Source organism: Mycobacterium sp. SMC-14 (genome assembly GCF_046250075.1).
Classification (GTDB): Bacteria; Actinomycetota; Actinomycetes; order Mycobacteriales; family Mycobacteriaceae; genus Mycobacterium.
In genome coordinates this window covers 567242-1022723 of the sequence record NZ_CP176429.1, presented here as the reverse complement: position 1 = coordinate 1022723, position 455482 = coordinate 567242, and the positions used below count along the sequence as shown (strand labels likewise).

436 protein-coding genes, 10 tRNA genes, 6 pseudogenes and 3 riboswitches (2 of these 455 cut by a window edge) are annotated in these 455482 nt (G+C 67.5%); of the genes and pseudogenes, 197 read left to right on the top strand and 255 right to left on the bottom strand.

Features of this window, described 5'->3' with window-relative positions:
• The 8 genes in view from ACKY0W_RS04905 to ACKY0W_RS04870 are tightly spaced (at most 58 nt apart) and all read left to right on the top strand, a layout consistent with a single transcriptional unit that may run on beyond the window.
• A protein-coding gene (locus ACKY0W_RS04905) for an acyl-CoA dehydrogenase family protein (RefSeq protein ID WP_409436630.1) crosses the window boundary here: on the top strand, positions 1-52 show its end. Its footprint begins 1097 nt before the window's first position; only the last 52 of its 1149 coding nucleotides appear in the window; its start codon lies beyond the left edge, outside the window; the stop codon is at positions 50-52.
• A gap of 58 nt (positions 53-110) precedes the next feature.
• Complete coding sequence (locus ACKY0W_RS04900; protein WP_409436629.1) at positions 111-1706, top strand: acyl-CoA carboxylase subunit beta; 1596 nt, start codon at positions 111-113, stop codon at positions 1704-1706.
• 40 nt (positions 1707-1746) lie between these two features.
• A complete protein-coding gene (locus ACKY0W_RS04895) occupies positions 1747-3735 on the top strand; it encodes an acetyl/propionyl/methylcrotonyl-CoA carboxylase subunit alpha (protein ID WP_409436628.1) in 1989 nt (662 codons plus the stop codon).
• Positions 3732-4910: an acyl-CoA dehydrogenase family protein gene (locus ACKY0W_RS04890; RefSeq protein ID WP_406756047.1), complete on the top strand. Its 1179-nt coding sequence runs from the start codon at positions 3732-3734 to the stop codon at positions 4908-4910. Before ACKY0W_RS04895 ends, ACKY0W_RS04890 begins: the two co-directional genes overlap by 4 nt.
• A gap of 10 nt (positions 4911-4920) precedes the next feature.
• On the top strand, positions 4921-5700 hold the full coding sequence (locus ACKY0W_RS04885) for an enoyl-CoA hydratase family protein (RefSeq protein WP_409436627.1): 780 nt from the start codon (positions 4921-4923) through the stop codon (positions 5698-5700).
• Positions 5701-5756: 56 nt separating this feature from the next.
• Positions 5757-6359 (top strand): DUF1707 domain-containing protein, encoded by a 603-nt coding sequence (locus ACKY0W_RS04880; protein WP_406756049.1) that lies wholly within the window; start codon positions 5757-5759, stop codon positions 6357-6359.
• A gap of 55 nt (positions 6360-6414) precedes the next feature.
• Complete coding sequence (locus ACKY0W_RS04875; RefSeq protein WP_409436626.1) at positions 6415-7875, top strand: biotin carboxylase; 1461 nt, start codon at positions 6415-6417, stop codon at positions 7873-7875.
• Complete coding sequence (locus ACKY0W_RS04870; RefSeq protein WP_409436625.1) at positions 7872-9059, top strand: serine hydrolase domain-containing protein; 1188 nt, start codon at positions 7872-7874, stop codon at positions 9057-9059. Before ACKY0W_RS04875 ends, ACKY0W_RS04870 begins: the two co-directional genes overlap by 4 nt.
• A 61-nt stretch (positions 9060-9120) precedes the next feature.
• Here ACKY0W_RS04870 and ACKY0W_RS04865 read toward each other — a convergent pair whose 3' ends face one another.
• Entirely contained in the window at positions 9121-9756 is a 636-nt protein-coding gene (locus ACKY0W_RS04865) for a TetR/AcrR family transcriptional regulator (RefSeq protein WP_409436624.1), read from the bottom strand.
• A 68-nt stretch (positions 9757-9824) separates the two neighbouring features.
• On the opposite strand from ACKY0W_RS04865, the gene ACKY0W_RS04860 reads away from it, so the two are divergent.
• Complete coding sequence (locus tag ACKY0W_RS04860) at positions 9825-10739, top strand: oxygenase MpaB family protein (RefSeq protein ID WP_409436623.1); 915 nt, start codon at positions 9825-9827, stop codon at positions 10737-10739.
• Positions 10740-10750: 11 nt separating this feature from the next.
• On the opposite strand, the gene ACKY0W_RS04855 is transcribed toward ACKY0W_RS04860, so the two are convergent.
• Positions 10751-11107, bottom strand: coding sequence for a hypothetical protein (locus tag ACKY0W_RS04855; RefSeq protein ID WP_409436622.1), 357 nt, complete (start codon positions 11105-11107; stop codon positions 10751-10753).
• A 178-nt stretch (positions 11108-11285) separates the two neighbouring features.
• Between ACKY0W_RS04855 and ACKY0W_RS04850 the strand changes: the two genes are divergently transcribed.
• From ACKY0W_RS04850 to ACKY0W_RS04830, 5 genes are all read left to right on the top strand, one after another.
• Positions 11286-11597, top strand: a complete 312-nt coding sequence (locus tag ACKY0W_RS04850; RefSeq protein ID WP_409436621.1) for a DUF2563 family protein — start codon at positions 11286-11288, stop codon at positions 11595-11597.
• Positions 11594-12994, top strand: a complete 1401-nt coding sequence (locus ACKY0W_RS04845; protein ID WP_409436620.1) for a hypothetical protein — start codon at positions 11594-11596, stop codon at positions 12992-12994. The genes ACKY0W_RS04850 and ACKY0W_RS04845 overlap by 4 nt, the downstream gene beginning before the upstream one ends.
• A 151-nt stretch (positions 12995-13145) precedes the next feature.
• Positions 13146-13316 carry a hypothetical protein gene (locus ACKY0W_RS04840; RefSeq protein WP_192830995.1) on the top strand — a complete coding sequence of 57 codons (171 nt, stop codon included), beginning with the start codon at positions 13146-13148 and terminating at the stop codon, positions 13314-13316.
• 19 nt (positions 13317-13335) lie between these two features.
• The gene (locus ACKY0W_RS04835) at positions 13336-13842 is read left to right on the top strand and encodes an LpqN/LpqT family lipoprotein (protein ID WP_409436619.1); all 507 of its coding nucleotides are present in this window, start codon (positions 13336-13338) and stop codon (positions 13840-13842) included.
• Positions 13843-13863: 21 nt separating this feature from the next.
• Complete coding sequence (locus ACKY0W_RS04830) at positions 13864-14481, top strand: class I SAM-dependent methyltransferase (protein ID WP_409436618.1); 618 nt, start codon at positions 13864-13866, stop codon at positions 14479-14481.
• Here the strand turns inward: ACKY0W_RS04830 and mnhG are convergent.
• The 8 genes from mnhG to ACKY0W_RS04790 form a co-directional block, all read right to left on the bottom strand.
• Positions 14466-14813 (bottom strand): monovalent cation/H(+) antiporter subunit G, encoded by a 348-nt coding sequence (gene mnhG, locus ACKY0W_RS04825; RefSeq protein ID WP_406756059.1) that lies wholly within the window; start codon positions 14811-14813, stop codon positions 14466-14468. The two genes, ACKY0W_RS04830 and mnhG, sit on opposite strands and share 16 nt — an antisense overlap.
• The gene (locus tag ACKY0W_RS04820) at positions 14810-15091 is read right to left on the bottom strand and encodes a monovalent cation/H+ antiporter complex subunit F (protein ID WP_406756060.1); all 282 of its coding nucleotides are present in this window, start codon (positions 15089-15091) and stop codon (positions 14810-14812) included. The genes mnhG and ACKY0W_RS04820 overlap by 4 nt, the downstream gene beginning before the upstream one ends.
• The gene (locus ACKY0W_RS04815) at positions 15088-15615 is read right to left on the bottom strand and encodes a Na+/H+ antiporter subunit E (protein ID WP_406781132.1); all 528 of its coding nucleotides are present in this window, start codon (positions 15613-15615) and stop codon (positions 15088-15090) included. Before ACKY0W_RS04815 ends, ACKY0W_RS04820 begins: the two co-directional genes overlap by 4 nt.
• Positions 15612-17210: a Na+/H+ antiporter subunit D gene (locus tag ACKY0W_RS04810; protein WP_409436617.1), complete on the bottom strand. Its 1599-nt coding sequence runs from the start codon at positions 17208-17210 to the stop codon at positions 15612-15614. Before ACKY0W_RS04810 ends, ACKY0W_RS04815 begins: the two co-directional genes overlap by 4 nt.
• A complete protein-coding gene (locus tag ACKY0W_RS04805) occupies positions 17207-17656 on the bottom strand; it encodes a Na(+)/H(+) antiporter subunit C (protein WP_406756063.1) in 450 nt (149 codons plus the stop codon). Before ACKY0W_RS04805 ends, ACKY0W_RS04810 begins: the two co-directional genes overlap by 4 nt.
• Complete coding sequence (locus tag ACKY0W_RS04800; protein ID WP_409436616.1) at positions 17653-20550, bottom strand: Na+/H+ antiporter subunit A; 2898 nt, start codon at positions 20548-20550, stop codon at positions 17653-17655. The genes ACKY0W_RS04805 and ACKY0W_RS04800 overlap by 4 nt, the downstream gene beginning before the upstream one ends.
• 263 nt (positions 20551-20813) lie before the next feature.
• Positions 20814-21470, bottom strand: coding sequence for a response regulator transcription factor (locus tag ACKY0W_RS04795; protein WP_024443568.1), 657 nt, complete (start codon positions 21468-21470; stop codon positions 20814-20816).
• Positions 21470-22486 carry a histidine kinase gene (locus ACKY0W_RS04790; RefSeq protein ID WP_409436615.1) on the bottom strand — a complete coding sequence of 339 codons (1017 nt, stop codon included), beginning with the start codon at positions 22484-22486 and terminating at the stop codon, positions 21470-21472. Before ACKY0W_RS04790 ends, ACKY0W_RS04795 begins: the two co-directional genes overlap by 1 nt.
• A gap of 357 nt (positions 22487-22843) precedes the next feature.
• Here ACKY0W_RS04790 and ACKY0W_RS04785 point away from each other — a divergent pair, with 357 nt between their 5' ends.
• Complete coding sequence (locus tag ACKY0W_RS04785; RefSeq protein ID WP_409436614.1) at positions 22844-24205, top strand: PPE family protein, SVP subgroup; 1362 nt, start codon at positions 22844-22846, stop codon at positions 24203-24205.
• Positions 24206-24224: 19 nt separating this feature from the next.
• Here ACKY0W_RS04785 and ACKY0W_RS04780 read toward each other — a convergent pair whose 3' ends face one another.
• Positions 24225-26213, bottom strand: a complete 1989-nt coding sequence (locus tag ACKY0W_RS04780) for a vWA domain-containing protein (RefSeq protein ID WP_409436613.1) — start codon at positions 26211-26213, stop codon at positions 24225-24227.
• On the bottom strand, positions 26206-27603 hold the full coding sequence (locus ACKY0W_RS04775; RefSeq protein WP_409436612.1) for a sigma 54-interacting transcriptional regulator: 1398 nt from the start codon (positions 27601-27603) through the stop codon (positions 26206-26208). The genes ACKY0W_RS04780 and ACKY0W_RS04775 overlap by 8 nt, the downstream gene beginning before the upstream one ends.
• Positions 27604-27686: 83 nt before the next feature.
• Here ACKY0W_RS04775 and ACKY0W_RS04770 point away from each other — a divergent pair, with 83 nt between their 5' ends.
• Positions 27687-28712: an alpha/beta hydrolase gene (locus tag ACKY0W_RS04770; RefSeq protein WP_409436611.1), complete on the top strand. Its 1026-nt coding sequence runs from the start codon at positions 27687-27689 to the stop codon at positions 28710-28712.
• Here the strand turns inward: ACKY0W_RS04770 and ACKY0W_RS04765 are convergent.
• Positions 28709-29296, bottom strand: a complete 588-nt coding sequence (locus ACKY0W_RS04765; RefSeq protein ID WP_406756070.1) for a TetR/AcrR family transcriptional regulator — start codon at positions 29294-29296, stop codon at positions 28709-28711. The genes ACKY0W_RS04770 and ACKY0W_RS04765 overlap by 4 nt on opposite strands.
• Before the next feature lie 3 nt (positions 29297-29299).
• Entirely contained in the window at positions 29300-31102 is a 1803-nt protein-coding gene (locus ACKY0W_RS04760; RefSeq protein ID WP_409437652.1) for an N-acyl-D-amino-acid deacylase family protein, read from the bottom strand.
• Positions 31103-31229: 127 nt separating this feature from the next.
• Between ACKY0W_RS04760 and ACKY0W_RS04755 the strand changes: the two genes are divergently transcribed.
• The gene (locus tag ACKY0W_RS04755) at positions 31230-32606 is read left to right on the top strand and encodes an HNH endonuclease signature motif containing protein (protein ID WP_409436610.1); all 1377 of its coding nucleotides are present in this window, start codon (positions 31230-31232) and stop codon (positions 32604-32606) included.
• 1 nt (position 32607) lies between these two features.
• Here ACKY0W_RS04755 and purH read toward each other — a convergent pair whose 3' ends face one another.
• From purH to ACKY0W_RS04730, 5 genes are all read right to left on the bottom strand, one after another.
• Positions 32608-34185: a bifunctional phosphoribosylaminoimidazolecarboxamide formyltransferase/IMP cyclohydrolase gene (gene purH / locus ACKY0W_RS04750; protein ID WP_409436609.1), complete on the bottom strand. Its 1578-nt coding sequence runs from the start codon at positions 34183-34185 to the stop codon at positions 32608-32610.
• The gene (gene purN / locus ACKY0W_RS04745; protein ID WP_409437651.1) at positions 34182-34769 is read right to left on the bottom strand and encodes a phosphoribosylglycinamide formyltransferase; all 588 of its coding nucleotides are present in this window, start codon (positions 34767-34769) and stop codon (positions 34182-34184) included. Before purN ends, purH begins: the two co-directional genes overlap by 4 nt.
• Before the next feature lie 106 nt (positions 34770-34875).
• Positions 34876-35355, bottom strand: a complete 480-nt coding sequence (locus ACKY0W_RS04740) for a hypothetical protein (protein WP_409436608.1) — start codon at positions 35353-35355, stop codon at positions 34876-34878.
• Between the two features lie 84 nt (positions 35356-35439).
• Positions 35440-36900 carry a DUF6350 family protein gene (locus ACKY0W_RS04735; RefSeq protein ID WP_409437650.1) on the bottom strand — a complete coding sequence of 487 codons (1461 nt, stop codon included), beginning with the start codon at positions 36898-36900 and terminating at the stop codon, positions 35440-35442.
• Positions 36901-36945: 45 nt separating this feature from the next.
• Positions 36946-37839 (bottom strand): DUF5336 domain-containing protein, encoded by an 894-nt coding sequence (locus tag ACKY0W_RS04730; RefSeq protein ID WP_409436607.1) that lies wholly within the window; start codon positions 37837-37839, stop codon positions 36946-36948.
• A 154-nt stretch (positions 37840-37993) separates the two neighbouring features.
• Here ACKY0W_RS04730 and ACKY0W_RS04725 point away from each other — a divergent pair, with 154 nt between their 5' ends.
• Positions 37994-38842: an LLM class F420-dependent oxidoreductase gene (locus tag ACKY0W_RS04725; protein ID WP_409436606.1), complete on the top strand. Its 849-nt coding sequence runs from the start codon at positions 37994-37996 to the stop codon at positions 38840-38842.
• 95 nt (positions 38843-38937) lie between these two features.
• Here the strand turns inward: ACKY0W_RS04725 and ACKY0W_RS04720 are convergent, their stop codons facing one another.
• From ACKY0W_RS04720 to sucC, 3 genes are all read right to left on the bottom strand, one after another.
• Complete coding sequence (locus ACKY0W_RS04720) at positions 38938-40470, bottom strand: acetyl-CoA acetyltransferase (protein WP_409436605.1); 1533 nt, start codon at positions 40468-40470, stop codon at positions 38938-38940.
• Between the two features lie 90 nt (positions 40471-40560).
• Positions 40561-41463 (bottom strand): succinate--CoA ligase subunit alpha, encoded by a 903-nt coding sequence (gene sucD, locus ACKY0W_RS04715; RefSeq protein WP_409436604.1) that lies wholly within the window; start codon positions 41461-41463, stop codon positions 40561-40563.
• A gap of 3 nt (positions 41464-41466) precedes the next feature.
• The gene (gene sucC / locus ACKY0W_RS04710; RefSeq protein ID WP_406756077.1) at positions 41467-42642 is read right to left on the bottom strand and encodes an ADP-forming succinate--CoA ligase subunit beta; all 1176 of its coding nucleotides are present in this window, start codon (positions 42640-42642) and stop codon (positions 41467-41469) included.
• Positions 42643-42912: 270 nt separating this feature from the next.
• Between sucC and ACKY0W_RS04705 the strand changes: the two genes are divergently transcribed.
• Together ACKY0W_RS04705 and ACKY0W_RS04700 are read left to right on the top strand one after the other, a co-directional pair.
• Entirely contained in the window at positions 42913-43932 is a 1020-nt protein-coding gene (locus ACKY0W_RS04705) for a M23 family metallopeptidase (protein WP_409436603.1), read from the top strand.
• A gap of 9 nt (positions 43933-43941) precedes the next feature.
• Positions 43942-44484 carry a hypothetical protein gene (locus ACKY0W_RS04700; protein WP_409436602.1) on the top strand — a complete coding sequence of 181 codons (543 nt, stop codon included), beginning with the start codon at positions 43942-43944 and terminating at the stop codon, positions 44482-44484.
• Between the two features lie 68 nt (positions 44485-44552).
• Here ACKY0W_RS04700 and pcrA read toward each other — a convergent pair whose 3' ends face one another.
• Positions 44553-46931, bottom strand: coding sequence for a DNA helicase PcrA (pcrA, locus tag ACKY0W_RS04695; RefSeq protein ID WP_409436601.1), 2379 nt, complete (start codon positions 46929-46931; stop codon positions 44553-44555).
• Positions 46932-47177: 246 nt separating this feature from the next.
• Here pcrA and ACKY0W_RS04690 point away from each other — a divergent pair, with 246 nt between their 5' ends.
• Together ACKY0W_RS04690 and pgi are read left to right on the top strand one after the other, a co-directional pair.
• Positions 47178-47441: a chorismate mutase gene (locus ACKY0W_RS04690; protein ID WP_406756081.1), complete on the top strand. Its 264-nt coding sequence runs from the start codon at positions 47178-47180 to the stop codon at positions 47439-47441.
• Positions 47442-47647: 206 nt separating this feature from the next.
• Positions 47648-49315, top strand: a complete 1668-nt coding sequence (pgi, locus tag ACKY0W_RS04685; RefSeq protein WP_409436600.1) for a glucose-6-phosphate isomerase — start codon at positions 47648-47650, stop codon at positions 49313-49315.
• Positions 49316-49336: 21 nt separating this feature from the next.
• On the opposite strand, the gene ACKY0W_RS04680 is transcribed toward pgi, so the two are convergent.
• The gene (locus ACKY0W_RS04680; protein ID WP_409437649.1) at positions 49337-49945 is read right to left on the bottom strand and encodes a TetR/AcrR family transcriptional regulator; all 609 of its coding nucleotides are present in this window, start codon (positions 49943-49945) and stop codon (positions 49337-49339) included.
• 169 nt (positions 49946-50114) lie between these two features.
• On the opposite strand from ACKY0W_RS04680, the gene ACKY0W_RS04675 reads away from it, so the two are divergent.
• The 5 genes from ACKY0W_RS04675 to cysW all read left to right on the top strand — a co-directional run bounded on the left by ACKY0W_RS04675 (position 50115) and on the right by cysW (position 55935).
• Positions 50115-50561, top strand: a complete 447-nt coding sequence (locus tag ACKY0W_RS04675) for an MmpS family transport accessory protein (protein ID WP_409436599.1) — start codon at positions 50115-50117, stop codon at positions 50559-50561.
• Positions 50558-53434, top strand: coding sequence for an RND family transporter (locus ACKY0W_RS04670; protein ID WP_409436598.1), 2877 nt, complete (start codon positions 50558-50560; stop codon positions 53432-53434). Before ACKY0W_RS04675 ends, ACKY0W_RS04670 begins: the two co-directional genes overlap by 4 nt.
• Complete coding sequence (locus tag ACKY0W_RS04665; RefSeq protein ID WP_409436597.1) at positions 53431-53877, top strand: DUF5078 domain-containing protein; 447 nt, start codon at positions 53431-53433, stop codon at positions 53875-53877. Before ACKY0W_RS04670 ends, ACKY0W_RS04665 begins: the two co-directional genes overlap by 4 nt.
• Positions 53878-54223: 346 nt before the next feature.
• On the top strand, positions 54224-55108 hold the full coding sequence (cysT, locus tag ACKY0W_RS04660) for a sulfate ABC transporter permease subunit CysT (protein ID WP_409436596.1): 885 nt from the start codon (positions 54224-54226) through the stop codon (positions 55106-55108).
• A complete protein-coding gene (gene cysW, locus ACKY0W_RS04655; RefSeq protein WP_409436595.1) occupies positions 55105-55935 on the top strand; it encodes a sulfate ABC transporter permease subunit CysW in 831 nt (276 codons plus the stop codon). The genes cysT and cysW overlap by 4 nt, the downstream gene beginning before the upstream one ends.
• A gap of 16 nt (positions 55936-55951) precedes the next feature.
• On the opposite strand, the gene ACKY0W_RS04650 is transcribed toward cysW, so the two are convergent.
• The 6 genes and pseudogenes from ACKY0W_RS04650 to ACKY0W_RS04625 form a co-directional block, all read right to left on the bottom strand.
• Entirely contained in the window at positions 55952-56701 is a 750-nt protein-coding gene (locus ACKY0W_RS04650; RefSeq protein ID WP_409436594.1) for an SDR family oxidoreductase, read from the bottom strand.
• 57 nt (positions 56702-56758) lie between these two features.
• Positions 56759-57217, bottom strand: a complete 459-nt coding sequence (locus ACKY0W_RS04645) for a zinc finger domain-containing protein (protein ID WP_409437648.1) — start codon at positions 57215-57217, stop codon at positions 56759-56761.
• A gap of 162 nt (positions 57218-57379) precedes the next feature.
• A pseudogene (locus tag ACKY0W_RS04640) lies at positions 57380-57622 on the bottom strand (DNA-formamidopyrimidine glycosylase family protein); the annotation flags it as partial.
• Positions 57623-57639: 17 nt separating this feature from the next.
• Positions 57640-58032 carry a phage holin family protein gene (locus tag ACKY0W_RS04635; protein WP_409436593.1) on the bottom strand — a complete coding sequence of 131 codons (393 nt, stop codon included), beginning with the start codon at positions 58030-58032 and terminating at the stop codon, positions 57640-57642.
• 72 nt (positions 58033-58104) lie between these two features.
• Complete coding sequence (locus ACKY0W_RS04630; RefSeq protein ID WP_409436592.1) at positions 58105-58395, bottom strand: hypothetical protein; 291 nt, start codon at positions 58393-58395, stop codon at positions 58105-58107.
• Between the two features lie 35 nt (positions 58396-58430).
• The gene (locus ACKY0W_RS04625; RefSeq protein WP_409436591.1) at positions 58431-61199 is read right to left on the bottom strand and encodes a helix-turn-helix transcriptional regulator; all 2769 of its coding nucleotides are present in this window, start codon (positions 61197-61199) and stop codon (positions 58431-58433) included.
• Positions 61200-61408: 209 nt separating this feature from the next.
• On the opposite strand from ACKY0W_RS04625, the gene ACKY0W_RS04620 reads away from it, so the two are divergent.
• The 6 genes from ACKY0W_RS04620 to ACKY0W_RS04595 all read left to right on the top strand — a co-directional run bounded on the left by ACKY0W_RS04620 (position 61409) and on the right by ACKY0W_RS04595 (position 68888).
• Complete coding sequence (locus tag ACKY0W_RS04620; protein WP_409436590.1) at positions 61409-62311, top strand: AurF N-oxygenase family protein; 903 nt, start codon at positions 61409-61411, stop codon at positions 62309-62311.
• Positions 62308-63033: a DUF4873 domain-containing protein gene (locus ACKY0W_RS04615; protein WP_409436589.1), complete on the top strand. Its 726-nt coding sequence runs from the start codon at positions 62308-62310 to the stop codon at positions 63031-63033. The genes ACKY0W_RS04620 and ACKY0W_RS04615 overlap by 4 nt, the downstream gene beginning before the upstream one ends.
• 82 nt (positions 63034-63115) lie before the next feature.
• Complete coding sequence (locus ACKY0W_RS04610; RefSeq protein WP_406756096.1) at positions 63116-63988, top strand: TIGR03619 family F420-dependent LLM class oxidoreductase; 873 nt, start codon at positions 63116-63118, stop codon at positions 63986-63988.
• Between the two features lie 166 nt (positions 63989-64154).
• On the top strand, positions 64155-64301 hold the full coding sequence (locus ACKY0W_RS04605) for a hypothetical protein (RefSeq protein WP_409436588.1): 147 nt from the start codon (positions 64155-64157) through the stop codon (positions 64299-64301).
• A 229-nt stretch (positions 64302-64530) separates the two neighbouring features.
• Positions 64531-66642, top strand: a complete 2112-nt coding sequence (locus tag ACKY0W_RS04600) for a cellulase family glycosylhydrolase (protein ID WP_409436587.1) — start codon at positions 64531-64533, stop codon at positions 66640-66642.
• Between the two features lie 137 nt (positions 66643-66779).
• Positions 66780-68888, top strand: coding sequence for a cellulase family glycosylhydrolase (locus ACKY0W_RS04595; RefSeq protein ID WP_409436586.1), 2109 nt, complete (start codon positions 66780-66782; stop codon positions 68886-68888).
• 8 nt (positions 68889-68896) lie between these two features.
• On the opposite strand, the pseudogene ACKY0W_RS04590 reads toward ACKY0W_RS04595, so the two are convergent.
• Positions 68897-69844 (bottom strand): annotated as a pseudogene (locus tag ACKY0W_RS04590) (fumarylacetoacetate hydrolase family protein); the annotation flags it as partial.
• 3 nt (positions 69845-69847) lie between these two features.
• On the bottom strand, positions 69848-72130 hold the full coding sequence (locus tag ACKY0W_RS04585) for an ATP-dependent DNA ligase (RefSeq protein WP_409436585.1): 2283 nt from the start codon (positions 72128-72130) through the stop codon (positions 69848-69850).
• A gap of 62 nt (positions 72131-72192) precedes the next feature.
• On the opposite strand from ACKY0W_RS04585, the gene ACKY0W_RS04580 reads away from it, so the two are divergent.
• Positions 72193-73056: a Ku protein gene (locus ACKY0W_RS04580; RefSeq protein WP_409436584.1), complete on the top strand. Its 864-nt coding sequence runs from the start codon at positions 72193-72195 to the stop codon at positions 73054-73056.
• A 5-nt stretch (positions 73057-73061) separates the two neighbouring features.
• Here the strand turns inward: ACKY0W_RS04580 and ACKY0W_RS04575 are convergent, their stop codons facing one another.
• From ACKY0W_RS04575 to ACKY0W_RS04560, 4 genes are all read right to left on the bottom strand, one after another.
• The gene (locus ACKY0W_RS04575; protein ID WP_409436583.1) at positions 73062-75878 is read right to left on the bottom strand and encodes an RND family transporter; all 2817 of its coding nucleotides are present in this window, start codon (positions 75876-75878) and stop codon (positions 73062-73064) included.
• Entirely contained in the window at positions 75875-76321 is a 447-nt protein-coding gene (locus ACKY0W_RS04570) for an MmpS family transport accessory protein (RefSeq protein WP_409436582.1), read from the bottom strand. Before ACKY0W_RS04570 ends, ACKY0W_RS04575 begins: the two co-directional genes overlap by 4 nt.
• A gap of 105 nt (positions 76322-76426) precedes the next feature.
• Positions 76427-77032: a TetR/AcrR family transcriptional regulator gene (locus tag ACKY0W_RS04565; RefSeq protein ID WP_409436581.1), complete on the bottom strand. Its 606-nt coding sequence runs from the start codon at positions 77030-77032 to the stop codon at positions 76427-76429.
• Positions 77033-77055: 23 nt separating this feature from the next.
• On the bottom strand, positions 77056-78534 hold the full coding sequence (locus ACKY0W_RS04560; RefSeq protein WP_409436580.1) for a DUF222 domain-containing protein: 1479 nt from the start codon (positions 78532-78534) through the stop codon (positions 77056-77058).
• A gap of 122 nt (positions 78535-78656) precedes the next feature.
• On the opposite strand from ACKY0W_RS04560, the gene ACKY0W_RS04555 reads away from it, so the two are divergent.
• From ACKY0W_RS04555 to ACKY0W_RS04535, 5 genes are all read left to right on the top strand, one after another.
• Positions 78657-79448, top strand: coding sequence for an SDR family oxidoreductase (locus ACKY0W_RS04555; protein ID WP_409436579.1), 792 nt, complete (start codon positions 78657-78659; stop codon positions 79446-79448).
• Between the two features lie 14 nt (positions 79449-79462).
• Complete coding sequence (locus ACKY0W_RS04550; RefSeq protein WP_409436578.1) at positions 79463-80539, top strand: diacylglycerol kinase; 1077 nt, start codon at positions 79463-79465, stop codon at positions 80537-80539.
• A 72-nt stretch (positions 80540-80611) separates the two neighbouring features.
• Positions 80612-81850, top strand: a complete 1239-nt coding sequence (locus tag ACKY0W_RS04545; protein WP_409436577.1) for an Nramp family divalent metal transporter — start codon at positions 80612-80614, stop codon at positions 81848-81850.
• 158 nt (positions 81851-82008) lie between these two features.
• Complete coding sequence (locus ACKY0W_RS04540) at positions 82009-83349, top strand: PPE family protein (protein ID WP_409437647.1); 1341 nt, start codon at positions 82009-82011, stop codon at positions 83347-83349.
• A gap of 70 nt (positions 83350-83419) precedes the next feature.
• Entirely contained in the window at positions 83420-84349 is a 930-nt protein-coding gene (locus ACKY0W_RS04535; RefSeq protein ID WP_409436576.1) for a class I SAM-dependent methyltransferase, read from the top strand.
• Here the strand turns inward: ACKY0W_RS04535 and ACKY0W_RS04530 are convergent.
• From ACKY0W_RS04530 to ACKY0W_RS04520, 3 genes are all read right to left on the bottom strand, one after another.
• Entirely contained in the window at positions 84346-85263 is a 918-nt protein-coding gene (locus ACKY0W_RS04530) for an acyl-ACP desaturase (protein WP_409436575.1), read from the bottom strand. The two genes, ACKY0W_RS04535 and ACKY0W_RS04530, sit on opposite strands and share 4 nt — an antisense overlap.
• Before the next feature lie 204 nt (positions 85264-85467).
• Positions 85468-85896 (bottom strand): SRPBCC family protein, encoded by a 429-nt coding sequence (locus ACKY0W_RS04525; protein WP_409436574.1) that lies wholly within the window; start codon positions 85894-85896, stop codon positions 85468-85470.
• Positions 85897-85923: 27 nt separating this feature from the next.
• On the bottom strand, positions 85924-86763 hold the full coding sequence (locus ACKY0W_RS04520) for an SDR family oxidoreductase (RefSeq protein ID WP_409436573.1): 840 nt from the start codon (positions 86761-86763) through the stop codon (positions 85924-85926).
• 60 nt (positions 86764-86823) lie between these two features.
• Between ACKY0W_RS04520 and ACKY0W_RS04515 the strand changes: the two genes are divergently transcribed.
• Both ACKY0W_RS04515 and ACKY0W_RS04510 read left to right on the top strand, forming a co-directional pair.
• Positions 86824-87564, top strand: coding sequence for an SDR family NAD(P)-dependent oxidoreductase (locus ACKY0W_RS04515; RefSeq protein ID WP_409436572.1), 741 nt, complete (start codon positions 86824-86826; stop codon positions 87562-87564).
• Between the two features lie 60 nt (positions 87565-87624).
• Positions 87625-88146 carry a pyridoxamine 5'-phosphate oxidase family protein gene (locus ACKY0W_RS04510; RefSeq protein ID WP_409436571.1) on the top strand — a complete coding sequence of 174 codons (522 nt, stop codon included), beginning with the start codon at positions 87625-87627 and terminating at the stop codon, positions 88144-88146.
• Positions 88147-88162: 16 nt separating this feature from the next.
• Here the strand turns inward: ACKY0W_RS04510 and ACKY0W_RS04505 are convergent, their stop codons facing one another.
• Positions 88163-89374 (bottom strand): acyl-CoA dehydrogenase family protein, encoded by a 1212-nt coding sequence (locus tag ACKY0W_RS04505; RefSeq protein ID WP_409436570.1) that lies wholly within the window; start codon positions 89372-89374, stop codon positions 88163-88165.
• Between the two features lie 135 nt (positions 89375-89509).
• On the opposite strand from ACKY0W_RS04505, the gene ACKY0W_RS04500 reads away from it, so the two are divergent.
• The 3 genes from ACKY0W_RS04500 (at position 89510) to ACKY0W_RS04490 (ending at position 92396) form a co-directional block, all read left to right on the top strand.
• Positions 89510-90076 carry a histidine phosphatase family protein gene (locus tag ACKY0W_RS04500; RefSeq protein ID WP_409436569.1) on the top strand — a complete coding sequence of 189 codons (567 nt, stop codon included), beginning with the start codon at positions 89510-89512 and terminating at the stop codon, positions 90074-90076.
• A gap of 45 nt (positions 90077-90121) precedes the next feature.
• Positions 90122-90183: riboswitch (Fluoride riboswitch) on the top strand.
• Between the two features lie 26 nt (positions 90184-90209).
• Entirely contained in the window at positions 90210-91280 is a 1071-nt protein-coding gene (locus ACKY0W_RS04495) for a PPE family protein (RefSeq protein WP_409436568.1), read from the top strand.
• A 42-nt stretch (positions 91281-91322) separates the two neighbouring features.
• Positions 91323-92396, top strand: a complete 1074-nt coding sequence (locus tag ACKY0W_RS04490) for a PPE family protein (RefSeq protein WP_409436567.1) — start codon at positions 91323-91325, stop codon at positions 92394-92396.
• Between the two features lie 6 nt (positions 92397-92402).
• Here the strand turns inward: ACKY0W_RS04490 and crcB (ACKY0W_RS04485) are convergent, their stop codons facing one another.
• The 7 genes from crcB (ACKY0W_RS04485) to ACKY0W_RS04455 form a co-directional block, all read right to left on the bottom strand.
• Positions 92403-92771 carry a fluoride efflux transporter CrcB gene (gene crcB / locus ACKY0W_RS04485; protein WP_409436566.1) on the bottom strand — a complete coding sequence of 123 codons (369 nt, stop codon included), beginning with the start codon at positions 92769-92771 and terminating at the stop codon, positions 92403-92405.
• A complete protein-coding gene (locus ACKY0W_RS04480; protein ID WP_409436565.1) occupies positions 92768-93118 on the bottom strand; it encodes a DUF190 domain-containing protein in 351 nt (116 codons plus the stop codon). Before ACKY0W_RS04480 ends, crcB (ACKY0W_RS04485) begins: the two co-directional genes overlap by 4 nt.
• The gene (gene crcB / locus ACKY0W_RS04475; RefSeq protein WP_409436564.1) at positions 93115-93564 is read right to left on the bottom strand and encodes a fluoride efflux transporter CrcB; all 450 of its coding nucleotides are present in this window, start codon (positions 93562-93564) and stop codon (positions 93115-93117) included. The genes ACKY0W_RS04480 and crcB (ACKY0W_RS04475) overlap by 4 nt, the downstream gene beginning before the upstream one ends.
• A gap of 24 nt (positions 93565-93588) precedes the next feature.
• Positions 93589-95370, bottom strand: coding sequence for a molybdopterin-dependent oxidoreductase (locus tag ACKY0W_RS04470; protein WP_409436563.1), 1782 nt, complete (start codon positions 95368-95370; stop codon positions 93589-93591).
• Positions 95371-95397: 27 nt separating this feature from the next.
• Positions 95398-95459: riboswitch (Fluoride riboswitch) on the bottom strand.
• 40 nt (positions 95460-95499) lie between these two features.
• Positions 95500-95901 (bottom strand): nuclear transport factor 2 family protein, encoded by a 402-nt coding sequence (locus tag ACKY0W_RS04465; protein ID WP_409436562.1) that lies wholly within the window; start codon positions 95899-95901, stop codon positions 95500-95502.
• 73 nt (positions 95902-95974) lie between these two features.
• Positions 95975-96325 carry a glyoxalase gene (locus ACKY0W_RS04460; protein ID WP_409436561.1) on the bottom strand — a complete coding sequence of 117 codons (351 nt, stop codon included), beginning with the start codon at positions 96323-96325 and terminating at the stop codon, positions 95975-95977.
• A gap of 79 nt (positions 96326-96404) precedes the next feature.
• Positions 96405-96947, bottom strand: coding sequence for a DUF5994 family protein (locus tag ACKY0W_RS04455; protein WP_409436560.1), 543 nt, complete (start codon positions 96945-96947; stop codon positions 96405-96407).
• Positions 96948-97274: 327 nt separating this feature from the next.
• On the opposite strand from ACKY0W_RS04455, the gene ACKY0W_RS04450 reads away from it, so the two are divergent.
• The 4 genes from ACKY0W_RS04450 (at position 97275) to ACKY0W_RS04435 (ending at position 100394) form a co-directional block, all read left to right on the top strand.
• On the top strand, positions 97275-97454 hold the full coding sequence (locus tag ACKY0W_RS04450) for a DUF6131 family protein (RefSeq protein ID WP_409436559.1): 180 nt from the start codon (positions 97275-97277) through the stop codon (positions 97452-97454).
• A 73-nt stretch (positions 97455-97527) separates the two neighbouring features.
• Positions 97528-98862 (top strand): fatty acid desaturase family protein, encoded by a 1335-nt coding sequence (locus ACKY0W_RS04445; protein ID WP_409436558.1) that lies wholly within the window; start codon positions 97528-97530, stop codon positions 98860-98862.
• Positions 98859-99653: a GAF and ANTAR domain-containing protein gene (locus ACKY0W_RS04440; RefSeq protein ID WP_409436557.1), complete on the top strand. Its 795-nt coding sequence runs from the start codon at positions 98859-98861 to the stop codon at positions 99651-99653. Before ACKY0W_RS04445 ends, ACKY0W_RS04440 begins: the two co-directional genes overlap by 4 nt.
• 147 nt (positions 99654-99800) lie before the next feature.
• Positions 99801-100394: a hypothetical protein gene (locus ACKY0W_RS04435; protein WP_409436556.1), complete on the top strand. Its 594-nt coding sequence runs from the start codon at positions 99801-99803 to the stop codon at positions 100392-100394.
• Positions 100395-100409: 15 nt separating this feature from the next.
• Here ACKY0W_RS04435 and ACKY0W_RS04430 read toward each other — a convergent pair whose 3' ends face one another.
• Positions 100410-104762: an HAD-IC family P-type ATPase gene (locus ACKY0W_RS04430; RefSeq protein WP_409436555.1), complete on the bottom strand. Its 4353-nt coding sequence runs from the start codon at positions 104760-104762 to the stop codon at positions 100410-100412.
• A 157-nt stretch (positions 104763-104919) separates the two neighbouring features.
• Here ACKY0W_RS04430 and ACKY0W_RS04425 point away from each other — a divergent pair, with 157 nt between their 5' ends.
• Together ACKY0W_RS04425 and ACKY0W_RS04420 are read left to right on the top strand one after the other, a co-directional pair.
• On the top strand, positions 104920-105306 hold the full coding sequence (locus tag ACKY0W_RS04425) for an ArsR/SmtB family transcription factor (RefSeq protein WP_409436554.1): 387 nt from the start codon (positions 104920-104922) through the stop codon (positions 105304-105306).
• Positions 105307-105373: 67 nt separating this feature from the next.
• A complete protein-coding gene (locus tag ACKY0W_RS04420) occupies positions 105374-107701 on the top strand; it encodes an arylsulfatase (RefSeq protein ID WP_409436553.1) in 2328 nt (775 codons plus the stop codon).
• Between the two features lie 221 nt (positions 107702-107922).
• Here the strand turns inward: ACKY0W_RS04420 and ACKY0W_RS04415 are convergent, their stop codons facing one another.
• Positions 107923-108486, bottom strand: a complete 564-nt coding sequence (locus ACKY0W_RS04415; RefSeq protein ID WP_409436552.1) for a TetR/AcrR family transcriptional regulator — start codon at positions 108484-108486, stop codon at positions 107923-107925.
• Positions 108487-108622: 136 nt separating this feature from the next.
• Here ACKY0W_RS04415 and ACKY0W_RS04410 point away from each other — a divergent pair, with 136 nt between their 5' ends.
• From ACKY0W_RS04410 to ACKY0W_RS04400, 3 genes and pseudogenes are all read left to right on the top strand, one after another.
• Positions 108623-109075 carry a nitroreductase family deazaflavin-dependent oxidoreductase gene (locus tag ACKY0W_RS04410; RefSeq protein ID WP_409436551.1) on the top strand — a complete coding sequence of 151 codons (453 nt, stop codon included), beginning with the start codon at positions 108623-108625 and terminating at the stop codon, positions 109073-109075.
• A gap of 1 nt (position 109076) precedes the next feature.
• Positions 109077-109484, top strand: coding sequence for an MmpS family transport accessory protein (locus ACKY0W_RS04405; RefSeq protein WP_409436550.1), 408 nt, complete (start codon positions 109077-109079; stop codon positions 109482-109484).
• A pseudogene (locus tag ACKY0W_RS04400) lies at positions 109463-112305 on the top strand (RND family transporter). Before ACKY0W_RS04405 ends, ACKY0W_RS04400 begins: the two are co-directional and overlap by 22 nt.
• Before the next feature lie 15 nt (positions 112306-112320).
• Here the strand turns inward: ACKY0W_RS04400 and rpsR are convergent.
• The 4 genes from rpsR to rpmB are packed head-to-tail and all read right to left on the bottom strand — an operon-like array spanning position 112321 to position 113297.
• Complete coding sequence (gene rpsR, locus ACKY0W_RS04395; RefSeq protein ID WP_409436549.1) at positions 112321-112587, bottom strand: 30S ribosomal protein S18; 267 nt, start codon at positions 112585-112587, stop codon at positions 112321-112323.
• A complete protein-coding gene (rpsN, locus tag ACKY0W_RS04390) occupies positions 112588-112893 on the bottom strand; it encodes a 30S ribosomal protein S14 (RefSeq protein WP_409436548.1) in 306 nt (101 codons plus the stop codon).
• Positions 112894-112896: 3 nt separating this feature from the next.
• Positions 112897-113061 (bottom strand): 50S ribosomal protein L33, encoded by a 165-nt coding sequence (gene rpmG / locus ACKY0W_RS04385; RefSeq protein WP_024441797.1) that lies wholly within the window; start codon positions 113059-113061, stop codon positions 112897-112899.
• Complete coding sequence (gene rpmB, locus ACKY0W_RS04380) at positions 113061-113297, bottom strand: 50S ribosomal protein L28 (protein WP_046285807.1); 237 nt, start codon at positions 113295-113297, stop codon at positions 113061-113063. The genes rpmG (ACKY0W_RS04385) and rpmB overlap by 1 nt, the downstream gene beginning before the upstream one ends.
• Positions 113298-113401: 104 nt before the next feature.
• On the opposite strand from rpmB, the gene mrf reads away from it, so the two are divergent.
• Positions 113402-114592, top strand: a complete 1191-nt coding sequence (mrf, locus tag ACKY0W_RS04375; protein WP_409436547.1) for a ribosome hibernation factor-recruiting GTPase MRF — start codon at positions 113402-113404, stop codon at positions 114590-114592.
• Positions 114589-114849, top strand: a complete 261-nt coding sequence (locus tag ACKY0W_RS04370) for a type B 50S ribosomal protein L31 (RefSeq protein WP_409436546.1) — start codon at positions 114589-114591, stop codon at positions 114847-114849. Before mrf ends, ACKY0W_RS04370 begins: the two co-directional genes overlap by 4 nt.
• Before the next feature lie 12 nt (positions 114850-114861).
• Here ACKY0W_RS04370 and ACKY0W_RS04365 read toward each other — a convergent pair whose 3' ends face one another.
• The 4 genes from ACKY0W_RS04365 to ACKY0W_RS04350 form a co-directional block, all read right to left on the bottom strand.
• Entirely contained in the window at positions 114862-116178 is a 1317-nt protein-coding gene (locus ACKY0W_RS04365) for a flavin monoamine oxidase family protein (protein ID WP_409436545.1), read from the bottom strand.
• A gap of 66 nt (positions 116179-116244) precedes the next feature.
• Complete coding sequence (locus tag ACKY0W_RS04360; protein WP_409436544.1) at positions 116245-116874, bottom strand: TetR/AcrR family transcriptional regulator; 630 nt, start codon at positions 116872-116874, stop codon at positions 116245-116247.
• A gap of 28 nt (positions 116875-116902) precedes the next feature.
• Complete coding sequence (locus ACKY0W_RS04355) at positions 116903-117289, bottom strand: DoxX-like family protein (RefSeq protein WP_409436543.1); 387 nt, start codon at positions 117287-117289, stop codon at positions 116903-116905.
• A 32-nt stretch (positions 117290-117321) separates the two neighbouring features.
• Entirely contained in the window at positions 117322-118533 is a 1212-nt protein-coding gene (locus tag ACKY0W_RS04350; protein ID WP_409436542.1) for a TetR/AcrR family transcriptional regulator, read from the bottom strand.
• A gap of 117 nt (positions 118534-118650) precedes the next feature.
• Here ACKY0W_RS04350 and ACKY0W_RS04345 point away from each other — a divergent pair, with 117 nt between their 5' ends.
• The 3 genes from ACKY0W_RS04345 to ACKY0W_RS04335 are packed head-to-tail and all read left to right on the top strand — an operon-like array spanning position 118651 to position 122366.
• The gene (locus tag ACKY0W_RS04345; protein ID WP_409436541.1) at positions 118651-119433 is read left to right on the top strand and encodes an enoyl-CoA hydratase; all 783 of its coding nucleotides are present in this window, start codon (positions 118651-118653) and stop codon (positions 119431-119433) included.
• Positions 119430-120959 (top strand): fatty-acid--CoA ligase FadD5, encoded by a 1530-nt coding sequence (gene fadD5 / locus ACKY0W_RS04340; RefSeq protein WP_409436540.1) that lies wholly within the window; start codon positions 119430-119432, stop codon positions 120957-120959. The genes ACKY0W_RS04345 and fadD5 overlap by 4 nt, the downstream gene beginning before the upstream one ends.
• 39 nt (positions 120960-120998) lie before the next feature.
• Complete coding sequence (locus tag ACKY0W_RS04335) at positions 120999-122366, top strand: TIGR01777 family oxidoreductase (protein WP_409436539.1); 1368 nt, start codon at positions 120999-121001, stop codon at positions 122364-122366.
• On the opposite strand, the gene ACKY0W_RS04330 is transcribed toward ACKY0W_RS04335, so the two are convergent.
• From ACKY0W_RS04330 to ACKY0W_RS04305, 6 genes are read right to left on the bottom strand one after another with little or no spacing between them, the layout of a single operon-like run.
• Entirely contained in the window at positions 122356-123702 is a 1347-nt protein-coding gene (locus tag ACKY0W_RS04330) for a cryptochrome/photolyase family protein (RefSeq protein ID WP_409436538.1), read from the bottom strand. The two genes, ACKY0W_RS04335 and ACKY0W_RS04330, sit on opposite strands and share 11 nt — an antisense overlap.
• Positions 123703-123720: 18 nt before the next feature.
• A complete protein-coding gene (locus ACKY0W_RS04325; protein WP_409436537.1) occupies positions 123721-125397 on the bottom strand; it encodes a GMC oxidoreductase in 1677 nt (558 codons plus the stop codon).
• Positions 125394-125855, bottom strand: a complete 462-nt coding sequence (locus ACKY0W_RS04320) for a hypothetical protein (RefSeq protein ID WP_409436536.1) — start codon at positions 125853-125855, stop codon at positions 125394-125396. The genes ACKY0W_RS04325 and ACKY0W_RS04320 overlap by 4 nt, the downstream gene beginning before the upstream one ends.
• A 9-nt stretch (positions 125856-125864) precedes the next feature.
• A complete protein-coding gene (locus tag ACKY0W_RS04315) occupies positions 125865-126617 on the bottom strand; it encodes an SDR family oxidoreductase (protein ID WP_409436535.1) in 753 nt (250 codons plus the stop codon).
• 27 nt (positions 126618-126644) lie between these two features.
• On the bottom strand, positions 126645-127691 hold the full coding sequence (locus ACKY0W_RS04310) for a zinc-binding alcohol dehydrogenase family protein (RefSeq protein WP_409436534.1): 1047 nt from the start codon (positions 127689-127691) through the stop codon (positions 126645-126647).
• Between the two features lie 55 nt (positions 127692-127746).
• On the bottom strand, positions 127747-128616 hold the full coding sequence (locus tag ACKY0W_RS04305; protein ID WP_409436533.1) for an alpha/beta fold hydrolase: 870 nt from the start codon (positions 128614-128616) through the stop codon (positions 127747-127749).
• 80 nt (positions 128617-128696) lie between these two features.
• Here ACKY0W_RS04305 and ACKY0W_RS04300 point away from each other — a divergent pair, with 80 nt between their 5' ends.
• Complete coding sequence (locus tag ACKY0W_RS04300) at positions 128697-129221, top strand: CGNR zinc finger domain-containing protein (protein ID WP_409436532.1); 525 nt, start codon at positions 128697-128699, stop codon at positions 129219-129221.
• Between the two features lie 100 nt (positions 129222-129321).
• A tRNA-Arg gene (locus ACKY0W_RS04295) sits at positions 129322-129397 on the top strand.
• Positions 129398-129502: 105 nt separating this feature from the next.
• Here the strand turns inward: ACKY0W_RS04295 and ACKY0W_RS04290 are convergent.
• Together ACKY0W_RS04290 and ACKY0W_RS04285 are read right to left on the bottom strand one after the other, a co-directional pair.
• Positions 129503-131302: an alkaline phosphatase family protein gene (locus ACKY0W_RS04290; RefSeq protein ID WP_409436531.1), complete on the bottom strand. Its 1800-nt coding sequence runs from the start codon at positions 131300-131302 to the stop codon at positions 129503-129505.
• Between the two features lie 161 nt (positions 131303-131463).
• Entirely contained in the window at positions 131464-133455 is a 1992-nt protein-coding gene (locus ACKY0W_RS04285; RefSeq protein ID WP_409436530.1) for a hypothetical protein, read from the bottom strand.
• 314 nt (positions 133456-133769) lie between these two features.
• Between ACKY0W_RS04285 and ACKY0W_RS04280 the strand changes: the two genes are divergently transcribed.
• The 3 genes from ACKY0W_RS04280 to ACKY0W_RS04270 all read left to right on the top strand — a co-directional run bounded on the left by ACKY0W_RS04280 (position 133770) and on the right by ACKY0W_RS04270 (position 136772).
• Positions 133770-134804, top strand: a complete 1035-nt coding sequence (locus ACKY0W_RS04280) for a DUF1214 domain-containing protein (RefSeq protein ID WP_409437646.1) — start codon at positions 133770-133772, stop codon at positions 134802-134804.
• Positions 134805-134875: 71 nt separating this feature from the next.
• Positions 134876-135943 (top strand): poly-gamma-glutamate hydrolase family protein, encoded by a 1068-nt coding sequence (locus ACKY0W_RS04275; protein ID WP_409436529.1) that lies wholly within the window; start codon positions 134876-134878, stop codon positions 135941-135943.
• A gap of 10 nt (positions 135944-135953) precedes the next feature.
• Positions 135954-136772, top strand: a complete 819-nt coding sequence (locus tag ACKY0W_RS04270) for an LLM class F420-dependent oxidoreductase (RefSeq protein WP_409436528.1) — start codon at positions 135954-135956, stop codon at positions 136770-136772.
• Here the strand turns inward: ACKY0W_RS04270 and ACKY0W_RS04265 are convergent.
• From ACKY0W_RS04265 to ACKY0W_RS04235, 7 genes are all read right to left on the bottom strand, one after another.
• Complete coding sequence (locus ACKY0W_RS04265) at positions 136753-137169, bottom strand: hypothetical protein (RefSeq protein ID WP_406756157.1); 417 nt, start codon at positions 137167-137169, stop codon at positions 136753-136755. The genes ACKY0W_RS04270 and ACKY0W_RS04265 overlap by 20 nt on opposite strands.
• Before the next feature lie 9 nt (positions 137170-137178).
• On the bottom strand, positions 137179-138765 hold the full coding sequence (locus ACKY0W_RS04260; RefSeq protein ID WP_409436527.1) for an ABC-F family ATP-binding cassette domain-containing protein: 1587 nt from the start codon (positions 138763-138765) through the stop codon (positions 137179-137181).
• Positions 138766-138938: 173 nt separating this feature from the next.
• Positions 138939-139376 carry an SRPBCC family protein gene (locus ACKY0W_RS04255; RefSeq protein WP_406756159.1) on the bottom strand — a complete coding sequence of 146 codons (438 nt, stop codon included), beginning with the start codon at positions 139374-139376 and terminating at the stop codon, positions 138939-138941.
• Positions 139377-139402: 26 nt separating this feature from the next.
• A complete protein-coding gene (locus tag ACKY0W_RS04250) occupies positions 139403-141817 on the bottom strand; it encodes a cation-translocating P-type ATPase (protein WP_409436526.1) in 2415 nt (804 codons plus the stop codon).
• Positions 141814-143385: a serine hydrolase gene (locus ACKY0W_RS04245; protein ID WP_409436525.1), complete on the bottom strand. Its 1572-nt coding sequence runs from the start codon at positions 143383-143385 to the stop codon at positions 141814-141816. Before ACKY0W_RS04245 ends, ACKY0W_RS04250 begins: the two co-directional genes overlap by 4 nt.
• Before the next feature lie 4 nt (positions 143386-143389).
• A complete protein-coding gene (locus tag ACKY0W_RS04240) occupies positions 143390-144502 on the bottom strand; it encodes an MBL fold metallo-hydrolase (protein ID WP_409436524.1) in 1113 nt (370 codons plus the stop codon).
• Between the two features lie 53 nt (positions 144503-144555).
• Positions 144556-145287, bottom strand: a complete 732-nt coding sequence (locus ACKY0W_RS04235) for an enoyl-CoA hydratase (protein ID WP_409436523.1) — start codon at positions 145285-145287, stop codon at positions 144556-144558.
• A 27-nt stretch (positions 145288-145314) separates the two neighbouring features.
• Between ACKY0W_RS04235 and ACKY0W_RS04230 the strand changes: the two genes are divergently transcribed.
• Positions 145315-146793 (top strand): carboxyl transferase domain-containing protein, encoded by a 1479-nt coding sequence (locus ACKY0W_RS04230; RefSeq protein ID WP_409436522.1) that lies wholly within the window; start codon positions 145315-145317, stop codon positions 146791-146793.
• A gap of 12 nt (positions 146794-146805) precedes the next feature.
• On the opposite strand, the gene ACKY0W_RS04225 is transcribed toward ACKY0W_RS04230, so the two are convergent.
• The 3 genes from ACKY0W_RS04225 to ACKY0W_RS04215 all read right to left on the bottom strand — a co-directional run bounded on the left by ACKY0W_RS04225 (position 146806) and on the right by ACKY0W_RS04215 (position 151338).
• Positions 146806-147660 carry an EamA family transporter gene (locus tag ACKY0W_RS04225; RefSeq protein WP_409436521.1) on the bottom strand — a complete coding sequence of 285 codons (855 nt, stop codon included), beginning with the start codon at positions 147658-147660 and terminating at the stop codon, positions 146806-146808.
• Positions 147661-147850: 190 nt separating this feature from the next.
• Positions 147851-149638 (bottom strand): ABC transporter ATP-binding protein, encoded by a 1788-nt coding sequence (locus ACKY0W_RS04220; protein ID WP_409436520.1) that lies wholly within the window; start codon positions 149636-149638, stop codon positions 147851-147853.
• A complete protein-coding gene (locus ACKY0W_RS04215) occupies positions 149635-151338 on the bottom strand; it encodes an ABC transporter ATP-binding protein (RefSeq protein ID WP_409437645.1) in 1704 nt (567 codons plus the stop codon). Before ACKY0W_RS04215 ends, ACKY0W_RS04220 begins: the two co-directional genes overlap by 4 nt.
• A 146-nt stretch (positions 151339-151484) precedes the next feature.
• On the opposite strand from ACKY0W_RS04215, the gene ACKY0W_RS04210 reads away from it, so the two are divergent.
• Together ACKY0W_RS04210 and ACKY0W_RS04205 are read left to right on the top strand one after the other, a co-directional pair.
• Complete coding sequence (locus ACKY0W_RS04210; protein WP_109413587.1) at positions 151485-152186, top strand: response regulator transcription factor; 702 nt, start codon at positions 151485-151487, stop codon at positions 152184-152186.
• Between the two features lie 16 nt (positions 152187-152202).
• The gene (locus tag ACKY0W_RS04205; RefSeq protein WP_409437644.1) at positions 152203-153537 is read left to right on the top strand and encodes an ATP-binding protein; all 1335 of its coding nucleotides are present in this window, start codon (positions 152203-152205) and stop codon (positions 153535-153537) included.
• 19 nt (positions 153538-153556) lie between these two features.
• On the opposite strand, the gene ACKY0W_RS04200 is transcribed toward ACKY0W_RS04205, so the two are convergent.
• From ACKY0W_RS04200 to pdxH, 8 genes are all read right to left on the bottom strand, one after another.
• A complete protein-coding gene (locus ACKY0W_RS04200) occupies positions 153557-154282 on the bottom strand; it encodes a hypothetical protein (RefSeq protein ID WP_409436519.1) in 726 nt (241 codons plus the stop codon).
• Positions 154282-154434, bottom strand: a complete 153-nt coding sequence (locus ACKY0W_RS04195) for a hypothetical protein (RefSeq protein WP_409436518.1) — start codon at positions 154432-154434, stop codon at positions 154282-154284. The genes ACKY0W_RS04200 and ACKY0W_RS04195 overlap by 1 nt, the downstream gene beginning before the upstream one ends.
• Before the next feature lie 12 nt (positions 154435-154446).
• Positions 154447-155532: an OmpA family protein gene (locus ACKY0W_RS04190; RefSeq protein ID WP_409436517.1), complete on the bottom strand. Its 1086-nt coding sequence runs from the start codon at positions 155530-155532 to the stop codon at positions 154447-154449.
• A gap of 80 nt (positions 155533-155612) precedes the next feature.
• Positions 155613-156119: a hypothetical protein gene (locus ACKY0W_RS04185; protein WP_409436516.1), complete on the bottom strand. Its 507-nt coding sequence runs from the start codon at positions 156117-156119 to the stop codon at positions 155613-155615.
• Positions 156120-156488, bottom strand: a complete 369-nt coding sequence (locus ACKY0W_RS04180; protein WP_067967344.1) for an FKBP-type peptidyl-prolyl cis-trans isomerase — start codon at positions 156486-156488, stop codon at positions 156120-156122. It abuts the gene before it with no gap.
• A gap of 5 nt (positions 156489-156493) precedes the next feature.
• Positions 156494-157792: a citrate synthase gene (locus tag ACKY0W_RS04175; protein ID WP_409428422.1), complete on the bottom strand. Its 1299-nt coding sequence runs from the start codon at positions 157790-157792 to the stop codon at positions 156494-156496.
• A 99-nt stretch (positions 157793-157891) separates the two neighbouring features.
• Positions 157892-159184 carry an MFS transporter gene (locus ACKY0W_RS04170; RefSeq protein WP_409436515.1) on the bottom strand — a complete coding sequence of 431 codons (1293 nt, stop codon included), beginning with the start codon at positions 159182-159184 and terminating at the stop codon, positions 157892-157894.
• Between the two features lie 16 nt (positions 159185-159200).
• Complete coding sequence (pdxH, locus tag ACKY0W_RS04165; protein ID WP_409436514.1) at positions 159201-159860, bottom strand: pyridoxamine 5'-phosphate oxidase; 660 nt, start codon at positions 159858-159860, stop codon at positions 159201-159203.
• 85 nt (positions 159861-159945) lie between these two features.
• On the opposite strand from pdxH, the gene ACKY0W_RS04160 reads away from it, so the two are divergent.
• A complete protein-coding gene (locus ACKY0W_RS04160; RefSeq protein ID WP_409436513.1) occupies positions 159946-161061 on the top strand; it encodes a citrate synthase 2 in 1116 nt (371 codons plus the stop codon).
• Between the two features lie 99 nt (positions 161062-161160).
• Here ACKY0W_RS04160 and ACKY0W_RS04155 read toward each other — a convergent pair whose 3' ends face one another.
• On the bottom strand, positions 161161-162852 hold the full coding sequence (locus tag ACKY0W_RS04155; RefSeq protein WP_409436512.1) for an FAD-dependent oxidoreductase: 1692 nt from the start codon (positions 162850-162852) through the stop codon (positions 161161-161163).
• Positions 162853-162867: 15 nt separating this feature from the next.
• Positions 162868-163908, bottom strand: a complete 1041-nt coding sequence (locus tag ACKY0W_RS04150) for a diiron oxygenase (RefSeq protein WP_406756176.1) — start codon at positions 163906-163908, stop codon at positions 162868-162870.
• 186 nt (positions 163909-164094) lie between these two features.
• On the opposite strand from ACKY0W_RS04150, the gene serC reads away from it, so the two are divergent.
• Together serC and sepH are read left to right on the top strand one after the other, a co-directional pair.
• Complete coding sequence (gene serC, locus ACKY0W_RS04145) at positions 164095-165213, top strand: phosphoserine transaminase (protein ID WP_409436511.1); 1119 nt, start codon at positions 164095-164097, stop codon at positions 165211-165213.
• A 274-nt stretch (positions 165214-165487) separates the two neighbouring features.
• On the top strand, positions 165488-166264 hold the full coding sequence (sepH, locus tag ACKY0W_RS04140) for a septation protein SepH (RefSeq protein ID WP_409436510.1): 777 nt from the start codon (positions 165488-165490) through the stop codon (positions 166262-166264).
• Here the strand turns inward: sepH and ACKY0W_RS04135 are convergent.
• Complete coding sequence (locus ACKY0W_RS04135; RefSeq protein ID WP_046283597.1) at positions 166255-166530, bottom strand: DUF2537 domain-containing protein; 276 nt, start codon at positions 166528-166530, stop codon at positions 166255-166257. The genes sepH and ACKY0W_RS04135 overlap by 10 nt on opposite strands.
• On the bottom strand, positions 166527-167360 hold the full coding sequence (locus tag ACKY0W_RS04130; RefSeq protein WP_409436509.1) for a TrmH family RNA methyltransferase: 834 nt from the start codon (positions 167358-167360) through the stop codon (positions 166527-166529). The genes ACKY0W_RS04135 and ACKY0W_RS04130 overlap by 4 nt, the downstream gene beginning before the upstream one ends.
• Before the next feature lie 39 nt (positions 167361-167399).
• Between ACKY0W_RS04130 and ACKY0W_RS04125 the strand changes: the two genes are divergently transcribed.
• Genes ACKY0W_RS04125 through ACKY0W_RS04115 form a run of 3 tightly spaced genes read left to right on the top strand, consistent with a single transcriptional unit; the run spans position 167400 to position 168781 of the window.
• Positions 167400-167657, top strand: coding sequence for a DUF2530 domain-containing protein (locus ACKY0W_RS04125; RefSeq protein WP_409436508.1), 258 nt, complete (start codon positions 167400-167402; stop codon positions 167655-167657).
• A 32-nt stretch (positions 167658-167689) separates the two neighbouring features.
• The gene (locus ACKY0W_RS04120) at positions 167690-168148 is read left to right on the top strand and encodes an SRPBCC family protein (protein ID WP_409436507.1); all 459 of its coding nucleotides are present in this window, start codon (positions 167690-167692) and stop codon (positions 168146-168148) included.
• 57 nt (positions 168149-168205) lie between these two features.
• Positions 168206-168781, top strand: a complete 576-nt coding sequence (locus ACKY0W_RS04115; protein ID WP_409436506.1) for a hypothetical protein — start codon at positions 168206-168208, stop codon at positions 168779-168781.
• On the opposite strand, the gene ACKY0W_RS04110 is transcribed toward ACKY0W_RS04115, so the two are convergent.
• Complete coding sequence (locus ACKY0W_RS04110) at positions 168778-169797, bottom strand: DUF3027 domain-containing protein (RefSeq protein ID WP_409436505.1); 1020 nt, start codon at positions 169795-169797, stop codon at positions 168778-168780. The two genes, ACKY0W_RS04115 and ACKY0W_RS04110, sit on opposite strands and share 4 nt — an antisense overlap.
• A gap of 227 nt (positions 169798-170024) precedes the next feature.
• On the opposite strand from ACKY0W_RS04110, the gene ACKY0W_RS04105 reads away from it, so the two are divergent.
• Together ACKY0W_RS04105 and ACKY0W_RS04100 are read left to right on the top strand one after the other, a co-directional pair.
• Complete coding sequence (locus tag ACKY0W_RS04105; protein WP_409437643.1) at positions 170025-171611, top strand: MFS transporter; 1587 nt, start codon at positions 170025-170027, stop codon at positions 171609-171611.
• Between the two features lie 7 nt (positions 171612-171618).
• Complete coding sequence (locus tag ACKY0W_RS04100) at positions 171619-172128, top strand: DUF2771 domain-containing protein (protein WP_409436504.1); 510 nt, start codon at positions 171619-171621, stop codon at positions 172126-172128.
• A 3-nt stretch (positions 172129-172131) separates the two neighbouring features.
• On the opposite strand, the gene ACKY0W_RS04095 is transcribed toward ACKY0W_RS04100, so the two are convergent.
• The 5 genes from ACKY0W_RS04095 to ACKY0W_RS04075 form a co-directional block, all read right to left on the bottom strand.
• Positions 172132-173133 carry a glutathione S-transferase family protein gene (locus ACKY0W_RS04095; protein ID WP_409436503.1) on the bottom strand — a complete coding sequence of 334 codons (1002 nt, stop codon included), beginning with the start codon at positions 173131-173133 and terminating at the stop codon, positions 172132-172134.
• A 51-nt stretch (positions 173134-173184) separates the two neighbouring features.
• Positions 173185-175107, bottom strand: a complete 1923-nt coding sequence (locus ACKY0W_RS04090) for an acyl-CoA dehydrogenase family protein (RefSeq protein ID WP_409436502.1) — start codon at positions 175105-175107, stop codon at positions 173185-173187.
• Between the two features lie 109 nt (positions 175108-175216).
• Positions 175217-175867 (bottom strand): sterol desaturase family protein, encoded by a 651-nt coding sequence (locus ACKY0W_RS04085; protein WP_409436501.1) that lies wholly within the window; start codon positions 175865-175867, stop codon positions 175217-175219.
• Positions 175864-176586 carry a FadR/GntR family transcriptional regulator gene (locus ACKY0W_RS04080; protein WP_409436500.1) on the bottom strand — a complete coding sequence of 241 codons (723 nt, stop codon included), beginning with the start codon at positions 176584-176586 and terminating at the stop codon, positions 175864-175866. The genes ACKY0W_RS04085 and ACKY0W_RS04080 overlap by 4 nt, the downstream gene beginning before the upstream one ends.
• Before the next feature lie 140 nt (positions 176587-176726).
• On the bottom strand, positions 176727-177140 hold the full coding sequence (locus ACKY0W_RS04075; protein WP_406756189.1) for a cold-shock protein: 414 nt from the start codon (positions 177138-177140) through the stop codon (positions 176727-176729).
• A 339-nt stretch (positions 177141-177479) separates the two neighbouring features.
• Between ACKY0W_RS04075 and moaA the strand changes: the two genes are divergently transcribed.
• From moaA to ACKY0W_RS04060, 3 genes are all read left to right on the top strand, one after another.
• Positions 177480-178493 carry a GTP 3',8-cyclase MoaA gene (gene moaA, locus ACKY0W_RS04070; RefSeq protein WP_409437642.1) on the top strand — a complete coding sequence of 338 codons (1014 nt, stop codon included), beginning with the start codon at positions 177480-177482 and terminating at the stop codon, positions 178491-178493.
• Between the two features lie 3 nt (positions 178494-178496).
• Positions 178497-178778 (top strand): MoaD/ThiS family protein, encoded by a 282-nt coding sequence (locus ACKY0W_RS04065; RefSeq protein ID WP_409436499.1) that lies wholly within the window; start codon positions 178497-178499, stop codon positions 178776-178778.
• A 303-nt stretch (positions 178779-179081) separates the two neighbouring features.
• Positions 179082-179258: riboswitch (cyclic di-AMP (ydaO/yuaA leader) on the top strand.
• A 9-nt stretch (positions 179259-179267) separates the two neighbouring features.
• Positions 179268-180218: a transglycosylase family protein gene (locus tag ACKY0W_RS04060; RefSeq protein ID WP_409436498.1), complete on the top strand. Its 951-nt coding sequence runs from the start codon at positions 179268-179270 to the stop codon at positions 180216-180218.
• Positions 180219-180288: 70 nt separating this feature from the next.
• Here ACKY0W_RS04060 and ACKY0W_RS04055 read toward each other — a convergent pair whose 3' ends face one another.
• The 4 genes from ACKY0W_RS04055 to ACKY0W_RS04040 are packed head-to-tail and all read right to left on the bottom strand — an operon-like array spanning position 180289 to position 181871.
• Positions 180289-180726 carry a molybdenum cofactor biosynthesis protein MoaE gene (locus tag ACKY0W_RS04055; RefSeq protein WP_409436497.1) on the bottom strand — a complete coding sequence of 146 codons (438 nt, stop codon included), beginning with the start codon at positions 180724-180726 and terminating at the stop codon, positions 180289-180291.
• Positions 180723-181202, bottom strand: a complete 480-nt coding sequence (locus tag ACKY0W_RS04050) for a molybdenum cofactor biosynthesis protein B (protein WP_409436496.1) — start codon at positions 181200-181202, stop codon at positions 180723-180725. The genes ACKY0W_RS04055 and ACKY0W_RS04050 overlap by 4 nt, the downstream gene beginning before the upstream one ends.
• Positions 181199-181672 carry a cyclic pyranopterin monophosphate synthase MoaC gene (gene moaC / locus ACKY0W_RS04045; protein WP_409436495.1) on the bottom strand — a complete coding sequence of 158 codons (474 nt, stop codon included), beginning with the start codon at positions 181670-181672 and terminating at the stop codon, positions 181199-181201. Before moaC ends, ACKY0W_RS04050 begins: the two co-directional genes overlap by 4 nt.
• Before the next feature lie 10 nt (positions 181673-181682).
• On the bottom strand, positions 181683-181871 hold the full coding sequence (locus ACKY0W_RS04040) for a hypothetical protein (RefSeq protein WP_046282658.1): 189 nt from the start codon (positions 181869-181871) through the stop codon (positions 181683-181685).
• 62 nt (positions 181872-181933) lie between these two features.
• Here ACKY0W_RS04040 and ACKY0W_RS04035 point away from each other — a divergent pair, with 62 nt between their 5' ends.
• The 3 genes from ACKY0W_RS04035 (at position 181934) to ACKY0W_RS04025 (ending at position 186447) form a co-directional block, all read left to right on the top strand.
• Positions 181934-184246 carry a helicase-associated domain-containing protein gene (locus ACKY0W_RS04035; protein ID WP_409436494.1) on the top strand — a complete coding sequence of 771 codons (2313 nt, stop codon included), beginning with the start codon at positions 181934-181936 and terminating at the stop codon, positions 184244-184246.
• Between the two features lie 84 nt (positions 184247-184330).
• Positions 184331-185986 carry a DNA repair helicase XPB gene (locus ACKY0W_RS04030; RefSeq protein WP_409436493.1) on the top strand — a complete coding sequence of 552 codons (1656 nt, stop codon included), beginning with the start codon at positions 184331-184333 and terminating at the stop codon, positions 185984-185986.
• A 35-nt stretch (positions 185987-186021) separates the two neighbouring features.
• Positions 186022-186447, top strand: a complete 426-nt coding sequence (locus ACKY0W_RS04025) for a pyridoxamine 5'-phosphate oxidase family protein (RefSeq protein ID WP_409436492.1) — start codon at positions 186022-186024, stop codon at positions 186445-186447.
• Positions 186448-186462: 15 nt separating this feature from the next.
• Here the strand turns inward: ACKY0W_RS04025 and ACKY0W_RS04020 are convergent, their stop codons facing one another.
• The 3 genes from ACKY0W_RS04020 to ACKY0W_RS04010 are packed head-to-tail and all read right to left on the bottom strand — an operon-like array spanning position 186463 to position 190119.
• Positions 186463-186747, bottom strand: a complete 285-nt coding sequence (locus ACKY0W_RS04020) for a hypothetical protein (RefSeq protein ID WP_052741087.1) — start codon at positions 186745-186747, stop codon at positions 186463-186465.
• Between the two features lie 12 nt (positions 186748-186759).
• Positions 186760-188892: a 3-hydroxyacyl-CoA dehydrogenase NAD-binding domain-containing protein gene (locus tag ACKY0W_RS04015; RefSeq protein WP_409436491.1), complete on the bottom strand. Its 2133-nt coding sequence runs from the start codon at positions 188890-188892 to the stop codon at positions 186760-186762.
• Positions 188893-188907: 15 nt separating this feature from the next.
• Complete coding sequence (locus tag ACKY0W_RS04010) at positions 188908-190119, bottom strand: acetyl-CoA C-acetyltransferase (protein WP_409436490.1); 1212 nt, start codon at positions 190117-190119, stop codon at positions 188908-188910.
• Between the two features lie 236 nt (positions 190120-190355).
• On the opposite strand from ACKY0W_RS04010, the gene ACKY0W_RS04005 reads away from it, so the two are divergent.
• Positions 190356-191546, top strand: coding sequence for a pyridoxal phosphate-dependent aminotransferase (locus ACKY0W_RS04005; protein WP_409437641.1), 1191 nt, complete (start codon positions 190356-190358; stop codon positions 191544-191546).
• Here ACKY0W_RS04005 and ACKY0W_RS04000 read toward each other — a convergent pair.
• Together ACKY0W_RS04000 and ACKY0W_RS03995 are read right to left on the bottom strand one after the other, a co-directional pair.
• The gene (locus ACKY0W_RS04000) at positions 191533-191985 is read right to left on the bottom strand and encodes an SRPBCC family protein (RefSeq protein WP_409436489.1); all 453 of its coding nucleotides are present in this window, start codon (positions 191983-191985) and stop codon (positions 191533-191535) included. The genes ACKY0W_RS04005 and ACKY0W_RS04000 overlap by 14 nt on opposite strands.
• Before the next feature lie 57 nt (positions 191986-192042).
• A complete protein-coding gene (locus tag ACKY0W_RS03995) occupies positions 192043-192486 on the bottom strand; it encodes an SRPBCC family protein (protein WP_409436488.1) in 444 nt (147 codons plus the stop codon).
• A gap of 94 nt (positions 192487-192580) precedes the next feature.
• Here ACKY0W_RS03995 and ACKY0W_RS03990 point away from each other — a divergent pair, with 94 nt between their 5' ends.
• Positions 192581-192913 carry a DUF732 domain-containing protein gene (locus ACKY0W_RS03990; protein WP_409436487.1) on the top strand — a complete coding sequence of 111 codons (333 nt, stop codon included), beginning with the start codon at positions 192581-192583 and terminating at the stop codon, positions 192911-192913.
• A gap of 3 nt (positions 192914-192916) precedes the next feature.
• Here the strand turns inward: ACKY0W_RS03990 and ACKY0W_RS03985 are convergent, their stop codons facing one another.
• On the bottom strand, positions 192917-193723 hold the full coding sequence (locus ACKY0W_RS03985) for a hypothetical protein (protein ID WP_409436486.1): 807 nt from the start codon (positions 193721-193723) through the stop codon (positions 192917-192919).
• 315 nt (positions 193724-194038) lie between these two features.
• Between ACKY0W_RS03985 and ACKY0W_RS03980 the strand changes: the two genes are divergently transcribed.
• A complete protein-coding gene (locus tag ACKY0W_RS03980) occupies positions 194039-194476 on the top strand; it encodes a DUF5994 family protein (RefSeq protein ID WP_409436485.1) in 438 nt (145 codons plus the stop codon).
• A gap of 141 nt (positions 194477-194617) precedes the next feature.
• Positions 194618-195130 (top strand): cupin domain-containing protein, encoded by a 513-nt coding sequence (locus tag ACKY0W_RS03975; protein WP_409436484.1) that lies wholly within the window; start codon positions 194618-194620, stop codon positions 195128-195130.
• Between the two features lie 45 nt (positions 195131-195175).
• Here the strand turns inward: ACKY0W_RS03975 and ACKY0W_RS03970 are convergent.
• The 4 genes from ACKY0W_RS03970 to ACKY0W_RS03955 all read right to left on the bottom strand — a co-directional run bounded on the left by ACKY0W_RS03970 (position 195176) and on the right by ACKY0W_RS03955 (position 198377).
• Positions 195176-195240: transfer RNA gene (locus ACKY0W_RS03970), tRNA-Phe, on the bottom strand.
• Positions 195241-195385: 145 nt separating this feature from the next.
• Complete coding sequence (locus ACKY0W_RS03965; protein ID WP_409436483.1) at positions 195386-195910, bottom strand: hypothetical protein; 525 nt, start codon at positions 195908-195910, stop codon at positions 195386-195388.
• A 53-nt stretch (positions 195911-195963) separates the two neighbouring features.
• Entirely contained in the window at positions 195964-196461 is a 498-nt protein-coding gene (locus ACKY0W_RS03960) for a hypothetical protein (protein WP_409436482.1), read from the bottom strand.
• An 89-nt stretch (positions 196462-196550) separates the two neighbouring features.
• On the bottom strand, positions 196551-198377 hold the full coding sequence (locus ACKY0W_RS03955; protein ID WP_409436481.1) for a hypothetical protein: 1827 nt from the start codon (positions 198375-198377) through the stop codon (positions 196551-196553).
• A gap of 631 nt (positions 198378-199008) precedes the next feature.
• Between ACKY0W_RS03955 and ACKY0W_RS03950 the strand changes: the two genes are divergently transcribed.
• Entirely contained in the window at positions 199009-200463 is a 1455-nt protein-coding gene (locus tag ACKY0W_RS03950) for a hypothetical protein (RefSeq protein WP_409436480.1), read from the top strand.
• 10 nt (positions 200464-200473) lie between these two features.
• Here ACKY0W_RS03950 and ACKY0W_RS03945 read toward each other — a convergent pair whose 3' ends face one another.
• Both ACKY0W_RS03945 and ACKY0W_RS03940 read right to left on the bottom strand, forming a co-directional pair.
• On the bottom strand, positions 200474-200779 hold the full coding sequence (locus ACKY0W_RS03945; protein ID WP_409436479.1) for a hypothetical protein: 306 nt from the start codon (positions 200777-200779) through the stop codon (positions 200474-200476).
• A complete protein-coding gene (locus tag ACKY0W_RS03940) occupies positions 200776-201063 on the bottom strand; it encodes a hypothetical protein (protein WP_409436478.1) in 288 nt (95 codons plus the stop codon). The genes ACKY0W_RS03945 and ACKY0W_RS03940 overlap by 4 nt, the downstream gene beginning before the upstream one ends.
• 766 nt (positions 201064-201829) lie before the next feature.
• Here ACKY0W_RS03940 and ACKY0W_RS03935 point away from each other — a divergent pair.
• From ACKY0W_RS03935 to ACKY0W_RS03925, 3 genes and pseudogenes are all read left to right on the top strand, one after another.
• Positions 201830-202549 carry an adenylate/guanylate cyclase domain-containing protein gene (locus tag ACKY0W_RS03935; RefSeq protein ID WP_409436477.1) on the top strand — a complete coding sequence of 240 codons (720 nt, stop codon included), beginning with the start codon at positions 201830-201832 and terminating at the stop codon, positions 202547-202549.
• Entirely contained in the window at positions 202546-203058 is a 513-nt protein-coding gene (locus ACKY0W_RS03930; RefSeq protein WP_409436476.1) for a Pycsar system effector family protein, read from the top strand. Before ACKY0W_RS03935 ends, ACKY0W_RS03930 begins: the two co-directional genes overlap by 4 nt.
• Positions 203059-203657: 599 nt before the next feature.
• A pseudogene (locus ACKY0W_RS03925) lies at positions 203658-203843 on the top strand (site-specific integrase); the annotation flags it as partial.
• A gap of 38 nt (positions 203844-203881) precedes the next feature.
• Here the strand turns inward: ACKY0W_RS03925 and ACKY0W_RS03920 are convergent.
• The 3 genes from ACKY0W_RS03920 to ACKY0W_RS03910 form a co-directional block, all read right to left on the bottom strand.
• A tRNA-Phe gene (locus tag ACKY0W_RS03920) sits at positions 203882-203958 on the bottom strand.
• Positions 203959-203990: 32 nt separating this feature from the next.
• Positions 203991-204064: transfer RNA gene (locus ACKY0W_RS03915), tRNA-Asp, on the bottom strand.
• A 43-nt stretch (positions 204065-204107) separates the two neighbouring features.
• Positions 204108-204180: transfer RNA gene (locus ACKY0W_RS03910), tRNA-Glu, on the bottom strand.
• Between the two features lie 134 nt (positions 204181-204314).
• Between ACKY0W_RS03910 and ACKY0W_RS03905 the strand changes: the two genes are divergently transcribed.
• A tRNA-Lys gene (locus ACKY0W_RS03905) sits at positions 204315-204390 on the top strand.
• Between the two features lie 49 nt (positions 204391-204439).
• Here the strand turns inward: ACKY0W_RS03905 and ACKY0W_RS03900 are convergent.
• Genes ACKY0W_RS03900 through ACKY0W_RS03885 form a run of 4 tightly spaced genes read right to left on the bottom strand, consistent with a single transcriptional unit; the run spans position 204440 to position 208815 of the window.
• On the bottom strand, positions 204440-205354 hold the full coding sequence (locus ACKY0W_RS03900; RefSeq protein ID WP_409436475.1) for a class I SAM-dependent methyltransferase: 915 nt from the start codon (positions 205352-205354) through the stop codon (positions 204440-204442).
• Between the two features lie 40 nt (positions 205355-205394).
• A complete protein-coding gene (locus ACKY0W_RS03895; RefSeq protein ID WP_409436474.1) occupies positions 205395-206726 on the bottom strand; it encodes an amidohydrolase family protein in 1332 nt (443 codons plus the stop codon).
• Positions 206720-207877 carry a CoA transferase gene (locus tag ACKY0W_RS03890; protein ID WP_409436473.1) on the bottom strand — a complete coding sequence of 386 codons (1158 nt, stop codon included), beginning with the start codon at positions 207875-207877 and terminating at the stop codon, positions 206720-206722. The genes ACKY0W_RS03895 and ACKY0W_RS03890 overlap by 7 nt, the downstream gene beginning before the upstream one ends.
• Positions 207874-208815 carry an enoyl-CoA hydratase/isomerase family protein gene (locus ACKY0W_RS03885; protein WP_409436472.1) on the bottom strand — a complete coding sequence of 314 codons (942 nt, stop codon included), beginning with the start codon at positions 208813-208815 and terminating at the stop codon, positions 207874-207876. Before ACKY0W_RS03885 ends, ACKY0W_RS03890 begins: the two co-directional genes overlap by 4 nt.
• Positions 208816-208919: 104 nt before the next feature.
• Here ACKY0W_RS03885 and ACKY0W_RS03880 point away from each other — a divergent pair, with 104 nt between their 5' ends.
• Positions 208920-210431 carry a class I adenylate-forming enzyme family protein gene (locus ACKY0W_RS03880; RefSeq protein WP_409436471.1) on the top strand — a complete coding sequence of 504 codons (1512 nt, stop codon included), beginning with the start codon at positions 208920-208922 and terminating at the stop codon, positions 210429-210431.
• Positions 210428-210730 (top strand): hypothetical protein, encoded by a 303-nt coding sequence (locus tag ACKY0W_RS03875; protein ID WP_409436470.1) that lies wholly within the window; start codon positions 210428-210430, stop codon positions 210728-210730. The genes ACKY0W_RS03880 and ACKY0W_RS03875 overlap by 4 nt, the downstream gene beginning before the upstream one ends.
• A 4-nt stretch (positions 210731-210734) precedes the next feature.
• On the opposite strand, the gene ACKY0W_RS03870 is transcribed toward ACKY0W_RS03875, so the two are convergent.
• The 16 genes from ACKY0W_RS03870 to ACKY0W_RS03795 all read right to left on the bottom strand — a co-directional run bounded on the left by ACKY0W_RS03870 (position 210735) and on the right by ACKY0W_RS03795 (position 227042).
• The gene (locus ACKY0W_RS03870; protein ID WP_409437640.1) at positions 210735-211391 is read right to left on the bottom strand and encodes a fatty-acid--CoA ligase; all 657 of its coding nucleotides are present in this window, start codon (positions 211389-211391) and stop codon (positions 210735-210737) included.
• A 28-nt stretch (positions 211392-211419) separates the two neighbouring features.
• Entirely contained in the window at positions 211420-211935 is a 516-nt protein-coding gene (locus tag ACKY0W_RS03865) for a hypothetical protein (protein WP_409437639.1), read from the bottom strand.
• 20 nt (positions 211936-211955) lie between these two features.
• On the bottom strand, positions 211956-212570 hold the full coding sequence (locus tag ACKY0W_RS03860) for a TetR/AcrR family transcriptional regulator (protein ID WP_406781213.1): 615 nt from the start codon (positions 212568-212570) through the stop codon (positions 211956-211958).
• Between the two features lie 183 nt (positions 212571-212753).
• A complete protein-coding gene (locus ACKY0W_RS03855; RefSeq protein ID WP_409436469.1) occupies positions 212754-213902 on the bottom strand; it encodes an acyl-CoA dehydrogenase family protein in 1149 nt (382 codons plus the stop codon).
• Positions 213903-213912: 10 nt separating this feature from the next.
• Positions 213913-215058, bottom strand: coding sequence for a thiolase family protein (locus ACKY0W_RS03850; protein ID WP_409436468.1), 1146 nt, complete (start codon positions 215056-215058; stop codon positions 213913-213915).
• A 4-nt stretch (positions 215059-215062) separates the two neighbouring features.
• Complete coding sequence (locus ACKY0W_RS03845; protein WP_409436467.1) at positions 215063-215869, bottom strand: enoyl-CoA hydratase/isomerase family protein; 807 nt, start codon at positions 215867-215869, stop codon at positions 215063-215065.
• On the bottom strand, positions 215869-217092 hold the full coding sequence (locus ACKY0W_RS03840; protein WP_409436466.1) for a CaiB/BaiF CoA transferase family protein: 1224 nt from the start codon (positions 217090-217092) through the stop codon (positions 215869-215871). Before ACKY0W_RS03840 ends, ACKY0W_RS03845 begins: the two co-directional genes overlap by 1 nt.
• Positions 217092-217850, bottom strand: a complete 759-nt coding sequence (locus tag ACKY0W_RS03835; RefSeq protein WP_409436465.1) for an SDR family NAD(P)-dependent oxidoreductase — start codon at positions 217848-217850, stop codon at positions 217092-217094. Before ACKY0W_RS03835 ends, ACKY0W_RS03840 begins: the two co-directional genes overlap by 1 nt.
• Positions 217850-219028 carry an acyl-CoA dehydrogenase family protein gene (locus ACKY0W_RS03830; protein WP_409436464.1) on the bottom strand — a complete coding sequence of 393 codons (1179 nt, stop codon included), beginning with the start codon at positions 219026-219028 and terminating at the stop codon, positions 217850-217852. Before ACKY0W_RS03830 ends, ACKY0W_RS03835 begins: the two co-directional genes overlap by 1 nt.
• Before the next feature lie 62 nt (positions 219029-219090).
• Complete coding sequence (locus ACKY0W_RS03825) at positions 219091-220797, bottom strand: thiamine pyrophosphate-binding protein (RefSeq protein WP_409436463.1); 1707 nt, start codon at positions 220795-220797, stop codon at positions 219091-219093.
• Between the two features lie 25 nt (positions 220798-220822).
• On the bottom strand, positions 220823-221833 hold the full coding sequence (locus tag ACKY0W_RS03820) for an acyl-CoA dehydrogenase family protein (RefSeq protein WP_409436462.1): 1011 nt from the start codon (positions 221831-221833) through the stop codon (positions 220823-220825).
• Positions 221830-223002: an acyl-CoA dehydrogenase family protein gene (locus ACKY0W_RS03815; protein WP_409436461.1), complete on the bottom strand. Its 1173-nt coding sequence runs from the start codon at positions 223000-223002 to the stop codon at positions 221830-221832. The genes ACKY0W_RS03820 and ACKY0W_RS03815 overlap by 4 nt, the downstream gene beginning before the upstream one ends.
• The gene (locus ACKY0W_RS03810) at positions 222999-223781 is read right to left on the bottom strand and encodes an enoyl-CoA hydratase/isomerase family protein (protein WP_409436460.1); all 783 of its coding nucleotides are present in this window, start codon (positions 223779-223781) and stop codon (positions 222999-223001) included. The genes ACKY0W_RS03815 and ACKY0W_RS03810 overlap by 4 nt, the downstream gene beginning before the upstream one ends.
• Positions 223778-224695, bottom strand: a complete 918-nt coding sequence (locus tag ACKY0W_RS03805) for an acyl-CoA dehydrogenase family protein (protein ID WP_409436459.1) — start codon at positions 224693-224695, stop codon at positions 223778-223780. Before ACKY0W_RS03805 ends, ACKY0W_RS03810 begins: the two co-directional genes overlap by 4 nt.
• Entirely contained in the window at positions 224692-225861 is a 1170-nt protein-coding gene (locus ACKY0W_RS03800; protein ID WP_409436458.1) for an acyl-CoA dehydrogenase family protein, read from the bottom strand. Before ACKY0W_RS03800 ends, ACKY0W_RS03805 begins: the two co-directional genes overlap by 4 nt.
• Positions 225858-227042, bottom strand: coding sequence for a CaiB/BaiF CoA transferase family protein (locus ACKY0W_RS03795; RefSeq protein WP_409437638.1), 1185 nt, complete (start codon positions 227040-227042; stop codon positions 225858-225860). The genes ACKY0W_RS03800 and ACKY0W_RS03795 overlap by 4 nt, the downstream gene beginning before the upstream one ends.
• A 137-nt stretch (positions 227043-227179) precedes the next feature.
• On the opposite strand from ACKY0W_RS03795, the gene ACKY0W_RS03790 reads away from it, so the two are divergent.
• The 5 genes from ACKY0W_RS03790 to ACKY0W_RS03770 are packed head-to-tail and all read left to right on the top strand — an operon-like array spanning position 227180 to position 233323.
• On the top strand, positions 227180-228787 hold the full coding sequence (locus ACKY0W_RS03790; RefSeq protein WP_409436457.1) for an SMP-30/gluconolactonase/LRE family protein: 1608 nt from the start codon (positions 227180-227182) through the stop codon (positions 228785-228787).
• The gene (locus ACKY0W_RS03785) at positions 228784-229521 is read left to right on the top strand and encodes a GntR family transcriptional regulator (RefSeq protein ID WP_409436456.1); all 738 of its coding nucleotides are present in this window, start codon (positions 228784-228786) and stop codon (positions 229519-229521) included. Before ACKY0W_RS03790 ends, ACKY0W_RS03785 begins: the two co-directional genes overlap by 4 nt.
• Positions 229518-231059, top strand: coding sequence for an AMP-binding protein (locus ACKY0W_RS03780; RefSeq protein ID WP_409436455.1), 1542 nt, complete (start codon positions 229518-229520; stop codon positions 231057-231059). The genes ACKY0W_RS03785 and ACKY0W_RS03780 overlap by 4 nt, the downstream gene beginning before the upstream one ends.
• A 3-nt stretch (positions 231060-231062) precedes the next feature.
• Positions 231063-231848: an SDR family NAD(P)-dependent oxidoreductase gene (locus ACKY0W_RS03775; RefSeq protein ID WP_409436454.1), complete on the top strand. Its 786-nt coding sequence runs from the start codon at positions 231063-231065 to the stop codon at positions 231846-231848.
• Entirely contained in the window at positions 231845-233323 is a 1479-nt protein-coding gene (locus ACKY0W_RS03770) for an AMP-binding protein (RefSeq protein WP_409436453.1), read from the top strand. The genes ACKY0W_RS03775 and ACKY0W_RS03770 overlap by 4 nt, the downstream gene beginning before the upstream one ends.
• A 48-nt stretch (positions 233324-233371) precedes the next feature.
• On the opposite strand, the gene ACKY0W_RS03765 is transcribed toward ACKY0W_RS03770, so the two are convergent.
• Positions 233372-234154: an enoyl-CoA hydratase gene (locus tag ACKY0W_RS03765; RefSeq protein WP_409436452.1), complete on the bottom strand. Its 783-nt coding sequence runs from the start codon at positions 234152-234154 to the stop codon at positions 233372-233374.
• A 171-nt stretch (positions 234155-234325) separates the two neighbouring features.
• Here ACKY0W_RS03765 and ACKY0W_RS03760 point away from each other — a divergent pair, with 171 nt between their 5' ends.
• The 3 genes from ACKY0W_RS03760 (at position 234326) to ACKY0W_RS03750 (ending at position 236764) form a co-directional block, all read left to right on the top strand.
• Complete coding sequence (locus ACKY0W_RS03760; RefSeq protein ID WP_409436451.1) at positions 234326-234976, top strand: TetR/AcrR family transcriptional regulator; 651 nt, start codon at positions 234326-234328, stop codon at positions 234974-234976.
• A gap of 203 nt (positions 234977-235179) precedes the next feature.
• Positions 235180-235596 (top strand): Zn-ribbon domain-containing OB-fold protein, encoded by a 417-nt coding sequence (locus ACKY0W_RS03755; RefSeq protein WP_406756251.1) that lies wholly within the window; start codon positions 235180-235182, stop codon positions 235594-235596.
• A gap of 13 nt (positions 235597-235609) precedes the next feature.
• Entirely contained in the window at positions 235610-236764 is a 1155-nt protein-coding gene (locus tag ACKY0W_RS03750) for a thiolase family protein (protein ID WP_409436450.1), read from the top strand.
• A 9-nt stretch (positions 236765-236773) separates the two neighbouring features.
• Here ACKY0W_RS03750 and ACKY0W_RS03745 read toward each other — a convergent pair whose 3' ends face one another.
• From ACKY0W_RS03745 to ACKY0W_RS03710, 8 genes are all read right to left on the bottom strand, one after another.
• Entirely contained in the window at positions 236774-237799 is a 1026-nt protein-coding gene (locus ACKY0W_RS03745; RefSeq protein ID WP_409436449.1) for a CaiB/BaiF CoA transferase family protein, read from the bottom strand.
• Positions 237800-238753, bottom strand: coding sequence for an LLM class F420-dependent oxidoreductase (locus ACKY0W_RS03740; RefSeq protein ID WP_409436448.1), 954 nt, complete (start codon positions 238751-238753; stop codon positions 237800-237802). It lies immediately after the preceding gene.
• Between the two features lie 2 nt (positions 238754-238755).
• Complete coding sequence (locus tag ACKY0W_RS03735) at positions 238756-239187, bottom strand: cobalamin B12-binding domain-containing protein (RefSeq protein ID WP_409436447.1); 432 nt, start codon at positions 239185-239187, stop codon at positions 238756-238758.
• Positions 239187-240764 carry a methylmalonyl-CoA mutase family protein gene (locus ACKY0W_RS03730; protein WP_409436446.1) on the bottom strand — a complete coding sequence of 526 codons (1578 nt, stop codon included), beginning with the start codon at positions 240762-240764 and terminating at the stop codon, positions 239187-239189. The genes ACKY0W_RS03735 and ACKY0W_RS03730 overlap by 1 nt, the downstream gene beginning before the upstream one ends.
• Before the next feature lie 70 nt (positions 240765-240834).
• Positions 240835-241620: an ABC transporter permease gene (locus tag ACKY0W_RS03725; RefSeq protein ID WP_174549759.1), complete on the bottom strand. Its 786-nt coding sequence runs from the start codon at positions 241618-241620 to the stop codon at positions 240835-240837.
• 72 nt (positions 241621-241692) lie between these two features.
• Entirely contained in the window at positions 241693-242493 is an 801-nt protein-coding gene (locus ACKY0W_RS03720) for an MlaE family ABC transporter permease (RefSeq protein WP_409437637.1), read from the bottom strand.
• A gap of 128 nt (positions 242494-242621) precedes the next feature.
• Entirely contained in the window at positions 242622-243446 is an 825-nt protein-coding gene (locus ACKY0W_RS03715) for an enoyl-CoA hydratase/isomerase family protein (protein ID WP_409436445.1), read from the bottom strand.
• A 40-nt stretch (positions 243447-243486) separates the two neighbouring features.
• Complete coding sequence (locus tag ACKY0W_RS03710; RefSeq protein ID WP_409436444.1) at positions 243487-244575, bottom strand: phosphotransferase family protein; 1089 nt, start codon at positions 244573-244575, stop codon at positions 243487-243489.
• A 120-nt stretch (positions 244576-244695) separates the two neighbouring features.
• Here ACKY0W_RS03710 and ACKY0W_RS03705 point away from each other — a divergent pair, with 120 nt between their 5' ends.
• Both ACKY0W_RS03705 and ACKY0W_RS03700 read left to right on the top strand, forming a co-directional pair.
• Complete coding sequence (locus ACKY0W_RS03705; RefSeq protein ID WP_409436443.1) at positions 244696-246192, top strand: acyl-CoA carboxylase subunit beta; 1497 nt, start codon at positions 244696-244698, stop codon at positions 246190-246192.
• The gene (locus tag ACKY0W_RS03700) at positions 246192-246638 is read left to right on the top strand and encodes a lipocalin-like domain-containing protein (protein ID WP_409436442.1); all 447 of its coding nucleotides are present in this window, start codon (positions 246192-246194) and stop codon (positions 246636-246638) included. The genes ACKY0W_RS03705 and ACKY0W_RS03700 overlap by 1 nt, the downstream gene beginning before the upstream one ends.
• Here the strand turns inward: ACKY0W_RS03700 and ACKY0W_RS03695 are convergent.
• The 6 genes from ACKY0W_RS03695 to ACKY0W_RS03670 all read right to left on the bottom strand — a co-directional run bounded on the left by ACKY0W_RS03695 (position 246625) and on the right by ACKY0W_RS03670 (position 252701).
• Positions 246625-247593 carry an NADPH:quinone oxidoreductase family protein gene (locus ACKY0W_RS03695; RefSeq protein ID WP_409436441.1) on the bottom strand — a complete coding sequence of 323 codons (969 nt, stop codon included), beginning with the start codon at positions 247591-247593 and terminating at the stop codon, positions 246625-246627. The two genes, ACKY0W_RS03700 and ACKY0W_RS03695, sit on opposite strands and share 14 nt — an antisense overlap.
• Positions 247593-248204, bottom strand: coding sequence for a TetR/AcrR family transcriptional regulator (locus ACKY0W_RS03690; RefSeq protein WP_409436440.1), 612 nt, complete (start codon positions 248202-248204; stop codon positions 247593-247595). Before ACKY0W_RS03690 ends, ACKY0W_RS03695 begins: the two co-directional genes overlap by 1 nt.
• Entirely contained in the window at positions 248201-249499 is a 1299-nt protein-coding gene (locus tag ACKY0W_RS03685; RefSeq protein ID WP_409436439.1) for an acyl-CoA dehydrogenase family protein, read from the bottom strand. The genes ACKY0W_RS03690 and ACKY0W_RS03685 overlap by 4 nt, the downstream gene beginning before the upstream one ends.
• A 22-nt stretch (positions 249500-249521) precedes the next feature.
• A complete protein-coding gene (locus tag ACKY0W_RS03680; protein ID WP_409436438.1) occupies positions 249522-250283 on the bottom strand; it encodes an SDR family NAD(P)-dependent oxidoreductase in 762 nt (253 codons plus the stop codon).
• Position 250284: 1 nt separating this feature from the next.
• Complete coding sequence (locus ACKY0W_RS03675; RefSeq protein WP_409436437.1) at positions 250285-251331, bottom strand: phosphotransferase family protein; 1047 nt, start codon at positions 251329-251331, stop codon at positions 250285-250287.
• 182 nt (positions 251332-251513) lie between these two features.
• The gene (locus ACKY0W_RS03670; RefSeq protein WP_409436436.1) at positions 251514-252701 is read right to left on the bottom strand and encodes an NAD(P)/FAD-dependent oxidoreductase; all 1188 of its coding nucleotides are present in this window, start codon (positions 252699-252701) and stop codon (positions 251514-251516) included.
• 170 nt (positions 252702-252871) lie between these two features.
• Here ACKY0W_RS03670 and ACKY0W_RS03665 point away from each other — a divergent pair, with 170 nt between their 5' ends.
• A complete protein-coding gene (locus tag ACKY0W_RS03665) occupies positions 252872-253678 on the top strand; it encodes a class I SAM-dependent methyltransferase (RefSeq protein ID WP_409436435.1) in 807 nt (268 codons plus the stop codon).
• A gap of 3 nt (positions 253679-253681) precedes the next feature.
• Here ACKY0W_RS03665 and ACKY0W_RS03660 read toward each other — a convergent pair whose 3' ends face one another.
• The 7 genes from ACKY0W_RS03660 to ACKY0W_RS03630 form a co-directional block, all read right to left on the bottom strand.
• On the bottom strand, positions 253682-254512 hold the full coding sequence (locus ACKY0W_RS03660) for a mycofactocin-coupled SDR family oxidoreductase (RefSeq protein ID WP_406756268.1): 831 nt from the start codon (positions 254510-254512) through the stop codon (positions 253682-253684).
• 47 nt (positions 254513-254559) lie between these two features.
• Positions 254560-255372: an SHOCT domain-containing protein gene (locus tag ACKY0W_RS03655; protein ID WP_409437636.1), complete on the bottom strand. Its 813-nt coding sequence runs from the start codon at positions 255370-255372 to the stop codon at positions 254560-254562.
• Positions 255373-255468: 96 nt separating this feature from the next.
• A complete protein-coding gene (gene tuf, locus ACKY0W_RS03650) occupies positions 255469-256659 on the bottom strand; it encodes an elongation factor Tu (RefSeq protein WP_308485647.1) in 1191 nt (396 codons plus the stop codon).
• A 91-nt stretch (positions 256660-256750) separates the two neighbouring features.
• Positions 256751-258853, bottom strand: coding sequence for an elongation factor G (gene fusA, locus ACKY0W_RS03645; protein ID WP_406756269.1), 2103 nt, complete (start codon positions 258851-258853; stop codon positions 256751-256753).
• A 74-nt stretch (positions 258854-258927) separates the two neighbouring features.
• Complete coding sequence (gene rpsG, locus ACKY0W_RS03640) at positions 258928-259398, bottom strand: 30S ribosomal protein S7 (protein ID WP_024441009.1); 471 nt, start codon at positions 259396-259398, stop codon at positions 258928-258930.
• A complete protein-coding gene (gene rpsL, locus ACKY0W_RS03635; protein WP_007767794.1) occupies positions 259398-259772 on the bottom strand; it encodes a 30S ribosomal protein S12 in 375 nt (124 codons plus the stop codon). The genes rpsG and rpsL overlap by 1 nt, the downstream gene beginning before the upstream one ends.
• Positions 259773-260036: 264 nt before the next feature.
• Positions 260037-260666 (bottom strand): TetR/AcrR family transcriptional regulator, encoded by a 630-nt coding sequence (locus ACKY0W_RS03630; protein WP_409436434.1) that lies wholly within the window; start codon positions 260664-260666, stop codon positions 260037-260039.
• 137 nt (positions 260667-260803) lie between these two features.
• On the opposite strand from ACKY0W_RS03630, the gene ACKY0W_RS03625 reads away from it, so the two are divergent.
• The gene (locus ACKY0W_RS03625) at positions 260804-261169 is read left to right on the top strand and encodes a DUF3060 domain-containing protein (protein ID WP_406756271.1); all 366 of its coding nucleotides are present in this window, start codon (positions 260804-260806) and stop codon (positions 261167-261169) included.
• The gene (locus tag ACKY0W_RS03620) at positions 261166-261576 is read left to right on the top strand and encodes a DUF3060 domain-containing protein (RefSeq protein ID WP_409436433.1); all 411 of its coding nucleotides are present in this window, start codon (positions 261166-261168) and stop codon (positions 261574-261576) included. Before ACKY0W_RS03625 ends, ACKY0W_RS03620 begins: the two co-directional genes overlap by 4 nt.
• 69 nt (positions 261577-261645) lie before the next feature.
• Here the strand turns inward: ACKY0W_RS03620 and ACKY0W_RS03615 are convergent, their stop codons facing one another.
• From ACKY0W_RS03615 to ACKY0W_RS03570, 10 genes are all read right to left on the bottom strand, one after another.
• On the bottom strand, positions 261646-262407 hold the full coding sequence (locus ACKY0W_RS03615) for a crotonase/enoyl-CoA hydratase family protein (protein WP_409436432.1): 762 nt from the start codon (positions 262405-262407) through the stop codon (positions 261646-261648).
• The gene (locus ACKY0W_RS03610; protein WP_409437635.1) at positions 262404-263117 is read right to left on the bottom strand and encodes a PaaX family transcriptional regulator C-terminal domain-containing protein; all 714 of its coding nucleotides are present in this window, start codon (positions 263115-263117) and stop codon (positions 262404-262406) included. The genes ACKY0W_RS03615 and ACKY0W_RS03610 overlap by 4 nt, the downstream gene beginning before the upstream one ends.
• A 29-nt stretch (positions 263118-263146) precedes the next feature.
• Positions 263147-264082: a crotonase/enoyl-CoA hydratase family protein gene (locus tag ACKY0W_RS03605; RefSeq protein WP_409436431.1), complete on the bottom strand. Its 936-nt coding sequence runs from the start codon at positions 264080-264082 to the stop codon at positions 263147-263149.
• Positions 264083-264096: 14 nt separating this feature from the next.
• Complete coding sequence (locus ACKY0W_RS03600) at positions 264097-265737, bottom strand: acyl-CoA dehydrogenase family protein (protein ID WP_409436430.1); 1641 nt, start codon at positions 265735-265737, stop codon at positions 264097-264099.
• 323 nt (positions 265738-266060) lie between these two features.
• Complete coding sequence (locus ACKY0W_RS03595; RefSeq protein ID WP_409436429.1) at positions 266061-266819, bottom strand: deoxyribonuclease IV; 759 nt, start codon at positions 266817-266819, stop codon at positions 266061-266063.
• A gap of 29 nt (positions 266820-266848) precedes the next feature.
• Positions 266849-268330: a glutamate--cysteine ligase gene (locus ACKY0W_RS03590; protein WP_409436428.1), complete on the bottom strand. Its 1482-nt coding sequence runs from the start codon at positions 268328-268330 to the stop codon at positions 266849-266851.
• Between the two features lie 164 nt (positions 268331-268494).
• Positions 268495-272445 (bottom strand): DNA-directed RNA polymerase subunit beta', encoded by a 3951-nt coding sequence (locus ACKY0W_RS03585; RefSeq protein WP_409436427.1) that lies wholly within the window; start codon positions 272443-272445, stop codon positions 268495-268497.
• Between the two features lie 38 nt (positions 272446-272483).
• Positions 272484-276008 (bottom strand): DNA-directed RNA polymerase subunit beta, encoded by a 3525-nt coding sequence (locus ACKY0W_RS03580; RefSeq protein ID WP_409436426.1) that lies wholly within the window; start codon positions 276006-276008, stop codon positions 272484-272486.
• A gap of 385 nt (positions 276009-276393) precedes the next feature.
• On the bottom strand, positions 276394-277446 hold the full coding sequence (locus tag ACKY0W_RS03575) for an ABC transporter ATP-binding protein (RefSeq protein ID WP_406756281.1): 1053 nt from the start codon (positions 277444-277446) through the stop codon (positions 276394-276396).
• Positions 277447-277541: 95 nt separating this feature from the next.
• On the bottom strand, positions 277542-279071 hold the full coding sequence (locus ACKY0W_RS03570; protein WP_409436425.1) for a carotenoid oxygenase family protein: 1530 nt from the start codon (positions 279069-279071) through the stop codon (positions 277542-277544).
• A 68-nt stretch (positions 279072-279139) separates the two neighbouring features.
• Here ACKY0W_RS03570 and ACKY0W_RS03565 point away from each other — a divergent pair, with 68 nt between their 5' ends.
• The gene (locus tag ACKY0W_RS03565) at positions 279140-279850 is read left to right on the top strand and encodes a TetR/AcrR family transcriptional regulator (RefSeq protein ID WP_409436424.1); all 711 of its coding nucleotides are present in this window, start codon (positions 279140-279142) and stop codon (positions 279848-279850) included.
• Between the two features lie 51 nt (positions 279851-279901).
• Here the strand turns inward: ACKY0W_RS03565 and rplL are convergent, their stop codons facing one another.
• From rplL to ACKY0W_RS03550, 3 genes are all read right to left on the bottom strand, one after another.
• The gene (gene rplL / locus ACKY0W_RS03560; RefSeq protein ID WP_308485633.1) at positions 279902-280288 is read right to left on the bottom strand and encodes a 50S ribosomal protein L7/L12; all 387 of its coding nucleotides are present in this window, start codon (positions 280286-280288) and stop codon (positions 279902-279904) included.
• A gap of 54 nt (positions 280289-280342) precedes the next feature.
• The gene (rplJ, locus tag ACKY0W_RS03555; protein ID WP_406781242.1) at positions 280343-280969 is read right to left on the bottom strand and encodes a 50S ribosomal protein L10; all 627 of its coding nucleotides are present in this window, start codon (positions 280967-280969) and stop codon (positions 280343-280345) included.
• Between the two features lie 260 nt (positions 280970-281229).
• Complete coding sequence (locus ACKY0W_RS03550; protein ID WP_409436423.1) at positions 281230-281670, bottom strand: anthrone oxygenase family protein; 441 nt, start codon at positions 281668-281670, stop codon at positions 281230-281232.
• 71 nt (positions 281671-281741) lie between these two features.
• On the opposite strand from ACKY0W_RS03550, the gene ACKY0W_RS03545 reads away from it, so the two are divergent.
• The 3 genes from ACKY0W_RS03545 to ACKY0W_RS03535 are packed head-to-tail and all read left to right on the top strand — an operon-like array spanning position 281742 to position 283693.
• Positions 281742-282065 (top strand): winged helix-turn-helix transcriptional regulator, encoded by a 324-nt coding sequence (locus ACKY0W_RS03545; protein WP_409436422.1) that lies wholly within the window; start codon positions 281742-281744, stop codon positions 282063-282065.
• A 45-nt stretch (positions 282066-282110) separates the two neighbouring features.
• Positions 282111-283199: a dihydrodipicolinate reductase gene (locus tag ACKY0W_RS03540; RefSeq protein ID WP_409436421.1), complete on the top strand. Its 1089-nt coding sequence runs from the start codon at positions 282111-282113 to the stop codon at positions 283197-283199.
• Positions 283196-283693: a carboxymuconolactone decarboxylase family protein gene (locus ACKY0W_RS03535; RefSeq protein ID WP_409436420.1), complete on the top strand. Its 498-nt coding sequence runs from the start codon at positions 283196-283198 to the stop codon at positions 283691-283693. Before ACKY0W_RS03540 ends, ACKY0W_RS03535 begins: the two co-directional genes overlap by 4 nt.
• Positions 283694-283699: 6 nt before the next feature.
• Here the strand turns inward: ACKY0W_RS03535 and ACKY0W_RS03530 are convergent, their stop codons facing one another.
• From ACKY0W_RS03530 to ACKY0W_RS03520, 3 genes are read right to left on the bottom strand one after another with little or no spacing between them, the layout of a single operon-like run.
• Complete coding sequence (locus ACKY0W_RS03530) at positions 283700-284614, bottom strand: ROK family protein (RefSeq protein WP_409436419.1); 915 nt, start codon at positions 284612-284614, stop codon at positions 283700-283702.
• Positions 284614-288777, bottom strand: a complete 4164-nt coding sequence (locus ACKY0W_RS03525) for an NEW3 domain-containing protein (RefSeq protein WP_409436418.1) — start codon at positions 288775-288777, stop codon at positions 284614-284616. Before ACKY0W_RS03525 ends, ACKY0W_RS03530 begins: the two co-directional genes overlap by 1 nt.
• Positions 288778-288786: 9 nt before the next feature.
• A complete protein-coding gene (locus ACKY0W_RS03520) occupies positions 288787-289746 on the bottom strand; it encodes a helix-turn-helix transcriptional regulator (protein WP_409436417.1) in 960 nt (319 codons plus the stop codon).
• 62 nt (positions 289747-289808) lie between these two features.
• Here ACKY0W_RS03520 and ACKY0W_RS03515 point away from each other — a divergent pair, with 62 nt between their 5' ends.
• The 6 genes from ACKY0W_RS03515 to ACKY0W_RS03490 all read left to right on the top strand — a co-directional run bounded on the left by ACKY0W_RS03515 (position 289809) and on the right by ACKY0W_RS03490 (position 295287).
• The gene (locus ACKY0W_RS03515) at positions 289809-290333 is read left to right on the top strand and encodes a DinB family protein (RefSeq protein ID WP_409436416.1); all 525 of its coding nucleotides are present in this window, start codon (positions 289809-289811) and stop codon (positions 290331-290333) included.
• Positions 290334-290336: 3 nt separating this feature from the next.
• On the top strand, positions 290337-290939 hold the full coding sequence (locus ACKY0W_RS03510; RefSeq protein WP_409436415.1) for a DinB family protein: 603 nt from the start codon (positions 290337-290339) through the stop codon (positions 290937-290939).
• 50 nt (positions 290940-290989) lie between these two features.
• A complete protein-coding gene (locus tag ACKY0W_RS03505; RefSeq protein WP_409436414.1) occupies positions 290990-292348 on the top strand; it encodes an ABC1 kinase family protein in 1359 nt (452 codons plus the stop codon).
• Between the two features lie 5 nt (positions 292349-292353).
• Complete coding sequence (locus tag ACKY0W_RS03500) at positions 292354-293259, top strand: alpha/beta fold hydrolase (protein WP_409437634.1); 906 nt, start codon at positions 292354-292356, stop codon at positions 293257-293259.
• 117 nt (positions 293260-293376) lie between these two features.
• Positions 293377-294240, top strand: a complete 864-nt coding sequence (locus tag ACKY0W_RS03495; RefSeq protein WP_409436413.1) for a cyclopropane mycolic acid synthase family methyltransferase — start codon at positions 293377-293379, stop codon at positions 294238-294240.
• Positions 294241-294396: 156 nt separating this feature from the next.
• Positions 294397-295287, top strand: a complete 891-nt coding sequence (locus ACKY0W_RS03490) for a cyclopropane mycolic acid synthase family methyltransferase (protein ID WP_409436412.1) — start codon at positions 294397-294399, stop codon at positions 295285-295287.
• Between the two features lie 64 nt (positions 295288-295351).
• On the opposite strand, the gene rplA is transcribed toward ACKY0W_RS03490, so the two are convergent.
• The 11 genes from rplA to ACKY0W_RS03435 all read right to left on the bottom strand — a co-directional run bounded on the left by rplA (position 295352) and on the right by ACKY0W_RS03435 (position 299989).
• Positions 295352-296059 carry a 50S ribosomal protein L1 gene (gene rplA, locus ACKY0W_RS03485; protein WP_409436411.1) on the bottom strand — a complete coding sequence of 236 codons (708 nt, stop codon included), beginning with the start codon at positions 296057-296059 and terminating at the stop codon, positions 295352-295354.
• Positions 296060-296132: 73 nt separating this feature from the next.
• Positions 296133-296561: a 50S ribosomal protein L11 gene (gene rplK / locus ACKY0W_RS03480; protein WP_406756298.1), complete on the bottom strand. Its 429-nt coding sequence runs from the start codon at positions 296559-296561 to the stop codon at positions 296133-296135.
• 25 nt (positions 296562-296586) lie between these two features.
• Positions 296587-297405, bottom strand: a complete 819-nt coding sequence (gene nusG, locus ACKY0W_RS03475) for a transcription termination/antitermination protein NusG (RefSeq protein ID WP_409436410.1) — start codon at positions 297403-297405, stop codon at positions 296587-296589.
• A 23-nt stretch (positions 297406-297428) separates the two neighbouring features.
• Entirely contained in the window at positions 297429-297872 is a 444-nt protein-coding gene (gene secE / locus ACKY0W_RS03470; RefSeq protein WP_406756300.1) for a preprotein translocase subunit SecE, read from the bottom strand.
• Between the two features lie 77 nt (positions 297873-297949).
• Positions 297950-298022, bottom strand: a tRNA-Trp gene (locus ACKY0W_RS03465).
• Positions 298023-298181: 159 nt separating this feature from the next.
• Positions 298182-298682, bottom strand: a complete 501-nt coding sequence (hadC, locus tag ACKY0W_RS03460; RefSeq protein ID WP_409436409.1) for a (3R)-hydroxyacyl-ACP dehydratase subunit HadC — start codon at positions 298680-298682, stop codon at positions 298182-298184.
• 12 nt (positions 298683-298694) lie between these two features.
• The gene (hadB, locus tag ACKY0W_RS03455) at positions 298695-299123 is read right to left on the bottom strand and encodes a (3R)-hydroxyacyl-ACP dehydratase subunit HadB (protein ID WP_409436408.1); all 429 of its coding nucleotides are present in this window, start codon (positions 299121-299123) and stop codon (positions 298695-298697) included.
• Complete coding sequence (gene hadA, locus ACKY0W_RS03450; RefSeq protein ID WP_409436407.1) at positions 299110-299586, bottom strand: (3R)-hydroxyacyl-ACP dehydratase subunit HadA; 477 nt, start codon at positions 299584-299586, stop codon at positions 299110-299112. Before hadA ends, hadB begins: the two co-directional genes overlap by 14 nt.
• A 12-nt stretch (positions 299587-299598) precedes the next feature.
• A complete protein-coding gene (rpmG, locus tag ACKY0W_RS03445; RefSeq protein ID WP_024440978.1) occupies positions 299599-299766 on the bottom strand; it encodes a 50S ribosomal protein L33 in 168 nt (55 codons plus the stop codon).
• Positions 299767-299803: 37 nt separating this feature from the next.
• Positions 299804-299877, bottom strand: a tRNA-Met gene (locus tag ACKY0W_RS03440).
• A 39-nt stretch (positions 299878-299916) separates the two neighbouring features.
• A tRNA-Thr gene (locus tag ACKY0W_RS03435) sits at positions 299917-299989 on the bottom strand.
• Positions 299990-300175: 186 nt separating this feature from the next.
• Between ACKY0W_RS03435 and ACKY0W_RS03430 the strand changes: the two genes are divergently transcribed.
• Together ACKY0W_RS03430 and ACKY0W_RS03425 are read left to right on the top strand one after the other, a co-directional pair.
• Positions 300176-300892: an MBL fold metallo-hydrolase gene (locus ACKY0W_RS03430; protein WP_409436406.1), complete on the top strand. Its 717-nt coding sequence runs from the start codon at positions 300176-300178 to the stop codon at positions 300890-300892.
• An 11-nt stretch (positions 300893-300903) separates the two neighbouring features.
• Complete coding sequence (locus tag ACKY0W_RS03425; RefSeq protein ID WP_406756305.1) at positions 300904-301737, top strand: hypothetical protein; 834 nt, start codon at positions 300904-300906, stop codon at positions 301735-301737.
• Between the two features lie 44 nt (positions 301738-301781).
• Here the strand turns inward: ACKY0W_RS03425 and ACKY0W_RS03420 are convergent, their stop codons facing one another.
• From ACKY0W_RS03420 to ACKY0W_RS03410, 3 genes are read right to left on the bottom strand one after another with little or no spacing between them, the layout of a single operon-like run.
• On the bottom strand, positions 301782-302828 hold the full coding sequence (locus tag ACKY0W_RS03420; RefSeq protein ID WP_409436405.1) for a patatin-like phospholipase family protein: 1047 nt from the start codon (positions 302826-302828) through the stop codon (positions 301782-301784).
• A gap of 10 nt (positions 302829-302838) precedes the next feature.
• Positions 302839-303300 (bottom strand): cyanase, encoded by a 462-nt coding sequence (cynS, locus tag ACKY0W_RS03415; RefSeq protein WP_409437633.1) that lies wholly within the window; start codon positions 303298-303300, stop codon positions 302839-302841.
• A gap of 11 nt (positions 303301-303311) precedes the next feature.
• On the bottom strand, positions 303312-303749 hold the full coding sequence (locus ACKY0W_RS03410; protein WP_409436404.1) for an SRPBCC family protein: 438 nt from the start codon (positions 303747-303749) through the stop codon (positions 303312-303314).
• Between the two features lie 44 nt (positions 303750-303793).
• Between ACKY0W_RS03410 and ACKY0W_RS03405 the strand changes: the two genes are divergently transcribed.
• From ACKY0W_RS03405 to ACKY0W_RS03390, 4 genes are read left to right on the top strand one after another with little or no spacing between them, the layout of a single operon-like run.
• Positions 303794-304306 carry a redoxin domain-containing protein gene (locus ACKY0W_RS03405; protein ID WP_409436403.1) on the top strand — a complete coding sequence of 171 codons (513 nt, stop codon included), beginning with the start codon at positions 303794-303796 and terminating at the stop codon, positions 304304-304306.
• Positions 304303-305163: a cytochrome c biogenesis CcdA family protein gene (locus ACKY0W_RS03400; protein WP_409436402.1), complete on the top strand. Its 861-nt coding sequence runs from the start codon at positions 304303-304305 to the stop codon at positions 305161-305163. Before ACKY0W_RS03405 ends, ACKY0W_RS03400 begins: the two co-directional genes overlap by 4 nt.
• A gap of 48 nt (positions 305164-305211) precedes the next feature.
• Complete coding sequence (locus ACKY0W_RS03395; RefSeq protein ID WP_409436401.1) at positions 305212-305727, top strand: hypothetical protein; 516 nt, start codon at positions 305212-305214, stop codon at positions 305725-305727.
• On the top strand, positions 305720-306337 hold the full coding sequence (locus tag ACKY0W_RS03390; protein ID WP_409436400.1) for an RES family NAD+ phosphorylase: 618 nt from the start codon (positions 305720-305722) through the stop codon (positions 306335-306337). Before ACKY0W_RS03395 ends, ACKY0W_RS03390 begins: the two co-directional genes overlap by 8 nt.
• 254 nt (positions 306338-306591) lie before the next feature.
• Here ACKY0W_RS03390 and ACKY0W_RS03385 read toward each other — a convergent pair whose 3' ends face one another.
• From ACKY0W_RS03385 to ACKY0W_RS03365, 5 genes are read right to left on the bottom strand one after another with little or no spacing between them, the layout of a single operon-like run.
• Positions 306592-307350, bottom strand: a complete 759-nt coding sequence (locus tag ACKY0W_RS03385; protein ID WP_409436399.1) for a class I SAM-dependent methyltransferase — start codon at positions 307348-307350, stop codon at positions 306592-306594.
• Positions 307343-308467 carry a 6-phosphofructokinase gene (locus tag ACKY0W_RS03380; RefSeq protein ID WP_409436398.1) on the bottom strand — a complete coding sequence of 375 codons (1125 nt, stop codon included), beginning with the start codon at positions 308465-308467 and terminating at the stop codon, positions 307343-307345. Before ACKY0W_RS03380 ends, ACKY0W_RS03385 begins: the two co-directional genes overlap by 8 nt.
• Positions 308464-309630 carry a zinc-binding dehydrogenase gene (locus ACKY0W_RS03375; RefSeq protein WP_409436397.1) on the bottom strand — a complete coding sequence of 389 codons (1167 nt, stop codon included), beginning with the start codon at positions 309628-309630 and terminating at the stop codon, positions 308464-308466. The genes ACKY0W_RS03380 and ACKY0W_RS03375 overlap by 4 nt, the downstream gene beginning before the upstream one ends.
• 37 nt (positions 309631-309667) lie before the next feature.
• Positions 309668-310495, bottom strand: coding sequence for a cytochrome c biogenesis CcdA family protein (locus ACKY0W_RS03370; protein WP_409436396.1), 828 nt, complete (start codon positions 310493-310495; stop codon positions 309668-309670).
• Positions 310496-310981 (bottom strand): protein disulfide oxidoreductase, encoded by a 486-nt coding sequence (locus ACKY0W_RS03365; RefSeq protein ID WP_409436395.1) that lies wholly within the window; start codon positions 310979-310981, stop codon positions 310496-310498.
• A gap of 71 nt (positions 310982-311052) precedes the next feature.
• Between ACKY0W_RS03365 and recC the strand changes: the two genes are divergently transcribed.
• The 8 genes from recC (at position 311053) to ACKY0W_RS03325 (ending at position 324534) form a co-directional block, all read left to right on the top strand.
• Positions 311053-314352: an exodeoxyribonuclease V subunit gamma gene (recC, locus tag ACKY0W_RS03360; RefSeq protein ID WP_409436394.1), complete on the top strand. Its 3300-nt coding sequence runs from the start codon at positions 311053-311055 to the stop codon at positions 314350-314352.
• The gene (gene recB, locus ACKY0W_RS03355; protein WP_409436393.1) at positions 314352-317636 is read left to right on the top strand and encodes an exodeoxyribonuclease V subunit beta; all 3285 of its coding nucleotides are present in this window, start codon (positions 314352-314354) and stop codon (positions 317634-317636) included. Before recC ends, recB begins: the two co-directional genes overlap by 1 nt.
• Positions 317633-319372 (top strand): exodeoxyribonuclease V subunit alpha, encoded by a 1740-nt coding sequence (gene recD / locus ACKY0W_RS03350; RefSeq protein WP_409436392.1) that lies wholly within the window; start codon positions 317633-317635, stop codon positions 319370-319372. The genes recB and recD overlap by 4 nt, the downstream gene beginning before the upstream one ends.
• A gap of 50 nt (positions 319373-319422) precedes the next feature.
• Entirely contained in the window at positions 319423-319731 is a 309-nt protein-coding gene (locus ACKY0W_RS03345) for a hypothetical protein (RefSeq protein WP_409436391.1), read from the top strand.
• A gap of 112 nt (positions 319732-319843) precedes the next feature.
• Complete coding sequence (locus tag ACKY0W_RS03340) at positions 319844-320725, top strand: NYN domain-containing protein (RefSeq protein WP_409437632.1); 882 nt, start codon at positions 319844-319846, stop codon at positions 320723-320725.
• A gap of 136 nt (positions 320726-320861) precedes the next feature.
• Positions 320862-322040, top strand: coding sequence for a glycosyltransferase (locus ACKY0W_RS03335; protein ID WP_409436390.1), 1179 nt, complete (start codon positions 320862-320864; stop codon positions 322038-322040).
• On the top strand, positions 322037-323059 hold the full coding sequence (locus tag ACKY0W_RS03330) for a glycosyltransferase (protein WP_409436389.1): 1023 nt from the start codon (positions 322037-322039) through the stop codon (positions 323057-323059). Before ACKY0W_RS03335 ends, ACKY0W_RS03330 begins: the two co-directional genes overlap by 4 nt.
• Complete coding sequence (locus ACKY0W_RS03325; RefSeq protein WP_409436388.1) at positions 323056-324534, top strand: glycoside hydrolase family 130 protein; 1479 nt, start codon at positions 323056-323058, stop codon at positions 324532-324534. Before ACKY0W_RS03330 ends, ACKY0W_RS03325 begins: the two co-directional genes overlap by 4 nt.
• A 21-nt stretch (positions 324535-324555) precedes the next feature.
• Here ACKY0W_RS03325 and ACKY0W_RS03320 read toward each other — a convergent pair whose 3' ends face one another.
• From ACKY0W_RS03320 to ACKY0W_RS03305, 4 genes are read right to left on the bottom strand one after another with little or no spacing between them, the layout of a single operon-like run.
• The gene (locus ACKY0W_RS03320; protein WP_409436387.1) at positions 324556-326148 is read right to left on the bottom strand and encodes a peptide chain release factor 3; all 1593 of its coding nucleotides are present in this window, start codon (positions 326146-326148) and stop codon (positions 324556-324558) included.
• A 37-nt stretch (positions 326149-326185) separates the two neighbouring features.
• Positions 326186-326803 carry a TetR/AcrR family transcriptional regulator gene (locus ACKY0W_RS03315; protein ID WP_409436386.1) on the bottom strand — a complete coding sequence of 206 codons (618 nt, stop codon included), beginning with the start codon at positions 326801-326803 and terminating at the stop codon, positions 326186-326188.
• Positions 326804-326813: 10 nt separating this feature from the next.
• Positions 326814-329687, bottom strand: a complete 2874-nt coding sequence (locus ACKY0W_RS03310) for an RND family transporter (protein WP_409436385.1) — start codon at positions 329685-329687, stop codon at positions 326814-326816.
• The gene (locus ACKY0W_RS03305; protein ID WP_406756327.1) at positions 329684-330115 is read right to left on the bottom strand and encodes an MmpS family transport accessory protein; all 432 of its coding nucleotides are present in this window, start codon (positions 330113-330115) and stop codon (positions 329684-329686) included. Before ACKY0W_RS03305 ends, ACKY0W_RS03310 begins: the two co-directional genes overlap by 4 nt.
• A 235-nt stretch (positions 330116-330350) precedes the next feature.
• Here ACKY0W_RS03305 and ACKY0W_RS03300 point away from each other — a divergent pair, with 235 nt between their 5' ends.
• On the top strand, positions 330351-331769 hold the full coding sequence (locus ACKY0W_RS03300; protein ID WP_409436384.1) for an SDR family NAD(P)-dependent oxidoreductase: 1419 nt from the start codon (positions 330351-330353) through the stop codon (positions 331767-331769).
• A 6-nt stretch (positions 331770-331775) separates the two neighbouring features.
• On the opposite strand, the gene ACKY0W_RS03295 is transcribed toward ACKY0W_RS03300, so the two are convergent.
• From ACKY0W_RS03295 to ACKY0W_RS03285, 3 genes are all read right to left on the bottom strand, one after another.
• Positions 331776-332612 carry an SDR family NAD(P)-dependent oxidoreductase gene (locus ACKY0W_RS03295; RefSeq protein ID WP_409436383.1) on the bottom strand — a complete coding sequence of 279 codons (837 nt, stop codon included), beginning with the start codon at positions 332610-332612 and terminating at the stop codon, positions 331776-331778.
• 1 nt (position 332613) lies between these two features.
• On the bottom strand, positions 332614-333090 hold the full coding sequence (locus ACKY0W_RS03290) for a nuclear transport factor 2 family protein (RefSeq protein ID WP_409436382.1): 477 nt from the start codon (positions 333088-333090) through the stop codon (positions 332614-332616).
• A gap of 113 nt (positions 333091-333203) precedes the next feature.
• Positions 333204-333338, bottom strand: coding sequence for a hypothetical protein (locus ACKY0W_RS03285; RefSeq protein ID WP_268811455.1), 135 nt, complete (start codon positions 333336-333338; stop codon positions 333204-333206).
• Between the two features lie 339 nt (positions 333339-333677).
• On the opposite strand from ACKY0W_RS03285, the gene ACKY0W_RS03280 reads away from it, so the two are divergent.
• Positions 333678-334088, top strand: a complete 411-nt coding sequence (locus tag ACKY0W_RS03280; RefSeq protein ID WP_409436381.1) for a hypothetical protein — start codon at positions 333678-333680, stop codon at positions 334086-334088.
• A gap of 139 nt (positions 334089-334227) precedes the next feature.
• Here the strand turns inward: ACKY0W_RS03280 and ACKY0W_RS03275 are convergent, their stop codons facing one another.
• Together ACKY0W_RS03275 and ACKY0W_RS03270 are read right to left on the bottom strand one after the other, a co-directional pair.
• Positions 334228-335892: an ABC-F family ATP-binding cassette domain-containing protein gene (locus ACKY0W_RS03275; protein ID WP_409436380.1), complete on the bottom strand. Its 1665-nt coding sequence runs from the start codon at positions 335890-335892 to the stop codon at positions 334228-334230.
• Between the two features lie 376 nt (positions 335893-336268).
• The gene (locus ACKY0W_RS03270; RefSeq protein ID WP_409436379.1) at positions 336269-336433 is read right to left on the bottom strand and encodes a hypothetical protein; all 165 of its coding nucleotides are present in this window, start codon (positions 336431-336433) and stop codon (positions 336269-336271) included.
• Positions 336434-337215: 782 nt separating this feature from the next.
• On the opposite strand from ACKY0W_RS03270, the gene ACKY0W_RS03265 reads away from it, so the two are divergent.
• From ACKY0W_RS03265 to ACKY0W_RS03225, 9 genes are all read left to right on the top strand, one after another.
• Complete coding sequence (locus ACKY0W_RS03265) at positions 337216-337980, top strand: S1 family peptidase (protein WP_409436378.1); 765 nt, start codon at positions 337216-337218, stop codon at positions 337978-337980.
• Between the two features lie 176 nt (positions 337981-338156).
• Positions 338157-338429, top strand: coding sequence for a sigma factor-like helix-turn-helix DNA-binding protein (locus ACKY0W_RS03260; RefSeq protein ID WP_409436377.1), 273 nt, complete (start codon positions 338157-338159; stop codon positions 338427-338429).
• Positions 338426-340045 carry a carotenoid oxygenase family protein gene (locus ACKY0W_RS03255; protein WP_409436376.1) on the top strand — a complete coding sequence of 540 codons (1620 nt, stop codon included), beginning with the start codon at positions 338426-338428 and terminating at the stop codon, positions 340043-340045. The genes ACKY0W_RS03260 and ACKY0W_RS03255 overlap by 4 nt, the downstream gene beginning before the upstream one ends.
• 103 nt (positions 340046-340148) lie before the next feature.
• Positions 340149-340640, top strand: a complete 492-nt coding sequence (locus ACKY0W_RS03250; protein ID WP_046283350.1) for a sigma-70 family RNA polymerase sigma factor — start codon at positions 340149-340151, stop codon at positions 340638-340640.
• A complete protein-coding gene (locus ACKY0W_RS03245; protein WP_409436375.1) occupies positions 340637-341356 on the top strand; it encodes an anti-sigma factor family protein in 720 nt (239 codons plus the stop codon). The genes ACKY0W_RS03250 and ACKY0W_RS03245 overlap by 4 nt, the downstream gene beginning before the upstream one ends.
• Positions 341357-341440: 84 nt before the next feature.
• The gene (locus ACKY0W_RS03240; RefSeq protein ID WP_409436374.1) at positions 341441-343192 is read left to right on the top strand and encodes a thiamine pyrophosphate-binding protein; all 1752 of its coding nucleotides are present in this window, start codon (positions 341441-341443) and stop codon (positions 343190-343192) included.
• Entirely contained in the window at positions 343170-343835 is a 666-nt protein-coding gene (locus ACKY0W_RS03235) for an SRPBCC family protein (protein WP_409436373.1), read from the top strand. Before ACKY0W_RS03240 ends, ACKY0W_RS03235 begins: the two co-directional genes overlap by 23 nt.
• A gap of 7 nt (positions 343836-343842) precedes the next feature.
• Positions 343843-344865: a 3-oxoacyl-ACP synthase III family protein gene (locus tag ACKY0W_RS03230; protein ID WP_409436372.1), complete on the top strand. Its 1023-nt coding sequence runs from the start codon at positions 343843-343845 to the stop codon at positions 344863-344865.
• Positions 344862-345896 carry an aminotransferase class I/II-fold pyridoxal phosphate-dependent enzyme gene (locus ACKY0W_RS03225; protein WP_409436371.1) on the top strand — a complete coding sequence of 345 codons (1035 nt, stop codon included), beginning with the start codon at positions 344862-344864 and terminating at the stop codon, positions 345894-345896. Before ACKY0W_RS03230 ends, ACKY0W_RS03225 begins: the two co-directional genes overlap by 4 nt.
• A 4-nt stretch (positions 345897-345900) precedes the next feature.
• On the opposite strand, the gene ACKY0W_RS03220 is transcribed toward ACKY0W_RS03225, so the two are convergent.
• From ACKY0W_RS03220 to ACKY0W_RS03210, 3 genes are read right to left on the bottom strand one after another with little or no spacing between them, the layout of a single operon-like run.
• Positions 345901-346917 (bottom strand): NAD(P)/FAD-dependent oxidoreductase, encoded by a 1017-nt coding sequence (locus ACKY0W_RS03220; RefSeq protein WP_409436370.1) that lies wholly within the window; start codon positions 346915-346917, stop codon positions 345901-345903.
• Entirely contained in the window at positions 346914-347414 is a 501-nt protein-coding gene (locus ACKY0W_RS03215; protein ID WP_409436369.1) for an isoprenylcysteine carboxyl methyltransferase family protein, read from the bottom strand. Before ACKY0W_RS03215 ends, ACKY0W_RS03220 begins: the two co-directional genes overlap by 4 nt.
• Positions 347415-347416: 2 nt before the next feature.
• Positions 347417-348457 carry a type III polyketide synthase gene (locus tag ACKY0W_RS03210; protein ID WP_409436368.1) on the bottom strand — a complete coding sequence of 347 codons (1041 nt, stop codon included), beginning with the start codon at positions 348455-348457 and terminating at the stop codon, positions 347417-347419.
• Positions 348458-348601: 144 nt separating this feature from the next.
• Between ACKY0W_RS03210 and ACKY0W_RS03205 the strand changes: the two genes are divergently transcribed.
• On the top strand, positions 348602-350935 hold the full coding sequence (locus ACKY0W_RS03205; RefSeq protein ID WP_409436367.1) for an MMPL family transporter: 2334 nt from the start codon (positions 348602-348604) through the stop codon (positions 350933-350935).
• A gap of 17 nt (positions 350936-350952) precedes the next feature.
• Here the strand turns inward: ACKY0W_RS03205 and ACKY0W_RS03200 are convergent, their stop codons facing one another.
• Entirely contained in the window at positions 350953-352380 is a 1428-nt protein-coding gene (locus ACKY0W_RS03200) for a protein adenylyltransferase SelO (RefSeq protein ID WP_409436366.1), read from the bottom strand.
• 34 nt (positions 352381-352414) lie between these two features.
• Between ACKY0W_RS03200 and ACKY0W_RS03195 the strand changes: the two genes are divergently transcribed.
• A complete protein-coding gene (locus tag ACKY0W_RS03195; RefSeq protein WP_409436365.1) occupies positions 352415-353200 on the top strand; it encodes a hypothetical protein in 786 nt (261 codons plus the stop codon).
• An 85-nt stretch (positions 353201-353285) separates the two neighbouring features.
• Positions 353286-353753 (top strand): hypothetical protein, encoded by a 468-nt coding sequence (locus tag ACKY0W_RS03190; RefSeq protein WP_409436364.1) that lies wholly within the window; start codon positions 353286-353288, stop codon positions 353751-353753.
• A gap of 10 nt (positions 353754-353763) precedes the next feature.
• On the opposite strand, the gene ACKY0W_RS03185 is transcribed toward ACKY0W_RS03190, so the two are convergent.
• The 3 genes from ACKY0W_RS03185 to ACKY0W_RS03175 all read right to left on the bottom strand — a co-directional run bounded on the left by ACKY0W_RS03185 (position 353764) and on the right by ACKY0W_RS03175 (position 356637).
• Positions 353764-354171, bottom strand: a complete 408-nt coding sequence (locus ACKY0W_RS03185; protein ID WP_409436363.1) for a hypothetical protein — start codon at positions 354169-354171, stop codon at positions 353764-353766.
• 5 nt (positions 354172-354176) lie between these two features.
• Positions 354177-354959 carry an enoyl-CoA hydratase/isomerase family protein gene (locus ACKY0W_RS03180; RefSeq protein WP_409436362.1) on the bottom strand — a complete coding sequence of 261 codons (783 nt, stop codon included), beginning with the start codon at positions 354957-354959 and terminating at the stop codon, positions 354177-354179.
• A gap of 109 nt (positions 354960-355068) precedes the next feature.
• Positions 355069-356637, bottom strand: coding sequence for an acyl-CoA carboxylase subunit beta (locus tag ACKY0W_RS03175; RefSeq protein ID WP_409436361.1), 1569 nt, complete (start codon positions 356635-356637; stop codon positions 355069-355071).
• A gap of 222 nt (positions 356638-356859) precedes the next feature.
• Here ACKY0W_RS03175 and ACKY0W_RS03170 point away from each other — a divergent pair, with 222 nt between their 5' ends.
• The 8 genes from ACKY0W_RS03170 (at position 356860) to ACKY0W_RS03135 (ending at position 365358) form a co-directional block, all read left to right on the top strand.
• Entirely contained in the window at positions 356860-357705 is an 846-nt protein-coding gene (locus ACKY0W_RS03170; RefSeq protein ID WP_409436360.1) for a class I SAM-dependent methyltransferase, read from the top strand.
• Between the two features lie 60 nt (positions 357706-357765).
• On the top strand, positions 357766-358545 hold the full coding sequence (locus ACKY0W_RS03165; RefSeq protein ID WP_409437631.1) for an acyl-CoA thioesterase: 780 nt from the start codon (positions 357766-357768) through the stop codon (positions 358543-358545).
• Positions 358546-358606: 61 nt separating this feature from the next.
• The gene (locus ACKY0W_RS03160; protein WP_409436359.1) at positions 358607-359836 is read left to right on the top strand and encodes a DUF4226 domain-containing protein; all 1230 of its coding nucleotides are present in this window, start codon (positions 358607-358609) and stop codon (positions 359834-359836) included.
• A 20-nt stretch (positions 359837-359856) separates the two neighbouring features.
• Positions 359857-360165 (top strand): hypothetical protein, encoded by a 309-nt coding sequence (locus tag ACKY0W_RS03155; RefSeq protein WP_409436358.1) that lies wholly within the window; start codon positions 359857-359859, stop codon positions 360163-360165.
• A 12-nt stretch (positions 360166-360177) separates the two neighbouring features.
• Positions 360178-360525 carry a hypothetical protein gene (locus ACKY0W_RS03150; protein WP_409436357.1) on the top strand — a complete coding sequence of 116 codons (348 nt, stop codon included), beginning with the start codon at positions 360178-360180 and terminating at the stop codon, positions 360523-360525.
• A gap of 60 nt (positions 360526-360585) precedes the next feature.
• Entirely contained in the window at positions 360586-361461 is an 876-nt protein-coding gene (locus ACKY0W_RS03145; RefSeq protein WP_409436356.1) for an oxidoreductase, read from the top strand.
• A 359-nt stretch (positions 361462-361820) separates the two neighbouring features.
• Complete coding sequence (locus ACKY0W_RS03140) at positions 361821-364187, top strand: lysylphosphatidylglycerol synthase domain-containing protein (protein ID WP_409436355.1); 2367 nt, start codon at positions 361821-361823, stop codon at positions 364185-364187.
• Positions 364188-364191: 4 nt separating this feature from the next.
• Complete coding sequence (locus ACKY0W_RS03135; protein WP_409436354.1) at positions 364192-365358, top strand: FAD-binding domain; 1167 nt, start codon at positions 364192-364194, stop codon at positions 365356-365358.
• A 2-nt stretch (positions 365359-365360) separates the two neighbouring features.
• On the opposite strand, the gene ACKY0W_RS03130 is transcribed toward ACKY0W_RS03135, so the two are convergent.
• From ACKY0W_RS03130 to ACKY0W_RS03110, 5 genes are all read right to left on the bottom strand, one after another.
• Complete coding sequence (locus tag ACKY0W_RS03130; RefSeq protein WP_409436353.1) at positions 365361-366440, bottom strand: galactokinase; 1080 nt, start codon at positions 366438-366440, stop codon at positions 365361-365363.
• Entirely contained in the window at positions 366437-367528 is a 1092-nt protein-coding gene (galT, locus tag ACKY0W_RS03125; RefSeq protein WP_409436352.1) for a galactose-1-phosphate uridylyltransferase, read from the bottom strand. Before galT ends, ACKY0W_RS03130 begins: the two co-directional genes overlap by 4 nt.
• Positions 367525-368001, bottom strand: coding sequence for a DUF309 domain-containing protein (locus tag ACKY0W_RS03120; RefSeq protein ID WP_406756360.1), 477 nt, complete (start codon positions 367999-368001; stop codon positions 367525-367527). Before ACKY0W_RS03120 ends, galT begins: the two co-directional genes overlap by 4 nt.
• Positions 368002-368022: 21 nt before the next feature.
• The gene (locus ACKY0W_RS03115; protein WP_409436351.1) at positions 368023-368808 is read right to left on the bottom strand and encodes a methyltransferase domain-containing protein; all 786 of its coding nucleotides are present in this window, start codon (positions 368806-368808) and stop codon (positions 368023-368025) included.
• Positions 368809-368896: 88 nt separating this feature from the next.
• Complete coding sequence (locus tag ACKY0W_RS03110) at positions 368897-370495, bottom strand: amidohydrolase (RefSeq protein WP_409436350.1); 1599 nt, start codon at positions 370493-370495, stop codon at positions 368897-368899.
• A 74-nt stretch (positions 370496-370569) separates the two neighbouring features.
• Here ACKY0W_RS03110 and ACKY0W_RS03105 point away from each other — a divergent pair, with 74 nt between their 5' ends.
• Together ACKY0W_RS03105 and ACKY0W_RS03100 are read left to right on the top strand one after the other, a co-directional pair.
• On the top strand, positions 370570-371001 hold the full coding sequence (locus tag ACKY0W_RS03105) for a pyridoxamine 5'-phosphate oxidase family protein (RefSeq protein WP_409436349.1): 432 nt from the start codon (positions 370570-370572) through the stop codon (positions 370999-371001).
• A gap of 40 nt (positions 371002-371041) precedes the next feature.
• The gene (locus tag ACKY0W_RS03100; protein WP_409436348.1) at positions 371042-372037 is read left to right on the top strand and encodes an isopenicillin N synthase family dioxygenase; all 996 of its coding nucleotides are present in this window, start codon (positions 371042-371044) and stop codon (positions 372035-372037) included.
• 74 nt (positions 372038-372111) lie between these two features.
• Here the strand turns inward: ACKY0W_RS03100 and ACKY0W_RS03095 are convergent.
• A tRNA-Tyr gene (locus tag ACKY0W_RS03095) sits at positions 372112-372194 on the bottom strand.
• 79 nt (positions 372195-372273) lie between these two features.
• Here ACKY0W_RS03095 and ACKY0W_RS03090 point away from each other — a divergent pair.
• Positions 372274-372765: a YajQ family cyclic di-GMP-binding protein gene (locus ACKY0W_RS03090; RefSeq protein ID WP_406756364.1), complete on the top strand. Its 492-nt coding sequence runs from the start codon at positions 372274-372276 to the stop codon at positions 372763-372765.
• Positions 372766-372811: 46 nt separating this feature from the next.
• Entirely contained in the window at positions 372812-374287 is a 1476-nt protein-coding gene (locus ACKY0W_RS03085; protein ID WP_409436347.1) for a flavin-containing monooxygenase, read from the top strand.
• A 1-nt stretch (position 374288) separates the two neighbouring features.
• Here the strand turns inward: ACKY0W_RS03085 and ACKY0W_RS03080 are convergent, their stop codons facing one another.
• Complete coding sequence (locus tag ACKY0W_RS03080; protein ID WP_409436346.1) at positions 374289-374894, bottom strand: TetR/AcrR family transcriptional regulator; 606 nt, start codon at positions 374892-374894, stop codon at positions 374289-374291.
• A gap of 25 nt (positions 374895-374919) precedes the next feature.
• Here ACKY0W_RS03080 and ACKY0W_RS03075 point away from each other — a divergent pair, with 25 nt between their 5' ends.
• The 3 genes from ACKY0W_RS03075 (at position 374920) to ACKY0W_RS03065 (ending at position 378433) form a co-directional block, all read left to right on the top strand.
• Positions 374920-375684 carry an SDR family NAD(P)-dependent oxidoreductase gene (locus ACKY0W_RS03075; RefSeq protein WP_409436345.1) on the top strand — a complete coding sequence of 255 codons (765 nt, stop codon included), beginning with the start codon at positions 374920-374922 and terminating at the stop codon, positions 375682-375684.
• Positions 375685-375740: 56 nt separating this feature from the next.
• Complete coding sequence (locus tag ACKY0W_RS03070; RefSeq protein ID WP_409436344.1) at positions 375741-376766, top strand: NAD(P)H-dependent glycerol-3-phosphate dehydrogenase; 1026 nt, start codon at positions 375741-375743, stop codon at positions 376764-376766.
• Positions 376767-376906: 140 nt separating this feature from the next.
• Positions 376907-378433, top strand: coding sequence for a SulP family inorganic anion transporter (locus tag ACKY0W_RS03065; RefSeq protein ID WP_409436343.1), 1527 nt, complete (start codon positions 376907-376909; stop codon positions 378431-378433).
• A 31-nt stretch (positions 378434-378464) separates the two neighbouring features.
• On the opposite strand, the pseudogene ACKY0W_RS03060 reads toward ACKY0W_RS03065, so the two are convergent.
• The 3 genes and pseudogenes from ACKY0W_RS03060 to grcC1 all read right to left on the bottom strand — a co-directional run.
• Positions 378465-378578, bottom strand: a pseudogene (locus tag ACKY0W_RS03060) (toxin-antitoxin system HicB family antitoxin); the annotation flags it as partial.
• Positions 378579-378590: 12 nt separating this feature from the next.
• Positions 378591-379439 carry a zinc metalloprotease HtpX gene (htpX, locus tag ACKY0W_RS03055; RefSeq protein ID WP_046283250.1) on the bottom strand — a complete coding sequence of 283 codons (849 nt, stop codon included), beginning with the start codon at positions 379437-379439 and terminating at the stop codon, positions 378591-378593.
• A gap of 73 nt (positions 379440-379512) precedes the next feature.
• Positions 379513-380529: a nonaprenyl/(2E,6E)-farnesyl/geranylgeranyl diphosphat synthase gene (gene grcC1 / locus ACKY0W_RS03050; RefSeq protein ID WP_406756371.1), complete on the bottom strand. Its 1017-nt coding sequence runs from the start codon at positions 380527-380529 to the stop codon at positions 379513-379515.
• Between the two features lie 42 nt (positions 380530-380571).
• On the opposite strand from grcC1, the gene menJ reads away from it, so the two are divergent.
• From menJ to ACKY0W_RS03035, 3 genes are all read left to right on the top strand, one after another.
• The gene (menJ, locus tag ACKY0W_RS03045) at positions 380572-381795 is read left to right on the top strand and encodes a menaquinone reductase (RefSeq protein WP_409437630.1); all 1224 of its coding nucleotides are present in this window, start codon (positions 380572-380574) and stop codon (positions 381793-381795) included.
• Positions 381796-381888: 93 nt separating this feature from the next.
• Entirely contained in the window at positions 381889-382563 is a 675-nt protein-coding gene (locus ACKY0W_RS03040) for a class I SAM-dependent methyltransferase (RefSeq protein ID WP_409436342.1), read from the top strand.
• 14 nt (positions 382564-382577) lie between these two features.
• Entirely contained in the window at positions 382578-383021 is a 444-nt protein-coding gene (locus tag ACKY0W_RS03035) for a nitroreductase family deazaflavin-dependent oxidoreductase (RefSeq protein WP_409436341.1), read from the top strand.
• Between the two features lie 24 nt (positions 383022-383045).
• Here the strand turns inward: ACKY0W_RS03035 and ACKY0W_RS03030 are convergent, their stop codons facing one another.
• Positions 383046-383735: a demethylmenaquinone methyltransferase gene (locus ACKY0W_RS03030; protein WP_409436340.1), complete on the bottom strand. Its 690-nt coding sequence runs from the start codon at positions 383733-383735 to the stop codon at positions 383046-383048.
• 37 nt (positions 383736-383772) lie between these two features.
• Here ACKY0W_RS03030 and ACKY0W_RS03025 point away from each other — a divergent pair, with 37 nt between their 5' ends.
• Positions 383773-384474 (top strand): DsbA family protein, encoded by a 702-nt coding sequence (locus tag ACKY0W_RS03025; RefSeq protein WP_409436339.1) that lies wholly within the window; start codon positions 383773-383775, stop codon positions 384472-384474.
• A 10-nt stretch (positions 384475-384484) separates the two neighbouring features.
• Here the strand turns inward: ACKY0W_RS03025 and ACKY0W_RS03020 are convergent, their stop codons facing one another.
• From ACKY0W_RS03020 to ACKY0W_RS03010, 3 genes are read right to left on the bottom strand one after another with little or no spacing between them, the layout of a single operon-like run.
• Complete coding sequence (locus tag ACKY0W_RS03020; RefSeq protein WP_409437629.1) at positions 384485-385009, bottom strand: DUF3592 domain-containing protein; 525 nt, start codon at positions 385007-385009, stop codon at positions 384485-384487.
• Positions 385010-385011: 2 nt separating this feature from the next.
• Complete coding sequence (gene menD / locus ACKY0W_RS03015; protein ID WP_409436338.1) at positions 385012-386667, bottom strand: 2-succinyl-5-enolpyruvyl-6-hydroxy-3-cyclohexene-1-carboxylic-acid synthase; 1656 nt, start codon at positions 386665-386667, stop codon at positions 385012-385014.
• Positions 386668-386677: 10 nt separating this feature from the next.
• Entirely contained in the window at positions 386678-387508 is an 831-nt protein-coding gene (locus ACKY0W_RS03010; RefSeq protein ID WP_409436337.1) for an alpha/beta fold hydrolase, read from the bottom strand.
• 71 nt (positions 387509-387579) lie between these two features.
• Here ACKY0W_RS03010 and ACKY0W_RS03005 point away from each other — a divergent pair, with 71 nt between their 5' ends.
• Positions 387580-388269 carry a sensor domain-containing protein gene (locus ACKY0W_RS03005; protein WP_409436336.1) on the top strand — a complete coding sequence of 230 codons (690 nt, stop codon included), beginning with the start codon at positions 387580-387582 and terminating at the stop codon, positions 388267-388269.
• A gap of 4 nt (positions 388270-388273) precedes the next feature.
• Here the strand turns inward: ACKY0W_RS03005 and ACKY0W_RS03000 are convergent, their stop codons facing one another.
• Complete coding sequence (locus ACKY0W_RS03000; RefSeq protein WP_409436335.1) at positions 388274-389227, bottom strand: o-succinylbenzoate synthase; 954 nt, start codon at positions 389225-389227, stop codon at positions 388274-388276.
• A gap of 63 nt (positions 389228-389290) precedes the next feature.
• On the opposite strand from ACKY0W_RS03000, the gene ACKY0W_RS02995 reads away from it, so the two are divergent.
• The 4 genes from ACKY0W_RS02995 (at position 389291) to ACKY0W_RS02980 (ending at position 391924) form a co-directional block, all read left to right on the top strand.
• Complete coding sequence (locus ACKY0W_RS02995) at positions 389291-389584, top strand: hypothetical protein (RefSeq protein ID WP_409436334.1); 294 nt, start codon at positions 389291-389293, stop codon at positions 389582-389584.
• Positions 389585-390853, top strand: coding sequence for a hypothetical protein (locus tag ACKY0W_RS02990; RefSeq protein WP_409436333.1), 1269 nt, complete (start codon positions 389585-389587; stop codon positions 390851-390853).
• A 4-nt stretch (positions 390854-390857) separates the two neighbouring features.
• The gene (locus tag ACKY0W_RS02985; protein ID WP_409436332.1) at positions 390858-391277 is read left to right on the top strand and encodes a hypothetical protein; all 420 of its coding nucleotides are present in this window, start codon (positions 390858-390860) and stop codon (positions 391275-391277) included.
• Between the two features lie 239 nt (positions 391278-391516).
• The gene (locus ACKY0W_RS02980) at positions 391517-391924 is read left to right on the top strand and encodes a hypothetical protein (protein ID WP_409436331.1); all 408 of its coding nucleotides are present in this window, start codon (positions 391517-391519) and stop codon (positions 391922-391924) included.
• Between the two features lie 48 nt (positions 391925-391972).
• Here the strand turns inward: ACKY0W_RS02980 and ACKY0W_RS02975 are convergent.
• The 4 genes and pseudogenes from ACKY0W_RS02975 to ACKY0W_RS02960 form a co-directional block, all read right to left on the bottom strand.
• A pseudogene (locus tag ACKY0W_RS02975) lies at positions 391973-392309 on the bottom strand (hypothetical protein).
• 91 nt (positions 392310-392400) lie between these two features.
• A complete protein-coding gene (locus ACKY0W_RS02970; protein WP_409436330.1) occupies positions 392401-392790 on the bottom strand; it encodes a hypothetical protein in 390 nt (129 codons plus the stop codon).
• 6 nt (positions 392791-392796) lie between these two features.
• Entirely contained in the window at positions 392797-393648 is an 852-nt protein-coding gene (locus ACKY0W_RS02965; protein WP_409436329.1) for an amidohydrolase family protein, read from the bottom strand.
• A gap of 23 nt (positions 393649-393671) precedes the next feature.
• The gene (locus tag ACKY0W_RS02960; RefSeq protein WP_409436328.1) at positions 393672-394220 is read right to left on the bottom strand and encodes a TetR/AcrR family transcriptional regulator; all 549 of its coding nucleotides are present in this window, start codon (positions 394218-394220) and stop codon (positions 393672-393674) included.
• A gap of 80 nt (positions 394221-394300) precedes the next feature.
• Between ACKY0W_RS02960 and ACKY0W_RS02955 the strand changes: the two genes are divergently transcribed.
• The 12 genes from ACKY0W_RS02955 (at position 394301) to ACKY0W_RS02900 (ending at position 403566) form a co-directional block, all read left to right on the top strand.
• Entirely contained in the window at positions 394301-395248 is a 948-nt protein-coding gene (locus ACKY0W_RS02955) for an aldo/keto reductase (RefSeq protein WP_409436327.1), read from the top strand.
• A gap of 27 nt (positions 395249-395275) precedes the next feature.
• A complete protein-coding gene (locus tag ACKY0W_RS02950; RefSeq protein ID WP_409436326.1) occupies positions 395276-396178 on the top strand; it encodes a 1,4-dihydroxy-2-naphthoyl-CoA synthase in 903 nt (300 codons plus the stop codon).
• Positions 396179-396284: 106 nt separating this feature from the next.
• Positions 396285-397169 carry an SDR family oxidoreductase gene (locus ACKY0W_RS02945; protein ID WP_409436325.1) on the top strand — a complete coding sequence of 295 codons (885 nt, stop codon included), beginning with the start codon at positions 396285-396287 and terminating at the stop codon, positions 397167-397169.
• The gene (locus ACKY0W_RS02940) at positions 397169-397573 is read left to right on the top strand and encodes a VOC family protein (protein WP_409436324.1); all 405 of its coding nucleotides are present in this window, start codon (positions 397169-397171) and stop codon (positions 397571-397573) included. Before ACKY0W_RS02945 ends, ACKY0W_RS02940 begins: the two co-directional genes overlap by 1 nt.
• Positions 397574-397686: 113 nt before the next feature.
• Positions 397687-398964: an inorganic phosphate transporter gene (locus tag ACKY0W_RS02935; protein WP_409436323.1), complete on the top strand. Its 1278-nt coding sequence runs from the start codon at positions 397687-397689 to the stop codon at positions 398962-398964.
• The gene (locus ACKY0W_RS02930) at positions 398961-399266 is read left to right on the top strand and encodes a hypothetical protein (protein ID WP_409436322.1); all 306 of its coding nucleotides are present in this window, start codon (positions 398961-398963) and stop codon (positions 399264-399266) included. The genes ACKY0W_RS02935 and ACKY0W_RS02930 overlap by 4 nt, the downstream gene beginning before the upstream one ends.
• Positions 399267-399309: 43 nt before the next feature.
• Positions 399310-400515 (top strand): anion permease, encoded by a 1206-nt coding sequence (locus ACKY0W_RS02925; protein ID WP_406781297.1) that lies wholly within the window; start codon positions 399310-399312, stop codon positions 400513-400515.
• Positions 400516-400520: 5 nt separating this feature from the next.
• The gene (locus tag ACKY0W_RS02920) at positions 400521-400811 is read left to right on the top strand and encodes a hypothetical protein (RefSeq protein WP_409437628.1); all 291 of its coding nucleotides are present in this window, start codon (positions 400521-400523) and stop codon (positions 400809-400811) included.
• 58 nt (positions 400812-400869) lie between these two features.
• Complete coding sequence (locus ACKY0W_RS02915; RefSeq protein ID WP_409436321.1) at positions 400870-401187, top strand: DUF3349 domain-containing protein; 318 nt, start codon at positions 400870-400872, stop codon at positions 401185-401187.
• A gap of 50 nt (positions 401188-401237) precedes the next feature.
• Positions 401238-402344 carry an o-succinylbenzoate--CoA ligase gene (gene menE, locus ACKY0W_RS02910; RefSeq protein WP_409437627.1) on the top strand — a complete coding sequence of 369 codons (1107 nt, stop codon included), beginning with the start codon at positions 401238-401240 and terminating at the stop codon, positions 402342-402344.
• A gap of 79 nt (positions 402345-402423) precedes the next feature.
• Entirely contained in the window at positions 402424-402855 is a 432-nt protein-coding gene (locus ACKY0W_RS02905) for a hypothetical protein (protein WP_409436320.1), read from the top strand.
• A gap of 12 nt (positions 402856-402867) precedes the next feature.
• Positions 402868-403566, top strand: coding sequence for a TetR/AcrR family transcriptional regulator (locus ACKY0W_RS02900; RefSeq protein ID WP_409436319.1), 699 nt, complete (start codon positions 402868-402870; stop codon positions 403564-403566).
• Between the two features lie 19 nt (positions 403567-403585).
• Here ACKY0W_RS02900 and ACKY0W_RS02895 read toward each other — a convergent pair whose 3' ends face one another.
• On the bottom strand, positions 403586-405538 hold the full coding sequence (locus ACKY0W_RS02895) for a hypothetical protein (RefSeq protein ID WP_409436318.1): 1953 nt from the start codon (positions 405536-405538) through the stop codon (positions 403586-403588).
• A gap of 117 nt (positions 405539-405655) precedes the next feature.
• On the opposite strand from ACKY0W_RS02895, the gene ACKY0W_RS02890 reads away from it, so the two are divergent.
• On the top strand, positions 405656-407119 hold the full coding sequence (locus tag ACKY0W_RS02890; protein WP_409436317.1) for a hypothetical protein: 1464 nt from the start codon (positions 405656-405658) through the stop codon (positions 407117-407119).
• 59 nt (positions 407120-407178) lie between these two features.
• The gene (locus tag ACKY0W_RS02885) at positions 407179-407913 is read left to right on the top strand and encodes a cutinase family protein (protein WP_409436316.1); all 735 of its coding nucleotides are present in this window, start codon (positions 407179-407181) and stop codon (positions 407911-407913) included.
• A gap of 15 nt (positions 407914-407928) precedes the next feature.
• Here the strand turns inward: ACKY0W_RS02885 and ACKY0W_RS02880 are convergent, their stop codons facing one another.
• The gene (locus tag ACKY0W_RS02880) at positions 407929-408723 is read right to left on the bottom strand and encodes an S-methyl-5'-thioadenosine phosphorylase (protein ID WP_409436315.1); all 795 of its coding nucleotides are present in this window, start codon (positions 408721-408723) and stop codon (positions 407929-407931) included.
• 14 nt (positions 408724-408737) lie between these two features.
• On the opposite strand from ACKY0W_RS02880, the gene ACKY0W_RS02875 reads away from it, so the two are divergent.
• Complete coding sequence (locus ACKY0W_RS02875) at positions 408738-409607, top strand: 1,4-dihydroxy-2-naphthoate polyprenyltransferase (RefSeq protein ID WP_409436314.1); 870 nt, start codon at positions 408738-408740, stop codon at positions 409605-409607.
• A 63-nt stretch (positions 409608-409670) separates the two neighbouring features.
• Here the strand turns inward: ACKY0W_RS02875 and ACKY0W_RS02870 are convergent, their stop codons facing one another.
• Positions 409671-409973: a DUF4229 domain-containing protein gene (locus ACKY0W_RS02870; protein ID WP_406756401.1), complete on the bottom strand. Its 303-nt coding sequence runs from the start codon at positions 409971-409973 to the stop codon at positions 409671-409673.
• A gap of 70 nt (positions 409974-410043) precedes the next feature.
• Here ACKY0W_RS02870 and ACKY0W_RS02865 point away from each other — a divergent pair, with 70 nt between their 5' ends.
• Positions 410044-410193, top strand: a complete 150-nt coding sequence (locus tag ACKY0W_RS02865; protein WP_406756402.1) for a hypothetical protein — start codon at positions 410044-410046, stop codon at positions 410191-410193.
• 18 nt (positions 410194-410211) lie between these two features.
• Here the strand turns inward: ACKY0W_RS02865 and ACKY0W_RS02860 are convergent, their stop codons facing one another.
• The 7 genes from ACKY0W_RS02860 to hemL all read right to left on the bottom strand — a co-directional run bounded on the left by ACKY0W_RS02860 (position 410212) and on the right by hemL (position 417585).
• Positions 410212-411549 (bottom strand): MinD/ParA family protein, encoded by a 1338-nt coding sequence (locus ACKY0W_RS02860; protein WP_409437626.1) that lies wholly within the window; start codon positions 411547-411549, stop codon positions 410212-410214.
• An 85-nt stretch (positions 411550-411634) separates the two neighbouring features.
• On the bottom strand, positions 411635-412612 hold the full coding sequence (gene ccsB, locus ACKY0W_RS02855) for a c-type cytochrome biogenesis protein CcsB (protein ID WP_409436313.1): 978 nt from the start codon (positions 412610-412612) through the stop codon (positions 411635-411637).
• Entirely contained in the window at positions 412613-414172 is a 1560-nt protein-coding gene (locus ACKY0W_RS02850; protein ID WP_409437625.1) for a cytochrome c biogenesis protein ResB, read from the bottom strand. It abuts the gene before it with no gap.
• Between the two features lie 116 nt (positions 414173-414288).
• Positions 414289-415068 carry a cytochrome c biogenesis CcdA family protein gene (locus ACKY0W_RS02845; RefSeq protein ID WP_409436312.1) on the bottom strand — a complete coding sequence of 260 codons (780 nt, stop codon included), beginning with the start codon at positions 415066-415068 and terminating at the stop codon, positions 414289-414291.
• Entirely contained in the window at positions 415065-415655 is a 591-nt protein-coding gene (locus ACKY0W_RS02840; protein WP_406756406.1) for a TlpA disulfide reductase family protein, read from the bottom strand. Before ACKY0W_RS02840 ends, ACKY0W_RS02845 begins: the two co-directional genes overlap by 4 nt.
• A gap of 2 nt (positions 415656-415657) precedes the next feature.
• Complete coding sequence (locus tag ACKY0W_RS02835; protein WP_409436311.1) at positions 415658-416266, bottom strand: histidine phosphatase family protein; 609 nt, start codon at positions 416264-416266, stop codon at positions 415658-415660.
• Positions 416266-417585, bottom strand: a complete 1320-nt coding sequence (gene hemL / locus ACKY0W_RS02830) for a glutamate-1-semialdehyde 2,1-aminomutase (protein ID WP_409436310.1) — start codon at positions 417583-417585, stop codon at positions 416266-416268. The genes ACKY0W_RS02835 and hemL overlap by 1 nt, the downstream gene beginning before the upstream one ends.
• A gap of 92 nt (positions 417586-417677) precedes the next feature.
• Here hemL and ACKY0W_RS02825 point away from each other — a divergent pair, with 92 nt between their 5' ends.
• The 4 genes from ACKY0W_RS02825 to ACKY0W_RS02810 all read left to right on the top strand — a co-directional run bounded on the left by ACKY0W_RS02825 (position 417678) and on the right by ACKY0W_RS02810 (position 421234).
• Positions 417678-418061 carry a nitroreductase family deazaflavin-dependent oxidoreductase gene (locus ACKY0W_RS02825; RefSeq protein ID WP_067967512.1) on the top strand — a complete coding sequence of 128 codons (384 nt, stop codon included), beginning with the start codon at positions 417678-417680 and terminating at the stop codon, positions 418059-418061.
• 3 nt (positions 418062-418064) lie between these two features.
• A complete protein-coding gene (locus ACKY0W_RS02820; protein WP_409436309.1) occupies positions 418065-418445 on the top strand; it encodes a nitroreductase family deazaflavin-dependent oxidoreductase in 381 nt (126 codons plus the stop codon).
• A 5-nt stretch (positions 418446-418450) separates the two neighbouring features.
• The gene (locus ACKY0W_RS02815) at positions 418451-419653 is read left to right on the top strand and encodes a JmjC domain-containing protein (RefSeq protein WP_409436308.1); all 1203 of its coding nucleotides are present in this window, start codon (positions 418451-418453) and stop codon (positions 419651-419653) included.
• Between the two features lie 132 nt (positions 419654-419785).
• Complete coding sequence (locus ACKY0W_RS02810; protein ID WP_409436307.1) at positions 419786-421234, top strand: PPE family protein; 1449 nt, start codon at positions 419786-419788, stop codon at positions 421232-421234.
• A 29-nt stretch (positions 421235-421263) separates the two neighbouring features.
• On the opposite strand, the gene ACKY0W_RS02805 is transcribed toward ACKY0W_RS02810, so the two are convergent.
• Positions 421264-422832, bottom strand: coding sequence for a PGRS repeat-containing protein (locus tag ACKY0W_RS02805; RefSeq protein ID WP_409436306.1), 1569 nt, complete (start codon positions 422830-422832; stop codon positions 421264-421266).
• Between the two features lie 119 nt (positions 422833-422951).
• Positions 422952-424325 carry a PPE family protein, SVP subgroup gene (locus ACKY0W_RS02800; RefSeq protein WP_409436305.1) on the bottom strand — a complete coding sequence of 458 codons (1374 nt, stop codon included), beginning with the start codon at positions 424323-424325 and terminating at the stop codon, positions 422952-422954.
• A gap of 169 nt (positions 424326-424494) precedes the next feature.
• Between ACKY0W_RS02800 and ACKY0W_RS02795 the strand changes: the two genes are divergently transcribed.
• From ACKY0W_RS02795 to ACKY0W_RS02785, 3 genes are read left to right on the top strand one after another with little or no spacing between them, the layout of a single operon-like run.
• A complete protein-coding gene (locus tag ACKY0W_RS02795) occupies positions 424495-425538 on the top strand; it encodes an ABC transporter permease (RefSeq protein ID WP_409437624.1) in 1044 nt (347 codons plus the stop codon).
• Between the two features lie 3 nt (positions 425539-425541).
• On the top strand, positions 425542-426531 hold the full coding sequence (locus tag ACKY0W_RS02790) for an ATP-binding cassette domain-containing protein (RefSeq protein WP_409436304.1): 990 nt from the start codon (positions 425542-425544) through the stop codon (positions 426529-426531).
• 45 nt (positions 426532-426576) lie between these two features.
• A complete protein-coding gene (locus tag ACKY0W_RS02785; protein ID WP_409436303.1) occupies positions 426577-427410 on the top strand; it encodes an alpha/beta hydrolase in 834 nt (277 codons plus the stop codon).
• A gap of 31 nt (positions 427411-427441) precedes the next feature.
• Here ACKY0W_RS02785 and ACKY0W_RS02780 read toward each other — a convergent pair whose 3' ends face one another.
• The 4 genes from ACKY0W_RS02780 to ACKY0W_RS02765 are packed head-to-tail and all read right to left on the bottom strand — an operon-like array spanning position 427442 to position 430766.
• A complete protein-coding gene (locus tag ACKY0W_RS02780) occupies positions 427442-427786 on the bottom strand; it encodes a hypothetical protein (RefSeq protein WP_409436302.1) in 345 nt (114 codons plus the stop codon).
• A 32-nt stretch (positions 427787-427818) separates the two neighbouring features.
• Positions 427819-429912 carry a heavy metal translocating P-type ATPase gene (locus ACKY0W_RS02775; RefSeq protein WP_409437623.1) on the bottom strand — a complete coding sequence of 698 codons (2094 nt, stop codon included), beginning with the start codon at positions 429910-429912 and terminating at the stop codon, positions 427819-427821.
• 57 nt (positions 429913-429969) lie between these two features.
• Positions 429970-430230, bottom strand: a complete 261-nt coding sequence (locus ACKY0W_RS02770; protein ID WP_409436301.1) for a hypothetical protein — start codon at positions 430228-430230, stop codon at positions 429970-429972.
• On the bottom strand, positions 430227-430766 hold the full coding sequence (locus ACKY0W_RS02765) for a hypothetical protein (RefSeq protein WP_409436300.1): 540 nt from the start codon (positions 430764-430766) through the stop codon (positions 430227-430229). Before ACKY0W_RS02765 ends, ACKY0W_RS02770 begins: the two co-directional genes overlap by 4 nt.
• Positions 430767-430920: 154 nt before the next feature.
• Here ACKY0W_RS02765 and ACKY0W_RS02760 point away from each other — a divergent pair, with 154 nt between their 5' ends.
• The 4 genes from ACKY0W_RS02760 (at position 430921) to ACKY0W_RS02745 (ending at position 438874) form a co-directional block, all read left to right on the top strand.
• Positions 430921-433101 (top strand): cellulase family glycosylhydrolase, encoded by a 2181-nt coding sequence (locus ACKY0W_RS02760; protein WP_409436299.1) that lies wholly within the window; start codon positions 430921-430923, stop codon positions 433099-433101.
• Between the two features lie 24 nt (positions 433102-433125).
• A complete protein-coding gene (locus ACKY0W_RS02755) occupies positions 433126-434070 on the top strand; it encodes a LysR family transcriptional regulator (RefSeq protein WP_409436298.1) in 945 nt (314 codons plus the stop codon).
• 145 nt (positions 434071-434215) lie between these two features.
• Positions 434216-436492: a cellulase family glycosylhydrolase gene (locus ACKY0W_RS02750; protein WP_409436297.1), complete on the top strand. Its 2277-nt coding sequence runs from the start codon at positions 434216-434218 to the stop codon at positions 436490-436492.
• A 15-nt stretch (positions 436493-436507) separates the two neighbouring features.
• Positions 436508-438874 carry a cellulase family glycosylhydrolase gene (locus ACKY0W_RS02745; RefSeq protein WP_409436296.1) on the top strand — a complete coding sequence of 789 codons (2367 nt, stop codon included), beginning with the start codon at positions 436508-436510 and terminating at the stop codon, positions 438872-438874.
• A 5-nt stretch (positions 438875-438879) separates the two neighbouring features.
• On the opposite strand, the gene ACKY0W_RS02740 is transcribed toward ACKY0W_RS02745, so the two are convergent.
• The 6 genes from ACKY0W_RS02740 to ACKY0W_RS02715 all read right to left on the bottom strand — a co-directional run bounded on the left by ACKY0W_RS02740 (position 438880) and on the right by ACKY0W_RS02715 (position 444905).
• Entirely contained in the window at positions 438880-439320 is a 441-nt protein-coding gene (locus ACKY0W_RS02740) for a hypothetical protein (protein WP_409436295.1), read from the bottom strand.
• On the bottom strand, positions 439317-440288 hold the full coding sequence (gene hemB, locus ACKY0W_RS02735; RefSeq protein WP_409436294.1) for a porphobilinogen synthase: 972 nt from the start codon (positions 440286-440288) through the stop codon (positions 439317-439319). Before hemB ends, ACKY0W_RS02740 begins: the two co-directional genes overlap by 4 nt.
• A gap of 73 nt (positions 440289-440361) precedes the next feature.
• Entirely contained in the window at positions 440362-442089 is a 1728-nt protein-coding gene (locus ACKY0W_RS02730; protein WP_409436293.1) for a uroporphyrinogen-III synthase, read from the bottom strand.
• Positions 442090-442122: 33 nt separating this feature from the next.
• A complete protein-coding gene (gene hemC, locus ACKY0W_RS02725) occupies positions 442123-443058 on the bottom strand; it encodes a hydroxymethylbilane synthase (protein WP_406756425.1) in 936 nt (311 codons plus the stop codon).
• Between the two features lie 5 nt (positions 443059-443063).
• On the bottom strand, positions 443064-444455 hold the full coding sequence (locus tag ACKY0W_RS02720) for a glutamyl-tRNA reductase (protein ID WP_409436292.1): 1392 nt from the start codon (positions 444453-444455) through the stop codon (positions 443064-443066).
• Positions 444456-444644: 189 nt separating this feature from the next.
• On the bottom strand, positions 444645-444905 hold the full coding sequence (locus tag ACKY0W_RS02715) for a glutaredoxin family protein (protein ID WP_409436291.1): 261 nt from the start codon (positions 444903-444905) through the stop codon (positions 444645-444647).
• Positions 444906-445049: 144 nt separating this feature from the next.
• Between ACKY0W_RS02715 and ACKY0W_RS02710 the strand changes: the two genes are divergently transcribed.
• Genes ACKY0W_RS02710 through ACKY0W_RS02700 form a run of 3 tightly spaced genes read left to right on the top strand, consistent with a single transcriptional unit; the run spans position 445050 to position 447039 of the window.
• Positions 445050-445505, top strand: coding sequence for a nuclear transport factor 2 family protein (locus tag ACKY0W_RS02710; protein ID WP_409436290.1), 456 nt, complete (start codon positions 445050-445052; stop codon positions 445503-445505).
• Between the two features lie 56 nt (positions 445506-445561).
• The gene (locus ACKY0W_RS02705) at positions 445562-446452 is read left to right on the top strand and encodes an HAD family hydrolase (protein WP_409436289.1); all 891 of its coding nucleotides are present in this window, start codon (positions 445562-445564) and stop codon (positions 446450-446452) included.
• Between the two features lie 59 nt (positions 446453-446511).
• The gene (locus ACKY0W_RS02700; protein WP_409436288.1) at positions 446512-447039 is read left to right on the top strand and encodes a MaoC family dehydratase N-terminal domain-containing protein; all 528 of its coding nucleotides are present in this window, start codon (positions 446512-446514) and stop codon (positions 447037-447039) included.
• A gap of 88 nt (positions 447040-447127) precedes the next feature.
• On the opposite strand, the gene ACKY0W_RS02695 is transcribed toward ACKY0W_RS02700, so the two are convergent.
• From ACKY0W_RS02695 to ACKY0W_RS02655, 9 genes are all read right to left on the bottom strand, one after another.
• Positions 447128-448156, bottom strand: a complete 1029-nt coding sequence (locus ACKY0W_RS02695; protein WP_409436287.1) for a lysophospholipid acyltransferase family protein — start codon at positions 448154-448156, stop codon at positions 447128-447130.
• Positions 448157-448160: 4 nt separating this feature from the next.
• Entirely contained in the window at positions 448161-449276 is a 1116-nt protein-coding gene (locus ACKY0W_RS02690; protein WP_406756432.1) for an SDR family oxidoreductase, read from the bottom strand.
• A gap of 137 nt (positions 449277-449413) precedes the next feature.
• On the bottom strand, positions 449414-449515 hold the full coding sequence (locus ACKY0W_RS02685) for a 30S ribosomal protein bS22 (protein WP_003402602.1): 102 nt from the start codon (positions 449513-449515) through the stop codon (positions 449414-449416).
• 196 nt (positions 449516-449711) lie between these two features.
• Positions 449712-449921, bottom strand: a complete 210-nt coding sequence (locus ACKY0W_RS02680) for a helix-turn-helix domain-containing protein (protein WP_024442553.1) — start codon at positions 449919-449921, stop codon at positions 449712-449714.
• Positions 449922-450060: 139 nt separating this feature from the next.
• Positions 450061-450921 (bottom strand): pyrroline-5-carboxylate reductase, encoded by an 861-nt coding sequence (gene proC / locus ACKY0W_RS02675; protein WP_409436286.1) that lies wholly within the window; start codon positions 450919-450921, stop codon positions 450061-450063.
• Positions 450922-451147: 226 nt separating this feature from the next.
• On the bottom strand, positions 451148-451993 hold the full coding sequence (locus tag ACKY0W_RS02670; protein ID WP_409436285.1) for a thioesterase family protein: 846 nt from the start codon (positions 451991-451993) through the stop codon (positions 451148-451150).
• A gap of 42 nt (positions 451994-452035) precedes the next feature.
• Complete coding sequence (locus tag ACKY0W_RS02665; RefSeq protein ID WP_406756435.1) at positions 452036-452878, bottom strand: sugar phosphate isomerase/epimerase family protein; 843 nt, start codon at positions 452876-452878, stop codon at positions 452036-452038.
• Between the two features lie 17 nt (positions 452879-452895).
• On the bottom strand, positions 452896-453909 hold the full coding sequence (locus tag ACKY0W_RS02660; protein ID WP_409436284.1) for a hypothetical protein: 1014 nt from the start codon (positions 453907-453909) through the stop codon (positions 452896-452898).
• Positions 453906-454901, bottom strand: coding sequence for a hypothetical protein (locus ACKY0W_RS02655; RefSeq protein ID WP_406756437.1), 996 nt, complete (start codon positions 454899-454901; stop codon positions 453906-453908). The genes ACKY0W_RS02660 and ACKY0W_RS02655 overlap by 4 nt, the downstream gene beginning before the upstream one ends.
• A 71-nt stretch (positions 454902-454972) precedes the next feature.
• Between ACKY0W_RS02655 and ACKY0W_RS02650 the strand changes: the two genes are divergently transcribed.
• Positions 454973-455482, top strand: partial view of a hypothetical protein gene (locus ACKY0W_RS02650; RefSeq protein ID WP_409436283.1) — the 5' portion only. 285 nt of this gene lie beyond the right edge of the window; the window shows 510 of its 795 coding nt (coding positions 1-510); its start codon is at positions 454973-454975; its stop codon lies beyond the right edge, outside the window.

Below are 455482 nucleotides of genomic sequence, written 5' to 3'. Positions count from 1 at the left end.
CACCGAGATCCTGACCTCACTGGCCGCCAAGACCCTGGGATACCAATCATGATTACTCCCCCTCCTCCGCATCGCTCCGCAGGCTCCGCTCTGAATCGTCGGGGGTGGCTATGACCACCCTCAAGTCCACCCTGGACCCCAACTCCCCCGCCTACACCGAGGCGGCGGAGGCGCTGAACGACAAACTCGCCGAGATCGACGCCGAGCACGCCAAAGCACTCGCCGGCGGCGGACCCAAGTACGTCGAGCGCCACCATTCCCGCGGCAAGCTCACCGCCCGGGAACGCATCGAGGCGCTGATCGACCCCGACTCACCGTTCCTGGAGCTGTGCCCCTTGGCTGCCTGGGGCAGCGCCTTCCAGGTCGGGGCCAGCCTGGTCACCGGGATCGGCGCGGTCGAGGGCGTGGAGTGCATGATCGTCGCCAACGACCCGACGGTGAAGGGCGGCACGTCCAACCCGTGGACGCTGCGCAAGATCCTGCGGGCCAACAAGATCGCCCTGGAGAACCGGCTTCCGGTGATCTCCCTGGTGGAATCGGGCGGAGCGGACCTGCCCACCCAGAAGGAAGTCTTCATTCCGGGCGGCCAAATGTTCCGCGATCTGACTCGGTTGTCGGCCGCCGGCATCCCGACCATCGCGCTGGTTTTCGGCAACTCCACCGCAGGCGGGGCCTATGTGCCGGGCATGTCCGATCACGTGGTGATGATCAAGGAACGTTCCAAGGTTTTCCTGGCCGGGCCACCGCTGGTGAAGATGGCCACCGGCGAGGAGTCCGACGACGAGTCGCTCGGCGGCGCCGAGATGCACTCGCGCACTTCGGGGTTGGGCGATTACCTCGCCAACGACGAGCTTGACGCGGTGCGGATCGGTCGACGGATCGTGGCCCGGCTGAACTGGGTCAAGCAGGGCCCGAAGCCCAAGGCGGTGACCGAGCCGCTGTTCGACTCCGACGAGCTGATCGGCATCGTGCCCGCGGACCTGCGCGTCCCGTTCGACCCGCGAGAGGTGATCGCCCGGATCGTCGACGGCTCCGACTTCGATGAGTTCAAGCCGCTCTACGGGTCATCCTTGGTGACGGGTTGGGCACGGCTACACGGATATCCGATCGGCATCCTGGCCAATGCGCGGGGCGTGCTGTTCAGCGAGGAATCCCAGAAAGCCACCCAGTTCATCCAGTTGGCCAACCGCTCCAACACCCCACTGTTGTTCCTGCACAACACCACCGGCTACATGGTGGGCAAGGACTACGAAGAGGGCGGGATGATCAAGCACGGCTCGATGATGATCAACGCCGTGTCCAATTCGACGGTGCCGCACATCTCGCTGCTGCTCGGCGCCTCCTACGGTGCCGGGCACTATGGCATGTGTGGGCGGGCCTATGACCCCCGCTTTCTGTTCGCCTGGCCGTCCGCCAAATCCTCGGTGATGGGCGGAGCGCAGCTGGCCGGCGTGCTGTCGATCGTGAACCGGGCGGCCACCGAGGCCCGCGGGCAGCAGGTCGACGAGGCGGCCGATGCCGCCATGCGCGCCATGGTCGAAGGGCAGATCGAAGCGGAGTCGCTGCCGCTCGTCCTGTCGGGGATGCTCTACGACGACGGGGTGATCGACCCCCGCGATACCCGCACCGTATTGGGAATGTGTTTGTCCGCCATTGCCAGTGGCCCGATCGAGGGGACGTCGAACTTCGGCGTCTTCCGGATGTGAGCGCGATGAGCGCTTGCGCGAAGAGCAGAAGGCAGAGTCAATGATCAGCACTGTTCTAGTGGCCAATCGCGGCGAGATCGCCCGACGGGTCTTCGCCACCTGTCGTCGATTGGGCCTGGGCACGGTCGCGGTATACACCGACCCCGATGCGGGAATGCCGCACGTCGCCGAAGCCGACGCGAAGGTGCGCCTGCCGGAGACCACCAGCTACCTGTCCGCCGAGGCGATCATCGCCGCGGCTCGCGCCGCCGGCGCCGACACCATCCATCCCGGCTACGGATTCCTTTCCGAGAACGCCGACTTCGCCGCTGCCGTGCAGGACGCCGGTCTGACCTGGATCGGACCGCCGGTGGCGGCGGTGACCTCGATGGGCTCCAAGATCGAGTCGAAGAAGATGATGGCCGCCGCGGGCGTACCGGTTCTCGAGGAACTCGACCCGGAAACCGTCACCGCCGATCAACTGCCGGTGCTGGTGAAGGCCTCTGCGGGCGGCGGCGGCCGGGGTATGCGAGTGGTCACTGAATTGTCCGCTCTGGCAGGCGAAGTGGAAGCCGCCCAGCGCGAGGCCGCTTCGGCGTTCGGCGACCCGACGGTGTTCTGCGAGCGCTATCTGCCGACCGGGCATCACATCGAGGTGCAGGTGATGGCCGATCAGCATGGCACCGTGTGGGCGGTCGGTGAGCGGGAATGCTCGATTCAGCGCCGCCACCAGAAGGTCATCGAAGAGGCGCCATCGCCGTTGGTGGAACGCACCCCGGGGATGCGCGCCAAGCTGTTCGAGGCCGCCCGGCTGGCGGCCAGCGCAATCGGTTACACCGGCGCGGGCACCGTGGAGTTCCTGGCCGACTCCCGCGGCGAGTTCTACTTCCTGGAGATGAACACCCGACTGCAGGTCGAGCATCCGGTCACCGAGGAGACCACCGGCGTCGACCTGGTCGAACTGCAGATCGCGGTGGCCGACGGAACCCGGCTCGATGCCGAGCCGCCGGTCGCCCAAGGGCATTCGATCGAGGTGCGCCTCTACGCCGAAGACCCGGCCCACGGCTGGCAGCCGCAGGCCGGACCGGTGTACGCCCTTGAGATCCCGGGCGTGGCGACGCAGTTCGAGACGCTGTCCCGGCGCACCGGTGTCCGGCTGGATTCCGGCATCGTCGGCGGGTCGACGGTGTCCATCCACTACGACCCGATGCTGGCCAAGGTGATCAGCTACGCACCGACCCGCCGGCAGGCGGCCACGGTGCTCGCCGGCGCGCTGGCGCGAACCCGGCTGCACGGCCTGCGCACCAACCGTGACCTGCTGGTCAACGTGCTGCGCCACCCGGCCTTCCTGGACGGTGCGACCGACACCGCGTTCTTCGACACCCACGGTCTGGCCGAACTGTCGGCGCCGCTGGCCGACGCCGCAACAGTGCAGGCCAGTGCGATCGCGGCCGCCCTGGCCGACGCCGCGCACAATCGGGCCACCGCGCAGGCGTTCGGATCCATTCCGGGCGGTTGGCGCAACCTGGCTTCGGGTTTCCAGTCCAAGGCCTATCTCGACGACGCAGGTACCGAGCATCGGATCGAATACCGTTTCACCCGAACGGGATTGATTGTCAACGGCGCCGAGGTCACCCTGATTTCGTCGACTCCGGATGAAGTGGTGCTGGCCGACCCGGCCGGCGTCGCCCGCACGTTCACCGTCGCCCGGTACGGCTCGGATGTCTACGTCGACTCGCCCGGCGGCGGTATCCACCTGGTGGCGTTGCCCCGATTCGGAGATCCGGAGTCGGCTGTCGCGCAGGGATCGCTGCTGGCGCCCATGCCCGGCAACGTGATCCGGCTGGGCGCTGCCGTCGGTGACCAGGTGAGCGCCGGCCAGCCACTGATCTGGCTGGAAGCCATGAAGATGGAACACACCATCAGCGCGCCGTCCGACGGCGTGCTCACTCAACTCGACGTCAAGCCGGGCGACCAGGTAGAGGTCGGCGCCGTGCTGGCCCGTGTCGAACAATCCGAGACAACGCAAGCAGAAGGAGATCCACTGTGACCGATTCCAAGAGCGACACCAGCTTCATCGAAAGCGACGAACGGCGCGCACTGCGCGAGTCGGTCGCAGCGATGGCCCGCAACTATGGCCAGGACTACTACCTGGAGAAGGCCCGCGCCGGCGAGCACACCGACGAATTGTGGAACGAGGCAGGCAAACTCGGCTTCATCGGTGTCAACCTGCCGGAGGAGTACGGCGGCGGCGGCGCCGGCATGTACGAGCTGTCGCTGGTCATGGAGGAGATGTCGGCGAACGGCTGCGCTCTGCTGATGATGGTCGTCTCACCGGCCATCAACGGCACCATCATCTCCAAGTTCGGCACCGACGAGCAGAAGAAGCGGTGGATCCCCGGTATCGCCGACGGCTCGCTGACCATGGCGTTCGCCATCACCGAGCCCGACGCCGGATCGAACTCGCACAAGATCACCACCACCGCGCGCCGCGACGGCTCCGACTGGATCCTCAAGGGCCAGAAGACCTTCATCTCCGGCGTCGACCAGGCGCAGGCCGTGCTGGTGGTCGGCCGCAGCGAGGACGCCAAGACCGGCAACCTGCGGCCCGCCCTGTTCGTGGTGCCCACCGACACCCCCGGTTTGAGCTGGACGCCGATCGAGATGGAGCTGGTCAGCCCCGAGCGCCAGTTCCAGGTGTTCCTCGACGACGTTCGGCTGCCGGCCGACGCGCTGGTGGGCTCCGAGGACGCCGCCATCGCGCAGCTGTTCGCGGGCCTGAACCCCGAGCGCATCATGGGCGCGGCCAGCGCGGTCGGCATGGGCCGCTTCGCGATCGGCAAGGCCGTCGACTACGTCACCACCCGCCAGGTGTGGAAGACCCCGATCGGCGCGCACCAGGGCCTGTCGCATCCGCTGGCGGCGAACCACATCGAGATCCAGCTGGCCAAGCTCATGATGCAGAAGGCGGCGACGCTCTATGACGCCGGCGACGACTTCGGTGCTGCCGAGGCGGCCAACATGGCCAAGTACGCCGCCGGCGAGGCGTCGACGCGGGCGGTCGACCAGGCGGTGCAGTCACTCGGCGGCAACGGCCTGACCAAGGAGTACGGCATCGCCGCGGCGGTCACCTCGTCCCGGCTGGCGCGGATCGCACCGGTGAGCCGGGAGATGATCCTCAACTTCGTCGCGCAGACCTCGCTGGGCCTGCCTCGAAGCTACTGAGGTCGTACTGATGGACACGCTGGTCTCCTACACCGGTCCGGAAGACACCGGCGACGGTTCGGCCCGGCTGACCCTGGACTCACCGCACAACCGCAACGCGCTGTCGTCGAAGCTGGTCGCTCAGCTGCACGCCGGGCTGCGCGACGCGGCGGCCGACCCGAACGTGCGGGTGGTGGTGCTCGGGCACACCGGCGGCACGTTCTGTGCCGGCGCGGATCTGAGTGAAGCCTCCGGCGGTGACCCCGGCGAATTGGCCGCGGACCGGGCCCGCGAAATGGCGGCCCTGCTGCGCGCGATCGTCGAGTCACCGCGGCCGGTGATCGCGGCGGTCAACGGCCACGTGCGGGCCGGCGGCATGGGGCTGGTCGGCGCCTGCGACCTCGCGGTCGCCGGGCCGGCCAGCACCTTCGCCCTGACCGAGGCCCGCATCGGGGTGGCTCCGTCGATCATCTCGCTGACGTTGCTGCCCAAGCTGTCGCCGAGGTCCGCGGCCCGCTACTACCTGACCGGCGAGAAGTTCGGCGCAGCCGAAGCCGCGGCGATCGGGCTGATCACCCTGGCAGCCGAGGACGTCGGTGCGGCGGTTGCGGACCTGGTTGCCAATCTGCGGCTCGGGTCCCCGCAGGGGCTGGCGGCCTCCAAGGCCCTGACCACCGCGGCGGTGCTGGCCGGGTTCGATCGGGACGCCGAGCCGCTCAGCGTGGCGTCGGCGCGGATGTTCGTCTCCGACGAGGCCCGGGAAGGGATGCTGGCCTTCCTGCAGAAACGTCCCCCGAGCTGGGCAGAGTAACTACTTTGGGTAACCCCGCTTGCGGCAAACGCGGTTAGTCGTAGGCTACGTATCCGATGAGGAACTCAACCCGGCGTAGTCACGACGACAGCAACGCCACCACGTCGCGCGCCGCTGACACCGACCGGATCCAGTTGGCGCAGGTGCTCGGCGACGCCGTCGCGCAGGGCCAACTGCCGATGAGCGAGTACGAAGCCCGGCTCGCCAAGGCCTACGCGGCACAGACCTACGACGAGCTCGACGGTCTGCGCGCCGACCTGCCGGGCTCCTCGGTGTGCCCGCACCGCGGAGGTGACTGCAAACCCGCGCCCTCCACGTTGCTGCTGGCCATCATGAGTTCCTTCGAGCGACGCGGCCGGTGGAACGTGCCCAAGCGGCTGACCACATTCTCCCTGTGGGGCGGCGGCGTCATCGATCTGCGCTACGCCGACTTCACCTCACCGGACGTGGAGATCAACGCCTACTCCATCATGGGCGGGCAGACCATCCTGCTGCCGCCCGAGGTCAACGTCGACATCCACGGTTACGGCGTGATGGGCGGCTTCGACCAGCGTGTCGAGGGCACCGGCACCCCCGGTGCACCGACCGTCAAGGTGCGCGGTTTCTCACTGTGGGGCGGCGTCGGCATCCGGCGCAAGAGCCGCAAACATCGCAGCTGACAGCCCTGCACGTCGGCCTCGACAGGTTCGCTAGCGCAGGCGCACACTTTTGGGCATGGAAGCGCCCCGCCGCTGTCTGAACGGCATCTCCGACGTGCGCGCGTTCTTCCACACCAACACCACGCCGCTGTACTTCATCTCACCGACCCCGTTCAACCTGTTGGGCATCGACCGCTGGGTTCGAAACTTCTTCTACCTGACCTACTTCGACTCCTTCGAAGGCACCCATTCGCGGGTGTTCGTGCCGCGGCGGCGCGACCGCATCGACTTCGACTCCATGGGAGACGTGTGCAACCACCTCTTGTCCGATCCCGAGACACTTGAGTTCATCGCGGGCCGGGGCCCCGGTGGCAAAGCCTGCTTCGTGATGATGGAAGAGGAAACGCAGACGCTCGCGCGGCAGGCCGGTCTGGAAGTCATGCACCCCTCGGTGGCGGTGCGCAATCGCCTGGGCTCCAAGACCGTCATGACGCGCCTGGCCGACGCGGCGGGCGTGCCGAGTGTGCCGCACGTGATGGGTCGAGCCGGCTCCTACGAAGAACTGCTGACGCTCGCGCGGGATACCGGATTGGGAGATGACCTCGTCATCTCCATCCCTTACGGCAACGCGGGTAGCGGGACGTTCTTTGTGCGCGGTCAGGCCGACTGGGACCAGCACGCCGGTGCGCTGACCGCGGAGCAGGAATGCAAAGTCATGAAGCGGATCCGCAATGTCGAGGTGTGCATCGAAGGTGCGGTGACTCGCCACGGAACCGTGATCGGCCCCGCGATGACCAGTCTGGTCGGTTACTCGGAGCTGACCCCCAATCCGGGCGCCTGGTGCGGCAACGACATCTGGCGCGAAGTGCTCCCGCCGGACCAGACGCACGCCGCCCGAGAAATGGTGCGAAAGCTGGGCGACATCCTGAGCCGGGAGGGCTACCGCGGCTATTTCGAAGTGGACCTGCTGCACGACCTGGACTCCGACGAGCTCTATCTCGGCGAGGTCAACCCGCGACTGTCCGGCGCCAGCCCGATGACGAACCTGACCACCGAGGCTTATGCAGACATGCCGCTGTTCCTCTTCCATCTGCTCGAGTACATGGACGTGGAGTATGCGCTCGACATCGACGAGATCAACGCGCGCTGGGAGCGTGGCTATGGCGAGGACGAGGTCTGGGGCCAGGTGATCATCAACGAGACCTCGCCGGATGTCGAGCTCTTCACCGCGACGCCGCGCACCGGGGTGTGGCGCATCGACGACGACGGTCGGGTGTCCTTTGCGCGGTCCGCCAACGACTGGGCCACCTTGCTCGACGGGTCCGAAGCGTTCTACATGCGCGTCGCGGCGCCCGGCGACTTGCGTTCCGAAGGCGCCCAACTCGGCGTACTCGTCACCCGCGGACACCTGCAGACCACCGATTATCGACTAACCGAACGCTGCCAGCGCTGGGTCAAAGGCATGAGAGCGAAATTCGTCTCAACACCACTGACCCCGGCCACACCGATCGTCTCCCGGCTCGTCGCGCGAGCGTGAGCGACGCCGCGCCCGGTCGCCGCCCGGCCGGGATCTCCCTGGACAACTGGCTGTCCGAGCCCTATTCGCGGTGGTCGTTTCAGCACGTCGAAGACTTCGTGCCGACCGCGGTGATTGCGCGCGGAACCGGCCCCGCCGCGGCGTTGCCCGCGTCCCGCGCTGAGCTGGCCACGATCCCGGTGACCGCCTCCGACGGAGCCCCGACCACTGTCAGCGCGATCATGGCCGTCACCGCGACCGACGGGTGGGCGGTCGCGCACCGCGGCACGCTGGTGGCCGAGGAGTACGTCGGCGCTCTGGAAGCACACACCCGGCACTTGCTGTTCTCGGTGAGCAAGTCGATGGTGGCCGCCGTGGTCGGCGCGCTGCACGGGTCTGGGGCCATCGCGCTCGACGCCCCGGTCACCACATACGTGCCCGCCTTGGCGGACTGCGGCTACGCCGGCGCAACGGTGCGCCACCTGCTGGACATGAGGTCGGGTATCGCCTTCTCGGACAACTACCTGCACCCGACCGCGGAGATACACGCCCTCGACGAGGCAGTCGGGTGGGCGCCCAGGGGCAGCGAGGACGGTCCGGCCACGCTGCGCGACTTCCTGCTGACGTTGCGGCAGAAGTCGGCACACGGCGGCCCGTTCGAATACCGATCGTGCGAAACCGATGTACTGGGCTGGATCTGCGAGGTCGCCGGCGGTCAGCGGATGCCCGAGCTGATGTCGGAACTGCTGTGGCGCCGCATCGGCGCCCAATCTGACGCCACCATAGGCGTGGACCCGGTCGGCACTGGATTTTTCGACGGGGGCATCAGCGCCAGCCTCACCGACCTGATCCGGTTCGGATCACTGTTCTTACGCGACGGCGTCTCGTTGACCGGCCGGCAGGTGGTCCCGCCGGCGTGGATCGCCGACACGCTCGACGGCGGTCCCGATTCGCGTGAGGCGTTCGCCGCCAGCACCGACGAAACCGGCATGCCCGGCGGGATGTACCGCAATCAGGTGTGGTTCCCGTACCCAGGCAGCAATGTGGTGCTGTGCCAAGGCATGTGCGGTCAGATGGTCTACGTCGACCGCGCCGCGGAGGTGGTCGCCGCCAAGGTGTCCACCCAGTCCTACGCGGCGGACTCGCGGATGTTGTCGGACACCCTGCGTGCCTTCGACGCGATCACACAGAGCCTCGCGGGGTGAGGCGGCCTAGCGGTGGTCGCAAGCGCGGCGAAGCCGGGCGCAGCGGGCCATCGCCATCGACCTAGCCGCGGAACAGCGCCGGGTCGTCGAGTTGGCCCAGCAGCGCGGTCAACTGGTCCACCAACTGGTCCGGCGCCAGGTGTACGTCACCAGCCAGCCAGGCGCTGATGGTCTGGGCCACCCCGCCGACCACGAAATGCGCGACCGCCTTGATCCGGTCGTTGCCCGGCACCCGCAAGACGTTCTGCATGTGGCGGCCGGACAGCATCGCGAACAGCGCACTGGATTCGGCACGCTTGCGTACCAGCAGCGCGTTGGTCAGCTGGGTGCTGAAGAGCATCCGGCCGACCCGGAGGTCCCCGGCGATGGCCGACACCAGGTGGGCCATGCCTGCTCGGGTCTGCTCGGCAGAGGGCACCGCGGCAACGGCGGCTTGGGTGCTGGCCGCCAGGTCGGCGACCACCCGGTCGAACACCGCGGCCACGAACTCGTCTTTGTCGGCGAAGCTCTCGTAGAAATACCGCGACGCCACGCCGGCCCGGTGGCAGATCCCTCGCACCGTCAGCTCGATCAAATCGCGGGCACCCAGCACGTCGAGCCCGGCCGCCAACAGGCGTTCCCGGCGCTCAGCCAGCCGGTCGGCTGCTTGCACACCCCGGTAAGGACGCTCGGGCACGGCGGAGACCACGTTCACCATCTTGACACCGGGCCCACGGCTGGGCAATATCGGGAAACCGACGTTCTCACAATCAGCGAGGTGCAGACATGACCATCAGCGAGCCCGTTCCCCTGGTGGAGCGTTCGGTGAACGACTCGCTCAGCGCGCACCCCGCACCGCGCAGGCGTTCCTGGCTGCCGCAGGTCACCTGCGACGACAACATGATGATGGGCGTCGCCTTGTTGGCCGGACCAGCCAACGTGATCATGCAACTGGCGCGGCCCGGGGTGGGCTACGGCGTGATGGAGAGCAAGGTCGAAAGCGGCCGGGTTGACCGGCATCCGATCAAACGGGCTCGTACCACGTTCACCTACCTGGTGGTCTCCACCCAGGGCAGCGACGAGCAGAAGGCCGCGTTCCGCGAGGCGGTCAACAGTGCCCACCGTCAGGTTCGTTCCACGGCCGACAGCCCGGTGAAGTACAACGCATTCGACCGTGACCTGCAGCTCTGGGTGGGCGCCTGCCTGTACAAGGGCAACGTCGACATCCACCGCATCTTCCTCGGTGAGATGGACGACGAGCACGCCGACCGGCATTACCACAATGAGGGCAAGGCGATGGCCACCATGCTGCAGGTGCCCGAGGACATGTGGCCGGCCGATCGGGCCGCATTCGACCGGTACTGGCAGGACCAGCTGGACAAGGTCCACATCGATGACGCCGTCCGCGAATACCTGGAGCCGATCGCGGCGAGCCGGCTGCGGGGCCTGACCCTGCCCGGCCCGCTGCAGCGGACCAACGAGCGGATCGCGACGCTGATCACCACCGGCTTCCTTCCGCAGCGCTTCCGCGACGAGATGCAGCTGCCCTGGGGGCCAGACAAGCAACGTCGGTTCGACCGGCTGATGGGCGTGCTCCGCGCAGTCAACAACGTGCTGCCGCAGTTCCTGCGCGGCTTCCCGTTCAACTTGATCCTGTGGGACCTCGACCGTCGTATCCGCACGGGTCGCCCGCTGGTGTGACCCGGCCGCCTTCAGGCGTTCTTGGTCAACACCCACCAGATGGTGGCTGACGAGCCGGCCAGCTTCCCGGCCAGGGTCTTCTGATCGAAGGAATGGGTCAATTTCCCATCGTTGACGGTCCATACCCATCTGTTGCCCTCGAGGTGAGCATCCTTGTTCCAGCCGATGGCGGTGTCGCGAACGTTGAGACAGCCCGTGCCGCACGGCGCCAAGAACCACGGGTAGGCCGATCCGGCGCGGACGATTCCGGCGCCATCGGTGATGGTCATGGTGTAGGCACCCGACAGCGGTCCCGGCCCGCTCGGGCTGATCACCTCGACTGCGGCGCCGACCAGGGCCGCAGCAACGACAAGACTTCTCGGGCCCACGGCGGGCGCTCCTTTCCCTCCCGGCCTTCCGCTCTGGGCCGAATCTAGGATTCGCCGACCCGGTGACGAAACAGGGTTTTCCCTTGCGTCTGCGCCCAATCTGCCGCGGGTGAATTGACGGTTGCGCGCGCGTCGGTAGGCTTTGACCTCGACACAAGCGGACGGAAGGTGACCGGCGATGCACGTCAACCCCCATGTGTTGCGCACCGGAGCAAACGTGTCCGACGACGCCGGCGGGCACGCCAATGACGGTGCTCAGCGCCTCGACGTGGCCGGCGTGACGTCCAAGATGTTCGGCGACTTCGACGACGCAGACGGTTTTCACGCCGCGCTGGGCAGCGCCAAGGACAGTCATCGCGACGCCCTGCAGGGCCACCACCAGAACCTCACCGGCATCGCCGAGAACGTGCGCACGGCGGCCGCGGGCTTCACCCAGATGGACGACCACAACGCCAAACTGTTGCGAGACGTCGCCGGCCCCCAGCAGTGAGTCGTCCCACCCTGCAGCACCTGCACGTCGACGATCTCGTCGCGCAGGCCGGCGGTGATCCGTGGGCGATCGATGACAGTCTGCAGGCCGGCAGCCCCACCCAGATCAACTTCCTGGCCCAGGCGTTCCACTCCGCCGCCGGCTCGGCCACCGCCGCCGAAGAGTCCTTCCGGACCGCACAAGAGCACTTCACGCAGTTCAACCGTGAAAACGGCGAGCAACCCATCAACAACGGCGCCGAAGTCCAGCGCGTCAAAGACAGCCTGCACGCCACCAACGAACAGCTCGGTCAGATCGCCGCCGACCTGGAGACCATCGCTGCCGCCCTGGCTCAGGCCCGCGGAACCTCGCGGGGCAACATCAAGTCACTCAATGAGAACCTGGGGACCGCCGACTATCTGATCGGGCACTACCTCGACCTGGAGAGCCAGGGCCTGGATCGCGACGCCGACATCGAGGAGGTTCGTCGGGCCGCCAAGGCCGACACCGAGACGGCCCTGCACAACGAGACGTTTATCCGCAACGACTACTCCAAGACACTGAAGCAGGCCCTGACCAACCTGCGGGTCAAGGACGGCTACGACCCAGACGTCGTGGTACGCAAGTTCGACGCCGAGGGCGAGCCTGCAGCCGGCAACGGCACTCCGGGGGCCGCCAGCCCCACCAACGGCACACCCAACGGCGGCGCCGGGCAGACACCGCCGGCAGGCGGTACCCCGACGGGAGCCGATGGCGGCGCCGGTGGCACTGGCGGCGCCAACGGCCAAGCTCCCGGAACGCCGGACGGCAAGGCCGGCGACGGCGGCGCCGGGGCCACCCCGCCGTGGGTGCCACCGGGCACGCCCGTGATGGTCCCCGGGTCACTACCGCCGCCCACCCCACCCACCCAGATCAACGGCAAATGGGGCAACGTCGGCGACGGCCTCGCCGCGGCCGGTGAACGAGCGAACGTACCCGCCAATCCAGCGAAGTTGCCGGGGTTCGTTCCGGGCGGCTCCCCCAGTCCCGCTATTCCCGGCGGCGTCCCGATGGGTACTGCGTTGGAGACCGTCGAGAGGTTCGGCAAACGTCTGGGTTTGGCCGGAAACGTCGTCACCGGCGTGAATGGGATCGTGGAGGGCTTCAACGATGTGAGCAACGGTGCCGCCGTGAGCACCACTCTGGTCGATGTCGGTGCCAAAACCGCGGGTGATATCGGCGGTGGCTTGGTCGGCGCCACCACTGGGGCCGAAGCGGGGGCCTGGATCGGGACCATGATCGCCCCGGGGGCCGGAACCGTCATCGGCGCCGGCGTCGGAGCGGTGGTCGGCGGCGTGATCGGCAGCGACATCGGAAAGAAGATGGGCGAAGAGATTGCGGATGTGTCCCACAGTGTTTGGCGGAGCCTCTTCGGCTGAGCTGGCCCATAGGTAAGGGAGATCGATCACCATCAGTAACGCAGAGCGCATCATCTTTGCCGCCGGGGCGGTGATGTTTCTTGTCGCAGTCCCCGTGGACCCCCGTAAGGACGCGAAGTCGAAGTGGCTGTTTTGGCTCATCGGCCCTCTGGTGTGTACAACGTTATTCGCTGTCGCGCTCTACAGCGCCGTGAAGAACCCCGAGACGTCAGACCTGATCAGCGCGGCCATCGGAGCAGCGTTCTTCTCCTACCTCGGCTTCGGCGCCGCCTATGTCCGCAAACGCTGGCCGATCGGGCGATGGCCTGGTTCTCGTTCTTGACGCACCGAAAGGACTTGACGTGGAACCCGAAAGTCAGCCAGCCAGCGAGGGACCCATCCAGCTGGATCCCCGCACGCCCGACGAACCGACGATCACCCTCCCCCAGCCGCCGGGTTGGGGGTTCATGCCGGGCAAAGACGAGACGTCGATCCGCGGCATTCTGTTCAACCAGGAGCTGCGGCGGCACGGCTTCACGCCCAACGCGGTGGTGACGTGCGAAGAGCTCACCGGCCAGGTGGGACTCCCATCGCAGGCCCTGGCCAAGGAGCGCGCCGCGGTCATCGACCTCGTCGGTGACCTCGACACCGACATCGCCGGAACGGTGTCGGGCTTTCCCAGCAGAACGATCACCTACAACCTGCAGGGCCGCCCCGCGACCGGCCTGATCGTCGCAGTACAGAACACCAAAGCCAGGATCTGGGCGATCACCGTCACCCTGCAGACCACCGACGCCGACAACCCCCACTACATCGCCGCCAAACAGGCACTACTGGATTCGGTGGAAGTCCGCCTGCCCACCCCGTGAGGACCCTGCGACAATGCATCCATGGTCGAGCAGAGCCTCTGGATGCAGAAAGTCGCCGCCGATCCCGGGCATTCGCAGTGGTATATCGAACGCTTCCGCGAGATGGCCCGCGCCGGTAGGGATCTGGCCGGCGAAGCACGCTTCATCGACGCGATGGCATCACGGGGCGCCCGCATCCTCGACGCCGGGTGCGGCCCCGGCAGGGTCGCGGGTGTCCTGGCCACGTGCGGTCACGACGTGGTCGGTGTCGACGTCGACCCGGCGCTCATCGAGGCCGCCGAGCAGGACTATCCCGGACCGCGCTATCTGGTGGGCGACCTCGCCGAGCTCGACCTGCCCGCCCGCGGCATCTCCGAACCGTTCGACCTGATCGTGTCGGCGGGCAACGTCATGGCATTCGTGGCGCCGAGCACGCGCGCGGAGATCCTGCGCCGGTTGCGCGCTCACTGCGCCGACGACGGCCGGACCGTGATCGGCTTCGGTGCCGACCGGGACTACGACTTCGATCAGTTCCTGCGTGATGCGTCAGCCGCCGGTTTTGCGACCGATCTCTTGCTGGCCACCTGGGACCTGCGGCCCTTCACCGCGGACTCCGATTTCCTGGTCGCGGTGCTGCGGCCCGATCACAGCGGCAGCTGATCCTCCTCGGTCAGCTCGCCGAGCTGGTCAACGGTCAGCACCTCGGTCATGTCCTGCTCCTGATAGGCCAGCCGACCCACCCGGTGCGCGACCACCGGCGCGGTGATCAGGGTGAACAGGATGCTCACGGTCACCATTCCCGCGTCGTGGCTGCCGCGTAGCCGGATCAACGCACCGAACAGCACCAGCAACAGGCCCAACACCTGCGGTTTGGTGGCCGAGTGCATCCGGGCCAAGGTATCGGGGAACCGCACCACGCCTATCGCCGCGGTCAGCGCCAGCACCGACCCGGCGAGCACCAGCACGCCGGCGAACACGTCGAGCAGGATCACGGCTGCCTCCCCAGATCAGGTGCGTCGTCGGGCACCCGGAAACGCGCCACACTCACCGAGCCGATGAAGCCGACCAACGCCAGTGCCGCGAGGCTGTAGGTCACGGTGGTGTCCCGGCTGACCGCGGCCCAGATACCGATACCGCACATGGTCATCGCGGCCAGCGTGTCCAGTGCCACCAGCCGGTCCAACGTGCTGGGTCCGGCCAGCAGCCGATACATGGTGATGACCGCGGCGATGCCCAGTAGCACGCCCGCAGTCGCCCAGATCACGTTCATGCGCTTGCTCCCGCCGGCAGCCATTCGTCGTCACGCTCGAAGGCGGCGATCAACAGTCGCTCCACCTGCGCGACTTGCTGAAAGAAACGTTCGACCGCCGGCGCAGACCCGACATCGATCACATGGCAATACAGGATGCGGCGCACCTGATCGATCTCGAGCACCATCGATCCGGGAATCAAAGTGGTGATGTTGGCGGCAAGCACCAAAACCAGGTCGGACTTGATGGTCAGCGGCACCCGTAGCACCCCGGTGCGCGGCGGCGGCCCGGGCCGGATCGCCAGCCACATCAACTGAATGCTGGACTCCATCAGGTACCAGGTGAACAGTCCCAGCAGCTTCATCAGCGGCACCAGATGCACCCGGCCCTGCACCGGCACGGGCGGCATTGGCAGCAAGACCAGGATCACGATCGCGACCACGATCCCGGTGGCGATGTTGGGGATCGTGAAGCGGCCCCACAACAGCACCCACACGGTTGCCAGCGCGGTCACCGCGAAGATGCGCAGCGCGAGGGCCCTCATGGTGTACCCACCGACAACACGGTCGAGATGTATTCGCCCCGGTCGAGAACCTCAGCTGCGGCCCGCTGGGTGTAGGCGAAGATCGGGCCGGCCAGCACGCTCAGCGACAGGCCCAGTCCGATGAGCGCGAGTGTCGGAACCACCATCCACGTCGGCATCTTTCCGACGTCATCGCGGTCGTCGTAGGCAATGTCACCGACGTCGTCGAGCAGCACCGGCGGAGCGGCGAGCACCAGCTCCCCCTCGGGGGCATCCACGCGGCGGCGCCAAAACGCCATGGTCCACACCCGCGCCAGCACGTACAACGTCAGCAGACTGGTCACGACCGCGCCGCCCACCAGGCACCAGGCCAGCACCGACCCGTCACCCACGCCGGCCTGCAGCACGGCGGTCTTACCGATGAAGCCGGAAAAGGGCGGAATACCACCGAGATTGAATGCCGGCACCAGGAAAACGAAGGCCAACAACGGGTTGGCGATCAGACCACCCAGCCGCTGCAGCGACGAGGCGCCGCCCTGGCGTTCGATCAGTCCCGCCGCCAAGAACAGCGTGGTCATCACGATGATGTGGTGCATCACGTAGAAGATGGCGCCGGCCATGCCCTGCTGGCTCGACAACGCGACCCCGAACATCATGAAGCCGATATGGCTGACCAGCGTGAACGACAACACCCGCTTGATGTCGCTCTGCGCGATCGCACCGAAGATTCCGATCAGCATGGTCAACAGCGCCGCGACCAGCAGCACCGAGTCCAGTCCGCCGTCGGGGAACAGCAGTGAGTGCGCCCGGATGATCGCGTACACACCGACTTTGGTCAGAATCCCGGCGAACACCGCGGTGATCGGGGCGGGCGCGGTGGGATAGGCGTCGGGCAGCCACGCCGACAGCGGGAACACCGCGGCCTTGATGCCGAATGCCACCAGCAACACCGCGAACACCGCACTTCGGATGCCGTCGGGCAGGGCGCCGGTCCGCGTCGCCAGCTCGGCGAGGTTCAGCGTGCCGGTGGACGCGTAGACCAGGGCGATGCCGAACAGGAAGATCAACGACGAGGCCATCGAGACCATCACGTAGCCGATTCCGGCGCGGATGCGTTCGGCACTGGCGCCGATGGTCAGCAAGACGAAGCTGGCCGACAGCAGCATCTCGAACCCGACGAACAGGTTGAACAGGTCGCCCGCCAGAAACGCCAGGGAGACGCCGGTGGCCAGAGTCAGGTAGGTGGGCAGGAAGATCGACACCGGCTGGCGGTCGTCGCCGTCGCGCACCCCCTGCCCGATGGCGTAGACCATGACCGCCAGCAGCACGACCGCCGACACCACCAGCATCAGCGCCGACAAGCGATCGACGACCAGGCTGATGCCCAGCGGCCCCAACCCCTGCTCGGTGGGCCCCCAACCTCCGACATGCAGCACCAGCGTGCCGTTGCGGTCGGTCAGGTACAGCAGCACCGCGCTGACCGCGGCCACCGCGCACAGCACTCCGATGGTGATCGGCCGCTGCAGCCGGGGACGACGGCCGACGATCAGCGTGACCGCGGCGCCCAGCGTGGGCAACAACACCGGCAGCGGCATCAAGACGGCGGCAAGACTCACCGTGACACCTCGCTTTCGGGAACGGCGTCGAGATCACCGGCCGCCACCGGCACGCCCTGTTCCTGTTCTGCGGCGATGACCTCTTCGTCGGACAGCTGCGAGACGCGGGTCGCTTCCTGGTCGTCGCCGATGTCATCGGTGGTCGTCAGGTTGTAGGAGCGGTAGGTCAGGGCAAGCACGAAGGCGCCCACGCCCATGGTGATGACGATGGAGGTCAGCACCATGGCCTGAGCCAGCGGGTCGGCGTCGGTTTCCTTGCCGGAGCTGGCCCAAAGGATCGGCGGATTCCCATCAGGTCCGCCGACATCGATGATCAGCAGATTGATGGCATTGCCAATCATCATCAGGCCCAACAACATTCGGGTCAGGCTGCGCTCCAGCAACATGTAGACCCCGCACGAGCTGAGCCCGGCGGCCATCAGCAACGGAACCAGATGGGCGGTCATGACACTCCTGCCATCGGTCGGGCAGCGGACTGCGATTCAAGCTCCTGGTCCAATCGCACCCCCAGGCTGCGCAGCACATCAAGCACCATGCCGACCACCACCAGGTACACGCCCAGATCGAAGAACAACGACGTCACCACGTCGACGTGCCCCACCACCGGAAGCGTGAAGCTCAGCACCGCCGAGGACAGCACCGGCGCCCCCAGGAACAACGACCCCAGCGCGGTCCCGCCCACCAGGGCCAGCCCGACGCCCAGGATCTTGCTGGAGTCCAGGGGCAGCGTCTCGCCAAGCTCGTATCGTCCGCCGGCCAGATAACGCAACGCCAGCCCGAGCCCGGCGGCCAGGCCGCCGGCGAAGCCGCCGCCCGGATAGTTGTGCCCGGCGAACAGGAAGTAGATCGAGACCACCATGATCAGCGGGAAGATGATCCGGGTCGCGACCTCCAGCACCAGCGACCGCTCATTGGGATCGTGGTAAGCGCTGCCCCGCAGCCAAGTGGTGGACCCGATCGCCGGGCTGTAGGGGGTGGCGATGCCCCGGTTCTTGCGCGCGGCGCCGGCGTCGGCGATCCGTGGGGCCCGGCCGAACCGGCGGTTGCGGAACACCATCGAGGCCACCCCGGTCGCGGCGACCAGCAGCACCGAGATCTCGCCGAGGGTGTCCCAGGCCCGGATATCGACCAGCAGCACGTTGACGGTGTTGGCGCCGTGGCCGCGGACATAGGCCGCCTCGGGCAACGCCTCGGCCACGCCGTCACGGGCGCGGGCCGCCATCGCGAACGCCGCCAGCACCGCGACGCTGATACCCACTCCTGCGGCCAGCACTATGCGCGGCAGCCTGTTCAGCGCCATGGTGGGTCGCTCGGCCTCCGCCGGCAAGGTGCGCAACACCAGCACGAAGATCACCAGGGTCACGGTCTCGACCAGCAGCTGGGTCAGCGCCAAATCGGGCGCGCCGTGGAAGGCGAATGCCGCCGCGCACCCGTAACCGGTCACCCCGACCATCAACACCGCGGACAGCCGGTTACGAGCCATCGTCGCGCCGATCCCGCCGGCGACCACCAGCACCGCGACCGTCAACTGCAGCGGCGTATCCCACAGGTGCAGCTCGACGTGGTTGCGCGCACCCAACGCCAGCGCCGTCAGCGGGAGCACCACCAGCGTCGCGAAGATCATCCCCTGGTTGAGCGGCAGGGAGCCGCGCTGAGTGACGCCGGTCAGCCGGACCGCTGCCACATCGAGCAGCCGAAGTACTTCGTCATAGATGCGGTCGGCCTTGCCCATCGGCAGCCGGCGCAGCCGGGACAGGCCCAGCGGGCCGCGGGCGGCGAACACACTGGCGCCGACCACCAAGACCAGCGCCGACAGCAACACCGGCAGACCCACGCCGTGCCACAGCGCCAGGTGATAGCCGGTTCCGCCGGGCATGGTGTCGGCGTAGCTGCGCAACACGGTGTCGAGGGTGAGCGCACACAACCCCAAGGCCAGGCTGGCGGCGGCCAGCACGGCTGGAGGTGCCAGGAAGGACACTTCCGGTCGGTGCAGCCCGGCCACCTGAGCACTCGGCGCGACCCGGCCCTTGCTGGAGAAGCCGCCCCACACGAACCGCACGCTGTAGATCACGGTGAACATCGAGGCGAGCACCCCGGCGGCCAGCACGTACGGACCGGCAGAACCCAGGACCGGGGACTGTGCCTCGGTCCCGAAGATGGTCTCCTTGGCGATGAAGCCCACGAACGGCGGCACCCCGGCCATGCTGGCGGCCGCTGCGGCGGCGACCACGAACAGCCCCGGGGCACGGCGTCCCAATCCGGCCAGTTCGCGCAGATCGCGGGTGCCGGTGGCATGGTCGATGATCCCCACCACCATGAACAGCGTGGCCTTGGCCGCCGCGTGCGCGCACATGGCAGTCAATCCGGCCAGCATGAGATCACCGGTGCCGGCTCCGACCAACACGATCATCAGACCCAGCTGGCTGACGGTGCTGTAGGCCAGCAGCAGCTTGAGGTCGTACTCGCGCACGGCCCGCCATCCCGCCAACAGTGCGGTGGCCAGTCCGAGAATCATCAGCGTCGGCCGCCACCCGGGCGAATCGGCGAACCCGGGCGCCAGCCTCGCCACCAGGTAGATCCCGGCCTTGACCATCGCCGCGGCATGCAGGTAGGCGCTGACCGGTGTCGGTGCCGCCATGGCGCCGGGCAGCCAGAAGTGCAGTGGCACGATCGCCGACTTGCTGAGCGCACCGACCAGGATCAGCAGCACCCCGACAGTGACGACGGTCCCCGACGGCGGATGCGCCACCAGCTCCGAGAGCAGGTAGGTCCCGGCGGCGTTGCCCACCATGATGATGCCGACCAGCATCGCCAGCCCGCCGGCGGTGGTCACCAGCAATGCCTGGGTGGCGGCCCGCCGATTGATGGCGCGTTCGGCGTAGTGGCCGATCAGCAGGAACGACAACACCGTCGTCATTTCCCAGAACACGTAGAGCACCAACGCGTTGTCGGCGACCATCAGCCCGAACATCGCTCCGGCGAAACCGACCATCTTGGCGGCGAAGCTGGGCAGCCGCGGATCAATTTCGGTCTGCGACCCGACCGGGCGGAAGTATGCGGCGCAGTAGAACAGGACCAGGGCGCCGATCCCCAGCGCCAGCACGCACATGATCGCGCTCAGCGAATCGAACCGCAACGCGATGTCCATCGACAGTCCAGGCACCCAGGGCACCGTGACGCGGTGGTCGTCGGCCGGACCGGCCGGCCAGTTCGCCACCACCCAACCCAGCGATACCAGCGGGATCAATCCCAGCGGATAGAACGCCGCCCTGCCCCACCTGCGCACCAACGCCGGTGCAGCAGCTGTGCCAACAACATGGGCAAGCAGTATCGCCAGCATCACGCTCCACGGGCCGTTTCGTTTAAGTCGATGCGTTCAGTCGTGGCTAATCGTGAGGAGACCGCGGACGCGCCCAGAGCACGTCCGCACCCATCTCCCACCACCACTAAAACCAGTCTGTGTGGTGCAGCGGCCGCGCGCCATGGAATACAACCCCCATTCGGCGGGGGGTTAAACACCCATTACGGCCGGGGGCGGCGTCCCGCTGCTACGGCTCGGGCGGCGTCCCGCTGCGCCCGGCTCCGCCGCGCTTGCGAACGCCGCTACGGCTCGATCAGCCCGGTCCTGATCGCGTACCGGGTGAGTGCCAGGCGGTCACGCAGGCCCAATTTCTGCAGGGTGTTGGTCCGGTGCCGGTCCACTGTCTTGGCGCTGATGCCGAGCGTCTTGGCGATCTCCCGGGCCGAGAAGCCCTCGGCGATCAACTTGAGGACTTCCTCTTCACGCGGCGTGAGGATGGTTTCCGGCAACGTATTGCCGTGCCGCGCCCGATGCAGGTAGTCCCGAATCAGCGCGGTCACCGCCCCGGCGTAGAGAAACGGCTCACCGCGAATCGTCGCCCGGCAGGCCTCGAGCAGGTCGCGGTCGGCCACCGACTTCAAGACGTAGCCCGACGCGCCGGCCTTGAGGGCTTCGAAGAAATACTGCTCGTTGTCGTGCATCGACAGCATCAGCACCCGCACGTGGGGATGGTTGCGGTTGATCTCGCGGGCGGCCTGCAATCCCGTCATCCGTGGCATCGCGATGTCCAGAATAGCCAGGTCGACGGGGGTTTCCTGCAACACTGCGAGCGCCTCGGCCCCATCGGCGGCCTCGGCGACGACGGACAGGTCGGGTTCGGCGTCCAGGATCATCCGCAGCCCACTGCGCATCAGGGCGTGATCGTCGGCCAGCAGGATGCGTGCCGGCTGGGTCGGCATCATGACCGTCCCACCCCCGGCCGGGCCGGCACCACCAGCCGGATTTCGGTACCTTGGTCGGCCGACGAGGTGATGGTCAGGGTGCCGTGCACCAGCAGTGCGCGCTCGCGCATTCCGGTGATGCCCGCACCTTCTGCGCTCATCCCGCCCGTGCCGTCATCGGAAATCCGCAGGGTCAGCTCCCCCGCTGCATCGACGTGCAAATCCAGCCACACTTTCTGCGCACCGGAGTGCCGGGCGATATTGGTCAAGCTCTCCTGCACGATGCGGTAGCACACCAACTCCACGTTGGGATTCAACCGTTCCGCTTGCGGGCCAATGTCTTTGACGACGTCAATACCGCTCGCCTGGGTGAACTGGTTGCACAGCGCCTGCAGTGCACTCTGTAGGCCGAGGTCTTCCAAGGCATCCGGGCGCAGCCGTCGCGCAATGTCGCGCACTTCGTCGAGACTGGCCCGCACGATCTCCTGCGCGTCCGCGAGGTCACCGCGTATTCCGTCCGGCGCGGCGTCGACAGCTCGTTTGAGGGTGAGCAGGGCAACGGTGAGGGTCTGGCCGATCTCATCGTGCAGCTCCCGGGCGATCCGCTGCCGCTCGTTCTCCTGCGCGGCCAGCACCAAAGCACTCGAGGAGGCTCGTTCGGTTTCCAGCCGGTCCAGCATGGCGTTGAACGACGCCATGAGATGGTGCAGATCACTGTCGCCGGTATCGTCCACCCGGTCGGTGTGCCGGAGCAGATCCACCCGCCGCATGGACGCGGCGAGGCGGTCCAGCGGGGCCAGGCTTGACCGCAACAGCAGGGCGTTGGCCCCCACCACGACTGCCAGCCCGATGACCAGCACCGGGATCTCGGTCAATCTGACTGGCCCCGAAACGGTGGCAGGTGACATGGCCAGCACCAGGGTGCCGAAGGTGAAGACCAAACCGTTGATCAGGACGACACGCCGAATAAACCCCCGCGCGGGCGCGCTCGCCCGCCGCCGAAATCGGTCGACGAGCCCAGTCCAACGGCTCATACCACCACCCTGGTCTGCGCGACACACAATGTCCATACGGGTCACCGCAGCGCGCGATTGGGTGTCAAACACCATGGCGAGTCACCGGTTCGGGCTCGGAGAATGGTGGTACGCCCAGCGCATCGTCGGCCTTGACGCCATGGTCGAGGTGTTTGCCGCCCCGGAGTGTCGAGCCCCCTGTGGAGCGCCGGGCGAGTTAGATCGACGGATCACACCACCACCGACCCGTGACCGGAGGGATGCAACTGCAATGGACCGCTGTTCCCGAGCGCGGCGTCCCGTCCCCCGCAAGCGGGAGGTACCCCCAGCGCCCGGTTCCGCCGCGCTGGCGAACGTCGCCGCGGGCGTGCACGGGCAATGAATTTCGCGGCGTTGCCGCCGGAAGTCAACTCCGGCCTCATGTACCTCGGCGTCGGCTCGGGGCCGATGCTCGCCGCTGCGACTGCCTGGAGCGGATTGGCGGCTGAACTGCATACGGCGGCAGCAGGTTACGAGTCCGTGGTTGCCGAATTGACCAGCGGGGCATGGTCGGGCCCCTCGTCGGCGGCGATGACGGCCGCGGCCACCCCGTTCGTGGCGTGGTTGAACACCACCGCCGGACAGGCGGAACAGACTGCCCTACAAGCCAAAGCGGCGGTGGCCGCCTACGAGGCCGCGTTCGCCCTGACGGTTCCTCCGTCGATCATCGCGGCTAACCGCGCTCAGTTGCTGACGTTGCTGGCCACCAATCTGCTGGGCCAGAATGCCGCGGCGATCGCGGCCACCGAAGCCCAGTACGGCGAAATGTGGGCGCAGGACGCCACCGCGATGTACAGCTACTCGGCGCTGTCGACGACCGCCAGGGAGCTTGAGCCGTTCGCGCCGCCGCCGCAGACCAGTAACCCCGCGGGACCAGTCAGCCAGACCGGCGCTCAGGGCAATCCCGCCGCCAACCTCGCGCAGACGGTGTCGTCACGATTGGCCTCCACACTGGCCGGGCCCGGCTCGGCGGAGGCCACGCCGGGGTTGCCCGGCATGGCGTTGCCGACCGACATCCCTTCTGGATTCTTCGACTGGATGGGCGTCATCGCCGACGAGACCGCCCTTGGGATCGCCCTGCCGATGTCGATCCTCGGTGTCTTCCTGGCGGGCGCGGCAATGCATTTCGCGGAGCAGGACTCCCAAGAGATCTTCGACACCCAGGACATCCTGCGTGGCGGCCAGCGCAGCATCTTGGAGGCGTTGGGCCAGTTGGGTGGAGTCGCGGAACTGCCGAGCACGGATGCGCTGCGCATCCCGCACGTCCCGGTGGTGGCGTCCAGGGGCGAGGGGTTCCCGCTCGGGGCGCTCTCGACGCCCATCAGTTGGGCCGAGCTGGCCCCCGAGATCCGCCATGCCAGTTTCTCGACGCCGCTGGGCGCTGCCCCCACGTCGCCGGCTGGGCTGGGAACGGCATTCGGCCAGATGGCCCTGGCCGGTATGGGCGGCAGTGCGTTGGCCGGCGCCATGAACCAGCGCCGCTCGGATTCCGGGAAGGCGACGGCGGCCGCCGCGTCCACAGGGGCCGGCAAGCCGTCCTCGGATTCGGCAGAGCAGACAGCGGTGGCGGCGGCGCATTCTCCGCTGACCTCGGTGGCCGAGCTGGCGGCCGGGATCCGCGAACTCGGCGAACTGCACGACGCCGGCTATCTGACCGGCGAGGAGTTCGCCGCCCAAAAGCGCCGGCTACTGTCCCGGTGACCGCTCGGCCGAGCACTGTCTAGCGGCGCCGCGACCTCAGGTAGTCGCCGACCACCGCCGCGCCCAGGCCGTCGAGTTCGGGCACTACCACCCGGCCCTGGACCCGCCGTGCCACCTGGTCGATGAAGCGGGCCAGCCCGGGATCATCGCCGAGCCGGAAGATCGTCACCTGGGCACCGAGCCGGGCGACGTCGTCGAAGCCCCTGACGGTGTGGGCGATGGTCCGCGGGTGGGGCGGGTAATCGAAGAACACCGAGGGGCCCGTCGTACCGCGGCCGTCATAGTCCTCCAAGTGTGCCGTCGGCTCTCCGTCGGTGACCACCAGCACCACCGGCTGGGCGTTGGGGTGGCGACGCAGGTGCCGACCGGCCAGCGCCAGCGCATGGTGCAGATTGGTGCCCTGCTCGTAGACGCCTTCCAAGCCGGTCAGCTCAGCGGCGGTCACCGTGCGCGCGTAGCGGCCGAACGCGATGATCTGCAACGCATCTGAACGGAACCGAGTGCTGATCAGGTGGTTCAACGCCAGCGCGGTGCGCTTCATCGGCAGCCAGCGGTTGTCCATCACCATCGAGAAGGACGTGTCCACCAGCAGCGCAACAGCAGACTGGGTGCGGGTCTCGGTCTCGGAGACCTCGACGTCGTCGACGCTGATCGACAGCCGACTACGAGTGGCGGCCGTGCCCGGTTCGGCTACTTGGCGCAGCACACTGTTGGTCAGGGTCCGGGTGACGTTCCACGGCTCGGTGTCGCCGAACTGCCAGGGCCGGGTCGCCCCGGTGAGCTCGCCGGCCGCCCCGGCCCGCCGGTGGTCGCGTTCGCCGCGGCGCCCCGAAAGTTGCCGCGCCACATCGCGTAGCGCGGTCTCGCCGAGCCTGCGCATCGCCTTCGGCGACAGCCGCCACTGCCCGTCGGAGCTGCGGTCCAGGAACCCTTGGTTGAGCAACGCACGTTCCAGCTCGGCCAGGGTGCGCGCGTCCACGGCAGCCTGGTCGCCGAGTTGGCGGGCCAGTGCGTCAAGGTCGACGTCATCCATGCTCGCGCCCGGATACGCCTGCGACAGCTGCTCGGCCAGCTGCTCGAGCTCGGCGATATCGGCCAGGGCCTGGGCGCCCTCCCCCATGCCGAGCGGGTTGTTGCCGGAGAACTCCGACGAGCCGGTCCAGTCCTCTCCCGGCCGCGCCGCCTGCAGATGAGCATCGAGTCGCCCCAGCGCCTGCTGCAAGGCCGGGGAGCCGAACGCCTGCTCGGCCAACGCATCCAGCTCGGCACGCTGCTCGGCGCTCAGGCTGTTGCGGAAGCGCTGCGCTGCGGCCGCCCGCTGGGCCAGCGAATCCAGCAACTCCTCGACATTGCGCGGGTTCTCCGGGAAGAACTCGCCGTGCTTGTCCATGAACTGCTGAAAGTCTTGCTGAGTATCTTCGCCGCGAGAGTGCTTGTCCAACAGGTCGTTGAGGTCGTCGAGCATGTCGCTGACCCGTTGCCGGTCGGCGTCGGTGGCGCCTTCCAGTGCCTGCTTCATGCCGGAGAAACGCTGGTCGAGCATCTCGCGGCCAAGCAGGTCTTTGATCTTCTCGTAGGATTCGCGGGCCTCGCTGCTGCGCCAGTCGTAGTCGGCCAGCTCCTGCACCGCTTTGGCCGGCGACGGCGACAGCCCCTCGATCTGCATCTCGGCGAAGCGCGCGTCGTCGTCGAGCGCGCGGGCCAGTTCTTTGCGTTCGGCGAGCACCGCTTCGTCAAGCAGCTTCTTGACCTCGGCCAGGGTTCCGTCCAAGTTGTTGCGGCGCAACAATTCCCGACGACGCCGTTGCGCCTCGGCGGCCAGCTGGTCGGCTCCGGTCAGGTTCTTGGTGCCGCGGCGCAGCAGCTCTTGCAGCGCCCGCCGTGGCGAGGTCCCCTCCATGACGTCGCGCCCGATCTCCTCCAGCGCCTCGGCCAGGTCGACCGGCGGCGCCAACGGATCCGGCCCACCGGAGTAGGCCGAATACCGGGAGGCGTGGCTTCTAGCCATAGACGGTTTCGCCCTCGTCGGAGGTCTTGTCGATGCGCTTGGCCAAATACAATGCTTCCAAGGCCAACTCGAGCGCCGCGGCGCGTTCGCCGTCGGATTCCGCACCCAGGCGCTGCGCGACGGCATCGATCACCGGCAGGTCCGGCAACGCCGCCAGCACCGCCTTGGCTGAGATCCGCTCCCCCGTAGTCACCGTCGCGTTCTCGACCGCCGCCACCAGCGGGCCCACGTCGATCCCGCCCAAGGCCCGCGATGCGGTATCGGCGGTGGCTCGGCGCAGCAGGTGCTCCAGCACTGCCTGCTCGCGGCCCTCCTCCCCGGATTCGAATTCCAGTTTGCCGCGCAACACGTCGACGATCGTGCTCAAGTCCACCACTCGCGCCACCGGATCGGTTTCGCCCAGCAGCGCGCCGCGGTGCCGCGCCGAGGCCGCGACGGTCTCCGCGGCGGCGATCGCGAAGCGCGCCGAGACGCCGGAGCGCTGATCCACCGAGCGAGACTCACGCAGGTAGCGGGCGAATCGGGCCAGTACCGCCAGCAGGTAGTCGGGCACCTGCGCGCTCAGATGCGCCTCTTGGGCGATCACGCCGACCTCGGCGTCGAGTTCCAGCGGGTAGTGGGTGCGGATCTCGGCGCCGAAGCGGTCCTTCAGCGGGGTGATGATGCGGCCGCGGTTGGTGTAGTCCTCCGGGTTGGCGCTGGCGACCACCAGCACATCCAGCGGCAGCCGCAGCGTGTAGCCGCGCACCTGGATGTCGCGCTCCTCCATCACGTTGAGCATCGCCACCTGGATGCGCTCGGCGAGGTCGGGCAGTTCGTTGACGGCGACCACGCCGCGGTGCGCCCGCGGGATCAGTCCGTAGGCGATGGTCTCGGGGTCACCCAGGCTGCGCCCCTCGGCCACCTTGATCGGGTCGATGTCGCCGACCAGGTCGGCGACGCTGGTGTCGGGGGTGGCCAGTTTCTCGGTGTAGCGCTCGCTGCGGTGCCGCCACGCCACCGGCAGGTCGTCACCGAGCTCGGCGGCCCGGCGAATCGACTCCGGCGTGATCGGCGAATACGGGTGCTCGCCGAGTTCGGCGCCGGCGATCACCGGGGTCCACTCGTCGAGCAGCCCGGTCAGCGCCCGCAACAGCCGCGTCTTGCCCTGGCCCCGCTCGCCGAGCAGCACCATGTCGTGACCGGCGATCAGCGCCCGCTCCAGTTGCGGCAGCACGGTGTCGTCAAACCCGAAGATGCCGGGCCAGATGGCTGCGGCGTCGTCACCGTCACCGAGCCGGGCCAACAGGTTCTCGGCGATCTCCTGCTTGACCCCCCTTTCGCGATGGCCGGCGGCACGCAGCTCACCGAGAGTTTTGGGCAGATCGTGCGGGGCATTCGGCGCGGTCACCACTCCACGCTACGACGGGCGCGAAAGTCCGTCACGATGTCCTGCGTTTATCCGGACACCCAATACCCGATACCCTGGGTACCGTGAACTTTCCGGAATGGCGTGAACGACCGGCTCAGACCTACTTCGGTCCGGCCTCCTGGCAGGCCCGACTGCTGGCCGCGGCCGCAGCCATCTTTCTGCGCACTTCGATCGCAGTGCTGACGTTGGTCGGCATGGTCGTCAACCGGTTCTGGCCGGCAGGCTTGCAGCGCGCCCGCCTCGATCTCATCGACCAGCCGATGCGCTACATCCGGGCACTGCCGGGCACCGAGGTGACACCGGAGCGGTTGACCGACTGCCCGGCGGAGTGGGTGGTGGCACCGGAGGCTCGCGACTCGAACCGGGTGATCGTCTATTTCCACGGTTCGGCGCTGGTGACGCTGGGCCTCAATTCGCACCGCCGTTTCGCCAGCAAGCTCTCCGCGGTCACCGGCGCGAAGGTGTTCAACGTCGGCTACCGCTTGGCGCCGCTGGCCGGCATCGACGAGGCTGTCGCCGACGGCCTGTGCGCCTACCGCCGCGTGCTGGACGCCGGTTTCACCGCGGATCGCATTGTGGTGGCCGGAGATTCAGCTGGCGGGCTGATGGCGGTGAACACCGCCCTGGCCGCCCGCGATGCCGGGCTGCCGGCGCCCGCAGCTCAGGTCTTGATGTCACCGCTGACGTCGTCGGACATGGAGATCAAACGAGAGGCCGCACGCACCCACCGCGACCCGTTCTTCCCGTTCATGGCGTTCATGTTCATCTACCGGGTGTTCGCCACCGTGAACGGCACCCGTGAGCTGCCGGTGATGCCACCAGAGGCGGAGCTGCGCGGGCTGGGACCGTTCCTGCTGCAGGTCGGCAACGACGAGATGCTGCGCAACGACACCTTCGTGCTGGCCGACAAGCTGACCGCCGCCGGCGTACCGAACTGGGTTCAGGTCTGGGACCGTGCGTTGCACATGTTCCAGCTCACCTTCGACTTCAACCCCGACGCTCGGCGGGCAGTCGCCGAGATCGCCGACTTCGTGGACTACGCGGTGGCCGACGCTGCGCCCAGCGCCGAGTCGACTCTCGGCGCCTAGGCCTGCCCCTGCAATAGGGCCAGCAGCAGCGGAATGCGGTTGGCCTCGATCTCGGGTTGCGGCAGCACCGCGCGCACGATTGCCGCACCATCGAAGGTGTTGGTAAGCAACGCAACCAGATTCGGGAAGAGCTCCGGCGGAAATGCGTCCGCGGTGGGAATCGCCCGGGCGGCGTCGCAGATCTTGTCGCTGTAGTCGGCCAGCACGTCCTGCAAGACGGTGCGCAGTTTGTCGTCGGTGCGCGCGGCGATCAGCAGCTCGTAGACCACCGCATTGGTGGCGTTGGCGGTCAAGTCACGCAGTACCGTCAACACCGCCTCCAGCGCCGGCACGTCCGCCGGGATCTGAGCGACCTGTTTCCCAAACAGCTCCAGCTGACGTCGCAGCACCTCCTGCGCGGTAGCCGCCATGAAGTCGCCCATGGTGCCGAAGTGGCGGAACAACGCCCCATCGGATACCCCGGCGCGCGCGGCGATCACCTTGGCCGACGCCCGGGCGTAGCCGATCTCGGAGATGGTGGCGATGCTGGCGTCGAGCAATCCAGCGACGGTTGTCTCGCGGCGCTCCTGCTGAGTTCTGGCCATGCGCTAGACCGATTGCAGCTCACGGGATCCGGCGCGCAGGAAACGGCCGGACTTCACCGTCGCTCCGTAGCCGTCGCAGAACTGCCCGTTGCGGAACACCACGGTGCCACCCACGCCGGTCACGACCACCGCATCGTCGTTGCGGTTGACCATCCGGCTCAGGTCGCCGTAGAACGGCACCTTCTCCTCGTGGTAGCCGTCGACGGCGTCGGTCAGACCGGCCGGGTCGATCACCACGAAATCCGCGCGGTCGCCCTTACGCAGTGTGCCGGCGTCGAACCCGAACCAGTCGGCGACCTCGGAAGTCAGCCGGTACACCGCCCGCTGGACGCTCATGAACGGCCGCCCGGCCGCCTCGGCGTCGCGAACGCGCTTGAGCAGGCGCAGCGAGAAGTTGTAGAAAGCCATGTTGCGCAGGTGCGCTCCGGCGTCGGAGAACCCCATGTGGATCACCGGCTCGTTGGCCAACTTGTCCAGCTGCTTGGGCCGGTGGTTGGCGACGATCGTGGTCCAGCGGACGTTGCGTTCACCGTTGTCCACCAACACATCGAGGAACGCATCCAACGGGTGCAGCCCGCGTTCCTCGGCGATCTGCCCGAAGCTCTTGCCGACCAGGCCGACATCCGGGCATTCGACGATCACCGCGTCATGGAAGTCGCGGTGCCACAACGACGGACCCAGCTTCTTGCGGTCGAATGCCTTGCGGAACTTGCGGCGGTATTCGGTGTCGGCCAGCAGCGCGTTGCGCTCCAACTGGTCGCGCAGGTGCAGCGCGGCGGTTCCCGCACCGAATTCCTCGAACACCGGCAGATCGATTCCGTCGGAATACAACTCGAACGGCACCGGCAGGTGCTGGAACCGCACGCTGGACCCGAGCACGGCGTTGAGCAGCCGGGCACCGGGACCGAAGACCCGCACTGCGCCCGGTGCCGACTTGGCGTCCGCGGAGACCAGCAGGCTCATCCGGACCCCGCGTCGCCGGCCGAACATGCCGCTGCTGGTCAGGAAGAAGTTCAACGCCGTCAACGGGTTTCGGACGTCTGGCGCGCTCTGCAGCATCCGGCCGCGTTTGCGCAGCACCTTGATCAACCGCCGGCGCTCCCGCCAGGTGGCGAACGTCGACGGCAGCGCCCTGGACCGGAACCGGTCGCCGTCGAGCTTGTCGATGGGGGCGTCCATCCCGGACATACCCAACAGTCCGGCTTCAAGGCCCTGATCGAGCAGCGTGGCCATCTTCTCCAGCTCGGCATCGGTCGGGACGACGCCGTCGGTGGTGGCGCGGTCCAAGCCGAGCACCGCGGTCCGCAGATCCGAGTGGCCGAGCATCGAGCTGATGTTGGGTCCGAGCGGCAACTCCTCGAGGGCGCGCACGTACTCGGCGGGCGTGGACCAGGTCTTCTTGGACTGCAGCGCGTCCAGCACGAATTTGCGCGGGACCGCCTCGACCCGGCTGAACAGGTCGGCGGCGTCCTCGGACTCGGCGTACACCGTCGACAACGAGCAGTTGCCCAGCAGCACCGTGGTGACGCCGTGGCGCACCGATTCCCGCAGGCCCGGATCCAGCAGCACCTCGGCGTCGTAGTGGGTGTGCACGTCGATGAAGCCCGGGACCACCCACTTGCCGGCCGCGTCGATCACCTCCGGGCAGCCGGACTCATCCAGCTCCCCAGCGACGATGTCGGCGACGACACCGTCGCGAATGCCCAGGGTGCGGACCTGCGGGGCGTTGCCCAGGCCGTCGAACCACAGTCCGTTGCGGATGATCAGGTCATAGGCCACTACGTCTCCCAACTTCGAGGTTGAAATAGATAGTGAGCGCTGACAATCTTTCTGTCAAGGGGTCGATCCAGGGCAGTTATCCCCAGTCGGGGCTTGATCCACAGATTCGCGTTCTGTCTGCGCCAATCCCGGACGGGCGCCATAGTATTAGCACATGCGTTCGAGTAGTCGGGAAGCGGTCGTCGAGGTGTTCGACGCGCTGGCTGCCGACCTGGACCGGGCGCTGGACCTGGACTTCGACGCACTGACGCCGCGGGAATGCCTGGCACTGCTTCAGCGCTGCGAACGGCTGCGGCGGCGCCTTCCCGCAGCAGAGCATCCGCTGGTCAACCGGCTCGCCGACACCGACCCCGCCGAGTTGGGCGGCAAGCCCCGCTGGGTGCTGGCCGACGAACTCCACATCACCCGTGGGGAGGCCGGGCGGCGTCTGGCGGAGGCCGCCGAGCTGGGACCGCGCCGGTCCATGACCGGTGAAACCCTGGAACCGGTATTACCGAGCGCGGCCACCGCCCAACGTGCGGGAAAGATCGGCGCCCCCCACATCGCGGTGATCCGCTCCTTCTTCACCTACCTACCCGCGCAGGTCGACGCGGGGACCTTGACCCAGGCCGAACAGCACCTCACCGCATTGGGTACGGACTGTCGCCCCGACGAACTCGCCAAACTTGCCCAACGGCTGGCCGATCACCTGCATCCCGACGGTAACTACACCGAAGACGATCGCGCCAAAAGACGCGGCCTGACACTCGGCCCCCAAGACCGCAACGGCATGACCCTGATCAAGGGCTACCTCGATCCGCAAGCACGCGCCACCCTCGATGCCGTACTCGCGCGATGGGCCGGCCCCGGCATGTGCAACCCCAACGATGCGACTCCGTGCACCGCCGGCACCCCCTCGCAAGCCGCCATCGAAGCCGACACCCGCAGTGCGCCGCAACGCAACCATGACGCCCTCACCGCCCTGGGCCGCGCCCTGCTGGCCTCCGGGGACCTCGGTCAGCACAACGGCTTACCGGCCACCATCATCGTCTCGGCCACCCTGGCCGACCTGGAAGCCGGCACCGGCAAAGCCCACACCGGCGGCGGCACCTGGCTACCGATGCGCGACGTGATCGCCATGGCCAGCCACGCGCATCACTACTTGCGGATCTACGACGGCGCCAAAGAACTCGCCCTATTCCACACCAAACGCCTGGCCAACCCCGCCCAACGCATCGTGCTGTACGCCAAAGAACGCGGCTGTTCCCACCCGGGCTGCCCCATATCGGGCTACCACTGCGAAGTCCATCACGACCACGATTACGCCAAAACCAGGCGCACCGACATCACTGACCTGACCCTGCGCTGCGGCCCCCACCACCAACTCATCACCTCAGGCGGTTGGAAAACCCGCAAGCGCCACGACGGGACCACCCAGACTCTGCCCCCACCCCACCTCGACAGAGGTCAACCCCGCACCAACCACTACCATCACCCCGAAAAACTGCTGGGCGACAACGGTTCCGGTGCTGACGAAGACGACGGGCCTTAGCTCAGTGCGCGAAGTGCCGAGCCCCCGTCAGGTACAGCGTGATCCCGGCCTCGGCCGCCGCCGCAGTCACCTCGTCGTCGCGCACCGAGCCGCCCGGGTGCACGATCGCCTTCACCCCGGCGGCGGTCAGCGTCTGCAGTCCATCGGGGAACGGGAAGAACGCATCCGAGGCGGCCACCGCGCCGGCAACCCGCTCGCCACCGCGCTCCACCGCCAGCCGGGCCGCGTCGACCCGGTTGACCTGGCCCATGCCCACGCCGATGGTGGCACCGTCGGCGGCGACCACGATCGCGTTGGATTTGACCGCGCGGCAGGCCCGCCACGCGAAGACCAGGTCGGCCAGCGTGGCCGCATCGGCAGGTGACCCGGTGGCCAGTGTCCAGTTCGCCGGGTTGTCGCCGGCAGCGTCGAGGCCGTCGCGGCTCTGCATCAACAGCCCACCGCTGATCTGGCGCCATTCGGTGCCGCCGCGCAGCGGCTCAGAGGCCAGCAGCACCCGGATGTTCTTCTTGCGCGACAAGATCTCGACGGCACCGGCCTGGTAGGCCGGTGCAACGATCACCTCGGTGAAGATGGTGCTGACGTACTCCGCCATCTCCACGCTGACCTCGGTGTTGGCCGCGATGACACCGCCGAACGCGCTCAACGGGTCACACTCGTGGGCCTTGCGGTGGGCATCGGCCACCGACGTCGCCGAGACTGCGATGCCGCACGGGTTGGCGTGCTTGATGATGGCCACGCACGTCTCTTCGTGATCGAACGCGGCGCGCCACGCGGCATCAGCATCGGTGAAGTTGTTGTAGGACATCTCTTTTCCGTGCAGCTGCTCGGCCTGAGCCAAGCCCGGCCACGCGCCGGCGTCACAGTAGAGAGCGGCTTGCTGGTGCGGGTTCTCGCCGTAGCGCAGCTGCGCAGCCCGACGATAGGTGCGCCCGTACCACTCCGGCAGCGCCTGGCGCGGCTCTCCGGCCTGTTCGAAGGGTGCCAGCGTCGTCGACATCCAACTGGCGACCGCGACGTCGTACTCGGCGGTGTGCCGAAATGCCAGTGACGCCAAACGCTTCCGCTCTTCGAGGGTGAAGCCGCCGGCGTTGACCGCAGCCAGCACACCCTCGTAGCCGAGCGGATCGACCACTACCGCGACGCTGGGGTGGTTCTTGGCCGCCGCCCGGATCATCGAGGGCCCGCCGATGTCGATCTGCTCGACGCACTCGTCCTCGCCGGCGCCGGAATCCACGGTCTCGCTGAACGGGTACAGGTTGACCACCACCAGCTCGAACGCTGCGATCTCCAGCTCGTCGAGCGCCGCGGCATGCTCGGGCTTGCGCAGGTCGGCCAGCAACCCGGCGTGCACTCGGGGGTGCAAAGTCTTGACTCGGCCGTCGAGCACCTCCGGGAAGCCGGTCACCTGCTCCACCGGCGTCACCGGAATGCCCTTGGCCGCTATCGACTTGGCGGTGGATCCGGTGGAGACGATATCCACGCCGGCGGCGTGCAGGCCGGCGGCCAGGTCGACCAGTCCAGTCTTGTCGTAGACACTGATCAACGCCCGACGAATCGGTCGCTTGCCGTCGGTCATCCTAGGGTTGCCTTTCGTCCGTTCCAGGTCACGCCGCCGGTCGCCAATGCGGCCAGTACGTCAACCAGGAGCTTGCGCTCCACTTTCTTGATGCGTTCATGCAAAGAGTCTTCGTCGTCGCCGTCGAGCACCGCGACCGGTTCTTGGGCCAGCACCGGGCCGGTGTCGGTGCCGGCGTCCACCAGGTGCACGGTGCAGCCGGTGACCTTAACCCCGTAGGCCAACGCCTCGGGCACCGCGTGCGCTCCCGGGAAGGCAGGCAGCAGTGCCGGGTGGGTGTTGACGGTGCGCCCCAGAAACCGGGACAGGAAGTGCGAGCCCAGGATTTTCATGAAGCCCGCCGAGACCACCAGATCCGGGCTGTGGGCCGCGGTGGCCTCGGTCAGCGCAAGATCCCATGCCGCCCGGTTCGGATAGTCACCCATCCGGACGGTGAACACCGGCAACCCCGCCGCCGCGGCGATCTCCACCGCCCGGCAGTCGCGGTCGGTGCCGACGGCAACCACCCGCGCGGGGTAGTCCTCTACCGCCGCGGCCAGCAGCGACTCGAGTAGCGAACCGGTGCCTGAAGCCAGCACCACCATTCGGGCGGGGACGCTGGGAGCCACATGGATCGGTTGCACGGTGACTGAGCCTAACGCGGTGATGATTGCGAACGTAGCGAAGGTAGGCGCCGCAAGAGCCCGCGGTTCAGGCGGAGTGCGGCGCTCGATCCCGGGCGACCCGAAGTGCGGCCGCTACGCCATCCGTCCAGATCTCGACCATGTCCCAGGTGACCTCGGGGTGACCGATCGGCTGGGTCATCTTGCCGAGCTTGCTGACCCGCCCGTAGGCCAGGTCCTGAAAGTCGGGGTCGTCCAATTCGGGGAACTCCTCGTATTCACTGCAGAACCCCGCGCCCGCCAACTGGTCATAGAGGGCCTCCGCCAGATCATCGGTCAGTCCGATCCTGCGCGACTGCGGCGACGGCTCGATCATCTGCATCCCGGCCTCGACGCCGTCCACCCAGATCAGGACCACGACGTCGAGCACCCGCTCATGGCCCGGCGGCAGGATCAGCCCGGTCAGCAGTTCGGCCCGGGCGCCGGCCAGCATGTGCAGATTCCGCCGCCTCGGCACGCCAGCGGGGACGTTCTTGCCGGCGGGCTCGGTACTCACGACGTCGGTCATGTCGTCCCCTTGGAGTTCGGACGGGTCGGCACTCCCCATCCGATCAGCCAACGGCGACATATATAAGGGACCGAAGTCCTCGATTTAGCGGTCGTATCCGTCGTCGTCGGTGAACATCAGGTCTTCGGGGTCTTCCAGCGGGCCCGGCGGCTGCGTCGGCGCGTGCGACCGGAACGTTCGCGGCGGCTCGGGCTCCGGCGTCCAATTCAACTCGCCGTCGTCGGTGACCTCGTCGGGTTGGAAACCCGGTTCGAAGTCCGCGTCGAACAGCTCGTCAGGTTCGAAGGGTTCTCCGGCTGAGGCGAGGTCCTCGGGATCGACGTCGGCGATCGGCGTCGGGCTCGGTTCGGAGACCTGTTCGGGCTCCGCGGGCCGCTCCGGGGCGGGCGGCAGCACCCGCTGTGTGCCGGGCACCGCATCAGCCCGGACCCCACCGATCATCACCACCGTCAGCGCTCCGATCGCGGCGAACCAGCCGAACACCGCGGGACCGAACGTCAGTTGATCCACCCCGACGTCACCGAAGTTGCCCAGCCGTCCCCCACCGGCCAACCCCAGGACGGCCATCGACACCGCCGCGATCAAGGCCGCTACGGCGACCTTGGCCAGCGCCGGAAGCAGCGGCAGCGGCCGGCGGGCGCACTGCTGCCCCACGGCCACTCCCGAAGCCGCCCCGATGATCAGTAGCGCCACCCACGCAGGACCCAACGGCGGGGCGGGTGCCGCGGCCAGGATCGGCAGCGCAGGGATATCGCCGCCGAGCACGGTGAACGCGCTGAACAGCGCGGGGCCGATGTGTGCGCTCGAGCCGACCGCCATCGCCGTCGCACCGACCAGAACGTTGGGCACATACAGCAGCGCCAGCAGGGTCAGGCTGAGCTGGCCGAACAGTGAATCGGTGATCGCGTAGAGCTCGTGCATGGTTCCCCAGTGCCAGACCAGGGACAGCACCGTCACCGCGCCGGCCAGGCCGAACAGTGCCAGCATGCCGGTGATCGCGGCTCGGACCGAGTCCACCAGCCAGTCCGGCAGCCGGGTCTCGGCGAGCGCCCGCCGGCCCACCCGCGTGCCCACTCCCAGTGCCGCTCCGATCGCGTGGACAAAAAACACGTGCGCGAAGGCGCTCAGGGCATGCGGCGTCTGCAGTTCGGTGATGACCGAGGCCGCGTCGTGGATGACCGCCAGGGAGACCGCGGCGATCAGCAGTGGGCCGCCCACCGCGGAAGCCACGATCCAGCGGATGACGAACCATGAGGCCCCACGGGCGGTGGCCTGCGCGGTGGTTCGTGCCGTTCCGGCCACCATCAACAGCACCGGCAACAGCGGCAGTGCACCCAGGTCGCGGCCGCCGATCGAGACCGGCACCTGGTGCACGGCCAGCCACATGCTGGCGATGGCACCGGAAGCCCCGGTCATGTCGCTGTTGGCGATCAGCAACTGCAGCAGCGTTACCGCTGCGATAACCGTCAACGCCACGACGGACGGCCCGAAGGCGACCCGTAGCAGGTCGCGGGTCGGGTTCGAGCCTGGTTTGCCGCCGGTCACCGATGTCACGCTGCGAGCACGTTCAACTCGGCGCGCGGGCGCGGGTTAGGGCTGCGCCGGCCCCGACGAGGCCGAGCCGCCCTGCGACTGCTGGCCACCCGTCGAGCTCTGATCCGAACCGGCTGCACTGTGGCCACCGGTCGACGCACTCCCCGAACCACCGGACGACGGCGGGTTGTAGGAGGGGAATCCGGTCGGCGGGGTCGGCGGCCCCTGCGGTGCCGCCTGCTGCGCGCCGGAGTTGAAGGCGCCCGACGAAGGGGAGCCTGGTGCCTGCTGCGCGCCGAAGCCGCCACTGGCAGGCCCGGACGGGTAGCTGCCATACGACGACGGGTAGCCAGGCTGCTGCGGAGCCTGCTGGCCCTGGTGGCCATAACCCTGCTGGCCAGGCTGACCGTAGTAGTTACCGCCCGGCGGCAGCCCGTACTGGGCGTAGGGGTCGTACTTGGGACGCGGCGCCGGCGCGGTCACCACGCCGGCCTCCAGCAGCAGCGATCCGACCGCGGCGGCGGCCTGCAGGACGCTGAAGGTCAGGATCAGCCACAGCCCCCAACCGATGGTGTAGCTGCCGCTGGCATCGGCGACGGTCGAAATAGCCAGCAGCGCGCCCAGTGCCGAGACCACGGCGACCACGGCCGTGTAGCTCTTCGCCTTGGGCAGCAGGGCCGCGCCGGCCAGCAGTGCTGCCAGCACCGCCAGCGGAACGGTGTGGCCGGCGTCGCTGAGGATCAGCGGGTAGTCGACGTCGGTGATCGTCACGATCGGCCCGAAGTTCGCCAGGTAGACACCCAGCCCCAACGCAACCACCGCGATCCGGAGGTACTGCGGCAATTTGCTCTCGACTTCGCCGCCTGATTTCGCGAACGACGGGGTGGATGGCCCATATGAGCCTGGTGGTTGAGAAGGCTGGAAGCCGGGGTTCCCGGGCGAGTAGGTCATGACCTCTCCTGTGCTTGTGGCAGGGCGCTTGTGGGCGGTGCGGCGCGCTTCGACCATCCACGCTAGCGCACTTGCGGGCCGAGTCGGTGGGTCAACACTGCGCGACAAGGACCCCCCCGTTGCCCGCCGAATAGGAACACGTTCTAATCGGGATATGGATTACGGGCTCGTGCTATTCACCAGTGACCGTGGAATCAACCCGGCAGCGGCCGCAAAACTCGCCGATGATCACGGCTTCACCACCTTCTATGTACCGGAGCACACACACATTCCGGTCAAGCGGCAGGCCGCTCACCCGACCACCGGGGACGAGTCGCTGCCCGATGACCGTTATATGCGCACCCTGGACCCGTGGGTCAGCCTGGGAGCTGCGTGCGCGGTGACTTCGCGAGTGCGACTGTCGACCGCGGTGGCGCTGCCGGTCGAGCACGATCCGATCACGCTGGCGAAATCGATCGCCACGCTGGATCACCTGTCCGGCGGCCGGGTGAGCCTGGGTGTCGGATTCGGTTGGAACACCGACGAACTGGCCGACCACGGCGTCCCCGCCGGCCGGCGGCGCACCATGCTTCGGGAGTACCTGGAGGCCATGCGGGCACTGTGGACCCAGGAGGAAGCGTCCTTCGAGGGCGAGTTCGTGAACTTCGGCCCGAGCTGGGCTTGGCCCAAGCCGGTGCAGTCGCACGTTCCGGTGCTGGTCGGTGCGGCCGGGACCGAGAAGAACTTCAAGTGGATCGCCCGCAGCGCCGACGGCTGGATCACCACGCCGCGTGACTTCGACATCGACGCGCCGGTCAAGCTGCTGCAGGACACCTGGGCGGCCGCCGGCCGCGACGGCGCACCGCAGATCGTGGCACTGGACTTCAAGCCCGTTCCCGAGAAGCTGGCGCACTGGGCCGAGATCGGCGTCACCGAGACACTGTTCGGGTTGCCGGACAAGTCCGAGTCCGAGGTGGCGGCGTACGTGGAGCGCCTAGCCGCCAAGCTGGGACTGTCCACCTAAGGGCCCACTCCCCTTTGCCTCGAGCGTGCAGAAACGCCCACACCCACCTGGGCTTTTAGGGGACCGTTGTGCACGCTCGCGCCAAGGGGGGTGGCTCAGCGCGGGGAGCAGCGGTTGCCGTAGTCGAACGCGTGCACCGTCACCGGAGTGCCCAGCGGGTCGCCGTCGGACAGCAGGGCCACCAGATCCTCGTCTTCGGTGGTCGCCAGGAACCGGGTGCCGTCGGCGTCGAGTCGACCGATGATGATCCCGGTCCGGGTCTCCCAGTCATAACGAACGCTGTAGGTCTCGATGGTGGCCGGGCCCTGGGCGCTCTCGGTGACTGGCACGGCGGCTGCGGTATCGGCCTGCGCCTGTAATTCGGCGCTGCGATCCGGCGTCCACGGCACCGCGGTGGTCGAGTACACCCCGACCGCGTACTTGCTCATCATGCCGCCGTTGGCCCCGACGAACGTGAATTGTCCTGGGACACTTCGCGCCGAGGCGACGGCTTCGGCGATCGCGTGCATCGAGTAGTTGTTGCCGGCGCCGCCGAAGAAGGGCAGCCCGCCGGTCAGGGTCAGGCCGCGCGGGTCGTCGGCAGACAGACCGAAGGCGTCGCAGATGGCGAACACCGGGACCGGAAAGCAGCTGTAGAGGTCCATGGCCGCGATGTCGTCGAAGGCGATCCCGGCCATGTCGAGCGCGTCGGTGGTAGCCGTAATAGCGGCCGGATAGGCACTGAGGTCGGGCCGTTCCAGCAGGCGCTGGGCGCGCTGGTCGGCGTGACCGTGCAGGTACACCCAGCGGTCTTCGGGCACGCCCAGGCGGCGTGCGGCCTCGACCGACATCACCAGCACCGCGGCGCCCTGGTTGACCTGATCGCGCGCCACCAGCAGTCGCGGGTAGGGGTCGCAGATCATTCGGTTGCCGGTGCTGATCGTGGCCAGCTCATCGACCGACCGTTCCACCGGCGAGGCCGAGAACGGGTTCTTGGCGGCGATCTTGGTCATCGGTGCGAACAGCTCCGCCATGGCCTGCAGGTAGTCGGCGGTGCCCATGCCCAGCCGGGCACGCCGGGCGTTCTCCAGCAGGCCGTACTGCACCGGCGCACCGGTCAGCCCGTGGATGACGGTGTAGCGCTCGACGAAGTCCTCCAGACCGAAGCCGCGGTCTTCGAGCTGCCCGTCGATGGTCTCGGTGAAGTCCGGCTTGTTGTCGGCCTTGGCGAAGTGGCGCAGCGTCGAGGTCGCGTCGGACCCGCACAGCAGCACCACATCGGCGGTGCCGGCCACGATCTCGCCGGCGAACTCGGTGAGCAGCTTCTGCGGCCCCTGACCGCCCACCTTGTCCAGCACCGCGCGAGCCGGCTCCGCGCCGAGCAGGCGCGCAACCGATCGCGGGAAGTTATTGGACTTGCCCAGCGGTGCTGGGGCTTTGGGAATCGAAATCTCGAACTGGCGGGTGGCCACCACCGCGTCGATGGCCGACGCGACCTGCTCCGAGCTCGCCCCGCAGTCGGCCAACGCCGCCTGTGCGGCCGCTGCGGCCAGCTCCACCGGTGACATCGCGCGGTAGTCGGCGTCGTCGATGCGCTCGGCGGCCTGCCCGACGCCGACGATGACGGGAGTGCGGGGATCGATGCTCATGGATTCACCTCACCACAAATGCCGAACGTGCCGTTTCGTACGACGCGCTGGTGGCGGCGTACGAAACGGCACGATCGGTGCTGCTGTTTTTTACAGGCTCTCGAGGATCTGTCGGGCCAGGGCCGCGGTGGCCGACGGGGTCTTGCCCACCTTCACACCGGCGGCCTCCAGGGCCTCCTGCTTGGCGGCCGCGGTGCCCGACGAGCCGGACACGATGGCGCCGGCGTGGCCCATGGTCTTGCCCTCCGGCGCGGTGAACCCGGCCACGTAGCCGACGACGGGCTTGGTGACGTTGGCCTTGATGTAGGCCGCGGCCCGCTCCTCGGCGTCGCCGCCGATCTCGCCGATCATCACGATGACCTTGGTGTTCGGGTCCTTCTCGAACGCCTCGATGGCGTCGATGTGGGTGGTACCGATCACCGGGTCGCCGCCGATGCCGATGGCGGTGGAGAAACCGAAGTCCCGCAGCTCGTACATCATCTGGTAGGTCAGCGTGCCGGACTTCGACACCAGACCGATGGGGCCGGTGCCCGAGATGTTGGCCGGGGTGATGCCGACCAGGCACTCACCCGGGGTGATGATGCCGGGACAGTTCGGCCCGATGATCCGGGTCTTCTCACCCTTGTCCACGTTGTAGGCCCACGCATAGGCGCTGTCCTGCACGGGGATGCCCTCGGTGATGACCACCAGCAGCGGAATCTCGGCGTCGATGGCCTCGATCATCGCGTCCTTGGAGAAGGCCGGCGGCACGAAGGCGATCGACACGTCAGCGCCGGTCTCCTTCATGGCCTCGGCGACACTGCCGAACACCGGCAGCTCGACGTCGTTACCGTCCTTGTCCTTGTGCGCAACCGTGGTGCCGGCCTTACGGGCGTTGACGCCACCGACGATCTGGGTGCCGGCGGCAAGCATCCGCGCGGTGTGCTTGGTCGCCTCGGCACCGGTGATGCCCTGGACGATGACCTTGCTGTCCTTGTTGACGAAGATCGACATGACTTAAGCGTCCTTTCCGGCGTTCGCCAGCTCGGCGGCCTTGTCGGCGGCCTCGTCCATGGTGGCGACGACGGTCACCAGCGGGTGGTTGGCCTCGGCCAGGATCGCCCGACCCTCCTCGACGTTGTTGCCGTCCAGGCGCACCACCAGCGGCTTGGTCGCGGCGTCACCGAGGATCCCCAGCGCCGACACGATGCCGTTGGCCACCGCGTCGCAGGCGGTGATCCCGCCGAACACGTTGACGAACACGCTCTTGACCTGCTTGTCACCCAGGATGACGTCCAGGCCGGCGGCCATCACCTCGGCGGAGGCGCCGCCCCCGATGTCGAGGAAGTTGGCCGGCTTCACGCCGCCGTGCTTCTCACCGGCGTAGGCGGTGACGTCCAGGGTGGACATGACCAGGCCGGCGCCGTTGCCGATGATGCCGACCTCGCCGTCCAGCTTGACGTAGTTCAGGTCGTGCTCTTTGGCCTTGATCTCCAGCGGGTCGGTGGCGTCCAGGTCCGCGAACTCGGCGTGACCGGGCTGCCGGAACTCGGCATTGCCGTCCAGGGTGACCTTGCCGTCCAGCGCCAGGATCTGGTCGTCGGGGGTGCGAACCAGCGGGTTGACCTCAACCAGGGTGGCGTCTTCGGCGACGAAGACCTCCCACAGCTTCTGGATGGTCACCGCGGCGGCGTCGAGCACCTCGGCGGGCAGGTGGCCCTGCTCGGCGATCGAGCGGGCGAACGCCAGGTCGACACCCTTGACCGCGTCGACGGGCACCTTGGCCAGGCGCTCCGGCTTGGTGGCGGCGACCTCTTCGATCTCCATGCCGCCCTCGACCGAGCACATGGCCAGGTAGGTGCGGTTGGAGCGGTCGAGCAGGAAGGAGATGTAGTACTCCTCGGCGATGTCGCTCGCCTCGGCTACCAGCAGCTTCTTGACAACGTGGCCCTTGATGTCCAGACCGAGGATGTTCTGCGCGTGGGTGAACGCGTCGTCCGGGGTGGCGGCGTACTTCACGCCACCGGCCTTGCCACGGCCGCCGACCTTGACCTGCGCCTTCACCATGACCGGCCGGCCGATCTCGGTGGCGATGGCCTTGGCGTCCTCAGCCGAGGTGGTTACCCGGCCGGGGGTGGTGGGCACGTTGTGCTTGGCGAACAGCTCCTTCGCCTGATACTCGAAAAGATCCATGGGCTCACTGTCTTATTGCGGGTCGCCGGCAAGCCGGCGCTGTCGGATTGTGAGAGATTTAGCTCCCGAGGCACTGTATCGAGAGTGCGGCGGGGTTCCCTCCTCGCGTACCACTGCTGTGGCACATCTCACCGCCAGAAAAACGTGATTCGTTTCACATTAACGACTGGATTCGGCCGATAGCTTGCCAGGCCCCAGCGGGAGTGGTTACCGTCACCAGGTCCAGGTCTTTATAACGTTCTGATCACGACCAGAGGAACTTCCAGACTGATGCAGCACGGTGCACCGATGCGTCCGGTTTCCGGCGGGGCTCTCCCTCGACGTCGAAACGGCGCCACGGCAGCCGCGATTCGGCCTTCGGCACCCAGCCCCTCCGAGGTCACCGACATCATTCCGTTCAACGAGTTCGGCTGGCCCGAGGACGCCTTCAGCGAAGACACGTTCGACGAGGCCTCCGATGTGTTGCTGGCCCCCGAGCTCGATGACATGACCGACACCGACAACATGCCGGTGCTGCAGCTGGCGTTCCCCCGCGGTGGTTACTCGGAGCGCCACTACCGCCGGCACGAGGTGGCCCAGCCGCCCGCGCGCGGCGGCAAACACCGCAACCAGCCCGCCAGTGCCGTCAAGAGCCGGGTGATGATCGCCGCGATGGCCGCCGGCGCAGCCGCTGCTGCCGCACACGCCGCCACTCACCCGTCGGGCGACACCGTCGCCCGCCCCGCCGTGCTGGCGGCCAGCAAGACGACGCTGAACGACGGCACCACCACCACTTCCAGCCACGGCCTGCAGATGATCACGGTCAAAGCCGCGGCCAACGTCGTCGTGCACAACGAGGAGCTGGCCAAGGGCGTGGCGTACGCGCAGGAGCGCGCCGAGCGTGAAGCCCGCTTGCAACGCCCGCTGTTCGTCGCCCCCACCCAGGGCGCGTTTACGTCGAACTTCGGCTACCGCTGGGGTGTGCTGCACGCCGGCATCGACATCGCCAACGCCATCGGCACCCCGATCCTGGCGGCCTCCGACGGCGTGGTGATCGAGTCGGGCCCCAGCGCCGGTTACGGCATGCTGGTCAAGCTGCGCCACTCCGATGGCACCGTGACCCTCTACGGCCACATCAACCGGTCGCTGGTCAGTGTCGGCGAGCGGGTCATGGCGGGCGACCAGATCGCCGAGATGGGCAATCGCGGCTACTCGACCGGCCCGCACCTGCACTTCGAGGTGCTGCAGAACGGCACCAACCGGATCGACCCGGCTTCCTGGCTCGCCAAGCGCGGCATCAACTTCGCCTAATCTGGAATGGTGAGCGACCGCCACCACCCACCTACCGGCGCAAACCCTTCCGGCCAGAGCCCGGCGAGTTCCTCCAGCCGCATCATCCGACGGGCACCCACCGGCGCCATCCCGATCGTCCCCTCCTCGTCGCGGATACCGCCACCCTTCCAGCCCAGCCCGGCGTCGCTGCCGGCGCGATTCCCGTCATCCGGTGTCGCGATCGGCGCCTGTGTGCTCGCTCTGGTGGGCTGCTGGGCCACCTCGGTGGTCTCCACCGACCTGATCGCCAGCTGGTGGCACACCGACCGGCTGTTCTGCGTCGCGGTCGCCTTCTTGAGTCTGGTGTTCGCCGGGACGACGGTGTCCGGGGTGATCATGCTGCTGCTGCGGCGCTCGGTCGGCCGCTACCTGATCGCGGTGGGAGCGGTGGTCGCCCTGCTGACATTCGGCAGCCTGTTCCTGGCCGGAGCCCGGGTGCCGGGGATCGTGCACGTCATCCCGTTCATCGAGATCGCCACCGTCGCGGCGGCACTGCACCCGGCCACCAGGCGCTGGCTGTTCGGCAGTTAGTGAGCCTCGACGGAGGAGAGGCGAAGCTGGACTGCCGATTCAAGCCCGGCGGCTAGTGGAACCAGCGGTCAGAGCTTGGTCACCGGCGCGTGGTTGTGCATCAGCTTGACCCGCCCGGAGCTGCCGAAGTCGATCAGCGACATCGCCGACTCCCCCACCCCGGACACTTCCTCCACCCGGCCCAGCCCGTACTTGTCGTGCGTGACTCGATCCCCGGCCGCCAGCACCAGCAGGGGCCGGTTGGCCGATCGGCTCGGTGCCGGCCGCGGAGTTCCGAACCGGCCGGCGCCACTGACCGGAGCGCTCGGTGAGGCGGTGACGTCGGTACGCCGCCAGTCGATGAGCTCCTGCGGGATCTCCCGAAGGAATCGCGATTCCGGATTCAACATGGGCTGACCCCACGACGAACGCACCTTGGCCCGGCTCAGATACAGCCGTTGGCGCGCCCGGGTCAGGCCGACGTAGGCCAGCCGGCGTTCCTCGGACAGTTCGCGGGCATCCCCCAGCGAGCGCATGTGCGGGAACATGCCGTCTTCCCAGCCGACGACGAACACCACCGGGAACTCCAGGCCTTTGGCGGTATGCAACGTCATCAGGGTGACCATGCCGGACCCGTGCTCGGGGATCTCGTCGGTGTCGGCGATCAGCGAGACCCGCTCCAAAAACGCCGCCAGCACTCCGACGTCGGGCACATCCTCCTCCTCCAGGGTGCCGTCCTGGTCGGCGAGCGCGTTGGCTCGGTCAATGCTGAATTCGTGTGCGACGCTGACGAGTTCGTTGATGTTGTCCAGGCGGGCCAAATCCTGCGGATCGGTCGAGGCCTCCAGTTCGGTGCGGTAGCCGGTGCGGTCCAGCACCAGCTCCACCAGAGAGCCGAGGTCGTCATCACAGGTGTTCAGGTGCGCCCGCAACTCCTCGAGCATCGCCACGAAGGCGGCGATCGCGTTCTGCGAACGGCTGTTGAGCATCGGTACGCCACCCTCGGCGGCGGCGGCCAGCGCGCCGGCAAACCCGGTGCCGGTGTTCTCCGCGTGCACCGAGACGCACGCCTCGGCACGATCGCCGATACCGCGGCGTGGGGTGTTGAGGATGCGCCGCAGGCTCACCGCATCGCCGGGATTGTCCAGCACTCGCAGGTAAGCGATGATGTCGCGGATCTCTTTGCGCTCGTAGAAGCGCACGCCGCCAACGACTTTGTACGGGATGCCGCTGCGGATGAAGACCTCTTCCAGCGACCGCGACGCATTGTTGGTGCGGTAGAACACCGCGATGTCGCTGTAGTTGACCGCGCCCGCATCGGTCAGGGCATCGATCTCCTGCGCGACGAACCGCGCCTCGTCGTGTTCGTTGTCGGCGACGTAGCCGACGATCAGCTCGCCGTCGCCGGCGTCAGTCCACAGCCGCTTCTCCCGGCGCCCGGAGTTGTAGGCGATCACCGCGTTGGCTGCCGAGAGGATGTTCTGCGTGGAGCGGTAGTTCTGTTCCAGCAGGATGGTGGTCGCGTCGGGGTAGTCGCGTTCGAAATCCTCGATGTTGCGGATGGTGGCGCCGCGGAAGGCGTAGATCGACTGATCGGCATCACCGACCACACACAGCTCCGCGGGTGGCAGGTCCGCATCGTCGTGCCCACCCGCGCGGTGTCCATGCGGCGGTCCCAGCTTCACCTCTCCTCCGTCGGGCCTCGCTGAACCGCCCGAGTGCCCCGCCAGCTCGCGCACCAGCATGTACTGGGCATGGTTGGTGTCCTGATACTCGTCGACCAGGATGTGCCGGAATCGGCGCCGATAGTGCTGGGCGATCTCCGGGAACGCCTGCAGGATCGCGACCGTCTCGCCGATCAGGTCGTCGAAGTCCAGCGCGTTGGCCGACCGCAGCCGGCGCTGATACTCGGTGTAGACCGCGGCCACCACCCGGCTCAGGTCATCGGAGCTCTCGGTGAGGTCGGCCAGCGCCCGGTCCGGGTCGATCAGTTCGTTCTTCAGGTTGGAGATCGCATTGGCCAACAGCCGCGGCGAGTGCCGCTTGACGTCCAGGCCCATGTCTCGGCCGATCATCAGCAGCAGGCGGCGCGAATCGTCGGCGTCATAGATCGAGAAATTCGAGTTCAGACCGGGGACCACCGAGGCCTGGTTACGCAGGATCCGCACGCAGGTGGAGTGAAACGTCGACACCCACATCACCCGGGCCCGGGGACCGACCAGGCTCGACACCCGCTCACGCATCTCGGCGGCGGCCTTGTTGGTGAAGGTGATCGCCAGGATCTGGCCCACCCCTACCTCGCGGGCGGCCAGCAGATAGGCGATGCGTCGGGTGAGCACCGCGGTCTTGCCCGAGCCGGCGCCGGCCACGATCAGCAGCGGGGAGCCCTCGTGCAGTACGGCCCGGCGCTGCTGGGGATTGAGCCCGTCGAGGAGGTGATCGGTCTGCGGAGTCGCGTGCACTGTCATATCGCAACCCAACGTACCGCCGCCCGACGACACTCTTTGCGCTGGCACGGCCCTTAGTGGCAGACTCGTTTCGTGCTCGACATGCAGCGTCGATTTTTCTACGGGTACCGGTCAGCGGTGCCCGTGGTTTAGCTGCAACGCCAAGCCCCGCGGTCCGCTTCGCCGACCCGGGGCTCGTCTGTTGTGTGAGGCCGGATCGCCGATGGGACCAGAAACCACCAACAGCGAGAACCTGGAGTTTTGATCATGTCTGCCCAACCCCAACAGCTGCCCGACATTGACGACCTGCGCCACGAGATCGACCGGCTCGATGCCGAGATCCTGGCCGCGGTGAAGCGCCGCACCGAGATCTCGCAGGAAATCGGCAAGGCCCGGATGGCGTCCGGCGGCACCCGCCTGGTGCACAGCCGCGAGATGAAGGTGCTCGAGCGCTACAGCGAACTCGGCCAGGACGGCAAGGACCTGGCGATGCTGTTGCTGCGGCTCGGCCGCGGCCGGCTCGGCCACTAGGGCGCCGCGCCCGCAGTTGCCGCTGGCCCGATGGCGACGACCCGCTGCGCCCGGCTCCGCCGCGCTGGCGATCGCCGCTGGCCCGATGGCGACGACCCGCTGCGCCCGGCTCCGCCGCGCTGGCGATCGCCGCTGGCCTGATGGCCGACCCGCGGTAACGTCCGGCGCTGCACCGACGACGGCGACCCGCCGCTAATGTCGGGGGTATGAGCTCCGTTCCCCAGATCCCGGACATCTCAACCACCCCGGCCTGGAACGCGTTGCGCAAGCATCACGAGCAGATCGGCGACACCCACCTACGCGAGTTCTTCGCCGACGATCCCGAACGCGGCACCCGGTTCACCGCCACCGTCGGTGACCTCTACATCGACTACAGCAAGCACCGCATCACCTCCGAGACCGTGCGTCTGCTGGTCGATCTGGCCCAGACGGCCGGCCTTGAGGACCGGCGCGACGCGATGTTCGCCGGGGTGCACATCAACACCTCCGAGGATCGGGCGGTGCTGCACACCGCTTTGCGGCTGCCGCGCAACGCCGACCTGCACGTCGACGGCCAGGATGTGGTCGCCGACGTGCACACGGTGCTCGACGCGATGGGCGATTTCACCGACCGATTGCGCAGCGGCGAATGGACCGGCGCCACCGGGAAACGCATCGAGACCGTGGTCAACATCGGTATCGGCGGCTCGGACCTTGGCCCGGTGATGGTGGACCGGGCGTTGCGTCACTACGCCGACGCCGGTATCTCGGCACGTTTCGTCTCCAACGTCGACCCGGCCGACCTGATCGCCAAACTGGCCGGCTTGGATCCGGCCAGCACGCTTTTCGTCGTCGCCTCCAAGACGTTCTCAACCCTGGAGACGCTGACCAACGCCACCGCGGCCCGCCGCTGGCTCACCGAGGCGCTGGGCGACGCGGCGGTGTCCAAGCACTTCGTGGCGGTCTCCACCAATGCTGCGTTGGTCGAGGAGTTCGGCATCGACACCGCGAACATGTTCGGATTCTGGGACTGGGTCGGCGGGCGGTACTCGGTGGATTCGGCCATCGGGCTGTCGGTGATGGCCGTCATCGGCCGGGAGCGCTTCGCGGAATTCTTGTCCGGCTTCCACATCGTCGACGAGCACTTCCGCACCGCGCCTTTGGAATCCAATGCGCCGGCGCTACTGGGCCTGATCGGGCTGTGGTACTCCGACTTCTTCGGCGCCCAATCCCGCGCGGTGCTGCCCTACTCCAACGATCTGGACCGCTTCGCCGCCTATCTGCAGCAGCTCACCATGGAGTCCAACGGCAAGTCGACCCGCGCCGACGGCACGCCGGTCAGCACCGACACCGGTGAAATCTATTGGGGCGAACCGGGAACCAACGGCCAGCACGCGTTCTACCAACTGCTGCACCAGGGCACCCGGCTGATACCGGCCGACTTCATCGGCTTCGCCCAACCCGTCGACGACCTGGCCACCGCGGACGGTACCGGCAGCATGCACGACCTGTTGATGAGCAACTTCTTCGCCCAGACCCAGGTGCTGGCGTTCGGCAAGAGCGCCGAGGAGATCGCCGCCGAGGGCACCCCCGCAGATGTCGTGCCGCACAAGGTGATGCCCGGCAACCGCCCGACGACCTCGATTCTGGCGACCCAGCTCACCCCGTCGGTGCTGGGACAGCTGATCGCGCTCTACGAGCATCAGGTGTTCACCGAGGGTGTGGTGTGGGGCATCGACTCCTTCGACCAGTGGGGCGTGGAGCTGGGCAAGACGCAGGCCAAGGCACTGCTGCCGGTGCTCACCGACGATGCCGCCCCGCCGCGCCAGACCGACAGTTCCACCGACGCGCTGGTGCGCCGCTACCGAGCGGAACGCGGCCGGGCTTCGTCGTAATTTGCGACTGCCCGGCGGTGGCTAAGTCGGCCGGTGCCCCGAACCCTTGGCCCGCAGGCTGGGCAGCAGCACGTCGTCGACCACGACACGGACCGTTTCCTGAGTCGGTGGCCGATCGGAAACCAGTGCCCGGAACACCAGGTAGCCCGGGAGCAGATCGTAGATCTCCTGATTGATCACCGAGGCCTCGATCTCACCACGTGCGACGGCATCGGCCAGCACGGAGTCGATAACAACATTGCGATGCTGGATGAACTTCTGCTGCATCACCTCTTGCAACGCGGGGCTGTGCGACATCTCGTTCAGCACTGCGCGCATGGTGCGCATGTGTTCCAGCGCCCGCCCACAGGTCCAGCGGCCGATCTCCAGCAGGTCACCACGCAGTGAGCCGGTATTGGGAGCGGCGGCCGACGCGCGAGTGCCTTCGATGAACGCCGCGAGCACCAGGTCGGCCTTCGTGGGCCAACGCCGATACATCGTGGCTTTACTGGCCTTGGCCCTGGTAGCCACCGCCTCGACGGTGAGGCGGTCGTATCCATGCTCTTGCAACAGCTCCAGCGTGATCGCCAGCAGCTCGGCCTCCCGCGCACTCCACGGGCACCCCGTGTCGTCGCCACGATCCTTGGAAATCGTCGTCTCCTTCCACCCGCACCGCGGTCGTTCCGCAAGAGCAGCGTTTTGCGCAGATGTCAAGCAGGTTGCGATACATCGGCACGGTACCGTACCGTTTCATCCTACGTGACAATCTCACCGCATCGCATGCGGTGAGATCGTCAGCGCGGCGTCGAAAGGCTTTGTTTTGACCAAGTTTTCGGTAACCAAGTTGGTCCGCCGGCACTGGGTGGCGATCGTGGCGATCGTGGTGGTCGCTCTGGTCGGGTTCAGCGTTGACCGACTGCGCGGCATCTTCGGCTCGAACAACGAGGTGTCGAGGCCCGGCTCAGAGGCTTTGGAGAACACCGGCTACAACCCCAAACAGGTGTTGTTCGAGGTGTTCGGTTCGCCCGGATCCGTGGCCACCATCAACTATCTGGACATCAACGCCCAGCCTCAGCGCGTCGAGAACGTCCCGCTGCCGTGGTCGCAGGCGCTGACCACCGACGACCCGACGATGTACGCCGACCTTCGCGCCCAGGGCGACGGCAACACCATCGGCTGCCGAATCACCGTCAACGGCATCGTCACGGATGAAAGGTCTACGAACCACGTGAACGGATACATCGCGTGCCTGGACAAGACCGCATGAGTGGCCAGCACGCCGACACCGCCCCTGAAGCCCACGAGGGCTCCCTGCCGGCGCGGCTCATCCGGAGGCTGTCCTTACCGATCCTGTTGATCTGGATCGCCATCGCTGCCGTTTCGAACACCATCGCACCCCAACTCGAGGTTGTCGGCTGGGAACGCTCAGTCGGGCAGAACGCGCCCGACGCACCGGGCATTCTCGCGATGCGACACATCGGGCAGGTCTTCGACGAATTCGATTCCGACAGTGCGGCCATGATCGTTCTCGAAGGCGATCAGCCCCTGGGGCCCGAGGCACACGAGTACCACGACGGCCTGGTGAAGAAGCTGCGGGCCGACACCGAGCACGTCGAGCACGTCCAGGACTTCTGGGGTGACCCGCTGACCGCCGGTGGCTCACAGAGCAAGGACGGCAAAGCGGCCCTTACCCAGATCTACCTCCGCGGCAACCAGGGCGAGGCGATGTCGAACGAGTCCGTCGACGCCGTCCGCAAGATCGTCGCGGCCGCGCCACCCCCACCCGGCGTCAAGGCCTACGTCACCGGCGCGTCGCCGCTGGTGACCGACAACTTCGAGGTCGGCAGCGCCGGCACCAACGAGGTCACCGCGGTTACCTTCCTGGTCATCGGCCTCATGCTGCTGTTCGTCTACCGCTCAGTGCTGACCATGGCGATCGTCTTGCTGACGGTCGCCGTCGAGCTCGCGGCGGCCCGCGGCGTGGTCGCGGTCCTCGCCCACGCCGGCGTCATCGGCCTGTCCACCTACGCGACGAATCTCTTGACGCTCTTGGCTATTGCGGCCGGCACCGACTACGCGATCTTCGTCGTCGGCCGCTACCAAGAGGCGCGCGGCAAGGGGATGGACCGGATCGCGGCCTACCACGACATGTGGCGCGGCACCGTCCACGTCATGGTCGGATCGGGGTTGACCATCGCCGGCGCGGTCGCCTGCATGGGATTCACCCGGCTCCCCTACTTCCAGACCCTCGGGATACCGGCTGCCATCGGTGTTGTGGTGACCTTGGCGGCCGCCCTGACGCTGGGGCCCGCCGTGTTGTTGATGGCCACCCGGTTCGGGCTGATGGAACCCAAGGTCGCTCAACGGACGCGGGGCTGGCGCAAGATCGGCACCGCCATCGTGCGCTGGCCCGGACCGATCCTGGTGGTCACCGGTGCGACCGCGCTCATCGGCGTGCTCGCATTGCCCGGCTACCAGACCAGCTACGACAACCGCCCCTACATCCCCGACAGCGCGCCCGGCGTCGTCGGGATGGAAGCCGCCGAACGCCACTTCACCGAAGCGCGGATCAATCCCGAATTGGTGATGATCGAAACCGATCACGACATGCGCAACCCGGCAGACATGCTGATTCTCGAACGTGCGGCCAAAGCAATACTCCACACGCCGGGAATCGCCCTGGTGCAGTCCATCACGCGACCGCTCGGAACGCCGATCACGCACAGCTCCATTCCATTCCAGATCAGCGCGTCGAGTGCGAGCCAGATCATGAACCTCGACTACCAGAAAGACCGGGCCAACGATCTGCTGAAGCAGGCCGGCGAGATCGACAACACGATCGAGGTACTCAAGCAACAGCTCGCCCTGCAGCAGCAGAGCGCTGCGGTCACCCACGAACAGACCGAGGCGTTTCACGACACTGTCACGACGATGAACGCGCTGCGGGACAAGCTCGCCGATTTCGATGACCAGTTCCGCCCGCTGCGCAACTACTTCTACTGGGAGCCGCACTGCTTCGACATTCCGATGTGTTGGGCGCTGCGGTCGGTGTTCGACTCGCTGGACGGGATCTCGGAGCTGTCCGAGAAGTTCGGCTCCATCACCGCCAGCCTCGACAACCTCGACGCCCTGCAACCACAGCTGGTGGCCCTGTTGCCGCCACAGATCGCGATTCAGGAGCGCAACCGCGACCTGACGCTGTCGAATTTTGCGACCACCGGGGGCATCAACACCCAGAGCGAAGAAGCCCTGAACAACGCCACCGCGATGGGCAAGGCGTTCGACGATGCCAAGAACGATGACACGTTCTATCTGCCGCCGGAGGCCTTCGACAACGCCGACTTCAAGCGCGGCCTCAAGCTGTTCTTGTCGCCCGATGGCAAGGCGGCCCGGATGATCGTGACCCATCAGGGCAATCCGGCCAATCCCGAGGCGATTCCGCACATCAACGCCATCAAAGAGGCGGTGTTCGATGCCCTCAAGGCGACACCGATGTCGGACGCCAAGATCTATGTCGCGGGTATCGGCTCCACCAACAAGGACATCCAAGAGGGGATGAAGTACGACCTGCTGATCTCGGCGTTGGCCGCGGTCGCTCTCATTCTGCTGATCATGGTGATTGTGACGCGCAGCCTCGTCGCCGCCTTCGTCATCGTCGGCACCGTCGTCCTCTCGCTGGGGGCATCGGTGGGTTTGTCAGTCCTGGTGTGGCAGTACATCTTCGGGATTCACCTGTTCTGGGTCGTCGTTCCGCTGGCCATCATCCTGCTGCTGGCGGTGGGAGCGGACTACAACCTGTTGTTGGTGTCCAGATTCAAGGAGGAGATGGACGCGGGCCTCAACACCGCCATCATCCGGTCGATGGGTGGCACGGGTTCGGTCGTCACCGCCGCCGGTCTGGTGTTCTCGGCGACCATGGCGGCCTTCATCTTCAGCCCCCTGGTGATCCTCGGGCAGATCGGTACAACCATTGGTCTGGGCCTGTTGTTCGACACCTTGATCGTGCGGTCGTTCATGACGCCGTCGATCGCGGCGTTGCTGGGCAAGTGGTTCTGGTGGCCGCAGCTGGTGCGACAGCGTCCGGTTCCCGCGAAGTGGCCCGATCCCGTCCAGCGGCGGCCCGAGGAGGTCCCCGCGTGAAGTATGCAGTCCACCTCGGCATCGCCACGGCAGCCCTGATCGGCGCCGTGGCCACCGCCGGTGTCGTCGCCGCTGACGCCACCGACGACTACCCGATCCCCAGCCGGATCCTGCGTACCCCCTGTTCGGCCGAACAGATCATGGCCGCAGCCCGCGACGTCGCGCCGGTCTACTACGAGCGCTACATGATCGACTACAACAACAAACCCGCCGCCGACCGGCAAGGCGCCCAAGACCGCATCCACTGGTTCTTCGCCATGGACTACGCCGGCCGCCGCCAGTATTCCGAAGACACCGCCACCAACGCCTTTTTCGAAACCATGTCGTGGCGCTGGCCCAACTGGGCCAAGCTGTTCTTCAACAACAAGGGCGTGGCCGCCCACACCACCGACATCTGCATGAACTACCCGGCAGCCGACATGTCGGTCTGGGACTGGAAGTAGCCACAGCCTTCGGCATTTCCCTCATGCTGAGTTTTTGCCGGCGGCCATCGATGTCGGCCCTGCTGAAGTGCGACACATGGTATTTCAGCCGGGCAACCTATCGCGGCACGACAAAGATTTCGACGTCCAGGTTTCCTTAAGCTACGCGCCATGCAGATGCCATCCCGTGCTGGGCGGAGCGCCGCACCGGCGTTCGGCCGCCACCGCGGTGTCCTCGCGTGCTATCTGCACTGTTGTCGCTGACTCTCCCGCCACTTGCTAATTCTCGGTAGTCACTTTCGGTGACCGGTGCCGAACATCTCGGGCATTGGAAGGCCAGCATGCATTCTTCTTTCGGGTCCACCCGATGACTGTCACGACTCCACTCGAGCCGGCTGCACGCGTCCAAACCCACTCGGAGGGGGCCGACGCCCCGGCGGCCCTTCACGGCGCTGCGGGCCGGTCTGTCGTCACGCCGCTTCGCATCGGCGTGACCACGCTGTGGCTGTCGGTGATCGTGCTGCTGCCGCTGGTGGCCATCGCCTGGCAAGCCGGCGGTAGGGGCTGGAACGGCTTCCGGCTGGCCGTCACCTCGCACGCGGCACTCGAATCGTTCCGCGTGACGCTGACGATCTCGGTCCTGGTCACCGTCCTCGACGTGGTGTTCGGTCTGGCGACCGCGTGGGTGTTGGTGCGCGACGACTTCGTCGGAAAAGGAGTGATCGATGCGCTGATCGATCTGCCGTTCGCGCTGCCGACCATCGTCACCAGCTTGGTGATGCTCGCCCTCTACGGCAACGCCAGTCCGATCGGCATTCACCTGCAACACACTCCGCCCGGGGTGGCTATGGCACTGGCCTTCGTCACGTTGCCGCTGGTGGTCCGTGCCGTCCAGCCGGTGCTGATGGAGATCGACCGCGATGTCGAGGAGGCGGCCGCGGCCCTCGGCGCGACGCGCCTGGTCACCTTCAAGACGGTCGTGCTGCCGTCGTTGCAGCCCGCGTTGTTGACCGGTGCCGGACTTGCGTTTTCGCGGTGTGTCGCCGAATTCGGCTCGGTCGTGACGATCGGTGGCGCCGTGCCGGGCAAGACCGAGGTGTCGTCGCAGTGGATCCGTTCGCTGATCGAGAACGACGACCACACCAGCGCGGCGGCGATTTCGATCGTGTTGTTGGCGATCTCGTTCGCGGTGTTGATGCTCCTTCGGACCGTGGGTGGGCGTGCGGCCAAGCGCGAGGAGGAGGCCGAATGACGGCGCGGCTGGAGAAGCGGCACCTCCTGCGCTTCACCGTCTTGACCTATATCGGCGTCATGTTGATCGCTCCGGTGTCGGTGATTCTGTACCGGACGTTTGAGCCCGGGTTGGGCCAGTTCTGGGCCTGGATCAGCACCCCGGCGGCAATCTCGGCGCTGAAGCTGTCGCTGCTCCTGGTGATCATCGTGGTGCCGCTGAACGCATTGTTCGGCGTTTCGACATCGATCCTGCTGGTGCGCAACAAATTCCGGGGCCGATCAATACTTCAGGCGATCCTGGACCTGCCTTTTGCGGTCTCGCCCATCATCGTCGGGGTCGCCCTGATCGCACTGTGGGGGTCATCGGGCGCGCTGGGCTTCGTCGAGAACAACCTGGGATTCAAGATCATCTTCGGGTTGCCCGGGATGGTGCTGGCCAGCATCTTCGTCACCCTGCCGTTTGTGGTGCGCGAGGTCCAGCCGGTGCTCGTGGAGATCGGAATCGAACAGGAGCAGGCCGCCGCCACACTGGGTTCCAATGCGTGGCAGACACTTTGGCGGGTCACGCTGCCGTCGATCCGCTGGGGACTGACCTACGGCGTGGTATTGACCACGGCGCGCACACTCGGCGAGTTCGGCGCGGTCATCATGGTGTCCTCGAACCTGCCGGGACACTCCCAGACCCTCACGCTGTTGGTCAACGATCGCTACCATCGCGGAGCCGAATACGGCGCCTACGCCGTGTCCACGCTGCTGATGGGCGTGGCCGTTGCGTTCTTGATCGCCAAGGCGACCCTGCTGATCTACCGCAGGCGGGCCAAAGCCCTGGACTGGATGACCCGCTGACCCGAGCAGGGACCGATCAGGCGAAGCGTTTGGTGTACCGCGGAGGCATGCGGCGCAGCAGCCATACCAGGGGGGCCCACGGCCAGGACGGGACCACGGCCCGGCCGGTTTCGCGTTCGATGGCCCGCACCATGGCCTTGACTCCGGATGCGTTGTCCACCATCAACAGGGTGGACGCCGACTTGGCGGTCATCTCCGATTCGATGTAGCCCGGTTCCAGCACCGTGACCTTGATTGGGCCGCGCGAGTACTCCGCACGCAGCGACTCGCCCAGCGATGACACCCCGGCCTTGCTGGCGGCGTACGCCGCCTTGACGCCCGGAACACCCTTGTTGCCCAATACCGATGAGATCAGTACCAGGTGGCCGCTGCCGACCGCCTTGAATATCTCCAGCGCGGTCTCGATCTGCACCAGCGCAGCGACCAAGTTCGTTTCCACGGTTGCCTTGTTGGCCCACAGCTTGCCGGATCCGAGCGGGGCGCCCTTGCCGATGCCGGCATTGACGATGACCCGGTCGATTCCACCCAACTCGGCGGCGAAGTGGTTGAACACCTTGGGTATTTCGTCGTGGTCATTTACATCGAGCGCAGCCACCGCTACATTGATTTTTGGAAACTTGTCTGTCAGTTCGGCTTTCAGTTCATCAAGTCGGTCCGTCCGGCGGGCGCACAGGGCCAGATCACGTCCCTGCGCAGCGAAAACGCGGGCCATGCCGGCACCCAGTCCTGAACTGGCCCCGGTGATGAGGATTCTCTGACGGGTCACCAGGGCAGCTTAACGGCGGTCGCCGACTGTCGAAGTCACGTCGAAGAATTAGAAGAATTACTTGAGCAGTCGTGACATCCGACGGTCGGCGAGCACCTTGCCGCCGGTCTGGCAGGTCGCGCAGTACTGAAATGACTTATCGGCGAAAGATATTTCCCGGACCGTGTCGGCGCAGACCGGGCAGGGCAGCCCGGTTCGGGCGTGTACCCGCAGACCGGAACGCTTCTCCCCTTTCAAGGTGGCGGCCTGTTGGCCGACCGAGCGGGTCACGGCATCGGTCAGCACGGTGTGCATGGCCTGGTGCAGTGCGGTCAGCTGAGCCGCCGACAATTTGCCGGCGGTGGCGAACGGCGACAGTCGCGCGGTGTGCAGAATCTCGTCGCTGTAGGCGTTGCCGATCCCGGCGATCACCTTCTGATCGGTCAGGACCGTCTTGATGCGACCCGTATTGCCCGCCAACAATCGGGCGAGTTCGTCGACATCGGTTGCGAGCGCATCGGGACCCAGCGTGGCGATGCCCGGAACCTTCGCCGGGTCGTCGACCAACCAGACCGCCAGCCGCTTCTGGGTGCCTGCTTCGGTCAGATCGAAGCCCGGGGCCTGCCCCGGAACACCCAGGTGCACCCGCAGCGCGATCGGTCCCTTGCCCGGCCGCAGCGGTGCGGCCGCCAGCTGATCCGACCAGCGCAGCCAGCCCGCCCTGGACAGGTGCGCGATCAAGAACAGCTCACCGGCCTGCAACCCCAGATACTTGCCCCAGCGGTGCGCGCCGGTCACCTGCCCGCCATGCAACGCCGTCGGCGGCGGGTCGAAGGTCTTGAGCACAGACAGCGCCGCCACGTCGATCCGGCCGATGGTGCAACCGACTGCGTGCCGACGCAGATGGTCGGCGAGTGCTTCGACCTCGGGCAGCTCCGGCATACCCCGAGTCTGCCCCGCTACCTGGCGATGCGTCCGGCGACGAGCGACAACACCCAGCCCACCAGCGACAAGACGATCGCGGCCCAGATCGCGTCCCACCAGAAGTCGGCGATGTAGAGGCCCCAGTGCTTGGCGGTCTTGTCGGTGATCCACGCGGTGATCCACAGCATCAGTGCGTTGACCACGATGTGGAACAGGCCCAGGGTGACGATGTACAGCGGTATCGACAGCAGCTGCACCACCGGTTTGATGAAGGCATTCACCAGCCCGAAGATCAAAGCGATGACGAAGATGATGCCGACCCGTTGCAGCGTGGTGTCACCGCCGACGATCTCGACCCCCGGAACGATCTGAGTCACGATCCACAAGGCGAGCCCGGTCAGCCCGGCGCGGAGCAGGAAGGGTCCCATGGGCAGATCTTGCCACGGCGCAAACGCGGAAACCTGACTTTGTCGATTGCGCAGCCGAAGAGCCACGAACAGCTAGAGCCAGCTCCCGGCATCGCCGACCCGGGCCTGCACCCCAGCAGTGATCCGGTCGACCCGCCATCCGGCTTGGCTGCAAGCCGTCACAACCGTGTCAGAAGAGTCGGCAGCGACCACCCCGAACAAGGTCTCGTCGCGCGGCGAGGTCAAGGCAACCACCAGCCTCCCGCGCACGGCAGCCGCGGCGGACGCCAGCCGGTCGATCACAGCGTCGACGGTTGATTCGGCCAGGTCGGGTTGGTACCACTCCACCAAGAAGCACTGACGCGCCGATCCGTTGTCGCCCATCTGCCCGACGCTAACCAAACCCGTGCCGTAGCGAATCAGGGTTTTCCCTGGACCTCTCCGGGATTGAGCGCCGCAAACAGCCCGGCGCGCGAGCGGATACCCAACTTGCGATACACGGTGCTCAGCGTCATCTCCACGGTCTTTTCGGCGATGAACAGCTCCGCGGCTATCTGCTTGTTCGACAACCCCGCCGCCGCATATTCGGCAACCCGCCGTTCGGCCGCGGTAAGTCCCGTACCGGGGACTGCCGCAGTCATCCGGTCCAGCTCGGCACGAGCACGTCGGGCCCACAATGGCGCCCCCAGCCTCTCGAAGGCGGCCAGCGCCGTACTCAAGCTGGTCTGGGCGGCCTGTTTACGCCGGCGACGACGCTGAACCTGGCCCAGCAGCAACTGGGTGCGCGCCGTCTCGAAGGGCATCGACAAGCGCCCATGGTGCACTAAGGCCTCCAGGGCAGCGCGCTCGGCAGCGTCGAGTTCACCCCGGGCGGCCAGCCAGTGGCTGCGCCCGCGAGCACCCACCGCCAGCATCCACGGCCGATCAAGCCGCGCGCCATTGGTCTCCAGCGCAACGATCAGCGGTTCGGCTTCGTCGAGGCGCCCCAAGGCCGTCAGCGCCTCCACCGCATCGGGCAGGTAAGCGCCCACAACGATTTCGCAGTCGTGGTCGGGATCGAACGACGCCAACGACGACGCGAGTACCGCCAGCGCTGCCCCATAGTTCCCCAGCGACACTTCGAGGAAGCCCAGGGTGGCTGTTGCCGCTTGCCTGTGCATGACGTCGCCGCTGACACGAGACGTGTCGATCACCGCGCCCGCGTCTGAGCGGGCCAGTTCGACGGATCCGGTGTAGGCGGCTACCGCAGCGCGGCGAGCCCACGCGCACACCAACACCATTTCGGCGCCCATCTGCTCGGCGCGTTGTACCGCTTCCTCGGCGATGGCCCCGGCTTCCTCGTAATGCCCCAGCCAGAGTTCGACCATCGTGGCGTAGTCGGCCATCCAGAGGATGTCGGTCTCGGTCCCACCTTCAACCAACCGCTGCCGGATGACACGAATCTGGCTGGAAGCTTCCTCCTGTCCCCCGGTCCAGGAACAGATCACGGGCGCGACGGTGCTGGCGCGGTAAGTCGCGGCCGGACCGCCGGCCGGGTCCTCCAGATCCAGCGCCAGCTGCAAGGCGGATGGATCAAGGCCAAGCCCATGCCAAAAGCGGACCACGGCCTGAATCGTCAACGCCTGGCTGCGTAATCCGGGGACACCCAGCTGATCGGCCTGCGCCACGGCGACGCCCGCGAGGTGAACCGACTCCTCACCGTGCCCGATCACCCTTGCGAGCGGCACCAGCAACAGCCGGGCCTGAAGCTGCAGTGCCGGATTGTCGGCGGACTGGTCGATGGCCTGCGCGAGCAGCTCGGCCGCGGCCACCAAACTCCCGCCGTAGCCGGTGACTGCGGCGAGAGCGATCATCGCCATGCACCGCAACCCGCGCGACGATGACGACCCGTTCAAGATCGATTGCAGATGAGCACGCGTTGGCGCAATAGCTCCGGAGCGAAAGTGCTGTTCGGCAGCGCCCATCCGTCGCTGCGGGGTATCACCGCCCAGGTTGATGGCGAGTTCGATCAACTCCGCCGCTACCGCTGGGGCTCCGCGCCCCCGGGTAACCGTGGCGGCCTCATCGAGCGCTTGCAACACCTCCGGGTCAGCGCTGGTGGCCGCCAACGCAAGATGACGCGCGGTCAGCTCGGCCTCTTCGACAGTCTCGGCAAGGCGACGGTGCATCGCCCGGCGCGCCGACGGTCCGGCCGCGCTGTAGACACCGGTGGCGAACAGCGGATGGCGAAACCGGATCCGGCTGCCGTCGAGCGCGACCACCCCGGCGGCCTGCTCGGATTCCACCAGCTCGACAACGCGATCGGGGCTGAGGTCGACCGCACGACTCACTCGCTCCACGGTCGGCGAAGCGGCACAGGCGGCGGCCAACAACACCGAGCCGACCTCCGTGTCGGGTTGCCCGATGTGGTCGCGCACCAGCGCCGCCAAACTGTCGGGAAGGCCGACGGCGGCCCGGTCTGGGTCCTCGGCGATGAACCGCGCAAGTTCGAGAGCGAAAAACGGGTTGCCGCCCGAGGTTTCATGGATCCGAGTGATCGAAGGACGGGGCAACGTGTACCCCAGTCGAGTGGAAATCAGAGCATGCACGCCGCCCAGGGTCAGCGGCGTGATCCGCAGACGAGCCAGTGCGCCGGGCCGCGCCGGATTCAGCCAGCTCATGTCGACAGCGCCCCGGGCTCCCGTCCGGACGGTGATCAGCAGACCGACTCGGCCGTTGAGCCGGCGTTCCGCAAACCCGATCACCATCTGGCTTGACGCATCCAGCCACTGAGCGTCATCGACACAAAGCAGTACCGGCGCGACGGAACTCACGCTGCGAATCACCGCCAAGAACGAGGCGGCAACCATCCGCTCGTCACCGGCAGGGCCGTCGGCCCCGCCCTGCCGAACGCGATCGAGGGCCGCGCGCTGCACCTCGGGCAATTCGGCAAGTACGGCGGCGTCGATGTCGGCAAGCAAGTCGGCCACCGCCGCGTAGGCATACCGCACCTCGGTCGGGGCACCTGACGCCGAGAGCACCCGGTACCCCCGTGCGGTCGCGGCCTCGGCCGCCTCCCACAACAGCGTGGATTTACCGATGCCGGGTTCGCCTTCGAGCACCAGCGTCGCGGGTTCGCCAAGGGCGGTGTCGAGGAAAGCGCACACCGCTGACGTCTCTGCCTTTCGGTCCGCCAGGCCCGGTCGCATGGCCACAATTGTGGCAGTCAAGGCCCTACCCGGGAGTGATTGCGAGATGCCGATCCCGACGCCACTGACGACGCTTCAACCGGAATAGCGCCAGGCCAGGCATGTGATGGGCATCACACATGAAACCGTAGGTATCCGGTACCGTCGGTATTGACATGCCTTGTTGCGGCTCCTAGTTTTTACACGTCCGAGCGAGAAGGGATTCCGTCATGACCACTGCGGTGCGGCCGAGCGAACCGACCCGGGAGGAATTTGCCGAGCGTCTGCTGAAGGGCTCGGTGAAGAAGTCCTATGCACCGGTCGTCGACATCGACTGGAACGCCCCGCTGGAGGACGACAAGTTCTTCCTGCCGCCGCGGATGTGCACCCTCTACGGGACCGGCCTGTGGGAAGCCATGACCCGCGAGCAGCAGATCGAGATGTCGCGCCAGGAGCTGGTCAACGTCCTGTCGGCGGGCATCTGGTTCGAGAACATCCTCAACCAGGCGCTGCTGCGCGACATGATGCACAAGAACCCCACCGCGCGCACCACTCACTACTCGCTGACCGAACTGGGCGACGAGACCCGCCACATGCTGATGTTCGGCAAGACCATCGATCGGATCGGCGGAGTGCCGGTGCGCCCGCGGCTGCACCAGCGCATCGTTATCAACGCGCTTCCCTTCCTGTTCCGCGGCAGCATCTTGTGGGGAGCGGCGCTGGTCGGCGAGGAGATCTTCGACGCGCTGCAGCGCCAGATCCTCGACGATCCGGACCTGCAACCGATCGTGCGACGTGTGATGCGCATCCATGTCACCGAAGAAGCCCGCCACATCCAGTACGCCCGCGACGGTCTGCGACGCAGCGTGCCGGCGATGCCCCGTTACCGCCGGGTTCTGCTGGCCAACCTGCAGGGTGTCGGCGGACCGTTCTACCGCCACCTGTTCACCCTGCCGGTCATCTACAGCCGGGTCGGGCTCGACGGCCGCGAAGCTCGCCGGGTGGCGCGAGCCAACCCGCACTTCCATGCCGCTTCCCGCTCGTCGTTCGCGCCGCTGGCCGCGTTCTTCACCGAAGTCGGACTGATGGGTGGGCTGGCCCGACGGATGTGGCGGCGGGCCGGATTCCTGTGAGCCGCAACGGCGTCCTCGACGTGGTGGTGCTGGGCGACCCGGCGCACCTGCACGGGTTGATCGATGTCGCCCGCGCCGTCGATGCGACGAACGTGTCCACCCGATTCGACAGCGGCAACGACACCTGGACGGTGACCAGTGCCGACGGCGAGGCGCTTGTCGCCCGCGTATTGATCGGCACCGCCGCCTCAACCGACGACGTGGTCGCCAGGCATGGCGTCCCCAACCGATTCCAGATTCCCGGCCCGCACACCCGCAGGCAGGCCCGGTATGTGGCTCGGCTCGTCGATGCCCTACGGCGCAGCGGAGCCAGCCGGATCGAGTCCCGTTCGCCGCGGCTGCGGGTGCACCCGCTGTTGCCCACTCGAGGCATTTCGCGGTTCTACCTCACCGGCTGCGGAGGCGTGGACTTAGAAAACGCCGAAACCTATGACGGGCCGGCGGTTCTCACCCACAACGGCGAGGAGTACCCGACGCGAGTGCGCCTGACCGGACACTTCGATCCGATCGACGGCCAATACCATTGGCAGGGAATGCTTTTCAACGAATTGCCGGGCGCGAGTGTCACCGGTTCGAAGGTCAACATCCGGATTGGCGAGCACACCGCGCAAGGGCGCGTCGCGGAGCGGACGCCGTGGGGCACGCTGACCGTGATCGGCGCCGCCGGATATCCACCGTTCCCCCTGGAAAACGTCGAGATCGCGATGCCGCCGCGCATCTGATCCCAGTCCCCCGCTCAGGTCGGGCCGGGCGAGTCTGCTATGCAGAGAAGTGCGCCACACCACCCGAGACCGAGGAGACGACGTGCGGTTCACCTACGCCGAAGCGATGACCGACCCGAGCTACTACATTCCGCTCGCCAAGGCCGCCGAGGCCGCCGGGTACCACAGCATGACGATCCCCGACAGCATCGCCTACCCGTTCGAATCGGACTCGAAATACCCCTACACCCCCGACGGCAACCGGGAATTCCTCGACGGCAAGGCCTTCATCGAGACCTTCGTCTTGATCGCCGCGCTGGGCGCGGTCACCAGCACGCTGCGATTCACCCCGTTCGTCGTCAAACTGCCGATCCGCCCGCCGGCCTTGGTCGCCAAGCAGGCCGGCTCGCTGGCCGCGATGATCAACAACCGGCTGGGCCTGGGCGTGGGCACCAGCCCGTGGCCGGAGGACTACGAATTGATGGGGGTGCCGTTCGCCCGGCGCGGCAAGCGGATGGATGAGTGCATCGAGATCATCCAGGGGCTCACCACCGGCGACTACTTCGAATTCCACGGCGAGTTCTACGACATCCCCAAAACGAAGATGGCCCCGGCTCCGTCGCAGCCGATCCCGATCCTGATCGGCGGCCACGCCGAAGCCGCGCTGCGCCGAGCGGCCCGGCACGACGGCTGGATGCACGGCGGGGGCGACCCGGCCGAGCTGGACGGGCTGATCACCCGGCTGAAACAACTCCGCGAGGAGGAGGGCCGCGCCGACGATCCCTTCGAAATCCACGTGATCTCGGTTGACGGCTTCACCCTCGACGGCATCAAACGACTCGAGGACAAGGGCGTCACCGACGTCATCGTCGGCTTCCGGGTGCCTTACATCGTCGGATCCGACACCGAGCCGTTGGACACCAAGATCCGCAACCTGGAGCGGTTCGCCGAGCACGTGATCGCCAAGGCGGGGTGACGCCTGTCACGTCTTCGCCCGCACGTGTGCACGCTCACCGTTTTGCCCGGCTGAATCGGGATACATTTCGCCGCCGCCGGCGTTGATCGATACGTGCACTGACCGCCCACCCACAGCGGTCGGGTACTGCAGTTCTCGTTGCGTGACCTGCAGGGGGTATTCACACATGAAGACACAAAAGTATCTACCGGTCGAGCTGCGAGTCGGCCACGGCGATCACCAGCGGGTTATCCGCCTGCTTCGCGCCGCGGCGTCGGAGGCCGGGCAGAGCGACGCTCGGCGTCAGTGGATTCGCGCCGCGACCCAGTGCTGATCGGGCCTACGAAATAATTGTCGTAGCGAACTATCGCGCGATTTCACCTTTGACCGCGTTGCAGCGCGCCCACCAGCTATAACCGCTAGTCCCGCAGCGATGCGGGCGTGTCAGCCGGGCACCGAATCGCACGCCTTTTCCGCTGCACCCTTGCGCGTTGTTAAGTAACTCATTTAGCTTCTCAGACAGGCCTCAGAAATAGGCGCGTCCATGAGAAGGGTTTGTCGAGATGTCTCGTCACCGCAGCAAGGTTGTGGGCAGCAAGGTTGTCGGTATCGCCGCGTTCTTGGCGATCGCCCCGATCGCCCCGACCGCTCAGGCTGATTTCGACGACATGATGGACGTGCTGGTCACCCCGTTCGTCACCACCGATGGCGCGCTCGACGGTGACGCCCTGTTCGACGCGACCGCGTGGGACACCTTCTTGTCCTCCGCACACTGGGACGCCGCCTTCACCGCGCTGGCCGAGCCCAGCCCCGCTCTGGCCTTCGACCTCTACACCGGCCTACACGACATCGCCGAGAAGTGGATCGACAGCGACCTGGGCATCCAAGTCAACGGCGCCATCAACACCCTGTTCGGCTCGACGGTCATCGGCAACGGCGCCGACGGCACCGAAGCCAACCCCGACGGCGGCAACGGCGGCTGGCTCTTCGGTGACGGCGGCGCCGGCTGGAACAGCACCACCGACGGCGTCGCCGGCGGCCACGGCGGCTCGGCCGTCGGGCTCTTCGGCAACGGCGGCGCCGGCGGCGAAGGCGGCGCCGGGGCCGCAGGCGGCGACGGCGGCACCGGCGGCTGGCTGTGGGGCAACGGCGGGCACGGCGGCGACGCCGGCGACGGCGCCACCTCAGCTGGGCTGCCCGCACTGGGCGGCGTCGGCGGCGTGGCCGGCCTGCTCTATGGCACCCACGGCGACGTCGGCCACTACGGTGCACTGCCGGGCGGGATCACCGGAACGGTCGCCCCGCCGGTGGAGGTGTCCAACGGCTGGCTCACCAACAGCGACGGCCAGGTCGTCATGTGGCACGGGCTGAACCAGGTCTACAAGATCGCCCCCTACGAACCGTCCGCCGGCGGGTTCAGTGACGACGATGCTGCCTTCCTAGCCGCCAACGGCTTCAACGCGGTACGCCTGGGCGTGATCTGGGCCGGGGTGGAACCGCAGCCTGGAGTCATTGACTACGGCTACCTCGCGTCGCTCCAACAGACCGTCCAGATGCTGGCCAACCACAACATCGTCGCCATCCTCGACATGCACCAAGACCTCTACAGCGGCAGCCTGGGTGGCGACGGTGCGCCCGACTGGGCCGTCCTCACCGGCGGGTTGCCCAACGTCGAGGCAGGGTTCCCGGGCAGCTACTTCGTCAGCCCGGCGCAGAACTACGCCTGGGATGCGTTCTGGGCCAACGACAAAGCACCCGACGAGATCGGGCTGCAGAACCACTACGCACTGATGTGGCAGGCAGTCGCCAACTACTTCAAGGGCAACGAGAACGTCGCCGGCTACGAGATCATGAACGAGCCCTGGGCAGGCACCCAGACGCTGGGCAGCCTGTTGGGCAACCCCTACTTCGACTCCCAGCAGCTGACCCCGTTCTACAACCAGATCACCGAAGCCATCCGCTCAGTCGACCCGAACAAGACCGTGTTCTTCGGTCCCACCACTCTCGAAGCCAGCCTGCCTGTGCCAAACCACCTGGGCACGGTCGACGACGACAACACCGTCTTCTCGTTCCACCACTACTGCATGGTGAATGCGTTGTTCCCGACCCTGAGCTTCGGCTGCGACTGGAACGCCGACGTCTCGTTCGGATTCGCGATGGACTACGCGCAGGAGCACAACATTCCGGCGTTGCTCAGCGAGTTCGGCGCCACCAACAACATCCCGGCGATCAACGCCGGAATGAACGCCGCCAATCAGCATCTGATCGGTTGGACCGAATGGGCCTACACCGGCGGCGACATCACCAGTACCTCACCGAACGATCAGGCTCTGGTCTACGACCTGACCAAGCCGCCGGACGGCGACAACGTCAACTGGGACAAACTCGACGCCCTGTCCCAGCCCTACCCGCAGGTGATCTCGGGCATTCCGACCTCGTGGTCGTTCTCGGGCGGAGTCTTCTCCTTCAGCTACTCCACCGACCAGGCCGACGGCTCCGGAGCCTTCGCAGCCGGATCGCAGACCACTATCTCCGTTCCGACCAGCCAATACCCCGACGGCTACACCGTCAACGTGACCGGCGGGCACGTCACCTCCGGGCCCAACGCGTCGCAGCTGATCATCACCTCGGACTCCGGCGCCTCCACGATCAAGGTGACGGTGACCGCGGCGTAACAGCGGATCACTTCGGGTTGGGTCGACAGCCGGTGCCCACGCGCTCCCTGCCGGAACCTTGCGCAGGGTAAGTAACTCGTTTACCTTCTCAGACACACTTAAGAAACCGAGCAGGTCCATGAGAAGGGTTTGTCGAGATGTCTCGTCACCGCAGCAAGGTTGTGGGCAGCAAGGTTGTCGGTATCGCCGCGTTCTTGGCGATCGCCCCCCTGACCCCGCCGGCCCACGCCGACCTCGACGACATGATGGACGTGCTGGTCACCCCGTTCGTCACCGCCGAAGGCGCCCTTGACGGTGACGCCCTGTTCGACACCACCGCCTGGGACACCTTCTTGTCCGCCGAGCATTGGGACGCCGCCTTTGCCGCGCTGGCCGAGCCCAGCCCCGCTCTGGCCTTCGACCTCTACACCGGCCTGCACGACATCGCCGAGAAGTGGATCGACAGCGACCTGGGCATCCAAGTCAACGGCGCCATCAACACCCTGTTCGGCTCGACGGTCATCGGCAACGGCGCCGACGGCACCGAAGCCAACCCCGACGGCGGCAACGGCGGCTGGCTCTTCGGTGACGGCGGCGCCGGCTGGAACAGCACCACCGACGGCGTCGCCGGCGGCCACGGCGGCTCGGCGGTCGGGCTCTTCGGCAACGGCGGCGCCGGCGGCGAAGGCGGCGCCGGGGCCGCAGGCGGCGACGGCGGTGCCGCCGCCTGGCTGTTCGGCAACGGCGGGCACGGCGGCGACGCCGGCGACGGCGCCACCTCAGCTGGGCTGCCCGCACTGGGCGGCGTCGGCGGCGTGGCCGGCCTGATCTCCGGAACTCACGGCGACGTCGGCCACTACGGCACCCTGCCCGGCGGCATCACCGGAACCATCGCCCCTGTGGTGGAGGCGTCCAACGGCTGGCTCACCAACGCCGACGGCCAGGTCGTCATCTGGCACGGCCTCAACCAGGTCTACAAGGTCGCCCCGTATGCGCCCTCTGGCGACGGGTTCAGCGACGACGATGCCGCATTCCTGGCCGCCAACGGCTTCAATTCGGTACGCCTGGGCATCATCTGGGCCGGGGTGGAGCCCCAACCCGGTGTCATCGACTACGACTACCTGGCGTCGGTCAAGGAAACCGTGGACATGCTGGCGCGACACAACATCGTGGCGGTTCTCGACATGCATCAGGACCTCTACAACGAGGAGTTCGGCGGCGAGGGCGCTCCGGACTGGGCCACCTTCAACGGCGGGCTACCTCACATCGGCTTGGGTTTCCCGTTCACCTACCCCGTGAGCCCGGCGCAGAACCACGCCTGGGATACGTTCTGGGCCAACACGAAAGCCTCCGATGGGATCGGGCTGCAGAACCACTACGCGTTGTCGTGGCAGGCCGTCGCGAACTACTTCAAGGGCGATCCCAACGTCGCCGGCTACGACATCATGAACGAGCCGTGGGCCGGCACGCACTGGCTGGGCAGCATCTTGGGCAACTCGTACTTCGAAGCCCAGCAACTGACCCCGTTCTACAACCAGATCGACGCGGCCATCCGATCCGTCGACCCGAACAAGACCGTGTTCTTCGAACCGCCCGCCCTCTTCGGCAGCCTGCCGGTGCCGACGAATTTGGGCACGGTGGACGACCCGAACTCGGCCTTCTCGTTCCACCACTACTGCCTCACGGCTTCACTGTTCCCCGGGACCAGCTTCGGTTGCGACTGGAACGCCGACGTCGTCCTCGACTACGCGATGGACTACACCCAGGCCCACAACATCCCGGGTTGGTTCAGCGAATTCGGCGCTACCAACAACATTGGAGCCATCGAAGCGAGCCTGCAGGCCACCAACCGGGCGCTGTTCGGTTGGGCCGAATGGGCCTACTCCGGCAAGGACATCACCAGCATCTCACCGGAGGACCAGGCGCTGGTGTACGACCCCAGCAAGCCACCGGTCGGAGACAACGTCAACTGGGACAAACTCGACACGTTGGCCCAGCCCTACCCGCAGGTGATCTCAGGCATCCCGACCTCGTGGTCGTTCTCGGGCGGAGTCTTCTCCTTCAGCTACTCCACCGACCAGGCCGACGGATCCGGCACCTTCGGCGCCGGCTCCCAGACCACCATTTCCGTTCCGACCAGCCAATACCCCAACGGCTACACCGTCGACGTGACCGGCGGACACGTCACCTCCGGTCCCAACGCGTCGCAGCTGATCATCACCTCAGACGGCGCCTCGGCCATCAAGGTGACCGTCACGGCGGCCTAGGCACCCTAGGGTCGCGGGCGCTCGGGCAGCGGTATCGGCGGTGCGCTCGCGCGCACCGTCTGGCGAACCTCGCCGAGGCCCTGCACCTGCAGGGTCACCACGTCACCGTCGCTCAGCCAGCCCGGAAATGGTTGCGGCAGGGCAGGATCGAGGTGTTCGAGCAGAGTGCAGGTCGGGACGGTGCCGGACCCGAAGACGTCACCCGGCTCCAGCGGCACCCCGCGCGATGCATAGCTGATGATCTCGCCGAAGCTCCAGTCCATGGCCTCGGTCGACCCGAGCCCCACGATCACGTCGTTGACGATCGCGGTGACGTGCAGGCTGAGTTTGTCGTTGCGGCGGTAGGGCTCCAGCTCGTCGGGGGTGACAAGGTAGGGCCCCAGCGTGACCCCACTGTCCTTGCCCTTGGCCTGCCCGATCGCCAGCACCCCCTCCTGGGCCTGTAGATCCCGTGCCGACCAGTCGTTGAAAATGGTGTAGCCGATGATCGCCTGCTCGGCTTGCTCCACCGACAGGTTCGCGCCGGCCGTGCCGATGATCGCGGCAACCTCCAGCTCGAAGTCCTGGCAGACACTGCCGGGCGCCATGGGCGCATCGTCGTAGGGACCCAAAACCGTTGCTGGGCAGGCAAAATAGAACGCAGGTATTCGATACCAGGAGTCGTCGAGCTCGCGGCTGCGTCCGGTCGCAGCCAGGCAGTTGCGCATGTGGTCCAAAAAGCACAGGCTGTCGCGGATCGACGGTGGACGCGGGATCGGCGCCATCAGCGCCACCTGGTCGGCCCGCACTGTCGCTGACGGGGCGTTCAGCGCCCGTTCTCCGGCGTCGCGCAGTCCGTCGGGGCCGAGCCGGATCAACTCCAGCAGCGTCACACCGGGCGGCAGCGCATGGATCACGTCCCCGTCCAGCACACCCGTGCGCTCACCGTCTTCGCTTCGATAGGTCACCCATCGCACCGGTCAATCCTCACCCACCACATCGGCGGGAGTCTTATCGGGCCGCAGTCCACGCCAGCTGGGCTGACGCAGTCGGCCATCGGTCGTCCGTTCGCTGAAGCGCACCTCCCCCACCACGGTCGGCTCCACGAATGTGACGCCCTTGGCGTCCGCCGTGGGAAGCGGTGCCCCGAAAGGTGATCCACCGGCGCGCAGCGGCACCAACATCTTCTTCAGGGCGGCCAGCTGACGTTCGGTGAATCCGGTACCGACCCGGCCGACGAAACGCAGGCCGTCACCGTCGGGAATGCCCATCAGCAGCGACCCGATCCCCCCGCCGCGAGCCCCTTCCCCGGCCCGCCAGCCCCCTATCACCACCTCCTGGGTCCGCCAGTACTTCTCCTTGACCCACGCCGTCGAACGACGCCCCGCCTGATAGGGCGAATCCCACTTCTTGGCGACCACCCCTTCCCAGCCCAGCCGGCGGGACTGGTCGAGCGCCTTCGCGCCGTCGGGCGTCAAGAGGTCTTTGACCACCAGATCGGTTCCGCGCGCAAGGGTTTCCAGGAGACGGCGCCGATCCCGATAGGCCACCCGCAGTAGCGGGCGCCCGTCGAGGAAGAGCAAGTCGAAAGCCCAGAACTGTAGGCGGGCCGCACGGGCGCTGTTCTGCATCTCGGCGAAGCTGGGGACACCGTGGTCGTCGAGCGCGACGAGTTCACCATCGAGCACCACGTGGTGCTCGGCCAGGTCGGCGGCTGGAAACGGCAGCTGCGGGTATTCGCCGGTGACGTCGCGTCCGCTGCGGGCACGCAATCGGACCCGGCCATGGTCGGCATCCACCAACAGTCGGTACCCGTCCCATTTGCCTTCGAAAGCCCACTGGCCGCCGTCCAGACGCGTCACCGAGCCGTGGGTGGCCAGCATCGGCGCCAGCTCGCTGAACGTGAATGCCTGCTGGTCTTTCATCCGGTGCGCCAGCCACTGATCACCGCCGGTACGGATCAGTGCGTATCGCCCGGAGATCCGGCCGCCGGCCAGTACTACGATCACCTCCCCTTTTTCGGGCGTGTCCTCGAACTTCTCGGTCACGTAGGTACCCGAATCCCAGATATGCACCGTGCCGGCGCCGTACTCGCCCTTGGGGATGGTGCCCTCGAAGCGGCCGTACTCCAGCGGATGGTCCTCGGTGCGCACCGCGAGATGGTTGACCGACGTCGTGTCCGGCAGGTTCTTGGGCACCGCCCAGCTCACCAACACCCCATCGCGCTCCAGCCGGAAGTCGTAATGCAGCCTGCGGGCGTGGTGCTCATGGATGACAAAACTGTTGCCCTCCCCCGGCGCCGGTGCCGCGGCCGGGACGGGTTCGGGAGTCCGGCCCGCATCACGCTTGGACCGGTACACCGACAGTCGATCCTGCCCGGTCAGGGGGCGATCCAGGCCGGCCAACAGATCACCGTCGCGGCCGACGCGGTCCAGCACCTCGTCAAAGCGCAGCTGACACAGGTCCGGGTCGTCCAGCTCGGCCCAGGTGCGTGGGGCGGCGACCGTCGGATGGTCACGGCCGCGCAGCGAGTACGGCGCAATGGTGGTCTTGGCCGCATTGTTCTGACTCCAGTCGAGAAAAACCTTGCCGGCCCGCAGCTTCTTGGCCATGGTCGCGGTCACCAGCTCGGGCATCGCGCTTTCGAGTTGTTGCGCAACGCGTTTGGCCACCGTGGCGGCACCGGTGCTGCTCACCGGACGCTCGAGGGCGGCGTACAGGTGCAAGCCCTTGCTGCCGCTGGTGACCGGGAAGGTGTCCAGGCCGAGCTCGGTCATCAGGTCGCGGATCGCGCGCGCCACCTCGGCGAGCTGGCTCATCGTTACGCCCTCGCCGGGGTCGAGGTCGAATACCAGTCGCGTCGCCAGTCCTGGCTTGAGCACCTTCCCGCCGTGGGACCACTGCGCCTCGAAACGCCACTGTGGAACGTGAACTTCCAGTGCAGCCTGCTGGGCGATCCAGGCCAGGCCGTCGAGATCCTCGATGATCGGATAAGTGGTGATGCCGGAGCGATGCTGAATTTCGGCGCGGGCCAACCAGCCCGGCGCCGAGGCGGCGAGCTGCTTTTCGAAGAACGATCCCTGATCGACACCGTTGGGCCAGCGTTTGCGCGTCACGGGCCGCCCCGCGATGTGCGGCAGCATCACTTCGGCGATCCGGGTGTAGTAGCCGTAGACCTCGGCCTTGGTGGTACCCGTGGCGGGGTAAAGCACCTTCTCGGCGTTGGTCAGCTTGACCCGGGTCTGGACGGACTCAGCGGCCATCTCACCAACCTACGTCGCGCCAAAGCAGGTTATCGGCACTCTCGCGTGGGCATACTGGCCTCATGCGTTCCATCTGGAAGGGTTCGATCGCATTCGGTCTGGTCAACGTGCCGGTGAAGGTCTACAGCGCCACCGAGGACCACGACATCAAGTTCCGTCAGGTGCACGCCAAGGATCACGGGCGGATCCGCTACCGGCGGGTGTGCGAGGAATGCGGCGAAGTCGTCGACTACGGCGACATCGCGCGTGCCTATGAATCCGATGACGGCCGGATGGTGGTGATCACCGACGACGACATCGCGAACCTTCCCGAGGAGCGCGACCACGAGATCGCGGTGCTCGAGTTCGTCCCCGCCGGCGACCTGGACCCGATGCTCTACGACCGCTCATACTTCTTGGAGCCGGCCACAAAGTCGATCAAATCCTATGTGCTGCTGGCCAAGACACTCGCCGAGACCGATCGGGTGGCGATAGTTCATTTCACGCTGCGCAACAAGACCCGGCTGGCGGCGCTGCGAGTCAAGGATTTCTCCAAGCGCGACGTGATGATGGTGCACACCCTGCTCTGGCCGGACGAGATCCGCGACCCGGACTTCCCCGCTCTGGACACCAAGGTGGAGATCAAACCGGCCGAGCTGAAGATGGCCGGGCAGGTGGTCGAGTCGATGGCCGACGATTTCGACCCGGACCGGTACCACGACACCTATCAGGAGCAGTTGCAGGAGTTGATCGCGGCCAAACTCGAAGGCGACGAGGCGTTCACCCCCGAAGAGCGCCCGGCTGAACTGGATGCGACCGAGGATGTTTCCGACCTGCTGGCCAAACTGGAGGCCAGCGTGAAGAAGCGAGCGTCGGCCGAGAAGACGCCGGCCAAGAAGGCTCCCGCGAAAAAGGCTCCGGCGAAAAGAGCTCCGGCAAAGAAGTAGTGCGCTTAGGTGCCTGCGGTCACCGCGGGCCGCTGACGCACCCGTTGCGGCCACCAGAACCAGCGTCCGAGCAGCGCCGCGATGGACGGCGTCATGAACGATCGCACGATCAACGTGTCGAACAGCAGGCCGAGCGCGATCGTGGTGCCGATCTGGCCGAGGATCCGCAGGTCGCTGAAGATGAACGAGGCCATGGTCGCGGAAAACACCAGCCCGGCGGCGGTCACGACCGAACCCGTGCCGCCCATGGCCCGGATGATCCCGGTGTTTATGCCGGCGCCGATCTCCTCGGAGAACCGCGAGATCAACAGCAGGTTGTAGTCCGAGCCCACCGCCAGCAACAGAATGACGGCCAGGGCCAACACGATCCAGTACAGGTGGATGCCGAACAGGTACTGCCACACCAGCACCGACAGTCCGAACGAGGCACCCAGCGAAAGCGCCACGGTGCCCACGATGACGATCGCGGCGACCAGGCTGCGGGTGATGATCATCATGATCAGCAGAATCAGGCTCAGTGCGGCGATTCCGGCGATCAGCAGGTCGTAGCGGGCTGCGTCGGCGATGTCCTTGTAGGTCGAGGCGGTGCCGGCGAGGTAGATGTGGGAGCCCTGCAGCGGGGTTCCTTTGACCGCTTCTTTGGCGGCATTGCGAATCGAGTCGATGTGCGCGATGCCCTCGGGGGTCGCCGGATCGCCCTCGTGGGTGATGATCATCTGCGCCGCTTTGCCGTCCGGCGACAGGAACAACTTCATCCCGCGTTTGAACTCGGCGTTGTCGAACGCTTCCGGCGGCAGGTAGAAAGAGTCGTCGTTCTTGGCTTCGTCGAAGGCCTGGCCCATGGCGGCCGGATTGTCGTTGGCGGCGGCGGACTGGTCGCTGATCCCCGAGTTGGTGGCGTAGTTGTTCAGCGCCAGGTCGCGGTTGACTCGCTGACTTTCGATCTGGGATGGAATCAGCTCCACCAACTGCGGTTGCAGGGCGTCCAACTTGTCCAAGGTGGTGGTGAGCTGTCCGAGTTTCTCGCTGAGCTTGTCGATGCCGTCCTGCAGGTCGAACACGTTGCGCAGCGCCGCACACACCGGGATGTCGTAGCAGTGCGGTTCCCAGTAGAAGTAACTGCGGATCGGCCGGAAAAAGTCGTCGAAGTTCGCGATCTGGTCACGCAGATCGTTGGTGAGGTCGACGGTGTCGTGAAAGCTCTGGGTCTCGGAGTGGGTGGCATCGGCGAGCTGCTGCTGCAGCACATATTGCTGTTCCAGCGTGTGAATCGACTTCTCGGCTTCGGCCGCCTGCTTGAGCAGATCGGCCGCCCGATCCATCTGGTACTTGAGATTCTGGGTCTGGGCGACACTTCCCTGTCCGACCGAAAACGGTATCGACGTGTGCTTCAGCGGCGTACCCAACGGACGTGTCATCGACTGCACCTTGGCGATACCCGGCGTGTGGAACACGGCCTTGGCGACGCGTTCCAAGACCAAGAAGGATGCCGGGTTACGCAGGTCGTGGTCGGCTTCGATCATCAGCAGCTCGGGGTTCAGCCGAGCTTGCGAGAAATGGCGTTCGGCCGCCGCGTAACCGATGTTGGCCGGCGCACGATCCGGCATGTAGATACGAGCGTCATAGCTGGTCTTGTAGCCCGGCAAGGCAAGCAGCCCGATCAAGGCCACACCGCACGCCACCACCAGGATCGGCCCGGGCCACCGGACTATGGCAGCACCGATCCGGCGCCAGCCGCGGGTCCGCATCGCCCGGGTGGGCTCGAAGAATCCGAACCGACTGCCCAGCGTGAGCACCGCCGACGTGAGGGTCAGCGCGGCGATCAGCGCGACGAAAATGCCGATGGCGGCGGGCAGCCCCAGGGTGTGGAAGTAGGGCAGCCGGGTGAAGGTCAGGCAGTACACGGCACCGGAAATGGTCAGGCCCGAGCCGATCACGACGTGGGCGGTGCCGCGGTACATGGTGTAGAACGCCGTCTCGCGATCTTCACCGGCCGCGCGCGCCTCCTGGTAGCGGCTGATGATGAAGATCGCGTAGTCGGTTCCCGCGGCGATCGCCAGCAATGTCAGCAGATTCGTTGAGTACGTTGATAATCCGATGATCTCGCGGTAGCCGAGGAACGCGACGAATCCACGCGCGGCAGCCATCTCGATGGCCACGGTGAGCAGCGCGAGCACAGTGGTGCCGACCGAGCGGTAGACCGCGAACAGCATGAGCGCGATCACCAGGAAGGTGATCGCGGTGACCTTGTTGGTGCCCTCGCTACCGACCGAGAACTGGTCGGCGACCAGCGGGGCCGCGCCCGTGATGTAGGCGTGTACGCCGGGCGGCGCCGGCGTCTGCTCGACGATCTCGCGGACGGCGGCCACCGACTCATTAGCCAACGTCTCGCCCTGACTTCCGGCTAGAAACACCTGCGCCAGTGCCGCTTTCCCGTCGTTACTCTGCGAACCGGCGGCAGTCAGCGGATCGCCCCAGAAGTCCTGGATGTGCTGGACGTGGCGGGTGTCGTCCGCAAGCTTGGCGACCAGGGTGTCGTAGAACCGGTGGGCGTCGGCACCCAGCGGCTCCTCGCCTTCGATGACGATCATCGCCGCGCTGTCGGTGTCGTACTGCTGGAACACTTTTCCGATGCGCTTCGCCGCCTGATACGACGGCGCGTCGTGCGAGCTCATCCCCACGTTGTGGGCTTCGGCCACGACCTCCAGTTGCGGCACCAGGCTGTTCGTCACGGCGGCCAGCGCCACCCAGAACAGCACGATCGGCAGCGCCAGGCGGCGGATGGTGCGTGGCCAGAACGGCGGCCGGCCGGACTCGCTCATCCGGACTTGTCCAAGCAGTAGATGTAGGCGCTCACGGCGTTCGCGGTCCTCTCGTCCTTGAGCTCGCCGTCGATCACGATGCGACAGCCCAGCGTGTCGCCGTTGCCCTGTGCCCGCAGATCCGCGATGACGGCCGGCTCGGTCGTCGTCGCCTGATATCTCCAGGGCAACGGGGCATCGATGACCTGCACAGGAGCGGCATTGACATCGAGATAGTTGATGGTGGCCACCGCCCCCGGTGCGCCGAAGACCTCGTAGACGACGTCCTTGGGGTTGAACGGGACGATGTCCTCGGCGGCATCACTACTGGTCGATGTGGTGTCACCCGAGCCGAAGATGCCGTGCAGTCGATACACGCAGAACGCCGCGACGGCGACTACCGCGACCGCCACCAGAACCATCCACCCGCGCCGGACCAGTGGGAAAAGCGACGGTCTCTTCACCGGAAGCCTCCCGGTATCGGTGGGCTGCTCGAATGAAAGTTAGCGTACGGTACCGAACCGTACGGTTCAATAGTGCGCGGCACGCCGGTGCCGCGCGAGGCGAAGTCAGTCGGCGCGGCGGGTGAGGCCCGGCAAGACCACCTGATCGACGAGGTTGGCCACGGTGTGCGCCGTGGGCATCCGACCCGAGACCAGGGACCGGAAGATCAGATATCCCGGCAACACGTCCCACAGGTCGTCGTCGATGGCGTCGGCGTCTATCTCCCCGCGGTCGACGGCTTGCCCCAGAATGTGCAGGACCAGCGCCTTGCGCTGATCGACGAAGTTGCTCTGCATCACCTCGTTCAGCGCCGGGTTCCGCGACACTTCCACCAGGACCGCACGCAGCGTGCCGGCATGCTGCGCCACCTGTTCGCAGACCAACTCACCCAGCCGCAGCAGATCGCCGCGCAGCGTGCCGGTGTCGGGCGAGACCGCGACCTGGCGGATGCCCTCGGTGAACGCGGCCAACACCAACTCGGCCTTCGACGGCCAACGCCGGTACACGGTGGCCTTGCTCGCCCGCGCGGCAGCCGCGACAGCATCAACCGTCAGCCGGTCGTAGCCGTTCTCCTGCAGCAGCGCCAGGGTGACGTCCAACAGCTCGACCTCGCGCGGCGACCAGGTCGGTGCGCCGGAAAGGTCGAGGTTCGAGGTCACGGCATCAACCATAGAATGCCGCCGACCAGACCTCGCTAAAACGGGGGTGGGTCGTTGGCGGCGGCGATTCGTCTGGCGTGTTCGGCGGCGGCGGCTTCGATCGCCGCGGCGGCGATGCGTTCCTGATTGTGGCTGCGTTCCAGCCAGATCCGGTAGGCCCGATCCTGAGCCCGGGTACGCCGGCGGGTGGGCATCATCACTCCGCGACTACCGGTCGGTGACCACTCGGGCAGATCCAGCTCGCCGGTGGGGTTGGCCAACTGCGGGAAGTATAGGGCACCACCGGGTTTGGTGACATAGGTGTGCCCGGTGGGCGCGGTCCAGATCACCGTGCCATCGGGTTCTTGGCGGTCCCGCCACCCATTGGGACCGACCCAGAAAGTCTTCAAAAGATGGTGAAGCCGGCACAGCAATTTCAGATTGCTCGGATGCGTAGGCCCGAGCGGCCATGGCACGGTGTGGTCGATGTCGGCGACCTCGGCGGGTCGACCGCATCCGGGAAACCGACACGTGAGATCACGGCAGCGGATGAAGTCCGCCAGGGCCGCCGACGGCCGATATCCTGGTTCCGGCGCTGCATCCCGCGGATGACGGACCGTCCGCAGCTTCGCCGATTTTGCGATCGTGCGCACTGCGTCGGCCTGCAGGCCACCGAACCCGGGAACGAATCCCGGTTTGTCCGAATGGCCGTCGAGCGTGGCCTGCTCGGCCATCACATGGATCATCACCGCACCCACCGAGGCATCGCCAGTGACTGCCGGGCAATCGGGTGAACCGCATTCGCACGCCATGATGGCCGCGCCCGCCGTCAGTGCCGACAGGGCGTCGGCGCGCCGCTGCTGCTTAGTGCGCGGATCGGCCGGGCACACCGTGCCGGCCAACTCATCGAGCCGGTGGTCGAAAGCCAACGCATCGACGGTGCGCACCTCGCCGAAGATCTCCGCCAGCCCCGAATGCTGCGGAGTCACCCGAATGTGACGAGATTGATCCAGGGTGCGGGCTTCGCGCACTGCGGCCGGTTCCACCACCTGCACCCAGTAGTCGACCGCTTCGACGATCCGGTTCCTCGACCATTTGCCCCACCGGGGCGCATTACGCTGCAGCCACCGGTCCATCCGCGGGATCGCATCCGGATCGATCATCAACTCGGTGCGATGCACCACCGCGGCCACCACCTGGTAATCGACCACACCCGCCGCAAACAACGCCTCCAGCTTCGGCAACCGCTCAGCCAAGGCCAAACCCAGCCGCAACTGCCCCGCCGCCCGCCCCCGACTGATGCCTTGAGCAGCCGCGATCTCCGCGGCCACCGCCTCCCAGCCATCGATCGCCCAGATCTCCCGAGCGGCTGCCTGCTGCTCGGCCAATCTGCGGTGATACAACTCAGCCGCGGCGGCGAATACCCGCGCCAGAAAAGCCGCCTGCAGACGCGCGGCCCCCTGCATCGCGTCGACCAGGCCCGCGTCGTCACGCGCGCGGATGCCCTCCAGCGACGGAAGGGCTATATCGAACATACATTCGATTGTACGTGAATCCACCGACGATCGCAGCGCCCTCGAGGCAGGCCCACTGCCCTGTTAGAACGTGTTTCAAAAAAGGGGTTCAGCTCACGATCGATCCTTGTTAGCGTGACGCCGTGATACTCGACAAATTCCGAATCGATAATCAAACAGCTGTAGTTACCGGCGCTGGCCGGGGCTTAGGCGCCGCCATCGCCGTCGCGTTCGCCGAGGCCGGCGCGGACGTGGTGATCGCATCGCGTACCCAATCCGAACTAGAGGCCGTCGCGCAGCAGGTCCGCGCGACGGGTCGTCGTGCCCACATCGTCGTCGCCGATCTCGCCCATCCCGAGGAGACCGCAAAGCTGGCCGCCGAAGCTGTCGAAGCGTTCGGCAGGCTCGACATCGTCGTCAACAACGTCGGTGGAACAATGCCCAACACACTGTTGACCACGTCGACCAAGGACCTCAAAGACGCCTTCACGTTCAACGTTGCGACGGCGCACGCGCTGACCATCGCGGCCGTGCCGCTGATGCTGGAGCACTCCGGCGGCGGGTCGTTCATCAACATCACCTCCACCATGGGGCGGGTGCCCGGGCGAGGTTTCGCCGCCTACGGCACGGCCAAGGCCGCGCTGGCTCACTACACCCGGCTGGCCGCGCTGGATCTGTGCCCCAAGATCCGCGTCAACGGCATTGCCCCGGGATCGATCATGACCTCGGCGCTGAACGTGGTGGCAGCCAACGAGGAACTGCGTACCCCGATGGAGAAGGCCACGCCGCTGCGCCGACTCGGGGACCCCGAGGAGATCGCGGCCGCCGCCCTGTATCTGGCTTCGCCGGCCGGCGCCTACCTGACCGGAAAGGTGCTCGAAGTCGACGGCGGCATCACCTTCCCGAACCTTGACCTGCCCGTCCCGGACCTGTGAGGAACTGCTGACTTATGACTATTCGTGTGGCTCAGATCGGCACCGGCAACGTCGGTGTCCACGCGCTGAAAGCGCTGATCACCAACCCCAAGTTCGAACTGACCGGGGTGTGGGTGTCCTCGGACGCCAAGGCCGGTAAGGACGCCGCGGAACTGGCCGGTGTGGACACGACGACCGGCGTGACCGCGACGACCGACCTGCAGCAGGTGCTCGACACCAAGCCCGACTGCGTGGTCTACACCGCGCTGGCCGACAACCGGCTGGTCGAGGCGCTGGAGGACTTCAAGCGCATCCTGAACGCCGGCATCAACGTGGTCGGCAGCAGCGCGGTGTTCCTGCAATACCCGTGGGACGTGATCCCCGCAGAGATGCTGACCCCCATCGAGGACGCCGCCAAGGCCGGCAATTCGAGCTTGTTCATCAACGGCATCGACCCGGGCTTCGCCAACGACCTGCTGCCCCTGGCGCTGGCCGGCACCTGCCAGAGCATCCAGCAGATCCGCTGCATGGAGATCGTCGACTACGCCACCTACGACAGCGCAGCCGTCATGTTCGACGTGATGGGCTTCGGACAGTCGATGGACGAGACCCCGATGCTGCTGCAGCCCGGTGTGCTCAGCCTGGCGTGGGGATCGGTGGTGCGCCAGCTCGCAGCCGGCCTGGGCCTGGAACTCGACTCGGTCGAGCAGTCCCACATCCGGGTGCCCGCGCCGGAGGACTTCTCGATTTCCTCGGGCGACATCGCGAAAGGCACCGCCGCGGCGTTGCGGTTCGAGGTACGCGGGATGGTTGACGGCAAGGCCGCCGTGGTCCTCGAGCACGTCACCCGGCTGCGCGAAGACCTGTGCCCGGACTGGCCGCAGCCGGCTCAAGAAGGCGGCTCGTACCGCGTCGAGGTGACCGGGGAGCCGTCGTACGCGCTGGACCTGTGCCTGTCCAGCCCCAATGGCGACCACAACCACGCCGGCCTGGTGGCCACCGCGATGCGGGTCGTCAACGCGATTCCCGTGGTGGTTGCGGCCGAGCCGGGCATCCGCACCACGCTGGACCTGCCGCTGGTCACCGGCCGCGGCCTCTATAACGCAGACTGACCACAGCGCCGCCTGGACCGCGGACCGTCGGCGAGATTCCGGCTACCCTGACTTTCCTGTTCGTTAATCCGGATGGAAAGGGTGTCGGTGGCCTCAGACACCGCGGTTCGACTGAAGCCGGGCTGGGCATTGCTCGGCCCGGCTTTCGTCGCTGCGATCGCCTACGTTGACCCGGGCAACGTTGCCGCCAACGTCAGCGCGGGAGCGAAATTCGGCTTCCTGCTGGTGTGGGTCATTGTCGCGGCCAACATCATGGCCGCACTGGTGCAGTACCTGTCCGCCAAGCTCGGCTTGGTGACCGGACGCTCGTTGCCGGAGGTGATCGGCGCCCACAGCCGAAAGCCGGTCCGGATCGCCTATTGGCTCCAAGCCGAATTGGTAGCCATGGCAACAGATCTCGCCGAAGTGGTGGGCGGTGCGATCGCGTTGAACCTGATCTTCGGATTACCCCTGGTGCTTGGCGGCCTCATCACCGGGGTGGTGTCGATGGCGCTGCTGGCGGTCGGTGACCGACGCGGGCCGCGGGTCTTCGAGCAGGTGACCAGCGGGCTGCTGATCATCATCGCCATCGGATTCCTGGCCAGCCTGGTGGTCGCCCCACCGGCGCCCGCCGATGTCGCGGCGGGCCTGCTGCCCCGCTTCGACGGCACCGAGAGCGTGCTGCTGGCCACCGCTATCCTCGGCGCGACGGTGATGCCGCACGCGGTGTACCTGCATTCAGGTCTGGCACGCGATCGGCACGGCCAGCCCGACCCCGGACCGGCGCGACGACGGCTGCTGCGGGCGACTCGCTGGGACGTAGGCCTGGCGATGCTGGTGGCCGGAACGCTGAACCTGGCCATGTTGGTGGTGGCCGCCAACAACCTGCGCGGCATGGACGACGCCGGTTCCATCGAGGGTGCACATGCCGCGGTCGGCAACACCCTGGGGCCGACAGTCGCACTGTTCTTCGCGATCGGACTGCTGGCCTCGGGATTGGCGTCGACCTCGGTGGGCGCCTATGCCGGCGCGATGATCATGCAGGGCCTGTTGCGGGTGTCGGTTCCGCTGCTCTGGCGCCGGTTGATCACGCTGGGCCCGGCGCTGGCGATCCTGGCCCTGGGAATCGAGCCCACTCGGGCACTGGTGATCTCGCAGGTGGTGTTGTCCTTCGGCATCCCGTTCGCGCTGGTACCGCTGATCCGGGTGACCGGCGACCGGGCGTTGATGGGCGCCGACGCCAACCGGCGACTGACGTCGGCCCTCGGTTGGGCTGTCACCGTGGTGATCGGGACGCTCAATGTGGCACTGATCTATCTGACCGTGCACTAGGCGACGGCTCCACCTTTCCTGCCGAGCGTTCTTGCGACGTTAACTCCTGCGCCTTTCCTACTTTCCGCCCTCGTCGACAGCCGCTCCTAGCGTGACTATTGCGCGTTCGTCGTCGAAGTAGTTCGTCGTCGAAGGAGTTGATGGGCTAATTGCATCCGATTGCGCCGACGTGGCTGGCTTCGCCGCCCGAGGTCCATTCCGCATTGCTGAGCAGTGGACCGGGCCCGGGGGCGCTGATCGCCGCCGCGTCAGCGTGGTCATCCTTGAGCTCCGAATATGCCTCGGCAGCGGCGGATTTGAACACCACCTTGGGCACCGTTCAGGCCGGAATCTGGATGGGACCAAGCGCAGAACGCTATATGCTTGCCCACCAACCGTATTCGGCGTGGCTCATGCAAGCCAGCACCGACAGTGCACGCGCCGCCGCCCAACACGAGATCGCCGCGGCGGCCTACGCCAGCGCATTGGCCAGCATGCCGACCATGGCCGAGCTGGCGGCCAATCACGCCACGCACGCGATCCTGGTGGCGACGAACTTCTTCGGCATCAACACCATCCCGATCGCCCTCACCGAAGCCGACTACATTCGGATGTGGATCCAGGCCGCCGTCACAATGGCCACGTATCAAACGATTTCGGACACGGCCTTGGCCACCGTGCCCCGCACACCGTCGCCGCCGCCGATCCTGGCGTTCGAGAGCGACGGCGGCGACGATGACGGCGGCGTCGGCGGCAGCCCGGCCGACGCCCTTGCGGCCCTGTACGAAACCCTGGCGATCTTCCTCGAGATCGCCGACATCCTGGACGGCCCGATCATCGCGATCATCGTGGAGATCGTGAATCGCATCATCGAGGCCATCAACGCCGCAGCCGCCCAAGTCGCGAGCGTGCCGCCCGTGGCGCCGGTGATCGCGGCCGTGGCGGAACCCGTCACCGTGGTCGCGGCGAGGGTGCCGGCGGTGCTCATAGCGCCACCCCCCGATGACGTGCCGGGGGCAGGATTCGCCCCTGGCTCCCCGACTCCCGCCACCTCGGTCACTGCCACCACCCCGACGCCCGCCACCCCCGCCCTCATCCCGACAGCCGTAGCCATCGCGCCGGCGGTCCACGCGCCGGCACGGGCCGGCAACGGCCCCGACAAAGGGTTCGGCCCCACGCTCAACGACCGGGAAGCGGCCCCCGCCGCGGCCACCCGGACCCGGAAGGCCGCCTCGAGCCCGGCGCGTCGCCGGCGTCGCACCGCAGCCAAGGAGCCCGGCGCCACCATGGCCATGGACTCCGGCCCGCTCGTACCCGATGCACCAACGCCCCCACCGTCGACGACGGCGTCCGCCCGTAACGCGGGCGCCTTGGGCCTGGCCGGAACCCACTCGCGAGGCAGCGGGGAACACGCAACCGGCTTGGCGGCGTTGGACGAGGACGCCTTCGGCAGCGGCCCGACGGTGCCGATGCTGCCCACCACCTGGACCCCGGAGCCGGAACCACCGTCCGGTGCGTAACGTTTGTTAAATGAACTAATTAATTGCTAGACTAAGCAAATCGCCCTGTTCATCCATCAAGGAGCGCTCAATGGCACGCACCGACAACGACACCTGGGACCTGGCCACCAGCGTGGGAGCCACCGCGACAATGGTCGCCGCCGCCCGGGCGATCGCCACCAAGGCCGACAATCCCCTGATCGACGACCGCTTCGCCGAGCCACTGGTCCGGGCGGTCGGGGTCGACTTCTTGACCAAATGGGCCGCCGGGGACCTGGCGGGCACCGATCTCGACGACCACGAGTCCGGCTGGAAGCTCGGGCAGATGCCCGACGCGATGGCCGCCCGCACCCGCTTTTTCGACGCATTCTTCGCCGACGCCACCCAGGCCGGGATTCGCCAGGTGGTGATCCTCGCATCGGGTCTGGATGCACGCGCCTACCGACTGACGTGGCCCCACGGGGTGACGATCTTCGAGATCGACCAACCCGCGGTGCTGGCATTCAAGACCGCAACGCTGGCCGACTTGGGCGCCAAGCCCACCGCCGCTCGCCGCGGCGTCGCCGTCGATCTGCGCGATGACTGGCCGGCCGCGTTGATCGAGGCGGGGTTCAACCGCACCCAGGCCACCGCATGGATCGCGGAGGGACTGCTCGGCTATCTCCCACCCGAAGCACAGGACCGGCTGCTGGACAACATCACCGCACTGAGTGCCGACGGCAGCCGACTGGCCACCGAGGCCATTCCGAACATCTCGGCGGCCCAGCACGAGCAGGCCAAGGAAATGATGCGCAGCGCCACCGAGAAATGGCGGGCGCACGGCTTCGACCTGGAGTTCTCCGAGCTCGGATACGAGGGTGAGCGCAACGACGTCGCCGACTACCTCAGCCCCTTGGACTGGACCTCGACGGGCCAAACCATGACCGAGCTGCTGACGCAGTACGGACGTCCGACACCCGCACGGGGCGCCGACTCGGTGTCGATGGCCGACACGACCTACTACACCTCGATCAAGGGCTAGGCGGAGACGGTCTCGCGCGCCTTGGCCTTCTCTTCGTAGTAGGTGGCCCGCTCGTCGACCATCTTCATGAAGCCGATGACCTGTTCGCGGGCCTCCTCGCCCACAGCACCGAAGTCGTTGCGCTCGTGGATCTTCCAGAAGCGCAGCACCGGCTGGACGACATCATCGTGGTGGATGCGCAGGTCGTAGATGCCGGCCTTGGCGATCATGATCGCGTTCTCCTGGAAACCGGGCATATGCATCCCGGGCATCGAGAAGCCGAGCACCTCGTCGCGGATGGCGCACATGGCCTCGTCCGGGGCGATGTCCAGCGCCGCCTGCATCAGGTTGCGGTAGAACACCATGTGCAGGTTCTCGTCGAGTGCGACGCGAGCCAGCAACTGGTCGGCGATGGGGCATCCGGAGGCCTTGCCGGTGTTGCGGTGCGACACCCGGGTGGCGAGCTCCTGGAACGACACATACGCCAGTACCCGCAGCGCCGACTTGCCGCCGGCGTCATAGCCGGCGACGGTGTGCTGCATCCGCAGGTTCTCGAGGTTCACCGGGTCGATGCCGCGGGTGACGATGAGGTAGTCGCGCAGCGCGATGCTGTGCCGGCCCTCCTCGGCGGTCCACTGGCCCACCCAGGTGCCCCAGGCGCCGTCGCGGCTGAAGGTGGTGGCGATCTCGCGGTGGTAGGACGGCAAGTTGTCCTCGGTCAACAGGTTCACCAGCAATGCAGCCTTGGCGACCGGGTCCAGCGGCGAGTCTTCGGGGACCCAGTCCTCGCCTCCGAGGAACGCGAAGTCGCGCCCCTTGCTCCATGGCACGTAGTCGTGCGGCAGCCACGGCTTGGCGGCCTTGAGATGCCGATTGAGGTTCTGCTCGACAATCGGCTCGAGTTCATGAAGCAACGCCGTCTGGACATTCACCATCGTTTTTAGTCCCCTCCTGATCGACAGGTGGGCTGTCGCTTGGCCCCCCAGCCAACCTACGGTCCCGTAGGTTTGGTCCACGGTAAGCAGCCACGCCGACCCGTGTCAACCGTTAACTTAGCTGCCTCGGTGCGCTCCGTGCTGAAAACCCGCTTTCCCACCAGCCGCAGCAGCCGCCGATCCCGGCTGAATGGCGGCGACCCGCTAGGGCGCCTCTCGGCCTTCCGACTGCCGCTTGAGCCCGTCAGCCTCCATATCGACGTAGCGACGAATCCGACCGCCGGCGAGCAGGCCGGCCAGCCAGGCCATCGGACCGGTCAGCGTAAAGGTCAGCACGGCCCGCACCCCCGACCCGGTCGGCGATAACTCGTGGAAGCCGGTGAAGCGGATGCCCGCCGTCGACGACGTCCAGGTGAAGGATCGCTCGTCGACCAGTTCGGTGACGGTCCACACCATCGGGCGACCAGCAGGCTGCCGGACACGGGCGGTACTGCCGACTCGCAGCGGACCCGAGTCGAGGCGGGTGATCTCACGCATCGACGCAGTCCAGTTCGGCCAATGCTCGACATCGGTCAGGACGGCCCAGACGTCGCTGGGACGGGCCGCGATGGGATCAGTGCGGGTGTAGCGCATCGACGCCCCCTTCCCCTCAACGGCACGCTACCCAAGTTCGGCGGCCACCCGGGCGCGTTCACGCATCGAGGCGACCACTCCCCCGTCGGCGAGGATGTCGGCGCCGGTGAGGTAGCGGCACTTGTCGCCGGCGCAGAAGGCGAACAGCTCGGCCATCTCCTCGGCCGTACCCCACCGCGGGATCAGCGCGTCGGGCATCATCAGGCCCACCCCGGCCTTCTCTTCGCGCCGGCCCATCTCGGTATCGATGTTGCCCGGCGACACCGAGACAATGCGCAGCCCGCGACCGCCGAAGCGCTCGGCCTGCGAGGCGCAGTACCACTTCACGAAGGCCTTGCTGACCGTGTACGAGAAACCCGAGCGCACCTGCTCGGGTGCGTTGTTGCAGTACGCCGTCATCGCGGCCACGAAGGCGTCGCCGTCGCTGTACGCCAGCGGGAACTGCTTGGTGGGGTAAGCCTTGTCGGGCAGCAGCTGCGCGGCCATCGAGGCAACGTTGACGATCACCGCGCCGTCGGGCGCGACGTCGTGGAACACCTCGTTGACGACGAGGGTGCCGAACGCGTTGATCCGCATGACGAACTCGGCGTCGCCCATGCTCGGGCTGACCCCGGCGGTGTGGATCACCGACGCCAGCGGTCCCAGGCCCGATGCGATGTCGAACAGCCGCATGACCGCGTCACGATCGGTGACATCGCAGTTGACGGCGGTCGCGGCGATACCGAGTTCGGTGAGCGCGACCTGCGCCGAGTCGAGCCGCTCCTGCCGGACATCGCACAGCACCACCGTGTGATCTCGACCGAGGATCTTGGCCGTCGCCAGACCCATGCCGCCCGCGCCTCCGGTGATCACTGATACTGAAGCCATAACTGGACGGTAGACGGCTGCGCATCAGTGCCGGTCGACTGGGTGATGCGGAGAGTCGAAATGACCGATCTGTCAGGCAAAGTGGCGCTGGTAACCGGTGCGTCGTCCGGCCTGGGCGCGGCGACTGCCCAACTGTTCGCCGCCCGCGGTGCGACGGTGTTCGGGCTGGCGCGCGACGCCGAGCGGCTGGCCACGGTGTTCGCCGACGTTCCCGGCGGGCACTACGCCCCCACCGACATCAGCACCGCGACAGCCTGCGCAGCGGCGGTCGAGCAATGCGTCGCCCAGTTCGGCCGACTCGATGTTCTGGTCAACGTCGCCGGCGCCCACCAGATGCGCCACACGCAGGCCGTCACCGACGACGAGTGGGCCCATGATCTGGCGGTCAACCTCAACGGGCCGTTCTTCCTGTGCCGGGCGGCGCTGCCGCACCTGCTGGAGACCGCCGGCAATATCGTCAACGTCGCCTCGATCGCCGGGGTGGAAGGACAGGCGTACTCGGCGGGCTACTGCGCAGCCAAGCACGGGCTCGTCGGGCTCACCCGGGCATTGGCCGTGGAGTTCACCGCGGAGAAGCTGCGCGTCAACGCGATCTGCCCGGGCGGGATGCTGACCCCGCAGGTGACCAACTTCCAGCTTCCCGAGGGCGCCGACGTCAACCTGATCATGCGGGTGGCCTCGCCACGCGGGATGAGCGCCCCGAGTGACGTCGCCGAGGTGATCGCCTTTTTGGCCAGCGATGCCGCGGCCGCGGTGCACGGCGCGGTCTACATGACCGACAACGGGAAAACGGCCGGCTAGGGCGCACTGCGCCCGCAGCTGTGGCGCCCGCTGTCGGACGTCAGAGCTAGCGTGCGGGCCATGGAACCTAAACCGGGCCCTACCGCGACACGTCCAGTCCTGCCCGAGGGTTACGGACTGCCGAGTTCGACGGAGGGCTTGTTGAGCTGGGCAGAAGTCGAACAACACTTGACCACGGCACAGCACTATTGGCTGAGCACGGTGCGCCCGGACGGAACCCCGCATTCGGTGCCGCGTTGGGGCGTGTGGCTCGACGGCCTGTTCTACTACGACGGCGCACCGACCACCCGCCACGCACGCAACCTCCAAGGCAATCCGGCCTGCACGCTGACGCTGGAAAGCGGCACGCAGGTGGTGATCGTCGAGGGCGTCTCGGAAGCAACCTCGGCGGACCCCGGCCATCTCGGCGCCCGGTTGGCGAGCGCGTTTGAGAAATACCACCCGCAGTACGCTCCCGGCCCCGATGCGTGGTCGGGGCAGGACGGCGGCGGGCTGCGCATGATCATCCCGCGGCGGGCACTGGCCTGGTTCGCGTTCCCCACCGACTGCACCCGGTTTGCCTTCTCCCGTCACGCGCCCTGACGTGGGAGTCCGGCCATCAGCGTAGCGGCAGGCCGGTCAGCGCTCGTGCGATCACCAACCGCTGGATCTCGCTAGTGCCCTCAAAGATCGTGAAGATCTTGGCGTCGCGGTGCATCCGTTCGACCGGGTAGTCGCGGGTGTAGCCGTTGCCGCCGAGGATCTGGATCGCTTCGTCGGTGACGTAGACGGCGGTCTCACTGGCGAACAGCTTGGCCATCGAACCCTCGGCATTGTCGAAGGCCTTGTTGTTGCGCCCCATCCACCCGGCCCGCCACACCATCAGCCGGGCCGCGTCGATGCGACTCTTCATGTCCGCCAGCTTGAACGCCACCGCCTGGAACTCGCCGATCTTGCGCCCGAACTGCTCACGCTGGCAGGCGTATTCGAGGGCGTACTCGTATGCGGCGCGGGCCACACCGACCGCCATCGCGCCGACGGTCGGTCGGGTCCGTTCGAAGGTCTTCATCGCCGCCTGCCCCCCGGCCGACGCACCGGACTTGACCCGAGCGACGCGCTCCTCGAACTTCTCCCGGCCACCGAGAATCATGTCCTCGGGCAGGCGAACGTTGTCGAGCACGATCTCGGCGGTGTGCGAGGCCCGGATGCCGTGCTTCTTGAACTTCTGCCCCTGCGCCAGGCCCGGAGTTCCGGGCGGGATGACGAAGCTGGTCTGTCCGCGCGAGCCGAGTTCGGGATAGACCGAGGCAACCACGATGTGCACGTTGGCGATGCCACCGTTGGTGGCCCAGGTCTTGGTGCCGTTGAGCACCCATTCCCGGGTCGCTTCGTCGAAACGGGCACGGGTCCGGATCGCACCGACGTCGGAACCGGCGTCGGGTTCCGAGGAGCAGAACGCCGCGAGCTTGGGGTCATCAGCGGTGCCGAACATCTGGGGCAGCCACTGACCCAGCTGTTCGGGAGTTCCGTTGCCCGCCAGGGCTGCGGCGGCAAGTCCGGTTCCCAGAATCGACAGGGCGATGCCGGCGTCGCCCCAGAACAATTCCTCGAAGACCGTCAGCATGCCGATACCGCTCGGTTCGGCAGCCTGGGTGGCGAACAGCTCCGGTGAGTACAGGCCGATCTTGGCCGCCTCCTGGATTACCGGCCACGGCGTCTCTTCCCGCTCATCCCACTCGGCGGCGGCCGGGCGGACAACCTCGGCGGCGAACTGGTGGACCCAGTCCCGCACCTCGATCACGTCATCACTGAGCTCTACCGAGAACGACATTGCTTCTCCTGGAAAGGTCTGAGCGAGCGCCATGGACACGGCCTGATCGATTGTGACACCTGGACTTGTTCTCGGCCGCGGCCGCCACCGATGATGTCTGCAGAACCGACGAACGACGAGAGCGCGGAGGCCGCCATGCCGAAGGCGACACGGGTGTACCTGGCGCGACACGGCCGCACTGCCCTCAACGCCGACGGACGGCTCCGCGGGCTGGCCGACCCGCCGCTGGACCAGGTCGGCTTGGCCGAGGTGTCCCGACTGGCGGCCGAACTCGCCACACGTCATCCCACGTTGGTGATCTCAAGCCCCTTGCAGCGCGCGGTGGCGACCGCGCAGGCGATCGCCACGGCCTCAGGCATCGAGGCGCAGGTCGACAACCGACGCAACGACCGCGACTATGGACCGCAGACCGGGCGGCCGCGCACCGACGTGGAAACCGAGTACGGAAGCGTCGATTCAGCACCGGGCGTGGAGCCGGTCGAAGCGCTGGCCGAGCGTGCGCGGCGGGCATTTTTCGAGTTGGTGGCCGAGCTCGGACCGGGCCCACTGGTCATGGTCTCCCATGATGCGTTCAACCAGGCGCTGCTCAGCCAGCTCGACCCGTCCCTCGAGTCGATCAGCCAGGACACCGCATGTTGGAACCAGTTGAGCCTGGTCGACGGGAGCTGGCGCGTGGATGCCTGCAACCGCACCGCGGTCTGACGACCCGGCGAATCACCGTCGTTCCGACGACGCTGTCGGTGTAGCATTCCGATAGGCGATGAAGCTCGCCTTAACCGCCAGATCCGGCTAATAGCTTCTACCCCGATTGACTCGTGGTAGAAGGCGGTGCCGGATGAGCTACGGCGACACTCCTTCTGCCACGATCGGACTGGCTTTCGGCGCACTTCCCCCGGAAGTCAATTCCGGGCGAATGTATCTCGGTCCCGGCTCCGTCCCGCTGACAACCGCGGCAGCGTCTTGGGATGCGCTTTCCGCTGAATTATCCGCTGCGGCAATCGGATACATATCGGTCATCGCTGAGCTGACCGGAACAGCCTGGCAGGGACCGACGTCGCTCGCCATGGCGGCGGCGGTGACACCGTTCGCGTCCTGGCTGAACGAGACGGCCAGCAGCGCAAGCGTGGTCGCCGACCAAGCCAGCGCAGCCGCCGCCGCCTACGAGCTGGCCTTCTCGATGACGGTTCCGCCAACGGTGATCGCCGCTAACCGCAGCCTGTTACTGGCGCTGGTCGCCACCAACTTCTTCGGACAGAACACCGCGGCGATCGCCGCCACCGAAATGCATTACGCGCAGATGTGGCTCCAGGACGCCACCGCGATGTACGTCTATGCCGAATCCTCGGCGCTCGCCTCGGCGTTGCCCTCGTTCCGCGATCCCCCACGCACGACCAACCCGGCCGCGTCAGCCGCCCAGCAACTGCAGACAACGTTGTCATCACCGCTGGCTCAAATCATCGAACACATCCCGAATGTGACCAACGTGGTCCTGGCCCCGGCCAGTGCCGCCACCTCCGAGCACGGGATCTCTGTGGTCAACATGCGACTCGCGGCCCAGGAAACCGCCCAACCCCGATCACCGCTTCCGTGGAGCCCCCGCCTGGCACTGATCAGCTCATCGGGTGGCTGCTCGCCACCACCGGTCTCCGCCGCCTGGGGCAGAGCCGGGCCGGTCGGCAAGCTTTCCGCGCCGCCGTCCTGGTTCACCGCGGCGCCCGAGCTACGACCGGCCGCATTAGCGCCGACGGCGGCGACTGTCGTGGCACCCCAGGCCGTATCGGCCGAATCCGTCGGCTACGGCAGCGTCCTCAGCCAGTCGCTACTGGGAACGCTCTCCCGGAACGGCCCCCAGCACGCACGCACGGAAAGCAAGCCGATCATCGTGCGCTCTCCGGCCGCCGGTTAGCACCTGCCCACCCGGAACCGATCAGGAAAGGATTCTCACGCCATGGACTTCGATATGGACTTCGGCGCGCTGCCACCAGAGATCAACTCGGCACGAATGTACGCCGGACCGGGCAGCGGTCCGCTGCTGGCGGCGGCCACCGCCTGGGCACAACTCGCCCAGGAGTTGAACAGCTCGGCTGCGTCCTACCGGTCGGTGGTCGCTGGGCTGGCTACCGACGGCTGGCGGGGCCCGTCGTCGGCGACGATGACGGGCGCCGCGAGCCGGTACGTGGACTGGCTGCATACGACGGCCGGGCAGGCTGAACAAACCTCCGTGCAGATCAAGGCCGCCGCCGCGGCCTACCAGACGGCCTGGACGGGCACGGTCTCACCGCCACTGATCGCCGCCAACCGGCTGCGCCTGACGGAGCTGATCGCCACCAACTTCTTCGGGCAGAACAGCCCGGCAATCGCCGCCACCGAAACGGACTACGAGCGGATGTGGGCCCAGGATGCCGTTGCGATGCACGGTTACGCCGCGTCAGCATCGAACGCCTCTAGCCTGACGCCTTTCACCGCGCCACCCATCGTCACGACACCCGCATCGGCTGCCGCCGCTCAGCCGGCGCAAGCAGTGGACCCATCCACGCTGCTCTCGATTGCGCTGGATGTCCCGTCGCTTGCCAGCGCGGCCGCCTCGACGACGAGTTCGACGTTCTCCGGCGCCGCCATCCAGACCACCAACCACGCGCTGGCAGTCAACGCGATGCGCGACGAGCAGCAAGGTATCGGGCCGTTCATAGCGGGCGCGGAACGCGCGCTGACGACCTCCGGGACGCTAGCCTCCACCACTCCGATGGTCTCAGCACTGACCGGCCGGTGCAGCTTGGTCGGCAAGCTGTCGGTGCCGCAGGGCTGGGCGGTCATGGAGGACTCGTTGGCCGCGGCATCCCCCGCCCTGGGTGGCCTCACGAGCACCGGCGGCCCGATAGGCGCGCCGACGATGTCGTCGGCCCTGCCGCCGGGCGTGTTCGGCGAGGCCATGCTGGGCACCCTGGCAGGGCGCGGCGCCAACAACGCCGCGGCGAAATTACGGCGGCCCAGCGTCATACCCCGATCATCCGCCGCCGGCTAAGGCCGATCAGCCCCACATAGCCTGCGCCGCAACGCTACCGACGTAATAGGCGCCAAGGCCGCAGCTCAACGTGAGCACCAGGTTAGCCAGCGCGTACAGCCGCGCACCGACGCCGGCCAGCTGCAGGGTCTCGTAGGAAAAAGTGGAGTAGGTGGTCAGCGCGCCGCACAGACCGGTGCCGACCAATAGGTGCAGCCGTTGGTCGCCGGCGCTCGCGGCGCCCATGAGCACACCCAGGGCCAGGCTGCCCAGCACGTTGGCGGTGAACGTGCCCCACGGGAATGTGGTGTCGTGGCGGGCCTGCACGAAGCGATCTGTCAGGTAGCGCAGCGGCGCCCCCACCGCGGCGCCGGCGATGACCAACAGCCAGGTCACTGGCCGGCGGGACTTCGCCCGATGTGGCGGATGACCTCGACTTCATCCAGCTGGATCAGGCCCTCGGTGACCAACTCGTCCAGCTCCGGCAGGAAGGCACGGACCCGCTCGGGGGCGTCGACGATGACGACCGAGACCGGCAGGTCCTCCGACATCGACAGCAGCCGGGTGGTGTGGATGGCCGAGGACGCTCCGTAACCCTCGATGCCGCGGAACACCGACGCGCCGGCTAGGCCGGCTCGCCGTGCCCGGTGCACGATCTCGCTGTACACCGGCTTGTGATGCCAGGTGTCGCTCTCTCCGAGAATTACCGTCAGGCGCAACGCGCGTCCGGTGAGCTCGCTCATGCTGTCCTCCTGATGATCAGACGGCGGGTGAGGCTGGCAGCGGTCCACGTCGCGATCAACACTGCCACCGGGGTGGTGAGTAAGTAGAACAAGGCCGAGATCGGCTGTCCGGCGGCGACCAGGGTGTCGACGTCGCCGGCGAACGTGGAAAACGTGGTGTAGCCGCCGAGCACGCCGGTGCCCAGCAGCGGACGCAGCAGTCGGTGTCCGACCCACATTTCGGTGATCGCCACCATCAGCACCCCCATCAGCGCACACCCACTCACGTTGGTAACCAATGTGGCCCAAGGGAATCCACCGACCGGGGTGGGCAAGGCCAACGCGACGGCATAGCGCGCGCAGGCGCCGATGGCTCCGCCGACAGCGACCGCCGCGACCACCGGCGCCTGTTCACGCACCGGCAAGAACCGCCAGCGCCGGGCAAATAGACCAGGACCGGTGGTCATATCGGATCCGCGTATCGGCATCGCTCAGATGGGCATTCGGTAGCCGTAATATTCGTGGTCCTCGTTGTAGCCGCCCATCCCGAGGCCGCGGTGGCGGAAGTCGTCGATGAACTCGATTGCCTCGATCCATTTCACCATCTTGAAGCCGAGCTCGTGCTCGTTACGGAGCCGCAGCGGTGCGCCGTGCGCTTCGGTGAGCGGCGCGTCGTTCATCTCGTAGGCCAGCAGCGTCGTCGGTTCGCTCATATGGGCGATCTTGTGGCAGTCGTAGTACCGGCCCTCGTCTGATGAGCCGGACCCCTCAGCGAAGGAGTAGAACGCCACCCAGCGCGCCGACGGTCGTGGCCGTACCAGCTCGACAATGTCCGACATCCGTACCCCGGCCCACTTGGCGACCCCGGTCCAGCCCTGGATGCAGTGGTGGCCGCTGATCTGTTCGTGTTTGGGCAGCGCCAACAGCTGCGCGTAGGTCAAGGTGACGGGGTTGTCCACCAGCCCCTCGATCCGCAGCACGTAGTCGGCCCAGCCGCCCTTCTGCAGCGCGTGGTAGCGCTCCGAGGTGGGCAGTGTTCCGTTGGGCCACAGGTACGGCGAGATATCCTTCTCGGCGTAGGTGACGTCCGGATGCGGGCGTTCCAGCAGATCTTTGAGCCATCCGAGCGTCGCGCTGCCGACGTTGCGGACCACAGCGGGGTAACGCAGCGTCAGCGGTGAGGCCACCAGCCACAGCACCCCGATGACGCCCATGACGACCAGATAAACGACCACCGGCCAATAGGATTGGGTGTTCGTTCCCAGCACGATGTGGTTGAGGTTGTCCGCCAGTCCGGTAGTGAACACCATCAGGGTGTGTATGGCGATGAAGAACACCATCCACAGCAGCACCGCGAAGTGAACGGTCCGGGCGACCTGTTGGTTGAGCGGTCCCCGGTCGAGGCCGAAATGCGCTGCAATCGCATGCGACTGCAGTAGTCCCGTGGCAAAGGCCAGTGGGGCGGCGATGAATACGGTGGAGAAATAGGCGATCACCTGCAGCGCGTTGTAGCTGGTGAATCCCTCATTGGCCGGAAAGTTCAGGGACGCATACTGAATCAGTGTCGAGGCCGCATTAGGCAGCACATCCCATGATTGCGGAACGATCCGGCGCCATTCACCACTGGTGAACAGCAGCACATAGAACACCGCGCCATTGAGCAGCCACAGCAGGTCGAATGAGAAGTGCCACCAGCGCGCCAGGCCCACGGTGTGGCGCAGGCCGGGAATGCCCAGCCACTTCGGCAATGCCACCGAGTCGTCCTTGGCGGTCCACATATGCGCGGCGTCGGCTTCGTCCATCCGATCTTTCGGCACCGCTCCGCGCATCCGCAGCCATGCGGTCCCCGGCCGACAGCCCTGGTTGAGATACAGCCGCGGGTGATCGGCCAGGATTTGCAGCCCCGCCCGCATCAGAAACATCATGAAGACGATGTTGAACAGGTGCTGCCAGCGCAGCCAGGCCGGAAAGCCGGTGCCGATCACCGGTGTCACCCGCGTCGACGTCCCCGGGTAGGCGGCGATGAAGTCCTGCATCCAGCCGTATTGCCGCAGCTGCTGAGCCAGCGCGATTCCGACGACCACCCCCGCGACCCCGAGCGGAATCAGCCATAGCGACGACACCCAACGCTTGCCGAAGCGCAGGGCCGGCACCTGTGCCATCTCCTGAGGGATACCGCCGGCCCAGTGTCCGATCTGCACCCGGCGATCCAGCGCCCCGACGCGGGGACTCTGATCAAGCAGAGATGCCAAATCTTTTGTAGGTGAAGCCATTTCAACGCCTCCCACCCATACTTGAGTCAGGTGGTAGAAGCTATCAGCCGTGGCGGCGGTTTATGGCGAGCCTCATCGCCGCCTTCAACTATAACCGCAGGGTGAGCGGTGTGCAGCCGTGCTTGCCGGCTACCCGGAGCCGTGCGCGGCGGCCTCCCGGGTGATCTGCTCGAACTGCTGCGCCATCGCCTCGGCCAGTGCGGTGGCCGCCGACAGCGGCCGGACCATCACGACGAAGTCGTCGATCTTGCCGTCGTCGTCGAAATGCAGGAAGTCGCATCCAGTCAGCCGTTTGCCGTCGACGGACGCTTCGAAGATCAGGGCGTGGTCGCGCCCGCCAGGGTCACCGATCTCCCGCACGTAGTGGAAATCCTCAAAGACGCGCATCACCGCGCGCAGGATCGCCGCGGTGACCGGCTTGCCCGGGTAGGGCTTGAACGCCACCGGGCTGGTGAACACGACATCGTCGGACAGCAGCTCCTCGATGGCCGCAGCATCGCGGGCCTCCACAGCTTGCCGAAAAGGGTGCACAGGAACACCTCCACTGGTCAACGCGTTGCAATGCCCTACGGTAGACGCGCCGCGGCGAGTCCACCGAGACCTATCACCGGAATCGTCGGTCGATGACTTCACGTGGAAGCTGCTGTGGGGTCGGGTAGGTGACCAGTACCCGGATGCCATCCGGATCGGCGCCATCGACGAAACTGATCTCACCCAAGGTGTTGGAGTACGCGCTCGGATCGTGGACGCGCATACGTTGTTCAATCTGCTGCAGCTCCTCTTCGCTGCCGACAGACCACATGATCTGCTCGACACCGACGCCGGTGATACCACCTGCCCTGGACGCCTCATTCGTGCGCAAGTAGATCTCGAAGCCGTCCGGCGTCAAGAGAAGTGCCGCATCCTTGTCGCAAATGGCTACTTCGCACTGGAATACATGACAGTAGAACTTCACGGAGTGATCCAGATGCGACACTCGCATCAAGCACGATGCAACCCTGGCCGTACTCATCCGCCTCCTCTTCGCTATCGGGTCAGCCTGCTGTAACCGGCAGGGATGCCATAGATCCCCCATCTGATTCCCAGCTATCAAGAGCAGCAGCCGCCATGTTGCGTCGGTCCCGGCTACGCGAACTGACCGTCAGCAGATCGCTCACTGTCACTGCGTTTTTCGGCCGTGCCGCAGTCATCATGGTGGTGTGCGCATCGCTAGGTTCGGCGCGCGCGGGAACCACCACCAAGGTAAGACGGTCACCGTCGAGCCCGAGAAGTTCAACCGTGTCGATCGGCTGAAGCCGGTACCCATCCAGCCGTACCGACCGCCCGTCACTGACGAGTTTACGCGGCGCGCCCACCCATTCGTTCAGGTTGTACAGAACCCGGCTTATGCGACCCAACCGAACGGAGAGCACCGCCAGCAGGTCAGGTAACTCCACCACGAGGTCATCGGAGTGAGGCCACCATGCCCCATCGACGTATCCGCTCGGCGAAGCTTTGCGCTTCAACCGCAACCGCGGCGTCCGCAGTGGAGACGTGGAGTTGTCGGGGCTTTTGCGTGTTGTCTTCTGTCGCGTCATGGCGACGCTCCCATCTGAGCCCTAGCGGCCAGAATTTCCGGCGATGACAGGACTTGAAAACACCACGTGTACGAAGTACCGCCGCTGCCAGCAACCCTACGCCGATTCGGTCCGAGCGCCGGAGCGCACAGGATCAGCGGCCGGCCGCCCGCGAAAGAGGGTAGTGTTATTGGTGCTGAGTCCTTCAGCCGGTGCGGAAGCGAGTTCGGCTGTACGCCGCCGATTTCGATGAATTTTTATTCGAGCCGCACATTTCGATATCTATCCGACGATGTCATCGAACAAGCGTGGAATCCACACCCGCTACCCAGAAACCCGGTAAACACCATGATTGCTCTCGGAGTAGTCCTCATCGTCCTCGGGCTCCTCTTGCCCGCTCTGGTCCCTACCTTCGCCTATGCCCATCTCTGCTTGGTCATCGGCGTCATCCTTCTCGTCGTCGGGCTGCTCTTGGCCCTGATGGGACGGATGGGACACGCAGTCGGCGGGCGCAGCCACTACTACTAGACCGCCAAATGCATCCAGGTGTATTCAGCGACTGCCCGCTCGCCCGGCCGAAGGCTGACGAAAGGGGAAACCGGTGGCTATTACTGATATTTCGGTCTTCGCTCACCTGACTGACGCCGATATCGACTCTTTGGCCGTAGATCTGGACGCAATCCGGCTGGACATCGAGGATTCCCTTGGCGAGCGCGATGCGCACTACATCCGCCGTACTATCGCCGCCCAACGTGCCCTGGAAGTAGCGGGCCGGCTCCTGCTGACCGTTGGTTCGAAACGCCCGGCCTGGTGGGCGGGAACGCTGACTGTCGCGCTGGCCAAGATCATCGAGAATATGGAGATCGGCCACAACGTCATGCATGGCCAGTGGAACTGGATGAACGACCCCGAGATCCACTCCTCGACGTGGGAGTGGGACATGGCCGGGGTCTCGAAGCATTGGCAATTCACCCACAACCTTCGCCACCACAAGTACACGAACATCGTCGGCATGGACGACGACGTCGGCTACAGCACTCTGCGGGTCACTCGGGACCAGCCCTGGCATCCGATCAACATCGGCAACCTGGTGTTCAACATCGTTCTTGCGATCGGTTTCGAGTGGGGAATCGGCTTGCAGCCCATCGAATTCGGCGACATCGCCAAGGGCGGTTCGGACCGCGGAACCGCCCTCAGAAAGGCACGCGAGTTTGCGACCAAGGCCGGCAGGCAGGTGCTCAAAGACTACGTAGTGTTCCCCGCACTCACCTCCCTGTCACGGGCAGCCACCTTCAGAGCGACGCTGAAGGCCAACCTGCTGGCTAACGCGATCCGCAACGTCTGGGCGAACGCGGTGATCTTCTGCGGGCATTTCCCTGATGGCGCCGAGAAATTCAGCAAGACCGACATGATCGGCGAATCCCCGGGGCACTGGTATCTGCGCCAGATGCTGGGCAGCGCCAACTTCGATGCCGGGCCGACAATGCGGTTCATGAGCGGCAACTTGTGCCATCAGATCGAGCATCACCTCTACCCCGACCTGCCGAGCAACCGGTTGCACGAGATCTCGGTGCGGGTGCGTCAGATCTGCGACACATACGACCTGCCCTACACCACCGGTTCGTTCCTGACGCAGTACGGCAAGACTTGGCGCACCATCGCCAAGCTGTCGCTGCCGGATCGCTACCTGCGCGAGACCGCTGACGATGCCCCGGAGACTCGCAGCGAACGAATGTTCGCCGTACTTGCGACTGACGTCGTCGGCACCGACCCGGCGAACGGGCGCCGCCGCGGGCTCAAGACAGCGATCGCGGCGGTACGCCGTCGGCGTCGCGCCCACGGGATCAGTCCCGGAACACGTGGATTACGCCGATCCGCCGCCCTAGAATGTCGGCATGAGCTTGCCGCAATCAAGCAGCTGACGGCGCCGTCGTGACCGATGTTTCCGAGCCCGGCAACCGGACGGTACCCGCTACCGAACGCCCCGACGAGGACACCGACGACCTGCGGTCTGGTCTGGCCGATCTGGCCGGCCTGGTTGCGGACTCACTCGGACTTGAGGAACTCCTGGCCCGGGTGGCGACTTTCGCAGTACAGGCCATTCCTGCCGCAGACGGCGCGGGATTGACGTTGCTGCGTAGTGACCGCCCGGACAACCGGGTCGAGGTTCTGGCCGCCAGTGCCCCTTTCGTCCAGCAGATCGACGAGATCCAATACGTCGAAGTCAACGAGGGGCCCTGCATCACCGCGGCGCTGGAACGGCGCACCGTGCGGTCCGGGTCATTGGGCGGCGACAAGCTCTGGCCGCGCTTCGGACCGCGGGTGGGACGTCTCGGCGTACACAGCGTGTTGTCGCTACCGCTGCTGCTGCCCGGGCAGGTGGTAGGTGCCATCAACGTCTACGCACACCGCAAGGATGCCTTCACCGAACGCGCCGCCGAACTCGGGGAACTGTTCGCGGTTCCCGCCGCCGTAGCGGTCCACAACGCGCACGTGCTCACCCATGCCCGGGCGTTGACCGCGCAGTTGCAGACAGCACTGTCCAGCCGACCGGTCATCGACCAGGCCATCGGTATCCTGCGAGCCCGTTCCGGAGGGACCGCAGAAGAGGCGTTCGACCGGCTGCGCCGGATCAGCCAGACCGAGAACATCAAACTGGCAGTGGTTGCACGAAGCATCGTCGATGAGGCGGTTCGCCGCGCTCGTGCTCGCCACACCGGGCCTTGATGCGCGAGTAGCGTTGGGTAGAGCGGCACTGATAGACCCGGATCCCTGATCCGCGGTCGGATGTTGCGCCCGCGGAGCCGCGACCTGCGGCACTCGGCTTGGATCCAAGGATCGGCGTTCGGGGCGTCACTGGGGAGCACTACCCTTTTGGACATCACCGCGGCGCTGGCTGCCGATCTCGCTGCCCTGACCGAAATCCTCGACGACCCTGACCTCGACCTCACCGACACCCTGCGGCAGTTGGCGAACAACGCCAGACTCGCGGTGGGGTCCTATCTGGGACTCACGATGCTGGTCACCGTCTTGGGCCGTCAATCCCGCTTCACCGTGCTCGAGGAAGGCACCGAGCTTGGCGACATCGTCGCCTCGCTGTGCCTGCCGATGCCTCCAGACGGGTCCGACGACAGCGCCGCGCGGCACGCAGTCCTGATTCTCTACGCCGGCCACCCCGGCGCCTTCGTCGACCTGGCCGCCGACCTCGCTTGGCTGACCGGCCGCGCGCTGGCCGAGTTCGTACTCGATCAGCACCGCACCCCACCCCTAGCCGGGGCGACACCCGGGGGGCTCGCAGCGACCTCGCTGATCGATCAGGCGATCGGGGTGTTGATCGCCCGCGGCTATACCCCCGAATATGCCCACCTCGAGCTCGATGCCCGGGCCCAGCGGCTCGGCGTGAGCCGCAGCGGCAGCGCGAACGACCTTCTCAGCGAATTGAATCGACCGGTCTCCGAAGACGATTGACGCCCATCGGGGCATTCAGGCCGTCGAAGAGTTCTCCAGCTGTGCCGGGTGATGGTTGAAGCCTGTGCGGGCTAGCGTTCGGCGCGGCCGGCCGTCGGGGGCCCCGCCCATCGCTTTCACCGTGGCCAGCGGCCCGGACGCGGTGTCGGCGCCGGCCTCCGATGACTCGCGCCGCCCGGCCGGCAGCACGTGCGGCGCCGCGGCGATCGCCAGAACCGCGGCGCCGGTGGCGCCCAGGGCCTGCGACCAGCCCAGCGGTCCCACCGGGACGCAACCCAGCAGCTGACTGATTCCGGGCAGGCTGATCATCGCCGCGAACGCCGCGAACGAACCGGCGGCGGTGAGCAACACCAACGGCGCGTGGGAGTCGACCAGGGTCTGGGCCAGCTCGGTGGTGACCAGCGTGATCAACGCGACGGTGGCGGCGCGCTGGCGGGCGCCCGGTACAACAGAAAGGCGGGCCATCCCCCACGCGGCGCTGGCCGCGGCCCCGGTGATCGCCCCGCGGACCGCGACGGCGCGCATCAGGCTGCGTTCGTCGATGCCCTGCACCACCCGATGCGAGGAGCCGGCGGGGGTGCTCACCGCGACCGCGGTGGCCGGCAGCGCGTCGGTCAGCATGTTCATCAGCAGCAGCTGGCGGTTGTTCAGCGGCGAGGTCCCGGACAGCGCGGTGCCGATGACGCCGAAGATCACCTCGCCGACGTTGCCGCCGAGCAGACCGGTCACCGCCAGCTGCACGCCGCGCCACAGTCGCTGGCCCTCGTCGATGGCATCGGTCAGGGCGCCGATGCGCCCGTCGGTCAACACGATGTCGGCGGTGAGGTGCGCCGAATCGCTGCCGCGCGCGACCACACCCAGACCCACGCTGGCGGCCCGGATCGCCGCCGCGTCGTTGGCGCCGTCTCCGACCATGGCGCACACCCGTCCGCTGCGTTCGAGGGTCTGCACGACCTGCACCTTGTTCTCGGGGGACATCCGGGCGAAGATCACCCGCTCTCCCACCGCTTGTTCCTGATCCTTGCGCGACAGCGCGTTCCACTGGGCCCCGGTGATGACTTGCTCGGCGGTGACCGGCACCCCCAGCTCCGCGGCGATCGCCGTGGCGGTGACGGGGTGATCACCGGTGATCAGCCGGATCCCGACGCCGCGCTCCGCCAGGTCGGCGAGCAGCTGTGGTGCTTCGGCACGCGGAGTGTCGGAGATACCGAGATACCCGGTGAGGGTCAGCCCGTCCTGGCACAACCCGGCGAGGGTGTCCGGGTCGTCGGCGAGGGCCTTCACCTGAGCGGCAGTGAGCCGACGTTGCGCCACCGCGATCACTCGCAGCCCACCGGCCGCCAGTTCAGCGACCGGCGCGTCGCTGTCCGGGCCGAGGCCGGTGCAGGCGGCCAGCACGACTTCCGGAGCCCCCTTGATCATCAGGTCCCTGTCCAACACCGATGCCGAGAACGCCCGGCCGGAGCGGAACGGCAGGTGCGCGTCCGGGGTGGTCCACAGCGGTGCCCCGCCATCGGATATTCCGGCGGCCGCCTCGGTGACGGCCTGGTCGGTGGCATGCGCGTGGGGGTCGCCCTCGGGGGCCGGCGCGGCGTTGGCCGCGCACCGCAGCACGTCGTCGTGCGCGTGGCCGGAGACCGGGTACACCCGGGTGACCCGCAGCCGGTTCTCGCTCAGCGTTCCGGTCTTGTCGAAGCAGACCACCTCGACTCGGCCCAGGGCCTCCACCGAGCGGGGAATACGCACCAGCGCACCGGAATCGGTCAGGCGTTGAGCCGAGGCATGTTGGGCCAGGGTCGCCATCAGCGGCATGCCCTCGGGCACCGCGGCGACCGCGACCGCGATCGCGTTGCCCAGGGCCAGGCGCAGCCCACCGCCGCGCAGCATCCCCAGCAGACCCACCATCAGGCCGCCGCCGGCGCTGGCCGGGAAGGCACGGCTCATCAGCTGACTGAGCTGGTGCTGCAGGCCGACCACCGGCAGATCCCCGGCGGCCAGTTCGGCGGCACGACGGGCCTGAGTGTCGGCGCCGACGGCGGTGACCACGGCCCGTGCCGTGCCGGCGACAACCGTCGTGCCGGCGTAGAGCATGCAGCGCCGTTCGGCGAGTTCGGCACCCGGCGTCGATGCGGTCTGCTTGTCCACCGACAGTGATTCACCGGTGAGCGAGGATTCGTCGACTTCGAGGTCGGTGGCCTCGATCAGCCGCGCGTCGGCGGGCACCACCTCGTTACTGCGGACCTCGATCACAGTGCCGGGGATCAGGCGGTCCGCGACGATCTCGGCATAGCGGTCGGTGCCCGGCTCGACGGTGCGTGCCGGCGGAGTCTGTTGGGCCAGCAGCCGGTTCAGCCGGTTCTCGGCCTGCAGCTGCTGGGCTGCCGCGAGCATGCAGTTGCCGATCAGCACCGTGCTGACCATCAAGGCATCCACCGGCGACCCCAGCATGGCGGTGGCCACAGAGCTGAGCGCCAGCACCGGCATCAGCGGATCGGACAGTTCGGCGCGCACCGCCTTAATGAACTGCCACGCCATGTGCGGCGGCGCGGCGTCGAGTTCGGCGGCGGCGCAGGCGGCGTCGGGAACCGGCAGGATCGCGCGGACCTCCTCGAGCGACATCGCATGCCACTCGTAAGCCGGTGCGGGTCGCGGCGCCGGCGTCCGAGCCACCTGGCGAGCCAGCAGATATCCGGAGAGCAGTCCGGAGGCCGCCCCGGCGGTGACCGGCCCGGGGCCGCGCCCACCCGTGACACCAGGAACCATCAGCAGTGCACCGATGGTCGAGGCGCCGGTGGACAGGGAGATGCCGCGCTGGGCGGCCGCGCGCGCCGCCGGTATGGCATGCAGCACCCGCCAGGCACCGGCCAGATCGGCCAGCAGCAGATCCGCTTCCCACGGCGGCGCCGTCTCCGCGTCGTCGGGCAGGATCCCCAGGCCCACGTCGGCGCTGGCGAGTGCCTGCGCGCCGGTCGACGTCAGCACCGCAACGGTGCGGCCGTCTTGCTGCCGTGCCGTCAACGCGGCGGCCAATGCGTCGTCGAGTTGTTCGTCGTCGGCGGCGATCTCGACCGGCGCCAGTTCGTCGAACGCGGGACGCAGTTCCCCCAGGGCCTCGACGTCGAGGGTGACCAGTTCCGCCCCGGACGCCCGCGCCTCGGCCAGCAGCGCCGCGGCCAGTGGGTGGCGTGCATTCGCGGTGCAGAGCAACCGCGGATCGATGAGAACGGCGTCGACACGATCGAGTCGGCGCACACCCTCCGGGCGCAACGGCAGCGCCGAGTGCTGCTCGACCAACGACCGGCTCAGGGTGGCCGCGAAGGATTCCGTCGTAGTGCGCATGGCTTTCGGGCCGGCGACCACGGCCGCGGTGGCGGCGGTGGTGACATTGCGGGTCAGCACTCCCACCAGGCCGGCCCCGAACAGCTGGACGTAGCCCGCCCGCCTGCCGTGCCGGTCGATCGCCCCCTCCGGCAGGGGCACCGGCCGCGACGACACGTGTACCTGCGCCTGGTCGGCGTGCCGGGCCAGGTGCGGCTCGTGGCGGATCCAGGCCTGCGCCGCGGCCGCAGATTCGGCGGCCTTGACGCCTTGCAACGCCAAGTCCACTGCCAGCGTGGCCGGCGACAAGGTGGCGATGCGAGCTCCGGTGGAGATCAGCGACAGCACTGTGTCCGCCGGACCCCGGCCGATTCGCTCGGCCAGTTGCTGGCGCAGCCACGGCTGGTAGTTCGCCAGCGCCGCGACGGCGTCGACGGTGATCGGCGCCTGCGGCAGCCGCAGCGCGCGCCCGGCGACCGCGATGGCCAGCCCGGCGGCGTTGACGCCGACCATCACACCCCGGGCCATCAGCAACAACCCGTCGCCGGGCAAGACGGTGGCCGGTGCTGCGCCGCTCGGAGCTGGCGTGCCCTCGGCGCGGCGGTAGCCGCGTTCGACCCCGGCGATCAGGCGGCACAGGTCATTCAGTGATACCTGCTCGTCGTCGACGGCGAGCTCCACCACGACCCGCGACAACGGGCGGTTCAGCCGCGCCGACACCACACCGGGCTCGGCGACGAGCGCGTCGAGCACCCGCTGCCCGAGGTCGGCGGATTCGCTCAAGCCACGGACCTCGATCCAGGCGCGGTTCTCCCCGCGCCAGCACCTGCGCGTCAGCGTCGCCGTGGTGGATTCGCCGGACAGCACCCGCGTGGCTTCACGAATCGGTAGCGCGGCGACCTGCAGTCCGGCCGAGGTAATGGCCCCCACCGCCTCGGTGGTGGCCGATGCACTGCGAGCGGCCGCGCCGACGACGGCTGAGGCCGCACGGATTCCCAGGGTGGCCGGGCGCAGCAGCAACGATGTCGGAATCAATTCGGCAGCAACCAATCCTGTGGTCTGACAGCGGGCTTGGGTTGCACCCGCCGGGCGGCCAACACGCCGCGTGAACTGCCCAATTCTGGCGATACTTTGGCGATTGCGCAACTATATGAATGTGTCGTTCGGCGAATCCCGTCATGGGAGTTGAGACAAAATGAATGCCGCCATGGCTAAAGATGAAGAACGGCTGCCCGAAGAAATCAGTTCAGGCAACCGGCCCGATGAACCCACCCAACCCCAACTGGCCTCCGCCGCGAGCACGTTCGCGCTGCTCAGCAGTCCGGCGCGCCTGCACGTGATGTGGCTGGCCGCCCAGGATGCCTACGACGTGACAACCCTGGCGCGGCGAGCGGGCGTCAATGTCGCCACCATGAGCCAGCACTTGACCAAGCTGCGACTGGCCGGGCTGATCAATGCCCGCCGTGACGGGCGCCACCACATCTACACCGTCGATGACCCGCACATCTTGACGCTGCTCCAGCAGATCTTCGCCCACATCGCCCCGGACGGCAGCCTGGCGCCCGACCCGCCACAAGGCGGCTCGAGTAGCTGAACGGCCGGCGGCATACGACGATGTGTCCGACGCAGCAGACGATGCACCCGAGGTAAGGAGACCGGCGTTGGGCGATCAGATAGTGGCTCCGGTGTTGCCCAACGGCGCGGTGCTGCCGTTCCCGCCGGTCGGGTCCGGCAGTGTCGCGGGCCGGACCCTGCAGGAATCGACCTACAGTCCGCGGCCGGTCCCCCGGCGACTGCACGACGATGCACCCAATGTCGTCATCGTCCTCATCGACGACGCCGGCCCCGGCCTACCGTCGACGTTCGGCGGCGAGGTGACCACCGCGACCCTCGACCGGATCTGCGGGCAAGGCGTGTCCTACAACCGGTTTCACACCACAGCCATGTGCTCACCCACTCGGGCGTCGTTGCTCACCGGCCGCAATCACCACGAGATCGGCAACGGACAGATCGCCGAGTTGGCCAATGACTGGGACGGCTACGCCGGCAAGATTCCGTCATCGAGCGCCACGGCAGCCGAGGTGCTCAAGCAGTACGGTTACGCCACGTCGGCGTTCGGGAAGTGGCACAACACCCCCGCAGAGCAGACCACCGCCGCCGGACCGTTCGAAAACTGGCCCACCGGTCTGGGTTTCGAATACTTCTACGGATTCTTGGCCGGCGAAGCATCCCAGTACGAGCCCAACCTGGTGCGCAACACCACCGTGGTGGCCCCGCCGAGGACACCCGAAGAGGGCTATCACCTGTCCGAGGACCTGGCCGACGACGCCATCTCCTGGCTACGGCGGCACAAGGCCTTCAACGCCGACAAGCCGTTCTTCATGTATTGGGCCAGCGGCTGCCTGCACGGCCCGCACCACATCATGAAGGAATGGGCCGACAAGTACGCCGGTAAGTTCGACGACGGCTGGGACGCCTATCGCCAGCGGGTGTTCGAACGGGCCAAGACCAAAGGGTGGATTCCCCAGGACTGTTCGCTCACCGAACGCGACGAGACCCTGACCGCCTGGGACGACATCCCCGAGGACGAGAAGCCGTTCCAACGCCGACTGATGGAGGTTGCCGCCGGTTACGCCGAGCACGTCGACGTCCAGGTCGGCCGGATCGCCGACGAGCTGGAAACCCTCGGCTACGCCGACAACACGCTGTTCTTCTACATCTGGGGCGACAACGGCTCCTCCGGCGAGGGCCAGAACGGCACCATCTCGGAACTGTTGGCCCAGAACGGGATCCCCACCACCGTGCGTCAGCACATCGATGCCCTCGACGCACTCGGCGGCCTGGACGTGTTGGGATCTCCCCTGGTCGATAACCAGTACCACGCGGGGTGGGCCTGGGCCGGATCCACCCCGTACAAGGGCATGAAACTGCTGGCGTCGCACCTGGGCGGCACCCGCAACCCGATGGTGGTGCGCTGGCCGGCCAAGATCGCCGCGGACCCGGCGCCGCGGGACGTTTTCCTGCACTGCAACGACGTGGTACCGACCATCTACGAAGTCGTCGGGATCGAGGCACCCCAGACGGTGCACGGACAACCACAGCTGCCGTTGGCCGGGGCCAGCTTCGCGCGCACGCTGGCCGACCGGAATGCCCCCGGCGGCAAGAAGACCCAGTACTTCGAGATCATGGGCAGTCGCGCGATCTACCACGACGGATGGATGGCATCGGCCCGCGGTCTCCGGCTGCCGTGGGTGCCCGGCCAGCCGCCCGGGATCGCCACCTGGACCCCCGACGCCGACGTGTGGGAGCTCTACAACCTCGACGAGGACTGGACACAGGCCCGCGATCTGGCCGCACAGCTGCCCGACAAACTCGCCCAGCTGCGCGAGGTGTTCATGGTCGAGGCGGCCCGCAATGCCGTTCTGCCCATCGGCGGTGGCCTGTGGGTGCCCGTCTATCACCCCGAGCTGCGCATCGCCCCGCCCTACACCGAGTGGGACTTCACCGGCGATACCGTGCGGATGCCCGAATTCTGCGCGCCCGCGCTTGGCAACAAGAACAACGTGGTCACCATCGATGCCGACGTCCCGGCCGACGCGAACGGAGTGTTGTATGCCCTCGGGGCCGGCGCCGGCGGCCTGACGTGCTACTTCGACGACGGTCATCTCTGCTACGAGTACAACCTGTTCATCTTGTCGCGCAGCAAGATTCGTTCAGCGACTAAGGTGCCACCCGGACGCGCCACCATCACCGTGACCACGCAGTATGCGGAGCCGCGCCCGGCCGGACCGCTCGACATCACCGTGGACGTCAACGGCGACATCGTTGCCGAGGGCCAGGTGCCCGTCAGCGCACCGTTGTTGTTCACCGCCAACGACTGCCTCGACATCGGCACCTGCCTGGGCTCGCCGGTATCCCTGGACTACCGGGAGCGCGCACCGTTTCCGTTCGAGGGCCACATTCACCGGGTTCGCGTCGCCTACACCTGAGCCCGCTGTCCACACCGGTGACCGCGGTCACAGACCAAAGTCCCGAGATGACGTGATCGGCAACACTTTTCCGTTTTCTACAACAGGCGGCTGTATAACGTCTCGATCCATGAAAGATCCAATGCTTGCTCTTCCGGTGCTCGCCGGAATCCTCGGACTGCTCGTCTTCGGATTCCTGGCCCTGGAGGTCGTGTTCCACATCGGCTGAGGGCCACCGACCGCTAGGGCCGGGTGTGCTGCGCGACAAGCTCCTTGAGCAGCTGCCCGGTCCGCAGCAACGGCGCCGCCGATTTGGCGGCCAGCGACATGATCACCGCACCTTCAACCGCAGCGATGGTGGTGGTGGCCAGCTGCTGCGCGGTCGCGGGCGCGACATCGGCCTCTTCCAGCCGATCGGCCAGTAGGCGCTCCCAGTCGGCGAACACCGCGCCGGCGACATCGGCCGCATCGGGCGCTTCGGAGCGTCCCAACGCTGCGGCCACAATAGGACAGCCCGCACGAAACTCGCTGCCGATCAAGGCTTCCTTCCACACCGCAATGAACGCCTCGACGGCCGTCACCGCATCCGCCTCGACCAGCAACCGCCGGATCATGTCAGAGGTAGTCCGACCAGCGGTTCTGGCCGCATTGGCGACAAGTTCGGCTTTGCCACCGGGAAAATTGAGATATACCGAGCGTCGCGCGATCCCGCTATGCGCCAGCAGTTCGGAAATCCCGGTACCTGCAACACCTTTGCGCTGCAGTAGCGCGATTGCACTGTTGATGAGCCGGTCACGCGCCGCCATCACCATCACCTTTCCCGACTCCGACTGTTTGCGGTATACCGATCAGTCTACTAGCCTCGCAGCACACGAGTAGACCAATTGGTATACCGCGGTCGCCGAGCTGGTTCATCGGCGCAGGGGGGATGGGGAGTCAGCCATGACACGAAGCGCCGAGCAAGCCCTACGCAAGTTCCGCGCCGAACGACGAGTGGGGCGCTACATCGCCAACCCCCTGGTATCGGCACTGGCCCGCGTGGGCATCAGCACCACCCTGGCCACCGAACTACAGACCATCGGCCGCAAGACAGGAAAGACACGGCACGTTCCGGTCGCCGCCTGCTTCGACGACAGTGGCGCCTGGGTGATCTCCCAGCACGGGTCACGCTCGGGGTGGGGAGCCAACATCACCGCCAATCCACAAGTCCGCATACGCCAGGGCAAGCAATGGCGCAGCGGACTCGCACGGTTCCAACCCGACGACGACGTGACGACCCGCGCACGCACCTTCGCGTCCCGCCCCGCCTTCGCAGGCCTAGCGGTGGCCACGTTTCGCGCGCTGGCGAGCACGCCGGTCTCCGTGCGCATCACCTTCACCGACGGTGCCGTGTGAGATGCGCTCCGCCTGGGTGTATCTGGTCGTGGCAGCAACGCTAGGCGCCACTGGGATGTTCATCGCCCATCTGAGGCTCAGCGACATCCCCGACCCAGCGGTCGGCCACTCGCCGCGCCCTCCGGCGGTCGGACGACTCAACGAGAAGGTCGTCGAATACCGCGTGGACGGTCCGGCAGGCACCCCGGTATTCGCGTCCTATCTCGACGTCGACGGCTCGGTGCGCCAGGTATCGGCGACCCTGCCCTGGCAGACCACCCTGCGCACCCAGCGCATCACCGTGCCCACCGGGGTGATGGCGCAATCCGAGAACGAACCGTTGTCCTGTCGCGTCGTCATCGACGGGCAGGTACGCGATGAGCAATCGTCCATGTCGTCGGCGGTGGCATGCAAGGAGCCTGTCGCATGAGGGCGCCGGACCGCCGGCCCCTGATCGCCCGGCTGCTCTATCGGTTCGCAGTGCCCATCATCGTGCTGTGGGTGGGCGCCGCCGGCGCGCTCAATCTCGCCGTCCCGCAATTAGAAACGGTCATCACCGAGCACGCGAAATCGTTTCTGCCCGACGACGCCGCCTCGGTGCAGGCCATCGTGAAGCTGGGCGAGCACTTCGGTGGCGCCGGCACCAACAACTTCGTCTACCTACTGCTCGAAGGCGACGAACCCCTTGGCCCCGATGCCCACCGCTACTACTCGACCTTGCTGGATCGGATCACCGCCGACACCGCGCACGTCAACTCGGCAATGGACCTCTGGTCCGATCCCCAGTTCGCCTCGGCGAACGAGAGCGCCGACGGCCATGCCGCCTACGTCTTGCTCAATCTGAGCGGCAACATGGGCACCGCGCTGGCGATGTCCTCAACCCAGGCCGTTCGCGACATCATCGCCACCACCGCGCCCCCTCCGGGGATCACCGCACACTTGACCGGGCCCTCAGCGGTCGTCAACGACGAACTGGTCTCGATCAACGACTCGACCTGCTGCTGCTGATCGCCTGCGGCGCGCTCGTCGGCGCGATTCTGTTCTGGGTCTACCGCTCACCGATCACGGTGGCGATGCCGATGCTGGTCGCCGGAGCCGGACTCGGCGTCGGCCGGCCGGTGGTCGCGCTGCTGGGCAGCCACCACGTCATCGGTGTCTCCATCTTCGCCTCAGCACTGATGGCAGTCATGGTCCTGGGAGCCGGAATCGACTACGGCATCTTTCTCTTGGGTCGCTACCAAGAGGCACGCCGGGCCGGGGCCGACCCGACCTCCGCGTACTACGCGGCGCTACGCGGTGTGCAACACATCATCATCGCCTCGGGCCTGACCATCGCCGGGGCAACAGCATGCATGACATTCACCCGACTGGCGATCTTCAGCACCTCCGGGTTGCCGTGCACCATCGCGGTCGTCATCACCCTCGCCGCGGCGCTGACGCTGGGGCCGGCCATCCTCGCGCTCGGCAGCCGGTTGGGGTTCTTCGAGCCGCACAAAGGCCGCGATCGAAAGTCGCTGCGTCGCTGGCGGCGGATCGCCACCTACGTGGTGCGCTGGCCAGGCCCGGTCCTGGTGGGCTCGCTGGCGGTGCTGAGCCTGGCCCTGCTGGTGCTGCCGACGTTTCATCCCAGCTACAACGAACGCATCGCCCAGCCCGGCAACTCACCGGCCAACCTGGGCATCGCCGCGGCCGACCGCCACCTTCCGCCCAACATCATGTCTCCCAGCGTCTTCCTGGTCGAAGCCGATCACGACATGCGCAATCCGTCGGACATGATCGCCCTGGCCAAGCTGGCCAACGCGGTGCTGGCGATTCCCGGAATCTCCAACGTTCAAGGCATCACCCGCCCGCTGGGCGCGCCGTTGCAGCAGGGCACGCTGACCTCCCAGGCCGGCTACCTCGGTCAACGACTGACGCAGATGACCGATGTGCTCAGCCAACGCGCTGACGACCTGCTGATCCTCAACGGCGAGGTGGGACGACTCCAACTCACCATCGCCGGGATTGAGCAGGCCCTGCACAGCGGGCGCGCCGGCAGCGATGAGATCAACGGCAGCACAACCGAACTCCAGGCCGCCCTGAGCGGCGTCGTGACGAAGATGGATTCGCTGCGCGACGCCACCGCGCCCGCCCGCATGTTCATCGATTCCATCCCCAACTGCCGGGACAACGAACCGTGCCGGGCGGCACTCACCAGCTTCTCTCTCTTCGAAGACCTTCATCGTTTCGACGGACTGGTGGACCGACTGGCCGGCGGAACCCACTCCGTCGCCCGCACCCTGCCCGAGCTGTCCGCACAGCTCGACAGCCTGAAAGGCTTCGCAGCCCAGGTCAATGCCGCGACCGAACCGGTGCGCGCCACCCTGCAGACATTGGTTCCCCAGATCGCCGAAATCACCACGTTCACCGAGGAACTCAGCCAGAGCTTTTCCGGAGGCGACCCCAACGGTTCGTTCTTCCTGCCCAGTCAGGCCTTCGACAATCCGCTGTTCAAGAATGCGATGCCCTACTTCTTCTCCCCCGACGGCATGATGACTCGCATGGTCGTCACCCCCGAGATGGAGGGGTTCAGCCGCGAAGCGATGGATGTCAGCGCCAACGTCATCCCGACCGCACTGCAAGCGATCAAAGGCACATCGCTGGCCGGCAGCACGGTAAGCCTCGGTGGCCCCGGCGGCACCCTGCTCAATATCGAGGCCTTCGCGCGGGAAGACTTCATCACCAGTGCGGTAGCCGCGTTCGCGTTCGTGTTCTGCGTGATCCTGATCCTGCTCCGCAGTCTGGTCGCCGCGATCGCGGTGATCGGAACGGTAGCCCTGTCCTATCTGGCGGCGCTGGGTTTGACCGCGTTCGTCTGGCAGGACCTCATCGGCAACCCGCTGCACTGGTCGGTGGCCCCGGTCTCCTTCGTGTTTCTGGTCGCGGTGGGCGCCGACTACAACATGCTGCTGGTCGCCCGGTTCAAAGAGGAGATCAGGGCCGGCATCAAGACCGGCATCATCCGCGCCATGGTCAACACCGGCGGGGTGGTCACCACCGCCGGGTTGGTGTTCGGGTTCACCATGTTCGCCATGCTGGCCGGCTATGCGCACAACATCGCCCAGACCGGCACTGCTGTCGGCCTGGGGCTGTTGCTGGACACGCTGCTCATCAGGTCCCTGGTCATCCCGGCCGTCGCGACCCTGGCCGGTCGCTGGTTCTGGTGGCCGATCGTGGTCCACGACCGACCCACCAAACAGCTGCCGGCGTGATCCGGCCCAGCGTCCTTAGCCCTCGACCGTGGGCCCCGGATACGGCAGCAACGCCATTTCCCGGGCGTTCTTGATGGCGCTGGCGACCTGGCGTTGTTGACGAACGGTGAGGCCGGTGACGGCACGTGAGCGGATCTTGCCGCGCGGAGAGAGGAAGATGCGCAGCGTGGCGGTGTCTTTGTAGTCGACGGCCATCAGGCCCAGTTTGGCGAGCAGGTTCGGCTTGGCCGATCTGGGCGCGCTCCGTGAAAGACGCCGCGAATCTTTGGGTTTGATCGCCATCTACCAGCTCGCTTTCCGGACGCCAGGCAGGTGGCCCTCGTGCGCGAGCTTGCGCACGCGCACGCGCGAGAGTCCGAACTTGCGCAGGTAGCCGCGGGGGCGCCCGTCGGCGCTGTCTCGGTTGCGCAGCCGGACCGGGCTGGCATCGCGCGGGTGGCGCGCCAGCGCGCGCTGGGCGGCCAGTCGCTGCTGCGGGCTGCTCGACGTCGAACGAATGATCTCCTTGAGCTCAGCGCGCCGCTCGGCGTAGCGGGCCACCAGCACTCGGCGCTGCTCGTTCTTCACGATCTTGGATTTCTTGGCCATGGCTCAGCGCTCCTCCCGAAAGTCGACATGGCGACGGACCACGGGGTCGTACTTGCGCAGCACCAGGCGGTCGGGGTCGTTGCGCCGGTTCTTGCGGGTGACGTAGGTGTAGCCGGTGCCCGCGGTGGAGCGCAGTTTGACGATGGGACGAATGTCGGTGCGCGCCATCAGATCCGCTGCCCTTCGCGCCGCAACCGGGCCACCACGGCCTCGATGCCGTCCCGGTCGATGACCTTGATGCCCTTCGCGCTGACCCGTAGCCGGATCCGGCGGTCTTGCGAGGGCAGGTAGTAGGTCCTGACCTGGATGTTCGGCGACCAGCGACGACGGGTGCGGCGATGCGAGTGCGACACCGCATTCCCGAATCCGGGCACCCGGCCGGTGACTTGGCAGCGTGCAGACAACGGAGCTCTCCTTCAACCCTTATTGACAATGATTGTCGACAAGCGACGCGCTGGAGGCTACCGTAGGGACGGTCTTAATGACAATGATTTTCAATAGGAGGATGATGCGGACTCCGGTGATCCTGGTGGCCGGGCAGTACGGCACCGACGCAGCGACCAAAGCCTTGCAGGCCAAGGCGGGCACGGTGACCGTCGCCTACGGCCTGGACGGTCACGTGGTGGTGCGGGAAACCACCAGCACGACAGCGGTTGCCACGACGTTGGCCCTGGAGCTGGCGCACGGCTGCGTGTCCTGCACCCTGCGCAACGACCTACTGGTCCTGTTGCGCCGACTGCACCGGCGGGCCGGCGTTGAACGCATCGTCGTTCAGCTGCCCAATTGGTTGGAGCCGCAGCCCATCTGCTGGGCGATCCGCAACGTGCGGGTCCGCGTGGGACCGGGATACATCGACGGACCGGCCGGCCGCGATGTGGCGGTCGCCGCGGTCGTCACCTGTCTCGATGCCACCGCGTGGCTGCCGCAAGCGCTCGGCGACGACGAACTCGACGACGGCCGTACCATCGCGCAGGTGGTGGTCGGCCAGGCTGAGTCCGCCGATGCCCTGGTGGTTTACGCCCCGGACCCGACGGCTCTGGCGATACTGCGCCGGTTGGCTCCGCTGGCGCGCATCACCGCCGGAACCGATCGCCTTGAACAGGCGCTGACCCATCTCGATGACGGCGCGCGCCGCGGTCGCGGCGATGATCCACACGCCCCGCTGCTGGCCGGTCAACCGCCGCTACGGGCCGAGGGCCCGGTTGAGCTGATCGAATTCCACGCCCGCCGACCGTTTCATCCGCAACGCCTGCACGCGGCCCTTGATGCCCTACTCGACGGAGTGATCCGGGCTCGCGGGCGGCTGTGGTTGGCCAACCGGAGCGAGCGAGCGATCTGGCTGGAGTCGGCGGGTGGCGGGTTGCACACCTGCGCGGTGGGCAAGTGGCTGGCCGCGATGACGGCCGAGGAGGCCGCCCGCGTCTCCCCGGAGCGCCACGCGTTCGCGGATCTGATCTGGGACCACCGTTACGGCGATCGGCACACCTCGCTGGTGGTTCTGGTCTGTGGCGCCCGACCCGAGCAGATCCGCGAGGCCCTGTCGGGCGCACTGCTCACCGACGATGAGTTACGCAGCCCGAACCAGTGGGCCGGCTACCCCGACCCGTTCGGCGATCACCACCAGGAACCGTGCGACGAAACCCCCACGGCCACTGCAGATATTTCCCTGTACCGCACTCAAGACGGAGACCAGCGATGAAACCCGGCATCCACCCCGACTACCGCCCCGTCGTCTTCCAGGACGCCACCACCGGCCAGGCGTTCCTGACCCGCTCCACCGTGACCAGCGACCGCACCATCGAGTGGCCCACCCCGGTTGGCCCTCGCAGCTATCCGCTGGTGATCGTGGAGATCAGCGCGGCGTCGCATCCGTTTTGGACTGGCAACAGCCGGATCGTCGATTCCGCCGGGCAGGTCGAGAAATTCCGTCGCCGCTACGGACAACGCCAGATCTGATCTCGCAGAGCGTTACAGGGAATCCGACAACGCCTCGATCACCTCACGCGCCACCCGGGTTCCCGATTCGATGGCACCCTCGAGGTAACCGGCGTGGTCGCGTGCCGTCTCGGTACCCGCCCAGTGAATGTCGCCGGTCGGAGTGCACTCGATAGGCGGGATACCGTCGGTGGTCCCGGGCAGGGCCAGTGCGATGTAGCCGCCACCGACGTATTCGTCTCGGTGCCAGGACTTTTCGTGCCAGCTTTCCGGTTCCAGAACGTCGGGTCCGAGGTAGCGGGCCAGTGCACCGAGCACCGCGTTGCGCCGCTCGACGGCATCGAGGCGGTCGAGCTCGCGCGCCTCCGGTCCCCCGACGAGCACGCACAGGTGGCCGGGACCGCCCGGCGCGCCGGTGTCGAACACCGCCCGCCCGGGTTTATCCAGGACCAGGAACTCGCCGCCGGCGCGGTCTCTCCAGAACGGGCTCGGATAGACCGCCACGCCCTTGTACACCGAACCCATATAGGTATCGGACGCCAATGCGGCACGGTCGGGCGGGAGCGGCGGGTCGTAGGTGATTCGTCCGGTGAGCGGCGGCGGAACCGTCACAATGACTTTCGCGGCACGGATGTCACCCGCGGTCGTTCCGACGGTGACGCCATCACCGCTGTGCACGAGCGAGGTGACCCGGCGCCCCGGGAGCACCCGCGAACCGAGTTCGACGGCAAGGCCATCGATCAGCGAGCCGATCCCTTCGACGACCAGGGACTCCTGAGCCCCCCGGGCCGTCGCCAACATGGTTCGCAGCCCGCCCTGCTGGCGGATGCTCTGCGCCATCGCGTGAATGGAGCAGCGATCAAGGTCAGCGGTCCACGAGATGTACGCCAGCACTTCGAGCAGCCGCCGAGCGCGCCCCGGCACTCGACGCAGCCAAGCCTGCACCGTCGTGGCATTCCATCGTTGCGTCGTGGCGATACGGGACCAGACCTCGACGCCGACCAGAACCAGAAGGGTCACCAACATCGACGGCCCAGCGGCGCGTAGCCGGCGCTCCCCGTCGACCACGATGGGCAACGGCCGAGTGTGCATCGCAAACTCCGTGGCGCCCAATTCGGAAGCCAGCGCCTTGATTCGGTGGTGATCGTGGCCGATCCACTGACCGCCGAGGTCCACTCGCGACCCCAACGAACTCGTCTCGGTCATGGCCCGCCCGCCGAGCCGGTCCGCGGCCTCGAGAACGAGCACGTCGACGCCGGCCCGATGCAGATCGCGGGCAGCCGTCAATCCGGACATCCCCGCACCCACTATGGCCACCGTGGTGGCCACCGCCGCGTCGTCCGACTTCACGCCTCACAATTTAAGTCGGACAACCGACCGAGTCAAGGATTCGTACCGGTCGCCGCACGTCAGGAATCAGCCGGAGTGGCGCGGGCGGTCACCGATGGGCTGCGGGTCGGCGAATCGCACAACCATGTCGACGGCGCGGTCGAGGTCGCGCCGTGCCCGCTCGGAGTCCGGACTCGTCACGTACTGCACGATCAAGCCGTCCACCAGGGCGAGCGCGAGCCGCCCGAGGCTGTCGAAATCGACGGCGCAGCGCTCCCCCGCCGCCTGCGCGGCCTGGGCGCAGAACTGGGTGACGAGCGCGGTGTAGCGCTCATATTGCAGCTGGGCCAGACCACCCGAGCCTTCGCTGCGCACCGAGTACATGGCCAGCTCGTATTGCATGATCTGCAGGCCGGTGTCGCTTTCCACCAACGTGCTCCAGAAGTTCGTCACACCCTGCCGAAGCGCATGGGCCACTCCCCGGTCGAGCTGCAGATCGGCGCGCACCGCGTGCACAACGTCGTCCATGACCGCGGCGATCACCGCGCGCAGCAGCAGGTCCTTGGACGGAAACACATAGTGCAACGTGCCCAACGGAATCCCGGCTTCAGCGGCAACCCCGCGCAATGTCGTGCCCGCCACGCCGACGTCACGCAGTACCCGCATCGCGGCCGCGACGATCTGTCCCTCGCGCTCGGACGCCTTGACGTAGGCCATCTAGGCCACCACATTCATCAAGCCACCACTAACCGGCGCGCCACACCCGCAACGCCGCGACGATCATCGGAAGCTGCAACGGCAGGCGCGCGATCGCCCCCGCCCTCAGCCAGGGTTTGGCCCAAAGCAACCGTACCGAGTGGATATTCGCCGGGTACACCGCCACGAACAGAGCGGCCGCGGCCAGCCCGGCCCTGCGGCGGGTGCGCGGCGACAACAGCAGGGCACCGATGATCAGCTCGGCGACTCCCGACAGATAGGTGTACGTGCGGGCGCTGCCCGGCAACTCCGGCGGGACGATCGCGTCGAACGGTTGCGGGACGACGAAATGTCCTGCCCCGGCGCCCAGCAGCAGCCCGGCGAGCCCTCGCGCGGCGGTGACGGCATTGCGCTGTCCTGTCGGTGCGGCAGTCATCGCTCGATCGTAGCCAGCGTGGCGGTCTGCAGTCACCGGCCGCCGGTGCCGAAAAGTACGGCCGCCATCAAGGCATGGATCCGGGACCGCTGTTCGTCTCGATCATCAAAGTTAACCAGGCGTCCTATATCGACGACGAGAGCAAGCGCCGCGTGGACACGGAACACCGCTTCGGTGTCGCCCGCGCCGACCTGGCTCACCAGGTGAGCCCATTCGTCGACGTTCTGCCGCTGCAGACCGCGCAGTTCAACGCGGTCGGGTTCGGGCAGGTTGGCGAACTCGGCGAAATAGATGTTGATCAGCTCGGGCGCGGCGAACGCCAGCGCGGTATAGCGCTCGGCGATGCGCAGGGCCGCCTGCCGCGCACTGGTCGACTCGGCCAGGGAGTCGGTGATGGCCATCAGCACTCGGGCGCTGGCCCGATGGAAGGCGACGGCCAGCAAGGCCGCCTTGCTCGGGTAGTAGCGATAGGCGCTGGAGCCGTTCAGTCCGGCCGCGGTGCCGATCTCCTCGATGCTGACTTCGTAGAAGCCGCGCTGGCCGAACATGCGGATCGCCTCGGCGAGCAGCCGTTCACGCTTGGATGTGCTGGGCAGCCCCCGCTCCGGCCGTCGGGGCGCGGGACCCGACGGCGCCGGGGGCAGCTCGACGGTGAGCACCGACCAGCACAGCTCCGCCAGCAGCTCCGCAAGTGCGGCGACCGGCAGTCGGGTTCGGTGCGCGGAGATGCTGCCGATCACGCTCAGGGCGGCGGCGGCCAGGATCGCGGTGTCGGCCTGGGGAAGTTCTGGGCGCAGCGCCGCCAATGGTTCGGCGATCGCGGCGTTGAGCGCGTCATAACCGGCCCGGATGTCCTTGCGATCCGGCAACTGCAGGTAGCGCCGTTCCCACCGGTAGAACGCGCCCTCACGTCGCGTCCCGATCGTGGTCTCGATCAGCGCGGCGGTGATCGCGCGCAACCGCTCCGGCGCCGGCCGGCTCGGATCGTCGGCGGATCGCGCGGCGGTCACCAGCACCCCCGCCGTGTACTGGGCGGTCGCGACCAGCAGCGCGTACTTGTTGGCGAAGTGCCGATACAGCGCAGGTCCGGAGATACCGACCTCGGCGGCGATCTCGTCGACCCCGACCGCGTGGTAGCCGCGTTCACTGAAGGCACGGGCCGCGGCGCGCACGATCTGTGCCTTGCGGTCCTTGGGGCGGCGCTGCACCGCAGTGACCGATCCCGCAGCCATGGACGCGGCCATTTTCACCCCCGTGTTGACTGTTGGACCCGACGCCCATACGTTAACCACAATTTACGTTTTCATCCACGGAGGAAGTGACGTGCTGCAATCCCGGTTCATCGAAGGGCGGGTCTGACCGTGTCCGAGAACGCCAGCTCCGCCAAACTCACCGCGACCCGCGACGGCCGGGTATTGCGGGTGACGATTACCAACCCCGCCCGGCTCAACGCGATCGACTACGCCACCATGGCTGGCCTCGGTGACGTCATCGCCGGCGCGGCCGACGACCCCGGTGTGCGGGCCATCGTGATCACCGGCGAAGGCAAGGCGTTCTGCACCGGTGCCGACCTGTCGGCCACGGCCGGCGGCGTGAGCCCCGAGGAGGTGATGGACTGCGCCTCGCGGCTGGTCAACTCGGTCGCGCAGACCCCGGTGCCGGTGATCGCGCGTATCAACGGTCCGGCCGCCGGCGTCGGCGTAGGTCTTGCGCTGGCCGCGGATCTGATCTACGCCGCCGAGAGCGCCTACTTCCTGCTCTCGTTCACCAACATCGGCCTGATGCCCGACGGCGGCACCACCGCCCTGGTCGCGGCGGCAGCCGGACGGGCCGTGGCCAACGAGATGGCCCTGCTCGGGGAGCGCCTGTCGGCGACGGCCGCCCGCCATGCCGGGCTGATCAACGCGGTGCTCGGCGAGGCGGAGTTGGACGCCCGGGTGAATGAGGCCGCCGAGAAGCTGGCCCACGGACCGCGTCGCGCCATCGAATTGACCAAGCGTGCGCTCAACGCCACCAACCTCGCAGCGCTCGACGCCGCGCTGGCCCGCGAGAAGGCCGGTCAGGTGGAGTTGCTGGGCTCCCCCGACTTCTTCGAAGGCGCCGCCGCGATGCTGCAGAAGCGCAAGGCGGTGTTCGGCGAATGATCGCTCAGCCGCTGCGGTCTCGCCGCAACCACTGGATGAATCAGGTGGCGACCCACGCCGAAATGCGTCCCGACTCCGTTGCCTTCCGCTGCCGCGGCAACGACACCACCTGGCAACAACTGCACGATCGCTCGCAACGCCTGGCCGGGGCATTGTTCCGGCGCGGCATCTCCTTCGGCGATCGCGTGCTGATCGTGATGCTCAACCACACCGAATACATCGAGGCAACCTTGGCGATCAACGCCCTGGGTGCCATCGCGGTACCGGTTAACTTCCGCCTCACCGACCCCGAGATCAGCTACATCGTCACCGACAGCGGAGCCAAGGGCGTCATCACCGATCAACTGCTGGCGCCGTTGATGGAGGCCGTCCGCAAGAACACCCCGGGACTTGATGTGGCCGTGGTGCTCGGCGATGACTACGAATCGCTGATCGCCGAGCCGGGCGACCCGCACCCCGGCACGGACGTCCCAGAAGACACCCCGGCACTGATCATGTACACCTCGGGAACCACCGGAAGTCCCAAGGGCGCCATCCTGTCGCACTCGAACCTGCTGGCCCAGTCGCTGACCTGCATCCAGGCGCTGCAGATCAGCCCGGACAGCGTGTACTTCTGCGCCGCGCCGATGTTCCACATCGCGGGCCTGGGCAGCATCGCGCCCAACCTGATGCTCGGCACCAAGACGGTGATCCACCCGCTCGGCGCGTTCAACGCCACCGACACCCTGGACGCCTGGGAGCGCGAGCGCGCCACATCGGTGTTCCTGGTTCCGGCGCAGTGGCAGGTCATCTGCGCGGATCCGACTGTGCGGCAACGGGACCTGGCGCTCGAGGTGATCAGCTGGGGAGCGGCGCCGGCGTCGGACACGGTGCTGCGGGCCATGGCGGAGACCTTCCCGGACGCGCTCAACGTCGCGGTGTTCGGACAGACCGAGATGTCACCGGTCACCTGCGTGCTCCAGGGCAAGGACGCGATCCGCAAACTCGGGTCGGTGGGCAAGGTGATCCCGACTATCTCGGCACGGGTCGTCGACGAGAACATGAACGACGTGGCGCCCGGTGAGATCGGCGAGATCGTCTACCGCGGGCCCACCATGATGCAGGGCTACTGGAACAAGCCCGAGGCGACCGCCGAAGCGTTCGCCGGCGACTGGTTCCACTCCGGGGATCTGGTCCGCGTCGACGACGAGGGCTTCGTCTACGTCGTCGACCGCAAGAAGGACATGATCATCTCCGGCGGCGAGAACATCTACTGCGCCGAGGTGGAGAACGTACTGTTCGAGCACCCACTGATTCAGGAGGCCGCCGTGATCGGGCGTGCCCACGACAAGTGGGGCGAAGTCCCCGTGGCCATCGTTGCCGTGGTCGACGGCGAAGCACCGATGACGCTGGAGGACCTCGAGCCCTTCCTCAACGACCGCCTGGCCCGCTACAAGCACCCGAAGGAACTGGTGCTGATCGACGCATTGCCCCGCAATGCCAGCGGCAAGGTGGTCAAACCGCAGCTGCGCAAGCGGTACGGCTAGCAGCGGCGGCGGACCGCTCGATCCGGGTAGCGTCGTGACATGAGCCTGGTCTACTCCAGCGAGCTCGAGGCACCGCGTGACGAGGTCTTCTCCTGGCACGCCAGGCCGGGGGCCTTCACCCGGCTGAGCCCGCCGTGGCAGGCGATGCGCTTGCGACGCGAAGCCGACTCGCTGCGCGACGGCATCGCCGAGCTCGCCCTTCCGGGTGGGCTGCGCTGGGTGGCCGAACACCAGGCGAGCGGCTATGACCCGCCCCGGCAATTCGCCGACGAACTCGGCAGCGGCGGCCTGGCGTCACTGCCGGCGAGGTGGGTGATGAAGTGGCGACACATCCACGAGTTCGACGATCTCGGCGACGGCCGGACGCTGATGACCGACCGGGTCGACACCCCGGTTCCCGGGGCGCTGCTGCGGCCGATGTTCGTCTATCGGCATCGCCAGCTCGCCGATGACCTCGCGGCGCACCAGCGCGCCAAAGCCCATGGCCTACAGCCTCTTACGGTGGCAGTCAGCGGCGCATCCGGGCTGGTGGGTTCGGCGCTGACGGCATTCTTGAGCACCGGCGGTCATCGGGTGATCCGGCTGGTGCGGCACACCGCCGGCAGCCCCGACGAGCGGCAGTGGAATCCCGACGACCCAGATCGCGATCTGCTGGCCGGCATCGATGCGGTGATTCATCTGGCCGGTGCGTCGATCGCGGGACGCTTCACCGCGCAGCATCGCCGGGTGATCCGCGACAGCAGAATCGGTCCGACGCACAGACTCGCCGAGCTGGTTGCCGACACGGCCAGCGGGCCGAACGCCCTGATCTGCGCTTCGGCGGTCGGCTATTACGGCTATGACCGCGGCGACGATGTCCTCACCGAGGACAGCCAACGCGGGGACGGCTATCTGGCCGACGTCGTCGCCGACTGGGAGGACGCGCTGGCGCCGGCGGAGCAGTCCGGGACCCGCGTCGTGCGCGTTCGCACCGGCATTGTGCAGTCGCCGCGCGGCGGCACGCTGCGGCTGATGCGGCCGCTGTTCGCCGCGGGCCTGGGCGGCCGGTTGGGCAGCGGTCGACAATGGCTGCCCTGGATCGGGATCGACGACTTGATCGACATCTATCACCGAGCCCTGTGGGACACCGGACTTTCCGGACCGGTGAACGCCGTCGCTCCGCATCCGGTACGAAACAGCGACTACACCAAGACACTGGGACGCGTGCTGCGCCGGCCCACGATTCTTCCCGTCCCGGGCCTGGGGCCACGCCTGCTGCTCGGGGCCCAAGGCGCACGTGAGCTGGCCTGCGCGAGCCAGCGAGTGCTGCCGGCGCGCCTGAGCGAGGCCGAACACCCGTTCCGCGCCCCCGAACTCGAACCGCTGCTGCGGCATCTGTTGGGGCGTGCGGGCGGCGCTACGTACTGATCTGCTGATACCGCCGAAGCGCCTCGGCCCGCTCGTGACGATGGTCGACGATCGGCTCCGGGTAACCCGGCGGGTGCCCGCACCGCACCAGGTGGGCATCGGTGACATCGGCCAACTCGGAAACCCAGCGACGTATGTAGAACCCGTCGGGATCGAACTTTCGGCCCTGCAGCGTCGGGTTGAACACCCGGAAGTACGGCGACGCATCGGTACCGGTCCCCGCGCACCATTGCCAGCCATGCTGATTGTTGGCCAGATCGCCGTCGACCAATTGATCCAGAAACCAGCGGGCACCCCACTGCCAGGGCAGGTGCAGGTCCTTGACCAGGAACGAGGCCACGATCATTCGCACTCGGTTGTGCATGAATCCGGTGGCGAGCAGTTCACGCATGCCCGCGTCGACAAGGGGAAAGCCGGTGGTCCCGGCCTTCCAGCGCTCGAAGCGCCGTTGTGCCTCGGCGTCGGTATCAGTCTGGATCGCGTCGAACTCGGTGTTCCAGTTCTCCCAGGCACTGCGTGGCCAGTGGTGCAGTACCGCGGCGTAGAAGTCCCGGAAGGCCAACTGTCGCAGGTACGCTGCGGGGCCTGGGCGGTGCGGGTCGAGGTCGGCGGCCATGGTGCGCGGGTGGATGTTGCCGAACTTCAGGTAGGCCGACATCCGACTAGCCCCGTCACGGCCGAGCAGGTCGCGGTCTTGGTCGTAGCGGTCTAACCCGCTGGCCACAAACGCTTTCCAATGCTCACGCGCGGCGGCTTCCCCGGCCGGGATATCGGCCTGCCCGCCGAAGTCGGGGATTTCCACCGGTTGCGCACCCTTGCCGGACAGCTCCGTGGGATCGATCCAGTGCGCCGATTCGGAGCGTGACAGCGCCGGACGGCGCCAGCCATGCTCGCGCCACCGCCGATAGAACGGCGTGAAGACCCGATACGGGGTGCCGTCGTCTTTCACGACCCGGCCCGGCGAGATCAGGTAGGGCGATCCGGTAGCCACCAAAGGGATCTCGCCGAGTGCGGCTTGGACCTGCTGGTCACGACGGCGCCCGAACGGTGCGAAATCCTCCGAGACGTGCACGGCCGTCGCCGAGATCTCGGCGGCGAGCTGTGGGATCCTCTGTTGCGGGAGCCCGCGGGTGATCAGCAGCCGGCCGCCGAGGTCATCACGCAGCTGGCGCAGACTTGCCCCGAGGAACTGCAGTCGGCGTTGCCCCGATGAGGCCTCCAGCCGTGGGTCCAGCACGAAACAACACAGCACCTCGGGGTCGTCGGCGACCGCGGCCGCCAGGGCCGGCAGATCACCTACCCGCAGGTCGCGGCGATACCACTGCAGGACCGGCATTAGGCGAGGCCTGAGCCCTCAGGCCGGCGACAGCGGCAACCGCAGCGCGCCGGGGGAACCGTCGGGCACGGTCGGGTGGTGCGGCGCGATCGGCGCGATGCGCCGATACGGCTGCCCCAGCGGCGGACGGGAATCGAGCTCACCGTTGTTGGGCCACAACGCCATCGCCCGTTCGGCCTGCGCGGTGATGGTGAACGACGGGTTGACACCCAGGTTGGCGGTGATCGCCGAACCGTCGACCACGTGGACGCCGGGATGCCCGTAGGCGCGCTGATAGGGGTCGATGACCCCGGTTTCCGCGGATTCACCGATCGGGCAGCCGCCGATGAAGTGCGCCGTCAACGGGATGTTGAGTGCGTCCAGGTAGGTGCCGCCGGCCATCCCGCCGACCTTGTCCGCCATTCGGCGCGCCACGTCGTGGGCGGTCGGGATCCAGTCCGGATTAGGCTCGCCCACACCCTGTTTCGCCGTCATGCGAGTGCCGAACAGGCCTCGCTTGCGGTAGGTGGTCAGCGAGTTGTCCAGGGACTGCATCACCAGCACGATGATCGAGTGCGAGGACGCGTTGCGGGGGAACATGCTGTGCAGCATCATCGCCGGGTGGCGTGCGATGGTCAGCATCAGCCGGGCGAAGCGCCACGGCCCGCCGTCGATCAGATGGGTGCCCATCATCGACAACAGGTTGGATCCCTTGCCGTAACGGCACACCTCGACATGGGTGTTGGCCTCCGGGTGGATCGACGAAGTGATCGCCACTCCTTGGGCGAAGTCGTCACGATCGGGCGCGAACACCACCGGCACCTCTTCGGAATTGGTGCGGGTCAGCTCACCCAGGCGCGGCGAGAGATGCGGCAGTGATCCGGTGTCGCGCAGCTGGTGCAGCAACCGCTGGGTGCCCAGCGAGGCCGCGGCGAACACCACCTGGCCCGCGGTGAAGTCCCGCTTGCGCTTGCGCACCCACCGGCCGGTGCGCACGGTGCTGACCACATAGCCGTCGCCGTCGGGCCGCACATCGGTGACCATCGTCATCGGATGGATCTGAGCGCCGGCGTGCTCGGCCAGATACAGGTAATTGGTCTCGGTGGTGTTCTTCGCGTTGTGCGGGCAACCGGTGAAACACTGCGCGCAGCCGATGCAGCCGGCGCGGTCGGGGCCTGCCCCGCCGAAGAACGGATCGGCGACGGTCTTGCCTGGCTCGTCACCGAAGAAGACTCCGACGTTGGTCGGGTGGTAGGTGTCCTCGACCCCCAGATCGCGGGCCACCGCCAGCAACACCTCATCTGCTGGAGTGGTGTGCGGGGTGGGCGTCACCCCCAGCATCCGGCGGGCCTGTTCGTAATACGGCGCCAGCTCGGACTTCCAGTCGGTGATGTGCGCCCACTGCGGGTCGCTGTAAAACCGTTCCAACGGCTCGTAGAGCGTGTTGCCGTAGATCAACGACCCGCCACCGACGCCAACGGCGCTGGCGATGAACGTCTTACCCAACACGGTCAGCCGTTGCGGGCCGAAGCAGCCGAGTTTCGGTGCCCACATTGCCTTGCGAACGTGCCAGTTGTTGGGCGGGAAATCGGTGGGGGTCCAGCGCCGGCCCATGTCCAACACGCCGACGCGATAACCCTTCTCGGTCAGGCGCAGCGCCGCCACGCTGCCGCCGAATCCCGATCCGATCACCACCACGTCGTAGTCGTAGGTCACGTGTGGTCCTCGGTGGCGCGGCTGCGTGTGGGGATGAGCAGGGTCAGCGACAACACCAGCAGCAGGCTGAGGCTGACGACGTTCAGCACCGCATCACGCGGGCCGTACATGTGCAGCATGCCGACGTGGTAAATCAGGTGCAGCACATTGAAGACCGACCAGCTGACCCCCGTGATCACGACGACGGGCCGGTTGCGCAGGTAGTACAGCGCCAGGGCGCTGAGCACCGCGAGCCCGGAGAACAAGGAGCCGACGTCTTTCACGAAATGCTCGTTGTACGGGCCGAGCACCGGCAACCAGTGCATGCCCATGCCGGGGAATGTGCTGTACCAGTTCAGCGGAGCGAAGTATGCCCACACTCCGAGGGTGACGCCGGCGATCGTCAACAAGATGAGGCATACGCGATGCACGTTGGGGTTCATGCTCGGTTGACGACGCAGCGGGCGCGTTTGTGACATCCGGTTTCCTTACCTGTTGTCCGGTGTGAGCGCGGCCAGCCACTCGGCATAGGTTTGGTGGCCGCGGGGCCCGGGCTGGGTCGGCAGCAGCGCGCCGTTTGCCATGCCCTTCCCAGCCGCACCGGGAATCCGCAGTCCGATGACCGGCCGGCGCTGCCCACGCCGCCGGATCAGTTGCCGAACCATGTCGACGACCGATTCCACGCGGGGGCCTGCTAGTTCGGGTGCCATCTGCTGGGGTTCGCCGGTGACCAGGCCGCACAGGTGAGCGGCGACTTCGGTGACCGCGATCGGTTGCGACTGCATTTTCGGTACCAGGGCGATCGGCCCGGGCACCTGCGCAAGGACTTGGTCGGCGAATTCGTGAAACTGGGCGGCCCGCAGAATCGTCCACGGGACGGCGCCGGCCTTCACCACTTCCTCTTGCCGCAGCTTGCCTTGGTAGTAGCCGCTGGTTGCTCGGTCAATGCCGATGATCGACAGCGTGACGTGGTGGCGAACTCCGTTGCGCTGCGCGGCGGCCAGCAGATTGGTGGTGGCTGCGCCGAAGGAGGCCTGTGCCTTCTTTGCGTTCATGGTCGCGAAGTCGGAGACGTCGATGACGGCCTCGACGCCGTCGAGCGCGGCATCGATGCCGGTGTTCTGGATCAGGTCCACCCCGTGGGCGCGGGCCAGGATCACTGGGTGGTGGCCCTGGCTGTGGAGATGCTCGACCACTTTGCGTCCGGTCTTGCCGGTACCGCCGGCAACCGCGATCTTCATGGGTGCATCCTTCTACGTGCCTGGATGTCAGTCGACCAATACCACCATTTTGCCTCCGGCCTCCCCGGATTCCATGACGCGATGCGCTTCGCGGATCTGGTCGAAGGAGAAGACATGGGACGGTGCGGCTTGCAGGCGTCCGTCGCGCACTTTGTCGGCGATGTCCTGCAGCGGGACATCCGCTAGCGCGAACCCGGGAGTGCCGAACACGAAGCTGCCGAAGAAGCTGAGGTTGACACCGCTGGGCATCTGCAACAGCGGGTTGAAATCGACGATCGGATCCAGTCCGCCGAGCCAGCCCGCCAAGCACGCCGTACCGCCCCGGCGCAGGATGGTCAGGGAGTCGAGGATCGTGCTGTTGCCCACCAGGTCGAGAACGGCGTCGACGTGCTTGGCCTCGGCGAGGTGCGCACTCAGATCGGGAATCTCCAGTTCGGCACGTTCGACGCCGAGCGAGGTCAGCAAGCCGAACCGTTCCCGGTTGCGGGTGGTGGCGATCACCCGCGCACCGGCCTCCACGGCCAGCTTCACGGCCGCCTGCCCGAAAGACGATGTCGCCCCGCGGATCACGATGGTCTGCCCGGCGGTCAGGTCGAGGTTGCGAAACAGACAGGTCCATGCGGTGGCGTAGGTTTCCGGCAGCGCGGCCAGCTGATCCCACGGCAGATCCGTCTCGATCAGCGCGACGTTCTCGGCCCGCACCCGGGTGAATTGGGCGTAGCTGCCGTTGATGGTGCGGCCGAGCCCGCCCATCAGCGCAGCGACTTTGGCTCCGACCGGGAATTCTCCGCCCGGGCAGGCATCGACAATGCCGACACATTCGATACCACTGACTTCGGCGGCCTCGGCCCACTCGCCCCGACGCATGTGCATTTCGGCGTGATTGATGCCGAATCCCTTGACCCTGATCACGACCTCGCCGGGCTTCGGCAGCGGCTTGGGGAGGTCGGTGTAGGTCAACGCGTCCAGGCCGCCGAATCCGTCGAGAATGATCGCCCGCATGGTCGGGCCGCCTGGCACTTCGCGCACCACTGCGGGCGAGGTCGGGACAGCCGGCGTCTGCGTTGCGTCCATTGGTGTCATCTCCTGGTGAATATTGTTGGTGTATTGGATTTTTCGAGGACAGCTGTCACTGTCCGGTGCGGCGCAGGAAGTTTTTGATCAGTTCGGCGACTTCGTCGGCGGCGGTCTCCAGCAAGAAGTGACCGCCATCGAGCAGATGGATTTCGGCATTGTGCGCGTCCCGGTCGAACGCCCGGGCGCCCGCCGGCCCAAAGATCGGGTCCCCTTGTCCCCAAACGGCCAGCACCGGAACTCCGCTGGTGCGCAGGTACTCGTGAAGAGCGGGGTACATCGGCGAATTGGTGGCGTAGTCCCGGAACAACTTGAACTGAATCTCGTCATTGCCCGGGCGACCCAGCAGCGCCGCGTCCAGGGTCCAGGTATCCGGGCTGACCAGCGACTCGTCCGGCGCACCGGTCAGGTACTGCCATTTGATCGACTCGACATCCAGCGCCGTGCGGATGGCCGCCTCCGTCGCCGCCGTCTGCTCACCTTGGTAGTCCCAGACGGTTTTCCAGAAGGTCTCGACGAAGCCCTCGTCGTAGCCGTTGCCGCTCTGCGTGATGATCGCGCTGATGGATTCGGGTCGGTCCAGTGCCAGCCGCCACCCGATCGGCGCCCCGTAATCCTGGACATAGATCGCGTAACGCTGGAGCCCGAGGTGATCCAACAGCCCCCGGGTGAGCTCCGTCAGATTGTCGAAGGTGTAGTCGAACTCGGTCACCAGCGGCATATCGGAGTACCCGAAGCCCAGGTGGTCGGGGGCGATCACGTGATAGTCGTCCGCCAGGCGGGTGATGAGATCCCGGAACATGTACGAGCTCGTCGGAAAGCCGTGCAGCAGCACGATCGCGGGCGCGCCGGCGCTTCCCGCCTCGCGGTAGAACAAGCGCCGCCCGGCGATGGTGGCGTACTGGTGTCTGACAGAAGGAACCATAGCTAACCCCTTAACTAGTTTTTGATAGTTAGGAGTCAAGCACTCGTGGTGTAACCTGTCAATAGCATTTTGGAGGTTATATGGAAATTGTTGCAACGGGGCCCGCCGACGAGGCCCTGCTGCTGGACCTGCTCAACACCACCCCGGTCATGGATGGCGTGCCACACGATGAGCTCGAAGATCCGGCCGCGGCACGGGCCTGGCTGTCTGCGCACGGCCTCGACCCCGCATATGAGCAGCTGCAGGAGTTGGTCGACGCGCGGACCGCATTGCAGTCGGTGGTGCGCGGCGAACTGGCCCCGCAGGCGTTGCAGCCTTTCCTCGAGGGCGTTGAACTATCCCCCGTCATGTCTGACGACGGCATCTCCTGGACGTTGTCTACGCGCGATTCCTCCCGCGGCGCCGCGCAGGCGATACTCGCGTGGGACGCACTACGCATCTCCAGCCCCGGACGGCTGCGCCCCTGCGCCAATTCCGACTGCCAGCTGTTCCTGATCGATCGCAGCAAACCCAACACCGCCCGGTGGTGCTCGATGGCCATCTGCGGCAACCGCATGAAAGCGCGCCGGCATTACCAGCGAAGCAAGACCACGACCGGCGAGTGACCTCCGGAGGAAAGTCGCGAGCCCAATACCTATAACGCGGACTCGCCGACTACGATGAGCTGTCCCTATGGGTTCCCGTACCTACATAGCCAGGTCCCGCGCCCCCGTAGCTCAGGGGATAGAGCACGGCTCTCCTAAAGCCGGTGTCGCAGGTTCGAATCCTGCCGGGGGCACCAAGTGTGTGTATGACTTCGGGTGAGGCTTGACAGCGGCTTCGGTTGATCCTTGACACTCCCTAGATGAGGGAGTTGAGCGTGGTCATAAGTGCCGGCGCGCGACCGCTACTTCCAGAAGGCGTTCATGGGCTGGGCGTACATGTCGTTGTCAGTGAGCGGGGCCAGAGTTCCTGGCGAGGCGCGCAAGGCATCTTCAATAGTGGCCATCAGGCTGTACTCGTTGTAGTAGTCGTCCGTGGTGAAGTTGCCGGACTGCATACCGCTGGCCACCGCGCCCGCGCTCGGAATGACGATCATCGGAACGTGATTGCCTTCGTTGCCGAAGCCCAGGGACAAATTGTTGTTGTCCTCGTCGGTGGTGATGATGATGACGTCCCGCTCGTTCGGATCGGTCCAGGTATTCGAGTTCTCAACGGTGGAGACCTCTTGCTGGACGTACTGATCGCCGGCCGCGACGTTGTACTGATGGTCCGTCAACTGGGTGGCGATGAACTGGAGAATGCCACTGAGACTGTCGACCGGTCCTTCCATGTTGTTGTCCTCGTTGGCGGCGATCCAGGTGAATCCCGGGAAGGTGCTCGGGTCGGCGAGGTTGGTGGCCAACTGGGTCAGCGGCAGCAGGTGCTCCTGCAGGTAGTCGGGGGTGTTGCCGTAGACGTAACTGAATTGGGTAAAGGGCAGTTCGTCGGCGGAGTAGTCGCCCGATGACACGATGGCGCCCGCGGACGGCATGCTCTGCGCGTAGCCGGCCCAGGTGATGCCCGCCTGATCCATTTCCTGCATGAGGCTCGGGGCGTTGATGGAGTTCGGGGCAGAGTTGTAGTCGATGCCGAAGTCCGAGCCGCCCAGGATCCGGAAGTAGTTCGGGTCGCTGGGGTGGCTGAGCGCGTAATAGTTGTCCGCATAGCCGTAGGTGTTGATCAGGCTGTTGAGGTAGGGCGCGTTCGGGCTGCCGACGATGTCGTCGGTGCCCTTGTTCTCCATGTAGATCACGAACACGTGGTCCAGTTGGCCGACGTCGGACGTCGGCGTGGACAGCGCCGCCGGGACGAGGTTGGGATCGCCGACGGTGAACGACTCGTTGTCGGCGTAGGCGCCGTTGTAGTCACCGAGGTACTGGTTTTCGTCGGTGAAGGTCGTCGTCACCTTCGCCGAAACAGCGCCGTCGGGGACCGTCCCGGTGATCTCGCGTTCCTCAAACCCGGTGAAACCCCAGCGATCCCACACCGTGACGGGATTGAGCGAGCCGGTGCCCACCACGTTCCCGTTGGCATCGAGGAAGCTGACCTGTACGGAGGCATAGGACGGGTTCCACGTTTGGCCACCGAGATCCGCACTGAGCGCGTACGGCGTTCCGGCCGCGCCGATGACGTCGACGGTTTGACTGATGGTGGACGTGCCCACCGGTCCGCCGCCGGCGAAATTGTCGCCGCCGCCCGGCGGCGCGTCCTGCGGAAAGCCGAACAACCCCGACACCGTCGGCAACGGAAACGACAGCGGGGACGGATACCCGACGGGGGTGCCGTAGCCGATCACGGTCGGGGTGCCGGTCTCGGTCCAGCCCGGTATGGTCACCCCGCTGTAGCCCGACCCGGAGGGATCGGCTGTTTCGAAGCCGGGGTTGACCAGCAAGTTCTGGCTCATGAGCTGCGTGTCGGCGCTCAGTGTGGCAAGCGGATCGAGGCTGCCCAGCCAGCCGACGAGCTCGGTGTCCAGCTGCGGACCCAACACGGCACTGACCGAGTCCTGTTCCAAGAAACCGGTGATCGAATTGAGGACCTGGTCGATGATGACGTCGAACTCGTCGGCATGGGCTTCGGGGGTGGACGCCAGCCCCAGTCCCACTGCCACAAAGGCGCCGACCGTGCCCGTCATCCCCATCGCACGCCGACGGTGGCGTGCCATCCCCTTGCGGGCAGTTGCGTCTTGCACCCTGAGACGTCGACGAGTCATGGCCTAACCCTCCGCAGGCATAGGCAATAAAGTGGCTTAAGTTTCCAAGCGGCGAAGCCGGCGAGTGGCCGAAAAGACTCGATACACAGCACTCTGACAGCGCTGCTACACGATCAGCCCCCGAACAAGTCGTTCAGGTCGAAGCTCGGCGTATTGGCGATCAGGTCGGACATGTTCGCCCACTGCTGGGCCGCCTGGGCACTCAGTTCGGTCGGCCAGTCGTTGTTGCCGCTCAAGATCGCCGTCGCGAAGTCGTCGCGGGCGTTGAGCAGCCCGGCCAGGATGCTGGTGTTCGGGTTGAACAGCGCGTCGTTGATGGCCGGGATCAGCATCTGCGGCATCAACACCGACATCGCGGTCTGGGCCAGCGCCAGCGTGATCGGCATGGTGATGTCGTTGCTCAGCACCGGCAAGGCGTTCCACACCGAGGTCAGGCTTTCCATCGGGTGGTCCAAGACGCTGCGCAGGACGGCATCCCAGTCCGGGCTCAGCGCGTCGGTGAATCGCAGCTCGATCGGGGTGAAGGGCTGACTGCCGAACACCGACTCGAAGTTATCCCTGCCCATCAGGGCCGACAGCGCGTTGAGCTCCAGATGCTGCAGCACCCAGGCCGGTTGGGCGTGGATCCGCGACATATCCAGGCCGTAGCCGTAGGAGAACACCCGCCGGGCCATGTCGGCGGCGAACTCCTCAGGGCTGACGGTGGGGGTGTCGCTGGGCAGGTACTGGGCGATGTCGTCAATCGACACCACCTGAGCGGTCACCCCCTGACCGATCGCGGCGTCGCGGTCGTCGACGTTCTCGAAGCGCGCGAAGATCTCACCTCGCGTCAGACCGCCGGTGTCGAGCCAGTTGGCCACGCCCGGATTCGTCGCGCTGACAACGTAATAGGTGTAGCCGTCGTCGGCGTAGTAGGTCTGGGTGTGGTTGAGGGTGGTCTGGGCCATGACGTAGGGCAGCGCGCCACCGTAGACGTTCATCAACTCGATGCCGCTGTAGGCAGCGTCGATGGTCGGCACCTTCAGGATCAGTGCCTCACCGGGATCCAGGTCGAAATTGCCGCCGGTGACGACCGCGGACTCCAGACCGACGCCATAGCTGGTCTCCGGCGCCAACGTCATCATGGTGTTGGCGGGCACCTCCATGCCCACCGATGCCCCGCCTTCGATGCTGCGCTGATTGAACGGGACGACGATCTGGGCGAAGGCACCGAACAGCATGTTCAACACGTCATCGACGGAGCCGATGCTGCCCGGCCCGGATGGCGCGTCGGTTCCGCCGTCTTCGGTGGGGAAGAATCCGCCGGCCGGGATGGAGAAGAACGGCGGGCAGTCGGAGACGCACTGCAGGCTGATGCTGCCGGGACCCTTGGCCCAGTCGCCCAGCATGTCCCGGATCAGCAGGGACGCGGCGCCGCCGACGGTGGCCTCGGTGGAGTCCAGGAAGTTGACCGCGCCCGGCGGCGCTTCCGGTCCGATGTAGATGGTGAAGTTGCCGTTGGCGTCGACCACCAGGCCGTGGTTGAGTTCCAGGTCCTCGATGGTGTGGGCGGTCGCGCCGGTGACGGCCATGGTGCTGATCGACATGTGCTCGGTTCCCCCACCGAGGTTTCCGGTAAGCACGTAGGTCGCACCGGGAGCCAGCCCGGCCGTGACGTGGTAGTAGATGTCGGGGGTGAAGTAGTCGAAATACTGGCGCGAGTCGGCGACATTGCCGGCGACCACTTCGGGCGACTGGAAGAACACCCCATTGAACAGCTCGGTCACCCGCGACAATCCGGTGGTGATCAGTTGGTAATTGGTGTTCTGCAACATCCTCATCAGCGTGTCCGCGTCGCCCGGCGAGGCATAGGGCAGTGACAGGTCGTAGGCCTGCGCCTGCTTCATGGCGTCAAGCAGGGCATCGAGGGCCTGCTGATACCCCGCGGTCAACGTCACCGCGGGCGCGACGCTGCCGGCGGTGGCCATCGGGCTGCCCATCACCATCGACAGCGCGCCGCCGACCGCCACTGCGGCGGTCCCGAGTCGTCGTCCGTGGGCCGAAGAGAGCAGCCGGGACGCAACCCTCGAAGGGCGTTGCGCTTCGATGTTGCCCGTCGTGTCCACGGCCACTATTCCCCCGTCTCGTTAATCATTTTCTCTTTTTACTCACGGCTGATTTTTATTGGGACCATACGTCTGCATCGCATGACGTGCAATAGTCGTCGCGCAGATTGAGACGGCCGTGTCGCGAAACCCGTTGCCGACATCAACGGGCGTCGACCGGTAGGTTGCGCTGCATGTCCATGCGATGGCTTTCTGCGTTCGGCGCGGTGACGACGGCCCTAATCCTGAGCGGATGCGGGCTGACGGTGACCAAGACCGGCACCGACCCGGTGGCGAACCTGGCCCCGCGCAGCACCCCCAACGGCATGGTGTTGGTGTCGCCGGACAACTTCGTGCGGGCCGTCACGGACCAGGAATTCACCAATATCGTCAACGAGAACGGCTTCGGCCGGTTCTTTCACATGCGCGAAGTCACCCCGGTCGACCGGCAGCTGGTGGTGCGCTCCAACCGGGACACCTTGTATTCGGCAGCGGTGTTCGACCTGCAGGCCGGTCCGGTGACGCTGACCCTGCCCGATCCCGGCCAGCGCTACATGTCGGCGCAGGTGATCAACCAGGACGAATACGTCACCGACATGTTCTACGGCGGCGGCGAGCACGCCCTCGATCAGCAGCATGTCGGGACCCGCTATGTGGCCGTCGCGGTACGCATCCTGGCCGACCCCAACGATTCCGCCGACCTGGCCACGGCACACCGCCTGCAGGACGCGATCACGGCGCAACAAGACGACACCGGCAGCTTCGATGTGCCCCGATGGGATCCGGTCAGCCAGAAGAAGGTCAACGACGCGTTGTTGGAGCTGGCCCAGACCATCCCCGACACTCGGGGCATGTTCGGCACCGAGGCCGACACGGACCCGGTGCGGCATTTGATCGGAGCCGCTGCGGCGTGGGGCGGAAACTCCGAAAAGGAGGCGCTGTACCTCAATGTCACCCCGGCCCGCAACGACGGAAACACGGTGTACCGCCTGACCGTCAAAGACGTTCCGGTGAAGGCCTTCTGGTCGGTCACGGTCTACAACAAGAACGGTTACTTCACCGAGAACCCGCAGCAGGCGTACTCGGTCAACGACATCACCGCAGACAAAGCCGGGGACGGATCGGTGACCGTGCAGTTCGGGGGTTGTTCGGACGACAACACTGTCAATTGCCTGCCCACCACACCGGGATGGAACTACATGGTCCGGCTCTACCAGCCGGACAAGGAGATCCTGTCGGGCAAGTGGGTCTTCCCGACGGCGCAACCGGAAGACTCGGCGAGCAGCGAGACCCGCTCTCCCGCGCCGCCGCCCCCACCCTCGCCGGCACCCACCCCGACCCCGACGCCCCCACCGCGCCCGGGGCGCTGATCGCACCGCGGATCGTCACCGCGGTGGTTAGTCTGCTGAATATGGTGTCGATCTGGCTGGCGCTGGGCTGAGTGCCGGCGACGCGGCATGCCTACTTCGCGTACGGGTCCAACCTGTGCGCACAGCAGATGGCACGCCGCTGCCCCGATGCGGTGGATCCTCGCCCAGCGACGCTGACCGACCACGATTGGCTGATCAATCAGCGCGGGGTGGCGACCGTCGAGCCGTTTCCCGGATCACGTGTGCACGGCGTGCTGTGGTGGGTGTCCGACGACGACCTGGCCGCGTTGGACAGCGCCGAAGGTGTCCCGCTGCGCTACCACCGAGACCAACTGACGGTGCACACCGTCGACGGACCGTCGGTGGCGTGGGTGTACATCGACCACCGGGTGCAGCCCGGGGCGCCGCGGCCCGGCTATCTGGAACGCATCATCGGCGCGGCCATGCAGCACAAACTGCCATCGCACTGGATTGAGTTCCTGCGCCGCTGGGATCCTTCCCACTGGCCGCTGCAACAGCGGGCGAGCAGTCAGGAACCGCAATCGCTTTCGGAGCTGTTGGCGGACCCCGACGTGGTCGAGCAGAGCCGGTTGCGGTCGCGGTTCGGCTTCCTGGCCATTCACGGCGGCGGTCTGGAGCAGGTGACCGACGTGATCGCCGAACGCGCCGCTCAAGCCTCCGGCGCATCGGTGTATGTGGTGCGCCATCCCGACGGCTATCCGCACCATCTGCCGTCGACGCGGTATCGCGCCGAGGAGTCCGCGCGGCTGGCCGAATTCCTTGACCACGTCCACGTCGTGGTGTCGCTGCACGGCTACGGCCGGCTCGGACGCAGCACGCAGTTGCTGGCGGGCGGCGGCAACCGCAGTCTGGCCGCGCACGTCGCCCGATGCCTCGACCTGCCCGGCTATCAGGTGATCACCGATCTCGACGCGATGCCGGCGAAGCTACGCGGCCTGCACCCCGCGAACCCGGTCAATCAGGTACGCGGCGGCGGAACTCAGCTGGAACTCTCACCGCGGGTGCGTGGGATCAGCCCGCGCAGTCAGCCGCCGGGAGCCGACGGGCTGTCGCCGGCCACCGCGGCACTGGTGCGCGGACTGACGATCGCGGCCACAACGTGGCGGTTGGACACTTAGGAGGTAGTTGGTGGACAAGCAGTTTCGCTTCGGCGTGGGCCTGAACCCGATCAGGTCTGCGACCGCACTGGCCGAGACCGCCCGGCGGCTCGAGGGTTTCGGCTTCGATGTGCTGCACGTGCCCGACCATCTCGGCGCCCCGGCCCCCTTCCCGGTCCTGGTCGCCGCCGCCGCGGCCACCTCGACGATCCGGGTGGGCACCTACGTGCTCAACGCCTGCTTCTACAAGCCGGCACTGCTGGCCCGCGACATCGCCGACACCGACGTGCTGTCCGGCGGACGACTGGAAGTGGGCCTGGGTGCGGGCTATGTCCGCGCGGAGTTCGAGGCCGCCGAGCTGCCGTTTCCGAGCGCCGGCCGCCGCATCGACTACCTCGAGCACGTGACCAAATACGTGGCGACGCACCAGCCGCGGGTGCCCATCCTGATCGCCGGCAGTGGCGACCGGCTGCTCACGGCGGCAGCTCGCCACGCCGACATCATCGGATTGACCGGGGCACGGGTGGCCGGTGCCGACGATCCCCTGGCCGAGCGGATCGACTTCGTCCGGGCGGCCGCCGGCAACCGATTCAACGCCCTCGAACTGAACCTGGCCATCACGGCGGTGCCGACCGACGGCTCCGGGATGCCCAATCTGTCACTGACCCGCCGATTCGCGCCGACACTCTCGGACGAGGAACTGCTGGCCTCACCCGCCGTGCTGTCCGGATCGGCCAGCGACATGGCCGACACCCTGCGCGAACGCCGCCGTCGCTACGGGGTCAGCTACTTCACCGTCCAGCAGGACCACGCCGAAGCCTTCGCCGAGGTCATCGCCGCATTGCGGTGACCAACGCCCACACCGAACAGCCCAGCGCCCCCGCCACCGCCACGGCGCCGATGTAGAGCCCATATCCGGCGGCGATCGGCGCAGCGACGTTCAGCCGGTAGTACCAGAAACCCAGTGCAGCGATGAGCACAGAGTCCAGCACTGCGACAGCCGCGGCCAGCCGGGTGAAGAGTTCCCGGGCCACCATCGCGCCGGCCACCAGCAGCACGGCGGCCAACAACACGATCAGCTGGCCGACACCGAAGCGAGGCGGCAGCGCGATGGCACCGGCACTGCCGCCGATCGCACTGGCATGCCCGCCGCCGTTGGCCGATGTGGTCAGCCACGGCAGCCATGCACTGCCCGACAGAAGGGCCGCGCACAGCGCAATCAGCCAACCGGGACGCCAGCGAGTCATGTTGTGACACTAGCTCGCATCGACCAGCTCGCCGCTGCGCGGCATCGTCAACGTTCGCTTCAGGCCCAGCCGCGCCAGGAATTCCTCATCGTGACTCACCACGATGAAGGCTCCCCGATAGCCTTCCAGCGCGTCGACGAGCTGACCGACGCTGGCCAGATCGAGATTGTTGGTCGGTTCGTCGAGCAGCAACAGCTGCGGTGGCGGGTCGGCGAGCAGTAGTTGGGCCAGCGCGACGCGGAATCGCTCACCGCCGGACAGGGTGCCGACCGGTCGCGCCACACAATCGGCGGTCAGCAGGAACCGGGCCAGTTGGGCCCGCACCGCCTGCGGCTGTCGGCCCGAGACCGCCGACACCGCGTCGAACGCGGACACTGCGTCGTTCAGATGGTCCAGGCGTTGTGGGAGGTAGCCGACCCGGTCGGTCAGCAGTCGCCCGGCGTCGCCCGCCAGCAGTGCTTCCAGCAACGATGTCTTGCCCACCCCGTTCGGGCCGTCCAGGGCGATGCGTTCTGGCCCCTGCACGACGATCGGTCCGTCGACGCCCGGCAACTCGGCCAGCCGGCGGCTGTTGGGCACTTGGGGGTCGGGCAGATCGACGCGAATGTGTTCCTCGCGCCGTACCCGGGTGGACGCGGCGTCCCAATCGGCTTGGGCGTCCCGGACCCGCCCGTCGAGGTGCCCGCGCAACTTACCGGCCGAGACCTGGGCGTTGGCGGCGTTCTGGTTCATCACGATCTTCGCGGCGCGCTTGTTCTGGTGGGCGACCTGGGCCGCCCGGTTGCGTCGCGCCAGTTTGGTCTCGGCTTCCACGCGTTGACGCTTCTGGACCTTGACCACCTGCTCTGCGGTGCGGGCCGCCGTCCGGGCGGCGGCCTGCTCGTCCTCCAGGTGGGCCCGCCAGGCGCTGTAGGGGCCGCCGAACGTGGTGAGTCGCCCGTCGTAAAGCTCGGCGGTGCAGTCCATCTGCTCCAGCAGCGCGGTGTCATGGCTGGCCACGATGAGCGCGCCCGGCCACACCTCGACCAGCCGCGCCAGCCCGGTCCGCGCGGTACGGTCCAGGTTGTTGGTCGGCTCATCGAGCAGGGTGATCGGGGCGGCCGCCAGCCGGAGCCCGGTCAACGCCACCAGCATGACCTCCCCGCCGGACAGTTCGGCGACCCGGCGATCGAGGTCGTTCGCCGAGAATCCGATGTCGCGCAGCGCCGCATCGGCGCGGGATTCGATGTCCCACTCGTCACCGACCACCTCGAAATGGGCCTCCGCGGCATCACCGCCTTCGATCGCCCGCAGTGCGGCGACGCGATCGGCGACACCGAGCAGCTCGGCGATCGAAGCGTCGGCGTCCAGGGTGAGCAGCTGTGGCAGATAGGCCACCCGCCCGGCCGTCGTGATGTGCCCGCTGGTCGCCCGGAGTTCCCCGGCGATCAGCCGAAGCAGCGTGGACTTTCCGGCGCCGTTGGCGCCCACCAGGCCGGTACGGCCGACGCCGAACGAGCCGGTGATGCCGGCCAGCGCGGTACTGCCGTCGGGCCAGGTGAAGCCGACATCGGTCAGGGTGACGACAGCATGGGAATCAGAAAAAGGTAGGGACATGTGGTCTCCGGGAAGGTCAGCGGGAGCGCTGACAACCGGGACCGGACTACGGCGACTCGGCGGTGATCAGCGCGCGGACAGCGGCGTGAGACCGACGATGCCTGTCATTCCATGACCTCCTGTGAAACCTACGGCCGCCACCCTAGCTGCGGGATGGCTGGGCGTGCAACCGATTAACCCGGCGCGAAAACCGTGACGAATTTGCGCAGCGACTCGTTGATGTCGCTTTTGAGTGCCGCGGCCACCAGCATGCCGATCGGGCCGAACAACGCCGGACCGCCCAGGTGCACGTCGAAACTGACCTTGGAGCCATCACCTTCGGGGGCGACCTTGGCGAGCAGCTTGATCTTGACCCCACCCTTACCGTCGCCGTTGAGCGTCATTCCGGTGGGCGGCTTGTAGTTCACGATCGTCCATCTGACCTTGTTGAGCATGCCCTTGACCTCGACGATCGAGTCCAGCTGCGTGCCCTTGTCGAGGGTCTCGGGCAGCACACTGCGCCACACCCGGTGAATGGTCAGCCACTCTTTGTAGCGGGAAAGATCCGAGGCGTGCGCCCAGGCCTCTTCGGGAGGCAGCGGGACGTCGATGGATCCGGAGAGCTTGGCCATGTCGTGCTATCCCCTTGTGTCACGGTTTATCGCTGGGTCATTGTGGTCGTTGCCGACTCCCGCCACAACTTCGGCTTCTCACCGAGCATGCCGCCCCGTGCCCACCACATCGCCTCGATGGCGGCCGCGCCGAGCGCGCCGATACCGAGCGCCAGCAGCGTCAGTGCCACGTTGGAGGGGTCCAGCAGGAACTTCTCCCGGGTCAGCGGCATCGCGAAGATCGCCACATAGGCCAACCCGCAGCTGATCACCAACAGCAGCCGCCACCATTGATAGGGGCGCGCCACCACCGCCAGCACCCAGCCCGCCGTGGTCAGCAAGGTGATCAATGCGCTGGTGGAGGCCTGGATCTGCTGGACCGGCGTGGCTTCGCTGCCGCGGTAGGCCACCAGGTAGGACGCGAATGTGGCGATGCCCACCACCACGCCGGCCGGCAGCGCCCCGCTCATCACGCGCCGGACGAATCCGGGGTGCGCCCGCTCGTTGTTCGGTGCGAGCGACAGGATGAAGGCCGGGATACCGATGGTGAACCACGCGGCGACCGTGACGTGGATCGGCTGGAACGGATACAGCAGCGGTTTGGTGCCGAACAGCGCCGATGCCAGTCCGACCAGCCCTACCAGCAGCGCGAGCAGCACCGAATACACCGTTTTGGTCAAGAACAGGTTCGCCACCCGCTCGATGTTGCCGATCACCCGGCGGCCCTCGCCCACCACGTAGGGCAGGGTGGCGAACTTGTTGTCCAGCAACACGATCTGCGCCACCGAGCGCGCCGCCGAACTCCCGGCTCCCATCGCGACACCGATGTCGGCGTCTTTGAGTGCCAACACATCGTTGACGCCGTCGCCGGTCATAGCCACGGTGTGGTCGTGCGCCTGCAGGGCGTGCACCATGGCCCGCTTCTGATCGGGGCGCACCCGGCCGAACACGGTGTGTTCCTCCAGCGCTCCGGCCAGTTCGTCCGGTTCAGCCGGCAGCTTGCGGGCATCCATCGCGTCCCCGGGCAACCCCAACTCCGCGGCCACCGCGCCCACCGAGACAGCGTTGTCGCCGGATATGACCTTCACCGACACTTCCTGCGCGGCAAAATAATCCAGGGTCTCGCGGGCGTCGGGGCGCAGTTTCTGCTCGAGCACCACCAGCGCCGCCGGAGTCACCTGCCCCGGGGCGTCGGGATGGTCCACGGGCTGGTCGCAGACACCCAGCAGCAGCACCCGCAGACCGCGCGCCCCGATCTGTTCGGCCTGCTCGGCGGCCTCCGACGACGGGTCGAGCAGCACGTCGGGAGCCCCGATCACCCAGTTGCCGTGCCGCCCGTATGAAACGCCGCTCCATTTCGTCGCCGACTTGAACGGAGCGCACGCGCTCGACGTCCAGCCCGGCGCTGCCGGGAAGGCCTCGGCAATGGCCTGGATGCTGGCGTTGGGGCGGGCATCGTCGGCGGCCAGCGCGGCCAGCGCCTGGTGCACCGGAAGGCCTTGCCCGCCATCGAGTTCGGCGACCTCCGAGACCCGCATCCCGTTCTCGGTGAGGGTACCGGTCTTGTCGGCGCAGACCACGTCGACGCGGGCCAGGCCTTCGATCGCGGGCAGTTCCTGCACCAGGCACTGCCGTTGGCCCAGCCGCACGACACCGACCGCGAACGCCAGCGACGTCATCAGCACCAGGCCCTCGGGAACCATCGGCACCAGGGCGCCCACCGTCGCCAGCACCGATGCGCGCCAGCCCACGTCGGTGGTGAACATCTGCGTGTAGATGATCAGCAGCCCGGCCGGAATCAACAGGTAGGTGATGAATTTCAGGATCTGGTTGATACCGGTGCGCAGTTCGGATTTCACCAGCGTGAATTTGCTGGCCTCCTCGGCCAGCTTGGCGGCGTACGCCTCACGGCCAACCCGGCTGGCGCGGTAGGCACCGCTGCCGGAGATCACGAAGCTGCCCGACATCACCTGGTCGCCGAGGTCCTTGCCGATCGGGTCCGCTTCACCGGTGAGCAGGGATTCGTCGATCTCCAGGTCGGCTGACTCCACGACCTCGCCGTCGACGACGATCTGGTCACCAGGGCCCAGCTCGATGACGTCGTCGAGCACCACCTCGCCCGGCGGGAGCTGCTTTGTACCGGACTGCCTGCGCACCAACGGTTTCGCTTGGCCGACGATGGCCAGCTTGTCCAGCGTCTGTTTGGCCCGGATCTCCTGCACCATGCCGATGACGCTGTTGAAGACGATGAGTAGCCCGAACAGCCCGTTGATCAGGGATCCGGTGGTGAGCACGATGGCCAACAGCACACCCAGGATCGCGTTGATTCGGGTGAAGACATTGGCCCGGACGATCTCGGGGACGCTGCGCGCGGCCCGGGCGGGGATGTCGTTGGTCTGGCCCTGCGTGACCCGCTGGGCGACTTGCGCGTCAGTGAGTCCTGGGGTTCGCGCTGTCGTCACCGGGTGAACCTTCCCAGCTTGTCGTGATCGAAGTACTCCAGCTCCACCGCGTCCTTGCTGAACTTTGCGGTGGATATCGTTCCGTCCGGAGCATTCTCGCCCTGCAGGGCGAAGGTGAAGGTGTCACCGTCGTAGTGGCTCAACCGGAATCGTTGATGCTGCGGCCCGAGCGTCACATCGAGCGCACCGTGGTCCTCGGTGACGGTGGCTGGGCCCCAGTAGGGGTTGGCGTACTCCCCGATGTAGTCCGGCAGCGGCCGCGCCGGACCCGGATGGGCCGGCGGCCCCGCGCCCACCAGCGTGCCTTCCGGTTCTGACATCGGCGCCAGTGCCTGCCGGTACAGCGTCGGCCAGTTCTCGCGGATCTCGCCGTACTGGACCAAGTCCAGGAATTGGGCGATCAAGGTCTCCGGGACGCCGATCGGTGTGGCGTTGGTCAGCACGACGATTCCCACGTCATGGGACGGCAGCGCCGAAAACGCGGTCGCGGCACCCAGCAGGAAGGCACCCGAGTGGCCGTATTGGGTGCGCCCCGATGAGGTGATCGACACGTTGAAGCCCTCGCCGTAGAACCCTGGCCGGGCGGTGCCGACCCCGGCGGGGGCGCTGATCACCTGTGGGGTGATCGCGGGCAACAACGCTTCGGGCGCGATGATCTGGGTGCCGTCATGACTGCCGTTGGCCAGCACCATGGCCAGCCAGCGCGCCATGTCGTTCGCCGAGGAACTGACTCCGCCGGCCGGCGACTGGGCGTCCGGATTGCGTTGGTATCGCGGCTGATAACTGTCACCGACCTTGACGTGGGTGAGCGCGCGATTGGGTCGCGCGAGGAAGTCTGCGTGGCGGGAGCTGGTCGACGCCATCCCCAACGGTCGGTACAGCACGTCGGCCGACAACTGCTCCCACGGCACGCCCGCCGCGCCGGCGACCGCCTCTGCGGCGGCGGTCAGCCCGAAGTTGGTGTAGTCATAGTTGTCGCGGAACGGAGCCAGCGGTAGGTATTTGAGCCGTTGCAGCACTTCCCGGCGGTCATAGCCGAGGTCTTCGAGCCGATCTCCGGCGTGATCGGGCAACCCGGACCGATGCGCATACAGGTCAGCGATGGTGAGGTGGTCGGTCACGTAGGGGTCCGACAGCGCGAACCAGGGCAGCTGCGTCACCACCGGGGTGTCCCAGGCGATGGCCCCCGCACTGACCTGTTGCGCCACCACGGTGGCGCCGACCGATTTGGACACCGAAGCCAGCTGGAACACCGTGTCGGCGTTCACCGCATTGTCCGGTCCAGCACCGTTGCGGGTGTCTCGTACACCAAAGCCTTTGGCGTATAGGGACTTCCCGCCATGGACGACCGCGACGGCCAGCCCGGGTATTCCGGTGCCGTCCATCAGTTCCCGCGCCAGGCCGTCGAGTTTGGCCACCGCGGCGTCGACGCGGCCCGCGGGGATGTCCACTCCCGACACCTCGTTGGGCGGGGTCTCGTGTTGCGCGGTCGGGGTCGCCGCCGGAGTGCACGCGCCTAAAGCAACGGCCAGCACAGTGGCCCCGGCCGTAGCCGCCCACCTGGTCATGGCGCTACAGCCTCCACCACGCTCTGGGCGCGGCGGCGCCGGGCTGCACCCGGCCACCGGGTTTGGGCACCGCCGTCGATACCCCTGCGGCGTCAGCGGCGGCCAGCAACCGTTCCACCGGCTCGGCCCATCGGTGCGGCGCCAACCGGAACGTGCCCCAGTGAATCGGCACCAGCAGACCCGACGCCGAAGCATTCAGGTCGAGATGCGCCTGGACCGCCTCCTCCGGGTTCATGTGGACGTCGGGCCAGGCGGTGTTGTAGGCCCCGATCGGCAACAGCGTCGCGTCGAACGGGCCATGCTCGGCGCCGATCGCAGCGAAGCTGCCGGTATATCCGCTGTCGCCGCCGAAGTAGACCCGGTGGGTGGGACCGGCGATCACCCACGACGCCCACAGCGTCTGGTTGCGGGTCAGGAATCGTCCGGAGAAATGCCGCGCCGGGGTGCAGGTCAGGGTGAGATCGCCCAGCGTGGTGTGCTCGTCCCAGTCGAGTTCGATCACCCGTTCCGCGGGGACACCCCACGCGCGTAGGTGCGCCCCGACACCCAGCGGGACCACGAACGGTGCCCACTGGCTGCGGGCGAGCGCGGTGACGGTGTCGATGTCGAGGTGGTCGTAGTGGTCGTGGCTGACGACGATCGCGTCGACCGCGGGCAGCGCCCCGAGCCCCACCGGCGGGGGATGCAGCCGCCGCGGCCCGACCGCATCCGACGGCGAGCAGCGTTCGCTCCAGACCGGGTCGGTCAGGACGCGGTAGCCGTCGATCTCAACGAGTGCCGTCGCGTGTCCCAGCCAGGTGATCGCCAGCGGCTCGACGTCGACGCTGAAGCCGGGCACCTCCAGCGGGATCGGCGCCGAGGGCCGTCGCCCGATGCGGTCGGCGAACAGCTCGCGCACCATCAGCCGCTGTTGTTCACGGTCCATGTTGACCATGGCGGCGCGTTCGATGTTGTGGAAGATCCCGTCGCGGTAGTTCCTCGACCGGGTCGCCACCGCATCGATCGCGCTGGGCGCCGCACCCAACGCGGCGGGGGTGCCGCGCAGCGCACGAAGCGTCCAGCCGCCGGCGGCCAGCGACGCCGTGGTTCCCGCCAGTCGAAGTGCCCCGCGCAGCATGACGATGAGTCTATGGTGGCGAACCGCGGGCTCCGCCATTTCGATGGCGCCGGTCAGGCGCCCTGGAACTTGGGCGGGCGCTTCTGGACGCGCGCCACCTGGGCCTCGATGACGTCTTGGGAACCCCAGGCCTTGTCGAACAGCTCCTTGTGCGCCGGCTGCTGCTCCTCGTAGGCACCGTCGTCGTTGAGCACCCGCTTGGCGTGCTGCAGCGCGAGGGGCGCCAGCCCGGCGATCTCGCGCGCCCAGGCCTGCGCGTCGGCAACGGTGCCGATTCGGTTGGCCATCCCGGTCAGCAGTGCCTCGTCGGACGGCAGCTTCTCCGCGGTCAGCATCATGGCCCGGGCCCGCCCGTAGCCGACCAGTGAGGTCAGCCGCCGGATGCTCCAGTTGTCCAGCGCAAGGCCGTACTTGGCGACCGGGAACTGGAAGAACGCCTCGGGCGCCACCACCCGCAGATCACAGACCATCGCCAATTGCAGGCCGGCGCCGATAGCGGCCCCGTTGATGGCGCCGATCACCGGCACCGGGACGTCGGCGATGCTCTGGTGCAGGGCGACCAGCTTGTCGGGGTAGTCGGCGGCGAACGCGTCGCCGGACAGATCCGCGCCGGCGCAGAACACCGTGCCCTGCCCGGTCAGCACGATCGCCCGGACGTCGTGGGTGGCGGCGTCCAAAACCGCCTCCCGCAACTCGGTGACGAGCTGGGAGTTCAAGGCGTTGCGACGCTCGGGGCGCTGCAACTCGATAGTCGTGACGGCTTCATCGCGGGTAACACCGATCATGACGAACCAGCCTATTAGCCTCGAGCTGTGAGCCGGACCGGGGCCGACGAAGTGCGCGACGCGGTGCTGGATGGCGGCTCGTTCCTCAGTTGGGACGCCGAGCCGCTGGCCGTGCCTACCAGTGACACATATGCCGCCGAGCTGGCTGCGGCCCGGGCTGCCAGCGGCCGCGACGAGGCGGTGCTGACCGGCGAGGGCCGGATCAACGGCCGCAGGGTGGCGGTGATCGCCAGCGACTTCGACTTCTTGGCCGGCTCCATCGGAGTGGCGGCGGCCGAGCGGATCACCGCCGCCGTCCAGCGCGCCACCGCCGAGCGACTGCCGCTGCTGGCCTCGCCGAGCTCGGGCGGCACCCGAATGCAGGAGGGCACCGTCGCGTTCCTGCAGATGGTGAAGATCGCCGCCGCGGTCGAGCTGCACAAACGCGCTCACCTGCCCTACCTGGTCTACCTGCGTCATCCCACCACCGGCGGCGTGTTCGCCTCCTGGGGTTCACTGGGGCACGTCACGCTGGCCGAGCCGGGAGCCCTGGTCGGCTTTCTGGGGCCGCGGGTCTACGAACAGCTCTACGGTGCCCCGTTCCCGCCGGGCGTCCAGACCGCCGAGAACCTGCAGGCCTACGGCGTGATCGACGGCGTCATCCCGCTGAAGTGGCTGCGGCGCATCTGCTCGCGGGCACTCAAGGTGATGCTCGACGATCCGGGTCCGGCTCCTGCGCGGCCGGCCGCTGAGCCGATCCCCGACATTCCGGCGTGGGACTCGGTGTGTGCGTCTCGGCGTCCGGAGCGGCCGGGCGTCGGTTTTCTGCTGCGGCACGGCGCCACCGAGCGGGTCTTCCTGTCCGGCACCGGCAGCAGCGAACGCGGTGCCACGATCCTGCTGGCGTTGGCGCGCTTCGGCGGCCAACCCGCGGTGGTGTTGGGGCAGCTGCGCGGCGCGGATCGACTGACCGACCCGGTTGCGCTGCGCGACGCCCGCCGCGGCATGGCGCTGGCCGCCGGGCTGCGGCTGCCCCTGGTGCTGGCTATCGACACCCCAGGCCCCGCGCTGTCGGTGGAGGCCGAGCAAGGTGGCCTGGCGGCCCAGATCGCGGCATGCCTGGCCGAGCTGGTCACGCTCGAGGTTCCGACGGTGTCGGTGCTGCTGGGTCAGGGCAGTGGCGGCCCGGCACTGGCGATGGTGCCGGCGGATCGGGTACTGGCGGCGTTGCACGGCTGGCTGGCGCCGTTGCCGCCGGAGGGGGCCAGTGCCATCGTGTTCCGCGACACCGAGCACGCCCCGGAACTCTCGGCCGCGCAGGGCATCCGTTCAGCGGATCTGCGGGCCCACGGGATCGTGGATGTGATCGTGCCCGAGCACCCGGACGCCGCCGCGGAGCCGATCGACTTCGCCAAGCGAATGTCGCGGGCCATCGCGGTCGAGCTGCACGCGCTGGGCAAGGTGCCCGCCGAGCAGCGAATGGCGGCCCGGTTGGAGCGCTACCGCCGGATCGGGCTGCCCGGCTGACCGGCTGAGTTGTTACCCGGTGATCATCGCCACCGCGACTCCCGCCAGCACCATCCCCACCACCTGGCGGAGGCGTACCCGCTCCCCCAGCAGCACGACCGCCAAGATCACCGTGGCGGCCGGGTACAGGGAAATCAGCACGCTGGCCAGCGAAAGCAACGCAAGCTTCAACGCGAAGAGCATGGTGACGTTGGCGGCGGTGTCGAGCAATGCGATCACAAACGCCAGCCGCAGCGGTATGCCTGTCGGCACCTTCAGATTGCGACTGGCCGCCGCGACGGCGATCACCAAGATGGTGGCCGCGCCACGCGCGAACAGCAGGGGCCACAGGCCGGAATCCGACGGAGTGCGGTCCAGGAAGACGAAGTTCAACCCCAGGGCCACCCCCGAGGCGACCGTCAACCAGAGCACACGGTGGCTGAGCCCCGGCCGATGAACGCCGTCGTCGCCGGCGTGCCAGCTGATCAACACCACCGCGCTCAGTGCCAACGCGATACCGGCGCTGGCGAGCATGCCGGGGCGCTCCCCCAGGATCCGCCCGACGCACACCGGCACGCCGGCATCCACCACCGCGGCCAGTGGCGATACCACCGAGATCGGGCCCGCGGCCATGGCGGCGTAGAACCACCAGATGCCCAGGGCCTGGCTGAGTCCGCCGAGCATGCCCAAGACGATCGTGCTGGTCGTGATGTGCCCGCCGCCGATCATGGCGAGCGCTCCGAGCATCACCATGGAGACCGGCGTGGACACCAAAACCACGCGAAGCGCGGCGACCCGCCGCGACGCGACTCCCCCGACGAAGTCACTGATTCCGAAACTGGTGGCCGACGCTAACGCCAATCCCTGCGCGGTCGGTGAACCGATCACGCAGCTGCCTTGGCAGCTTCGGCGGCCTTAACGTTCGATGTGACGATCACGGCGGAAAGCCTAAGTGGGCAATTAGCTTGGAAAGTCCTGCGTTTGCGGGATCTTTGCGCCCAACGGCCCGATGTTCGCAGGTCGGTGCATTTAAATTCACTTGGATTTAACCCGCCTCGAGGCGCTCGCCGACCGCCGTTCAGGCCAACGAGCGCAGCCACGCGTCATGCAGGGCGGCGTAGTGCCCCTCGGCGCGGATCAACTCGGCCGGCGGGCCGTCCTCGACGATTCGCCCGCCCTCGATCACCAAAACCCGGTCGGCGATCTCCACCGTGGAGAGCCGGTGGGCGATCACCAGCGCGGTCCGCTGGGCCAACACGCTGCGCAGCGCCTGCTGCACCATCCGCTCGCCGGGGATGTCCAGCGACGACGTCGCCTCGTCGAGGATCAGCACCGCCGGGTCGGCGAGGAAGGCGCGCGCGAACGCGACCAGCTGACGCTGACCCGCCGAGAGCCGCCCGCCCCGCTTGGCGAGATCGGTGTCGTAGCCCTCCGGCAATGCGGTGATGAACGCATCGGCGCCCACGTTCGTCGCCGCGGCGGCCACCTCGGCGTCGGTCGCACCGGGACGGCCGAAGCGGATGTTGTCGGCGACCGTCCCGGTGAACAGGAAATTTTCCTGGGTGACCATCACCACGTGGCGGCGCAGCACAGCCTGCGTGAACGCCCGCAGGTCGACACCGTCCAGTGTCACCGCTCCCGACACCGGGTCGTAGAACCGGGCAATCAGTTTGGCGATGGTGGACTTACCGGCGCCGGTGCTGCCGACCAGCGCCACGGTCTGGCCGGCCGGGATGTTCAGCGACAACCCGTCCAGCACCGACTGACCGCCCCGGTAGCCGAACTGCACGTCGCGCAGGGCGATCTCACCGCGCACCTCATCGCGTTCATGCGGAACGTCCGCGGACTGCGGGCCGGGCGGGTCGGCCGGGTCTTTGATGGCGGGCGTTTCGGCCAGCACCCCGGCCAGCTTCTCCAGTGCCGAGGTCGCCGAGGAGAAGGTGTTGAGGAACTCGGAGATGCCCTGCATGGGTTCAAAGAACATCCGCAGATACAGCAGGAAAGCGGTGAAGGTTCCGATCGTCATGTGCCCGTGCAACACTCGCCAGCCCCCGTAGAGCAGGACCACCCCGGTGGTGAGGTTGCCGACCAGCTTGACCCCGGGTGCGAAGACCGCGACCAGTCGGAAAGCCTTCTCGTTCACGGCACGGTAGCCGTCGGCGACGCTCGCGAAGATCTGCTGGTTGCGGGCCTCACGGCGATAGGCCTGCACCGCCTTGATCCCGGTCATGGTCTCGACGAACTGCACAATCACCCGCGCGGCGTGCTCGCGGACCGCGGCGTAGTTCTTCGAAGATTCGGCCCTGAACCATCGGAGCAACGCCACCAGCACCGGAAAGGCGATCAAGCACATCAGGCCCAGCCGCCAGTCCAGCACGATGAGCAGCACGGCTGTCCCCGCCATCGTCAGTGCGGCGCCGACCAGGCCATCGAATCCGGTGAGCAACATCTCCTGGATCGCGTCGACGTCGTTGGTCAACCTGCTGACCACTCGGCCCGAGGTGTAGCGCTCGTGGAATCCGACATCCAGGCGCTGAAACTGTCGGAACACCCGCCTTCGTAGCTCCAGCAGCATCCGCTGCCCGATCTTGCCCGAGCTCTGCAGGAACAGCATCCGGCTGACGGCCTGCGTGAACACCACCGCCGCGAGCGCGACCACGATCACGCTCAGTTGCCGGATCGAGCCGTCCGCGGCGATCGGCGGGATGCCCCGGTCGATCCCCCGCTGCGCAAGCATCGGAACCGCAAGCCGGGCAGCGTTTTCCACCACGATGGCCACGACCATCAGCAGCACCGCACATCGGTACGGGCGCAACAGCGACCACAGCAGGGCCCGCGCCGCGGCCCGGCCCGGCTCGGCCGTCACCGCCGCGCCCAGTCGACGAGGTGTTCGGCGCCGTCGTCGAGCTCGTCGTCCGCCGCCAGCAGGTAGCGGTACCGCGGCACCGCGGCCAGCAGCTCGGCGTGCGTACCGACCGCCGTGATGGTGCCGTCCTCGACCAGCGCCACCCGGTCGGCCAGCGCCACGGTGGATGCCCGGTTGGCCACCACCAGCGCGGTGATCGGCTGCGGCCCCGTGCGCAGTACCTGGCGCAGCGCGTCAGTCACGGCGGCCTCGGTGTGCACATCCAACGCAGACAGCGTGTCGTCGAGCACCAAGATCGTCGGCGCCGCCACCAGGGCTCGGGCCAGCGACAGCCGTTGGCGCTGTCCACCCGACAAACTCATCCCCTGCTCACCGATCCGGGTGTCCAGCCCGGACGGGAGCTCGTAGACGAAATCCGCCGAAGCCACATCCAGGGCGCGGGCCAGTTCCCCGTCGCTCGCGTCGGGGCGGCCCAGCCGCAGGTTCTCGGCCACCGACATCGAGAACAGGGTCGGATCGTCGAAGGCCGTCACCACCGCCGAGCGCAGCGCCGTCAACGTCAGCGTCCGGATGTCGCGCCCGCCGATGAGGATCCGTCCCTCACGTGCGTCGTAGAGCCGGGACAACAGCATCGCCAGCACCGACTTGCCGGAGCCGGTGGCGCCCACCAGGGCGACCGTCTCGCCGGCCTCGACAGTGAGATTGACCCCGCGCAACACCCACGGCCCGGCATCGTCGAAACGGAATCCGACATCGCACAACTCCAGCCGGCCCACCGGTGGCACCGGGTCGTCACCGTCGGTGATCTCGATGGGCGCATCGAAGATCTCGGTGATCCGGTCGGCGGCCGTCATCGCCTCCTGGGTGGCCGACAGCAGGAAGCCCAACGACGACAACGGCCAGATCAGCGAGAGCATCAGCGTGACGAACGCGACCAGGGTGCCCATCGTGACCAGGTGGTTCCCGGCGGCGTACGCGCCGACGGCGAGCACCCCGATCAGCGTGAAGTTGGGGATCACCTCCAGCAGGGTCCAGAACTTCGACGACACCACCACCTTGCCAATGCCGAGGTCGCGCAGCTTTGCGGCTTGGGCGTCGAAGCGCGCGAACACGTAGTCCTCGCGTCCGAACGCCTTGATGGTGCGCAAACCCAGCGCGGACTCCTCGACGAGGGTGGCGACCTGGCCGGCCTGGTCCTGCGCTTGGCGCGTCAGCCGGGTGTACTGGCGCCGGAAGTGCTGCACCGCCAGCATCACCGGTACCAGCGACGCGCACACCACCACGCCAAGCGGCCAGTAGAGCACCAACAGAATCGTCGTGACCGCGACGATCTGCACCGTGTTGAGCACCAGGAACACCACCACGAACGACAGGAAGCGCCGCACTGCGGACAGGTCGTTCATGATCCGTGACAGCAGCTGGCCGGACTGCCAGCGGCCGTGAAAGGTCATCGGCAGGATCTGCAGCCGCGCGTAGAGGTCCTTGCGGATGTCGGCTTCCACACCCATGGTGGTGGGCGCGACCAGCCAGCGCCGCACGAACAACAGCAGCGCCTCGGTGACTCCGAGCGCGGTGGCCGCCGTACCCAGCACCCACAAGCCGGGCTGGTCGTGGTGCAGCACCGGTCCGTCGATGACGGCCCTGGTCACGAGCGGGATCACCACGGTGGCCACCAGGCTGAGCACGGCCACCGTCACCATGGTGATCCACCGGGCCCGGTAAGGGCGCAGGTAGGGCAACAGGCTGCGCAGCGCGGACGCCGGTTTCACGCAGTCGACCCTAGATTGATCGGTGCAACCCGCGGCGCATCCCGCGCTTGATTGCCATGTTCAGGCAAAATGGCGCCATGGACAACGCAGCTGCCTCGCCCCGAGTCTTGGTCGTCGATGACGACTCCGACGTGCTCGCCTCGCTGGAACGCGGACTGCGCCTGTCCGGCTTCGAGGTGGCGACGGCGGCCGACGGCGCCGAAGCATTGCGCAGCGCCAAGGAAGCCCGTCCCGACGCCATCGTGCTCGACATCAACATGCCGGTACTCGACGGCGTGAGTGTGGTGACGGCATTGCGGGCAATGGGTGACGACGTGCCGGTCTGTGTGTTGTCCGCGCGCAGCTCGGTCGACGACCGGGTCGCCGGGCTGGAAGCCGGCGCCGACGACTACCTGGTCAAGCCGTTCGTGCTTGCCGAGCTGGTGGCACGGGTTCGGGCGATGCTGCGGCGACGCGGGTCGGCGGCCAGCTCCTCCTCGGAGACCATCACGGTGGGCCCGTTGGAGGTCGACATCCCCGGCCGCCGCGCGCGGGTCAAGGGCGTCGACGTGGACTTGACCAAGCGGGAGTTCGACCTGTTGGCCGTACTGGCCGAGCACAAGACCGCGGTGTTGTCGCGCGCCCAGCTCCTCGAGCTGGTCTGGGGTTACGACTTCGCCGCCGACACCAACGTCGTCGACGTGTTCATCGGCTATCTGCGGCGCAAGCTCGAGGCCGGCGGCGCTCCACGGCTGCTCCACACCGTGCGCGGAGTCGGCTTCGTCCTGCGAACGCAGTGAGGCAGGCGTGAATGTCATGAAGCTGCTGCGGCGCATCTTCGCCCGGACACCGTCGCTGCGGACCCGGGTGATGCTGGCGACGGCGGTCGGCACCGCGATCGTGACCGTCATCATCGGCGCCATCGTGTGGGTCGGTATCACCAACGACCGCAAGTATTGGCTGGACCGACGGCTCGACGAGGCGGCCGGTCTGACCGTCCCGCTGATCGGCCTGGGTGAACTGCCCCGGTCGGCCGGCCCCACCGACGCGGTGATCACACTGCGGCGCGTCAACCAAGTGACGTCGAACTCCTCGGTGGTGCTGCCGGAGCTTGAGCCGGGTTACGCCGACACCGAGATCAACGGCGTGCTCTACCGGGTGCGTACCGTCGACATCCCCGGGCCGGGGCCGCGCTCGCTGGCCGTCGGCGCCACCTACGACGCCACCCTCGCCGACACCAACAACCTGCACCGCCGGGTGATCCTGCTCTGTACCGCCGCGATCGGGGCGGCCGCGCTGCTGGGCTGGCTGCTGACGGCATTCGCGGTGCGGCCCCTGCGACGGCTGGCGGAGCAGGCGCGATCGATCGACGCCGGTGACGAACGGCCGGAGATCGAGGTCCGCGGCGCCACGGAGGCCGTAGAGATCGCGGAGGCGATGCGCGGCATGCTGCAACGGATCTGGAAAGAGCGCGACCGCACCCAAGAGGCACTCGCCTCCGCGCGGGACTTCGCCGCGGTCTCCTCGCATGAGCTGCGCACTCCGCTCACCGCGATGCGCACCAACCTCGAAGTGCTGACCACCCTGGACCTGCCCGATGACCAGCGTAAGGAGGTGCTGCACGACGTCGTGCGGACCCAGACGCGGATCGAGGCGACGCTGTCGGCCCTGGAGCGGCTGGCGCAGGGCGAGCTGTCCACCTCCGACGATCACGTGCCGGTCGACATCACCGATCTGCTCGACCGGGCGGCCCACGACGCGATGCGAGTCTTCCCCGATCTGAACGTCTCGCTGGTGCCGTCGCCGACCTGCATCATCGTCGGGCTGCCGGCCGGACTGCGGCTGGCCGTGGACAACGCGATCGCCAACGCGGTCAAGCACGGTGGCGCGACCCAGGTGCAGTTGTCGGCGGTCACCTCCCGCGAAGGCGTGGAGATCGCCATCGACGACAACGGCGGCGGGCTTCCCGAGGAAGAGCGCCGCATCGTTTTCGAGCGGTTCTCCCGCGGGTCGACCGCGTCCCATTCGGGGTCCGGCCTCGGGCTGGCGCTGGTGGCTCAGCAAGCCGAACTGCACGGCGGCACGGCGACTTTGGAAGACAGTCCGCTGGGCGGAGTACGTCTGCTGCTGCAGTTACCGCCACCGCACTGAGTGCATTACGCCCGGGGCGTCACTTCTTTTTCTTCTTGTCCTTGCGCCAGCTGTCCCAACGCTCGAAGCCGGCTGCCGCGGCCGTCTGTTCGTCTTTGAACCACACCTCGGCGATCGTCGCGTCGTAGGCCGGGCTCGCCGGAGCGTGGTAGAGCATCGAGTCCTCGTTGCCCTTGACCGTCCAGCCCGCCGGGCCGCTGCCACCCGGGCCGGCCTTGGTCGATCCCGGACCGTACGGGCCGGGCGGCACCTCCTCGACGTCGGCGACCAGCTTGGCAGTACCGCTGAGGCCGCGCGCGGCCTTGCCCTTGTCCCAGCGGGTGAATCCGGCCGCGGCGGCGGCACTCTCCTCGGCGAACCACACCTCGGCGATCGTCTGGTCATACCAGGGGCTGTCCGTGGTGTGGTAGAGCATCGAGTCCTCGTTGCCCTTGATCGTCCAGCCGGTCGGGCCGACGCCGCCGGCACCCGCGCGTGCCGAGCCCACGCCGTAGGGCGCTCCACCGAGCGCCATCGTGGTGGTCTCGGCCTCCGAGGGGAGTGTGCCGCCGGAGAGCTTGGCCGTCGACCCCGGACCGGTGCTCGCACCGGCAGTCGGGATGGGGGTGGTGGGTGCGCTCGCCGCGGCACCGAGTGTCGCCGCGACGGGCACCTCGCGTTTGACCCGCCGGACGGTGAAGGCGAACGTGAGCGCAAGACCCAACAGGAATGACAGTCCCATCAACCAGCAGTTGACCCCGTGCATCAGTGGGCTCCTATCTCACGCGAGCCGGGAAGCGCCGCAATGGCATCTTCGGCGCTGGTGCGGCGGATCGAGACGATGGTGAGCAACCAGGCGACCGCCGAGCCCACCGCGAACGCCAGCAGGTACCACAGCCAGTGAATGACGAAATCCATTGCGAATGCTCCTTAGCTCACGGTGATCGCGACGCGCCGGTTTTGGGCTCGACCGTCCGGTGTCGCGTTGCTGGCAACCGGGTCGGCCGACCCGAACCCCTTGGACGTGACGCTGTTGGCAGGGACGCCCTGGGTCACCAGGAAATCGGCGACCGACTTGGCGCGAGCGGTGCTCAGCGGCACATTGATGCCGTCGTTGCCGGTGTTGTCGGTGTAGCCGTTGACCGCGACGCGGGCGTTGTGGCAGCCCTTCACCTTCTCCGCCACCCGGCTCAGTTGTTCCTTCGTGCCCGCCGACAGGGTGTAGCCATTGGTGACGAACCTGACCGGTGTGCTCATCAACGCGGTGATGTCGGCCTGCAGATTGCCGCAGTCACCGGCAGGGCCCGGGGCCGGCGTCTGAGCCGGGGCACTGCCCGACGGAGCCGGGGCCGGGGCGGGTGTCGGACTCGGCGTTGGCATCGGCGTCCCGGTCGCACTCGGAGCCGCCTGGGTCTGCCCCGTCGAGACCCGAATGTCGTTGAACAACTTGAGGTTCGGCCAAGCAGCTTTCGCCGCCGCCTCGACGGCGGACTTGACCGCATCGGACGCCGCGGTTCCGATCAGCGTGACGGTGTCGTCGACGATCTTGAATTTGAAGTCCGGCATGGACACCGCGGCCTTGAACACCGCACCCAGGCTGGACAGGTCGGGTGCGGTGACGCCGGCCTTGATGTTGAGGTTGTCGACCAGCTGCACACCGCTGCCGAACACCCCCTTGAGCATGTCGAGCAGTCCGGTTCGCGTGGCGATGTCAGGCAGATCTCCGTTGAGGGTGATCACGTTGCCGTTGCGCAGAATCGCCAGCGGAGCAAAGGACCATCCCGGCAGGCTCGCACTCGGTACCGACAGCGACAGCGACGGCGCGGCGACGTCCGGACCATTGATGTTCGGCCCGTTGACGTCGAGTTTGGAACGGTCGGTAATTCCGTAGCCGATCAGCGCCAGTAGTAACGGAATGGCCGCCAGGGCTAGGAGCCAACCGAAGCCGGGAGGCCGGCGGTAAAACCGCGAGACCTTTCGCCAGCCAGTCACAGTCGGGTTGTCTGAGCCTGGCATGGATCCTCCTAGAAGACCGAAAACACCCGCGAGTCCAAGACACCGCGAGTGTAGGAGTTCCGCTTTGTTAATGGAGGCAATTAGTCGTTTTTGGTGGACTTTCCCCCGTCTGGAGAGCTGGTCACCAGCTCGTTGACGAAGTGGGCCCGCGGCCAGGCGTCTTCGGCCGCAGCCCGCACCGCAGCCGCCTCGTCCGCCTTCGCCGTGGTCCCGCCCAGCGTCACGGTGTCGCCGTTGATCTCCAAGGTGAAGTCGTCGATGCCCGCGGCCGCCTCGAACACCGGGGCCGCATCGGAGAAGTCCACCGCCGCCGCTCCGGGGGCCACCCCGAGCCGATCGACCACGGTCACCTCGTCGCTCGAGGTGACCACCGCATCCAACAGCTCTCGTTTGGCCGCGGGATCGGCCACGTCACCGGCCAGCGTGAACTCAGCGCCGCGACGGACCACCGACAGCGGCGCCGGCGCTACCGGCCCAGCGGCGGGCTCCGGTGCGGCGACCGGTTGGTGGGGGCGTTCGAGTAAGCCATAACCGATCGCAGCGAGCAGCACCGTTGCCAGCGCCGCCCCGATCAGCCGGGCACGCACTCAGCGGGTGCCGAGCAGATCGATCACGAAGACCAGGGTTTTGCCGGCCAGCGGGTGACCGGTACCGGCGGGACCATAGGCCAGCTCCGGCGGGATCACCAGCTGACGCCGGCCGCCGACCTGCATGCCCGGGATGCCGTCCTGCCAACCGGCAATGAGCCCGTCCAGCGGAAACTCCAGCGATTCGCCGCGGTTCCACGAACTGTCGAACTCCGCGCCGCTGTCGTAGTCGACGCCCAGGTAGTGCACGTTGACGACGCCACCGGGCACGGCCGCAGGGCCTTCCCCGACGACGATGTCTTCGATGACCAGCTCGGCGGGTGCCGGGCCGGTCGGAACGGTGATCTGAGGCTTGGCCGGATTGGTCATGGTGGTTACCGTCCTCCGATGCCGACGTAGTCACGCTCGGTGTAGCCGGTGTAGATCTGACGCGGCCGGCCGATCTTGCTGTCACCCTCGTCGTGCATCTCGCGCCAGTGCGCGATCCAGCCGGGCAGCCGGCCCAGCGCGAACAGCACCGTGAACATCTGGGCCGGGAAGCCGATCGCCCGGTAGATCAGGCCGGTGTAGAAGTCGACGTTCGGGTACAGCTTGCGCTCGACGAAGTAGTCGTCGGTCAGCGCGGCCTCTTCGAGGTCCTTGGCGATGTTGAGCAGCTCGTCGTCACCGCCGAGCTTGCCGAGGATCTTGTCGGCCTGCTCCTTGACGATGCGCGCCCGCGGGTCGTAGTTCTTGTAGACCCGGTGACCGAAGCCCATCAGCTTGACGCCGTCTTCGCGGTTCTTGACCTTGCGCACGAAGTCGGTGACGTTGCCGTTCTGCTGGTCGCGGATCTGCTCCAGCATCTCCAGCACCGCCTGGTTGGCGCCGCCGTGCAGCGGGCCCCACAGCGCGTTGATGCCACCGGAGATCGAGGTGAACAGGTTGGCCCGCGAGGAGCCCACCAGCCGCACCGTCGAGGTCGAGCAGTTCTGCTCGTGGTCGGCGTGCAGGATGAACAACATGTCCAGGGCGCGGACCACCTCGGGGTCGGCCTCATAGGGCTCGGCCGGCAGGCCGAAGGTCATCCGCAGGAAGTTCTCCACCAGGCTCAGCGAGTTGTCCGGGTACAGGAACGGCTGGCCGGCCGACTTCTTGTAGGCGTAGGCGGCGATGGTGGGCAGCTTGCCCAGCAGCCGGATGGTCGACAGCTCCACCTGGTCGTTGTCCGACGGGTCCAGCGAATCTTGGTAGTAGGCACTCAACGCGTTCACCACGCTGGAGAGCACCGGCATCGGGTGGGCGTTGCGGGGGAAGCCGTCGAAGAACCGCTTCAGGTCCTCGTGCAGCATGGTGTGCCGCTGGATCCGGCCGGTGAATGCGGCCAACTGGTCGGACGTCGGCAGCTCGCCGTAGATCAGCAGATAGCTGACCTCGATGAAGGTCGACTTCTCGGCCAGCTGCTCGATCGGGTAGCCGCGGTAGCGCAGGATCCCGGCGTCGCCGTCGATGTAGGTGATGGCGCTCTTGACCGGCGAGGTGTTGGCGTAGCCGTTGTCGAAGGTCGTGTATCCGGTCTTGGCGAGCAGCGAACCGATGGCGAGAGCGTCGGACCCCTCGGTCGCCTTGACGATCGGCAGTTCTAGCTCGCCGCCCGGATACCGGAGAGTGGCGGTTTCGTCGGTTGCGGCCACAAGGAACCCCTTTGCGCTATTCGGCTAACCAGATTGGGCGTGTATAGGAAAAGGTAGTCGGTTCCGGGCCGGCGCGCCCGCCCGGGGCCGGGGTATCTCCTAACGGCGCTGCGGTGGGGACTCTCGGCGTACATCACCGGGCCGGCGATAACGCAGGAATGCGGGCGCTGCCAGGGCGGCAAGAACCACGCCCACCACCACCAGGGCACCGCCGCCGGCGGACGCCGCGGCCGTCCCCACCACCGCGCCGGCGGCACCATGCACGGCGTCGGCGAGCCGGGGTCCGCCGGCGACGATCACGGTGAACACCCCCTGCAACCGGCCGCGGATCTCGTCGGAGGCGGCCTGCTGCAGCATGGTCGACCGGAATGCGGCCGAGACCATGTCCGCGGCACCGCCGACCGCCAGGAACACCAGCGCCACCCACAGCGCCCGACCGGCGTGCCCTCCGCCGTGGCCGACCGCGACTCCGAAGCCGATCATCGCCCCGCCCCAGACCACGATCGCGGCGACCACGGCCACGCCCTGACGGGTGATCCGCGGCAGCCACCCCGAGAACACTCCGCCCAGCACCGCGCCGGCCGACATCGCCGCGGCCAGCAGCGCCATGGTGGTGCCGCCCTCGACCGGCCCGCCGAAGTCCGCGCTGGCGATCTGCGGGAACAGCGCCCTGGGCATCCCGAGGATCATGGCGATCAGGTCCACAACGAACGACATCAGCACCACGGTGTTGCCGGCCAGGTAGCGGAACCCGTCCAGCACGGCCCCGATCCCGAAGCTGGACGGGCCGGCCGATTCAGCCGGCGACATCGGAGCCAGCCGGAACGTCGCCCAGATCGGGAAGATGCACGTCGCGGCGTCGATCAAGTAGAGGGTGGACAGGTCCAGCCAGCCGAGCAGCAGCCCAGCCAGCAGGGGGCCGACGATCGCCCCGAACTGCATGACGGTCATGTTCAGTGAGTTGGCGGCTGGCAGATCGCTGCCGGCCACCAGCCGCGGAATCGCCGCGGATCGGGTCGGGGCATTGACCGCATAGAACCCCTGCTGCACCCCCAGCAGTACGAGCACCACCCATACGTTCTCGAGCCCGGCCGCGGCCTGGATCCACAACAGCAGCGAGGCCACCGCCAGCCCGCAGGAGGCGATGATCAGTAGCTTGCGGCGGTCCATGGCGTCGGCCCAGGCACCGCCGAGCAGACCGAAGACGACCAGCGGCACCAGTGCGAACAGACCCGACAGCCCGACGTAGGCCGAGCTTCGGGTCAGCGCATAGATCTGCACCGGGACCGCGAAGATGGTCAGGTTCGCCCCGATGACGGTCGGGATCCCGGCCACCCACAACCGTCGGAAGTCGGGGCTGCGCAGTGGGGTGGTGTCGGCGAAGATCCTCACCGCAGCGGTACCGGACTCACGGCTGGAGCCGCTCCACCCGCCCGCCGGTCACCCGAATCCGGTTGTGCAACCGACCTTCCCGGCCCTGCCAGAACTCCACCACCTCCGGTGCGATCCGGTAGCCACGCCAGTTCGGCGGCGCGGGGATCGACTCGGCGCCGGAGAATTGGGTCGTCACCGCGTCCAACTGCGCCAGCAGTGCGGTCCGCGACGCGATCGGCTGCGACTGCTGAGATGCGCAGAAACCCAACTGGGACGCCCGTGGTCGGTGCGCCCAGTACTGCGCGCTGACCGACTCGTCGAGCTGAGTGACCGGTCCGCGAACGTGGACTTGGCGGCCCAACTGATACCAGGGAAACGTCACCGACGCATACGGTGTCGAGGCCAGCTCAGCAGCCTTGGCCGAGTCGGAGTCGGTGAAGAAGGTCACACCGCATGGGTCGAGGTTCTTGCACAGCACCGAGCGGCTGACCGGACGGCCGGCTTCGACCGTCGCCAACACCATGGCGTTGGGTTCGGCGATCCCTGCGCGCTCAGCATCGCCGATCCAGTTGCGCAGCAAAACCTCCCAGCCCTCCTCGAGCCAGTCCGCGTCGAGGTCGCCGCTGTTGTCCTTCTCCTGGTATTCCACTCGCATCGCCGCCAGGTGCTCGTTGTCGGGGCCGGTCCTGTGCACCGCCCAACGCTACGCCCCGCCGCAGACCAGCCGTCGTTACCGGCCGGTAGCAACGGCCGGGCACCGGGGTGGAAGAATCCACGGTATGACTGCTGCGGTCCCGGAGAACTTTGTCGCCGGCTTGGAAGGCACGGTGGCCTTCACTACTGAAATCGCCGAACCGGACAAGGACGGCGGCGCGCTGCGCTACCGCGGCGTCGACATCGAGGACCTGGCCGGCAAGGTCGGCTTCGGCGACGTGTGGGCCCTGCTGGTCGACGGCGACTTCAACCGCCCGCTGGCGCCCGCCGAACCGCTGGAGCTGCCGATACGCACCGGCGATGTGCGGGTCGACGCCCAGGCCGGGGTGGCGATGCTGGCCCCGCAGTGGGGCTTTGAACCGTTGTTGGACACCGACGACGCCACCGCCCGTGACCAGCTGGCCCGCGCGTCGGTGATGGTGCTGTCCTACGTCGCGCAGTCGGCTCGCGGCCAGGAGCCCGCGGTGTCGCAGCAGACCATCGACGGATGCGCCACCATCACCGAGCGGTTCATGACCCGCTGGCGTGGGGAGCCCGACCCGCGCCACACCGAGGCGATCGACGCCTACTGGGTATCGGCGGCCGAGCACGGCATGAACGCCTCGACCTTCACCGCCCGGGTGATCGCCTCCACCGGCGCCGACGTCGGTGCGGCGCTGTCCGGCGCGATCGGCGCGATGAGCGGCCCGCTGCACGGTGGTGCCCCCGCCCGGGTGATCCCGATGATCGCCGAGGCGGAACGCACCGGTGACGCCCGCGCGGTGGTCAAGGGCATCCTGGACCGGCGCGAGAAGCTGATGGGCTTCGGACACCGGGTGTACCGCGCCGAAGACCCGCGCGCCCGCGTGTTGCGAGCCACCGCCAAGCGACTGTCGGCCCCGCGTTTCGAGGTGGCCGCGGCACTGGAGCAGGCGGCGCTGGCCGAGCTTCGGGAGCGTCGCCCCGACCGGGCCATCGAGACCAACGTGGAGTTCTGGGCGGCGGTGATCCTGGACTTCGCCGAGGTACCCCCGGCGATGATGCCGGCGATGTTCACCTGTGGCCGCACCGCCGGCTGGTGCGCCCACATCATGGAGCAGAAGCGGCTGGGCAAGCTGGTGCGCCCGTCGGCGATCTATGTCGGACCGGGGCCGCGCAGCGCGGAAACCGTTGCGGGCTGGGACCGGATCGCCACGGCCTGACCCCCCCGCTGTCCCTGCGCCGAACGTGTAACCAGGACGGGACTCTGCGCGATTCTTCGCGCTGAGTACACGCTCGGCGGTGTCCGAGGGTTAGATGGTTCAGCTCCGCCGCAGCGCGCCGAGCAGGTTCTGCAGTAGCGGCATATCCGAGTGGTCCTTGACCTCGTCGAGCATGTCCGGAACCCGGGTGAACTTCACTCGCGGCCGGTCTTGTGCTCGGCCACGGGCGATCTCGGCTTTGTCGATGGCCTTCCAGCCGGCGGCGTCGATGACGTCGGGCTGGTGGGCATGGACCATCCGGGCGACCGCACGCGGTCCGGCGATCGGCTCAGTCAGCAGGTCTGCGTTGTAGTCGGCGGCCAGCGTCTGAATCGTCTTGAGCGAGTCGGACTTGTTGGAGCCGATGAAACCGTTGGTACCGCGCTTGATCCAGCCCGACACATACGCTCCCGGAACGCGCTCGCCGGTCGCCGGGTCGATCACGCGGCCGCCCTCGTTCGGGACGACGCCGGCAGCGTCGTCGAACGGCAGGTCGGCGATGGGCGTTCCGTGGTAACCGATCGACGACAGCACCAGTCCGGCGTCGATGCGGCGCACCTGATCGGTCCCGGTGACAGTGAACTCCACTGCGCCGCACCGGCCCTCACCGAGGACTCGGGCCGGGGTCAACTCGTAGGCGAATCGGATCCGGGGCCGGGTGATCGGCGCCGAGGCATCGCCAAGCTTGGTCAGTATCTCCAGCTTCTGCCGGGTCAAGGTGTCCGCGACGGTGGCCAGGTCATCGCGCACCCGAGCATGATCCTCGGCGTCGAGTACCACCTCGGCGGTCTGCGTCAGCCCCACCAGTTCGGGCAGCGTGAACGCGGACGAAATCGGACCGCGCCGGGCGACGACCACCACTTCGGAAACCGCCGAGTCACGCAGCGCGGTCAGCGCATAGTCGGCGATGTCCGTGCGGGCCAGCCGGTCCGGGTCGGCAGTGAGAACGCGCGCCACATCCAGGGCGACGTTGCCGTTGCCCACGATCACCACCCGCTCGTGACTGAGATCGACTGGCAAGTCGGCGAACTCGGGATGCCCGTTGTACCAGCCGACGATCTCGGTCGCCGTGCCCGTCCCGGGCAGACCCATGCCTTCGATCTCAAGCCGCCGGTCGTGCATCGCACCCGAGGCGTAGAGCACGGCGTGGTGGTGCTTCAGCAGGTCGGCGTGGGTCAGGTGTTTGCCCACCTCCACGTTGAGGAAGAACTGGAAACCACGGCGCCCGGAGATCTCGTCGAAAAGCCGGGTAGCCAATCTGGTGCGCTGGTGATCCGGGGCGACGCCGGCCCGCACCAACCCATAAGGGGTGGGCAGTTTCTCGAACATATTCACCAGCACGCCCTGCTGGGTCAGTAGTTCATCGGCCGCATACATGGCCGCGGGACCGGAGCCGACGATGGCCACGGTCAGCGGGTACTTGCCTCGCTGATGTAGCTCGGCGGCCGGCAGGATGGGAGCCAGCTTGGAGGTCGGCGGCAGCTTCACCCCTTCGGGGCGTTCCGGGTAGAACGACCTGTTGATCTCCACGAACGGCAACTGTTCGGTCATCACCTTGGTGTGCGGGACGATCGCGTCGACCGGGCAGGCCCGCACGCAGGCCCCGCAGTCCACACACGCATCGGGATCGATGTAGAGCATCTCCGACGTGGCGAAACCGGGCTCGTCCGGCGTGGGGTGAATGCAGTTCACCGGGCAGGCGAACACACACGACGCGTCGTTACAACACGCCTGGGTAATTACGTGCGGCATGACCTGAGGGCGGCGCTATGCGACCGAAGCGGCAACGGGCGTGAGGTGCGCACGCTGCGGCTGGCTGCGGAACCGGGACGGCGCGCCGTGGATCCGGCAGATCCGCCAGACCAACTTGGCAACCGGGTTCATCAAACCGGTGTCGTGGCAGAGCATCCGGACGTCGCCGAACATGTCCTGCAACATCTGCCGGGCTTCCGCCGACCGGAAGAAGATGTCCTTGCGGACCTCGCGCGGAATGTCGAACTCGGTCCAGAACGCCTTGGGCGGCACAACGATCGCCGAGCACAGGATCCGCATCACGATCGGAACGTACAGCGACAGCCAGAACCGCTTGCGACGCGGTAGGTGCGGAATGCGCTTGTGCAGGTACTCGTGTGCGAACGAGATATGCCGCGCCTCCTCGGCCACGTGAATGGCCATCACCCGCTCCATGATCGGGTGCAGCGTCTTGCCCTCACGCAGGATCGCCTTCTGAATGTGGTCGATGGGCTCCTCGCCGGCGAGAATGCCGAACCAGAACGGGATCGGCAGCGGTCCGGCGACCAGCGGGATGAACGGCTGCACCCACTTGAGCAACCGCGGCATACCGGGCACGTCGGCGCCGATGTGGTTCACCATCTCCTGGAACATCATGGTGTGGTTGCACTCTTCGACCGCCTCGTGCAGGCAGTAGCGGTACTCGGGTGAACCGTTGGGCACCCAGAACGCGTACTCCATCAGGCCGCGGATCAAGATGGACTCGAAGTGCAGTCCGACCTTGGCGACGTTGGCCTGGCGCCACATGCCGATCTTGATCTGAACGTCTTGCGGCTGGGCCTGGTACCACCAGTGCCGACCGATTGGGTCGGTGCCCGGCAGGATCCAGCGCGGGTCGTTCTCGGTGACCTTGAACTCGGGGGTGTCCCAGTCGATGTCGGTGTACGGATTGAAGTTCCGGCGCACCGATCCTTCCGACAAGGTGTTGAGAATCTCGACGTAGTTCGCGTCGTCGGTCACTTCCATGTTGGCTCGCCACCGGCGCACGATTCGGGTTCGAGCGGCTTTCTGAGCCATCGGAGACACCTCCACCAGTCGTTTACATTTACTAGGCTTATGTACAACGGTACCGCAGGTACCGGGTACCCGTCCAGACCTTGGATCAACACTGTGGGCGTGACAGGTGTCGAGTAACTCGAGTGATCCACATCACAATAAACCTGCCCTGCGGACGCCCGCCGACCGCTGTCTACGCTAGAGGCCATGGCTGAGCAGCTGACGATCCCGGACACCATCAAGCCCGCCGACGGACGGTTCGGCTGCGGGCCTTCGAAGGTCCGCCCTGAGCAGTTGAACGCGCTGGTCACCACGGCGGCGCCACTGTTCGGCACCTCCCACCGTCAGGCGCCGGTCAAGGACTTGGTGGGCCGCGTCCGCTCCGGACTGCGCGAACTGTTCTCGGTGCCCGACGGCTACGAGGTGGTCCTGGGCAACGGCGGGTCCACGGCCTTCTGGGACGCCGCGGCGTTCGGACTGGTCGACAAGCGATCCCTGCACCTGACCTACGGCGAGTTCAGCGCAAAGTTCGCCTCGGCGGTGGCCAAGAACCCCTTCGTCGGCGACCCGATCGTCATCAAGGCCGACGCCGGCAGCGCCCCCGAGCCGCAGTCCGACCCGTCGGTCGACCTGATCGCCTGGGCACACAATGAGACCTCGACGGGCGTGGCGGTGCCGGTGCGTCGGCCCAGCGGTTCCGGGGACGCCCTGGTCGTGATCGACGCGACCTCGGGTGCCGGCGGCCTGCCGGTCGACATCACCGAGGTCGACGCCTACTACTTCGCGCCACAGAAGAACTTCGCCTCCGACGGCGGACTGTGGCTGTCCATCATGAGCCCCGCCGCGCTGGCCCGCATCGAGGCCATCGCCGCGTCCGGCCGGTGGGTGCCGGAGTTCCTGTCCCTGCCGATCGCGGTGGACAACAGCACCAAGAACCAGACCTACAACACCCCGGCGATCGCCACCCTGGTGCTGCTGGCCGAGCAGCTGGACTGGATGCTGGGCAACGGCGGGCTGGACTGGGCGGTCAAGCGCACCGCGGACTCCTCGCAGCGGCTGTACTCGTGGGCCGAGGAGCGGCCGTTCACCACGCCGTTCGTCGCCGACCCGGCGCTGCGGTCGCAGGTGGTGGGCACCATCGACTTCGTCGACGAGGTGGACGCGGCGGCGGTGGCCAAGGTGCTTCGGGCCAACGGCATCGTCGACACCGAGCCCTACCGCAAGTTGGGCCGCAACCAGCTGCGGGTCGCGATGTTCCCGGCCGTGGAGCCCGACGACGTGAGCGCCCTGACCCAGTGCGTGGACTGGGTGGTCGAGCGCCTCTGAGCCCAGCGGGACCGCCGCGGCGGTCCCAGCTTCACCGCTCCTCCGTCGAGCCTCGCTGAACCGCCGGGTCCATGCGGCGGTCCCAGCTTCACCTCTCCTTCGTCGAGCCTCGCTGAACCGCCGGGCTCATGCGGCGGTCCCAGCTTCACCTCTCCTTCGTCGAGCCTCGCTGAACCGCCGTAATCGGATCGTTATAACGCCCGCGTGTCACGACGGGCGGGGCCGTTCACTGGACTAGAGTCCGCACGTAACCGGGCGTTCGCAAGGAGAAGTCATGCGGGAACTGAGGGCCATCGGCCTCGACGTCGACGGCAAACACATCATCTGCGAAAGCGCCGGCGACGGCGAAGACCACACCGAGATGTTCCGGGTGCGTATCGACGACCGGCTGCGCGGTGCGGTCCGCGGCGAGGGCCACCGTGTAGGCCAGAACCCGGCCGATTCGGGCAGCAGCATGCTCCGCCCCAAGGACATCCAGGCGCGGATCCGCGCCGGGGCATCGGTCGAACAGGTGGCCGCCGCCGCTGGTGTGGACGTCGCCCGGGTGGAGCGCTTCGCCCACCCGGTGCTGCTGGAGCGGTCCCGGGCCGCGGAACTCGCGACCGCCGCCCACCCGGTGCTGTCCGACGGCCCGGCCGTACCGACCCTGCTGGAGGTCGTCACCTCCGCGCTGGTGTCGCGCGGCTTGAGCTCCGACAGCAGCAGCTGGGACGCATGGCGCAACGACGACGGACGATGGACGGTGCAGCTGGCCTGGAAGGCCGGACGTTCGGACAACGTCGCCCACTTCTGGTTCACTCCGGGCGCGCACGGCGGGACGGTGACCGCTGTCGACGACGCGGCCATGGAGTTGATCGACCCCGGCTTCGGCCGTCCGCTGCGGCCGGTTGCCGCGGTGGCCGAGTTGGACTTCGAGGCTCCGTCCGCCCCCGCAGTCATGGAAGAGGAGCCGGTGCAGCAGCGCCCGGGGACCCGCGCCCGCCGCAGCAAGCCGGAAGTCCCTGGGTGGGAAGACGTCCTGCTCGGGGTGCGCTCGACCGGTCAGCGCTGAGCAGCCAGCGCCAACAGCACCAACCACGCGCCCGCCACGCCGATTCCGGCGCCCAATGCCAACCATCGCAGCACCGGGGTGCGTCGCCAGCCCCACACCGTGGGCGCCAGCCCGCCCACCGCAATCAGATTGAGCGCCACCGCCAGTGCCGGGTGGACGCGCAGCAGCCCCAGGCTCAACACCGTGATCGCGGTCCCGGTCACCGCCGCGACGAACCCCGCCACAGTCAAACCCGTCCCCCACGGCGTACTGGGGGTGGACGTCATTCCGGCAGCCTAATGCGCTCGTAGAACGCCAGTGCGGCTGCGGTAGCGACGTTGAGCGAGTCGGTTCCCCGCGACATCGGAATGCGGACTCGCATGTCGCTGGCGCGCATCGCCCGCTCCGACAGGCCCGGCCCCTCCGCACCGACAAGCACCGCCACCGGCTCGTCGCGCACCTTCGCCATCGCACTCGACAACAGCTCGGACCGCGGATCCGGTGTCATCGCCAGCAGCCGGAAACCCTGCCCGCGCAGCATCTCTAGATCCCCGGGCCAGTCCTCCGAGCGGGCGAACGGCACCAGCAGGGCGTGCCCCATCGAGACGCGCACCGAGCGCCGGTAGAGCGGGTCGGCGCAGCCACTGCCGAAGACCACCGCGTCCACGCCCAGACCGGCACCGTTGCGAAAGATCGAACCCAGGTTCTCGTGGTCGTTGACACCCTCGAGCACCGCGATCGTCCGGGCCCCGGCGACCAGGTCTGCCACCGACGGCTCCGGCACTCGCGACGCCGCGGCCAGCACACCCCGGTTGAGGTGAAAGCCCACCGCTTCGGCCATCACCTCGGCGGACACCCGGTAGTACGGGACGTCCGGGGCGCCGGGTGCGGTCAGGTCGGGCGTCAACTCGGCCAGGCGCCGATCGGTGCCCAGCAGCGCCCGCGGGGTGAACCGCGATGCCAGCATCCGCTGCACCACCAACACCCCTTCGGCGATCACCAGCCCCTTGCCGGTGGGCAGGTCCGGGCGACGGTCGATGCTGTTCAGATCGCGGAAATCATCCAGCCGGGAATCGCGGGGGTCATCGATATCGACAACATCGACGATCCTGGCCACTGCGGGGACTTTACCGGCGAGGCGCTAACGTCAACGGCGATGACCCCTCAGCCCTCCCCCGAGCCGCCACCGTTGCCGACCGCCCTGCTGCGGATCTGGCCGGTGATCGGCGCCGGCGTCACGGGTTTCTGCTGCGCGACCATCGCCGCGTTCACGGTGCCCGCACTGGAAGGATGGCGGCCGGTGAGCGTGGCGGGGCTCGGCGTCGGGATGGTGGGCACCACAATCTTTCTGGTGCAACGCGGGGCGGCGCGACGCGGCGCGCGCGGTGCCCAAACCGGGCTGGAACACGAATAGTGTTACGAACCGACGATTCGAGGAGGAATGCCATGGCAGCCCCGCTGTTGACGGCACAGGTCGACATCCATGCACCGGTGGCCAAGGTCTGGGCACTGATCTCCGACTTCCGGCGGATGCCCGAGTGGAGCCCGCAGTGCCGGTGGATGAAGCCGCTCGGTGCGGTGGGCCCGGGGACCCGCACGATCAACTTCAACCGGCGCGGCTGGATGTACTGGCCCACCAGCTCCGTCATCACCGAGTACATCCCGGAGCGCAAGCTGGCCTTCCGCGTCACCGAGAACCACAGTGTGTGGACCTATGAACTCGAGCCGACCGCCACCGGTACGCGGGTGGTCGAAAGTCGGCACGTCGAAAACGGCAACACCACCAAAGTCTCGGCGTTTTTGGTGGGCAAGTTCATGGGCGGCACGCCCACCTTCGAACGCGAGCTGGTCGAGGGTATGAACGCATCGCTGAGCAAGATCAAGGCCGCCGCAGAGAACGCCTGACGCCTCTGTGGCGGCGGAGTAACGTCCCCTGAAGTGGGGAGACACTGGGAGGAATCCATGGAAACCGTGAAATCCGCAGTGCGACTGCCGAGTATCGCCGTGGCAGCGACCGCGCTGGTGGCCGCCGGCCTGACCCCGGTGGTCGCGTCACCCGAAATCAGCACCCGCGCCGCGGCCGCGGTGTCGGCCGAGGTGACGCTGGCCGCCAACGCGGTCGTCGACAGCTTCGACACCCTCGCCGGGCTCGCGCCTTTCGACATGTCCAGCATTGCCGACGAGCTCAACGTCCCGGGCACAGTCGACCTGTCCGACGTCCTGCCCGGCGCGGCCGACGCGTTGGACGTTCCCGGCGCCGCCGACGCGTTTGACATCGTCGGCCTGTTCAACGCGGAAGTGGCTGCCGCCGTAGGACTGTTCAACCGGTTCATCAGCCTGCCGTTCACGTTGTTCAACGACTTCGAGAACTTGTTCACCAGCCTGATCAACCTCGACTTCGGGATGGCCTTCAGTCAGGCAGCCACCATCCCGCTGGACATCGTCAACTACGTGGTCGGCCTACCAGGCGCGGTGGTCAACACCGCTTTCAACATGCTCTTTGTGCTCCCGGGCGAGTACCTGTTCAACTTCGGTTAGGGCGTCTCCGGCTCGCCCGGCTCCCCGGATTCCCCTGGGACGTCGGCGATGTCGGCGGATGCGTCGGCGACCGTCTCAGCAGCGTCAGCCTCGGCGTCGGTTCCGGCTTCGGCCGGTTCCGGCGCCGCTGCTGTCTCGGCGAGCGCTTCGACGGGAGCTTCGATCGATTCGTCCGCCGGCTCGATGGTTTCGGTCACTTCGTCAGCCGCGTCAGCCACCTCGCTCACCTCGGTAACCGGTTCGGCTGCGGGAACCGGCGCGACGTCGACGATCTCCAGCACGCCGTCGTCGTAGGGCTCGTACGCCGGGGATCCGGCGCCTGCGGGCGCCGGAGTGTCGCTGTGCGCGCCGCAGCCGTACCGGTTCTCAACCACGTGTCCGTCGGCGGACATCTCGTTACCGCAGACGCCGAACACCGTGCCCAGCTCACCGGCGAGTGGCAGGTAGAAGCCGCAGTCGCGGCAGACCCGCTTGGTGGACCGCGCCATCGCCGAATCCGGACCGTGCTCGCCGTCGTGCCAGCGCTGCGCCGCATCGGCGCGGCCCACCGGGCTCATCAGCCAGCGTCGGCCCAGGCCGATCTCGCCGGCCACCTCGTCGAGCTGCGGGTCGCCGCTCGAGGTGTAACCGGGCACCAGTCGCGGATCGTCGGCGGGCGGCGCCAGCAGGTCCCCCGGACCCAGGTCGCCGGGCCGCACTCGCTGGTCCCACGGCACCCATTCCGGAGCCAGCAGGGCCGTGGGGCCGGGCACCAGCACGACCTCGCTGACCGTGGGCTCCGTGGCGCCCGGGATGGCCGCGACGACGACGGCCCACTGCCAGCCCTGATAACCGGGCAGCACCGCACCGAACCGGTGGGTGGCGGCGGTCGGGTCCTCATAGTCGACCCCCAGGTGCTCGCCGACGGTGTCGGCGCCGCTGAACTCGGCGACGGCCGAGCGAGCCTGCTCGACGGCCGCGGCCAGCACCGTGGGTACGGCGATGATCGCAGTGGCTGATTCTGCGCTGGGTCGCATCACGCGGGTCCCTTCCGTTCAATGACGCCCCTCATACTGCCGCAGCGTGGCTCCATCAGCCACATGCAGGCACGACCACGGCCTGCGCGATCGCGCGGCGGACATAGGGAAGAATCGCGGATGTGTCTGCACGGCGTCGTGATCCCTCCGAACCGGGCCGGCGCCGCCGTCCGCCCCCGGCCCCCGGCCGCGGTGCGCGCAACGGCTCGGCCGGCCAGCACCCCGGCATGGCCAACTACCCCAGCAACAACACCGGTGACCAGCGACAGCGCAAGCCCATGCCCAGCTCCAACCGGTACCTGCCACCGCTGCGCGAACACACCGACACGCCTCGCCGTCCCGAGCCCTCGAGCGGTTCGGGTGCCGGCGACCGCGTCACGGTAACCCGAGCCGCCGCCGCCCGAAGCCGCGAAATGGGCTCGCGGATGTATGGGCTGGTGCAACGGGCCGCTACCGCCGACGGCGCCGACAAATCCGGACTGACCGCACTGACCTGGCCGGTGGTGGCGAACTTCGCGGTGGACGCGGCGATGGCCGTCGCGTTGGCCAACACCTTGTTCTTCGCGGCGGCCGCCGGGGAGAGCAAGGGCCGCGTGGCGCTGTACCTGCTGGTGACAATCGCGCCGTTCGCGGTGGTCGCGCCGCTGATCGGTCCCGCCCTGGACCGCGTCCAGCACGGCCGACGCGCAGCGTTGGCCATGTCGTTCGCGCTGCGTACCGCCTTGGCCCTGGTGCTGATCGCCAACTACGACGGTGTCGCGGGCACCTTCGGCTCCTGGGTGCTCTACCCGTGCGCGTTGGCGATGATGGCGCTGTCGAAATCGTTCACGGTGTTGCGCAGCGCGGTGACGCCCCGCGTCATGCCGCCGTCGATCGATCTGGTTCGGGTCAATTCCCGGCTGACGATGTTCGGCCTGCTCGGCGGAACGATCGTGGGCGGCGGCGTCGCCGCAGCCGCTGAGTACACCTTCACCCGGCTGTTGCAGCTGCCGGGCGCCTTGTTGGTGCTCGTGGCGGCCTCGGTGGCCGGGGCGGTCCTGTCGATGCGGATCCCGCGATGGGTGGAAGTGACCACCGGCGAGATCCCGACCACCTTGAGCTACCGCTTCGACGAACGGCCCCGAAGCTGGCCCGAACAGGTCCGGCGGGCCGGCGGGGCGTTGAGCCAACCGCTGCGGCAACCGCTGGGCCGCAACATCATCGCCGCACTCTGGGGCAATTGCACCATCAAGGCCATGGTCGGGTTCTTGTTCTTGTACCCGGCGTTCGTGGCCAAACAGCACGACGCCGGCGGGTGGGTGCAGCTCGGCATTCTCGGGTTGATCGGAGCTGCCGCTGGCGCGGGCAACTTCGCGGGGAACTTCACCAGCGCCCGACTGCAACTGGGCCGCCCCGCGGTGCTGGTGGTGCGCTGCACGATGGCTGTGACCGCTGTCGCGCTGGCGGCAGCGGTGGCCGGCACCCTGGTGATGGCGGCGGTCGCCGCGCTGGTGACCTCGGGAGCCAGTGCGATCTCGAAAGCGTCGCTGGACGCCGCACTGCAAGACGACCTGCCCGAAGAGTCGCGGGCATCGGCGTTCGGCCGCACCGAATCCACCCTGCAGCTGGCCTGGGTGTTGGGTGGCGCGCTGGGGGTGCTGGTATACACCGACCTGTGGGTGGGCTTCACCGCGATCACCGCTCTGCTGATCCCGGGTCTGGCCCAGACCATCCTGTCGTTCCACGGCGACTCGTTGATTCCCGGCCTGGGGGGCAACCGGCCGGTGCTGATCGAGCAGGACGGTGCCCGCCTCGATCCGGCAAGACAGGGGTGATGTACAGGTGAAACGCTCGACGGCCGTGCTGGTGGCGGTGCTGACGGTGGTGACCGCGGCGCTCGCCGGATTCGGCACCTGGTGGTTCACCCGGGCCGAAGAGCCGCTGCCGCCGCAGATCAGCGTGTACTCCAGCGGGCACCTCACCCGCACCGGGCCGTACCTGTACTGCAACGTGCTCAATCTCGATGAGTGCCTGCTGACCGAATCGCGAGGCACGTTGACGGTCGACTCACGTCATCCCGTGCAGCTGTCGGTGGACGAAAGCATCGGGCGAGCGCCGTGGCAACTACTGCGGCTTTACGACGACCCGGCCGACTCCACCGGCAGGGTGTACCCGCCGGGCAGCACCCTGGCCGTCACCGTCCCCACCGTGGATGCGCAGCGCGGTCCGCTGCGCGGGTTGGTGGTGCAGCTGCTCACCCTGGTCGTCGATTCCAGCACCGGCGAGCAGTTCGCGGTACCGCACGCCGAGTGGGCGGTGGGTATGCGCTGGAATCGTCACGCGCTGGGTTGACGGCTAGGCACCGTGGCCGGCCGGCACCCGCTCGCCGGCCGGAACCGGGCCCGGCGGAGTTCCGTCACCGAACGGCCTGCCGCCCAGCGCTTCACGTCCATGCGGGAGGAGCCAATTCGCCAGGTCCGGCCCGTCGGGAACGATCCGCGACGGATTGATATCGGCGTGCACGATGTAGTAGTGCTGCTTGATCTGGACGAAGTCGGTGGTGTCGCCGAAGCCGGGCGTCTGGAACAGATCTCGGGCGTAGGCCCACAGCACCGGCATCTCGGACAGCTTCTGCCGGTTGCATTTGAAATGTCCGTGATAGACCGGGTCGAAGCGGGCCAGCGTGGTGAACAGTCGGACGTCGGCCTCGGTGATGGTGTCCCCCACCAGGTATCGCTGATCGGCAAGACGCTCGCTGACCCAATCCAGCGCGATGAAGAGCCGGTCATAGGCGGCGTCGTAGGCCTCCTGGGTGCCGGCGAAGCCGCACCGGTAGACCCCGTTGTTGATCTCGGTGTAGATCCGCCGGGCCACCTCGTCGATCTCGTCGCGCAGCGGTTCGGGATACAGCTGCGGAGCCCCGTCGCGATGGTAGGCCGTCCACTCGGTGGAGAAGTCCAGAGTCATCTGGGCGAAGTCGTTGGTCACCACCGCACCGGTGGGCACGTCGACCATCGCCGGAACGGTGATGCCCTTGGGATAGTCCGGTATGCGCTTGAAGTAGGCGTCCTGCAGCCGTGGAATCTGCAGCACCGGGTCGACGCCGCCGGGGTCCAGGTCGAAGGTCCAGCTGCGCTGATCGTGGGTGGGGCCGCAAAACCCTATGGAGATAACCTTTTCCAGCCCGAGTAGCCGCCGCACGATGATGGTGCGATTGGCCCACGGGCAGGCCCGTGCGACGACCAGCCGGTAGCGGCCCGGTTCGACCGGATACCCATCACGGCCATCGGCGGTGATCCGAGTGGAGATGTAGTTGGTGTCGCGCTTGAAGTCGCCGCCGGCGAGGTAGCTGGCCATGACTACCAGAGTGCCACGACTGGAGCACCGCAGATGGTCCGAAGTGCCCGGCTAACCGAACCGGCGCGCCACGTTCGACTCGGTGGAGGCTCCCGGTTCCCAGTGTGCGATCCACGGCCCGGTGCCCTCGGACGGATCGAGGATGCCGTCCTCTAGCCAGATGTAGCGGTCCTCCAGCACCGCGTGGGCCAACCGGGTGTCGGCGCGGTCGGTGTTGGTCCACAACGCGGCGAACAACGCCTCGACCCGCAGCCGGGACTGCTCGCAGAACGCGTCGGCCAGCTGATAGGCCTGCTGCCCTTCGGCCCGGTCGGCCACCCGCTGCGATTCAGCGCGCACGCACACCGCGGCCATCGCGAACAGCTCCGCCCCGATGTCGACGACGCGCCCCAGAAATCCCTGCCTTTTCTCCAGGCCGGCCTGCCACCGGGCCATGCCGTAGAAAGTGTTGCGTGCCAGCTTGCGTGAGTGGCGTTCGACGAAACGCAGGTGCGTCGCCAACCTGCCGAACTCGCGGTACGCCATGGGACGTTGCCCTTCCCCGAAGAGCAACTGCGGCAACCATTTTGCGTAGAAGCCGCTGGCCGCGGCGGCGGATTTGGCCTTCTGCCCCAACCTGGCCTTGGGGTTGGCGAGATCGCCTGCGGCGCTCAGATGGGTATCGACGGCCTCACGCGCGATCAGCAGGCGCATGATCTCGCTGGAGCCCTCGAAGATCCGGTTGATCCGCAGATCCCGAACCTGCTGCTCCACCGGTACCGCCCGTTCGCCGCGCGCGGCAAGTGACGGGGCGGTCTCATAGCCGCGACCGCCACGAATCTGCAACAACTCATCGGCGATGACACACGCCATCTCGCTGGACCACAACTTGGCCAGCGCCGCTTCGATCCGGATGTCGTTGCGGCCCTCGTCGGCCATCTGGCCGGACAGCTCCAGTACCGCTTCCAGCGCGTAACTGGTGGCGGCGATGAACGCGATCTTCGTGGCGACGGCTTCGTGCTCGCCGACCGGCCTGCCCCACTGGACCCGCTCCCGGGACCACTGCCGAGCGATCTTCAGTGACCATTTCGCCGATCCGGTCGCCATCGCCGGAATGGCCAAGCGACCGGCGTTCAGGGTGGTCAGCGCGATCCGCAGGCCGTCGCCCTCGCGTCCCACCAGGTTCTCGGCGGGCACTCGAACCTTGTGCAGCCGGGTCACGCCGTTTTCGATACCGCGCAGCCCCATGAACGTGTTTCGGCGTTCGACGGTGATCCCGGGTGAATCGGCTTCCACGACGAAGGCACTGATGCCTCCGCGGTGGCCGTCGCCCTTGGGCACGCCCGCCATCACCACCAGCAGTTCAGCCACCACACCGTTGGTGGTCCACAGTTTCACCCCGTCCAGCTCGTAGGCCTTCCCATCCTCGATCGGTCGTGCCGTGGAGGCCAGTCGCGCCGGATCGGAGCCCACGTCCGGCTCGGTCAGCAGGAATGCCGAGATCGCGCCGGCCGCGCAACGTGGCAGGAACATCTGCTTCTGCTGGTCGGTGCCCGCCAGCTTGAGTGGTTCGGGCACCCCGATCGACTGATGGGCGCTCAACAGCGCCCCGAGGCTGGGATGCACGCTCGACACCAGCATCAGGGCCCGGTTATAGGCGACCTGCGACATGCCCAGGCCGCCATACTCGACGGGGATCTTCAGCCCGAAACAGCCGAGCCCGGCCAGTCCCTTGACGTATTCGTCGGGGATCTGTGCGTCACGCTCGATGACCGCGCCGTCGACGGTGTCGAGAAACTCCCGCAGCCTGCCCAGAAAGTCCTCGGTGCGCGCTGCGTCGTCATCGGCCGGCCGCGGAAAAGGATGGACGAGCGGCAGGGGAAACCGCCCGAGGAACAGTCCCTTGGCGAAAGAAGGTTTGTCCCAGCCGCTCTCGCGAGACTCCTCGGCAACGGCTCGTGCCTGTTCCTCGCTGACCTGCACCTGCTGCGTCATCGGACACCTCCTGAACCAGCCACCGCCGGAGAACCGCTGCCTCCGGAGGATTAACCAGTTGGTGTCAAACCAAACGCCGTCGTGCCGCCGCGACCCCGGGCACGACGATTCAGCCGGTCACCGTAGGCGCGTGCAGGTTTCGCACGGTCGGCGACGATTCCACCGTGCGCGGATCCGGGTAGGTGCCCAGCAGGCGATCGGCGGTGCCGGAGCTGGTCACGGTGAACCAATAGTTCTCGTTCTTGAAATGGTGATACCGGTGGTTGCGCCACACCGCACAGTAGATCGCATGGCGGGGCTTGTAGTCCGTGTGGACGAGGTAGTGAATCCATTCGTAGAAGACCAGGAACGTCGCGATGGTGAGCACGAACGTGAGCCCTTTTCCGGTGTCCCCGAAGGCGAGCAACACCAAGGGCGTTAGGGCGATGATCACAATCAGGCTGGGCCACGGAATGAAGATCAGCGGGATGTCGCGCGGGTCGCGGTGATGCAGACGGTGGTCACGGGCCAGGCGCGAGTCGATCGTGATGCCCACCACGGTGCGCGGGCGCCAATGCAGGATTCCGGTATGGATCAGCCACTCGCCCAACGGCGAAAAAGCAAGGAGCGCAACGGCAATGATCGCGTCACCGATCGACCAGCCGCCCACAGCCAGGCGCGCCGCCCACAGTGCGACCGCCCACGTGAGGAGCATCCAGGGGCTGGGGTGCCGAATGAATTCGGCGAAGGCCTCCCGCAGGGTCTGCTGTTTCCGCGTCATTGCGGGCCCTCCAACTGGCTGGCGAGCTCGGCGAAGGCGGCGCTGCCGAGGTCAAGTAGCTCCGCCGCGGCCAGACGGGCGCCACCTCCATCACCGGCGGCGATGGCTTCGGCGAGCGATCGGTAGTGCTCGATATCGTTGACCTCGGCAGCCATCACGTTGACGAGCGCGTCGAGGACGGGCACGTATGCCTGATTGAGAGTGTTGAACAACAGCCGAAAAGCGATGGACTCGGCGCTGTCCACGATGAGTTCCCAAAACCCAAGGGCACGCCACATGCGTTGCACGGGTTCCGATTCGGCTTCCAATTCGTCCACCACGGTGCGCAGCCGGGCGCGGGCGTCGTCGTTGGCGCGGGCAGCTGCCAGCGCGGCCACCTGCGGACCGATGATGGCGCGGGCCTCGATCACGCTGGCCAAGGTGGCGCGGTCGACGTCGCCGCCGTGCACCAGTAGCAGCGGCAACACGTCGAAACCGGCTTCGGCACGGAAATCGCGAACCACCGTGGACCCACCCTGGCGGACCTGGATGAGGCGCGCTCGGTCCAGGCGGCCCAGCGCCTCCCGGACAGCGGCGCGCGATACCCCGAGCGCCTCGGACAGGGTCCGCTCGCTCGGCAGGGTGTCCCCGGGCGTCCGGTCACCGGAGAGCACCTGGCCGGCGAGCTGGGCGAAGATCTCGTCGGGTATCGACTGACGATTGATCGGCTGCAGGGTCATGGCCGAACCCTAGCACGAAAAATGGCCGGAGGTCTGGTGGTCAGACCAGTTGCCTGGGCGGCGCTGCGCCGCTGCTGCCTTTTCAGTAGTCAGTCAACGACGATCGCCACCCGCAGTGGGATCGCCAGCACCGGCTGGTTTCAGGCGTCCAATTCGCGGGCCACGGCCTTGACCACCTCGGAGATCTGCCGAGCGGTCTTGCGGTCCGGGTATTTGCCCTTGCGCAGCTCCGGCTGCACAGTGCCTTCCAGCAGGGTGATCATGTCCTCGACCATGCCGTGCAGCTCATCGGGGGTGTGCCGGTGCTCGACAGCCGGCGCCGCCTCACGGCGGGTCCGCGACAGGCTCGGCGGCGGGTCGATCAACTTCACCGTCAGCGCCTGCGGCCCGCGACGTCCGGCGGCGACGCCGAACTCGACCCGCTGGCCCGCCTTGAGACCCTCCACACCGTCCGGCAGGGCCGAGGCGCGGACGTAGACGTCCTCACCTTCTTCCTGGGACAGGAAGCCGAAGCCCTTCGCGGCGTCGTACCACTTCACCTTGCCGGTCGGCACTGGTCTCACCTGCTTGTCTTGCTTGATCACGTACTCGGGGACATAAAGGAAGCGTCCCGCCTGCGCAGGACGCGTCAGCAGCCGATCTTACTAGGACACAGACCCGCAAAACACCCAGGTTTCCTCGGTAGGCTGGCGAAGCCGCTGGAGGAGACAAGGACCGGACACCGAAGTCGCACGGTCGCTCCCCGGCCGACCGAATCGGATACAGATATGACGTTGAGGCAACCGGGTCCGCGCACCCCGGCACCACACACGGATGCTGCCGACGCGGACCACCAAGAGGCGGCCCGGAAGGCCGCCTTCCACGAAGCCGTGGAGCGTGCCGTCGCCACGCAGATGCCGACCACCGGTCCGTTGGTGGACACCTTCGGCCGGGTACACACCGATCTGCGGATCTCCCTGACCGACCGCTGCAACCTGCGCTGTACCTACTGCATGCCGGCCGAGGGGCTGGACTGGATTCCCAGCCAGCACCTGCTGAGCGACGACGAGCTGATTCGGCTGATGCGGATCGGTGTCACCCGACTGGGCATCGCCGACATCCGGTTCACCGGCGGTGAGCCGCTGCTGGCCCGCCACCTCGAAGGGGTGGTGGCCGGCGCCGCGGCACTGCGCCCGCGGCCCGAAATCGCCTTGACCACCAACGGCCTGGGACTGGCACGCCGGGCGGGCGCCCTGGTGGCGGCCGGGCTGGACCGCATCAACGTGTCACTGGACACCGTCGACCGCGCTCATTTCGCCGAGATCACTCGCCGAGACCGACTGCCCGACGTACTCGCCGGCCTCGACGCGGCCGCCCAGGCCGGGATGCGGCCGATCAAGGTCAACGCCGTGCTCGATCCCAAGATCACCGGCGACGACATCATCAGCCTGCTGCGCTTCTGCCTACTCCACGGCTATCACCTGCGGGTGATCGAAATGATGCCGCTGGATGCCGACCACAACTGGAACCGCGACGCCGGGCTCAGCGTCGAGCAACTGCTGGAGACGGTGCAGGCCCAATTCACCCTGCGGCCCGATCCGAAGCCGCGCGGCTCCGCGCCGGCCGAGCTCTGGCTCGTCGACGAGGGCCCGCAGACCCCGGCAGGCACGTTCGGGATCATCGCGTCGGTGTCACGGCCGTTCTGCGGAGACTGCGACCGGACTCGACTCACCGCCGACGGCCAGATTCGCAACTGCCTGTTCTCCATCGAGGAGTACGACCTGCGCGCCCTACTGCGAGACGGTTCCGATGACGACGCCATCGAGCAGGCGTGGCGGGCCGCGATGTGGACCAAGAAGGCCGGCCATGGCATCAACGATCCGGATTTCATCCAGCCGGACCGCCCGATGAGCGCGATCGGCGGCTGATCCATGACCCATCAGACCGACGTCACCGATACCGGCGTCGCGGTGACGGTCCGCTACTTCGCTGCGGCGCGGGCCGCGGCCGGGACCGAATCAGAGACCGTCAGCGTGCCCCTCGGAGGCGGCGTGGCCGTCTTGGCGCAGACCCTCGCCGCCCGCAATGAGCGGCTGGCGGCGGTGCTGAACCGGTGCTCCTACTTGCGCGACGGGGTCGCGGTGCGCGACCAGGAGGCGGCTTTGCGGCCCGGTGAAACGGTCGACGTACTGCCTCCGTTCGCCGGCGGTTAGCGAGTCTCGACGAAGGAGAGACGAAGCTGGACCGCCGAATCAAACCCGGCGGTTAGCATGATCTACGTCACATAACGAATTGATCACGGACCGACAACAGCTTGATTTAGTGTGCTCTGACCTGCGCAAACACTGGCGGTTCCTGGTGGTTTGAGAAGAACCAGCGATGAAAACACCCGGGAGCGTCAAGGGTGACTCGGCGGGTAAGACCGGTTACGGTACATCTCCGGGTGTATCGAAAAATTTTCCGTTCGATCCACCTTTCCTCACCCGTAGCGCCGAGCTCCATCCAACGGGAGAGGAAAACCACAAATACCTGATGGATGGAGGCGGGGGACCCACCGGGTCCGCCGAGAGCGGCCCTGAGGCCCTAACCGGCCTCTCGGGGTGAAGCCGACGACGCACCGCGTGCATCAAGGCCGGGCAGTCCCCCCTGTCCGAACCCGACGCTGACCTCGCAGGCGTAGACAGAGAGGAATTCACCACCGTATGAGTGGACGGCATCGCAAGCCCACCCAATCGAACGTCAACATCGCCAAGATCGCTTTCACCGGAGCTGTGATCGGTGGCGGCAGCCTGGCCCTCGCCGGGACCGCAGCCGCGGCTACCGATGACGAATGGGACCACGTAGCCCGGTGCGAATCCGGCAACAACTGGGGCATCAACACCGGTAACGGCTACCAGGGCGGGCTGCAGTTCTCGCCGAGCACCTGGAGCTCACACGGTGGCAGCAAGTACGCCCCGTCGGCTCACCTGGCCAGCCGCGAGCAGCAGATCGCGATCGCCGAGCACGTGCTGGCAACGCAAGGCCGTGGCGCCTGGCCGGTCTGCGGTCGCGGACTGTCCGGCGCATCGCAGCGCGAGGTTCCGGCAGCGCCGCCGGCCGACGCCCCGATCGACAACCCGGATGTCAACGGCGAGGCCGTAGCCCTGGACAACCCGATGGCTCCCCCGCCCGCTCCCGAGCCCGCACCGTGGTGGGCTCCCCCGGCCCCCGAGGCGCCGGCTCCCGCAGAGGGCGCCGCACCGGTGGCTCCCGCAGGCTGGATGCCGCCGGCTCCCGAGGCTCCCGCTCCGGAGGCCCCGGCCCCCGAGGCCCCGGCCCCGATCGCCGAGGACCTGCCGCCGGCTCCCGAGGCTCCCGCTCCGGAAGCCCCGGCCCCCGAGGCTCCGGCACCCGAGGCCCCGGCCCCGATCGCCGAGGATGTCCCGCCGCCGGCCCCCGAGGCTCCCGCGCCTTGGTGGAACCCGGAGGCTCCGGCACCCGAAGCCCCGGCCCCCGGCGACGAGGTAGCTCCGGCTCCCGGTCCGGACGGCAACCGGCAGGAAGCGGTCTCGGTCGGCTTCCACCAGCAGCTGTGGCAGGCCGTTCGGTCGGAGAACATCAGCGGCAACGACGCGCTGGACGCGTTCGCGCAGCAGCCCAGCCGGGTTATGTAACGCACCTGGAAAAACCACGAAAAAACGGGGGCCGGATTACCGGCCCCCGTTTTTTGTGTCCTCCCGACCATCAGGCCGAGCCGACCCACTCCTCGGTGTCGTCGGCGAAGAACTGATGCTTCCACACCGGCAGCCGCGCCTTGATGGTGTCGACAAGCAGCGCGCAGGCCGCGAAGGCCTCCCGGCGGTGATCGGCCGCCACGGCAGCCACCAGAGCGGCGTCACCGATGTGCAGCACACCGATTCGGTGGCTGGCCGCCAACGCGCGGACCCCGACCGCCTGCTCGGCAACCTCGGCCAGCACTTCGGCCATCACCTGCTGCGCCGTCGGGTGTGCGGAGTACTCCAGTCGGGTGACCTGTTGGCCGTGGTCGTGATCGCGGATCATGCCGACGAAGCCGACGATTGCTCCGGCGGCGCGATGGCCCACCAGCTCCTCGTGTTCGGACAGCACGATGGGCTGCTCGGTGATGGCGGCCCGCAGGACCTTCGGGCCGGTGGCCGTCACCGGTGGTCTCCGCCGGCGAGCTGGTCCAGGGCGTGATCCAGGACGTCGGCAAGCACGCCCAGCCCGTCGCGCACCCCACCGGACGACCCGGGCAGGTTGACGATCAGACTGCGACCGGCCACGCCGCACACGCCGCGAGACAGTACCGAGGTCGGCACCTTCGGCAGCCCGGACCGGCGGATGGCATCGGCCAAGCCGGGGATCTGGTAGTCGAGCACCGTGAGGGTCTGTGCCGGGGTGTCGTCGGTCGGCGAGATCCCGGTGCCGCCGGAGGTGATGATCAGCGCGGGCCGAGCGGCCACCGCGGCTCGCAGCGCGGCACCGACGGGCTCGCCGTCCGAAACGACCTCCGGCTGCACCGGGGCGAAGCCGCGCTGCGCCAGCCACTCGGCGATGATCGGCCCGGTACGGTCGGTGTACTCACCGGCCGAGGCTCGGGTGGAAGCGATGATGATGCGGGCGATCCGGGCACTCATGAGCGCTCCCAGGCGCCGGTACGGCCACCGTCCTTGCTCAGCACCCGAATGTCGTCGATGACCGCGGCCCGGTCGACCGCCTTGATCATGTCGTAGAGAGTCAGTGCCGCCACGCTGACCGCGGTCAGTGCTTCCATCTCGACCCCGGTGCGGTCAGTGGTGCGTACCGAGGCGGTGATGTCGATCTGGGATTCGCCGATGGTGAAGTCCACGTCGACTCCGGTCAGGGCCAGTTGGTGGCAGAGCGGGACCAGATCGCTGGTGCGTTTGGCGGCCATGATGCCGGCCACCCGTGCGGTCGCCAACGCGTCACCCTTGGGCAGTCCGCCGGCCGAGATCAGCTGGACCACGTCGGCGGTGGTGCGCAGCACGCCGCCGGCGACCGCAACACGCTTGGTGGTCGCCTTGGCGCTGACGTCGACCATATGGGCCGCACCCCGATCGTCGAGATGTGAGAGCGGCCCGGTCATGGCGTCACCGCTACCGGTTGACGACGGTGACCGGATGCAGGTAGGGCAGCTCGTCGGACGGCAGCGGGAACACGAGGTCCCCGAACGGCGACAGTGCGCCGGTCCGATCGGTGCGCAGCTCGCTGACAGCGGGTTCGCCGTCGGTCTTCGGCCAACCGTTGTCGACGTACCGGTTCTTGTTGTCCTGGTTTCCAGCCACGGCACCATTCTGACAGGTCGCGATCGACGACGTTCACCGGTTGGGCCTTACGCTGGTCGTCGATGACCGAACGCGCCCGGGGTGTCCCACTGGGGTCGTGGCTGGCCGACCTGCCCGACGAGGATCTGATCCGGCTCCTGAAGCTACGGCCCGACCTCGCCCAACCACCGCCGGGCAGCATCGCCGCGCTGGCGGCGCGGGCCCAGGCCCGTCAGTCGGTTCGGGCTGCCACCGACGAGCTGGATTTTCTGCGGCTCGCTGTCCTGGATGCGCTGCTGGAATTGCATGCCGACGCCACCGGCGTGCCGGTCGCCGATCTGCTGGCCCTGCTCGGCGAGCGCGCCCCCGCCGACGCGGTGACCGAGGCGCTGACCGACCTGATCGAGCGGGCGTTGTGTTGGGGTTCGACAGAACCGGACGGCGTGTTGCGCATCGCCGCCGAGGCAGGCGCCGGCCTGCCGTGGCATCCGGGCCAGGTGACCCGCGAGGATCCGGCACACGGCGAGGCCGACATCGCCGCGCTTCGCGAAGCCATCGCCGATCTGGCAGCGCCGCAGCATGACCTGCTGGACAAACTGCTGACCGGTTCCCCGATCGGGCGCACCCGCGACGCCGCGCCCGACGCGCCCCCGGAGCGTCCGGTGCCCCAGCTGCTGGCGGCGGGACTGCTGCGCCGCGTCGACGACGAGACGGTGATCCTGCCGCGGCTCGTCGGGCAGCTGCTGCGGGGCGAACAGCCGGGCCCGATCGCGTTGCACGAGCCCGACCCGGTGGTGTCGCAGACCACCGCGGCCGATGTCGACGCGGCGGCGGCCGGCGCGGTGATCGACGTGTTGCGCGAACTCGACGTGATCCTGGCCAGTCTGGGCGAAACGCCGGTGCCGGAGCTGCGCAGCGGCGGGCTGGGCGTACGCGAGGTCAAGCGACTGGCCAAGGCCACCGGTGTCGACGAGATCCGGCTGGGCCTGCTGCTTGAGGTCGCCGCGACCGCCCGGCTGATCGCGGCCGATTTTCCCGACCCGGCGAGCGTCGATCAACGGGACTGGCCCGACGCCGACGGCCCCTATTGGGCGCCGACGGTGCTCGCCGACCGGTTCGCCGAGCAGTCCACCGCGGAGCGCTGGCATCTGCTGGCTGCCACCTGGCTGGATCTGGCGGCCCGGCCGGGTCTGATCGGCAGCCGCGGCGCCGACGGCAAACCCCGCGCGGCCCTGTCCACCCCGCTGTTCTCCACCGCCGCCCCGATGGATCGCCGGCTGCTGCTGGGCATGCTCGCCGAGCTGCCCGCGGGCGCTGGGGTCGACGCCGTGACCGCATCGCAGGCGCTCATCTGGCGCCGGCCGCGCTGGGCCAACCGGTTACAGCCCGGCCCGGTGGGCGAACTGCTCGACGAGGCGCACACCCTGGGTGTCCTGGGCCGCGGCGCGCTCAGTACCCCGGGACGGGTCCTGTTGGCCGACACCGACGCCGCCGACGGAGCCGCCGCGGTGGCCGCGATGGCCAAGGCGTTGCCCGAGCCGATCGACCACTTCCTGGTACAGGCCGATCTGACCGTGGTGGTGCCGGGACCACTGAAGCGTGACCTCGCCGAGGAGCTGGCCGTCGTCGCCACCGTGGAATCGGCCGGCGCGGCGATGGTCTACCGGGTCTCCGAACAGACCATCCGGTCCGCTCTGGACGTGGGCCGTACCGGTGCGGGGCTGCGGGCATTCTTCGAGAAGCACTCCAAGACCCCGGTGCCGCAAGGGCTGAGCTACCTGATCGACGACGTCGCGCGCCGGCACGGCCAGCTGCGGATCGGCTTGGCGGCCTCCTTCGTGCGGTGCGAGGATCCCGCGCTGCTGGCCCAGGCCGTCGCCGTTCCGGCCGCCGAGGCACTGTGCCTGAGGCTGCTGGCCCCGACGGTGGCGGTGGCGCAGGCTCCGCTCGCCGACGTGCTGGCGGCGCTGCGCAACGCCGGTTTCGCCCCGGCCGCCGAGGATGCCTCTGGAACGATCGTCGACATCCGGCCGCGCGGGATGCGGGTGCACACCCCGGCGGAGCGTCGCGGGCACCGGCCACACCCCGGTCCTGGTGATGACAGCCTGACCGCGCTGGTCCGGGTGCTGCGCACCGTGACGTCGGCGCCGTTCGACAACATCCGGCTGGACCCGGTGACCGCGATGATCATGCTCAAGCGCGCGGCGCTGGAGCGGGCCACGGTGCTGATCGGCTACGTCGACGCCGCCGGCGTGGCCACCCAGCGCGAGGTGGCCCCCACCCAGGTCCTGGGCGGCCGGCTGATGGCATTCGATTCGACCTCGGGGCAGATGAAGGATTTCGCGATTCACCGCATCACGTCGGTCTCGTCGGCCCCCGACGACGCAGCGCACTAGCGACGCATGTCGGGGCGGTCCGGATAATGGGCCCATGCGCGCTGCCGACGATGCAGAGCGCCAGCGATGAGGAGGAGCGGCGCCATGAGCGGAGTCGACGGGCCGTTGATCGTCCAATCCGACAAAACCGTGCTGCTCGAGGTCGACCACGAACAGGCCGGTTCGGCGCGCGCCGCCATCGCGCCGTTCGCCGAGCTCGAGCGCGCCCCGGAGCACATCCACACCTACCGCATCACCCCGCTGGCGTTGTGGAACGCCCGCGCCGCCGGCCATGACGCCGAGCAGGTGGTCGATGCCTTGGTCAGCCATTCCCGGTACGCGGTGCCGCAGCCGCTGCTGGTCGACATCGTCGACACCATGGCGCGCTACGGGCGTCTGCAGCTGGTGAAGAGCCCGGTGCACGGCCTGACCCTGGTGAGCCTGGATCGCGCGGTGCTCGAGGAGGTGCTGCGCAACAAGAAGATCGCGCCGATGCTCGGTGCCCGCCTCGATGACGACACCGTCGTGGTGCATCCCAGTGAGCGCGGCCGGGTCAAGCAGATGCTGCTCAAGATCGGCTGGCCGGCAGAGGATCTGGCGGGTTACGTCGACGGCGAGGCCCATCCGATCGACCTGGCCCAGGACGGCTGGCAGCTGCGCGACTATCAGGAGATGGCCGCCGACTCGTTCTGGTCGGGTGGTTCGGGGGTGGTGGTGCTGCCCTGCGGTGCCGGCAAGACACTGGTCGGAGCCGCGGCGATGGCCAAGGCGAAGGCCACCACGCTGATCCTGGTCACCAACACCGTCGCGGGCCGGCAGTGGAAGCGCGAACTGGTGGCGCGCACGTCGCTGACCGAAGAGGAGATCGGCGAGTACTCCGGTGAGCGCAAGGAGATCCGGCCGGTCACCATCGCCACCTACCAGGTGATCACCCGGCGCACCAAGGGCGAGTATCGGCACCTGGAGTTGTTCGACAGCCGCGACTGGGGGCTGATCATCTACGACGAGGTGCACCTGCTGCCCGCGCCGGTGTTCCGGATGACCGCCGATCTGCAGTCCCGCCGCCGCCTGGGCCTGACCGCGACGCTGATCCGCGAGGACGGCCGCGAAGGCGACGTGTTCTCGCTGATCGGGCCCAAGCGTTACGACGCACCGTGGAAGGACATCGAGGCGCAGGGCTGGATCGCCCCGGCCGAGTGCATCGAGGTGCGGGTCACCATGACCGAGAGCGAGCGGATGACCTACGCGGTCGCCGAGCCCGAGGAGCGCTACAAGTTGTGCTCGACGGTGCACTCCAAGATCGCGGTGGTGCGCTCGATCCTCAAGCAGCATCCCGGCGAACAGACCCTGGTGATCGGTGCCTATCTCGACCAACTGGAGGAACTGGGCGAGCAGTTGGACGCCCCGGTGATCCAGGGCTCGACACGTACCGCCGAGCGCGAGAAGCTGTTCGACGCCTTCCGCCGCGGCGAGATCTCCACCCTGGTGGTGTCCAAAGTCGCCAACTTCTCCATCGACCTGCCGGAAGCGTCGGTGGCCGTGCAGGTCTCGGGCACCTTCGGGTCACGGCAGGAGGAGGCCCAGCGGCTGGGCCGGCTGCTGCGCCCCAAGGCCGACGGCGGCGGCGCGGTGTTCTACTCGGTGGTCGCTCGCGACAGCCTGGACGCCGAGTACGCCGCGCACCGGCAGCGGTTCCTGGCCGAGCAGGGGTACGGCTACATCATCCGCGACGCCGACGACCTGCTCGGTCCGGCAATCTGAGGCAGCCCTCCCCGATCGCGGCTAGCCTCGAAAACATGGCGCTGTCCAAGGACGAACGCGAACAGTTTCTCGCCGAGCCGCACATCGCGGCACTCTCGGTGGACGCCGGCGCCGGCCGTGGTCCGCTCACGGTGCCGATCTGGTACCAGTACGCACCCGGCGGCGAGCCCTGGGTGTTGACCGGGGCCGGGTCGCGCAAAGCCAAGCTCATCGAGGCAGCCGGCAGCTTCTCGCTGATGGTGGAGCGCACCGAGCCGACGCTGCGCTACGTCGCTGTCGACGGCACCGTCAGCCGTATCGAGCCCGGCACCGACGACCTCCACGCCGAGCTGGCCCACCGCTATCTGCCGCCCGATCGGGCCGAGAAGTTCCTCGAGTACGCGTTGGCCCAACTGGGCGAGCAGGTGGTCATCTATCTGCGTCCCCAGCACTGGATTTCAGCAGACCTGGGGGCCATCTAAGCCCCGGCGTTCGGCTCAGCGCACGCAGACGTCGGCCGGCAGCAGCAGCATCACCGGCCACAGCGCCACCGAGGTCACCGTCGCCACTTCGTAGACGCTGGACGGTGGTATGCCGTACTGCCGCTCGGCCTGCGCTTGGAGCCGTTCGACGCCGTCGGGGTGCAGAAACAGCCACACCACGCCGGCGATCACATAGACCAGGCCGAGCCACAGCGCCGCCTCGATCAGCGCCCCGACGCTCACCTGGCGGTCCAAGAAACGCAGAATCCCCCGAAACCGCGGGGTTTCGGGGGATTCCACGTTGTCACCTGATTACAGCAGCGATGCCGGCGGGTTGAACCGGTCGCCGTAGGTGGCGGCCAGTTCCTTCGCCCGGGCCACGAACGCGGCCTTGCCGCCGGGGTAGCCGGTGATGAACTGCGCGGTGCCACCGGTCCAAGCCGGGAACCCGATGCCCATGATCGCGCCGATGTTGGCGTCGGCGGTCGAGGTCAGCACGCCCTCGTCGAAGCACTTCTGGGTTTCCAGTACCTCGGCGAAGAGCATCCGGTCGATCATGTCCTGCAGCGGCGGGGTGGAGCTGCCCGAATTGAACGTCTCCCGCAGGCCCGACCACAGACCGGTGCGCTTGCCGTCGACGTACTCGTAGAAGCCGGCACCCTTCAGACGCGACGGACGACCGATCTCGATCATCTTGTCGACGACCTCTTCATTCCGCTGCTTGGCCAGCGTGCCACCGGCCGCCTCGACACCCTCGCGGGTGGCCGTGGCGATCTTCTGCATCAGCTCCAGGTTGAGCTCGTCGCAGAGCTGCAGCGGAGCTGCCGGGTAGCCGGCCTGCAGACCGGCCTGCTCGATGCTGGCCGGCTCCACGCCCTCACCGAGCATCATCAGCGCCTCGTTCACGAAGGTGCCGATCACGCGCGAGGTGTAGAAGCCGCGGCTGTCGTTGACCACGATCGGGGTCTTCTTGATCGCCAGCACGTAGTCGAACACCCGGGCCAGCGCCTCGTCGGAGGTCTTCTCACCCTTGATGATCTCCACCAGCGGCATCTTGTCGACCGGCGAGAAGAAGTGGATCCCGATGAAGTCCTCCTGGCGCTTCACGCCGGTCGCCAGACCGGTGATCGGCAGCGTGGAGGTGTTCGATCCCAGCAGCGCGTTGGGCTCGACGATGTCCTCGATCTCCTGGAAGACCTTGTGCTTGAGGTCCTGACTCTCGAACACGGCCTCGATCACGAAGTCGACGCCGGCCAGGTCCTGCGGGTCGGCGGTCGGGGTGATCTTGTCCAGCAGAGCCTGCGACTTCTCAGCGGTGGTGCGACCCCGCTCGAGCGCCTTGGCTTCCAGCTTCTCCGAGTAGCCCTTGCCGCGCTGGGCCGCCTCGAGGGAGACGTCCTTGAGCACCACGTCGTAGCCCGCCTTGGCCGACACGTAGGCGATGCCGGCGCCCATCATCCCGGCACCGAGCACACCGATCTTGCGGATCGGCGTCTGCGCGATGCCCTCGGGCCGGCTGCCGCCGCCGTTGATGTGCTGCAGGTCGAAGAAGAACGCCTGGATCATGTTCTTCGCGACGTTGCCGGTGACCAGCGAGATGAAGTAGCGGGTCTCGATGCGGCTGGCGGTGTCGAAGTCCACCTGCGCGCCCTCGATCGCGGCCGCCAGGATGGCGCGCGGCGCGGGCATGTTGGCCCCCTTGACCTGCTTGCGCAGCAGGGCCGGGAACGACGGCAGGATGGCCGCCAGGGCCGGGGTGGCCGGGGTGCCGCCGGGCATCTTGTAGCCCTTGGCATCCCACGGCCGCACACCGGCGTCGGGGTTGGCCTTGATCCACGCCTTGGCGGCGGGCACCAGTTCCTCGACGGTGGGCAGCACCTCGTCGACCAGGCCGATCTCCTTGGCCTTGGCCGGCTTGAAGCGGGTGCCCTGCGCCAGCACGTTCATGAAAGCGTTCTGGATGCCCAGCATCCGCACGGTGCGGGCGACGCCGCCGCCGCCGGGCAGCAGGCCCAGGGTGACCTCGGGCAGGCCGAGCTGGCTGCCCTTGGCGTCGGCCGCGATCCGGTGGTGACACGCCAGCGCGATCTCCAGGCCACCGCCGAGGGCGGCGCCGTTGATGGCGGCCACGACCGGCTTGCCCAGGGTCTCCAGGGCGCGCAGGTCGGCCTTGATGCCTTCGCACTGGTCGAAGACGGCCTGGGCGTCGGCCGGGCCGACGTGGATCATCGCCTTGAGGTCACCGCCGGCGAAGAAGGTCTTCTTCGCGCTGGTGACGACCACACCGGTGACCGAATCCTTCTCGGCGATCAGGCGCTGTACCGCGTTGTGCATGGACTCGCGGTAGTGGTCGTTCATGACGTTGGCCGACCCGGTCGGGTCGTCCAGGGTCAGCGTGACGATGCCGTCGGCATCCTTGTCCCACTTGATGGTGTTCTCTGCCATTTTTTACAAGCCCTCTCAGACGCGCTCGATGATGGTGGCCACGCCCATGCCGCCGCCGATGCACAGCGTGATCAGGGCACGCTTGGCACCGCGACGCTCAAGCTCGTCGACCATGGTTCCGGTGATCATGGCGCCGGTGGCGCCCAGCGGGTGACCCATCGCGATGGCGCCACCGTTGACGTTGAGCTTCTCGTTGGGGATGCCAAGGTCCTTCTGGAACTTCAGCACCACCGAGGCGAACGCCTCGTTGAGCTCGAACAGGTCGATGTCATCGACGGTCAGGCCGGCCCGGTCGAGTGCCTTGACGGTGGCCGGGGTGGGGCCGGTGAGCATGATGGTCGCGTCGGCGCCGGTGGTGGCGGTGGCCACGACCCGGGCCCGCGGGGTCAGACCCTGCGACGCGCCCGCCTTCTCGCTGCCGATCAGCAGCAGCGCGGCACCGTCGACGATGCCGGAGCTGTTACCGCCGGTGTGGACGTGGTTGATGCCCTCGACCCAGTGGTACTTCTGCAGCGCCACGTCGTCGAAGCCGCCCATCGCACCGATACCGTCGAACGCGGTGCGCAGCTTGCCCAGGCCCTCGAGGGTGGTCTCGGGACGCATGTGCTCGTCGTGGTCCAGGATCAGCAGACCGTTCTGGTCGCGCACCGGGATGACGGACTTGGAGAAGTAGCCGCCCGACCAGGCCGCGGCCGCACGCTGCTGGCTCTGCAGCGCGTAGTTGTCCACGTCCTCGCGGGAGAAGCCCTCGATGGTGGCGATCAGGTCGGCACCGATGCCCTGCGGGGCGATGTAGTTGTCGTAGGTGAAGGGCACGTCGGAGAACATCGCGCCGCCGTCGGAGCCCATCGGGATCCGGCTCATCGACTCCACGCCGCCGGCCAGCACCAAGTCGTCCCAACCGGAGCGCACCTTCTGGGCGGCGGTGTTGACGGCCTCGAGACCGGAGGCGCAGAACCGGTTGAGCTGCACGCCGCCGACGGTGTCGGGCAGACCCGCGGCCAGCACTGCGGTGCGGGCGATGTCGCCGCCCTGGTCACCCACGGGCGAGACGCAGCCCAGGATCACGTCGCTGATCAGGCTCTCGTCCAGGTCGGGGTGGCGGGTGCGCAGTTCCTCGATGAGGCCGACAACCAGGCTGAGCGGCTTGACCTCGTTCAGCGCGCCGCCGCGCTGCTTGCCGCGCGGGGTGCGAATGGCCTCGTAGATGAAGGCTTCTTCGGACATGGGCGATTCCTCTTCAGTATTTGGTATTCGATGCGGATCGACTGCGTCTTGGTCGGAGCGTAGTCCCCGAATTCCCACCCTAACAGGGTGGCCTATCAACCGGATGGTTGGTCCGTCTGGGCCCGCTCCCCCGCCGAGCGTGAAGTTGGCTTCACGCCGGCGGGTTGAACGTGAAGCCAGCTTCACGCTCGACCCTGCGACGACGCCCTTTAGGCTCGGATCCCATGACGGCGCGGATGGTCTCACGGCTGGAGCCCTATGCCACCACGATCTTCGCCGAGATGTCGGCGCTGGCCGCACGGATCGGCGCGGTCAACCTCGGTCAGGGCTTCCCCGACGAGGACGGACCGCCGGCCATGCTCGAGGCCGCCCGGGCCGCGATCACCGACGGCGTCAACCAATACCCGCCCGGCCCCGGCATCCCCGCCCTGCGCGAAGCCATCGCCGGGCAGCGCGCGCGCAAGTACGGGATCGACTACGACCCCGACACCGAAATCCTGGTGACGGTCGGGGCTACCGAGGCCATCGCCGCCGCGGTGCTCGGTCTGGTGGAGCCGGGTTCGGACGTGGTGCTGCTTGAGCCGTTCTACGACTCCTACTCCCCGGTGGTCGCCATGGCCGGGGCGCGACGAGTCAGCGTGTCCCTGGTTCCCGACGGGCGCGGGTTCGCCTTGGACGCCGACGCGTTGCGGCGGGCCGTCACCCCGGCAACCCGGGCGCTGATCGTCAACTCACCGCATAACCCGACCGGCATGGTGTTCACCGAGTCCGAGTTGGCCGAGATCGCCCGGATCGCGGTGGAGGCCGATCTGTTGGTGATCTCCGACGAGGTCTACGAGCACCTGGTCTTCGCCGGACGGACCCACCGCCCGCTGGCCGCCTTCGAGGGGATGGCGGAGCGCACCATCACCATCTCCAGCGCGGCGAAGATGTTCAACTGCACCGGCTGGAAGATCGGGTGGGCGTGCGGACCGGCGGAGCTGCTGGCCGGCGTGCGGGCCGCCAAGCAGTACCTGAGTTACGTCGGCGGGGCGCCGTTTCAGCCGGCGGTGGCGCTGGCGCTGAACACCGAGGACGCCTGGGTGGCGGCACTGTGCGCGACCATGCAGGCGCGCCGCGACCGGTTGACCGAGGGCCTGCGGGGCATCGGATTCGAGGTGCACGACAGTTTCGGCACCTATTTCCTGTGCGCCGATCCGCGCCCGCTGGGCTACGACGACAGCACGGCGTTCTGCGCCGAGCTGCCCCACCGGGCCGGGGTGGCCGCTATCCCGCTGTCGGCGTTCTGCGTGCCCGGTTCGGAAGCGACCGCTCCCGATGTCTGGAATCACTTGGTGCGGTTCACCTTCGTCAAGCGTGAGGACACCATCGACGAGGCGATCCGGCGATTGGAGACGCTGCGCGACGGGCCCGCTACGACTCGGTAGTGGCGTCGTCGCCCATGATCTGCTGACGCAGCCGTTCGGTGGCGATGCTCAGCACCAGCTTGCTGGCGCGGCGGACGATGAACTCCGGAATGGGCCCGGACGGTTCGACGGTGATGTCGAAGCGCACCCGAGTGCTGTCGGGACCTTCGCGAGTCAGGGTGTATTCGACGTGCTGGGCGCGCTGCTGGGCCGTCGCCTTGGCGTCCCAGACCATCCAGTCCGGACCCCAGTGGTATTCCAGGATCTCCTTGTCCACCAAGCCCAGGATCTTGATGGTGGCCAGCACGTGATGCGGACGGCCATCCTCGTACTTGTCGAGGACTTCGATCCGCTTGTGCACCGGCGACCACGACGCCAACTCGGACACATCAGCGAGCGCGTCGAGGATTTTCTCCGGCGGCGCGTCAATCACAATTTCCCGCGATGCTCGAACAGCCACTAGATCGAGCCTAACGCCGAGTCCTCCCGGCGGCAGGATTTCATCGCAGGGGAAAAGTCAGCGGCTCTTCTTGAGCTTGAGCACCTGGTCGCGCAGGCCGTCCGTGGCGGTCTTCATGCCGCCCTTGAGGGTGCTCTTGAGCAGGAACCCCGGGATCGGGATCGACGGGTCGACGTTCATGTCGAACCGCACCTTGGTCTTTTCACCCTGCGGGGTCAACGTGTACTTGGCGTCCTGCGCCTTGAGCTGACCGGCCGACACCAGGGTCCAGCCGACGCTGTCGTCGGTCCAGCTGTATTCGACGACCTGCTCATCGGTGAGGCCCGCAGCCTTGATCTTCATCCGCACCCGGCGTGGCCGGCCGTCGTCGTACGTGTCGAGCACCTCAGCACTCTGGTACTGCGGCGACCAGGACGGAACAGACTCGACGTCGGCGAGGACGTCGAAGATCTCCTCCGCGCTCGCTTCGATAACCACTTCGCGGGAATCCTTGACTGCCATGGCAGGCACCCTAACCAGGCGGGCGGTGATGCGGGGGGATTTGGGCCCACCGAGAGTCGCCCCCTCGCCGGGTGGCGGTGGCACCATGGAGGTCATGCAGTTGACCGTCCGGATTGCCGCACCCCTGCTGGCCGCCGCGGCACTGACCGCCGCGCCGGCCGCCCACGCCGATGACGCGAGCTACCTGGCCCGGGTCAACGCCGCCCCGGTGGCGATCCCGGTCGCCGACCAGGTCAAGGTGACCTCGGGGCACTACGTCTGCGCCGAGTTGCGAATGTATGGCCACACCGGGACTTACCGCTCCGGCATCTCACCGGGTGACCTGGTGCGCCAGTTGACCAACACCTTCTATTACAGCCCCGAGGCCGCCGACGTCCAGATTCAGGCGGCGCAGGCCGAGATCTGCCCGGAGACGTTGCGGCCCTGAGGCTTAGCCGAGGCCGAACCCGGCGCCCGGGCCCCCCTTGGCGTTGAGGTCATCGAGGATCGCCTTGAACATCACGATCCCCGGCCCCGACTGGTCCAGCGGCGCGGTCGGGAAGCTTCCATCGCGGACCATGCCGACGAGCAGGTTGTCGATGGTGATCGGGGCCCCGTCATCACCGGGCTTCCACCACTCTTCACCGGCGGTGTCCACCCCGGCAGGCCCCAGGTCGTAGCAATTGAGGCCGGTGCCCCGGCCGAGTTTGCAGGCCTGCTTGGGAGCGGCGGGTTCCGACGCGACGGGCTCTTGGGGGGCGGGCTCTTGGGCGGCCGGCTCTGCGGCGGGGGGTTCGGGGGCGGCGGGCTCTTGGGCGGCCGGCTCTGCGGCGGGGGGTTCCGGGGCGACGGGTTCCGGGGCGGGAGGCGTCGGCTCTTTCGGGCCCAGGCCGAAGATCCCAAAGCCTTCGTAGTCGCCGATCGGTTTGACCTTGACCGGGTCGAACTCGATCACCGCGTAACCCAGTCCCTGGTCGGCGGCCACCACCGTGCCCACGCCGCCGTGATCTTCGGCGCCCTCGACGACAACGGACGATCCCGGCCCACCGCAGTTCGCGGCGGTGAAACCGATCAGCCGGCCGCTGCTGTCGTGACCCATCGCGGTCAGCGTGCACAGCGTGTCGTCGTGGAGCACGATCGCGGCACCGCCACCGAGCTGGATCTTGTCACTGGCCGCGGCGGCGGACGGCAGACCTGCGGAGGCGATCACGGCGGCGATGACGATCGCTGGCGCTCGTCGAATCGAGGCGGGGTGCACAGCGGCTCAGTCTAGGGGGCGGGCTTGATCGGCAACCGTCATTCCAGCCCGCGCACCGGGCTTCACCTGAACTGTCCCGCAAACCATGCCGGCAGCGTACGGTCGAACGTGAGCCGCTTCATTGTCAGCGGTGGTCCACCCAGACTCGCCCCGGGCGGTCCCCACGGGCAATTGTGATTCCGCCGCCTACCTGCAACCCCGCGGGCCCGACGAACCCAACCCTGACGGAACCGCCCGTGGATTGTGAGATCTAGTGCGACACTTAGATATACCCAGCTCCATGGCTATCGGGAGACCCCAAAGGCTGGTGGAGCAATGATTTACCCGCTCGGAGGCGCGCGCCATGCCCGCCCTATCCGGGTCACGGTGGCTCGTAAACTCGGCCGCGAGATAGATGGTGCTTGGTGGCCGCACGCGGACCGCATCACCAACGAATTGCCAAGCCTGATGGCCATCCTGACTCCCCTGCTCGGAGACATCACCACCATCAACGTCAACTGGTCCGCACTCCAACGTCCACCCGACCTGAACTGGCCGGGGTGGGAAGGCAAACGCCAGCACGTCATGACTGTCAGCGGCACGCAGGCGTGCGTCAATCTGCTGGTCATCTCCTACGCGACCCACAGCGCGCTCGCCTTAATGGTGATGCGCTGTGCCGCAGGCCTACCGATAGCTGCTGCGGACCGCGACAAGCCTGCATGCTTGACGGCGGGATCAGTCTTGCGGCACGCCAGACAACAACTCTCCGCCTGAGACGACTGACCAAACGGAGATCGAAGGCCGGTTGCCTGCCGATGCCCCACGCGCCAATCCGTCGGGAACTGGTGGCGGGAATTTGGCGGCGGGTTGGCAGGTTGCTGAAATGGTCTGTCCGCCAATCGGAAGGTTCTTGTTGTGGCCCTTGAGCAGTTCATTCCCGGCGTGGTTCCGATGGTCCGGGCCGACGAACGCGAAGTACTGCGCACGGCGTCGGGCGCCTCCACTGGATTGGTCGTGGACTCCGATGCGACCGGTGGCGCGGCGAGTGTCCTGGACATCTCCCTGGCCATGGGCGCGGACGGTGCTGCCCCGCACTTTCACACGCGCTCTTCTGAACTGTTCTTCGTCGTATCGGGTCAGATCGAATTCCTTGCCGGCGATCACGTGGAGACGTTGAAGGCCGGCGACACCGCCGTGGTCCCACCACTGATGCATCACGCGTTCGCCGCCAGCCCGGGCAGCGAGGCGCACCTCTACACAGTGCTCACGCCAGGGGTGCAACGCTTCGGCTACTTCCGACTGTTGGACGACATCTTCAACGGCAGAGTCGACCGCTCCAAGCTGGAGGGGGCGCAGGCCGACTACGACAACTGGTTCGTTGACAGTCCCGTATGGGGTGAGGCGCGCGGCCTGACGACGCGCGGTTAGCCCCAGACAGCAAAAGAACCACCTGATGCCAGGTGGTTCTCACTGTGGCCAGGGCCGGGATCGAACCGGCGACCTTCCGCTTTTCAGGCGGGTGGAACGACCACTGACCTGCAGTTTATCTACTTCTATGCGTCGCATACGGCGCACTGAGCACGTCGGGCGCAGGCCACTCGTCCGACGACCGGACACAAACCGGACATGGGGGACTTGCCGAATTCCGCCGCATTTCTGTCGCCGTGCGAACAGGTCAGGAGTCTATCCGCGAGCCCACTCAGGAAAGATGAATTCGTCGCTAGTCGTCAGCCGCACTTCATCGCCTTTTTGCACGTTCATGTCAAAGTCATTCAACGTGTCCTTGCGCTCGACTTTGAATGTTTCTACGCGGTCAGGAACAGCGGGAAGGTCTTGGGAAAGCATGGCCGTGAAGCTGGCCTGGCTACGCAGATAATCCATCGGGCTCTGCCCCTCGATGGCGGCGCGACCCCGAATCACCAGAAACGTTCGGCCAACTGACAGATGGTCACCCTCGACTCGAACCACCTTGACAACGGTCTTCGCCGCTTCCATTGTGCCCAGCAGTTCACCGTCATCGTCGCGAACCTCGACACCACCCCGCTTCAGGACAGCGAACCGCATTCCGACTTTCACGCCATCGGCCTTACCAACGTTCATCACGAACTCGCGATCGTTGACGAACGCCACCACCTTGCCGCGAATCATGTTTCGTTCGTCGCTGAGAGCATCAAGCTCGTCGGCCGCGTTGTCATCGTCGGTAGTCATCACTTCCAGCCTTCCTCCACATTTGGCGCGCTACTCGATCCACTGCCGCGCGCCTAACCCTCGGCCGCACGAAGAGCAGCCGCGTGGCGCTCGGCAGCTTTGCGTTCGTCGTCACTAAGCAAATCCGTCAAATGCTCATTGAAAGCCATCCAATCGAAAACAGCGCCGGCGACGTCCTCACCGATTCCGCCGAGTTGCGCACTCACCGTCCCCATGTGGTCGCGCCGTTCCGTCGGTGTGTGGGAGCCCTCGAAACTCTCCTGTGCCGCGGCTTCGACTTTCCGAACCCTGATCGCCAGCGCGATCAACCTTTGCGCCGACCGTTTCGCGTGCGTCGGATCTGCCTTGCCTTGGCGCGAAAACATTGTGGCGGCCATGATCTGAGCAAACGCCGCGGCTACGGCGATCAGCAATTGATTCTCCGGGATGACATTGACAGCGACGATCGTCAATGTCATCCCAGCAGCGGCGGACAAGTACCCGAAGATCTGCCGCAAAGTGAGGTAGTGAAACCAGTCAGCAGTCTCGCCAACGAACCGAGGTCTCCGCACGCCAGCAGTGTAGGCGCGCAACGCGTCAGAATCGCGTCGCCCTCGCGAGGGATTTGTCTTGACCCTGCGATGGCAACACGAGAATGCGCTCAACCCGCCTGTGTTCCGTTGCTTGTTTCCGCGGAGGTCTCGTCCGCTGCGTCGGCGCTGAGGCTCTTCCCGAGAAGCAAACGCTGCCAGTCGAAGTCCGAGTCGTGGTCACCAGACAACAATCGCTCCTCCCACGCCATTAAGTCCGCATTGCCGGGAAACTCTTCGACCGCGTTGGCAGCAAAGACGACCGCCTCATCGTGACGACCGGCAACTTCCAGCTCATTCGCGGCTTCAAGCTGGATGAGTGCGTCGATTTTCGCCGGAAGCGGCGACTCCTTACCCTTGCACCTCGCGGCGTAACGGCTCGACGCCATTGCGGCCCAATCGTCGGCGGTCCAAGCCGGTAGTGTTCGATTGGAGAGGACCACGACGGTGAAGGCGACCGGTGTCGGCAGGTCAAGACAGGATGCGTAGTGCTCGATGAACTCTGCGGCGCTGGTGCGACGATCTTCCGGGCGAAGCCACTCGTGCCAGAGCACGTGGATGGCGACCATCGTGGTCTTCGACTCTCCATCAGGTAGCTCTGGCACCAGTTGCTCGATCTTCTCAATGACTCCGGTCAGGTTGAAGCCATCCTTATTGTCGCCAGAAAGCCACGAAATCAGGGCATCGGCGACACCGCTGAACCATCGCGGCGCGTTCTTGACATCGAACCCGTCCGACTGCCCGATCCAGTACTGGGGAGCAAGTTGCATCTGGACCTGACCAGGTAGCGCGCCTCGATAGTCCCACGGTTCGGGCTGGGTCTTGGGGGCATCGACAACGAAACCGCGTACCACGTGTCGGGTCAGCCTCCACAGACCGGCCAGCGTGAGAATGCGTGTGAAGTTCGCTTCGAACGTCGTCTCAGCGCCGTCGGTGAAAACCCATGCCTCGGCCCCTAGGTCTTGGAGGACGTGGCTTCGTCGGGAGCGAATATCATAGGCAATTACCAACATTCGTTCGAGTTCGGCCGCGCGGGGCGGGCGCACGGTTGTGACTGCCTCTTCGCGGTAGTACGCGGGAGTTACACGCGCGAGTGTGGAATCGACGAAGCGGCGCTTGAGGCCGGCCCTGTCTGCTTTCAAAATCGCATTTCTCACCCTCTGGACGACGTCATCGTCCACGTCCCTGAGTGCAGCGTCGATGATCTTGCGCTTGGCTGGGTCGTAGCGATCCCATGTCGTCGATGAAGTGAGGCTGTCTTCGCCAAGTGATTCGAGTGCGGCGACGATGTCAGTGTAGGCACCGGTCGGGTCGTCAATGGCCGTTCGGGTCGCATCGACCGTGTTGCGGATAACTCGCATGACGCGGGCGAAGTCCTCCCGGTGCAGCGCCAGCAGATCGGTCATGAACGCGCTCAAAGCATCCCACTCCGGCTTCTGAATGACCTGTGCGGGCTCAAACAGTCGAGGAAACAGGCTCGCCGCGGCGTGACGGCGACTGGGGCGACCTTCGGCGGGGATAAGTCGACGCACCTGGTCGTGATTGCGGCTGAAAGTGCGATTGAGTACGAATGTCGTCACGTATGCGATGTCGTCAATCAGTTCATCGCCACCTGTCGCGACGAGGAACTCGTCGGTGCCATCCCATCTCTGCGCTTCCAGTCGGTCCATCGCTTCGACCATCACCGTTGACACGTCGACTGGCTGTGTCGACCCGGTTATGGTGCCGACAGGCAGGTCGATGGACGTTGGGTCGAGAAGCCACACGTTGGTGTAGACGGCGCGACGATGGAGACGTTCGTTTATTTCAACGCCGGAGCGGAAGAACCGCCCAGCGGAGATCTGCAGCATCAGCTGGCCGCGAAGTTCCAGCGGCGTCTTGGCTTTTTTCTTGACCATGTCAGTACCCGCGAGTCTCACCAGGCTGGTTCGGTTCGACGAGTCGCGGCGCAACGCATCGTGAAATCAAAGACAGTGATACCGCGGCATCTCCGTCGATGAGATCGGAGCGCGCACCGGGCGGCACGGACAAACCTATGAGTTTGAGTCGCTCGACGGACGTATCGTCGCGGATGCCATCGACTCGTGGCTCTCCGAAGTGCATGCCACATTCTCGCAGCGGCACGGTCATTCGTCATGAACCGAGACGGACGCCTGAACAGCGGCCTCCAGGTATGTGAGACAAGTCCGCAAGACGTTCGGACTGCGACGCTGCGCCGGTAGCCATTCCGGACGTCGGTTCGCCACCGACGAAATCTTGGATGCCCTCCATTGGAGACTGGTCCAGAAGCCATACCCGCGAATGGCGAACAATTGCGCAGCCGACAAACTGGAGGACATGACGGACGGTGCATACCCTCTACCGACGCCCGCCACGATACGTCAGTTGTACGGGTCTGCGTTTCGTTGCGCACACCCAGAGTGCAGCCGGCCGCTGTACAAGCTCTCGGACGATACGGGCGACCGGTTGCTGAACAGTCGAGTGGCCCACATTCATGCACGGCGGAAGAGAGGGCCACGGTGGCTCGATATGCCCGCCGAGGAGAACCGAGCCTTCGGCAATCTAGTTCTGCTGTGCATTGAGCACTCCTACGAGGTCGACGAGGCCCCGGATCTATTCCCAGCTGACATGCTTCGCGAGTGGAAGGCAGCGCAGATCGCGGAGTACGACCGTCTTCAACGTAGCTGGCCCATCAATGACGATGAGGCGACTGAAGTCCTCGTCGCGTCCGAGTCGTTCGATGCCCTTCACGCACCATCAACAGTCGAGTTGGTTCGGCGGGTGGAGGCGCTTCGGCTCACCGCCGAGCGGACTCGCGGCGCCCCTCGATCTTGGTCTCGCAGATGGCAACAGCTCAACGAGCGGACAAACAGGTCCTTCACTGCGTGGGACGACGACGGCAACCTTCTGTCTATCCAACCCTCGGAGATGGAGGTTCGCCCGATCCGAGAAGGTATTCAGTCCGCTCTGGCCGCAGCACTCGATGAAGTGGACCCGGCGGCGGAAGCGGCTCGGATCGAACTCGCAGCAGTCCGCGCGACACGAACGCAGGTAGCGCCCTGGTGCGACGCCCTGGACCGTGCGATCACCCACGCGATCGACACAGCTTCGACCTGGACAGGGGGCCCCGACCCTGGAGCGGACACCGCATTCGACACCGCATTGGCTGATCTCCAGCGATCCGTCACCGACCTGGTTCGTGCATCGCGTGGCGAGCAGGTGGACATGCCGGAGCCTCCGCAAGTCGTCAGTGAGCACAAGGACGTGGACCCACTCGCGGAACACCGGAATCTACTCGATGAAGCCCGGCCTTTTTCTCGAGTCGATCATCGTCCGTACGACCCTGAGCTTCGCGAGCGTGTCGCTGAGGCAACCCGCCAAGCGGCAACGATCCCGCCGACCCTGCGCTTTCTCACGATCAGTCTGGACACCACGGCCCGCCTTGCTATTGCCGTCGGAGGCAACGCGAGCGAGGGCGAGCAGCTCGAACTAGTCGAGCTCGACCGGGGACGGCTTCCAATCTGCGCCGCGGTCGCGCTACTCCAAGTCGCCTCTCGTCGTGGCGACGGGCAGACAGCTCCAGCCGCTGCCGCACGTGAGCAGCTGTGTAGCTTGTGGTCGGAAACAGACTGGGCGAGCGCGACTTCTTGGGTCGGAAACGACGTATACGGCCGGTCGATGATGCAGACCTTCGCCCATGTGACCTCGGATGAGGAGGTGCGTGATCGCTTGGCCCAGGTTCTAGAGGCGGAACCCGAGTTGCTGGGGACTCTTGTCGTCTCCTGCGCAAGCTGGGTAGAAGAGTTCGACTTTCGAACGTCGAACCTCGTCCGCGAATATGGTGAGCTTCCTGCGTGGCTACCCATCGAGGCCATTAAGGCGCTGGCAACAGACCTGCTTGCCGACGACCACGGCCTCGATGACAGGGGGATCTTGGAGGCGCTTCTGAAACGCGGGCTGGAGAAGCTAGATCGCCAACCGTAAGCCCCCGCTGCTAGGGGTGAGGTCCAATCGTGGTGATGGTCAGCGTGTCAGCGCCAGGTCCGTAGACCCACCAAATGCGCCAGGCAGAGGGCGTGTGGTTCTCCACGTAGGACTCCCACACGTCCTCACCGTTGGGACCAGTCAGGGAGTGGTACTTGTGCGACTCAAGGCCAGGATGCGACGGACCGACGTCCCGCAGCAGCCGTAGGGCCTTCTTGACCTTTTTCGTCTTCACGTCACGCGGGCGAGTGACAAGATCGTCCATGATGGCTTGGGCTTCGTCGGTGTAGAACAACGTGAACGGTGGCGCGCTCATTCGTCGGTGTCGTCGCCGTCCAGGTAATCGTCACGCTGAGATGCCCTGCCGGCCGCGGCATCAGCCAGCCCGCGCAGGAGGGAGTTTCGGACGGGCTCGTTCTCCCACACCAGCAACTCGCGCTGCGGAATGGAGGCCATCGGCGTCAACAGCAACTCGCCAGACGCACGGCGCGAAACAAGGAAGCGGTCATTGCGGTGCACGCCGATTCGCCCGAACGCGATACGCGCACGATCATCTGCTGTGACCTCAGTCACAGGCTCGAATACGGGGTCAACTGTCATGGCCGCTCCCTCTCCACCAGGACTTCCGTAAGACAGGACATGCCTAGTATGCGTCTAATCCGGAAAATGGGCAATGCGACGGAATGGGTAATACCCACTCCTTCGGGTGCTCATTCTTCGAGACCACTCCCCCTGGACGTGGTGACCCGAACCTTCGCCAGGACTCCCCGCCCACCTGTCACCCGCGATCCGCATTGCCCCCGAGAACAGGCCCCTCAATTCCCCCGCACCATCAAGCCGACGCCAAGCACGACACCCACCGGCCAGGAAGTGACCCACCTGGCGCAACCCCGCCTGAACGGCCAGTCGGAACACGGCCGGAGCCGCGGAGCGGTGTAGGTCGTGTTTCGGCTGGGACCAACAAACTTGCCACATCTGCCAAAGCGCCCTGCGAGACCGACCGCGCCATCCGGGAAGCTCATCATGAACGGACCCACAGCCGGGCCGAGTGAACAGATCTATCTGCGCCGAAAGTGCCAGGGAACACGGAGCTCCAGAGGGTGACAGGACCCCCATTTCTGGCCCTGGCGCCCCACGGCCGGATCGGCGATTCTCAGCGCACAGCGTTGCCTGCGAAGGCCCTGACTTGCAGCGCTTGTTCACACTCGATCGATTGGCTAAGAACCCTTGTCGCTTCCTCGGCGTGTCTTCGGTTTTTTAGACGAGGGAGCGTCAAAATCGCCATCACCCCGGCGACCGATTGACCGGGCCTGCTACCAGAGTGGGTGCCGTTAGTTTGGGTTTCAAATCCGACTGCGAGTCAGCTGTGCGCGCCATCGTGCAGGCGCCATTCAACACACGGTGGGGGCGCGATGTTCCTACCACCGAGTCAATCGTCCAGAAGGACGGCGCCGTCTATCTGACCGCGGCCTATCTCTACGCCGACATGGCCGACTCGACCGGAATGGCAGAGAAGTTCTCCAATGAGGACGCGGCGAAGATCATCCGCGCGTACCTCCATGCCGTCTCGCGAGTACTTCGTGACCGAGGTGGCGAGATCCGCAGTTTCGATGGCGACCGGGTGATGGCGATCTTCATCGGAGACGACGCTGCAAACAATGCCGTCGACGCTGCACTTCGGGTGACATGGGTGGTCGATACGGTGGTTCACGACGAGCTGCTCACCTACAACAAGTCATACCGTGACGAATGGGTCGACAGCGATTGGCGGGTCAGACATCGCACCGGAATCGACCTCGGCACAGCGTTCATCGTCCGAGCTGGCGTCAGGGGTCACAACGACTTGGTCTCCATAGGATCCCCACCGAATGTTGCCGCCAAGCTGAGCGATTACAAGGGCAGCGGGCGCACCATCATCACCAACTATGTCTGGGACAAACTCTCCTACGACAACTGCTTTTCGAAGGACTCATCGTCAACCAGCGATGAAGTCAAGAGCATGTGGACTTCCCCCAAGATGATCGACATCGGTGGCGGGAGATGGGAATCTATTCGAACTTCGACCTGGAGGAGGTCATACGCGTGAGCGACGATCCAGTCGATAACGCGTGGAAGATTCACGCGGCGCTCGTTGATTGGACCGGAAAGGTCGATACCAAGGCGTCTTTCGCGCTCTCCATCGAGGCCGCTCTACTCGCCGGAATCGTGACTCTCTCAGGATCCGACCGAGTTTTCGATAACCTGGACGGTTGGTTCCCCATGACACTCTATGTTGGCGGGACCGTGGTTTTAGTCGCCAGTGTCTTGTGTGCCGTCTGGGTCGTCAGGCCACGCCTTCGTGCCCCCAACCTCGAGGCTGAGGCAGCAAGTTCTTACATCTATTTCGGCCATCTGCGTCTACTCGACGACGACGCTGTTCTGAATCACCTCAACCACACGCCAATTGCCCCGGTGCTCGCACGACAACTTGTCCAGATGGGCAAGATCGCCTGGAATAAGCACGTCTTCGTGCAATGGTCAATGACACTGGCCGTGATCGGGGTCATCCTGCTCGGTTTGTGCGCTGGCGCTGCTAGTACGAGCCCGTGCCCGTAACGCCGGCGGCGTCGGCAGGGGATCCTCAGCGGCGCCGTCACGTGGCCCAAGCGCAGTCAGAACTCCCAAAAGTGTCCGCGAGACAGCCGAGTCACGGACTGGTCGACCAGCCGATGCCGAGGCTGCGGTTCCTCAGCCCAAGAGGGTCACCTCGGCGGCGAAACTGATGGAAATGTTTGGAATCTCGGTCGGAGCACGGTGATCCGGAGGAACCGGACTGAGGCGGTGACGCGGCGCTGTGAACGGACCCCGGCAATCACTTGGTGGGATCACGCAATCAAAGTGTCGTGCCGGTGCCAGTTCCACCCCATCCCATTCCGAATCATCTCCTCCGAGGCATGTCGACCCCATTGCCGGACGCAGCATCGCCATCCCGGTTCGCTCCAGCCGGTCCAGGGCTTGCTTGGGCACGTCGTCACACAGCTGGACGGCCGCCACATGGCTCCATGACGGGCCTTCGATGGGTTGGCCAGGTGCTGACGCAACCGGTCCTGCAGCGTCTGGGTCGTCTGCCCGACGTACTGGACGACTCCGTGGCGCCGTCACCGCACCCAATCGAACAACGAGGCTGCGCTCTGCTCCAATATGGCGGCGACATACGCACTGGCGCTGATCTCCGCTCCGTACAGAAGACCATGGACCACTCGACACCGACGGTCACTGCGAACTTCTACAGCGGCCTCTATGCCGACGAGCTGGGCTAGGTGGCAACCAACCTCGATCAGCTACACGCAACCGAGATTCACACACCGAAGACCGGACAAGAACCGGACAAAGAAAACTGACAACCGAGTGCAAGACCCGTGTCGATGCAGGTAAAGAATGGTGGCCAGGGCCGGGATCGAACCGGCGACCTTCCGCTTTTCAGGCGGACGCTCGTACCAACTGAGCTACCTGGCCGGAAGGCACCAGGTGCCTCGCCGTAATAAAAGCGACCCTGACGGGACTTGAACCCGCGACCTCCGCCGTGACAGGGCGGCGCGCTAACCAACTGCGCCACAGGGCCTTGCTTGTACTGCTTCACTCCCGGCGTTTCCGCCGCTTGCGAGTACCCCCAACGGGATTCGAACCCGTGCTACCGCCGTGAAAGGGCGGCGTCCTAGGCCACTAGACGATGGGGGCCAGAACCGAATCTCTCCGAGGCACTCACAACGTTTCACGTTGGGAGCTTGGCTAGCTTAGGGCACAGTGGCCCGAATCCTCAAACCGGTCCCGAGCGGAGCACGATCGGGCGGGCAGTATTCTGTTCCAGCACGGCCCCTATAGCTCAGTTGGTAGAGCTACGGACTTTTAATCCGCAGGTCGCAGGTTCGAGCCCTGCTGGGGGCACCACACCACCGTCCACCCGCCACATCGGCGGACCCGCCCGCTGTGATCCGTTTCATACCGCGGGACCAGGCAGAACGGCGCTCAAGTAGGTCATGTCGTCGAACGCGACCGCCAGTTCGTCATCCCCGTACTCCAGGCCGCACTCGTCGTAGAGCTCGCGGACCTGGCGGCCCGTCACCGTCCAGCCGGCACCGGTCAGGTACTCGATGATGTGATTGCGTTCGCCGTGGTAGATCAGGTCGCCGATCTCCACTTCGAACCCGAGCGCCGACATCTTCTCCCGGTGTTCGCGCCATGCCGGGCTGGCGAACACCGAGGTGTCACTGATGAACTCGCAGGCCACCCGGCTGCCCGGTGCGCTCAGCGACTTGATGGTGTCGAACAGGGCGTCCTGGGCGTCCGGCTGCAGGTAGATCAGCAAGCCCTCGGCGCTCCACACGGTGGGCGCCTGCGGGTCGAATCCGGCGGCCTTCAGGGCCCTCGGCCAGTCGTCACGCAGGTCGATGGCCACGGTGCGGCGCTCAGCGGTCGGCTCGGCGCCCAGGTCGCGCAGCGTGGTGGTCTTGAACTCGATCACCTCCGGCAGGTCGACCTCGTAGACCACGGTGCCCGCCGGCCAGTCCAGTCGGTAGGCGCGCGAATCCAGTCCAGAAGCGAGGATCACCGCCTGGCGGATGCCGCTGCGCGTCGCCAACAGGAAGTGCTCGTCGAAGAATCGGGTCCGCACGCCCATGCCGTGGCCCATCCGGATCGGGTCGAACTCGCCGCCCTCGACGACCGGGATGTCGCCGTCGACCATCCGGGTGAAGAAGTCGATGCCGACCGCCCGCACCAGCGGTGCCGCCCACGGGTCGTTGATCAGTTTGTCCGGTCCCGAGGTGGCCAGGGCGCGCTGCGCCGCCACCATGGTCGCGGTCGCCCCCACACTGGTGGCCAAGTCCCAGCTGTCGCTATCCGTGCGCGTCATCGATGCCTCTCCGAGAAATTCTGCAAACTATCTAGCCAGGCTACCGACCACCGTGGACCACCGCACCGGCGACGACCGTCACCGCCACCAGCCCGGCGTCGAGGGCCACCGGATCACCGGCCAGCAGGCACACGTCACCGGGATCGCCGACGGCGATTCGGCGCGGTGTCGCGGGCCGATCGGCCCGGCCGGTGAACCCCTGCAGCGCAGCACGGGGCGAGATCCGCTCCCCCGGCCCCAGCACCGCGCCGCTGGGCGTCGTCCGGTGCACCGCAGCACGCATGGCCGCCCAGGGGTCGCCGTCTCCGAAGGGCGTGTCGGTGGACAGTGCCACCGGAATTGCGTTGCGCTGCAAGGAGGAAACCCGCCACAGTTCGTGGTGACGCGCGGGTTCGATGGTGGCAAGGTAGTCGTCGCCGCGTTCGGCGACGAAGTTCGGCTGGGTGACGACGACGATCCCCAGTGCGGCGAGATCGGCCAGCCGGTCGTCGGGTACGACCGCGGCGTGTTCGATGCGGTCGTCGGGGTGCGGCCCGGTGGCCTGCCATGCGGCGATCGCGACGGTGAGCTGGGCGTCGGTGACGCAGTGCAGTGCCACACCGTGGCCGCGGGCGTGGTTGTCGGACAACGCTTTTATCAGCGCATCCAGATCGAGGCGGTCGTCGTCGAGGATGATTTTGGTCGGGCCGAGCGTGATACCGGGCACGGCACTGGCCCCGGCGGGCGCCAGACAGTGCAGCCGCTGCAGGAGCTGGCCGGCATTGTGGGCGGCGGCGAACACGGCGATGTCGGCGTCGCCATGACCCGGGGTGGCGTCGGTGATTCCGGTGACGCCGCGGGCTGCCAGCTGCCGGCTCAGCCGGGCCAGCGAGGGTTCGCGGTGCGGGAGCCGGGGCGCGGGATCGCCGTGGGCGCGCAGCAGGCGCCCGTCGGGGTGCTCGGCCATCCCGGTGCAGGCCAGACCGGCGGAGTTGAGCACCCACAGTGCGCCGCTGCGGTGCGCCACCCGCACCGGCAGCTGCGGTGAGAACCGATCCAGCAGTGCGGCGTTGAGCTCTCCGGCAACCGATTCGTGGTAGCCGTAGCCACGCACCCAACCGTCAGCATCGGGGGCGGCGGCCCGCAGTGCGGCGGCCAGTTCGTCGAGGGTGCGCACCTGCGGCGGGCCCAGGCATACCGAATCCAGCGCCGCGGCGGCCGATCGCAGGTGCACGTGATGGTCGTGCAGCCCGGGAATCACGGTGGCGCCGCACCCGTCGAGGACGTCTTCGCCGCGGCGCGCGGTCAATGCCGGTGCGATTTCCTCGATGGTGTCGCCTAGGCGGACATCGACCCGTGCGCCGTCCAGGAGCACCGCGCGCTGGATCAGCACCGCGCCGCCACCAGGTCGTTGATTCGGGCGTTGTCGGCCCCCAGCGCCGGACCGGCGCCCTCAATACGAGGAGGTGGCGGCGCCAGCACCGGTACCTCGCCGGCGGGGACACACTCCGGTAGTGCGGCATAGCCGGCTGCGACGGCGGCCAGCGCCAGCGTGATCACCTCCCCGCCGCCGCGGGCCAACGAATCGGAAACCGCCGCAGCGGCTTCGATGCCGGTCAACGGGTCGGCGATGGCGTCGGCGCAGAACACCGGGCCATCGCCCACCAGGCCGCCGGCGACCGCGGCGTCGTCGCCGAACCCGGCGTAGCCGCTGTCGGCACCGTGCGCGGTGATCTGCAGCCATACCCGCCCGGGCCGGCCGGCCACGTCGAGCGGGCCCAGGCCACGGCGGGCCAGTGCGGCCGGACGCGAGCCCTCCAACACCACATCGGCGGCCGCCAACAGCTGGGCGAGGACCGTGGCATCACGGTCGAAATCCAGGGCACAGGAAAGCTTTCCGCCGTTCATCCAGTCGAAGAAGGCGCTGGGCCCGCCGCGGGTGCCGTCCGGACGCGACGGGCTTTCCACCTTGATAACCGTCGCCCCGGCCTGGGCGAGCAGGCGCCCGCACAGCGGCCCCGCCCACAGCGAGGTCAGGTCGACGACAAGCGCTCCACGCAGACCGCGGACGGGGCCCGCCGGCCCCACTGGGCGCACCACCGGCGCGGCGGGGGCGGTCTCGCCCAGCGCCGCGGCGGGCAGATCCAGCAGCCGCGCCCGCGCCACGACCTCGGCCACCGGCCGTTTCGAAGACCAGCCGGTGATCCCCGCCCATGGCTCGTGGCACTCGGATTCGATCAAGGCGGGCACGGCGTCGAGGTCGTCGGCGCGCGAGAGCGTGAGCGCCCACCACCCGTCCACGGCGGCCAGCAGCCGCGAGGCTCCCCCGGCCGATACCCGCCCCGCGCGCGTCCAGCCCAGCAGCCCGGCCCGCCCGGCCAGCAGCACCGCGGCGTCGGACTCGACACCGGTCGCGGTGGTGAAGCGGCCCAGCACCCGCGTAGCGCACTGCAGTACCGCGGCCCGCGAGAAATCCGGGCGGCCGTCAGGCTGCCCGGTCAGCCAGGCCAGCCCCGACGCGCCCCAGGCGGCCGCGGCCGTCACGTGACCTCATCGACAAGGCCCCACCGCAGCGCGGTCTTCGCGTCAAGGGTGCGGCCGGACAGGATGAGATAGGCGGTACGCCACCGCCCGATCCGGCGGGTGACGCTGACGGTGCCGCCCGCACCTGGAATCAGACCCAGGCTCAGCTCGGGTAGTCCCAATGTCGTGGCGGGGTCCGCTCGCACCCAGCCGCAGAAGGCGGCCATCTCCAGGCCGCTGCCCAGCACTTGGCCGTGGATCTCGGCGCGACAACGCGCGCCCAGCCGAGCGGTCAGCGCATCCAGGGCCAGCGCCGGGCTGTGCCGGATGCGGGCCAGATGCGCGCTGGCCACGTCGGTGAACCCGCCGAATTCGGCGAGGTCGCCACCGCTGCAGAACGACGGCCCGACTCCGCTGAGCACCACCTCGTCGATCGCCGTGTCGGCGGCGGCCACGGCGAGTCCGTCGAGCAGGACGGCCCGCGTCGCGTTGTCAAAGGCATTGTGGCGCTTCGGCCGGTTGAAGCGCAGCCGCAAGGTGTCGCCGTCGCGGTCGAGCAGCAGGGGCTCGGCGATCTTCGGCGCGGTGGCCGGGCCGCGGGCCGTCAGCCAGTCGGCGAACTCCGGGCCGGCTTGCAGCACCGAGTAGGCCAGCGATTCGGTGACCAGTCCGGACCAGGCCGGCGCCCCCGGGTCCACCGCGCGCAGCACGTCGTCGCAGATCGCCGCGGCTTGCGGCCAGCGCGCGCAGCGCTCGGCGATCTCGGCCAGCGCCTCGGGCACCGAGGCGACGGTGATCACCCGGCGATCCGTCGTCGCGGACTCGGTGAGGGTGAAGGTGGCGTGCTGTAGCCAGTGTTCGGCGTGCGCGGTGTCGAAGCGGGCGCCCGTCGCGATGATGATCCCGGCGCCTGGCGCGGCGTCGGGCACAGCGGCGTCGAGGTCGATCGTTGCGATCATGTCGCCGTCAGCGTACCCAGCGGCGGTGTGGCCACGGCCCGTACGGTATCGAAACTACCGCAAAATGATAATGTCGTTCTCATGGCGGTTCGGAGGGCGCAACGGTGAGTATTTCGCTGCTGCTGGAGATGGCGGTGTCCGCCGACCCGGATCGGGTCGCGGTCGTCTCCGACACCACGCGCTACACCACTGCGGAACTCAACGCCCTCGCCGATGCCGGCGCGGGAGTGATCGAGGAGACCGGCGCCGCCAGCGTGGCCTACGTCGGGATGGGCGGCGACATGCTGCCGCTGCTGTTGTTCTCCGCGGCGCGGTCCGGACGGCCGTTCGCGCCGCTGAACTACCGGCTCAGTGGCCAGGCGCTGCGGGAGCTGATCGAGCGACTGCCGCAGCCGCTGGTCGTGGTCGATAAGGAATACCGCGACGTCCTGGGCGATATCGGTGTGGCAGTCATGGATTCCGACACCTTCTGCGCTCGCGCTCAGACCGCCACGCCCGCGGTGCAGTGGCCCGATCCCGACGATGTGGCGGTGGTGCTGTTCACCTCGGGCACCACATCCAAGCCCAAAGCCGTTGAGCTGACGCACAACAACCTGACCAGCTACGTGACACAGACGGTCGAGTTCGGCTCCGCGGATCCCCTGGATGCCGCACTGATCTGCGTTCCGCCGTATCACATCGCCGGCGTCGGCGCGGCGCTGAGCAATCTCTACGCCGGGCGCAAAGCGGTCTATCTGCGCCGGTTCAGCGCCTCGGAGTGGATCCGGCTGGTCAACACCGAGGCGGTGACCACCGCGACCGTGGTCCCAACCATGTTGGAACGCATCGTCTCCGAGTTGGAGACCCGCCCGACCCCGCTGTCCACCCTGCGCAACCTCGCCTACGGCGGCTCCAAAGTAGCGCTGCCGTTGGTGCGCCGGGCTCTGGATCTGCTGCCCGATGTCGGCTTCGTCAACGCCTATGGCCTGACCGAGACCAGTTCGACGGTCGCGGTGCTGACCCCCGAAGACCACCGGACCGCCTATGCGGCCACCGAGGAAGCCGTCCGCAGGCGGTTGGGGTCCGTCGGCCGCGCGGTGCCCGGGATCGAAGCCGTCATCCGCGACGACGAGGGCCGGGCGCTCGAAGCCGGACAGCCCGGCGAGCTGTACGTACGCGGCGAACAGGTTTCGGGCAAATACACCGGCATCGGATCGGTGCTCGACGGCGAGGGCTGGTTTCCCACCCGCGACCTTGCCGTGCTCGACGAGGACGGCTACCTGTTCATCGTGGGGCGCTCCGACGACACCATCATCCGGGGCGGGGAGAACATCGCCCCCGCCGAGATCGAGGACGTACTGGTCGAACATCCCGAGGTCCGCGACGTCGCGGTCGTCGGCGCACCCGACCCCGAGTGGGGACAGATCATCGTCGCGTGCGTAGTGCCGGCACCGGGTGCGTCGCCGGATCCCGACGCACTGCGCGAGTATGTTCGACAACAGCTGCGAGGGTCGCGCACCCCGGACCGGATTGTCTTCCGGTCGGAGTTGCCGACCACCCCGACCGGCAAGGTGTTGCGGCGCGAGCTGGTCTCTGAAATCGAAGCAGAGCACGCCAATATCGAAGGGGCGCAATGATCAAGTCCGGTACCCGCCTGAAGAGTCAGGTTTGCGACACCCAGGTCATCGTCGTCAAGACCGCCGACAGCCTCGATGATCTTCGTGCCGGCGGTGCGCCGATGGTGCCGCTGGATGACACGACGTCCGGGGGTGCAGCACTGGACCCGGACCTCTCCGGCGGTGCGGTGATGGGCAAGCGCTACGTCGACGAGGCGGGCGCCGAGGTGCTGGTGACCAAGGCCGGTGCCGGAACCTTGAGCATCGGTACCGTGCCGCTGAGCATCAAGGAAGCCAAGCCGCTGCCGGCCAGCGACTAGGCGCTCAGCTCGCCGGCTCGCCGGCCGTTTCGGATTCGTCGCCGACGCGCATCAGGTGCGCCAGGCGGCCGACGAACACCGGCGGATAGATCCCGACGCCGGCTCGGGTGATCCACTCGGAGGCGAACTCCGGTTCGTTGATCCACTGCCCGGCGCCCAGTTCGTCGTCTGCTTCTTGCAGCATGAAGATCTCGCGCGGATTGTCGAAGGCCTGGAATATCAGGATCTTTCGGATCCCGGCCGCGGTGAAGTGCTGCTCGGTGCCATGTACGTGGGAGATCAGCGCCTGGGTGTCACCGACTTCGGCCACGGCCGCGACTACGACGCCCGGGGGCGAGGCGGAGCGCGCCGGATCGGTGAGATCGATGCGCTCCACCAATGATCCGGCGAACACCGCCGGGATGTCGCTGACGCCGACGGCGTCGAACCAGGCCATGAAGGCCTCGTCGCGCAGCAGGTCGACCACCGGCTGCGCGGCGTGGATCGCCATCACCGCCAGTACCCGGCCTGGATCCACCGACGAGGTGTAGACGAGGACGTGGTGGGCGCCCAGGTGGGCAAGGCTGTCGCGGTGGCGCTGCATCAGCGGCCAGACCTTGGCCGGATCCGGCACCCGATAGTCCGTCACCAGCACCAGGGAGCGTGCCAGTGGGTCAGGCATCATGTCGGTCGCGCGCTGCCCGCGCCCTTCAACTGGCTGGGCTCAGGTCCGCCGCGACCGAGGTACACGCGGCCGGCCCACAGCGAAACGTCTCGATGTGGGCGTCCCAGGCGTGGGAGCCCGCCGGGTCGATACCCGCCGCTCGCAGCGCCTGGGCCTTGAAGGCGCGAGCCGCCGCGCTGAGCCGGTGCTGGCGGGCGTCGACGTCGCTGTCCAACTCGGCCGGCACATCGCCCCACAGCGTCACCTCGGTGCTGCTGTGCTCCAGCGCGTCGATCACGCCCTGACGCACCCGGGCGTGGCCGTCGAACATCTCGGCGCACACCGCGATGGTCTGCGGGTGCGGCCAGTGCTCCCACTGGGTGAGCACCGACGCCAGGTCCAGCACCTTGGCCCCCAGGATCTCCAGGGGGCGGGTGTCCTCGGCGTCATCGATCAACACGGTGACGTCCCAGCCCGCCGTCGCGCGGTCATAGAGCCAGCCGCCGGCGGCCATGACGACGTCGACGACGCTGCGCCCCACGATGTCGAAGCGGTAGCGCATGTCCTGCTCCCCGGCCCCGGTCACCGCTGCGCGCCCTTTTCCTGAAGCGCGAAGTCGCGGGCCAGCGTTTCCGCGTACCCCGCGAACACCTCGGTCAGGGGAATTGATGGATCCAGCAGCCATGACATCTCCATTCCATTGATAAAGGCGATAATCTCCGCGGCCTTGGCGGTCGCGTTGAGGTCTGTGCGGTAGCGGCCGTCGTCCATGCCCCGCCGGATCAGGTCGGCGACGATCTCCAGCGCGCTGCGGTACCGGTGCAGCATCCGGTCGTGCAGCGGCGCCTCGGGCAGGACGTTCTCGGCGAGCAACACGGTGAAGGTGCCGACCAATTCGGGCGCCCGGGTGAACCGCTCGGCCACCCGCTGGATCTCCTCGATCAGGTCGCCGCTGCGGTCGGCGTGGATGTCGTCGTCGGCGTCGCGGGCGTCGAGCACCGCGTGCAGCAGCTGCTCTTTGGACGCGAAATGGTGCAACAGGCCGGCCGCGCTGACGCCGGCGTTGCGGGCGATCTGCGCCAGTGAGGTGTTGCGCCAGCCATTGCGTGCCAGCAGGTGCTCAGCCGCCAACAGAATCCGCTGCCTGCGGTCCTCGCCTTTGGCGAGAAGTGTGGCGTACGGCCGGGGTGACGTCACCGGTCTCCTTTGCTTAACCAACCAAGTGAACACACAGTAGGTTGGTTAGGCCTGCTGTGACAAGGGTCTCATCCAACAAACTTTTTGGCGGAGCTCTTACCGAGCGTGAAGTTGGCTTCACTGTCGACGTTCGGGCGTGAAGCTGCCCTCACTCTCGGCGGAATCCGGGTGTGTTTCCCGCCCTCACAAACCCAGCGATTTGGCGACGATCATCTTCATCACCTCGCTGGTCCCGGCATAGATCCGGGCCACCCGCGCATCGGTGTAAAGCCGGGCGATCGGGTATTCCATCATGTAGCCGTAGCCGCCGAACAGCTGCAGACAGCGGTCGATGACCCGGGCCTGCATCTCGGTGCAGAACAGTTTGGTCCGGGCCGCGTCCGAACCCGACAAGATGCCCTCGACGTGATCGGCGACCGCCCGATCGAGCATGCACTGGGCCGCCTCGATCTCGGTGGAGACCGCCGCCAACTCGAACTTGGTGTTCTGGAACGAGGCGACCGGCGAACCGAACACGTTGCGGTTCTGCACGTAGTCGATGGTCGCGGCCAGCGCCGAGCGGGCTTGGGCGACCGACCCGACCGCCACGGTGAGCCGCTCCTGGGCGAGGTTGTGGCCCAGGTAGCTGAAGGCCTCGCCCTCGTCCCCCAGCCGGTTGGCCACCGGAACCCGGACGTCGGTGAAGGACAACTCGGCGGTGTCTTGGACCTTGCAGCCCATCTTGTCCAGTTCGCGGCCGCGCTCGAAGCCGGCCATACCCTCCTCGACCACCAACAGGGTCAGCCCGCTGCGACGGTTGTCGGGGTCGGTCGAGGTGCGGGCCACCACGATCACCAGATCGGCCTGGATGCCGCCGGTGATGAACGTCTTGGCCCCGTTGAGAATGTAGTCCTCGCCGTCTCGCACGGCGGTGGTGCGCATTCCGGCCAGATCCGATCCGGTGCCGGGCTCGGTCATCGCGATCGCGGTGAGCAGCTTGCCGGCCGCCATCTGAGGGAACCAGCGCGCCCGCTGTTCGTCGTTCGTGTAGCGCAGGAAGTACGGCAGGATCACCTCGAGTTGAGTGCGCACCGTGGACAGCGTGACCAGGGCGCGCGCCGCCTCCTCCTGCAGCACCACGTTGTAGCGGTAGTCCTCGACGCCCGCGCCGCCGTATTCCTCGGGGATGGCCATGCCCAGCATCCCGAGCGAGCCCAGGTGCTCGAACACCTCGCGGGGCATCCGGCCGGCCTTCTCCCAGTTGGGGTATTCGGGCACCACGTGCTTCTCGACGAAGTCGCGGGCCAAGGCACGGAATGACTCATGGTCCTGCGTGAACAGATCGCGCCGCATGGAAAGTCCCCTAACCGACCAGCTCGACGATCGTGGCGTTGGCCGTGCCGCCGCCCTCGCACATGGTCTGCAGGCCGTAGCGAATCCCGTTGGCGCGCATGTGGTGAATCATCCGGATCATCAGCACCGCTCCCGATGCACCGAGCGGGTGACCCAGGGCGATCGCACCGCCGAGCGGGTTGAGGCGCTTGGCGTCGGCGCCGGTCTCGGCCAGCCACGCCATCGGCACCGGGGCGAAGGCCTCGTTGACTTCGAAGACGCCGATGTCGTCGATGCTCAGTCCGGCGCGCTGGAGCACCTTCGCGGTTGCCGGGATGGGCCCGGTGAGCATCAGGACCGGGTCGGCGCCGGTCACCGCGCCGGCGGTGTAGCGCACCAGCGGGGTCAGCCCGCGCCGGGAGGCCTCCTCCTCGCTCATCACCAAAAGCGCTGCGGCGCCGTCGGAGATCTGCGACGAGTTGCCGGCGTGGATCAATCCGTCCTCGCGGAAGGCCGGCTTGAGCCCGGCCAGCTTCTCGGCGGTGGTTCCGCGGCGGATGCCCTCGTCCGCGTCCACCACGCCGCCGTCGGTCGCGACCGGGACGATCTGATCGCGGAATGCACTGGCGTCCTGCGCGGCGGCGGCCAACTCGTGTGAGCGCGCCGAATACTCATCGACCTGGGTGCGATCGAAACCCCACTTCTCGCAGATCATCTCGGCGCCGACGCCCTGGTTGAACACGAAACCGTCATAGCGGGCCAGTGCTTTCGGGCCGAAGGGTTCGCCGGTGGCCCGGGCCGCACCGAGCGGAACCCGGCTCATCACCTCAACACCGCCGGCGACCACGATGTCCTGCTGGCCCGACATCACGGCCTGCACGGCGAAGTCCAGCGCCTGCTGGCTGGAGCCGCAGGCCCGGTTGACCGTGGTTGCCGGGACGTGCTCGGGCCAGCCCGCGGCCAGCACCGCGTATCGACCGATGTTGGAGGACTGATCGCCGACCTGCGACACGCAGCCCCACACCACGTCGTCGACGACGCCGGGGTCGGTTCCGGTGCGCTCCATCAGTTCGCCCAGCACGATCGCGGACAGGTCCGCGGCATGGGTGCCGGCCAGCCCGCCGTTGCGCTTTCCGACAGGGGTGCGCACCGCTCCGACGATCACCGTGGGTCGCATCTGACTACTCCGATCTCGTTGACTTCGGCGGCCACCCGCCGGTGAAGCGCGGCGGGCGCTTCTCGGCGAACGCCGCATAGGCTTCCGCGGCATCGGTGCCCGCGAAGTTCACGATCTGGGCCCGTGCCTCATTGGCCAGGGCCTCGGGCAGGGTGGCGTCGGCGCCCTGATTGAGCAGCGCCTTGGTCTGCGCCAGCGCTCGCGGCGGGCCGGCGGCCAGCCGGTCGGCGAGGTCGTCGACGAAGGCGTCGATCTCGCCGGCGCCCACCACCCAGGTCACCAGGTTCAACGCCTGCGCCTCGCCGGCGTCGATGGTCTCGGCGAGCAGTGCGAGCCGCTTGGCCTGTTGCAGCCCGACGAGTTTGGGCAGCAACCAGGATCCGGCCAGATCGATCGAGAGCCCGCGCTTCGGGAAGATCTGGCAGAACGTCGATTCCGGTGTCGCTACCACCAGGTCGCAGCCGAGCGCCAGGTTCCAGCCGGCCCCCACCGCGACACCGGTCACCTTCGCGATGGTGGGGATGGTCAACTCGTGCAGGGCCAGTGCGACGTCGGACAACCGGCGCAGTTTCTCCACCGGGTGCACCTCATCGGGGGTGCCGATGTCGGCGCCCGAGCAGAACGCCCCGCCGGCGCCGGTGATCACCAGCGCACGCAGGGCGGGGTCGTCGGCGGCGTCGCGCAGCGCGTCGCGCAGCGCACGCCACAGCTCCGGGTTGATCGCGTTCTTGCGCGCGGGCCGGTTCAGGGTCAGCGTCCGCACGCCGTCGCGGTCGGCGCAAAGCAGCACGGGCGCAGTGTCAGGAGCCATCAGCGCCCAGCCTGCCGTATGACGCCGTGGTCGCGCAGGGCGCCGATCTCCTCGCCGGTCAGACCCAGTTCGTCCAGCACCGCGTCGGTGTGTTCTCCCAGGCCCGGCACCGCCCCCATCGGCGGGTGGTAGCCGGAGATCACCGGCGGCGGCAGCAACGACGGGATGGGACCGGCCGGGGTGTCGATACTGTGCCAGCGATCGCGCTGCGCCAGTTGAGGATGCGCCAGCACGTCGCTGGGGGTGTTGTAGCGGGCGTTGCCGATCCCGGCGGCGTCGGCGGCGTCCTGGATGTGCGCCAGGTCGTGGCGGGCGCACCACGCGGCGATCGCCTCGTCCAGGATTGCCCGGTTGGCGACCCGGTCGGCGTTGCCGGCAAAGCCCGGATCGTCGGCCAGATCGTTGCGGACCAGTAGTTCCCGGGCCAGTCGCTGCCATTCCCGATCGTTGGTGGTGCCCAGCACCACGGTGTGCCCGTCCGCGGTCGGGTAGGCCCCGTACGGCGAGACTGCCGGTGAGCTCATTCCCAGCGGCTGCTGGTCGATCCCGGAGTGCCGGGCGTAGGTCAGGTGGTAGCCCATCATCTCGGCCATGGTGTCGAACAGGCTCACGGCCACCGACGGCGCCGGCGAATCCGCTTGGGCTCCTGACCCTTTGCGGCCGACCAGCAGGGCCATGATCGACAGCGCCGTGTACAGGCCGGTGGTGACGTCGGCGACCGGCGGGCCCGGTTTGGCCGGGGCACCCGGGTTGCCGGTCACCGAGCACACCCCCGACTCCGCCTGCACCAGCAGGTCGTAGGCCCTCTTGTGCGACAGCGGTCCGCCGGCACCGTAGCCGTCGATCTCGACGGCGATCACGTTCGGGTGCCGCTGCGCCATCTGCCCGGGGGAAAGCCCCAGCCGAGCGGTGGCACCCGGCGCGAGGTTGGACACCAGCACGTCGGCGCGGTCCAACAATCGGTGCAGGACATCGCGTCCCGCTTCGCTTTTCAAGTCCAGGGTCACCGATTCCTTGCCCCGGTTGACCCAGACGAAGTGCGCCGCCTGGCCATTCACGACGTCGTCGTAATAGCGGGCAAAATCGCCGCCGTCGGGGTTTTCCACCTTGATGACCCGGGCGCCGAAGTCGGCCAGGGCGCGGGTGCACATCGGCGCCGACACCGCCTGCTCCAGCGCCACCACCGTGATGCCGGCCAGCGGCGCGCTGCAGGGTTCCGGCATCACATCACCATGCCGCCGTCGACCGGCAAGACCTGGCCGGTGACGTAGGACGCGGCATCGGAAGCCATGAAGACGAACGCGCCGGCGACCTCGCTTGGCTCGGCCCAGCGCTTCATCGGGATGCGGTTCATCATGTTGGCCGCAAACTTCTCATTGGTGCGGATGGTCTCGGTCATCGGGGTCGCTGCCAGCGGCGCCAGCGCGTTGACGCAGATCCGCTTGGTCGCCAGTTCCCGGGCCAGCGACTTGGTGAAGCCGATCAGCGCCGCCTTGGCCGCCGAGTAGTTGACCTGCCCGAGGGTGCCGGTCAGGCCCGCCGCCGAGGTCACGTTGACGATGCGGCCGGTGCCGTCGGTGGGGACATACGGCAGCACGGCGTGGGTGCAGTTGAAGGCGCCGACGGTGTGCACGTCGAGCAGCAGTCGCATGGACTCGGCGGTCAACTTCTCGAACATCGCCGGGCGGGTCACGCCCGCATTGTTGATCAGGATGTGAATCTTTCCGTCGGCCAGTTCCGCGGCCTTGGCGGCGGCCGCCTCGGCCGAGTCGGGATCGGTGACATCGAGCGCCGCGGATTCGGCCCGGCCACCGGATGCCGAAATCCGTTCGGCCACCTTGGCTGCCGCATCTCCATCAACGTCGGTGACCAGCACCGCCGCACCGGCTTCGGCGAGTGCGGCCGCCACTGCCGAGCCGATGCCGCCGGCTGCCCCGGTCACCACCGCGGCGCGCCCGGTCAGGTCGAAGTAGCCGGCCATCAGTAGCTCCTCGGCAGGCCGAGCACATGGGAACCGAGGAAATTCAGGATCATCTCCTGGCTGACCGGTGCGATCTTCATCAGGCGGGACTCGCGGAAGAACCGGGAGATGTTGTATTCCTCCGAGTAGCCCATCCCGCCATGGGTCTGCAGCGCCCGGTCGGCGGCCGCGAAACCGGCATCGGCGCAGAGGTACTTGGCCATATTGGCTTCGCGGCCGCAGGACTTGCCGTTGTCGTAGAGCCAGGTGGCCTTGCGCAGGATCAGTTCGGCCGCGTCCAGGCGGGCCAGCGAGTCGGCGAGCGGGAATTGGATGCCCTGGTTCATGCCGATCGGCCGGTCGAACACCACCCGCTCGTTGGCGTACTTGACCGCACGGTCGAGTGCGACCCGGCCGATGCCCAGCGCCTCGGCGGCGATCAGCATGCGCTCGGGGTTCAGCCCGTGCAGGATGTAGGAAAAGCCCTTGCCCTCTTCACCGATACGGTGTTCGGCCGGGATGCGCAGATCGTCGATGAACACCTCGTTGGACGACACCGCGTTGCGGCCCATTTTGGTGATCGGCCGGATATCGACGTGGTCGCGGTCGATGTCGGTGAGGAACAGGGTCAGGCCATCGGTGGGTTTGGCCGTCTCGTCGCGTGGTGTGGTGCGGGTCAGCAGCAGGATCTTCTCGGACTCCAGTGCTTTGGAGATCCAGACCTTGCGGCCGTTGACCACATAATCGCTGCCGTCACGCTTGGCGAACGTGGTGATGCGGGAGGTGTCCAGGCCCGCGGTCGGTTCGGTGACGCCGAAGCACACGTGCAGGTCGCCGCTGACGATGCGGGGCAGGGTTTCGGCCTTCATTTCGTCCGAGCCGAAGACCACCACCGGTTGCATGCCGAAGATCGACAGGTGGATCGCGCTGGCGGCATTCATCCCGCCGCCCGAACGCGCCACTTCCTCGGCCAGGATGGTGGCCTCCGTGATGCCCAGCCCGTGACCGCCGTACTGCTCGGGGATGGTCATGCCCAGCCAGCCGCCGTCGGCGATGGCGTCGTAGAACTCCTGCGGGAATTCGTGCGCCTGGTCCTTGGTCATCCAGTAGTGGTCGTCGAACTTGGCCGCGAGTTCGGCGACCGACTGCCGGATCAGCTGTTGATCCTCGGTCAGTTCGAAGTTCATTCCGCCGGACATGATCCCCTCCAGCCCATCACCTCGTGCACGTTGTTAGTCGAAAGCGAGAATAGCATTCTCGCTTATTGGGTTCCTTCGGCGTACCAGGTGCGGAACTCGGCATAGTTCGGCATCTCTTCGGAGTTCGCCTTGGGATCGATGCAGACGTGGATCACCGCGGTGCCGCCGGCGGCGAAGGCACGCTCGATCGCCGGTCCGATCTGTGTTTCGTCGTCGACGAACTCCCCGCGGGCACCCATGCCCTCGGCGATCTTGTCGAACCGCACGTTCTTGCCCCAGTGCACGCCGGGCTGCGGGGACGGTTGTTCGAAGGTGCGCTTGTAGACGCCGACTTCCAGGCCCCATTGGTGATCGACGCCCACCACGCAGACCAGTGGCAGGCCCAGTCGGGCCGCCGTCTCCAGCTCGCCGATGTGAAAGAGGAACGCCGAGTCGCTGGTCAGCAGCATCACCGGCCGCTTTCCGCCCTCGGCGACCGAGGCGCCGACGGCGTAGGGCAGCCCGGTGCCCAGGTGCCCGAAGTTCTGATTCCACATCACGTCGTGCGGCTTGGCCTGCGAATAGGTCCATTGGAAGATGACGGTGGCGCCGCCGTCGCGCACCATGATGCCGTCGGCGGGGAATGCCCGAGTGGCCTCGACCACGTAGCGCGCTGGGTGCACCGGGGAACGGCCGGCCGGTGCCGTTTCGGCCAGTTCCGCGAGCTGGTCGGCGTCCTGTTTGATCCACCGGTCCAGGTCGGCGGACGGGGTGCGGGGGCTGTCCTTGAGGGCGTCCACCAGCTGCGGCACGATGCCCCGCAGGTCACCCACCAGTGCCACGTCCACCGGCCGGTTCACCCCGATCGCCAGCGGATCCTGCTCGACGTAGATCCACTTGCGCTCGCCGTTCTTGTCGGCCCAGTGCCGGGTGGTGCCGTAGTGCACCGGCTCCCCCAGCTCGGTGCCCAGCGCCACGCAGACGTCCGACCCGGCGACGGCCTCGACGGCTGCCGTGGAGAAGCCGTAGGGGAAGGTGCGTTCTTCCAGGCCGGGGATGAACGCGGTGCCGCCGGAGGTCTGGATCACCGGGCAGGCCATCAGCTGAGCCAGCTCGGCGACCGCGGCCGCGCTGCGCGAGGTGTGTACGCCGTGACCTACCAGCAGGATCGGGCTGGACGCGTTGCGGATGATCTCGGCGGCCTGCGCGACCTCGGGCGCTCCGGCCCGCTGATTCACCAGCCGATAGCGGTGCGGCTCGGGCGGATCGGCGACGTCGAGTTCTTCGAGGATGACGTGCGACGGATATTCGATATAGGCCGGTCCGGGGGTGCCGGACATGGCGCGGCGGATCGCCTCGTGCACGATCTCGTCGGTCTGGTCGGCGTATTCGATCGACGCGCTGTACTTCACCGACGGCGTGAAAAGCTCTTCCTGGCGGACGAATTGGATGCGTCCGCGCCGCACCCGCCGTTCGGTGATTCGGGCACGCTGACCGCCCAGGAACACCACCGGGGAGTTCTCCACCTTCGCGCACATCATCGCTCCGGCGATGTTGGCCACCCCCGGCCCCAGTGTGCCGATGCACAGGCCCGGCCGGCCGGTCATCCGCGAGGCGGCCTCGGCCATGAAGCCGGCGCTCTCCTCGTGGTGCGGCGCCACCACCGACCAGCCGCGTTGTTCGGCCTCGACGAACATGTGCACAAAATTGGGGTCGGGGATGCCGAACAGCGTGTTGACGCCCTCGGCCTCGAACAGTTCCAGGATCCGGCGATAGACGGGCACACCCACTTCTCGAAACTCCTTGCTTGACTTGTTAATACCGTTGAGCGAGATGACGACGGTGCGCTGCCGGGGATCCGAACAGCGACCGGTTGAAAGTGGCGCGCTTCAGGTAGACGTGGATGCCGCTCTCCCACGTGTAGCCGATGCCGCCGTGCAGTTGCAGCGCTTTGCCGACCACGTCGACGGCGGCCGCGGTCGTGTAGGACTTCGCCATGGCGACGGCGGCGTCCACGTCTGGGTCGTTGTGCACGACGGCGTGGATCGCGTCGCGGACCAGGGTGCGGGCCACTGTGACTTTCACCAGCATGTCGGCGCAGGCGTGTTTGACGGCCTGAAAGGAGCCGATGGGCCGGCCGAACTGCTCCCGGGTCTTCACATAGGACACCGTCGCCTCCAGCATGGCTTCGGCCAGACCGAGGCTGTCGCACGCCACCGCGACCGCCGCTCGACGCATGACCGGCTGCGTGCTGCCCGCGAACCGCAGCACCGCCGAGTCGGCCACCTCGACCCCCTCGGCGGTGACGGTGGCGACGTCGCGGGTCTCGTCGAGCACCGGCTGGCCGGTGACGCTCAGCGCCTCCGCGACGACGGCGACATCGGCACCGGACGTATCGGTGGCCACCACCAGCAGCCGGTCGGCGCCGTCGGCATCCGGCACGAAGTCGGCGCGGCCGGTCAGCCGCCGTTGGGCGTCGAGGGTGAACGATCCCCCGATCACCGCGGCGACCCGGGTCCGTCCGGCGGCGACGTCGGCCAGCAGGGCGTTGCGAACCTCGCTGTCGCGCAGGCTGTTCAGCAGCCCCACCGACAGCACCGCGCCGCCCAGATAGTGCGTTGCCGCGGCGGCGCGGCCCAGCTCCTGGCAGATCACCGCGACTTCGGCGAAGCTCGCCCCCGCCCCGCCGAACGCGTCGGGGACCTCCAGGCCCGCCCAGCCGGCGTCGACGACGTTGGACCAGTCGACCACCCGGCCGCGGGCCAGTACGTCTGCGGCGACCGTTCGCAGGTCGTCGTGCAGCTCGGCGAAATCGGTGGTGGTCACGGCATCCTCGGCTCTCTGGGCAGGCCGAGGCCGCGTTCGCCGATGATGGTCCGCTGGATCTCGCTGGAGCCGCCGGGAATGGTCCATTCCCAGGAGCCGACGAAGTCCAGTACCCACGACCCCGACTCCCAGCCACTGGACAGCGGTTTGGCCAGCACGGTGTGGGCGCCCGGCCCACCGATCTCGGTGCCGAAGTCGGTGAGCCGCTGCAACAGCTCGCTGTAGTACAGCTTCACGATCGAGGCATCCGCGGGTCCGGCGGTGCCGGCTTCGACGCCCGCCACCAGTTGGCGGCACATGCCGCGCAGTCCGGTGATCTCGATTTCCAGTTGTGCCAGCCGGTCGGCCACCACCGGGTCATCGCTCGGGGCGGCATCGACCAGCCAGCGGAAGCCGGCGCAGCCCAGGCGTTCGGCGAGCTCGAGCATGGTCATGCCGCGCTCGGCGCCCAGGGTCGCCTGCGCCACCTGCCATCCGGCGTTCTCCGCCCCGATCAGGTTGGCGGCGGGGATCACCACGTCGTCGAGGAAGATCTCGCAGAAGTGCTGGTCGCCGATGGCGTTGCGGATCGGGCGCACCTGGACGCCGGGGGCGGCCATGTCCAGCAGGAAATACGAGATGCCTTTGCGTTTGGGGGCATCCGGGTCGGTACGGGCCAGCAGCAGACACCACTGGGCATGGCCGGCACCGCTGGCCCACAGCTTCTGCCCGTTCACCACATAGTCATGGCCCACCCGGCGCGCGGTGGTGCGCAGTGCTGCCAAGTCCGAGCCGGCCTCCGGTTCGGAGAAGCCCTGCACCCAGATCTCGCCGTCGAGGATCGCCGGCAGATGCCGGCGCCGCTGTTCTTCGGTGCCGGCAGCCAACAGGGTTGCGGCCGCGTGGTGGATGCCGACGAACGCCAGCACCAGCCGGGGCGCGTCGTGGGCGGCGAGTTCCTGGTACAGCATGGCCTGATCGGCCACGGACATCCCGCCGCCCCACTCGCTCGGCCAATGCGGGACCGCGAACCCGGCGCTGTGCAGGGTGGCGAACCAGCTGCGCTGGAAGTCGACGAACTCGCGCTCGCTCACCCCGGTCTGGGCGCGGCGCCAATCCGCGGGAATGTTGTCGCGGCACCACTGGCGTACCTGGGCGCGGAAATCGGCGGGTTGATGCGGTTCCGTCATCGCCTGCTCGCCCGCTCGGCGAAGGCGAGCAACCGCTGCCGGTGGTCGTCGGATTTCATGGTGGCGACCTCGGCGGCGAACCCGGCTTGCAACGGCCCGGCCAGCACCTGCGACAGGTACATGTTGACCACCCGCTTAGTGCCCTGCAGCGCTTCGGGCGGCTGGGCCGCCAGGCGGGCGGCCAGCTGATGTGCTTGCGGCAGCAACTCTTCGGGTGCCACCGTGCGGCTGGCCAGTCCGAGTTCGACCGCGGTGGCAGCGTCGATGCGATCGCCGGTGTAGAGGTATTCGCGGGATCGCAGGATCGGGGTGATCAGCGGCCAGAGGGCGGCCCCGCCATCACCGGCGACCAACCCGACCGCCACGTGGGGATCGGCGAGATAGGCGCTCTGCGAGATCAACACGATGTCGCAGAGCACGGCCACGCTGCAGCCCAGTCCGACGGCGGGACCGTTGACGGCCGCGATGATCGGCAGCGGGAACCGCAGCATCTCTTCGATGATCTGAGCCCCTTCGCGGATGCTCTCGTCTCGGGCGGCTTCGTCGTCGAGGAAGGTGGTGATCCAGTTCAGGTCGCCGCCGGCGGAGAACGCCCGCCCGGCGCCGGTCAGCACCACGACCCGGATCGCCTTGTCGGCGGCCAGTTGCCGCCACACGTTGGCCAGACCCCAGTGCAGGTTGGCGTTGACGCTGCCCAGCTCGTCGGGCCGGTTGATCGTGACGGTGCGGACCGGGCCCTCGCCGGTCACCGTGATCTCGGGCGGCAGGTCGTACGTCATGCGTAGAGTCCCGTCAGTCCGGTCTGTTGCACGCGGCGGGCCAGCCGATCGCGGGTGGCCGAGAGTCCCCACGGCAGGCGCCGCAGCGGCTGGCTGTAGCGCGACAGCCACGACAGTGCGGTCTCGTCGCAGAATCCGACGGCGCCGTGCAGCTGATGGCAGATGCGGAACACCACGTCGGCGGCCTCCAGCGCGGCCGATCGCAGTGCCAATGCGTCGTCGACGGCTTCGGGACGCCCGGTCGCGATACTCCACAGCGCGTACTTGGCCAGCATGTCCAGCCCGGCGCGCTCCACCTCGGCGTCGGTCAGTTGAAACTGCACGCCCTGAAACGTCGACAGCGCCTGACCGAATTGTTCGCGCAGCCGGACGTGGGCGATCGTCAGATCCATTGCCCGGTCCAGCATCCCCAGCAGCGTCCAGCAGGGCAGCGTCAGCGCTAGCGCGAGATCACCCACGCCATCGGGGTCGACTGGGGCCAAGGTCAACTCCGCCACCAGGGCCGACCGGGCCTCCGACTGCGCCGCGACGGTGCTGCGCACCCCGGCCAGCGTGACCGTGGCCCAGCGCTTCGACAGCCCCGCCACCACGCCGGCGGGAGCATGGTCGGCGACCACGATCAGACCATCAACGTCGAGATCGGCTGGCACGGAAAGGCATTCGGCGACCGGGTACGGCAGCGCCCAGTACCCGGCGCCGCGGCACAGTGCGGCGGCAGCCTCGAGTTCGTCGGCGTCGGCGCGCGGCTTCAGCTCGAATGCGCCCAACCCGCGCAATACCGGGCCGACCAGCGGCTCCCGCAGGCTGGGATCGGCGTCGGCGCGCACCACCAGGTCGTCGCCGCCGGCCGCTTCGAAGGCGCGGCGCGCCGCCCGTCCGAATTCTTCTGCGTCCGCGCCGAGTTCGAGGTTCATCGCGCCACCGCCAGCAGGGCGCGCGACAGCAGGATGCGCTGCATCTCGATGCTGCCTGAGGACACCGTGGCCGCCTGCGAGTAGCGCCAGTGGTCTTCGACCTCCTGGCGATACCACTGCGCCTGCGGGCCGTCGGGTGCTTCGGCGGCGATCTCCATCAGCACCTCGGCGCTCTCCTGGTCCAGCCGGGTGACCGCAATCCGGTAGGCGGCCGCGTCACCGGGCGCAATGCGGCCACTGGCCTGCAGCGACACCACCCGGTAGGCCATCAGCCGGGCCCGCCGGCAGTGCGTGAGCATCCGCACCCAGCGGGCGATCACCTCGCCGGGCAGAGCCTCCCAGCACTGCCCGAGGGCATGCGGCGCCGCGGCGAGCAACCGTTCGCAGCGCGCGTAGCGGGCGATCCCGACTCGCTCGAACGCCATCACGTCGGCCACGATCGACCAGCCCGCGTCGATCTCGCCGAGGACATCGGCCTCGGTGACGCGCAGGTCGTCGAAGAACACCTCGTTGAGATGGTGCGGACCCATCATGGTGCCCAGCGGCCGGACGGTGATGGCGGGATCGTCCATCGGGACCAGGAACACGGTCAGGCCCTGCTGCTTCTTGGTAACTGAGCCTTCACCGACTCGGGTGGTGCGCACCAGCAGGAAGCACCATTGCGCCATGGTCGCGTAGGAGGTCCAGATCTTCTGGCCGTTGATCAGCCAGCCATCACCATCGCGGCGGGCGTAGGTGCGCAGCGAGGCCAGGTCGGATCCGGCTTCGGGTTCGGAGAAGCCCTGGCACCAGATCACCTCACCGGCCGCGATCGGCGGCAGGTGGCGGCGCTGCTGCTGCGGTGTGCCGTGCCGCATGATGATCGGCCCGACCCAGTTCACCCCCATGTACTGCGCCCCGCGCGGCTCATGATGCGCCCACATCTCCTCGCGCACCACGGTCTGCTCCCACACCGAGGCGCCCGCCCCACCGAATTCCTCCGGCCAGGACAGGCACAACAGATCCTGCTCCGCCAGCACCCGGCAGAACCGTTGTGCTGCAGCAAGGTCCGTGGGGTCGTCGGTGAACGCGCCCGGGAACCGATCGGGCAGTTCCCGTTGAATCAGTTCGCGCAGCTGGACCCGTAGTTCGCCGGCGCGCGCCCCCATGTCGAAGTCGATGCTCATGCGGTGCCCTGCTCGAGTCCGAGTTCAGCGAAGACTGCCGCGGTGTGCGCGCCGAGTTCCGGCGCCGCGCCGGCGACCCGGCCGGGGGTCCGCGACAGCCAGGTGGGCACCCCGGGGAAGCGAACCGGTCCGTTGGGGGTGTCCACGGTCTCGAACAGACCGACGGCGTTGAGGTGCGCATCGTGGAACAGCGCCCCGGGCGAGTTCAGCGGGGCCGCCGGGATTTCCAGCTCCCCGAAGAGCGCCAGCCATTGGGCGGTGGTGCGCTCCTTCATCGTCTGCGCCACCAGCCCGTAGATGGTGTCGATCTGCCCGGCCCGCTGCGCCAGGGTGGCGTACTGTTCGCAGGCCCAAGGCGGCTGCACCGCGCCGATGAAGGCATTCCAGTGCTTGTCGTTGTAGATCAGCGCGGCGATCTGGCCGTCGCTGGTCTCGTACGGTCGCCGGTTGGGCGCCACCGTGCGCGGGTAGACGGCCGGGCCCAGCGGTGGGTCGAACATCGCACCGTTGGCGTGCTCGACGAGCATGAACGAAGCCATGGTCTCGAACATGGCGACTTCGACTTCCTGGCCCTGTCCGGTTCGCTCCCGGTGGAACAGCGCCATCATCGTGGCGTAGAGGGCGGTCAGCCCGGCGATCTTGTCGGCCATGATGGTGCCGACGTAGTCGGCCCGCCCGGTGAGCTGCTCTTGCACCGCGGGCAGCCCGCATTCGGCCTGAATGGTGTCGTCGTAGGCCGGGCGGTCGGCGGCCGGGCCGCGGCGCCCGTAGCCATAGCAGTTGGTATAGACGATCCCCGGGTTGAGCGTGGCCACCTCGGCATAGCCCAGGCCCAGCTTCGCCATCGCCTTGGCCCGCATCGAGTGAATGAACACGTCGGCCCGGCCGATCAGCGCGGCGATCGCGGCCTGCCCGGACACGCTGCGCAGGTCCAGCACCACGCTGCGTTTGCCCCGGTTGACGTTGATGAACACCCCGCTCATGTCGGGTGCGGGACCGGCCGAAATGTAGCGGGTGGCGTCGCCCTCCGGGGGTTCGATCTTGATGACGTCGGCACCCATGTCGGCCATGATCTGCGTGCAGTACGGGCCCATCACCATGGTCGTCAGATCGACCACTCGAACGCCGCGCAGCGGCCCGGGCGCCGGAGTCTGCCCGTCCGCCCCATTGGCGCCGGTCATCATTTGTTCGGACAAAATACTCCGTTCTGCGTAATACAGAACACTATTCCGCAGCGGTTATTCATGCGTCAAGGCCGGATTGCCCCCTAGCTGCCGACTATTGTCTGGACTAACTGGGCTTGATAACGTCCGGAGTCATGACTGCCTCCCTGCCGCGCCCCCGCCAGGTGGCCGGTACCCCCTCCGCCGCGCCCGGTTGGCGGTTGGAGCGGATCACCGAACCGAGCCGGCTGTTCGGCGCGAACGGGCTACGAACCGGCCCGGACGGCCGGGTCTACGTCGCGCAGGTGACCGGCAGTCAGATCAGTGCGCTGAACCTGAGCACCGGTGAGTTGGCGGTCGTGAGCGCATGCGGCGGCGACGTCGTCGCGCCCGATGATGTCGCCTTCGACTCGGCCGGCACCTTGTACGCCACCGAGGTGATGGATGCCCGGGTCAGCGCACTCGATGCCTCCGGCCGCAGCCGCGTACTGCGCGACGACGTGCCCTGCGCCAACGGCATCACCGTGCACCGGGACCGGCTGTTCGTGGGTGAATGCCGCGAGGGCGGACGCCTGATGGAAGTCGATCGGGCCACCGGCAGCAGGCGCATCGTGGCCGAAAACCTGCCCTCGCCCAACGCCATGGAGGTGGGGCCCGACGGCCTGCTGTACTTCCCGGTGATGACCGCCAACGAGATCTGGCGCATCGATCCCTTCGCCGCCGACGCCGTCCCGCAGCGGGTCGCGGGCGATCTGGGTGTACCGGACTCGGTGAAGTTCGACGCCGACGGTTTCATCGTGTCCACCCAGGCCGCCAGCGGACAGGTGCTGCGCATCGATCCGCGCACCGGTACGTCCACCGTGCTGGCGCAGCTGCACCCCGGACTGGACAACTGCACCTTCGTCGACGGGCGCCTGTTCGTCTCCAACTTCACCGGCGAGATCACCGAAATCACCGGCGGCGGGCAGACATCCACGATGCTACCGGGCGGGCTGAACTGGCCGCTGGACCTCACCGTCGATAAGGCCGGCGCCCTGTTTGTCGCCGACGGTACCTACTTCTACGCCGTCGGCGCGGGCGGCCGGCTGGAAACCCTCGGCATGCTGTTCAGCCCCGGCTACCCCGGGTTCGTACGGGGCGTGGCTGCCGTCGGTCCCGGAGAATTCGTCGTCACCACCTCCGGCGGGCAGGTCGCACGCTACATTCCGGCACATGCGTCCAGCGAGGTGCTCGCCGACGGTTTCGACCAGCTCTACGGGGTGGCGGTGGGACCCGCCGGTATCGCGGTCACCGAATTCGGTACCGGCCGGGTCTTGGGGCTGCGCGCCGGTGCAGTGGAAGTGCTGGCCGGCGACCTGGCCGGACCGGTCGGGATCGAGATCACCGATGACGGGTCCTACCTGGTGGCCGAATCCGGCGCGGGCCGGGTGCTGCGCATCAGCGGCTCAAGGGCCCAGCCGGTCGTCGACGGACTCGTTCGGCCACAAGGGATTGCGCTGGCTGACCGCACGCTCTACATCGTCGACGCCGGAACCCGCCAGGTGCTCGCCGTCGACCTCGACGCCGGGACTCGGCAGGTGATCGCCGAGGGGCTACCGATCGGGCCGCCGCCGGGCGTGACCCCCAAACCGCTCAACGGAATGCCGCCGTTCTCCGGTCCCCAAGGCCCGTTCGCCGGTATCGCACGCGGCCACGACGGCACCCTGTTCGTCTCGGCCGACGGCGACGGCAGCGTGCTGGCACTACATCCGGTCGGCCCGTGACCGACCACCGCTATCTGAAAGTGGCGCGGACGCTGCGCAAGGAGATCGCCGACGGCGTCTATCCGATCGGTTCGCAGCTGCCCACCGAACATGAACTGTGCGAACGGTTCAACGTCAGCCGCTACACGGTCCGCGAGGCGTTGCGACGCCTGCGGGAGGACAACCTCGTCGTCTCCCGTCCCCGCGCGGGCACCGTGGTGATCCCCCGCGCCGCGACCAACTGCTACGCCCAAGACGTGGTGTCGATCGATGATCTGGTGGCGTTCGCGGCCGGCGCGCAGTTCGAGATCGACTCCAACGCCATGGTCACCCTGGACACCGATGTCGCCGCGCGCACCGGTCTGCCGGTGGGCAGCGAATGGCTGGCCGTGCGCGGCAACCGGCGCGCCCAGGGGCAGGCCGCGGCGATCTGTCGGACCGAGTACTACATCAACCGGGCGTTCGCCGGGGTCGGCCGGCTGTTGCAGCGTCACTCCGGACCGATCTTCCCGCTGATCGAGGACGTGTTCGGGGTCAGCGTCGTCGAAGTCCGCCAGCACATCCGGGCGGTGATCATCACCCCCGAACTCGCCACGGCCCTGGCCGTCGAGCCCGGTACCGCCGGGCTGCAGATGCAGCGCAGCTACACCACCTCCGAGGGCGAGATCGCCCAGGTAACGGTGAACACCCATGCCGGCGACGACTATCGCTACTCGATGACGCTGCACCGGGTGACCGGACCGAGCGGCCCGTGACCACGTTGGGCGACGCCCTGGGCCAGGCCGCCGCGCAGACCCCCGATCGGGTATTGCTGATCGATGGTGATGTCCGCCTGACCTGCCGGGAACTGCTCAGTCGGGCAACGGAACTGGCGCAGGCCTTGCTGGAGCGGATGCCCGCCGGCAGCGTGGTGTCGTTCATGCTGCCGAACTGGCACGAAGCTGCCGTGGTCTATGCGGCAGCGACGCTGGCCGGGATGGTGGTCAACCCCATCCTGCCGTCGCTGCGCGACGCGGAACTGACCTTCATCCTCGCCGACTCGGGCACCCGAATGCTGTTCGCACCCGAGAAGTTCCGCGGCCACGACTACGCGGCGATGCTGGCCCGAGTTGCCGGGGCGCTGCCCGAGTCGCCCGAAGTGGTTACGGTGCGTGGGTCCTCGACCGGCCACACCGACTACCGCGCACTGTTCGATCGCGTGGCTCCTGCCATGGATCTGCCGGCGGTAGACACCGATGCGGTACGGCTGCTGCTGTACACCTCCGGCACTACGAGCCAGCCGAAGGGTGTGCTGCACAGTCACAGTTCGATTCACGCCCTGATCCGCCAGCTGGGTGAGTACTGGCGAGTGGCGCCCGGTGCCACGTTTCTGGTGCCGTCCCCCATCGCCCATATCGGCGGATCGATTTACGCATTCGAAGCCCCGTTGCTGCTCGGCACCACGGCCGTGCTGATGGAGACCTGGAATCCCGATGCCGCGGTCGCGCTGATGCTCGCCGAGCACTGCACCCACGTGGCGGGGGCAACGCCGTTTCTGGCCCAGTTGCTCGCCGCCGCGCGCGCCGCCGGCACCCGGCTGCCGGAACTCAAGCTCTTCGTCTGCGGCGGTGCGTCGGTTCCGGCGTCGTTGATCCGCGAAGCGGCAGGCTACTTTCACACCGCCGTCGTCACCCGGGTGTACGGGTCCAGCGAGGTTCCGGTCAGCACGGTCGGATCGGTGGGCCCCCATGACCTTTCCCATGCCGCGGAGACCGACGGCCGAGCCGGGATCGCCGACATCAAGTTGGTCTCTCACCCCGGCGCTCCCCCCGGCGAAGGAGAGATCTACGTCCGCGGCCCGCAGATGTTGCTGGGCTACCTGCACCCCGAGGACGGGCGCGGCTGCTTCGATGACCAGGGTTACTTCGCGACCGGCGATCTCGGTCGGTGGGTCGACGAGGACTATCTGCTTGTCACCGGCCGCCTCAAGGACGTGATCATCCGCAACGGCGAGAACATCTCCGCGCGCGAGGTGGAGGACATCCTGATCGGTCACCCGCGGATCGCCGAGGTCGCCGTGGTCGGGATCCCCGACCTGCGCACCGGCGAGCGCGCCTGCGCGGTGATCGTGCCGACCGGCCAGACCCCGCCGGGTGTCTCGGAGCTGCGCGCCATGCTGGCCGAACACGGCGTTGCCCGGTTCAAAGCCCCGGAGCAGGTGCTGATCTGGGATGCGTTGCCCCGCAACGATGCCGGCAAAGTGGTCAAACAGCAGATCCGGGCGGAGCTGTCCCGCACAGAGGTAGGTGAGTAGATCATGCAGGTGGCGATCGTGACCGGGGCCAGCAGCGGAATCGGGTTCGGCTGCGCGGCAAAGCTTGCCGAGGCCGGGATGGCGGTGCTGGCAACCGGCCGCGATGCCGGACGCCTGGCCGGATTGGCGGCGCAGCTACAGGCGTCGGGCATCGATCCAGACCGCATCGCCACCGTGGCGGTCGACCTGACCACGACGCAGGCGCCCCAGCAGATCCTCGACGCCGCCCTGTCCCGGTGGGGGCGGGTGGACTATCTGATCAACAACGCCGGCATCGGCAGCCCCAAACCGCTGCACGAGACCGACGACGAGACCCTGGACCACTTCCTGAATCTGATGCTGCGGGCGCCGTTCCGCCTGGCGCGCGACGTGCTGCCGCACCTGCAACCCGGGTCGGCGATCATCAACATCACCTCCACCTTCGCCGTGGTGGGCGGACTGCGCGGCGGGGCGTACTCGGCCGCCAAGGGCGGGTTGACCGCGCTGACCACCCACATCGCCTGCCAGTACGGCGCCCAGGGCATCCGCTGCAACGCGGTGGCCCCCGGCGTCACCGTGACCCCTATGGTGCAGCAACGCCTGTCCGACAATCGGTTCCGCAAACTCAATGCCGAAATGACACCATCTCCGCGACTGGGCCGGGTAGACGACATCGCGGGCACCGTGGCCTTCCTGTGCTCGGATGCCGGGTCCTTCATCAACGGCCAGACCATCGTCGTCGACGGCGGCTGGAGCTCGACCAAGTATCTGTCCGACTTCGGCCTCGACTCCGACTGGGTCCAGCCGTGAACCTGTTCACGTTGTTGGACCAGGCCGCGACCCGGTTCGGCGAGCAGGGCGCGGTCTACCACGGCGAGCGCCGGCTGCACACCTGGAGCGAGTTGGCCGATCGCGCACGCCGGCTGGCCACGTCGCTGGGCCGGCTAGCGGGAACCGGCGCACGGATCGCGATCGCCAGCGAGAACCGGCCGGAGCTCATCGAGCTGATGTTCGCCACCTGGGCGGCCGATTGCGTTGTGGTTCCCCTCAATTACAAGCTGCACCCGCGCGAGATGGCGCAGATCATCGACGACGCCGGTGCAGCACTGGTCTTGGCGTCCCCGAAACTGGCCGCAGGGCTGTCCGGAGTCGTTGACGCACCCGTCGAGACCATCGGCGGCGCAACCTATCTGGACCGGCTTTCCTGCCCTCCCATGGAAGAGGTCAACCCGGATCCATCCCGGCTGGCGTGGCTGTTCTACACCAGCGGCACCACCGGGCGCTCGAAGGGCGCCATGCTGACCCACCGCAACCTGTTGGCGATGACGATGGCGCATCTGGCCGACTTGGATGATCCAGACGCTGACTGCAGCCTGATCCACGGCGCGCCGATGTCGCACGGGTCGGGGCTCTACATCGCGCCCTACGTGCTGCGTGGGGCCCGCCAGGTGGTACCCGCATCGGGCTCGTTCGACGCGGCCGAATTCCTCGACCTGTGCTCGCATCATCGCGGCGCCACCGCCTTTTTGGCGCCGACGATGGTGGGCCGGCTGGTGGCCACCGGCCGGCATAGGCCGGCCAACTTGCGCACCATCGTCTACGGCGGCGGGCCGATGTATCTCGGGGACCTCAAGCGGGCGATGACCGCGTTCGGGCCGGTGTTCGCCCAGCTCTACGGCCAGGGCGAAGCACCCATGACGATCACCGGCCTAAGCCGCACCGATCACCTCGGTGACGACGCGATCCTGGGGTCGGTCGGCTGGCCGCGCACCGGCGTCGAGGTAGCGGTATTGCGCGAGGACGGCACCCGAGCACCCGCCGGCGAGGTCGGCGAGATCGTCTGCCGCGGCGACGTGGTCATGACCGGCTACTGGAACAACCCGGATGCCACCGCCGAGGCCATCCGAGACGGCTGGCTGTTCACCGGTGACAAGGGATCGTTGGACCCCCGCGGTTTTCTCACCCTGCGCGACCGCTCCAAGGACGTGGTGATCAGCGGGGGCAGCAACATCTACCCCCGCGAAGTCGAAGAGGCGCTGTTGAGTCATCCCGGCGTCATCGAGGCTTCAGTGGTGGGCGCGCCCGACGCCGAGTGGGGCGAGATCGTGGTCGCGTTCGTGGTGGGCGACGCGCCAGTTGCCGAGCTGGACAGCCATCTGCTGGAACGCATCGCGCGGTTCAAGCGCCCCAAGCGCTACGAGTTCGTCGATGCGCTGCCCAAGAACAGCTACGGCAAGGTGCTCAAACGCCAGCTGCGTTCCACGTTGGCCGCGAGATTGCGCTGACGCAGGGAAATTCGAGCAATTGGCTGCGTGAGTGCAATCTCGCGGCGATTATTTGACCTGCGACTTCATCTCGTCGAGGTTGACCAGAATCGGCCATCCGCACACCGACAGTGCGTTGCCGTGGCCGGTCTCGTGGATGTCGAACGCGGACTGGATCGCCGAATGGAAGCCCTGCACATCCAGGGTCTGGTTGACCGCGCGTTTGGCCTGGCGCAGCGCGAACGACGGCATGGTGGCTATGTGCTCGGCGAGTTGGCGAGTCTCGGCATCGAGCTGCTCACGCGGGACCACCCGGTTGACCATGCCGGTCCGCTCGGCTTCTTGTGCCGTCAGCGCGCGGCCGGTGAACAGCATCTCTTTGGCCTTGCGCGGACCTAATTCCCAGGTGTGCCCGTGGTATTCGACCCCACCGATGCCCATGAGCACCACCGGGTCGGAGAACTGCGCGTCGTCGGAGGCGATGATCAGGTCACACGGCCAGCACAGCATCAGCCCACCGGAGATGCAGCGGCCCTGCACGGCGGCGATCGACGGCTTGGGTACATTGCGCCACCGCAGCGTGTACTCCAGGTAGCGCTTGCATTCGTGCTTGTAGATGAACTCCAGGGTGATCTTGTCCGGCACCGGGCCGCCGCCCTTGAGGTCGTGGCCGGCCGAGAAGTGTTTGCCGTTGGCGCGCAACACGATGACGGCGACGTCATCGTCGTCGGCGGCGCGCGTCCAGGCCGCGTCGAGCTCGTCGAGCAGTTCGGTGTTCTGGGCGTTGGCGGCGTCGGGCCGGTTCAGGGTGATCGTCGCAATCTTCTCGGCGACTTCGTAGTCGATGTACATGAGCGTCCTTCAGATTGCGCCGACAACTGGCGAGAATGCCCTTCTCGTGTAGGGAAAGTTACCATCTTCGCCACCGGGATGGCAGCGTCGCGTTAGCCGACGTCAATCCGGACCTGTTCTCCGGTAGGGTGCATTCGTGTTCTCCCAAAAAGGCAACCGTTGGAGCCGCTGGTGAGTAACCCGGAAGAAGAGCCCGTCTGGAAGCAGCGGGCGGTCGAGCGGTCGATCAAGACCGCACGGTTGCGGGCCGCCCAGCGCGTTCAGCGCTTCCTGGACGCGGCCCAGGCCATCATCATCGAAAAGGGCAGCACCGACTTCACCGTCCAAGAGGTCGTCGAGCGCTCCCGGCAGTCGCTGCGCAGCTTCTACCTGCAGTTCAACGGCAAGCACGAGTTGCTGCTGGCACTCTTCGAAGACGCCTTGGTGCGTACGTCCGACCAGATCCGTGCCGCCACCGACGGCCAGGCCAAACCGCTGGAGCGGCTGAAAGTGGCGATCGAGCTGCTCTTCGAGCTGTCTCGACCAGACCCGTCGGCAAAGCGACCACTGTTCACCGACTTCGCGCCGCGCCTGCTGGTGTCACACCCCACCGAAGTGCGGGTGGCCTTCACCCCGCTGTTGACACTGCTCACCGAACTGATGGAAGCCGCCGACGCGGCCGGCGAGCTGCGCAAGGGCGTCAACGCCCGGCGGATGGCGGCAATGATCATGCAGACCGTCATGTTCGTGGCGCAGTCCAGCGCCGAGTCCGACGATCCGGCGGCCCACCCCATCAGCGCCGATGAGGTCTGGGACTTCTGCGCACACGGCCTCGCCAAGTAGTCCCGCTTTCTGCGCGAGCGTGCGCGTCTGCACGCGACACGCCGCGAAGAAGTGACATTCTGCGCACCCTCACGCGCCTAGCGCAGCCACCCCCAGGCCCGGACCGCCCGTTCGGGCTTCCCTCGCTGTAGGCACGTATGCTCTAATCGAGAATGTGATTTCCACTCTGTGCGTGCCTGCCTGGCGGACCGCCGGCGGTGCCGATGCGTAAGGCCCTCGCTCCCGACGTCACCAACTGGCCCGACGAGAACGTGGCCCTGATCGGCAGCCAGTGCGCGGATTGCCAAGCGACGGTGTGGCCCCGCCAGGATCACTGCCCACGATGCAGCGGACCGCAGATGCAGGATCTGCTGCTACCCCGCCAGGGCACCTTGGAGGCCTGGACCACTCAGGGCTTCGTCCCGAAACTGCCCTATGCCGGCGGCGAGACCGCCGAGGGCTTCACCCCCTACGGGGTCGGGCTGGTCCGACTCGGCGACGTGGTCCAGGTCGAGGCTCGCCTGACCGAATCCGACCCCGCCAAGCTGAAATTCGGCATGCCCGTCGAACTGACCATGGTGCCGTTCTATGTCGAGGACGACGGGACCGAGATTCTCACCTGGGCATTCCAGCCCGTCTAAGGAGACCTGGACAATGACGGTAGCGAACAACGACGTGGCGATCATCGGTGTCGGGCTGCACCCCTTCGGCCGATTCGACAAGTCCGCGATGCAGATGGGCGCCGAGGCCATCCACCTGGCTCTGGCCGATGCCGGCGCCGAATGGAAGGACATCCAGTTCGGGGTCGGCGGCAGCTATGAGATCTCCAACCCCGACGCGGTGACACGACTGGTCGGCCTGACCGGCATCCCGTTCACCAACGTTTTCAATGCCTGCGCCACCGCGGCCACCGCAACCCAGGTCTGCGCCGACAACATCCGCTCCGGCAAGTACGACATCGGTATCGCGATCGGCATGGACAAGCACCCCCGCGGCGCGTTCACCGACGACCCGGCCAAGCTGGCGCTGCCGGCCTGGTACGCCGAGAACGGCCAGTTCGTCACCACCAAGTTCTTCGGCATGAAAGCCAACCGCTACCTGCACGACCACGGCATCTCGGCACGTACGCTGGCCAAGGTCGCCGCCAAGAACTTCCGCAACGGTGCGTTGAACCCCAACGCATTTCGGCGCAAGCCGATGTCCGAGGACGCCATCCTCGACTCGACAGTGCTCAACTACCCCCTTACCCAGTACATGTTCTGTGCACCGGATGAGGGTGCGGCCGCTGTGGTTATGTGCCGCGCCGACATCGCACACCGCTTCAGCGGTAAGCCGGTCTACCTGCAGGCCACCGAGATCCGCACCCGCACCTACGGTGCCTACGAGGTGCATGGGACGTCGGCTCCGATCGAAGAGGACGTGGCGCCGACGGTCTACGCCGCCCGCGCCGCGTTCGAGAAGGCCGGCGTGACGCCGGAAGACGTCGATGTGGTCCAGTTGCAGGACACCGACGCCGGCGCCGAGGTCATCCACATGGCCGAGTGCGGCTTCTGCGCCGATGGCGACCAGGAGAAGCTGCTCGCCGACGGGGCAACCGAGATCACCGGGTCACTGCCGGTCAACACCGACGGCGGACTGATCGCCAACGGCGAACCGATCGGCGCCTCGGGGCTGCGTCAGCTCCACGAACTGGTGCTGCAGCTGCGTGGCCAGGCCGGTGACCGTCAGGTTCCCGGGGGCCCGAAGGTGGGGTTCGCCCAGGTTTACGGCGCGCCGGGCACGGCGTCGGCCTCGATCGTCACGGTCTGAGCCGCCGCGCTAATCCTCCAGCGTCGGCGGCGGCCGGTAGGCCGGCTGGTACCCGGCGACCCGGATCGGGCTGCCGATCAGCCGGAACTCTCCTGCGGTGACGATCATTTCGGGATGTTCCTTCAACGCCTCGGGCAGCGTACGCACCGCCGCCGCCGGGATACCCAGCGGGCGCAACCGACGTTCCCAGCCGGCCGCGGTGTCGTCGGCAAGCGCGGCGGTGACCACCGCGAGCACCTCGTCCCGGCGGGCCGCGCGCTCGGCCATCGTCGCGAAACCGTCGATACCTGCCTCGCTGGCGAACGACTTCCAGAATCCATCATGGGTGACGAACAACGCCAGATACCCCCGTGCGGTCGGGAATAGCTGTGCGGGAACGTAATACGAATGTGCGCCGTGCGGGTACCGTTGGGGTTCGACACCGTCGTTGAGGAAGGCCGAGGCACGGTAGTTCAGTTGCGACAGCATCACATCCAGCAGTGACACCTCCACCTGCCCGCCACGACCGCTGACGATCTGCGCCAGCAGGCCCAGCGCCGCGGTCAGCCCGGTGGAGTTGTCCGCCGAGGAGTAGCCCGGCAGGGTCGGCGGCGCATCCGGGTCCCCGGTCATCGCCGCGATCCCGGTGGCTGCCTGAATCACGTAGTCGAACGCCGGTTCATCACCGCCGTCCAGGCCGAAGCCGGTCAGCGCGACGCAGACGATCCGCGAATTGAAGCGCTGTAGCGCCTCGTAGGTCAGCCCTAGTCGCTTGATCACCGAGGGCTTCATATTCACCAGCAGCGCATGGGAATCGGCGACCAGCTCCCCCAGCCGCGCCTGTCCGGTCTCCGATGCCAGATCCAGCTGGACGCTGGTCTTGTTGCGGTTGAGGCTGGCGAAGTAGCTCGGGCCCACCTGGCGGGAGATCTCCCCGCCCGGCGGTTCTATCTTGATGACCTCGGCACCGAGGTCGGCCAGCAGCATGGTGGCGTACGGGCCGGCCAGCATCACCCCCACCTCGAGGATGCGGATCCCCGCGAGCGGTCCGCTCACCTAGACCGCCTTGGCGAGTTCGGCGATCACCTCACGGGTGCGGTACTTGGAGGCGATCAGCTCGTCGCGGTTGTCCCCGATGGGCAGCAACCGCACCGACAGATCGGTCACCCCGGCGTCGGCGAACTGCTTGAACCGCTTGAGGATCGATTCCTCGTCGCCGGCCGCGCACAGGTCGCCGACATTACGGGCCGAACCGCGGTCCAGCAGCCGCTGATAGTTGGGCGAGGTCTCGGCCTCGGCCAGGATCCGGTTGGCGCGTTCCTTGGCGGCCTCGATCTCGGAATTGGCGCACAGGGTGACCGGGATGCCGGCGACAATGCGCGGCTGCGGCTTGCCCGCATCGGCCGCGGCCTTGTTGATCTTGGGCGCGATGTGCTCGGCAATCGCCTTCTCATCGGCCATCCACAGCGACGTGCCGTCGGCGTGCTCGCCGGCGATCTGCAACATCACCGGGCCCAGCGCGGCCACCAGCACCGGCATCTTGGTGTGGGCACCGAGCGCGGTCGGGCTGTGCACGGTGAAGTGGTCGTTCTCGACGTCCACCTGTCCCGGGCCGGCGATGGCCGCATTCAGCACCTGCAGGTAGTCCCGGGTGTAGGCGGCAGGTTTGTCGTAGGGCAGGCCGAGCATGTCCCGGATGATCCAGTGGTGCGAGGGCCCCACGCCCAGAGCCAGCCGGCCGCCGGAGATGGCGTGCACCGAAAGTGCTTGGCGAGCAAGAGCTACCGGGTGCTGAGCCTGCAACGGCACCACGGCGGTGCCGAGCTCGATGCGGGTGCTGTGCGAGGCCATCAGCGCCACCATGGTCAGCAGATCGAAGTCGTCGGGTACCTGCGGCATCCACGCGGTGGACAGCCCCGCCGAATCGGCCCATTCGATGTCAGAGGTCAGTTTGGCGACCTTGCGCGCCATATCGCCACGTTCGGCGCCGATCATCACCCCAAGTCGCATGCCTACAGAGCCCCCGCCTTCGAAATCACGTCGCGCACCCCGGTCACCAGATCGTCCAGGGACGTTCCGGTGGGAAACACCGCCGCGGCACCGGCTTCCACCAGTTTGGGTACGTCGCCCTGCGGGATGGTGCCGCCGACCACGACGGCGATGTCCCCGCCGTCCGCGGCGCGCAGCGCCTCGACGATGCGCCCGGTCAACGCGACGTGCGCGCCGGACAGGATGCTCAGGCCCACCACCGCCACATCCTCCTGCAGGGCGGTGGCGACGATGTCCTCGACGCGTTGCCGAATGCCGGTGTAGATGACCTCGAAACCCGCGTCACGCAACGTGCGGGCGACGATCTTGGCCCCCCGATCGTGGCCGTCGAGACCGGGTTTGGCGACCAGGACACGGGCCGGAACCGCCGCGGACGGAGAAAGCGGAGAAGTCATCAGTACACCACCGGTTGCTGGAACTCGCCCCAGACGCCTCTGAGCGCCGAGACCATCTCGCCCACCGTGCAGTAGGCGTTGGCGCAGTCGATCAGGGGATGCATGAGGTTGACGTCGCCCTCGGCGGCGCGCGACAGCGCAGCGAGAGTAGCGGCGACGTCGTCGGCGTTGCGATCGGCCTTGACCCGCGCCAGCCGCTTGAGCTGAACGTCGCGGCCTTCGGCGTCCAGTTCGTAGGTGGCGATCTCCGGTGGTGGCTCGTCGGACGTGAACTTATTGACGCCGACGACCGGCCTTGTGCCCGACTCGATCTCGTGGTGGATCTTGAACGCCTCGTCGGCGATCAGGCCCTGCAGGTAGCCGTCTTCGATCGCACGCACCATGCCGCCGTGGTTCTCCAGGTCGGCCATGATCTCGATGATGCGTTCTTCGGTGGCGTCGGTGAGCGCTTCGACGAAATAGGAGCCGCCGAGCGGATCGGCCACCCGGGTCACCCCGGTCTCATAGGCCAGGATCTGTTGGGTGCGCAGGGCCAGCGTCGCGGACTCCTCGCTGGGCAGCGCGAACGGTTCATCCCAGGCGGCGGTGAACATCGATTGGACCCCGCCCAGCACCGCGGCCATCGACTCGTAGGCCACCCGAACCAGGTTGTTCTGGGCCTGCGGCGCGAACAGCGACGCACCGCCGGCCACGCAGCCGAACCGGAACATCGACGCTTTGTCGGCCTGTGCGCCGTAACGTTCCCGCACGATCGTGGCCCACCGGCGGCGGCCGGCACGGTATTTGGCGATCTCCTCGAAGAAGTCGCCGTGGGTGTAGAAGAAGAACGAGACCTGCGGGGCGAACTGCTCGATACTCATCCGGCCGCGCTGCACGACGGTGTCGCAGTAGGTGACGCCGTCGGCGAGCGTGAACGCCATCTCCTGCACCGCGTTGGCGCCCGCGTCACGAAAGTGCGCGCCGGCCACCGAGATCGCGTTGAACCGGGGCACTTCGGCGGCGCAGAACTCGATGGTGTCGGCGATCAGCCGCAGCGACGGTTCGGGCGGCCAGATCCAGGTGCCGCGCGACGCGTACTCCTTGAGGATGTCGTTCTGGATGGTGCCGGTGAGCTTGGCTCGCGGCACCCCGGAACGCTCGGCGGCCGCCACGTAGAACGCGAGCAGGATCGCGGCGGTGCCGTTGATGGTGAAGCTGGTGCTGATCTTGTCCAGCGGGATGGAGTCGAACAGGATCTCGGCATCGGCCAGGGTGTCCACCGCCACGCCGACCCGGCCGACCTCCTCGCCGACCTCGGGGTCATCGGAGTCGTAGCCGCACTGGGTCGGCAGGTCCAGCGCCACCGACAGTCCGGTACCGCCCTGGCTCAGCAGGTACTGGTAGCGCCGGTTGGACTCCTCGGCGGTCCCGAAGCCGGAGTACTGACGGAAGGTCCACAGCCGTCCGCGGTAGCCGGACTCGAAGTTTCCGCGGGTGAAGGGATACGTGCCGGGCGCGGGCGGCTCTTCGCGCCGGTCGTCCGGGCCGTACACCGGTTTCAGCGGGATCCCTGAGGAGGTCTGCACTGGGTCGCTCATCGATGGATACGGTACTTGCAAAAAATGAGAATGCCAATACCACTAGCGCGACGTGCGCGAATGCCGGTTGCTAACCGGCCAGGTTGAAGTTGCCGCTGGCCCCGTAGACCGACAGCGAGACCAACAACGTCACCGAGACGACGACGATCAGCGAGGTCCGCACCGCGTTGCCCACCGCGACACCGACGCCCGCCGGACCACCGGCGGCGAAATAGCCGAAGTAGGTATGGATCAACAAGATGGTGATCGCCATCAAGAAGGCCTGCAGGAACGACCACAGCAGGTCGATGGGGTTGAGGAAGGTGCGGAAATAGTGGTCGTAGAGTCCGGCCGACTGCCCGAACAAGAAGACGGTGGTGAAGCGGCTGGCCACGAACGACAGGATCACCGCGATGGCATACAGCGGAACGATCGCGACCAGCCCGGCAACGATGCGAGTGCTGACCAGGTAGGCGATCGGGCGGATGGCCATCGATTCCAGCGCGTCGATCTCCTCGTTGATCCGCATGGCCCCCAGCTGCGCGGTGACCCCGGCGCCGAAGGTGGCGGCCAATCCGATCCCGGCGACCACCGGCGCCGAGATGCGCACGTTGATGAACGCCGCCAGGAATCCGGTCAAAGCCTCGATGCCGATGTTGCCCAGCGAGCTGTAGCCCTGCACCGCCAGGGTGCCGCCGGCCGCCAGCGTCAGGAAGCCGACGATCACTACGGTGCCGCCGATCATCGCCAGGGTTCCGGTGCCCATGCTGATCTCGGCGATCAGCCGGATGACCTCGCGGCGGTAGTGGGCGAACGCGAACGGCGTGGTGGCGATCGCCTTGCCGTAGAACAGCGTGTGGTCGCCGATGCGCCCCATCGCGGCGATCGGTCGCCGCAGCTGCCGGGTGACACCGGGATAGACGGCGGACAAAGCACGAAGCGCCACGGCTCAGCGCGCCGTCATCTTGATGCCGATCGCGGTGACCACCACGTTGACCACGAAGAGAGACATGAAGGCATACACCACGGTCTCGTTCACCGCGTTGCCGACGGCCTTGGCGCCGCCGCCGGAGATCGTCAGGCCGCGGTAGCAGGCGACCATTCCGGCGATCAGCCCGAACAGCGCCGCCTTGACGCAGGAGATGACCAGTTCGGGCACCCCGGTCAGCAGGGTGATCCCGGCCGCGAATGCGCCCGGGTTGACGTCTTGGACGAAGACCGAGAAGACGTAGCCGCCGAGAATGCCGATGATCACCACGAGACTGTTGAGCAGCAGCGCCACCAGCCCGGCGGCGAGCATCCGCGGTGTCACCAGCCGTTGCACCGGGTTGATGCCCAAGACCTCCATGGCGTCGATCTCTTCGCGAATCGTGCGCGACCCCAGGTCGGCACACATCGCGGTGGCACCGGCTCCGGCCACGATCAACACCGTCACCATCGGTCCGACCTGGGTCACGGCGCCGAACGCCGCGCCGGCACCGGACAGGTCGGCGGCACCGAGCTCGCGCAGCAGGATGTTGAGAATGAAGCTGACCAGGACCGTGAACGGAATGGCCACCAGCAACGTCGGCGCCAGCGAGACGCGCGCGACGAACCAGGACTGCTCGATGAATTCCCGGGCCTGGAACGGACGTTTGAACAAGAACCTGACGGCGTCCACCGACATGGTGAAGAGCCCACCGACCGCCTCCATCGGCCCCGCCAGGCGAACCATCGCCGATTCCGGGGACCAGCGGACCAGGTCCTTCATCCCCATAGGGCAGGCTCCTCCGAACGAGCGTTAACGATGCGTGTGGATACTATCCGATTGGCAGATTGTGCGATACCAGCTTCTAATTTTTATGCACACCCATTCTCAATTTAAAGCATGAAATTCATCTATAATCGTCCTTCGATCCTCAGCTCGGGATGCACCCACGCCGGTGACCTGCGCTCTTTGAAGGCGCGGAACCCTTCGACGGCCTCCGGCGCACCGAGGCTGGTGTTCATCCCGATCCGGTCGAACAGGCCGAGGTAGGCATCCAGGCTGGACTTGACCACGGCGCGCGCGGCCGGCGCGGTGCGGCAGCACTGCGCCAGCACGTCACGCGCGGCATCAGCCAGTTCCTCGTGCGGAACCACACGTGCCACCATGCCCCAGTCGAGGGCTTCCTGCGCGCCGAAGGTGCGGCCGGTGAACATCAGGTCGCGGGTTCGCACGGGCCCGATCACTCGCGCCAGCATCTGGCTGTAGTAGGTGTCGGCGATGCCGCGGAACAGCTCGGGCACCCGGAAGGTGGCCCGGTCGCTGACCACGGCCACGTCACTGCAGAGCGCGATCTGTAGCCCGCCGCCCTGACACAACCCGTTGACCGCGGAGACCACCGGCTTGACCGAACTGCGCAGGGTGTCGAACGGGGTGATGTCCATACCCAGCGCGGCCCCGAACGTGAGCCAGTCGTCTGCCCCGCCGCCGCCCATGTCCCCGCCGGGGGCGAATACGTCTGCGGTGCCGGTGATCAACAACCCGGCCAGCTCTGGATCCTGATTGACCCGGCCCACCGCATAGCGCAGGCCGAAGTACATGGCCGGCGTCATCGCATTGCGGGCTTCGGGGCGATCCAGGGTGCAGACCGCGATCGGGCCCTCACGCCGAAACATCAGATACGGCGTTCCCAGCCAGTCCCCCTCTGGCGGTCGCGGGCCCTGCGCGTGAGCATTCATCAGACCCCCACCTCTCCTTCTGCGGCGCGGACGACCAGGCTCAGCCGGCCAGCTCGCCCACCAGCTCCAGCGTGCCCAGATCGCGGATGGCCTGACACCCGCGCCGCAGCATCGTGACGAACATGTCGTCGCCGCGGTCGGTATCGGTTGCGAACACCAACCCGAGTGCGCAGATCAGGGGCACCTGCAGCGCGCCGAACCGGTAGTCCTGCCAACAGGTTTCCCGGTCATAATCGCTGACGCCGTGGCCCAGCAGCGCGCTGTGATACGCGGTGACCAGGTCGGCCTCGATTTCTTTGCGCAGCTCGGGCGCCAAGCTGGTGCCGGTGAAGAACGCCAGATCGCGCGCCGGCAGTCCAACACCCAGCGTCTGCCAATCGACCACCCAGATGTGGTCCCCGTCGGGACTGAACAGCATGTTGTCCAGCCGGTAGTCGCCATGGATCAACGCGAACCGGCCCAGCGGCGCCGACACCCACGGGGTGATCAGGTCCAGCGCAGCGGTCAACGTCGCGCAGTCGGCGTCGCCGAGCTGCGCACCGAGCCGCTGAACGGTGGTCTCGGCGCACATCCGGGCGATGTCACCCATGCCCTTGGCGCCGGCCTCGTCCAGCTGGGTCATGGCCAGGCCGGGGAAGGTCAGCCACCGCTGGTCGCACCAGGTGGGCGCGTGCAGCCCGGCCAGGGCGGTCACCGCCAGCCTGGCCTGGCCCTCACCGCACCCCGCGATCTGATCGCCCTGGACCGCGGGCGCCCGATCGGAGAGCAGCAGGGCGTACTCGGTTGCGTCATCAGTGATTTCGCAGTGGAAGCACTGGGGTATCGGTATCTTGACGCCGTCGGCTACCTCACCGTAGAAGGCGCACTCACTGCGATAGCCCAGCACGACGCGATCGCGAACGGCGTCGTCGCCGGCCGGCAGTTTGATCACGAAGCTGGTAGGCAGGTCGGCCGGGTTGTCGACGTAGCGGGCCGCCACCCGATAGGTGGCCCCGGTCTGGCCGGTGCCGACCGGGGTGACGTCGACCGCGGCCACCTCGACGGGCTCGCCGCGGGCGCTCAACACCGCCGACAGCCACTGGCTGGTCACGTCGTGCGGATGCCGCGGTATCGACGTCTGCGTGGTCACCGGGCACGCTCCCGCGCAAGGGAACTCATAGCCGAAGTCTCTCCGGACAGCCGCTTCCAGCCATGCCGCGAGACGTTACAGTAAGAATTTCAGTATGGTCAACGAAAGAGGACGCCGCAGATGACGAACGCCCAGGACTGGCAGGAGACACTGGAGGATCTGGACCGACGGCGCCAGCACACGCGGGCCATGGGCGGCCCCGAGCGGGTGGCCAAACACCGCGGCAAGGGCAAACTCGACGCGCGCGCCAGGATCGGGCACCTGCTGGACCCGGGCAGCTTCCGCGAACTGGGCACCATGGTGGGCGGGCAGATCGCCGCCGACGGCATCGTGGTCGGCTCGGGACTGATCAACGGCTCCCCGGTGATGGTGGGCGCCGAGGATTTCACCACGCTGGCGGGCAGCATCGGCCCAGGGGGCAACGCCAAGCGCTATCGCATCGCGGAGCTGGCGCTGCGCGACAAGATCCCGCTGGTAATGCTGTTGGAGGGCGCCGGATTCCGTCCCACCGGTGAGCATTACGGGCGCACCCCGACCGACCTGCTGGCCCAGGCGCAATGCTCGGGCAAGGTGCCGACCGTCGCCGCGATAATGGGTCCCTCGGCCGGGCATGGCGCGCTGGTCGGTCCGGTCTGCGATTTCCGGATCATGAGCCCGCACGGCGCGATCTTCACCGCCGGCCCACCGGTGGTCAAGGAGTCCACCGGCGAAGACATCTCCAAGGAAGACCTGGGCGGTCCCGAGGTCGCGCTGAACAGCGGTGTGGTGCACAACTTCGGCGCCGACGACGAGACGGTGCTCGACGACATCCGCCGGTATCTGTCCTACTTCCCGTCCAGTGCATGGTCATACCCCACGGCGTTGCCGACGGACCCTGCCGCGCAATCGCGGACTACCCCCGAGCTGCTCGACATCGTGTCGCGGGACAACCGTCGGGTCTACGACATGCGGTCGGTGCTCGACGTCGTCTTCGACCGGCCCGACTGGTTCGAAGTGCAGCCGCGGTTCGGTCGGGCGATCATCTGCGCGCTGGCCCATCTGGGTGGCCACCCGGTGGCCGTGGTGGCCAATCAGCCGCAGGTGCTGGCCGGCTCGATCGACACCGACGCCGCGGACAAGGCGGCGCACTTCATCATGGTGGCCGATTCGTTCCACCTGCCGATCGTGTTCTTGGCCGACAATCCCGGCATGCTGCCCGGCAGCCGCTCCGAGCGTGCCGGGGTGTTGCGCGCCGGTGCCCGGATGTTCGCTGCACAGACCGCGGCCAGCACGGTCAAACTTCATCTGACGCTGCGCAAGGCCTATGGCTTCGGTTCCATGGTGATGTCGCTGCTGGGGTTCGATGCTCAGGTGGCGACTTTCGCCTATCCCGGGGCGACGATGGGGGCGATGAGTGCGGCCGCGCTCAGCTCGGCCACGCACGCCGGGGAGGATCTGTCCGCCAAGCTGCGTGAGACCGAACTGCAGGCGTCGTATCACTCCGCCCAGCAGCTCGGCTTCGACGAGCTCATCGATCCCCGCGAGACCCGCGATGCGCTGCTGTATGCCCTGCAGCGCGGGCTGCGCAGCCGCCAGGCCGCCGCCGAGCCGGTGACCCGAACCGTCATCATGCCCTGATGAGCACTCTGCGCGAAGCGCTGCTGGGCGGCTGGGAGCTGTCGTCGTTCGAGTCCCGCGGTTCAGCGAGGCTCGACGCAGGAGAGGCGAAGCTGGGACCGCGGCATGAGCCCGTCGACGCCGACACCGGCGCGGTGTCACACCCGTTGGGCACGGCGCCGCGCGGTCTGATCCTCTACACCGCCGACGGGTACATGTCCGCGCAGCTGACCGGCAGCGCGGACGCCGTGCTGCCCGCCTACATCGCCTACGGTGGCCGATTCCGTGTCGACGAGGACACCGCGACCGTGCATCACGAAGTCAGCGTCTCGATGCTGCCGGAGCTGCTGGCGAGCCCGCAGCTGCGGCAGGCACGCGTGGACGGCAACCGGCTGACGCTGTCGGCGACGACCACCAACGATGGTGTGACGACGCTCAACACCTTGGTCTGGGTCAGACGTCGATGATGACCTTGCCGATCGCTTTGCGGTCGGCGACGTAGCGCAGCGCGGCTGCGGTCTCGGCGAGCGGGAAGCGGGCGCCGATGTAGGGGCTGACCTTGCCCTCGGCGAACAACCGATTCAGTTCGACGAGGTCGCGCTCGTTCTCGGCCGGAAAGTCGGTGGCGAACGTCCGGATCTCCATGCCCTGCACCGTGATGCCCTTGAGCATCACCAGATTCAGCGGAATCGCCGGAATCGAGCCGGCGGCATAGCCCAAGGTGATGAACCGCCCGCCGCGGGCCAGGCTGCGCAACGCCGGCTCGGCGTAGGAACCGCCGACCGGGTCGAGCACGGCCTGCGCGCCGTCGCCGGTGATCTCGCGGATCCGCGTCTTGAGGTCCTCCCGGTCGTAGTCGACCGTCGCGGCAGCACCGCGCTGGCGGCACACCTCAAGCTTCTCCGGGCTGGAGGCCGCGGCAAGCACCTTCGCACCCATCGCCACTGCCAGGTCGACGGCGGCCAGCCCGACTCCGCCGGCCGCGCCCAGCACCACCACCCAATCGCCTTCTGCCACTTGGGCAACCGAGCGCAGTGCGTGATACGCCGTGCGGTAGGTGACGCCGAATCCGGCCGCGGCCGCGTAGTCGATGCCCCCGGGGATGGCGGACACCGCCGCCGCGGGCACCAGCGCCTGCTCGGCGAAGCCACCCACGAACGAAGCGCCGGCCACCCGGTCGCCGACAGCGAACGGCACCCCGTCACCGACCGCGATCACATCACCGGCCAGCTCGCTGCCGGGCGTGAACGGTGCCGGGATCTTCAGCTGATACTTGCCGTCGATCAGCAGCACGTCGGGGAAGTTGACCGCCGCGGCCCGCACCCGAACCACCAGCGTGCCGGGGCCGGGCGCCGGGTCGGGCAGCTCCGTGAGCACCAGATCTTCGGGCGGGCCGTACTGCTCGCACACGATCGCGCGCATCAGGCAGCCCCCAGGCCGCGGAGGCAGAACGACACCAGGTGATCCACATCGGCCCGCTTCGGTCGCCGGCCGGCATTGAGGTAGCCACGCATGGTCGACAAGGTAGCGCCAAAGACCAGATCGGCATCCCGGCGGGGGTCGTCGCCGCCGAGCGCACCGATCGGGGCGGTGAGCAGATCGCGCAACGGGGCCAGGATGTCCTCATCGGAGCGCGGCCGGTCGGCACTGACCGCCAGCTGGGTGCTTGCGGCGCGGCTCAGGCTCAGCAGGTGCGGGTCGGAGAGCTGCGCCAGCGCGCCCCGGATCCAGCTCGCGACCTTGGCTTGCGGCGTGGATTCCTTGGCCAGTTGATGCTCCAGGTAGGACACCACGAGTGCGACGCCGCGCTCCATCACCGCCAGGATCACGTCGTCCTTGCCGGCGAAGTAGCGGTAGAACGCCTTGTTCGACGAGCCCGCCTCGGCGACGATGTCGCACACCCGGGGCGGCTCGGGCGCCGTGCGTTCCAAGACAGTTACTGCCGCGGCCAGGATCCGCTCCACCTCGGCGGTGGCCTCGCGCTGGCGGTCGTCGAGGGCACGGTGCACCGCGGCGTCGACACGTGTGGTCATGGCACCGCCGGGATCCGGTCAATCAGGTCGCCGTACTTCGCGCGGGCGGCCTCGATGCGGTTGTCCAGGAACTCGCTGGGCCACTCCGGGTCCTCGGCGTCGTAGTCCTTGAGCAGCAACCGGGCCAGGTTCACCTTGTGCGCCTCGGTGGGGCCGTCGGCCAGACCCAGCGCCACCCCGCCAAGGAGCACATTGGTCAGCGGCAACTGTTCGGTCAGGCCCATCGCACCGTGCACCTGGATGGCACGCAATCCGATGGACTTGAGCACCTGCGACGCCAGGATCTTGCAGACCCCGATCTCGGCACGGGCCGCCTTCTCGTCCCCGGAGTCGATCAGCCATGCCGCGTGCAGCACCGTGAGCCGGAACCCGAGCAGCTCGGCGTAGGAGTCGACGATGAACGCCTGCACCAGCTGCTTGTCGGCCAACGAACTGCCCTGGGTGAAGCGACTTTTCGCGCGCCGAGCCATCATGTCGATGGCACGTTGGGCCACCCCGATCGAGCGCATGGCGTGATGCAGCCGGCCGCCGGCCAGCCGGCTCTGCAGGATCAGGAAGCCTTGACCGGGCTCGCCCAGGATCGCGTCGGCCGGGACCCGCACGTCTGCGTAGCGGACCAGTGAATGCCCGGCTTCGTGGGGATGCGACCCCACCAGGTGGTGGGTGGCTTCGACGACCAGCCCCGGGGTGCCGGCCGGAATCAGAAACGTCGAGGCACCGCGGTGCACCGGGACGTCCGGGTCGGTGATGGCCACCACGATAAAGAACGACGCCACCGAGGCATTGGAGGAGAAGTACTTGCGCCCGGTGATCACCCAATCGTCACCGTCGCGGACGGCCCTGGTGGTGAACACCCGCGGGTCGGCGCCGCCCTGCGGTTCGGTCATGGAGAAGCAGGAGAAGATCTCCCCCGACAGCAACCCGGCCAAGTAGCTGTCCATCTGCTCTTTCGTGCCGAACCGGGCCAGGATCTCGGCGTTGCCGGTGTCGGGGGCCTGGGTGCCGAACACGATCGGCGCCCAGCTGGACCGGCCCAGGATCTCGTTGATCAGGGTCAGCTTGACCGCCCCGAATCCCTGGCCGCCCAACTCCGGCCCCAGATGTGGTGCCCACAAGCCCTGTTCGCGTACCCGATCCTTGAGCGGGTCGACGATCCGGCGACGTTCGTCGGTCAGCGGCAGGTATTCGCAGCCAGGAAACAGCACCTCCAGCGGCTCCACCTCGTCGTGCACGAACGCCCGGATCCAGTCGAGCTTCGCCTCGAACTCGGGTTCAGTGGAGAAGTCCCACGCCATTTTTCGCTCCTATCACGGTAGGTCAGACACTGCCGCCGTCGGCCCGCACGATCGATCCGGTGGTGAAGCTTGAGGCATCGGACATCAAGAACAGTGCCGCGCCGACGATCTCCGGCGGATTCCCGGCGCGCTGTAATGCGGCGGCGCCGAACGGGTTGTCGGCTTCGCCGAAGTTCCATGCCTTGGAGATATCGGTGAGGAACGGCCCGGGCATCAAGGTGTTGACCCGCACCGTGGGGCCGTATGCCTGGGCCAGTGCTTCGGTCATGACGTTGAGTCCGGCCTTGGACGCGGCGTAGGGGATGAACGACGGGTGGGGGCGCAGCGATCCGTGGGTGCTGACGTTGATGATCGAGCCACGGCCCGCGGCCACCATCCGTTCACCGATCAACGCCGACAACCGAAATGGGCCTTTGAGGTTGAGGTTGACCACGGCGTCGAACATCTTCTCGGTGACGTCGGTCTGCTTGCCGTAGACCGGCGACATGCCCGCGTTGTTGACCAGTACGTCGACCCGGCCGAACCGCTCGTAGGCGGCGTCGACCAAGCCGTCGAGCTGATCCCAGCGCCCGACGTGCACCGCATGAGGCAGAGCAGAGCGTCCGGTCTCGGCCTCGATCTCGGCCGCCGTGGCCTCGCAGGCCTCGAGTTTGCGGCTGGCGATCACCACATCGGCGCCGCAGCGGGCGGCCGCCAGCGCCATCTCACGTCCCAGGCCGCGGCTGCCGCCGGTGACCAGCACGACCCGGTCGGTCAGGTCGAAGAGCGAATCCGCGTAACCCATGTCAGCCCCGCTTGCCCGGCAGAGAACGGGCGAGTTCGGCCGCGGCGCTGATCAACTGCGGGATCATCGGCCCCATGGCAGCGGCGATCTTCGGATCGACGCGGTCACCGGTGACCGAAGCGGCGTAGGTCTTCTCCAGCACGATTCCCAACTTCCAGTTGGCCAGCACCAGGTAATAGTCGATGTTCTCGGTGGACAGTCCGCTGACCTGCTCGTAGCGTTCCAGCAACTCCGATCGGGTCGGCATACCCGCGAGGTCGGCGTAATACCCTTGGGTGCGTGGGTTTTCGCCGTCGTAGCCGAGTAGAGCCCAGGCCAGGTCCAGCAATGGATCGCCGATGGTCGTCATCTCCCAGTCGATGATCGCGACCAGTTTCGCGGGTGCTCCGTGGGCGTACATCACATTGGCGAACTGATAGTCGCCGTGCATGATTCCCGGCGTGTAGTGCGCCGGCCGGTTACGGCGAAGCCAGTCGGCGGCCTCGTCCAGGCCCGGCAGGTCCCGCACCCGATAGCTGTCCAAAAAGGCCAGCCAGCGGTCCACCTGGCGCTCATGGAAGCCGTCCGGGCGGCCGAACCCGTCGAGTCCCTGCGCGCGCCAGTCCACCCGACCAAGTCGCGCGGCGCCCTCAACCAGCTCGAAGGCCAGGCCACGGCGAGCGCTCAGATCGGCGTCGTATGGCGCGGGCCAGGCGTTGCCGGTCGAGTTCCAGCCGTCCACCTCGGCCATCACGTAGAACGGCGCGCCGAGCAGCTCGCCGCTGTCGTCGGCGGCGATCAACTGCGCGTGCGGGACGTCGGTTCCCGCCAGCGCCCGTACCAGGCGGATCTCGCGCCGCAGTCCATCGATGCGGGCGGAATCCGCCCGGACGCCGGGCATCCGCAGCACCATCGTGGCCTCGCCCCGGCGCACCCGGTACAGCGTGTTCTGCGAGCCGCCGCTGAGCGGTTCTAGTACCGGCCCCTCGCCGTCTCCGGGGGCGCCACGTGCGTCGAGCCAGCGCGCCAACGCAGTTTCGTCGAGCTGTGCCGCCCGTTCCTGCGCCATCGCATGCACCTCGCAATCTCTAGCCGGAGAATAGCGTTCTCCAGCTAGAGATTGGTCGGTTTCAGCGGATCTGATACGGCGTCGGCGGCTGGAATCCAGGTACGTGGAGCTCGCGAGCGTGCATGGTTGTACGCCTAACGCGGCGTGTTGCCGTGCAAACACGCACGCTCGCGCGAAGAAAGCTAGCCCAGCACGTCGGAGATCGGGGCACCCGCGGCGATCTTGGCGCGCGCACCCATCACCTTGCCGGGCCGGCCCGCTCCCACCACGCCGGCCAGCACACCGTTGCGCTCGTAGTAGGCCAGGAACTTGTGGCCGTCGTCCTCGACCAGGTGCACGGTGTCGGTGGCCTCCGGCTCGCCCAGGCACTGGATCTTCACGTCGTACTGGTCGCTCCAGAAGTACGCCGGCACCGCCACGTCATGCAGGGACTCCCGGCCCAGCATGGTCGGGACCATCGTGCGGACCTGGGTGACGACATTGCTCCAGTGCTCGACGCGCACCTGGTGTCCTTCGCGACCCCGCCAGAACGCCACGTCGCCGACGGCCCACACGTTCGGCGCACTGGTGCGCCCGGTCGCGTCGCACAGCACCCCATTGTCGACATCGACGCCGCAGCCGTCCAGCCACTCGGTCGCCGGCCGCGAACCGACTCCGAGCACCACCACGTCGGCGGCCAGCTCCGTGCCGTCGGTGAGTACCACGGTCTCGACGCGGCCGGTGCCGCGAACCTCGGCGACACCGACACCGCTGCGGACATCGACGCCGTTGGTCCGGTGCAGCCGCGCCACCAGTTCACCGATCTGCTCACCGAGCACGGCCGCCAGCGGGGTGGGCTGCGGCTCGACCAGCACGACGTCCACGCCCAGCTTGCGCAGGCTGGCCGCCGCCTCACAACCGATGAACCCGGCGCCGATCACCACGGCGCGGCTGGCGCCGGCCGCATCCTCGCGCAGCGCCAGGCTGTCCTCGAACGACCGGACCACCCGGATGCCGTCCAGGTCGCCGAAGCTCGGGATCCGCCGCGGCACTAGACCGGTGGCGATCACGAGTTGGTCATAGCCCAGCTCGCTGCCGTCTGCCAGCGTCACCGATTGCGCCGCGGTGTCGACGCTGCGCGCGCCGCAGCCCAACCGCAGACTGATGTCGTGGGAGGCGTAGAACTCCGGCGGCTCCAGCGTGGTGTCGTCACGCTCACCGCGCAGCACCTCTTTGGTCAACGGCGGCCGGTCATACGGCGGACGATTCTCGTCGGAGACGATCGTGATCGGCCCCGCGTATTCTTCGCGCCGCAATTCCTCGGCGGTACGCACGGCAGCCAGGCCGCCGCCGACGATGACGACGCCAGAACCAGAAGAGCTAGTGACCATCAGGATTTTCTACACGACCGCGGCGCACCGCGGTGCACCCACCTTCTGGCCCTGGCGTCGCCGTCCGCGTGTTTGCCCATTTTGTAGCGGTATTTGTACCCCCCGAAGAAGAGCGTCCTGTGCCTACAGTGGCGCTACCGGTTCAGCCCAGGGACGAAACGAGGACACTCATGACCAGGATCAACGGCGAGTGCCTCACGGGCGTATCGGCGACCACGCTGTGGACCCTGCACAACCGGGGCAGCGAGGCCAAACGCGGCGACAGCGTGATCGATGACCCGATGGCGGTGCAGCTGTTCGACTCGATTCAGTACGACTACCGCAAGTTCGGCCGCCCCTCCCAGGCCCATCCGCTGCGCGCTCTGGCCTTTGACCAACAGACCCGCGATTACCTCGCCTCGCACCCCAAAGCATCCGTCGTGTCCCTGGCCGAGGGGTTGCAGACCAGCTTCTGGAGGCTGGATAACGGTGAACTCACCTGGTACACCGTCGACTTGGAGCCGGTGGTGGAGCTTCGCAACACCTTGCTGCCCGAAGACGAACGGGTGGTGACGCTCGCGCAGTCCGCGCTCGATCTGAGCTGGATGGACCGGGTGGACACCGGCGACGGGGTCATGGTGACCGCCGAGGGATTGTTGATGTACCTGCAGCCCGGGGAGGCCTTGGGGCTGATCGCCGCCTGCGCCGAGCGTTTCCCGGGCGGTCGGATGGTGTTCGACAGCATTCCGCACTGGTTCAGCCGGCGGACGCTGCGCGGCATGCGACTGTCCGACCGCTATGTGGCGCCGCCGATGCCCTTCGCGATGACTTCCGAGCAGGGCACCGCTCTCACCGCGATACCGGGCGTGATGTCCGCACGTGATGTGCCATTGCCCTCGGGCCGTGGCATCTGGAAAGCGAGGTACCTCCGGCAACTGGACAAGGTCGGCTTCCTGCGTCGGGCCCGGCCGTCCATCACCGTGCTCGACTTCGGGTGAAGCTCAGTATTTCAACGCGCCCTTGTCGACCTGGATCTGGACTCCCGTCAGGATTCCAGAGCCATCACCGGCCAACCAAACCACCACGTCGGAGACCTGGTCAGGGGTCATGAACGACTGCGGGTGCAGCGGCATCGGGGGGAAGGCGTGCAGATAGTCGGGGCGTTCGGTGAAGATCTGCGCCATCACCTGCGGCTCGATCATCGGGGTGTCCACCGAGTAGGGGTGAATCGAGTTGACCCGAATCCGGTGCGCCCCGACCTCCAGAGCCAGCGTGTTGGTCAGACCCACCAGGGCATGCTTGCTCGCCGCGTAGTGGCCGTTGCCGGGAGTGGCCTTCAGCCCGGCCGACGAGCTGACGATCACGATCGAACCGCCGTTATCGGCCTCGATCATCGCCGGCACCGCCGCCCGGATGGTGCGCCACGTACCGGTCAGGTTCACGTCGATGACGGTGTTCCACTGCTCGTCGGTCAGCTCCCACAGCCGGCCCCAGCTCAGCACGCCGGCGTTGGCCACCACCACGTCGAGGCGACCGAACTGCTCGACGCCGTCGTCGACCAGCTGCCGCAGTGCCGCATCGTCACGGACGTCGACCGATCGGGCCAGCACCTTGCGGCCGTGGGACTCGACCGCACTGACCATCTCGGCGAATTCCTCGGGCGTGGCCGCCGGGTAGGTGATGCAGTCCGACGCCGGGGCGCAGATGTCGGCGGCAATGATGTCGGCACCAGCGGCCGCCAGCCGGATCGCGTGCGAACGGCCCTGGCCGCGCGCCGCACCGGTGACGAAGGCCACCTTGCCCTGCAGATTGTGGTTCTGGCTCTCGCTCACTCGACGAGGCTAGCAGCTGCTTATGGAACGTGTTCTAATTCGACGCCTCAGAGGTCGGCGATGATCTGGGCACGCTTGCGGGCGTACTCTTCGTCGGTCACCGTTCCCGCCGCGTGCAGTGCCGACAACTCCTGCAACCGCTCACCGACGGACGGCTGCTCACCGGCCGGTACAGCTGCCGGCTCACTTGCCGCAGACTCCTGCGCGACCGCTCGGCGCACCACCGCGCTGATCTGCTGGCGCAGTGCGGGGTTCGCCCGTACGTCCACCATCTGGTTCAGGCCCACGCCGTGCGCTTTGAGCAGCTGCAGGATCTCCATCAGCGGGCCGGATTGCCCGCTCAGATCGTAGGTCTGGCCGTCTTCGGCAACGGTGAACTGCGCCGGCACCAGCCCGTTGACCAACGCGCTGCGTTCCCAGTCGATCAGGTGCTTGCCGCTGACCGGGTCGACTTGGACCACTAGCTTGCGGGCGGTGATGTTCCCCAATCGGCTGACGCTCGCGATGACCCGGTCTTCGCGATCCATCGGGGTCAGGCCCGGCCCGGTGATGTGCAACTGCAATTTGACCAGCGGCTGGTCGTTGATCCGCGTACCGGTCTCGGTGATGCCGTTGATCTGCGCGAGCCCCAGGACCCCGTCGCGTTCCAGCAGGGCGGCATCGCTGGCCGATCGGGCTCCGAAGTACGCCAGCGCGATGGCCACCAGTACGTCGACCACGGTGATCGCGATGCCGCTGTAGTACATCCACCGCGTCATCTCGTATTCGCCGATGGCGTAGTAGGCGATCAGGAAAATGGGCCCGACCAAGCCCCCGCACAACAGGACGAGCAACTGCGCCTTGACGTATCGCCACAACATCACGTGACCAGCGTCTAACACTCACCTGCCGAACAGACGCAAAATCCCCCTTTTCCTCGGAGGAAAAGGGGGACCTTACGACTGCTTGCGCAGGAACTACTTGATGATCTTGACGACCCGGCCGGCGCCGACGGTACGACCACCCTCACGGATGGCGAACCGCAGACCCTCGTCCATAGCGACAGGCTGGATCAGCTTGACGCTCATCTCGGTGTTGTCACCGGGCATGACCATCTCGGTGCCCTCGGGCAGGGTCACCACACCGGTCACGTCGGTGGTCCGGAAGTAGAACTGCGGACGGTAGTTGTTGAAGAACGGCGTGTGGCGGCCACCCTCGTCCTTGGACAGGATGTAGGCCTGGCCCTCGAACTCGGTGTGCGGGGTGGTGGTGCCGGGCTTGACCACAACCTGGCCACGCTCGACGTCCTCACGCTTGATACCACGGATCAGCAGACCGACGTTGTCACCGGCCTGACCCTGGTCCAGCAGCTTGCGGAACATCTCCACACCGGTGACCGTGGTCTTGGTGGTCTCCGGACGGATGCCGACGATCTCGACTTCCTCGTTCACGTTGATCACGCCACGCTCGACACGACCGGTGACCACGGTGCCACGACCGGTGATGGTGAAGACGTCCTCAACCGGCATCAGGAACGGCTTGTCGGTCTCGCGAACCGGGTCCGGAACGGACTCGTCGACGGCCTCCATCAGGTCCTCGACGGACTTGACCCACTTCTCGTCGCCCTCGAGCGCCTTGAGAGCCGACACCCGGACCACCGGGGCCTCCTCGTCGAACTCCTGGGCAGCCAGCAGCTCGCGGACCTCCATCTCGACGAGCTCGAGGAGTTCCTCGTCGTCGACCATGTCGGACTTGTTCAGCGCCACCAGGATGTAGGGCACACCGACCTGACGGGCCAGCAGCACGTGCTCGCGGGTCTGCGGCATCGGGCCGTCGGTGGCCGCGACCACCAGGATCGCGCCGTCCATCTGGGCGGCACCCGTGATCATGTTCTTGATGTAGTCAGCGTGGCCCGGCGCGTCGACGTGGGCGTAGTGCCGCTTCTCGGTCTGGTACTCCACGTGGGAGATGTTGATCGTGATACCGCGCTGGCGCTCCTCGGGAGCGTTGTCGATCTGGTCGAACGCACGCGACTCGTTCAGGGCCGGGTACTTGTCGTGCAGAACCTTGGTGATAGCCGCGGTCAGCGTGGTCTTGCCGTGGTCAACGTGACCGATGGTCCCGATGTTGACGTGCGGCTTCGTCCGCTCGAACTTCGCCTTCGCCACTTCTTGTCCTCCTGGACTTGTTGGTGCTGGGTTACAGCAGGTTTGATCTTTTTGGGTTTGTGCCACCGTAGCGGCACGGGCGGGAAGCTAGTTACTCGCCCGTTGCCTTCGCGATAATCTCCTTCGCCACCTGCGCCGGCACTTCGGCGTAGGAGTCGAACACCATGGAGTAGTTCGCCCGGCCCTGGGTCTTCGACCGCAGGTCTCCGACGTAGCCGAACATCTCCGACAGCGGCACCTGCGCCTTGACGACGCGCGCACCGCTGCGCTCCTCCATGGCCTGGATCTGACCACGGCGGGAGTTCAGGTCGCCGATCACATCGCCCATGTAGTCCTCGGGCGTGGTGACCTCAACGGCCATGATCGGTTCCAGGATCACCGGCTGCGCGGCAGCGGCAGCCTTCTTCAGCGCCTGCGAGCCGGCCACCTTGAAGGCCATCTCGGAGGAGTCGACGTCGTGGTACTGACCGTCGGTCAGGGTGACCTTGATGTTGACCAGCGGGTAGCCGGCCAGCACGCCGTACTGCATGGCGTCCTGGGCCCCGGCGTCCACCGCGGGAATGTACTCGCGGGGCACGCGGCCGCCGGTGACCTTGTTCTCGAACTCGTAGGTCGCACCGTCTTCGCCGGTGAACGGTTCGATGTCGATGAGGACCTTCGCGAACTGGCCCGAGCCACCCGTCTGCTTCTTGTGGGTGTACTCGACCTTCTCGACCTTCTTGCGGATGGTCTCCTTGTAGGCCACCTGCGGCTTGCCGACGTTGGCCTCGACCTTGAACTCGCGGCGCATCCGGTCCACCAGGATGTCCAGGTGCAGCTCGCCCATGCCGCCGATCACGGTCTGGCCGGTCTCCTGGTCCAGGTGCACCTTGAAGGTCGGGTCCTCTTCGGCCAGCTTCTGGATCGCCAGGCTCAGCTTCTCCTGGTCACTCTTGGTCTTGGGCTCGATGGCCACCTCGATGACCGGAGCCGGGAACGTCATCGACTCGAGCACGATCTGGTTGGCCGGGTCGCACAGGGTGTCGCCGGTGGTGGTGTCCTTGAGGCCGATCATCGCGTAGATGTGGCCGGCGAACGCCGAGTCGACCGGGTTCTCCTTGTTGGAGTGCATCTGGAACAGCTTGCCCAGCCGCTCCTTCTTGCCCTTGGTCGAGTTGACCACCTGCGTGCCCGACTCCACCTTGCCCGAGTACACCCGGACGTAGGTGAGCTTGCCGAAGAACGGGTGCACCGCGATCTTGAATGCCAGCGCCGAGAACGGCTCGTCGATGCTGGGCTTGCGGCTGATGACTTCGTCTTCCTTGCCGGGCACGTGGCCCTGCACCGACTCGACGTCGAGCGGCGACGGCAGGTAGTCGATCACCGCGTCCAGCATCGGCTGGACACCCTTGTTCTTGAACGCGCTGCCGCACAGCACCGGGTACAGCTCCGATGAGACCGTCAGCTTGCGGATGCCGCCCTTGATCTCCTCGATCGAGAGCTCCTCGCCGCCGAGGTACTTCTCCAGCAGAGCCTCGTCGGTCTCGGCGACTGCCTCCAGCAGAGCGGTCCGGTACTCGTCGGCCTTGTCGGTCAGGTCGGCCGGGATCTCGATGGTCTCGTAGGTCTCACCGAGCTTGGTCTCGCCGCGCCACACCTTGGCGTTCATCTCGACCAGGTCGACGATGCCCTCGAAGTCGTTCTCCGCACCGATCGGCAGCTGAATCACCAGGGGACGAGCGCCGAGGCGCTCTTCGATGGTGCGCACGGTGAAGTAGAAGTCCGCACCGAGCTTGTCCATCTTGTTGACGAAGCAGATCCGGGGCACGTCGTACTTGTCGGCCTGCCGCCACACCTGCTCGGACTGCGGCTCCACGCCCTCCTTGCCGTCGAACACGGCAACGGCGCCATCAAGGACACGCAGGGAGCGCTCCACCTCGACGGTGAAGTCGACGTGGCCCGGGGTGTCGATGATGTTGATCTGGTTCTTGTTCCAGAAGCAGGTCACCGCGGCGGAGGTGATGGTGATGCCGCGCTCCTGCTCCTGCTCCATCCAGTCGGTCGTGGAGGCACCGTCGTGCGTCTCACCGATCTTGTAGTTGACGCCGGTGTAGTACAGGATCCGCTCGGTCGTCGTCGTCTTACCAGCATCGATGTGCGCCATGATGCCGATATTGCGGACCTTGTTCAGGTCAGTCAGCACATCCTGTGCCACAGCAGTCTTCCCACTCTTTCGGTTACTTCAATTGCTTGTTGTCGCAGGTGTGTCGGTTGGTCAGACCGACGAGGTCACCAGCGGTAGTGCGCGAACGCCCGGTTGGCCTCGGCCATCTTGTGGGTGTCTTCACGCCGCTTGACGGCAGCACCGAGGCCATTGCTGGCATCCAGGATCTCGTTCGCCAGGCGCTCGATCATGGTCTTCTCGCGGCGAGCCCGCGAGAAGCTCACCAGCCAGCGCAGCGCCAAAGTGGTGGAGCGCTCGGCACGCACCTCGACCGGCACCTGGTAGGTGGCGCCACCGACGCGGCGGCTGCGGACCTCGAGGGCCGGCTTGACGTTGTCCATGGCACGCTTCAGCGTCACGACCGGGTCGGTACCGGTCTTGTCGCGAGCCTGCTCGAGCGCGCCGTAGACGATGCGCTCGGCCAGCGACTTCTTGCCGTCCAGCAGCACCTTGTTGACCAACTGGGTGACCAGCTGGGACCCGTAGACGGGGTCGTTGACCAGCGGACGCTTGGGTGCGGGGCCCTTGCGCGGCATCAGCTCTTCTCCTTCTTCGCGCCGTAGCGGCTGCGGGCCTGCTTGCGGTTCTTGACTCCCTGGGTGTCCAGCGAGCCGCGGATGATCTTGTAGCGCACACCCGGCAGGTCCTTCACACGACCACCACGCACCAGCACCATCGAGTGCTCCTGCAGGTTGTGACCCTCACCCGGGATGTAGGCGGTCACCTCCACCTGGCTGGTCAGCTTGACGCGGGCCACCTTGCGAAGCGCCGAGTTCGGCTTCTTGGGGGTGGTGGTGTACACGCGGGTGCACACGCCCCGACGCTGCGGGCTGCCCTTGAGGGCCGCGGTCTTCACCTTGGCGACCTTGTCGCGGCGACCCTTGCGGACCAGCTGCTGAATGGTTGGCATCTACCGGCTTCCTGTATCGCTGTTCAAAACTCTCGTAAATCCTGCGGTCTGTGCCCCACCGCTACCCCGCGGTCGGGCGTGTCGCATGGGCCGCTGCGGATTCCTCCGCTGCATAATGGACATGCGAATTAGGCCAGGCGCGCGCGTTATGTCACCAAACGCGCCTCGGTGGCCAGGCACGAGCTACCACAATACCCGGCAGCACTCCAGCAGGTCAAAGCGCGTGCCCAGCGTCCCCCGCGGCCCCTCCCACCTGCTCGGTGTCTACTGGGTGCGACTGTCCATCGCCGAGGCCAGCCGGCGCACCATGTCGGAGAAGACGGCGTCGGTGTCCACGTCATCCATCACGCCGGTCATCTCCAGCAGGACAAATCCGTGCATGGCCGCCCAGAACTCCAGGGCCGCGTGAAACGCCCGGTCCCCTTCGAGCCCGTAGGACGCCAATACCTCGATGACCGGGGCGGCGGCGCGGCTGGCCGCGGCGGTGTACTCCGGGTCATCGCCACCCAGCGGCATCCGGGTGAACGCCGAATACCGGCCCGGGTGGTGGTGGGCATAGCTGCGGTAGGCGCCGGCCATCACCAGCACCGCGTCGTCGCGGGCGCGACCCTGGCCGACCTGGGTCAGCATCTCCAGAATGTCGTCGATGACCCGCATGCGCATGGCGCGGCGCAGGTCATTGAGGCTGTGCACGTGGTTGTACAGCGACGGGCCCTTGGTGCCGAGCTGGGTGGCCAACGCGTTGATGGTCAGCGCGTCCCAGCCCTCCCGGTCCAGGAAGTTCAAGGCGGCGTTGACGATGGCGTCGCGGCTCAGCTTGACCGGGCGCGCCCCCGATTTGCCGTTGGCGCGCGAGCGACCCGCCGCGGCGGGCGGGTCTGGTCGAGCTGACATGGCGTACGCCCTTCGTATCGTGCGGCAGGAGATCAGCACAGAACTCTAATCGAACGATTAGTAGGGGAACCCGAGTACGCGCCAGCTGGTGCGACGTAAGCTTTGCCGAAATTGCGTCCGCCGAGAGGGGCCCGGAGATGAAATGGACTGCGCTGGCTGGTGCGCTGCTGGGTCTGGCCGCCGGTTCACTGGGGGCAGCCACGAGCGCGCACGCCGTGCCCGGCGACATCCACATCTACGGGGTGCACGAGACCCACACCCTGGACTGCAACGGCGGGACGCTGTTCATCAACGGCGTCAACCTCACCATCCATGCGATGGGAACCTGCTGGGCGGTGACCACGCAGGGCTCGCAGAACACCGTGATCGCCGACACCATCGTCAACGACGTCACGGTCTACGGCAATGACACGACCGTGTACTACCACAATGGCGACCCGCTGCTGTTCGACCGCGGACGCGAGCTAGGGATGACCAACCGGCTCGCGCGCGTACCGGCGTGACCCAGGTTCGCCGCGTAGCACTGTGTTCGTTGCTCGCCGGCGGAATGACACTGCTTGCGACCCTGCTCACCGGCTGCGAGTCGGCGGCGCCGCCCAAGTCCGCTCGGATCTCGAAGAACTATGACGGGCAGTTCTCCAACACCATCAGCCTCGAATCGTTCGGCTCGACGTCGCCGGTGGACTGCGCCGACGGCAAGTCGCTCAATGTGCTCGGGTCGAACAACAAGCTGACCGTCCGGGGCCGCTGCGAGGCGGTGAGCGTGACCGGCTCCGACAATCGGATCACCATCGAGCGGGTCGACAAGACGCTGCAGATAACCGGCCTCAACAACACCATCAGCTATCGCGGCGGCGATCCGAAGATCGACAACCGCGGGCCGGGCAACACGATCGCCGACAAGCGCTGACGGGCCGCCGGCGTCAGGCCTCCCGGCGGTCGCAAGCGCGGCGAAGCCGGGCGCAGCGGGCCGCTGGCGTCAGGCCTTAGCGCCGTGGCGGCCGGCCCCACCGGCGAAGCGGCCCGCCCCACGCAGCGCCTCCTCGGCCACCCGCTCGATGCTCTCGAATTCCTGTTCCATGGCATGAGATTCGCTCATGCCCCACTGCCGTAGCGCCGACAGCCGATCCGAGCGCAGGCAGCCCTGCGGCAACTCGGCCAGTTCCAGGGCCAGCTGCTCGGCTGCCGCGCGAGCCTGCCCGGCGGGGACCACCCTATTGGCCAGTCCGATCGCCAGCGCCTCCTCGGCGTTCACCGCACGGCCGGTGAGGATCAGGTCCATGGCGCGGCTGTGGCCGATCAGTCGAGGCAACCGCACGGTGCCGCCGTCGATAAGTGGCACACCCCAGCGGCGGCAGAACACGCCGAAGGTCGCGTCGTCCTCGACCACGCGCATGTCGCACCACAGCGCCAACTCCAGGCCGCCGGCCACCGCGTAGCCACTGACCGCGGCAATCACCGGTTTGGACAACATCATTCGGGTCGGACCCATCGGGCCCGGCCCGCTGCGGTGAGTCTGGTTGGCGTTCGGGGTGCCCAGCGCCTTGAGATCGGCTCCCGCGCAAAATGTTCCGTTGTCTCCCCACAGCACGGCCACCGATGCGGTGTCGTCGCGGTCGAATTCGTCGAATGCCTGGTACAGCGCGGCGGCGGTCGGGCCGTCGACGGCGTTGCGCGCGTGCGGGCGATCCAAGATCACCGTGGTGACCGGGCCATTGCGCTCCACGCGCACCGCGCTCATCGCAGCACCGCCTCTCGGTCCGCATCGCGTCGCGCGACCAGTTCGGCAGCGAACTCCGCGTAGCGACTGCGGATTCGGGTCCCCGGCCAGTCCGCCGGAAGCAGTTCCGGTGGCAGCACCGGGTCACGACGCAGGTGGCGGACCATGGCCGCCGCGATGACGAAACGGCTTGGAACGTCCTCGGCATCGGCCATCGCGGCAAGCAGTTCGTGGCCGGTCTGCGTCCAGCCCGCCAGATCCCACAGCGTGGCGGCCAATTCGGCCGGCTTCTCGTCACGCGCGGTGAGCAGCCGGGTGTAGCTCTCGAGCCCGTCACCCAGCTCGACGTCAATGTTGTCCGGGCGCATCCAGAAGCCTTCACGCAGCTCGGCGAACCGCCGCTCGGCCAGCCCCGAGCGCAAGGCGGCCCGGGTTCGGGCGTCACAGCCGATACTGGTGATCACCACGGCCAACCAGTCGCCGTCCCAGTTCCTGGTCTGCGGATTGAGTGCCGCATCCTGTTGGCGTTGGCGCGCCAGCAGACGCTCGGAGAGTCCGTAGCCCTCGACCGAGCGGACCAGGTCTCCGGCAGCGACCAGTCGGGTGAGCGCCACCCGCAAGGCCGTTTCTTTGATACCGAAATCTGTTGTCAACCGAAGCAATTCAGCAGCCGTTGCCGACGCAGGGTGAGCTCCCAAGAGCACCGAAAGGACTACCGATCGGGCCGTCATACGCACTGTGTCGGACATCGGGTTCTCTCCTAAACCCCGGAGGTCTTTCGACCGTAGTCCCCGAACGGCTCGTCGCGGTGGCGCACCGCGTCGCGGAACCCGTGCTCCACTGCGTCGGCGACGAAGGCGTGCCCCTCCGGCGTGTGCCGCGCCACCCCGTCGAACACGGTGCTGACCATCCTGCTGGTGGCCACGCCCTGCTGCAGCAGCGCGGTGTTGAGCGCGAGCTTGGCCATGATCAGCTGGTTGACCGGCATCGCGGCGATGCGCGCCACCAGGCGCTCGGTGCGCTCATCAAGATCGGCCGGGTCGGGGGCCTCGATGGCCAGACCCCATTCGGCGGCCTGGGCTCCGGTGATGCAATCTCCGGTCAGCAGTAGGCGTTTGGCGCGCTGGTCGCCGAGCCGGTGCGCCCAGAGCCCGGCCGCCGGCACCCCCCACACCCGCATCGGCGGGTAGCCGATCTTGGCATCGGAAGCCGCGATCACCTGGTCGGCATGCAGGGCGATGTCGGTGCCGCCGGCCACGCAGTAGCCGTGGATCTTGACCACGGTGGGCTTGTCGGCGTGCATCAGCGAGGCGAAGCCGCGGACGAAGCGGCTCATCATCTGGTAGTCGATCATCGGGTCCCACGGCTGATCCGGCCGGTGGTTGGTGGCCTGGGTCTTCCCGTCGAGCACGCTGCCCCGGTAGTTCTCTCCGCCCGCCGACGACGAGCCTTCGGCGTAGGCACCGAGATCGAAACCGGCGCAGAATCCCTCGCCACGGCCCGACACCAGGATCACGTGCACGTTGGGGTCCAGATCAGCGCGCTCCACCAGAGCCGACAACTCCAGGGGGGTGTCCGCGGTGATCGCGTTTCCGTGCTCGGGCCGGTTGAACGTGATCCGCGCGATGCGATCGGTGACCTCGTAGGTCATCGTCCGCAGGTTGTCGAATTCGACAGGGGCGATGTGGTGTCGCATGGCGTGCGCTGACCTCAGCCCTTGACCAGAGCACGCTCGAGGATCGGCCCGAGGTCGAGGCCGGCCGGCAGGGTGCCGAACGCCCCGCCCCATTGGCCGCCGAACCGAGTCGCCAGGAAGGCCTCGGCGACGGCCGGATGGCCGTGACGCACCAGCAACCCGCCCTGCAGCGCCAAGCAGATGTCCTCGGCGATCTTGCGCGCCTGATATTGGGCAGCCATCACGTCGGCGCCCAGGCCCGCCAGTTGGCCCTTCAGCGCGTCGACGTGGGCGTCGAGCCGGCGATCCTGCCCGGCCGTCTCGGCCAGCTCATCGAAGAGCACCGCCACCGAGTCGGGTTGAGTAGCCAGGGCACGCAACGTGTCCAGGGCGCTGACGTTGCCCGACCCCTCCCAGATGCCCATCAACGGCGCCTCCCGGTACAGCCGCGGCATCAAGGAGTCCTCGATGTAGCCGTTGCCGCCCAAGCACTCCATCGCCTCGGCGGCGTGCGGGGTGGCGCGCTTGCACACCCAGTACTTGGTCGCGGCCAGACCGATCCGGCGCAGCAGACCCTCGCGTTCGTCGCCGCGGACCGCCTTGTCGGTGGCACCGGCCATCCGCATCGACACCATGGTGGCGGCCTCGGCCTCCACAGCCAGGTCGGCCAGCACGTTGCGCATCAGTGGCTGATCGATCAGATAGGCGCCGAACGCCTTGCGGTGCTGAGCGTGGTAGATGGCGCGGGCCAGGCCCATCCGCATGCTGGTGGCACTGCCCAACGCGCAGTCCAGGCGGGTGAGGTTGACCATCTCGATGATGACCGAGACCCCGCGGCCCTCCTCCCCCACCAGCCAGGCGGTCGCACCGTCGTACTCGATCTCACTGGAGGCGTTGGCGTGGTTGCCGAGCTTGTCCTTGAGCCGCTGCAGCCGCATCCGGTTGCGGGTGCCGTCCGGCAGGATCCGGGGCAGGAAGAAACAGCTCAGTCCGCCGGGCGCCTGGGCCAGCACCAGGAACACGTCGCACATCGGCGCGGAGGTGAACCACTTGTGCCCGGTCAGGCTGTAGCTGCCGTCGGCGCCCCGCACCGCCTGGGTGGTTCCGGCGCGCACGTCGGAGCCGCCCTGCTTCTCGGTCATCGACATGCCCGCGGTGATACCGGCTTTGGCGGCCGGCACCTTCAGCTCGGGGTCGTAAACCCGGCTGGTCAGCAGCGGCTCGTAGGTCTTGGCGAGCTCGGCGTTGTTGCGCAGCGCGGGCACGATCGCGTACGTCATCGAGATCGGACAGACGTGGCCCGGCTCGGCGGTCCAGACCCCGGTTTGAGCGGCACGCACGACGTGCGCGCCGGGCCGCGGGTCGGCCCATGGGGCGGCGTGCAGGCCGTGGCCGATCGCGGTGCGCATCAACTCGTGATAGGCCGGGTCGTACTCCACTTCGTCGATCCGGTTACCGACGACGTCGTGGGTGTGCAGCACCGGCCGATTGCGGTCGGCCAGCGCGCCCCAGCGTTGCACCTGCTTGGATCCGGAGAGCGCTCCGAGGTCGGTGACCTCGTCGACGCCCCATTGACCACCCTCGCGGATCAGCGCCTCGATGAGAACCGGGGACGACGCGGGATTGAAGCCTTCCAGCGGAAGGACCTGGTTGGTGACGATATGGGTGTCGGCCATAGCCGAATATTACATTTTTTGCACGTACGCACAATAGATGTAATCAAATTGGTGTTCGGCAAACAAAAAAACGGCGGTCACGGCCCGGGGTCGGGAGGTTCCAGGCTGTGACCGCCGTCGTTTTGGGGCGCCGGACTAAGGGCTGCGCACTCCCCCCACACCATGATGGTGTCGCTCAGGCAATTGGACCCCCTCCAGTCCCGAGTCGTGTGCGCAGCTGCCGCGGTCACGGCGCCTAGCAAAGTTGTAGCACACAACCGACTCAATGTCGCGCATTAAGCAATAAATCAGTCAAAACGGATGTTTTTTGGCGAGGCCGGACATCAGGTCAGCCGATCCCGCAGGTAAGCGATGTCGGCCTTGCGGCCCTCTTCGGCGGTCTCGCAGATCACCGGGGCGCCGGCGGCCTCGACCACCGCGACCAGCAGGTCCGGGTCGATCTGGCCGGTACCGAAGTTGGCGTGCCGGTCCCGCCCGGAGCCGGGCGCGTCCTTGGAGTCGTTGCAGTGCACCAGATCGATGCGTCCGGTGATGGCCTTGACGCGCTCCACCGCGTCGGGCAGCGATTCCCCGGCCGCCCAGGTGTGGCAGGTGTCCAGGCAGAACCCCACGCCGGTGTCGCCGATGTGGTCCCACAGTTTGGCGATGGTGTCGAAGTGCCGGGCCATCGCATGATCACCGCCGGCGGTGTTCTCCAAGTACACCGGGACGGTGGTCTCCAGCCGGTCCAGCGCCTTGCGCCACCGAGCGAACCCGGCCTGCGGGTCGTCGTCATCGGCGGTCACGTGTCCGCCGTGCACGATCACCGCGACGGCGCCGATCTCGGCGGCCGCGTCACAGGTCTGCTGCAGGATGGTGCGCGACGGGATACGCACCCGGTTGTTCGGCGAAGCCACGTTGATCAGGTACGGCGCGTGCACATAGATCGGCAGCGCCGCCTCGCGAAGCTGCGCCGCGTCCTCGCGGGGTTTGGGCGGCTTCCAGCTCTGCGGGTTGCCGAGGAAGATCTGCACCACGTCGGCACCCTCGGCTTCGGCGGCAGCCAACGGATTCTGCGGGCGCACATGGGATCCGATCAACACGGCGGCCAGCCTAGTCCGCGCCGGACGCCTCAGCCCACTTCTGTCGGCCAGGTATGCACCGGCTGGTTGGTATGCATGTGCGTGCAGTACCGGCTCAGCATCTCCGCCAGCGCCGCGGGCCGACTCAGGCCCTGATCCTGTAATGCGCGGACCGTCGACACCTGCCAGGTGGCGCCGTTGCGTCCCGCCGCCGCCCGACCCGCGATGATGCCGAGGAACCGGTCGGCCACCTCGGCGGCGACACCCCAGTCGTCAAGGCCTTGGCGGGCCAGCGGCAGCAGCTCGCGCTGCGTCAGTTCCGCCACGCTCACCTCGCCCAGCTCCGGCCAGAACAGTCGCGCGTCCATGCCGTAGCGCGCGGCCCGGCGAAAGTTGTCGTGCGCCACCGCAAAACTCATCTGGGTCCACAGCGGACGCTGCTCACGGGCCAGGCTGCGCAGCAGACCGTAGTAGAAGACCGCATTGGCCACCATGTCGGCGACGGTCGGGCCCGAGGGCAGGACCCGGTTCTCCACACGTAGGTGCGGCCGTCCGTCGACGACGTCATAGACCGGTCGATTCCAGCGGTACACGGTGCCGTTGTGCAGACGCAGCTCTGCCAGTTGCGGGGCGCGTCCCCGCGCGAGTTCGTCCGCCGGATCCTCCTCGGAGACCTCGGGCAGCAGCGACGGGAAGTAGCGCACGTTCTCCTCGAACAGGTCGAAGATGGACGTGATCCAGCGCTCCCCGAACCACACCCGGGGCCGCACCCCCTGGTTCTTCAGTTCGTCGGGGCGGGTGTCGGTGGACTGGGTGAACAGCTCGACCCGGGTCTCCGCCCACAGGCGATGGCCGAAGAAGTAGGGAGAGTTGGCACCCATCGCCAGTTGTGGACCGGCCAGCACCTGCGCGGCGTTCCAGTGGTTGGCGAACTCGGCCGGCGAGACCTGCAGGTGCAACTGCATGCTGGTGCACGCCGACTCCGGTGCGATGTTCTCGGCATGCAGATTCAGTGGTTCTGGGCCGTCGATCTCGATATCGATGTCTTCGCCGCGCGCGGCGAAGATCGAGTCGTTGAGCGCTGCGTACCGTGCCGAATCGCTCATCCAGTCACCGGCCAGATGCTCGGGCATCAGCGTCGGCAAGATGCCGATCATGACAATGCCCGCGTCGTGTTTCCGGGCCTTGGCCTGCGCGTCGTTGAGGCTGGCACGCACCTCCGCTTCCAGATCCAGTGCGGCGAGCTGGGTGAACTGGCGGGGCGGCACGTTGAATTCGATGTTGTAGGAACCTAATTCACGTTGAAATGCCGGATCGTCGATCGACGACAACACACCGGCGTTCGCCATGGCCGGCCGGTAGTCGTCGCCGATCAGGTTGCCCTCGATCTCCATACCGGTCAGCGGCGGCTCACACTCGAAGCTGGCCTGCGCCAACATCGTCTCGAAGACGTCCAGGCACTGCTGAATCTTGTGCCGGTATTGGCGGCGCTGGGTGCGGGAGTAGGTGGTGCGGTCGACTTCGTCCCCCATCTCAACGATGCAACCTCGTCCGCTGCGGGGCCGCAACCCGGCCCGTCCGCCGAGTGTGCATCCTGCGACGCGACACGCCGCGGGGACGTCGCAGGATGCACACTCGGCGGCAGATACGAAAAGAGCCCCGGGGGTATACGCCCCGGGGCTCTTTTCGTCGTCGACTAGCGGTAGTCGCTGTACCCGTAGTCGTCCAGCGGAACCGCGGCACCGGTGGCGGCGCCGAAGTCCGGGCTGTAGTACTGATCCTCGTAGGACGGGATCGTGTACGCAGCGGCCCGGGCCTCTTCGGTGGGCTGCACGGCAATGTTGCGGTACCGGTTGATACCAGTACCGGCCGGGATCAGCTTGCCGATGATCACGTTCTCCTTCAGGCCCTGCAGCTTGTCGCTGCGGCAGTTGATCGCCGCATCGGTCAGCACGCGGGTGGTCTCCTGGAAGGAGGCCGCCGACAGCCACGAATCGGTGGCCAGCGACGCCTTGGTGATACCCATCAGCACCGGACGTCCGGCCGCGGGCTCCAGCCCCTCGGCCACCACGCGACGGTTCGCCGTCTCGAACTCGGCCCGCTCGGTCAGCGAACCGGGCAGGAACTCCGTGGCGCCCGAGTCGATGATGGTCACCCGGCGCAGCATCTGCCGGACGATCACCTCGATGTGCTTGTCGTGGATCGACACGCCCTGGGCCCGGTAGACCTGCTGGACCTCGTTGACCAGGTGGATCTGCACCTCACGCGGGCCCTGCACACGCAGCACCTCGTGCGGGTCCGCCGAGCCCTCCATGAGCTGCTGGCCGACCTCGACGTGGTCGCCGTCGGACAGCAACCGCTCCGAGCCGTCCTCGTGCTTGAACACGCGCAGCCGCTGACGCTTGGGCAGCTTGTCGTAGACCACTTCCTCGCCACCGTCATCCGGCACGATCGTGATCTTGTAGAACTTCTCGCCCTCTTCGAGCTGCACCCGCCCGGCGACGTCGGCGATCGGCGCCTTGCCACGCGGAATCCGGGCCTCGAACAGCTCCTGCACACGCGGCAGACCACCGGTGATGTCGTCACCGACACCACCCTGGTGGAAGGTACGCATGGTCAGCTGAGTACCGGGCTCACCGATGGACTGGGCGGCGACAATGCCGACCGCCTCACCGATGTCGACCAGCTTGCCGGTGGCCATCGATCGGCCGTAGCAGGTGGCACAAACCCCGGTACCGGTGGCGCAGGTCAGCACCGAGCGCACCTTGACGTTAGCGATGCCGGCAGCCAGCAGGGCCTCGATCGACGGGTCGCCGAGGTCGTGACCGCGCTCGATGACGACCTTGCCCTTCTCATCGACCGCGTCGACGGCCAACGTGCGGGCGTAGGCCGACGTCTCGATGAACGCGTTACGGATCAGCGATCCGTCCGCCTGGGCCTCGGCCAAGTCGACAATGATGCCGCGCTCAGTGCCACAGTCGTGCTCGCGCACGATCACGTCCTGAGAAACGTCGACAAGACGACGAGTCAGGTAACCCGAGTCAGCGGTACGCAACGCGGTGTCCGCCAAGCCCTTTCGGGCGCCGTGGGTGTTGATGAAGTACTCCAGCACCGTCAGGCCCTCACGGAACGAGGACTTGATCGGGCGCGGGATGAACTCACCCTTCGGGTTGGTCACCAGACCCTTCATGCCCGCCAGCGTCCGGGTCTGGGTGAAGTTACCCGTCGCGCCGGAGTCGACGATCGTGATGATCGGGTTGTCGGCCGGGTAGTGGTCACGCAGCGCCTGACCCACTTCCTCGGTGGCTTCCTTCCAGATCTCCACCAGCGCCTCGTTGCGCTCCTCGCGGTTGAGAGCACCACGCTGGAACTGCTTCTCCAGCTTGTCGGCACGCTCCTCGTAGGAGTCGAGGATCTCCTTCTTGCGCGGCGGCACCAGCACGTCGGCCATCGAGACCGTGACTCCCGAACGGGTGGCCCAATGGAAGCCGGCGTCCTTGAGCTTGTCGACGGTCTGGGCGACCACGATCATCGGGTAGCGCTCGGCCAGGTCGTTGATGATGACGGCCTGAACCTTCTTGTGCATCTGCTTGTTCACGAACGGGTAGCCGGTCGGCAGCAGCTCGTTGAACAGCACCCGGCCCAGCGTGGTCTCGGCGATCCAGGACCCGCCCGGACGCCAGCCGTTCTCGCCGAACAGCTCGGTCTCCACCTCGGCCGGCGGCCGCAGCTGGTCCAGACGCACCTTGATCTTGGCCCGCACGGAAAGCGCACCGCGGTCGACCGCCATGATCGCCTCGGCCGGCGAGGAGTACACACCGGTCTCCGGACGGTCCTTGGCGGCCGGGGTGTATTCGCCTGCGTCACCATCGATCTCGGTGGTCAGGTAGTACAGCCCGGTAACCATGTCCAGTCGCGGCATGGCCAGCGGACGACCCGAGGCCGGCGACAGGATGTTGTTGCTCGACAGCATCAGGATGCGGGCCTCGGCCTGCGCCTCGGCGCTCAGCGGCAGGTGCACGGCCATCTGGTCACCGTCGAAGTCGGCGTTGAAGGCCTCACACACCAGCGGGTGCAGCTGAATGGCCTTGCCTTCCACCAGCTGCGGCTCGAAGGCCTGGATACCCAGGCGGTGCAGCGTGGGTGCACGGTTGAGCAGCACCGGGTGCTCGGCGATGACCTCTTCGAGGACGTCCCACACCTGGGGACGCTGCCGCTCCACCATCCGCTTGGCGCTCTTGATGTTCTGCGCGTGGTTGAGGTCAACCAGTCGCTTCATCACGAACGGCTTGAACAGCTCCAGAGCCATCAGCTTGGGCAGACCGCATTGGTGCAGCTTGAGCTGCGGACCGACCACGATCACGCTGCGGCCCGAGTAGTCGACACGCTTGCCGAGCAGGTTCTGACGGAACCGGCCCTGCTTGCCCTTGAGCAGGTCGGACAGCGACTTCAGCGGACGGTTGCCCGGTCCGGTGACCGGCCGGCCGCGGCGGCCGTTGTCGAACAGCGCGTCGACGGACTCCTGCAGCATCCGCTTCTCGTTGTTGACGATGATCTCGGGCGCACCGAGGTCGATCAGTCGCTTGAGGCGGTTGTTGCGGTTGATGACCCGGCGGTACAGGTCGTTGAGGTCGGACGTGGCGAACCGGCCACCGTCGAGCTGCACCATCGGACGCAGCTCCGGCGGGATCACCGGCACCGCGTCGAGCACCATGCCCATCGGGGAGTTACCCGACTGCTGGAATGCGGCCACCACCTTGAGGCGCTTGAGAGCACGAAGCTTCTTCTGCCCCTTGCCGTTCTTGATGATGTCGCGCAGCAGCTCGGCCTCGGCGTGGATGTCGAAGGTCTCGATCAGCTTCTGGATCGACTCCGCACCCATGGCACCGGTGAAGTACTCGCCGTAGCGGTCCACCAGCTCGCGGTAGACGGTCTCGTCGACGATCAGCTGCTTGGGAGCCAGCTTGACGAAGGTGTCCCAGATGTTGTCGAGGCGGTCCAGCTCACGCTGGGACCGGTCGCGCAGCTGACGCATCTCGCGCTCGCCGCCGTCGCGAACCTTGCGGCGCACATCGGCTTTGGCACCCTCGGCCTCCAGCTCGGCCAGGTCGGCCTCCAGCTTCTGGGCGCGGGCTTCCAGGTCGGCGTCCCGCTGGTCTTCGACGGCCTTCTTCTCGACGACCATCTCGGCTTCCAGCGTGGACAGCTCGTTGTGACGCATGTCGGTGTCGACGCTGGTGATCACGTAGGCCGCGAAGTAGATGATCTTTTCGAGGTCCTTGGGCGCCAGGTCCAGCAGGTAGCCCAAGCGCGACGGCACGCCCTTGAAGTACCAGATGTGGGTGACCGGGGCGGCCAGTTCGATGTGGCCCATCCGCTCACGACGCACCTTGGCGCGAGTCACCTCGACGCCACAGCGCTCACAGATGATGCCCTTGAAGCGCACCCGCTTGTACTTGCCGCAGTAGCACTCCCAGTCGCGAGTCGGTCCGAAGATCTTCTCGCAGAACAGGCCGTCCTTCTCGGGCTTGAGCGTGCGGTAGTTGATCGTTTCCGGCTTCTTGACCTCACCGTAGGACCATTGCCGGATGTCCTCCGCGGTCGCCAGGCCGATGCGGAGCTCATCGAAGAAGTTGACGTCGAGCACGTAACTCCCTTTCCCCTTGCGGGTTTAGTAGCGAGTAATTAAGCGAGGTCCTCAACAGAGGCGGATTCGTTGCGGGACAGGTTGATTCCCAGGTTGGCGGCTGCCCGCTCCAGGTCCTCGTCCTCGCCTTCGCGCAATTCGATCGCCGCACCGTCCTTCGCCAGCACCTCAACGTTGAGGCACAGCGACTGCAGCTCTTTGAGCAGCACCTTGAAGGACTCCGGGATACCCGGCTCGGGGATGTTCTCGCCCTTGACGATCGCCTCGTAGACCTTGACACGGCCGACCGTGTCATCGGACTTGATCGTCAGCAACTCCTGCAGCGTGTACGCCGCACCGTAGGCCTGCATGGCCCAGCACTCCATCTCACCGAACCGCTGGCCACCGAACTGCGCCTTACCACCCAACGGCTGCTGGGTGATCATCGAGTACGGGCCGGTGGAACGGGCGTGGATCTTGTCGTCCACCAAGTGGTGCAGCTTCATGATGTACATGTAGCCAACGGTCACCGGGTACGGGAACGGCTCACCGGAGCGACCGTCGAACAGCATCGCCTTGCCGTCACCGTTGACCATGACCTCGCCGTCGCGGTTGGCCAGCGTCGAGGAGAGCAGACCCTGCAGCTCCTCCTCGCGGGCACCGTCGAACACCGGGGTCGCGGTACGGGTGTCCGCTCCGGCCGAGTACAGCTCCTCGGGGAGCTTGTCCGCCCAGTCCGGCACGCCGGCCGCCACATCGATGTTCCAGCCGGTCTTGGCGATCCAGCCCAGGTGGGTCTCCAGGATCTGACCGATGTTCATACGACGGGGCACACCGTGGGTGTTCAAGATGATGTCGACCGGGGTGCCGTCCGGCAGGAACGGCATGTCCTCGGCCGGCAGGATCTTGCCGATGACGCCCTTGTTGCCGTGGCGTCCGGCCAGCTTGTCACCGTCGGAGATCTTGCGCTTCTGTGCGACGTAGACGCGCACCAGCTCGTTGACCCCGGCGGGCAGCTCGTCGTCGTCCTCGCGGGAGAACACCCGGATGCCGATGACCTTGCCGGACTCACCGTGCGGCACCTTCAGCGAGGTGTCGCGGACTTCGCGGGCCTTCTCGCCGAAGATCGCACGCAGCAGCCGCTCCTCGGGCGTCAGCTCGGTCTCACCCTTGGGGGTGACCTTGCCGACCAGGATGTCGCCGTCGCGGACCTCGGCGCCGATGCGGACGATGCCGCGCTCGTCGAGGTCAGCCAGCACCTCGTCGGAGACGTTCGGGATGTCCCGAGTGATCTCCTCGGCGCCCAGCTTGGTGTCGCGGGCGTCGATCTCGTGCTCCTCGATGTGAATCGAGGTCAGCGTGTCCTCCTCGACCAGCCTGTTGGACAGGATGATCGCGTCCTCGTAGTTGTGGCCCTCCCACGGCATGATCGCCACGAGCAGGTTCTTGCCCAGAGCCATCTCGCCGTTGTCGGTGCACGGGCCGTCCGCGATGACCTGGCCGGCCTCGACACGCTGGCCGGCGTCGACGATCGGACGCTGGTTGGCGCAGGTGCCGTGGTTGGACCGGTTGAACTTGCGCATCCGGTAGGTCTGCCGGGTGCCGTCATCGGCCATCACCGTGACGTAGTCGGCGGACACCTCCTCGATGACACCGGTCTTGTCGGCGACGATCACGTCGCCGGCGTCGATCGCGGCCCGCAGCTCCATGCCGGTACCCACCAGCGGCGCCTCGCTGCGCACCAGCGGAACCGCCTGACGCTGCATGTTGGCACCCATCAGGGCACGGTTGGCGTCGTCGTGCTCGAGGAACGGGATCATGGCCGTGGCCACCGACACCATCTGGCGCGGCGAGACGTCCATGTAGTCGACCTCGGCCGAGGACACGTACTCGACCTCGCCACCCTTACGACGGACCAGAACGCGGTCCTCGGTGAAGCGGCCGTCGTCCTGAAGCGGCGAGTTGGCCTGCGCCACAACGTGGCGGTCCTCCTCGTCGGCGGTCAGGTACTCGATGTCATCGCTGACCACACCGTCGTTGACCTTGCGGTACGGCGTCTCGATGAAGCCGAACGGGTTGACCCGCGCGTACACCGACAACGACCCGATCAGACCGATGTTGGGGCCTTCCGGGGTTTCGATCGGACACATCCGGCCGTAGTGGGACGGGTGCACGTCACGAACTTCCAGGCCGGCCCGCTCACGGGACAGACCACCCGGGCCCAGCGCCGACAGGCGGCGCTTGTGGGTCAGACCCGACAGCGGGTTGTTCTGGTCCATGAACTGGGAGAGCTGGCTGGTGCCGAAGAACTCCTTGATCGCGGCGACCACCGGGCGGATGTTGATCAGGGTCTGCGGCGTAATGGCCTCGACGTCCTGGGTGGTCATCCGCTCGCGGACCACGCGCTCCATCCGGGACAGCCCGACCCGGATCTGGTTCTGGATCAGCTCACCCACGGTGCGCAGACGCCGGTTGCCGAAGTGGTCGATGTCGTCGACCTCCACGGGAACCTCGACGCCGCCCGGCACCGTCATGGTGGCGGACTGACCATCCTGAGCGGCCTGGTGCAGACGCACCAGGTACTCGATGGTGGCCACGATGTCCTCTTCGGTCAGCGTGGTCGGCTGCGACTCGCCCGGGTTGGCGGTCAGGCCCAGCTTCTTGTTGATCTTGTAGCGACCCACGCGCGCCAGGTCGTAGCGCTTCTCCTTGAAGAACAGGTTCTCCAGCAAGGTCTGCGCGGATTCCTTGGTGGGGGGCTCGCCCGGACGCAGCTTGCGGTAGATGTCCAGCAGCGCCTCGTCGGGGCTGGCGGCACTGTCCTTCTCCAGCGTCGACATCATGATCTCGGAGAAGCCGAAGCGCTCCCGGATCTGCTCGGAGGTCCAACCCAGCGCCTTGAGCAGGATCGTGACCGGCTGGCGACGCTTGCGGTCGATACGGACGCCGACCAGGTCGCGCTTGTCGACGTCGAACTCCAGCCAGGCGCCGCGGCCCGGGATCACCTTCACCGAGTGCAGCGTCTTCTCGGTGGACTTGTCGATGTTGGCGTCGAAGTACACACCGGGCGAGCGCACCAGCTGGGAGACCACCACCCGCTCGGTGCCGTTGATGATGAAGGTGCCCTTCTCGGTCATCATCGGGAAGTCACCCATGAACACCGTCTGGCTCTTGATCTCGCCGGTGTTGTTGTTGATGAACTCCGCGGTGACGAACAGCGGGGCCGCGTAGGTCATGTCCTTGTCGCGGCACTCCTCGACCGGGGCCTTGACCTCGTCGAACCGCGGGTCAGAGAACGACAGCGACATCGAGCCGGAGAAGTCCTCGATCGGGGACAGCTCTTCGAGAACCTCTTCGAGGCCACCCTTGGGCGCAGCACCGGTCTGCTGGGCCCTGCGCTCGCGCCACTCCGACGCCCCGATCAGCCACTGGAACGAGTCGGTCTGCACGTCCAGCAGACCCGGAACCTCAAGCGGTTCGCGCAGCTTGGCAAAGGAGACCCGATTCGGGGCCCCGGGCACAGAACTATTGGGAGAATTCTGGGTAGTAGAAGCGTTCTTTTTGCTCTGGCGGGAGACTGCCAAGATGCATCCTTCCAGCACCTAATGCGGCCAGCGGATCCCGGCTCTCACCGGACCCCGTTCGCTGCGAATATTCGACCGTTGGTTCGGCTGGCGAACGATCTGTCCGGTCTCACGCACAGCCAAACCACGAGGTAACAAGCCAAAACGAGCCAAAACGTGACTCAGGCTGGTAACGCGGTGTTCGGGTGCGGGTAAGGGATGGGCAGGAGGAAGCCAGCGCAACGTCCAACAATAGCGCAGGCTGACGCAATCCTCAACTGCGATGTCCCGGGGCCCTGTCGGTGCTGGCTGACCTCCGCCGGGCTCTCCGCACGTGTGCTGGTGACCAGATTGGACCGTTTAGGTCCGTCCGTCAAGAGCTGACACGGCGCGAGCCTGCACGGATTCAGCCAGGCGGGGTCGGGATCGACGCGGTGGGAGCCTCTTCGTCTGCCGGGAACTCGTGCACGGCGTACTTGTGAGTGCCCTCGAGATCATCCCGGATGGCCGCCTGAGCGTTGGGCGGCAGGGTGTGCAGGATCTCGCGCACCCGGGCCCTGCGGCGTGCCACGCCCATGCGCTCCGGCAAGCCGGGAGTCGCGCTGAGCTGGGGCGGCACGCCCTCGATCTCTTCGACTCCGCCGTCGCTCTGGCCGGCGGCGATCATGGCCTCCTCGGCCGCCGCGGTCGCCTGGTCCTTCTCCTCGGACATGCCGATGGGACCGATGCGCCGGCCGTTGAGGAACTGGCGGACCACCGGCTCCTCGGACGTCAGCAGCACCTCGCGGGGCCCGAACATCACCAACTCCTTGCGGAACAGCATCCCGATGTTGTCCGGCACGGTGCGCGCGATGTTGATGTTGTGCGTAACGATCAAGATGGTGGCGTCGATCTGGGCGTTGATGTCGATCAGCAGCTGGCTCAGGTACGCCGTGCGGACCGGGTCCAGGCCGGAGTCCGGCTCGTCGCACAGGATGATCTTCGGGTCGAGCACCAAGGCGCGGGCCAGACCGGCACGCTTGCGCATACCGCCGGAGATCTCACCGGGGAACTTGTAGCCGTCGTTGGGCATACCGACCATCTCGAGCTTCTCCATGACGATGTCACGGATTTGGCTCTCGGACTTCTTGGTGTGCTCACGCAGCGGGAAGGCGGTGTTGTCGTAGATGTTCATCGACCCGAACAGGGCGCCGTCCTGGAACAGCACGCCGAACAGCGTGCGGATCTCGTAGAGCTCCTTGGCGCTGCACTGCAGGATGTCGGTGCCGTCGATGACGATCGAACCGCGCTCGGGACGCAGCAGGCCGATCAGCGACTTCAAGAACACGGACTTGCCGGTACCGGAGGGTCCGAGCAGAACGCTGACCTCTCCCTCGGGAATAGTCATAGTGACGTCTTCCCAGATCCGGGCCGATCCGAAGGACTTGGTAAGCCCCTGTACCTCGATGGCGACACCCATTAGTGAGGTCCTTCCGCAACGTCTGTTCGTGCCACGACTGGCTTGTGGCTTGGGCCACTGTAGCGCACAGGTGCGACCCTTATCGGCGGTCCGCCTCAGTCGGTGGGTGTCCAATTGCCATGGAAGCCCATCGGAACCCGTTGCGGCAGGTGCACGGTGGCCACCGGCTCACAGGTCGCGGCGTCGAGGATGACTAATTGTCCCTCGTTCCGGCCGCGGTGGTGGCCCATTCCCATCAGAATGCCGTCGTCCTCGTCGCGACCGCCAGGCCTTGGCACGAACGACATCTCGCCGAGCACGAGTTGCGGGTCGATCGGCGCGGTGATACTCGAGCCGGTCAGGTAGTCGTGCTTGTACAGCGTGGTCGACATCTCCGCCTGGACGTCGCCGATGAACCCGCCGTTGATCCCGACGGCGTAACCGAAGCGGTGCTTGGACCCCAGCAGCGCGTCGTTGATCCGGGGGAATTCCTGCGGTCGGTCATCGCGAGACTCGGTGCGCACCGCGCCGGTGTCGAGGTTGATGGTCCAGCGGTCCAACGTTGGCGGGGCGTCGCCAGGGCCGCGCCGGTCGACATCGAAGACCTTCGCGTAGCGCACCACGTCGAGCACCAGCAGTTCGTGCCCGGCAGGCGAGACCTCGGTGTAGGCGTTGAGCGGGTGGAAGACATAACAGGGCTCGACCTCGAACCACCGCACCTGCGCTTCCCCCGCCCGGACCCACCCCTGGGCTTCTCCGTCACGCGGCATCACGCCGATGCGCGCCGGATAGTCGGCATTCCACGAGTACGGCAGCCCGCCCGGCGGGCGGCTGTCGCGATTGACCATCGCGGTGATCGGGCTGGGCACCCGAACCCGGCCGACCAGGCTGCTCAACACCATCCGTGCGGGCGCCTTGAGCCAGCGGGGCATGCTCACCGGCAACACCTGCGCCGAGTCGAAGGTGACCGGTAGGTCATAGACCACGACGTACTTCTCGGTCAGGGAGAAGTCGTGCATCATCGGCGAGCCGGTGACCTCGATGTCGACGGTGCGCCGGGCGCGCCCGGCGGTGTCGATGACCGAGTACTGCACGGTGTTGCCCCGAGCGAACGAGTAGGAGACGGCGTGCAACTCACCGCTGACCGGGTCGCGGTGCGGGTGCGCCGTGTAACCCCCGGCCAGGGTGCCGTCGAAGTCGCAGGTGCCCACCGTGTCCAGCTCCTCGGTGAGCTCATAGTTGGCGACGCCGCCTTCCACCAGCGCGAGCGTCTTGCCGGCATGGCCGAGCACATTGGTGTTGGGGCCGACGGACTGCATGCCGGCCCGCACGTCGATCCGGTCCGGCAGCGGTTCTCCCAGCGCGGCACAGACCGCCGGCGTGCGCACCCAGCGGTTGCGGTACCAGCGGGCCCGGCCGTCGCTCAGCGCCACGCCGTGCACCATCGGGTCGCCGGTGAACCAGTGGTAGCTGGCCGGATCGACCTCGGCGACCGGATTGGGCCCGTTGCGCAGGTAGCGGCCGTCGAGATAGTCCGGGATCTGCCCGGTGACGCGGAGGTCGGTGGCAGTGAGCTCGGTCTGCACCGGCCCCATCACGCCTTCCAGATACGGGTTCGCGAGGGGAACTTCCTGGCTGGTGGTCATTCCGCTCCTATAACATTGTTATTTCAACGTTATGAGCACCGTACGCTGGCTGTGAAACGATGGCAACCGTGACTTCGCAGCCCGCGCGGACCGTACGCGACGACCTGCTTGCCGCGGCCCTCGCCCTGCTCGACCAGCACGGTCCCGACGCATTGCAGACCCGCAAAGTGGCCGGCACAGCTGGGACTTCGACGATGGCGGTCTACACCCACTTCGGTGGAATGCCGCAGCTGATCGCGGCGATCGCCGAGGAGGGCCTGCGCCAGTTCGATGCGGCCCTGACGATCCCCGCCACCGATGATCCCGTCGCCGACCTCTTGGCCACCGGAATCGTCTACCGCAATTTCGCGATCGAACGGCCGCACCTGTATCGGCTGATGTTCGGCAGCACCAGCGCGCACGGCATCAATGCGCCGGCCCACAACATGCTCACCCTCGGTACCGCCCAGATCGACGTCGAGGTGCCCAGCTTCGCGCACCTGGTCCGAGGCGTACACCGATCGATGCAAGCGGGGCGGCTCACCGTGGCCCCGAGCGACACGGCCGACACGACTGACGCCGCCGTAGTGGCGGCCGCCGCGCAATTCTGGACCGTGATGCACGGTTTCATGATGCTGGAGCTGGCCGGATTCTTCGGCGACGTGAACGACGGGCTGGCTGCCGCGATACAGGTGTTGAGCCCGATGACGCTCAGCCTCCTGGTTGCCCTCGGCGACACCCCCGAGCGGGCGGCACAGTCGCTGGCCGCGGCGGGCGCCGCGCTCAATACCGCTGAATAGCAGAAGCCCCCGGAACCTCGCGGGTTCCGGGGGCTTGCGCCGTAGTACGAACTACTTGACGGTGACGGTGGCGCCAGCCGCCTCGAGCTTGGCCTTGGCGTCCTCGGCAGCTTCCTTGGCGACCTTCTCCAGCAGCGGCTTGGGAGCGCTGTCGACCAGGTCCTTGGCTTCCTTCAGACCCAGGCCGGACACGACCTCGCGGACAACCTTGATGACGCCGATCTTCTTCTCGCCAGCCGACTCCAGGATGACGTCGAACTCGCTCTGCTCCTCGCCAGCCTCAGCGGCGGGGGCAGCGCCCGCGACGGCGGCCACGGCGACCGGAGCCGCAGCGGTGACGTCGAAGGTCTCCTCGAACTGCTTCACGAACTCCGAGAGCTCCAGCAGGGTCATCTCTTTGAAGACGTCGAGCAGCTCTTCGGTGGAAATTTTGGCCATGATTTCGGTCCTTTCTGATTCCGGTTAGGGAAGTTGGGTTGGGGTTGTGCCTAGTTACTCGGCGGCTTCGGCCGGAGCCTCGGCGGTCTCCGCCGGAGCTTCGGTCTCGGCCGGGGCCTCGGCCTCCGCGGGAGCCTCGGCCGGGGCCGCGGCAGCAGGTGCTGCCTCGGCAGGCTTCTTCTCCTGCAGCGCGGCCGCCAGGCGAGCCATCTGCGATGCCGGCGCGGCGAACAGTCCGGCAGCCTTGGACAGGTTGGCCTTCATGGCACCGGCCATCTTGGCCAGCAGCACCTCGCGCGACTCCAGGTCGGCGATGCGCTCCACCTCGGCGACGGTCAACGCGCGACCGTCCATGTAGCCGCCCTTGATGACCAGCGCCTTGTGGTCCTTGGCGAACTTCTTGATGGCCTTGGCGGCATCTACCGGCTCGCCCTGGACGAACGCGATGGCCGTCGGGCCCGTGAAGAGCTCGTCGAGCCCTTCGACTCCGGCCTCGGCCGCAGCCAGTTTGACCAGGGTGTTCTTCGCCACCGCGTAGGTTGCCGCACCGCCGAGCGAACGCCGCAGCTCCGCCAGGTTCGCAACCGTCAGACCGCGGTACTCGGTGATCACGGTGGCGGCCGAGCCGTTGAACTGCTCGACGATCTCCGCGACGGCGGCGGTCTTGTCAGCCCGCGCCATGCATACCTCCTCGGTGTCGCTGTTGTTGTCTCAAAAGTTTGTTCCACCCGGGAAATAACGAACGCCCCGACGCAGGATGCGGTCGGGGCGTCACAATGTGTGCCGGCGATGCCGGTGCCTCGTCCTCCTGCGTGGGCCGCCGGGATGTTCCCGGACCTTCAACCGATTGCTCGGTGACCGACGGTCTGTGGTGGATCGCCACACACCATAGCGTGACGAGGGCCGAACGGCCAAAACGGCGTCCGCCGACCCAGCCGGACCTAGGCCTGCACGACACCGATCGCCAGCAGCGCGAAGATCACCGCCAGCATCGCCACGCGCAACCAGTGCAGCCGATCCCAGCGCGCGGCAAGCACTCGGGACACCTCGTCGGGGGCACGCCAGGCCGCGATCTTGTTGTTGATCGGCACCAGCACCACCACCGACAGCAGCACGACGGCCACCATCAGGATCGCGCCGGCACCGATGAGCCAACGCTGCGAGCCCGCGACGGCGGCGACCCCCAGCAGCAGCGCGAACGAGGCCAGGTACCAGAACGGCATCACCTTTCCCAGCAGCCCGGCTCCGTCACCGCGGGCGACCCAATAGGCGTCGTCGGGCAGGCGCTCGAGGATTGGGCGAAAGAACGCCGCCACCGCGAACTCCGCACCCACCAGGGTTCCGACCACTACCAGCGCGAGAATCTCCACAATCTGCTTCACAACAACCGACTGTGATCGCTATGCTGACAAAAAACAAGGTACTGACAAATTCGTCAGCATAAGGAGCGCTGGTGGCGGCATCGAAAACACTGATCAGCGACTGCCCGATCGACGCCGCACTGTCGGTGATCAATGGTCGTTGGAAGGGCACCATCCTGTGGCGGCTGGCCGACGGGCCGATGCGCACCGCCGAGCTGCGCCGCAGCATCCCGGGCATCACCGAACGAATGCTCATCCGTCATCTGCACGAGCTCGTCGCCGACGGCATCATCGACCGCCATGACGCCGGCACCGTGCCGCCGTGTGTGCACTATTCGGTCTCCGAGTACGGGATGACGCTGGCCCCGGTGCTGGCTCAGCTCTGCGAGTGGGGACGTATCCACCTTTCGCGTTGACTCAGGGCTCCGAGTGGCCAACCAATCGCTTGCTAGGCTCCTGTGATGAGCGACACCATTCCCACCCTCGTCTGGGGCACCGGGAACGTCGGACGGCTGGCCATCCGCGCCGTCGACGCCCACCCGGCACTCGAACTCGCGCACGTCATCGTCCACGACCCGGCCAAGGTCGGCCGCGATGCGGGCGACCTGGGCGGGCTCGGCCGCACGCTCGGCGTCGCCGCCACCGATGACGTCGAAGCGGCCCTCGCCGCAGGTCCCCGCGCCGTCGTCTATGCCGCCTCCGGCGACATCCGCCCCGACGAGGCTCTGGCCGACGTCTGCCGCGCGATCCGTGCCGGCGCCGCCGTCGTCACACCGTCGCTGTATGCCCTGTACGACCACCGCAGCGCCCCGGCCGAAATACGCGAACCCATCGAGAAGGCCATCGCCGACGGCGGCGGATCGTTGTTCGTCTCCGGCATCGACCCCGGCTGGGGCAACGACATCCTGCCGTTGCTCGTCAGTGGGTTCGCCGCCCGTGTGGACGGGATCCGCTGCCAGGAGATCTTCGACTACACGACCTACGACCAGCCGGATTCCGTCCGCCACCTGGTCGGTATGGGGCACCCGCTCGACTACGACCCGCCGATGCTGATGGCGACCGTCCCGTCAATGGTGTGGGGCGGGCAGGTCCGGCTGATCGCCCGCGCGCTGGGCGTCGAACTGGACGAGGTACGCGAGCACGTCGAACGTCGCGCCCTGGACACCACCGTGACGACCGCCTCCATGGGTGACTTCGAGGCGGGCACCCAGGGCGCCGTGCGGTTCGAGGTCCAGGGCATCGTCGACGGCGAGCCCCGCATCGTGATCGAACACGTCACCCGCATTGACCCGTCCTGCGCGCCCGACTGGCCGCAGCCACCGGCCGGCGAAGACGGCGCCCACCGCGTCATCATCGAAGGCAGCCCCCGGATAGAGGTGACCGTCGAGGCCACCGAGAACGGCAACCGCTCCGAGGGCGGCAATGCCACCGCGGTCGGCCGCATCGTCGGCGCCCTCGACTGGCTCGTCGCCGCCGGCCCCGGCCTGTACGACGCACTCGACGTCCCGCTGCGCTGGATCCCCGGCCGAACCTTTGGAGGCACGAAATGAACATCGACATCCCCGAGGGCCAGGACGCCATCGAGTACGTCTGGGGCAGCCTGGTCCCCGGGATCGGCCCGGCGGCGGCGAACTTCTCCCTGGCTGTCTACGCCCACTCGACGCTGGGCCTACGTGAGTTCGAGGCCGCCCGACTGCGCATAGCCCAGTTGAACGGCTGCCTGTTCTGCCAGGACTGGAGAACGGAACGCGACGGCGTCAAGGTGGAAGAAGAGTTCGCCGAAGCAGTGGAACAGTGGCGCACGACAGACCGCCTGGACGACAGGGCACGCCTGGCCGCGGAGTACGCGGAACGCTACGTCCTCGACCATCACGGCTTGGACGACGAGTTCTGGACCCGCTTCACGGGCCACTACGACCAGCGTGAGGCAGTGGAACTGACGATGTCCCTGGGCTCCTGGCTGGCCTTCGGCCGATTGAACAGGGTCTTCGGCCTGGACGCGATCTGCTCCCTGCCCAGCCACGCGATGACGCAGACCCCCTAAGCGGAGTCAAGGCAGGGTGGCCAGCACGGCCGCCCCAACCAGCCCGGCGTCGCCGCCGAGTTCGGCAGGCACCACCTGCAGGCCTACCAGGAAGTCCAAGCCGGCACGCTGCGCCAGCGCGGCCCGCAGCGGGTCGAACAACAAGGCACCGGAACGGGCGACTCCCCCGCCGATCACCACCAGATCCAGGTCGCACACCGCGGCCACCGAGGTGATCATCACCGCCAGCGCGTCGGTGCCGCGCCGAAAAGCCCGCAGCGCCACCGGGTCACCGGCGTCGGCGGCCGCGGCGAGCGTCTTGGCGTCTGCCACGGGAGCTTCCGGCGCCCAACCGTTGGCCAGCGCCCAGCGCACCATCGACGGCCCGGAGGCGATGGTCTCCACGCAGCCGCGGCCACCGCAGCGACACCGTTCCCCGTTGGGATCGACGACGACGTGCCCGACGTGGCCCGCGTTGCCGGTTCGGCCATGCACCGGTGCGCCGTCGAGCACCAGACCACCGCCCACCCCGGTCGAGACCACCATGCCCAGCATGGAGCGGGTGCCGCGCCCGGCGCCGTGCCGATGTTCACCCAGCGCCATGCAGACGCCGTCGCCGCCCAACCGGACCGCTACTCCGGGCACCGCGGCAGCCACCCGGTCCCGCAGCGCGAACCCGCGCCAGCCCACGATGTTGACCGGGCTGACCGTTCCGGCGTTGACATCGATGGGTCCGGCCGAGCCGATGCCGACGGCGTCCACCCGCCCACCGGCCCGTTCCAGGGCGTTCTCGATCAGCTCGGCAACCACCGCCCACACCACCTCGGTGCCCTGGTCCGCACGGGTGGGCAGGGTGGCGGTGTAGATCAGGGACCCGTCGGGATCGACCAGGCCGACCGCGATCTTGGTGCCGCCGACGTCCAGCGCCAGGACCGGGGCCATCAGTCGACACCCACCGTGGCGGGCGCCCGCACCGCCAGCCGCACCGCGGTCGAATAGGCCAACGCACCCGCCCCACCGACCCGGACCAGCGCCCACCAGGTGCCCGGCCCAGCCCACACGGGCGGGGCGACGTCGAAGCTCAACTCCACCTGCCCACGAGCCGGCACCACCGCACCCACCGCCGGTGGGCCGGCCCATTCCCAGCTACCCCAGGGGCTGATCAGGTGCGCCTCGACCGCCAAGTCGGCATGCGCGTCGGTGCCGACCGTGACCGTCAGCCGAGCAGAGCGTCCGGCAGTGACCTCAATCTCGGGCGGATCGTCCACGTACAGCAGCCGGTCGGGACCCGTATCGCCGACGCGGACCACCGCCACGTCTTCGACCTGCTGGAGCCAGGCCCGCGGCATGTCACCGGACAGGCCGAGTCGAGCGCGCAGCGGATAGAGCCCCGGGGCGGCGTCGTCCGGAATCGTCACCGCTATCGGGACACGCATGTGGTCCCCGGCCGCCAGCCGCACCGGTTGTTCGGTCGGTGTGACCGCCCAGCCCGCCGGGCACTGCCACGTCACCGCACCGGACAGGGCCGCGTCGATGCAGTCACTGGCCACGGTCAGCTCCAGTTTGAGCAGCGCACCCGGATCCGCGTCGAGCCGGTGCGGATGCAGAGCCGGTGTCACCGGCAGACCGCCCAGCGGCGCCGGGCCGCGGTTGTGCAGCCAGTAGCGGGCATAGAGCGGTTGGGCTGCCTCGGATTCGGGCGCCAAGGGACGGCCGGTGCCCAGGATTTCACTATCGAGGCGAGCGGTGAGGGTGGCGATCTCGTAGCCGTGCAGCCGGTCCGGGGCCGGATGTTCGCGGGGCCGTTCCAGCAGGTCGGCACGGCCCAGCACGGTCATCGGACCCAGGTCGCTACGCAGCGTGACAGCGGCGTCGGCGCCGCGGGTCTCGACCAACCGCAGCGTGACGGTGTTCGGGTCGACGGGCTGCGCACTGCCGCGCGCCATCGGGTTGCCCGCCGCTTTGAGCGCCCCCAGGCCGACCCCCTCGGCCGGGTCAAGACGCAGCAGCGAACCGCTCGCGGGCAACGGCCCGCCGGCCCCGGCTACCGGCACGGCCAGCAAGGGATCGCCGAATTCGGCGCTGCGCTCAGGAATCGCCGCCTGGCGCCAATCGCCGTCGCCGGTCACCAGTGCGTAGTCGAACGTATGCGTCCAATGCTGCAGTTGATACGCGCTGCCGTCGGGCGCCGTACGGCGCGGGTCGTCTTCCCAGGCCGCCGACGGCCAGCTGGTGCATGAACGCAGCAGCGCGGTGTGCAACGTGCCCGCGGAGTCCACGGCGAAACTGGGCACGCCGCGGTTGATCACGGCGACGGTGCGCGCCTCGAAGGGCTCCATCTCCGCGCGGGCGTCCTGGTCCACCGCGATCTCGGCGTCGGCCAGGTCGTCGGCCACCCGGGCGATCTCGGCCACCAAACTGTCGTCGTCGCGGCCGGCGATCACCAGCACCGGCAGGTCGCGGGGGCCGGTGAGGTCCGCCCCGGGAATCCAGACCTCGGTGAGGGGTTTGGCCGCCGGCACCCACACCCGGGCCCGGCCGTGCCGCTCGAGCTGGCGGTGCAACTCGTCGGTGTAGGCCGGATCGGCGGCGGCCAGCACCGCGCGGGTGAAGGCGTTACGGTCCGGCCCACCCAGCGCGATGCGGGTGTCGGGCAGGTTGGAGTCGACGTCGAGGTTGCCGTAGCGGGGCCCGTCGGCCGCCGAACAGGTGGCGGTGACACCGGCGCGCACCAGCGCGACCATCAACTCCCGCGCCGGTGGGCCCGCGGTGACTATTTCGGCCACCGCGACCGCCCGGCTGCCGTCGCCGACATTGATCCGGGCCGTCGCGGACAGACCGAACCAACGGTTGGCGGGGGTATCGAGGGTCCGCGGGTGCTGCGCGGTGTCCACCGAGCGACCGCTGGGCTCATGCAGCAGGCCGAAACCGCGGCCGATGACGGCGTCGGCCACCTCGGCGACCGGCATGGCACCGGGCACCGGGCAGGGCCATCGCAGTCGCAACAGATGATCGGCGCCGGTGAACTCCTCGATGGTGGTGGAGCAATCCACCCGGTCCACGCCGTGCCACAGGGTCAGGGTCTGGGTGTAGGCCAGCACGCTGCGGATCCGCCCGGACACCACCAGCCGCTCCCCCAGCGGCCCACGGTAGGCCTGGACGGTGACGTCGCGGGCGACCGCGGAGGTGAACAGGTTGCCGCTGGGCACCAGGTGCCACGGTCCTTCCCCGGACTGCGGGTGCCGGGGGTATTCGTCGTAGACGGCGAGTTGGTTGCCCAAGCCGCCGGCGATGATCATTTCGCGCCCCTGGTACAGCCACGAGGTGACGCCGCCGCCGCGGTCCGGGTCCGCGACCAGCTGGTGGTACTCGTTGCTGATCCGTGCGCCGGCCACCGGTTGCCAGCCGTGGGCGTCGCCGGTGGGCGTGAGCCGGTAGGCCTGCCAGCCCAGCGACGGCACGTGCGCCAGCCAGCTGACGGTGCTGCCGCCATGCTCGACGTGGGTCGGACATTCGGTGCCGTCAGGGCCAACCACGCGTACCCCGGCCGACAACGGTGTTTCCAGGTGCACCGTGACGATGTCGGTGCGGTCGGCGGCCACCGGGTTCCACACCACGACACCGTCCCCGCCACCGGAATCGACCAAGCCCGACAGCACCGCCAGTGCGTTATCGCGAGCATCGGTGCCCAGCTGCCAGGCGTCGCGCCAGCCGGTCAGCAGGTCCAGGTAGACCTGGTCGGCCTCCGACCCGGTGATGGCGTCATGGTGGGCGCCGTAGGACAGTTGCGCCCAGGCCTTGGCCAGTGCCGCCTCCGGGTAGTCCGCCCCGGTCAGCGCCGCGGCGAACACCGCAAAGCGCTCCGCGCCCAGGACCGCCTGCTCGGCGGCCCGGTTGGCCTGCTTGGTGTCGATATAGGAGACGTGGCAGCCGGTGTAGATCGGGTTCATGTCCCGGGTCTGCGGGGATGGGTCCGCGCCGCGTTGCTCCAGTTCGGCGCGCACCGCGGCGAAGAACTCGCCCGGCACGGCGCAGACGAACTTCGGCCAGGTGTAGCGGGCGTTCCAGGCCCGGTGGATCTCGGTGATCCAGCGGTTCGGCGGGGTGAAGTCGGTGCCCACCGGCAGCAGCACGTTGCGGGTGGCGGCGACCTTCTTCATCTCGGTGAACAACCGGTAGACGTCGTCCTCGGCGGCGGCCAAGGTCCCACACGAATCCATCCACCACCCGGCCGCATAGTGCGCCGGCATGTAATGGGTCAGCAGGCCGCGCCCGGACGGCGCGATCCATTCGAACTCGGATGCGAACTGCATCCGGCGCGAATCGCCCCGATCGGCCATCGGACCCCACTGGTGAAACGGCCCGCGCGCCCAGGCGCTGGAGGACAGGCCGGCGTCGGCGACCAGCCCGGGGAACTGCGGATCGTGGCCGAACACGTCCAGCTGCCAGGCCGTCGCCGGCGCGGCGCCCATGATGTCGCGCTGAAAACCCATCCCGGCCACCAGGTTGCGGATCGTGGTCTCGGCGTCGGTGAGGTTCGTCGACGGCTCGTTGTAGGTGCCGCCCATCACCTCGACCCGGCCCTGCTCCATCAGCCGGCGCAGCTCGGCGCGATCCTGCGGGTGGGTGTCCCAATACGGCTTGAGGTAATCGACCTCGGCCAAGACGAACTTGTACTCGGGGTTGTCCCGCGCCCAGTCCAGGTGACCGCGCACCAGGTCGAAGCCGTTGGTCTGCCGGCACGCACCGAGCGGGCTCTCGGTCCACACGCTGGTGTAGTTGGCCTGGGTGTTCCACCACACCGGGTCGTAGTGGAAGTGGCCGACCATGAACATCGTCCAACCGGGCTCCGCCACGGTGAACGTGAAACGGCCGCCATTGACCTGGGCGGACCGCTGTTGTCCCGGCACCGGATCGTCGACGGTCACCGGCACCTCGACGACACCGTTTCCGGGCTCAGCGACGGCTTCCCCGACCAGGCCGTCGCCGACGATACGAACCGGTGTCGCCACGTCGGCGTCGCGGTAGTCCACCCGGACCAGTTGCGCGGGCGCGTTGGCCGGCCCGACGAACTTCTCGGTCGATTCGACCTCGAGGATCCGCATGCCACAAACCTACGGATGCCCGGCCGCCGCGCGGAGCCTTTCGGCCACCGTGCGCGCCGCTGCCACCACCTCCGGCGGCTCCAGGATTTCGAACGCCGCGCCCACCATCGCGAAGTACAACACCATCCGCTCCGGATCGTCGGCCCCCGCGGTGACGATGCACGCATGGTCACCGTCGGGCTCGATCGTCACCGCCGTCGGCGAGAAATGCTGCGCAACGGTGTCCTTGGCGGCGAAGTAGCGCACCTTCGCGACGTGCCGATAGGGCCAGGCGGTGATCGCCTGCTGCACGTAGCCGGCGGCATCCGGCGCTGGGCGCGGTACGAACGTCGTGCCCAGCGCCTGCACCGCGGCCATCCGGTCCAGCCGCAGACTGCGCCAGTCGCTGCGATCCCGGTCGTAGGCCAGCAGATACCAGCGGCGGCCGGTGGTCACCAGCTGATAAGGCTCGAGTCGGCGCTGGGTTCGTGCCCCAGCGCGGTCGGTGTAGCCGGCGGCGACATGCTCATGGTCGCGGCAGGCCCGGGCCAGCGTCATCAGGACGTCGGGATCCACCGACTCCGCCCCGGCGTCGGGTGTCAACGTCACCGTCGCCTGGCGCACCGCGGCGACCTGAGAGCGCAGCCTCGCCGGCATCACCTGGTGCAACTTGCTCATCGCGCGCAATGCGGCCTCGGCCACCCCGGACACGCTGCCCCCGGCGGCCAACCGCAGGCAGACCGCCACCGCCACCGCCTCGTCGGGGTCGAGCAACAGGGGAGGCAGCGCGGTCCCGGCGCCGAGCTGATAGCCGCCACCGCGGCCCTTGCTGGCCTGCACCGGATAACCCAGCTCCCGCAGGCGCTCGACATCACGACGCACGCTGCGGGTGGTCACCGCCAGCCGCTCGGCCAGCTCCTGCCCGGTCCAGACCCGGCGGGCTTCCAGCAGACCGAGTAGCCGCAGCACCCGGCTCGTCGTCTCCGACACGCCCACCAGTCTGCCGAAGATTTAGGACAGGAACTGTCCTATTTCCGTGGAACGCTCAAAGCATGCCGGACCCGACCACCTACCTGGCCAACCAGCTCGACTGGCACTGGCAACACCTGCTGCGCCCACGGCTGGACGGCCTCACCGACGACGAGTACCTGTGGGAACCTGTGCCGGACTGCTGGACTGTGCGCCCGGGCGGTATCGACTTCGCGTTTCCGGCTCCTGAGCCGGCGCCGTTCACCACCATCGCCTGGCGAATGGCGCATGTCATCGTCGGTGTGTTCGCCATGCGCAACCACCACCACTTCGGCGGGCCGCCGGCCGATTACCAGAGCTGGCCATACGCACGCGACGCCGCCACGGCGCTGCGCCAACTCGACGACGCGTATGCGGGCTGGATCGCCGGGGTGCGGGGCCTCGACGAGCCTGCCTTGGGCCGCCCTATCGGAGCGGCGGAGGGGCCGTGGGCCAACCACACCATGGCGGAGCTGGTCTTGCACATCAACCGTGAAGCCATCCATCACGGAGCCGAAATCGCATGCCTGCGCGATCTGTACGCGCACCGACCCGATCGAAAGGACTAAACCATGCCCGGACTTGCCCCGCCGGTGACCGATGAACGCCACGCGCTGCGCGAATTCGTCACCTACCACCAGGGCGCCTACTTCGCGGTGGCCTACGGACTGACCGACGAGCAGGCTCGCGCCACCCCGACGGCCAGCGCCCTGTCGATCGGCGCGTTGATCAAACACGCCACCGGGATGCAGCACGCCTGGATGTCCCGCGTCGCCACCGCACCGGCCGCCCCGTCCGCCGACACCCGGCCGCGCGAGGAGAAGGAACGCGAGTATCAGGACCAGTACGTGCTGCGCCAGGACGAAACCCTGGCCGGGGCGCTGGAGGCGTTCGCAACCCAGAACGCCGAAACGCTACGCCTGTTGGAGTGCGCCGACCTCGACGCCGCGGTGCCGGTACCGCGCGACGCACCGTGGTTCCCCACCGACGTCGACGCGTGGACGGTGCGCTGGGTGTTCCATCACCTGATCAACGAGCTCGCCCGCCATGCCGGGCACGCCGACATCATCCGGGAGAGCATCGACGGCGCCACCATGTACGAACTGATCGCCGGGGTCGAGGGTTGGGAGCCGACCGCGTGGCTGACCCCCTGGCGACCGGGTGCCGAGGCCTAGGGCGGTGCGCTGGCGGAGAACTTCCTTCGCCGATTTGGCAGACTGCAGCAATGAGTTCGACCCCACCCCGACAGGTGGCCCAGCTGGATCGGGTGCCGCTGCCGGTTGAGGCGGCCCGCATCGGTGCCACGGGCTGGCAGCTCATCCGCGCCGTCACCCGGGTTTTCGCCCGGTTGCTCCGGCCGGGGCCGGTCCAGCAGAAGGTGATCCGCGAGCTGCCCCAGACGTTCGCCGACCTGGGCCCCACCTACGTCAAGTTCGGCCAGATCATCGCCTCGAGCCCCGGCGCCTTCGGCGAGCCGCTGTCCCGGGAGTTCCGTGGACTGCTCGACGCCGTCCCGCCGGCCGACTCGGACGCGGTGCACAAACTGTTCGTCGAGGAACTGGGCGCCGCACCGCAGGAGCTGTTCGCGAAGTTCGACGAGACCCCGATCGCGTCGGCCTCGATCGCCCAGGTGCACTTCGCCACGCTGCACAGCGGCGAGGAGGTCGTGGTCAAGATCCAGCGGCCCGGCATCCGCCGACGGGTCGCGGCCGACCTGCAGATCCTCAAGCGCTTCGCCCAGGTTGTCGAGCTGGCCAAACTCGGCCGGCGACTGTCGGCCGGCGACGTGGTCGCCGACTTCGCCGACAACCTCGCCGAGGAGCTGGACTTCCGTATCGAGGGCCAGTCGATGCAGACCTGGGTGTCGCACCTGCATGCCTCCCCGCTGGGCCGCAACATCAAGGTGCCCGACGTGCACTGGGACTTCACCAGCGAGCGGGTGCTGACGATGGAGCGGGTGTCGGGCATTCGCATCGATGACGCCCCCGCCATCCGCAAGGCCGGCTTCGACGGCGTGGAGCTGGTCAAGGCGCTGCTGTTCTCCACCTTCGAGGGTGGTCTGCGGCATGGCTTGTTCCACGGCGACCTGCACGCCGGCAACCTGCTGGTGGATGACGAGGGTCGGGTGGTGTTCCTGGACTTCGGGATCATGGGGCGGATCGATCCGCGCACCCGTTGGCTGTTGCGCGAGCTGGTGTACGCACTGCTGGTCAAGAAGGACCACGCCGCGGCAGGCAAGATCGTGGTGCTGATGGGAGCGGTGGGCACCGTCAAGCCCGAGGGCCAGGCCGCCAAGGACCTGGAGGCGTTCGCCACCCCGCTGACCATGAAGTCGCTGGGCGACATGTCCTATGCCGACATCGGCAAGCAGCTCGGGGCGCTGGCCGATGCCTACGACGTCAAGCTGCCCCGCGAGCTGGTCCTGATCGGCAAGCAATTCCTCTATGTGGAGCGCTACATGAAACTGCTGGCTCCGCGCTGGCAGATGATGTCCGACCCGCAGCTGACCGGCTACTTCGCCAACTTCATGGTCGACGTCAGCCGCGAGCACAAAGACACCGACGACAACAACCCGGGAGTATGACCGTGGTGGAGATGCGCAGCGGCACCGCCCGCTCGGGGGATCTGGACATCTACTACGAGGACATGGGAAACCCCGCGGATCCGCCGGTGCTGCTGGTGATGGGGCTGGGCGCCCAGTTGCTGCTGTGGCGCACCGGGTTCTGCGAGAAGCTGGTCGCGCACGGCTTGCGGGTGATCCGCTACGACAACCGCGACGTCGGCCTGTCCAGCAAGCTGGGCCGCAGTCATGCCCGCGGCGCGCTGGTCCCTCGGATGGCGCGGTTCTGGCTGGGCAAGCCCAGCCCGGCCGTCTACACCCTTGAGGACATGGCCGACGACGCCGCCGCTCTGTTGGATCACCTGGACATCGAGCAGGCGCACGTGGTCGGCGCCTCGATGGGCGGCATGATCGCGCAGGTGTTCGCGGCGCGGTTCGCGGCCCGGACCCGGTCCTTGGCCGTCATCTTCTCCAGCAACAACCGCCGCTTCCTGCCCCCGCCCGCACCGCGGGCGCTGATGGCGCTGCTGACCGGGCCGTCACCGGACTCCCCCCGCGACGTGATCATCGACAACGCGGTACGGGCCAGCCGGATCATCGGCAGCCCCGGCTACCCGACACCGGAAGACCGGCTGCGCGCCAACATCATCGAGGCCTACGAACGCAGTTACTACCCGTGGGGCATCGCCCGGCAGTTCGGCGCCATCTTGGCCAGCGGCAGCCTGGCCGCCTATGACCGGCTGATCACCGCGCCGACCGTGGTCATTCACGGACTGGCCGACAAGCTGATGCGCCCGTCGGGCGGACGGGCCGTCGCCGACGCGGTTGATCGCGCCCGGCTGGTGCTGTTCGAGGGCATGGGCCACGACCTGCCCGAAGAGTTGTGGGATCCGGTGATCAGCGAGCTGACCACGACGTTTGCTACTGCTAAGTAGCTTTGTCGGCGGCTTCGCGGTGGCCCAAACCACACCGAGGTGCTCATAACAGACGGACAACGGTAGTCTGTGCACACCCTCCCCTCTATTTATACAAGATCGCGAGCGAACTGAGCCATGCCGAAATTGGAACCGAAGTACGAAGAACTGCAGTCGATCTACGACATCTCCAACGAGTTCTACGAGCTGTTCCTGGGTCCGACGATGGGCTACACCTGCGGGTTCTACCCGAACAAGGACACCACCTGCGACGAGGCACAGATCGCCAAGTTCGACTTGGCGTTGGGCAAGCTGGGCCTGGAGCCCGGCATGACGCTGCTCGACATCGGCTGCGGTTGGGGGGCCTGCATGCAGCACGCGCTGGAGAAGTACGACGTCAACGTCATCGGACTCACCCTCAGTGGCGAGCAGCGCCAGTACGCGATCGAGAAGCTGTCCAAGGTGGACACCAACCGCAGCATCGAGGTGCGACTGCAGGGCTGGGAGGAGTTCACCGACAAGGTGGACCGGATCGTGTCGATCGGCGCGTTCGAGCACTTCGGCCGCGACCGCTGGCCGGACTTCTTCGACATCACCTACAACGCGCTGCCCGACGACGGTCGGATGCTGCTGCACACCATCACCGCGATCAGCGGGCAGGACGAGGCGCAGGCCAAGGGCATCCCGATGACGATGTCGCTGGCCAAGTTCACCCTGTTCATCATGAGGGAGATCTTCCCCGGCGGGCAGCTTCCGTCGGCATGGTTGCCCCGCAAGTACGCCGCGGACGCCGGTTTCGCCGTGACTCGGGACGACGAGATCGGCCCGCACTACGCACGGACGCTGGAGGACTGGGCGGCGATGTTGCTGGCCAACAAGGAGCGGGCGATCGAGGTGCAGGGTCAGGAGGCCTACGACCGTTTCGACAAGTACCTCAACGGCTGCGTGGAGCTGTTCCGCAACGGCAACACCAGCGTCCACCAGTACACGCTGCAGAAGTAGCAGGGACCGGCCTGCCGCGGGCTCCGGCTTGGCTACATGTCACGTCAACCGTTTCACCCTCGACCCGCTAAGCTGCAACAGTTGACCGGCACGGACGACAAGGCAGTTATCACGTCCGGTCATAGCGGGTTTCATCAGGAAGGCAACCAGTCACAGATGGTGGACAAATCGACCCGGACCGCAGACATGCGCCCGAAATTCGAGAACATCCAGGCCCACTACGACCTGTCCGATGACTTCTTCGCGCTGTTCCAGGACCCGACTCGGATGTACAGCTGTGCGTACTTCGAGCCGCCGGACGCCACCTTGGAAGAAGCCCAACTCGCCAAGCTCGACCTGAACCTGGACAAGCTGGACCTGCGCCCGGGGATGACGCTGCTGGACATCGGTTGCGGCTGGGGTGCGACCATGCAGCGCGCCGTCGAGAAGTACGACGTCAACGTCATCGGCCTGACCCTGTCGAAGAATCAGCACGCCTACTCGCAGAGCCTGCTGGACGCCATCGACACCGACCGGTCACGGCGGGTCCTGCTGCAGGGTTGGGAGCAGTTCCACGAGCCGGTGGACCGGATCGTCTCGATCGAGGCGTTCGAGCACTTCGGTTTCGAGAACTACGACAGCTTCTTCAAGAACAGCTACGACATCATGCCGGCGGACGGCCGGATGACGATCCAGAGCAGCGTGAGCTTCCACCCCTATGAGCTCAACGCGCGCGGCAAGAAGCTGACATTCGAGACCGCGCGGTTCATCAAGTTCATCCTCACCGAGATCTTCCCGGGCGGCCGGCTGCCCACCACCAACATGATGGTGGAACACGGCGAGAAAGCCGGTTTCACTGTGCCCGAGGCGCTTTCGTTGCGGCCGCACTACATCAAGACGCTCAGGATCTGGGGCGACGCACTGGAGGCCCACCACGCCGACGCCGTCGCGATCCAGTCCGAAGAGGTCTACGAGCGCTACATGAAGTACCTGCGCGGCTGCGAGTACTACTTCACCGACGAGGCGCTGGACGTCAGCCTGGTCAGCTACGCCAAACAAGCTGACTAGACCCCCACGGTCACAGCGAAAAGCCCCCGTCACGCGCTAGCGTGCGGGGGCTTTTCGGTATGTCTTATTCGGCCGCGAAGTTGCGGGTGACGGCCGGGTCCACCGGAATGCCGGGGCCGGTGGTCGTCGAAATGGTGACCTTCTTGAGGTAGCGGCCCTTGGACGACGACGGCTTGAGCCGCAGCACCTCGTCGAGGGCGGCGCCGTAGTTCTCCGCCAGCTTCGCCTCTTCGAACGACGCCTTGCCGATCACGAAGTGCAGGTTGGCCTGCTTGTCGACACGGAAGTTGATCTTGCCGCCCTTGATGTCGGCGACGGCCTTGGCGACGTCCGGGGTGACGGTGCCGGTCTTGGGGTTGGGCATCAGGCCACGCGGGCCCAGCACGCGGGCGATGCGGCCCACCTTGGCCATCTGGTCCGGGGTGGCGATCGCGGCGTCGAAGTCTAGAAAACCACCTTGTATCCGCTCAATGAGGTCGTCGCTACCGACAACATCAGCTCCCGCGGCGATGGCCTGCTCGGCCTTCTCACCGACCGCGAACACCGCCACGCGGGCGGTCTTGCCGGTGCCGTGCGGCAGGTTGACGGTGCCGCGGACCATCTGGTCGGCCTTACGCGGGTCGACGCCGAGCCGGATGGCCACCTCGACGGTGGCGTCCTGCTTGGTCGACGACGTCTCCTTGGCCAGCTTGGCGGCGGCCAGCGGGGTGTAGAGGTTGTCGCGGTCCACCTTCTCGGCGGCAGCGCGGTAGGCCTTGCTGGTCTTGCTCATGGGTTATCCAATCTCAGATGGTTGGTCGTGGTGAAAGTCGGGCCGAAGCTGGCCCTCCCACGGGTGCTGCTAACTACTCGACGGTGATGCCCATGGAGCGGGCGGTACCGGCGATGATCTTGGCTCCGGCCTCAATGTCGTTGGCGTTGAGGTCGGCCTTCTTGGTCTCGGCGATCTCGCGCACCTGGTCCCAGGACACCTTGGCGACCTTGGTCTTGTGCGGTTCAGCCGAGCCCTTGGCGATACCGGCGGCCTTGAGCAGCAGCCGCGCCGCGGGCGGGGTCTTGAGCGCAAAGGTGAAGCTGCGGTCCTCGTAGACGGTGATCTCCACGGGGATGACGTTGCCGCGCTGGCTCTCCGTCGCGGCGTTGTACGCCTTGCAGAACTCCATGATGTTCACGCCGTGCTGACCAAGCGCGGGTCCGACCGGCGGCGCGGGGTTGGCCTCGCCAGCCTTGATCTGAAGCTTGATCAGCCCGGCGACCTTCTTCTTCGGGGCCATGAGGGGGTGTTTCCTTTCCTACGTACTAAATCTTCGAGACCTGGTTAAAGGCCAGTTCCACTGGTGTCTCGCGACCGAAGATGGACACCAACACCTTGAGCTTCTGCTGTTCGGCGTTGACCTCGCTGATCGAGGCGGGCAGCGTGGCGAACGGACCGTCCATGACGGTGACCGACTCGCCGACCTCGTAGTCGACCTCGATGATCGGCCGCTCCAGACCGCCTTCGCTTGCAGCGGTGCTCACCGCACCCGCTCCGCCCCGGGCTTGCTTCTTGGCCGCGCCCTGCGGCAGCAGGAACTTGACCACGTCGTCCAGCGGGAGCGAGGTCGGCCGCGAGGTGGCGCCGACGAACCCGGTCACACCGGGGGTGTTGCGCACCGCCGACCAGGAATCGTCGGTGAGGTCCATCCGAACCAGGATGTAGCCCGGCAGCACCTTGCGGTTGACCTGCTTGCGCTGGCCGTTCTTGATCTCGGTGACCTCTTCGGTGGGAACCTCCACCTGGAAGATGTAGTCGCCGACGTCAAGGTTCTGCACGCGGGTTTCGAGGTTGGCTTTCACCTTGTTCTCGTAGCCGGCGTAGGAGTGGATGACGTACCAGTCGCCCGGCTTGGAGCGCAGTTCGGCTTTCAGCGCCACCGCTGGGTCGAGTTCCTCGGCCGACTCGTCCTGGGCCGCCTCGGCGGACTCGGTGGCCCCAGACTCGGGAGCCTCGGGGGCCTCAGTGGCCTCAGCCTCGGCAGACTCGGTGGCCTCCACCGCGGAGTCCTCAGCGGGACCCTCGGTGGTCTCCGCCACGTCGACCGGCTCGCCCGCAGGCGTATCGCCGTCGAAGGTAGTCACGGTTGTCAGTCCTTCCTATAACTTCACTCGCCGAACACCAGCAGCACGAGCCGGGCCCATCCGTAGTCTGCCCCGGCGACCAACGCCACCATGAAGACCAGGAAGGCCAGCACCACCGCGGTGTAGGTGACCATCTGCTTGCGGTTCGGCCAGATCACCTTGCGAAGTTCGCCGACGACCTGCTTGAGGAAGTTCAGAACGAAGACGAACGGGTTGCGCGAGGGCCCTTCCGCCTTCTTCTTCGCCTTCTTCTTCTTGGCCTTCGCGGCGTCGTCGGCGTCCAATTCGGTAGCCGTGGATTCCACGTCGTCGCCACCATCGCCTGCACCACGACGCGAACGCTTGCCGGTAGGTCGCAGCGGGTCGCCGACCTGCCTGCTCACCACGGCCGTGCGACTGCTGCGGCCGGATTCGGCATCGCTGTCGCCGTCGGCTGCGGCGTCGGGACGGTCGAGCTCGTCGGTCACCGCATGCTCCTTCGTTGTTCGCGCTTACCTCGTTGCCGTTCCGCGCATGGTGTCCAGTGTCCACCATGGCACGTCAGCAGGGGCGACAGGACTTGAACCTGCAACCTGCGGTTTTGGAGACCGCTGCTCTGCCAGTTGAGCTACGCCCCTTCGCGGTTGGCGCACCAACCTGCGGGTCCGGGAGCTTCACCTGTGCGCCGTCGCCGGCTCACACAATTCGCGCGCCCCCCGTTCGCCTCACGGAAAGCGCGCTAATGCTGGGAAAACCCCGAGGTCCCAGTGTACCTCGCCGCAACGGCCAGTTACTAATCAGGCTGTTCGGACGACCTGACCGGATTCGGCGTCCCACCGAAGGTTCACCGAATCGTCGCCGTCGTGACCCATCATCGTCGTGAACGCTTCGAGCACCACATCGCCATGCTGGTTGGTCAAGATATTGCGGGTCGTCACGATGTCAGCACCGAAACGCTCGACCACCGAGGCGATCTCCATCCGGGCGTAAAGCGTGTCGCCGGCCTTGATCGGCTTGATGTATTTGAAGCCCTGGTCCACCTGGACCATCTGCATGGTGGTGTAGCCGGTGTCGACGTGGCGGAAGAAGTCGGACTGCACCAGCTTCGCCAGAATCGCCACGAAGGTCAGCGGCGCCACCAGCGAGTCGTGGCCCAGCTTGGCCGCCTCCGCCTCGTCGAAGCAGGCGGAGTCCTCAGCCTTGATAGACCGGGCGAACTCGCGGATCTTCTCGCGGCCCACCACGAAAGACTCGGGGTAGCGCCAGATCATGCCCCGGATATCAGTTTTGATCGCCATCGCTGCGCGCCCCTAGGCCAGCTTGGCGGAAGCGACCGCCCGTCCGAAGATCTTCTTGCCACCGGTGGTGGCGGTGAGCGCAATGGTCACCGTCTTCGATTCGGAGTCGACAGATTTCACCCGACCGCTGAAGGTGATCTCAGCGCCCTTGCCATCGTTGGGCACCGGCACCACGGCGGTGAAGCGCACGTTGTATTCGGTCACCGCGCCCGGGTCACCGACCCAGCCCGTGACGTAGCCGCCACCGAGCCCCATGGTCAGCATGCCGTGGGCGATCGCGGTGTCCAGACCGACCTGCTGGGCGATCTCGTCGTCCCAGTGGATCGGGTTCAGGTCGCCGGACACACCGGCGTAGTTCACCAGATCCTGCCGCGACAGCGGAATGACCCGCTCGGGCAGCTGATCGCCGACCTTGACCGAACTGAACTCACGCAACGCCATCGGTGAAACCCTTATCTCCCTCGCCGGCGCGGCCCGCCAACGTCGTATATGTCTTCTGCACGATTTCACCGGCGTGGTTGGTGACCACCTGCTGGGTCACGATGATGTCGGTGCCGTGTGCACGGCGAACGGATTCCACCGACACATCGCAGTAGAGTCGGTCGCCTTCCTTGATCGCCCGGTGAAACTCGATCTTCTGGTCGACCTGGACGATCTGAGCGTCGTCGGTGGTGACACCGCAATGTTCGAAGAAACCCGATATCGCCATGTGCCCGAACACCGAGATGAAGGTCAGAGGGGCCGCCAGCCCGTCGTAGCCGAGGTCAGCTGCCGCCCGCAGATCGAGGCTTGCCGGGTCCATCGCCTTGACCGCGCGCGTGTACTCGCGGATTTTCTCCCGTTCCACGTCGTAGTGGTCGGGATAGCGGTAGTGCGCCCCGGCGAGGCGGTCGGCCAACGACACGGTCGGCCTACCTTAGCGAGATTCGCGGTGCGACTCGTGCTTGCCGCAGTTGGGGCAGAATTTCTTCAGCTCCAGCCGGTCGGGGTCGTTACGGCGGTTCTTCTTGGTGATGTAGTTGCGGTGCTTGCACACCTCACAGGCCAAGGTGATCTTCGGCCGCACATCAGTACTGGAGGCCACGTCTGTTGTCCTTCTTCACATGTTGTATTGCTTGCAGTAGCGGTGGGGAGGCTCGATCTCCCGACCTCACGATTATGAGTCGTGCGCTCTAACCAGCTGAGCTACACCGCCCCGATCGGCGCTAGTCGGCGCACCGACTGGCGTCCACCGAGCCCCCTAACGGAATCGAACCGTTGACCTTTTCCTTACCATGGAAACGCTCTGCCGACTGAGCTAAGGGGGCCTTCACCTACAGCGACCCGTTGGGCGCTGCAAGCCTGTAGAAGGTTACAACCTCGCCCACGAGGTCACCAAACCGCGACGACAGACGCTGGCCAGAGCCTGCTGACTTAAGGGCGGCTACGCGTCGACGACCTGCGCCGCCCGGCTTCGCCGCGCTTGCAATCGCCGCTGCTTTAGGCTGGAGGGCGTGCCCGAATCCGACCGGCTGTATTTCCGCCAGCTGCTCTCTGGACGCGATTTCGCGGCCGGCGACCCGATGGCCGCCCAGATGCGCAACTTCGCCTACCTCATCGGCGACCGGCAGACCGGCGACGCCGTAGTGGTCGACCCGGCCTACGCCGCCGGTGATCTGCTGGACGCGCTCGAGGCCGACGGTATGCGACTGTCCGGGGTGCTGGTCACCCATCACCACCCCGATCACGTCGGCGGCAAGATGATGGGCTTCGAGCTCAAGGGGCTCGCCGAGCTACTGGAGCGAGTCAGCGTTCCGGTGCACGTGAATACCCATGAGGCACAGTGGGTTTCACGGGTGACTGACATTCCGATGACGGACCTGACTGCGCACGATCACGGCGACAGGGTCAGCGTCGGTGACATCGACATCGAGCTGCTGCACACGCCCGGTCACACCCCGGGCAGCCAGTGTTTCCTGCTGGACGGTCGGTTGGTCGCCGGCGACACCTTGTTCCTGGAGGGCTGCGGCCGAACCGATTTCCCGGGCGGCGATTCCGACGAGATGTACCGCAGCCTGCAGCAGTTGGCCGCACTACCGGGCGACCCGACGGTGTTCCCCGGCCACTGGTATTCGGCGGACCCGAGCGCGGCACTTTCCGAAGTCAAGCGATCCAACTACGTATTCAGCGCCGCAAGTCTGGACCGGTGGCGCATGCTGATGGGCGGATGAGGGGATAGCTGATGGGATCAGTTGAGGACCGCTTGTACGACGTCGCGCACGCGGGCGCGGATGCCTGGCTGGCTTGGGCCGCATGGCTGGCCATCGGTATCACCGTGCTGGCACTGTTCTATTTGAACCGTCAACTGCAGCGCAACCGCCGGCTGGCCGCCGAGCAGACCCGCCCGCACGTGGCGATGTTCATGGAGCCGCACGCCGCCGACTGGCACGTCATCGAGCTGGTGGTCCGCAACTTCGGCAAGACCGCCGCCTATGACATCCGGTTTTCGTTCGACCAGCCCCCCACCGTGGCGCGCTACGAAACCGCCTCGGACGGCTACGCCGACGTGGTCGCGCTGCAGCTGCCCGAGGAACTGACGGTGCTGGCGCCCAACCAGGAGTGGCGCACCGTATGGGACTCGGCGATCGATCGGGCCGAGCTCGGCGAGGGCATCGAGTCGCGGTTCACCGGGACGGTCAGCTACGCCAACAGCCCCGACGAGCCGAAGGGCTGGTTCGGGCGGCGCGGCAAACAACCTCGGTACGAGAACAAGGTGGCGCTCGACTGGAAAGACCTGCCCCCGGTGCGGCGGGTCGAGTTGATGACGACGCACGACCTGGCCAAGCGGGAGAAGCAGAAGCTGGAGCTGCTGCGCAGTCTGCTCAGCTACTTCCACTACGCCAGCAAAGAGACCCGCCCGGACGTGTTCCGCGGCGAGATCGAGCGGATCAACGGGGCGGCCCGCGAGATCCAGGACCGGTTGCGCGGTCGCGAGCAGCTGGAGGCTTCCGGCAACACCGACATCACCGTGCGGCTGGGCGACGCCAGCGCCGAGTTGGGCAAGCACCGCACCTGAACCCGGAGGTTCAGCGAAGCTGGAACCGCCGCACAAACCCGGTATCAGTCGGTTCCGGCTGTGCTTGGGTAGTGCGACGCCCGGAAGCGCCGCAGATAGGCCGCCCAGTCCCAGGTCGACAGGAACTCGCTCGCGGCGGTGTAGCCGTTGTCGTAGAGCTTCTCGAGCCGGTCACGGGAGATGCCGAAGTCCAGCACGCTGACATCGGTGGAGTTGACCTTGATCGCGCGCACACTGACCCACGGCTGGTTCAGGTAGGTCTGGTCGTGGCCGACCAGCATGGTGCTGATCAGGTTCTCCAGCAGCAGTGACTGTCCGAACAGCCGCAGCGGCCGCAACACCGGGACCATGGCACCGATGCCGTCGGACATCTCCGGGACGACCGTGACCCCGAACGTGGGCCATAGCGGCGCCCGGCCGTCGAGCCGGTCGAAGGTGTAGATCGGGAAGTTCGACAGCACTCCACCGTCGACCAGGGTGGATCGCAGCCCGCCGGCGCTGGTCAGCGTCACCGGACGGTAGAAGAACGGGACGGCCATCGAGGCGCGCACCGCATCGGCGACGGACTGCTCGTCGGGATCGAGCCCGTACACCCGCCGGTAGTCCCACGGCAGCCGCACCAGCTGCCCGGTCGTCACATCGGTGACGGTGACCACGGCGCGGTAGCGACGCTCGGGCATCAGGTTGTCGGCGTGGTAGGCCAGATCTCCCCAGGTGCTCACCCCCAGATTCGCCAGCTCACTGCGGATCCAATCGTGCGCGACGTCGCCGCGGTAGAGCGCACTGTCGCGCAGGAACCCCCACACCGGCCCGACCAGCGGGATGGGCGCCGCGTCGCGCCAGGTATGCAGCGGAACCGACAGGGCCAGATCCTTCACCTGCGCCGCGGTCAGCTGGTCGCCCTGGGCGGCAGCGGCCAGAATCGTGCCCACCACCGAGCCGCCGGACACCCCGGAGATGCGCTGCACCGAATAGCCGGCGTCCATCAGGGCGACCACCGCTCCGACCAGCCCGACGAAGCGCACTCCCCCGCCGGACAGCACCAGGTCGGCGGTCAGTGGCGGGGTGTCGCGCGCTCCACGAGTGGCCATCGATTGGCGCTCAGTCCGCTGAGTTCCATTCGTAGGGAAGGAATTTACCGTCGAAGGTGATCACCACCCGGTCACCGCCCGGATGGGGTTTGCGCTCGACGTCCATGCTGAAGTTGATGGCGCTCATGATGCCGTCGCCGAACTGCTCGTGGATCAGCTCCTTGATCGCCGGGCCGTAGACGCCCACCGCTTCGTAGAGCCGGTAGATGGTCGGGTCGGTGGGAGGCGCGGCGAGCCCGCCGCGCATCGGTACCGCGGCCAGCACCGGCACCACCGCCGGGTCCAGTCCGAGCAGGCCGGCCAGGACCGTGCCCGACTCGGCGGGAATGGGATGCTGGCCCAGCAGTGCCGAGGTGGTCCACACGACCGGCTTGTCGATTGCGTCGGCCAACTCCTGCCAGGTCAGCCCCTTGGCGAGGCGGGCGGCGATGATCTGCTCGGTGATCTGGCTTCGGTTCATGGCTTCCAGCATGCCCGGCTTGGTCACGCTTCGAAATAGCGACGCAGGTTGTCCCACATCGCGGCGTGCGAGCTGCCGCCGTCGCGCAGCACGGTCTTCATCAACATCCGTGGCGCGCTGATGTCGACGTGCTCGTGCAGCCTGGTGCCGCCGGCATGGGGGCGAACCGTCATGGTGGACCACATCTCGATACCGGGCCGCTGCAGGGTGTGGGTCTGGATCTCGCCGGGTGCGCAAGTACGCAGTTCCACCCGGCAGGTGAACCGGATCGGTATTCCGTACAGGCGCATGCGATGCGGGGCCAGGTACCGGGTCATTCCGTCGGCGCCGCCCGGGATCTGCCGCACGTCCACCAGCATCGGATGCAGGGCTTCGTAGTTCACCAGGTCGGCCAGAAACGCCGCCACGGTGTCCGGCGGCGCAGCGATGTCGGCGGTGTGCTCCAGGCTTCCGCGTGCCATGGCAGAACCTTAGCCTCGCAGGATCCGGTGGCATACTCGCCGGTATGCCGCATGACAAGGCCCCTGGGCGTCGCCGATCGGCCGTACTGCTCATGGCTGTGGCGGCGATAGCCGTACTGATCTTCGGCTGCGGGTCGCAAACCCGGGCCGAGAACGCCCAACTCGATTTCGCTGCCCAAACCCTCGACGGCCGACCGTTTTCCGGTGCGAGCCTGGTCGGCAGGCCGGCCGTGTTGTGGTTCTGGGCGCCCTGGTGTCCACTCTGCCAGCGCGACGCACCGATGGTCGCCCGGCTGGCCGCCGCACACCCCAAGGTGACGTTCGTCGGCGTTGGCGCACAGGACCGGCTGGACGCGTTGCGGGCATTCGCCGCCAAGTACGGCGTCGACGAGTTCACCGAGTTGGCCGACACCGACGCCGTGGTGTGGTCCCGGTTCGGCGTGACCCGACAACCCGCGTACGCCTTCATCAAGTCGGACGGACGGGTCGAAGTGGTGACGGGCTCGCTGGCCGAGGCCGAGCTGAACAGGCGACTGCAGGCCCTGACGGGTTCGTGATCGACACCGCCTCACTCAGTTTCGCCCTGGGAGCGGGGCTGGTTGCGGCATTGAACCCCTGCGGATTCGCGTTTCTGCCCGGCTATCTGGGCCTGGTGATCGCCGCCAGCCGGGACACCTCACGCCCGGTCGCGCTGACCCGGGCAGCCGTGGCGACCGTGGTCATGGCGACCGGATTCCTGACGGTGTTCGGGATCTTCGGACTGGCCGTCTCACCGTTGATCGCTTCGGCGCAGAGGTATCTGCCGTTCGCCACCGTGGTGATCGGCGTGGCACTGCTGGCGATGGGCGCCTGGCTGGTGTCCGGCCGCGACATCGCCGTGCTACTGCCCAACACGGCGGGCGGCACACCCACGGCGCGCCTGGGATCGATGTACGGCTACGGCGTCGGCTATGCCGTGGCATCCCTGTCTTGCACGATCGCGCCGTTTCTGGCGGTGATCAGCACGACCTTCCGGCAGGGCTCGACGATGTCCGGCGTGCTGGCGTTCGTCGCCTACGCGGCCGGCATGAGCATCACCGTGGGCGTTGCCGCGCTGGCGGTGGCGTTGGCGGGCTCTGCTGCCAGCTCGGCGTTGCGGCGGGTGCTGCCGTATGTGGGACGGATCGCGGGGTTGATCGTGTTGCTGACCGGGTTGTACGTCAGCTACTACGGCTACTACGAGATCCGGCTGTACTTCGCCGAGGGAGACGCCGATGATCCGGTGATCGGTGCGGCGGGAGCAGTGCAGTCCTGGTTCGCCGATCGGGTCGACACGCTGGGCGTGTGGCCGCTGCTGGGCGCGCTCGTCGCGCTGACGGCCGGCGCACTGGGCTGGCGCGCGCTGAGACGCCGGCGCGGGCCCACTCCCGAATAATTGTTTCGATTGTTTCAATCCTAGGCCGCGGCGAGTAGTATCGAGCGCATGCCCATCGCCGTCGCCCCGATCGCCCGTCAGGTCGCCGAACGCGCCCGCGCCGACGCCGGGTTCGCCCTTGTCCTCGACGCGCTGCTAGAGGCACCCACCGCACCGCAGGGCACGTTGGAGCGCATCGCCGCCCACGCCCTGAACGATCAGCGCCGCGCTGCCCTCGTCGACGACTTCGTCGCCGGAGCGCTGCCCACCCCGAAGGTCCAAGACCTCCTGCGACTGGGCACGCCCCAGGCGGTGCACCGGTTGCGCAGCCGAGGCAAGCTCATCGGCGCGGCCGTGGGCAACCAGACCTGGTTCCCGGCCTGGCAATTCGACGACGCCCGGCTGCGCCCCGAGCTGCCCGAGATCCTGGAACTGCTGTGCCGGTTCACCACCGACCCGCTGGCCGCCGACCGCATCATGCGGCTCACTCATGACGAGTTGGGCGGCGTCTCGATCGCCGAGGCGCTGCGCCACAGCGAGACCGCGCCGGCCGCGCGTCGCCTGCTCATCTCGCTCGGTGCCTGACCTCCCCGCCGGATATCGGGCGCCGCTGCCCGATGCCCGGCCCAGTGGACTGCGCCGCCGCCGGATCGCCGCCGGAACACAGCTGTGGCGCCTGGACGCCGAGCAGCCCGACCAGTGGACCTGGGACGGGTTCGACCAACCACGTTATCGCTTCGACCCGCCATCGGGCGGGTTCCGTACCCGTTACGCGGCAACCGATCTCGTCGGCGCGTTCCGAGAACGCTACCGACTGACCGGGCTGATGATCCCCGGCGATCACGCCCGTCACCACCTGGTGCGCCTGTCCGCTGCCCGCCACCTGCGAGTGCTCGATCTGCGCACCGAGCGCAACCTGGATGCGCTCGGCGTCGACGACCAGATCAGCACCGGCCAGCACGACGCGGTGTGGGCCACCTGCCAGCACCTGGCAGATGCCGTACGGCGCTGGTGGCCCGAGCCCGACGAGTGCCCGGACGCGATCGTCTACCGCTCGCGCACCACTCCCGAGACGTCGGTCAACTACGCGTTCTTCGATGTCGAGGCATTCGCCGTCGAGTGCTGGCCTCTCGCGGAACGCCCCGATGTGACCGCGGATCTGGTTCTGCGGCAAGGATTTACCGTCGCGTACTGATCCCGCGTATTAGCGCGGCGTGACCGCACCGCCCCAGCTGTCCCAGCTGTCACAGCCCGGGAGGATGTGGACGTGTGCCCGCCTCTGAGCGACAACGTCGGTTATGTCAACTCATGTCTTGGCTCGCCGGCGACCAATTTCCCGCCAGTACCCCTGCCACGGCCTGACATAACGCCACTTGTCGCTCAGAGGCGGGCACACACCACACCGCCGCCCCCGCGTGGCGCGTGAGACGGACGTGACCAAGCCCGGGCTCAGCCGGGTTTCGTTGCGGTGACCAGCCGGGTCGATGCCCACGGCCCGCCATACCACATTCGCCAACCCAGGTTGCGCCACGTCACGTCACGCCAACCGATTTCACGCAGTTGGGCGGCGTGGTGGCGGATCTCCCACAGGTCGGCGATGGCCAACCGGCCGCCGGGCCGCAGCACCCGGGCCGCCTCGGCCAGCGCACGCCGGCGGCCCTCGCGGGACCCGATGTTGTGGATCGCCAGGTTGGACACCACCACGTCGACGCTGGCGTCGGGAAGCGGCAGCGCGGTCATGTCGCCGGTGCGCACCTCGATCCGGTCGGCGACGCCTTCCAGTGCGGCGTTGGACAGGGTGGCATCAGCCGAGTTGTCGGTCTGGTCGGCCTGCCACAGGTCGACTCCGATCGCCCGCCCGTCGGGCAGCCGTTTGGCTGCGGCGATCAACACCGCACCTCGCCCACATCCCATGTCCAGCACCGTTTCGTCGCCGCGCAGCCGCAACCCGTCCAGGACGTCGTCCCACACCGCGAACTTGCCGGACCGCGTCGCGTGCCAGAACAGCCCAACCTGGGCCAGGATGCCGGCGTCGAGGACCAATGCCACCGCCCCGGCCCACTGTGGACCGCGAGCCAGGGCGAAGCCGCCGTAGATCGCCAGCGCAGCGCACCCGATCGCCAGGGCGGCGAGCTGCCCGCCGAGCGAGACCCGGTGAAACGACCCGTCGATGCCGTAGTCGCCGCGACGGTGTGGCGCCTCAGTCATGGCGGAGGCCCTCGTCGCCGAACCTGATACCCAGGTCTCGGGCGGTCTGGATCGAGTCACAGTCCAGCGGCACGGTCTTCTGTCGGCGGGTGGCCTGCGCCAAGGGCACGTAATCCACCGTCGGCGGGTTGAGTGCCACCATCACCCCGCTGTGCCCCTCGTCGAGGGCCCGCACCGCGGCAGCGCCGAACCGAAGCCCCAGCAGCCGGTCCACCGACGAGGGCGAGCCGCCACGCAACAGGTGCCCGAGCACGACGGCGCGAGACTCGCGCCCGGTGAGCGCCTCGAGTTCGGCGGCAACTTTGGCGCCCACGCCGCCCAGGCGTTCAGCCTGGCCCACCGCCTTGCCCGCCACGGTGAGTTCGCCATCCACCGGTTTGGCGCCTTCGGCGACACAGACAATGGAGTACGTCGAACCGCGTTGTGCGCGTTCGTTGATCAGCTCGGCCACCGGCTCGAGCCGATACGGGAACTCCGGGAGCAAGATGGCATGCACCCCGGACGCCAGCCCGGCGTGCAGCGCGATCCAGCCGGCGTAGCGGCCCATCACCTCCACCACGATGATGCGGCTGTGCGAGGTCGCGGTGGGAAACAACCGATCGATGCACTCCGAGGCGAAGTCGACCGCGCTGTCGAATCCGAACGTCGCCGCGGTGCACTCCAGATCGTTGTCGATGGTCTTGGGTACGCCGACCAGCCGCAGCCCGGCCTCATGCAGGTGGTGGCCGATCGCCAGGGAGCCGTCGCCGCCGATGGTGATCAACGCATCGATCTCGTGCTGCGCGATGCGCTGCAGCACCTCGTCGGTACGGTCCTGTTCATTCCAGCTGCCATCAGGCTGCTGCACCGGGTAGGCGATCGGATTGCCGCGATTGGTGCTGCCCAGGATGGTGCCGCCCTGGTGGATGATGCCGCGCACCCGGTCACGGGTCAGCTCGATCAGCCCGCCGTCGGGGTAGTCCTCACCCAGCAGCAGCCCGTTGTAGCCGTCGCGGATCCCGACCACATCCCAGCCCCGGCTTCGGCCGGCCAGGGTGGCGGCGTAGATGACGGCGTTCAGGCCGGGTGCGTCACCGCCACCAGTGCTGATCGCGATGCGCTTGATGCTCGCCGTCACGCGTCGACCTCCTGCACCGGGCTCTTGGGATCGATCAGGATCTTGGCGTGCTGGGCCGGGTCGCCCAGCACGTCGAACGCGTCCGCCACCCCGCCCAGTCCGACCGTGCCGGTGATCAGCGGCGAAACGTCGACCTTGCCCTCGGCGATCATGTGCAGGGTGTCGCGGAATTCCATTGGTGTGTAGCCCAATACGAACCGAAGGTCGGTTTCCTTGTTGATCGCGATCGCGGGCCGGATCGCGTCGGTTCCCATGCAGACCCCGACCACCACCACCCGGGAGAACAGTGGAGCGCCGGCGATGACGCCGTCGATGACACCGGGCACCCCTACGCACTCGAAGATCACCGGACGGTTGGGCGTGGCGGCGCCGACGGCTTCGGCGGCCCGCCAGACATGCCACCAGGGCAGCCGTGCCTTGTACAGCTTTTCGACCGTGCCCACCGCCAGGCCCAGCGCATCCGGCGCCTTCTCCAGGTGACCGTGACCGGCCGCCGCGGCATACGGCGAGTCCTGTGCCGGGTCGACAACGATGTCGGCGCCGCACCGCGTGGCCAACGCGCGGCGGCCGGGTGAGAAGTCGCTGGCGATCACCGTGCGCACGCCACGCGCCTTGAGCATGCACACCACCGCCAGGCCGATCGGTCCACAGCCGATCACGATCGCCACGTCTCGCTTGCGCACCTCGCCGCGCCGCACGGCATGCCAGGCCACCGCCATCGGCTCGGTGAGCGCGGCCGCCTCCGCCGACAGCCCGTTGGGAACCGGCAGAGTCAGCGACTGCTCGACGAGCATCTGCTCGGCGTAGCCTCCCGGCGCCGATTCCGACAGCCCCACCGCGTGGACAGCATCGCCGCGCCGCAACAGCGGCAGTGCGACCACCCGGGTGCCCGGGCGCGGCGCCTTGCGGGTGCGGGGGCCGTGGTCGAGTACTTCGCCGCAGACTTCGTGCCCGAGCACCACCCGCTGATCCGAGCGCATGAAGCCGTCGTATCCGGTCAAGGCCATGACATCGGCGACCTCGTCGCAGTGCTGGCGAGCGTGCAGATCCGATCCGCAGATGCCGCACCGCAGCACGTCGATGAGCAGCTGGCCTCTGGCCGGGGTCGGAGTCGGTAGGTCGACGACCTCGAGTTCGCTGTTAGTGCAGCTGACGGCTTTCACGGTTTCCAGCCTACGAGGGCGCCGGGCGGGCGTGGTGTCAACGACCGGGACGTCGAGCACGCAGCGCCGCTCCCAGCAGGAAGATCGCCAACACCACCAACCATGGCCAGGCCCCGTGCTGGTGCACCCACCCGGCCAGCGTGCCCTGTAGCCGTCCGGCCGCGGCCAGCACCGGATCGCTCGCGCTGACGTCGCTCTCGAACAGGCGAACTTCGTGGTAGCCGTAGTAGCCGACGTAGAGTCCCACGGCCACCAGCAGCGCGCCGCTGATCCGGCTGGCGTAGCGGGTGATTCGGCGTATCCGATCGATCAGTGCGGAGCGGGCCAGCGCCACCGCGATCGCCAATACCCCGACCAGTAGTCCGAACCCCGCCGCATACGCCAGATAGGCCAGCACGGCGTCGTGGCCACCGCGCAGTGCCGCCCCGGTGACCGCCAGAAACGGACCGATCGTGCAGCCCAGCGAGGCGCAGGCGTAACCCACCCCGTAGCCGAGCATCGACCCGATTCGGGCGGTGGGCGCCCATCGCCCACCGAACGAGCCGACCGCCAGCCGGCGGCCCGCCAGCAGCCAACCACCCAGCACGACCAGCACGATGCCGATCACCACTGTGGCGTAGGGCAGGTAGCGCTCCACCCTGGTGGCCACCGTGACGGTGAGCAGCCCAAAGGCGCCGAACACCGCCAGAAAGCCCAGGGTCATCGCGGCGGTGGCCGCCAACGCCCGGCCCACCGCGCCCGACCCGCCGGCCCGCTCACCGCGCACCACCAACGCCAGGTAGGCGGGCAGCAGCGCGAACCCACACGGATTCAGGGCCGCCACCAGGCCGGCGGCGAAGGCCAGTCCCGGCAGGTTCTGGTTCACCTACGTCAGCGCCGCGACCCGGTCGGACAACTCCTGTTGTGACATCGCCGAAGTCGGGTTGTTCACGAATGTCGAGGTGCCATCGGAGCGCTCGAACACGTAGGCGGGCTGCCACGGCACCCCGAATCGCGCCCAGATCGAGCCGTCGGCGTCGTTGAGGTTGGTGAAGTTCAGGTGGTACTTGGCCGCAAAGTCCCGCATCGACGCCACATCGGAGCGCCCCGCCACGCCGATGAACCTCACCCGCGGGTTGGCGGCCGCGACCTGGCTCACCGACGGCGCCTCGGCGTTGCAGAACGGACAACTCGGCCTCCAGAACCACAGCACCGCGGGTTTGCCCTGCAGGCTGGCGCCATTGAACGGGGTCCCGTCAATAGTCGTGGTGGTGAACTGCAACCGATCATCTGCGGCCGTCGCAGCCGGTGGGCCGGCCAGCCCGACAAGCAGTGCGGCGACGGCGGCCAGTATCAGCGTGTAGATCCTCATGTAAGGCACCACGATCGCGACCGGCCGATGGTTCAGCCCACGCGTCGGGGCCGCGGTTTAGGGTGGCCGCGATGGGACTGCACCTGCACCGCGCCGAGCGCACCGACGTCCTCGCCGACGGCCTCGGTGCGCTGTTGGCGACGCCGCCGGCCGACCCGTTCGCCCAGGAGCTGGTGCTGGTGCCGGCGCGCGGGGTGGAGCGCTGGCTGTCCCAGCGCCTGTCGCACGTGCTGGGTGCCGGTTCCGGGGGCGACGGAGTGTGCGCGGGCGTGGATTTTCGCAGCCCGACCTCGTTGATCGCCGAGATCATCGGTGCCGGCGACGAGGACCCGTGGTCGCCTGACGCCATGACCTGGCCGCTGTTGACGGTGATCGATGCGAGCCTCGATGAGCCGTGGTGCGCAACGCTGGCAAGACATTTGGGTCACGCCGACCCCAGCCCGGAGGGTGAGCTGCGCCGCGGCCGACGCTATGCGGTGGCGCGCCGGCTGGCCGGATTGTTCGCCTCGTACGCCCGCCAGCGGCCGCAGCTGCTCGTCGACTGGAGCGCCGGCCAGGCCACCGACGGTGCCGGCGCCGCGTTACACGACGACTTGGGCTGGCAGCCGCCGCTGTGGCGGGCGCTGGTGGCTGCCATCGGTATCGATCCCCCGCACGTTCGGCACCGCGATACGGTCGCGCGCCTGCGCCAGGCGCCGATCGCGACGCTGCCGGCCCGGCTGTCGTTATTCGGGCACACCCGGTTGGCGTGCACCGACATCGAGTTGCTGGATGCTCTGGCCGCCCATCACGACCTGCACCTGTGGTTGCCGCACCCCTCCGACACGCTGTGGCGCTCACTCGACGACGTCCATGGCACCGTGCCGCGCACCGACGACGACACCCAGCACCGTGCACACCATCCGCTGCTGGAGACCCTGGGCCGCGATCTGCGTGAACTGCAACGCGGTCTACCGGCCGCGCCCGACAGCGATGAATACCTGCGTGCCGCAACCCGACCGGACACGCTCTTGGGTTGGCTGCAATCCGATCTGGGCGCCAACGCGCTGCGCCCCGAGGGCCGCAACCACACGGTATCCGACCACTCGGTGCAGGTGCACAGCTGCCACAGCCCGGCCCGCCAAGTCGACGTGCTGCGCGAAGTGCTGCTCGGGCTGCTGCACGACGACCCGACGCTGGAGCCCCGCGACATCGTGGTGATGTGCCCGGACATCGAGACCTACGCGCCGTTGATCGTCGCCGACTTCGGTCTGGGCGAGCTGGCCGGTGATACCCACCCGGCGCACCGGTTGCGGGTGCAACTCGCCGACCGGGCACTGACCCAGACCAATCCGCTGCTGGCGGTGGCCGCCGAACTGCTGGAGATCGCCGGCAGCCGCGCCACTGCCACCGCCGTACTCAATCTCGCCCACACCGACCCGGTGCGGGCGCGGTTCGGCTTCACCGACAACGATCTGGCCCAGATCACCACCTGGGTGCGTACCGCCAACATCCGCTGGGGTTTCGATCCGCACACCCGCGAGGCCTACGGGCTGTCCCACATCGTGCACAACACCTGGCGATTCGGGCTGGACCGCATCCTGACCGGGGTGGCGATGTCCGACGATTCGCAGGCCTGGCTCGATACCGCGCTGCCGCTCGACGACGTCGGCAGTAGTCAGGTGGAGCTGGCCGGGAAACTGGCCGAGTTCGTCGCACGGCTGCAGTCGGCGGTCGACAAGCTGGACGGCACTCGCCCGCTGGCGGAGTGGATCGCGGCGCTGCGCGACGGGGTCGCCGAACTGGCCGATGCCGGCACGGATGCCTGGCAGAGCGCGCATCTGCAGCGCGAGTTGGCGCAGGTACTCGAGGACGCCGCGGCCCGCAGCGATATCGCGCTGCGGCTGCCCGATGTGCGGGTGCTGATGGCCGGGCACCTGGCCGGGCGCCCGACCCGGGCCAACTTCCGCACCGGAACGCTGACGGTGTGCACCATGGTGCCGATGCGCTCGGTGCCACACCGGGTGGTGTGCCTGCTGGGCGTGGACGACGGGGTGTTCCCCCGGCTGGACCTGCCCGACGGTGACGATGCGCTGGCGCGGCGCCCGATGACCGGGGAACGTGACATCCGTTCCGAGGACCGGCAATTGCTGCTGGATGCGATCACCGCCGCCACCGACAAGCTGGTGATCACCTACACCGGCGCCGACGAACACAGCGGGCACGCACGCCCGCCCGCCGTCCCGCTGGCCGAGTTGATCGACGCCCTGGATCAGACCACGCCGCAGCCGGTGCGCGAGCACCTGGTTGTGCAGCATCCCCTGCAGCCCTTCGACGTCAAGAACGTCGAACCCGGACGGCTGATCCCCGACGTGCCCTTCACCTTCGACCCGACCGTGCCGCTGGCCGCCAGAACCGCCGCCGGAACCCGCCGAGACGCGCAGCAGTTCATCACCGACCCGCTGCCGCCCCCACCACCGGCAGACGTTGCGCTGACCGACCTGCTGAAGTTCTTCAAGGACCCGGTCAAGGGCTTTTTCAGCGCGCTGAACTACACCTTGCCGTGGGAGGTCGACGAGGTCGAGGACGGTATGCCCGTCGAGATCGACGCGCTCGGCGAATGGGCGGTCGGCAATCGCATGCTGCACGACATGCTGCTGGGCATCGACCCCGCCCAGGCCATCGCGGCCGAATGGCGGCGCGGCAGCCTGCCGCCCGGACAACTGGGCTGGCGCACCGCCAAACAGATCCGGGACCGGGTCGTCCAGTTAGCGGCCGCGGCGCGCGAGCATCGCCAGGGTGCTCCGGCCACCTACGACATCGATCTGGATCTCGGCGGTGGGCGCCGGCTGACCGGCACCGTCACCCCGGTGTTCGATGCGGCCACGGTGTCGGTCAACTACTCCAAGCTGCGCGATACCCACCTGTTGCAGGCCTGGATTCCGCTGGTGGCGCTGGCCGCCCAGCGTCCCGACGTCGAATGGAGCGCTCGCTGCATCGGCCGGGCCCGCGACGGCGAACGCGCCCTGCAGCGATTGTTCGGGCCGCCCCCCAATCCGATCGAGACGTTGCGGGAGCTGTTGTGGCTCTACGACATCGGGCGTTGCGAACCGCTGCCGCTGCCGATCAAGACGTCGTTCGCGTGGGCTGAGAAGCGTCACGCCGGCCGCGACCCGGTCTGGTATGCGAGCAGCAAATGGGCCACCCAGCGCTACCCCGGCGAGGACGCCGAACCCGCCAGCGTCCGAGTCTGGGGCCCACGCGCACCGTTCGACGTGCTGCAACGGCCGCCCCGTCCGGGCGAGGAGATCGACGGCGAGGACACCCGACTAGGCGCGCTGGCGGCCAGACTGTGGCTGCCGCTGCTGCGCGCGGAACGGCGGGCGCGCTGATGGAACGCTTCGATCTGCTGGGCCCGCTGCCGGCCCCGGGGACCACCACAGTGCTGGAGGCCAGCGCCGGCACCGGTAAGACGTTCACGCTGGCCGGTCTGGTGACCCGCTATCTGGCCGAGGGGCACGCCACGCTGGACGAGATGCTGCTGATCACCTTCAGCCGGGCGGCCACCCGGGAGCTGCGTGACCGGGTGCGCCGCCAACTGGTGGAGACGCTGGCCGCCCTCGACGGCACAGCCGCGCAGCAACCCAATGATCTCCTCGCGCATCTGTGCAGCGGCAGCGCAGACGAGCGGGAGCTGCGCCGCCGCCGGCTGCGTGATGCGTTGGCCGGATTCGACGCCGCGACCATCGCCACCACCCACCAGTTCTGTCATCTGGTGCTCAAATCGCTCGGCATCGCCGGTGACACCAGCGCCGGCGTCGAGTTGGTGGAAAGCCTCGACGATCTGGTGATCCGGGTCGTCGACGACCTGTACCTGGCGAATTTCGGGACTCAGCGCGACGAGGTGGCACTGAGTTACGCCGACGCACTGAAACTCGCGCGGGTGGTGGTCTCCGACCCGTATGCCCAACTGCGCCCGCAGGATCCCGAACCGGGCACGGTGGCCGAGGTGCGGCTGCGCTTCGTCGACGCGGTGTGCACGGAGTTGGAACTGCGCAAACGCCGGCTCGGGGTGCTCGGGTACGACGACCTGCTGCGCCGGCTGGCGGACGCGCTGGAACCCGAAGACTCGCCGGCCCGTGAACGAATGCGGCAGCGCTGGCCGATCGTGATGGTCGACGAGTTCCAGGACACCGACCCGATCCAGTGGCAGGTGATCGAACGCGGCTTCGTCGGACATTCGGCGGTGGTGCTGATCGGCGACCCCAAGCAGGCGATCTACGGGTTCCGCGGCGGCGACATCTACACCTACCTGCAGGCGGCGCGCACCGCTGGGCAGCAGCGCACCCTGGCGGTGAACTGGCGCAGCGACTCGGCGCTGGTCGGTGCGCTCCAGACGGTGATGGGCGGCGCGGCGCTGGGTGATCCGCAGATCGTGGTCCACAACGTCGAAGCCGCGGTCGGCGGTACCCGGCTGGCCGGTGCGCCCAGCACGGCGCCGTTCCGGCTGCGGGTGGTCGGCCGCGCGACCTTCGGCGTCGCCTCAGACCGTGTCGCCCCGATGCCCAAGCTGCGCCGCCATATCCCCGATGATCTGGCCGCCGACGTCGCCGCCCTGTGGGCCAGCGGCGCGACCTTCGACGGCCGGCCGATCAGCCCCGGCGACGTGGCGGTGATCGTCGAGAACAGCAGGGACGCGGCCGCCTGCCAAGAAGCCTTGTTGCGAGCCGGGATTCCCGCGGTGTTCACCGGTGACGCCGATGTGTTCTCCTCGGCCGCGGCCGCCGACTGGTTGTGTCTGCTGGAGGCGTTCGAAGCAACCCATCGCGGTGGGCTGGTGCGGGCCGCCGCGGCGACGGTGTTCTTCGGCCACACCGCCGCCGCGCTGGCCGACGGCGGTGACGCGTTGACCGACAAGGTGGCATCGACGTTGCGGGACTGGGCCGACGAGCTGCGGCTACACGGTCCGGCTGCGGTGTTCGAGGCGGCGCAGTTGGCCGGCCTGAAGCGCCGCCTGCTCGGCGAGTACGGCGGAGAACGCACCATGACCGATCTGGCACACGTAGCGCAGCTGCTGCATGAGGCCGCGCACCGCGACCGGCTGGGCCTGCCGGCGTTGCGGGACTGGTTGCGCCGCCAGTGCACGGAAGGAACCGGCGGCGGGCAGCACAATCGTCGACTGGACTCTGATGCCGCAGCCGTGCAGATCCTGACGGTGTGGGGAGCCAAGGGATTGCAGTTCCCGATCGTGTACCTGCCGTTCGCATTCAATCGGCACATGTTCGACGAGGCCATCCCGCTCTACCACGAAGCCGGCGTCCGCTGCCGGCACGTCGGCGGACCGGACAGCTCCGACCACACCGACGTGCAACGGCTGAGCCTGGCCGAGGCCGCCCGCAATGACATTCGGCTGGCCTATGTGGCGTTGACCCGCGCGCAGTCGCAGGTGGTGGCGTGGTGGGCGGCGTCCTACGACGAGCCCAACGGCGGACTGTCCCGGCTGCTGCGTGGCCGGCGCCGCGGCGAGGCGCCGGTGCCGGATCGCTGCGAGCCCAAACCATCCGATGACGAAGCCCTGGCCTGTTTTCGGGAGTGGGAGGCCGCCGGCGGTCTGGTCATCGAGGAGTCGGTGATCGCCCCGTTAGCCCCGGTCACGCCGGCGCAGCCTCCGGATGACTTGGAAGCGAGGCACTTCCACCGGCACATCGACACCGGATGGCGTCGCACCTCGTATTCGGGCCTGATCCGGCACGCTTCGGAAGACGGGGCGCTGGGGGTGCACAGCGAACCGGAGCTGACGGCCCGCGACGACGAGGCCGACGACGTCCCGGTGGCGGTGGCGCCGCCGCCGGTCGGGGCGGAGCTGGTCTCGCCGATGGCCGAGCTGCCCGCCGGAGCGGCATTCGGCTCGCTGGTGCACGCCGTACTGGAGACGGCCGATCCGTTCGCGGCCGACTTGGCAACCGAACTGGAAACCCACGTGCGTCAACACGCCGCCTGGTGGTCGGTGGAGGCCGACCCTGAAGTGCTGGCAGCTGCCCTGGTGCCCATGCACGACACCCCGCTGGGGCCGCTGGCCGATGGGCTGACACTGCGCGACATCGGCACCCGGGACCGGTTGCGGGAGCTGGATTTCGAGATTCCGCTGGCCGGCGGGGATGTTCGGGGCGCGGCGCCGGACGTGCGGCTGGCCGAGGTGGGATTGCTGTTGCACGAGCACCTGCGGCCCGACGACCCGTTCGCCCCCTATGCCGACCGGCTGGCCACCGAGGCACTGGGCGGCCAGCCGCTGCGCGGGTATCTGTCCGGGTCGATCGACGTGGTGCTGCGGGTGCCCGAGCAGCGCTTCCTGGTGGTCGACTACAAGACCAACCGGCTCGGCGACACCGCCGCCGACTACGGGTTCGATCGGCTCACCGCCGCGATGCTGCATTCGGATTACCCGCTGCAGGCGCTGCTGTATACCGCGGTGCTGCACCGGTTCCTGCGCTGGCGGCTGCCCGGCTACGACCCCGAGCAGCATCTGGGCGGGGTGCTGTATCTGTTCGTGCGCGGGATGTGCGGACCGGACACCCCGGTGCTCAACGGGCACCGTGCCGGGGTGTTCGACTGGCGGCCGCCGGCCGCACTGGTGGTGGCGCTGTCGGATCTGTTGCACGCCGGGCGGGTGGCATGAGCGAGCTGTTGGAGTGGCGAGTGGCCTCCCGAGCCACCGGGCTGTTGCGGGACTTCAATCAGGCCGGCGTACTGGATGCTGCCGATGTCCATGCTGCCCAACGCATCACGGCATTAGGCGGGGAGCCCGATGAGACGGTGGGCTTGGCGCTCGCGCTGACCGTGCGCGCGCTGCGGCATGGTTCGGTGTGTCTGGATCTGTCGTCGGTGGCGGCCGACACCGACGGCGACCAGGTGACCTGGCCGGAGCCGGGGGCGTGGTTGGCCGCGGTGCGTGCCAGTCAGCTGGTGCAGGCGCAGGTGCTGCGGCTCTATGACGACCGACTGCTCTACCTCGACCGGTATTGGCGCGAGGAGGAGCAGGTCTGCGCGGACCTGTTGGCGTTGTCGGCGCCCGGGACGGCACCAACTCAGTTGCCCGCCTTTGAGCGACTCTTTCCGCCCGGCGACTTCGATGAGCAACGGGCGGCCGCCGAAATCGCACTGTCGCAGCCGGTTACGGTGCTGACCGGGGGGCCGGGCACCGGCAAGACGACCACGGTGGCGCGGCTGTTGGCGCTGTTGGCCGAGCATGCCGAGCGGTCCGGGACGCCCGGGCTGCGGATCGCGCTGGCCGCCCCGACCGGCAAGGCCGCGGCCCGACTGACCGAGGCGGTCGGGGCGGAGGTGGCCGAGCTGGAGCCGGTGGATCGGGCGCGGCTGGCCGGACTGGGTGCGACCACGTTGCACACGCTGCTGGGTTCGCGCCCGGACAGCTCGGTGCGGTTCCGTCACGATCGGGCCAACCGGTTGCCGCACGATGTGATCGTCGTCGACGAGACATCGATGGTGTCGCTGACGCTGATGGCCCGGCTGCTGGAGGCGATGCGCCCGGATGCCCGGCTGATACTGGTGGGCGACGCCGATCAGCTGGCGTCGGTGGAAGCCGGTGCGGTGCTGGCCGATCTGGTGGACGGGCTGGCGGCCCGGCCGGACACCCGGGTGGCGACGCTGCGGACGTCGCACCGGTTCGGTGAGTCGATCGGCGCGCTGGCGGTGGCGATCCGCGACGGCGACGCCGACAAGGCAATCGCGCTGCTGGCCGCCGGGGGCGAACACGTGGAGTGGATCGACACCGACCACGCGGCGGACGTGGCCGAGCGGTTGGCGGCTCTGGTGGTCCCGCACGCGTTGGCGGTGCGCCAGGCCGCGCTGCTCGGTGATGCCACGGCGGCGTCGGCGACGCTGGACGAGCACCGGTTGCTGTGTGCGCACCGGGAGGGCCTGCACGGGGTGCGGCACTGGAACCAGCAGATCCGCCGCCTCGTGGCCGAGCAGACCGGTGACCCGATGTGGACCGAGTGGTATGCGGGCCGACCGTTGCTGGTGACCGCCAACGACTACGGGCTCGGGCTGCGCAACGGCGATACCGGGGCGGTGGTGGTCCGCAACGAGGGACTGCGCGCGGTGATCTCGACGGCGTCCGGGCCGCTGGAGTTCGCCACCAGCCGCCTCGCCGAGGTCGAGACCATGTATGCGATGACGATCCACAAGAGCCAGGGCAGCCAGGCCGGCGAGGTGACGGTGCTGATGCCGCCCGTCGAGTCGCGGCTGTTGACCCGGGAGTTGTTCTACACCGCAGTGACCCGGGCCAAGACGAAGGTGCGGGTGGTCGGGTCGGAGGCATCGGTGCGGGCTGCACTGGGCCGCCGGGTGGTGCGGGCCTCCGGGCTGGCGCTGCGGCTGCGGGAGGCGTGAGGTTCTTTTCGGACACCGAGGTGTCACACCCCCGGATTACCGTCGCGACCATGGGGAATCGCCAACAGTCGGCCAGCAACGGAACCGGCTTCGCCATCCTGTTGTTCATCGTGCTGCTGTGGTGGCTGCGCTGGCTCATTCTGGCCGGCGCCGTGATCACCGTGCTGGTGGTCGTCACACGCCGGGTGCTGCGCAGCTACACCGCGTACCGGGCCGCCGAATTGAGCCGGCTGGGCAGTATCCGCCGGCGCGCTGACGTTCAGAACGCCCAGGTGTTGCGCGGTGACCCGCACGGGTTCTTCGGGCAGTACCCGCTACCGGACCCGGAGCTGATTCCGCGGTGGTACCGGGCCAGTTAGGTGATCGCCGTCGGGCCGGTAGGGCGCGTCGCAGGGCGGAACCATGTGGACCATTGCCCGCATCCCCGCCAAGGCGTTAGGGATGGGGCCGGTGGTGCGCCACACTGGGACCATGACGGAATCCGGCGATACCCGGGTCGCGGTCTACCTCGACTTCGACAACATCGTGATCTCCCGCTACGACCAGGTCAACGGGCGCAGTTCGTTCCAAAAGGACAAGTCCAAGGGACTATCCAAGCAGCCGGAACGCCTCGCCCGAGCCACCGTCGATGTCGGGGCGATCATCGACTTCGCCTCGTCGTTCGGGACGCTGGTGCTCACCCGCGCGTACGCCGACTGGTCGGCGGAGGTCAACACCGGCTACCGCGCGCAGCTGGTGGGGCGAGCGGTCGATCTGGTGCAACTGTTCCCGGCGGCCGCGTACGGCAAGAACGGTGCCGACATTCGGTTGGCGGTCGACGCGGTCGAGGACATGTTCCGGCTGCCGGATCTGACCCATGTGGTGATCGTGGCCGGCGACTCCGACTACATTCCGCTGGCGCAGCGCTGTAAACGCTTGGGCCGCTACGTGGTCGGCATTGGCGTGGCCGGCTCGACCAGTCGCGCACTGGCCGCGGCCTGCGACGACTTCGTCAGCTACGACGCGCTGCCCGGCGTGCCGGTGTTCGAGCCCGCGCCGGTCACCGCCGACGCAGATGCCCAACCGAAGCGGCGCACCCGCCAAGCCAAAGAGGAGCCCGAGGAGCCGCCACAACCGGATCCGCAGGACACCGCCACCGGGCTGCTCATCCGCGCCCTGAAGATCGGCCTGGAAAAGGACGACGTCGAGTGGCTGCACAACTCGTCGGTCAAGGCGCAGATGAAGCGCATGGATCCGTCTTTCAGCGAGAAGGCCCTGGGTTATAAGTCATTCAGCGACTTCCTGCGGTCCTACTCAGACCTGGTGGAGCTCGACGAGAGTTCGACGACGCGACTGGTACGGCTGCGCGGCTAGGCCCGGCAAAACCGGGTGTACGCTCGAGAAGGTTGGGAGCCGAGCCAGTCCGGGATGAGTCAGCATTTCGCCGTTGATCTTGTAGAGCAATCGCTCGCACCGGGCACACCGGTGACGACAGTACGTCGGGATCACCATGAATGCTCTGTTCGTTTACCCGCCCCTTACCGCCCCTAAGGCGGAACAACGCTTTTCGAGCCCCCCGAGTTTCGGCATCCTCAGTACGTATCCACCGACACCGTGCGGGCTGGCGACATTCACCACGGCCCTGTCCGACGGACTGTCCGCCAAAGGCGCCGACGTCAGCGTGGTGCGCATCGCGGATGGGTCGCCCTCCGACAGTTCCCGAGTCGTCGGAGAGCTGGTCAACGGCTCAGCGAGATCGGTGGCGGCCAGCTCCGAATTGCTGAACCAGAGCGATGTCGCGGTGATCCAGCATGAGTACGGGATCTACGGCGGAGTCGACGGCGAAGAAGTGGTCGATCTGATCGGCAGGTTGCGCGTCCCATCAATCGTGGTCGCTCACACGATCCTCAAAAACCCTTCCCCACACCAGCGTTCGGTATTCGAAGCGATCGCGGCTAGGGCGGATCAGGTGGTCGTCATGTCGGAGGTCGCCAGTCAGCGCCTACGCCTCGACTTCAACATCGATCGCCGTAAAGTCACCACGATCCCGCATGGTGCGGCCGTGCCGGGGCATGTCGCACTGAAGCGATCAGGCCGACCCACCCTGTTGACCTGGGGGCTACTGGGTCCGGGCAAGGGCATCGAGCGGGTGATCGACGTGATGGGTTCCCTGCATGATCTCCCCGGCCGGCCGCGCTACCTGGTAGCCGGTCGGACGCACCCGAAGGTTCTGGCCGCCGATGGCGAGGCCTACCGTGACGCGCGCACCGCGCAGGCACGCAGCAGCGGTGTCGAAGACTCGGTGTCGTTCGACCCCGACTATCGCGGCGTTTCGTCACTGGTCGCGCTAGTCCAGTCCTCGGCGGCGGTCGTCCTGCCCTATGACTCCACCGATCAGGTCACGTCTGGCGTGCTGGTCGACGCGATCGCGTGCGGTCGGCCGGTGGTCGCCACCGCCTTCCCGCACGCCGTCGAGCTTCTCGGCACCGGGGCGGGCATCGTCGTCGGGCACGATGATCCCGACGCGCTGGCCGCGGCCCTGCGCCGGTTACTGACCGACCCGCGTGTGGCCGGCTCGATGGCCGCCGAGGCCCGCCGACTGGCCCCGACCATGGCCTGGACGAGTGTCGCCAGTGCCTATCTGAGCTTGGCGCGCCGCCATCTCGCGCAGCGGCCGGCATCGGTATGACCCCCACCACGCCCGCCCCGATCTTCGACCATCTGCTGCGCATGACGGATCATCGAGGCACCTTCGAGCACGCTTGTTTCGCCGAGCCGCGTCGCGAGCACGGCTACTGCGCCGACGACATGAGCCGCGTTCTCGTCGTCGCCACCCGCCAGCCCCACGCTGATGGGGACGTGCACCGCCTCGCCAGCGTTGCGGTGCGGTTTCTGAACGAGGCGCAAGCCCTCACCGGCGCGTGCCGCAATCGGATGGACAGCTCCGGCGGTTGGGCCGACGAGCCGACGCTGGAGGACTGCTGGGGCAGGTGCGTCTGGGGGCTCGGGACGGCCGCCGCACACAGCGAAGTGGGCTGGGTGCGCCAGTCGGCCATCGTGCAGTTCGAACGCGCCGCCCAGGGGCGGTCGATCTGGCCGCGCGCCATGGCCTTCGCGGCATTGGGGGCCGCGGAAATCCTGACCGTCAATCCCGACCATCGCGCGGCCCGCGAGCTCGTCACCGACTACGCCGCCACCGTCGCCGAACCGAACGGCAACCCCGCCTGGCCGTGGCCCGAAGACCGACTGACCTACGCGAACGCGGTCCTGGCCGAGGCGATGATCGCCGCCGGCGTTGCGCTCGACAAGCCGACACTGTGGGAGCGCGGTCTGGACCTGTTGGAGTGGCTGGTCGGATACGAAACGGCAGACGGGCACCTCTCCCCCACCCCGGCGGCGGGACGGGGCCCCACTGACCTTCGGCCCGGATTCGACCAGCAGCCTATCGAGGTGGCTACGCTCGCCGATGCGTGCGCACGCGCTGCCGGCGTCGACGCCAGGCAGATCTGGCCGGACGGGGTCCGAGCGGCCGCAGCGTGGTTCCAGGGCGCCAACGACGCGGGACAGCCAATGTGGGATCCCGAGACGGGCGGCGGATTCGATGGTCTGCACGCCGACGGTGTGAATCGCAATCAGGGCGCGGAGTCCACACTGGCTGTGCTGTCGACCTTGCAGCAGGCTCAGCACTTCTCGACTGTGCCGCAATGACTTCGGTACTTGACGGACTGGTTGTGCGCAGCCCCCAGCGGCTCGCGGCCGACCCATCTCGGGTCATCACCCGGCTCTTCGTACCCGGTCAAGAGGGTTTCGAGTACCAGGAGTCCCGCTCGGGCGCAGTGCTGGCGCGGATCCTGGCCTTGGACGAGGACGAGGTGCTGTCGTCGCTAGACGATGTCGTGTCACGCTTCGACGGGCGGCACCGCGATCTGGTCGGCACCTTCGGCCGGCACGCCCGGGAACTCGCCGACCGGCTGGACCCCGGCCGCGACCTCTCCGAAATACGGAGGCTGCTGCTGGGTGCGGCGTTCACCAACGAGTACGCCATTGAGGGTGCCGCGTTGTGCAATCCCAGCATGGTCGCCCACCCCGACCAGGCGGGAACGGCAGCGGGTGGCCTGCGATTCGTGATGAGCGTGCGGGGCATCGGGGAAGGACACCGTTCCTCGATCGGGTTTCGCACCGGCGTCATCGACGCGGCAGGATGCGCCACCATCGATGATCAGAGCCCCTTCGCCACCGCCGGGGCAGCCACACCGACCCCGCTGGACGCGGCTATCTTCCGCAGTGAGCTCGCCCGACTCGACGATGCGGGCGAAGCCAGTCGCTACGTACTCGATGCGCTCGGTGACCGATTCACCCGCGCGGAACTCGATCAGCGACTCGCCACGCTGGAGACCCGCCTGAGTACCCGTGGGCGTGCCGGAGAAACGATCTCCGTGATCCGCGCCATCGCAGAGCGAACCTACGCCGTTGATTTCGCTGACAGCATCCCGCTGTCCGAGCGGGTGCTGTGGCCGGCGATAGGGGTTGAGCAGGCCGGGATGGAGGATGCCCGTTTCGTCCGCTTCACCGACGATGACGGAACCGTCAGGTGGCTTGCCACCTACACGGCCTACAGCGGATCGCATATCAACCAACAGCTTTTGGAGACAACGGATTTTCGATCCTTTACCTCCGCACCGATTGTCGGACGCGCCGCGGCTAACAAGGGACTGGCGTTGTTTCCGCGCCGGATCCACGGTCGATTCGCGGCCCTGTCGAGGGCGGACCGCGAATCGAATGCGATCGCCTACTCCGATCACTTGTCGGTATGGCCCAGCGCAGTTCCCGTCCAGCGACCGGCCGAGGCGTGGGAGGCGTTGCAACTCGGGAACTGCGGTCCGCCCATCGAAACCGAGGCAGGGTGGCTGGTGCTCACCCATGGCGTGGGCCCGATGCGTACCTATCGCATCGGAGCGATTCTGCTCGATCTCGACGATCCGACCCGGATTGTCGGTCGACTACGCCAACCGCTCCTGAGCCCCACCAGCGACGAGCAGGACGGCTATGTGCCTAATGTGATCTACTCCTGCGGCGCTCTGGTACATGCCGACACCCTGGTACTGCCCTACGGTATCGGCGACTCCGCCATCGGCATCGCCACCGTGCCACTTCCCGAACTGCTTGCTGCCCTGTGTGATTGAGGAATCGCGGCGGCGGTTCGGTTACCCCTCCGCGGCCACCAGGGACCGCAGCTGCACGTCGGGGTTATCGCGTTGGAAACCCTGCAGCCGCCACGCGTTGGAGAACAACACCAGGTGCACGCCGTCGGTGCGGGTCAAGACTTCCGCCAAAGACTGTTTGTTGACGAAGTCGACGTCGCCGGCGTCCACGATCCGCGCGACCTGATACGGCAGCGGCTCCAGCGTGATCGGCGCGCCCATTTCGCTGGCCATGCGGTGTGCGGCCACCTCGAACTGCATCGGTCCGACCGCGGCCAGCACCGGCGCCTGCTCTCCCCGGCGATCGGAGACCAGCACCTGCACGACGCCCTCTTGGTCCAACTGCTCGATGCCGCGACGGAACTGCTTGTGCTTGCTGGGATCGACGTTGCGTGCCACCGAGAAATGCTCGGGCGAGAAGCTCGGGATCGGCGGGTACTGCACGGGCACATCGCAATACAGCGTGTCGCCCGGACGCAGCGCGGCAGCGTTGGCCAACCCGATCACATCACCGGGCCAGGCGGTGTCCAAGGTGGAGCGCTGCTGGCCGAACACCGACTGGGCGTACTTGGTGACAAAGGGCTTGCCGCTCGCGGCGTGGGTGAGGACGTCGCCACGTTCGAAGGTGCCCGAATACACCCGCGCGAAAGCGATGCGATCGCGGTGGGCCGAGTCCATTCCGGCCTGCACCTTGAACACGAAGGCGCTGAACGGGGCGTCGGTGGCGCGCCGACCGCCGTCGACGTCGAGCGCCCCGCCGGGAGCCGGCGCCAACTCGGTAAGCACGTCGAGAAGCTGATTCACCCCGAAGTTCAATGCCGCCGAGGTGAACAGCACCGGCGTCGCCGTGCAGTCCAGGAACGCCTCGCGGTCGAAGTCTGATCCGTCGGCGGACAGCAGCTCGCACTCTTCGACCGCGGTATCCCAGTCAGCACCGGCCGCGGCATGCGCATCGGCCGCGGCGATGTGCTCCTCGGGTGCCGCGGTGGCGCCGCCGGCGGTACGGGTGAACCGGATGAAGTTTCCAGACTGGCGATCGAGCACCCCGTCGAATTCTCCGGCGATGCCGACCGGCCAGGTCAGCGGGGTGGGCCGTAGCCCGATGCGGGTGTGGATCTCGTCCATCAATTCCAGGGCGTGCCGGCCGGGACGGTCCCACTTGTTGATCACGGTGATGATCGGGATCCGACGATGACGGCACACCTGGAACAGCTTGAGGGTCTGCGGCTCGAGGCCTTTCGCGGCGTCGATGAGCATGACCGCGGAGTCGACGGCTGTCAGCACCCGGTAGGTGTCTTCGGAGAAGTCGGCGTGGCCGGGAGTGTCGAGCAGGTTGATGACGCAGTCCTGCCCCTTGGGGGTGCGGTACGGGAACTGCAGGGCCGTCGACGTGATGGAGATGCCTCGGGCTTTCTCCATCTCCATCCAGTCCGACACCGTGGCACGACGACCAGACTTGCCGTGCACCGCGCCGGCCTCGGTGATGGCCTTGGCGTGCAGCACCAGGGCCTCGGTCAAGGTGGATTTGCCGGCATCGGGATGGCTGATCACGGCGAAGGTGCGGCGGCGGCCCGCTTCAGCGGAGATCTCGGTCATTGCGCCAGCGATTGTATTTGCGACCTTGAGCGAATCACTAATCGGCGCTCGCCGCCAGGACAGCGGGCAGGACCAGCGTGTCGATGACCTGCCGGGCGAACTTCGCATCGAAGCTCTGACCACTCATGACCCGGATCAGACCTACCCCGGCCAGCACATCGGCGACCAGCGACCAGTCGCGCCCGGATGCCACCTCGCCACGGTCGGCGGCCCGCTGCAGGATGGTGGTCACCACCCGTCGGCCCTTGAGCAGAAGCATGTCGTCGAGCGCCGAGGCCAGGTGTGGATCATGGGCGGCCTCGACCGCGACCCGCAACACCACGTCGTTGGGGATCAGCGCGTCGTCGGTGCGCGCCATCCGCCCCACCAACGCGTCGAGATCGCCGACCAGGCTGCCGGTGTCGGCGACGTCGTCATCCATCAGGTCGGGCCGCCAGTACACCAGCGCATCGGCGATCAGCGCAGCCTTCGACGACCAGCGGCGGTAGATGGCGGCCTTGCCGACACCGGCGCGCGCCGCGATGTCGTTCATGTTGGTGTCGTCGTAGCCGTTCTCGGCCAACGCGGCCAATGCGGCATCGAGGATCGCGGGATCACGCGATCGATCGAGTCGCCCGTCGGTGCGCCTGCGCAATTTCGATTCGGTGTCTGCCATCGCCCGACACTTACGATGTGGGTTGCGGAATGGGCGCGGTGTTGTCCTCGGCCGGCTGCGGTTCGGGTCCGCTGCGGCCCCGCCGGGTGATCTCAAAAGTGTTGAGCGGCCACCAGAACCAGCGGCCCAGCGCCGCAGCGATCGATGGGGTCATGAATGCCCGGACGATCAACGTGTCGATGATCAGGCCGATACCGATGGTCGTACCGAGCTGGCCGACCACGCGCAGGTCACTGACGATCATCGCCATCATGGTGAAGGCGAACACCAGGCCCGCCGCGGTGACGACACGACCGGTGGCCCCCACACCCCGGATGATGCCGGTGTTGAGCCCGGCGTTTATCTCTTCCCGCAGGCGCGAGACCACCAGGAGGTTGTAGTCCGAACCCACCGCCAACAGGATCACCATCGACAACGGGATCACGATCCACTGCACGCCCAGGCCCAGGATGTCCTGCCAGAGCAGGACCGACAATCCGCATGCGATACCCAAGGATGCGGCCACGGTGCCGACGATCACCAGGGCGGCCACCACGCTGCGGGTGATGATCAGCATGATCGCGAAGATCAGGATCAGCGACGCGATCAGCACGATCATCAGGTCGATGACGACGCCGTCCTGCATATCGGCGTACAGCGATGCGGTACCGGCGAGCGAGACCTTCGCGCTGGCCAGCGGGGTGCCCTTGAGGGCATCGGCGACAACGTCTTTGAGGTCCCGGACATGTGCGATGCCCTGCACCGAGGCCGGGTCGCCCTGGTGGGTGATGATCATCCGGACCGACTGGTGATCGGGCGACATGAACATCTTGATGCCACGCTTGAAGTCGGGATTGTCGAACACATCCGGCGGCATGTAGAAGAAATCGTCGTTCTTGGCCTGATCGAAATACAGGCCGATCTCCGTCTCGCCCTTCGCCAATTCCTGTTGCTGGGCCTGGGTTCCGGCCATGGTGCTGTGGGTCGCGAGCATGAAGTCGCGCATCGTCGTCATCGAGTCGATGGTGTTCTGCAGAACCGGCAGCATCTGCGGCAGCAACTTATCCAGACGGTCCATGTCGACGGTGAGATTCTGTATCTGTTCGTCGAGTTCGTCGATGCCGTCCATGGTGTCGAAGATCGATCGCAGTGAGTTGCAGATCGGGATGTCGAAGCAGTGCGGTTCCCAGTAGAAGTAGTTGCGGAACACCCGGAAGAAATCGTCGAAATCGGCGATGTGGTCACGCAATTGATCGGTGGTGTCCGCCATGTCGTGGGTCCTGGCGACCATGCTGTGCGTGACTTCCGTCATCTCCTTGGTGATGGCGTACATGCGCTCCATGTTGGCGACGGTCTTGCTCATCTCGTCGGCCTGTTCGAGCATCTGCGCCGAGTTGTCATTGTTGAACTTCGCGGCCTGCAGGGTGCCGGCGTTCTGCGCACCGAGCAGGAATGGGATCGAGCTGTGCTCGATCGGTGCGCCCAGGGGGCGGGTGATGGTCTGCACCCGATCGATGCCCCGCATGCGAAAGACGCTCTTGGCGACCTTCTCGATCACCAGCATGTCTGCGGGGGTGCGCAGGTCATGATCGGTTTCGAGCATCAACAGCTCGGGGTTCATCCGGGCCTGGGAGAAATGCCGGTCCGCGACGGCCATGGCCAGGTTGGCCGGCATGTCGGCGGGAGTGAACTTCTGGTCGTTGTACTGCGGCACGTACGTCAGCAAGCTGATGAAGCCCACGACGGCAAGCGCGCTGCTCATCAAGATGACCGGGATGGGCCAGCGGACCGTGATGGTTCCGACCTTGCGCCAGTTCCGCGTCGAGAGTTTCTGTTTGGGGTCGAGCAGGCCGAACTTCGATGCCACGGTGAGTATCGCCGGGGCCAGGGTCAGCGAGGCGGCGATGACGACCAGAATCGCGATCGCGCAGGGCGGCCCCATGGTCTGAAAGTAGGGCAGCGTGGTCATGCTCAGGCACATCAAGGCGCCGACGATGGTCAACCCCGAACCCAGGATGACGTGCGAGACGCCACTGTAGGAAACATAGAACGCCTCTTCGGGATCGAGGCCGTTGGCTCTCTCTTCGTGATATCGGCCGAGTAGAAAGATCAGGTAATCCGTGATCGCGGCGATGGACAACATCGTCACCATGCTCACCGCATACGGGGTCAGGCCGATGATGTTCATGTTGCCGGCTGCGGCCGTAACGCTCATTGCGGCAAACAGTCCCAGGCCGATGGCGACCATCGAGATCAGCATCGTCACCACCGAGCGGTAGATGGCGAGCAGCATCACGATGATGATGGCGACGGATACAAACTCCAGCCGATGCATGCTTTGATGACCGGCCACACTGGTGTCGGCATTGAGGACCGTGTTGCCCGCGACATGGGCCTTGATACCCGGCGGCGGGGTCACCGACGCAACGATGTCGCGCACCGCCGCCACCGACTCATGGCTTTCGGTGGTGCCCTGCGAGCCATTGAGGAAGATCTGCACATAGGCGGACTTGCCGTCCACACTCTGCGAACCCGCCGCGGTCAGCGGATCACTCCAGAAGTCCTGGACGTTCTGCACGTGCTCGTGATCGGCCTCGAGTTTGGCGACGATCTCGTCGTAGAACTTGTGCGCGGCCTCCCCGACCGGCTCGTCGCTCTCGAGCACGACCATCGCGGTGGAGTCCGAATCGTACTGCTGAAATACCTTGCCGATATTGAGCATCGCGGCGTACGACGGCGCACCGGTAGGGCTGATCGGGACCGACCGGGTGGCCGCGACCTCGCCCAGTGAGGGGATCACCGCCCCCAGGACGATCACGAGGAGCACCCAGAATCCGATGATCGGCACCGAGAAGACCCGGACCATCCGGCCTAAGAAGGGGCGGTGGGTCTGCGGCTCGCTCATACGGATTTCACCAAGCAGTAGATGAACGGTTTGATGGTGTCGTCGCTGGCCCGCTCATCGCGCACCTCGTCGTCGACGGTCACCCGGCATCGAAGGTCGCGGGTGTTGCGATCGCCCTGGGCCATGATGTTGGCCGACATCGACGGCAGCGTCGTCACGATCGTGAACGACCATGGCAACGACGCGTTCTCGACGAGATTCGGTTGCCCATTCTCGTCGAGGTAGTTGAGGTTCGCGGTCCCACCGGTTCCGGTGATCTCGTAGGTGATGTGCTTCGGATTGAAGTTCTCGGTGATTGCGGACCCTTCCGCCAGGTTCGGGCCTTGGTGGCCCAGAGATTCGCGAATCCGGGAAATGGCATACCCGCCCAGTGCCACGACAACCACCAGCAGTAGCGGAATCCAGAACCGCTTCATCAGTCGGAACACCGGGTGCAGGCCTCTCGGTCGTTCGGGTCGATCAGATCGAGACGGGGGCAACCCGGCTCGCGCGACGCCCACTACAGGCGAAGAAACCATGCTGCCAACCGATACGGAACCCGAGTTCCGCGCGTAGAGCGATGCTTAGATTACCTGATGATCTGACCGCGTGGAACGGCCTTGGCCCCAATCGCGGGTCTGTCGTGTTTTTGCCGGTCGTTACGGGCCCGTACCCTTACCAGGCGTGACCGTCATCGACCCGGAAAGGCTCGCCACCTGCCTACAGGTGCTCGCCGAGATCGACTCGCTGCCACCGGAGCACCCGGACGCCGTGGCCGTGCGCCGGGCCACCGCCCGCATGTTCAAGGCGGTCAAGAAGGCCCGCCGGACCGCCCGACGCGATGCGGTGGCCGCCGCCGACCAGGCCGTCATCGCCGCCACCGCCACCGGGGCACCGGGCCGCATCGACGACGAGACGCAGGGCATTCCGCTGGTCTCAGCCGCGGTCGGGGCGTCGGCGGGCACGCTGCTGCGCTCGCGGGCCTGCTACATCTGCAAGACCCACTACACGCAGGTGGACGCGTTCTATCACCAGCTCTGCCCGGACTGCGCCGCGATGAGCCGGGCCAAACGTGATGCGCGTACCGACCTCACCGGACGACGGGTCCTGCTCACCGGCGGGCGAGCCAAGATCGGCATGTACATCGCGCTGCGGCTGCTGCGCGACGGTGCGCACACCACCATCACCACCCGATTCCCCAACGATGCCGTGCGCCGGTTCGCCGCGATGCCCGACAGCGCCGACTGGCTGGACCGGCTGCAGGTGGTGGGTATCGACCTACGCGACCCGGCCCAGGTCGTCGCGCTGGCCGACACGGTCGCTGCCCAGGGCCCGTTGGACATCCTGATCAACAACGCCGCGCAGACGGTGCGGCGCGCACCCGGCTCCTATGCCGCCCTCGTCGAGGCGGAGCGCACCCCCGCAGGCGAGCTGGTCGACGTGATCACCTTCGACCATGTCAGCGACGCCCACCCGGCGGCCCTGGCCGGCAGCCTTGCCGAACACCAGCAGCCACACGCACTGACCGAACTGGCCCTGACCGCCCGCAGCGCGTCCCCCGAGCGGATCGCCGCAGGCACAGCGATCGACGCGGGCGGGCTGCTACCCGACACCGCCGCCGTCAACAGCTGGACCCAGCACGTGCACGAGATCGACCCACTGGAGCTGCTCGAGGTGCAGCTGTGCAACCAGACCGCGCCGTTCATCCTGGTGAGCCGGCTTCGCCCGGCCATGGCGGCGGCTACCGCGCGCCGTAAGTACGTGGTGAATGTCTCGGCCATGGAGGGGCAGTTCAGCCGCCGCTACAAGGGCCCGGGCCACCCGCACACCAACATGGCCAAGGCCGCGCTGAACATGCTGACCCGCACCAGCGCAGCCGAGATGCTGGAGAGCGACCGCATCCTGATGACCGCGGTGGACACCGGCTGGATCACCGATGAGCGCCCGCATCCCACCAAGCTGCGACTGGCCGAGGAGGGATTTCACGCCCCGTTGGATCTGGTCGACGGCGCCGCGCGGGTCTACGACCCGATCGTGCGCGGGGAAGCCGGCGAAGATCTGTACGGGTGCTTCCTCAAGGATTACGCGCCGAGCAACTGGTAGGCGCCGTCAGTACAGCGGCCCGCCGCCGAACAGTTCGCGGTGCGAGTCCGGCTGGTTTCCCTCGATGTCGGTGACGCCGTAGTCGAGCGCGGTCTCGGCGGTGATCAGGGTGTGCCCGCTGCGGGCAGCTAGGTCGGGGTCATTCGCCAGGGCGGCGACGACGCGGCCGATGAACTCCGGGGTTTCGGCGTTGGCCAGCGGGAAGCCCTGGAAGTTGTCCAGGCCACGGGCCATGAAGCCCTGCATGACTTCGTTCTTCACCAATCCGGGCCACAGCGACACCGCGCTCACCCCGGTTCCGGTCAGCTCGACGGCCATGTCCGCGGCCATCTTGTCCAGCCCGGCCTTGGACATGCCGTAGAGCACCGAGTGCAGGTGCCCGCGGGCCCCGAACGAGGAGATGTTGGCGATCAGGCCGGCGCCGCGCGGGACCATCAGCTGCGCGGCATGCACCGAGGCGACGTAGTGGGCGCGCAGGCCCACCCCGATCAGGGTGTCCCAGTCCGACAGTGGGCGCTGCCAGAACTTCTCGGTGAACCCGGCGAACCCCTTGGGCGCGGCCCACACGTTGTTGACCAGCAGATCCAACCGGCCGCCGCACTCATCGCCGATGCGGGCGAACAGCTTGGCGATCTGCTCGTCGTCGCGGTGGTCGCACTGCACACCGATGCCGCGCCCGCCGCGTTCGGTGACTTCCCGCGCAGTCTGATCCAGTGGCCCGTCTGCGCCGACTTCGCCGCGAGCGGTGACGTAGACGGTCCAGCCGTGCGAGCCGAGCGCCAGCGCAACTCCCTTGCCGACGCTTCGGCTGGCACCGGTGACCAAGGCGATTCGGGTGCTCATCTCAGGCCTCCACGATGGTGTCGTCGCCGAGCGGTCGGGTGATCACCCAGAGCTGGCGGAAGTGGCTGCGGGCCATTTTCCAGGCGCCGTCCTCGATCACGTAGTCGTCGTCGTACTCGCCGGTGAGCAGTCTTTCGGTGCGCTCAATCATGTTGAGCTGCCGGAACTTCAGCGTCCAACGTCCGGTGGCGGTGCCGGGGCCGGTGATGGCGATATCGGGGTGCATGCCGTGGTGCATGTCCAGGATCACCGGTTTGCCGTCCACTTTGTGCAGCGCGATCTTGGTGAATACCGCGGCGATCTGATCGGCGTCATCGAACCCGCCCAGGGGTCCGTAATGAATATCGGCCCCACGATTGATGAAGCAGGCCCGGAAGGTTTCGGGGTCTTTGGCGTCACACGCCCGGAAATAGCGGTGCTTGAGGGCTTTTATCGCCTCGATCTGTTCGAGCGCGGTCAGCCGCTCCTCGGGTGTCATCGCTCGACGATAGTTGTCGGGTGCCCCACGCCAAGGCAGGGCGTCGGAATGTACGCCCGGCGGCCTATGGGTGCCGGTGGCTCACGCGCGAGGAAGCGCGCCCGCGGCGTGAATCAGCAGATTTGGCCGGCGAAGAAGGCGGCCGACACCAGACCGACACACAACGCCAGGGTGGCATGACCCATCATGCCGGCGCCGACAGTCGCGGTGGCAGCGGTGGCAGCCAAGCCGCTCAGAAAAGTGGTCATTGCCCCATCTCCTGTGGTGTACGTCACATCTATGTTTCCAACGTGGTCTACACCACATCATACCTCTAAGGAAAATGCCAGCCCCGTCCTATTCACCGGAAAGTCGGCGGGATTCAGCGGAGCTCGGCGACCCGCACCAGCAAGCCGTGACGGGCTGCAATACCGCGTCACCTTCGACCCTTATGCGCTGGTGACGGGCCGGCGATACCCGGGGCGGCGGGGTCCCAGCGGCGCGGGGCTCCGCGGTGGCGGCCGGCCGAGTGGATTGCGGTCTGGGTGAGGTCGTCGGCTGTGGATGGACGGACGTTCTCGACCGCCGCGTCGGCGTACGCTGCCACCATGCCGCCGAAGGATCTCGAGTCACGGGTCAGCGCCCTGGAGGTGCAGGTGGGCGAGTTGCGCGGCCGGGTCAGCGCCAGCGAACGCGACGCCGCGGCGGCCCGGGTGCTCGCCGGTGGGGCTGATCGCGACGTGGGTGAGATCCGCGGTGAGATCCGTGACTTTCAGCGGGCCACCATCGGGAGCTTCAACGCGTTGCGCCAGGACATGGTCGACATGCGCCGGGATTTGGTCGACGGTTTTCGACGGGTCGACGAACGGTTCGCGCAGATCGACGGAACGTTCGGACAGGTCGCCACCGGCTTCGCCGAGATGCGCGCCAAGTTCGACATGACCGCGGCCGGACAGCAGCGCATCGCCGAGCTGATCCAACCCGTCATCGACGCGCAAGCCGGCAACGGCTCGGAGTGACCGATACTTCGAATGCGGTAGAGGTTTCTTGCGGCGGACGAGCCGTTCTGGACTCTGGCGTAACCGCTGTTTCCCAACGGCTCGGGCTGACGCGTCGATCGTTGGCCGGCTCACGGCCGCCTCGGATAACCGCTTCCGCCTACAACTCGATGACACTCCCGTCCTCGACCCGCCAGGAGCGGTCCAACCGGACGTTCTGCAGCATCCGGCGGTCGTGGGTCACCAACAACAGCGCACCGTCGTAGGTCTCCAGTGCCTGCTCAAGCTGTTCGATGGCGGGCAGATCGAGATGGTTGGTCGGTTCGTCGAGGACCAGCACGTTCGTGCCGCAGGCCTGCAGCAGCGCCAGGCCGGCGCGGGTGCGCTCCCCGGGCGAGAGGTCGTCGACCGTGCGCTCCACATGGTCGGCGGTCAGCCCGAACTTCGCCAGCAGGGTTCGCACGTCGGCGGTCGACCAGTCCGGCACCCGCTGCTCGAAGCGATCGACCAGACGGGCGGGGCCGGTGAAATCGGCGCGCGCCTGGTCGATCTCACCGATGGCGACGTTGGTGCCCAGACTTGCGCGGCCCGCGTCGGGCTGCTGACGGCCGAGCAGCAGTCGCAGCAGCGTCGACTTTCCCGCCCCGTTGGGGCCCACGATGCCGATCCGCTCGCCGGCATCCACCTGTAGCGACACCGGTCCGAGGACGAAATCGCCTTGCCGCACCACCGCATTGTCGAGTGTCGCGACTACCGAACTGGACCGTGGCGCAGCCCCGATGGTGAACTGCAGTGTCCATTCCTTGCGGGGTTCGACGACCTCCTCGAGGCGGGCGATCCGGCTCTCCATCTGGCGCACCTTCTGCGCCTGCTTCTCGCTGGACTCGGTGGCGGCGCGCCGGCGGATCTTGTCGTTGTCCGGTGCCTTGCGGATGGCGTTGCGGACGCCCTGACTGGACCATTCCCGCTGTACGCGGGCCCGCGCGACCAGGTCGGCCTTCTTCTCGGCGAACTCGTCGTACTGCTCACGCCGGTGCCGGCGGTTGATCTCTCGCTCCTCGAGATAGCTGTCGTATCCGCCGCCGAACACGGTCGTGGTGTTCTGCGCCAGATCCAATTCCAGGACACGAGTGACGCTGCGGGCCAAGAACTCCCGATCGTGGCTGACCAGCACCACCCCGCCACGCAGATCCCGGACGAACTGCTCCAGCCGGGCCAGCCCATCCAGGTCAAGATCGTTGGTCGGCTCATCGAGCAGCACGATGTCGAACCGCGACAGCATCAGCGCCGCCAAACCCACCCGGGCGGCCTGCCCACCCGACAATCCGGTCATCAGGGTCGACTCGGGCTGCACCGCCTCGGAGTCCAGGCCCAGGTCGGCCAGCACCGCCGGCACCCGGTCCTCGAGGTCCGCCGCGCCGGTGACCAGCCAATGGTCCAGCGCAATGGAGTAGGCGTCGGCCGGATCGGTACCCGCGGGAGCCTGATCCGGATCGGCTAAGGCGGCGGCCGCGGCGTCCATGGCCTGCGCCGCCTGTGCGCAGCCGGTCCGACGAGCGATATAGGCGCCGACGGTCTCCCCTTCGACCCGCTCGTGTTCCTGCGGCAGCCAACCGACGAACGCATCGGCCGGGGCGACGTTGACCGCACCGTCGAGCGCCTCCAGATCGCCGGCCAGGATCCGCAACAGGGTGCTCTTGCCGGCGCCGTTGGCACCCACGACGCCGACGACGTCGCCCGGCGCCACGGTCAGGTCAACGCCCTCGAACAGGGTGCGGTGCGCGAAGCCGCCGGCAACGTTCTTCGCGACGAGTGTTGCGGTCATCGGTACATGGTCGCAGGGGGCGAAGGGGGTAGAGAGGGATGGCGGTGGGCAGGAGCGCGCTGCTCATTTATCCGCAGAGCGACGACCTTCTCGGCCGTGGCCGCGGCCGGCCCAGTCCGGTTCGTGGTTGATGAATAGTTGGGCACATAATTTGCGAGCTCCTCCCGGTTCAGAGCGCCGTTCGCGCCGCTACGTAGTTGCGGCCGAGTTGACGAAGCCCCAAGTTTTCTCGAGGTGTCACCTGCGGACCATTTCAAGGACGAGGACCCCACTTGTCTCGGTCGCTGAGTTGGCTGCACTGGGGGGGCTGATGAACGGATGTGTGCATAGGCAAGGCCAATCTCAGCGCTGAGGCAAGCGCCATCTGCGCAAGAGGTTAGCCGGATTCCGCAAATTCGGTGCAGACATTCCGATCGGTCACGTCTGGCAGCTTGCCGATCACAATGAACTGCTTGTCGGCTAACAAGTCACCGATGACGCGGACGCCGCGATAGTCAAGACGAAGATGCTCACTGCCTTTCGCGCTATAGGCGCCTTCCATTCGCGAACATTCGCGGCTGAACACAGACCGGAAACGCAGGTCAACCCAGAATTACGTTTGGGTCCACGACTTTTGAAACACCTAGCCCACACCACCTTGCGCTGCCGGCCGCACTCGCGGGAACGTCTCTACTAGAAGCGCAGCTAGTTGGCATGCGATCTCTTCATCGATCTGGATCGACTGACTGCTCTTCGGCGTCGATGCTCGACTGTCTGAGCCAAACGTACTCAGGTGAAGCAGCTGAGTACCGTCTGCATTCTCCACGACCTGAAAGTAGCAATCGACCTCAGATCCGTGCGGTCTTACGTCTTGAGTCCCGCGTTCCAACTTGCGCACCTTTGCCATGCGGCAATGTTAAGTCAATTGGGTCAACCAGTTTGGTGTACGCCGCGGGATCAACTTCGTACTGCGGCATGGCAAATGAACGGGGGGCCCGAGTTCTGATCGTCCGGACCCGAGCAGGGAACTCAGCCCTTCGCAATTGGCAGAGGCGCTGGCGCGGGTCGCATGAATGGCCCTGCCAACTCCGTCCACGACCGTAGTTCGTCGGATGAAACTTCTCCACCACCCTTGTTGCGAGCCACATCAACGACCCTCGCACGCTCGCGAGTGATACTCCCGTTCTGCCGGCGGCACATGCGCCGCCGACCGCGGCCCCAGCTGGCGCGGCACAGTCTTGCCTGCTCACCGCCGATTGTCGACTCCAACGACGGAGTTTGTGTTCACCCTCCGCGTAACCGCCCCACCTGCACACCCGCCCCACCCTCGGTACCCTCGCCTAAATGGCCGCCTTTCGACGACCCCCGCCCAAAACCCTGCTCAAACGTCTGTCCATCGCGGCCGGCGTCGTAACAGTCCTGGCGGGCATGGTCTGGGTCAGCCGCGCCCAGCCGGTGCAGCAGCTCATCCCGCAGCCGCCGGCCGAGGCGATCGGTCCGGGGGTCGGCATCAATGTCTCCTCTACCGGCAGCTCCGAGGCCACCAGCTGTACCGCGGGGTTCCTGGTACGCAGCAAGGACGGCCGGCCGGGACTGCTGTCGGCGGGGCACTGCAACAAGCCCGGCGGCTCCGGCACGGTGTCCATCCACAACGGTGCCCTCTACCCCACCGTCGGTGCCTTCACCCAGAGCGTCTACGACGGCAAGGACGGCAACAACATCGGCTTGATCACCTTGGACGACCCCGACAAGTTCCCGCTGACCTCCGAGGTCGACGGACACCCGGTCAGCGGCGTCGCCGAGCGCGTCAACATCGGCGACACGCTCTGTCATCTGGGAGTCCGTAGCGGCGAGCCGATGTGCGGTCCGGTGGCTGCCAGCGAAAAGGACAAGGTCAGGTTCGCCGCGGCTACCACCTGCGGTGACGCGGGTGGCCCGGCCTACCGGATGCGCCCCGACGGCACCGCCGAAGCGGTCGGCATCCTCACCGCGGAGTCCGACGGCGAGGATCCCGAGACGGCCTGCGCTGAGCCGCGCGAGTCCTCCGTTGCGCAGCTGATCAAGCCGTGGCTGCAGGCCTGGCAGCTGACGCTGGTCACCACGACCTAAAGAGCCTCTACCGCAGCCGCCGGGCGCGCGCGACACTGAACCGGACGGGACGCTGCCCCGTGTCACTTCCGGGAGGCTGGTGCATGGGTAGAGGAAAACCAGCGGCAGATCGATTCTCGGCCGCGGGCACACCACGGCCGGACACTTCTGCGCGTACGGGCCGGGCCTGAACCGCCATGACCACCGACGACCAGGCCCGGGCCCGCCTCAGCAGCGCTTCAAGCGCCATGCACCGCGACTTTGCACCGGACCGAGCCGTGGTCGCCGCCGCGCTGGCGCAGCTCTCCGCCGAACACCGGGCCCTGCTACGTCGTGCCTATTACTTCGGATGGAGCACCGAGCAGATCGCGGTCGATCTGGAAATCGCGGAGCGCAGCGTGAAGACCCAGCTGCACTACGCGCTGCGGACACTGCAACAGACACTGCGAGATATGGGAACGGTGCAATGACGTTTGACCACGAGTACGGCCTGTGGGATGCCGCCTATGTGCTGGGGTCACTCTCGGAGTCCGACTACCGCGAGTTCGAGACACACCTCGACGGGTGCCTGTTGTGCCAGGACGCCGTCACCGAGTTGTCCGAGATGCCGGCTGTCCTGTCGTTGCTGGATGAAGAGGACTTCACCGAAACCAACGACGTGACAGCCGACAGCGAATTCACCGCGGGTCGCGCGGCCGCCGGTGTCATCCGTCAGGTCAACGGCCATGACTCTGGTGCTGCAGTGGCGGTTCTTCAGCCGCCGGAGACGGTCTTCAGAGTCTTTCGCCCCGGTAACTACGCTCCGGTCCCCGACGAGCTCACCGCGTTCGATCTACCCGTCGACGGCAGCATCCCGCCGGAGTTGAACGGCTGGTATCTGCGCAACGGCCCCAACCCCCGCGACGCGGGAGGGCACTGGTGCACCGGTGACGGCATGGTGCACGGAGTTCGGCTGGAGAACGGCCGGGCCGCCTGGTACCGCAACCGCTGGGTGCGCACCGAGAGCTTCGAACACCCCCTGCCGCTGTTCAACGCCGACGGCAGCCGCAATCTGCACTCCAGCGCGGCCAACACGCACGTCATCCGGCACGCCGGCAAGACCCTGGCGCTGATGGACACCGCACTGCCGTATGAACTCACCCCCGACTTGGACACGCTGGGCGCCTACGACTTCGCCGGCAAGCTGACCGATTCCATGGCGCCGCACCCCAAGGTCTGCCCGATCACGGGCGAGCTGCACTTCTTCGGCTACGGCGACCTTGCCCACCCGCACATCAACTACTACCGCGCCGGCGCCGACGGTGCGGTCCAGGTCCGCCGCCCGATCGATGTCCCCGGACTGACGCTGATGCACGACTTCGCGCTGACCGCGCAACATGTGGTGTTCCTGGACCTGCCGTTGGTGTTCAATCCGCAGGTTGCGCTCACCCGGCCCATCGAGCGTGACCTGCCGTACCGGTGGGACGACGACTACGGCGCCCGCCTCGGGGTGCTGCGCCGCGATGACCCGTTCGGTCTCGTTCGCTGGTTCGACATCAACCCGTGTTACGTCTTCCACGTCGCCAACGCGTTCGACGTGTCGTCACCCCAGGGCGACGCGATAGTGATGCAGGTGGTCCGCTACCCGGAAATCTGGCGCGCCAACAGTGATTTCGAAACCGATGCCTCGCTGTGGCGCTGGACGATCGACTTGGACGCGGGCGTCGTGGCCGAGGTTCAGCTCGATGACCGCGACATCGAGTTCCCCCGCGTCGACGACCGGCGGGTGGGCGCTGCGGCCCGCTACGCCGTGGCCGTCGGCAACGACGGGCTGGTCCGCTACGACCTGGCCCGCGACAGCGTCGAGGTCCACCGGTTCGGCGTCAACGGGATGGCCGGCGCGCCCGATGAGGCGGTGTTCGCGCCGGCGCCGGGTCAGACCGACGAATCGGCCGGCTGGTACCTGAGTTACGTCTACAGCCCCGTCCGCGAGTGCAGCGAACTGGTGATCCTGGGCGCGTCGGAGTTCGACGCCGAGCCGGTCGCCCGGGTGCGGCTGCCGCGGCGCGTTCCGCACGGTTTTCACGGCAGCTGGATTCCTGACTGAGGTGCCAAAGCATGAACCCGACGGGCATCCACGTCGTGTCATTAGGCAGGAGGTGATCAGCTTGCCTCGCATTGGCATACCGCCAGACCACGAAGCCGCGCTGATGAAAGCGCTCTACGACGAGCACGCCGCGGTGTTGTGGCGCTACGCCCTGCGCCTGACCGGTGACGCCAGCCGCGCCGAAGACGTCGTGCAGGAGACGCTGCTGCGCGCTTGGCAGCACCCGGAGGTCATCGGCGATACCGAACGCTCCCCTCGCGCCTGGATGTGCACCGTGGCGCGCAACATGATCATCGACGAACGGCGCAGCGCCCAGTACCGTCACGTGGTCGCCACGCTCGACGAGACGACCACGCCCGAGCAGCCCACCCGCGACGAGGTGGACACCGCCCTGGACCGGATGTTGATCGCCGACGCCATGACGCACCTGTCGGCGGAGCACCGGGCGGTGATCGAACGGTCCTACTACCGTGGCTGGAGTACCGGCCAGACCGCCGAAGACCTGGGGATCGCGGAGGGAACAGTGAAATCGCGCCTGCACTACGCGGTGCGGGCTCTGCGACTCGCCCTGCAGGAGATGGGGGTGACACGATGATGTCGCCGCGGGAGATCGGCCCGGCCTGCGGGCCGGTCGATACTGAGCACCCATACGCCATGTGGGATGCCGCCTATGTGCTCGGTTCGCTGTCGGCGGCCGACCGCCGGGAATTCGAGGGACACCTCGCCGGCTGCCCGCAGTGCCGGAACGCCGTGGCCGAGATCAGCGGCGTGCCTGCCCTGCTGTCCCAGCTCGACGGCAACTGTGTGGCGGCGATCAACGAATCCGACGCGGCGGGGCCACCCCCGCCGGCCTACCTGCTGCCTGCCCTGTTGACCGAGGTGCACCGGCGGCGCCGGCGTACCCGGTTGATGGCGTGGACGGCCTCGGCCGCGGCGGCCGCCGTGCTCGGGATCGGTGTCCTGCTCGGGATCAGCTCCGTGACCACGCCGTCACCCCATCCCGATGCGGTGCCGATGGCCCAAGTGGGGACGACGGCGCTCGCCTCGACGGTGGCGGTCAGGGACGAATCCTGGGGCAGCTACATCGATTTGAGTTGTGTCTGCCTGGCACCGGTGAACGCTCACCACGACACCCTGGCGCTGGTGGTGGTCGGCCGCGATGGCAGCCAGACCCGGCTGGCGACCTGGGTCGCCGAACCCGGGCACACCGCGACGCCGGCCGGCAGCATCTCGACTCCGTCGGATCAGATCGCCTCGGTTCAAGTGGTGTCAGCCGACAACGGCCAGGTCCTGCTGGAGCGCACGCTGTAACGAGCCCGGGCCATCGGATGCCTTCGTCGAACCAACGCCCGACGGAAACCGTGTCAATGACATCGTCACGAGTTAGGTGGGCAGATGTCCAGGATCGCTTCCGTGGTCGATTACATCGTCGCCCAGCTGGCGGCCATGGGAATCGGTCACATCTTCGGCGTCGATGGTGCGAACATCGAAGATCTGTACGACGCGGCGTATTTCCGCCCCGAGATCGCGGCGGTGCTGGCCAAGCATGAGTTCTCGGCCGCCACCATGGCCGACGGTTACAGCCGCAGCGGTGCCGGGTTGGGGGTGGTCGCCGCGACGTCGGGCGGGGGCGCCCTGAACCTGGTTGCCGGACTCGGCGAATCATTGGCCAGCCGGGTTCCGGTGCTGGCGCTGGTGGGCCAGGCCCCGATCACCTTGGATGGTCGAGGCAGTTTTCAAGACACCAGTGGCCGCAACGGCGCACTTGACGCGCAGGCCTTGTTCTCGGCGGTCTCGGTCTTCTGCGAGCGGGTGATGAACCCCGAAGACATCGTGGCTGCCTTGCCCCGGGCGATCGCCGCGGCACACAGCGGTGGTCCCGCGGTGCTTTTGCTGCCCAAGGATGTTCAGCAGGGCTTCGTTACGGCCAGCCCGTACCGCAACGGCGGCGACGCCGGTGGCGATCCTGTCGTGATCAGCGACCCGCATCCGATCGTCCACGCGCTGCGCAACGCCCATGGACCGGTCACGATCATCGCCGGTGAACAGGTGGCCCGCGACGACGCCCGCGCCGACCTCGAGCACCTGCGGGCACTGCTGCGGGCACGGGTGGTGTGCGTCCCCGACGCCAAAGACGTCTCGGGCACTTCGGGTTTGGGATCTTCGTCGGCACTGGGTGTGGCCGGCATCATGGGCCACCCCTCGGTCGCCGATGCACTGACCGCCAGCGCGGTATGCCTGGTGGTGGGCACCCGGATGTCGCTGACCGCTCGCGCCGGTCTCGAAGCGGTGCTGAGCTCCATCCACACCGTATCGATCGGTTCGGCGCCGCCGTATGTTCCGTGTACGCACGTGCAGACCGCTGATCTGCGGGTGTCCCTACGAGCGATCGCCCGCGAGCTCTCCGGTGACGGGCGCCCCCGGTGGCTGCGAGTGCCCGAGACAGTGCCGCACACCGAATTGACTCCCCCGCCGTACACCGGCCCCGGGGTGCGCTATCGCGACGCGATGGCCGTACTGGACCGGGCGTTGCCCGCCGGGACCGACATCGTCGTCGATGCGGGCAACACCGGCGCCGCGGCCATCCACTACCTGCCGCCGCGGCGCGACGGGCGTTTCCTGGTCGCGCTGGGGATGGGCGGCATGGGCTACAGCTTCGGGGCCGGCCTCGGCATGGCCTTCGGCCGCGGCCGGCGCACCGTGGTGATCGCCGGCGACGGCGCGTTCTTCATGCACGGCATGGAGATCCACACCGCCGTGCAGTACCGGCTTCCGGTGCTGTTCGTGCTGCTGAACAACAACGCGCACGCCATGTGCGTCACCCGCGAGCAGTTGTTCTACGACGGGTTCTACAGCTACAACCGCTTCACCCCCAGCCAGCTCGGTGACGGCCTGGCGTCGATGTTTCCCGGGCTCAGCGCGATCGACGTGGATGACGCCGAAACATTTCACGCAGCCGTGGCCTCGGCCTTGGACCGCGAAGGGCCCTCGGTGATCAGCATCGAATGCGCCGCCGACGAGATACCACCGTTCGCTCCGTTCCTTTCGGCCGACGCGGCAGCGAAATCCACTGCTCCAGTTAGTCATAACGGCAATGTTCCAACCGACGAGGAGGATCAATTCGATGTCGCTGCCCGCCCTCGCTGATATCAGCGTTCACGCCGGTACGCCCGGACCCATCGACGGCTTGGTCCGGGTCGAGACCAGTCCCCGGGAGGTCGCCACCCCGATCATCATGGAGATGATGCATTCGGTCTACCCCCACGACGTGGTGTTCGGCGACTACTGCACCGTCAACGACTACATCGACTGTCCGCCCGGCGAATTGTTCGACTACCTCTCCGATACACGATGCCTGGAAGAGTGGACCTACAGCCTGCGCGGCTTCACCCCCACCGACGAGGAGGGCCTCTGGCTCGCCTACGACCGACTGGGTTCGGAGACCAAGATCTACACCCGCACCGTCTCCAACTCCGAAGCCCTCACGGTGGACTACCACTGCGCCTGGGATCAGCCCGACCACCTGTGGATGATCTACCTGATCCGGATCGTCGACGCCCAGGTGGTGCTGAACAAGCCCGGATCTGTTGTGCTGTGGACCAATTGTCACCACCCGTTCTACGACCACAACCCGTATCCGGACACCGCGCCGCCGCAGCGCCCGGTGTGGGTCGGCGACTTCTGGGACATGTTCAGTGCCGGCCACCTGCTGGAGCTGAAGAACCTGAAGGCGATCGCCGAATACCGGCACCACAACGGTCTTCCGGTCACCCCATTCTGGATGCGATGAGGCGATCATGAACCAATCAGCCGTCAGCCTGATCGACGTCTCCAGCTACCTTCCCGGCGAACCCATCGGCGCCGACTACTACACCAAGTACGCCGAGTCCGATGTGTTGCGCGACAACCTGATGTTCCGCGCGCCCCGATTCCGCCATCACGTCGGCGAGGACGAGACGGCGGCGGACATGATCGAGCAAGCGGCGCAGGGGATCATCGAGCGCCACGGCCGCGAGGTCATCGAGAACGTGGACATCTTGATCACCCACACCCAGTTGCCGGACATCCCGTTCTGCGGCTCCGGCGGCGGCATCGCCCACCGGTTGGGGATGCGCCCGTCTACGGTGCTGGATCTGCACAACGGCGGATGCGCCGCTTTCGTGCTGGGGCTCAATGTGGCCCGGCAGTTGTTGACCGCCGGCGTGGGGCAGACCGCATTGATCGCGATTGCGCAGAACGCCGCCGGCCAGGTCTTCGATCAGCCCGCCGTACGCCCCAAGTCGCAGGCGTCGGTTCCCGGTGATGGCGCGGCGGTCGGACTGCTCACCCGATCAGATCAGTCGCCCATCATCGACGTCGAATGCCGTACCTACGGCCAGTACGCCGGCGACATGACCTACAACACCGACCCGCCCCGCAAGTGGTGGCAGCCCGGGCCCGGCGCCGCCTACATCGGTTTCACCGAAGACAAGATCACCAAGGTGCTCGCGCGCGGTAACCGGCAGGTTCCCGAGGTCGCCCTCGCGGTCTGTCATCGCAACCGCCTGTCTCCCTCGGACATCGGCCTGCTGGTCACCAACCAGCCCAACCGAGTCTTTCTGCGCAATTGGCGCGAAGCGCTCGAAGTGCCCGAATCACGACACGTCGACACCTTTGATGAGTGCGGCAACCTGTTCGGTGCCGGCATCCCGATCAATCTGGATCGGGCGATAACCGGCAACCGGCTGCAGCCGGGCGAGGTGGTGGTGATGGCCGGCTTCGCACACGCCGGCGACTTCGCCGGTGCGGCGGCCATCCGATGGGGCGGACGACCGCAATGACCTCGGCGGCGCAAGCGGATTCGGGCACCACGCATCTTCGCAGCGCACTCCCGCCGGCCGTCGACCCGTGTGCGTTGTCGCTCAACGAGAACCCGCTGCCGCCGCTGCCGGCGGTGCGGGCGGCGCTGGTTGACTTCATCGGGGCGGCCAACCGCTATCCGGAATTCCTGCCCACCCAGCTGCGCCGACTGGTGGCCGACCATGCCGGGGTGGCCGAGGAGAACGTGGCACTCGGCCCGGGCGCGTCCGGGCTGGCTATGCGGGTGCTACAGACGGCAGCATCTCCCGGCGAGCGGATCGTACTGAGCAAGCCCACTTTTGAGGGCTACCCCGCCTTCGCCCAGATGGCCGGGCTGACCGCGGTCGACGTCCCCCTCGACAGCTACGGCCATTACGACCTGACCGCGATGGCCCAGGCAGCCGCCCAGGGTGCCCGGGTGGTGGTGTTGTGCCGCCCGCACAATCCGACCGGAACCCTGGAGACCGTCGCCGATGTCGAACGGCTGGTCGCGGACGTTCCCGCCGACACCATTGTGCTGCTGGACGAGGCCTACATCGAGTTCGTCGCACCGAACCAGCGCATCGATGTTCCCAGACTCATTGCGCGCTTCCCGAATGTGATTGTGCTGCGCACTTTCTCCAAGGCCTACGGCCTGGCTGGGCTACGAATCGGCTACGCGCTGGCGGCACCGGAGCTGGCCGGTCTGCTGTGGTCGATGCAGCTGCCGTTCGGCATCAGCGCCGGCTGCACGGTGGCGGTGGCCGCTTCCTATGAGGCAGAAGCACAACTGGAGCAGCGCATCGCCCACATCGTCGCCGAGCGGAGCTACCTGCGTACCCGGCTGCGGGCATCGGGGGTATACACCACCGATTCCCACGCGAACTTTGTGTACCTGCCGGCGACCGACCGGCCATGGAGCGAGATCTTCTCCGCCAGTGGGCTGCGGGTCCGGAACTATCCCGACGGCGCGGTTCGCATCACCATCGGCTCGCGCGGCTCCACCCAGATGGTTTTGTCCGCCATCGAGTAGCGCCTCAATGCGCCAGCAGATGCACCGCACGGTCGAACACCGCAGGCAGGGCGCAGCAGGCGGGGACCACAGCCCGTCGGGCCGGCTGCCACGCACTGGCCAGCACCAGACCTCGGGTGAGCAGTCGATAGCGGCGAGTGATGGAATGCCAGGTGCGCTCGTAAGACGACGGGTTGCCATCGACTATCGCCGTCACAGCCGCAGCGGCCTGTTTGACAGCCAGGCTGACACCCTCACCGGTCAGCGCATCCTCGTAGCCGGCCGCGTCACCGACCAACAGCACCCGCCCGGCGACACGGCGCGAAACCACTTGCCGCATCGGACCGCAGCCCCGGGCGGGACCCCGTTGAGCGTCGGCCAGGCGGGCCGCCAAGGATGGAAACCAGTCCAGCTGCGGGCGGCGCGGCGACAAGATGGCCACCCCCACCAGGCCCGGCTCTACCGGCGTCACGTAGGCCTCCCCCCACCGTGACCAGTGCACCTCCACGAACTCCGACCACGCCGGAACCTGGTAGTGCCAGCGCAGCCCGTACCGCCGCGGGGTCCCTGCAACACAGGAGATCCCGACGGCGCGGCGAACCACCGAGTGCAGCCCGTCGGCGGCGATCAACCATCTGGCCCGAATCCCGCCCGCCGCGACTCCCTCGGCATCTTGGACTACGTCGTCCACCTTCGTGGCGACCCAGTCGACGTCGTTCTGCTTGGCCTGATCGGTCAGGGCGGCATGCAACGTCGTGCGTCGCACACCGCGTCCCGGGCCGTTGCGAAAAGGCGCCTCGGCCCGGCGTTGCTCGTCGAGATAGTTGATGCCGCGCAGCGGCATACCGACCGGGTCCACCCCGAGCGACTTCAACACGGCCAGCCCGCCCGGCATCAGGCCCTCCCCACAGGCCTTGTCGATCGGGCTGGCCCGGGGATCGGCAACGATCACCGAAAGTCCCTGCTGTCGAGCACACAACGCGGTGGCGAGGCCCCCCGGCCCGCCACCGACGATCAGCAGGTCGGTGTCGAAGCCGATCACCGGTACCCCAGCGCGACGTTCTCCACCCGAATCCGCTCCCGCAACACCGCCGCGTTGGCCAGACCGAACCAGAGCGCGGTCAGCCAGGCGGTGTGGATCAGCGGCAGTGCTAACCCCTCGCATACCACTGCCACATAGTTGGGATGATGGATCCAGCGATACGGACCGCCGTGCACCAGAGGGCTTTCCGGCAGAACGATCACCTGGGTATTCCAGCGCCGTCCCAGTGTGCGCACACACCACCAGCGCAGTACCTGGCTCAACATGGCGACCGCAAACATGGGCCAGCCCAGCCAGGGGATAAAGGGTCGGTGCAACAGCCATACCTCGGCAACGCAGCTGACCAGCAGCGCCGAGTGGATGCTGACCATCACCGGATAATGCTTGTGCCCGAACTCGACGCCGCCGTTGGCGAACGCCCACCGCGCATTGCTGCGGGCCACCACCAACTCGATGAGCCGTTCAATGCCCACCGCCAGAACCAGTAGGTAGTACACGCCTACCACTCCAGCAGCACGAGTTCGGCGGAGAAACCCGGACCCATCGCGATCATCAGCCCCAGTGATCCGGGCGGCGGCGGATCCGATTCGATACCGTCGAGGATGTCCAGGACGGACACCGAGGACAGGTTCCCGTGATCCCGCAACGAATTTCGGGTCGGCGTCAGCGCCTCGGACCGTAGGTGCAGCAGGTTCTCGATCGCGTCAATGATCTTCGGTCCGGCGGCATGCACGATCCAGGTCGAGATGTCGTCGCTGACCAAGCCGTGATCGGCCAGGAATTCGCGGACGTTGTCGCCGAGGTACTTCTCGACGATCGTGGCGATCTCCACCGACAAGACAATGCTGAAGCCCTCGCTGCCGATCTTCCATCCCAGGATGTCATCGGTGTCGGGGTAGGTCTGGCTTCGGGTCGCCAACAGCCTCGGCCCGCGTCCCGCGCGTCGGGCGCCGGTCGCGATGACCGCCGCGGCGCCGTCACCGAACAGGCTGGCGGCAACCAGATTTGCCACCGAGAGGTCTTCGCGCTGAACCGTCAGGGAGCACAGTTCGACCGCGACCAGGGCGGCCACATGGTCGGGAAAGGCGCGCAGGTAATCGTGGACCCGGGCCAGGCCCGCCGCGCCGGCAACGCACCCCAACCCGAACAGCGGGATGCGTTTGACGTCGGAGCGAAGACCGATCCGCGACACCAACCGGCCCTCCAGCGAGGGAACAGCCAAACCGGTCACGGTCGTCGAGAACACGACATCGACGTCGGCCGGAGCGATTCCGGCACGGTCCAGCGCCGCCAGTAGCGCCCGTTCGCTCAGATCCAGAGCGATGTCAAGGTATTCGTCGTTCGCCTCGGAGAAGCCGCTGAGCTTCGGGTACCGCGCCAACGGCAGCGCCAGCTGACGGGTCGCGACACCACTGTGGGCGGCGAACCGCTGAAAGTCGGGGCCGGCGAAGTCCGACAGAGCGGCCATCACCTCACCCTGACGGTGTTGGTGAGAAGGGAATTCCACGGCTACGGCGGCCACGGTCGGAGTGTTGTCCATGTCGAGGTCACGGTGCCGCCGAGGCGCTGGTTCAACGGCTCGGCATAGCTGGCGAATATTGAACGTCTGCGCCATCGACTACGTATCTTGTCGGTAGGGGTGTCGTCGCACCTCCGGTTGACCATATCGGCGGAAGGTCACTACGTGCTGCACCGGATCGCCCTGCTGGCCCTCGCCGCTCCGAGACGCGTCCTAGTCCTGGCCGGGCTGGTGATGGTCGCAGCCGCGGTGTTCGGGATCCCGGTGGCCGACAGCCTGTCCGCGGGCGGCTTTCAGGACCCCGGTTCGGAGTCCGCGCAGGCCACCGCGTTGCTGACCGACAAGTTCGGCCAAAGTGACCAGCAACTGCTGATTCTGGTGAGTTCTCCCGAGGGCGCCGACAGCGACCGGGCCCGCACGGTCGGCACCGAGATCGCCGGAGTCCTGCAGCGCTCGCCGTTCGTCTTCAATGTCACCTCACCGTGGACGGATCCGCCATCGGCAGCCGCCCGACTGACCAGCACCGACGGTACGGCCGGTCTGATCGTGGCCAACCTGCGCGGCGGCGAGAATGACGCGCAGAAGTATGCCCGCACCCTGGCTGACCAGGTGGCGCACGACCGCGACGGGGTCAGCGTTCGCGCCGGCGGTGGCGCGATGGTCTATGCGCAGATCAATCACCAGAATCAGCATGATCTGTTGCTGATGGAATCGATCGCGATCCCGCTGAGCTTTGCGGTGCTGGTGTGGGTTTTCGGCGGTCTGCTGGCGGCCGCGTTGCCGGTGGCGCTGGGCGGACTGGCGATCGTGGGCTCGATGGCGGTGCTGCGGCTGATCACGCTGGGCACCGACGTGTCGATCTTCGCGATGAACCTCACCACCGCGATGGGCTTGGCGCTGGCGATCGACTACACCCTGCTGATCATCAACCGTTACCGCGACGAACTGGCCGACGGCGTCGCTCCCGACCGAGCCCTGATCCGGACGATGACCACCGCCGGTCGCACCGTGCTGTTCTCGGCGATCACGGTCGCGCTGTCGATGGCGGCCATGGTCTTGTTCCCGATGTACTTCCTCAAGTCGTTCGCCTACGCCGGGGTGGCAACGGTGACGTTCGTGGCGATCGCGGCGATCGTGGTCACCCCGGCGGCGATCGCCCTGCTAGGCCCCCGGCTCGACGCATTGAACCTGCGGCGGCCGATTCGGCGGCTGCTGCGGCGTTCTGAGCCCGTCGCGCGACCGATTGAAGAGGGATTCTGGTACCGGTCAACGAGATTCGTTTCCCGCCACTCGGTGCCGATCGGTCTGGCAGTGGTCACGCTGCTGGTGGCGGTCGGAGCGCCTTTCCTCGGGGTGAAGTGGGGCTACCCCGACGACCGGGTGCTACCGCGAACAGCCTCGGCGCACCAGGTCGGCGACGCGCTGCGCGAGCAGTTCGCCGACGACTCCGACCGTGCGGTACCGATCGTGGTTCGTGAGGCGAACGGCGTCGCGCCCGAGGAGTTGGATCGTTACGCCGCCGAGTTGTCCCGGGTCCCGGAGGTGTCCTCGGTGTCGGCGCCGACTGGCACCTTCGTCGGCGGCAACCGGGTGGGCGATCCCTCGGCGGCCACCGGGATCAAAGACGACACCGTGTTGCTGACCGTGGCCAGCACCGCCCCGCTGTTTTCGCAGCGTTCCGAAACTCAGCTCGATCTGCTGCATCAGGTGCCGGCACCCGGTCAGCGGACGGTGCAGATGGGCGGACTGGCGCAGATCAACCGGGACAGCGTCGACGCGATCACCGACCGGCTGCCACAGGTGCTCGGGCTGATCGCGACGATCACGTTCGCGCTGCTGTTCCTGCTGACCGGCAGCGTGGTGCTGCCGATCAAGGCGCTGATCCTCAATGTGTTGTCGCTATGCGCCGCATTCGGGGCGCTGGTCTGGATATTCCAGGACGGCCATCTCGGAGCGCTGGGCACGACCCCCACCGGGATGTTGGTCGCCAACGTGCCGGTGCTGCTGTTCTGCATCTCGTTCGGGCTGTCGATGGACTACGAGGTGTTCCTGGTATCCCGGATCCGGGAGTACTGGCTGGCCTCGGGGCGCACCCGCGCCGACAACGACGAGAGCGTGTCGCAGGGGTTGGCGCATACCGCTCGGGTGATTACCGCCGCGGCCCTGATCATGTCGATCTCGTTCGCGGCGTTGATCGCCGCACAGGTGTCGTTCATGCGCATGCTCGGCCTCGGTCTGACCTTGGCGGTGCTGGTGGATGCCACGCTGATCCGGATGGTGTTGGTGCCGGCGTTCATGCACCTGATGGGCAGTTGGAACTGGTGGGCTCCCGCACCGCTGGCCCGGCTGGCGCGGCGGTTCGAGATCAGCGAGAACGGCGGTTCCACGGGGCGCCACGCCGCGCCCCCGGGACTTCGGACCCCACACGTGCCGGCGCAACATGGCGCGCATCGGGCTCACCGGAGCACGCACGAAGCCGCGCTGTCCACCCCGGACTGATTGGCCGTCCGCGGCCGTCAGGTCCCGCAGAATGTGCGGTAAGCCCCGAATTCCGGCGGTGCCGCAGCGGCATATACCGCCAAGTCATCCCGTTGCCGGTAGGGCTCGGTGATCACGTCCAACAGCTTTTCCACCGGCACCAGATCGCCGCGCATCGCGGACGTCAACGCCTGCTCCACCAGGTGGTTGCGCGCAATGTAGACCGGATTGACCCGGTCCATCGCGTCGAGGTCGGGCTGCATGGCCCGCCAGCGCCCCAGCCAGTCGCCGAACACCGCGGGCAGTGCGTCGGCGTCACCACGCCCGGCGGCCGCCAGCTGCCGGAAGAACGAGGTGTAGTCCACCTGGTTGTCGGTCATGAGCGCCAACGCCTGATCGATCAACGCGGCAGCCTCCACGCTGGCGGACAGCCCGAACTTCGCCAGCATCCCCGCCGACCAGAGACCGTGATAGCGCGGCATGAACCCTTCGAGGGTTTCCACCGCCACCGACAGCGCCAGCTCCTCGGTGGCGGCCAGCAGCGGCAGGATGGTCTCGGCGAACCGGGCCAGGTTCCACTGAGCGACCAGCGGCTGGTTGCCGTAGGCGTAGCGCCCGGCATGGTCGATCGAGCTGAACACCGTCGCCGGGTCGTAGGCCTCCATGAATGCGCACGGCCCGTAGTCGATGGTCTCCCCGGAGATGGTCATGTTGTCGGTGTTCATCACTCCGTGCACGAAACCGACCAGCATCCAGCGTGCGATCAGTGACGCCTGGGCTTCGAGGACCGCTTGAAACAGTGCGAGGTAAGGGTTTTCGGCCTGTGCGGCGTCGGGGTAATGCCGGGCGATCGCGTAGTCGGCCAACCGGCGTAGCAACCCCAGGTCACCGGTGGCGCGGGCCTGTTGGGCGACGAGCTGGAAACTACCGACCCGCAGGTGGCTGGCGGCGACGCGGGTCAGTACCGCCCCGGGCACCGGTGCCTCGCGTTGCACCTGGGCTCCGGTGGCGACCACGGCCAGCGAGCGGGTGGTGGGGATCCCCAGCGCGTGCATGGCTTCGCTGATGACGTATTCGCGCAGCATCGGGCCGACGACGGCCAAACCGTCGCCGCCGCGGGCGAATGGAGTCGGCCCCGAGCCCTTGAGGTGGATGTCGTGACGGTGGTCGCCGTCGAGTTCGCCCAGCAGCAGGGCGCGACCATCTCCGAGCAGCGGCACATAGTTGCCGAATTGGTGTCCGGCATAAGCCTGGGCCACCGGGGTGGCGCCGTCGGGAACGTCGGTACCGGTCAACAGCTTTAGCCCGTCAGGGCTTTTCAGCCAGGCCGGATCCAAGCCCAGTTCGGCGGCCAGCTTCTCGTTGAGCACCAGCAGCTTCGGTTCCGGCGGAGTGGCGGCCCGCCAGGGCTGGGCGAGTTCGGGGAACTCGCGGGCAAAGTCGGCGGTCAGTATCGGGGACGCCATCTGGCCAGCCTACGCAACCGCTACCGTTGCCACGGTGACGGAACGGCGCCGTTGGGACACGGTGAAGACGGCGGCATGGCGGATCGGGACCGCCGTCGTCGTCGCCGCGATCTTCATCGGCCTGTACCAGGTGAACCGCACCCACCCGGCACACCCCGTGATCCCGATCCCGATGGCGCACGCGATCGGGCCCGGGATCGGCATCAGCGTCTCCCCCGGCGGCGACGCGGCCGGTATCAGTTGCACCACCGGATTCCTGGTGCACACCCGCGACGGCCGGCCCGGGCTGCTGGTAGCCGGACACTGCAACCCGGGCGGCGGGCCCGGGCAGGCGGTGATCCGCCACGGCGGCGCTTTCGCCTATCGCACCATCGGCACGTTCACCGAGACCGTCAGCGACGGCAGCAACTGGGATGACTACGACATCGGGCTGATCACCGTGGACAACCCGGGCAAGATCCCCCTCACTTCGGTCATCGATGGGCATCCGGTGGTCGGGGTCGCCGAGTATGTGTCCGTTGGTGATGTGCTGTGTCACTACGGAATCCGCAGTGGCGGACCGGTGTGCGGTCCGGTGGTGGCCAGTGAGGCGAACAAGGTCCGGTTCGAGGCCGGCGGTACCTGCGGCGACTCCGGCGGGCCGGTGTACCGACTGCGCGACGACGGCACCGCCGAGGCGGTCGGCATCTATATTGCGGTGTCCGATGGCACCTACTCCGAGCCCAAGTGCGAAGACCCGCACCCGTTCTCGATCGCCCAGACCATCACGCCCTGGCTGGCGGCCTGGGAGCTGACATTGGACACCACCACCGGCCGTTGACGCGGCCCTCGCGGCGCCAGCGATGCTGGCGGCGGCCACACAATGCTCGTAGCCTGGTGAAATAAGGCTCCAGGAGGGCAGTGCGATGAGTGTGTCAGAGCAATCTCAAGCCAGGACTCGGATGTTCGCCCGCGTGATCGGTCCGTTCCTGCTGATCCTCACCGCGACGGCGATATTTCGTGCCCCGCAGGTATGGGAACGAGTCTCGGACTATGGAACCGATCCGTTGTTGTTGTGGGTAGCCGGGGCGTTCACGCTTTTAGCGGGCCTCATCGTGGTTGCTTTTCACCCGTATTGGCGCGGCGCGGCGGCGATCTTCGTGTCGGTGACGGGCTGGATCACCGCACTCAAGGGATTCGCGTTGACGGTGTTTCCCGACGCCGGCATGTCGGCCGCGAACATCGCGATGCGCGCCGAAGGCTGGGCACGCGCCGCCTACGTGGTGTTCGCACTGGTCGGGCTGTACCTGACCTACGTCGGGTGGGCGCCGCTGCGGAATCGGCCGGCGCCGCTGCCGGCCAGCGGTGATCGGGATCTGCGCTCGGCGGCGTGACACGCTACTTCTAGCCGGTTGCCACCGCGCGAACTCCCCGCAACAAGTAGTTCGTTGCGACGACGTGCATCCGCGTCCCGATCACCAGGGCCCGGTAGATGCCGCCGTGCAATCCGGGGAAACTCCCGTAGCTGTGGGCATGCACGCACGTCGTGCCCGCCTGATCATCGGTGAGCTCGAACACCAGCCGGTAGCGCGAGAAGCGATGCTGGCCGGCCAGTACGATCCGTTGCTGCTCAACGCTTTCGGCCACTGCGAAGCCGGCGCGGGGCCGCAGTCCGAGCGGCGCGAGCAGCGGATTGCGTTCGTTACCGCGCAACATGGCCTCGACATAGCGTTGCAGAGCGCTCCACACCCGGCTGCGCGGCGCGTCGATCCGTAGCGTGTGCTCGTCGATGTAGGGCAGGTCACTGGTCATGGCAATCACCTTGTCTCGGTTGGGATAGCGTGGCGAAATTCGTCGGACGTCAAACAACGGGCCTGTTCGGTGACCGCTGCCCGTAGGCCGGCGGCGTCGTCGAGGGTCCGGCCCGCATCGATGGCACGCCGTGCCCCACGGACCGCGGTCTTCGGTTGGCGCGCCAGACGGACGGCGAATTCGTGAGCCATGGAATCGAGTTCGTCGTCGCCGACCACGCGGTTGGCCAGTCCGATGCGCAGCGCCTCCGCTGCGTCGATGACCTCGCCGAACAGGATCAGTTCTCGTGCTCGCCCCTCCCCGATGAGGCGCGGGAGTCGAAACGTTGCGCCCATGTCAGGCAACAGGCCGTAGCGAGTTTCGGTCAAACCGACCCGGGCGTCGCGGGCGAAGATGCGGAAGTCGCAGGCCAGTGCCAGCTGCAGGCCCGCCCCATAGGCATGGCCCCGGACCGCTGCGACGCTGGGACAGCCGAGCCGGGGAATCCACTCGAAGGTCCCGGCTATCTCGAGGCCGAGCTCCACGGTCTCGTCATCGACGGGTCGCTCGGCGAACGCGGTCAACGTCCCGGCCATGTCTTCGACCAGGTCGATGCCGGCCGAGAAGGACGGCCCGTCGCCGGCGACGATCAGGCAGCGAAGGGACTCGTCGGCCAGCAGCTGTCTGCCCAGGTGGTCCAACTCCGCGCGCATTGCCGGGTTGATGGCGTTGCGCTTGTCGGGTCGCGACAACGTCAGGGTTCCGACGTGTTCGCGCCGGTCATAGCGAATGGTCCGGTAGCTGCTCATGTCATGTAGACGATTCCGCGTGGCCGAGTGTGACACCAACGAGCTGTCACACTCGCCGGCCGCTTTCCGTCCTAGCAGATGAAGACCCCAAACAGGTAGAGCCCCCGTCTCAGAACGTGTCGACGAACCGCCGGGGTGGAACATCCCGCCGGTAGCCGGTCGACGCGGCCAGAGTCGCCGCGATCACCCCGCGCGTCTCGGCGGGATCGATCACGTCGTCGATCTCGAAAATCGTTGCGGCGTTCAGAGCTTTGGCGTGTTCTTCGGCGGCAGCGGTGGCTTGGCGGACGCGTTCTTCGCGCTCGTCGTCATCGGCGATGGCTTCCAGTTCCTTGCGCAGTCCCAATCGCACCGCGCCTTCCAGCCCCATCGGGCCCAGGTGCGCGCCCGGCCAGGCGACCGTCAGCACCGGCTGGTGCAGGCTGCCGCCGAGCATGGCTTGCGCGCCCAGCCCATAGCCGCGGCGCAGGATCACCCCGATCAGCGGCACCCGCAGCGCCGCCCCGGCCACCAGCAGCCGAGATGCCCTCCGTACCAGCGCTTCTGCTTCGGCTGCTGGGCCGACCATGTAGCCGGGGCAGTCGACCAGCGACACGATCGGCAGCCCGAAGGCGTCGCACAACTGCAGGAAACGCGCGGCTTTGTCGGAGGCGGCGGCCGTGATGGCTCCGGCCATCACCATGGTGTTGTTGCCGATGATCCCGACCGGCCGGCCGTCGATACGAGCCAGTGCGGTGACCATCTCGGGCGCGAACTTCTCCCGCAGGAACGTCACCGAATCCACGTCGGCGAGCGTCTCGATGATCGGCTTGAGCGGATATGCACGCCGTGCCCGCTCGGGGGTCATGGTGCGCAAGGCGTCTTGGTCTGCCGCAGCGCCGGGGGCGGTAGCGCCTTGGAAGTAGCCGAGGACTTGTTTGGTGACGGCAACGGCCTCGGCTTCGTCGGCCACCACCACGTCGACGACGCCGTTGGGTGCCTGCACGGACAACGGGCCCACGTCATCGGGTGCGACGTGGCCCAGTCCGCCGCCGGCGATCATCGCCGGGCCCGCCATGCCGATCGAGGTGTCCGCGGTCGCGATGATCAGATCCGAGACGCCCGCGATCACCGCGTTGCCGGCAAAGCAGCGGCCCTTGACCACCGCGATACGCGGCACCAGCCCGGACAGCTTGGCCCACAAGGCGAATGCCGGCACGTCCAGTGACGACACCGTCGGATAGTCGGTGTCACCGGGGCGGCCACCGCCACCCTCGGCAAAGAAGACTGTCGGCAGGCGCATCCGTTCGATGAGCTCGAACAGACGGTCCTTCTTGAAGTGGCCGATCGCGCCCTGCGTGCCCGCCAACACGGTGTAGTCGTAGGACAACACGGCGCAGGCGCCGCGTTCGGGTCCGAACAGCGCGCCGTTGATCGTGGCGGTCCCGCCCAGTAGGCCGTCGCCGGGGGTGTTGGCAACCAGGTCGTCGATGTCGCGGCGGGCGCGTTGGGCCGCGATAGCGAACCGCCCGTATTCCACAAAGGTCCCGGGGTCGACCAGGTCGGCGATGTTCTCGCGAGCCGTACGGCCCCCGGCGTCGTGTCGGCGTTGCACCGACTGCGGTCGGGCCGCGTCCTCGGTCAGCGCGCGACGGCGCAGCAGCTCAAGGTGATCGTCACGCAGCGGAGCGTCGGGCATGTGGGATTCCTTCGCCGGGGTGTTGACCTAGAACAACACCATGGGCGAAGCGCGATCCACAAGCCTCGGGATGGGTCGCATGCGACGCGGCGGGACCATGTGGGGTGATGCCCGCCTCTGCGCGACAATCGCGGTCAAGGATCTGACATAACGTCGGTTGTCGCTGCAAGGCGGGCGACTCCCCTAATCCTTCCCGCCGGTGCCGCTCCCTACGCTGAGGGCATGGCGAACGAGGAACAGCAGCAGGCCTGGGCGGCCCAGGGCATCGACTGGGTGGACAACGCGGCGACCTTCGAGGCGGTGCTGGCACCATTCGCCGACGCGGTCATGCAGGCGGCTGACATCACCGCAGGTGAGCAGGTGCTCGACATCGGCTGCGGCTCCGGCACATTGCTGCAGCGCACCGCCGCCCTGGGTGCCATTCCGTTCGGCGTGGACATCTCCGAGCCGATGACGGACGCGGCGCGCCGGCGGGTTCCCGAGGCTACGGTGATCCTCGGCGACGCCCAGACCATGGACCTGCACCAGGCTGCGGGTGGAGCATCGTTTCACCGGGTGATCTCGCGGTTCGGGGTGATGTTCTTCGACGATCCGGTGGCGGCGTTCACCAACATCCGCACCGCCGCGGCCCCGGGCTCCCGGCTGGCGTTCGTGTGCTGGCGCGAAGGCGACAATCCGATGTTCACCGCGGGCACCGATGTTCTGGCCGCCAAACTGGAATCACCGCCTGCCGCGCTGGATCCCACGGCGCCGGGTCCGCTGGCCTTCGGCAATCCCGAGCGGGTGCGAGCCATCCTGACCGACGCCGGCTGGAATGACATTGCCCTGGAAGCGTTCGACGGGGTCTGCAATTTCGGGATCGACGGTAGCGACGGCGTCGAGGAACGGCTGGCGTTGATCCTGGCCAACCGCACCGGGCAGCAGGCCCGCGCCGAACTGGAGGACAGGCTGGGTGCCGATGGCTGGGCCGGCGTGGTCGAGGAACTGCGTGACGAGCTGCGCCGGCAGCGGGTCGACGGTGTAGTGCAGTTCCCGGGCCGCACCTGGGTGGTCACCGCGATAGCGTGACTCGAACCGCTCCGATCACCGCTAAGGACTCCCGTGACCCCACACCCCTTCGATCTGGCCATGCAACTCAAGGCGGTCGACGCCGGAACGCTCCGCGGCGCTACCCGTCCGGAGTGGGCGAATATGGTCGGGCCGTTCGGCGGGATCACCGCGGCTGTTTTGCTACGTGCCGTTGAATCGCACCCCGAGCGCATCGGTGACCCGCTGGCGCTGACCGTCAACTTCGCCGCACCCATTGCCGACGGCGAATTCGACATCAGCGTGCGCGCCGCGCGCACCAACCGCAGCAACCAGCACTGGATGCTTGAGCTGCGTCAGGGTGACGAGGTCAAGACCACTGCCACCGCGCTGTTCGGACTGCATCGCGACACCTGGGCCGACGACGAAAGCCACCCGCCGAGCGCCCCCGCCCCCGAGGACGTCGCCCCGGGCAGCTTCGTCGATGCCATCGTCTGGGCCAAGCGCTACGACATGCGCTTCACCGACGGCCCGGTGCCGCTCAAGGCGGTAGAGCCCAGCTCATCCTCGACCACCACCTTGTGGGTGCGCGACGCCGAGGACCGGCCGCTCGACTTCGCGGCGTTGGCGTGCCTGTCGGACGTGTTCTTCCCTCGGGTGTTCCTGCGCAGCGGCCGCTTCCTGCCCGCCGGCACCATCTCCCTGACCACCTACTTCCACGCCGACCAAGGCGAAATCGACGCGCTCGGAAGTGATTTCCTGCTGGCCAGCGCGCACGCCAACCGGTTCTCGCGCGGCTACTTCGATCAGAGCGCGCACCTGTGGTCGCGGGCGGGCCGGTTGGTGGCCAGCACGCATCAGCTGGTGTATTTCAAGGACTGACGCACCAGACGCGGCCTCGGGTGAATACCGGGATCGCCGTCGCTGAACTAGCGTCGCCGCTATGCCCGAGGAACTCGGCGCCCACGCCGATGCCGCGCGAGTACGCGAAGATGCCCTGGCGCGGCGGCAGCAGAGGTCTGTGAAGACCGACCGGGCTTTCCTGACGACGGTGCGCGGTGCCGCGCAGGTGGCCCTGCTGGGCCGCAAACGGCTCGACAGCATCGAGGCCGAGATCCGCGAGGCGTTGGCCCACCACCGCGCGCTGGCGTTGGACACTCCCGCCGGAGCCCGCCAGTTCCAGCGGTTCTTGACCGCCAAGACCCGCGACATCCACCAGGTGATCGCCGACACCGTCGCTGACAGTCAGGACCGCGCGCGGTCGGTGCGCTCCCTGGGCGGCGGTTATTCGGTCGAGGGCCGGAAGCGGCCGACCATCCAGGCCGTCGACCACTCCTTCAAACGAGGCCCGGCCTCCGATGACACACGCCGGTTCAATCAGATCGACGCGTTCCGGGAGGTCTTCGGCCGCGATCCGGTCTCCAGATCCGACTGGACCACCGCCGCCGCACTCGACGCACATACCTACGACCCCAAGTTCCAGGGCGTGAACTCCGAGGTTCGGGTGGCCCGGATCGATCCGGTGCCCGGGCAGGGCGTGATTCGGGCATCGCAGTGGATCCCCCAGCGAGATGTCAAGAGTGGCTTCTTTTCTCGCGACTTCGGAAACGATCGTGGCCCCAATGCGCGCTTTGATCCCGAGGACACCAAGGTCACCACCTACATCGATTACGAGAACGGCGTCGTGGTGATGCGGCAGAACCCGTCGGTGGAACTCAACGGCAGTGGCGGCCCGGGAAGAGTGGCGGTCGGTGTCCCGCAAGGCAGCATCGCGCAAGCCGCTGACGGGTCGGTTCGCATCAAGTACGACGCCGGCAACCCCCTGGTGCCCGGCTTCACGACGGACGCGCATGGACCCCTGCGCGACAACCGACTCAGCGTCAACGGCGACCTGGTGTTCACCCCTGGATACGACGGCGTCTATATCGACGGAACACGTACCAATTACCCGTCTCTGGAGGTTTACCAGGATCTGCCGAGTGGCGGCACCCGCACGGTGTTGATCGATCCGGCGCACTCGGGAAATACCTGGTTGGGTCCAGTCACCAATCTGCCGATCCACCACGAGGTCGGCGTCGGCAGTTCGCGCTTCGCCGCGTTCGACGACGCGGCTGCCCGTGATTTCGGGCCGGTCTATGCGCCGCCGTCCGTCTCGTCGCAACCAGCCAGCTGAGCACCGTTGAAGGAGCTGTCATGACCACCCCTGCACCGACCCCGGCAGCGCCCTATGGACCGCGCGGCTTCCTCGCCGCGTTGGCGACCATCGCGATCGTCGAGACCGCGACGTGGGCTTGGCTGCCGTTGTGGTTCGCCAGCGTCTTCTTCTTTGTGATCGCAACAGTCGTGGTGGTGCCGACCGGACTGTTCATGCGCGAACTACCCGACGAGGCCGGCCAGGTCGGGCGTGGCATCCTCATCGGCTACCTCGCAACTCCCCTGACCGTCGTCGTCACCGTCATCGCCGCCACCGTGATCTACCAGGTGCTGCAGCATCTGCACTGAAAGGACTCGGACATGCTGAATCGACTGTGGGCACGAATTCGTGCACAGGACGACGATGCCTGGCGGACGGCTACCCGATCAGCGCCGATCGTCGTCCAGGCCGTGTTCGCGGCGGCGTTCGGCGTCGGCTGGCTACTGGGTCATTTTCCGATAGAAAGCCATGCCGGATATCGCATCATGCTCGCCGCCACGTTCATCATCACGGCCTTCGCATCGCTGCTGATCGGCGCAAGGATCTTGGGTTCCAGATCTCCGCGCCGACGCGGCCTAGGTCTGGCCATCGGTGGGTCCGGTCTGGCACTCTTGGCTGGTGGCTTGCCATGGGCACTGATTTTCCTGTCGCTGGTGGACACCATATGAGCTCTCCGGCTAGCCAATAGCGCTGCGGCGTGAGCGCCACCGGCAGGTACGGTGACCAGCATGTCTTTCAGAATCGCGGACACCCCCGATCAGTCCGGCCGCACCTTCGTGGTGACCGGCGCCAACGGTGGTCTCGGTGAGGTCGTCACCCGCACCCTGGCCGCCAAGGGCGCCAGCGTGGTGATGGCCTGCCGCAACACCACCAAAGCCCAGGAGATCGCCGACGGCATCGACGGGGACGTCCGGGTGGCGGCGCTGGATCTGGGCAGCCTGGCCTCGGTGCGCGATTTCGCCGCGCAGCAGGGCGGCTTCGACGTGCTGGTCAACAACGCCGGGATCATGAACATCCCGATGCGGCGCACCGTGGACGGCTTCGAGACGCAGTTCGGGGTCAACCACCTGGGCCACTTCGCGCTGACCGGCCTGCTGCTGGACCGGATCGGTGACCGGGTGGTGACGGTGTCGAGCATCGCGCACAAGCAGACCCCCAAGTTCTGGGTCGACGACCTCAACTATGAGCACCGCCCCTACCAGCGCAACCTGGCCTACGCACAGTCCAAGCTGGCCAACCTGATGTTCGCCCGCGAGCTGCAGCGGCGACTGGTCGCAGCCGGCTCGGCGCTGCGCTCTTACGGGGTGCATCCCGGGGTGTCGACCACCGACCTGTTCGACAATGACAAGTCCCTCGTCGGTTTGATCGCCAAGTACGGCCTGCCGCTGGTCGGCCAGCCGCCGGAGCGCGGCGCCGAGTCGACCCTGTTCGCCGCTACCGTGCCCGACGCCGACCCGGACATCTACTGGGGGCCGACCAAGCTGAATCAATCCCGCGGCCCGATGGGACCGTGCCCGTCGAACCAACTGTCCAAGGATCAGCGGCTGTGGCGCCGGCTGTGGGAGGAGTCGGAGAAGATGACCGGGGTGATCTTCCCGGTCTGACCCGGCAGCGGTCCGTCGTCGCCCCCAAAGAAGCCGTCGTCACCTCAATAACCCCAACCGTCACCGCTTCGGACCATGCGATCGTGCGCCCACCTTGGAGCGACAACCAGCGTTATGTCAGGTGGTGGGTAGGCCATATCGACGCGGCGCGGCAATGGCGTGGAACGCGGCAACTCTGCAGTCGCTCAAAGCCGGGCGCACACCACATACCCGCTCGTCGGTGACAGATGTGACGGACGGGACTCAACCCGGATGACGCGGCGGCGAGGCGGCCGACAAATTAACCCCCCACCGCAGCTCACCGGTTAAGTTGTGGCGAGCCGCCACGCGATGCGGCATGAGACGGACCGAAAGAGATCATGCGAGTTGAGGGGCGCGACGTCGCCGTCACCGGCAACCTGCTGCAGCCGCTGACCCGACGCACCAACGACATTCTGCGTCTGGTGCTGGCCACACTCTTCCTGGCGACCGTCATCACCAGCTCGCTGGTCACCCGCTACGAATGGGTGGCCCTCGAGCGGTCGGTTTCCCAGATCGTCGGGGTGCTCTCCCCCGTCCACGCCAACCTGGTCTACCTCGCCTATGGCATCGCGATCCTGGTGTTGCCGTTCGCGATTCTGATCGGACTGGTGGTCTCCAAGCAATGGAAGCTGCTCGGTGCCTATGCCGTGGCCGGCCTGCTCGCCGTGGTGTCATTGTCGATCCGCAGCACCGGCATGGCCGCACCGAACTGGCATTTCGACCTCTCCGATCGGCTGGCCACCACGCTGGCGCAGTTCCTTGACGACCCGCGGTGGATCGCCATGCTGGCCGCCATGCTCACCGTCTCCGGCCCCTGGCTGCCGGCCCGCTGGCGACGCTGGTGGTGGGCCCTGTTGCTGGCGTTCGTACCGATCCACTTGGTGGTCAGCGCGATTGTGCCGGCCCGCTCGCTGCTGGGGCTGGCCGTCGGATGGTTCGTCGGGGCCTTGGTGATCCTGATCGTCGGCACCCCCGCGCTGGAGGTGCCGTTGGACGGCACCGTCCGCGCCCTGGCACGTCGCGGTCACACCGTCTCCGAACTCGCCGTCATCCGGCCGGCGGGCCGCGGCCCGCTGGTGCTGTCCACCGTCGGCGACCACCCGGTGATCATCGAGTTGTATGGCCCGAACCAGCGCAGCGGCGGCGCGCTGCGACAGCTCTGGCGCAAATTCCGGTTGCGCACCACCGAGACCGCGCCGCTGCACGCCTCCCTGCACCGCGCCGTGGAGCATCGCGCACTGATGGCGATCTCCATCGCTGATGCCAGGTTGGCCAACACCAACACCGTCGCGGTCGCCTCCCTCGACCGGGGCTGGACGCTGTACGCCCACACCCCGCCCCGCGGCACCCCGATCGCCGACTGCACCTCCTCCACGCCGGTGGCCCAGCCCTGGGAATCCTTGCGGCGTCTGCACGATCAGCAGATCTCGCACGGCGACCTGCGCAGCAAGGAGATGACCGTCGACGACGGCCGGGTGGTGTTCGGCGGCTTCGGCAATGCCGAGTACGGCGCCACCGACACCCAGCTGCAATCCGATATCGCCCAGTTGCTGGTGACGACGTCATCGCTGTACGACGCGGCCGCGGCGGTGGCGGCGGCAATCGAGCATTTCGGTCGCACCGTGGTGCTGGCCGCCTCGCGACGCCTCACCAAATCCGCGGTGCCCGCGCGCCTTCGCAATGCCGTCCCCGACGTCGGCACGGTGATCGCCGCCGCCCGCGAAGAGGTCAAGCGTCAGACCAACACCGATCAGATCCAGACCAAGACCATCACCCGGTTCACCCGCAGCCAACTGATTCAGTTGATCCTGCTGGTTGCCCTGGTCTACGTGGCCTATCCCTTCATCAGCCAGGTGCCCACCTTCTTCTCCCAACTGCGGCAGGCGAACTGGTGGTGGGCGTTGGTCGGGCTGATCGTCTCGTCGCTGACCTACGTCGGCGCGGCGGGCGCCCTGTGGGCCTGCGCCAACGGCTTTGTCAGCTTCCGGGATCTGGCGATCATGCAGGTGGCCAACACCTTTGCGGCCACCACCACCCCGGCCGGGGTCGGCGGTCTGGCGCTGAGCACCCGCTTCCTGCAAAAGGGCGGCCTAAGCACCTTGCGCGCGACCGCCGCGGTTGCGCTGCAGCAGTCGGTGCAGGTGATCGTGCACGTGATCCTGCTGGTCATCTTCACCACCGCTGCCGGCGCCTCGACGGATCTGTCCCACTTCGTGCCCGGCGCGACCATGCTGTACCTGATCGCCGGCGTGGCGCTCGGCTTGGCCGGGATCGTGCTGCTGGTACCGAACCTGCGCCGGTGGTTGACCACGGCGCTGCGGCCGCGCCTCAAGGAAGTCACCGGCGACTTGGTGGACCTGGCCCGCGAGCCCAAGCGGCTGGCGTTGATCGTGTTGGGCGCGGCCGGCACCACGCTGGGTGCGGCGCTGGCACTGTGGGCCAGCGTGGAGGCGTTTGGCGGCAACACGTCATTCGTCACCGTCACGGTGGTGACGATGGTCGGCGGCACCCTGGCCTCCGCCGCGCCGACACCCGGCGGGGTGGGTGCCGTGGAGGCCGCCCTGATCGGTGGGTTGGCCGCGTTCGGTGTGCCGGCCGCGCTGGCGGTCCCGTCGGTGCTGCTCTACCGGGTACTGACCTGCTGGCTGCCGGTTTTCATCGGCTGGCCGGTGATGCGATGGCTGACCGAGAACGAAATGATCTGAGCCGATGCGGATCGCGATCAGCGGTGCAGGAGTAGCCGGGACGGCGCTCGCGTACTGGCTGCACCGCACCGGCCACACCCCGACCGTGATCGAGCGTGCGCCGGCCTTCCGCTCCGGCGGCTACATGATCGACTTCTGGGGCGTCGGCTACACCGTGGCCCAGCGGATGGGACTCGAGGCGCAGATCCTCGACAAGGGCTACCAGATCGAATCCGTCGAATCGGTGGGCGCCGACGGCCGTGTCCTGGCTGCGTTGGACGCCACCGTCTTTGGGCACCTGATCGGCGACGACTTCACCAGCCTGCCGCGCGGTGACCTGGCCGCCACCATTCACGCCGCCACCGCCGAACACGTCGAGATGATCTACGGCGACAGCATCACCGCCATCGACCAAGACGACGACTGCGTCCGCCTCACCTTCGAGCGCACCGGGCCGCGGGAGTTCGACCTGGTGATCGGCGCCGACGGGCTGCACTCCAACGTGCGCCGGTTGGCGTTCGGCCCGGACGCCGATTTCGAGTACTACCTGGGCTGCAAGGTGGCCGCCGCCGTCGTCGAGGGCTACCGTCCCCGCGACGAGCTGACATACGTGACCCACGCCGTCCCCGGCCTGCAGATGTCACGGGTCGCGCTGCGCGGTGACCGGACCCTGGCCCTGTTCGTGTTCCGCGACCGCTCACCCGACATTGCCGAAGAACCGAAAACCACGTTGCACCACCGGTTCGCCGACGTCGGCTGGGAGTGCCCGCAACTGCTTGCCGCGATCGACGATGCCGACGACCTCTACTTCGACGTGGTCAGCCAGGTCCGGATGAACCACTGGTCGCGGGGCCGAGTGCTGTTGATCGGCGACGCGGCCGGGTGCATCTCGCTGCTGGGCGGAGAGGGCACCGGCCTGGCGATCACCGAGGCCTACGTGCTTGTCGGAGAGCTGCACCGCGCCGCCGGTGACCACCGGCGCGCGTTCGACGCCTACGAAGCACGACTGCGCCCGTTGATCGAGACCAAACAGTCCACCGCGACACAACTGCTCGGATTCTTCGCCACCCGAACACGTTTCGGTCTGTGGTTTCGCAATCTCGCGCTGCGGGCGATGAACCTGCGGATCCTGACAAACCTGTTCGCCGGCGCCGTGCGCGACGATTTCGACCTGCCCGACTACGGGATCTGAGGCTATCGGGCCCCGGCCGCCGCATACACCCGGCTCACCTCCGGCTCGGGGTATCCGGCTTCGATGACCGCGGCGCGCACCGCATCACCCACCCTCAACGTGAGTTTGGCGGGCACCAGCGCGATCACGCAGCCACCGAACCCGCCGCCCGTCATCCGGGCCCCGAGCGCGCCGGCGGCCACCGCACTGTCGGCGATCAGGTCGATGTGCTCGGTGGTGATCTCGAAGTCGTCGCGCATCGACGCGTGCGACGCGGTGAACAACGTACCGGCCGCGGCGAAGTCCAACTCCGCGCACGCCGCAACGAAATCCAGCACCCGCTCGTTCTCGGTCAGCACGTGCCGAGCCCGCCGGGCGTCGACCGGGTCGGCGAGCGCATTGAGCGCTGCCACGCCCCGGTGCTGCACCTCGCGCAGCGATGACACCCCCAACTCGGCGGCGACCCGCTCACACGATGCGCGCCGGGCGGCGTATTCCCCGTCGACGTGACCGTGCCGCTGACCGGAGTCGAGCAGCAGCAAGGTCACCCCGGAAGCGTCCGGGTCGAACGGCACCGGGTGCACCGCGACGTCGCGGAAGTCGATCAGCAGCGCGCTGGACACCTCCCCGTAAAGCGATGACAGCTGATCCAGCAAACCCGTTGGCGCGCCGACATAGTCGTTCTCGGCGCGCTGGCCGATCCGGGCCCGCTCGATCCGATCGATGTTCAGATCTGCCGCCGAGGCCAAGGCGCCGAGCACCGCGCATTCCAGGGCCGCCGACGACGACAGTCCCGAGCCGATCGGTACGTCACTGCGGATATCCATGGTGCCACCGGGCACCGCAAACCCACTGTCGCGCAGCGCCCAGATCACCCCGGCGGCATACGCGCCCCAGCCGGTGGTCTGCCCTGGCGTGGTGTTCAGCGGAATGCTGACCGGCGCGTCGGCGCGATCGCTGAGCACGGTGAGCGTGTCGGCCTCGGCCGGGGTGAAGGTGACGCTGGTGCGTTGCGGCAACGCGATGGGCAGCGCGAAACCGCCGTTGTAGTCGGTGTGTTCGCCGATCAGGTTGACCCGGCCCGGCGCGGAGTAGGTGATCACAGCTCACGCAGCCTAGCCGCCACGGACTCCGGCGTGACATCAGCGATGAACGCGTCCATCGCCGACTCCGAGGCCGCCAGATACTTCAGCTTGGTGGCGCTGCGTCTGATCGACATCAGCTCGACGTGAAAATAGCCGTCGGCCTGCGCGCCGTCGCTGCGGTACTGGTGCAGTGCGGCCATATAGGGCAGCGGGGCGTCGTAGATCCGATCGAAGCGACCCAACAGGTTTCGGTAGACGCCTGCGAAGTCGTCGAGCTCGTCATCGGTCAGGTCGGTCAGGTTGTGCACTCGGCGATTCGGGTACAGGTGCACCTCCACCGGCCACCGCGCGGCGAACGGCACGAACGCGGTGAAGTGTTCGGTCTGCGCCACGACCCGAGCACCCGCGGCACGCTCAGCCGCCAGCAGATCGGCGAACAGATTCCTGCCGTGCGTCACTCGATGCTCACGCGCTTGCGCCAGCATCGCGGCGGTGCGCGGGGTCAGGTAGGGGTAGCCGTAGATCTGGCCGTGCGGGTGAGCCAGCGTCACCCCGATCTCCTCGCCGCGGTTTTCGAAGCAGAACACCTGCTCGACACCCGCACGGCCCAACAGATCGGCGGTGCGGTGCCGCCAGGCCTGCACCACCAGCCGGGCATGTGCCGCCGGCAGGTCGGCGAAAGAACCGGTGTGATCGGCCGAGAAGCAGATCACCTCGCAACGGCCGACGCCCGGCCTGGAGACGAACGGTTCCGGCGCGGTTTCTCCCGCTGAGCGGTCATTATCGCGCCGAAATCCCGACAGACTGGGAAATCGGTTCTCGAAGACCACGACGTCATAGTCGGCCGCCGGCACCTCGCTGGTCTCACCGCTCGGTCCCGGGCACAGCGGGCAGGCCTCGGCCGGGGGCTTGTAGGTGCGGTCCTGGCGCTGCGCGGCGATGATCACCCACTGGCCGGTGGTGCGGTCGAAGCGCAGCTGCGACGGCTCGGGGTCACGGGGCGACAGCGGCCGCAGGTCTGCTACCGGCACCGGGGCACGGCCGGGCAGGGCGAAGAACAAGAGGTCGCGGCCGTCGGCGAGCGTCCAGCGAATCGGGGCGCTCACGCGACCAGCCGCGGGTGCAGCCGCTGCGGGGCGATCTCGACACCGGCCGCCAGGTCGTCGGCCAAATGCGCGGCAAAGCCCAACAATCCGGCGAGATCGATCCCGAACGGGGCCGGGGGCCGCACCGTCGCCAGATGTTCGGCGCCCCGGCGCAACAGACTGACCGCGCCGGCGACATTGCCCCGCTGGACGTGGGTGACGCCGACGGCCAGCTGCGCCAGGCCCTGCCACAGTTCACGCTCGGCGGAAGGCCGATGCTTCCAGGCGGCTTCCAGCACCTCGTGGGCGTTGAACGCCAGACCGTCGTCCAACAACAGCTGCGCGTACGCGAGCATCTGTGCCGGCGGCAGGTCGAGGTCGTCGGGAACACCCTCGACCCCGCCCTGGCTGCCGCGGGGCAGCGGCCGGCCCAGCCGATCACGCGGGCGGGCGTTGCGGGGACGGCCCGAATCGTCGCGGTCGCGGGTTGTCACCTGTCCATCATGGCAAGCCGGTCAGGCGGGCTTGGCAGCAATCACCTCGATAGCGGCCATGTTGTTGCGGTGGCGACGGAACGTCGCGCGCATGTTGAGCACCCGGGCCCGCGCATCGGAATCGCGCAGCACGTTGAACACGAACCGCAGCGCCCCGAACAGGCCCTCGTCGGCGATCAACCGGTGCGGCTCCAACAGCGCCATCGGTGCGTAGGAGATCTTCTCCACCGTGAAGCCGGCCTCGGTGAGCAACTCGGTCCATTCCGCGGCGGTCAACGGGCGGGCGTTGACCTTGATCGAGCGGGCCAGCGCGGTACGGACCTCGTCCTTGACAGCCTCGGGCACGTCGACGGGCTGCAGAACCATCTCGTGGATGGCGTAGCGGCCGCCGGGGCGCAGCACTCGGAAGGCCTCCCCGATGATGTCGGCCTTATGCGCGTTGGTCTGCATGGTCAGCATCGCTTCGCCGATGACGACGTCGGCGCTGTCGGCCTCCAGACCGGTCTGCGACGCCTCGCCGGTGACCACTCGGCCCCGCTCGCCAACCACCGAGCGGACCACGCCGGCGGCGTTCTCGTCCGCCTCCACACCGGTGTAGGTGCCGGGGCCCTTCTGCAGGATCTCTTTCGCGGTACGCCCCATGCCGGGGGCGAGTTCCACGACGTCGGCGCCGGCCAGCTGCGCATCGGCCAGCATCCGGTGGGTCAGGCCGAGCCCGCCGGGCCGCAGCACCCGTTTGCCCAGACGGGCGAACAGCCAGTGGCCGGGCAGATCAGCGGTCTTGCGGTCGGGCATCGGCAGGCTCATGCAACGAAGGTTAGCCTTACCAGGCTTAGTCCGCCAGGGGGCTTTAGACCCCTATGTTTCCTTTAAATAGCGGGGCGGTCCCCAGATTTCAGGCCACCTGGCGGCCGGCCAGGAAGGTAGCGCGCACCTCGAGATCGGCGATCGCTTCCGGGGCGACGGCGCGTGGGTCGGCCGACAACACCACCAGGTCGGCGTACTTGCCCACCTCAAGTGAGCCGGTCACATCTTCGGCGAACAGCTGCCAGGCCGCGTCGAGGGTTTGCGCCCGTATCGCCTGCTCGACGGTGAGCCGCTCTTCGGGCGCCAGGATCCGTCCGCTGGGTGCAACCCGGGTGGCGGCGACGCTGATATTGCGCAACGGCTCTTCGGGGGTGACGGGCGCGTCGTTATGCAGTGAGATGCGCATACCCGTCGCGACGGCGGATGCCGCCGGCATCCACCGCGAGCCGTGTTCCTCGCCGAACAGTCCGTCGACCAGAACATCACCCCAGTAGTGGAGGTGGTCGACGAACAGGCTGCAGGTGACGCCCAGCGCGGCGGCACGGCGCAGTTGCTCGGGGCGGATGGCGCCGACGTGTTCGAGGCGCAACCGGTGATCGGGGCGCGGGTGCCGCCTCAGCGCGTCCTCGTAGACGTCGAGGATGGTGTCGACCCCGTTGTCGCCGTGGACGTGACAGGCCATCTGCCAGCCGTGCGGGAAGTACGCCTCGACGATGCGGGTCAGTTGTTCGCCGGTGTAGTTGGCGTGCCCGCACGATCCGGGTTCGACGCCGATGGTGCGGGTGGCATCGGTGTCCAGGTACGGGAACGACAGGTCGATGTTGCCGATCCACGGTGAGCCGTCCACCCAGATCTTGATCCCGACCTGGCGCGCCATGTCGTCGCCGTCCCCCGGCGAAGCATCGGTGTGCAACGCCTCGTTGGAGATCTCGTAGGTGCGCAGTCGCACGGTCAGCTCATTGCGCAGGTGGTCAACCAGCGGCCGGAACTGCGGCGAGAACGCCATCTCCGAAATTGTTGTCAGGCCGGCCCGGTTGAGCCGTGCGCATTCGGCGCGCAGCATCGCCGGAGCGTCGCCGGGCAGCATCGCCTTGCCCAGCAACGGAATCAGCGCGGCGGTCTCCTCCGCGGTCCCATCCAGTTCGCCGGCGGCGTCGCGGCCGTATTTTGCACCAACGGGGTCGGGGGTGTCGCGGCTCAGCCCGGCCTCCCGGGCGGCTGCACTGTTGAAGTACGCCTTGTGGCCCGAGTTGTGCACGATCACCAGGGGATGCTGCGGGGCGACGCCGTCCAGCCAGGCCAACGTGGGTAGGGGCAGACCCGGTTGCAGCAGCTGGTCCCAGCCGACCGCGTAGGCCCCCTCGACGCCGCGAGCGGCGACCTCCTGGTGGATCAGCCCCACGACGGTGTCGGCATCGGTCAGGGTGACCGGCCGAATATCGACCATCCGGCCAGACAGCACGACTGACTCCATCAGCGGATGCCCGTGGGCCTCGACGAAGCCCGGTAATACGCAGCCGTCGCCGATGTCGAGCACCCAGGTCTCGGGGCCGATGAATGCGTCCATGTCCTTGCGGTCGCCGACCGCGACGATGCGCCCGTCGGTGACAGCCAGCGCCTCGGCAGTCGGTTGCGCGTCATTGACCGTGAGCACCGTGCCGATGACAACAAGGTCCGCTACAGGCATTCCGGGCTCCTTCTCGGCAGGCATCGCCGGAGTGTAAGCGGAATAGCGAAGCGTCCATCGCTGTTCGAGCCGGTATGCCCAAACCCTTTACCGAGACCGAGCGTCAGCAGTTTCTCGCCGACAAGCACATCGCGGTGTTGTCCGTCGCCGCCACCGATGGCCGACCTCCGGCCAGTGTCCCGATTTGGTACGACTACACCCCCGGCGGCGACATCCTGGTCAATACCGGTGCCGGCCGGCGGAAAGCCAAGCTCATCGAGCAAGCCGGTGCGGTGACGTTGGTGGTGCAGCGCGAAGAGCTGCCCTACCAATACGTGATCGTCGAAGGCACCGTGGTCAATGCGGCCACACCAGCCCCGCTGCCGCAACGCGAGGCTATCGCGATCCGCTACCTGGGACAGGAAAGCGGCCGGGCATTCGCCGCCAACATGGACGGCGCATCCAGTGTGCTGTTCACCATCCGGCCCGACCGTTGGCTGACCGCCGACTTCTCCGGCGACCTGTAGGCGCTTGGCTGTTGGCGCCTGATGACGAAGGGTCCCTGTGATGCTGCCTGTACTGGACCTGTCTAACGCCGCTACCGACGCAGCGGCGTTTCGCCTGGCCCTGCGGGAGGCCACCCACACCCGCGGCTTCTTCTATCTCATCGGCCACGGCGTACCCGGCGAGCAGATCGCCGAGGTGCTCGAGCTGGCCCGGCAGTTCTTCAGACTGCCCGACGCGGAGAAGGGTCGGATCAGCCAGTTGAAAAGCCCGCATTTCCGGGGCTATTCACGCCTGGGCGGCGAGCTGACGAACGGTCGCGTCGACTGGCGAGAGCAGATCGATATCGGGCCGCAGCGTCCCGCGTTGCCCGACGCGCAGGGTTACTGGCACCTGCAGGGCCCGAACCTGTGGCCCGCACGGCCCGCATCCTTCCGCACCGCGTTCGAAGCGTGGGACCGGTCCCTGTCCGCGGTAGGCCTGCAACTGCTCCGGCACTGGGCGGCATCGCTGGGAGCCGCCGAAGACCTGTTCGACGACGCATTCGCCGCCTCGGCGGCGACGCTGATCAAGGTCGTCCGGTATCCGGGCGGCCCCGCGGCCGGCCAAGGTGTCGGCGCCCACAAGGATTCGGGTGTCTTGACCCTGCTGCTCGTCGATCCGGATTCCGAAGGGCTTCAAGTGGAAAGCTCGCCCGGCGAATGGGTCGACGTTCCCCCGATGGCCGGTGCGTTCATCGTCAACATCGGCGAACTGCTCGAAGTCGCGACCGACGGCTACCTACGGGCCACGCGCCACCGGGTGCTGTTGCCCCAACCGGGCACCGACCGGGTATCTATCCCGTACTTCCTCAACCCGGCACTGAATGCCACCATCCCGCGTATCACCCTGCCCGCCGACTTGGCAGTCCTGGCGCGGGGCGTCGAGACCGACCCGGACAACCCCATCTTCGACACCTACGGCGAGAACGCATGGAAGTCGCGCACCCGGGCTCACCCCGACGTCGCCGAACTGCACCATGGGATCAGGCCGGCAAGCCCGCACCGTTCGGCCTACTGAGAACTGGTCCTGGCCGCGGGCGCGCCCAGCCCGGAAAAAACGTCAGGCCCCCTAGAAAGGGGGCCTGACCAGTGTGGCAGGTACAGGATTCGAACCTGTGTAGGCTTTCGCCGACGGATTTACAGTCCGCTCCCATTGGCCGCTCGGGCAACCTGCCGTAGTGCGCCTAGCAGACTACAACGAGGATGTACCTCAGACGCAAACGGCCAGCACAACTCAAGGAGAGGACAGATCTCGTGGCGGACTCATCGTTCGACATCGTCAGCAAGGTCGATCGGCAGGAGGTCGACAACGCCTTGAACCAGGCCGCCAAGGAGTTGGCCACCCGGTTCGACTTCCGCGGCACCGACACCACCATCGCCTGGAAGGGTGAGGAAAACATCGAGCTGGTCAGCTCCACCGAAGAGCGGGTCAAGGCCGCCGTCGATGTGTTCAAGGAGAAACTGATCCGCCGCGACATCTCCATGAAGGCGTTCGACGCCGGGGACCCGCAGCCGTCGGGCAAGACCTACAAGGTCAGCGGCAGCCTCAAGCAGGGCATCGACGCCGAGCACGCCAAGAAGATCAACAAGCTGATCCGCGACGAGGGCCCCAAGGGCGTCAAGTCCCAGGTCCAAGGCGAAGAAATCCGGGTGTCGTCGAAGAAGCGCGACGACCTGCAGGCCGTGATCTCACTGCTCAAGGGTGCCGACCTGGACGTGGCCTTGCAGTTCGTGAATTACCGGTAACCGGTACCGCTGGTCCGACCGCCTCCCGGTGCTTAGGCTGAGCATCGTGACTACCGAAGAGGTCGTGGACGTCGTCATCATCGGAGCGGGCATCTCCGGTATCGGCGCTGCTTACCGCATCGCCGAACGCAACCCCGGCACCCGCTACGTCATCCTGGAACGGCGTGAGCGCATCGGCGGGACCTGGGACCTGTTCCGCTATCCCGGGGTTCGCTCGGACAGCAGCATCTTCACGCTGTGCCTGCCGTATGAACCGTGGACCCGGCGCGAACGGGTCGCCAACGGCGACGAGATCCGCGACTACCTGACCGACACCGCGCGCAAGTACGGCATCGACGACCACATCCGGTTCAACCACCACGTCACCGCCGCCGACTGGGACTCGGCAACCGACACCTGGACGGTCACTGCGGACGAAAACGGCACCCAGCGGACCTACCGCGGCCGGTTCGTCTTCTTCGGCTCCGGCTACTACAACTACGACGAGGGCTACACCCCGGACTTCCCGGGATTCGAGACGTTCGCGGGAACGCTGGTGCACCCCCAGCACTGGCCCGAAGATCTGGACTACACCAACAAGAAGGTCGTGGTGATCGGCAGCGGCGCCACCGCGATGTCACTGGTCCCGGCGTTGGCCGAGCGCTCGCGCCACGTGACCCTGCTGCAGCGCACCCCCACCTATCTGATCTCGGCGACCATGTACAGCCGATTCGTTGACGTGGTGGCAAAACTGTTGCCCCGCAAGTTGGCTCACCCGATCATCCGGTTCGTGATGGCCATGTTCGAGGGCTACGTCTGGTTCCTGGCCCGCAAGACTCCCCCGCTGTTGAAGTGGATCCTGCGTCGCACGGCCGTGCAGAACCTGCCGGCGGGTTACCCGGTGGACACCCACTTCAAGCCGCCGTATGAGCCGTGGGACCAGCGACTGTGTCTGATTCCCGACGCCGACCTCTACGCCGAGATCAGCGCCGGGCGGGTCGAGATGGTCACCGACCGGATCGACCACTTCGACGCCACCGGGATTGCATTGCAGTCCGGCGCGCATCTCGATGCCGACATCATCGTCACCGCCACCGGCCTGCAGCTGCAAGCACTCGGCGGGGTACGGATCAGCTTGGACGGCACCGAGATCAAGTCCACCGACCGATTCGTCTACAAGGCACACATGCTCGAAGACGTGCCGAACCTGTTCTGGTGCGTCGGCTACACCAACGCCTCCTGGACGCTGCGCGCCGACATCACCGCCCGGGCCACCGCCAAACTGCTGGAGTACATGACCTCGCGCGGCTACACCCACGCCTACCCGCACCTCGGCGACGAACCGATGCCCGAGAAGTCGGCGTGGGACATCCAGGCCGGCTACGTGCTGCGCGCGCCGCACGCGCTCCCGCGCTCGGGCACCAAGCGGCCCTGGAATGTGCGGCAGAACTACTTCGCCGACGCCCTGGACTTCCGGTTCGACCAGATCACCGAATCAATGGTGTTCGGACGGGCCGGGGAGGCGATCCCGTTGGCCGGATAGGTCAGGCTTCGGCTCGTAGCGCGGCGATGCCGCGGTCCAGCGCGGCTTCCAAGAAGCCGAGATCGCCGGTGGCGAGCAGGATGCCCACGCCGCCCTGGATGCCCGCCAGTAGGGCGGCTGCCGCCGAATCGGCGTCGATACGCCCCGCCATCTTGCCGCCCTGCTGCATCGCGCGGATCCCGGTCGCGATCTCGGCGTGCCATTGCCGGATCAGCGACGAGGTGACGGCTTGGGCTGCCGGTGTGGTCCGCCCGAGTTCGGACATCAGTACCGCCAGCGGGCAATGCTGCCCCTGTCGTCGGTAGCGCTCGACGACGGCGTCGCGCCAGCGCTGCCAGGCCGCCCAGGACGTGAGCTCGCCCAAGTACGGCTGCTGATCGGCCAACACCCGCGCGGCCTCGTGTTCGGCCACCGCGAGCAGCAACTGTTCCTTGCCGCCGGGAAAGTAGTGGAACAGCTGACTCTTGGAGGTCTGGGTGCGGGCCCGGATGTCATCGAGCGTGGTGGCCGACACCCCGCTGGTACGGATCTCCCCGGCGGCGCCCTCGATGATCCGCCACCGGGTGGCCGCCCCCTTGCTGGTCAATTTCTGGACTTGCGGGTCCATTTTGATAGGTGAACTATCTGGACTCATGAGTCCAAACAGTACGCGGCTTGCAGGCCGCACAGCGTTGATCACCGGTTCTACCGCCGGACTGGGGGCCGGCATCGCCACCGCATTGGCCGAGGCCGGCGCGTCGGTGCTCGTCAGCGGACGCGATTCCAAACGCGGCGCCGACGTCGTGCAGCGCATCGAATCAGCGGGCGGCAGGGCCACGTTCATCGGCTCCGATCTGGGCGCCGGCGGGAACGCGGTCACCCGGTTGGCCGCCGAGGCGACCGCCGCGGCCAGAGGTTCGATCGACATCCTGGTCAACAACGCGGCCATGCTGCTGATGCCGTCGCCCACTGCGGAGGTTCCCGAGCAACAGGTCCGCGACGCGTTCGCGATCAACGTGTTCGCCCCGTTCCTGCTGACCGGCGCTCTCGCGCCCGCCATGGCGCAGCGCGGCAGCGGCGTGATCGTCAACGTCGGTTCGATCAGCGGACTGATCGGTTCGGCGAATTCAGCGCTGTACAGCGCGACCAAGGCCACCATCCACTCGCTGACCAAGTCGTGGGCCGACGAATACGGCCCCTCCGGTGTGCGCGTCAATACCGTTGCCCCCGGACCGATCCGGACCGAGCGCAACGCGGAGTTCGAACCGCACGTGGCGCCCGTGCTGGCCCGGATTCCGTCACGGCGGATGAGCACCGTGGCAGAGGTTGCCGCCGCCGTGGTGTTCCTCGCCAGTGACGACGCCGCCAACATCCACGGCACCACGCTCTCGATCGACGGCGGCTGGTCCGCCGTTTAGGCGACATGTTCACAAACCGTGGGTGCGGCAGTGGCGACGGCAATACGCTGTCGCTCATGCCTGCTGCTACTCGTACACCCAATGTCGTCGTGCTCGGAGGCGGATCGTTCGGTACCACGGTGGCGTCCATCTGCTCGCGCCGTGCGCCGACGCTGCAGTGGGTGCGATCGGAAGCGACCGCTGCCGACATCAACGACAACCATCGCAACAGTCGCTATCTGGGCAACGACGTCGAACTCAGCAGCACGCTGCGCGCCACCACCGATTTCGCCGACGCCGCGCACTGCGCCGACGTCGTCGTGATGGCCGTACCGTCGCACGGCTTCCGGGGAGTGCTCGAAGAGTTGGCCACCGAGCTGCGCCCCTGGGTGCCGGTGGTGTCGCTGGTCAAGGGCCTGGAGCAGGGCACCAACATGCGGATGTCGCAGATCGTCGACGAGGTGCTGCCCGGGCATCCCGCCGGCATCCTGGCCGGACCGAACATCGCCCGCGAGGTCGCCGAGGGTTATGCGGCTGCGGCGGTGCTGGCCATGCCCGACCCGGGCCTGGCCTGCGAACTGGCGTCACTGTTCCGCACCAAGCGATTCCGGGTGTACACCACCGACGACGTGGTGGGGGTCGAGATGGCCGGCGCACTGAAGAACGTGTACGCGATCGCGGTCGGAATGGGCTACTCGCTGGGGATCGGGGAGAACACCCGGGCCATGGTGATGGCGCGTTCCGTGCGCGAGATGTCCAAGCTCGGCGAGGCGATGGGCGGAGCCCGCGACACTTTCGCGGGCCTGGCCGGGATGGGCGACCTGATCGTCACCTGCACCAGCCAGCGCAGCCGCAACCGCTATGTCGGTGAGCAGCTGGGCTCCGGCAAGCCCATCGACGAGATCATCGCGTCGATGAACCAGGTGGCCGAGGGGGTGCGGGCCGCCAGCGTGATCATGAAGTTCGCCGCGCAGTACGGCCTGAGTATGCCGATCGCGCGCGAGGTCGACGGCGTGATCAACCACGGCTCCACGGTGGAGCAGGCCTATCGCGGGCTGATCGCCGAGACCCCCGGGCATGAGGTGACCGGCCCTGGCTTCTAACTGTGTGATTCCTGTACGTTCGCTCCGAATGTGTTACATGTGTTTACTTCCTGGACATGTCACATTCCATCACTGGCAATAAGGCATGAATAACTTCTCTGCATCTCAGCAATATCTTATGAGGGCAGGGGAACTACCGGATGCTGACCGCGCAAGCCGACGTCAAATCACGAGCCAACGCACGAAGAGCCTGGTCCCGCTCGGTTCTCCGGCATGACCTACCCGCCTCCTTGGTGGTGTTTCTGGTCGCTCTGCCGCTGTCGCTGGGTATTGCCGTGGCCTCCGGTGCACCAGTGCTGGCTGGCCTGATCGCCGCGATCGTCGGCGGGCTCGTCGTCGGCGCCCTGGGCGGATCACCGCTGCAAGTCAGCGGGCCGGCGGCCGGGCTGACAGTCATCGTCGCGGATCTGGTGGGGCGCTTCGGCTGGAAGGTGACGTGCGCAATCACCGTCGGCGCCGGGGTGCTGCAGGTCCTATTGGGGCTGAGCCGGGTGGCGCGGGCCGCCCTGGCGATCTCGCCGGTCGTGGTGCACGCGATGCTGGCCGGAATCGGCATCACGATCACCCTGCAGCAGCTGCTCGTCCTACTCGGCGGCCGCTCGGCGAGTTCGGCCTGGGAAAACCTCGCCAGGCTGCCGGAAGGGCTGATCGAGTCCCATGGGGCCGAGCCGATCCTGGGCATCCTGGTGATCATGACCATGCTCGCCTGGCGATCGGTACCGGGACCGCTGGGCCGGATTCCCGGGCCGCTGGTCGCGATTGCCGGAGCGACAGTGCTGTCCTTGCTCTTCTCGCTCGAGGTGCGTCGCATCACCCTGGACGGATCACTGCTGGATGCCGTGCAGCTGCCCGCGCTGCCGGACGGCAACTGGACTGCCGCCTTCATCGGGGTGGTCACCGTGGCGTTGATCGCCAGCGTGGAAAGCCTGCTCTCGGCGGTGTCGGTGGACCGGATGCATACCGGGCCGCGTACCGCTTTCAACCGCGAACTGATCGGGCAAGGCACCGCGAACGTCGCCTCGGGATTGCTGGGTGGACTGCCGATCACCGGGGTGATCGTCCGCAGCGCCACCAACGTCGCCGCCGGTGCGAAGTCGCGGGCGTCGGCGTTCCTGCACGGCGTGTGGATCCTGCTGTTCGCCCTGCCGTTCGCGGACTTGGTGCAGAAGATTCCCACTGCGGCACTGGCCGGCCTGCTGATTACCGTCGGCGTTCAGCTGATCAAGATGATTCACATCGAGACGGCCTGGCGCAGCGGCGATCTCGTCGTCTACCTGGTGACGGTGGCCGGCGTGGTGTTCCTGAACCTGCTGCACGGCGTGCTGATCGGGCTGGTGCTGGCGATGGCATTGACGGGCTGGCGGGTGATCCGGATGAAGATCACCGCCGCGCACAGCGACGACGAGTGGGTGGTGACCGTGTCGGGCGCGTGCACCTTCCTGGCGCTTCCCCGGCTGACCAACGTGCTGGCACAGATTCCCGCTGGCTCGCACGTCACGCTCGCCATCCGGACCACCTACATCGATCACGCCGCCGAGCAGGCCCTTGAAGATTGGCTGCGGCAGCATTGCGCTACCGGCGGTACGGTGCTGGTTCCCAGTGAATCGAGCTCCACAGCGGACGCAGCCGACGCATGCGTCACGTGCGCACCGTCGAGGCTGGGGTGAGATGGGTGTGAATCGGATAGCGCATCCGATATCACCAGTCGAGCAGGCCAGTCGGCGGCCGGTCGGCCAGCTTCTGCACGATCCAGTGGTTCATGGACACATGCTGGTCAGCGGCCTCGACGGCGAGCCGGGCGTGCAGGTGGGGCGGCGAACTGCGCTAGCCGCGAGCCATCGCCTCTAGCCGCCGAATCCGGTCGGCCATCGGCGGGTGGGTGGCGAACAGCTGACCGACCTTCTCCCCCGCGCGGAACGGGTTGGCGATCATCAGATGCGACTGGCTGGCCAGCTCCGGCTCGGGCGGCAGCGGGGCGGCCTGTACGCCGTCGGAGATCTTGCGCAGCGCGGACGCCAGCGCCAGCGGGTCACCCGAGAGCACGGCACCGGACTCGTCGGCCTGGTACTCGCGCGACCGCGACACAGCCATTCGCACCACCGACGCGGCCAGCGGGCCTACCAAGGCGACCAGCAGCATCGCCAGCGGGTTGCCGTCGCGCCGGTTGCCCATGAACATCGCCATGTTGGCCAACCCGGTGATCACCGAGGCCAAAGCGCCGGCCACACACGAGATCAGGATGTCGCGGTTGTACACGTGCGACAGCTCGTGCCCCAGCACCGCGCGCAACTCGCGCTCGTTGAGCAGCCGCAGAATTCCGCTGGTGCAGCACACCGCGGCGTGGCGCGGGTTGCGGCCGGTGGCGAAGGCGTTGGGCGCGTTGGTGTCGCTGACGTACAAGCGGGGCATGGGCTGGTGGGCGGTGGTGGCCAGCTCCCGCACAATCCGGTAGATCTCCGGTGCCTGTACCTCGGTCACCGGCTGGGCCCGCATCGCCCGCAGCGCCAGTTTGTCGCTGTTGAAGTAGGTGTAGGCGTTCATCCCCACGGCGAACAGCACCGCCACCCACATCATCTGTGGCCCGAACGCCCGGCCCACCAAGACGATCAACGCCGACATCACGAACAGCAGAAAGAACGTCTTTGCGGTGTTGTGGTGCGGGTGCCAGGTCATCGACTTCCTCCTTGGAGAACGACCATCGTGCTCATTAAACGCCGCCGAGGTCGCACGAGTTCCGCAATCGTGGTCAGCCGTGCCGGTTGACGGTGTAGTCGACGAGCCCGGCCAGTGCCGCGCGACCGACGCAGTCGGGCAGCTCAGCCAGCTCCGCGCGGGCCTGCGCGGCATAGTCGGCCACGGTCTGCTTGGCCTTGACCATCCCCGCCGACGCCCGCAGTAGCCCCAGCGCCTCTTCGACCGCCGCGTCCTCGGTGACCGGGCCGGCCAGCAGCTCCCGCAGCCGCTCGGCGTCGGCACCCGTCTCCTGCAGGGCGTAGAGCACCGGCAGCGTGTGCACACCCTCGCGTAGATCGGTGCCGGGTAGCTTGCCGGACTCGTCGGGGTCGGAATCGATGTCGATGATGTCGTCGGAGATCTGGAAGGCGGTGCCTACGATCCCGCCCAGCCGGGCCAGTCGCTCGATCTGGTCGTCGTCGGCACCGGAGAACGTCGCACCGAACCGGCCCGACGCCGAGATCAGGCAGGCCGTCTTCTCGTAGACGACCTTGAGGTAGTGCTCTATCGAGTCCACGCCGTCAGCCGCACCGCGGGTCTCGCGCATCTGTCCGGTCACCAGTTGGGCGAAGGTCTCGGCGATGATCCGCACCGCATCCGGACCCAGCCGCGACACCAGCCGTGACGCGGTGGCGAACAGGTAGTCGCCGGCCAGGATCGCGATGTTGTTGCCCCACCGCGCGTTGGCACTCGGCGCCCCACGGCGGATCTGCGCCTCATCCATCACGTCGTCGTGATACAGCGTGGCCAGGTGCACCAGCTCGATCACCGCACCGGCCACCGTCACCTGCCAGGCGTCCGGCTCGGGCCCCAGCTGGGCCGACAGCACGGTGAACAGCGGACGGAACCGCTTTCCGCCGGCGTCGAACAGGTGGGTGACGGCCTCGGTCATCAGGCCGTCACCACCGCGCAACTCGGTGTCCATCAGTTCTTCGATGCGGGCAACCCCGTCGCGGACTCGGTCCGCGAAACCCGGGTCCCCCAAGCCGCCGAAATCCAACCCCGCCACCACGTTCGCCGGTGTCCTCACGGCTCCAACATACTGGTCAGTGTGAATTCCAGCGCTGAGACGGTGGCCGAGGTGGTGATAGTCGGTGCGGGACCGGCGGGGTCGGCGGCAGCCGCCTGGGCCGCGCGGGCGGGCCGCGACGTGCTGGTGGTCGATTCGGCCGTCTTCCCGCGGGACAAGCCGTGCGGTGACGGCCTGACCCCGCGCGCCGTCGAACAGCTGGAGTTACTGGGGCTCGGCGAGTGGCTGGACAGCCACATCCGGCATCGTGGTCTGCGGATGGCCGGCTTCGGCGGCGAGATCGAAGTGGACTGGCCCGGCCCGTCGTTCCCGTCCACCGGCAGTGCGGCGCCGCGCACCGAACTCGACGAACGCATCCGCAAGGTCGCCGAGGAGTCCGGGGCCCGGATGTTGTTGGGCGTCAAGGCCGTCGGGGTCCATCACGACTCGTCCGGGCGAGTGCACTCGGTGGTGTTGGCCGACGGCGCAGAGGTCAGCTGTCAGACGCTGATCGTTGCCGACGGGGCCCGCTCCACGCTGGGCCGCGTGCTGGGCCGCCAGTGGCACCAGGAGACGGTGTACGGGGTGGCCGCCCGCGGCTATCTGGCCTCGCCGCGCAGCGACGAACCGTGGCTGACGTCGCATTTGGAGCTGCGGTCCCCGGATGGGGAGGTGCTGCCGGGCTACGGCTGGATCTTCCCGCTGGGCAACGGCGAGGTGAACATCGGCGTCGGGGCGCTGGCCACCGTCAAACGGCCCGCCGACGTGGCGCTGCGGCCACTGATGTCCTACTACGCCGACCTGCGCCGCGATGAGTGGGGCTTCGAGGGGCCGGTGCGTGCGCCGGCCAGCGCCCTGCTGCCGATGGGCGGCGCGGTCTCGGGTGTCGCCGGGCCCAACTGGATGCTGATCGGCGACGCCGCGGCCTGCGTCAACCCACTCAACGGCGAGGGCATCGACTACGGCCTGGAAACCGGCCGGCTGGCCATTGAGTTATTGAGTGCTGCGGGACATTCTGCTGACCTTTCGCAGGCCTGGCCGGAGTTGCTGACCGCCCACTACGCGCGCGGGTTCTCGGTCGCGCGACGCCTCGCGCTGCTGCTGACGTTCCCCCGGTTCCTGCCGGCCACCGGACCGTTGGCGATGCGCTCGACGATGCTGATGCGGGTGGCGGTGCGGGTGATGGCCAACCTGGTCACCGACGACGACGCGGATCTGGTGGCGCGGGCCTGGCGCGGCGGGGGCCGGATGTCTCGGTTGATCGACCGCCGCCGCCCGTTCTCCTAGCGCCGGGAACTTGGGGACGGCTGCTGGGGCGCCCCCGCACAAAGATATATCAACAACGTTGACATGTATCAGAGGCGTTGATATACCGGGGTAATGAGCGATTCATTGGATCTCCAGTTCGACGCCGCCTACCGTGGCGAATCCGAGCAAATGGGCTTGGGCGCCAAACCACCGTGGAGTATCGGGGAACCCCAACCCGAGCTGGCCACACTGATCGAGCAGGGCAAGTTCCACGGCGATGTCCTTGACGTCGGCTGCGGCGAGGCCGCCATCTCGCTGTACCTGGCTAAACAGGGGCACACCACGGTGGGACTCGACAGCTCGCCCACCGCTATCGAGCTGGCCCGCGCCGAGGCCGCCCAACGCGGCCTGACCAACGCCTCCTTCGAGGTCGCCGACATCAGCAACTTCTCCGGCTATGACGGCCGGTTCGGCACCATCGTCGACAGCACGCTGTTTCACTCGATCCCGGTGCAGGCCCGTGAGGGCTACCAGCGGTCCATCGTGCGCGCCGCCGCGCCGGGGGCGTCGTACTTCGTGCTGGTCTTCGATAAGACCGCCATCCCCGAGGGCCCGCCATTCGCGGTGACCGCTGACGAACTACGTGAGGTGGTCTCGAAGTACTGGGTGATCGACGAGATCAAGCCGGCCCGGCTGCACGCGGTGTTCCCCGACGACTTCCCCGGGTTCGGCGGCGTCGGGCTGCGCGACGAAGCGGGCGGGCGCAAGTCGGCCGCGGGCTGGTTGCTCTCGGCGCATCTGGGCTGACGGGGAGCGAAGCCATGACTGACCCGAAGCCGCCGCGCTGGCTGAAACCGGTCAACAAGCTGATGATCGGCCTGCAGAAACTGGGCATCCCCACGGGACCGCCGATGGTGCTGACGGTGCCGGGCCGCAAGTCCGGGCAGCCGCGCAGCACCCCGATGACGCCGTTCACCGTCGACGGCCAGCTCTACACGGTGGCGGGGTTCCCCAAGGCCGATTGGGCGCTCAACGCCCGGGCGGCCGGTGCGGGCCTCCTGCGCCACGGTCGCCACGAACGGCCGGTGCGCATCGTCGAGCTGTCGGCGGAGGCTGCCCGTCCGGTGTTGCGGGCGTTTCCAGTGCAGGTGCCCGTCGGCGCCCGCTTCCTCAAACAGGCCGGCCTGGTGGACCAGGGCACCCCCGACGAGGTCGAGGCGCTCGCCGGCCGGATTGCGGTGTTCCGGTTCGACCCGGCGTCCTAGGCCCCTCCTGGGCCGAGCGCAGGGTTAGCGCGGCTTGCGGGCCGAGTGCAGCGCGACGATCCCCCCGGTGAGGTTGCGCCAGCTCACGTCCGACCAACCCGACGCGCCGATCTGCTCCGCCAGCGCGGCCTGATCCGGCCAGGCGCGGATCGATTCGGCGAGGTAGACGTAGGCCTCCGGGTTCGATGACACGGCGCGCGCCACCGCCGGCAGCGCCCGCATCAGGTACTCCTTGTAGGCCGTGGCGAACACCGGGACGGTCGGGGTGGAGAACTCGCACACCACCAGCCGGCCCCCGGGCCGGGTCACCCGGGCCATCTCCCGCAGGCCCGCGGTGTGGTCGACGACATTGCGCAGCCCGAAGCTGATCGTGACCGCGTCGAACACCTCGTCGCCGAAGGGCAGCTTGGTGGCGTCCCCGGCGACCTTGGGCACGGGCCGACCCGCCCCTGCGGCCAGCATCCCCACCGAGAAGTCCGCCGCCACGCACCAGGCACCCGAGCGGGCCAGCTCCACCGTCGACACCGCGGTCCCGGCGGCCAGGTCAAGCACCTTCTCCCCCGGCTGCAACTCAAGAGCTTTCCGGGTGGCCTTACGCCAGGACCGATCTCGTCCCAACGACAGCACCGTGTTGGTCAGGTCGTAACGACGGGCAACGCCGTCGAACATCGACGCCACGGCATGGGGGTCTTTGTCCAGGCTCGCGCGGCTCACCCGGTCGACGGTACCCGCCTTTCGATAGGGTGCTGGAATGCGGTCTTGGCTGGGCACATTGGCAGCACTGGTGGTATTCGGCGGGGCATTGGCGGGGCCGGCAGCAGCCGACCCCGAGGCACCCGGCGGTTCAGCGAGCCTCGACGGAGGAGAGGCGAAGCTGGGACCGGCGCATGAACCCGGCACGACGTGGAGTGCCGACCACTTCGGCGTGCTGGTCGGAACGGCCTCCGCCCCGGTGCAGCTGGAGATCTTCTGCGACCCGCAGTGCTCCGAGTGCGCGAAGTTCGAGGCGGCCTCCGGCGACGAGCTGGGCCGGCACCTGTCCGCCGGCGACGTCGCGGTGACCTACCGCTGGATGACGTTTCTGGATGCCCGCCGCAAGAACGACACCTCCGCGCGCGTCGGCAACGCACTGATGGCAGCGGCCGATCCGGCTACCTCGGCCGGTGCCTATCAAACGTTCGTGACCGGCCTGTACCGCAAGGGCGGCACACCCGCCGTGGAGGACATCGCGACCACTGCTGGTGAAAGCGGTCTGCCCGGCCACGTGGTGGACCGGATCGCCGCCGGCCAGCAGGTCGTGGACGCCACGTCGATGAATGCCTTCAACCGCGTGCAGCTGCTCTCGGCAAACCCGGAGAGCCCCGGCACCCCGACTGTGTACGACCTGACCACCAAGACGGTGGTGGACACCGACGACGCGGGCTGGCTCGAGCGGCTGGTGCACGAGCGCTAGCCGGTCAGTATTACGACTGCGCTCGGGCCCACCGTCGTTCGGCGACATTGCATCCCGCCAATGCCGCAACCCCGATCAGCCAGGCGATCACCGCGACGGACCCGGCCGGAATGACCGCCAGCACCGCGGTCCGGTGCTGGACCCGCACCAGATCCGGGTCGGCCTTGTCGTATTCGACGTAAATCCGCATCCCGGTTGCCAATTCGGAGGGATAGAGCACGCCGAGCTCGGGGCGGTAGGTGATCCGCTCCGGCGTGACGAACTCGATGGTGGAGCGCCGAAATCCCGCGTTGAGCACCTCGGCCTCGGCCACCCCCATGTCGCGCTCGATGGTGATGTCGTTGCGCCACGCACCGGCCACCAGCAACAGCGACTGCAATGTCACCAACGACACCAGGATCACCACGCCGGTACGCGCCCACCGCAGTACACGCGCGGCCCAGCTGTCGCGGGGCAAGGCGCCATTACCGCGAATCAATGTGCGCAGCAGCGGCTTCAACGTTCGATAGGCCCGATTGGACCGGTAATCGGGCAGTCTCACAACGCCGCCTTGATCGCGGCGTGCAGTGTCCGCAGCGATGAGCGGTCGGCTTTGACTTCGAGCACCCGCACGCCGCCGGCGGGTTCAGCGAGCACGGCGGGCAGGTCCTCAGTCTCGACCTGCTGGAAATCGACGTGATAGGCGTGGCACAACGCGGCGATGTCGACGTCATGCGGGGTGCCGAAGATTCGCGACGAGACGTCGGCGAACCGGGGGTCTCCTTGCTCGAGCAGCTCAAAGATGCCGCCGCCGTTGTCATTGGAGACCACGATCGTCAGCTGCTGCGGCCTCGGCTCGGTGGGCCCGATCAGCAGCCCGGAGCTGTCGTGGACGAAGGTCAGGTCCCCGATCAGGGCGATGGTGCGGGCGTCGGGGTTCTGCCGCTCGTGCGCCAGGGCGGCACCGATCGCAGTGGACACCGTGCCATCGATGCCGGCGACCCCGCGGTTGGATCGCACGGCGACGCCCCGGGCACCCTTGGCGTTGCCCAGCCCCACCAGGGCGGCGTCGCGCACCGGGTTCGACGCGCCCAGCACCAACTGATCCCCGGCGCGCAGCGCGTCGGCCACCGCCGCCGCCACGTGCAGGCCGGTGGTGAGCGGATGGGCCGCCAGTTGCGCGCGCACCGCGGCATTGGCCTGGGCGTTCAGTTCCGCGCAGCGGCGCAGCCAGGCCGGGTCCGGCTCCCCGGAGGTGACGGCCCGGGTGCCGGTGGCCTGCGAGTTACCCGACACGTCCGGCCAGCGTGGCCCGGTGGTCAGCGCGTACACCGGCACCGTCGGGTCGGCCAGCAGGGTCGACACCGGACGGTGCAGGGTAGGACGGCCAGCCATGATCACCTGCTGCGGGCGCAGCAGCGGCAGCGCAAGCGGGTGCAGCGGATTCGCCGGCATCGGGGCGGTGGGCTCGGCGACGGTGGGCAGCGCCGCAAGGTTGGGATGCAGCCCCGCACCGTGCCCGGCGATCACCACGGTGTCCGGGGACAGGTCGATGTCGAGAGGCTGGTCGAAGCTGACCGGTGGGGTGAGAGTCCAGGGACGCCCGTGCGGTCGGCCCAGCTGCTCCAGCGGCCGATCTGAATCGGTATCGGGCACCAGCGGTTCGCGCAGCGGGATGTCGAACTGCACCGGACCCGCGTTCGCGGTCCGGGATCCGGTGGCGGCGACCAAGACTCGGCACACCGCCGAACGCCAGGTGGCGTTGAGGGCGTCCATTCGCTCGGGGGCGTCCTCGGCCAACCCCAGGCTGATGGCGGCACGCACCTGGGTACCGAAGTAGCCCAGTTGCTCCATGGTCTGGTTGGCGCCGGTGCCCAGCAGCTCGTAGGGGCGGTTGGCGCTCAGCACGATCAGCGGCACCCGCGCATAGTTGGCCTCGACCACCGCCGGCCCCAGGTTGGCGACCGCGGTACCCGAGGTCATCGCCACACACACCGGCGCGCCCGCGCCCACCGCCAGCCCGATCGCCAGATACCCGGCGGTGCGTTCGTCGATGCGCACATGCAGCCGCAGCCGGCCCGCCCGGTCGGCGTCGTGCAGCGCGAACGCCAGCGGCGCATTGCGCGACCCCGGACACAAGACCACATCGCGGACACCGCCGCGGATCAGCTCGTCGACGACGATGCGGGCCTGTGCCGTCGAGGGGTTGGTCATTGGTATCAGGTTAGTCGTGCGCCGGGGGCACCGGCGCCCACCGGAACGGCTTGCCGTCGACCTCGGCGAGGAACTCCAGGACAGCCTTGTTGACCTGATCCGGCTTCTCGATGAAACCGAGGTGCCCGGCATCGGGGATCTCCAGGTAGCGTGCCCCCGGGATCGCATCGGCGACCTCGCGGCTCAGGTGCGCCGGAGTGACGACGTCGTCGCCGAATCCGATCACCAGCACCGGTTGGGTGATGTTGGCGTAGGCGGGCAGCCGGTTGGTCAATGGCGCCACGTCCAGCTGGCAGCGCAGCCCCGGGGTGTTTTTGACCGGCCACATGGTGAACATCGCGATCCAGTCCTTGATCGCCGCGTCGTCGCTGAGCGTCTTCGGTGAAAAGCTCTCCAGCAGGCGAACTTTGGCCTCGTATTCGGCAGGGAGTTCGGCACCGGATTCGGCGAGCTTCGCCTCGGCCTGATAGAAGAATTCGCGAGCGCGGTCGTGGCGGCCGCGCGTAGCCATCAGGACAGCCGATGTCACCAATTCGGGCCGGGCAAGCATCAGTTCCTGAGCGATGAAGGAGCCCATCGACACCGCGACGATGCGGACAGGTCCACAGTTCAGCGATTCGATGAGCTGCGCGGTGTCGGCCACCATGGTTTCGGTGGTGAACCCCGAGGCGTTCTCGGTGGCACCGATGCCGCGGTTGTCGAAGGTGATCGGGCGATATCGGGCGAGCTGGAAATCGCGCACCTGATGCAAGTGCCAGCCGCGGCCGGCGCCGCCCCGCCCGGCGATGAACAGAACTGGCTCCCCATCCTGATTACGGTCGTCGTAAGCGAGGTTGGTCACCAGAGTGAAGGTACGCGACCCGTCGACGCCTTATGGTGTCAGGATCTCAACTGCGCAGCTGGGGGACGGTGATGCGGATACGGAGCGTCGGCTTGGCCTGCACGCTGGCGCTGGCCTGCGCCGTGCTGGCGGACTGTTCCCGGGTGACCGGTGGCGTGGCGGTGCCGGCCGACCAGGACGGACCCCGGCCGGTGACGGCTGTGATGCTGCCGGAGCTGCTGCTGAAGGCGACCACGGTGAGCGAGATCATGGGCGCGCGCGCCATGCGGGTCAAAGACTCCCGGTCGCGGATGTTCGACTCCGGTCGCCAATTCCCCGAACACGCCTGCCTGGCGGCGTGGATGCCCGTCGAGAAGACCGTATACGCCGACGCGCAATGGACCGCGACCCTCGCCCAGACCCTCACCCAGAGCTCGCAAGACCATTTCGTTATTCAGGCCGCGACGGTGTTCGCCAACCGCGATGCCGCGCAGAGTTTCTTCGACGCGACCGCGCGGCGCTGGAACTCTTGCGGCGAGCAGACATTCGCGACCGCCAAGGACGGCTACCCCGATACGTCCTGGACGTTCGACGCGGTCGCCGATGTCGACTCAACGGTGTGGATGACCCAGCACCAGGACGACAGCGCGGGCTGGTCGTGTCAACGGGCCCTGCGGGTGACCAACAACGTTGCGATCGATGTGCTGGCGTGCAAGCTCTATGTCAGCGATGAAGCCGTGACGATCGCCAATGGGATCGACGCGCGGCTGCCCAGCGTGTGAGGGTTTACTGCGGCAACAGTTGATGGCAGGCCCGGACCCGGTCGATCCACCACTGGCGTCGCTGCGGCGAAGCGGCCAGGGCGTGCAACCGCGCGGGGTCCGGGGCGATCGGCAGCACGGGCAGGTAGCCGTCTTTTTGTGCCGGTGTCTCGGCAATGTCGTCGACGAACAGCGAGCCGGTGCCCAGCCCGCAGGCATGCTGCAGTTCCGGCAGTGCGGCCGCCGCCCGCAGGCCAGTGGCGATGCCGACCGCCGAGTCGATCGCGCTGGAGACCACCACCGGGATGCCGATCTGCTCAGCGATCTGCAACAGCGCTGAAACACCGCCCAGCGGCGCGACTTTCAGCACCGCGATATCGGCCGCGCCGGCCGCTTTGACCGCCAGCGGATCCTGGGCTTTCCGGATGCTCTCATCGGCGGCCACCGGCGTGTCGATGCGACGGCGCAGCTCCGCGAGTTCAGCAACGGTGGCGCACGGTTGCTCCAGGTATTCCAGTGCACCCAAGGCTTTTGCCGCCTCGACTGCCTGATCGAGCGTCCAGCCGCCGTTGGCGTCGACGCGCACGGTGGGGATGAGCGCGCGGACGGCTTCGACGCGGGCGACGTCGTCGACCAGGGTTTGGCCCGGTTCGGCGACTTTGACCTTGGCGGTTTTCGCGCCGGGGAACCGGGCCAGTACCTCGGGAACCCGACCGGCGTCGACGGCGGGCACGGTTGCGTTGATCGGGATGCGGTCGCGGAGCGGTTGGGGCAGTTCGCAATAGGCGCTCTCCAGCGCCGAGGCCAACCAGTGCGCCGCCTCGGGCGGTTCGTATTCGCCGAACGCGCCGAACTCTCCCCAGCCTTTCGGGCCGTCGATCAGGGCCACTTCGCGCACCGTGATGCCGCGGAACCTGACCCGCATCGGCAGCGCCACCACGTGGAGGCGGTCAAGGATGTCGTCTAGGGGTGGCGGCATCGGTCTATGGTGCCGGTCCGGTGGTGAGGTGCGCCAGGTAGGGACAGGAATTAGGCTTCCCTAATGCAAACCCTCCGGGTGAGCGACGCGGCGCTGCAAGCCGAGGCGAGCTGGTGTGGTTCGTTGGCCGGCAAGTTGGCGGCCAACACGGCACCCGCCGGTGTTGCTTCCTCCGTGCTGTCCAGCGCTGCAGCGGTCGCTGCCCTCAATGCCCTGGTGTCCGTGGCCGGCGCAAACTGCGCGGCGCGAATGCAGGCGACCGCCGCCAAGTTGGCCGCAGCTGCAAACGGATACGCAGTTACCGAAGCTGACGCAGCAGCGCGAATGAGTTCGATCGTTCCGCCGACGGTGTGTTAGATGGCGGCCGTTCGGGCGCTGTTGACGTTGTCGCAGGTGCAGGCGCTCGACACCTCTTACCTGCGTGACGCAGCCGACCATTGGGAACGCACCGCCAACCTGTGGGAGGAGTCGTTCACCGATGTGCACCAGCGAGTCTCCGCCCCTGGCGGTACGCCCTGGACCGGCTTCGGAAACGAGGGGGCACAGCAACGTACCTACGGCGACATGGTGAAGGTGCGCACTGCGACTGACCAATTGCACCGGGCCATCGAGATCGCCCGTCACAGTGACCAGGCATTGCAGTTCTGCAAGCGGGAGGTGCTTAGCGCGGTCCGCGAAGCCAACGACAACGGTTTTGATGTCGGCGAGGACTATTCGGTCACCGATCGCTCCCAGGCCAGCTCCCCCGAGCACCGCGCCGCCCGCCAGACCGCCGCCCAAGAGCACGCTTCATTTATCCGACACAAGGTGGCGGCGCTGGCCACCAAAGACAATGAGATCGCCACCCAAATAGCCTCTTTCACAGAGGGTGTCGGAATCCTGAAGTTCGACGACGGTGAACCTCTCGCGCCTCAGCGGCAAGAACACGGGATCCAACTCGTAGGCAACGGCATCCCCTTGCCGCAGGCTCCGCACCCTGCCCCGGAGCCGCCGCCGGGTGGTTGGAGCAACGATCCACTAATGCGGGCCGCGCAGAAGATCGCCTACGGCCACGCCGGCAGAACGCACATCGGTGAATTTCCCGGTATGACCAGAGATCAGTTGGCTGAAACGGTCTACGACCTATTCAAACGAAGCGCCGAAAACCCAGGAGATCTCGTCCTCGGGCGGACCCCCGACGGCGCGCCAGTGCTCTACGATCCCAAGGCCAACGTGATGGTGATTCGCGACCCTAAAGGGCTAGATGCGGGAACTGTGTACAAGCCGAAGGTTCCGAACCTACAAAACTACCTGGACCGCAAGATTCCGACACGCCTCACGTCGATAGCCACTAACGAACTTTCGGATGGTCCGCTGCCAACTGCGGGCGGAACACCAGGCGGTGTTGTTCCGTCAGAAAACGCGCCGAGCTCCCCGAAGACACCCGGGCGGCCCCCCGTCGAAGCGCTGCCGGCGCCGCCCACACCTAGTACCAAGTCGGGCGGGGGCGGACCACTTCGGCTTCCCGCTGGGGGCGGACTCCCTTGGGATTCACCCGCGGCAGGTCCGCGGCCCGTCTATCTCCCGGACCGCGCCGATCACCCCCCTGTCTTGGGTGAGGACCAAGACGAAAATCCACTACCGTGAAAGCATGACCATGCCCAAACCGGTGGCAATCGACCTGACCGACGACGAGCTGGTGCTCATGGTGCAAAGCCTCAATGAATACTTCGGCTCAGCGAAGCGAGCCGATTCGGTCTTAGCACCGATAATTGGCTTACCCAGAACAGAAGACTTCGATTCATTCGTAGAGCGGATTATTGAAGCCTTGGAAAGCAAAGAGCCCCTGATCGACCTGGACTGGGCACGCGCTTTGTTTCTGACCGAAATCGCCTGGGCCAGTGACCTCATCGGCTCGGGACTCGATTTTGCAACCAACATCCGCGACGAGAAAGCCCTTCCCCTGCTGCGGTCAGTCCAACGCAAAATCAGCAATTACAATCGTTTTGCCCTGCTCCGAGACAACTTTCTCAGACCCCCGCCGGACACGCCCCCGCCGGCAGCCGTTTAGGCGTAGGGATCGGATCACCCATCTTGACGAGTATCGACGGTTTCCGGCGGTCGCAGGAGACGGCGGCGTGATTGATGTTGCGCCCGGATGGACATTCCGGACCAGTACCGCTACAACACACCGGTCGCCGAAAGCCCCAGGCGTCCTAAGACACCGGACCACCTAACGATCAGTCCGCTCCCCGCCGTTACTACGATTCCCGCCGGCCGCCATGCCAGTCCGGTCCCTGAGGTGAAATGATGCCTCCGGGTGACTCGCCCCCGACTGGTCGCTACCTGGTCGAAGAGAACGCGCGCCCTCACTGGCTGCGCACGGGCTACAAGTTCTTCCCTTATGCAGCACAGCAATCCGATCAATGGTGGGTACTGCGATTCAACTTCGGGTTTTCCGAACACGAGATGTACACCTTATTCGTCGACGGCAACCCGGCCACCGACGTCACAGGGAATCCGACCAGCCCGGTCCCCCTGGTCGCGAGCATCGGTTCACTGCGACCGTCCGATTCCGAGACGGACGAATCGACACTCGACCCGGATACGGCAGCCCGAGTCGTCAAAGCAGTCGCGCGCTACACCGATTATGGCAGCGAATACGGCGACCCCTGCGTCTTCTGTTCGAGCGATCGCGACGGCATGACTCTTTGTTAGCGGGCCCGCGCCGCTGCATAGGCGCACCCCAAGAGCTGCCGGCGAAGGTCACAAAGGTTCGCCGGTGTCGGGAAGCAGGGCAATGTCCTGAGGCGGCCCATACTTGCGAAACTTGGCGGCAGTCTCGCGGACATTTCTCTTCGCCCAATCAACACTGAATTCGCTGAGCACTTCGTACTCGTATCTAAACCCGTTCCGCGCGGTCGCCCACCGCTTTGATTGCTTGACTTGTGACGATGGCCTCGCCGTACCAATAAAGGACGTCTTCAAGATCGCCCACCCGGTCAAAACCCAGCTGCCGTCGCTCGTAGAAAGTGAAGTGGTAACAACCGTCGTCGGCCACGAAGATATTCAGCCCGTCGTTGGTCCGCATCCCGACCGGCATGGAGCGGACCCCCAACTCCGTCGACAACCGATCGATCTCGATCTGAAGTTCCTTGGATTTATCGTCAGAGGGTGTCCATGCCGATAAACTACTAGCGATCGCCGGACAATAGCGCAGCACGCGCCGCTTCGAAATGGGTGTCGAACAGGGCTTTCCTCCAAGCCCATAGTTTGGCTTCCCCTCCTGCCAGGGGCGGCGGACCTAGATCGTCGGTCACATCACTGAGCGCCAGCATGTAGCGCCAAGTTTTGAATCCATCGTCAAGCCCGAACTTATTCGGCGCATCCAACGGAGCCAACAAGAAGTGGAGTCCACCCTCTCGAGATGACCAGCACAGTTGAAGTTTGCAGTCCGGGCCGCGGTAGAAAGCCGCCCACGCTGGGGACTCGCCGTACTCGAGATCAGAGTCGACCCATTCAATGGCGAAGCCACGGGCCGCCAGTGTCGAAGCCATGTAACGCTCGACGTCGATAGGGCTCATAGCCGTTTATTCACCTCCATAAAACCTGGAATCCCTATCACCACCCAGCTTGAACACCCGCTCGGCGTTCCCGCGCAGATAATCCGCCCGCGCCTGATCACTAAGACCGAGATCGTCGAGACCGTCGAGCGCATGGGCGTGCATGATCATCGGATAGTTGGTGCCGAACAACACCTTTCGCTGCCCGGTGCGGGTTCGCATGAACCGGATCAGCTCCTCCGGCAGCCGCTTGGTGGTGTAGGCCGAGGTGTCGATGTAGACGTTCTCGTGCTTACGGGCCACCGCGACCATCTCCTCGGTCCACGGATAGCCGACGTGGCCGCACACGATGGACAGTTCGGGAAAGTCCAGTGCCACTTGGTCAATGTAGGGAATCGGACGACCGGTCTCCGACGGTCGCAGCGGGCCGGTATGCCCGACCTGGGTGCAGAACGGCACGCCGAGTTCCACGCACTCGGCGAACAGCGCGTAGTAGCGCCGATCAGTAGGCGGCGCATTCCACAACCAGGGCACCACGCGCAGGCCGACGAAACCGTCGTCGCGCACCCGGCGCCGCAGCTCGCGGACGGCCTCCATCGGGCGGTCCAGATCGACGGTGGCCAGTCCCGCGAAGCGACTCGGGTGCGCTCGAACCCATCCGGCGACTTCGTCATTGGAGACCAGGTCCATACCGTTGGGGCCGCGCCACGCACTGAGCAGTCCGAAATCCACGCCTGCGGCATCCATCGCCGACACGGTGGCCTCGATCGGGATCTCCGCGTCGGGCATCGCCCCGCCGGTCCAGCGTCGCAGGGACGCCAACATGTCGTGGTCGAGGAACCGCCGGGTCGGGTGCTGCATCCACACGTCGATGGTCATCGTCCCCACCGTAGACAGCTTGATCAGCCGGTGGCGGCCACTCCGGCGACCAAAAGATCCAACAGCCGCCCGGTCTGCTCGGGCGAGCCACTGGTCAAGAAGATGCCGATGAGGCTGGACACGACGTCGTCGGCGCGCACATCAGCGCGCAGGCTGCCGTCCCGCGCGCCGGCCCGCAGCAGCAGATCGACCGCGCCGACAATGCGCTCGCGCGTCTCGTTGGGCTCCATCGCGCCGGACTCGACGATGGCACGCAACGACTCGGCCATCCCCCGCTTGGCCGCCACGAAGCCGGCGTAGCGGTCCATCCAGCGGCGCAGCGCCACCTTCGGCGAATGGCGGGTGACCAGCTGTTCGGCAACGGCCGCGACATCGCCCAGTTCGGCGCGGTAGACGGCCTCGACCAGCGCCTCGCGATTGGGAAAGTGCCGGTAGAGCGTGCCGATGCCGACACCGGCGTCGCGGGCGATCGACTCGAGCGGAACCGGACTCCCGTCGGAGCCGCCGAACGCGGCGGCGGCGGCCGCCAACAGCCGCTCTCGGTTGCGGCGGGCATCGGATCTCCCAGCCAAAGCGGAGGCACCTCCGTTTCTGTTACGCTGCCTAAGCGGAGGATCCTCCGCATCTCTACCAGTGTCTCACTAGGAGCACCATGACAGACCAACTCCAGCCCGGCGGCCTCGGCCGCATCGGCACATCGGCCGTGGCGCGTGTCGGCTACGGCGCCATGCAGCTCGACGAGAAAGTCGCAGGCGACGACGCCATCGCGGTCCTGCGCCGCGCGGTCGAGCTGGGCGTCAACCACATCGACACCGCGTCCTTCTACGCCGGCGGCGAGGTCAACCACCGCATCCGCAAGGCACTGGCGCCCTACCGCGACGAGCTGGTGATCGTCAGCAAGGTCGGTGCCGCCTACACCGGCGTCGGCCCGGTGCCGCTGACCGCCGCCCAGAAGCCCGCCGAACTGCGGGCCGCCGTCGAGAACGACCTGCGCCAACTGGGCCTGGACACCGTGCCGGTGGTCAACCTGCGGCGCTACGACCTCGGCCCCGCCCCAGCTCCCGAGGGTGATCAGAACGTCGACCTCGACGACCAGCTGGCCGAGATGGTCGCGTTGCGCGAGGAGGGCAAGATCGCCGCGATCGGTATCAGCAGCGTGGGGCTGGAGGTGCTGCAGCGCGCCCTGCCGGCCGGGATCGTCTGCGTCCAGAACGCCTACAGCCTGCTCGACCGCTCTCAGGAGGACGCGCTCGACTTCTGCGCCGACGAAGGTATCGCGTGGGTGCCGTACTTCCCGCTCGGCTCGGCGTTCCCCGGCTTCCCCAAGGTCACCGACCACGCCGTCGTCCGCGAGATCGCCGACGATACCGGCGCCACCCCGGCCCAGATCGGACTGGCCTGGCTGCTGACCACCTCGGCCAACACCCTGCTGATCCCCGGCACCGGATCGCGCGCCCACCTGGAAGAGAACATGAAGGTTGCCGACATCGCGCTGAGCGACGACGCCATCGCCCGGCTGGACGCGATCACCGCCCCCGGGCAGGGGCCGGACTACGCCGCGACCCTGCGCGAAGCGTTCCGGCAAGCTCCGGCGTCCTGACGCCGCCGCCCCGGTACGGTCGCAGGCGTGAGCAGCAACCCTTTTGACGAGAGCATCTGGCGCACCGTCGACGGCTTCGCCGACCTGACCGACATCACCTATCACCGCCACGTCAGCGACGCGACGGTACGGGTGGCGTTCAACCGTCCCGAGGTGCGCAACGCATTTCGGCCGCACACCGTCGACGAGCTGTACCAGGCGCTGGATCATGCCCGGATGTCTCCCGACGTCGGCGTGGTGCTGCTGACCGGCAACGGACCGGCACCCAAGGACGGCGGCTGGGCGTTCTGCTCCGGCGGGGATCAGCGCATCCGCGGCCGCAGCGGCTACCAGTACGCGTCCGGCGAAACCGCCGACACCGTCGACGTCGCCCGCGCCGGACGGCTGCACATCCTGGAGGTGCAACGACTGATCCGATTCATGCCCAAACCGGTGATCTGCCTGGTCAACGGCTGGGCCGCCGGCGGCGGGCACAGCCTGCACGTGGTGTGCGACCTGACCCTGGCCAGCCGCGAACACGCCAGGTTCAAGCAGACCGACGCCGACGTCGGCAGCTTCGACGGCGGCTACGGCAGCGCCTACTTGGCCCGGCAGGTGGGCCAGAAGTTCGCCCGCGAGATCTTCTTCCTGGGCCGGACCTACACCGCCGAACAGATGCACCAGATGGGCGCGGTCAACGAGGTCGTCGACCACGCCGAGCTGGAGGCCACCGGCGTGCAGTGGGCCAAGGAGATCAACGGCAAATCGCCTCAGGCGCAACGCATGTTGAAGTTCGCCTTCAATCTCCTGGACGACGGACTGGTCGGCCAGCAGCTGTTCGCCGGCGAAGCCACCCGGCTGGCCTACATGACCGACGAAGCCGTCGAGGGCCGGGATTCCTTCCTGGAGAAGCGCGATCCGGACTGGAGCAGGTTCCCCCGGTACTTCTGAGCCCCCGCGGTTCGCCGAGCCTGGAGTTGGCGCGAAAAAGTGCGAGTGGGACGCACGGTAACTACAGCCTCGGCACGCAAAGAACGCCCGCATAGACTGGCTAACCATGAGCCGAAGCCCACTACGCCGACTGTCCGACCAGATCACGCTGGCCACCATGCGTCCCCCGGTCGCCGCGCAGCTGATGCATCGGCCCGGCGCCAAGCCCGTCGACCTCTCCGGCAAGCGGGTGCTGGTGACCGGGGCATCCTCGGGCATCGGGGAGGCCGGCGCCGAACAGTTCGGGGCAGCGGGCGCCACCGTGATCGCGGTGGCCCGCCGCCAGGAAAACCTCGACGCGCTGGTCCAGCGGATCACCGCCGCCGGCGGCACCGCTCACGCCATCGCGTGCGACCTGTCTGACCTGGCGGCGATCGACGCCCTGGTCAAGGACGTCGACGAGCGGTTCGGCGGAGTGGACATCCTGGTCAACAATGCCGGCCGCTCCATCCGCCGTCCGCTGGCCGAATCCCTGGATCGCTGGCACGACGTCGAGCGGACCATGCAGCTGAACTACTACTCGCCGCTGCGGCTGATCCGCGGGTTCGCCCCGGCGATGCGCGAGCGCGGCGACGGCCACATCATCAACGTCGCCACCTGGGGCGTGTTCACCGACTCATCGCCGCTGTTCGGCGTCTACAACGGCTCCAAGTCCGCACTGAGTGCAGTCAGCCGGGTCATCGACAGCGAGTGGGCCCGCTACGGCGTGCAGTCCACCACGTTGTACTACCCGCTGGTGAAGACCCCGATGATCGCGCCCACCGCGGCGTTCCAGGGCAAGCCGGGGCTCACCGCGCAGGAGGCCGGCGCGTGGATGATCGACGCGGCCCGCTACCGCCCGATCCGCATCGCGCCGCGGCTGGCGCTGGCGTTTCGCGCACTGGACAACCTCAACGCCGGTTGGGCCACCGCCATCGTCAAGCGGAACCGGATCGAGCCGGTCGAGGACTGATGGAGATCCTGTCCAGTCGGGTCTTGCTCCGTCCGGCCGACTATCAACGCTCGTTGCGGTTCTACCGCGACGAGCTCGGGCTGGCGATCGCCCGCGACTACGGCGCGGGGATGGTGTTCTTCGCCGGCCAGTCGCTGATCGAACTCGCCGGGCACGGCAACCCCGAACACTCCGGCGCGAGCTTCCCGGGGGCGCTGTGGCTTCAGGTCCGCGACGTCGCCGCCACCCAGGCCGAACTGGAGAGCCGCGGGGTCCCCATCGCCCGGCCCGCGCGCCGTGAGCCGTGGGGGTTACGTGAGATGCATGTCACCGATCCCGACGGCCTGACCTTGATCTTCGTGGAAGTTCCCGAAGACCATCCGCTGCGCCGCGATACCCGCCAGGACAGCCCCCGCAAGCCCTGAGGTTAACGACGGGGAAACAGTTCGAAACGTCTCGACATACACCGGCGTTTCGCGAGGTCGATCGTTAGACAACGGCCCCATCGAGGCCTCAGAATCAGTGCCGTGATGCTCTCGTGAGCCTTGATCTGTTCCTCTTAATCATCGTGGTGATCACGGCTTTGGCCTTCGACTTCACCAACGGATTCCACGACACCGGCAACGCGATGGCGACCTCGATCGCCAGCGGTGCGCTCAAGCCCAAGGCAGCGGTCACCATGTCGGCCTGCCTGAACCTGCTCGGCGCTTTCTTGTCGACCGCGGTCGCCGCAACGATCGCCAAGGGCCTGGTGGACGCCCACCTGGTGACCCTCGAGATCGTCTTCGCCGGCCTGGTCGGCGGCATCGTGTGGAATCTGCTCACCTGGCTGCTCGGCATCCCGTCGAGCTCCTCGCACGCCCTGATCGGCGGCATCGTGGGAGCGATGATCGCCGCGGTCGGCGGGCACGGGGTGATCTGGCACGGGGTGGTTTCCAAGGTCCTGGTCCCGGCCGTGGTCGCCACGGTGATCGCCACGGTGATCGCCTCCGTGGGCACCTGGCTGGTCTACCGAATCACCCGCGGCGTCGACGAGAAGAAGTCCGAGAAGGTGTTCCGGCACGGCCAGATCGGCTCGGCCGCGCTGGTATCGCTGGCACACGGCACCAACGACGCGCAGAAGACCATGGGCGTGATCTTCCTCGCGCTGATGTCCTACGGCGCGGTGAGCACGTCGGCCACGCTGCCGCCGCTGTGGGTGATCGTCAGCTGCGCGCTGGCCATGTCGGCGGGCACCTACACCGGCGGCTGGCGCATCATCCGCACCCTGGGCAAGGGCCTCGTCGAGATCAAGCCGCCGCAGGGCATGGCCGCCGAGTCCTCCGCGGCCGCGGTCATCCTGCTCTCCAGCCACTTCGGTTACTCGCTGTCGACCACCCAGGTCGCCACCGGGTCGGTGCTGGGCAGCGGCGTCGGCAAGCCGGGCGCGCAGGTTCGCTGGAGTGTCGCCGGACGGATGGTGGCCGCCTGGCTGGTGACGCTGCCGATGGCCGGCGGGGTCGGCTCGGGGGCGTACGGCCTGGTCCACGGGATTGGCGGCTACCCCGGCATCACCATCGGTGTGGCACTGCTGATCATCACGGTCCTGGCGATCTGGCTGCGGTCACGCCGGGCGCGCATCGACCACAACAACGTCAACGCTGAATGGGACGGCACCCTCACCGGCGGTCTCGACGCCCCCGGCGTGCAGCCCGAAGAAGCGGGCCGTGAAGTCGAGAACGCCCTCCGATCGGCATTCGAGACCGGCCACGCCGGAGCCAAGCTGACGGTCGTCTCCACCGACGATCCCAATTCACGTGAGGTCATCCGGTCATGAGTCAGTGGTTCAACCTTGCAGCCACGTGCAAGATCCTGGTTTTCGGACTGCTGGTCGGCGGGCTATTGCCGGCACTGTTCGCGGTCGGGGTGCGGGTCAACGTGGCCGGTAACAGCGGCGTCCCCGCCGTCGCCGGCGGCACTGCGGGTGCGACCGGCGGACGCCGGCCGCTGCTGCTCGCACTCAGCTGGGCGATCTTCCTGCTAGTGCTGGCCGTGGCGGTCATCGGTGTGCTCTTCATCGCCCGCGACTTCTTGGGGCACCACCTGGGCTGGTACCTGCTCGGGGCCAAGCCCGCCTAACCCGGTTCGACAAGTCAGGCGTGCGGCTGCAAAAATCCGCACGGTGACCTTGGAGCTGTTCCTGTTGATCACGGTCGTGATCACCGCCCTGGCTTTCGACTTCACCAACGGCTTCCATGACACCGGCAACGCTGTCGCCACCGGGATCGCCAGCGGTGCGCTCAAGCCCAAGACCGCAGTGACGCTCTGCGCCACGCTCAACCTTGTCGGCGCGTTCATGTCGACCCAGGTGGCGGCCACGGTGGCCAAGGATCTGGTGGTCACCAACCTGGTGACCCTGGAAGTCATGTTCGCCGGTTTAGTCGGTGGCATCGTCTGGAACCTGTCGACCTGGCTGTTCGGTATCCCGTCGAGTTCCTCGCACGCCCTGATCGGTGGCGTGGTGGGGGCCATGCTGGCCGCGGCCGGCACGGCCGGGGTGCGTTGGCCCGGGGTGGTCTCGAAGGTACTGGTGCCGACGGTGATCGCCGTGCTCGCCGCGACGCTGGTCGCCACCGTCGGAACCTGGCTGGTCTATCGGTTGACCCGGGGAGTCTCCCGGGAACGCAGTCTGCGCGACTTCCGGCGCGGTCAGGTGTTCTCTGCTGCCCTGATGTCACTGGCGCACGGCACCAACGATGCCCAGAAGACGATGGGTGTGATCTTCCTCGCGCTGATCTCCTACGGCGCTGCCTACAAGACCGATGTCACACCGCCGCTGTGGGTCATCGTGTCGTGCGCGGTCGCCATGGCCGCCGGCACCTATTTCGGCGGATGGCGAGTCATCCGCACCCTGGGCAAGGGTCTCGTCGAGATCGAATCCCCCCAGGGCATGGCCGCCGAATCATCCTCGGCGGCCATCATTTTGCTGTCCAGTCACTTCGGTTACTCACTGTCCACCACCCAAGTGGTGACGGGATCGGTGTTGGGTTCGGGCCTGGGCAAGCCCGGGGCCAACGTGCGCTGGGGAGTCGCCCGCCGAATGGCGACCGCCTGGGTGATCACCCTGCCGCTGGCCGGCGCCATCGGTGCATGCACCTACCACCTGATCCACCGCATCGGCGGCTACCCCGGCACCATCACCGGACTGGTGCTGCTGGTGGGTGTCTCTGCACTCATCTGGCTGCAGTCGCGCAAAGTCCCGGTCGATCACACCAATGTCACCGCCGATTGGGGTGCACATATGACCGATGGCCTCGAAGTGATTGCACCGCAACCTGATACCCCCGGTTCAACTGGCGAGAACCGCACGGAGGGGGTCGGTGGGTGAACACCTTGAGCACCTGGTTCGACTACGTGGCCACCGCCAAGATCCTGATCTTCGGCCTGCTGGTCGGCACCGCGCTGCCGGCGTTGTTCGCCATCGGGGTACGCCTGGGCGAATCGGCTGACGGACCGACTGAGCACCGCCGGGAATTGACCCTGCTGCGGTGGATCGTCTTCGCGCTGTTGCTCGCCGCGGTATTGGTTGGCGTGCTGTTCATCGCCCGCGACTTCATCGAGCACCGCATCGGCTGGCAATGGGATGACTGGGGCAACTGGGACGAGGTGTTTGGCCTTGAATAGACGTAATATTGCAGCTGACATGTTCCTTCCGGTGTCGGCGCGGGGAAGTTGACGCAGCATGAACAAATTTCTCACCTCGATCGTCGCCTGGCTGCGCGCCGGGTACCCCGATGGTGTGCCGCAGAACGACTACGTTCCGCTGTTGGCTCTGTTGTCACGACGCCTGACCAACGACGAGGTCAAGGACGTCGCCCGTGAATTGATCGGCCGCGGCGAGTTCGACCGCATCGACATCGGGGTGCTGATCGCCCGCTTGACCAACGAACTGCCTGCTCCAGACGACGTCGAACGGGTGCGACAGCGGTTGGCGGCAAAGGGCTGGCTGCTGGATGACGCTGCGCCCAACGACGCCCCCACCAACGGAGGAAACCCATAGCACGCCTTCGTGCACTGGCCATCCCACCCGGTGATGCCGTCGCGACGCTCCTGCCCGCGTTGCAGGGCGTTTTGCAGGGTCACGACCCCGCGTTCACTCCGGTAGGGCCGGACACCGATCCGTCGGCCCTGACCGCGCTGCGAGTGGACGATCCCATCGGCGACGACGTCGCACTGGTGGTGGCGACGTCCGGAACCACCGGGGTGCCCAAAGGGGCGCTGTTGACCGGTGCGGCGCTGGCGGCCAGCGCTGCCGCCACCCACGACAGGTTGGGCGGCCCGGGCCGCTGGCTACTGGCGTTGCCCGCACACCACATCGCCGGAATCCAAGTGCTGGTGCGAAGTTTGGCGGCCAGCACCGCCCCGGTACAGCTCGATGTCACAGCGGGATTCGATGTCGCGCAGCTTCCCGGCGCGGTGGCGGCGCTCGGCTCCGGGCGGCGCTACACCTCGCTGGTCGCCACCCAATTGGCCAAGGCACTGACGGTTCCCGCGTCCGCGGCCGCACTGGCCGAGCTGGACGCGGTGCTGTTGGGCGGAGGTCCGGCGCCGCAACCGATCCTGGACGCGGCAGCCGCCGCCGGGGTGCGGGTGGTCCGCACCTACGGCATGAGTGAGACCGCCGGCGGCTGTGTCTATGACGGGGTGCCGTTGTCGGGCGTCCGGCTACGTATCGGCGACGACGGACGGATCGCCATCGGTGGCCCGACCCTGGCGCAGGGCTATCGCAATCCCGTCGAACCGGACCCGTTCGCCGAGCCGGGCTGGTTTGCCACCAATGACGTTGGTGCCCTTGATCCCTCGGGGCGACTGACCGTACTCGGTCGCGCCGATGACGCGATCAGCACCGGCGGCTTGACGGTACTTCCGGGACCGGTGGAGGCGGTGTTATCGACCCATCCCGCGGTGACCGACTGCGCGGTCTTCGGGATCGCCGACGACCGACTGGGGCAACGCGTCGTCGCAGCGATCGTGGTGGCCGGCGCGACGCCACCGACGCTCGAAGCATTGCGCGCCCACGTCGCGGAATCTCTGGACACCACGGCAGCCCCCCGCGAATTGCATGTCGTGACCGCGCTCCCCCGACACGGCATCGGCAAGCTGGACCGAAAGGCGCTGGCACAACGGTTTACTGCCGACAGTATTGCGTCGGATTAGACCGTTGGTCTAATTTATAGACCAGTGGTCTAATCCACTGGCAGCGGCCGTGCTGGCGCTGCCGGCAAAGGGGGTCGCAGTGACGCACACACCGACTACGTCCGCGCAGCGCACGCGCTCCTTCGCGCGCGTACTGGGGCCGTTCATCACTGTGGTTCCCGCCATCGTCGCGATCAGGGCCGGGAGTATCGGAGATCTGCTGTCGAGTTTCTCGACCGATCCGATGTGGCCGTGGGTGCTGGGCGCACTGTTGTTCGGCGGCGGGTTGTTCATCATTGCGTTTCACCAATATTGGCGCAGCGTGCCCGCAGTGATCATTTCGCTGTTCGGTTGGTTTCTGCTGCTGCGCGGATTCGTCCTGCTTGCCGCACCGCAGTTGATCATCCACGGAGCCGAATCCGCTACCGCGACATCGAGCGGAGCAATCGGCGTGGTGCGGGCCGGGTTCGGACTGCTTGCCTTGTGCGGCGCATACCTGACCTACGTGGGATGGCTGAAGAAGTCCGACTGATTCAATACCGTCATGCGCCGTCTCGTGAAACCCAGGGATATCCGGCAGGCCGAGCTGCTCGATCAGGCGCTGGCACTCTTTCTCGAACGTGGCTATGACAAAGTCAGCCTCAACGAACTTCTGGCCGTGACAGGAATTCCCAAAGGCGCTTTCTACCACTACTTTCCATCCAAAGACGCGCTGGTCATCGCGCTGGCGCAGCGCAGCGCCGACGCGGCATTGGAAGCATTGCTTCCGGTCTTCGACCAGCCGGGTACGAGCGCCCTGGAGCGTCTCAATCGCGGGCTGGTGGCCAGTTACGACGTCAAGATGACGATGGGGTCTGCCGAACAGATCGCGGCGATGACGGCACTGTTCGCGCCGCACAATCGCGGCCTGTTCGCCAAGATCGTGGCCACCTGGGAGGACCTGTTTCGACCGGTACTGACCGAGCTCATCAGTGACGGGGTCCACGAAGGGGTGTTCGACACGTTTGATCCCGAAGGTGTGGGCGACATGATTCAGGGTTTCGCGGCCAGCTTGCGCAGGAACGTCATGCAGGTGCTCGATGCGCCTGATGCGAAGGCGCGCCGTCAGGCGATCGATGACTGTGTGAAGCGGATCAAACTGCACGGCATCGCAACGGACCGAATCCTCGGATTACCTGACGGGTCAACGGTTGTGCTGGACCGCAAACAGGTAGAGGCGATGGTCAAGCGCATCACGCTGTGACATGGCGAGTGCCGCGGGATCAGTCGCCTCCACCGGACCCGCCGCCCGATCCACCGCCAGAGCCGCCCCCGGAACCACCCCCGGATCCACCGCCAGAGCCACCCCCGGAACCACCGCCAGACCCGCCGCCAGAGCCACCCCCGGAACCACCGCCAGACCCGCCGCCACTCGAACCACCGCTCGAGCCGCCGCTTGAGCCGCCGCTCGAGCCGCCGCTTGAGCCGCCGCCACTCGACCCGCTTCCGGAACCACCCCCGGAGTCACCACTGGAGCCCGAGGAGCTGGACCCGCCACCGGAACCGCCGGCAGAACCTCCAGAGCTGCTACCGGAACCGGAGGAAGCGCCGCCGGAGCCGCTGCTCCCCGAGCCTGCGGAATCACCACCGGCACTGCTGCCAGCTCCGCCCGAACTGCCGTTGCTCGACCCCGAACCGCCCGAGCCGGCTCCGCCAGATCCGCCCGCCTCGCTGCCGGAGCCCCCCGAACCGGGTCCGCCCGAGTCACCGCCCGCTCCGGTACCGCCCGAACCGCTCTCACCAGAGCCGCCAGGGGTTCCACCGGATCCGCCGGAATGGCCACCCGAACCGCTCTCGCCGGAGCCATTGCCCGATCCGCCGGGGTTACTGCCGGATCCACCAGCACTGCCGTCACCCGAGTCGCTACCACCGGAATGCCCACCACCCGAGTCGCTGCCACCGGAATGGCCGCCACCCGAGTCGCTACCACCGGAATGGCCGCCGCTGGAACCGTTATCGCCGGAACCGGTGTTACCCGAATCAGTACCGCCCGAACTCGTGCCGCCAGAACCATTGCCGCCTGTGCCGCCAGTTCCATTGCCGCCGGAACCATTACCGCCTGTGCCATTGCCGCCCGAACCGGCATCGCCGCCGGAATGACCACCCCCGCCGTGATCACGACCAGATCCGCTGCCGCCGCTACCACTGCCGCCCGACCCCGGCAGCCAACCGCCGCCGCCGCCGACGGGCCCGGTGATGATTGGGATCGGAATCGGGAACGGAATCACCGCGGGCGGCGCGGGTGCGGGCGCCGCCGGAAGTGCCGGAGGGACCGGCGGAGGGGCAACCACGGCCGGCGCCGGGTTTGCCGGGGCTACAACGGGATTGGGGGCCTGCTCCTGCAGAGCGGGCATTCGCGCCGGCTTCGGGGCCGGCAGTACCGGCATGAAGTTGCCGGGCACCGGTTGGGCCTGCGGAGGCTGCGCCACCACCGGAGGCTGCGCCGGCGTGGAGGCGGCCGTCGGGCGAATGCCGATGGTCACGGCCACGGCCAACGCCGCGCACCCGGCCACCAGAATCCCACCGACCGAGCTGCCCACCAGAAGTGCACGCCCCACCGGCGGCGGTGGGGGCGCCGGCTCCCCGGCTTCGGCATCGTCTTCGCCGTATTCGGCGCCGTAAGCGTCGTAGCCCTCGTAGCTTTCGTAGTCGCCCTCGGCGTACTCCACCGGCAGCAGTTCGGAGTCATCGTCAGTCATCGAGTACGCGAGCTGCTGTTCCGACTCTCCGTCCTCGACCGCCGGGGCCAGCGCCGTGGACGTTCCGTCCGGGATACCGGACTCGGTCAGCACGGGCGCAGCCATCGTCGCATCGCCGGCCGGAGCCGGCAGCCACGTCGTCTCGCCGTCCTCTCCCGAGGCGTTGCGCGCCAAAGCCACTGCCGAGCGCGCCTGGGGCTGCTCGGAGACGTTCTCGACTCCCGCCTCCTCGAGGGCGCGGCGAACCTCCGCCAGCAAGTCCGAGTCCGACCAGCACAGGCGGGTAGCAGCCAGCCGGTGCCCCTCTTCGGCCAGCATGCGGTGGGTTCCGGTCACGGTCTCGATCAGCGTTTCGGCCGGATTGCGCGTCAGATCGAGCATCGACTCGTCGAGCACGGCATCGCCGTAGGCATCCGATTCGACGAGCGCCAAGCGGGCGAGCGCGCCGGTAACCGACACTCCGAGCGCGACATCCATTGCGCGTCTCCTTCCGCGGCCACTCGAATAGCCAGTCTAACCGCGCGAATCGACCACCGAGCGGATCGATCTTCGCAGTTCAATGGCGTATGCCCCTCCCGCGGTTATGGTGAGCAGGTGATCGCCGAGTCGACCAGGAGCTGGAACATCGGCCGCGATGCGACCGCTGCGGTGCTGCTGCTCGCGGCGCCGGCGTTGCCGTGGAGCCTGCACTTCGGTGCCGGCATCCCGGCCGGCACGCCCGGCCTGTTCGCCGCGCTGGCTGCGGCCACCCTGCTCGCGCTGACAGCGATCGCCGCGACCTACATCGGCTCCTGGGGGATCTTGCGCGTGCCCAACAATCCCGCCATCGCGGGAAGGCTGCGGCTCTTGTTCAGCGCGCCGTATCTGGTGTTGCTACTCGGTGTGGTGGCCGCCGACGTGGTCCAGACCGTCCGATACGGCGGAACCCCACGGCCACCCGGAGGCGTCGGGCCGGGTGCCCTGCTGGGCGCCGCAGGGGCATTGCTCGCCGCGCAGCCGGTGCTCGCCGGGCCGGTGCGGCTGTGGCGACGCACGGTCCGAGTCCTCGGCTACGCATCGATCGCCGGGGCCACGTGCAGTGTGCTGTTCAACTTGTACTGGCGGGTGCGCTACGCCCTGCCGGACTCTCATTCCACGAGCGGCTTCGGCCGACAGCAAGTCGCGATCATTGCGACCGCCCTGGTGTACGGAGCGGTGGCATGGGCCACGGTACTCGTCGCGTCGAAGTGGGTTCTGCAGCGCGACAAGGCGTCCCAGCTCGGCGTTGTGCTGCTCGGCGGGGCCACTCTGATCGCCGGGACCCTGGTGTGGCTGCTGCCGGTGGGCCGCGACATCGATGGCTTTCACGGGATCGCGCAGAACACCTCCACGGCCGGTGTCGGCTTCGAGGGCTACCTCGTATGGGTGGCCGCCGGGGCACTGTTCGCGGTGGCCGCAGCGCGGGGGGCGTCGGCGGCAACGTGGCTGGGGGCAACCCGGAACACGTTGTTGCTCATCGCGATCTGGAGCCTTGGATCGGCGCTCATGCGCATCGTCGATCTCAGCGTCGCGGTCGGTCTGGATCTGCCGTATTCGCCGTACGACAGCGCCGCGATGGCCTCGTTCGACGTGGTGACCGCGGTCATCGCGATCTGGCTACGGCTCAACCTGGGCAATCGGTCGGTGCCGGCAGCGGCCGTCTGGTCGGTGAGCGCCGTCCTCTTCGGTTTCACGATCGCCCGCGTCGTGGTGGGTGTCGGTCTGGCTCCGCGGGTTGCGGAAGCCCAACGTGCCAGCGCATGGGCGAACCCGGTGTACGGCAACGGACTCGCGCAGCAGATCACCAGCACGTTCGACGTGGTGCTGTGCGGCCTGGCGCTATGCGGCCTGGTGGTGGCCATCGTCGTCGGACGCCTGACGGTGCCCGCAGACGACCGCCCCAAGCCCGGCGAGCCCGGTACACCCCGGATCTTCCGGTCCGCGGACTCCCCCACTGCTGTACCCGCGGGTGGACCGAAGATCTATCGAGGAAGCGCCGAAGACGGCGAAGAGCGTTTATCGGACGCCGACGGCGGGTAGCCGAAACTGCGTTTCAGCTCTTGAGCCCGGTCGGGTGGACGATACGAATGAAGGTCACCATGAGCACCACTGCAGCGGTCGCAGCGCAGGCACGGCATATCACTCGGTACCTGGGTGCGGCGATGGTGGTGGGCGGTACCGCACTGGCGGCCCCCGTCGTCGCGTCCGTCGCGGCACAGCCTTGCCCCGACGTCGAGGTGGTGTTCGCGCGCGGCACCGGCGAGCCTCCCGGCGTCGGTGGCATCGGTCAATCGTTCGTCGATGCCCTACACGCCAAGGTGGGTGAGCGCTCCTTCGAGGTGTATCCGGTCAACTACGCCGCCAGCAACGATTTCGGCGGCGGGGTCGACTTCGCCCGCACCGTCGTCGACGGTATCCGCGACGCCGGCAGCCACATCGAGAACACCGCCGCGAACTGCCCCAGAACTCGAATAGTGCTGGGGGGCTTCTCACAAGGCGCGGCGTTGGCCGGCTACACCACCTCGGCCGAGATCCCCAAGGAAGTCCCCGCCGACTATCTCGCCTACATCCCCCGCCCGATGCCGCCGTCGGTGGCCGACCACGTTGCCGCAGTCGTCTTGTTCGGCACGCCCTCGGCGGAGTTCCTCCAGCCGAACGGCGCGCCACCGGTGCGGATCGGTCCACAGTACGCGTCCAAGGCCTTGGAGCTGTGCGCCGACGGCGACACCATCTGCAACGGCGCCCCGGCCGGCGGACCGCCTTTTGCGCACGCGTCCTACGGCGTCAACGGTATGACGGAGCAGGGCGCCGAATACGCGGCCGCCCACCTCTGAGTGCGCTGCGTTGATTCAGGGCAGCTCGAACGGCAACGCAATGCCTTCGTGCGGCAAGCAGTGCGTACAGGTCCGCTCTTCGTCGATCTGCTCGATCGCGTCGTGCACCAGCTTTTTGAACGGCTCGATGTTCTTCTGGAACTCCGCAAACACATCGACGGCCTTCACGCCGCCGCCCACGTCGACACCGGCATCTAAATCGGTGACCAGAGCTACTGCGGCATAACACATTTCCAGCTCACGAGCCAGCACAGATTCGGGATATCCGGTCATGTTGATCAGCCGGAACCCCGCCGAGGCGAACCATTGGCTTTCGGCGCGGGTGGAGAATCGCGGCCCCTGGATCACCACCATGGTTCCGCCGTCGACGACGTCGGGTCGGCCGGTCACCGCGGTCCGCAGCGTCGGGCAGTACGGGTCGGCGAACTCGACGTGCACACCGCCGTCATCGAAGTAGGTGTCGGCGCGGCCCCGAGTGCGATCAACCAGCTGATCGGGCACCACCACCGAGCCGGGGGGCAGCTCCGGAGTCAGGCTGCCGACCGCACACGGCGCGAGGATCCGCCGCACGCCCAGCGTCCGCAACGCCCACATGTTGGCCCGATAGGGCACCGTGTGGGCCGAGTACTCGTGCGCGGCCCCGTGCCGCGGCAGAAACGCCACTTCGTGGCCGCCGACAGCCCCGATGGTGATCTCCGCGCTGGGCGCCCCGTAGGGCGTTTCGCAACGGACGCGGCGCGCATCGTCACCGAAGAACGAGTAGAAACCGCTACCGCCGATCACGCCCAGCAACCTCTGCTCCTCCCGCATGCAAGGATCGTGCGGTGGCCAGCTTCGCACAGTGGATAGAGGGGGCGCGTCCCCGCACCCTGCCCAACGCGATCGCTCCGGTGATCGCCGGAACCGGCGCGGCCGCATGGCTGGACGCCGCGGTGTGGTGGAAGGCGCTGCTGGCGCTGACCGTCGCGGTGGCGCTGATCATCGGGGTGAATTACGCCAACGACTACTCCGACGGCATCCGTGGCACCGACGACGACCGGACCGGCCCGGTGCGCCTGGTGGGCGCCCGGCTGGCGAGCCCGCGCGCGGTGCTGACGGCAGCGATCGCCGCGCTGTCGGTCGGAGCGCTGGCCGGTTCGGCTTTGGCCCTGGTCAGCGCTCCGTGGCTGCTGATCGTGGGGGCGGCCTGCATCGCGGGGGCCTGGCTGTACACCGGCGGGTCACGCCCGTACGGCTACGCAGGCTTCGGCGAGATCGCGGTGTTCGTGTTCTTCGGCCTGGTCGCGGTGCTGGGCACCCAGTACACCCAGGCCCTGCGGGTGGACTGGGTCGGCGGAGCGCTGGCGGTGGGCGTCGGTGCCCTGTCGTCGGCGGTGCTGGTGGCCAACAATCTGCGCGACATCGCCACCGACAAACCGGCCGGCAAGATCACCCTGGCGGTACGCCTCGGCGATGCCCGCACCCGGGCGCTGTTTCAGCTGCTGGTGGCGCTGGCCGGGGTGCTGACGCTGGCCCTGATGCGGGCCACCCCGTGGTGCGCGGTGGGGTTTGTCGCCACGCCACTGGCGTTGCGGGCCGCGGCCCCAGTGCGCTCCGGGCTCGGCGGCGCCGCATTGATTCCGGTGCTGCGCGACACCGGGCTGACCATGCTGGTGTGGGCTATCGCGGAGGCGACGGCGCTATCCCTGCACTGACTCTGCGCTCAGGGTGCGGGTTACTCGCACTTTCTCGCCGTCAGCGCAGAGTCAACGGGGCGGTTACTCCCCGCGGAGGCGGGCCTGAAGTTTCTCGCGCTCAAGGCGCCGTCGCTCGCCGGCCACGGTCAGGCTGTCGGTCGCCCGCTTACGCAGCGGCGTGAAGAGCCACATCCCCAACGGCAGCGCGACGATCAGCGCCAGCATCGCAGCGATGATCGGCGGGAAATCGCTGAGCCCGAGCAGCCGGCCCAGCCCGTAGATCACCGCCGTCAGCACAGCCACCAGCGCCAGCCGCGCCGCCGTGTACATCGCCACATCGAGTACCGCTCGGCCCATCGGGGCCCGACCTGTCGCCACGGTCATCAAGCCTACTGGCGGGCCGGACCGGCGAGAACGACGCTAACGGTATATTCGGCGCCAGGAGGTGTCGCGAGTGCTCTACCTGCTCCTCGTCCTGACTTTGGGAACGCTGCTGTATCTCAGCCTGCGTACGATTCGTGCTCGGCCGAAGACGCGCGTGATCGGACCGGACGACGACCCAGAGTTCCTCTGGCGGATCAGTCACGGCGACAACCAGCCCTAAGGCTGCCGAACCCCCGATCTACACGAAGTGCTGGTTGAACCGGTCGTCGCCGGGGAACGCCTCGGCAACCACCGCAGCCAGCTCGACGAGCGCCTCACGGGTCTCTCGCTTCAGCCGCATCAGGTCGATCTCCGCGCCTTCTTCCAGGTGCGGGTCGAACGGCACCAACCGCACCGCGCGGCAGCGCCGCGAGAAGTGGTCGACCACCTTCTGCATGTCGACCTTGCCTGAGCGTGGCCGCACCGCGTTGATCACCGCGATGGAATTGCGCACCAGATCCTCGTGACCGTGCGCGTCGAGCCAGTCCAGCGTCGCCGAGGCGCTGCGGGCGCCATCGACTGATCCCGAACTCACCACGATCATGGTGTCGGCCTTGGCGAGCACCGCAGACATGGCGGAGTGCATCAGACCGGTGCCACAGTCGGTGAGGACCAGGCTGTAGAACCGCTCCAACACCTGCAGCGTGCTGGCGTAGTCCTCGGCGCTGAAGGCTTCCGAGACCGCCGGGTCGCTGTCGGAGGCGAGGACCTCCAGGCGGCTGGGGCCCTGGTTGGTGTAGCTGCGGACATCGCTGTAGCGCTGGATGCCGTCGGCGTCGCGCAGCAGGTGACGCACAGTCGCCGGCGTCTCCATCGGCACCTTCTGGTTCAGCGTGCCGCGGTCGGGGTTGGCGTCCACGGCCACCACGCGGTCACCGCGGATGGAGGCGAACGTGGCCCCCAGGGTCGCGGTGGTGGTGGTCTTGCCGACACCGCCCTTCAGAGACAGCACCGCGATGCGGTGACAGCCCTGCAGGGGCCGGTTCACCTGCACCACCAAGTCGTTGAAACGGATGGTTCGCGGGCTCTCCCCGACATTGATCAGCTGGCCGGACAGCACATAGAGCAGCCGGCGCCAGCCCGACGTCGGCGGCGGCTTGACCTGCCGCAACAACGAGGTGGTGGACAGATCTGAGAACGGGGCGATGGGCTCGGAGGCACGATACGGGGCCTGCCCGCCGCCGCCGGCGCTGCCGCCGAAGTAGACCGGAGCGGGGTTCTCCATCGGCTGCGGAACCCAGGTGGTCGACGCGCCCGCGTTCCAGGGCTGTTGCGCAGGCGAGGTCTCCGCGGGCGCCGACGGCCACGGGTCGACCGGTTCGGAGAACCGGCGCTCGGTGCGGAAACCGCCGAAAGAGCGGGTCTCATCGCCCTCGGGCCGCTGGTTGAACGACCCGCTGGCCCCGGGCTCCGAAGCGTCCGCGGAGCCGTCAGCCGCCTCACTGACGTGCTGAAGGGGCCGGAACTGGGTGGTCGGATGATCCGTCACGTCATGGCTCGCAGTGACATCACCGGGTGCATGGTCGGACACTTGTATCTCCCCTGTCACACTGGTTAGGACGTCAATGGACGTCGGTAACCGCAGGGTAGCGCAGCTGTCATAAAGGAAACTGTCAGCTGGATTAGCCCACTCCGGCATACGAGTGCAGGCCGACGGTCACCAAGTTGACGAAGAACAGGTTGAAGATCATCGCTGCGAAGCCCACGACGTTGATCCACGCTGCCTTGTAATCGCGCCACCCAGCCGTCGACCTGGCATGGAGATAGGCGGCGTAGACGACCCAGGCGATGAAGGAAACCGTCTCCTTGGGGTCCCAGCCCCAGTAGCGGCCCCATGCCCCCTCGGCCCAGATCGCGCCGAAGATCACACCGAAGCCGAACACCGGGAAGGCGAAGATGGTGGTCCGGTAGGCGATACGGTCCAGGGTCTGCGCATCGGGCAACCGGCGCACCATCCGAGCCAGCGCCCCCGGAGCGTCGGGGTCACTCAGACGCGTCGAGCGGATCAGAAACAGGATGCTGGCCACCCCGGCCACCAGGAACACCCCGGAGCCGATGCTGACCACCGACACGTGGATCGGCAGCCAGTAGGACTGCAGGGCCGGCATGACCGGGGCGGCCGTGGCGTAGAGCCAGCGGCCGGAGACCGTCAGCAGGATCAGCACCGGCAGCAGCACGAACACCCACAGGCTGCGGTGTTGCGGCCGGCGCAGGGCGACGGCGGACGCCACCAGCCCGGAAAAGCAGGTCAGGTTGATGAACTCGTACATGTTGCCCCACGGCGGGCGCAGTGTGGCGGCGCCGCGGAACACGATGCAGGCCAGCAGCAGGACGATGCCCAGGTAGACCAGGGCCAGTCCGGCGCGGCCCACCCGCTCGCCCAGGGGCCGGCGCTGCGCAGGGAGCACCACGCCCGGGGTGGCGCTGTCGGGGCGCACACCACCGGCGGAAACCAGCTCGGCCTCGGCGGGTGTGCGGGCACGGCTGTAGGCCAGTTCGACGGCCAGCAACAGCAGCGCGATGACCAGCACGATCATCGCGGAGGTGAACGCCCAGTCGGAGTAGCGCGCCAACCCGATGTCGATATGACTCGTATTCACCTATGTCTCCTTGCCGAAGAGCTTCGTGCTCAAGCGCTCGAACTCGTCACCCCAGCCGGAGTTGTCGGTGCGAGCCAGCCCGCCCAGCTCGACGTTCACCGTACCGGCCTGGCCCATCGACTCCGTCGGCGTGATCCGGATCCAGATCCGGCGGCGGCGCACCACCAGGGACACCACCAGCCCCGCCATCATCGTCATCGCGAACACCAGCACCCACAGCTCGGCCGGATCGTGCGACACCTGGATATTGACGAACGGCACCGCACCGTCGAAGCGCACCCTGGTGCCGTCATCGAGGCGGATCTGTTCGCCGGCCTTGAGGTTGGACCGGGCCACCTTGCTCAACCGGCCCTGGTCGATCAGCCGGGAATCCAACGTGAACAGGCTCTGCGGCCGGCCGGTGTCGAGCCCGGTGTCGCCGCGGTAGACGTCGATCGCGACCGCGGGGTCGTTCATGGCGGGGAACGCCGACGACAGCAGCCGGTCATCGAGCTGTTCGGTCGGAGCGAACAGGCCCTGGATGCCGATCTGGTGCTTGCGGCGCTCCGCGGCGTCGGGGTAGACCCCGGCGGGGGGATCGAAGCGCATCGCGCCCGACGACAGCAGGGTCAATGGGTTGTCCGGGCGGAACTGCACCGTCTGGGTGCGGGTCTGACCGTCCGGGAAGGTCACGGTGAAGGTGGGCGCATAGCCGTGCCCCTGCAGGTAGGCACGCACGCCGCCGACCCGCAGCGGATGGTTGACCTCCAGCTGGTAGGGCCGCCACTCATTGGTGCGCAGGTCCTCGCCGGCCTGGTAGTCGATATGCGCGGTGAAGGAGGTGGCCAGACCGGAGACCAGGTAGTCGGCGGTGAAGTCGTTGACCCGCACGCACAGCGGGTGCAGCTTCGTCCCGTCGACCGTGGCGCCGGCCCGGAACGAATCGAACGCGGCCGGCGACGCCGAGCAGAATCCCGGTCCGCCGTCGGCGATCACCATCACGTTGCCCTCGTAACCGAACATCCGGCCGAGGGCGACGGCGGCCAGCAGACCCAGTAGCGCGAAATGGAAGATCAGATTGCCGAATTCGCGCAGATAGCCTTTCTCCGCCGAGACTTCGACGGTGCCTTCCGGTGGCGACCCGCTGCGCCCGGCTTCGCCGCGCTCGCGATCGCCACGGCCGTCCGCGGAGCGAGTGACCCGGCGCCAGCCGCGCAACTCCGCGGCCATCCGGGCGCCGAGTTCTGCGGCGTCACCGGCCAACTGCGTCTGCGCGTGCTTGGGCAGCCGAGACAGGTTGCGCGGTGCGGTCACCGGGGTGGCACGAAGGTTGCGCAGGTGCTCGAAGGTCCGCGGCGTCAGGCAGCCGATCAGTGACACGCACAGCAGCACGTAAATGGCGGTGAACCAGAAGCTGGAGAAGACGTCGAACGCCTCCACCCGGTTCAGCCAGGGGCCCAGTACCGGGTGCAGCGCCAGGTACTCGTCGACCTTGGCGGCGTTGAGGCTGCGTTGCGGCAGCAGTGCTCCGGGGATGGCGGCCAGTGCGAGCAGCACCAGCAGCACCAGCGCGGTGCCCATCGAGGTCAGCGCCCGCCAGGTGTTGCGGGCCTTGCCTGCGAGCAGACGCAATGTCGCCCCAAGGCGCGCCTTTTTGGGCCCTTGTGCGTCCGTTCGCGGTGGTGAGGTGGTGGTCATCAGATCGGCAGCCTGACGTCGGAGACCAGGCCGTCTCGGAGCACGGCCACGAAGTGGTCCCACACGCCGGTGAGCAGGGCGAGCCCGACCGCAATCAGCAACACCCCGCCAACGACCTGGATCGCCCGGGTGTGCCGGCGTAGCCAACTCAGCCCGGCCACCGCGCTGGCCGACCCGAATGCCAGCGCCACGAACGGGATGCCCAAGCCCAGGCAGTAGGCGATCACCAGCACCACGCCGCGGGCCACCCCGGCGCCGTCGGTGGTCGAGGCGACCGCGATCACCCCGGTCAGCGTCGGACCCAGGCACGGTGTCCAGCCGAGTGCGAAGACCGCGCCCAGCAGCGGCGCCCCGAACACGGTGGACAGCTGCTGGGGCGTGAAGCGGAGTTGGCGCTGCAGCGCGGGAACGAACCCGATGAACACCAAGCCCATCAGAATCGTCACCGCGCCGCCGACCCGTTGCAGCAGAACCTGATTGGTGATCAACGTGGTGGTCATGCCCAACACGGCCACCGAGCCCAGCAGGAACACTGCGGTGAACCCGGCGACGAACAGCGCCGCCGACCCGGCGACGCGCCACCTCGCGCCGGGCGGGGGCTCGAGCGTCCCGGCCCTTGGACTTTCGTCGACACCCACCACGGCCGCCAGGTAGGACAGGTAGCCCGGCACCAGCGGCACCACGCACGGCGAGGCGAACGACACCAGCCCGGCCAGGACCGAGACGGCGACGGCCAACAGCAGCGGACCGGTGGTGGCGGTGGCGGTGAAGCCGCTCACGACGCCGCCTCGGCAGCCAGCCGCTGCACCACGGGCTGCAGGTCTTCGGCCAGCACCTCACGCAGGAACACCGCCGCCACCCGGTGCTGCCGGTCGAGCACCATGGTCGCCGGGATCACCGACGAGGGATAGCGACCGCCGAACGCAATCATGGTGCGCATCGCCGGGTCGTAGATCGAGGGATAGGTGATACGTCGGTCGGTGATGAAGTCACGGGACGCCTGCGGCTCGGGGTCGCGGACGTCGATGCCCAAAAACGCCACCCCCTGGGCACGGGTGTCGTCGTAGACCTTTTGCAGTTGGCTGATTTCGGTACGGCAGGGTCCACACCACTGCCCCCACACGTTGACGACGACGACCTTGCCGACGAAGTCGTCGACGCCGATGGTGCGTGCCGGGTCCATCAGGTCGGGCCCGGAGATCGGGCCGGGCCGGCCGCGGGTCTCGGGAGGGTCGTAGAAGATGTCGGTTTTGCCGCCGGGCGAGACGAACTCGAAGGTGCCGCCGTGGGTGACGGCGTCGTCGCCGACCGAGCAGCCCGAGACCAGCGCGGCCAGCACTGCCCCGACGATCAGCACTGCCCGCATCGTCAGCCGCCGGCCGGAACCTGGTAATCGACGTCGACGAGACGATCACCGTCGTAGATCAAGGTGGTCACCGAACCCACGCCGCACTCGCGCCGGCGCGGGTCGTGCCAGAGCCGGTTACCGGTGAGGTGCTGGCGCGCGGTCCAGACCGGCAGCTGATGACTGACGCACACCACCTCGCGGCCGGCGGCGCGAGCGCGAGCTTTGCTCACCGCGGTGGCCATCCGAGCCGCGATCTGGTCGTAGGGCTCGCCCCACGACGGGCGCAGCGGGTTGCGTAGATGCCACCAGAACCGCGGGTTGCGCCAGGCGCCGTCGCCGGGTGAAACACGCTTGCCTTCAAAGAAGTTGGCCGACTCGATCAGGTCATCGTCGGTATCGATAGCCAGGCTGTGCCGGGCAGCGATGGGGGCGGCGGTCTCCTGGGCGCGCTGAAGCGGCGAGGCGATCACCGCGACGATGTCGCGGCCTGCCAGCAGGTCGGCCGCGGCGACGGCCTGGGCACGGCCGGTCTCGGAGAGCCGGAATCCCGGCAGCCGGCCATACAGAATGCCGTCGGGGTTGTGGACCTCGCCGTGGCGGATCAGGTGGACGCGGGTTTCTTCTGCCATCAGGGTTTCGGCTCTCCGGTGGTGGCGGCGGCACGCGCCGCGGCGGGTAGCGCAGCGGCGATCCGTTCGAATGCTTCGTCGGTCAGGGCGGCCGAGACGAACCAGGCCTCGAACGCACTGCAGGGCAGGTAGACGCCGGCTTCCAGCAGGGAGTGGAAGAACGCCGGGAAGCGCCAGGTCTCGCTGGCGCGGGCGGCGGCGAAGTCGGTGACGGGCTGCTCGGCGAAAAACACGCTGAACATGTTTCCGGCTCGCGGAATCTGGTGCGGCACACCCGCGTCCGTCAACGCTTCGGCCAGCATCGCGGTCAGCCGGTCGGCATTCTTGTCGAGCGCGGCGTAGACACCGTCGTCGGCGGCGCGCAGTGTGGCCAGCCCGGCGGCGGTGGCCACCGGGTTCCCCGACAGCGTGCCGGCCTGGTAGACCGGCCCCAGCGGGGCCAGTCGGTCCATCACCTCGGCCCGGCCGCCGAACGCCGCGGCCGGCAGCCCGCCGCTGATCACCTTGCCGAAGGTGAACAGGTCGGCCTCCACCGGATCGACGCCGTACCAACCACTTCTGCTCACCCGGAAGCCGGTCATCACCTCGTCGATGATCAGCAGCGCCCCGTGTTCGCTGGCGATCGTCCGCAATTCGGCGTTGAAGCCGGGAGCCGGCGGCACCACGCCCATGTTGCCGGGGCTGGCCTCGGTGATGACCGCGGCGATCTCGTCGCCGAATTCGGCGAAAGCCTTACGGACGGCGTCGATGTCGTTGTAGGGCAACACGATCGTGTCGGCGGCGGTGGCTCCGGTGACCCCGGGCGAGGACGGCAGCGCCAGAGTGGCGACCCCGGAGCCGGCGTCGGCGAGCAGGGCGTCGACGTGGCCGTGGTAGCAGCCGGAGAACTTGACGACCTTGGCCCGGCCGGTGAAGCCGCGGGCCAGCCGCAGCGCGCTCATGGTGGCTTCGGTGCCGGAGTTGACCAGGCGGAGCTTGTCCACCGCCGGCACCCGGGCGATGATCTCGGTCACCAGCTCGGTCTCACCGCGGGTCGGCGCCCCGAATGACAGGCCGGTCCCGACGGCGTCGCGGACCGCCCCGACCACCGCGGGGTGGGCGTGGCCCAGGATCATCGGGCCCCAGGAACAGACCAGGTCCACATAGCGGTTGCCGTCGGCGTCGGTCAGCCAGCAGCCCTGCGCCTCGGTGATGAAGCGGGGTGTGCCCCCCACCGCCGCGAAAGCCCGGACCGGTGAGTTGACGCCGCCGGGGATCACCGCGCAGGCCTCGGAGAACAACCGCTCCGATACCGCCGTGGCTCGATCCGCATTACCCACGGCGACCAGTGTCCCAGCTCGCGCGACGTCACTCGACTACAGGGTGTAGTTGAGGGTTGAAGTGGGTCGGTGGCCGGAGTTGGATGACAGTTATGCAACTACCGCAGCGGCTGGCCCGTTTCAACCGGCATGTCACCAACCCGATCCAGCGAATGTGGGCAGGCTGGGCGCCGACGTTCGGAATTCTCGAGCACGTCGGCCGGCGCTCCGGCAAGCCCTTCCGCACCCCCCTGACCGTGTTCAGCACCGATAACGGGGTGGCCATTCTGCTGACTTATGGCCCGGACCGCGACTGGCTGAAGAACATCACCGCTGCCGGCGGCGGCACCATGCGCCGGCACGGCAAGACCTTCGGCGTCACCGAACCGCGGGTGGTCAGCAAGGCAGAAGCGGCCGAGCATGTGAGTCCGCGAGCGCGGAGGGTCTTCGCCCGGCTGCCGTTCGAGCAGGCGGTTCTGCTCACCCGGCAGGGCTGAGCGGTGCAGTTCTCGGACCGGCGCGCCCGGTTCAACCGGGTTGTGACGAATCCGCTGTTCCGCCCGATCTGCGGCTGGGTGCCGATGTGGTCGATCGTCGAGCACACCGGCCGGCGCTCGGGCACGGCCTACCGCACCCCGGTCTCGATGTTCCACACCGCAGACGGCGTCGCGGTGCTGCTTCCGTACGGAACCGGCCGCGACTGGGTGAAGAATCTGCAGGCCGCCGATGGCGGGCGGGTCAAGGTCGGCGGGAAGACGTTCGCCGTCACGAACCCGCAGGTGGTGCCTACCGAGGAGGCGATCGAGCTGCTGAAGCCGCCGTGGCGCCAGCTGCTCGGGCGCGCCGGGGTGCCGCACACTTTGCTGCTCACCCGCGCTTGAGGCCGGTGTCGGACTTCGACGTTCCGGAGACCCCGGAATCCGCGCTCACCTGGCTGCTGGCGCCGGTGACGGTGCAGGCCTTCCTGGACGAGCTGTGGGGTGCCGCCCCGCACCACATCGGCCGGGGCCGCGCCGACTACTTCGAGCCGCTGCTGGCCGGGCCGTCGGCGGCGAAGCAGCTGCTGGCGGCGTTGGACACCGAGCCGTCGGCGGTGCGCCTCGTGCGCGGTGCCGATCACCTGGAGCCCGAGCGGTACACGCTGCCCGACGGAACGCTCGACGTGGCGCGGGTCCGCGCCGCGGCCGCCAGCGGCTACACGATCATCTGCAACAACATCGAGAAGTACCTGCGTCCCATGTCGACGCTGACCCACGGGGTCGAGGTCGAGCTGAACTTTCCGACCCACGTCAATGCCTATGTCACCCCGCCGGACGCCACCGGCTTTCTGCCGCACTACGACCACCACGACGTACTGGTGTTGCAGATCCAGGGCAGCAAGGCCTGGTATTTCTACGGCGACGATCCGGTGCCGCCACACCTGATGCAACAGATGTACGAGGTGGACCCGGCCGGCCTTCCGGAGCCGACGACTCTGCACCTGGAGGCTGGGGACACCCTTTACCTGCCGCGAGGCCGAGTGCACTCCGCCGAGACGGGCGGCGAACCGTCGGTGCACCTGACCGTCGGCATCCACGTCCCTACGGTGCTCACGCTGTTGACCCACGCCCTGCACCTGTTGAGTCTGCGCGACGACGTCGTGCACACCCGGTTACCGGCAAAGCACCTGGATGACGCGCAGGTGCGGGTAAGCCTGGGCCCATTGATCCATGCCGGCCTGGCCGCGATCGAGTCGCCCGACTCCCTCGCGGAAGGCCTTGGCGCCATGCAGGATTTCCTGGTGCGGCGTGCCCGCTGTCCGATCGTCGGGCAGGTCAGCGACACCGTCGGGCTCGACGTCGACACCTGGGTGCGCAAGCAACAACCGCTGTACTCGCGAGTGACCACGACGGCCGACGGGGTCGGCCTGCAGTTCGCCCAGCTGATCGTCACCGCCCGCCCGGATCACGAGGCCGCGATGCGATTTGCGTCGGAGCGCACCGAGGCGTTCCGGGTCGGCGAGCTTCCCGGACTGGCCGCGACGCAACAGATTGAGCTGGCCCGCAGTCTGATCATGAGCGGCTTTCTGGTGCGTCCACCCGTCCGATAAACCTCCCAAGGTACATGCCCTTCCATAAATGCGGACGATTCCGCATTCGACGCCCGCATTCCGAGGAAACTTCCAGGGAATGACCAAGATTTGAGGTTTAAGCTTCGTTTATTCACCGCGCGAAAGGCGGCAATGACGGAGCCGATCTGGATGGCGTCACCACCGGAGGTGTACTCAGCCCTGCTGAGTAGTGGTCCGGGCGCAGGGCCATTGCTGGCGGCCGCCGCGATGTGGGATGCGTTGAGCACGGAATACACCGACGTGGCGCAGGAACTTTCCACCATGCTCTCGGCGGTACAGGCGGGATCATGGCAGGGCCCCAGCGCGGAATCCTATGTGGCGGCAAATGTTCCGTATCTGACCTGGCTGACGAAGGCCGGCGCGGACAGCATGACGCTGGCCGCTGCGCACCAGACCGCCGCCACCGCCTACACCTCCGCACTGGCCGCCATGCCGACGCTGGCCGAGCTGGCTGCCAACCACACCATTCACGCCGTGCTGGTAGCGACGAACTTCTTTGGGGTCAACGCGATTCCGATCGCTCTCAATGAGGCCGACTACACCCGGATGTGGGTCCAGGCGGCTACCACCATGTCGACGTATCAGGAGGTGGCCGGAGCCGCGGTGGCGTCGTCACCGGCGGCGTCGACCGCGCCGACGGTGCTCAATCCCAACACCCCAACACATCGCGACCACCACCACCGGACCGGCCAAGCGCCCACCCAGGACTTCGGCAACATCTATCAGGAGAGCTGGTGGACCACTCGGATCGCCGAGATCAACGAGGCCATCCAAGCCGACCTGTCCAGCAACAACCCGCTCACCAGCCTGATCAGCGATCCCGTGCTGATGACGATCGCTCCCCACTACGCGGGCGAGATCGTGCTCGGGATGGCGCCGGCCGTCACGGCGCTGACCGAGACCATGCTCGGCTTGGTGGCACCCATGTCACCGCTGAGCGCATTCGTCGGTGTCACCGGGTTGGCCGGCTTGGCGGGCATCACCGCGCCCGCCGCGCCGGCGCTGCCCGCCCTGAATCCACCTCAGCCCGTGCCCGCTGCCGCTGCGCTACCGGCATTGTCGGCTCCGCCGGCGCCGGCCCCGGCGGCTCCCCCCGCCATGGCCCCGCCGACGCTGACCCCGGCCGCCACCGTCGCCGGTGCCCCGCCTCCTCCGCCGCCGTTCACCGGCACCGAGGCAGCGTTCGTCCCGTACCTGGTGGGCGGCGGCCCGGCCAGCGGGGCGCGGATGAAAGTGCGCTTGAGCACTCCTGCGCAGGGTCAGCGCCGCGATGCGGCCGAGGCGGTGTCGGCGGCCGCCGTTCCCGCCAGCCAGGTACGCCGCAAACGGCAACGCAAGGCCCTCACCGATCCCGGCAACCGCTACGAATACCTCGACTCGGCGGACACTGCTGCCGCACAACACGGCGCGGGACAGATGGGGTTCCCGGGCACGGTTCGCCATGAAAAAGGTTCTGCGGTAACCGGATTGACCACCCTATCCGAGAGCGCCGCGGGCCCGCCCGTACCGATGTTGCCGCACACCTGGGAGACTCCCGAAGACCCGGATCAGCTCACCTGAGTGCGGCTGCGCGCCCAGCAGCCAATCGGCTAGCCGTAGGACTCGCCGGGACTCCCCGGCTGGCCGGCAGCACCGTTCGGATCACCGGCACCACCGCTACCAGCCTTGCCGGCCGCTCCACCCGGGACCCCCTGCCCGCCATCACCGCCGTTGCCTCCAGGGCCGCCGGGCCCGACCGATCCGCTCCCGGCCTTCGCACCACCGGCGCCTCCGATGCCCCCGGCCCCACCGGCCGCCGCGGCGTTACCGTCTCCGGCATTGCCCCCGTTTCCGCCCTTCCCGCCGGCTCCGCCGTCGGGATGAGCGGCCGTTCCCGCGCCACCGGCACCACCGGTCCCGCCCGCGCCACCTCCGCCGGCTTCACCTCCGTTGGGATGGCCGAGCATGCCGTCACCGCCATTGCCACCATCACCGCCATTGCCTGCGCTGGCAGTGGGCGATCCCGCTGCCCCGCCGTTGCCACCGGCACCGCCGGCGCGAGCGTGGCTCGGGTTGCCGCCGTAGCCGCCGGAGCCGCTGTCGCCGCCGCGGCCGCCGTTGCCGCCATTGCCCTGGGCTGACCCGGCGAGGCCGTCGCCGCCGTTGCCGCCGGGAGCGCTGAAACCGCCGGGTCCGGCATTGCCCATGATCATCAGGTTGCCGGCGTTTCCGGAGGCCCCGCCATCGCCGCCGTTACCGCCGCCCGGGTGCTCGGCGGTGCCCGCGCCGCCGTTGCCGCCGTAGCCTCCGGAGCCACCCGGGCCCCCGAAGCCGGCCACCGCATTGCCGCCGTCGCCGGCGGCGCCCCCGTTGCCGCCGTCGCCGCCGGCGTTGCCCCAGCCGCCGTCACCGCCGTCGCCCCCGCGTCCACCCGCCCCGAACAGCGAGATGGCGTCGCCACCGAGCCCGCCGGCACCGCCGTTGCCGGCAGTGCCCGAGATGCTGTCCAGCCCGTCACCACCCCAGCCGCCGTCACCGCCGTTGCCCATCAACCAGCCGCCGACACCGCCGACGCCGCCGTTGGCACTGGCCCCGCCATCGCCGCCCCAGCCGCCGTTGCCGATCATCTTGGCGTCGCCGCCGTCCCCGCCGTTGACGCCGGCCTCGTTGTCTTCGGAGGCGCCCGGGTTGTAGCCGCTGCCACCGTCGCCGAACAGCCAGCCGCCGTCGCCACCGTCGGGGTGATCCGCCGTGCCATTCACGCCGTTGCAGATCAGGCCGCAGGCACCATCGATGGCGAACAGCGGGTTGATGATCGGATCCAGCAACGCCCCCGGGCCCTGGATCCACATTTCACCGAGGTCGTGAACGGTCGCGTAGAGCTGGTTCTGGAACAGACCGGCGAACACGACCTCGACCACCGATGCCCAGGTGTAGATGTCGTTGCCCACCACCTGCGAAAGATCCAGCGCATCGGTGGCATCGACCGGCTCGGGCAACGCCGAGGCTCCCAAGCTCGCGGGGTCGAAAAGCTGATCGAACCCGAACAGGTCGTCGAAGTCGGCGCTCGCCGGTGCCGCGGGCACCACCCCCAGCGCCAAGCATGCCCCCACCGTGGTCGCCGAGGCGACGGCGTGACGGTTCCTGCTGAGACGCCCCTTGCGACCGCCAATGAACATTCCCCGCCCCTTCACCTGACCCCCGGACAACAACTGCGTGAGCGGGAGCTTAACCACCGAGACTTGGAGCCACAAGGGCGGTATTTCGCCGGAAAAATAGCCGCAAATGCGGAATCGCTTTAACGCCCCAGCAGGCGCATCTTCTGTTCGTTGTACTCGTCGTTGGTGATCAAGCCACGGTCGCGTAGATCAGCGAATTCGCGGATCTCCGCGGCAATGCCCATCATCGACGGACCGGGGGCGCCCTCGGTATCACCGGTTGGCGAATCCGCCGCTGATTCGCCCGCCGCGCGCTGCGGCATCGCAACCCTGGCCGACGATTCCGCGTCGGCGCCCCCGCGGCCGCGGCTGACCGAGCCCGCCAGGGCGCTACCCCCCATGCCCGCCAGCGCCATCTGGCTGAACGCGGTGCCAGCAGCGCCCAGCGAGGCCGGCGGGGCACCGCCGAACCCCGGGCCGGCCAGCGGCTTGGTGTAGGACAGGCTCCGGATCTCCGGGGCGTTGGCCGCCCAGTTGATCGGCACCGACAGGTTCCCGGCGGTGATCGCCTCGCCCATCGCCGCCGACGTCGCCGACACACCCGGCACCATCGGCCGCGACGGGGTCAGCGGGGAGAACAGGTCGATGTTGCGCAGGATCTCGTACTCCACCAGCTGCAACTGATCCTGCTCGGACAGGATCTCCCGGGTGCTGGCGTCGCCCGCCGCCCAGGCGCCGGCAGACATCACCACCGAGAGCATCGACACCGCGCTGACGCCCAACAGATCGGACAGGCTCGGCCACACGAGCAGGTCCTCGGGGCCCTGCGCGATCCCGGGCAGCGTGGCCGCCGCCGTCTGTAACAGCGAGCTGTTCGGCGAGCCGAAGATCCCCGAGGCCAGCTGGCTGAGCAGGGACTGGACGTCCGACGACGACGAGGTGGCCTCGGCGGTCCCGACCGCGGCAGCTTGACTGGCCGGTCCGGCGGGATTGCTTGTCTGCGGTGGCTTCTGGAAGGGTGCGAGCCCGGTGGCAGCGGCCGACGCCGCGGCGTAGGCGTACATTGCGGCCGCATCCTGGGCCCACATCTCGCCGTATTCGGCCTCGTTGGCGGCAATCGCCGCGGTGTTGGTGCCCAAGACATTGGTGGCGATCAGCAGCAGCAATCGGGCTCGGTTGGCCGCCACCACCGAGGGAGGCACCGTCGCGCTGTGCGCCGCCTCGTAGGCCGCGGCCGCCGCGTTCGCCTGCGCCGTCGTCTGGTCGATCTGTGCCGCGGTGGCGGTCATCCATGCCGCATACAGCGCCGCGGCCCGAGTCAGCGCCTCCGAGGCCGGCCCCAGCCAGGCCTGAGCCGTCAGCTCAGCTGTCACTGACTCGTACGAGGCGACCGCCGAGTGCAGTTCGGCGGAGAGTCCGCCCCACGCAGCGGCGGCGGCGCGCATCGGGGCGGAGCCCGGCCCGGTGTACAGACGCAACGAGTTGATCTCCGGTGGCAGGGCAGCGTAATTCATCACTGACCCCCTCCCTGGGGCGTACACCGGGCGCATGAAAGCGCGTGTGTGTATTTGTAGCTGAAGAAGCGAGCAGTTGACCGGGCATTCCGGATTTGCGGAGGCCCGTCCGGCCTCGCGCCGAGATGACGGTCACACGCGCACGCTGCGATAACATGCGCGCGTGCGGATGTTAATCACCGCGTTTCGCGATCTGCAGTGGCGACTGCGCCGATTCATCGTTGCCGCGGTGGGCACCGCAATGGTGTTCGCCCTGACCCTGGTGCTGGCCGGGCTGACCCATGGGTTCCGGGTCGAGGCGGAGCACGTCGTCGACTCACTGAACATCGACGGCTACCTGATCCAGACGGCTGCGGTAGGGCCGTTCATGGGCTCGTCGCGCTTCCCGCAGGCCGAAGCCGGCGACGTCGCCCGCATTCCCGGCGTGGAGGCGGCGCTGCCGGTGGTCTACGGCAACACCATCCTGCAGGACGGCAAGGCGCCGCTGAACGTGAATATCTACGGTGTGCCCAAGGCCGCGATGCCGCCGCTCACTGCGGGTCGGGCTCCGACCGAACCCAACGAGATCGCGATGTCGACCACGCTCAAGCGCGCCGTCGGCGACGAGATCGAACTGGGCGCGGACAAGCTGCGGATCGTCGGCCTGGTGGAGAAGTCGACCACGCTGGCCGGCCAACCCAATGGCTTCGTGACCGTGGCGGGCGCTCAACGCCTGATGTTTTCGGGTCAGCCAGTGGCCTCCGCGATCGGCGTGCGGGGCACGCCCGAGCACGTGCCGAAGGGCTACCGGGTGGTCGACCGGGCCGCCGCCGTCGACGACATGGTTCGCCCGCTGGCGGGCGCGCAGATGGCCCTGTCCTATATGTCGGTGCTGCTGTGGGGGGTCGCTGGGCTGATCGTGGGCTCGCTGATCTACCTGTCGGCGTTGGAACGCACCCGCGACTTCGCGGTGTTCAAGGCGTTGGGCGTCACGACCTGGATGGTGCTGGCCGGGCTGGCACTGCAGGCGGTGATCGTCGCGGTGGCCGCGGCGGTGCTCGGTGGCGTCTTGGCGGTGTCGATCGGGCCGCTGTTCCCGATGCTGGTGGCGGTGACCGGCTCATCGTTCGCACTGCTGGTCCTGACCGCGGTGGGGATCGGCCTGCTGGCCAGTCTGGCGGGTCTGCGGCACGCGGTGGCCGTCGACCCGGTGCTGGCGTTCGGGGGACCGTAGCTCATGGGGGACTTGCAGATCCGTGATCTGGTCATCGAATACGCCACCGGCGGCGGGGAGCCGATCCGTCCCATCCACGGCCTGAGCCTGGATGTCCCGGCCGGCTCGCTGGTGGTGGTGCTGGGTCCCAGCGGCTGCGGCAAGACCACGCTGCTGTCGTGCCTGGGCGGCATCTTGAGCCCGACCAGCGGTCAGATCCACTTCGGCGCCACCGACGTGACCGGACTGAGCCGGCGCGACATCACGTCCTACCGGCGGCGCACCGTCGGCATCGTCTTCCAGGCGTTCAATCTGGTGCCGAGTCTGACCGCGCTGGAGAACGTGATGGTGCCGATGTGGGCGGCCGGCTGGACCCAGTGGTCCGCCCAAGAACGCGCCCGGGATCTGCTGTCACGGGTTGGCCTGGCAGACCGGGTTTCGCACCACCCCGGGCAACTCAGTGGCGGCCAACAGCAGCGGGTGGCGGTGGCGCGCGCCCTGGCCCTGGATCCGCCGCTGATCCTGGCCGACGAACCCACCGCACAACTGGACTACGTCCGGGCCGGCGAAGTCGTACAACTACTACGGGTGCTGGCGGCCGGTGACCGTGTCGTGGTGGTCGCGACCCACGACACCCGGATCGTGCCGCTGGCCGACATCGTCATCCAGCTGTCGCCGACGGCCGCGCCGGCGCGTCCCCAACAGGCGCCGGTCCTGCTCGGTCCGGGCTCGGTGCTGCTGGAGCAGGGCACCGTCGAGGACCTGATCTACGTCGTCACCGAAGGTGAGGTCGAGATCGCCCCGGACTCGGCCGGCACCGGCGACGGGCTGCTCAAGATCGGCAAACCGGACCAATACGCCGGCCAGCTCGGACCCATGGTGCGGATCCCCCGCTCGGCCACGGTCCGCGCCCCGCATGAGGCGACGGTCGTCAGCTACACCGTGGACGCGTTCCGTCGGCAGTTCGGCCGCCCACCTGTTCCCGACGTTCCTAACGAACCGGCATCAACCTGATCAATCCCGCGGCGTGCCGGGCCAACCCGAGCACGCGGCCACGCGATGATGCTGTACATGGCAGATGTGACCCGCCGGGCTGCTTTGCGCCTCGGGGTCGGTGCCGCGGGGGCTGCTGGCCTGTTCGGAATGGGTGTGGGGCGACACCCGTCCGAGTCGCGGGCGACCGGCAATAGCTATCCGACCCGGGAATCCGGGTCGTTCGTCTCGGCGGCCCGTGGCGGCGTGGAGACCAACTGGATCATCGCCCGCCCACCGGGACAGACTGCTCCGCTGCGGCCGGTGATCGCCCTGCACTGCAAGGACGGCGACGCGGCCTGGGTGATGGATCTGGGCGTGGAAGAGGAGCTGGCGAAGCTGACCGCAGCAGGCCGACCGCCGTTTGCGGTGGTGGCCGTCGACGGCGGCAACACCTACTGGCGCCGGCACAGCTCCGGTGAGGACTCCGGTGCGATGGTGCTGGGTGAGCTGATCCCGATGCTAGCGGAGAAGGGCATCGACACCACGCGAGTCGGGTTCATGGGCTGGTCGATGGGCGGCTACGGCGCGCTGCAGCTGGGCACCCGCCTGGGTCCGTCGCGCACCGCCGGGATCTGTGCCATCAGCCCGGCGATCTACATGACCTATTTCGGTGCGCCCGCCGGCGCATTCGACAGCGTCGACGACTGGCGAACGAACTCAGTTTTCACCCTGGCGCCGCGACTGGCCCCGTTCCCGCTGCGAGTCGACTGCGGGACTTCGGACAGCTTCGCTTATGCGACCAAAAGCTTCATCGGTCAACTGAATCCGCCTCCGGCAGGCGGCTTTTCCCCCGGAGGTCACGACGTGTCCTATTGGCGGGAGCAGCTTCCCGCCCAATTGGCCTGGCTGGATTCGTGATTGCGCCGGGCGCCGCTGCCGCCCGGCCGGGTCAGGCCTGATTCAGCGGGTTCATCGGGCTGGCCGGATTAGCCGGATTCATCGGGTTCATCGGGCTGTCCGGGTTCGCCGGGTTCATCGGATTGGCCGGGTTGTCCGGGTTCGCCGGGTTCAGCGGGCTGTTGATGTTGGCCGGATTGGTCAGGCTGTCGGGGCCGTAGGGACCGACGTTGCAGACCGCACTCGCGTTGGCGATGCAGTCGCTGGGGCTGAACGGGTCGGGATTGGCCGGATCCGCACCGGCCGGCCCGGACACCGCCAGAGCAAACGCGGCCAGACCGGCGCACACCGCCCCGGCCTTGGCGATCACACCATGAGAAACGTTGCGTGCATACATAGAGCAAACCCCCTGTTCGACTTTTCCGGACCCTACCGCGCGAAACGTCGAAGGCGCAGGCTATTCGTCACCACGAGAACTGACGAGGCCGCCATCGCCGCGCCCGCGATCATCGGGTTGAGCAACCCGGCCGCCGCCAGCGGGATCGCCGCGATGTTGTAGCCGAACGCCCAGACCAGGTTCTGCCGGATGATTCGCAGCGTGCGCGCGGACAGCCGCAGCGCCGTCGGAACCGTGCCGAGGTCACCGCGCACCAGCGTCACGTCACCCGCCTCGATGGCGGCGTCGGTGCCGGTTCCCATCGCCATCCCGATATCGGCGGTGGCCAGCGCCACCGAGTCGTTGACGCCGTCGCCGACCATGGCCACCCGACGACCCTGGTCCTGCAGCCGCGTGACGGCCTCGGCCTTGTCCGCGGGCAACACGTTGGCGATGACGTTGGCCGGATCGATCCCCACCTCGCCGGCCACCATGCGCGCCACCGCCGCACCGTCGCCGGTCAGCAGCATCGGGGTGATTCCCATGGCCTTGAGCTCGGCCACCGCGGCTGCGCTGGTGGGCCGCACGGTGTCGGTCAGGGTGATCGTCCCGCGGGCCCGACCGTCCCAGGAGACCTCGACGGCCGTCCCAGTTTCGTGCGCGGCGGCCGACCGAGCGACCTCGACCCGTACGCCGTCGACCACCCCGGCCACACCGTGGCCGGGCCGGCTGGCGAACTCGGTCACCCGGCCGATCTCCAGGCCGCCGGCAGTGGCTCCGGCGACGATGGCCGCGGCGATCGGGTGCTCGGACGCCGATTCGACGGCGGCGGCCCGGCCCAGCACCGTGTTCGGGTCCTCGCCGCGGGCGACTGCGAGACCGCCGACGGCCATCACGCCGGTGGTGACCGTGCCCGTCTTGTCCAGCACGACGGTGTCGATGTCCTTGACGGCCTCCAGAACCTGGGGGTTCTTGATCAGAATCCCGAGCTGCGCGCCGCGGCCGGTGCCGACCAGGATGGCGGTCGGCGTGGCCAGTCCCAGCGCACAGGGGCAGGCGATGATCAGCACGGCGACCGCCGCGGTGAACGCCGCCGCGACCGATGCGCCGGTCAGCAGCCAGCCGGTCAGAGTGAGCGCGGCAATCCCCAGCACCGCGGGCACGAACACGGCCGAGACCCGATCGGCGAGCCGCTGTACCGATGCCTTGCCGGCCTGGGCGTCGGCGACCATCTTCGCCATCCGGGCCAGCTGGGTGTCGGCGCCGACCTTGGTGGCGCGGACCAGCACCAGTCCGGTGGTATTGAGAGAACCGCCCAGCACCGTGTCGCCGTCGGCGACGTCCACCGGCAACGATTCGCCGGTCATCGCCGAGGTGTCCAGGGCCGTGGCTCCGTCGATGACCACGCCGTCGGCGGCGACCCGCTCCCCCGGCCGGACCACGATGACGTCGTCCACCCGCAGGTCAGCTATCGGCACCCGGAGCTCCGTCAATACGCCCTCTTCTCGCCGCATGACCGCGGCGTCCTTGGCGCCGAGTTCCAGCAGTTCCCGCAATGCCGCGCCCGCCGAACGCTTGGCATGCGATTCGGCGTAGCGGCCGGCCAGCAGGAAGACCGTGACGACGGCCGCGACCTCGAAATACACGTGGCCCGCGCCGGTGAAGACCGCAACCGCCGACCACAGATATGCCGCCCACGTGCCCAACGAGACCAGGGTGTCCATGGTGGCGGCGCGGTGCACAGCACTGCGCAATGCGGCGCGGTGGAACGGATAGCCGCCCCACGCCACGATCGGGGTGGTCAGCGCGAACACCAGCCACTGCCAGCCGCTGAACTGCCAGGCCATCACCATCGACAGCGCCACCACGGGCACGGCCAGCACCGCCGAGACGACCAGCCGGGAGCGCAGTTGTCCGGCGAGCACGTCGGCATGTTCGGAGACGTGCTCGCCCTGATGCTCATCGGCCGAGCCGGCCACGATGGCCTGATAACCGGTGTTCTCTACGGCGCGCACCAGGTCCGTGGCCGAGACGTTCGGATCGTGTTCGACGCGGGCCCGTTCGACCGCGAAGTTCACCGTGGCATGCACCCCGTCAAGCGCGTTCAGGCCGCGCTCCACCCGCGCCGCGCACGACGCACAAGTCATTCCCCGCAGTTCGAGGTCGGTGGTGATCACCCCGACGACTATACCCCCATGGGGTATCTAGGAAATCCGGGCGCGACGGACGCGGCACAGACGCGCCGCGCCGACCACCACCAGCACCCCGGCGGCCGTCGCCAACATCCACGCCAGCAGCAGCATCCGGGGGTGGTAGGCCACCGAGGCGGTAGCCGGTTCGCCGTCGATGACCGGCGCGACCATCACCACATAACGCACCTGCAGCCAGGCCATCGCGCAGCCCACCGCCGCGGCGGCGGCCAAGACCAGCTCGAACAGGGCCCGGAGAAGCGGGACGGTCCTCACCAGGACGATCCGTCCTCGACGTCGGTGTCAGCAGGACCACCGGGCGGCACCGTCTCGGGAATCAGCTCGCTAAGGGCGGCCCGAAGCCTGCGATGATCACGCGCCCAGGCCTGCACCGTGCGCCGCCCGGCCAGCCTCAACCCGACGCCCACCCGGCGGCGGGGCACGCCGCTCAGCTCGCCCAGCGCTCGCGATTCCTGCCACTTCTGCGGTTCCTGCTTCCCCCAGCCGACGGGCCGCGGCGCCTCGGGGTAGATCGCCAAAATGTCGGCGACCCGGAGGGTTTCGGTGCCCTGCCGCAACGTGTCTGCCGTCAGCTCGACGGAAGTGTGGATACGCGCAGCCTTCACCTGGATGGCGAGCATCGTCGAGACCAGTACCAACAGCACGGTAGGAACCAAGGGCTGAAAGCCGTAGCCGCCGGAGTTCTGGATCAGCACCAGCAGTCCCGCCGAGATCGGGCCGAACAGCACCCAATACCAGCTGGCACCGCGCTCGAAGAACAGCGGTGCGGGTTGCGATTGGGGTTCAGACATGTCGGGTCAGCCTAACGCGGTCCCGAAGCTCACAGCACCGGGCCGCGACCTCTGGTCGATTTTGACGATTCTTAAGTTACGCGCCAGTAGGTAGGGCTAAATTTCTGCTTGCGTACATGTTTTACACAGGTTGCCGCAACTTGGAGATGGACACATGACCAGTCAGGTAGCCGGCATTGCCGCCGCCGCAGGGGCGGTCCTGACCTTCGGGCTGACGCCACTGGCCGCAGCGCCCGCCGCCCAGGCCGACTTCGATGATGCGCTCGACGCAGTCTTCGCGCCCTTCCTCGATGTCACGACCAACAACCTCGACTGGGACGCGGTGCTCTCCCCGACGGCCTGGGACACCTTCCTCGCGCCCGCCCACTGGGACACCGCCCTGGCCGAACTGGGCTCCGCCCTGGCCGGCCCCGCGGTCGCCGACCCCAACACCCTGCTGCTGCAGTACTTCTACACCCCGATCCACACCGGCATCGAAGACTGGATCAACAGCGACCTCGGCCAACAACTCAACAACCTCATCAACCAACCCTTCCTCGCCCTCACCGGCCGCGCCCTGATCGGCGACGGCGCCGACGGCACCGCCGAACGTCCCGATGGCACCGACGGCGGCTGGCTCTTCGGCGACGGCGGAAATGGCTGGAACAACACCGAATCCGACGGCATGGGCGGCGCCGGAGGTAACGCCGGCATGTTCGGCAACGGCGGTACCGGAGGCAACGGTGCAGACGGTAGCCTCGGCGGCAACGGCGGAGACGGCGGCAGCGGCGGCTGGCTGATGGGCAACGGCGGAACCGGCGGCGACGCCGGCGACGGCACCTACACCGGCCCCGGAGACCTCCCCGCCCTCGGCGGCGCCGGCGGCAACGCCAGCATGCTGCTCGGCACCCACGGCGACCACGGCCACTACGGCACCCTCGACGGCGCCCCGGCAGCCGTCGCCGGGATCACCACGGCCGGCACGTGGATCACCGACGCAGACGGCCGGGTCCTCAACCTGCACGGATTCAACGAGGTCTACAAGATTCCGCCATACGAGCCCTCGGCCGGCGGGTTCAGCGACGACGACGCGGCGTTCCTGGCCGCCAACGGCTTCAACTCGGTACGGCTGGGCGTCATCTGGGCGGGAGTGGAACCACAGCCGGGAGTCATCGACTACAACTACTTGGCGTCGATCAACCAGACCGTGCAGATCCTGGCCAACCACGGCATCGTCAGCATCATCGACTTCCACCAAGACGACTTCAGCCCCGTCTTCGGCGGAGAAGGCGCACCGGAGTGGGCTACCTACACCGGCGGACTGCCCAACCCCGACATCGGATTCGGACTCAACTACGCACTCAACCCCGCGCAGAATCACGCCTGGGACATGTTCTGGTCCAACGCCAAGGGTCCTGACGGAGTAGGTCTGTTGAACCACTACGCGCGGATGTCCCAAGCCGTCGCCGACTACTTCAAGGACGATCCCAACATCGCCGGCTACGAGATCATCAACGAGCCCTGGGCCGGATCTACTTGGTTGTCAACGATATTCGGTAATTCCTTCTATGAAGCTCAACAGCTGACCCCGTTCTACAACCAGGTGAGCGCGGCGATCCGGTCCGTCGACCCGACCACACCGTTGATCTACGAGCCCAACACCCTGTTCAACGAGGCGGTACCGACCCAGCTGGGTGAGGTCGACGACCCGCACGGCGTCTTCGCCTTCCACGACTACTGCATGTTGACCAGCATCAGCGCAGCCTTCTCGCCACTGTGCCCGGGATACATCGAGCTACTGGCCGAGAACGGCGAGGCGTACACGAGCAAGTACGGCGTGCCCGGCCTCATCTCGGAGTTCGGATCCGGAAACGGCGCTGCGGAGGCCGTCATGGTGATGAACGCCGCCGACCAGCGCATGTGGGGCTGGTCGCAGTGGGCCTACAACGGGGTACCCGCCATCACCGGCACCGCCCCGGGCAATGCGCTGGTCTTCGACCCGAGTAAGCCACCCGTCGGTGACAATGTCGATTGGGCCAGGCTGGAAGCCACGTCGGCGCCCTACGCGCAGGCCATTGCCGGCACCCCGACGTCGTGGTCGTTCACAGACGGCACCTTCCAGCTCAGCTACTCCACCGAGATGGCCGGCGGCACAGGACACTTCGCCGCCGGCTCCCAGACCGAAATCTCAGTACCGCCCATCCAGTACCCGGACGGCTATCAAGTCTCCGTCACCGGCGGGCACGTCGTCTCGGCCCCCGGCGCGCCGGTGCTGATCATCGCCTCGGAAGACAACGCCACCACCGTCACCGTCACGGTGACCGGGGCTGCCGGTAGCCCGACCGGCGGAGTGTGACGCCCGCCACAACCCGTCCGGGCTATGCTTAGCCCCATCGAGATCAACACCCGCAAGCTGGGCTACTTCGTGGCGGTGGCCGAAGAGCTGCACTTCAGCAAGGCCGCGGAACGCGTGCACCTGGCCCAGCAGGCCCTCAGCCGCCAGATCAAAGAGCTCGAGAACCTGGTCGGCGCCAAGCTGCTGGAGCGAACCACCCGCAAGGTGACATTGACGCCCGCGGGCGAAGCCTTCCTGGAGGGAGCGCGTACCGCGCTCACTGCTCTCGACGAGGCCGCGTCTGCCGCCCGCCGGGCCGCACGCGGGCTGGCCGGCACGCTGCGGTTGGGCTACGTCCCCGGCGCCGCCCTCGAACTGACGCCATTCATCCTGTCCGAGTTCGCGGAACGCCACCCCGATGTCAGCGTTGAGATGCAAGAGTTCCCGGTCCACGACTCCTCGGCAGGCCTGGCATCAGGTGCCACTGACGTGGCGTTCGTGCGCCTGCCGAAGGGCATCCCCAATATCGAGACGGAGGTTTTGTTCGTCGATCCGGTCGTGGCGATGGTGGCGAGCTCGCACCACCTCGTCGGACGGGGTTCGGTGTCCGCGCGGGAACTCGTCGCCGATCCGATCACCAATGGGGACACCCTTGACGAGGCTTATCGCGCTTTCTGGTGCCTGGAGGCGGCGCGCGACGAGTCAACCAAGGCCCGCTTCGTTCCCATCAACTCGATCACCGAGGAAGCACAGCTGGTCGCGGCCGGCGCGGCTATCGCGGTCACCAGCGCAGTGGTCATGCACCACATGCCGATGCCCGGGGTGGAATTCCTCGAGATCAACGACTGGCCTGGCTCGGCGATCGCCCTGGCCTGGCACCGTGACGAACGCTCGCCCCTGGTCACCCAGTTCCTCCACACCGCGCTCGCGGTGCGGGACCGAGAGTCCGAGCTCGTTCACACCATGGAGAACAGGCCGACCACCACCTGATTCAGCACGCCTGCGTTGTCAATGAGGCGGCGGTTTGGTGTTTCACTTCAGGGCTGCCAATTGCCAGGCTTGACGCAGGGAATTATTAGAATTCCTGCTCAGGGTCACGGCTACCTGAGAAGTTACGTCGCCAGGGGTATCGGCAATGACTCGTCAGCGTTCCGCCACGCGTACTCACCGGTTGTGCACGGCACGACATCGCCTGATCGGTCTCGGGGTCAGTGCCGGCGCGTTCGTGACCCTCGGGTTGGGACCACTGGCCGTTGCGCCCGCGGCCCAGGCCGACTTCGACGACGTGATCGAAGCAGCCATCGCACCCTTCGTGGACACCAACACCAACACCCTCGACTGGGACGCCGTGCTCTCCCCCACCGCCTGGGACACCTTCCTGGCCCCGGAGCACTGGGACGGCGTGCTGGCCGAACTGGGTGCCCTCGCGGTACCCGGAACGGCCAGCTTCGATCAGGCAGACCTGGCCGGCTGGGTGCAGCAATACCTCTACACCCCGATGCACGCCGGTATGCAGGCCTGGATCACCAGCGACTTCGGCAAGTCGGTCAACGACGTGATCAACACGGTGTTCGGCTCGCTGGTGATCGGCAACGGCGTCGACGGAACGGCAGCGATCCCCGACGGCACCCCGGGTGGATGGCTGTTCGGCGACGGCGGCGCCGGCTGGGACAGCACCGAAGCCGGCGTCGCCGGCGGTGACGGCGGCGCAGCCGGGCTCTTCGGCACCGGAGGGGCCGGCGGTGACGGCGGCGCAGGCGCCATCGGTGGCCACGGCGGTGACAGCGGATGGCTGATCGGCATCGGCGGTGACGGTGGCGACGGCGGTGACAGCGACAGTGGTGTCGGTGGCTACGGCGGTGACGGCGGTAGCGCGACCGGATGGTTCGGCAGCGGTGGCGCCGGTGGCGACGCCGGCGACGGCGTGTACACCGGTGGCCGCGAGCTGCCCGCGCTCGGCGGAGCCGGCGGCAACGGCAGCTCGCTACTGGGCACCCACGGTACGCACGGGCAGTTCGGCGCCCTGGAGGGCTTGCCACCCGGCGGCGTCGCTGACCTCGGCACCACCGGCGCCTGGATCACCGACAACGACGGGCGAGTGGTCGTCCTGCACGGGTTCGGCGAGGTGAACAAGCGGGCGCCGTTCTATCCCGCCGCTGAGAACGAGGGGTTCAGCGATGCCGACGCGGCGCTGCTGGCCGCCAACGGCTTCAACGTGGTGCGGGTCGGCATCCTCTGGGAAGGCGTGGAGCCCCGGCCCGGCGTCATCGACTACGACTACCTCGCCGCGATCAACCAGACCATTCAGACGCTGTCCAACCACGGCATCTACACCGTGCTCGACATGCACCAGGACCTTTACGCCGCCGGACTCGGTGGCCCCCTGGGCTACGGCGACGGTGCCCCGGACTGGGCGGTGCAGACCGGTGGGATGCCCGATCCCGACACCGGTTGGCCGTGGACTTACGCGCTCAACCCGGCGGAGAACCACGTCTGGGATGCCTTCTGGCGCAACTCCGACGCGCCCGACGGCGTCGGATTGCAGAACCACTACGCCCAGATGTGGCAAGCCGTTGCGCATTACTTCAAAGACGACGCGAACGTGGTCGGCTACGAGCTGATGAACGAACCGTGGGCGGGCTCGACATGGCTGTCGACCATCTTCGGCAACTCGTTCTTCGAAGGCCAGCAGCTCACCTCGTTCTACGACCAGGTGGCTTCGGCGATCCGCTCCGTCGACTCGACCACCACGCTGTACGTCGAACCGAGCACGCTGTCCGGCAACCTGCCGATCCCGACGTACCTGGGCGAGGTGGACGACTCGAACGTCGTCTACGCGTTCCACGACTACTGCACCATGACGGCCCTGCTGGGCACCGACTTCGGCTGCTCGCTGTGGGAGACGATCGTGCAGGGCTACGCCGACGCCTACGCATCGAAATACGATGTGCCGGTAGCGATCACCGAGTTCGGCGCATCCACCAACACCGGCTCGATCAACGACACCCTGGACGAGGCCAACCGGTACGGGTACAGCTGGATGTTCTGGGACTACACCCTGATCCGCTACCACGATCTACACACCCCGATAACCGACGACACCGTCGACTACGCCACCTTGACCACGCTGGCTCAGCCCTACCCGCTGGCGGTCGCCGGCACCCCGGACTCCTGGTCGTTCGCGGACGGCACTTTCCACTTCAGCTACTCGACCGAGATGACGGACGGCTCAGGACACTTCGCCGCCGGCACTCAAACCGAGATCTCAGTACCGACACTGCAATACCCCGACGGCTACCAGGTCAGCGTCACCGGAGGACACGTCGTCTCCGCGCCAGGCGCCCCTGTCCTCGTGATCGCCTCAGACAGCGGCGCGAGCACCATCACCGTCACCGTCACCCCCGCAAACTAGGAGATACGCGTCACCATGACAGACCGCATGAGCGGCCGGACCATCGGATTTGCCACTGCCACAGGCGCGTTCCTGTCCTTCGGGATGGCGCCACTGGCCGTCGCGCCGTCAGCCCAGGCCGACTTCGACGACGCGATCGAAGCGGCCATCGCACCGTTCCTGGACGCCACCACCAACGATCTCGACTGGGATGCGGTGCTCTCCCCCACCGCCTGGGAGACTTTCTTCGCCCCTGCGCACTGGAACACCATCTTTGGTGAACTCAGCATCCCGGGTGCAGCTGCCGGACCGGCGGCCTACGACCCGGCTGACCTGACCGCATGGATCCAGCACAACATCTACACCCCGATCCACACCGGCATCGAAGCCTGGATCCACAGCGACATCGGCCAACAGGTCAACAACTTCATCAACGAGCCGTTCCTCACGCTCACCGGACGCGCCCTGATCGGCGACGGCGTCGACGGGGATCCGTTGCACGTCAATGGAACCGACGGTGGATGGCTGTTCGGCGACGGCGGCGCCGGCTGGGACAGCACCGTAGACCACACGCCCGGCGGCAACGGCGGACACGGCGGGCTGTTCGGCATCGGCGGGGCCGGTGGCGACGGCGGTGCCGGAGCTTCCGGTGGTGCCGGTGGCGCGGGTGGGGTGGTGATGGGCATCGGCGGAGTCGGCGGCGACGGAGGTGAGGGCGACCTCGGCTACAACGGCGGTGCCGGCGGGTCCGGCGGCGCAGGCGGCGACGCCGCCGGCTGGCTGTTCGGCCTCGGCGGCCACGGCGGAAACGGTGGAAACGGCGCCGCTGGCGGCACCGGCGTCGACGGCGGCCACGGCGGTGACGGCGGCCACGGCGGTGACGGCGGCAGCGCTATCGGACTGTTCAGCAGCGGCGGCCACGGCGGTGATGCCGGCGACGGCGTCTACAGCGGCCCACGCGATCTACCCGCCCTCGGCGGAGCCGGCGGCGGCGGAGGCCTGCTCGGCGCCCACGGCGACCACGGCCACTTCGGAACCCTCGAGGGCGCCCCGGCCGGGGGTCTGTCCGACATCACTACCGCCGGCAGCTGGCTGGTCGACAACGACGGACGCGTCGTCGTCCTGCACGGATTCGGCGAGGTGGTGAAGGACCCGCCGTTCTACCCCGCCGCCGAGGGGTTCAGCGACCAAGACGCGGCCCTGCTGGCCGCCAACGGTTTCAACGTGGTGCGGCTCGGCATCATCTGGGCCGGGGTCGAGCCCGAACCCGGCGTCTATGACTACGAGTATCTGGACCTGATCAACCAGACCGCGCAAACCCTGTCCAACCACGGCATCCGCGTCGTCCTCGACATGCACCAGGACAACTACGGCACCACCTTCTGGGGCGATGGCGCACCGGCGTGGGCGGCACAGGACGGCGGCCTGCCCAACCCCCACACCCCGTTCCCGTTCCGCTACGTCATGAGCCCCGCGGAGAACTACGCCTGGGATGCGTTCTGGAGCAACGCCGACGGGCCCGACGGCGTCGGACTGCAGAACCACTACGCGCTGATGTGGCAAGTCGTGGCGAATTACTTCAAAGACGACCCCAACGTGATCGGCTACGAGCTGATGAACGAGCCGTGGCCGGGCTCAACATGGCTGTCGACCATCTTCGGCGGCTCGTTCTTCGAAGGCCAGCAGCTGACCCCGTTCTACAACCTGCTGGCTTCTGCGGTCCGCTCGGTCGATCCGGCCACACCGCTCTACATCGAACCCAGCGTGCTGTCCGGCAACCTCCCCATCCCGACCTACCTGGGCGAGGTAGACGATCCGCGCGTCGTCTTCGCGTTCCACGACTACTGCACCACAACGGCTTTCATGGACAGCAACTTCGGCTGCTCGCTGTGGGAGACAATCGTGCACGGCAACGCCGACGACTACGCGTCAAGATACGACCTGCCGGTGGCGATCACGGAGTACGGCGGAACCACCAACGCCGGCTCGATCGCCGACACCCTCAACGCGGCCAACAGCTACGGCTACAACTGGATGTTCTGGGATTACACCATGCTCCGGTACTGGGACCTGAACCAGCCGATGACCGAAGACAACATCAACATGGACCTCCTGACGCAACTGTCCGAGCCGTATCCGCTGGCGGTGGGCGGCACCCCGGAATCGTGGTCCTTCGGTGACGGCACCTTCCAATTCACCTACTCCACCGAGATGGCCAGCGGTACAGGACACTTCGCTGCCGGCACCCAGACCGAGATCTCGGTGCCGAACATCGTCTATCCGGACGGCTATCAGGTCAGTGTCACCGGCGGACACGTGGTCTCGGCCCCGGGCGCGCCGGTGCTGATCATCGCCTCGGACAGCGGCGCCACCACCGTCACCGTCACAGTGACGGCCAGCTGAACCGGCTACCGGATGAAGTAGGCCTGCGCCTCGGATCGGTGCAGCAGGACAGTCCCCGCGGCGATCAGCACCGATCCGAGAATGCCGGTGACCGCCACGGCCATCGCGACCGCCGGCCTCGCATCGGCGTGCCACAGCGCGCTGACCGCATTGACCACCGCGGCGATCCCTCCGCCGGTCAACACGGTGCGCGCCCAGCGATACCCGGAGCGCATCAACATCAGAAACGTCGCCACCACCACGACCACCACGATCGCCGTCAGCGCGGTGATCGGGTAGGTGACCGCGGTCGCCGGGATCTCCGGGGCGGTCAGCAGGTTAACCACGTATCCGCACGTCATCAGGGGCAGGGCGGCAAGCCACAGCCAGAACGCGGTGTCGACATCCGCGGGACGGCCAGGTGGAATCTGGGCCGAGGGCCGCGGCCCGTCGGGTGGAGCCGTCACGCCAGCCAACCGGCCGCTTCGGCCGCCCAGTAACTCAGCACGATGTCGGCGCCGGCACGCCGGATGCCGATCAGGGACTCCAGCGCCGCGGACCGCCCGTCGATCCAACCGTTGGCAGCGGCCGCCGCGATCATCGCGTACTCGCCCGAGACCTGGTAGGCGGCGACCGGAACAGAGGACACCGCGGCGGTCGCCGCGATCACGTCCAGGTAGCCCATCGCGGGTTTGACCATCACGATGTCGGCGCCCTCCGCGAGGTCGAGTGCGACCTCGCGCAGCGCCTCGCGGGAGTTGCCGGGTTCCTGCTGGTAGGTCCTACGGTCCCCGGCCAGGGTCGAGGCGACCGCGTCACGGAACGGACCGTAGAACGCCGAGGCGAACTTCGCCGCGTAGGCCAGGATCACCACGTCGCTGTGCCCGGCGGCATCCAGCCCGTCGCGGATCGCCGCCACCTGGCCGTCCATCATGCCGCTCGGGCTCACCACATGAGCACCCGAATCCGCTTGGGCAACGGCCAGTTCCACGTAGCACTTCAGGGTGGCGTCGTTGTCGACCCGGCCTCGCGCGTCGAGCACCCCGCAATGGCCGTGATCGGTGAACTCGTCCAGGCAGGTGTCGGCCATCAGCACCGTGGCCTCACCGAGATCGGCGGCCAGATCGCGCAGCGCGGTGTTGAGCACGCCGTCGGGAGCAGCGCCGGCCGATCCTGCGCTGTCTTTGTCCGCCTCCACCGGAACCCCGAACAGCATCAGCCCGCCCACTCCGGCCGCCACCGCCTCGGCGGCCGCGGCGCGCAGCGAATCACGCGTGTGCTGATACACCCCGGGCATAGAAGCGATCGGTCTCGGCTCGTCGATGCCGTCGGCGACGAACATCGGCAACACCAGATGCCTGGGCTCCAGCGATGTTTGAGCCACCAGCCGGCGCATCGCCGGAGTGGAACGCAGCCGACGGGGACGCTCTCTCATGCGTTGACTCTGCGGTGAGGGCGGAAGTTACTCGCACTTTCACGCCATGGACGCAGAGTCAACGCGAGCGAGGTCATCGCCTGCGGCTCTTCTTTCGCGGCGGAGGCAACGCACCCTCGGCCCGCAGCCGCGCAGCGTGCTCGGCCAGGGCGTCGACCAGCGGACCCACTGCCGCGGTCTCCGGCTGCACGTCCACCCGCAGCCCGAATTCGGCTGCAGTCTCCGCGGTCTTGGGGCCGATGCAGGCCACCAGGGTCCGGGCGTGCGGCTTGCCGGCGATGCCGACCAGGTTGCGCACCGTCGAGCTCGAGGTGAAGCACACCGCGTCGAACCCGCCGGTCTTGATCATCTCCCGGATGGCCGCGGGCGGCGGAGCAGCACGAACGGTGCGGTAGGCGGTGACATCCTCGATCTCCCAGCCCCGCTCGCGCAGCCCTTCGGCCAGCGTCTCGGTGGCAATGTCCGCGCGCGGCAACAGCACTCGGTTCACCGGGTCGAAAACGTCGTCGTAGGGCGGGAATTCGTCAAGCAGGCCCAGCGAGGACTGCTCGCCGGACGGCACCAGCTCGGGGCTGATCCCGAACGCCCGGACACGCTCCGCGGTGGCCTCGCCGACGCAGGCGATCTTCACCCCGGAGAACGCACGAGCGTCCAGACCGAACTCAGCGAACTTCTCCCACACGGCACGCACCGCATTGGTCGAGGTGAACACCACCCACTGGTAGCGGCCGTCCACCAAACCCTTGACGGCCCTTTCCATCTGGGCCGGGCTCCGCGGCGGCTCCACGGCGATGGTCGGAACCTCGATCGGCGACGCGCCGTGCCCGACCAGGCGGTCGCTCATCTCGCCGGCCTGGTCCTTGGTGCGCGGCACCAGCACCGTCCAGCCGTACAGCGCGCGGCTCTCCCACCAGTTCAGCTTGGCCCGGTTGCTCACCGTCTTGCCGATGGTCACCACCAGCGGACCGGCCGAGGTCTCCTGACCGTTGGGCAGGATGACCGGGTCGATGCTCGCCAGCGCCGAAGCCTCCGTCAGGCCACCGAGGTTGGACTCGATCGACCGCTGCGCGCACGTGGTGCCCGACGTGGTGACCACGCACGGCGTGCTGTCCGACAGGCCGTACTCGATCAGGGTGCGGGCCGCCTCCGGCAGGTGCGAGGTGGTGGCCTGCAAGATCAGCGGCCCCGGAGCGGCAGCCAGAGCGCCCCAGTCCACGTTCGGGTCGCGGACGTCGGCCACCGTGTGCGACGAGCCGAGCGGCAGACCGGCGTAGGTGGGCACCGCACTCGTGGCGGGCAGTCCAGGCACGATCTCGAACGCAACGTTGGTGCGAGCCACCGCGCTTACCTCGGTGATGACCGCGTCGATCGACAGCGGGTCACCGGCCACCAGCCGCACCACGTCGGAGCCTGAGCGCGCCTCGGCCGCCAGAATCTTGGCCACCTCGGCCGGCTCGCCCAGCGCCGGGCGAATGTCGGGTCCGCCCGGAACGGTCGCGGCGGCTTCGTCGGCGCCGGCGTCATCGTCCGCGGCGGTGCCGTCGGCATTGTTGGCCGCGTCGTCGTCGGCCTTGTCCGCCTTGGGGGCCGGGGGCACCGGACCGGCGATCGGAGGCAGGTCCGTGCCGACCAGCGCCAGCACCGCCTCAGGCACGTCGGGGTCGATGAACACCAGCGCGGCGTTCGTCAGCGCCGTCCGCGCCCGCGTCGTCAGCAGGCCCGGGTCGCCGGGACCCGATCCGACGAAAACAATGCGGCCCGGCTTGGGCTTCTGCCCTCGCACGCTCACTTGGCGAGCCATTCGTTACTCCCAGTCACTTCACCACGCACCGTTTCACCGTGCGTCCGACATCAGCTCGCGCGCACCCAACTCGAACAGTTCCGCCGCGACCGACACGCCCAGCTCCCGGGCTCGGTCCGGACTGCCGATGCCGGACGCGCGGATCACGTCGGATCCGTCCAGCGCCGCCACGCAACTGCGCAGCGACAGCTCTTCGAAGACCCGGCCGTCCTCATCGATGGACTCGACCACTTCGGCGATCGCGCCCACCGGTGCGGAACAACCCGCCTCCAGTTCGGCGAGCAGGGTCCGCTCGGCGGTAACCGCCAGGCGGGTGTCGGCGTCGTCCAACTCCGCCAGCAGCGCCGCCAGTGCCGTATCACCTGCGCGACACTCCACCGCCAGTGCCCCTTGAGCCGGAGCCGGCAACATCTGTACCGGTTCCAACGTCTCGGTGACCGCGTCGAGGCGTCCCAGCCGGGCCAGACCCGCCCGGGCTACCACGATGGCGTCGAGTTCGCCGCTGCTTACCCTGTTCAACCTGCTATCTAGGTTGCCTCGTAGGGGGCGAATTTCCAAACCGAGACCCAGTGCTCTAAGCTGTGCGGCCCGCCGCGGCGACGAAGTGCCCACCACGGCACCCGCCGGCAACTCCCCCAGCACCAATCCGTCACGCGCCACCAGCGCATCCCGTGGGTCCTCACGCGGCGGATTCGCCGCGAGTCGGAACCGGGAGTCGGCAGCGGTCGGCAGGTCCTTGTGAGAGTGCACAGCGGCATCGACTCGGCCGTCGAGAATGGCCTCTCGTAGCGCAGCGGTGAACACCCCCACCCCGATGTCGGCGATAGGCCCGGATGTGACATCCCCGGCGGTGCTGATCACGACCAGTTCAGCGGGGTGCCCAGCGGCCACCAGGGCATCACGAATGGTCCCGGCCTGGGTGGTGGCCAACAAGCTACCCCGGGTACCGATGCGGATTACTTCACCCAAAACGTCTACCCGGCCGACCCGGTTTCGGCGCCGACATCAAGCCCTCCTGGCACTACTGGTAGTTCACCGGCGGTCGCGACCGCGTCCACAGCGGTCGGATCGAGCTCAAAGAGTTCACGCAACGCCTCGGCGTAGCTGTCCCCGCCGGGCGAGCTGGCCAGCTGCTTGACCCGCACCGTGGGGGCGTGCAGCAGCTTGTCGACGACGCGGCGCACCGTGCGCGCCACTTCCTCGCGCTGGGCGGTCTCCAGGTCCGGCAGCCGGTGATCCAGCCGCAGCAATTCGGCGGTGACCACGTCGGCGGCGCGCTGGCGCAGCGCGGTCACAGTCGGGGTGACCTCGGCCATCCGTTGGCCGGCCAGATAGGTGGCGACCTCGCGGGCCACGATGTTGCGTGCGGCCTCGGTGTCGGAGGTGGCGACCTGCGCCGACGGCTCCCGCTGGATCCGGTCCATGTCAATGACCCGCACCCCGGGCAGCCCGGTGACCGCGGCGTCGACGTCACGTGGCATGCCCAGGTCGCAGATCACCAGCGGTTGGGTCGCCTCGTCACGGTCGCCCCCGGCCAGCGCGTGGTGCACGTCGGCCAGCGACACGACTGGGCTCACCGCTCCGGTGGAGGACACCACGATGTCGGCACTGATCAGGGTTGCGGCCATCCGGTCCAGGGCGACGGCGTCAGCCGTGACACCGCTCTCGCGGATCTTGCGGGCCAGTCGTTGAGCTCGCGGCAGCGAGCGGTTGACGACGTGGATGTGTTGGACGCCGGCACGCACCAGGTGGGCCGCAGACAACGCGCCCATCGACCCCGCGCCGATCACCACCGCGGTCCGTCCCTGGAGCGCCTCATCGCCAAACTGACAGCCAAACTGCTTGGCCGCGATACCCAGGGCTACCGAGACCACCGACGCGCCGGCGGCGTCGATCCCGGTTTCGGAGTGCACCCGCTTGCCCACCGACAGCGCACGCTGGGCCAATTCGTGCAGCACCCGGCCGACACTGCTGTTGGCCTCGGCGGAGGCATAGGCGCGACGCACTTGGCCCAGCACCTGCTGTTCGCCGACGACCGCGGAGTCCAGGCCGCTGGCCACCGAGAACAGGTGCTCGACGGCGGCCTCGCTGTAGCGGACGTAGGCGTACTTGGTCAGGTCGGCCATCGACATGCCGGAGTGCTCGGAGAGCACCTGGCCGATCGCCGACAACCCGGCGTGGAAGGCTTCGACGACGGCGTAGACCTCAACCCGGTTGCAGGTCGACAGGATCATCGCCTCGGTGACGAGCGGCGACTCCAGCACCTGCTCGACGATCTTGACCTGATCGGATTCTGCGGTGCTGAGCTGCTCGAGTACTGAGACGGGGGCGCTGCGGTGCGAGACCCCGAAGAGCAGGACGCTCACGGCAATATCACCTGGTCCGCTCCTTGCTGTCACCCGTGAAGAAACTTCACTCCACGGTAGAGGCTAAAGCGCTGGCCTACCAAATTCGGCGGTTCAGCGAGGCTCGACGGAGGAGAGGCGAAGCTGGAACCGTCGTATGAGCGAGCGGTTCAGCGAGGCTCGACGGTGAGAGGCGAAGCTGGAACCGCCTCATGAACCCGCCAAATCAGCACGTAGGCGGGCCTCGTCGACCTCCCAGTAGCTGTGTTCTCGTCCGTCGAGCAACACCACCGGCAACCGGTCGCCGAATTCCGCCCGCGGCGCGGTGTCACCGGCCGCCGCGGCGGCGTCGACGTCGACTGTGTGCAGGTCGAACGCGAGCTCGTCCGCCAGCTGGGCCAACTGGTCGTGTACCTGCACGCAGACCGGGCAGCCCTCCCGGGTGAGCAGCTGTACCTGGTGGCGGGTCATGGTTCCAGTGTCGCAGGGGTATCGCCGGCCTGCCGAGGCCACCGAGGTTCTCTGGATTGTCGCGACGGTCGGGTACGGATTGACTTACGGTGTGACCGGCCATAGGCCGGCAGCACCTTCACCCCCGGCGGACAAGAGCAAGCCATGAATTCCAGCGCTGTGTCGATCACGAACCTGCTGTACCGCTATGCCGAGCTGATGGATGCCGGCGACCTGGACGGCGCCGCGGCGCTGTTCACCCACGCCCAGATCAAAGCCGACCCCGAGGGCACGGTCGTCCTCGACAGCGCCGGGATCCTGCAGTTGTGGCGCGGGCTGGTCACCATCCATGCCGACGGCACGCCGCGCACCAAGCATGTGATCACCAACCCGATCCTCGACATCGACGAGGACGCGGGGACCGCGACATGCCGCTCCTACTACACGGTGCTGCAGCAGACCGACGCCGTCGCGCTCCAGGTGATCGCTGCGGGCCGCTATCACGACAGATTCGAGCGGGTCGGCGACATCTGGCGGTTCAGTTTCCGGGATTACTCGATGTTCGACCTCAAGGGTGATCTACGCGATCACCTGGGGGTCATCGGGCCGGTAGCCGGATAGGGTTGTGGACGGCCGGAGCACCGGCCCTACAGCCCAGCCGCGGAAGGAGTCGGGTGATGGCATCACCGGGCCCGGCCGAACGGGTAACCGCAGCCGACGTGACATCGCCGGCCACTGATGCCAGCGCAGAGCGGGCGCTGGTCGATGTGGCCGACACCGACACGCCCGCGCCGGTCGACCTGACCGCCGCCGCGTTCTTCGACGTCGACAACACCCTGGTCCAGGGCTCCTCGATGGTGCACTTCGGCCGGGGGCTGGCCGCCCGCAATTACTTCACCTACCGCGACGTCATCGGGTTCGTCTACGCCCAGGCCAAATTTCAGCTCACCGGCAAGGAGAACAGCGACGACGTCGCGGCCGGCCGGCGCAAGGCCCTGGCCTTCATCGAAGGCCGGCCGGTCTCGGAGCTGGTCGATCTGGGCGAGGAGATCTACGACGAGATCATCGCCGACAAGATCTGGCCCGGCACCCGCGAGTTGGCCCAGATGCACCTCGACGCCGGCCAGCAGGTGTGGCTTGTCACCGCCACCCCTTACGAGCTGGCCGAGACCATCGCCCGCCGACTCGGGCTGACCGGTGCGTTGGGCACCGTCGCCGAGTCCGTCGACGGGGTGTTCACCGGCCGGCTGGTCGGCGAGATCCTGCACGGGCCGGGCAAGGCCCACGCGGTGCGGTCCCTGGCGATCCGGGAGGGACTGAACCTGCGGCGTTGCACGGCCTACTCCGACAGCTTCAACGACGTGCCGATGCTCTCGCTGGTCGGGACCGCGGTGGCGATCAACCCCGACGCCGCCTTGCGGGAGATGGCGCGCAAGCGGGGCTGGGAGATCCGCGACTTCCGTACCGCACGTCGGGCGGCCCGGATCGGCGTGCCGTCGGCGCTGGCACTGGGGGCTGTCGGCGGGGCCCTGGCTGCGGCCGTGGCGCACCGGAACGAGCGCGCCTGAGCTGCTCGCTGATAAACTTCCGCCGCCGAACACCACGGCGAACGGAGGGGTAAACCGGGATGTCAGTACACACCGAGTCGCAGCGGATGATCGGAGCCCACTACCGGTTCCCGGACTACTTCGAGGTCGGCCGGGAGAAGATCAGGGAGTTCGCCCGCTCCGTCAAAGATGACCACCCAGCCCACTTCGACGAGGCTGCTGCCGCCGAAGCCGGGCATCCGGGGCTGGTGGCATCGCTGACGTTCCTGGCGGTCGCCGGCCGACAGGTGCAGTTGGAGATCTTCGACAAGTTCGACCTCCCGATCAACATCGCCCGGGTGCTGCACCGCGACCAGAAGTTCACCTTCCACCGGCCGATCGTGGCCGGTGACAAGCTGTTCTTCGACACCTACCTGGACTCGGTCATCGAATCGCACGGCACGGTTGTCAGTGAGGTCCGCAGCGAGGTCACCGACGAGAACGGCGAGCCGGTGGTGACCAGTGTGGTCACCATGCTCGGCGAGTCGGTCAACCAGGACGCCGACACCGAGGCCAAGACAATCGCCGCCCTCGAGGCCATGCGCGATCGGGCGCTGGGCAAGAAGTAGCCCGCTTTCCGGCGAGCGTGCACAGTTGACCGCTCGCACGCGGCGTGTCGCGTACAGACACGCACGCTCGCGGGAAACAGACGAGACGTCAGCCGAAGAACATGTTGCGACGCCCGGCGAGCAGCCGATACAGCGTCTGCTGAATGGTTTCGCGTACCTGGTCGGTCAGCTCGAAGGTGACCATCGGGTCGTCGGCGGCACCGGCCTCGTAGTCGGTGGTCGCAATCGGCTCCCCGAAGGCGATGTGCCACTTCGACGGCATCGGCACCAGACCAACGGGACCGGCCAACGGAAACAGCGGCGTGATCGGGAAATAGGGCACGCCGAGCAGCCGAGCCAACAGCTTGACGTCGGCGATCATCGGATAGATCTCCTCGGAGCCGACGATCGAGCAAGGCACGATCGGCGCCTTGGTGCGCAGCGCCGCTGAGACAAAGCCCCCGCGGCCGAACCGCTGCAGCTTGTACCGGTCCTTGAAGCGCTTACCCAGGCCCTTGTAGCCCTCCGGGAACACCGCGGTCAGCTCACCGGCCTCCAGCAGCCGGTTGGCGTCGGCGGTGCAGGCCATGGTGTGGCCCGCCTTGCGGGCGGTCGGACCGATCAGCGGCAGATCGAATACCAGGTCGGCGGCGAGCATCCGCAGGTTCCGATGGTCGGGGTGATGGTCGCGCACCGCCACCGAGAGCATCAGCGCATCCATCGGCAACACCCCGGCGTGGTTGGCCACCACCAGCGCGGGCCCATCGACCGGCAGGTTCTCGACACCGCTGACCTCGACCCGGAACCAGTCGTTGAAGAACACCCGGAGCAACGGCAGCACGACGGCCTCGTTGAAGTGCGGGTCGAAGCCGAACTCGTCGACCTGGTAGTCCCCGGTGATCCGCTCCCGAAGGAACGCGGCGACCGCACCCACCCGGGTGGCGAATTCACTCGGCGTGGGGGCGGAGGCACCGGTGGTCCCCCCGGAGCCGCGGCGCTCGCCGAGTTCACGGACGACGGCGGCGACCTGCCTGGCCGAAGCCTGTTCGGCCGGGCCGGCCAGCGCCGACGGATGCCGACGCACGGAACTCGAATGCTTGTGCAGCGGAATGACTTTCGCTTTCGAATCCTCAGCCATGGCGTTACCCTCCCCGCACCCTGGTGAAGCTGATATCCCCCATGCGCTGCGCTGCGCTCACTGTTCGCCGCTCCACCGAACGGACCCACTTGGGATCGACGATCGGGTTCAGCCCCCGACCCCGCACGTAGTCATCGAATGCCTCGGCGGTGGTCCACTTGGCGCTGTACCCGAGTTCGGTTCGCATTCTAGTCGTGTCCATCACCCGGCCAAAGCTCAGATAATCCAGCTGCTCCCGGTTGATCTCGGTGTAATTGTTGGCCCGGCGCAACGAATCCATGACCCACAGCCCGAGACCCGGCAGCGGCATCGGAACGCGGCCTGACCTGCGGATCGCCTGCGACATCATGATGATCCCGTCGGCGCCGATGTTGAAGGTGCCGGCCTTGCTGGCCATGGTGGCCCGCTCCAAGGCCCCCAGCGCGTCCTGCTCGTGCAGCAGCTGCAGGCGCGCGTCTCGGCCCAGCACCATCGGAACCAGCGGGCCGGCGAGGTAGCGCGACAGCGCGGTGTCCATGGCCGGGCCGATCATGTTGGCCATCCGCAGGATCGTGACCGCGATGTCGGGCCGTCGCCGGCCCAGCCCGCGGGCATAGCCCTCGATGTCGATGCTGTCGCGGGGGAACCCCTGAGTCGGCGGACGGCGACTGGTGCTGTCCTCGGAGAACAACACCGGGTCACGCGAGCACGACCCGTAGACCTCCGAGGTCGACTTGAGCACCACCCGCCGCACCGAAGGAGCTTTCTGGCAGGCGGCGAACAGCTGCATCGCGCCCATCACGTTGAACTCTTTGAGCGCCGCCCCACCGCCGGACCGAGGGACGTACGACGCCGCCGCTGCGTGCACGACGGTGTCGACATCGCTGTTTCGAATCACCTTGGCGATAAAGGGGTTACGGATGTCGGCGCGGACAAACTCAGCGCGCCCCATTCGACGCAGCATGTCCTTGCTCGGCATGACCGCATCCACCGCGATCACCCGGTTGATCAACGGGTTCTGCGTGAGCCTTGCGGTGAGGAATCCACCCAGAAACCTGCACGCACCGGTGACCAACACAACCTTGGGGTAATGCCGGGCGTCACTTCGCGTGCCGTCGCTTGGGGGTCCGGCCTCGTCCACCCCGTCAGCCTAACGGCCAGGCCGGAAAAGCAATACCGGCGATCGGCTCGTTGTCGAGTGTGAAGCTAACGTCACACCCGGCGCGCGAGCGTGAAGCCAACTTCACGCTCGGCACGGCTCGGGGGGCCTAGGCGGAGTTACTTACCGAGTTTTCTGCGCTGCACGCGGGTACGGCGAAGCAGCTTGCGGTGCTTCTTCTTCGACATGCGCTTGCGCCGCTTCTTGATGACTGAACCCATGAACTCCGCTATCTGCTTCTGCCCGCGCCGACGAATGGGCGCTGCTGAATTTGATCGACCCGGTTACTTTACCCGTAGGCAGGCACGGACCGGAAAACCGCACCTGGCCCGACCACCAAGGCCGCCAAGACAGCCGACCCCGGGCGTCGCCGTGCGGCGACGCCCGGGGGGGCGCTTACCTGTCGACCGGCTCTTGCTAGCCCGCGTCGAAGAAGGAGGTCTCCAACAGGTCGTGCACCGCCTTGGCGTGCACCCGGAAAGACCGTCCCACCCGTACCGCGGGCAGCTCGCCGTTGTGTACCAGGCGGTACACCGTCATCTTGCTGACCCGCATCAACGCGGCCACCTCGGCCACGGTGAGAAATTGTGTCGTGTCACGCGCCGAAGGCCCGTTCGCAGACGTCATCGTTACCCATTTCAATCAGGCACGTGCAGTCTCAGCGGCTTCCCCTCCGCTGCGCCCACACGCACAGACATAGAGGAGAATAGCGGGACGGATGGGGTTCCTGCGACTACTGAGAGCCAATATGTGAAAAATAAGTGAATTACTCTGGTGTAATTCTTAGCTGCTCAGAGCGTGTTTTTGCGGCCTGGACCGCCCGATCGATCGAGGTCCGCAGGCCACCGGCCTCCAATTCCCGCAGTGCGGCCGCGGTGGTCCCCCCGGGCGAAGTCACCATCGCTCTCAGGTGGGTCGGCGCGGTGTCGATGCCCGCATTGGCCGCCCCCTCGCCCTCGCCGCGCTCCTCCAGCAGCATCTGCGCCGAACCGGCCATCGTCTGCACCGCCAAATCGGTGGCCGCCTGCCGGCTCAATCCGGCAGCAACCCCGGCATCCACCAGCGCCTCGACCACCAAGAAGAAGTAGGCCGGCCCAGAGCCCGATACCGCGGTCACCGCGTCCATTTGCTCTTCGGGAACGATCGCCACTGTCCCGACGCACTCGAACAACGCGGCGACCTCACTGACCTGTGCATTGCTGGGGAACCGGCCCTTCGCCAGCGCGCTGGCGCCGGCGCCGACCTTGACCGGGGTGTTGGGCATGACGCGCACCACGGCAGCGCCGGCCGGGAGCTTGGACTCCACGTACCCGGTGGTGAGACCGGCCACGATCGTGACCAGCACCTGCTCGGCACTGTCCCCGGAGGCAGCGGTGACGCTCCTGGCGAACTCCTCGACCACCGCGTCCACATCCTGTGGCTTCACCGCGACGATCACCACGGAGGCGTTCTCCATCGCGTCGGCGACCGAAGTCACCAGGACCGAGTACTTCTCCGACAGCTGCCGGGCCCGGTCGCCATACCGCTCGGCGACCACCAGGTCCTTGACCGGGCGACCGGCAGCCAGCAGCCCCGCAAGCAACGCTTCGCCCATGTTGCCGCCACCGATGATCGCGATTCTGGTCATGGCGACAGCATTTCAGACCCGGCCTGCCAGCGCGGTGAAGCCCAGTCCACAGGCGGGTCGCCCGCTAGCGCACCGGGCGATCGCAAGCGCGGCGGAGCCGGGCGCAGCGGGTCGCCCGCTAGCGCACCGGGCGATCGCAAGCGCGGCGGAGCCGGGCGCAGCGGGTCGCCCGCTAGCGCACCGGGCGATCGCAAGCGTGGCGGAGCCGGGCGCAGCGGGTCGCCCGCTAGCGCACCGGCACCATCGCCAGCTGGCGGGTCTGCACCACGATTCGGCCCTCGCAGTCCACGACGGTGTGGTCCTCGTCGAACCAGTCCTGACCGATCTGCACGCAGCTGCAGATCACCCGCAGCCAGCCGTCGGCCGGGACGGCCCGCAGGTAGGCGGTGAGCTGCACGGTGGGCGCCCAGCCGTTGCGATCGACGGCGAAGGTCACCGGCGCCGACACATCGCCGCACAGCAGCGCGAACAACACGTCAGGGGCGGCGTCCTTGGGCCGGACCCACATCTCGATCACCGGCGGGCCGCCATCCGAGCGCGGGCCGAGCGTGGTCAGCGCCGGCCGAATGTCGCAGCCATGTGCCAGGTGCACGATGTGCTCCATCGGATGCCCCGGACCGATCGGTTCCAGGCCGGGCGGAGGCTCCGGCGTCATCAACGGCACCACCGGGTTGAACGACAGCAGTGGCGGCGCCTGGTGTTCCGGCTCACTGAGGGTGATAACCGCGCGCACCGCGGTGCGTTCGCCCTGATTGAGTTCGACGTCGACGAGGCTGACCCGGCGGCCACGCTTGCGGATCGTGGCCACCAGCTGCATCGGGCCCGGGTCGGGTGCCCACAGGTAGCTGGCCGACACCGCGACCGGCTGGATCTCCGCCGCCGCCGCGTCGCCGGCCACGGCGGTGCGGGCGGCGTTGGCGCACAACGCCAGCATGGCGCCGCCGTGCACCTTCGGACCGATAGTCCAGTGCTCGTTGAGCTCACCGGTGAACGACGCGACATCGTCGCTGTCGTCGGGGCCGTCGATGCGCACCAGGGCCATGGCATCGGTGAACAAGGTGGATGAGGTCACGCGAGGACTCCTTGTGTCTCAGCGATCGACATGGACAGGCGATCAGCGCAGCAGATGCGTCCGGGCGAACTGCAGCGACTCGGTCAGCAGCGCTTCACGCTCGTGCGGCGAGCGCGCCTGCGAGGTGGTCACTTCCAGCACCACGTGACCGGTGAAGTCACTGGCGGCCAGCAGCTGACACACCTCGGCGGTGGGCTGGTCGCCGCGGCCGGGCACCAGATGCTCATCGGCCGGCAGCCCGGTTCCGTCACACAGGTGCAGGTGCGTCAGCCCCGAACCCATCCGGCGGGCCATCTCCAAGCCGTCGGCACCGGCGGTCGCGGTGTGCGACAGGTCCAGCGTGTAGTGCGCATGGTTGCCGTCGAGGGGATCGTGGGACGGCGCGAACGCCGAAATCCCCGCTCCTGGACCGCCTCCGCGGCGACGCATCCGCTCGCGGGACTGATCGGCGCCGAAGAATCGATCGGCACGGAAGGGGAACATGTTCTCCACCGCCACCGCCACATCGCTGGTGGCCTCCAAATGGGCGACTTGATCGCTGAAGCCCTCGGCGTAGCGCCGCTGCCAGCGAAACGGCGGATGCACGACAACGGTTTGGGCATCGAGCTGCTCCGCGGTTCGTACGCTGCGTTCCAGCTTGGATATCGGGTTGGAGCCCCACACTCGTTGCGAGATCAACAGACACGGAGCGTGTACCGAGAGCACCGGCACCCGGTACTTGCGCGACAGCCTCCGGACGGCGCCGACGTCCTGGCTGACCGACTCCCCCCACACCATCAGCTCGACGCCGTCGTAGCCGAGCCGGGCCGCGTATTCGAAGGCAGCCTCGGCCCGCAGTGGGTAGACCGAAGCCGTCGACAATCCGACCTTGATGGCAGGGCGCACGAAGTAATAGTGAACGGCTAATTAGCGTGCAGCGCCAGCGGCCCCAACGTAACCAGCAAACCGACCGCCACCGCGATCAATGTGCTGACGATGTCGACGGTCTTACGGACCGCCTGCACCGCGGCCACCAGACCGAGCGTGACCAGGACCGTGAGCACCAGGGCCACGATGCTGTTCCACCGCCACAACTGGTCGAAGACGACGAACAGGCCGCCGCCGAACACCACCGCCAGGATCGACTGCAGCACCACCAGCAAGCCGCCCACCACACCCGGGCGCCCGACGTACGGCTCGCCCGTCTCCGCTTCGGCGGCCATCGCAGCACTGTCGGTGGCGCCGGCCTCGGCGTCCACGTCGGCATCCGCAACCAGAGCCGACCCGCCCGCCCGTTCGGTGGAGCCGGACTTGGTCAGGAATGACCGCACGAACGCGGAGTCCCCGGTAGGCAGGGCGGCGTCACGAACTTCGGCGTCCATCACGTCGACGGCGATATCGGTGTAGGTGTCAACAGGATCCGGACGCATCCGTTCAGCACCGGATCCGGTCGGCCGGGTCTCGGCCGGCTGGCCGTTCTCGGCGGCGGGCGGTTCGGAGCGGCGCATGGGCCGTGGGTAGGCGCTCTGCTCCGGGCCGATCCCACGCGGCGGCTGCGGCGGGGATTTGGGCCAGCGCGGCTCGGCCGCCGACCGCTCGGCGGGCTCCACCCGCTGCGCCGGACGCGGCCCGGTCGCAGGCCGGTCCTCCTCCTCGACGAAGCCGGGTGCCGGACCGATGGGCAGAGCACCGCTGGGCTCGCCGTCGGCACTCGCCGACGGCGTGGCCGGGACGTCGGGCTCGGGCGGTGCGTCGTCGCGAATGATCGGGATCTCGCCGGTCAGTTCGGCGACCGTGACGGCGTCGGCATTGCCGCGCCTGCGCCGGCGGCGCCCGGTGACCGGAGGGGCACCGATGTTGCCGTTCTTGGCGAGCAATTCGGCAACCGAGATGGGGCGCGTCTCGACGTCGCGGGGGTCGGGCTTGGGTCCACTCATCGGTCCCCTCCTTTTGACCGCGCCGCGGCCAGGCCCATCGACGGGGATCCGAACAGGGTGACACCGTCGGCTTCGCTGTCGAGTCTGCGCAGGATCAAGCCCTCCCGCAGCGCCCACGGGCAAATCTCCACCGTTTCGATCGACAGCGCTCGCATGCTCGCCTCCGCCACCAGAGCACCCGCCACGATCTGTGGCGCTCGCTCGGCGCTCACCCCTTCCAATTCGGCCCGATCAGCCGTGGTCATCCTAGAGATGAATGATATGAGCTGCCTAAGGCCAGTGGCGGTCAATGTGCGCCGTACGCGTGGCCCGGCGGCCGAGGGAGCCGCCCCGGTGAGCCGCGCCAGCGAACGAAACGTCTTGGAGCTCGCGACCGCCAGATCAGGCGGGCCGACGTCCAGCACGGCCGCGGCGGCACCCGCCAGCTCGGTGTCCAACCAGTCCCGCAGCATCGCCACCCGGCGCCGGCCGGGCGGGTCTTCGGTCAGCCACTCCCGGGTGAGCCGTCCGGCACCCAACGGCAGCGACAGCGCGACGTCCGGCTCCTCGTCGACACCGCTGGACATCTCCAGCGAGCCGCCACCGATGTCGAGGTTGTTGATCCGCCCGGCGCTCCAGCCGAACCAGCGCCGCACCGCCAGGAACGTCAGCCGGGATTCGTCCTCACCGGCGAGCACCTGCAATTCGACACCGGCCTCCGAACGCACCCGGGCCAGCACCTCCTCGGAGTTGGACGCGTCGCGCACCGCCGAGGTGGCGAAGGCCACCAGCTCCGCACAGCCCGAACTCGCTGCGATCGTGGCGAATTCACCGACCGTGGACACCAACTTGTCAGCTCCGCGCCGGGTGATCTTGCCGGAGCTGTCGGTCGCCTCGGCCAGCCGCAACGTGGCCTTGGTCGAGCTCATGGGAGTCGGGTGACCGCCCCGGTGAGCATCGACCACCAACAGGTGAACGGTGTTGCTGCCGACGTCGAGCACCCCTAATCGCACGCACCCAACTTAGTGGGGCGAGGCCCGGACATGGTGAGGCAACGTGAATTTCTGGTCTAGCCTGGAGATTCGTGACCCCCGCGCAGCACCGCCCCCATCCCGGCGAGGTCGAACTGGACTTCCCTCGCGAATGGGTGGAGTTCTACGACCCCGACAATCCCGAGCACCTGATCGCCGCTGACCTGACGTGGCTGCTGTCCCGCTGGACCTGCGTTTTCGGCACCCCGGCCTGTCAGGGCATCATGGCCGGCCGCCCCGACGACGGGTGCTGTTCGCACGGCGCCTTTCTGTGTGACGACGACGATCGGGCCAACCTCGATGACGCGGTCGCCCAACTCACCGACGCCGACTGGCAACTGCGCGACAAGGGCCTGGGCCGCAAGGGTTACCTGGAATACGACGAGAACGACGGCGAGCAACAACTGCGCACCCGCACCGTCAAGGGCGCCTGCATCTTCCTGAACCGGCCGGGGTTCGCCGGCGGCGCGGGCTGCGCCCTGCACATCAAAGCCGTCCGCCTCGGCGTGGAGCCCCTGACGATGAAGCCCGAGGTGTGCTGGCAGCTGCCGATCCGGCGCAGC

What these genes read in the sequence shown, in the direction of transcription:
- ACKY0W_RS04900 (WP_409436629.1), top strand. Translation starts at nt 111, where the DNA reads ATGACCACCCTCAAGTCCACCCTGGACCCCAACTCCCCCGCCTACACC.
- ACKY0W_RS04895 (WP_409436628.1), top strand. Translation starts at nt 1,747, where the DNA reads ATGATCAGCACTGTTCTAGTGGCCAATCGCGGCGAGATCGCCCGACGG.
- ACKY0W_RS04885 (WP_409436627.1), top strand. Translation starts at nt 4,921, where the DNA reads ATGGACACGCTGGTCTCCTACACCGGTCCGGAAGACACCGGCGACGGT.
- ACKY0W_RS04880 (WP_406756049.1), top strand. Translation starts at nt 5,757, where the DNA reads ATGAGGAACTCAACCCGGCGTAGTCACGACGACAGCAACGCCACCACG.
- ACKY0W_RS04875 (WP_409436626.1), top strand. Translation starts at nt 6,415, where the DNA reads ATGGAAGCGCCCCGCCGCTGTCTGAACGGCATCTCCGACGTGCGCGCG.
- ACKY0W_RS04865 (WP_409436624.1), bottom strand. Translation starts at nt 9,756, where the DNA reads ATGGTGAACGTGGTCTCCGCCGTGCCCGAGCGTCCTTACCGGGGTGTG.
- ACKY0W_RS04860 (WP_409436623.1), top strand. Translation starts at nt 9,825, where the DNA reads ATGACCATCAGCGAGCCCGTTCCCCTGGTGGAGCGTTCGGTGAACGAC.
- ACKY0W_RS04850 (WP_409436621.1), top strand. Translation starts at nt 11,286, where the DNA reads ATGCACGTCAACCCCCATGTGTTGCGCACCGGAGCAAACGTGTCCGAC.
- ACKY0W_RS04830 (WP_409436618.1), top strand. Translation starts at nt 13,864, where the DNA reads ATGGTCGAGCAGAGCCTCTGGATGCAGAAAGTCGCCGCCGATCCCGGG.
- ACKY0W_RS04820 (WP_406756060.1), bottom strand. Translation starts at nt 15,091, where the DNA reads ATGAACGTGATCTGGGCGACTGCGGGCGTGCTACTGGGCATCGCCGCG.
- ACKY0W_RS04815 (WP_406781132.1), bottom strand. Translation starts at nt 15,615, where the DNA reads ATGAGGGCCCTCGCGCTGCGCATCTTCGCGGTGACCGCGCTGGCAACC.
- ACKY0W_RS04805 (WP_406756063.1), bottom strand. Translation starts at nt 17,656, where the DNA reads ATGACCGCCCATCTGGTTCCGTTGCTGATGGCCGCCGGGCTCAGCTCG.
- ACKY0W_RS04800 (WP_409436616.1), bottom strand. Translation starts at nt 20,550, where the DNA reads ATGCTGGCGATACTGCTTGCCCATGTTGTTGGCACAGCTGCTGCACCG.
- ACKY0W_RS04795 (WP_024443568.1), bottom strand. Translation starts at nt 21,470, where the DNA reads ATGCCGACCCAGCCGGCACGCATCCTGCTGGCCGACGATCACGCCCTG.
- ACKY0W_RS04790 (WP_409436615.1), bottom strand. Translation starts at nt 22,486, where the DNA reads ATGAGCCGTTGGACTGGGCTCGTCGACCGATTTCGGCGGCGGGCGAGC.
- ACKY0W_RS04785 (WP_409436614.1), top strand. Translation starts at nt 22,844, where the DNA reads ATGAATTTCGCGGCGTTGCCGCCGGAAGTCAACTCCGGCCTCATGTAC.
- ACKY0W_RS04780 (WP_409436613.1), bottom strand. Translation starts at nt 26,213, where the DNA reads ATGGCTAGAAGCCACGCCTCCCGGTATTCGGCCTACTCCGGTGGGCCG.
- ACKY0W_RS04765 (WP_406756070.1), bottom strand. Translation starts at nt 29,296, where the DNA reads ATGGCCAGAACTCAGCAGGAGCGCCGCGAGACAACCGTCGCTGGATTG.
- ACKY0W_RS04755 (WP_409436610.1), top strand. Translation starts at nt 31,230, where the DNA reads ATGCGTTCGAGTAGTCGGGAAGCGGTCGTCGAGGTGTTCGACGCGCTG.
- purH (WP_409436609.1), bottom strand. Translation starts at nt 34,185, where the DNA reads ATGACCGACGGCAAGCGACCGATTCGTCGGGCGTTGATCAGTGTCTAC.
- purN (WP_409437651.1), bottom strand. Translation starts at nt 34,769, where the DNA reads ATGGTGGTGCTGGCTTCAGGCACCGGTTCGCTACTCGAGTCGCTGCTG.
- ACKY0W_RS04740 (WP_409436608.1), bottom strand. Translation starts at nt 35,355, where the DNA reads ATGACCGACGTCGTGAGTACCGAGCCCGCCGGCAAGAACGTCCCCGCT.
- ACKY0W_RS04730 (WP_409436607.1), bottom strand. Translation starts at nt 37,839, where the DNA reads ATGACCTACTCGCCCGGGAACCCCGGCTTCCAGCCTTCTCAACCACCA.
- ACKY0W_RS04725 (WP_409436606.1), top strand. Translation starts at nt 37,994, where the DNA reads ATGGATTACGGGCTCGTGCTATTCACCAGTGACCGTGGAATCAACCCG.
- ACKY0W_RS04720 (WP_409436605.1), bottom strand. Translation starts at nt 40,470, where the DNA reads ATGAGCATCGATCCCCGCACTCCCGTCATCGTCGGCGTCGGGCAGGCC.
- sucD (WP_409436604.1), bottom strand. Translation starts at nt 41,463, where the DNA reads ATGTCGATCTTCGTCAACAAGGACAGCAAGGTCATCGTCCAGGGCATC.
- sucC (WP_406756077.1), bottom strand. Translation starts at nt 42,642, where the DNA reads ATGGATCTTTTCGAGTATCAGGCGAAGGAGCTGTTCGCCAAGCACAAC.
- ACKY0W_RS04705 (WP_409436603.1), top strand. Translation starts at nt 42,913, where the DNA reads ATGCAGCACGGTGCACCGATGCGTCCGGTTTCCGGCGGGGCTCTCCCT.
- pcrA (WP_409436601.1), bottom strand. Translation starts at nt 46,931, where the DNA reads ATGACAGTGCACGCGACTCCGCAGACCGATCACCTCCTCGACGGGCTC.
- ACKY0W_RS04690 (WP_406756081.1), top strand. Translation starts at nt 47,178, where the DNA reads ATGTCTGCCCAACCCCAACAGCTGCCCGACATTGACGACCTGCGCCAC.
- pgi (WP_409436600.1), top strand. Translation starts at nt 47,648, where the DNA reads ATGAGCTCCGTTCCCCAGATCCCGGACATCTCAACCACCCCGGCCTGG.
- ACKY0W_RS04670 (WP_409436598.1), top strand. Translation starts at nt 50,558, where the DNA reads ATGAGTGGCCAGCACGCCGACACCGCCCCTGAAGCCCACGAGGGCTCC.
- cysT (WP_409436596.1), top strand. Translation starts at nt 54,224, where the DNA reads ATGACTGTCACGACTCCACTCGAGCCGGCTGCACGCGTCCAAACCCAC.
- cysW (WP_409436595.1), top strand. Translation starts at nt 55,105, where the DNA reads ATGACGGCGCGGCTGGAGAAGCGGCACCTCCTGCGCTTCACCGTCTTG.
- ACKY0W_RS04635 (WP_409436593.1), bottom strand. Translation starts at nt 58,032, where the DNA reads ATGGGACCCTTCCTGCTCCGCGCCGGGCTGACCGGGCTCGCCTTGTGG.
- ACKY0W_RS04630 (WP_409436592.1), bottom strand. Translation starts at nt 58,395, where the DNA reads ATGGGCGACAACGGATCGGCGCGTCAGTGCTTCTTGGTGGAGTGGTAC.
- ACKY0W_RS04625 (WP_409436591.1), bottom strand. Translation starts at nt 61,199, where the DNA reads ATGCGACCGGGCCTGGCGGACCGAAAGGCAGAGACGTCAGCGGTGTGC.
- ACKY0W_RS04620 (WP_409436590.1), top strand. Translation starts at nt 61,409, where the DNA reads ATGACCACTGCGGTGCGGCCGAGCGAACCGACCCGGGAGGAATTTGCC.
- ACKY0W_RS04605 (WP_409436588.1), top strand. Translation starts at nt 64,155, where the DNA reads ATGAAGACACAAAAGTATCTACCGGTCGAGCTGCGAGTCGGCCACGGC.
- ACKY0W_RS04600 (WP_409436587.1), top strand. Translation starts at nt 64,531, where the DNA reads ATGTCTCGTCACCGCAGCAAGGTTGTGGGCAGCAAGGTTGTCGGTATC.
- ACKY0W_RS04595 (WP_409436586.1), top strand. Translation starts at nt 66,780, where the DNA reads ATGTCTCGTCACCGCAGCAAGGTTGTGGGCAGCAAGGTTGTCGGTATC.
- ACKY0W_RS04585 (WP_409436585.1), bottom strand. Translation starts at nt 72,130, where the DNA reads ATGGCCGCTGAGTCCGTCCAGACCCGGGTCAAGCTGACCAACGCCGAG.
- ACKY0W_RS04580 (WP_409436584.1), top strand. Translation starts at nt 72,193, where the DNA reads ATGCGTTCCATCTGGAAGGGTTCGATCGCATTCGGTCTGGTCAACGTG.
- ACKY0W_RS04575 (WP_409436583.1), bottom strand. Translation starts at nt 75,878, where the DNA reads ATGAGCGAGTCCGGCCGGCCGCCGTTCTGGCCACGCACCATCCGCCGC.
- ACKY0W_RS04565 (WP_409436581.1), bottom strand. Translation starts at nt 77,032, where the DNA reads ATGGTTGATGCCGTGACCTCGAACCTCGACCTTTCCGGCGCACCGACC.
- ACKY0W_RS04560 (WP_409436580.1), bottom strand. Translation starts at nt 78,534, where the DNA reads ATGTTCGATATAGCCCTTCCGTCGCTGGAGGGCATCCGCGCGCGTGAC.
- ACKY0W_RS04550 (WP_409436578.1), top strand. Translation starts at nt 79,463, where the DNA reads ATGACTATTCGTGTGGCTCAGATCGGCACCGGCAACGTCGGTGTCCAC.
- ACKY0W_RS04545 (WP_409436577.1), top strand. Translation starts at nt 80,612, where the DNA reads ATGGAAAGGGTGTCGGTGGCCTCAGACACCGCGGTTCGACTGAAGCCG.
- ACKY0W_RS04535 (WP_409436576.1), top strand. Translation starts at nt 83,420, where the DNA reads ATGGCACGCACCGACAACGACACCTGGGACCTGGCCACCAGCGTGGGA.
- ACKY0W_RS04530 (WP_409436575.1), bottom strand. Translation starts at nt 85,263, where the DNA reads ATGGTGAATGTCCAGACGGCGTTGCTTCATGAACTCGAGCCGATTGTC.
- ACKY0W_RS04525 (WP_409436574.1), bottom strand. Translation starts at nt 85,896, where the DNA reads ATGCGCTACACCCGCACTGATCCCATCGCGGCCCGTCCCAGCGACGTC.
- ACKY0W_RS04520 (WP_409436573.1), bottom strand. Translation starts at nt 86,763, where the DNA reads ATGGCTTCAGTATCAGTGATCACCGGAGGCGCGGGCGGCATGGGTCTG.
- ACKY0W_RS04515 (WP_409436572.1), top strand. Translation starts at nt 86,824, where the DNA reads ATGACCGATCTGTCAGGCAAAGTGGCGCTGGTAACCGGTGCGTCGTCC.
- ACKY0W_RS04510 (WP_409436571.1), top strand. Translation starts at nt 87,625, where the DNA reads ATGGAACCTAAACCGGGCCCTACCGCGACACGTCCAGTCCTGCCCGAG.
- ACKY0W_RS04505 (WP_409436570.1), bottom strand. Translation starts at nt 89,374, where the DNA reads ATGTCGTTCTCGGTAGAGCTCAGTGATGACGTGATCGAGGTGCGGGAC.
- ACKY0W_RS04500 (WP_409436569.1), top strand. Translation starts at nt 89,510, where the DNA reads ATGCCGAAGGCGACACGGGTGTACCTGGCGCGACACGGCCGCACTGCC.
- ACKY0W_RS04495 (WP_409436568.1), top strand. Translation starts at nt 90,210, where the DNA reads ATGAGCTACGGCGACACTCCTTCTGCCACGATCGGACTGGCTTTCGGC.
- ACKY0W_RS04490 (WP_409436567.1), top strand. Translation starts at nt 91,323, where the DNA reads ATGGACTTCGATATGGACTTCGGCGCGCTGCCACCAGAGATCAACTCG.
- ACKY0W_RS04480 (WP_409436565.1), bottom strand. Translation starts at nt 93,118, where the DNA reads ATGAGCGAGCTCACCGGACGCGCGTTGCGCCTGACGGTAATTCTCGGA.
- crcB (WP_409436564.1), bottom strand. Translation starts at nt 93,564, where the DNA reads ATGACCACCGGTCCTGGTCTATTTGCCCGGCGCTGGCGGTTCTTGCCG.
- ACKY0W_RS04470 (WP_409436563.1), bottom strand. Translation starts at nt 95,370, where the DNA reads ATGGCTTCACCTACAAAAGATTTGGCATCTCTGCTTGATCAGAGTCCC.
- ACKY0W_RS04455 (WP_409436560.1), bottom strand. Translation starts at nt 96,947, where the DNA reads ATGACGCGACAGAAGACAACACGCAAAAGCCCCGACAACTCCACGTCT.
- ACKY0W_RS04450 (WP_409436559.1), top strand. Translation starts at nt 97,275, where the DNA reads ATGATTGCTCTCGGAGTAGTCCTCATCGTCCTCGGGCTCCTCTTGCCC.
- ACKY0W_RS04425 (WP_409436554.1), top strand. Translation starts at nt 104,920, where the DNA reads ATGGCTAAAGATGAAGAACGGCTGCCCGAAGAAATCAGTTCAGGCAAC.
- ACKY0W_RS04415 (WP_409436552.1), bottom strand. Translation starts at nt 108,486, where the DNA reads ATGGCGGCGCGTGACCGGCTCATCAACAGTGCAATCGCGCTACTGCAG.
- ACKY0W_RS04410 (WP_409436551.1), top strand. Translation starts at nt 108,623, where the DNA reads ATGACACGAAGCGCCGAGCAAGCCCTACGCAAGTTCCGCGCCGAACGA.
- ACKY0W_RS04405 (WP_409436550.1), top strand. Translation starts at nt 109,077, where the DNA reads ATGCGCTCCGCCTGGGTGTATCTGGTCGTGGCAGCAACGCTAGGCGCC.
- rpsR (WP_409436549.1), bottom strand. Translation starts at nt 112,587, where the DNA reads ATGGCGATCAAACCCAAAGATTCGCGGCGTCTTTCACGGAGCGCGCCC.
- rpsN (WP_409436548.1), bottom strand. Translation starts at nt 112,893, where the DNA reads ATGGCCAAGAAATCCAAGATCGTGAAGAACGAGCAGCGCCGAGTGCTG.
- rpmG (WP_024441797.1), bottom strand. Translation starts at nt 113,061, where the DNA reads ATGGCGCGCACCGACATTCGTCCCATCGTCAAACTGCGCTCCACCGCG.
- mrf (WP_409436547.1), top strand. Translation starts at nt 113,402, where the DNA reads ATGCGGACTCCGGTGATCCTGGTGGCCGGGCAGTACGGCACCGACGCA.
- ACKY0W_RS04370 (WP_409436546.1), top strand. Translation starts at nt 114,589, where the DNA reads ATGAAACCCGGCATCCACCCCGACTACCGCCCCGTCGTCTTCCAGGAC.
- ACKY0W_RS04360 (WP_409436544.1), bottom strand. Translation starts at nt 116,874, where the DNA reads ATGGCCTACGTCAAGGCGTCCGAGCGCGAGGGACAGATCGTCGCGGCC.
- ACKY0W_RS04355 (WP_409436543.1), bottom strand. Translation starts at nt 117,289, where the DNA reads ATGACTGCCGCACCGACAGGACAGCGCAATGCCGTCACCGCCGCGCGA.
- ACKY0W_RS04350 (WP_409436542.1), bottom strand. Translation starts at nt 118,533, where the DNA reads ATGGCCGCGTCCATGGCTGCGGGATCGGTCACTGCGGTGCAGCGCCGC.
- fadD5 (WP_409436540.1), top strand. Translation starts at nt 119,430, where the DNA reads ATGATCGCTCAGCCGCTGCGGTCTCGCCGCAACCACTGGATGAATCAG.
- ACKY0W_RS04335 (WP_409436539.1), top strand. Translation starts at nt 120,999, where the DNA reads ATGAGCCTGGTCTACTCCAGCGAGCTCGAGGCACCGCGTGACGAGGTC.
- ACKY0W_RS04330 (WP_409436538.1), bottom strand. Translation starts at nt 123,702, where the DNA reads ATGCCGGTCCTGCAGTGGTATCGCCGCGACCTGCGGGTAGGTGATCTG.
- ACKY0W_RS04320 (WP_409436536.1), bottom strand. Translation starts at nt 125,855, where the DNA reads ATGTCACAAACGCGCCCGCTGCGTCGTCAACCGAGCATGAACCCCAAC.
- ACKY0W_RS04315 (WP_409436535.1), bottom strand. Translation starts at nt 126,617, where the DNA reads ATGAAGATCGCGGTTGCCGGCGGTACCGGCAAGACCGGACGCAAAGTG.
- ACKY0W_RS04310 (WP_409436534.1), bottom strand. Translation starts at nt 127,691, where the DNA reads ATGGACGCAACGCAGACGCCGGCTGTCCCGACCTCGCCCGCAGTGGTG.
- ACKY0W_RS04305 (WP_409436533.1), bottom strand. Translation starts at nt 128,616, where the DNA reads ATGGTTCCTTCTGTCAGACACCAGTACGCCACCATCGCCGGGCGGCGC.
- ACKY0W_RS04300 (WP_409436532.1), top strand. Translation starts at nt 128,697, where the DNA reads ATGGAAATTGTTGCAACGGGGCCCGCCGACGAGGCCCTGCTGCTGGAC.
- ACKY0W_RS04290 (WP_409436531.1), bottom strand. Translation starts at nt 131,302, where the DNA reads ATGGCACGCCACCGTCGGCGTGCGATGGGGATGACGGGCACGGTCGGC.
- ACKY0W_RS04265 (WP_406756157.1), bottom strand. Translation starts at nt 137,169, where the DNA reads ATGACTCGCTGGCGTCCCGGTTGGCTGATTGCGCTGTGCGCGGCCCTT.
- ACKY0W_RS04260 (WP_409436527.1), bottom strand. Translation starts at nt 138,765, where the DNA reads ATGTCCCTACCTTTTTCTGATTCCCATGCTGTCGTCACCCTGACCGAT.
- ACKY0W_RS04255 (WP_406756159.1), bottom strand. Translation starts at nt 139,376, where the DNA reads ATGGCCAAGCTCTCCGGATCCATCGACGTCCCGCTGCCTCCCGAAGAG.
- ACKY0W_RS04245 (WP_409436525.1), bottom strand. Translation starts at nt 143,385, where the DNA reads ATGACCAGGTGGGCGGCTACGGCCGGGGCCACTGTGCTGGCCGTTGCT.
- ACKY0W_RS04240 (WP_409436524.1), bottom strand. Translation starts at nt 144,502, where the DNA reads ATGCTGCGCGGGGCACTTCGACTGGCGGGAACCACGGCGTCGCTGGCC.
- ACKY0W_RS04235 (WP_409436523.1), bottom strand. Translation starts at nt 145,287, where the DNA reads ATGATCGGTGTTACCCGCGATGAAGCCGTCACGACTATCGAGTTGCAG.
- ACKY0W_RS04215 (WP_409437645.1), bottom strand. Translation starts at nt 151,338, where the DNA reads ATGGTGACGGTGGCCGTGCTCAGCCTGGTGGCCACCGTGGTGATCCCG.
- ACKY0W_RS04210 (WP_109413587.1), top strand. Translation starts at nt 151,485, where the DNA reads ATGGACAACGCAGCTGCCTCGCCCCGAGTCTTGGTCGTCGATGACGAC.
- ACKY0W_RS04205 (WP_409437644.1), top strand. Translation starts at nt 152,203, where the DNA reads ATGAAGCTGCTGCGGCGCATCTTCGCCCGGACACCGTCGCTGCGGACC.
- ACKY0W_RS04200 (WP_409436519.1), bottom strand. Translation starts at nt 154,282, where the DNA reads ATGCACGGGGTCAACTGCTGGTTGATGGGACTGTCATTCCTGTTGGGT.
- ACKY0W_RS04195 (WP_409436518.1), bottom strand. Translation starts at nt 154,434, where the DNA reads ATGGATTTCGTCATTCACTGGCTGTGGTACCTGCTGGCGTTCGCGGTG.
- ACKY0W_RS04190 (WP_409436517.1), bottom strand. Translation starts at nt 155,532, where the DNA reads ATGCCAGGCTCAGACAACCCGACTGTGACTGGCTGGCGAAAGGTCTCG.
- ACKY0W_RS04180 (WP_067967344.1), bottom strand. Translation starts at nt 156,488, where the DNA reads ATGACCAATCCGGCCAAGCCTCAGATCACCGTTCCGACCGGCCCGGCA.
- ACKY0W_RS04160 (WP_409436513.1), top strand. Translation starts at nt 159,946, where the DNA reads ATGACTGCTGCGGTCCCGGAGAACTTTGTCGCCGGCTTGGAAGGCACG.
- ACKY0W_RS04155 (WP_409436512.1), bottom strand. Translation starts at nt 162,852, where the DNA reads ATGCCGCACGTAATTACCCAGGCGTGTTGTAACGACGCGTCGTGTGTG.
- ACKY0W_RS04150 (WP_406756176.1), bottom strand. Translation starts at nt 163,908, where the DNA reads ATGGCTCAGAAAGCCGCTCGAACCCGAATCGTGCGCCGGTGGCGAGCC.
- serC (WP_409436511.1), top strand. Translation starts at nt 164,095, where the DNA reads ATGGCTGAGCAGCTGACGATCCCGGACACCATCAAGCCCGCCGACGGA.
- sepH (WP_409436510.1), top strand. Translation starts at nt 165,488, where the DNA reads ATGCGGGAACTGAGGGCCATCGGCCTCGACGTCGACGGCAAACACATC.
- ACKY0W_RS04135 (WP_046283597.1), bottom strand. Translation starts at nt 166,530, where the DNA reads ATGACGTCCACCCCCAGTACGCCGTGGGGGACGGGTTTGACTGTGGCG.
- ACKY0W_RS04125 (WP_409436508.1), top strand. Translation starts at nt 167,400, where the DNA reads ATGACCCCTCAGCCCTCCCCCGAGCCGCCACCGTTGCCGACCGCCCTG.
- ACKY0W_RS04120 (WP_409436507.1), top strand. Translation starts at nt 167,690, where the DNA reads ATGGCAGCCCCGCTGTTGACGGCACAGGTCGACATCCATGCACCGGTG.
- ACKY0W_RS04115 (WP_409436506.1), top strand. Translation starts at nt 168,206, where the DNA reads ATGGAAACCGTGAAATCCGCAGTGCGACTGCCGAGTATCGCCGTGGCA.
- ACKY0W_RS04110 (WP_409436505.1), bottom strand. Translation starts at nt 169,797, where the DNA reads ATGCGACCCAGCGCAGAATCAGCCACTGCGATCATCGCCGTACCCACG.
- ACKY0W_RS04105 (WP_409437643.1), top strand. Translation starts at nt 170,025, where the DNA reads ATGGCCAACTACCCCAGCAACAACACCGGTGACCAGCGACAGCGCAAG.
- ACKY0W_RS04095 (WP_409436503.1), bottom strand. Translation starts at nt 173,133, where the DNA reads ATGGCCAGCTACCTCGCCGGCGGCGACTTCAAGCGCGACACCAACTAC.
- ACKY0W_RS04090 (WP_409436502.1), bottom strand. Translation starts at nt 175,107, where the DNA reads ATGACGCAGCAGGTGCAGGTCAGCGAGGAACAGGCACGAGCCGTTGCC.
- ACKY0W_RS04085 (WP_409436501.1), bottom strand. Translation starts at nt 175,867, where the DNA reads ATGACGCGGAAACAGCAGACCCTGCGGGAGGCCTTCGCCGAATTCATT.
- ACKY0W_RS04080 (WP_409436500.1), bottom strand. Translation starts at nt 176,586, where the DNA reads ATGACCCTGCAGCCGATCAATCGTCAGTCGATACCCGACGAGATCTTC.
- moaA (WP_409437642.1), top strand. Translation starts at nt 177,480, where the DNA reads ATGCCGACCACCGGTCCGTTGGTGGACACCTTCGGCCGGGTACACACC.
- ACKY0W_RS04065 (WP_409436499.1), top strand. Translation starts at nt 178,497, where the DNA reads ATGACCCATCAGACCGACGTCACCGATACCGGCGTCGCGGTGACGGTC.
- ACKY0W_RS04060 (WP_409436498.1), top strand. Translation starts at nt 179,268, where the DNA reads ATGAGTGGACGGCATCGCAAGCCCACCCAATCGAACGTCAACATCGCC.
- ACKY0W_RS04050 (WP_409436496.1), bottom strand. Translation starts at nt 181,202, where the DNA reads ATGAGTGCCCGGATCGCCCGCATCATCATCGCTTCCACCCGAGCCTCG.
- moaC (WP_409436495.1), bottom strand. Translation starts at nt 181,672, where the DNA reads ATGACCGGGCCGCTCTCACATCTCGACGATCGGGGTGCGGCCCATATG.
- ACKY0W_RS04035 (WP_409436494.1), top strand. Translation starts at nt 181,934, where the DNA reads ATGACCGAACGCGCCCGGGGTGTCCCACTGGGGTCGTGGCTGGCCGAC.
- ACKY0W_RS04030 (WP_409436493.1), top strand. Translation starts at nt 184,331, where the DNA reads ATGAGCGGAGTCGACGGGCCGTTGATCGTCCAATCCGACAAAACCGTG.
- ACKY0W_RS04025 (WP_409436492.1), top strand. Translation starts at nt 186,022, where the DNA reads ATGGCGCTGTCCAAGGACGAACGCGAACAGTTTCTCGCCGAGCCGCAC.
- ACKY0W_RS04015 (WP_409436491.1), bottom strand. Translation starts at nt 188,892, where the DNA reads ATGGCAGAGAACACCATCAAGTGGGACAAGGATGCCGACGGCATCGTC.
- ACKY0W_RS04010 (WP_409436490.1), bottom strand. Translation starts at nt 190,119, where the DNA reads ATGTCCGAAGAAGCCTTCATCTACGAGGCCATTCGCACCCCGCGCGGC.
- ACKY0W_RS04005 (WP_409437641.1), top strand. Translation starts at nt 190,356, where the DNA reads ATGGTCTCACGGCTGGAGCCCTATGCCACCACGATCTTCGCCGAGATG.
- ACKY0W_RS03995 (WP_409436488.1), bottom strand. Translation starts at nt 192,486, where the DNA reads ATGGCAGTCAAGGATTCCCGCGAAGTGGTTATCGAAGCGAGCGCGGAG.
- ACKY0W_RS03990 (WP_409436487.1), top strand. Translation starts at nt 192,581, where the DNA reads ATGCAGTTGACCGTCCGGATTGCCGCACCCCTGCTGGCCGCCGCGGCA.
- ACKY0W_RS03980 (WP_409436485.1), top strand. Translation starts at nt 194,039, where the DNA reads ATGATTTACCCGCTCGGAGGCGCGCGCCATGCCCGCCCTATCCGGGTC.
- ACKY0W_RS03965 (WP_409436483.1), bottom strand. Translation starts at nt 195,910, where the DNA reads ATGACTACCGACGATGACAACGCGGCCGACGAGCTTGATGCTCTCAGC.
- ACKY0W_RS03955 (WP_409436481.1), bottom strand. Translation starts at nt 198,377, where the DNA reads ATGGTCAAGAAAAAAGCCAAGACGCCGCTGGAACTTCGCGGCCAGCTG.
- ACKY0W_RS03950 (WP_409436480.1), top strand. Translation starts at nt 199,009, where the DNA reads ATGCCCGCCGAGGAGAACCGAGCCTTCGGCAATCTAGTTCTGCTGTGC.
- ACKY0W_RS03945 (WP_409436479.1), bottom strand. Translation starts at nt 200,779, where the DNA reads ATGAGCGCGCCACCGTTCACGTTGTTCTACACCGACGAAGCCCAAGCC.
- ACKY0W_RS03940 (WP_409436478.1), bottom strand. Translation starts at nt 201,063, where the DNA reads ATGACAGTTGACCCCGTATTCGAGCCTGTGACTGAGGTCACAGCAGAT.
- ACKY0W_RS03900 (WP_409436475.1), bottom strand. Translation starts at nt 205,354, where the DNA reads ATGACGCGCACGGATAGCGACAGCTGGGACTTGGCCACCAGTGTGGGG.
- ACKY0W_RS03885 (WP_409436472.1), bottom strand. Translation starts at nt 208,815, where the DNA reads ATGATCGCAACGATCGACCTCGACGCCGCTGTGCCCGACGCCGCGCCA.
- ACKY0W_RS03875 (WP_409436470.1), top strand. Translation starts at nt 210,428, where the DNA reads ATGATCAAGTCCGGTACCCGCCTGAAGAGTCAGGTTTGCGACACCCAG.
- ACKY0W_RS03870 (WP_409437640.1), bottom strand. Translation starts at nt 211,391, where the DNA reads ATGCCTGACCCACTGGCACGCTCCCTGGTGCTGGTGACGGACTATCGG.
- ACKY0W_RS03865 (WP_409437639.1), bottom strand. Translation starts at nt 211,935, where the DNA reads ATGCGCTACCGCTTCGACATCGTGGGGCGCAGCGTCGTCGACGTCGTC.
- ACKY0W_RS03855 (WP_409436469.1), bottom strand. Translation starts at nt 213,902, where the DNA reads ATGCGGCGCGATCTGTTCACGCAGGACCATGAGTCATTCCGTGCCTTG.
- ACKY0W_RS03850 (WP_409436468.1), bottom strand. Translation starts at nt 215,058, where the DNA reads ATGCGACCCACGGTGATCGTCGGAGCGGTGCGCACCCCTGTCGGAAAG.
- ACKY0W_RS03845 (WP_409436467.1), bottom strand. Translation starts at nt 215,869, where the DNA reads ATGGCTCCTGACACTGCGCCCGTGCTGCTTTGCGCCGACCGCGACGGC.
- ACKY0W_RS03840 (WP_409436466.1), bottom strand. Translation starts at nt 217,092, where the DNA reads ATGCCGGAACCCTGCAGCGCGCCGCTGGCCGGCATCACGGTGGTGGCG.
- ACKY0W_RS03835 (WP_409436465.1), bottom strand. Translation starts at nt 217,850, where the DNA reads ATGGCCGGCTACTTCGACCTGACCGGGCGCGCCGCGGTGGTGACCGGG.
- ACKY0W_RS03830 (WP_409436464.1), bottom strand. Translation starts at nt 219,028, where the DNA reads ATGTCCGGCGGAATGAACTTCGAACTGACCGAGGATCAACAGCTGATC.
- ACKY0W_RS03815 (WP_409436461.1), bottom strand. Translation starts at nt 223,002, where the DNA reads ATGACGGAACCGCATCAACCCGCCGATTTCCGCGCCCAGGTACGCCAG.
- ACKY0W_RS03810 (WP_409436460.1), bottom strand. Translation starts at nt 223,781, where the DNA reads ATGACGTACGACCTGCCGCCCGAGATCACGGTGACCGGCGAGGGCCCG.
- ACKY0W_RS03805 (WP_409436459.1), bottom strand. Translation starts at nt 224,695, where the DNA reads ATGAACCTCGAACTCGGCGCGGACGCAGAAGAATTCGGACGGGCGGCG.
- ACKY0W_RS03800 (WP_409436458.1), bottom strand. Translation starts at nt 225,861, where the DNA reads ATGAGCATCGACTTCGACATGGGGGCGCGCGCCGGCGAACTACGGGTC.
- ACKY0W_RS03795 (WP_409437638.1), bottom strand. Translation starts at nt 227,042, where the DNA reads ATGACCGGCGCCAATGGGGCGGACGGGCAGACTCCGGCGCCCGGGCCG.
- ACKY0W_RS03790 (WP_409436457.1), top strand. Translation starts at nt 227,180, where the DNA reads ATGACTGCCTCCCTGCCGCGCCCCCGCCAGGTGGCCGGTACCCCCTCC.
- ACKY0W_RS03775 (WP_409436454.1), top strand. Translation starts at nt 231,063, where the DNA reads ATGCAGGTGGCGATCGTGACCGGGGCCAGCAGCGGAATCGGGTTCGGC.
- ACKY0W_RS03765 (WP_409436452.1), bottom strand. Translation starts at nt 234,154, where the DNA reads ATGTACATCGACTACGAAGTCGCCGAGAAGATTGCGACGATCACCCTG.
- ACKY0W_RS03755 (WP_406756251.1), top strand. Translation starts at nt 235,180, where the DNA reads ATGCGTAAGGCCCTCGCTCCCGACGTCACCAACTGGCCCGACGAGAAC.
- ACKY0W_RS03750 (WP_409436450.1), top strand. Translation starts at nt 235,610, where the DNA reads ATGACGGTAGCGAACAACGACGTGGCGATCATCGGTGTCGGGCTGCAC.
- ACKY0W_RS03740 (WP_409436448.1), bottom strand. Translation starts at nt 238,753, where the DNA reads ATGCGACTTGGGGTGATGATCGGCGCCGAACGTGGCGATATGGCGCGC.
- ACKY0W_RS03735 (WP_409436447.1), bottom strand. Translation starts at nt 239,187, where the DNA reads ATGACTTCTCCGCTTTCTCCGTCCGCGGCGGTTCCGGCCCGTGTCCTG.
- ACKY0W_RS03730 (WP_409436446.1), bottom strand. Translation starts at nt 240,764, where the DNA reads ATGAGCGACCCAGTGCAGACCTCCTCAGGGATCCCGCTGAAACCGGTG.
- ACKY0W_RS03725 (WP_174549759.1), bottom strand. Translation starts at nt 241,620, where the DNA reads ATGGGGCGCATCGGCGACCACACGCTGTTCTACGGCAAGGCGATCGCC.
- ACKY0W_RS03720 (WP_409437637.1), bottom strand. Translation starts at nt 242,493, where the DNA reads ATGAAGGACCTGGTCCGCTGGTCCCCGGAATCGGCGATGGTTCGCCTG.
- ACKY0W_RS03715 (WP_409436445.1), bottom strand. Translation starts at nt 243,446, where the DNA reads ATGAATGCTCACGCGCAGGGCCCGCGACCGCCAGAGGGGGACTGGCTG.
- ACKY0W_RS03705 (WP_409436443.1), top strand. Translation starts at nt 244,696, where the DNA reads ATGACGAACGCCCAGGACTGGCAGGAGACACTGGAGGATCTGGACCGA.
- ACKY0W_RS03700 (WP_409436442.1), top strand. Translation starts at nt 246,192, where the DNA reads ATGAGCACTCTGCGCGAAGCGCTGCTGGGCGGCTGGGAGCTGTCGTCG.
- ACKY0W_RS03695 (WP_409436441.1), bottom strand. Translation starts at nt 247,593, where the DNA reads ATGCGCGCGATCGTGTGCGAGCAGTACGGCCCGCCCGAAGATCTGGTG.
- ACKY0W_RS03690 (WP_409436440.1), bottom strand. Translation starts at nt 248,204, where the DNA reads ATGACCACACGTGTCGACGCCGCGGTGCACCGTGCCCTCGACGACCGC.
- ACKY0W_RS03685 (WP_409436439.1), bottom strand. Translation starts at nt 249,499, where the DNA reads ATGGCGTGGGACTTCTCCACTGAACCCGAGTTCGAGGCGAAGCTCGAC.
- ACKY0W_RS03680 (WP_409436438.1), bottom strand. Translation starts at nt 250,283, where the DNA reads ATGGGTTACGCGGATTCGCTCTTCGACCTGACCGACCGGGTCGTGCTG.
- ACKY0W_RS03675 (WP_409436437.1), bottom strand. Translation starts at nt 251,331, where the DNA reads ATGGCGCAGGAACGGGCGGCACAGCTCGACGAAACTGCGTTGGCGCGC.
- ACKY0W_RS03670 (WP_409436436.1), bottom strand. Translation starts at nt 252,701, where the DNA reads ATGGTCACTAGCTCTTCTGGTTCTGGCGTCGTCATCGTCGGCGGCGGC.
- ACKY0W_RS03665 (WP_409436435.1), top strand. Translation starts at nt 252,872, where the DNA reads ATGACCAGGATCAACGGCGAGTGCCTCACGGGCGTATCGGCGACCACG.
- ACKY0W_RS03655 (WP_409437636.1), bottom strand. Translation starts at nt 255,372, where the DNA reads ATGTTGTGGCGATACGTCAAGGCGCAGTTGCTCGTCCTGTTGTGCGGG.
- rpsG (WP_024441009.1), bottom strand. Translation starts at nt 259,398, where the DNA reads ATGCCGCGCAAGGGCCCCGCACCCAAGCGTCCGCTGGTCAACGACCCC.
- rpsL (WP_007767794.1), bottom strand. Translation starts at nt 259,772, where the DNA reads ATGCCAACCATTCAGCAGCTGGTCCGCAAGGGTCGCCGCGACAAGGTC.
- ACKY0W_RS03630 (WP_409436434.1), bottom strand. Translation starts at nt 260,666, where the DNA reads ATGTCAGCTCGACCAGACCCGCCCGCCGCGGCGGGTCGCTCGCGCGCC.
- ACKY0W_RS03625 (WP_406756271.1), top strand. Translation starts at nt 260,804, where the DNA reads ATGAAATGGACTGCGCTGGCTGGTGCGCTGCTGGGTCTGGCCGCCGGT.
- ACKY0W_RS03615 (WP_409436432.1), bottom strand. Translation starts at nt 262,407, where the DNA reads ATGAGCGCGGTGCGCGTGGAGCGCAATGGCCCGGTCACCACGGTGATC.
- ACKY0W_RS03610 (WP_409437635.1), bottom strand. Translation starts at nt 263,117, where the DNA reads ATGACGGCCCGATCGGTAGTCCTTTCGGTGCTCTTGGGAGCTCACCCT.
- ACKY0W_RS03605 (WP_409436431.1), bottom strand. Translation starts at nt 264,082, where the DNA reads ATGCGACACCACATCGCCCCTGTCGAATTCGACAACCTGCGGACGATG.
- ACKY0W_RS03600 (WP_409436430.1), bottom strand. Translation starts at nt 265,737, where the DNA reads ATGGCCGACACCCATATCGTCACCAACCAGGTCCTTCCGCTGGAAGGC.
- ACKY0W_RS03590 (WP_409436428.1), bottom strand. Translation starts at nt 268,330, where the DNA reads ATGGGGGACGAAGTCGACCGCACCACCTACTCCCGCACCCAGCGCCGC.
- ACKY0W_RS03575 (WP_406756281.1), bottom strand. Translation starts at nt 277,446, where the DNA reads ATGGGTGTCGCCATCGAGGTACAGGGGCTTACCAAGTCCTTCGGATCG.
- ACKY0W_RS03570 (WP_409436425.1), bottom strand. Translation starts at nt 279,071, where the DNA reads ATGACCACCAGCCAGGAAGTTCCCCTCGCGAACCCGTATCTGGAAGGC.
- rplL (WP_308485633.1), bottom strand. Translation starts at nt 280,288, where the DNA reads ATGGCCAAAATTTCCACCGAAGAGCTGCTCGACGTCTTCAAAGAGATG.
- rplJ (WP_406781242.1), bottom strand. Translation starts at nt 280,969, where the DNA reads ATGGCGCGGGCTGACAAGACCGCCGCCGTCGCGGAGATCGTCGAGCAG.
- ACKY0W_RS03540 (WP_409436421.1), top strand. Translation starts at nt 282,111, where the DNA reads ATGAGCGACACCATTCCCACCCTCGTCTGGGGCACCGGGAACGTCGGA.
- ACKY0W_RS03535 (WP_409436420.1), top strand. Translation starts at nt 283,196, where the DNA reads ATGAACATCGACATCCCCGAGGGCCAGGACGCCATCGAGTACGTCTGG.
- ACKY0W_RS03530 (WP_409436419.1), bottom strand. Translation starts at nt 284,614, where the DNA reads ATGGCCCCGGTCCTGGCGCTGGACGTCGGCGGCACCAAGATCGCGGTC.
- ACKY0W_RS03525 (WP_409436418.1), bottom strand. Translation starts at nt 288,777, where the DNA reads ATGCGGATCCTCGAGGTCGAATCGACCGAGAAGTTCGTCGGGCCGGCC.
- ACKY0W_RS03515 (WP_409436416.1), top strand. Translation starts at nt 289,809, where the DNA reads ATGCCGGACCCGACCACCTACCTGGCCAACCAGCTCGACTGGCACTGG.
- ACKY0W_RS03510 (WP_409436415.1), top strand. Translation starts at nt 290,337, where the DNA reads ATGCCCGGACTTGCCCCGCCGGTGACCGATGAACGCCACGCGCTGCGC.
- ACKY0W_RS03505 (WP_409436414.1), top strand. Translation starts at nt 290,990, where the DNA reads ATGAGTTCGACCCCACCCCGACAGGTGGCCCAGCTGGATCGGGTGCCG.
- ACKY0W_RS03495 (WP_409436413.1), top strand. Translation starts at nt 293,377, where the DNA reads ATGCCGAAATTGGAACCGAAGTACGAAGAACTGCAGTCGATCTACGAC.
- ACKY0W_RS03490 (WP_409436412.1), top strand. Translation starts at nt 294,397, where the DNA reads ATGGTGGACAAATCGACCCGGACCGCAGACATGCGCCCGAAATTCGAG.
- rplA (WP_409436411.1), bottom strand. Translation starts at nt 296,059, where the DNA reads ATGAGCAAGACCAGCAAGGCCTACCGCGCTGCCGCCGAGAAGGTGGAC.
- rplK (WP_406756298.1), bottom strand. Translation starts at nt 296,561, where the DNA reads ATGGCCCCGAAGAAGAAGGTCGCCGGGCTGATCAAGCTTCAGATCAAG.
- hadC (WP_409436409.1), bottom strand. Translation starts at nt 298,682, where the DNA reads ATGGCGATCAAAACTGATATCCGGGGCATGATCTGGCGCTACCCCGAG.
- hadB (WP_409436408.1), bottom strand. Translation starts at nt 299,123, where the DNA reads ATGGCGTTGCGTGAGTTCAGTTCGGTCAAGGTCGGCGATCAGCTGCCC.
- ACKY0W_RS03425 (WP_406756305.1), top strand. Translation starts at nt 300,904, where the DNA reads ATGGGATCAGTTGAGGACCGCTTGTACGACGTCGCGCACGCGGGCGCG.
- ACKY0W_RS03420 (WP_409436405.1), bottom strand. Translation starts at nt 302,828, where the DNA reads ATGGCCACTCGTGGAGCGCGCGACACCCCGCCACTGACCGCCGACCTG.
- cynS (WP_409437633.1), bottom strand. Translation starts at nt 303,300, where the DNA reads ATGCTGGAAGCCATGAACCGAAGCCAGATCACCGAGCAGATCATCGCC.
- ACKY0W_RS03410 (WP_409436404.1), bottom strand. Translation starts at nt 303,749, where the DNA reads ATGGCACGCGGAAGCCTGGAGCACACCGCCGACATCGCTGCGCCGCCG.
- ACKY0W_RS03405 (WP_409436403.1), top strand. Translation starts at nt 303,794, where the DNA reads ATGCCGCATGACAAGGCCCCTGGGCGTCGCCGATCGGCCGTACTGCTC.
- ACKY0W_RS03395 (WP_409436401.1), top strand. Translation starts at nt 305,212, where the DNA reads ATGCCCATCGCCGTCGCCCCGATCGCCCGTCAGGTCGCCGAACGCGCC.
- ACKY0W_RS03385 (WP_409436399.1), bottom strand. Translation starts at nt 307,350, where the DNA reads ATGACTGAGGCGCCACACCGTCGCGGCGACTACGGCATCGACGGGTCG.
- ACKY0W_RS03365 (WP_409436395.1), bottom strand. Translation starts at nt 310,981, where the DNA reads ATGAGGATCTACACGCTGATACTGGCCGCCGTCGCCGCACTGCTTGTC.
- recC (WP_409436394.1), top strand. Translation starts at nt 311,053, where the DNA reads ATGGGACTGCACCTGCACCGCGCCGAGCGCACCGACGTCCTCGCCGAC.
- recB (WP_409436393.1), top strand. Translation starts at nt 314,352, where the DNA reads ATGGAACGCTTCGATCTGCTGGGCCCGCTGCCGGCCCCGGGGACCACC.
- recD (WP_409436392.1), top strand. Translation starts at nt 317,633, where the DNA reads ATGAGCGAGCTGTTGGAGTGGCGAGTGGCCTCCCGAGCCACCGGGCTG.
- ACKY0W_RS03345 (WP_409436391.1), top strand. Translation starts at nt 319,423, where the DNA reads ATGGGGAATCGCCAACAGTCGGCCAGCAACGGAACCGGCTTCGCCATC.
- ACKY0W_RS03340 (WP_409437632.1), top strand. Translation starts at nt 319,844, where the DNA reads ATGACGGAATCCGGCGATACCCGGGTCGCGGTCTACCTCGACTTCGAC.
- ACKY0W_RS03335 (WP_409436390.1), top strand. Translation starts at nt 320,862, where the DNA reads ATGAATGCTCTGTTCGTTTACCCGCCCCTTACCGCCCCTAAGGCGGAA.
- ACKY0W_RS03330 (WP_409436389.1), top strand. Translation starts at nt 322,037, where the DNA reads ATGACCCCCACCACGCCCGCCCCGATCTTCGACCATCTGCTGCGCATG.
- ACKY0W_RS03325 (WP_409436388.1), top strand. Translation starts at nt 323,056, where the DNA reads ATGACTTCGGTACTTGACGGACTGGTTGTGCGCAGCCCCCAGCGGCTC.
- ACKY0W_RS03320 (WP_409436387.1), bottom strand. Translation starts at nt 326,148, where the DNA reads ATGACCGAGATCTCCGCTGAAGCGGGCCGCCGCCGCACCTTCGCCGTG.
- ACKY0W_RS03315 (WP_409436386.1), bottom strand. Translation starts at nt 326,803, where the DNA reads ATGGCAGACACCGAATCGAAATTGCGCAGGCGCACCGACGGGCGACTC.
- ACKY0W_RS03310 (WP_409436385.1), bottom strand. Translation starts at nt 329,687, where the DNA reads ATGAGCGAGCCGCAGACCCACCGCCCCTTCTTAGGCCGGATGGTCCGG.
- ACKY0W_RS03295 (WP_409436383.1), bottom strand. Translation starts at nt 332,612, where the DNA reads ATGAGCACCCGAATCGCCTTGGTCACCGGTGCCAGCCGAAGCGTCGGC.
- ACKY0W_RS03290 (WP_409436382.1), bottom strand. Translation starts at nt 333,090, where the DNA reads ATGACACCCGAGGAGCGGCTGACCGCGCTCGAACAGATCGAGGCGATA.
- ACKY0W_RS03285 (WP_268811455.1), bottom strand. Translation starts at nt 333,338, where the DNA reads ATGACCACTTTTCTGAGCGGCTTGGCTGCCACCGCTGCCACCGCGACT.
- ACKY0W_RS03280 (WP_409436381.1), top strand. Translation starts at nt 333,678, where the DNA reads ATGCCGCCGAAGGATCTCGAGTCACGGGTCAGCGCCCTGGAGGTGCAG.
- ACKY0W_RS03275 (WP_409436380.1), bottom strand. Translation starts at nt 335,892, where the DNA reads ATGACCGCAACACTCGTCGCGAAGAACGTTGCCGGCGGCTTCGCGCAC.
- ACKY0W_RS03270 (WP_409436379.1), bottom strand. Translation starts at nt 336,433, where the DNA reads ATGGAAGGCGCCTATAGCGCGAAAGGCAGTGAGCATCTTCGTCTTGAC.
- ACKY0W_RS03265 (WP_409436378.1), top strand. Translation starts at nt 337,216, where the DNA reads ATGGCCGCCTTTCGACGACCCCCGCCCAAAACCCTGCTCAAACGTCTG.
- ACKY0W_RS03260 (WP_409436377.1), top strand. Translation starts at nt 338,157, where the DNA reads ATGACCACCGACGACCAGGCCCGGGCCCGCCTCAGCAGCGCTTCAAGC.
- ACKY0W_RS03255 (WP_409436376.1), top strand. Translation starts at nt 338,426, where the DNA reads ATGACGTTTGACCACGAGTACGGCCTGTGGGATGCCGCCTATGTGCTG.
- ACKY0W_RS03250 (WP_046283350.1), top strand. Translation starts at nt 340,149, where the DNA reads ATGAAAGCGCTCTACGACGAGCACGCCGCGGTGTTGTGGCGCTACGCC.
- ACKY0W_RS03245 (WP_409436375.1), top strand. Translation starts at nt 340,637, where the DNA reads ATGATGTCGCCGCGGGAGATCGGCCCGGCCTGCGGGCCGGTCGATACT.
- ACKY0W_RS03240 (WP_409436374.1), top strand. Translation starts at nt 341,441, where the DNA reads ATGTCCAGGATCGCTTCCGTGGTCGATTACATCGTCGCCCAGCTGGCG.
- ACKY0W_RS03235 (WP_409436373.1), top strand. Translation starts at nt 343,170, where the DNA reads ATGTCGCTGCCCGCCCTCGCTGATATCAGCGTTCACGCCGGTACGCCC.
- ACKY0W_RS03230 (WP_409436372.1), top strand. Translation starts at nt 343,843, where the DNA reads ATGAACCAATCAGCCGTCAGCCTGATCGACGTCTCCAGCTACCTTCCC.
- ACKY0W_RS03225 (WP_409436371.1), top strand. Translation starts at nt 344,862, where the DNA reads ATGACCTCGGCGGCGCAAGCGGATTCGGGCACCACGCATCTTCGCAGC.
- ACKY0W_RS03210 (WP_409436368.1), bottom strand. Translation starts at nt 348,457, where the DNA reads ATGGACAACACTCCGACCGTGGCCGCCGTAGCCGTGGAATTCCCTTCT.
- ACKY0W_RS03200 (WP_409436366.1), bottom strand. Translation starts at nt 352,380, where the DNA reads ATGGCGTCCCCGATACTGACCGCCGACTTTGCCCGCGAGTTCCCCGAA.
- ACKY0W_RS03190 (WP_409436364.1), top strand. Translation starts at nt 353,286, where the DNA reads ATGAGTGTGTCAGAGCAATCTCAAGCCAGGACTCGGATGTTCGCCCGC.
- ACKY0W_RS03185 (WP_409436363.1), bottom strand. Translation starts at nt 354,171, where the DNA reads ATGACCAGTGACCTGCCCTACATCGACGAGCACACGCTACGGATCGAC.
- ACKY0W_RS03180 (WP_409436362.1), bottom strand. Translation starts at nt 354,959, where the DNA reads ATGAGCAGCTACCGGACCATTCGCTATGACCGGCGCGAACACGTCGGA.
- ACKY0W_RS03175 (WP_409436361.1), bottom strand. Translation starts at nt 356,637, where the DNA reads ATGCCCGACGCTCCGCTGCGTGACGATCACCTTGAGCTGCTGCGCCGT.
- ACKY0W_RS03170 (WP_409436360.1), top strand. Translation starts at nt 356,860, where the DNA reads ATGGCGAACGAGGAACAGCAGCAGGCCTGGGCGGCCCAGGGCATCGAC.
- ACKY0W_RS03165 (WP_409437631.1), top strand. Translation starts at nt 357,766, where the DNA reads ATGCAACTCAAGGCGGTCGACGCCGGAACGCTCCGCGGCGCTACCCGT.
- ACKY0W_RS03160 (WP_409436359.1), top strand. Translation starts at nt 358,607, where the DNA reads ATGCCCGAGGAACTCGGCGCCCACGCCGATGCCGCGCGAGTACGCGAA.
- ACKY0W_RS03155 (WP_409436358.1), top strand. Translation starts at nt 359,857, where the DNA reads ATGACCACCCCTGCACCGACCCCGGCAGCGCCCTATGGACCGCGCGGC.
- ACKY0W_RS03150 (WP_409436357.1), top strand. Translation starts at nt 360,178, where the DNA reads ATGCTGAATCGACTGTGGGCACGAATTCGTGCACAGGACGACGATGCC.
- ACKY0W_RS03145 (WP_409436356.1), top strand. Translation starts at nt 360,586, where the DNA reads ATGTCTTTCAGAATCGCGGACACCCCCGATCAGTCCGGCCGCACCTTC.
- ACKY0W_RS03140 (WP_409436355.1), top strand. Translation starts at nt 361,821, where the DNA reads ATGCGAGTTGAGGGGCGCGACGTCGCCGTCACCGGCAACCTGCTGCAG.
- ACKY0W_RS03135 (WP_409436354.1), top strand. Translation starts at nt 364,192, where the DNA reads ATGCGGATCGCGATCAGCGGTGCAGGAGTAGCCGGGACGGCGCTCGCG.
- ACKY0W_RS03115 (WP_409436351.1), bottom strand. Translation starts at nt 368,808, where the DNA reads ATGAGCCTGCCGATGCCCGACCGCAAGACCGCTGATCTGCCCGGCCAC.
- ACKY0W_RS03110 (WP_409436350.1), bottom strand. Translation starts at nt 370,495, where the DNA reads ATGCCTGTAGCGGACCTTGTTGTCATCGGCACGGTGCTCACGGTCAAT.
- ACKY0W_RS03105 (WP_409436349.1), top strand. Translation starts at nt 370,570, where the DNA reads ATGCCCAAACCCTTTACCGAGACCGAGCGTCAGCAGTTTCTCGCCGAC.
- ACKY0W_RS03100 (WP_409436348.1), top strand. Translation starts at nt 371,042, where the DNA reads ATGCTGCCTGTACTGGACCTGTCTAACGCCGCTACCGACGCAGCGGCG.
- ACKY0W_RS03080 (WP_409436346.1), bottom strand. Translation starts at nt 374,894, where the DNA reads ATGGACCCGCAAGTCCAGAAATTGACCAGCAAGGGGGCGGCCACCCGG.
- ACKY0W_RS03075 (WP_409436345.1), top strand. Translation starts at nt 374,920, where the DNA reads ATGAGTCCAAACAGTACGCGGCTTGCAGGCCGCACAGCGTTGATCACC.
- ACKY0W_RS03070 (WP_409436344.1), top strand. Translation starts at nt 375,741, where the DNA reads ATGCCTGCTGCTACTCGTACACCCAATGTCGTCGTGCTCGGAGGCGGA.
- ACKY0W_RS03065 (WP_409436343.1), top strand. Translation starts at nt 376,907, where the DNA reads ATGCTGACCGCGCAAGCCGACGTCAAATCACGAGCCAACGCACGAAGA.
- htpX (WP_046283250.1), bottom strand. Translation starts at nt 379,439, where the DNA reads ATGACCTGGCACCCGCACCACAACACCGCAAAGACGTTCTTTCTGCTG.
- ACKY0W_RS03040 (WP_409436342.1), top strand. Translation starts at nt 381,889, where the DNA reads ATGAGCGATTCATTGGATCTCCAGTTCGACGCCGCCTACCGTGGCGAA.
- ACKY0W_RS03035 (WP_409436341.1), top strand. Translation starts at nt 382,578, where the DNA reads ATGACTGACCCGAAGCCGCCGCGCTGGCTGAAACCGGTCAACAAGCTG.
- ACKY0W_RS03025 (WP_409436339.1), top strand. Translation starts at nt 383,773, where the DNA reads ATGCGGTCTTGGCTGGGCACATTGGCAGCACTGGTGGTATTCGGCGGG.
- menD (WP_409436338.1), bottom strand. Translation starts at nt 386,667, where the DNA reads ATGACCAACCCCTCGACGGCACAGGCCCGCATCGTCGTCGACGAGCTG.
- ACKY0W_RS03005 (WP_409436336.1), top strand. Translation starts at nt 387,580, where the DNA reads ATGCGGATACGGAGCGTCGGCTTGGCCTGCACGCTGGCGCTGGCCTGC.
- ACKY0W_RS03000 (WP_409436335.1), bottom strand. Translation starts at nt 389,227, where the DNA reads ATGCCGCCACCCCTAGACGACATCCTTGACCGCCTCCACGTGGTGGCG.
- ACKY0W_RS02995 (WP_409436334.1), top strand. Translation starts at nt 389,291, where the DNA reads ATGCAAACCCTCCGGGTGAGCGACGCGGCGCTGCAAGCCGAGGCGAGC.
- ACKY0W_RS02990 (WP_409436333.1), top strand. Translation starts at nt 389,585, where the DNA reads ATGGCGGCCGTTCGGGCGCTGTTGACGTTGTCGCAGGTGCAGGCGCTC.
- ACKY0W_RS02985 (WP_409436332.1), top strand. Translation starts at nt 390,858, where the DNA reads ATGACCATGCCCAAACCGGTGGCAATCGACCTGACCGACGACGAGCTG.
- ACKY0W_RS02980 (WP_409436331.1), top strand. Translation starts at nt 391,517, where the DNA reads ATGCCTCCGGGTGACTCGCCCCCGACTGGTCGCTACCTGGTCGAAGAG.
- ACKY0W_RS02970 (WP_409436330.1), bottom strand. Translation starts at nt 392,790, where the DNA reads ATGAGCCCTATCGACGTCGAGCGTTACATGGCTTCGACACTGGCGGCC.
- ACKY0W_RS02965 (WP_409436329.1), bottom strand. Translation starts at nt 393,648, where the DNA reads ATGACCATCGACGTGTGGATGCAGCACCCGACCCGGCGGTTCCTCGAC.
- ACKY0W_RS02955 (WP_409436327.1), top strand. Translation starts at nt 394,301, where the DNA reads ATGACAGACCAACTCCAGCCCGGCGGCCTCGGCCGCATCGGCACATCG.
- ACKY0W_RS02945 (WP_409436325.1), top strand. Translation starts at nt 396,285, where the DNA reads ATGAGCCGAAGCCCACTACGCCGACTGTCCGACCAGATCACGCTGGCC.
- ACKY0W_RS02940 (WP_409436324.1), top strand. Translation starts at nt 397,169, where the DNA reads ATGGAGATCCTGTCCAGTCGGGTCTTGCTCCGTCCGGCCGACTATCAA.
- ACKY0W_RS02930 (WP_409436322.1), top strand. Translation starts at nt 398,961, where the DNA reads ATGAGTCAGTGGTTCAACCTTGCAGCCACGTGCAAGATCCTGGTTTTC.
- ACKY0W_RS02915 (WP_409436321.1), top strand. Translation starts at nt 400,870, where the DNA reads ATGAACAAATTTCTCACCTCGATCGTCGCCTGGCTGCGCGCCGGGTAC.
- ACKY0W_RS02900 (WP_409436319.1), top strand. Translation starts at nt 402,868, where the DNA reads ATGCGCCGTCTCGTGAAACCCAGGGATATCCGGCAGGCCGAGCTGCTC.
- ACKY0W_RS02895 (WP_409436318.1), bottom strand. Translation starts at nt 405,538, where the DNA reads ATGGATGTCGCGCTCGGAGTGTCGGTTACCGGCGCGCTCGCCCGCTTG.
- ACKY0W_RS02885 (WP_409436316.1), top strand. Translation starts at nt 407,179, where the DNA reads ATGAGCACCACTGCAGCGGTCGCAGCGCAGGCACGGCATATCACTCGG.
- ACKY0W_RS02880 (WP_409436315.1), bottom strand. Translation starts at nt 408,723, where the DNA reads ATGCGGGAGGAGCAGAGGTTGCTGGGCGTGATCGGCGGTAGCGGTTTC.
- ACKY0W_RS02870 (WP_406756401.1), bottom strand. Translation starts at nt 409,973, where the DNA reads ATGACCGTGGCGACAGGTCGGGCCCCGATGGGCCGAGCGGTACTCGAT.
- ACKY0W_RS02850 (WP_409437625.1), bottom strand. Translation starts at nt 414,172, where the DNA reads ATGGGCACCGCGCTGGTGCTGCTGGTGCTGCTCGCACTGGCCGCCATC.
- ACKY0W_RS02840 (WP_406756406.1), bottom strand. Translation starts at nt 415,655, where the DNA reads ATGCGGGCAGTGCTGATCGTCGGGGCAGTGCTGGCCGCGCTGGTCTCG.
- ACKY0W_RS02835 (WP_409436311.1), bottom strand. Translation starts at nt 416,266, where the DNA reads ATGGCAGAAGAAACCCGCGTCCACCTGATCCGCCACGGCGAGGTCCAC.
- ACKY0W_RS02825 (WP_067967512.1), top strand. Translation starts at nt 417,678, where the DNA reads ATGCAACTACCGCAGCGGCTGGCCCGTTTCAACCGGCATGTCACCAAC.
- ACKY0W_RS02810 (WP_409436307.1), top strand. Translation starts at nt 419,786, where the DNA reads ATGACGGAGCCGATCTGGATGGCGTCACCACCGGAGGTGTACTCAGCC.
- ACKY0W_RS02805 (WP_409436306.1), bottom strand. Translation starts at nt 422,832, where the DNA reads ATGTTCATTGGCGGTCGCAAGGGGCGTCTCAGCAGGAACCGTCACGCC.
- ACKY0W_RS02800 (WP_409436305.1), bottom strand. Translation starts at nt 424,325, where the DNA reads ATGAATTACGCTGCCCTGCCACCGGAGATCAACTCGTTGCGTCTGTAC.
- ACKY0W_RS02795 (WP_409437624.1), top strand. Translation starts at nt 424,495, where the DNA reads ATGTTAATCACCGCGTTTCGCGATCTGCAGTGGCGACTGCGCCGATTC.
- ACKY0W_RS02790 (WP_409436304.1), top strand. Translation starts at nt 425,542, where the DNA reads ATGGGGGACTTGCAGATCCGTGATCTGGTCATCGAATACGCCACCGGC.
- ACKY0W_RS02785 (WP_409436303.1), top strand. Translation starts at nt 426,577, where the DNA reads ATGATGCTGTACATGGCAGATGTGACCCGCCGGGCTGCTTTGCGCCTC.
- ACKY0W_RS02780 (WP_409436302.1), bottom strand. Translation starts at nt 427,786, where the DNA reads ATGTATGCACGCAACGTTTCTCATGGTGTGATCGCCAAGGCCGGGGCG.
- ACKY0W_RS02775 (WP_409437623.1), bottom strand. Translation starts at nt 429,912, where the DNA reads ATGACTTGTGCGTCGTGCGCGGCGCGGGTGGAGCGCGGCCTGAACGCG.
- ACKY0W_RS02765 (WP_409436300.1), bottom strand. Translation starts at nt 430,766, where the DNA reads ATGTCTGAACCCCAATCGCAACCCGCACCGCTGTTCTTCGAGCGCGGT.
- ACKY0W_RS02760 (WP_409436299.1), top strand. Translation starts at nt 430,921, where the DNA reads ATGACCAGTCAGGTAGCCGGCATTGCCGCCGCCGCAGGGGCGGTCCTG.
- ACKY0W_RS02755 (WP_409436298.1), top strand. Translation starts at nt 433,126, where the DNA reads ATGCTTAGCCCCATCGAGATCAACACCCGCAAGCTGGGCTACTTCGTG.
- ACKY0W_RS02750 (WP_409436297.1), top strand. Translation starts at nt 434,216, where the DNA reads ATGACTCGTCAGCGTTCCGCCACGCGTACTCACCGGTTGTGCACGGCA.
- ACKY0W_RS02745 (WP_409436296.1), top strand. Translation starts at nt 436,508, where the DNA reads ATGACAGACCGCATGAGCGGCCGGACCATCGGATTTGCCACTGCCACA.
- hemB (WP_409436294.1), bottom strand. Translation starts at nt 440,288, where the DNA reads ATGAGAGAGCGTCCCCGTCGGCTGCGTTCCACTCCGGCGATGCGCCGG.
- ACKY0W_RS02730 (WP_409436293.1), bottom strand. Translation starts at nt 442,089, where the DNA reads ATGGCTCGCCAAGTGAGCGTGCGAGGGCAGAAGCCCAAGCCGGGCCGC.
- ACKY0W_RS02715 (WP_409436291.1), bottom strand. Translation starts at nt 444,905, where the DNA reads ATGACCCGCCACCAGGTACAGCTGCTCACCCGGGAGGGCTGCCCGGTC.
- ACKY0W_RS02710 (WP_409436290.1), top strand. Translation starts at nt 445,050, where the DNA reads ATGAATTCCAGCGCTGTGTCGATCACGAACCTGCTGTACCGCTATGCC.
- ACKY0W_RS02705 (WP_409436289.1), top strand. Translation starts at nt 445,562, where the DNA reads ATGGCATCACCGGGCCCGGCCGAACGGGTAACCGCAGCCGACGTGACA.
- ACKY0W_RS02700 (WP_409436288.1), top strand. Translation starts at nt 446,512, where the DNA reads ATGTCAGTACACACCGAGTCGCAGCGGATGATCGGAGCCCACTACCGG.
- ACKY0W_RS02695 (WP_409436287.1), bottom strand. Translation starts at nt 448,156, where the DNA reads ATGGCTGAGGATTCGAAAGCGAAAGTCATTCCGCTGCACAAGCATTCG.
- ACKY0W_RS02685 (WP_003402602.1), bottom strand. Translation starts at nt 449,515, where the DNA reads ATGGGTTCAGTCATCAAGAAGCGGCGCAAGCGCATGTCGAAGAAGAAG.
- ACKY0W_RS02680 (WP_024442553.1), bottom strand. Translation starts at nt 449,921, where the DNA reads ATGACGTCTGCGAACGGGCCTTCGGCGCGTGACACGACACAATTTCTC.
- proC (WP_409436286.1), bottom strand. Translation starts at nt 450,921, where the DNA reads ATGACCAGAATCGCGATCATCGGTGGCGGCAACATGGGCGAAGCGTTG.
- ACKY0W_RS02660 (WP_409436284.1), bottom strand. Translation starts at nt 453,909, where the DNA reads ATGAGTGGACCCAAGCCCGACCCCCGCGACGTCGAGACGCGCCCCATC.